Below are 461,373 nucleotides of genomic sequence, written 5' to 3'. Positions count from 1 at the left end.
TTAAAGGTCAGTCGTCTCTGCCTCGGTACGATGAATTTTGGTCCAAGCACCGAGGAGAAGGAAGCCTTCAAGATTATGGATGCAGCCCTCGACGCAGGTGTCAATTTCTTCGATACGGCCAACGTCTACGGCGGTAATGAGCACCGCGGATGGACTGAGGAAATCATCGGCCGCTGGTTCGCCCAAGGCGGCGGAAGACGGGAAAAAGTCGTGCTCGCTACGAAAGTATACGGCAACATGGAACATCCTATCGTGGATCCCAATGAGCAAGGGGGACTTTCTGCGTACAAGATCCGCCGCCACCTGGAAGGCTCACTCCGCAGGCTGCAGACGGACCATATCGAGCTCTATCAAATGCACCATGTGGACCGGAACGTGTCCTGGGATGAGCTCTGGAACGCTTTTCAAACTCATCAGAACCAGGGAAAAATCGGATACGTCGGCGCCAGCAACTTTGCCGGTCGCGACCTGGTGAAGGCCCAGTACGAAGCGGAGAAGCGCGGCCTGCTCGGCCTGGTGTCCGAGCAGCACAAATACAGCCTGCTCTGCCGGCTGCCGGAGCTTGAAGTGCTCCCTGCCGCGGAAGAGCATGGCATCGGTGTCATCGCCTGGAGCCCGCTGGACGGCGGCGTGCTTGGCGGCAACCTGAACCCGAAGGAAGGATCGCGGACTGCGCGCCAGACCGAGCGGCTTGAGAAGCTGCGCCCGCAGCTGGAGCAGTTCTCGAAGCTGTGCAAGGAGCTGGGCGAATCCGAAGCGACGGTAGCGCTCGCCTGGACGCTCGTGCATCCGGCGATGACGGCCCCGATCATCGGACCGCGGACGCTGGAGCAGTTCGAGCAGACGCTCCGGGTTGTTGAGGTCGAGCTGAGCGAAGACGTGCTGGCGCGCCTGGACGAAATTTTCCCGGGTCCCGGCGGAGAAGCCCCTCGGGCTTATGCTTGGTAACCCGCAGTAAAAGAAAGCTTGCTTGATCGAACTCATCCTATTCAGATGCGCTTGGCCTTCCGGACATGTTCCGAGTGCTAATAATCAGCGCCAGTCTGACTAGAAAAGGCTTATATTCTCTTATACCTTCAATAGAGAACACACCTTAAGGCTTCAAGGTGTGTTCTTGCTGTTTATTGATTAGTCTCTGAACTGCCGGAAGAAGGAGCGCAGATCTTCGGCAAGCTGATCCGGTACCTCCATGGCGGCGAAATGGCCGCCCCGGTCGAACTCCGACCAATGCACGACCGTATACGGGCGCTCGGCAATCCGGCGGACCGGCAAACCCCACTTTTCGGTTATATCAACAAAAAAATTCCGCAGGAGCCGCGGAATCTTTTCGCTTAACTGTATGACCTCAACCCGGCATAGAAGAAAGCCGGTCCATATGGCGATGCAGCCTATCCACCAGGTTCGCATCGTCCCCCTGCTCCAGCCATTCCTCAATGGAAACGCGCAGAGCCGCCATATAGACGGCCACCAGAAACCGGACTTCATCACGGTCCGCCCCGGTTTCGAGCCTCAAGCACAGCGCATCGCAGAGAGCCGGCTCCGTCTCCATCAGCGTATACAAAAATAAGGACGCGATAGAGGGCGTCTGCCCGGCTATGCGGTACCGGAGCACAAGACCCGGGCGCTGCTTCTCGTATTGGCCGGCCAGGTAACCGAAGACCGATTGCAGGGCGGCATGGGGTGATGCCGGAGGCTCCGCTTCCAGCAGGTATCGGACCCCATCCAGCTGCGTGCTGCGGATCGGTCCCGACAGCACTTCCTCCTTGGACGCATAATACCGGAAGAACGTGCGCGACGACATCGTGACCGCATCGGCAATGTCCTGAATCGAGGTCTGCTCATAGCCCTTCTGCTGAAAAAGCCGCAGCGCCGCTTCCTCAATCGCCGCCTGGGCCAGACGCTTCTTTCGCTCCCTTAAACCTGCCGGCGCTTCTATGGGATGTATGTTTTCTTTAGGATTCATCTCGAATTCTTCCTTCATTGACTTTTGTCACTCAGTGACATTATATTAAATTTAAGCGCAATCCACAATGCAAAATACGGCCACAACAGCGCGAAGACGTAGGCCCAAGCTTTTCGGGACGGGCCATTCTTATGATTCCACCTGTTAGCACAGCTTATTTCAATCATTCGATCATCCCTAAAGACAGCTCCGTCCTGCTAAGGCAAGGCCAAAATACTCTGCTTATGAAAGGATGGTTTGATGATGAATCCGTCAGATCCCATTGCCCCGGAAGCGCTGAATCTGTTCAGCGGTGCCAGCGGGGACAATCCGTTCCCTGTATTCGCCCAGATGAGAGAATTGAACGCTGTCATTCCGATCCCGTTTCCGATGGGCGGGCCGGATCGTCAAGCGTGGATGGTCACCCGGATGGAGGAAGCGATGCAGGTGCTCAAAGACCATGCCCATTTCACGGTGGACCCCGCTTCGATCGACGGGAATGAAGATTTCAGAAAGAGCTTAGCCGGCGGTTCGGATGCGTCCGCACCTCCCACCTTTTTCACCGGACACTCCATGCTCACGGTCGATGACCCGGACCACCGGCGGCTGCGGAGCCTCGTATCCAAGGCGTTCTCGCCGCGATACATGGAGAGCCTTCGTCCCCGCGTGCAGGAAATCGCCGACGAACTGCTCGACCATGTCCAGGCGCAAGGCGAGATGGACCTCGTCAAGGACTACGCCTATCCGCTCCCGATCAACGTCATTTCCGAAATGCTGGGCGTTCCACAGGAAGACCGGGAGCAGATACATACCTGGTCGGCCGCTCTCGCCCATGGGCTGGGACTGGGAAGACGCGAGCCGGGCGTTGAAGAGAATATGCGCGCCTTCGGCGAGTACACCGCCCGGCTGGTAGCTTCCAAACGGCGGCAGCCTGCGGACGACCTCATCAGCCAGCTCATCGCGATCGAAGAGGCAGGGGACCGGCTCTCGGAAACCGAGCTCGTGTCGATGATCACTCTGCTCATCTTTGCCGGCCACGAAACGACCTCGAACCTGATCGCCACCGGCAGCCTGATGCTGCTGGATCATCCGGAGCAGCTGGAGAAGCTCAAGGCCGAGCCGAGCCTGGTGCCTTCCGCCGTTGAGGAGCTGCTGCGCTTCAACGGGCCGGCCACCATTGCCGGACCCCGCTTTGCCACGGAGGACATCGTGCTCGCCGGGCAGTCCATCAAGAAAGGCGATGCCGTGATCCCCGTGCTGAAATCGGCCAATCGGGACGAGCGCCAGTTCGACCAGTCCGAACAGCTTGACATTACGCGCCAGATCAACCGGCATCTCGCCTTTGGCCACGGCATCCATATGTGCCTGGGAGCGCCGCTGGCCCGCATCGAAGGGGATATCGCCTTTACTACGCTGCTGAAGCGCATGCCGAATCTGCGGCTGAGCATTCCCCGGGATGAGGTCCCTTGGAACTTTACGCTCAGCTCCCAAGGGCTGGCTGCCCTGCCTGTGGCCTTTTAAATCCATATTCATGTGAAGCCCTTGGGACCCAAGGGCTTTTTCGTATGCGGGATGAAGCCGTGGTACTCCGATTGGTTTCGTAACGTATAAAAAAGAAAACCACGGACAAAGGAAGGGTATCTCATCCTTTATCCGTGGTTTTTATTGTGATATAAGTTCATTTCGAATGGTTTACTAAGCTGCAGGGAGGACTTAGACGATCCCCTGAGCGATCATAGCGTCCGCTACTTTCCGGAATCCGGCAGCATTGGCGCCTACGACGAGATTGCCATGATATCCGTATTCATCGGCTGCCTGAACGCAGCTCGCATAAATATTTTTCATGATATCATTCAGCTTTGCGTCAACCTCTTCAAAGCTCCAGGACATTCTCATACTGTTTTGGGCCATTTCCAGCGCGGATACGGCAACGCCGCCCGCGTTCGCTGCTTTGGCCGGTGCAAACAGGACACCGTTCTTCTGGAAAATTTCGATCGCCTGAAGGGTGGACGGCATGTTCGCGCCCTCACCGATCGCCTTCACGCCATTCTTAACGAGCAGAGCGGCCGATTCCTCGTCGATTTCGTTTTGCGTGGCGCAAGGCAGCGCGATATCGCATGGAACGGTCCAAATGTCACGGCAGCCCTCGACATAAACGGCATCCGGATGTTCATTGACGTAATCTTTAATCCGTTTCCGCTCCACTTCTTTCAGGCGCTGAACCGTATCGATGTCCAGTCCCTTTTCGTCATAGATATAGCCGTTGGAATCGCTGCACGCGACGACCGTAGCTCCGAGTTCTTTCGCTTTGCGCATAGCATAAATGGATACGTTTCCGGAACCGGATACGACGACTTTGCTTCCCTCAAAGGACAGATCGTTGTCTTTCAGCATTTCATCCACGAAATACACGCATCCGTAGCCGGTCGCTTCCGTACGCGCCAGACTTCCGCCGTATCCGATGCCCTTGCCCGTAAGCACGCCGGCTTCGTTGCCGCCCCGGATCCGCTTATACTGCCCGAACATGTACCCGATCTCCCGGGCTCCTACGCCGATGTCGCCAGCAGGGACGTCCGCATCGGGTCCGATATACTTATACAGCTCCGTCATGAAGCTTTGGGTAAACCGCATGATTTCCCGGTCCGACTTGCCCTTTGGATCAAAATCGGAGCCGCCCTTGCCTCCGCCGATCGGCTGGCCGGTCAATGCGTTTTTCAAAATTTGCTCAAAACCCAAAAACTTGATGATGCTTGCATTGACGGACGGATGGAACCGGAGTCCTCCCTTATATGGACCGAGTGCACTGTTAAATTGTACCCGAAATCCCCGGTTGACCTGAATCTTGTTGTTATCGTCCACCCAAGGCACGCGGAATGTGATGAGACGCTCAGGTTCGACCATGCGTTCTAAAATGCCTTCTTCCATGTACTCCGGATGTTTTGCAAGAACAGGTACCAGCGAGTCAAAAATTTCCTTAACGGCCTGGTGGAACTCATCCTCGGAAGGATTCCGGGAAACGACTAAATTGTACACATCGTTAACATACTTTTCGGCTGTATTTAAACCCTTCGTATCCATTACACTATTCATAACCCAACCCCTTTTGCACAATTCGCACATTTTTTTGCACTATAACGCTTTGCTTCACTAAATTCTAATGCAGGTTTAGGGGTTTTTTCCAATAAAAAATATTTTTTTAGTCGATTAAATGCATTTATCGGTGCAAAATTACAGCAATTGCTGGCGCAGCTCCGCATCGCTTTTCGCGGATAGATAACCGAGCGGGATATCAAATACCGTTTTGGCGCCAACGGCTCCTTCTTTGGCCAACCGGACGGCCGCTCTGGCATAAGCGGTCAATACGCTTGCGGTGAATTCCGGGTTGCTCTCCAGCTTCAGGCTGAATTCGACGATTTGCTTCGTTCCTTGGCCGGTCACTCCGCTGCGGATCACAAATCCGCCGTGCGGCATCCCGCTGTGCTCGGATTTCAGCTCTTCTTCCGTAATGAAATGGACCGTTGTGTCATAGTCTGCAAAATAGTTAGGCATCTCCACGATCGTCTTTTCAATCTCGGCACGGTCCGCACCCTCTTCAGCAACGACATAGCAAATCCGTTCGTGCTTCTCGCGGGTTGCCAGTTCTGGCGTTTCGCCGCTGCGGATTTGTTCGATGACGCTTTCTACCGGGACGGTATACTGCACTCCTGCTTTGACGCCCGGAACGCGGCGGATGGCATCCGAGTGGCCCTGGCTGACGCCTTTACCCCAGAATGTGTATTCCTTACCCTGCGGGAGAATCGACTCCGCGAGCAGTCTGTTCATGGAGAACAGGCCCGGATCCCAGCCGGTCGAAATGACGCTGACAGTTTGTCCGTTTTTAGCCGCTGCATCCACGCTTGCAAAAAACTCAGGAATCTTGGCATGCGTATCAAAGCTGTCCACTGTGTTAAACAGGGCGGCAATGGCCGGTGTTTGCTCGGGAAGATCGGTTGCGGATCCTCCGCACAGAATCATGACATCGATCGATCCTTTATATTGTTCCACCGTCGATACATGCTCAAATTTGACGCCCGCTTCCGCAGGCATCTGCGACGGGTCACGCCGTGTGAATACCGCCACCAATTCCATATCTTCGTTCTGCGCGATGGAAGCCTGGACGCCTCGTCCAAGGTTACCATAGCCTACAATTCCAATTCTGATTTTCGATGCCATTTTATGTCCCTCCACTTATTCTGATTATCCTTTTGATTATATGACATGAGATGTCATATGCAAAGCAAAAATACGAAAGAACGAGAAAAAGCCCTTGATCTCCAAGGGCTTTTGCCGATATATAGAAGTATTTACCACGGAAGCTTATCATCCATGTAGAAAAATCCGCCGGTCGGGCCGTCCTCAGGTATCGTTGCCAGCCGAACAGCCGTTACCGCGCCTTCCTCGGCCGTCAGTTCGGCCTTGTCACCGTCCATGCGGGTCTTAACCAGCCCCGGATGCACCGCGTTAACTTTCAGGTTCGTCCCGCTGGTCTTTTGCGCCCAATAGGCCGTCAGCATATTCAGCGCCGCTTTCGAGGCTGAATAGGCGGGAGTCGCAATACGCTGCGCCAGCTCGTTCGTCAGAATAAATTGCATCGAGCCGAGCGCGCTGCTTTGGTTCACGATCCGCCCTGCCTCACTTTTCAGCAGCAATGGCATCAGTGCCTCCGTAATAAAATAAGGCGCAAACGTGTTCACTTCAAACGTATCTCTGAAAGCGTCGCCTTCATATCCGGATTTTTCCAGGTGGACGCCTGCATTGTTGACCAGAATATCGAGCCGGCCGTATTCCGTTTCAATCCACTTCGCAAGCTCCGTGATATGGGCTTCATTCGTCACCTCCAGCTGAACGCCGACCGCTTCGATCCCCTGCTGACGCAGCTCCGACGCCGCCTGATCCGCCGCTTCTTTCGTCCGTGCTGCCGTTAATACCGTAATGCCCTGCTGCCCCAATTGTTTGGCCACCTCAAACCCGATTCCTTTGCTGGCTCCCGTCACAAGTGCAATTTTGCTGTTGTTCATCTTCATTTCCTCCCTGTTATTGTTTTGATGAAAATGGTCATCGTTATGAAATGATCAAAGAATTTCAAGTGCTTCGTATCGCACGGGCTGCGCCTCAACCAAGTGCTTGACATACGCGGCCTGACTGTCGGCGATTTGCTCATCCGTCACATGATGCGCGTTATGCAGTGCAAAAGGCGGCAGATAGCGGGCGCTAACATAGTTGGCCAGCGCTTCCACCGGCTTCGCGATATCCCTGATCGTAAACAGGTTGTATCCTCCCGGTTGATACGAAGCCGCGGTGCCTGAAGTCGAGATGGCAATACCGATTTCTTTCCCTTTCAAGCGGTCCCCTCCAGGACCGAAAGCCCAGCCGTAGGTGAGAACCTCATCAAACCACTGTTTGAGGAGCGGCGGCGTGCTGTACCAGTACAGCGGGTATTGAAAAATAATCCGGTCATGGCTCTCCAGCAAACTTTGCTCCCGTGCAACGTCGATCTTTTTGTCGGGATAGGCTTCATACAGCAGGTGTACGGTCGTCTCTGCTTGCTTTTGTGCCGCTTCGGTCCAAGCCCGGTTGATCCGGGAGGCCTGTAAATCGGGATGTGCAACAATAATTAACGTCTTCATAAAGATCGTCTCCTTTTTTGGGAATGATCATTCTATTAACAATGCGTCATGCTATGCTCATTAAAAAGATTAAGCACGGTTATTTTGAGAACGATCATTCTATAATTATGAAAAAAAATATGTTTTTATTTTTTGACGAAGCGTATCGATACGTCTGCGATCCGCTCCAGTTTTTCTTGGGGAAGGGACGTCCGTTTCATCACTCGAATTCCCACCAGCGCGTTATGAAGGTACTCCGCCAATTCTTCCGCTTCGTATTCCCTTGTAAACTCTCCGTTCTGCTGCCCCCAAAACACGATTTCCCTCACCAGCTGCTCGGCTTTGGCAAATGCCTCCGTCGCCTTTGCGTCTACCTCTTCATCACGGATCCCCAGTTCCACGGCCGAGTTCACGACCATGCAGCCTGGCGGTACGTCTTCATCCCCATGAATCATGTATTGGAAAACAAACTTCAGCGCTTGTTCGGCCGTTTCCGACTGCTTAACCCCTGCGGACATTCTGGCGTTGAACCGTTCCCCAAAGCGGTCGATCGCTTTCAGGAACAACGTATGCTTATCGGTGAACGTATCATACAGGCTTCTGCGGTGGATGCCCATATGCTCGACAAGGTCGTTCATGGATGTCTTCTCGTAGCCCTGTTCCCAGAACAGCTTCATCGCTTTCTCGAGAACGGCACTTTCCTCAAATTCTTTGCTTCTGGCCACCCCGTACACCTCCTTCCGTTATATTATCATTCCGGGAATCATCGGTATAGAAAATCTGTCCTTTCCGCTTCCCTTTCCTTTCGCATATCTTAGAACAGTATTGCCTATTTTGAGAATGTACATTCTACTTCAAACGCTGTGAACCCTTTTCTTTACGAATTCAGCATAACATATCGGGAACGATCGGTAAAGTATTATTTTTGTACATCGGAACACGAACATCTATAATTTGAAGGGTAAACGCTTTAATTTTTAGAGTGCCCCTTATGTTACGATAAGCTTAAACTAACAGCTGGAGGTTGATTATGGCTCTAACGATGCAAGGAGCGTTTTATACCGGCCAATATCGGAATGTATTCCTGGAAGCGGGTTATTCGCCAGAGGAGATCGACGCCAGGCTCGAACAGGCGTGGAATGACCTGTTTGACGGTGCACCTGAGGTTCGGATCTACTTCCCTCTTGGCGAGGATCAAGGTTATGTTCTGGATACAGGCAACTCGGACGTCCGCACCGAAGGCATGTCATACGGCATGATGATGGCCGTTCAGATGGATAAGAAAGACATCTTCGACCGGCTCTGGAATTTTTCCAAATCGTATATGCAGCATAAGGAAGGACGCTACAAGGATTATTTCGCCTGGCACTGTAAGCCGGACGGCACCCGACTATCTCCTGGACCCGCTCCTGACGGGGAGGAATACTTCGCAATGGCCCTGTTCTTTGCTTCAAGCCGGTGGGGCGACGGACTGCCGCCGTACGATTACTCCGAGCAGGCGAGGACGATTCTTCGCGCTTGCGTCCATAAAGGCCGAGACCAGGAAGGAGATCCGATGTGGGACCCCGCAACCAAGCTGATCAAGTTCATTCCGGAGTCTCCCTTCAGCGATCCATCCTATCACCTTCCCCATTTCTATGAGCTGTTCGCCGAGCGTGCCGACGAACGGGATCGGATTTTTTGGAAAGAAGCTGCCGTCGCCAGCCGGGCTTATCTGCATCTGGCCTGCCACCCCGAAACAGGACTGTCTCCGGAGTATGCGAATTATGACGGCACGCCGGCTGAACCGCAGCCCCATGGCGATTACCGCCATTTCTTCAGCGATGCGTACCGGGTGGCGGCCAACATTGCCCTCGACTGGGAATGGTTCCGCCAGGATCCATGGCAGGTCGGGCAGTCCAACCGGATTCAGCGGTTTTTCCGGGAGATCGAGCCTTCCGAATACCGAAGATACCGCATCGACGGGAGCCCTTTCGAAGAGCCGGCCCTGCATCCCATCGGGCTGTTGGCTACCAACGCGATGGCATCGCTGGCCGCCGACGGTGAAGATGCGCTCCCCTTTGTTCACAAGTTCTGGAGCACCCCGCTTAGAACCGGCATTCGCCGATATTACGACAACTGCCTTTATTTCTTCAGCCTTCTGGCGCTAAGCGGAAAATATCGCATCTATTAAACATGCAGAGAGAAACTAGAAAACCCTTGATAAACAAGGGTTTTCTTTCTCTTAATTGCAGGTCCCTCGCTGCTGATCTTTAATCCTCCTTCACATCGCGTAAAACCGCCCTTTTCGTGGATTGGGTCGAAATAGACGCCATAATGTGACTATGCAGAGTAAATAAGTCTTGATCGGCAAATCATCTTAATATAATGTTTATCTTAACGAGAAAAGACATAAGTCGCATACGCGGAGGAATCAAGATGTCAAAAGAAAAGGACCGCGTGTCACCTGAACTCGCTTCCTTACAGCAGCAAATGGTGCACGAGCTGCGCCAGAACAGCACCCGTGCCGTAATGTTCCATCAGCTCATTTCGGAACGATTGGGGTTGAACGCCACCGATCACAAATGCCTGGATTACTTGAATCAAGCCGGACCTGTCACGGCCGGCCAGCTGGCCCAGTTAACCGGGCTTACAACCGGTGCTGTGACCAGTGTCATCGACCGGCTCGAACAAGCGGGTTATGTCATCCGGGATAAGGATCCGAACGATCGCAGACGTGTCGTCGTCAAACCGGTGCCGGAAGGCTCGGCATCCATCTCTCCCTTGTTCCAATCGATCATGCAGTCGACGCTCGAGATCGTCTCGCAGTATACGGAGCAGGAACTGCAGCTGATTTTGAACTTCATCCGGCAGTGCAATGAGATGACTTTAACCGAGATGAACAAGATGAAGAACGAGAAAGACAGGATGAGCTGATTATGAATCGCCGTCATGAAAGCCGTTTGCTCTCGCAAATGGCTTTTCTTTTGAGCAAAAGTCCGCATTTACTTTGCCATTCTCATTATTTATTTTGCAATTCTCATTTTTCTCACCGCGTTCTCGGCCGCCTCCATAATGACTTCCCCTAACGTAGGATGGGGATGAATTGTCATCGCCAAATCCTCTACGGTCGCTCCCATCTCGATCGCCAAGGCCAGCTCCGATATGAGGGTTGACGCATCTATGCCCACGATTTGCGCTCCTTTAACGATCCCCGACGCTTGATCCGCAATGATCTTCACAAATCCTGGCTCTTCTTTCAGCGCCAAAGCTCTGCCATTAATACTAAAGGAGGATTTGCCTGCGATAACCGGGATCCCTTGCTCCTTGCATGCTGTCTCTGTCAGACCAGCGCTGGCCAATTCAGGTTCGGAAAACACAACAAGCGGAATAGCTCTGTAATCCACAATAGAAGGTTTGCCGGCGATAGCTTCTGCCGCAACTTTAGCTTCGTAGGAAGCTTTATGGGCCAGAGCCGGACCTTCCGTAATGTCACCGATCGCAAATATATGCGGAACTGCCGTTCTGCACTGAGCGTCCGTTTCGATCAGCCCCCTGACCGTTGTCTGCAAGCCGATGTTCTCGAGCCCTAATTCGCCGTCCGTATTCGGTCTTCTTCCAACAGTCACCAGCGCATATTCTGCTCTTACAGTACGCTGCTCATCTTGACACATATAGCTGAGCGTCAGCCCGTCTGCATCCTGTTCCGCATGGACGGCTATAGCCTCCGTAATGATAGTTACACCGTCTTCGTTTAACTGCCGTACAACCGGAGCCACAAGGTCCGCCTCAAATCCGGGCAGCACCTGTCCTCCTCCCTCCAGAATCGTAACTTTTGTTCCGAATTTGGCATACATTTGCCCCAGTTCAACGCCGATATAACCGCCGCCGATTACGACCAGGCTCGATGGAATTTGTGAAAGGGACAACGCTTCAGTGGAAGACATAATACGTCCGCCGTAGGGCAAAGCCGCAAGCTCAATTGGACGAGAACCGGTTGCTAAGATGGCGTGTTTAAAAGAAATCCTTTGTTCGGCTCCCGCTTGTTGAATGGAAGCGGTGTGCTCGTCGATCAAGCGTGCCTCTCCTTCAAGAACCGATACTCCGGCCGTCTTTAATAAATATTGAACTCCACCGGCTTGCTTATTTACGACGGCTTGTTTAAAGCCCTGAGCATCCTCAAAGGAAGCAGCAGCAGCAACTGCCTGATTCCATTGCTTATGCTGCTTGAAGCGATGTGCTTCCCCAATCAACGCTTTGGAAGGAATGCAACCTATATTGGTGCACACGCCACCGACCCGGCCGCGCTCAACGACAGCCGTTGTCATTCCAAGCTGTGCTGACCGAAGCGCCGCCACATAACCTCCCGGACCCGATCCTATTACCAGGGTATCTACCGATTTAAGGTCGATCATAATTTTGCACCTCCGAAATAAAATATGATGAACATAATATATTATAGTCATCATATTTTATAACAGTCAATATCCCTGCTTGTTTGCCATAAGATCCAAACGACTGGACCGAGGAAATTGACAGGTTTTATTATGATGCCTATAATATTTTAAAATGCGTTTTTTCCTAGTAGGAGTGATTGTTTTGCCATATCCGGAAGGTCACAAATTAAAGGTTCGCGGCCGGATTATTGAAAGTGCAGCCAAAGCCATTCGGGCCAGCGGAGTACAGGGCATCAGCGTTCCCTTTATTATGAAGGGTGCCGGTCTGACGCACGGGGGGTTCTATTCCCACTTTGACAATAAAGAGCAATTGGTCGCTGAAACTTGCCGCTTTGCGATCAGCGAGACCATTGCCCTGCTGCAGAAGGCGGCGGACCAGGAAAAGGAAGCACCCAAAATCCACGCAGTCATTCATTATTATTTGAGTCCGCAGCATCGCGACCAGACCGAGGTGGGCTGCATTCTTCCCGCCCTTTCCGGGGAAGTATCCCGAATGTCCGATGAGGTGCGCGAAGTCTTTACCGAGGAGCTGCAGCGCATGATTGATTTTATCTCTGATCTGGCAGAAGTCGATCCGTTGACTGGCCAAGCTTTGCTGAGCCTTATGGTCGGCACGATTGTACTGGCGCGTTCCGTTAGTGATGCCGAGCTGAGTGACAGTTTATTATCGACAGGCAGGCAGCATGCCAAAGATCTTATCAAGACAAGCTCACAGAGCTAAAATTGAGATTGGGATGGTCAAACAGCTGATAGATCAACCTAAATAACGATTAAGGGAGGGTTGTATGATACATACGTGGCCCTCCCCAGCTTATTTTTAACAGATGCAATATTAAGCAGCTGCTCCATGAACTTCATGGCCTGGTCATGCAATCAGCTGCCGCCGCGGGTTACGTCCATCGCCATTTCCTGCGCTTTCAAACACAATTCCGCCGCCATAAACGCATGCTCCTGCGTCATGGCATTTTCGGTCCGGTTCAGACAGTCAAGAATGAGTTCTCCAAAGAACGGATATCCAACCTGCCCGTCAACATGAAAATGGTATTCCCCTTCCTGATTGACCAGGTAGACATGATTGCCGGTCCGATCGCGGGCGATATCGATATATTTTCTCAGCTCAATATAACCTTCGGTTCCCAATATCAGCGTGCGTCCGTCTCCCCATGAACCTAAGCCGTCCGGCGTAAACCAGTCCACCCGGAAATATTGCGTGGCCCCGTTGTCCCCCAGCAGGGTGGCATCGCCAAAATCCTCAAGCTCCGGATATTCAGGGTTGTTGTAGTTTGCCACTTTACTGTGCAGCACCTCCGCTTGTTTACAACCCGCATAAAAAAGAAACTGCTCGACCTGGTGGCTGCCAATATCGCATAGAATTCCTCCGTATTGCTTCTTTTGAAAAAACCACTCCGGCCGGGACGAAGCGTTTAACCGATGGGGTCCGAATCCCGTCACCTGCAGCACCCGCCCAATCGCGCCCTGCTCAATGAGCTGCCCGGCATAAACCGCCGATTCGACATGCAGCCTTTCGCTGTAATAAACCATATACTTTCTTCGGGTTTCACGCACTTTGGCGCGGGCCGACTCCAGCTGCTCAAGCGTTGTTAAGGGGGCTTTATCCGTAAAATAATCTTTGCCTGCGTCCATCACCCGAAGCCCCAGCGCACAGCGCTCCGAAGTAACAGCTGCTCCCGCAACAAGCTGAATCTGCGGATCTGCCAGAATCTCTTCCTCGGAGGCTGCAATCGTTACTTGGGGATAGGTTCGTGTGAATGCTTCCGCTTTGGCCCGGTCACGGTCATAAACCCACTTTAATGTAGCGCCTGCCTCGATCAGTCCGTTGACCATTCCATAGATGTGCCCATGATCGAGCGCCACAGCGGCAATCACAAATTCACCCGGCCCGACCACCGGATTGGGTTTGCCTTTCGGGGCATAATTCATCCCGTCGTTCTTCTGCATCTCCTTCATCCCTTCCGCGTTTAAGGTTCTCCATCCCGATGATCGGGATTTACTGTTCGCCTGACGTTTGTCCGTTCGTTACGCTGCCGTAACGGCTTCCTGTCGTTATTTTTAGATCCGCAAAATTTTCGATGCTGCTGCCCTTTTCGTAAAAATGTGGTGCATTCTTCATCAGGCCCTCCCGCGTATAAAAAGGATCGCCCTGCTGCAGGGGAAGTTTAACCTTTTCTCCGGTGCTTGCGGATTTGTAAATGCTCATAATGAGTTCCAACGTATTCCGCCCGCTGATTCCGTCAATCATGACCGGCGCCCCCGTTTCGATGGCATTCAGCACATTATCGATCTGTGCCGTATGGCCTTCGTATGGCAGATCCGGCAGCTCGTTGTAATATTGCTGGATTTTCTCCTCGAGAGAGGGTTCCCGCTCCGGGAAGCCGTTCGGCAGTGACCTGGACGCCGTGACCCGCCACGGCGCCGAGATCCGGGCATGCTCACCCTGGAAAATAAACTGCTGTTCTTCCCCATGATGAACGACGGAGCTTGTAATTTGCCCTAAGCTGCCGTTCGGATATTTCAAAATCGCGATGGACAAATCCTCCACTTCCGCATTGTCATGCGCGACGTTGCTCATATATGCCTGAAGCTCGCTGGGCTGACCCAGCATCCAGAGCAAGGCGTCGATATGATGAACCGCATGGTTCAGCGTCGGACCGCCTCCCTCCTTCTCCCACGTGCCGCGCCACCATAAATCGTAATAGCAATGGCCCCGCCACCAGAACGAATCCACCTGGGCATGAAGAATTCTGCCGGCCAGTCCGCTGTCCACAACGTGCTTCAGCTTCATAATCGGATTTCTGAAGCGATTTTGGGCAATGACGGACAATACTTTCCCGTTTTGTTCCGCAGCTTTGATCATGGCATCGCATTCTTCAAGAGAAGAGGCCATCGGTTTTTCCACGATCACATGACTGCCTGCATTCAGAAAATCAATAGTAACGGGCGCATGAACAAACGGAGGCAGACAAACGGAAACCAGGTCGATCTCCTGATCAAGCAGTTTCTTGTAATCTTTAACGATGGCAGCGTCCAAACCGTATTGCTCCCGCTTGGCTTCGGCCTTCTCGGGATAAAGATCGCATAACGCAACAATTTGGCAGCGTTCCTTCAACTGCAGATAACCTTCGATATGAGCGGACGAAATCGCCCCGGTCCCAATAATCGCAACCTTGATCATTTCGGTTAACCTCCCCTGAGCTTTCTTCATTGGCATATAAGGATATTAACTGAAGCTGCGAGAACATTGTGCTTCGCTGTGGGGGAAAAAATAACACTAGATTGCGGTTCTGCGATAGAATAGATTCGAAAGCGAGTACATACGGGGGAAGAAGGAGGCAGCGGCCATGTCTTTTGTAGCGGGTAACTATAGCGAGGTGCCCCTGCATTTTGCCTATAAACGAAAAAGCGTCAACGATGAGCATAAGGAAACCTTCCACTCCCATCTCGGGGTGGAAATATTGTTGATCCATCAAGGGAAAGGGACGATGATCGTCAATAACAACCGCTACGACATCAAACCGGGCATGCTCTGCATTTTTCAGCCTTATCAGCTCCATCATCTCAAGCTCGAATACGACGAAGGCCAATGCTTTGAACGTTCCCTTGTAACCTTTGAACCGACGATGTTTGAGTCTTATTTTGAAAAATGGCCTTCGCTTCATACCTTTTATCGATTCATGTATTTAGGGGAACTCCCTGTTCCGTGCTTGTATGACACCGGGGATGAGCTCCACATCCTGGACGCTGTCTACAAAAGCTTGGATAATCAATTACCCGCGCTTTCAGAGGCGGAAAGATATGAGGAATTTTCTTTATTTCTCGTTATGCTGTACCGTTCGATCCAACACGTATGGAATCAGCGGACGGAAGCCGGGCTGCCCAAACCAGCCCTTCGCCAAAATCATCAAGTGGAGCACATATTGACATGGATCGAGGCCAACTATACGTTACCGTTTCGGCTGGACGACATGGCCAAGTCGCTGCATTTATCTCCCTATCATGTTTCGCATCTCTTCAAAGAGGCGACAGGCATCAGCATCTCCGAATACATCATGGCCCGCCGGGTCCATCAATCCGTTCTGCTGTTAACGACTACGAAAAAACCAATCTCGCTCATTGCTGAGGAGATTGGTTTAGCGAACAGCTCTTATTTTTGTAAATTGTTCAAACAGCGCATGGGCATTACGCCACACCAGTATCGGAAGAAGTGGGCCAGGACTTAAAATTAAAAAAAACAAACAAAAAAACCCTTGATTCCCAAGGGTTTTTTTCTTATGGAGCCTAGGGGGATCGAACCCCTGACCTCATCGCTGCCAGCGATGCGCTCTCCCAGCTGAGCTAAGGCCCCTTAATATTTTCTACTGATTTATTATGTATCAGCGACTCTTATAATTTATCAAAGATTTATGCATGTGTCAATAAAAAAATCCAAAAAGATTTTGGAGCTCACGCAAGTGTTCAGCCATATGCTCCCTTGCCATGGACATGGCCACCGCCAAAAGCAAAAGAGGCCCTGGAAGGCCCTTTTGCTCTTTAAGATGGTTGCCGGACCGGCAAAGCAGCATGCTCCCTTACGGTTAGTCTTCCACCGTATTTTTGGACAGCAGCCCCTTCAGCTCTTTCATGAACATGTTGATATCTTTAAATTGGCGGTAAACCGACGCAAAGCGGACATAAGCCACCTCATCCACGGGATACAGCTGCTCCATCACCAGCTCGCCGATCTGCCGGCTCTCCACCTCCGCCACGGCGGTGTTGCGCAGTGATTTCTCCACCTCGGAGACGATCATGTCGAGCTGCTCCACGGATACCGGGCGCTTCTCGCAAGCGCGAATCAGGCCGCGGAGGATTTTATCCCGGCTGAACTCTTCCCGGCTTCCATCCTTCTTGATGACCATCAGCGGCGTTTCCTCCACCATCTCAAACGTGGTAAAGCGCCGGCTGCACTTCTCGCACTCACGCCTGCGGCGGATCGATTTATTTTCGTTAGCGGGCCGTGAGTCCAGCACTTTCGTGCCGGCATAATCACAGTACGGACATTTCATGGTAAACTCCCTTCCTTTGCAAATCACGGTGTATATAGAACAAAATCACGAACATTCACAGGGTCCGAATACCGTGAACCCTTATCCCGTCAGGGATTAACTTGCCGCCTCACCGAAATGTATTAAATTTCCAACAAAAACTTTTCAAAAAGAGTAATGAACTTTTGAGCTTCGAGACATAATACATTTACAAACAGCGAGGAGGTGAACAACAATGGCTTCCAACAACAACAGCTCCAACAACCTGGTAGTACCTAAAGCTACCGCAGCCCTGAACCAATTGAAATATGAAGTCGCTCAAGAACTGGGTATCAGCATCCCACAAGACGGATACCAAGGCAACATGACTGCATATGAGAACGGTTCGATCGGGGGACTTATCACTAAACGTTTGGTGACCCTGGCTGAACAACAACTGGCTGGTCAATTCTAATTCGGTTTGATACCCGAAGAAGTGTTGGAGACGCTAACCTAGCTTCTCCAATGCTTCTTTTGTTATGTTTAGCGACAGAACAGTACTCCCTTTAGAACTCGCTGTATATCCGCGTGTATTGATTGTAGTAATAAATGACCCGCTGGACGTAGTGCCGGGTTTCCCCGATGGGAATATTTTTGACCGAGTCGTAGGTGCCGTCCCATACGCCCCTTTTCAGCCAACCGTCCACTTTACCAGGCCCCGCGTTGTATGCGGCGATCACGGCAATCCGGTTTCCTTTAAACTGCTCCGACAGCGTTTTGAGATACCAGGTGCCGATTTCGATGCTGGCCTCCGGCTCATGCTTAATATGGTCCAGCGTCACCTCGGGAAGCTTGGCCTTTTCCATCGCCCAATTGGCCGTATCCGGCATTAACTGCATCAAGCCGAGAGCTCCCTTCTTGGACTCCTTGCCCAGCTTGTAATTGGATTCCACCCGGATAATCGAAGCCACCAGGAACGGGTCGACGTCATAACGCTCAGCCTGCTCACGAATATTCTCTTTATAATGAATCGGGTAAAACCACGACATCCAGTTCGTATTAAAAAACAGGATGACGACAAATCCTAAGAACAACAGAAGAAGCACTCTTTTTTTGCGTAAAAACTTCATAGCAGGCCCTTCCGGTTCCAAAATTCATTCACTTGGCGCTCCGTCTCGGAAGGTTGTCCACTGTTGTCGATCACAACGTCGGCCCGCTTCTTCTTCTCTTCGATATCCATTTGGGAACGAATCCGCGCGACCGCTTCATCCTTCGTCAGCCGGTTTCTCTCCATCAGACGTTCCACCTGAACCTCGAACGGGGCGTAGACCAGCAAAACCTGCTCAAACATCGCTTCCAGACCCGATTCAAACAGGAGCGGGATGTCCACCACTACCAGGCGGTCCGAGTGCTCCCGTTCAAAGGTCTGCATCTGCTCCCGGATCTCCTGTCGGATCGCAGGATGCGTAATATCGTTCAGAGCTTTGCGCTCAGCGGGATCGTGAAACACGATATCCCCCAGGCGTCTGCGGTCCAGCGTTCCGTCCGGAAGGAGGATGGCTTGTCCAAAATGCTCGACGGCCGCCGCCAAAACCGGATGACCCGGGAGCATGACTTCCCGGGCGATGACGTCGGCGTCAACAAGCAGCGCCCCCTTGCTGACTAAGAGGGCGGATACGGTACTTTTTCCTGTCGCTATTCCTCCGGTTAACCCGATGTTCATATCCTTAACTCACCTCATAACAGCTTCATTATTCCCATTACAATTAATAATATTGCCGGCAGCACCGTAAACCGGCGCATCCACGTTCGGGACGCAAAGCGCAGACCCGTCTTCATTCCGACGACCAAAAAGGTGCCGCTGAAGAGAGCGATCACGACGGCGGTCAGCAGCGGCGAAAATCCGAGCAATGCCGCGCCCAGACCGGCGCCGAACGCATCCAGGGACAAGGCGATACCAAGCCACATGGCCTCCCATCCGGAGATGCTGCCCGACTTATCCATATCCGCAGAAGACGGCGTCCGCAAAATGCGGATCACGACGCCCAGCTTCCGGATTTCCAGCGAAAACACCGTCTGTTCAGGTGCTTCATGCTGGGCAGGGTCCAGTGTACCTTCTCCGCCGGAGCTTTGCAAGCCATGCCCCTCGATCCCGCTGGTATGGGCGTCTTTAGCCTGCTTGGCGAGATCTGCGTCTTTGGCTTCCAAGACTTCTTTGCCTTCCCCGCTCTTCTCCTTCTGGATCCACATCTGTACCAGCGACCACGAGCCCATAATGATCAGGATGACCGCTCCAATGATGGAGGCGATCGAAGGGGATACGAATTGGGCCAGCAGCACGCCCACCTGCATGGACACATAGATGATGACCCCGGAGCATAAAGAAATAATCGCTATCGATAACGGCGAAATCCTCATTTGACGAAGGCCGTATGTAATGCCGACACCAAAACTGTCCAAACTTAATGCTAACGCAAGCAGCAGCAGTGCAAGAACATGACTGAGCACCCCGTTCCCTCCCTGTGACAGAAGCGGTGCCCCGAAAAAGCCTGCAGCATGGATCAGGCATTCGGAAGCCCCGCTTCATAAGATATCTCTACCTCAGTATATGGAGGGTACAAAAAAGGGGTGCACGCCCAGTTCGAATTGTTACGATTTCAGGGTTTGGCAGGACGGGCAGAAATGGGTTCCGCGCCCGCCAACGACCGTTTTCTCCACCGCGGTACCGCAATTTACGCACGGCTGGTTCTGCCGGCCGTAAATTTTCAGCTGGTGCTGGAACATGCCCATCTCACCTTGTCCATTGACATAAGACTTGATGGAAGATCCCCCCACCTCAACCGACTCGGCAAGCGTGGCTACAATCGCCTGATGGAGCGCTTCGAGCTGCCCATCCGTCAGCGTATCGGCCGGCTGCTCGGGGTGAATGCCCGCCCGAAACAGCGACTCATCCACATAAATATTCCCGATGCCGACGATATATGCCTGGTTGAGCAGGACAGCCTTGATTTTGGTCTTCTTCCCCTTCAGCGTTTCTTTGAAACGCTCCAGCGTAAACGCCGGATCCAGCGGCTCCAATCCCAGCTTGGAGAGCGGGGGAAGCTGGAATTCCTCTCCGGGCTGGAACAAATGCATCGTTCCGAACTGCCGCACATCCTTGTACCGCAGCTCGGTGCCGTCGGTAAAGTGGAAAATGACATGCGTATGCTTTTCCACCGGATCGCTGCTCTGGTATACCCCGTACCGTCCCTCCATCCGCAAATGGGAGACGAGCACGAGCCCGTCCAGCAGGATCCGCAAAAATTTGCCGCGCCGCTCCACACCTTCAATGGTGTGTCCGGCCAGCATCCACGCAAACTGATCTATATCATCGGGGCGCTGAATGATCCGCGCCAAATGGACACTAACGCGGTCAATCACCTTGCCCTTCACGAGCTGATTGAGTGTTCTTTTGACTGTTTCGACTTCCGGCAATTCCGGCATGATGACTTCACCTCAACCTCTATTATAACGTAAGACAGCCCCACAAAGCGGCGCTTTTTCTTCGAAGTCTGCTCCAATCCTTCGCGGGGAACCCGTAAAATTTACATACGGGCGCTTACGCAGCCCTTTATTTCGCCTCGTACCAATTGACTCCGTAGCTCACTTCCGCTTTGAGCGGAACGGACAGGGTCAGCGCATGCTCCATCGTCTCCGGTACCAATTTCTTCATGATTTCCAGCTCGTCCTCAGGGACTTCGAATACCAATTCGTCATGCACCTGAAGCAGCATGCGGCTCTTCAGCTTCTCTTTCGCCAGCGCCGCATCCATCTGAACCATAGCCAGCTTGATGATATCGGCGGCAGTGCCTTGGATCGGCGTGTTCATCGCCGTCCGCTCGGCGAAGGAACGCAGATTGAAGTTGCTCGCATTGATTTCCGGCAAATACCGTCTGCGCTCCAGCAGCGTGGTGACATAACCGTCGCGCTTGGCGTCTCTGACGATATCATCCATATATTTGCGAACGCCCTGGAAGGCGTCGAAGTATTGATCGATAAATTGGGCCGCTTCCTTCCGGGTAATGTTCAGGTTCTGGGACAGACCATAGTCGCTGATTCCGTACACGATGCCGAAGTTAACCGCTTTGGCGGACCGGCGCATGTTGGCGTCAACGTCTTCGGCTTTGACACCGAACACGTCCATGGCCGTCTTCGTATGGATGTCCATATCGTGCAGGAAGGCTTCCTTCAGGCCTTCATCCCCTGAGATATGGGCCAGCACCCGCAGCTCAATCTGGGAGTAGTCGGCGGCCAGAATGTACCAGCCCGGTACGGATGGCACGAACACCTTGCGGATTTTCCGTCCCTCTTCCAGACGGATCGGAATGTTTTGCAGGTTCGGGAACTGGCTGCTTAGGCGTCCTGTAGCCGCAATTGTCTGGCGGTAATACGTGTGCACCTTGCCCGTTTCCTCCGAAATTTCCTTCAGCAGTCCTTCCACATACGTCGACTGAAGCTTGGCGATGGTCCGGTACTGCAAGATCAGGCGCACGACATCGTGATACGGTGCCAGTTTCTCCAACACTTCGGCGTCGGTGGAATAGCCGGTTTTGGTCTTTTTCACGACAGGCAGGCCCAGCTTGACGAACAGAATCTCTCCCAGCTGCTTCGGCGAGTTGAGGTTGAACTCGGTGCCTGCAATTTCATAAATCTGCTCGACCAGCGACTTGATCTGGGACTCGAATTCCGTTCCGAGCGCCTTCAGATCATCCTTGTTGACCGCGATGCCCTGCTTCTCCATGTCCGCCAAAATCCGCGACAGCGGCATCTCCAGGTCATGGAACAGCGAGCTCATCTCATTGTCCGCAAGCTCCTTCTCCTGAAGCGGAATGATTTCCAGCAGCGCGGCGCTCTTCCGGGCCAGATGCCCGCTCAGTACGTCCAGCTCCGGCACCTTGTATTTCGCGCCTTTGCCGAATACGTCTTCATCCGCCGCCAGCACCGGCAAGCCGTATTTGGATGCAAGCGCGTTGACATTCTGGTTGGCTTCCGTCGGATCGAGCAAATACGCGGCCAGCTGCACGTCAAACGATGCCCCGGCAAACGCGATTCCCTTCCAGTGAAGCGCCAGATCCGTGCGGTGCAGGTCATATCCCCGTTTCGGAACATCCGGGTTCCCCAGCCACGTCCGCAGCGGCTCCGCCCAAGACTCGTTCATTCGCTCGAACGGAACATAGTAATGCTTCGGCTCAGTGGAGAATATTATCCCGATCACGTCGGCGTGATGCGGGTTCTCTCCGCTGGTCTCGACATGAATAAGCTGCACGGCGTCCAGTGCACCGATCAGCTCGTCCGCATTTTCGCCGTCTACGACGGTGACCTCGATCTCCCGTTCGGCAGCCTTGGCCTGCTCCTCATCCGAGTGCGTGTTACCGTCCGCATGGAAGGACAACCGCTCCAGCAGCGATTTGAATTCCAGCTTGGCGAGCGCAGGCCCTGCCGTTTCTTCCTTCAGGCCCGGGAATACCATCTCGTTAAACGATTTGTCCAGCGGCACCTCGCGGTAAATGGTCGCGAGCTTCTTGCTGAGGACCGCGTCATCGGAATGGGTTTCGATCTTTTCCTTCATCTTCCCCTTCAGCTCAGCCGTATTGGCCAGCACTTCCTCGACTGATCCAAATTGGTGCAGCAGCTTGAGCGCCGTCTTCTCGCCGACGCCTGGAATTCCCGGGATGTTATCCGACGGGTCCCCCATGAGGCCCTTCAGGTCAATGATTTGAAGCGGGGTCAGTCCGTACCGCTCCTTGATTTGCTCAGGTGCGTAGGTTTCAATTTCCGTTACCCCTTTGCGTGTCAGGCCCACCTGAACATGGTCCGAAGCCAGCTGCAGCATATCCTTGTCCCCGGTCACGACGAGAATTTGCTGCCCTTCCTCCTCGGCGATGCGGGAGACGGTCCCGATGATATCGTCCGCCTCGTAACCGCTCAGCTCATATTGGGCGATGCCAAAGCTCTGCAACAGCTCCTTGAGCAGCGGGAACTGTTCCGACAGCTCCGGCGGCGTCTTTTCCCTTCCACCCTTGTATTCCTGGTAGCCTTCGTGGCGGAACGTCGTTTTTCCGGCGTCAAACGCAACCATCATGTGCGTCGGCTTATGGTCTTCGATCAAACGCAGAAGCATATTCGTAAATCCGTACACAGCATTCGTATGCAGACCCTTGGTGTTCGTCAGCGGGGGCATTGCGAAAAATGCGCGGTAAATAATACTGTTTCCATCTATCAAAATCAGCTTGTTCATTGGGCACCTTCCCTTTATCAAACGTCCTTCATTTATGATACCATACACGCCCCTTTTCGAGAAAAAATTAGGCCGTTTTGCCCCAAATCTCCTAAGCGTAATTTCTGTCAATTCCTTTACGACAAAAAAGGAGCTTCCCGCCTGTGCAGGTCAGCTCCTTGATCTCATGTATGATGATGTTATTGATTCAAATCAGGACGCCGGCCGGTGACGAGATACACCGTGCTCTCCCCGATATTCGTGGCGTGATCGGCGATCCGCTCGATGTACCGGGCAACCAGTGTGAGCAGCATCGCTTGCGACAGCGTTTCGGGATTCGAGGCGATATAGCCGTACAATTCCGTGATGATCCGGCTGTAGAATTGGTCCACCTGATCGTCGTCCTTGGCCATTTTATAAGCAAGGTCGGTATTTTCGTCCAAATAAGACGTAATGGACTCCTCGACCATCACTTGCACCAGCTCAGCCATTTGCGGAATGTCGATCAGCGGCTTGATCAGCTCCTGCCCCTGCAGCCGCAGCGTCACCTTGGCAACGTCCAGGGCAAGGTCTCCCATGCGCTCCAGGTCGCTTGAAATTTTAAAGGCCACGAGAATTCTCCGCAAATCCTTAGCTACCGGCTGCTGGGTGACGATCAAGCGGGAGCCGATGTCCATGATTTCCTCTTCCATCGCGTTCAACTTGGCGTCATCCTTGACGATTTGCTGTGCCTTCACCGCATCGAGCGTTTTCAGGCTGATAACCGCCTCTTCCAAAGCATGAACCACATGCGCGCCCATCTGGCGAAGCAACGTGCGCAGTACCTCTAAATCCTGATCCAACTCTTTTCTCCGAATCATCGCTGCCCTGTTCCCCCTAGGATATATTTAATGCTCATCTTGCTGCCGGTTACCCGAAACGCCCGGAAATATAATCTTCGGTACGGGAGTCCCGCGGGTTGGTAAACAACTCTTTGGTATCATCGGCTTCGACGACTTCCCCGTTCAGGAAAAATACCGTGCGGCCGGAAATCCGGGCAGCTTGATGCATATTGTGAGTCACCATAACGATGGTATAGGTCTCCTTGAGCTCCTGCACCAATTCCTCAATCTTTAGTGTCGAAATCGGATCGAGCGCAGAGGTCGCCTCATCCATCAGAAGAATGTCCGGCTGAACCGCCAATGCTCTGGCAATGCACAAACGCTGCTGCTGCCCGCCCGAGAGGCTGAGGGCCGAACGCTTCAAGTAATCCTTAACCTCTTCCCACAGCGCGGCCTGGCGCAGGCTCTGCTCCACAATTTCGTCGAGCACCTTTTTGTCGCGCGTGCCGTGCAGACGGGGGCCGTAGGCAATATTGTCGTAAATCGATTTGGGGAACGGATTCGGCTGTTGGAACACCATGCCCACCTGCTTGCGAAGAGCCTCCACGTGCACGTCATTGCCGTAAATATCTTTCCCGCCGATTTTGACAGAGCCTTCGATATGCGTGCCTGTGATCATGTCATTCATCCGGTTCAGCGTCCGCAGCAGGGTCGACTTGCCGCATCCGGAAGGGCCGATAAAGGCAGTGATCGTTTTCTCGGGAATGTCCAGGTCTATATTTTTAAGCGCATGAAACTGCTCGTAGTACAAGTTCAACTGCTCAATATCGATAATATCTTCCATTTACAATCGCTTCTCCTTTTTTCAAAAAGGGTCTATGAAGTTCAGTTCATCTATATGGCACCTATCTATAGTAATGCCGTTATGTAAATGCTGTGTCCCACAATTGTAAACGCAGTGTAAAATGTGTAAACTAGTAGATCCAATATTAAGCAAAAGAACTTCCCTTTTCCAGTTCCTGCCTGATGACGGCGGCCCGCATGGCCGTATCTCCCGCCAACCGGTTGACGGTTTCACCGGTCCCCGCCACGTGCTCGACCGCCTTTTCCAGCTCACCGAACATTCGGCTTCCTTCGCCTAACAGCTCCGCGCTTGCCGTGATTTCGCCCACTCCGGCCGTGGTTAAAGCCCCCGTTTCCTTCGCCAGCCGGCTGATGCTTCCGAGCAGTCCGGAAATATCCGCCGCCAGCTGACGCGTCTGTCCTGCGAGCGATCTGACTTCAGCAGCGACGACCTGAAAGCCGCGTCCGTGCTCACCGGCATGCGCTGCCTCGATCGATGCGTTCATGGCCAGCAGATTGCTTTTATCCGCCAGCTCCGAAATGGTCCGGGTTAATGCCGAGATCGTGTCGACATCCTGGATCAGCCGGGCCACCTGCTGCTGATTCTCGTTCATCCGTTCCACCACATTAGAATAGGACTGGCTGACCTCATCCAGCTTGCTGCGTCCGTTCAGCGACCATTCTTTCATCTGGCGGCATTCTATCAGCGTGGCGTTTGCCGCCTCCGCTACCTGCTGCAGCGATTCCTCCATGCCGGTGACATGCCTGAAGTTCTCCGCTACCGTCTGCCTGCGCCGCTGCTCAGCCCCCGTCTGAAGCAGGCCCGACATAATCATCAAATCCAGGACCGTCAACACGCCTGCCAGCTGCCCGTGATCCGTCAAAATGACACAGTCATAAAATTGGGATTCGGGGCGGTCCAGCGCCTGCTGAATCAGCAGTCCGGGATCGGCTCCAATGTCGGCGATCAGAGGCTGCATATCTGCAAATCTCTCCACCGGACGGGCAAAATACAAATCGGCACCGAACCGGCCGGTCAGCTTCCGGTAAAAGGTGTCCCGCATGACCAGCCCAAACGGCTGGCCCTCCTTCCCCCCAATGACCACGCAGGGAAGATCCGGCTGCTCCTTGATCAGCTCCAGAACTTCACGGCAGCTCGTCTGGGCTTCCAGCAGCGGAACCATCCGGCAGTATTCCGCCGGCGTGGGGCGATCCCCGGAATCCCCTCCCTCTTGCGTGCTTGCTTCAGTATGGCCTTGCGCGGAGGCGTTACCTTCTTGAGCTGGGTTTCCATTTGCACGAATGCTTTGTTCCAGATCGGCGTACAGTGTGGACAATATGGCCCTCCCCCTCTTCGGCTCTCTAGTCTTTAGCCGCATCATACCTCCCGAGCGTTAAGAGAATATGCGGACAATGTAAATTGTATGTAAACCTATGATCAAAGAACTAGTTCCTTAGGTCTAATGCATGCAAAAAAAGAAGCTCTCTCCTTTTATTCCACAGGATGAGAGCTTCTTTTTTTATTGACGACCAGCTTATAGCCAACGCCGCGGATGGAATCGATATGAACGGATTCGGGGTCGAGTTCCAGCTTCTTGCGCAGGGAGCTGACATGCACATCCACCGTCCGCTGACCCCCGATGTAATCAAAGCCCCACACCGCGTTCATCAAATCATCCCGGGTCAGGACAACGCCTGGTTTGCGGGCGAGGTACAGCAGCACTTCAAATTCCTTCGGCCGCAGATTAATGCTGGTACTGCCCAGCATCACCTCGTATTTCTCCGGATAAATCTCCAGCTGTCCGAGCGTGATGGCCGAGGTAGGCGATTCCGGAACGGCCGCCGCTTCCTCTCCTGGACCAGACACTCTGCGAAGCACGGTGCTTACGCGCGCCAGCAGCTCCGAAACCCCGAACGGTTTCGTAATGTAGTCGTCGGCGCCCAGCTTAAGGCCCTGCACGACCTCTTCCTCCGCGTTTTTGGCCGTCAAAATAATCACCGGCGTCTCCATTCCCTTGCTGCGGAGTTTGCTCAAAATGTCAAATCCATTCATTCCCGGCAGCATCAAATCCAAAATAATGAGGTCGTAAGGTTCATGGGCGGCCCGCTCGTACCCGGACGTGCCGTGGTCTTCAATCGTGACATCGTAGCCTTCCTGCGTCAAGTTGTACGAAAGCAATCTGGCGAGCGTCGGCTCATCCTCGATTACCAACAATCGTTGAGTCATATTCACCGGTCCCCCTGTTTCTTGTATCAAATGAATGAATGCTGACAAGCAACATCTTATCATCTGATTGTTAACGCTGTGTAAAAGAATACATGATGTTTACCTTTTTCAAAAAGATAAGCCTATTGTCTCTAACGAAAAGGGGGAATATTCCATTTCCCCCGTTTACACACCGTCCTGCTCCTGAAGCATCGGAAGCTTAACGGTAAACGTGGTGCCGATGCCGAGCTCGCTTTCCACGGAAATCGCTCCGTGATGGAGTTCAACGAGATGCTTCACGATCGAAAGCCCCAGCCCGGTTCCTCCCGAGCTTCTCGATCTTGCCTTATCCACCCGGTAAAAGCGTTCGAAGATCCGCGGCAGGTCCTTCTTCGGAATGCCGATGCCGGTATCGGAAACGGCGAATACGACTTGTTCGTTCCCGTCGGCGTCCTGCTGATCGCGCACGGACAGCTCAACTCTGCCGCCATCCTGGGTATAGCTGATCGCGTTCGAGAGCAGATTGATAAAAATCTGCCGCAGCTTGTCCTCATCCGCTTCGATAAACAATTCATCCGGAATGTCCGTCTGCAGCGTGATCCTTTTTTTCCTGGCGACCGTGCCGAGCGTCTCCATCATCGTCCCAAAGAACGTGGACACGTCGACGGGAGCGTAATCCATCGGCGACTGCTTGGATTCGATTTTGGACAAATCCAATATATCGCTGATCAGACGGTTCAGCCGCTCGCTCTCATCGAAAATGATCTGCAGAAACGACTTGGCCGTTTTCTCGTCATGGACGCCGCCGTTCAGCAGGGTTTCGGCAAAGCCCTTGACCGCCGCCACCGGCGTCTTGAGCTCATGGGACACATTGGCCACAAACTCGCTGCGCATATTCTCCAGCCTGCGGATCGCTGTAACGTCCTGCAGCAGAAACAGCATGCCGCTGAACTCTTTGCCGTTTTGTTCCCGGAACATCGGAACCCCGTCCATGCGGAGGATCGTTTCCTGCGGAATGTAGACCTTCCGCTCTTCGTGGATTTCGATGCGCTCGGAGATCCCTTCCTTGATCAGCTTCGTCAGTTCGTAGTACTGCTTCAGTTCATCATAAGAGCGGCCGGTAATGTGTTGGGCACTCACGCTCAGCATGTTCTCGGCGGCCGGATTCACCAGCGCGATCTTCCCTTCGGCATCCACAAGCAGAATGCCTCCGGTCATATTGTCGAGCACGCTCTGCAGCAAACCCTCATTGTCCTGGATCGTTTTCAGCTGTGTCTGCAGGCTGTCGGCCATCCCGTTGATCGCCTTGCCCAGAAGGCCGATTTCGTCCTTTCTGCGCAGGTCGACGCGGGCGTCGTAATCCTGCTGCGAAATGCGTCTGGCCACCCGGGTGATCTTCTCCAGCGGCGACGTCATCCCGGATGCGATACGGTAGCTGATCAAGGCTGCCACCGCAAACAGGATCACAAGGCCGATGGCCATGACCATCCAGCCGTTCCGGACGCCCTCATCGACGGATTTCAGGCTGACCGACAGCCGGATGAAGCCGTCGAAATTCGCGCCGGATGTCACCGGCACCGCCACATACAGCATATTCTGACGGAGCGTATCGCTGTAACGGATGGCGTGCCCCACCCCTTCTTTCGAAGCCGTCACAATCTCCTCCCGCTTGCTGTGGTTGTCCATCTCCAGCGGATTGCTCTCCGAATCGCCGACCACGGTGCCGTCCCTTTTAATAAAGGTCACCCGCGCTTCCGTCAGCTTGCCGAGCTTCCCGGCTTCGCCGGTATAATAGCTGACCGCATCCGCCCCCTGCATCGGTATGAAGTCAAATGTAGTGCTGAGCAGCTTTATTTCGCGGACCATATTCTCTTCAAGTCCCGTAATATGCGATTTCTTGAACACCTGGGCCATCGTGATGCCTGCCCCGAGCATGGATACGCCGATCATCACCATAAGAATCAGCGTCAATCTGATCCGAAAAGGTTTCATGGGTCCCTTCCTTTATCCTCAAGTTTCCTCTTTTTCTATTCCTAATCCTAACGTGAATCCCGCCCTTTGACCAGTGGAAAATGGACAGCCCTGTTCCGGGGCGCCTCTTCCCGGATATAATAGGATTATCCAGATAGATTGAACTAAAGAAATGTAATTTGAGGCCTCTGCTGGACCGTTAATAGGAAATTCAATACTTAACTTTAGGTTCAATCTATCCTGCTTCGAAAGGAGAACCGAACGTTGAACTATCATTTTTCCGCTTACATGTACCGTCTGCAGTATATCCAGCGCTGGAGCCTGATGCGCAGCACCTCGCCGGAAAACGTGGCGGAGCACTCCTATCACGTCGCTCTGCTCGCACATATGCTCTGCCATATCGGCAACGTCTTCTTCGGGCGCCGGCTCAACGCGGACCGTGCCGCATCTCTCGCCTTGTTCCACGACGCGGCGGAGGTGTTCACCGGCGACATCGCCACGCCGGTGAAGCATAACAACCCGCGGCTCCTCGGAAGCTTCCGCGAGATGGAGCAGATCGCCGCGGAGCGCCTCGCCAGCATGGTGCCTCCGGAGCTGCAGGCGGTCTACGGCCCCCTCCTTCATCCGGATACGGTGGATGAACAGGAGTCCGAGCTGCTGCGCTATGTCAAAGCCGCCGACCGGCTGGACGCTTACTTGAAGTGCACGCGCGAGGTTGCCGCAGGCAACCGGGAATTCGCCGCCGCCAAGGAGCAGACACTGGCGAAGATCCGCCAGATGAAACTCGCCGAGGCGGATTATTTCCTGGAAAATATGGCGCCGAGCTTCGAAATGTCGCTGGATGAGCTGTCCGCCGACGATGAAGGCGGCAGTAATCCAGCCGACACTGCCGACGATGGAAATCACGGTAGCAGTCCGGAATGAAGCGGCCCTCTGACGCTACCACCAAAAAAGGTTGTACCCGGAGTTTCTTTTTCCGGGTACAACCTTTTGTTCAAGGAATGCTAGAATTCAATCCCTTTGGGTAACAACCGATCCAAATACTGGCTGCGGATGCCAGACGTTTCAAGGCATCGCTGCCCTTTTTTTACGTTCCGCTCGGCTTAGCCGTTTACGACTTCGCCGCCGTTCACGTGGATCACCTGTCCGCTGACATAAGACGAGTCATCCGACGCCAGATAGACATAGGCTGGCGCCAGCTCTTCCGGCTGACCCGGACGCTTCATCGGCTGCGACGCACCAAATTGGCTTACCTGCTGTGCGTCGAACGTGGACGGAATGAGCGGGGTCCAGATCGGCCCCGGAGCGACCGCATTCACGCGGATGCCCTTCTCCACCACGTTCATGGACAGCGCGCGCGTAAAGCTGACGATTGCGCCCTTCGTCGAGGAGTAATCGATCAGCGTCGGGTTGCCTTTATAGGCCGTAATAGAGGCCGTGTTGACGATCGCGCTGCCATTCTTCAGATACGGCATCGCCATCTTAGTCATAAAGAACATGCCGAAGATGTTCGTACGGAACGTCTTTTCGAGCTGCTCCTTCGTAATGTCCTCAATTTTCTGCTGCGGATGCTGCTCCGCCGCGTTGTTAATTAGAATATCCAGTCCGCCCAGCTCCTGTACCGACTGGTTGACGGCATTTTTACAGAAAGACTCGTCTCCGATATCGCCAGGGATCAGCAGGCATTTGCGTCCTTCCTGCTCGATCTGGCGCTTCGTTTCTTCGGCGTCCCCGTGCTCATTCAGGTATACGATCGCGATATCGGCACCTTCTTTAGCGAAAGCTACGGCCACCGCACGGCCGATCCCGCTGTCGCCGCCGGTGATGATCGCCTTTTTGCCCTGCAGCTTGCCCGCGGCTTTGTAATCCTTGGGCTCGTATTTCGGTAGAGGGTTCATTTCCGATTCCGTCCCCGGCTGATGATTCTGATGCTGAGGAGGCAAAGTCTGTTTAGATTGCGATTGCGAATTTCCTGACATCATTCATTCTCCTTTCACGGATGGGTTTCATCGGTGCACATACCATCACATTCCGTATTAGGATGGCATATGACGGATGGATTATTCTCTACCGTTGATACTTACCACATCGCTCCCGGAGTTAAACAGTAGAAGACCGCTCTCCATTCAAGAAAAAGCAGTCCATGGATCATTTTTGTCAAAAAAAAGATGACCCCGCAATGCGGAGTCATCTTCAAACGTTAGAACCTATTACTTAAATAATGTGGTTGTAGACCATGAAGAAAGTCATGATCAACAGGCAGATCGCCAGCAGGGCGCTGAGCGTACGGATTTTCCCCATTTCTACGGAAATATCCCTTTTTTCCTGAATGCCCTTGATCGCCAGACGGAGCGGCTTGCCCATGATTCCGCTGATTGCGCCGAGCGCCAGCAGCAGGATGACAATAATGATCATCCACGGCACGGAATAGTCGCCTTGGCTCATCAGATAGCCGCCTGTCAGCAGCTGGATCACAAGGCCTACTTGTGCAAACGTATTGAGGCTGCGGATGGCTGCCGCGCTGCCTTCCTGAGCAGGGAGTGACAAACCGGCCACTTTACCTACAACGAATGGCAGAACCAGATAGAATCCGAGAGCCAACGCTCCCAAAATATGTACGAAAAACATCACAGTGGTCATTCCATTTCCTCCCCGCGTGCTTGTGTTTCCATAACATTCATTATACTTATAAACCTTTGAAAAGAAAAGAAAACCTCCATGGTTGTCACACATTAGAGGTTTTCTTGTTCAAAGTTTGGACACGAATGGTCCCGCTTATACATTCACTACAGCGATGACATTGCGGACGGAATCGGCCGATTGATCCAGCGCCGCTTTTTCTTCGGCCGTCAGCTCCAGCTCGAAAACTCTCTCGATGCCGCTGCCGCCTAGAATCGTCGGTACGCCTAGGAAAATGTCATGGTAGCCGTATTCGCCGTCAAGGCGCGCGATGACCGGTATAATCCGTTTCTTGTCCTTGATGATGGCTTCCGCCATTTGCACCAATGAGGCTGCCGGGGCGTAATACGCACTGCCGTTGCCGAGCAGGTTGACGATTTCGCCGCCGCCGACGCGGGTGCGCTGCACAATCTCCTGAATGCGCTCCGGCGATATCAGCGTGTCGATCGGAATACCGCCGACGCTGGAATACCGCACGAGAGGCACCATGTCGTCGCCATGTCCGCCAAGCACAAAGCCGCGCACATCCTCGACGGAGACGTTCAGCTCCTGTGCGATAAACGTGCAGTAGCGGGCCGTGTCAAGGACGCCGGATTGGCCGATCACACGGTTTTTAGGGAAACCGAGCGTCTTGTAAGCGACATGCGTCATGGCGTCCACCGGATTGCTCAGGATGATCACGATCGATTCCGGCGCTACTCGTTTTACGTTGTCGCAGACCGATTTAACGATGCCTGCATTGGTGTTCACGAGGTCGTCACGGCTCATGCCCGGTTTGCGGGCAACGCCGGCCGTAATGATCACGATGTCGGAGCCAGCCGCATCATCGTAATTCGAGGTACCGATGATCTGACTGTCAAAGCCTTGAACAGGACTCGCTTCCAGCATGTCCAGCGCCTTGCCCTTGGTTGGGTTCTCCAGTTGAGGAATATCCAGCAGCACCACGTTGCCAAGTTCCTTTTGCGCGAGCATCAGCGCCGTCGTGGCACCGGTAAAACCGGCACCCACAACGGTAATCTTTTTACGAGTCAAGGCCATGATCGGATCTCTCCCCTACATGTTTTTGATAACTTCGTCAGCAAACTCGGAGCATTTAACTTCCGTCGCGCCTTCCATCAGACGGGCGAAATCGTAAGTGACCGTCTTATTGTTAATCGACGTTTCCATGCCTTTGTAGATCAGATCTGCCGCTTCCTGCCATCCCAGGTGCTCAAGCAGCATAACGCCGGACAGGATAACCGAACCCGGGTTCACAACGTCTTTGTCCGCGTATTTCGGAGCTGTTCCGTGCGTTGCTTCAAAGATCGCGTGTCCTGTCACATAGTTGATGTTCGCTCCTGGAGCGATACCGATACCGCCGATTTGGGCAGCAAGGGCGTCGGACAGATAGTCACCGTTCAGGTTCAGGGTTGCAATCACGTCGAAGTCCGTCGGACGAGTCAGCACCTGCTGGAGAGCGATGTCGGCAATCGCATCCTTGATGATGATTTTGCCTTCGGCTTCAGCGGCTTTTTGAGCGGCGTTCGCAGCGTCTACGCCGTCTTTTTCCTTGATGATGTCATATTGTGCCCAAGTGAACACTTTATCGCCAAACTCCTGTTCAGCCACTTCGTAACCCCAGTTTTTGAAGGCGCCTTCGGTGAATTTCATGATGTTGCCTTTGTGAACGAGCGTCACGCTCTTACGGCCGTGCTTGATGGCGTATTCTACTGCAGCGCGAACGAGGCGCTTGGAGCCTTCGGAAGATACCGGCTTGATTCCGATACCGGAAGTTTCAGGGAAACGGATTTTGTTAACGCCCATTTCTTCCTGGAGGAATTTGATGACCTTCTTCACTTCCTCCGAGCCTTCCTTGTACTCGATACCTGCATAGATGTCTTCTGTATTCTCGCGGAAGATGACCATATCGACCAGCTCAGGATGCTTAACCGGAGAAGGCACGCCGTTGAAGTAGCGCACAGGACGCAGGCAAACGTACAGGTCGAGCTCTTGGCGCAGGGCCACGTTCAGGGAGCGGATACCGCCGCCGATCGGCGTAGTCAAAGGTCCCTTAATTGCTACAATGTACTCGCGGATAGCTTCGAGCGTATCGTTCGGCAGCCACTCCCCGTATGTATTGTAGGCTTTTTCACCGGCAAATACTTCATACCAGGCGATTTTTTTCTCGCCGTTGTAAGCTTTCTCAACAGCCGCATCCAGAACGCGCTTGGAAGCTCTCCAAATGTCGCGGCCGGTGCCGTCGCCTTCGATGAACGGAATAACTGGATTGTTCGGAACCTGCAGCTTGCCGTTCGTTATTTCAATCTTTTCACCTTCGGTAGGGAGTGCAAATTTCTCGAGTTTCATGAATAATTCCTCCTTAAAGTTTTCTTCGGGCATGATTTCCCTGCCGGGACAAGCACAAAGCCAGAGGGAACCGCCCGTGCCCGGGTTGATCGTTCACGGTGTTCCCCCTTTTCTATTATACCTTAAGAACGCTGCTCAATCGGAACATATTTTTGATCCGTTTGGCCGACATATTCGGCACGCGGACGGATGATGCGGTTGTTCTCATATTGTTCCAGAATGTGCGCCGTCCATCCCGACACGCGGCTGATCGCAAAGATCGGCGTGAAGAGCTCCTGCTCGATGCCAAGCTGAGTATATACGGAAGCGGAGTAGAAGTCCACATTCGGCTTCAGTCCCTTCTGGCCAGTCACGATGTCCTCCACTTTGACGGACATTTCGTACAGGCTTGTATCCCCTTTCATTTCACCCAGCTCGCGGGACATCTTCTGCAGATGCTTGGCGCGGGGATCCCCGTTTTTGTAAACGCGATGGCCGAAGCCCATAATTTTGTCTTTATTGTCGAGCTTCTCTTGAATGTAAGGCTCAACTTTGTCGATGCTTCCGATTTCGTTCAGCATCTTCATGACCGCTTCGTTGGCACCGCCGTGCAGTGGGCCTTTCAGAGCGCCGATCGCCGATGTAACGCCGGAGTAGATGTCCGAAAGCGTCGCCACGGTTACGCGCGCAGCAAACGTCGAAGCGTTCAGCTCATGGTCGGCATGCAGCACGAGCGCCTGGTCGAGAGCCTTCACCGAAGTCTCTTCTGGTGTTTCACCTCTGAGCATATACAGGAAGTTTTCGGCAACCGACAAGCCTGCTTTCGGTGCGACAGGCTCCTGGCCTTTGCGGAGGCGGGCCATGGCCGCAATAATCGTAGGGAGCTGCGCCTGAAGACGGATCGCCTTGCGCTCATTGGCTTCACGGCTCATATCGTCGGCTTCCGCATCGTACAGCGCCAGGGCCGATACGGCGGAACGGAGAGCTGCCATCGTGCTCATATCTTTAGGGTACAATTTCATTTGTTCGATCAAAGCATCCGGAATTGCGGCATAGTCGCTGAGGTCCTGCTGAAGACGACTCAATTCGTCCTGATTCGGCAGTTTTCCGAACCAGAGCAGGAAAGCCACTTCTTCGAAGCTCGCGTTCGCTGCCAGGTCATCAATGTTATAACCGCGGTATGTGAGCACACCGTCGACAATCGAGCTGATGGAAGAAGCTGCGGCAACAATTCCTTCCAGACCTTTGGTAGCTGTCATCGTACATCTCTCCTTCGTATAACGGAATTTTAACAACATGCATGAACCGTGAAAACAGTTACATTTTACTGAAAAGAAAAACGTCCAGCGACGCAATCCACAGCAGACAGGCCGTGCCATAATGCCGTTAACGCGGAACCGGGCGGGCTGTACTCTCCTGTTCGGATCCCGCAAAACCGTTGTCCGCTACTCTACCTGACACCAATCGCCAAGTAATGGAACCATATATTATCATAAAGTATTTTGACGTCTATGTGAACAATTACAAGGTGACAGAAAACATCAAATTGTTTTATCAGCCAAATAAACAATTTTTTATCAGGTATGCTCTTCCTGCCGCTAACGGCGGTAAATCTTAATGTTTCCGTCTTTCATCTTCCGCTCGATCCACTTCAAAATGACATAGCGGTACAAGGGCCGAGTCAGCGGAAATACCATCGTAAACCCGATCAGGTCCGTTACAAAGCCAGGAAGGACAAGCAGCATCCCTCCGATAAACACGCATAAGCCATCCACCATGCTCCGGCCGGGAACCTGGCCTGAATTCATTTTGGCCCGCGAATCCTCCAGCACCTTGCGCCCCTCAAAGCGCATCATCAGCATGCCGATTCCTGATGTGACGATGGTCAGCAGCAGCGTATTGGCCGCTCCTACCCGGGTAGCCACCCATTCGAAGCCGAATATTTCGACCACCGGAACGATAATGATCAGGGCCAGCAGCCATTTTCTGAACGCGGTCATGCTTCTCCTCCTGTAATCGACTTGGACAGGGCCGTATACAGCGCAGGCGAGTGCTTGTCGAGCCTTACGGGCTGCCAGTCCCGGTTCAGCCACACATGTTTCGTCGAACCTGTGACAAGCACTTCTCCAGGCAGTTCTTCGCCGATCTTATACCCGCTGCCGTCAAACGTCGCCTGCTCCTGTTCGGATCGTCTTCGGATTTCATAGATATAGTCAATCCGCAGTTTGGTGAACCGCGTCATTCTCGTAAAAATCGTAATCATGTCGTCATAGCGCGCCGGCTGCACAAACTTCATGTCAAGCTCCGTGACGGGCAGAAACAAGCCCTCATCCTCCATACTGCGGTAAGTAATGCCCAATTCGCGGATCATTTCGGTCCGGCCGATTTCAAACCAGTTTAAATAATTCGCATGGTAGACGACAGCCATTTTGTCGCTTTCCTGATAGCGTACCCGGAGTGACGTCGTAAACCAGCGGCTGAGCTGAATGCCGTTATCTTTTCCCATCCTCCACTGTTCCCTTTCTTGCTGTAATTAATGTCCTTCAATTTAGTATAACATAAGGGATGCCTGCTTCTGAAATTTGCCCGGTATCAGCAAAAAAAGCCTGCCAGGAGTGAATCCTGACAGGCTTTTCTATGAAATGGATCTATCGGTAGGCTCGCGGCGGTCTGCGCCGCAGTCCTCTTATGCGTTTGGAATTTGGCTGACTTTCACCAGGTTCGTCGAACCGGATTGTCCCAGCGGAACCCCAGCCGTAATAACAACCAGATCGCCCGGTTTTACGAGACCGGACTCCAGGCCACCCTTCAAGGAGTTCTCGAACATTTCATCCGTCGATGTAGCAGTCTTGCCTGGGACCGGCGTAACGCCCCAAGTCAAAGCCAGACGACGCAGCGTGCGCTCCTGCGTAGTCACTGCGATGATCGGTGCTTCCGGACGGTACTTGGATACCATGCGTGCCGTATGGCCGGATTCCGTCGAAGAAATGATCGCCTTGGCGTTCAGATCCAGTGCGGAAATCGCCACCGATTGGCTGATCGCTTCGGTAATTGTCGTTTCTTGGGCAATCCGCTGCTTCAGGAAAATCTCGCGGTAGTTCAGCGCGGATTCAGCCTTCTCGGCGATGCGGGACATCGTCAGAACGGATTCCACCGGATATTTACCGGCAGCCGTTTCCCCGGACAGCATGATTGCATCCGTGCCGTCGAAGATCGCGTTCGCTACGTCACTCGCTTCGGCGCGTGTCGGACGCGGGTTGCGCTGCATGGAATCCAGCATTTGCGTCGCCGTAATGACCGGTTTGCCGGCAACATTACATTTTTCGATCATGCGCTTTTGTACCAGCGGTACTTCTTCGGCCGGAATTTCCACGCCGAGGTCGCCGCGGGCAACCATCAGACCGTCGGACGCTTCCAAAATTTCATCGAGGTTGTCCACGCCTTGCTGGTTCTCGATCTTGGAAATGATCTGGATGTGCTCTGCGTTGTGCTTGGCGAGCAGCTCGCGGATTTCTTGAACGTCACTTGCTTTGCGTACGAAGGAAGCTGCGATAAAATCGATGCCCTGTTCGATCCCGAATACGATATCGTTCGCGTCTTTCTCTGTGATGCCCGGCAGAGAAATCGCCACACCCGGTACGTTCACGCCTTTTTTGCTCTTGATCGTACCGCCATTGACAATACGGCATTTAATTTCAGTGCCCTCGACTTCCACAACCGTCAGGCCGATCAATCCGTCGTCGATCAGGATCGTCGAACCCGGCTGCACATCACTTGGAAGATCTTTGTACGTGATCGAAATCCGGTCTTTGTCGCCCAGAATTTCTTCGGTCGTCAGCGTGATGTACTCATCCTGCACCAGCTCGATCGGCTCCACGGCAAGCTTGCCTGTGCGGATTTCCGGTCCTTTGGTGTCAAGCAGGATGGCAACGGTTTTGCCAAGCTCGCGGCAGGCTTCGCGGATGTTCTTGATCCGGCGGCCATGCTCCTCGAAATCGCCGTGCGAGAAGTTCAAACGGGCAACGTTCATGCCGGCCATAATCAATTTTTTGGTGTTTTCCAACGATTCACTGGAAGGACCGATGGTACATACGATTTTTGTTTTACGCATTTGGGTTTCCTCCGTTTTATTCTTTAAAGTCTCTCTACCCTACATATCTTTATCCAAAGATTAAATTTACTACAAAACGAAAGTTTTGTATAGGAAGTTTGAAAGTTTGTCATAATACATCATTGCCCAGATCGAACTAATCTATCACACCGACATGCGAAGATTGTTCATAGGCAAACTTGCCGATCTTGCGGAACTTCTGATACCGGTCTTCCTTCAAGGCGGCGCTGTCAAGTCCCGACAGTTCGCCCAGATGGCGTACTAGGCTGTCCTTAATAGCAGCGGCCGTCGCCTCATAGTCCCGGTGCGCTCCGCCTTTCGGTTCCGGCACGATCTCTTCGATCACTTCGAATTCAAGCAGGTCTTTGGCCGTAATCTTCATGGCCTCGGCCGCCTGATCCGCTTTGGACGCATCCTTCCAGAGGATCGAAGCCGCTCCGTTCGGCGAAATCGCCGAATAGATCGCATGCTCCAGCATCAGCACACGGTTGCCGACGGCCATCGCAAGAGCACCGCCGCTTCCACCTTCGCCGATGACCACACAAATAACAGGAACACCCAGAGCGGCCATCTCCCGTAAATTGCGGGCGATTGCCTCGGATTGTCCCCTCTCTTCTGCTGTATTACCCGGATAAGCACCTTTTGTATCAATAAAAGTGATAATCGGGCGTTTAAATTTGTCCGCCTGATGCATCAGCCGCAGCGCTTTGCGGAAGCCTTCCGGATGCGCACTGCCAAAGAAACGGGCAATGTTGTCCTTCGTATCCTTCCCGCGCTGTTGACCGATCACGGTGACCGGAGTCCCGTTCAGCTTGGCCAGCCCGCCAATGACCGCGAGGTCATCACCAAATAGACGGTCCCCGTGCAGCTCGATGAAATCGCTGAAAATCAGCTGGATCAAATCGAGCGAAGTGGGACGCTGATGATGCCGGGCCAGATGCATTTTCTGGGCGGCCGTAATATTTGAATACACCTCTTCTTCCAATTGGGCGTATCTTTCTTCCAATCTCGCAATCTCGTCGCTAAAATCAATACCCTTGTCCGCTCCGAACTGCTTCAGCTCATTGATCTTCTGCCGCATTTCCACAAGGGGCTTTTCAAAAGGCAATTCTCCTGCCACTTAATATCCCCCTTTCACGGTATGCATCTCGATCAGCTTGTACAGCATTTGGCGCAGCTCTTTCCGGTGGACGACCAAATCCAGCTGTCCGTGCGCCAAATTGAACTCCGCCGTCTGGAAATCATCCGGGAGCTTCTGGCGGATGGTCTGCTCGATAACGATCCGTCCAGCAAAGCCGAACACAGCCCCCGGCTCCGCGATGTTAATATCGCCGAGCGTGGCAAAGCTGGCCGAAACTCCGCCTGTCGTCGGATCGGTAATGACCGAAATGTAAAGGCCGCCTTTTTCGTTAAAACGAGACAAAGCAGCACTTGTCTTCGCCATTTGCATCAAACTTAGAATACTTTCCTGCATACGCGCTCCGCCGGAGGTCGAGAAAATAATGAGCGGGAGATCCCTTTCGGTCGCAATTTCGATCGCCCGGGTAATTTTCTCACCGACGACCGAACCCATGCTTCCCGTAAAGAAATCGAAGCTCATGACAGCGACGACAACCGGGAGTCCTTCAATGGTGCCTTGTCCGGTAACAACCGCTTCGCGCAGACCCGACTTGAGCGCCTGCTGCTCCAGCTTGTTGGCATATCCCGGAAATTGGAGCGGATCGACCGATACCATACCGCTGTCGAACTCTTCAAATCCTGCATCATCCAGCGTCATTTGGATCCGTTCCAACGCATTCAGACGCATGTGGTGTCCGCAGTTGGGGCAAACCTTCAGATTTTTCTCCAGCTCTTTGCTGTATTGAATGCTGCCGCATTTTGGACATTTATTCATCAAGCCTTCGGGAATTTCCCGGCGCGGTCTTTCTTCACCCGGCTCGCTGCCTCTTCCTACACGTTCTGAAGGAATGGTCGCGTATTTTCTTTTTTTCTGGAACAAGTCTTTAAACACAACTACACCTCTCAGCCGTTAATTTGCCCAGCCGCTCTTCACTCTGCCTCTATAAACGTCACTTTGTTTCCTTAAAATTAAGGATGCAAAATGGAATTAAGCACTTCCTGGACTTCCTCCAGCTCACCAGAGGGAACCAAAATCTCGAACTGCTGCTTGGATAAATTGATCGGACGGCTTTTAACCAAAAATCCCTCTTCCGTTAATTTGGTCGTGATCATTTCCGCTACCTTGGCGGTAGGTGCGATATAGATGACCGTCCACATTCCTTGCAGAACCCCCTAATCTCATGTTCTGAGCACGTATAATAGAGTAATGATAACATAACTCCGTTTTTTCCCGCAACAAAGTGATGGGACGCGGGCAGGCCGATCAGAGGGTTCGTTCAAGGCCTTCAGGCGTTACAACCCGGAATTTCCGGAAGCGGACGGATACTGCTTGGCTCCCTTGTACCGGTGGGCGATCCTCGCGGATGCCGCGGCGGCGAGCCCGGCGACCAGATCATCGAGAAAAACGTGGATCTCGTCCTTTTTATTGTTCAGGGTATCGATAATACCGATTTTTTCTTTATCCAAAAAACCAAAACTTGTCAGTCCGATCATGCCGTACACGCTCGTAATGCCGAGCGCCAACGTCTCGTCCACTCCGTACAGTGGTTCGTCCGCCTCCATGATCGCCTGCAAAGGCTCGGGAAGAAGCTTCTTCTCCGCCAGCTCGTCAAGCGCCATCCCGGTCACCAGCGTGTACTGCACTTCCCTTTTGCCGAGGACGGCGTTCACGCTCTCCACGCATTCGTCGATCTCCAGTTCCGGATGGTACGGGATTTGCAGTTTATACACGATATCGGCAATGTCCCCGACTTTGACTCCCCTGCGGCTCAGCATGGCAATCGCTGCATCATATGACATGTTTATTCCTCCCGCACGGCACGCCCGCCCCCGGGTCCTTCGAAAAGATGCGTCTGCCCAAGGCAGCCGGGCGGCACATGATAATGTTGTCCCTAGGTGTTCCTAAGTGTATGCGGGAGGCTCGGGAAACGTTCGTAAAATCTGTGTCATTTCCGCAGAAGCCCGGAGGGTCAATGAACTATTGAACTATTGAACTGTTGCCGGCGGTTGTGCCAGCCGCCCTTTGATCCGTGCTTCTATTTAATCCGGACCGTCCCTTTTCCGAGCATGTTTTCGATCATTTCGAAAAATTCGGGCGACGGTTTGATCCGATAGTTGTCGCTGAGCGCAAGGAGCTTTTGGCTTTGCTCGTAAAAGAGCACCGTGGCCACCGGACCCGGATGCTCCTGAAGCAGCTGCTTCAGCTTGGCAAGCAGGTCCGGGTTCTCCGCTTCCGGCGTAATCTTAACGAAGACGCGCTGCTCCGCCGTTGTGGGGCGGCGCGCTTGTTCCTTCGCCGGGGCGGGTGCACCGCCGCCCTGCTCCTTGCTCGCCGGTGCGTCGGCCGGCGCAGCAGCATCGCCGGCGGCTGCCTGCGGGGCGGGGCGGCCCACAGGCGCGCCCTGTCGCCGCGAGGGCCCCGGCCCCGCGGCGAAGGATCTGCCGCCGGCTGGCGCCTGGTTCCGCTTGACCATCTGGGCAAGCGGGGCCCCGGCCAGCGGCAGCACTTCCTCGGCGAGGAGCTTGATGCCCTCGTCCTGCTGCTGCACCTTGGCGCGCAGTGCCAGCAGCTCGCCCTTGCCGACATAGCTTGCGCTGCGCTTCCAAACTTCAGGGAACAGCACCACTTCGCAGCGTTCGATCTGGTCTTCCAGCTCCATGAAGGCCATCGCTTTGCCCTGCTTGGTCGTGATCGACTTGACGGACACGACCATGCCCGCGACGACCACCTTCGCTTCATCCGCCGCCTCGGCCAGGTTCATCAGCCGCTCCACGCCCGGTTCGTCTAATACTTCATCAAAGTCGTCCAGGGGGTGGCCGGACAGATACAGACCGAGCAGATCGCGCTCGTGCTCCAGCTGCTGGGAAACGGAAAACGGCGGAATGTCGGGATATTCGATCTCCCAATTCGTCGTTTCGACAAAATCAAACAGCTGGATCTGCAGATCCTCGCGTTCCTTGCGCCATTTGACGGCGGCATCGACGGTCTCGTCCAGCATGGCGAGCAGCTGCGCGCGGTGGCCCGGCAGCGAATCGAAGGCGCCCGCCTGGATCAGCGACTCGATCACCCGTTTGTTGCAGACGCGCAGATCGATCCGGCGGCAGAAGTCGAGCAGGCTTTCGAACGGCTTCTCCTCCCGGACGCGCATCATGTTTTCCACGGCCTGGGTACCCACGTTCTTGATGGCCCCCAGCCCGAACCGGATATGCCCCGGCCCTTCGGCCGGCTGCCCGTTCTCCGCGCTTACCGCCACCGGTGTAAACAGCACGCCGCTCTCGTTGACGTCGGGCGGCAGCACCTTGATGTTCATCCGGCGGCACTCCACCACGTATTCCGCGACCTTCCGGTGGCTGCCCATGACGGCCGTCAGCATCGAGGCCATGAACTGCACCGGATAGTGCGCCTTGAGATAAGCGGTCTGGAATGCCAGAACAGCATACGCTGCCGCGTGGGCTCTCGGGAAACCGTAATCGGCAAAGCGCACGATCATGTCGTATACCTTGTTCGCATCCACTTCGGTATATCCCTGCTTCAGGCTGCCCTCCACGAAGTGGCTGCGCTCACGGTCGAGCACTTCCCGCTTCTTCTTGGATACGGCGCGCCGCAGCAGATCGGATTCCCCGAGTGAGAAGCCTGCCATCAGCGAGGCGATTTTCATGATCTGTTCCTGGTACACAATGATACCGTAGGTGTCGGCCAGGATCGGCTTCAAATCGTCATGCGGGTAGTCGACCTGGATGGTACCATGCTTCGCCTGAATGAAATTCGGGATAAACTCCATCGGACCCGGGCGGTACAGCGCCACGACCGAGATGACGTCCTCGAATACGCTTGGCTTCAGCTCTTTGAGCACCCGCCGCATGCCGGCGGACTCCAGCTGGAACACGCCGGTCGTATCTCCGCTCCCCAGCATCTCATAGGTCAGCGGGTCATTGTCCGGAACCTGCGCGAAATCCGGCGCGCTGCCGGTCATTTCCCCGATCCAGCGCATGGACCGCTCGATGATCGACAGGGTGCGCAGACCGAGAAAGTCCATTTTGAGCAGGCCGATGCTTTCCAGCTGCTCCATCGGATATTGGGTCAGCGCGGTTCGCTCGCTGCCTTCCTGCAGCGGGACCGCATCGGTCAGCGGGTCGCGCGATATGACCACACCCGCGGCGTGGGTCGACGCGTGCCGCGGCATGCCTTCGACCTTCATGGCCATATCGAGCATCTCGCGGGTTTTGGGGCTCTGCTCGTACAGCTTCTTCAGCTCGTCGCTGATTTCCATCGCCCGGCGGATGTTGATGCCGTGTGCATTCGGGATAAGCTTGGCCGCCTTGTCCACCTCGCCGTACGATACGTTCAAGGCGCGTCCCACGTCGCGTACCGCCGCGCGGGCGGCCATCGTCCCGAAGGTGATGATCTGCGCGACGTGTTCGCTTCCGTATTTATCGGCCACGTACTCGATTACTTCGTCGCGGCGTTCGTCGCTGAAGTCGATATCGATATCCGGCATGGTCACCCGCTCCGGGTTCAGGAAGCGTTCGAACAGCAGGTTGTACTTGATCGGATCAACGTTCGTGATGCGGAGCACGTAAGCGACAAGACTGCCCGCGGATGAGCCCCGTCCGGGACCGGTCACGATTCCCTGCCGGTGCGCATACGCGATAAAATCCCAAACGATGAGGAAGTAATCGCTGAACCCCATGCTGCCGATGACGCCGAGCTCGTAGTCGAGGCGCTGGAGAAGCTCTCTTTTTCCTTCTTCGGTGTCCCACAGGCCGGTCGTACTGTAGCGGCTCTCCAGTCCTTCCAGGCACAGGGTCCGCAAGTATTCGGCAGCCGTCTGCCCCTCGGGAAGCGGGCGGTATTCCGGCAGAATGGACCGGCCGAATTCCAGCTCCAGGCTGCATTTGTCCGCAATGAGGAGCGTATTGTCCAGAGCTTCCCGGACATGCGGGAACAAGCGGGCCATTTCCTCTCCGCTTTTCAGGTACAGCTGGTCGGTCTGAATCTGCAGCCGGTCCTCGTCCTCTACCGTTTTCCCCGTACCGATACAGATCAGCACGTCCTGCATGGAAGCATCCTCACGGACGAGATAGTGGACGTCGTTGGTCGCTACGAGCGGAACGTCCAGCTCCCGGGCGAGCTCGATCAGCTGCGGATTGACCCGCTTCTGTTCGGGCAGCCCATGGTCCTGCAGCTCCAGGTAAAAATCTTCGCCGAAAATGTCCCGGTACCGCAGCGCCGCCCGGCGCGCTTCCTCGGTCCGGCCGTGCAGCAGATGCTGGGGCACTTCCCCGCCGAGGCAGGCGCTCAGGCAGATGATGCCCTCATGATGTTTCGCGAGCGCATCCATATCGATGCGCGGTTTATAGTGAAAACCTTCCAAATGCCCGATGGAGCACAGCTTCATCAGATTGCGGTAACCCGTCTCGTTCTTGGCCAGCAGGATCAGGTGATAGATCGGCTGATCCTTGCGGCTGCCGCGCTCTTTGCGGGAACCGGCCGTCAGGTAGGCCTCGCAGCCGATGATCGGCTTGATGCCTTCCGCCACACAGGCTTTATAAAATGGCACCGCGCCGTACATGACCCCATGGTCAGTCAGTGCCAGCGCCTTCATTCCGTTCTCCGCGGCTCGCCGGACAAGGTCCGAGATCCGTGCCGCTCCATCCAGAAGGCTGTATTCGCTATGCACGTGAAGATGCACAAATGAACTCATGTCTCGTCTCCTTTTCGCCGCAGTGATCACTGGTTTTTAACGTTTCATGCACTATTTATTATTTTATCATAATCCGCCTAGGACCGCCCATAGAATGGAATAAGGAAACCGCTGGACAAGGCGTTTCCGACCTCCTTGGGAAAGGACTGGGAATCATGAGCGTGTTTTTATCCAAAGCCATACTGGATTTCTTTATCGCTTTCGGCATCGTGCTGGGCGGTGCGATGGTCGGCGGGATCGGTGCAGTCATCTCGCTGCAATCACCGACACACACCATGCTCGAGGTGGCCGATCGGATTAAAATATGGGCGATGGCGGCGGCGATCGGCGGCACGATCGATCCGATGCGGGTCATCGAGAGCAATTTTATGGGGGGCAATCTTTCCCCCGCCATCAAGCAGGTTCTGTTTCTCCTCTTCGCCTTCCTCGGCGCCCATATGGGCAGCGAGCTGGTCAAATGGGTTTGCGGCGGCAGGGAGTAGCCGATGCGAATTCCTCCGTTCAGCCGATACCGCCATTTCTCCCAGCTGACCGCCGTCTTCGTCTTGGGCGCCGTTATCGGAAGCGTCGTGTATAATTCGGTGTTCCACTCCAGCTTTGACATGCTTTGGGCGTCCAATCAGGACCTGGAGCTTCGGATCCAGCAATACGAGGACGACATCAAAACGCTGAAAAAATACAACAATCAGCAAACCGTGATCAAGGAAATCAAAATCCGTGCGGAGCAGCAGGACCCGCCTCTCGATCCGGTCATCGTCAAGGAAGTGATCCGCAAACTCGGCGAGGATCTGGAGGTGCTGCGGGGCCGGAACATTTTCGATATCGACGAGGACAGCAAAATCGCCCGGAACCTCCTCAATCGTAAAATTTACAGGGTGCGCGATAAGGAATATTCCATCGAAATCAAGACGATGCTGGTGGCGGAGGGCGTGCTCCAGATATGGATCGACATCGAGCCTCAAAGTGTCGCTTCGGTCGGCAAATCGTGATACAATGAGGAATATTGAAGTTATTGACAGTAAAGGAGCTGCAGCATTCGATGATTTCCGTCATCCGCTATTGCCTATTTGCGCTGCTGGTGATTACCTGTTTATGTTCCGCTTACTACAGCTACCGCGCCCGGCGTTCCGCCGATGTCCGTGACCGGGGCTTGTACGGCTCGAATATGAATATCTGCCTTGGAATAATGCTGATCGTGCTTGCGCTGATCTGCATGTTTATTTTCCATGGATCGACCGCCGCGGTCGTTATCGAGGGGCTGTTCCTCGTCCTCGGGGCGTTCAATATTTTCGCGGGCATCCGCAATCGGGGCCATTTCAGCCGCATGAAATCCTCAGATACGAAAGCTTGAACCTGGTGTTGCAATTGCGCAGTGTAATCTGAATCTTCCAAGCGTGGACAAGACCCAAACTTTATCGTTCGGGAGATAATCGGGGCAGGCCACAAACAACAAATAACCGGCCGTATCTTTGATCAAAGATGCTGCCGGTTATATTTATGTCTGGCTAAGACCATGGCCAATTCGGCCATGCCCGTTACCTGTTATCCATGCTCGATAGAATGAAGCGTCAGCACGGCTTTGGCCACCAGGCTGTCGTCATGCAGCATTTCGATTTCGATCTTGCACGTCCGCCGGCTCGCCTCCAGCAGCCGCGGCATGACGGTCACCGGGTCCTCGATCTGCACCGGGCGGACGAAGTATGTCGACATGTTATCCAGGACAAAGTCATTCCCCGTCATATCCTTCGCCGCCCGCAGCGCCGCCTGCGTCATCACCGTGGTCAGGATGCCTTCTGAAATCGTACCGAGATCCGTCGCCATCTGCGGCGTAATAAAACCGTGGAAAAAGAGCCGCCCCTCCTCATCCCGCTCATCCGCAAATCCGTTCCAGATCAAATGGTCGAACGTCTCGCCGAGCTGCGGCTGCTTGCGGGCGTCGCGCATGGCCTGAAGCACTTCCTTCCGCGACACGGTCGCCACCAGCTTGCGGTTGCGGTCGACGATCGGCAGAAAGTCCACACCTTCCCACATCATAAGCTGTGCTGCGGACGCGAGCGAGGTTTGCAGTCCGGCCGTGACCGGATTGCGGACCAGCAGCTTCTCGATGCTCTGCCCATCGGGCAGGTCCTTCATATCGCTCCGGTTCACGATACCGAGCACCCGGTTCCACTCATCGATGACCGGCAGCCGCAGCTGTCCGGTCTGATCCGCCAGCGCTTTGCAATCCGCCACGGTGCTCGACAGCTTGAGGGCGTGGATTTTGGCCCGGGTGTTGACGATGTCCTCCACGATCATAATTTTCTTCTTGATCAGGCGGTCGAAAATGGCCCGGTTGATCAGCGATGCCACCGTAAACGTGTCGTGGCGCGATGAAAAAATCGGCAGGTCGAGCGTGTCGGCCAGCTCCTTGACCTCCCGGCTCGTACCGAATCCGCCGGTAATGAGCACGCCCGCTCCCTGCTCCAGCGCCAGCGAATGCGCGTCAGCCCGGTTGCCGACGATGAGCAGGCTGCCCGCGTCGATGTAACGGGCCATGGCGTCCACCTCCATGGCGCCGATGACGTATTTATGCAGATGTTTATTCAGTCCATCGGCTCCGCCGATCATGTGGCCTTCCACGATCTCGACCACGTCGGCGAAGGTGAGCTGCTCGGAAATATTCCGCGGCTTCTTCTCGACCCGGACGGTGCCGATCCTTTCCTTGGTCACGACGATGCCCAGGTTTTCGGCGTCCTTAACCGCCCGATAAGCAGTCCCTTCGCTAACGGACATTTCCTTCGCCAGCTTGCGGACCGAAATCTTGGTGCCAATTTTCAGCCCTTCGATATGCTGCAGCAGCTGCTCATGTTTCGTAATCGTTTCATCGCGGCCCTCCAACTGTTACACCCCCACGTTTCTATCTGTACCATACTGTACTATTATAGCATGGTTGAGGCCGGAAAATAACAACGCAAAAAAAGCCGCCTCCACGCAATAACATTGCGCAAGACAGCTTTTGATCGCATTTATACATTTTCCTGGCGCTGCTGTGTTTCCTCCGGCCATTTCAGCTGCCACTGCTGCAGCTTGGCTTTACGAATGCTCTCCAGCGCTCTTTGTTTCTCTTCGTCCACCCCAAGCAAATAATGCAGGTGCGAGCCGATTATCAGAAAGGCAAACACGGCCCAGGCCGCTCCGAACCCGGAAGCCCAGGTCCATCCGCCGCTGAAGTTGATCCGGGGCAGAGCGTACACCAGCATCGCCAGAGCGAGAAGTAGGTAAATGGAATGCTTCAGTTTGCTTCTTTTTTTCATCTCATCGCAGCTCCTTCATTTGGTAACTCTATATTTCTACTCTATGAAGGGGTCTGCGAAAATATGAGAAAAGTTTTGTCCAACCTACAGGCTTTGTCCCCCGTACAGATGTTGGAGGCTGTCCGAAATGATTTTGTTCACGTCCTCGATGATCGTGCTGAGGCGGCGCTCCGCTTCAAACAACCGGCGGATGTTCAGGTTCAGGCTGAGCACGTCGAAGAGCTTCTCCATCTTCTCCATCTCCTCCTGGGATGGCATATCCCCGGACATCATCCGCTGCTGAATTTCCATCTGCCGCTGGCGGAAATCCTCAAGCATTTGTTTGCTCTCCGGATCCGCTTCAATCAGACTCATCGCCGAGCTGATTTCCTGGACCTCCGAGCTTTCCTTTAGGGCTTTGGCCAAATCGTGCGCTTTGTCATAAATGTTCATAGGTTGTCATTTCCTCCTTAAATTTGGGCAGTTACCAATCGGCGTGTTTTATGGGAGACGGACCGCTGACTCCCGCGGAAGTAAATCCTGCGATCATTGCAAGCTTTTGCTTTGCTCACAGCTTATCAATCCGACCGTCTCAGTAAAAATGAAGGGCTGAAATCCCGGTTTTTATAAAAGTGGGTCAATCACCAAGGGATATATGTCCTCATATGATGCATTACATGCAATATTGCAGATGCTCCTTATCTGCCCTGTAGACATCAAGTTGTTGTTGGAAGGAGATCCACGATGTCCAAAAAAAAGCTACCGGTCCAAACGTTCAGCCCGGGCATTGTGAAAGAAAACACCGTCATGCTCGGCGAGAGACTGATCAAACAGTGGAAGATTCCCACCGACCGGCCTCTGCAGCTGTCCTTTGGTTCCTTTAGACAAGAGATCACCGTTATTTCCGCAGCAAAATATTCCGGCCTGCGCATCAGCGAGCCACTGGCCCGCAAAATGGGCTTAGCGTCCCGTCCCGTGCTCCGAGTGGCATACAGCCCATCCAGCAAAACGCTCAGGCTGGGTCCGCTCATCAGTGTCCTGATCAGCCGGGATTATCCTGACACGCCGGAAAAGCCGTTCGGTTCCATTTCCATGTTCTGCAGGGAACTCGTCAACGCCTGCCGCAAGCAGGGTGCATACGTATACTTCTTCACTCCGAATCACATCACCGAGAGTGCAAGCAGCATACAGGGCTGGATCTATGACGGCGGATGGCGCCAGACAACGATGCCTATCGCAGATGTCATCAATAACCGCCTGACGACACGCAAAATGGAGAATAAACCTAGCGTACAGCATTTTATGAAAGAAGTAAAATCCCGCTACGGGAGCCACATATTCAACGAAAAGTTTTTGGACAAAAATGAAGTGTTCGACACGCTGAAGCAGGACTCCTCCTTATCCCGGCTGATGCCGGAATCGCACCTGCTGACCGGCTATTCCATCCTGAAGAAGATGTGCAGCCAGTATCCGGTCGTGTTTCTGAAACCGGTGCGGGGCAGCCTCGGCAAAGGGATCATCCGGATCTCCAGGCAGTCTGACGGCACCTACCAAACTTTGGCGACATCGGTGGGCGGCCCCAAAAAACAAAGCTATCCCAATCTTAACAAACTTTTTACCAACGTCTCCGGAAAGATGAAGAGCACCCGCTACCAAATTCAGCAAGGCTTGACGCTCATCGACCACAGCAATCGGCCCATCGATTTCCGTGCGCTCGTCCAAAAGAACGGGCTCGGCAAATGGAGCGTGACCTCGGTCGTAGCCCGGATCGCGGGCGGGAACCATTTTGTCTCGAACCTCGCCAGAGGCGGAACCCTCAGCACCGTAAAGGAAGCTGTGAACCGCTGCGCCCTCCCGTCGGCCGTGAAAAGCACCGCACACGCCAAGCTGCAGCGGGCCTCGCTGGACATCGCCAAAGGCCTGGATGCGCTGCTGCCCGCCCATTTCGGCGAACTCGGCATCGACCTGGCTATGGATACCTCCGGTAAAATATGGCTGCTCGAGGTTAATTCCAAGCCTTCCAAAAACGACAATACGCCGCTCCATGAACAGAAAATAAGGCCTTCCGTCAAACGCCTGCTGGAATACTGCGCCTTCTTGTCAGGGTTTTAGGAGGTGCCGCGATGAAAAGAACCATAATCGGAACCATTGGAATCCTAAGTTCCTCCACACCGGGCTCCCCTCCCTTCTCGGGAGAAGGATACGCCCGCCGATTGGCTGTGGCCGGCAGGAAATACGGTATTCAGGTCGTCGTTTTTTGCCCTGACGGCGTGCCGGAGGGACAGAGAAGCATCCATGGATATATCTTCAGCGATGGGGCGTGGCACGCTGCCACGGTCCCCTTTCCGGATATCGTCTACGACCGCTGTTTTCCGCATCGAGGCAACGAATACCGGGCAGCGGCGAGGTTGCTTGCGGACGCGCCTACAGGGAAGAGGTGGATCCTGTGGTCCCGCGGACTTCCCGGGAAAGGGCATGTGGACCAAGTACTTCGTAAGGAGCCTGGCCTGCTGCCGTTTCTTCCCCCGACTGCCGTCTATCGCGGGAGCAGCCAACTGCTGCGCACCTTGGAGAAATATGACGGCGAGCTGTTCATGAAGCCGATGAGCGGATCCCAGGGAAAAAATACGCTTCGCGTCACGCGCCATGCCGCAGACGGATCTCTGACGATCCGGGGAAGAAGCGCAAGCAACCTGCCGTTTGTGAAGCATTTCGACGATACGAGTTCAGGCCTAACATGGATCCGGCGGTTTACCGGGGACCGTTCGTACCTGATTCAGCCCTTCCTGCATTTGTACAACGCAGACGGCGCCCCTTTTGACGTAAGAGTGCTGATGCAAAAAAATGAAACGGGTTCGTGGATGCATACCGGCATGGCGCTGCGCCTGGGCAACCCGGACAGCATTACCTCAAACCTTCACGGCGGAGGAAAACCTCTGTCTGTCCTGCCTTTTCTGACCGAACAATTCGGGGCTGACCGGGCAGAACACATAAGGGATCGTCTTCATAATCTGTCGGAGAAGATTCCGCCGATTCTGGAAAGCCGTTATGGCCGGCTCGGAGAACTGGGTATCGATTTTGGCATTGATACGAAAGGGAGAATCTGGCTGCTTGAAGTCAATTCCAAACCGGGGCGCACCTCCTTCCGGCACATTGGGGAACCAGGCAGCGATGTTCTCGCTACGGAAAATCCGCTCCGTTATGCCCGCTATTTATTGCTTCGACAACTTAGGAGGGTAAATTGATGAGTTTGACATTTTGTAATGTTCATTTTTCGCAGCAGCCCGAGAAAGTCGTCTACATTTCGAATTCGCTGATGAAAAGCCTCAAGCTGTCCGGCAAAAAGAATATTCAGCTCCGTCTGGGAAAAGACATGGTTAACGCAACCGTTAAGCCCATAAAAAAGACGGGTAAGCATCTGTTCCTCAGCTCCGGTGTCCGAAGCGGCATCCACGTTCCAAACGCCGGCGGGGTCATGCTGAGAAATCTCCAGGAGGACGAAGTCCAGCTCGGTCCTCTGATCGGCGTGCTCTCGGATGGACCCAGCACGTCGCCATCGCAGCCGTTCGCTTCCCGGACGAATTTTATCAAACAGCTTCTCCGCGAGGGGAAAAGGAAGTCGTATATTTTCGCCTTTACGCCTAAGGACATCAACTGGCAGCAGGAGACGGTCCGGGGCTATTTTCTGAACGACAACGGCACCTTTTACCGTAAAACCGTTCCGCTGCCCGATGTCGTCTACAACCGCCTCCCAAGCCGGAAAGCGGAAACCTCCTCTTCCATCAATCAGCTCAGAGAGCGGCTGACCCGCAAGAGAATCCCGTTTTTTAACTGGAGCTTCTTCAACAAATCCGACATCTACCGCCTGCTTGAAGACGACAACACGGTGAACCGGTACGTGCCCGAATCCCATATCAACCCTTCCCCGGAACGGATCAAGGATATGCTTGAAAGGCATCAGTTTCTGTACTATAAGCCTTCCGCAGGAAGCTTGGGAAAAGGCATCTATCGTTTGACTTACCTCCCGAAAAGGGGATATTTCGCCCGTTACCGCAAGGGAGGCGGCAACGTCCTGCTTCGTTTCAGCAACTTCAACAGCTTGATGCGGATGCTTAAATCCAGACATGGCCGGACCCTGGAAACGTATGTCATTCAGCAGGGAATCCGGCTGGTCGAAATCGACAACTGCCCGATTGACTTCCGCTTCCATATGCATAAGAACGGCAGCAACAAATGGGTTGTTGTCGGTGTCGGCGCCAAAAAGGCCGGCCGCGGCAGCGTAACGACCCACCTGAAGAATGGCGGCTCCCTCCTTACTCCTGAACAGGCATTGAGCCGGACCTTTGGCGACAGATCCGACGAGGTGCTGCAAAACGCCAAAAAAGTCGCGATTACCCTGGCCGAAGCGATTGAGTTTCATCACCAGCATCTCCTTGGAGAAATCGGTTTTGACCTGGGTATCGACCAAGACGAGAAGGTGTGGATGTTTGAAGCGAACGCCAAGCCGGGCCGTTCCATTTTCAGCCATCCTTCCCTCAAAGCGGAAGGCAAGGCATCCGTTGAGCATATTCTTGAACACTGCCTGTATTTGAGCAAGTTCCGCAGGAGGGATGTGGAGTGAACATCCGGAGTCATACCGACAACAAACCCGTAGTGGCCATCCTGACCATGTCGGATTCCCACGGTTATTTCCGGGGAAATCAACAGAATTTTGAAGATATTGTCAAGACAGGACAGAAAATGGGATTTCCTGTCTATGTAGTTACAGCTAAAGATCTGAAGCTGACGGAGGATCGGATCAAGGGTTTTACGCTGAATGACGAGGAGACCTGGGAACAGCAGTATTTTCCGCTGCCCCAGGTCATCTATAACCGGATTCCGCAGCGTGAAGACGAACTCCGGCCCGCTGTGCGCCAGAAAATCAAGGAATGCATGAAACATCCATCCATTTCGCTGTTCAATCCGCACTTTTTCAACAAATGGCATCTGTTCGAGTGGCTCAGAAGCTCCAAAGCGACGGAGCATCTGGTACCGAAAACCAAACGCTTCACAAGCGTGAGCACGCTGCAGAAAATGCTTGAGCGTTATCCTTGCCTCTACCTCAAGCCCGAAAGCGGAAAAGCCGGAAAAGGCATTATGATGCTGAGATACCAGAGGGACAAACTGCTTCCCTACCGGCTCAAAGTTCAGCACCACCGATCCAGCACCACGTACAAAACGCGGAATCTGTACCGCCTCTGGGCACGGATCAAAAGCGAAACCGGCAGCGCACGCTACATTATTCAGCAGGGCATCGAGCTCGCATCCGTCAACAACCGGCACTTTGACCTAAGGGCGCTGCTGCAAAAAAACAACAAAGGCTTATGGGGAGTTACCGGTATCGGAGCCAGAATGGCGGGTTCTAAGAGCATTACGACCCATGTGCCGAGAGGCGGCACGATCGAGGATCCCAGCAAGCTCCTGTCCGATGTATTCGGATCCGAGATGTCGGCCGTGATTTTGAACCGCGTCCGAACGACGGCGATCATCATCGCCCGCCAGATTGAGAAGGCTTCCGGCTACGAACATGGAGAGATGTCGATGGACCTCGGGATTGACGAGTTAGGAAATATCTGGTTCTTTGAGGCAAACGCCAAGCCGATGAAATTCGATGAACCGCATATCCGGAAGCGGTCTCTCAAGCGAATTTTCCAATACAGCGAATATCTCTCCAATCAACCTAAAATGTAATCGCAAGGGAAGTGATTGACAGGTGCAGATCTTAACGATAACCCCGACCCGTGAAGATTGGCTGCGCCAGCACGCCAAAATTCTCAAATTTGTGTTTGAACACGGCGGAAATCAGGCGGCGCGCGCAGAGTTCATTCTTCTTGCCCGATTGACGGCGGAGCAGCTCGCTGCGCCGGGAACCTCGCTTATGGCCGCAACCGTCCGATGCGAAGACGGGGAACGTCTGGCCGGTGTCAGCTTTGTATCGGGCTACGGGACCGAGGGGTGTCTCGTCGTCGTCCATCCGCTGTACCGCGGAAGAGGGATCGGCACCTCCCTTCTGGCCACGCAGCTTCGGCAGTTAGGCACCATGCGATGCGAGGCTCTTCTGAGCCGGCTTCCTTTTGTTAAAATGTGCTTTCGCGCCGGACTTCACGCCGTCGCCGTCCACCAGGGGGCTGCCGGAGAGCCCGCCCTGGTCATGGAGGGGCCGTGTGGAGATCCGGATGGTGCATCCATTACTCTGACCCAAGAAGGTGATCCCCTGTGCCGCTACCCGTGTTAGGCATCTTGACGCTGTATCTGAACGAGCATAAGCATTTGGAGGAAAAACCGATCTATCAGAAAATGATCGTTGAAGGCGGCAAGCTGGGACTTGACGTATTTGTGTTTACCCCGATGGACGTCAGCGACAGCAAGAAAAAAATCTTTGCCATGGAATACGACGCAAAGCAAAAGAAGTGGACCCGGCGATGGAGAAACTTCCCGGATATGATTTATGACCGGTGCCGCATCCAGAAAAGCCCCCGCTTTGCCCAGCTTCTGCAGTTCCGGAGCCGGTACAGCAAGATGCTGTTTCTGAACAAACCGCTCCGCAACAAATGGACCATTCACGAGGTGCTGTCCAAAAAGGCGGAATTCCGGAAGTTTCTGCCGGAAACGCGCCTGTATCACGGACTGACAGACGTCCACCAAATGCTGAAGAACAGGTCTGTCGTATTTTTAAAACCGATCAACGGAACCGGCGGGCGGGGTATTTTACGGATTGAAAAATTGAAGGCTGCTTCCCAGTATTACATTCAAGGACGGAATCAGCAGCGGAAGATCATCTCTCCGCAAAAAATCCACGCTTCCCGGCTCGGCGCCATTCTGAGCGGCTGGAATATGAAGGACCGGTATTTGATCCAGGAAGGCATCGCCGTGGAGCTTCCCGACGGCCGGGTTCATGACTACCGCATGCTGGTGCAGAAAAACAAGGAGGGGCATTGGCAGCTGACCGGCATTGCCGGCCGGGTGGGGGCGCCGCGGAGCGTCACCTCCAACCTGCACGGCGGCGGAAGAGCCGTGCCCGCTCATCAAATGCTGTCTTCTTGGATCACGAATGAGGAGCAGCGGCAGGAAGTGATCTCGACGGCAGGCAAGATGGGCGTGGACATCGCCGCCTATCTGGAGCACCAGTACGGACCGCTGTGCGAGCTGGCGCTCGATCTCGCCATCAACCGGAAAGGGCGGATTTACCTGCTCGAAGTCAATCCCAAGCCCGCGAGGGAAGTCTTCTCCCAGATCGGCGAGCCCGAACTGTACCGCACGGCCATTACCAGACCGTTGGAGTACGCCCTGTGGGTTTACAAGCAGAAGACGGAAACCGCCGACACTAAAGAAAACAAACCGCAGCTCTAGCGCGGTTTGTTTTCTTTATATGCAGCTATGATTCCCTTCAAAGGCGGCTCATCGCCGATTTACACCGATGAGGCATACAGCCCCAGAAGTTCGTCGAACGAGCTGATGAGGACGTCGGACCCTGCCAGTTCATCCGGGTTTCCAAACCCGGCATATTGGCATCCGATGACGGCGAGGCCGTTCTTCCGGCCGGCTTCCACATCCGAAGATCGGTCGCCCACCATCCAGGCGCTGCTTACACCTTCGCGCTGAAGCAGTAATTCCACCAGATGCACCTTTGATTTGGTTCCGTGCTCCCCGGCACTGTACAGGCCGTCAAAAAGGTCCAGCATGCCGTGGGCCTCCGCGATCCCTTTTACGTAATGCTCCAGCCCGTTGCTTGCTACATACAGGCGCACGCCCTGCTCCTTCAATCGTGCCAGCGTTTCCTTCACGCCGGGATAGAGCTCGGTGTTCCCTGCCTTGAGCCCCTCCAATTCCAGCTGGAGAAGGAGCTCGTTAGCACGTGCATGGGCACGTTCGCTTCCGTCCGGCATGACTACTTTCCAAATGTCTTCCAGCAGCATCCCGAGACTGCCCATCATCCGTTCCGCCGGAGGCGTCGGTGCAGTATAAAGCCCCTCCTCCCGCAGCTTGTCGAACAACCGCTGATGGGCCGGCAGCAGCAGCGATTCGGTTTTGAACAGCGTGCCGTCCATGTCGAACAATATCGCCTGCGGCTTGTTCAATGTCTTCTCTTTGTCCATCGGTTATCTTCCCTTTCATTGCCTGCTTTAATGCGTAATACTCAGTATCACCCAATTACATGCCTATGATAAGGGAAGTGCCAAGCCTTGTAAACTTCGGTCGTTCATAAAAAAGGTTAACCTTTAGAAGAACCGTTTTTTACCCCGGTCATCTTTAATGATCTCCACGGCCTCCCGGAACCGGGTCGAATGGACGATTTCCCGCTCCCGAAGGAACTTCAGTCCGTCCTGCAGATCCACGTCATCCGTCATGTCAATCAGCCACTGGTATGTAGCCCTGGCCTTTTCTTCTGCGGCGATGTCCTCATATAAATCGGCGAGCGGATCGCCTTTGGCCTGAATGTACGCCGCCGTCCATGGGACCCCGGCTGCATTTTGGTAGTACAATGCTTTGTCATGATTGACATAGTGGTCTGCGAGTCCGGCCGCCTTCAGCTGATCCGGCGTCGCATCTTTTGTCAATTTATAAACCATAGTGGCAATCATTTCCAGATGGGCAAATTCCTCCGTGCCGATGTCGTTGAGAATGCCGATGACCTTATCCGGGATGGTGTACCGTTGATTCAAATATCTCAAGGCAGCGGCCAATTCCCCGTCGGCACCACCGTATTGCTCCAGCAGCAACCGGGCCATATATGGATCACACTTGCCGACCCTGACCGGATACTGCAGCTTTTTTTCATATATCCACATGCGGGACATTCGCCTCCTTTAGATTCTTTGCCGGTTACACCTGCCATGGCCACGGGGCCTGCGGCCATTCAAACGGGAACTTCGAATAGGCATGGCCGAAATGCATCAACGGTCCATAGGATTCCTGAAACTCCCGGACGATCGGGATCCGCTCCTGGGCGAGCCGGTTGTACTGCTCGATGCTTTTTAAATCGTCCGGATGCGTATCCAGGAACAGATTCAGCTCGACCAAGGCGAAATCGATCATCTGCAGCTTTTCAAGCAGCTCGTAATAGCGCTGATCCACCGCCGGTTTAGACTGGTTCTCCATCACTCCCCACCTCCTCCACTCTTTTGCCTTTAGATTCATAAGGGCTGTAAAGGTTCGGCCAAAGCGTTCCCAGCTTCAGCGCCTCGGCGAGGCTGAATTGCGGCCAGTCCAGAGGCTGGAACACGATATACTGGTTGGGCGGGACGACGTACGTCCTGTAAGGCAGCGGCGGGCACGGATCAAACGGGCCAATGAAAGGCTTATACACTCGTACCTGTGAGTTCACCACTTGCTCCTCCTTTTGTTGTCCATACTAAAGTCGCTGATTTCCCTCGAGAAGGCGAAAAATCAGACACTCTTCGTAATTAAACATATGACCCATCCGCGGAATCTGAACAAAAAAGTTCATGGGACAACAAAAAGACCCCTGATTTGCGGTCGATTTACCGCCAAGGGGTCAGTGTAAAGGACTCTAGCAGCTTCTGTCGAAGCGCTGGATGAAGCGCGAGCCTTCAATGAGATGATGAACTTTTAAAATCTGATCTTGATCTGGAACAGTCCCGCTTTCCGGACCGCCGAATAAATAATGACCACCAGCGGGCCGATAAATACGCCGATCACACCGACGAGCTTGAAGCCGATATACATGCTCACCAGAGCCGACAGAGCGCCGATGCCGACCGAATCGCCGATAATTTTGGGCTCGACCACCCGGCGGGCAATCGTAATGACCCCAAACAGCAGCATCAGCCCAAAGCCGGTATAAGAGTCGCCCACGATAAACAGGTATACCGCCCAGGGAATCAGCACCGAGCCGACCCCCAGAATCGGCAAAATATCGACGACCATGATCAGCAGGGCGATCGCCAGCGGGTAATGAATGTCGAGGATGAGCAACCCCGTGAGGGTCAATACATAAGTAAAAGCGCTCAGGATCATCTGGGCCTGAATAAAGCCGAAGATGGACCGTTTTAGGCTGTGCAGCACCTCGTTGATCTGGTCTTGGGTCTCCTCCTCGAACAGGGATAGAATCCCTGCCTTGATCGTCTCCAGTCCAAAGCTGAACAGATAGACAGCGACAAAGAAAACCACCAAAAACACGAACGTGCCCGGGATGCCCTTGGCAAAAGATAAAAAGGTTGACGACAACGAGTTGATGAGCGACTCGGCGTATGACGTCAGATTGGTCAGCATTTCCCTCAGGCTCTCGGCCAGCTCCGGCTGAAACCGGTCAAACAGCCCTCTCGCCTGGATCAGCGTCGTCTGCACGAAATCGTCGGCCGACGCAAAATATGCCGGCGCATTCTTCCAGTATTCCAGCAGCTGGGCGAAAACCTGAAAACCCAGCATGTACACCAAAAGAAGAATCATGAGCATAAACAACGTACATGTAAGCGAAGCGGCAGCGACACGGTTCCATTTCAGCCTCCCGATCAGCATCCGGTTGATCGGCTCCAGCGAAACGGCCACGAGCGCAGCCAGTACAAAAGGGGCGCCTGCCGTAAACAGCAAATACAGCAGGAGCAGTCCCACACCGACGAACACCAGCTGTTTGCCAGTCATGCTTCACTCCTTAATCCCCGTTATCCGTCCCTTCCTGTTCCTCCTCGTCGATGACTTCCGTATCGGCAACGCGGTGAATGTTAACCCGGGTAATCCGGAGCTTGGTCGATTCCTCGACCTCAAACACGAAATTGCTCACCTGGACCTTTTTGCCTTTTACCGGATTGCCTTCCAGCTCCTTGAACAGCCAGCCGCCGATCGAATCAACCTCATCATCCTCAATGATGACGCCGGTCAGATCGTTGACATCCTCGATCAGCATCCGCCCGTCAACCGAGATGACATCTTCCTGGATTTCGACATCGGGACGCTCGTCCTCAAATTCGTCATAGAGCTCCCCGACGATTTCTTCGAGGATCTCTTCGGCCGTCAGCATGCCGGCCGTGCCGCCGTATTCGTCGACCACCAGCGTCAGCTGGGCATGCTTCTTCTGCATAAGGCGCAGCACATGGCTGATTTCCATCGACTCCGGCACGTTCAGAATCGGACGGACCAGCGAGGTCAGCTCCTTCTGATGCTCGGCGTCGGCCAGGAGAAAATCGGTAATATGCACAAATCCGATAATCTGGTCCTTGTCCTCCACGGCGACAGGATAACGGGAATGCTTCGTATCACTGATAATCTGCAGATTCTCTTCCAGTGTATTCGTCGTGTACAGGCAGTCCATATCCGTCCGTGGGAGCATAATTTCGCGCGCCAGCAGGTCGGAGAACTCGAAGATGTTGTCCATCAGCTTCATCTCGTCCTTATCGATGACCCCGCTTTTGGCGCTCTGATTCATTAATATGCGGATCTCCTCTTCAGAATGCGCAGCTTCTGCTTCGCTGGCCGGATGAACGCCGAACAAGCGCAGCAATCCGTTGGCGGAAGCGTTGAGCAGCCAAATGAAAGGAAAAAATATTTTATAAAAGGCCATCAGCGGTGCGGACAGCAGCAGGGCGGCCCCTTCCGTTTTCTGAATGGCAAGCGACTTGGGGGCCAGTTCCCCAAGCACGATATGTAAGAAAGTAATGACACAGAACCCGAGCACCACGGATACGGTGGCGATGAGCGTTCTGTCGGTAACGCCCATTTTATACATCAAAGGCTCTACCAGTAGTTCCGAAATGGCCGGCTCCCCGATCCAGCCGAGACCGAGGGATGCCAGCGTAATGCCGAATTGGGTAGCGGACAAATAAGCGTCCAGTTTGTTGTTCACCCGGAGCGCATAGCCAGCCAGCCGGTTGCCTTCGCTGACCAGCTGCGTCAGCCGGGACTGCCTCATTTTTACAAGCGAAAATTCGGCGGCCACAAACACGCCGTTAAAAAATACCAGCAGCAGAACAAAAAAGAGGTTTAAAAGCAGTTTGCCTATTTCTAACTCCCCGTCCAATGACAACGCCCCATTTCTATAATAAGTTCGCTTTTTTCACGGTAAAATCGGTATCTTTATAATACATGTCCTTCACGAGCAGATTCGGTCCGCAGCAGCCCGCAGCGTCGCAATGGCAGTTCACGGTCTTATTCAGCGGATGCCCGGTCTGCCACGCATTAAAGATGTCGTCGAGGCGGCCGGTTTGAATATTGCCGAACGCCGGAATATCGGAAAAGTCGGTGACATAGACGTCGCCCGAGAACAAATTGACGTTGACGCGGTTGCGGCCGTCAGGATCGTTGCGCACGGTAACGTTCGGTGCATCCGCAAGCCTGCGGATCAGCTTCAGATCCTCGTGAATATCGCTGCACGCGAAGAACGGGAGCGTTCCGAACAGCATCCACATCTGCGGATCGCGAACATCCAGCAAGCTGTGGATCGCCTTGCGTGTCTCATCCAAAGAAAGCATCGGAAGCTCCGTGGCAAAATTGGAGGCATACATCGGGTGCACTTCATGGCGGCGGCAGCCCATTTCCCCTATTAGTTTGTGAATTCCTGCAAGCTTTGTATGCGTCCGGTAATTAATCATGGACTCCGCCGAAATGAACATGCCCGCTTCGCTCAGCTTCAGGGCGTTCTCCATCATTTTGTCATACATGCGGTAGGCGGTTTCCTTCGGAACCGGATGGTTGCTGTTGGCGAAGCCCACCTCATGGAAATCGTCTCCGTTCAAATAGTTGAACGAAATATGCATCACGTCAAGGTACGGCAGCATCGCCTCATATCTGCTGATATCCAGCGTCAAATTGGAGTTGATCTGCGTGCGGACTCCCCGGTCCTGAGCATATTTGAGCAGAGGGACGATCACCTCTTTCACCGTCTTCTCCCGGAAGGAGGGCTCGCCTCCGGTCAGGCTGATCGTCTGCAGATGCTCGACTTCGTCCAGACGCCGCAGCATCAAATCCAGCGGAAGAAATTCTGCCTCTTTCATAACGAGCATATCGCCGACCGCACAGTGCTCGCAGCGCATATTGCACAAATGCGTTACCGTCATTTCGACACTGGTCAGCACATGCCGGCCATATGTACGAAGGGATTCAATCGGATCCCATGGATCATTGCTCGGAGATAAGGGGGCAAGGGCTCCCCGGGTATTTACAGTATTCATTATTTACTCACCTTATTTCTTTATTTAACCCAAAACACGGTTTTTGTGTAACCTTTATTTTCCAGACCCAGCGCAGTCCGGTTGTCTCAGGATGAATATGTCATTCCTTCTATCATACCATGAAGCGCGAAAAATCTCTCTGTCTGAATAGGTATGCCGGGACAAGAAGAAAAAAGACCCCTAAACGGCGGCTCCTGCGGGCAGCAGGGAAATCGAATTTCCACTGCATCCATTACTGCCCGATACCGCTCGCTTTATGGGTCTTCCGGTCATGACACATCCTAATTCCTGCTCTCCCTAATCCCCGAGAACGCCGTCAATAATAACGGAGAGCGACTGGGACAAGTCCACCTCGTAAGGTGCCAGCAGCGGCACCCCTTCCGGATCCTGCAAGATGCGGACCACGGGACGATGGGGCATATGGGCGTGAATTTTCGACACCACTCCCATCTCCCCGGTACTCAACTTGACCGACAAGCCGGGCGGATAGATCGCCACTTTATCCCGGAACAGCTCCAGCTTCTTTTGGTCGTACAAGGTACCTGCCCCGCCGTACAGCACTTCAGCAGCCTGATGCGGAAGCATCGCAGGCCGGTACACCCTGTGCGAGGTCATCGCATCGTAGGAGTCGGCGAGCGCCACCCACTGGGCATATTCGTGAATATCATCACCCTTGATGCCGCGCGGATAACCTGATCCATTCATACGTTCATGATGCTGAAAGGCGCAGTGCGCGGCCAGGAGCGGAATATTCGGCTCGTCCTTCAGGATTTTAAAGCCGATTTGGGCATGCGCCTGCATGAGACGGAATTCCTCATCATCCAGCTTTTGCGGCTTGAACAGCACTTTTTGGGGAATTTGGGTTTTTCCGATGTCATGCAGCAGGGAGCCCAGCCCCAGCACCATCAGCTGGTCCTGCGTATAACCGCTCGCAATCCCCAGCACAAGTGAATATACACACACATTTAAGGAATGCTTATATAAGTAATGATCTGCGGTATTCATGTCCATCAGCATGATCATGCAGTCCTCCTGGGAACTGACATCCTCAAGGATGGACTCCATCACCTTGGAGAACTGCTTTCCGAGATGGTGATACCCTCCAGTAATCGGGGAGGCTTCGGATAACCGCTGAAAATTGACGCGAATCTTCTGAAGAGCCTGACGCCTCGTTTCCTCCCGGAGCATTTCGGGAATATCGATGCCTTCCGTCAGATGATCTTCCACATAAATATAACCGATGTCCAGCTTTTGCAGGCGGCTGATCAGCAAGGAGGTGAGCTCCACGCCTTCCGCGAGAAGCACAACACCCTCGTCGCTGTATATCTTTTTGCCGATTTTCATTCCCTGCTGCAGCATCGGAACGGGTACCAAACGCAACACGATCCACTCCTGCCTAAAATCACGGCCGCCCGGTTATTGCTTCCCAGGTCCGTTTACCTAGTTTCCCCATGCCATCCTATGTAGCCCATTCACGCTATGCGGAATTAGTCCATCACATTACGGTTCTTGAATCAGCGCATAACGAACAGCCAGAACACGGCGGCAAGCACAAACCGGTAAATGGCGAAATGGGTCAGACGAATTTTTTGAATCAATTTCATAAAAGCAAGCACAACGACATAGGCCACCACAAAAGCTACGATAAATCCGATAACGAACATGCCGATCGTATCCTTGGTCATATACTTGTAAGAATCCAGCATTTCATAGCCGGAAGCGGCGCACATGATCGGAATCGCGATCAGAAACGAGAAATCGGCCGACGCCTTGTAGCTTGCCCCGCTCAGCATCCCTCCGGAAATCGTGGATCCCGAACGCGAAAATCCCGGCCATACGACAGATAAAATTTGATAAAGCCCGATCAACAGCACCTGCTTGTACGACAGGTCATCCATCGTTTCGGCGGTGATTCTGGCTTTGGACTTGTTAAACCACTCGGCAAAAATCATGAAGATCCCGCCCACGACCAGCGCCCAGATCACCGTATTTGCGCTAAACAGGCTCTTGATAAAGTCCCTGGCAAAAAAGGCCACGATGAGTGCAGGGGCGATCCCGATGATAACATGCAGCAGATTCAGCTTTTTGCCGGACCGCAGGCTTCCGGATTCGGGCATGGTCCGTTTGATGCCCAGCAGATCCAGAATCCGTCTCCAATAGACGAGGGCGATCGCCAGAATGGCCCCCAGCTGAATGACGATTTCAAAGGTTTTCATAATGGGGTCCTGCTCATCATAGCCCAAGAGCTTGGACGTCAATATCATGTGCCCCGTTGAAGAGACCGGAATAAATTCCGTAACCCCCTCCACAATCCCCAAGATAATTGCAGTAATGGTATCCATTTCTTCCTCCTCTGGTCCTTCTTAAACAACCTCGATCCAACGGTGCTTGCCGCAGGTATCCAGACTTCCGGGACGCTGGAGCTCAAGTCTCAGCAGGTCCCGCAAAAACTCGGGAAGCAAGTATTTCGGATCTTCCCCCCGAGAAATCTGCTCGTATCCCGTCCCGAATGTAAACATGTCCAACGTTCCAACAGTGTACATCCGGTCGTCCCGCAGCGGCTCCCCCTGAAGCGAAATTTGAACAATCCTATCATAAGGGATGCGGCTTGGATCGTACAAGACTTCAATTCCGTCCACCGCGATATTGCCGAGAACATTGCCGCGGAACCCGAATCCCCGGATTTCCTTGCTCCAATATTCCGGCAGGAGGCTCTCCTCCAGGCTTCGCCGGATATGCTCCCCTTTGAGGCTGATCACGCAGGGATTAATCGGAGATGGGCAGAGCTCGTGAAGGAGTCCCGCCGTAATTTCCCCTTCCGGCAGATCGCCCAGCAGCTGCCCCGTGTTGACGAGCGACAGCTCCGCGCCGGTAAACTGGCGGACCGACTGCGCCAGCAAATTGCCGAACGGCGATTCTCCCGTATGCGTCAGGGACAGCGGCCGGTCCGTAACCGCCACAGGCTCTTTCAGGGCTTCTTCGGCCCGCTCGCGATGAATTCCAAGGGCCCGGGAAACCGTTTCATCCAGAAGGCCGGTATCGACCGGCTGGCATCCTCCCTCGATGACACGGAAACGGCCGTCATCCTGTTGAGTCATGACGACCTTACCGACGTATTGACCGTACTTTCCCGCTGCGCACAGCACCGTATCACCAATCCGCAGCGGCTCTTCCAGCAAATGGTGGGTATGCCCGCCGAGAATCAGGTCGATACCCGGAATCCGTTCTGCCATCAGCCGGTCGGTAGACAGCCCGAGGTGGGATAAAACGATCACGATATCGGCCTCCGGCCGCAGCGCCTCCACCTGCTCCTGCAACGCTTGCAGCGGCTCCAGGGCATCCCAGCCGAGCAGTTTGTAGAAGTCGGCGAACGGAGCCGTAGCTCCCGTCAGCCCGATCCGGATCCCGTCCTTGTCCAGAATGACGCGTTTCTTCATCCATGCGGGCGGCGCCGAGCTGGGCTGCTCATGGATGTTGCAGCAAATAACCGGGGACTGCAGGCCCGCATAAAGGCGTTCCAGGACGTCCGGGGTAAATGTCAGCCCCTCATTGTTCCCGATCGTCACCGCCTCGTATCCCGTTAAATTCAATATGTCGATGTTCGTCTGGCCCATCGTCCCCTCGGTTTCGACGGCCGTCCGGTCCATATGATCTCCTATATCCACCAGTAAAAGAGGACTCTCCGCCGCCTGAGCGCGTTCGGCGGCAGCCAGGGCTGCAATGGAACTAACCGTTTCAAAGTGGCTGTGTATATCATTCGTATGCAGGATTGTAATCGATTTTGCCTGGTTCTGCAGCATCATTGGGTAACCTCCCCTTTCACTGTTCTCGCCTTGTTAGGCCCAAATGCTCCTAGGGATAAGCATAACATTTTCAAGGTGGATATGGTATATTGAAGACATGAACTACCACGCCCGAGGAGAGAAAGAAATGCAGCTTGATATTCGATTGTTTGCCGGTCTTGCAGAACGGCTCCAAACCTCTGTTTTACCTTTGTCCGTCGAAGGGGAATCCATCACAGCCGACGGCTTGAAACAAAAGCTGACCGAATTATACCCGGAGGCTGCCGCGCAGATCTCCGTTTCTTTTGTTGCCGTTAATCAGAATTATGCGCCGGGTGACGCGCTTATTACGGAAGGTGACGAAGTCGCCCTGATTCCGCCCGTATCGGGCGGAGACGGAAGTAGCTCAGTACAGGAAACATCAGCAGACGGCTTATACTGTATTACCGATCAGCCGCTGTCCGTTGATGAAGTGACGTCCAAGGTGCTGGACGACAACCATGGCGCCACGCTGTCTTTTGTCGGGACAACCCGGGAAATGACGGGTGAGCAGCGCACCGTTCACTTGGAATACGATGCGTATATCCCGATGGCACTGGCGCAGCTTGAATTGATCGGCCGTGAAATCGCCGAACGTTGGCCGGGCACGCGCTGTGCGATTTCGCACCGGATCGGTACAGTCGACGTGAAAGAGATCAGCGTCATCATCGCGGTATCGACCGGGCACCGGGAGGCTTGTTATGAAGCGAGCCGGTATGCGATTGAGAAGCTCAAACAGTCCGTGCCCATTTGGAAGAAGGAAATTTGGGAGGACGGGTCGGAATGGAAGGGACATCAAAAGGGGCCGTGGGACCCGACGCTCCCTCCTTCCGTCTAAGAAGAGTTCGTTGATAATCCATATTTTTCTTGCTAATATAGATTTCAAAACAATAGGTTCCAATCTGAACAATGAGGTGACGATCAGTTTTGAGAGTTCATGTCACGGAATTACGGCCCGGTGATCGGCTTCAAGCCGATACGTTTAACGATATCGGGCTTCATGTGCTCCACAAAGGGAAGGAACTGAAGCTTGAAGAGATCAGCAAGCTGATTCAGCATGGCATCGCTTATGTGGAGGTTGACCCCTCCCGGCCGGATGAGCCGACCGCTTCATCACCGTTCCTTTCCGGTCAACCTGCTTCCAAGGTGGAAGAACAGGTTGGACAAGCGGTGGAAGGGTTTGAGTCGCTGTATCTGGAAGCCCTTTCGACAGGCCGGATCAACACGACCGTCGTCAATGACATTATGGAGCCGCTGGTGGACCGGCTCAGCACCCATACCGACGTGGTCTCCCTCCTCTTGTCCATCAATCCGGAAGACGAATATACATACCAACATTCCGTTCAGGTCGGCATTCTTTCCTACTACATATCTACCTGGCTCGGGTATGCTCCCGAGGAGGCCTACGCAGCCGGAAAAGCGGGTTTTTTGCATGACATCGGCAAATGCCTCGTCCCCGCCGAGCTGCTGTACAAACCCGGCAAGCTTACGCCGGAAGAATTTGAAGAAATGAAGCGTCATACCGTCTACGGTTACGATATCATCCGAAGCTCCACCAACGATGAAATTCCCGCGCTGGTCGCGCTGCAGCATCATGAACGTGACGACGGGAGCGGGTATCCCCACCAGTGCGGCGAACTTGAAGTCCATCCTTTTTCGCGGATTACCGCGGTGGCCGACGTGTTTAGTGCGATGACAACGAACCGTGTGTATCAGACGAAGCAGGAACTGCTGACCGTGCTCCGCGAGCTGTACAGCCTCAGCTTCGGTAAGCTGAGCCCCCGGGCAACCCAGGCATTTATCAGCCATATGCTCCCGAACTTTATCGGCAAACGGGTCACCCTGACTTCCGGGGAAACCGGCACCATTATCATGACCAATCCGGCGGATTTCTTCCGTCCGCTTGTGAAGACCAAGGACCGGTTCATTGATCTGTCCTCTGACCGGAATATTGCCATCGATCAAATTTATATGTAACCCGTTCAATGCAAAAGAAGCCCTCGGTTGAGGGCTTCTTTTTAATGATGGCCAGAAAAAACCGTCTATCGACGTACTTTCATAGAAGACAGGCCGTGTTTATCCGAAGCTTTTCTTGCGATATAAAGGATGCCGAGTCTCCGAAGTTTATACTCTCTTATACTAATAAAAAAGCGTGCCCCGCGAAGCCGCCGTAACGGCTGCGCAGAACACGCTTTGTCTGCTTACTATTAACCGATGGAGCCTTCCATCTCGAACTTGATCAGGCGGTTCATTTCGACCGCGTATTCCATTGGGAGCTCCTTCGTGAACGGCTCGATGAAGCCCATAACGATCATTTGCGTCGCCTCGGCTTCGGTGAGACCACGGCTCATCAAGTAGAAGAGCTGATCTTCCGATACCTTGGATACCGTCGCTTCGTGCTCCAGAACGATGTTGTCGTTCTTGATCTCGTTGTACGGAATCGTGTCCGAAGTGGACTCGTTATCCAGGATCAGCGTATCGCACTTGATGTTGGCTTTCGCGCCTTCCGCGTTGCGGCCGAAGGAAGCGAGACCACGGTAGGTGACCTTGCCGCCGTGCTTACTGATCGACTTCGATACGATCGTGGACGTCGTATCCGGAGCCAAGTGAATCATCTTAGCGCCTGCATCCTGATGCTGGCCTTTGCCTGCAACCGCAATGGACAGCACCATACCTTTCGCGCCGCGTCCTTTCAGCAGCACTGCCGGATATTTCATCGTCAGTTTGGAGCCGATGTTGCCGTCTACCCATTCCATCGTGGCGTTCTCTTCAGCTACCGCCCGTTTGGTAACAAGGTTGTAGATGTTCGGCGCCCAGTTTTGGATCGTCGTATAACGCACGCGTGCGTTTTTCTTACAGATGATCTCAACGACCGCACTGTGCAGCGAGTTCGTGCTGTAGATTGGAGCGGTACAGCCTTCGACATAATGCACGAAGCTGTCTTCGTCCGCAATGATCAGCGTACGTTCGAATTGGCCCATGTTCTCGGAATTAATCCGGAAGTAAGCCTGCAGCGGGATTTCACATTTAACGCCTTTTGGAACGTAAATGAAGCTTCCGCCGGACCATACCGCACTGTTCAGCGCAGCAAATTTGTTATCGGTAGGAGGAACGACAGTCGCAAAGTGCTCTCTGAAAATTTCAGGATGCTCTTTCAGCGCCGTGTCGGTATCCATGAAGATAACCCCTTGGTCTTCCAGGTCTTTCTGCATGTTGTGATACACAACTTCGGATTCATACTGGGCGGATACACCGGCCAGGAATTTCTGCTCGGCTTCCGGAATACCCAGCTTGTCAAAGGTTTCTTTGATCTCAGCCGGTACTTCTTCCCACGTCTTTCCTTGCTTCTCGGAAGGTCTTACATAGTACTGGATATCGTTGAAGTCCAGTTCATCCAGGTCGCCGCCCCAGCGAGGCATTGGCATTTTCTCGAACTGCTCCAATGATTTCAGACGGAATTCAAGCATCCATTCCGGCTCGTTTTTGATTTTGGAAATTTCGGTAACAATCTCACGGGTAAGTCCTTTACCGGTTTGGAATACCGCTTTATGTTCGTCGCGGAATCCGTATTTATACTCTTCTATTTCAGGCGCTTTTTTGGCCATGAGTATTCAGCCTCCCTATCGTTAGTGGTTAATGCGTTCCTCGTCAATACCTTTCCGCAGTGCATTCCAAGCGAGCGTTGCGCATTTAATGCGGGCCGGGAACTTGTTAACTCCGGACAGGGCTTCGATATCTTCGTAATCGTCAAAATGAACGTCCTCACCCTGCATCAGCGACGAAAAGCGTGAAGCCATTTCCTTCGCTTCCTCAAGCGTCTTGCCTTTGACCGCTTCGGTCATCATCGAGGCGGAGGACATGCTGATGGAGCAGCCCTCGCCTGTGTATCTGGCATCTTTGACAATGCCGTTATCGACAATAAGCTGAAGCGAAATTTTGTCGCCGCAGGTCGGGTTGTTCAGATCCACCGTCACGGCTTCATTTTCAAATTTGCCCCGATTGCGGGGGTTTTTATAATGATCCATTATGACACGCCGGTACAAGTCGTCAAGTTCCATCATCCAAAATACTCCTTTGTCTGGATTAAGGCGCTGATCAGACGATCTACATCTTGTTCGGTATTGTATAGATAAAAGCTTGCACGGGCGGTGGCACTGGCCTCAAGCCAACGCATGAGCGGCTGGCAGCAGTGATGGCCTGCGCGGATCGCAACCCCGCTGGCATCCAGAACCGTAGCCACATCATGCGGATGCACATCTCCCAAATTGAAGGTGACCAAGCCCACTTTACGTACACGCGGACCATAAAGCTTCAGGCCTTCAATTTCCGATATCCGCTCGATCGCATACTTCGCGAGCTTCTGCTCATGCTCCTCGATTTGATCCATGCCGATTTCCTCGAGAAAATCGATGGCTGCAGCAAGCCCAACCGCTCCGGCGATAATCGGGGTGCCCCCTTCAAACTTCCAGGGCAGCTCCTTCCAGGAAGAATCGTATAGTCCGACATCGTCAATCATTTCACCGCCGAATTCCACCGGTTCCATGGATTCGAGCAGCGCCTTTTTGCCGTACAGTACACCGATGCCGGTAGGACCGCACATCTTATGGCCGGAGAAGGCGTAGAAGTCGCAATCCAGATCCTGAACATCGATCTTCATGTGAGGCGTGCTTTGGGCGCCGTCCACGACCATATACGCGCCATGGCGGTGCGCCAGCTCGGCAACTTCCTTCACCGGGTTAACCACGCCCATGACGTTGGACACATAGCCCATCGCGATGATCTTGGTTTTCTCGGTGACGACTTTCTCTACTTCGGCCAAGGTGACTGAACCGTCTTCTTGTAGTTTAACATATTTCAACGTGGCGCCGGTGGCTTTTGCCACCTGCTGCCAAGGAATTAGATTACTGTGGTGTTCCAGCGGGGTCAGGACGATTTCATCGCCTTCCTGGCAAATCGAGCGCCCGAACGAGGAAGCCACCAGATTCAGGGCTGTCGTCGTTCCCCGCGTAAAAATAATTTCCTTCGTGCTCTTGGCGTTAATGAACTTAGCTACCTTCTCGCGCGCGCCTTCATAAGCATCCGTTGCACGGCTTCCAAGCGTATGCACCCCGCGGTGCACGTTGGCATTGTCATGCTCGTAATAGCGTTTGACAGCCTCGATCACAGCGAGCGGTTTCTGGGAAGTTGCCGCATTATCAAGATATACCAGCGGGTGGCCGTTTATTTCCTGATTCAGGATGGGAAACTGCTCGAGAATGTCGCGGTTCATTGTCCCAACTTCCCTTCGATGACCGATTGAAGCTGCGTGCGCAGGCCTTCAAGCGGAATCTGAGATACGACCGGTGCCAGGAATCCATAGATGATCAGGGATTCGGCAACTTCGCGGGAAATCCCGCGGGACATCAGGTAGTAAATTTGTTCAGGGTTGACCTGGCCGACGGATGCAGCATGACCTGCCTTAACGTCGTCCTCGTCGATCAGCAGGATCGGGTTGGCGTCACCGCGTGCTTTCGGACTCAGCATCAGCACTTTCTCCGTTTGCTGTCCGTCGGATTTGGTCGCGCCCTTCTCGATCTTGGTGATGCCGTTGATGATGGCCTGTGCTTCTTCACGCATAACCGCACGGGTAATCATTTGGCTCTCGGAGCTCTTGCCGAAGTGGTTCGCACGAGTCGTGTAGTTCAGCTTCTGCGAACCGGAGCCGACGGCGATGATCTTGGAATCGGACGTCGATCCGTTTCCTTTCAGAATCGAGTAAGTATCGCTGGCGGTATCGCCGCTGTTCATTTCGCCGACAATCCATTCCATGGACGCGTCGTTCTCGATCACGGCACGGCGGTAGCTGATGTCCGTCACGTTCGTGCCCATTTGATGAATTGTCGCAAACCGGACTTTCGCTCCCGATTTGGCGAATACCTCAACGGCGCCGTTATGAGTGACCGGTTTACCGGATGTACCGGATACATAGTTATCTACATAGGTTACAGAACTGTTCGTATCGGCAATGACCAGAATATGAGGAGCAAAGGTCGCTTCCTCGTCGTCTGTCAGCAGAACGGCCTGCAGTGGTACGGATACCTCCACATTTTTTGGAACATACAGGAACACCCCGCCGTTCCACAATGCGGCATGCAGTGCGGCTACGGAGCTCTCATCCGCTGTAACAGCCGTATGAAGGTGAGCCTTAACGAGATCCTCGTGATCCTTCACGGCCGTCGCCAGATCGGTGAAAATGACGCCTTGAGCAGCCAGCTCAGGAGACAGCTTCGTATACACAGTTCCGGAATTGCGCTGGATAATCAGGTTGCCCGCTTCCTGGTCCTTGATCAGTTCCCGAATCGATTCAGGAGCTTCAGCCAGCGATGCAATCGGGCTTACCGATTTGAAGCTTCCGTAATTTTGAATGTCCCAGCGTTCGATTCTCGTTTTTTCGAGTTTCGGCAGCTCGAGGGTTGCCGCGAGTTCCAATGCTTTCAGACGATTTTCCGTGAGCCAGGCCGGCTCGTTGCTGCCCTTCGACAGCGCGCTCAGGCCTTCAGCGTTAACCGGAAGAATGGTTTGTGTTGTCATCTTCGTTCTCCTCCTTCCGTTATCTTTACGCTTCTTGACCTACAGTTTCGTCTTCGATACCGAGTTCTTCCTTCACCCAATCGTAACCTTCTGCTTCCAGGCGCTCCGCCAGTTCAGGACCACCGGATTTCACGATGCGGCCCTGCATCATAACATGTACAAAATCAGGCTTCACGTAGTTAAGCAGGCGCTGATAGTGGGTAATAATCAAGAAACCGCGGTCGTCGCTGCGCATCGCGTTTACACCGCTGGCAACAATTTTCAAAGCGTCGATATCCAGACCGGAGTCGATTTCGTCCAGGATGACAATGCTAGGTTCGATCATCATCATTTGCAAAATTTCGTTCCGCTTCTTCTCACCGCCGGAGAAGCCTTCGTTCAAATAACGATGGGCAAACTCAGGGTTCATATCCAGTTCTTTCATCTTCGCTTCCATTTGACGGATGAAACGAATCAGCGAAATTTCATTGCCTTCTTCACGGCGTGCATTGATGGCACTGCGAAGGAAGTCGGAATTGGTCACGCCCGTAATTTCGCTCGGGTACTGCATAGCCAGGAACAGGCCGGCGCGCGCACGCTCGTCAACGCCCATTTCCAGAACGTCTTCGCCGTTCAGGGTTACGCTGCCGTCCGTTACTTCATATTTAGGATGTCCCATCAAAGCGGAAGCAAGTGTACTTTTACCGGTACCGTTAGGTCCCATGATGGCGTGGATTTCTCCGCCCTTCATTTCCAGGTTGATGCCTTTCAGGATTTCCTTGCCCTCGATTGTCGCTTTAAGTCCTTCAATGGTGAAATTAGTAGCCATATTCGTTTTTCCCTCCGTTAAATGTTTTGCCGAAATCAGAAAGTCTATTTCAACAGGGACGCGCTCCCCGATTTCAATCAATCATTATTATCAATTTGTAATGAGTATAAATTGATTCTCAATGATTATCACAATTTTATAATAAATGGCGAATCATATCAACCGCCCGTCGGAGTAAACCTGGTGTTTCATTACAGAAACAGGCTTCGCCGCGGTTGCAGCCAAGCCTGTTTCCTTACAATATCAAATTTTTCCATGGATGCTGTTCATGACGAACGGATTTCGCGGAAGTTCTGCAGCATCCGGCAACGGAGCCATCGTTCTCATCACCGGCTGGCGTTTCGTGAACATTCTGCGATATGTTATGGATTGCATTCCCACATCCAAGGAACAGCAGCATGGAGGATCCTGACAACCGCGCAGACGCTCGGAATCATTATCGGGAACAGCCGCCAGAGACCGGATCCCATTTCTCAATTTCCCGTACGTCCGATTCATGTCTGATTCATCAAAAAGGCAACGCGGTCTTATACGTTATGCCGTCAAAGGTTGATCCGGGACACAAAAAGTGCGCTGGCGGCCAGCGCACTTCCGGGCTTTCGCGAAAGAAGCCTCCCTTATCCCAGGTAAGAACGGAGCATCCACATATGCTTTTCGAGATCGCTCTTGATCTTGATAAACATATCGGCCGTCGGATGGTCGCCGGCTTCCTCCGCCAGGCTGATTCCTTCGCTCATTTCCTCGGCAACGGTGGCAAAGTCCTCGATCAGGGTCTGCACCATTTTGCGCTGGTCTTCATTGCCCGAAGCTTCCTGAATGGTTGCGATGTCCAGGTACTCCTTCATCGTCGCAGCAGGGCTTCCTTTAATCGTAAGCAGCCGCTCAGCCACTTCGTCCATTTTCAGCGTAATATCGTCGTACAGCTCTTCAAATTTTACGTGGAGGGTAAAGAAATGCTCACCCTTTACATACCAATGGTAGTTATGGATTTTGACATACAGGACGTTCAGGTTCGCAACTTGTTGGTTTAGGATTTGCTCCAAAGTGGATGTTTTCGATTTGGATGACGTTTTTGCCATGAATATCCCTTCCTTTTTTAAGTATATGGCCTTCCCTCTCCAATGCTGCATACAACGGCAGCTTCGGGGTCCGGCTGGAGTTTTCGTATAAGTATGGGGAGGCTCTTCCGAGAGTAATCTGGGCTGCGTGCCTCCCTGCCCTTATCTTACCCTTCAACCCGCTGCACGAAACAATTGCCCATAAATGGCAGGGTCTTTCGTTTTCAAACGCTCTCACTGAAAAAAAGATTCAAAAGAGGTCGGCAATCCGATATACTGTTTTATAACCAAGTGAACAAGTTGGCTTTATTCGCGTTTCCTTATTATACGGAGGTGACTTCCATGTCCACATATCACCCGCTCACCGTCCAAGACGCCATTTCTCTCGTCCGCGGCATTCCGGGGCATTTCACGCCCGATGCGCAGCTGGAATGCAAAGAAATCGGTGACGGCAACCTGAACTTAGTGTTCCATATTACGGACCGGAACAGCGATAAAAGTATCATTGTCAAACAAGCCCTTCCTTATGCGAAGGTGGTCGGGGAATCCTGGCCGTTGTCCCTGGACCGGGCGCGCATTGAACGCGAGGCGCTTCAAGTGCAGTACCGCCTGTGCCCCGGACTGGCACCGCAGGTGTTCTCCTACGACGATGACCTGGCGATAACCGTCATGGAAGACCTGAGCGACCACACGATTATGCGCAAAGGGCTGATCGAAGGACAAGCCTATCCGTTGTTTGCCCGCCATATCGGCGAATTTACGGCCAGAACGCTGTTCTATACCTCGGATCTGTACCTGAGCCCGCAGGAAAAGAAAGAACAGGTACGTAAATTCATCAATCCGGATCTGTGCAAAATTACCGAGGATTTGATCTTTGACGATCCATACCGGTTTTCCGATAACAACAACTACCCGGACTATCTGGAGGATGAGGCGAAGGAGCTGCGGGAGAACGGCAAGCTCCATCTGGAAGTCGCCCTGCTCCGGGAAGCCTTCCTGACCCGGACCGAAGCGCTGGTTCACGGCGATCTGCATACCGGCAGCATTTTTGTCACACCGGAATCGACCAAAGTGATTGATCCCGAGTTTGCTTACTACGGGCCGATGGGCTTTGACCTCGGCGCCATCATCGGCAACTTGCTGCTGAACTACGCTTCCCGGCCAGGCTGGGATGCCGCGGAGTCGGAGGTTCTCGGCAATCAAGAGCGTCTTCTGCGCATGGTTTCGGACGTATGGTCCGAATTTGAAATCCGCTTCCGCAAGCTGTGGGATGAGGATGCCAGGGACCCGCTTGCGAAAGCACCCGGCTACCAGGACGCCTACGTGGCCAAAGTACTGCGGGATGCCTGCGGATTCGCCGGCTGCAAAATGATCCGGCGCATCGTCGGCTTGTCCCATGTGGCCGACATCGACACGATCGCGGACGTAAAGCTGCGGGAGAAGGCGCAGCGTACGGCGCTGGCTATCGGCAAACAGCTCGTTCTATTCAACCGGACCATCCAGTCCGGCGAAGACATCGTCCGGCTGGTGAAGGAAGCCGAGCCGCTTAAAGGAGCCGTAAAATGAGTAATGACAACCAAGAACAAACACAACGACGCAGCGAACCGTTAACTTCCGTCCAATGGGGCGGCGACAAGCTGATCCTGCTGGATCAGCGCCTGCTTCCGGACGCCATCGTCTATCTGGATTTGTTCACACCCGAAGAAGTGTGGGAATCGATCCATGCGATGAAAGTCCGGGGCGCGCCGGCCATCGGCATCGCCGCCGCTTACGGCGTAGTGCTCGGGGCGCGCCAGTATGGAGGCGTCGATGCCGCCGCCTGGGACGACCATGTCGTCAAGGTCAGCGCCTATCTGGCCACCTCGCGGCCGACGGCGGTCAATCTGTTCTGGGCGCTGGACCGGATGAAAGGAAAAGCGCATGAGCTGGCCGGCCGGGGAGGCAGCGTTGCCGACCTGAACGAGGCCCTGCTCGCCGAGGCCAACGCGATTCAAGCGGAGGACGAGGAAGTGTGCCGCCGCATCGGGGAGAATGCACTGCCCCTGTTCCGGGACGGCATGGGCGTGCTCACCCACTGCAATGCGGGCGGGCTGGCTACGGCCAAATACGGAACGGCGACCGCGCCGATGTATTTGGCCCAGGAACAGGGCATACAGCTGAAAGTGTATGCCGATGAGACGCGCCCTGTGCTGCAGGGCGCGCGGCTGACGGCCTTCGAGCTGCAGCAGGCCGGAATTGACGTGACGCTGCTCTGCGATAACATGGCAGGCATGGTCATGTCCAAGGGGTGGGTGCAGGCGGTGATCGTCGGCACCGACCGGGTGGCCGCCAACGGCGACGTCGCCAACAAGATCGGCACGTACAGTCTGGCCGTGCTCGCCAAGGCCCATGGCATTCCGTTCTACGTCGCCTGCCCGTTGTCGACAATCGATCTGAACACCCCTACAGGGGATAACATCCCGATTGAAGAGCGGCCGGCTGAGGAAGTCACCGAGGGCTTCGGGAAGAGAACCGCTCCTGAAGGCATCAAGGTCTACAACCCGGCGTTTGATGTCACGCCTCACGAATATGTAACAGCCATCATCACGGAAAAGGGGATCGTCAAGGAGCCGTTCGCCGAGAACCTCGCCGCCCTTTTCCAAGCTTAATGAACTTGGCCAATGTGGATTTTTCGGGCTAGTGTCTCTAATCGCTGAAATGCCACCGGCTCAGCCAGCCCTGCCAGGGCTGGCTTTTTATTGCTTTCCAGTCGGCGGCCTTGAGGCCATTACACCATTTTTAACAGAGCTTCATGCCCTGGCATGCCCGGAACGATTCCGAGCGCCTCGGCCTCGGTCGTCACCGACTCCAGCGGCGCTTCAAGCAATTCCTGCAGCGTTTTGACGCCGACAGCCCGGCCCGCAATGATTTTTCGCTCCGCCAGTCTCGTGTTAAGCAGGCCTACGTCCAGCGCCCCGCACATAATGTACCCTTTCGGCGAGTTGATCGTGAGCAGCGTCGTCTTGGGCAACTTGACTTCTACCCCGACAAAGCTGTGCCCCCCGACGGTAATCGGCACCATGGTCACCATTCAGCTGTACACCTCCCCAGGCGTGATATCCATCCTGCATCATTGTATTCGCCCTGGGGAAGGGGTGACTGTGCGGACGTCCATAACCAAAATGCGCCGAAATAAATAGGAAGAAAGTTGCTATCCACTCCGACATTAGGACTATGATTCTATTCACATTCATGATATTATTTAGTCACTTTCATATCTAATTTGAACGTATAGTTTGGGGGATCCATGGACAACAATCAATCCAATGACGAATCGGGTTTTTTATTCAACGTCGACATCTTAGTGAAAAGTCCCTCTAATGCCCTGGCGCTTCAAGAACTCCTCGGCGTGCTGAACGGCAACGGGCATATTGCGGATTTTCGCATCAAATCGGGAATTGAACTGGGGCGATTGATTGAATCGATGCTTCAGGACAAGCGCAAATCTCTCCTTTCCAAAGAAGAGCCTTCCCGCCCGTCCGTTCCCCCTGCTCCGATCAAGGAAGCGGAACTGCGCACAGCGGCCGTGGGGAAAAATGCAAAAAGCCAGCCGCCCCGAAACCCGGTGCATGGCGGTTCGGACATTTATGATTGGATTCAGGTATACATCCGTGACAACCGGCTGATCCGGCTGACGGCCAACCGGAGCGGGCAGCACATTCATATGCCGTGCCGGATCCTGAATTATGATGAGGAACACCAGATGCTGAACGTATATCACGTGGATGAGAAACAGGTTTATACCTTTAAGCTGAACGAAGTGGACGAGGTCATCTAATAGGATAAGGATCCGTTTCTCCGAAGCTTATAACACTAAAACAAGCCCGTCCCGGCTCACTAAGCCGAAGACGGGCTTTCTTCTGTTCTCCTCCGATATGGACGGGTCAGGCTCGCTTGCGCGATGCGGCTTCCGCAATCAGGCAGATCCAGCCGATGATGAAGGCAACGCCTCCAAGCGGCGTAATGGCGCCAAGCACTTTGATCCCGGTGATGGCGAGCACATACAGACTTCCGGAAAACAGAATGATCCCGGCCAGCAGCAGCCATCCCGCCCAGGCCAGCTTGCGCGAATCTCCCCATAACCCCGCAACGACCCCAATCAGTATGATCCCCAAGGCGTGCGCCATATGATATTGAACCCCAGTTTCATAAACCTTCATCGCCGACTCTCCGACAATAGGTTCCAGCATGTGGGCTCCGAATGCTCCGATCACCACGGACAGCATCGCCATCAGGGCGCCGGTCAATATAAATTTACGCTGCACATCGACAACTCCTTTGGATGTTCCTAATCTACTAACAAACTGTTAACTATTTTAACCGATCGGACGCCGCCTTTTCCACCACCATGGCTCAAGACTGCCCAAATCAGCTTGATTTTTACGGGATCTTATGGAAAAGTAAGAAGCATATCTATCGATTCGAAGGAGAGAGTGATTTCATGGATTCAAACCAGCCTCCGCACCAGCCGGACGGATTCCAGCAGAACCCGGGGCCCCATTCGCCCCATGCTCAGTTCGTTCCCCCTGCTGCGCTGAAGCATTCCGGGCCCGGCATCGCATCCTTTGTCATGGGCCTGGTCAGTTTGCTGGGTTATATCATCAGTGCCGCGGCAGCAGGCGCCATTATGGCTCCTTATCTCGAAGAAGGTATGCTGGACGGTCCGAATTCCAATGCAATTCTTGGCCTCGGCGTCGTCGGTCTGCTGATGATCGCACTGGTTGTCATCAACGTGGTCGGAACGATTCTGGGCATTGTGGGGACGGCCATCAGGAACCGCAAAAAGATCTTTGCCATCATCGGGCTTATTGTGAATGCCGTCATCGTGCTCAGTATCGGCTTGTTCTTTATATACTTCATGGCCTCTGCCGCAGTCTAGCGGACTTTACCCGCAGTCCAGCAGTCTATTAGAAGAAAAAGGTGATCTTATGTCTCAAGTCAAAATATTTGCCGACAGCACATGCGACCTTCCTCACGATTGGATCAAAGCCCATGACATCGGCATTATTCCGCTGTACGTTACGTTCGGGGACCAGAATTACAGGGACGGCGTCGACTTAACGACACCCGAATTGTATGCCAAGGTGGAGCAGACGGGCAGCCTTCCCAAGACGGCCGCTCCGTCTCCGTCCGATTTTATCGCGGCATTCACCCCGTTTGTGGAAGAAGGACGGGATATCGTTTATATCAGCCTGTCGTCCGAGCTATCCTCGACTTATCAGAACGCACTGATTGCAGGTGAGGAGTTTCCGGAGGGACGAATCACGGTCGTGGATTCACGGAATCTGACCACCGGCATCGGCCTGCTGGTCATGAAAGCGGTGGCCGCGGCAGAACAGGGGAAAAGCGCCCGTGAAATCGCCGGCATCGTGGAGACCGTTAAGCCGCTCGTAGAGACCGAATTCGTCATTGATTCGCTGGAATATCTGTACAAGGGCGGACGCTGCTCAGGCATGCAGAACCTCATGAGCAGCCTGCTCAAGATCCGGCCGGTCATCAAGGTGATCGACGGTAAGATGACTCCGGCCTACAAGGTCCGCGGCAAGCGGGAAAAGGCCCTGGAGCAGATGGTCAACAATACGCTGGACAAGAAGGACGAGATGGACAACGATCTCATCTTCGTCACCCATTCCATGGCGGCTGAAGATGCGGAAGCGATCAAAAGGCTGCTGGAACAAAAAACCGGCGCCCGTGAGGTTGCCCTCTCGGATGCCGGCTGTGTCATTAGCTCCCACTGCGGTGCCAAAACGATCGGAATCATTTATTCCAAAAAAGCCTGATTCTCAGGCTTTTTTTTCTTGTATATATAAACAATTCTTACTTCTTCGAAGGGTCGATGTCCCTCGGATTGAGGCCCGCCCATATATTCGGGATGTCCGCCTGCTCTGGGTGTTCAAACACCAGAAACGCGGTAGGCAAATACCGTTCCCCGTATTCCGATGACGGTTTGTTCACAATTTCATTATCTTTGACGAGGACGGTGGAGGATCCTCCGTCCAGATTGGCAGCGATCACCGCTCCGTGCTTCAGCATGATCTGCTGGACATCGTATAAATTGGCTCCGACGCTGTACGTCGGCTGTCTTCCGTCAATAACGACAAACAGGATGGCCCCGTCCTCACGCTGGCCCATGGCGGTCCGCGGCGCGATGCCCCAGCCTTCGGCGGCATTCTTGATGAGCCCTTTGCCGTTGACGATGATCCGCGGCTGAAACGTCACCGCTTCCTGAACCCCCATCCGGTCCAATTCCTTTAGCGAATAGTTGCCGGCGATCATTTTGCCGTCCCGGTCAATGCCTACCACCTGGGTGGTCGCATTTTTTCCCAATCCGTTGTAATACAGCTTCCCCTGCGATATGACGATGCCGATCGGCTTAAAGCCGTTCCCTTTCCAGTTCGGGTCGGCGAATCCGCCTCCGTTCACGCCGGCGATCGCGCCGTAGCGCTTGACCATGCTGGAGACTTTCTCGCCTTTGCCGCGCTTTGCGGGAACGCCCAGACGGATTTTTGTCGGATCGTGAACGGTCATTACATACCCGTGATACCCTTTACCCGAAACTTCCTCAATCTCCACAAGGGGCGGCTTCTCCGTCTCTTTGCCGGCTTCGGCGGAAGCCGTTTGGGTTTGCACCGGCAGCTTGATTTGGTGCGTATCTTTTTCGACGCCCATGGCTTCAAACCGCTTGTTGTATTCCGCTACGCGCTTGTTCAGCTCGTCCTGTCCAATAATATATTTCGCCAAATAGCGATGCTGTGTCGTTATGAGTGTATCCGCTATCAGGTAACGAAAATGATTGCCGGATACCGTCAGGAACAACCACGCGGCTGCCGCGGCACCGACCAGAACCAGGCTCCAGAACAAGCGTATACTGAATCGCAGGAAACCTCCCTTTTTCTTTTTCCTTTTCTTTGTCCCTTTTGGAGCGGACCGTTGGTTTCTTACGCTTGAACGTTTGGGCAGCGATGCTTGCTCCATGGTTACTTCCCCCATCTCATGAACTCGGGTCCTAAGTCCCACGTAGAATAGACGCGAAATCAGGGAGGAAGGTTTCATATATTCGGGCATTATCAACAATAGGATACAAATATTTTCCATTAACGTTGCCGTAAAAGCACAAAAAAAAACGCCAAGCCACATTGGCCTGGCGTCTTCCTATTCGGATTAGTAAGTTGGCCGCTTCAGTTGGTCCAAGCTTTTGAACTCATAGCCCTGCTTACGGGCATCGTCTATGATCCGGGCCAGCGCCTCCGTGTTATCCTTCGAAATGGAGTGCAGCAGAATGACCGCCCCCGGATGCAGCTGCGCCATCACTTGACGGTAGGCATAGTCAGCCCCCTTCTGATCGTTCACGTCCCAGTCCTTGTACGCTACGGACCAGAATACCGTCGTATAACCTTCAGCGCGTGATGCCGCAAGCGTGCGGTCGCTGAAAATCCCCCGGGGAGGACGCACGTATGCCATCTCCTTCTGGCGGGTCGTCCCGGTTACGCTCTGCTTGACCTTATCCAGCTCTTCCTTGAGCTGCGCGTTCGAAATCTGGGTCATATCCGGATGCGTCCAGGAATGATTGCCCACCAGATGGCCCTCGGTGACCATCCGGGTAACGAGCTCCGGCTTGTCCTTTACATAATGTCCCGTCAGGAAAAAGATCGCCGGCACTTTTTTTTCTTTCAAAACATCCAGTATTCTAGGCGTGAACCCATTTTCATACCCGTTGTCAAACGTCAGATACAGCTCTTTCTGGGTTGTATCCCCCATGAAGATCGCACCGTTCTTCTGCAGAATGTCTTTAAAGCCTTCTTCGTTGATGGAAGGAAGCTGACCGTTCCTGCTTTTCTTAAAGCCAAAATGATAAGGGCTGTCCGCAGCCGCTGTCTCCTGGAAAAATCCGCAGCACAGTAACAGTGCGGCAACCGCAGCAAACGCAAAACGCTTCATCTTGAAATTTCCCCCTGCGTTGGATTATAGGCACTAAAAGCTATAACGTAATATGCCACATCCGATGCAAAGTTATGTGATATTTTCAAAATGGCCGCCGCCGGAGAATAGAATCGATCACCTGAATAAAGTGCTTAATGTAGAATGGCTTCGTAATGTATTCGATAAAACCTGCCTGTCTCCCCTTGGCGATATCCGACGCCATCGCATAAGAGCTGACGGCAACCACCGGGATTGCCCTTGTCTTCTCATTGGCCTGGAGGCAAGCTAGAGCATCGTATCCACTCATTCCGGGCAGCTGGATGTCCATGATGATCAGATCGGGGCATCTGGCCGTAGCGATCTCTACCGCTTCCTCCCCCGTACAGGCCTCCCACATGGTGGCGTTAGGAATTTTTTTGAAAATATGCCGCATGAGAGACATATTAATTCCGTCGTCCTCCACACATAAAATGTCATAATTGCTCTTCATCTTTAAACCTCCTACCATGAAAAAAAGCCAAAGAAAGAGCGTTCCAGCTCCTTCTTTGGCTTATGTTCAGCTCATGTTCCAATCATGTCTGACCCATTACCGCCTGGTGACCGCCTAATCCTGGAATGTGCAGGCAATCACGCTTTTATCCTTATCAAAATCCCAATCCACGTAAAAATCGGCCAGGGTCCGGCCCAAAATTCCCCCCAGCTGGGTTTCTTCCTCAAAATACCGCTTCTCAAGCTTTCTCTTGGTTGTCCGCAATACTTCATCAAAACCGGTACTGATTAATTCCTTCTCGATCAGAATCAGAATTCCTTCCCGGACGACAATTAAAGTTTTGGGGTTCATCCACCAGGAGTATACCTTCCTGGGAACCTTCTGGACGATACCGGTGATCCGGTTAACTTCGTTATGTAGCGCTTCACGACCCGCATAATCTTCGGCTTCGATGGTCTGGTCTGCCTTAAGTCCGACAATGATCCCCGAAGCGTTATGTAATCCCCAGTCGTAGTATACCTCTTCCAAACGGATGTCCATTTCCTTCTCCAAATACGCCTTCAATTCAGGAAGCAAAGATTCCATCAGCAGTTCGCGGGTATACCGGAAAGCTTTCTCCTCTTCCTTGTTTAACAGGAACTTCTCGACCGGCCCGATGAAATTGCGGATATGGAGCGCGATCGCATAGTTCCCGACGGAGACGTGCACCGATTCCGGCCCTTTGCCGAACCTGTCCCTTAACAGCTTGCCGGTAAATGCCGCGATTTGGTTGGTGTGATTGGCTGTATACAACATGACAGCTCTCTCCTTCTCATCATAGTGCAACGCTTACGTTAATTCAATTGATTTCATCTTGCGTCATTATTAAGAGGTATATACCCAAAAAGATACCGGGCGCAATCAGGTGCGTCCGGCTCATTCTTTTCATCCATGGGATGGCCTTATTTATGGGGGTCGGCATCAGGGTCAGCGTCGGGATCAGGTTGCTTGGTGGGAGCTTGCTCGCTTCGTTCCGCCCGTGTAGGATCCGATTCTTCCTGCTGCTGTTCTATAGGACCGTCTGTAGGACCGGCAGGTCTATGGCGCTCCTCTTTCCATGTCTTCCTCCGCGCGGCGGCTTCAGCCCGCTGCTGCTTCCGGCCCTTGCGGACGATCCAGACGATCAGAAGCACGATCGCAGCAAGAATCAGAACAGGAACGGCTCCCGACAGGATGACGATGATCCACTGGACAATCTGCGTCAGCACGTCCATGCTTCCCTGCAGCGCATCGCCCGCACGCTTGCCAAGGGGGGCCTGCTGGCGATCAGGCTCGGCTTTGGGCAGCGTTTTCTCCGGCTGGTAAATGCGCAGCTCCACCGTGGAATAAGACACATTCTGATCGATATAGCGCATGCGGCCCTTGATCTGCTCGATTTCTTCCTGAACCCTCTCCAGCTCTTTGGCAAACGCCACGAGGTCGCTGGTCTTTGTCGCCTTTTTCATAAAAGCGATATACTGCTCCTCCATCACCTGCTTAGCCTTCAATCTCGCCTGCAAATCCACGTATTCTTCGGACACGTCCTGGCCTTCAATGCTGCGCTGAAGGGAATCATGCTTGATCTGCTCAAGCCGATTCAAAAAGGACGAGAAGCCCGATGCAGGAACCTTGAGGATAAAGGTACCTCCCCGCTCGCTGGCTGAATCCGTTTCGGAAAAATTGACGATATAACCGCCCGACAGCGTTACCATATTTCTCACTTCGGTCTGCGCCTTGGCATAGTCCTGAATCTCCATTACCAGATGCGCCTTATAGATGAGCTTCTTGTTTAACCCGCCGGCCAGATCCTGGGCAGTGAACCCGGCTTCCGGCGCAGTGTCCGCCTCCAAAGCCTTTACCGTATCGGCCTGCTTCGGGTCGGCCGAATCCGCCGATGTCTGTACTGCCGTCGATGCTGCCGAGGATTTTTGTTCCTGAACCGCTGCGGTGTTCGCCGCATGGTCTGAAGCCGCGGAGCTTTCGACGGTCCCGCCGGCGCTGCTGGCGCTGTCTTTTGAACTCCCTGATGAGCAGCCGGTTACCAACAGAATGACTAACATGAATGCGGCAAGCCATGACCCCCAAGTGCGCATACTTCATTCCTCCTCAGAAATGGAAAATATTTTATATTTTCCTATCTAACGTCAAGAGGACTCCGAAGGTTGCGGGCAAAAAAAGAAAAAAAGCCCTCGGGTATACCCCGGAAGGCTATTTATGCTTCATCCAAGCGTATGGATTCGCCGAATAAAAATCAGGTCGCGGATACGCCGCCGTCGATGGCCAGCTCGGCTCCGGTAATAAAGGAGGATTCGTCGGATGCCAGGAACAGCACGCCGGCCGCAATGTTCTCCGGTTTGCCCAAGCGAGGCAGCGGCGTTTTGGAGCGGAACCAGCCCGTCATCTGGTCGTTGGCAAACAATCCTTCGGTCATCGGTGTTTCAATGTAACCGGGATGGATCGAATTACAACGGATATTGTCCTTGCCGTAATCCACAGCCACCGCCTTCGTCAGCATCCGGACAGCGCCCTTGCTTGCGGTGTAAGGCCCTGCTCCGTTGCTCCCCGTGAGACCGGCAATCGAAGAAATGTTGATGATGGAGCCTCCGCCCCCGCGCTGCATCACCGGTACCACGTATTTCAAACCGAGAAAGCTGCCTGTCAGGTTGATGGACATGACCTTGTCCCAATCCTCCATGGACGTGTCTACGAGCGATTTGGCCAGTGAGATGCCGGCATTATTGACGAGAACGTCGATTGTGCCGAACGCTTTGACCGTTTCGTCCACGATATGCTGCCACTCCTCCTCGGAGGTAACGTTATGACGGAAGCCAATAGCCTCTCCGCCCTGCTGTTTGATCTCTTCCACGACAGCCTGGATTTTGTCCTCCTGAATGTCGGTGACGACCACCTTGGCGCCTTCCTGCGCCAACAGAACGGCGTCCGCCTTGCCCATGCCTCCGGCTGCGCCGGTGACGATCGCTACTTTCCCCTGTACTCTGCCCATATTGTTAAGACTCCCTTCCCCTATTTGCTCCAAGATGATTACGAACGAGGTAACATACAGCCCATATTGGGCGTGCATGACCTTGCAAAACCAGAGATCGTGATAGCGGCACTATCATGACAAAACCAATTATATCACCGTTTGTTTTTCCCTTCAATCTTTCCCGCGGTCATCCCATTGATTCCCGGACCCTGCACCTGGACAGCGTTGACTTCTCCGGGTGGTTTTGATAGCATTTTTTACGATTTTATCTTTTCACCCGGAAGGCGAGTTGACTCACAATTATGGATCCGAAGACTAGATGGGAACAGGAACGGCTGGAAGGTAAAAAAGCGAGAGAGAGCAGCATTATCGAGGCAGCGGAGCGGGTTTTTAACCGCAAAGGGATCGACAAAGCGACGATGCGGGATATCGCCGCGGAAGATAATGTGGGGATCGCCACGGTGTTCCGGTATTTTCCCAAGAAGGACAAGCTGATCGTGGCGGTCGCCACGCATTTGATCAGTCTGGAGGAAGAGGCGTTCCGGGAAATTGCCGCCACACCGGTGACAGGCATCGAGAAGCTTGAAGCGCTGCTGGATCATTTCCTGAATCTCCAACTGCCGGAATTGAGCAGCAGGAGCCGGTACCTTGAGGCGTTTGAGAGCTATGCCGCCCAGCAGGCCGAGCCGCTGGAGGATATCCAGCAGTACAACGACGTCCACCGCAAGGTATCCGATGCGTTCGCCGAAATCATTGACAGCTGCACCCAAGACGGTTCAGTCCGCTCCGATCTTCCTATAGAGGAAACCCTGTCGACCGTGGTCAATGCGTTCGGCATTTTTTCGAAAAAGCTGTCACTGCAGCGCAGCATCGTCATGTTCGAGTCCATCGTCAGCGCGGACGTCCAGCTGGACCTGCTGAAACGGATGTTTCTCGACTATTTGCGGAACCCGGAATCTGCCGCTTCAGATTTATAACATCCCATGAATTTAAAAAGCCTGCTTTCCCGGCTCCCCGGGCCCTAAGCAGGCTTGTTTCATTTATTTTGTGAATGGCTTTGGCGTTTAAAAGTCCCCTGCCCGGCCGGCGCAGCCGCACAGCTGCATTTTCTCAATGACGGCTGCTTTCAGCGCCTTCTTGGCAGGAACCATGTATTTCCGCGGGTCGTTCTCATCCGGGTTCTCGGCAAAGACATGCTTGATGGCGTCGGAGAACAGGATCCGCAGTTCGGTAGCCACGTTCATCTTGGCCATGCCGAGACTGACCGCCCGCTTCACCTGCTCCTCCGGAATGCCGGAGCCTCCATGCAGGACGAGCGGAACATCAACGGCTTCGGCGATCCGCCCGATCCGGTCGAAATCAATATTCGGCGTCCCCTTGTAGATGCCGTGGGCGGTGCCGATCGCAGGGGCAAGCGTATGCACGCCGGTGCGCTCCACGAATTCGGCGCATTCTTTCGGATCGGCGAGCAAGGCGTCGCGTTCGTCGACGACGATGTCGTCCTCGACGCCGCCGACCTTGCCGAGCTCCGCCTCCACGTTGATGCCAACGGCGTTGGCGGCTTCGACCACCTTCTGGGTCATGGCCACATTTTCCTCAAATGGGGAATGAGACGCATCGATCATGACGGACGTATAACCCGCCCGGATACAGCTGATAATGACGGAAAATTCGTTGCAATGATCCAAATGAAGTGCGATGGGCACGCTGGCGCGGTCCGCCGCCACCCGGGCGGCAGCAGCGATATAATCGGCCCCCAGATGCTTGACGGTCCCCACCGTAGACTGGATAATGAGCGGCGACTGTGCTTCTTCGGCCGCCTCGACCACAGCCTGCAGCATTTCCAGTGTATGCACGTTAAAGGCCCCAATGGCGTAATGTTTGGCCCTTGCTTCTTGCAGTAAAGACGTAGACGAAACGAGTGACATGGTGTTTTCCCCTTCCCGTTTGTTATGCCTTGCTGTCCTGTATTGATCCGCTCAATGCGGTATATTTATGCTTTGCGTACATGGCGCTCCCGGTCACGCCCGCATCGTCGTTATGCATGGCGGGAACGATCTTGAGCCGATCACGGTAATCAGGCAGGATCCGGCTCATCAGCTCCTGCTCCAGCGGCTTCATAATACGGTTTCCCGCCAGCGCCCCGCCGCCACCGATAATGATCATCTCCGGGCTGTTCAGCGAAACGGCGTAGGACAGCGCCCGGCCGAGCAGCGAACCCGCCCGCTCCAGAATGGAAACGGCCAGTGCATCACCCTGATCGTACGCCCGCGACAAATCCGCCGCCGTCAGCTCCGCGAGGCGTTCGCCCGGAAACCAGCTGCGGAGCACCGTCGGCTCACCGGACTCTATCGCTTTCCGGGCCTGCCGCACCATACCGGAGGCGGAGGCGTAAGTCTCCAGGCAGCCCGTCAAGCCGCATGGACACGGATCGCTGAGCCCCTCCATGACGATATGCCCCAGCTCCCCGGACATATGGCGGAAGCCGTAGAACAGGCTCCCCTCATTCACCATGGCCGAGGCGATTCCTGTGCCGATCGTCACGCCGATGACGTGGCCGGTGCCTGCACCGGCTCCATACAGCGCTTCGCCAAACACATACGTTCTGACATCGTTATCGATAAATACCGGCAGCTGCAGCCTGGCCTTCAGACGGCTGGCGGCCGGAAGGTCACGCCAGCCGAGGTTGCCGGCAAACTTGGCGATGCCTTCCTCGGGATCGACCAGCCCCGGCAGTCCGATTCCCGCTGCCGCGAGCGTTACAGGCTGTCCGTCTTCCCCGCGGTACGAGGCGACCGCTTCCTCGATCATTGCGGCGATCCGCTCCAGTACCGCATCCGGACCGCGCCCGGCTTCCGTCGGCCGCTTCAGCTTATGAACCACTTGTCCGGCGGAAGATACCAGACCGCATACGATATTCGTTCCGCCGACATCGACTCCCGCAAACACTTCCATGCTGAGCACCTGCCCTTATTTCACAGAATGTTATTGCGCGACATGCACCTGCACCCCGGATTCTTTCAACCGGCTGCGGAGCTCCTCCCCGGGATCCGCATCCGTAATGATTCCGTGCAGGGCCGCCACGGGCGCCACCTGGAACAGGGAATTGCGGCCGTTCTTCGTATGGTCAAATACGGCGATGGTGCGGTTGGTGCGCTTCATCATGATCATCGCCGTATTCGCTTCAAGCTCGGAATAAGTGCTGGCCCCCTGTTCCGCCGAAAAACCGTCGATCCCCATAAACATCGTGTGAATGTTGATCGCCTCCAGCGTCCGCTCGGCAAGCGGTCCGCACAGCTCGAAGTTTTTGCTGCGCAGCATGCCGCCGGTCAGCACGACCTGAAGGTCTTCGTTCTCCGACAGCTCCATCGCAATATTGACGGCATTGGTCACCACCGTAATATTGCGGCGGTTCTTGAGTGCCCTCGCAATGAGATACGTCGTGGTCCCGCCCGTCAGGCCGACCACGTCCCCCTCTTGCACGAGGGAAGCCGCCATGGCGGCGATTTTTTCCTTTTCCTGGTACAGCTTGTTCTGCTTCTCGTGAAATGGAATTTCCCTTCCGGCGGTGATGCCCGCGGATTTGGCGCCTCCGCCCATCGTGCGGATGACCCGTCCCGATTTCTCAAGCGCCTCCAGATCCCGGCGTGCCGTAGCCTCAGAGCATTTGAAGCGGGCCGTCACCTCCTGAAGGGAAATAGAGCCGTGCTGCAGGATGTAGTCCAATATCTGTTCCCGGCGTTCTTCTTTCGATCCATTTCGTTCACTCAAAGCGATTCTCTCCTTATGGTTTAAATTTTGACCACCTGGGTCAAATTCCGCGGGCTGTCCGGATTTCTCCCCTCCCGCAGTGCGGTGTAATACCCGATATATTGAACCAGCGGCATGTACAGCACCGCTCTCGCCTCATCGGACAGCGCCCGGCCTCCTGTCTCGAACACGAGATCGGCAAAGCCGGTGTCTCCGCCCTTGTCCGCGGTAATGATAACAACATGCGCGCCGTATTCTTTCATCTCCTGGGCTACCTTGATCTCATAGTCCCTTGCGGTTTCCGACAGCAGCAGGCAGACCATCGTTCCCGGCTCGACGACCGATTTCGGTCCGTGCCGGAATTCCATCGTGCCGAAGCTTTCCGTCCAGACGCAGGACATTTCCTTGATCTTCAGGCAGGCTTCCTGCGCCAGCCCGTAATAGGATCCCATGCCCAAATATATGAATTTGTTCAGCTCCGGATGGCCGGAAATCAGTTCCTTGGCGGCTTCGTCCGCCTTGGCTACCACACCTGCGCTGAGCTCCACGGCTTCCTGAAGCTCCTTCAGCTGCTCCGTCTTGCCGGCAGCGCGAGCCATCGCCGCTTGGAGCATAAAAGTCATGCTGCTAAAAGACTTCGTCATGACGGTGCTTTTCTCCTTGCCGAGCGGTGACAGTAAGTATGGAGCGAGCTTCGCCATTGTGCTTTCCTCATCGCAGGTGATGCTGCAGATCGTCCAATCCGGCAAATCCTTCACCGATTCCAGTGCGAGAATAACCTCCGTCGATTCTCCCGAACGGGAAATCCCGACGAGCAGCACACGTTTTCCGGGCGGAACCGCCTGCTCCCGGAACAAAAAGATTTCGGATGACGGATAGGCCGCACCGCTGCGCCCCGTCCATTTGCGGAACGTGGATGCGGCGGTCTGCGCCAAATAATAGGAAGTCCCCGACCCGATAAAAATCACTTCATCAAACGAAGAATTGCCGATAAACTGGGAGATCCAATCCTGCTGTGCCTCTAGCTGCTTCCAGGCAGCCGCCAGCGCATCGGATTGTCCGCCGATCTCTGGATACGTCAGTACGCCTTGAGTCTGTGCCAATGAATATCCACCCCGATCTCATCATATTGGTAGTATAGCGGTTGTTTCTATTGGCATTATATTGCAATACATTGAAATATTCAATCATTAAATTGATATAAAATTGCAAAATAAGCTCCCGATTAGGATCGACGCACTCTCTTCAAAACTCAGCAGCTCCAACAAAAAAGGGCAAATCCATAACAAATATGGATTTGCCCTTCCCTTTTAATTCATATCAATGCCGCCTCTTTAAAATGCACGCATAATGCATAAGATGGCGGCTAATTTTTCAGCCGTCTATTCCACGAACAGGGCTGCAGCTCCGATAATGCCCACATCGTCTTTAAGTTCAGCGGGTTTGATGGCGTAAGTGCCCCGATAAGGCTCCATGACCAGCTCCCCGGTCTTCCCGCGGAGCGGCTCGAAGAAGGCAGCCCCGGCGCGGCTGACGCCGCCGCCAATGACGATGCAATCCGGATTGAAGCTGTGAATGATGTTCATGAGTCCAAGGCCCGTGTAATGTATAACCTGCTCCAGCGTCTCTTGGGCCAGCTTGTCGTTCATCGCCGCGGCTTGAAACACATGCTTGGCGCTCAGCGGCACGCCTTCCGCTTCGGCCAGCACGGTCATCTGCGTCATGCCTTCCGCCGCCGCTGCAGCCGCCTCGGACGCCTGGCGGGCGATGGCCGTCCCCGAAGCGTAGGTCTCCCAGCAGCCCCGCTGGCCGCAGCCGCACAGCGCCCCGTTCGGGTCGACCACCGTATGGCCGAGCTCGCCCGCGAAGGAGCTTGTCCCCAGGTACAGCTTCCCGTCAAGAACCAGGCCCGAGCCGATGCCGGTGCTCAGGGTGACGTAAACCATGCTCTGTGCCCCGCGTCCTGCACCGTACACGTATTCTCCCCATGCCGCCGCGTTCGCGTCATTGATCAGCTTGGCCGGCACCTGCAGCCGCTTCTCCAGCTCCGCCTGCAGCGAAATGCCGTTCCATCCGGGCAGGTTCACCCCGTTGCGGATGATTCCCCGGCGGGTGTCGACCGCCCCCGGGGAGGCCAAGCCGACACCGGCGATTTCGTGTTCTCCACTCACTTCCGTTATCGTATCTACGATCGCCTGAATGACCTCTTCCGAGCTTTTCAGCCCTGCGGTCGCCTTCTGGCTCCGGGCCAGCATCCGTCCGCCGGCGTCCAAAAGCCCTGTTGCGATTTTCGTTCCGCCGAGATCCACCCCGACGATCATCTTAGGTTGTTTGTCCAATGATTTCACCACAGTAATCGAGTATTTTGTTGTTACCCTGCTGACTTTGCAATGGAATTCACCGTCTGCGCCGCCGCCTTCACCCGCTCGGAATCGAGCGGCAGCAGGTAATTCCCTTCCGCTCTCAGCGCCGAGCCGAAATGGACCTCAGGCACGCCCGTCTTCTGGACGAACTCCGATAACCCAGGTACGGTCAAACCGTATCCAGCCAAGATACGGATGCCGGTTCCGGCTGATGCCTCGACCAGTGCTTGGATGCGGTCCGTCGACTCCGGCGCGGGCCGCGGCCCTCCGGAAGTCAGAATCCGGTTAATCTGCGGATATGCCGATAACGTCCGGAGCGCGCCGAGCTGATCGTCGATTTCGTCGAAGGCCCGGTGGAACGTCACGTTCAGACCGTCGGCCTCCTTCAGCAGCATTTCCAGCGCTTCGGTATCCACCGTGCGGTCCGGTGTTAGCGTTCCAAGCACGATTCCCGCCGCTCCGCACTCTTTGATAAAAGCGATATCCTCACGCATCGTCAGCAAGTCGTATTGGTCGTAGACGAACGACTGGCTGTGCGGCCGGACCATGACATGGACCGGAATGCTCATCAAGCCGACGACCTTGCGGATCATGCCCGGACCCGGCGTCAATCCGCCTTCCATAATGCCCGTCACCAGCTCCAGGCGGTCCGCTCCCGCGTTCTCGGCGACGAGCGCGTCGTACAAATTGGTTGCGATCACTTCCAGCTTCACTCCGCAGTGCCTCCATTTCCAGAATTGGCCTGTTCCGTCACAAAATCGGCCAGCAGCCGGACTCCGTAACCGGTAGCCCCGGCAGCTTTATACCCCCGGTCCGCCGGGACCTGGGACGTATTGGCCATGTCGATATGGCACCACCGCGCCTTAGAGGGCACAAACCGCCGCAGGAACAAGGCCGCCATATTGGCTCCCCCATAAGGGCTGGAGGCCAGGTTGGCCAGGTCGGCGTACGGGCTGCCCAGGAGCTCCTCGTCCTCATCGACGAGCGGCAGGCGCCAGATCGGGTCGCCGTTCTTGCTGCCGATCCGCATCAGCTGCTCAGCGAACCCGGCGTCACCCCAGATACCGGCCACCCGCAGCCCCAGCGCGTGTCCCACCGCACCGGTCAGCGTCGCAATATCGATGATCCGCTCGGCCCCGTTCCGGGCGGCGTGCAGGATGGCGTCGGCCAGGATCAGCCGTCCTTCGGCATCCGTGTTGACCACCTGCACGGACAATCCGTTCGGATAGCGGATCACATGCGACGGCAGGATGGCGTCCCCATCCGGCACATTTTCCGCGATCGGAATGAGCGCCGTGATTCTCGCCTTCACTTCCAGCCGGGTGAGCAGATCCATCGCGCCGATGACAGCCGCGGCCCCGCCCATGTCGAAGCGGGCGTCGCTCAGATCCCGGGCGACCTTCAGGTTCATGCCGCCCATGTCAAACGTGATCCCCTTGCCGATCAGCGCCAGATGCGGGGCGTTAGAATCGCCGAAGTATTCGATCTCCACCATGGCCGGCGGATGCTTGCTTCCGCTGCCGACAGCCAGCAGGCCGTTCATCTGCCGCTGCTTCAGCTCCTCGCCCTGGTACACGTGAAGCTTCACGTTCCGGCCGGCGAAGACCGTCTTGATCCGCTGCACGAAGCTGGCCGGATGAAGATCATTCGGGGCCTCGTTGCACAGGTCCCGGGCCAAGGCGACCGCTTCGGCCCGCGCACGTCCGAGCCAGGCCGCCTCCGCATAGCTGCGCTCGGAATCGGACTCGATCCGAATCCAATCCACCTGCCCCTTCTTGTGGCGCGATGTATATTTATCGAACACATATGTGCCCAGAAGCCATCCTTCGACCCAGGCGACGGCCGCCTGCTCGGGCCATTCGCCTTCCCCGAAAATGTCACGGAGGGCCGTACCGTCGATCGACGCGGTTCTCAAGGACGCCTTGCGGATTTCGCGGCCCGCCCCGCCGGCGGCTTCCCGCAGCGCCTCCATGCCGAATTTGTCCCGGCTGCCCAGACCGACGACGAGAATATCCTGCTCCCCGTGCCGTCCGTAAAACCAATGGACGGCGCCGCGGCCGCCCATCCCTTCGCGAAGGGTGAGCCCGGCGGGTTCGCCTTCGCTGTCCTCAAACACCGGATAGATCGTTACATCCGCCGGTTGCCCTGTTCCTGATATCAATTCCATCAGCTGTACATTCCTTTACAAGAATTTTGGTTAAGCCGCAGATTATAGGTTCAGATTGGCCAGCTCATGCATCGCCCGGGCATAGATTGCCGTCGAGCGAATCAGTGCATCGATGTCGATATGTTCATTCCTTTGATGTGCCGAATTGGCCATGCCCGGAAATACCGGGCCGAAAGCGACGCCGTTTGCGATATACGCCGCATAAGTTCCGCCGCCGGTGGACAGCAGCTCGGCCGGCTGCCCCGTCTCCGCCTCGTAGACCCGCTGCAGCGCTTCGATCATCGGATGATCGTCCGGCACGCAGTGCGGATGTTTCAAGCTCGGCGGTTCGATCTCAAGGCCGCAGGCCGAGGCCCGGACCCCGATGTTCTCCAGAATATCCGTTTGATTGCCGCAAACCGGATATCTCAGGTTGATGTGAAAATACGATTCTCCTTCCGGATCATACTGCAGCAGCCCTGTGTTGACCGTCAGCGGTCCGGTGATCTGGTCTTCCATCGCAATGCCGAAGGCACGTCCGTAGATATCGCCATACATCAGCGCATCGACCGTATAGAGATAATGCTCCGCACCCGAAGGGAACGAGAACTCCTTCAGAAAATGGATCAGCTTAAGGCCCGCATTAATGCCGAGCTGCGGCTCCATGCCATGGGCCGTTTTACCGGTTAGCGACAGGCTCGCCGTCTGTCCGTCCGCATCGATCTCAAAGCTTCCCTTCAGCCCTTCCGCCGCGCAGTAGTCCTCATAAGCCTTCTGCATCGCACCCAGGCTGCCTGCATCTCCCGCTATCTCGGCGCGCGCCCCTTCAGGCACGCTGTTGGCCACCTCTCCGGCCGTGAACAACCGCAGCCGGTACTCGGAGCCGGACGAATCGCTCTCCTCGATCGGCTTAAAGAGCAGCCGGGTATTGATCTGCCCCTTCTCGGCCCGAACGATCGGAAAATCGGCATCCGGCGTAAATCCGCAAACCGGTGCCGGTTCCAGCTCGTTATATTTCTGCATGCACTTCCCTGTCCGCTCCTCGTCCGTTCCGAAAATAAGGCGGATCCGGTGCTTCAGCGGAAGCCCCATGTCTTTGACAATTTTGAGTCCGTAAAACGCAGCCATTGCCGGGCCTTTATCGTCCTCAGCGCCGCGCGCGAAAATTTTGCCGCCCCGGACGGACGGCTCGAACGGAGGGGTCGTCCACTTCCCGGATGCCGGAACGACGTCCAGATGGCTCAGAACGGCCACATAGTTCTCGGCCGATTCCGGGCCGAATTCGGCGTAGCCAACATATCCGTCCAGGTTCCGGACCCGGAAGCCTTCGGCCGCGCACAGGTCCAGCATATATTGCAGTGCCTCCGCAACACCTTGGCCCATCGGCTGCCCGGGGCCGCTGGTGTCCGGATCATAAACACTGTCGATTCTCAGAAGTCCGGACAGATCTTCAATCAAGGCCTCTTCCCGCTCTTCGGCCATCTCGTACCAGCTCATGCGCCGGCTCCCTCCTTATTTACAGTCATCTTTTTACTTGGATCATACAGATGGCAGGCTACCCAGTGCCCTTTTTCCGCTTCCTGCCATACCGGCGTTTCCGTAGCGCACAGCTCTGTAGCAAACGGGCAGCGCGTCCGGAATCGGCATCCGCTCGGCGGGTTGATCGGGCTTGGCAGGTCTCCCTGCAGCACCATTCGTTCCCGGCCGCGCTCCAGCTTCGGATCAGGAATCGGAATCGCCGAAAGCAGCGTTTTGGTGTATGGATGCAGCGGATTCTCAAACAGTTCGTCGCTGCTCGTAAGCTCCACCATGCCCCCGAGGTACATCACCCCGATGCGGTCGCTGATATGCTTCACCATCGACAGGTCATGGGCGATGAACAAATACGTTAATCCCAGCTCCTGCTGCAGCTTCTTCATCAGGTTCACGACCTGTGCCTGGATCGAAACGTCCAGCGCCGAAATCGGCTCATCGGCGATCACGAACCGCGGATGAACCGCAAGCGCCCGGGCGATGCCGATCCGCTGGCGCTGGCCGCCGGAGAATTCGTGCGGGAACCGCTCAGCGTGGCTGCGGTTCAGTCCGACCGTCTCCAGCAGGTCGTAGACCATCTGCTGGCGCTCCTTGCGGTTCTTGGCGATGCCGTGGGCGTCAATGCCTTCGGCGATGATGTCGGTCACCGTCATCCGCTGGTTCAGCGACGCATACGGATCCTGGAAGATCATCTGGATGCTCCGGCTCAGCTTCTTCCGCTCGGCATTGGATTTACGGCCGTGCACCGCCTCGCCGTCAAAGCTGACCGTCCCCTCCGTCGCTTCATAGAGACGGATCAGCGTGCGGCCCAGGGTCGACTTGCCGCAGCCGGACTCGCCGACAAGACCGAAAGTCTCCCCCGGATAAATGTCGAACGAGACGTCGTCCACCGCTTTCAGAATCTGTCCGCGGCCCACGTCAAAATGCTTCTTCAAATGCTTGACCTCGACCAGCGGTTTTGTCCCCTTCTCATGCTTCATGGCCGATCACCTCCCGCAAGCGGACTCTGCACTTTCGGCGCCCGGCTGTCCTGCAGCCAGCAGGCCGCGCGGTGCGTCTCCGAGTGTTCTGTATATTCTGGCATATATTCGTGGCAAATTTCCATGGCGTAAGGACAGCGTGCCGCAAACGGGCATCCCTTGGGCGGGTCGCTGAGGTCCGGCGGCGTGCCGGGAATAGCCGTCAGCTCCTCCGATTTCTCATGCAGCTTCGGCATGGAAGCGAGCAGCCCCCAAGTATACGGATGCTTGCCTTCATAAAAGATTTCGTCTACCGTACCGGTTTCCACGATTTTACCGGCGTACATGACCGCTACGCGTGACGCCATATTCGCGACTACGCCCAGATCGTGCGTGATCAGCACGATGGACGTGTCCAGCTCCTGCTGCAGCTTCTTCATCAGCTCCAGAATTTGCGCCTGGATCGTCACGTCAAGCGCAGTCGTCGGCTCGTCGGCGATCAGCACCTTCGGGTTGCACGCCAGCGCAATCGCGATGACCACGCGCTGGCGCATGCCTCCGGACAGCTGGTGCGGATACTGCTTCAGCCGCTTGTCCGGATTCGGGATGCCAACCTGGTCCAGAAGCTCCACCGCCCGCCGGTTGGCTTCCGCTCCGCCGAGCTTGCGGTGCTTCTTCAGCACCTCGGTGATCTGCTTGCCGATCGTCATCGTCGGGTTCAGCGACGTCATCGGGTCCTGAAAGATCATCGAGATGTCCCGGCCCCGGATATCCTGCATCTGCTTTTCCGGCAGCGACGCGATATCCTTGCCTTCAAAACGGATCGAGCCGTGTTTAATTTTTGCGGACTTCGCCAGCAGCCTCATGATGCTTTTGGAAGTCACCGATTTGCCGGAGCCGGATTCCCCCACGATCGCCAGCGTCTCGCCCCGGCCCAGGGAAAAGCCAACGCCGCGCACGGCCTGCACTTCGCCCGCATATGTGAAAAAGCTGACCTGCAAATCCTGCACTTCGAGCAAGTTGTCCATTCTCTCTTCCCCCTATTTCCGCATTCTCGGATCCAGCGCATCCCGCAGCCCGTCACCCAGAATATTGAACGTTACCATGATGAGGACGATGACAATCGAAGGGTACAGCAGCAGGTATGCCTGCGTATTCAAGGATGCGAAGCCGTCGTTGATCAGCACCCCGAGCGAAGACATCGGCGACTGAAGTCCAAGGCCGATAAAGCTTAGGAACGCTTCGGTAAAGATCGCCGACGGAATCGTGAACATCGTGTTGATGACGATGATGCCGATCGTATTCGGAATCAAATGCTTTGTAATGATGCGCCCGGTGGGCGTGCCCAGCGTACGGGCCGCCAGGACGAATTCCTGCGACTTCAGCTTCATAATGTGTGCCCGGACCAGCCGGGCCATGTTGACCCAGCCCGTAATGGACATCGCGACCATGATGGTCACAATCCCCGGCTTCATCACCATCATCAACAGGATGATAATGATCAGGCTCGGAATCCCGGTCAAAATTTCGACGATCCGCTGCATCACGTTATCGACCCTTCCGCCGAACAGGGCGGAAATGGCGCCGTAGGCAACCCCGATGACGAGGTCGAGCGCGGCGGCGAGCACGGCGATCAGGAGCGATACGCGCGTTCCCTGCCATACGCGGGCCCATTGATCCCGGCCGAATTTATCAGTGCCGAACCAATGATCGGCGTTCGGTTTTTGATAGACGGCATTATAATCGGTAGAGTAATAGTCGTGATGTCCGATCCACGGACCGACGATCGCCAGCAGCAGCATGATGACCAGGATGACCAAGCTGACGATCGCCGCTTTGTTTTGTCTCAGCCGTCTCCAGCTGTCCTGAAAAGCCGTCAAGGATTTGCCCGAAATCTTCTCCCGTTCGTCCGGCTTTGCGGCGGCCGGCTTAAACAGCGCATCCACGTTATCCATTTGCGTCATGTCCTCACTCCTTTCCCGATGCCAGACGGATCCGCGGATCCACCAGGCCGTACAGCAGATCCACGATCAGCATGACGAATACATAGAAGGCGCTGTAAAAAATCGTGATCCCCATAATCGTGGAATAATCGTTCATTTTGATCGAGTCGACGAACAGGCTCCCGATCCCCGGAATCCCAAAAATATTCTCAATGACGAGCGAACCTGTCAGCAAATTGACTACGATCGGACCAAGAATCGTAATGACCGAAATGAGCGAGTTGCGGATCACGTGCTGGAACATGATGCGCGCGAACCCGAGCCCTTTTGCCTTAGCCGTCGTGACATAATCCTGCTCAAGCACCTCCAGCATCTCTGTCCGTACAAACCGGGCGATCAAGGCGATGACGCCGACGCAGAGCGCAATAGACGGCAGGATGGAGCTGGGATAGCTCTCCCAGAATGCGACCGGCAGAAGCCCCCATTTGAGCCCGACAAAATACTGCAGCAGCGCCGCAAGCACGAAATTCGGCACCGACACGCCGAGAACGGCGATAATCATGGTGGCGTAGTCCCAGCCGGAGTTATGGCGGTAAGCGGCGATGATCCCGAGGATCATGCCGATGGCCAGTCCCAGCAGAACCGCTTGCAGACCGATCAAGGCCGAAGGTCCGATCCGGCTCATGATGATGTCCTTTACAGGTTGACCGGTGTAGAAAAACGACGTTCCCAAATCGCCTTTGACAATATTTTTTAAATAGTTCACGTACTGCACACCAACCGGCTTGTCCAAGCCGTAGCTGGCATAAATCATCTGTCTTTGTTCCTGCGGCAGCTGCTGAAGCTTCTCTTCATCGAACGGAGTGCCAGGCAGTGCTTTCATCAGGAAAAAGGTGGCGGTCGTAATAATAAACAACGTCAGCAGTAAGTATACGATCCGGATGCCGATATACCGTTTCAATGTTGCACCTCCCAATACGCGGGGCCTTCAAAATTTTCATTACGTCCCGGAGCTTGATCCAGGAAAGGGAAAGAGAGAAGCCGCGCTTCTCTCCTCTCCCGATACATGCCCATGTGAAGCGGCATTACTTGATGCTTGCATATTTAAAGTCAACCGGGTTGCCGTATGGATGGTAGTCCAGTCCTTCGACTTTATCGCTCAGCAGGTAGGAGTATCCGCCGAAGTAGATCGGAACGACCACGACATCTTCTGCCGTCAGAATTTTTTCGGCAGCCAGCAGCATGTCGATCCGTCTTGCTTCGTCCGTTTCTTTCTTGGCGTCAGTGATCAGCTTGTCGTACTTCGGATTTTCATAGTTTCCGCGGTACGGCGTGTGGTTTGCCCACAGATCCAGATACGTCATGGCATCATCATAATCGGCGCCCCATGCGGTAATCGCCATTTGATACTGGCTGTTGTCCATCAGCTGTCCGCGGGCTTTCGCCGTTTTGGTGTCGATGGCCACGTCGATGCCGAGGTTTTTCTTGAACTCGCTCTGCATAAAGGTAGCGACGTCCTTCGTTTCGGAGGTGTCCGCTACGAGCATCGTAATTTTAGGCGCTTTACCCAGCTCTTTAACCCCTTGCTCCCAATAGGATTTGGCCTTTGCCGCATCCGGCGTGATCAGGTCGCCCTGCATTTCGCGGAAGCTTTTGCCTCCCGTTGCGCTCATTTGGTCCGGAATCAGTCCTGTAGCGGCCTTGGAACCGTTGTTCAGCACCTGGTCTGCCAGCAGTTTGGAGTCGAAGCCGTATTCCAGCGCTTTGCGGATGTTGATGTTGCTCACGCCGTCCGCCTTCAGGTTGAACTGCAGGTACGTCGTTCTGAAGTTGATGCCTGTTCCGAATCCAGGGTCGGACTTGGATGCATTGACATCGGAAGACTGCAGCAGCACGCGGTCAAGCTGTCCGGCTTTGTAAGCGTTCAGCGCCGTGCTCTTTTCCTTGATGACTTTCACGTCCACTTTGTCCACCTTGACGTTCGCAGCGTCCCAGTAGCCGGCATTCTTCTCGAGCACCGCACCGCTGGCGGCATCGACCGAAGTCAGCGTGTAAGGACCGTTGAACAGCATGTTTTGCGGGCTCAGCGCATAGCTTTCGCCCTGGGACTTCACGAATTCCTCTTTCATCGGGAAGTACGGAGCCAGCGAAGTCAGTCTCAGGAAGTAAGGCGTCGGCTGCTTCAAATGAACGACCAGCGTCTTGTCATCCTTCGCTTCGATGCCGACTTTGTCCGCCGAACCGCCTTCTGCGTACTCGGCTGCACCAACAATGTAGTCCGTCATAATAAAGGAATAGCCGTTGGTTCCGGTTTTCGGATCCATTTCACGCAGCCAGGCGAACTTGAAATCGGCTGCCGTTACCGGCGATCCGTCGCTCCATTTGGCGTCAGCGCGCAGCTTGAACGTATACGTCAGCTTGTCTTCGGACAGCTCCGAGCTCTCTGCCATGGCCGGCTGGGGCTCGTTCTTCGGATCGAGGCGGTACAGCCCTTCTCCGATATTGTTCAGCACCGTAAACGATACGTCGTCGGATGCCGCCCATTGATTCAGGTCTTTAATTTCGCTTTCTACAGACAGTCTCAGCTCTTTGGACGCCGTCTGTGCGGCGTTGCCCGTGTCCCCCGTCGTGCCCGAGCTCGCGCCTTTACTGTCGCCGCCGGTGAACGAGCATCCTGTGAAAATGGCCGATACGACGAGCAGCGTCGCCAGCAAGCTTACCTTTTTCCTTTTCATTGCATGTCCCACTCCTTTATGTCCCCTTTGTGAATGTATGATTGCACCGCCGTTTCCGAAGGAAGCCGCGGGTGAATCCGAATCTCTTGTGCTCATTCATGCTGAAGAACTTCCGGTACTGCGTGTCAATGGCAATCAGGTGCTTGGTCTCTCCCGCTTCCTCTATTCGTTACTGCCGAAATGCTAGTTTCGTAGATCGAACAATTTTTCGAAAAGGAGAGTATTACTTTATTTAGAAGCTTGCGTTTACTTACCTGCCAGGGTAAAAGCGGCTCTGCGCTCGCCGACTACAATGTGGTTGTCGTTCTTGATTTCCTTTGAAACGACCGTATACAGACGGTCAATCGTGGCCTGGTTGCTGTATCCGATTTGCTCGAGGATCGAAGCAACGGCGATCGGCCACGGTGTCTCCGAGCCGTCGATCACTTTCAGCGCAAAAGCGACGCGTTCCCGAATTAAAGAAAAGCAGTAGACACCTTTGGCTCCACCCTTGGCGACGATGTTGTCGTCCCGCAGCAGCTCCGAGCAGATAAACTGATGGCTCGCGATACTGTCCGGCGCCGCGTGCATATAGCGGACCATACGCTGCACGGCTTCCCGCGTCCCGGCATCACGGATCAGCTCTGGGCAGGCCAGCTTCAAGTATGCCGTGGCGATCGATTTCAGCGGCAGCGCAAAGATCGGAAATCCGCAGCCGTCAACGCCTACTTTAATCTGATCGACCGGATATTCGGCCATGTCTGCGAGTGTGTGAAGGATGTCCTGCTGCAGCGGATGCGATGGCTGCCAGTAAGTCTCTGTCGGCAAGCCCATCTCCCTCGCTGCGGCCAGAATGCCGAGATGCTTGCCGGAGCAGTTATGATACAGCTTGCGCGGCGGTTTATTTTCCCGCATGAGGGCGAACTTCGGCTCATCGTTCAGCGGATAGGTCGGGCAGCACAGCAGCTGCTCTTCTTTGAGGCCGGTTTTGGCCATAATCGATTCCAATGCTTCGATATGATACGTTTCGCCCCGGTGGGAGGCGGCGAACATGGCGGCTTCCGCATCTGTCAGCCCGTACTTTTCGGCGATGTTCTGCTTCATGACCGGGATCGCCTGGAACGGCTTGGCCGCCGAACGCAGGAAGGTCATATGCTCTGCATCGCCCACCTCATAGATGACTTCTCCTTGATCCGATACGCCGCACAGCACGCCGAGATGCACGTTCTCCAGCACGCCGCCGCGGTATTCCTCCACCAACGGTTCCAATTTCATACGTCAACACCCGCTTCGTTAAATTTAGTCTGCCTGCTCCATCTGTCTGTCGATGTCCAGGAACAGGTTTTGGGCCAGTATGCCCGATCCGATCACCACGCCGTCGCTCTCCAGAGCCGAGTAGACGATCTGGAACGTTCCGCGCAGCGGCTCCCACACAAATTGATCCATGCATTTGTCCGAAATGAAGTCCCGGACTTCAGGGAAGCTTTCCACCAGCTTGCCGGTCAGAATCACCGTATCCGGGTTGTATACGCAGGCGATGTTGCTGACCGTGACCGCTACGAAAGTCATGGCCCGGTCCACAATGCTCGCCGCCCAATACTCTCCGTCCTTCCTCGCCTGAAACAATTCCTCCAGCGATCCGATCGGTTTGATTTTGTTGGCCTGCTCAACAAGCGACGCTTCGGCGATATAGGTCTGCAGGCAGCCGACCTTGCCGCACTCGCACAGAAGGCCTCCCGGGTCTACTACCGTATGCCCGATTTCCCCGGCACTGTTCGTCTCCCCGCGATAGATTTCCCCATCGATGATCAGGGAGGAGCCGACCCCGCTGCCGAAGCCGATCAGCACCGAGCGGCTCGATCCTCTCGCCGAGCCATATTGGTGCTCGGCCAGCGCACGGACTTTCAGCTCGTTATCCACGGCAACCTCAAATCCGGTCAGCCGCCGGAGCTCCCCGGCGATGTCGGTCTGCTTCCAGCCAAGCTGCGCGGACAGTACCACGCTGCCCCCGGCGTAATCGACAATGCCCGGCAGTCCGACGCCGATGCCGACCACCTTGCGGCGGTCGATGTCCTCCGCCAGGATCAGCTCCTCGATGGCCGAGGCGATACGCTCCAGCGTTGCCTCCGGCGTTTCGCGGGAATCGCGCGTCACCTGCGTACTGTGAACCACTTTGCCATCCAGGTCCACAATGCCGATCCGGATGCCGCTGCGGTCGATTTCAACGCCCACGGAGAGCACCGAGCCGGGATTCACATGCAGCATCACAGCTTTCCGTCCGACGCCGGTCGTCGTCTGCTCGATCTCATGCATAAAGTCCTGCTGGAACAGCTCGGAAACGATCCGGCTGACCGTCGTGGGACTCATTCCTGTCAGTCTGGCGATCTCGGCACGGGACAGGGGCGAGTGTTTACGGATCAGTTCAAACACCGTACTTCTGTTTTTCCTCCGGATATAATCCTGATCGTGCTTCTGCATCGGAGACGGTCCTCCATTTTAATTAATTTCACCTATGGAGAAAATCTTGGTAGGAAAAAGGAACACAGTGGATTTAAACTCGGCATTTAGGGATAATTACCCGAATTGGCGTCCGACTTTGGTCTTATAATTTCTCCAGTGATGTTATTAATTGAACTTTAATAGAATTGAGATTTCGTGTCAATATATATGTCATGTTTTTGTCGAAATTCGTCTGAATTTCCGTTTTTGAGGAAATTCCATCGAATGAAAAGCAAATTTTCAGATTTAGGTTTTCAATGAAAATACCAATTAAACCGCTTACTATAACACTTTGTGTCAACTTTTTCTTTCAAAGATTAGAATGTTTCGGCCCTTTACAAGCCCCTATCTAACCAGTAACCGTGAAACTTTTTCTGAAAATCCCCTGTTTTCCTGTTACTATGGAGAAAGAACATGATCCGGACGGCGACCGTCTGGTTACAGAAAGGTTGAAGCTGCAGCATGAATTCTACTTCTACTCCAGATTTGCATTCCCGTACGACGGCAAAAGGCAAGGAACCCTTTCCTGTCTCCCTTCTGTCGCTGACGGTGGGCGCCTTTGCGATCGGCATGACCGAATTCGTGATCATGGGCATTCTGCCAAATGTAGCCGATGATCTGAACGTAAGCATCTCCACAGCCGGGCAGCTGATCACAAGCTACGCGCTGGGTGTAGCGGTCGGCGCCCCGATCCTGACCATCTTAACTCACCGGCTTCCGCAGAAGCTGCTGCTCTGCCTGCTGATGGCGCTGTTCATTCTCGGCAACGGCATTGCCGTCATCGCACCGAACTATACCGTGCTGATGGCAGCCCGCCTCATAACAGCGCTTTGCCACGGCACCTTCTTCGGCGTCGGCGCCGTCATCGCTTCCGGCCTCGTCAAGCCGCATAAGCGGGCCGGCGCAGTATCCATCATGATGGCGGGCCTGACGATCGCCAACATTATCGGCGTGCCGGTGGGCACCTTTGTCGGCCAGCACCTGGGCTGGCGCGCCTCCTTTGGCGCGATCATGGTGATGGGGATCGTGGCCCTGATCGGCATCGTCCTGTTCATCCCGCGGATCCGCCGCGATGAGTCGGCCAGCCTGGGCAAGCAGTTCAGGGCGGTAGCCCAGCCCAAGCTGCTGATCATCCTCCTGGCCTGCGCCGTTGGCAACTCAAGCTTGTTCGCCGTCTTTACGTATATCGCCCCGCTGCTGGAGCAGGTGACCGGATTCCATGAAAGCAGCGTCACCTGGATTCTCGTCCTGTTCGGCATCGGGGTCACGGTCGGCAACATGCTGGGCGGCAAACTCGCCGACTGGAAGCTGATGCCCGCGATTCTGGGCATCTTCCTCTCCATCTGTGTGCTGCTGACGATTTTTACTTTTACCGTCAAAAGCCCCGTTGGCGCAGTCGTTACGATCTTCCTGTGGGGAGCCGCTTCGTTTGCGGTCATGCCGGGCATTCAGGTGAAAATTATGAACCTGGCGCAGGAGGCGCCCGCGCTCGCCTCGACTTCCAATCACTCGGCCGGCAACCTCGGCAACGCGTTCGGCGCCTTCTTCGGCGGATGGGTCATCGACGAGATGGGGCTCACCTCCCTGCCTTGGATCGGCGCCCTGCTCGTCGGGCTCGCCTTCCTGATCGTGCTGGCCGTCTATATGCAGGAGCGCAGACGGCAGACGGTTCCGGTGGCGGGGACGGTTAGCAAGTAAGACCGGACTTGAGCATATGCCTGAGATTAGTGTGATAAGCCAAAGAACACCTCCCCTGAAAGGGAGGTGTTCTCTTTTTGTTACATATCATTCCCGATTAACGAGCTGGCGGGCCGAAATCATCAACCTGTCTCACCGTTTAGTTTGCACCGTTTAATGCGCCAATTCGCCTACGAAGGTTGTCACGCTCTGGGCAGGAAGTTGGGCCGTAAAAGAACCGCCCTTGATTTTAATCGAAGATCCGGCTGCCATATTTCTGCTGGCGTCCGTTACCCATGGGATGACTTTAGACGCCTTGCCGTTTTGCAAGGTGAAGGTTTGGCTTACCACTGAGGTGCCTTTGTTAATGGCCACAATCACAACTTTGTTGTTGCCTTTATATGCAGAGGTGTAGACGTTGGTATCGGGGTTCTTCGTTGCATCGACCCTGACATAACCGGGGCGGACAAACTTGGAGAAATGAGCCATGTTATACCCGCGCTTGCTTATCGTCCCGTCCTCTTTCATAGGACCATACTGCCTGCGGATATACCACCATACGTAAGCCTCGAAATCTCCCTCTACCATCGCATGATGAATATGATAGGACACGTCAAGCGCCTCGGGCCACCGATCTGCAGAGTTAGCATCGCTGTTCGGATAATATACTTCCGTCATCCACAGTTCTTTGCCCGCTCCCTTTTGCTTAAAGAGAGGATACGCGAAATCGCCGATCTGGGTCCCGTACAGGTGGGTACCCAAAATGTCCATATTGGCCAGGGCCTGCGGATCGTTCAGAATAGGGTCGGACATGTTTTTCAGGTATTGGAACGATTCCGGCGCGATAACCCGGCAGTTAATGGAGCCTGCATTTTCCTTCATAAAGCGAAGCATCTCTTCAGGGGTCCACCACGTCCAGGTATGGGCATAATCAGGCTCATTCTGGACGGATATCGCATATAGATCCACACCGTTGTTCTTCATGAACGTAACGAAATCGTTAAGATACTGGGCATAGTCGGCATACTTGTCGTATCTTAGCCGTTTGGCCGACGTATCTCCGTTCCGGTTGAACGTTTCTGTCATATCGCTTGGCGGATTCCAAGGGGATGCAAACACAATGGCTCCGTGTGCAATCGCACTCTTGGCCGTTTCGACTTCCTTGCTCCAATTGTTCCGATCTTCATCCACATGAATTCTGAGAATAGAAAAGCCGAGCTGGTTGTCCCCATTGCCGAAAGCCGTTTCTCTTTGGTCTTCCGTCAAATCCCCGATCCAGACGGGGTGGTTGATTCCCCCAAAACCGCGAATGACCTGTTTTTCCGCCGATAAGTTGACGGTGGCGTTACTTGAAGCCGACACCTGAGCCGGCCCCGGCACGGCCAGTACGATCGACAGGGCCGTTACACCGGCTAACCATCCGCAAACCGATTTTTTCAAACGTGACCACGTTGCGTGCATTTCCATCAATACCTCCATTCTCTTGATAGAATCGTTTAGCTATATAGATTGAACAAAAGTGTTGCACTGAACTTCCTGTTATAACCGCCCAAATACGGCCTATAACATTCTTTTTTTGTTCATTCTATATTGCCGGATTAAAATTCGGTTTCCTCTCACCCCCCCTGTTTAAGTCTCGATTTCCCCTTCATCTCAGATTCGGATAACCATCGATGGGCGAGACCCCAATCCCTCGCTCAGCCAGCCGCTCTTTGATATCAATGCTTCCCTGTCGGTAAGACGCATGACGTTTCTGCCCGAACCCCATCGAAGTTTCCATGCAACGAATGTATTCCGATTTAGAACATTTCCAATTGGTAAAGGAATGAGCCGTCCCCCGTAGATCATAGGAGAACGGCATCATCGAATACCAGGCGCTTGCTTGCTGCAAGCTGCAAGAATCCGCTTCTTCGCTATTTTGCGTTTCCGCCTACTCCGCAAACAACGCGGCGATCCGGTCATAAGCCGGCTTCGGACGGTGCTGCGCATCAAACAGCATCGGCCAGTTTTTGCGGCCGCGCACCGGGAAATCGTCCAGCCACGTATAGTCGTCGGCCGCCCCCCAGAACGTCACCCCGCTGATGACGTCGCTGTACTCCTTCAGCAGACCGAACACGCCCTCATACAGCTCTGCCTGACGCTCGAGCATGCCCGGCTCCGGCGAAGTCAGATCGGCCCGCCTGTCATCGAAGCGGAAGACCGACACGTCCAGCTCGGTGAGCTGCAGCTGCAGGCCAAGCGAAGCATACTTCTCGATCGCCGCGCGGATATCGTCCAGGGACGGATCGAACAGGTTCCAGTGCGCCTGCAGGCCGATGCCGTGGATCGGCGCGCCTTGCTCCAGCAATGACTTCACCAGCGCATAGATTTTATCCCGCTTGGCGGGATGTGATTCGTTGTAGTCGTTGTAGAAGAGCAGGGCATCCGGATCGGCGTCATGGGCGTATTCGAACGCACTGGCGATAAACTCCGGCCCGGCGATGTCCAGCCACTTCGACGGACGCAGAAGCGCGTCGCCTTCGTCGGCGATAACCTCGTTGACCACATCCCAGGCATAAAGCCGGCCCTTGTACCGCCCCACCACCGTATCAATATGCGAGCGCAGCCGCTCAAGCAATAAGGCCTTGCCTGCCGGTCGTCCCTGGCTGTCCTCGAACAGCCAGTCCGGGGTCTGATTATGCCAGACAAGCGTATGCCCGCGCATCGCCATTTGGTGCCTGCCGGCGAAATCGGCCAGCAGATCCGCATCCTCAAACGTATACACGTCTTCCTCTGGATGAACGCTGACGAACTTCATTTCGTTTTCCGCGGTAATGCTGTTAAAATGGTGCGCCAGCAGCTGCTCCTGCGACCGGATCGTCCGCGGATTGACCGCCGCCCCGATCCGGAAATGCTGCGCGAAGAGATCCTTCAGCGCCTGCTCGGTATGCGTGCCCGTTGAATTCATGACAGACTCCCTCCTGCCTATGGGTGTTAATTTCGACATTAGTGAAATCCGGCGGCCGCCACGATGACCTCTTGGGAGGCCACTAAAAGGCCCCTATGCGGTTCGGTTCTCTTAGGGTTCGAAAAATCGCCATCCACTGCGCTTTTCCGTTCTTTGACTCGGTTACTCTTTCACGCTGCCGACATTCAGTCCGACCACAAAATACTTTTGCAGGAACGGATAAACCACCAGAATCGGAACGGAGGCAACAATCGTTATAGCTGCGCGGATCGAGAGCGGCGTCACCATCGATACCGCGGTTTCCTGGTTCACGCCGACGCCTGCCGCCACGTTCGGATTGCTGTTGGAGTTCATACTCGACGAGAGCAGCTTCATCAGCTCATACTGCAGTGTACTGAGCTCCTGTCTGGAAGAAGTGTACAGGAATGCGTCAAACCAGGAGTTCCATGCGCCTACAGCCACAAACAATGCGATGGTGGCCAGCACCGGTGTACACAGCGGGAAAATGATCCGCAGGAAAATTTTGAAATCTCCGGCGCCGTCGATCTTGGCCGATTCGACCAGGCTGTCCGGAATCGTTCCGATATAGGTGCGGATAACGATCATGTTAAACGCGCTGATCATGGACGGGAAAATATACACCCAGAAGCTGTTCAGCAGGTGCAGGTCCTTGATCAGGAAGTATCCCGGAATCAGGCCGGCGCTGAAGTACATCGTCAGCACGAAAATGACGGTGATCGGCTTGCGGAAGACGTATTCCTTCCGGCTCAGCGTATACGACAGCATCGTTGTCAGGAAGATGTTCAGCACCGTGGACAGCACGGTCCGTGCCACAGAGATCCAGAATGCGTCATAAATCGTGCCCGATGCGAACACCGCCTTGTAGTTCTGCAGCGTCCATTGCCGTGGCCATAAATAAATGCCTCCGCGGATCGTATCGTTACCCGCATTCAGCGACACGGCGATCGTGTTCAAAAACGGATACAGCGTGACAACCACCAAAAAGATCATAAAAATCGCATTAAACGTATTGAACAGCACCGGCTCAACCTTGCTCGAGCGCATGCTTTTTCTTATCGTAACACCAGCCGCTCCCTGCGGGCTGATTTGATGATTTTCCATACTCATAACAGCCTCTCTTCCCCAAGCCGCTTTGCGGTCCAGTTGGCCACCAGTAACAGGGCGACGCTCACGACCGTTTTAAAGATCCCGCCGGCTGTGGCAAGTGAATAGTTTCCTTGAGCAATCCCGTATTTCAAGACAAAGATATCGATCGTTTCGGCCCAGTCCACGACAAGCCCGTTGCCGAGCAGGTACTGAACCTCAAAGCCAGCGTCCAAAATATGGCCGATGGACATGATCAGCAGAATCACGATTGTGGATTTGATCCCCGGCAGAGTTACATGAAACATCTTCCGGTAGCGGTTGGCTCCGTCCATCTCCGCCGCTTCGTACAGCGCGGGATCGATCGACGCCATGGCGGCCAGATAGATGATCGTGTTCCAGCCCACTTCTTTCCACACATGGGAAGCACCGACGATGCCCCAGAAATACTTTCCTTCGCTAAGCCATAAAATCGGTTCCTTGATCAAATGCAGCTTCATCAAAATATCGTTGACAATGCCGTCGGAAGCCAGCGAAGTGGCTACGATCCCGGTCACGATAACCCAGGACAAAAAGTGCGGAAGGTAAGAAATCGTTTGTACCGTCCTTTTCCAAATGACCTTTCGAATTTCGTTGAGCAGCAGCGCGAGCACGATTGCCGTTACGAAACCAAGCACGAGATTGATAATGCTCATCCCGAGCGTATTGCGCAGCACCCGCATAAAATCGTCATCGGTAAACAAAAATTTAAACTGCTTGAATCCGACCCAGTCCTGTTGGCTGAAGGAACGCGCCGGTTTGTAGTTCTGAAATGCCATCGTCCAGCCCCAGACCGGAACGTAGGCAAATAAAATGATATACAGCGTCAAGGGCACGGACATCCAGATCAACTGCTGCTGGCTCTTCAGCACAGCCCAGGTCAGCTTCCGTTTCTTCTCTGGTTTCCGGACAGCTTTCTTATTGGTTACAGTCACAGCCATACGTTTGCTCTCCTCACCATATTCAAATTCCGGAGCGGGTATCTATAAAGCGGAAGGCGCTCATTAGCGCCTCCCACTTTCTGTGAACCCTTATTTGCTCCAATTATCGATTCTCCACTTGATTTGCTCGTTGATCTTGTCTTCGTACGCCTTGACATCGACCTTGTGAATTTGTGAAGTGTACTCATTCCATACCGAATCAAAATCGGACGGGTTCGCCAAAACTGCTTTCGGCAAATACTTGGTGGATAGATCGTTCAGCTTCGTGTTCGCTACTTTGGCTGGCGATCCTTCGACCAGATCGATGGACCAGGCCGGGTAGTAAATCGGATTCTCCGGCGGCTCGCTGAAGAAATCGACGTAGCTGTCATAGCCGTATGCTTCCAGGAATTTTTTGTCGTAATCGTTCAGGCCCGCTTTGTATTCTTCCGGCTGTGCAGCGGCGTCGGTGGAGTTGCCGTCGCTGAAGCTTCCCTCGATTTTCGGCAGGTTTCCGAACAGGGCGTCAGCTTTGTTCGCCAGCTTCCATGTTCCGTCCGACTGCTTATCGCGCTGCTCCTGGGTTCTCATAAACCGGCCCTGGTCGTTGACGATGTAGTCCTCACCTTCAATGCCCCATGAGAACACTTTTTGCCAATCTTCCGTGATCAAGGTGTCGAGCAGCTTGATGATCTTCACAGGATCCTTTGCATTGACGCTGATTCCGAAACCGTTGTTCAGGTTAAGCACAGCCCGGTCGCGATAATAGTCCTTCGTGCTTGTGTCATATACGAGCGGAAGTCCCACATACGTCCGGTTAAACTTCTTCTGGGTGATCAGCGAGTTCTCGGCATTCTGGAAGTTCCAGTGCTGGTCGAACATGCCGAGCACCGTGCCGCTGGACAGTTTGGCCAGGTACTGGTCAAAGTTCTGTACGAACGTCTCTTTGTCGATCAGCCCCTGCTCGTTCATTTGATTCAGCTTCTGGTAGTATTGCTTGGCATAATCCTTATCGGCAAAAATTTCGGCTACGCCGTTGTTCACAACGACGCCGCCGTCGTTCGGATGACCAATCAGGTGCTGAGGCGGGTTAAAGAGACCCCAGTTTTTCCAGTCGTAGTTCAAAATCTCAAAACCGATCGTCGGGCTGCCGTCGATGGTCGGATGCTTCGTCTTATACTTGGCGATCAGGTCGAAGTACTCGTCCAGCGTCTTCACTTTCGGATAGCCGGCCTCAGCCAGCACGTCCTTCTGAACCCAGAACGCCGGCCCGGAATACCAGGTGCTGTTCAGCTTGCCGTTGTATACTCCATAGTTCGGCAGAATATAAATGTGCCCGTCGTTCGGGTCCTTCATCATGTTCCAGTATTTTTCATAATGCTTCTTCAAATTTGGCGCGTACTTCTCGATCAAATCCTCCAGCGGAATATAGGCTCCAGCCGCTGTCAGCTTCGTGTTGCCGGTCATCAGATCCGGGTAGTCGGAGCCGGCAATCATGACGCCCAGCTTCTGGTTAATGTCGCCTGCCAAAAACTCGAAATTAAACGTGGCTCCCGTCTCATCCTTGATTTTTTTGTAAATCTTGTTGTCCGGAGTGGGCTGCTGCCCGGCTTCCCCGATGAAAACGCTCACGTTGAACGGCTCCACCTTTCCGTCGCTGCTGCTTCCGGTTGCTGTCTGCCCTGTAGAGCTGCTGCCGTTGTCTGCGCTGTTGTCTTTGCTGCCGCCGCAGCCGGACAGGACTACGCTGAACGTCATCGCCATGAGTATGCCAAGACGAACCAGCGGTTTAAATCTTCCCCCCATGTAAAGCACCTCCGTCAAATTTTAGCCACACCAAGCTTTTCTTGTAAGCCTTTTCATGTAACTGTCTTTATTGTAAAAGCGCTGCCATAGCCGAAACTATATCGGAATTAAAGGAGTCACCTTCAAAACTTTAGAACATCCTTTTTTTGTATTCATTGGGGGACATCGCATGCCTCGCTTCGAACTGCTTGAGGAATTGGCCGTAATGGCCGTACCCGACGCGCTCCGCAATTTCGCTGTTCTTCAAACTGCTGTTTTCCAGCAGACGTACAGCCTCTTCAATCCGCAGGTTATGCAGCATTTCGTTAAAGCCGATGCCGTTCTTCTTCAACAGCAGCTGGCCGAGATAAACGGGATGCAGGTAGAAGACCTCGGCCAGCTTTCGGATTGTCAGCGGCTCCCGGTAGTGCTCGCTGACGTAGTCGATAATTTCCTGGGCAATGCCCTGGGACTGCCGCTGCTGTTCCCGCATAAAAAAGTCGATGCAGCCCTCGGCGCAGGACAGCAAATCGCCCATCACGTCGCCAAGCGTCATCACGGTGCCGGATATCCGGGGAATATCGTACTTTTCGATCCAGGGCTCCGCTGCCGGGCCGGCTGCTTCTCGCATATGGCTCATGATTTGATACATGACATGGATGGCGAGTTTTTTGACGATGTCCGGATTGGGCATGGACTCCCGCAGACTGGAATCCGCTAACTGTACCGCCTTTCGCAAAGCCGGCTTGTCCAGCAGCGATACGGCCTGGAGCATTTCTTTAAATAGATCCAACCGCTCGAAATGATCTTCAAACTGGAGATGTTCCACCTGCTCGTAAAGGATCAAGCCCGGGGCATGATCAAGGTAAAAGGCATATTGTATGGCCTTCTTCGCCGCCTTGCAGCAGCAGCCGATCCGGTGCAGGCTGTTCTCCGCCTGCCCTGACGCCATAAACACCCGTTGTCCGTCCGCGCTTTCCGTCAGCAGCTCCTCCGCCATCGCGTAAGCTGCCTTATCGTTATCCTCTGCCGAGTTCCAACCGTACACGATCCCGAAGCTGCTCGGCTCCAGATCGACCAGGTATATGAATTCCCCCGCCTCTGCCATTGCGGCAGCCTTCGCCCGCAGCCGGGAAAGAGCATCCGGCGCCGCCTGCACCAGGTACATGTTCCATGCCGGCATGGCATCCGACAGGCGGGTGACCTCCTTCTCCCTGCCGTCCAAGGCGTTCGCACCGCCGTTCAGCAGATCTTTAATCATCGAAACCGCCTCTTCGTAAGAAGCCATCCTCGTCAGGCTCTGTTCCTCCCGCTCCCGCACGAGCTCCCGCCGAATGTCCCGGATCTGCTCAGCCGCCTCCTCCGGAATGACCGGTTTGAGCAGGTACGCATTGACGCCGTATCTCAGCGCCTTCTGGGCGTATTTAAATTCACCATATCCGCTGACAATGGCGAATTTGACCGGCGCTGTTCCTTCCAGGCTCCACGCCTCGATCATCTCCAGCCCGTCCATCAGCGGCATCCGGACGTCGGTGATGACCAGATCCGGCGCCAGCTCCCGGATGAAATGCAGCCCTTCCTTTCCGTTGCTTGCGCGGCCGCATACCTCAAAGCCCAGCTCCTCCCAGTCGATCCACAGCTCCAGCCCCTCCAGGGCAGCGGGTTCGTCATCGATCAACAACACTTTAAATGTCATGGTTCCCCTCCTGTATTACGGATCGATCAGCCTGCCATACCGCTTAGAAACTTGATCGGAATTTCAAAAAATACGGTCGTGCCCTGCTGCGGGCTGCTTACGATATCAAAGCGCACCTGATCGTGATAGTACAGCTCAAGTCTCCGGTACACGTTGCGGATGCCGATATTGGCGCCGGACTCGTCTTCGGTCTGTACCGCCCTTTTAATTTCCTTGAGCCGCTCCAGCTCCATGCCTTTGCCATTGTCCGCAATAACGATGCGCAGACGCTCTTCGGTAACGTACGCGCTGACCGTCACGATGCCCTGTCCGTCGATCGCCTGAAGCCCGTGTTTGCAGGCATTTTCCACAAGCGGCTGAATGCTCATTTTCGGGATTTTGTACTGCAGCGCGTCCGGATCGATATCGAAGCGGTATTCGAATTTGTCACGGAACCGGAACTTCTCGATTTTGAGATACATGTCGATAAACACCATTTCTTCCTCCAGCGTCACGATGTCTTCCTTCCAGCTGAGGAGCCGCCGCAGCAGCTTGGATAGGCTTTTGACGATGTCGGTTACGTCCGTGTAGTGGTTTTTCGTACAGACGACGAGGATCGCATTCAGCGTATTGAACAGAAAATGGGGATTCATCTGGCTTTGCAAAAAGTTCAGTTCGGCCCGCACCCGCTCCATTTCCAGGTTTTTCTGCTGGATTTCCAGCTTGTAGACGTTGTTGATCAGGAACTTGATCCGGCCGGTCATCTTGTTGAAATTGCGGATGAGTCCGCCGATTTCGTCGCGCCCCTCGTCGATCTGGATCAGGTCGAACTTCTCATTCGTCACCTTCTGCATATGCCGTGCCAGCCGCTTCACGCGGTAATTGTAGGATCTCAGCATAATGAAAATAAATCCCGTCGTGAACAGGGTAATCCCCGCTGCGACGATACCGACATACAATCTCATTTCGTTCATCGCCTTGGTGATACGCACACCCTTGGTGATCCCGATCAGCCGCCATCCCTTGACGTATTTGGCGGTGCCGATGTTGACCGAATGAACGTCCTGTTCCTTGTCCTCAGCAGACAGTTTGAACACCGGGTACGCGTCCGTCGTGCCGGTCTGGTACCCGCTCTGGGCCGACATAATGATTTGGTCCCGCTCATTGACCAGGTAAAGATCCAGGTAATCTTTTTCCCGGACAATCACGTCATAAATTTTGTTCAGGTCGATGTCGATTCGCAGCAGCTTCTGATAGTGATCGTAGTTATCAAAATAATCCATCCGCTCGATCACGCTCAAATAAGGAGCCGTAAACACGCTGCTGCTGGCTTGGTTGGCCCGGTACGCTGCGACGAACACCGGATTCTGCGAGTCCTTCCACAATTTATACCAGTCGCTCGCCCGGACCTCGTCATCGATGACGTGGTAGTTCCCTCCGTCGACGATCGTCGGATTATCCGTGAAAATGCTGATGCGTTCGATCTGGTTGTTCACCGGAATGTAGCTGGTCACCCGGTTGCGCAGCTGCTCGTCAAAGGCGTCATAAAAATCGATCTGGCTCGCGTATTTCCGGTCGAGTATTTCATACAACATCTTATCGCTGCTTAAGGCATGGCTTACCGCTACTCCGCCGTCGATGAAATCATGAATATCCTTTCTCGCCCGCTCGATCGAGATATCAAGGTTCTGCTCCTCCCGTGCTTTGATCAGGTCCGACAGGCGGTCCGTCACCACCAGGTTGATGACGATCACCGGGAGCAGCACGCCGACGATAAAGATGAGCAGAAATTTATAATTCAGCGGAATATCGTTGACGATCTTCCGGAGCTTGAATTTGCGCGTGGACATCATTTCATCGCTCCCCCATCGGTCCATCCGGCGAATTTCCGGCATCCTGCTTGTAGGCCGAAGGCAGCATGCCGGTTTTCAGCTTGAATTTGTTAATAAAATAGTCCGTGTTCGGGTAGCCCACCTGAAGCGCCACGTCGGAGATTTTGAGCGGGGAGCGCTTGAGCAGCCTTTTCGCCTCTTCGATCCGCTTGTCATTGAGGTATTCGTTAAACGGCTTCCCCGTCGTTTTCTTGAACAGCTGGCCCAAGTAAGTCGCGTTCATATGAAAATGCCGGGCCAAATCCTGCAGCTGCAGCCTTCCGCGGAACTCGCGGTCGACGTATTGCACGACCTGGTAAATGGTGTTGCTCTCGCTGCTCAGCTTCAGCTCGGACAGAAGGGCCCCCGCCTGAAGGCAGAAACGCTCCACATAAGTCTGAAGCGCCCGGTAATCCCTGATTTCGCCAAGCGTGCCAAGCTGCCTTTCCTGTGCCTTCATCAAAGCGGCCGGGTCGCCGTTCAGGTCCTTGATCAGGCCGCAGACGGACCATTCCATATCCGCCACATGGCTCTTCACCCATTCCAGCTCCACAGGAACCGCGGCAATCCATCCGAAGGATTCCCTGACACAAGCGGTGATACCTTCCGGATCCCCTTCCTGCAGCGTTTCCAGAAGCGTTTTGAATGTTTGCAGGAGCAGCTCCCGGTTTACCGGACGGATGCACTCCTGGTAGAAAAACACTCCGCTTTTCCCCAGACAGCGCTTCCGCTCGACGACTTCCACCGTTTGGGCATACAACTCCCGGATCGAGCGCAGACTGCGTTTCGGCTCGCTGACGGCGATAATGACCGGCCCGTCCAGCCGTTCAGTCAGCTCCCGGTGAATCTGGATTGCGGCATCCTGCAGACGGCCCGAAACTGAGGCGCCGGACTGCACGACAAATCCCATTCTTCCGCTTCCGTCCTGAAAAAGACAACCTGTTTCTCCCTCAAATCCTCGAGTCAACAGCGGACTTACCTCAGCGGAATCGAATACGTTTTCTATCCATACCAGCAAGCATTGCAACTCTGAAGTGCCCTCCAGCTTCAGAGAACGCTTGATCTGCTCCTCCATGGCTTCGCCGTACTCTCCCTGTATCAGCCTGTTCATCATATGGCTGACGGCCAACAGCTCCTTTTTCGCCTGATGATGCTCTGCTTCAATTTCATCGCCGATCTTCCGGCTGAGCTTGACGAGCAGTTCCCCTATCTCATCGTCATCCACCGGTTTAAGCAGGTATTCAGCCACCCGCTGCCGCATTGCCGCCTGGGCGTACGAAAAGTCGTCGTAGCCGCTCAGCACAACGAATTTGGGTGGTTTGGCCAGCAGCTGATTCGACTGCTCGATCAATTCAATGCCGTTCAGCACCGGCATATTGATGTCGGTGACCACCAGCTCCGGACGATGCTCCTGAATGAACCGCAGCGCATCCGGTCCGCTCTGTGCCTCCCCGCAAACCTGAAAACCGTATTTGTTCCAGTCGATCATCGTCCGGAGGCCCTCAAGAACCCACGGCTCATCGTCCACTAAAAGTACGTTCAACATCATCCTCGCTCCTTACTCATTGACCCACCCGTTGTAAGCGCATTCACAAAGGTGTGTATGGCAGGTTCCCCTCTATTACCTTCTAAGTTAGCCTGATTTTAGCAAAAGAGTCGTAAAAAAGAAACCGTTCTCTTTCTGCATCTTTACGCCATACCCGCCTGAAAAAGGATAATGACAGAAACCGCTGACTTAGGTTACATTTCAACTATGTCATTCCTCTTCCATACCACTCTCCGTTCAGAAAGGTTGACCCTGATGCGAACGAAACTGAACCGGTTCAACACGCTCCGGAACCAAATGCTCTTCGGCTTTCTGTTTGTGATGCTCATTATTTTGTCGGTCGTGGGAATCGTGAACTTCGATACCGTCTCCAGGCTGCTGAAAAACAACGCGGAGAAGCACATTCAACAAACGGCCATTCAGGCGAGCGGAAGGCTTGAGGCCGTTCTGAACCAAATCGATTCCCTGACCACTCAGGTCGCCACCAATACCTACGTTCAGCAGGTGCTGCTGAACGAGTCGGCAGGCAGGCACGCCACGTTCTCGGAACGCCAGTCCTTGCTGAACAGCATCAAAATCGTTCAGACCTATGCCGACGGCATCAACTCGGTCGAGCTGTACAGCGGCAGCAAACGCAGGCTGTTCCCGCTGGATGAAGGCCATCTGAACAGCAGGATCAGCCAGAAGTGGATCGATAACGCCCGCGAAGAGAAGGGGCGCATCGTCTGGATCGGGATCGATCCGCTGGATCCGAATTCCGTGCTGGCGATCCGAAGCGTCAGTCTGATGGACCAATGGTTCAGGCCGGGCGGGTATCTCCTCATCCGGATGAACCGTGAGATTTTTCAAATCGACGAGGCGCTGAACGAGGATGGCGGCCGCGAAACGATGCTGCTAGCCGACCGGAACTACAGCCTCATCGCCGTGAACGACGACCAGGTCACGCCATGGCGCATCAAGTCCCTGGTGGATACGAACGACGCGGTCGTCGCCATCGACGGGCAAAAGTACATGCTCGTCAAGCAGCAGTCCGCCTTGACCGGATGGACACTGCTGATCCTGACGCCAATCAGCGCGATCACAAGCGGCATTTCGGTACTGCGCACCGCGATCCTGGTCTCCGCGGGCATCGGCAGCATCCTGTTCATCCTGCTGTCCTTCCTGCTGTCGACCCTGATCACGCGGCCGGTCTTCCGCCTGATCAAGACGATGCGCAGCGCCCGGCTCAGCGGCCTCAAGCCGACGGTGCAAATTTCGTCCACCATCGAAATTAACGAGCTGAATCACTCCTACAACCAAATGGTTGAGCATATGAACGAGCTGATCGGGCTCGTTTACGAGAAGGAGATTTTGCAGAGCCGCACGGAATTGAAAGCGCTGCAGGCCCAAATCCATCCACATTTTCTGTTTAACACGCTTGAAGCGCTGTACTGGTCTCTCATGGAAAAAGACGAAGACGAGCTGGCCGAATATGTCGTGGCGATGGCCGATCTGTTCCGCTATACGATCACCGGGCCGGGCAAGGAGGAATGGGTCCGGCTCGAAGATGAGCTCGAGCATATCGAGCGCTACCTGCTTATCATGAAAATGCGGCTCGGCGACCGGCTGTCCTGGTCGATCTCGTCGCCGCCGGCCTTGGCATCGGTGCCGATGCCAAAGCTCCTGATCCAGCCCCTGGTGGAGAACGCCATCCTGCACGGCATCGAGGGCCGGATCGGCCCCGGCAAGGTGTCGGTCGGCGTGTCCCTGTCCGCGGATCAGATGCATCTGGTCGTCACGGTGACAGACGACGGAAAAGGCATCGACGAGGACAACCTCCGCCGGATCGTCACGGCGCTCCAGACCGGTATGACGCCGCCCTTCAAAGGCTCCGGCATGGGGATTTTTAACGTCCAGCAGCGGATCAAGCTCTACTACGGCGGGGACCGGCCGGATGAATCCGGGCTGGCGATCGACAGCCAAATCCACCGGGGAACCCGGGTAAGCTTAACCATTCCGATCCAGACAGGGATCCAGACAGGAGAGATGTAACGATGGTTAAATCGAAAACGATTTTAGTCGTAGATGACGAACCCCGAACGAGGCAAGGATTGACCCGCATGCTGGAAACCTGGGGGAACGGCACATGCAGTGTCATTTCGGCGGACAACGGCCGCGACGCCCTGGACCTGCTGGAGCGCGAGGCGGTCGATCTGCTTATTACCGATATCCGCATGCCGGAGATCAGCGGACTGAATCTGGTGCAGCAGCTGGAATCCGGATCACCGGCCGCCCAGCCGGCCATTATTCTGATTTCCGGCTACGCCGAATTCGAGTATGCGCAGCAAGCGATCCAGCTGGGCGTCGTCAATTATTTGCTCAAGCCGATCCGCAAGGACAAGCTGTTCGATGCTGTGGAGAAGGCGCTCCAGGTTCAGGAGGAACGCTCGCGGATGAGCAAAATCCAGCGCATGGTTGACAGCAAGCTCCTTGACGCCACCGGAGACGTGAATACGCTAGCAGAGCCGGTCCAGGAAGCGCTTCAATACGTGTCGCAGCATTTGGATCAAGGCTTCGGTCTGCGGGAAGTGGCCGATCACGTCCATTTAAATCCCAGCTATTTCAGCGTCCTTTTTAAGGAGCAGATGGAAATGACCTTTATCGAATACGTCACCCGGCTCCGAATCCAGAAGGCCAAGGAGCTTCTCCTGCAGACGAAGCTGCCGGTCTCGGAAATCGCCGAACGCGTTGGCTATCAGACAACCAAGTATTTTAACAAGGTTTTCAAGGACTACGAAGGCGCAAGCCCTGGCGCCTACCGCAAAGGCGGTCAGGCAGCACCCAAATAAAGTGGAACTATACCCAAACGCTGTGCCCTTATGTCCTCCTAATACGGGATGCTACACTTGGCTTCAGAGGGAAAGCGCATACATCTCTCGCGATGATACGAAGGGGGAAACGGGCATTTATGAAAAAGAAATGGTTATCCGCATCCATGCTGCTGCTGGCATTGACACTCGTGCTGTCGGCCTGCGGCGGAAGTAAAAACAGTTCGGACGACGGCAAGACGGCCGCCGGCGGCGGGAGTTCATCCGGTGGGTCCGGTGATAAAGTCACGATCAAAATGATGCACCTGTGGCCGGACGGCAGCAACTCCGCCCAGAACAAGCTGGCGAAGCAAATCATCAGCGAATACGAGCAGGCCAACCCGAACGTCAAAATCGAAACGGAAGTGCTTGAGAACGAGCAGTATAAAAATAAACTGAAGGTCCTCTCCGCCTCCAACAGCCTGCCGGACGTCGGCTTTACATGGGCTGCCGGATTTTTGGAGCCGTACGTTAAAGGCAACATGTTTGCCCCGCTGGACGACCTGCTTCAAGGCGACCTGAAAGACAAATTTGTAGCGGGAACGACCGAAGCCTACGCCGTGGACGGTAAAACATACGCGCTGCCTGTCGAGCTGAACATCGTGCCTGTTTATTACAACAAAGAGATTTTTGCCAAATACAATCTGCAGCCGCCGAAAACCTATGAAGAATTCAAAAATATCATCAAAACGCTGAACGACAACAAAGTTACCCCGATCGCGCTAGGATCGAAAGACGCCTGGACCGGCTCCTTCTGGTACATGTACCTGGCTGAGCGGCTCGGTGGTCCGGACATGCTGGATCAGGCGGTAGCCAGCAGCACATTCAGCGATTCAAGCCTGATCCAGGCCGCCAAGGAAGCCCAGGATTTGGTGAAGAGCAATGCCTTTGTAAAAGGTTTTAACGGGCTGTCCAACGACGAGGCCAAATCCGAATTTATGAACGAGAAAGCGGCCATGTACGCTATGGGAACGTGGGAAGTGCCAAACTATACGACCAATCCGGATATCCCGCAGGAATTCAAGGACAAGATCGGCTTCTTCAAATTCCCGACGATCGAAGGCGGCAAGGGGAACATTAACGACTGGGTCGGCGGCGTCGGCGTCGGCATGTTCGTCTCCGAAAACTCCAAGGTCAAAGAGGATGCCAAGAAGTTCGTCAACTACTTCGTCAAAAGATGGGGTGAGCTGTCCGTGGTTGACGCAGGCATTATCCCGGGAACAAAGGTCGACACCTCCAGTGTCAAGCTGCCGCAAATGTTCATTGACGTCTTGAACGAACTGAATAACGCCAGCAAAGTCATTCTCTATCTGGACGTACAAATGAAACCGGGTGCTGCAGAAGAACATTACAACCTGATTCAGGCACTGCTCGGCAATGCCATCACACCGGAGGAATTCGCCAAAAAGCAGGAAGAGGCGTTAAAGACCGGCAAGTAACCGTTATGGTAGGGGATGAAAGGACGAACCGGCGAGCTCCGACGGGGCGTCCTTTTCTCTAAGATATAAGAAAGTATAAGCTTCGGAGACTCGGCTTCCTTATATCGCAAGAAAAACTTCCTCTAATGGCGGTCTGTCTTCTGTGAATTTACATCGATAGACGTTTTTCTTCTCCGACTAGCATCGTAAGGAGGCTTCCTAGTTATGGACAAAGTGATGTCGAACAAAAAGATCATCGCCCTATACGTGCTGCCGTCCCTGCTTCTGATTATGGCTATCATTTATATTCCCATCGTTCTTACCGGATACTACGGCCTGATGAAATGGGATGGCGTCAGCAGCATGAGTTTTATCGGGATGGAGAACTACGCCAGCCTGATGAAGGACAGCGCATTCTGGAACAGCGTGTACCATTCATTACTATTCGCGGTCCTATCGACGGTGAGCCTGGCCGTTTATATGATCGTTGCACTGATCCTGGCCGGGAACATCAAGGGGGCGGGACTCCTCCGGAAAATCTATTTGATTCCGATGCTGCTCTCTTCGGTAGCCATTGCCCAGCTGTGGCTGAAAATCTACCATCCGACAAACGGCATCCTCAATACGTTTCTCGTGTCGCTTGGCGTGGAGGATCCCCCTGCGTGGCTGTCGGATCCGAAGCTCGTGCTGTACGCACTGTTCATTCCGATTCTATGGCAGTACGCCGGTTTCTACATTCTGATCTACTACGCCGCCCTGAAAAACATTCCGGCATCGCTCATTGAAGCAGCCCGGATCGACGGAGCCAATCCGTGGCAGATTGCCCTCCGGATCAAGCTGCCGCTCGTTTCCGAGGTCGTCAAAGTCACGATTGTGCTGGCCGTCGTCGGCTCACTGAAATATTTCGATTTGATCTACGTCATGACAGACGGCGGGCCGAACGGGGCCAGCGAAGTGATGGCGTCCTATATGTATCAAAAGGCGTTCCGCGGATTCGATTTCGGCTACGGCAGTGCGATCGGCTTCTTCCTGCTGATCATCTGCATGGTCGCCACCTGGGCGATCCGCAAGGCAACCGCCTCCAAAGACACGATTCAATATTCCTGATAAGAGGAGGTGCTTATGATGAGAACCGCAAGTCCGGCCGTATCCGTTCCCGTGATGCGGTCTTCCCGGCCTGTCGGCGCCAGAATCGGCACCGGCCTGCTCTATGTCGTGCTGATTGCGGGAGCGGTCCTGCAAATTTTGCCGCTGGTATGGCTGCTTTTGTTTTCCTTGAAAAATAACCAGGAGGTATTCAATCTTCCTCCATTCGCCCTCCCCAGCCATCCCAAATGGGAGAACTATGAAAACGTATGGCAGCAGGGAAATATCGGCCGTTATTTTATAAACAGCGTCCTGATCACCGTCATTGCGGTCGTGCTGACGATTCTGCTCGCCAGCTTCGTGACCTTTGCGATCACCCGGATGCGCTGGAAGCTCAGCTCGCTCGTCCTTGGCCTGTTCATGGTGGGCATGATGATCCCGGTGCATTCGACCCTGATTCCTTTGTTCATCCTGTTTCAAAAAGTGGGGCTGACGGACAACCAGCTCAGCATCATCCTGTCCTACACCGCCTTTAACCTGCCGATCACGATCATGATCCTGCTCGGCTTCTATTACGCGCTGCCGCGGGAAGTGGAAGAGGCCGCCATTATGGACGGCTGCTCCGTGAACCGCATGTTCTTCCGGATCGTCATGCCGATGACGTTCTCCGTTATTGCCACGGCTGCGATCATCAACATGATTTATAACTGGAACGAGTTTATTTTCGTCAACACCTTCATCAGCTCGGACAACCTGAAGACCTTGACGGTCGGCGTCCAGAACTTCGTCGGACAGTACACGACCGACTGGGGCGCCATCGGGGCGACGCTGATGATCAGCATCCTGCCGATTCTCGTCATCTTCCTGGTGCTCAGCAACCGGATCGTGGAGGGCATCGCCGCCGGCTCGGTCAAAGGCTGATATGTTTAGCTCACAAAAAAAGGGCTGTCCCCAAGGTCACAAACGGACCTAAGGGCAGCCCTTTTTTACTGATTTCCCGTTAATGCGGCACCTGGCTGCTGAAGTCATCCCTGCTGGATTGATCGGTCTGGTAAAAGACGACGTCGCCGTCTTTTAGCGCAAATCGGTTCCCGTAGGCATCCTGGATGTTCCGGTTAAATCCCTCCATCTGCCACTGATTCATCAGCGGGGCGTAAATGTACTGCAAATGCGGATTTTTCAAGTCGCCCTCCTGAATGGACTCGATATTGAAGTTCACGACGATGTAGCCGTTCTTTAGAAAAATCGGGGACTTGTCGTCCAGCCCGCCGTGCTTGCGCCCGTATTCCGCCACATTCGTGCCCGCTTCGACCACATAGGGATCGGCCGGCAGGCTGTACTCGCCGTACCATTTCTGGATCGATACGTCTGCCCGTTCGCGGTTCACCGATTCAGGTACGGGTTCCTTCAGGCTGAGAAACGTCCGCAGCTGCTCAGGCAGAATCAGCAGGCTGTAGCTTCCGACCGGCGTCTTTTGCTTCGTATACTTGTTCAAATAGCTGTTGATGTATTCGTTCCGGTTCAGCCCCCCGGCTGCGCCGTCATGATTAAACTTGTAGCCTGCCGTATCCCGCAGTTCCTGAGCGGGCACGTTCCGGAGCCGGTCATTTAAGATGACGTAACGATGAACCTGATCCGCGGGCGATCCGATTTTCACAAAATGCTTCGAGCTGGTGCTGTAGTACAGATCCACCGGAATCCGCGTGTCCCCGCGGCCGTTGACGGCCTTCCCGTCTTTTCTGACGTAATAGAAGGTTGGCGTGATGCGGATGCCGTCCAGCGGGCCGAACATATTCCCTTTCGTTTTAAAATCAAACTTGAAGTGGTACCCGGTCTTGACGGAAACGTTCTTGAAACCCTGCAGCGGGCTGCTTCCCGGACGGACCGGCAGCGTAAAGACGGCAGCATTGCCCCGCGGATCGCCATCGATCCCTTTCTGACCAACCCAATAGGAGACGCCCGTCTGGATCGCGCTGCCCTTCTGGGACCGGAACACGGACTCCCAATTGTAATCGGCAATATCGGTCACATGAAAATCGTACAGCCGTCCAATGACATCAACCGCCACCTCATCGTATGCGGCATGATGAACAAGGCTCGTATTGGCGTCATTTTGCTGCGTATAGTCGGCCGGGGCATTTTCGGCAATATTGCGAAACGCGATCTGGTATGGACCTTCGTCCACCCATACCGGCAAATAAAAGGTCGTGTCCAGCTGGCCGACCGGAATGTCCACCCATGTATTTTTCGGAATAAAGGTGGTCCGGTTCCCATCATAGACGTCAAAAGGGAACTTGACCTGCTTGGTGCGGAAATACTTGGCGTAATCCCGGTTGCCGTAACCTGGATAGCTGACATGCTGCCCGCTCGTCGGAATCCGGACCGTGAACGGGCGTTCCAGAATCAGGGCGGACCGGCCGGCGTCCGGATTCGTTTTCTGGTTGTGCGCCGCATCGTCCGACACGGAGGAATAGTTGACCACAGGCGTATGGACCGTCACGGTGTTGATGCCGTAGATCGGAAACTCCTGGTTCTGTCCGCCGTTGATATTTCCCGGCATCAGGTCATATTCGATTTTACCCGCGCTCGGTGTATCCTTTTTATTGGTTTTGCTGCGATCGATCAGATTTCCCGGGCTGTACAGCACGTTATCGCCGATCTGGGGCGGCTCAGGAATTTGCGACGGTGTCGGGCCGGATTCCTCAACCTTCTGGTTGTTCATCATCGTCTGTCCGTTAAAGACCAGCGAGTCATTCGTCACCTGGATTTTGCCGACGGCTTTCTCCGCTTCCCCTTTTAGGGCGCCTTCGTCATTCGGCACCGACGGCTTGGACTTGCCCCCGGTCAGCGTCTGTCCGGCAGCCGTAAGCTCTCCGGGCGGAGCTGGCGGATCGTAATTCCCAGTCGTCGCAGCGGCATAATACGGTGGACTGTACCCACTCGGCTGGATCGCAATTCGGCCGCCCGGCAGGGCGTAATTGTCGAGAATCGCCTCGCGGATTTGGTAGACTTCCAGGTTATCGATTTTCCAGAAAGCATACCGCCGCTCAATTTGATAGGTATACGTTTTGCTTTCGGTCTCGCTCTGCGGGTCCGGCTCGATATGCGTTCCTTTGCCGTCGGCGTTCGGTACTTCCTTGCCCGGATCCCACTTCAGCGTGTACTCCTTGGTTACGTTAACCGTATATGTGCACGTCCCGGTCATCTGTACGAACTTGTCCTGGTACAGGTGATTCCGGGCGAGCACATTGCCGTATAGGCTCTCGGAGGTCGGAATGCCCTGAAGCACGTCAAACCGCTCGCTGCCGCGAGAATCAGCTTTGATTTTGGCTGTGACGACGGGGTCCATGTATTTGCCAGTCATCGATTGACCCGGCGCCGGCTCGGTGCAGCTTACCCCGGGATCCGGGGGATCGACCGGCGGCGGTCCGTCCCCGCCTCCATCGCCGACAGTCACGGTGGCTGTGCCGTACAGGTAGTAGAGGCCGCTTTTCCAAACAGCAGTGATTTTGGCCGTGCCTTTGCCTACGGCAGTCACATTCCCGCTGCTGTCCACCGTCGCCACCGCGCTTTTGTCGGAGCTCCACACCGTTTCGGTTCGGGTGGTCACGTCAACGAAATCGCCGAAGCTCGTATCGCCCTTCACGCTGAAGGGCTTCGTGCGTACCTCGGCTTTAAAGTTCTTCTTCTCCCCGGGTTTCATCGATGCACTCGCGGGAATCACCCGCATTTCCTTGATTTCTTTGGCGGTGCCTTCCCAGGTGAGGTTAAGGTTGATGTCGTACTCGACCAGGTATTTAGGGAAGCCGTTTGGTCGGTGTTTGATGTCGAGTTCTTCCCTATTTGTAAAATTAGGTCCACCTGTAATGATGTTCATGCCGATGCTTATATTATCAGAGAGAATGTATATATTCGGCATTTTTTCCCCAGGTGTAAAGTAGATTGCATCTCCGAATGAGGTTTTATCTTTAACTAATTTTTTGTCTTCGACAGCACTTGATGGTACTGAAACCTTAGTAGAATCTTCAAAACTCCCTGGTTCATACTCTAAAGAATTTATTTTAGCCGAAGTTTCCTTCCTTATAGGGTATGGATTGTATTTATCGTCCCCAGCATTACTAGCAGTAACATGAGTGCCACTATCGTAATCTGCTTGAAAAGAACCATCGTCTAATTGGTACCAGTAAACCCCTGGTTTTGCTGGTGCACTAGCGCTAACTTTCTTTGTCACTACTTGTCGTACTTGGGGCCCGGACGGATTGATGATACTATCAGACGGATAGCTCTCTCCTGATACCAAATTAATATCAACTACGGCCAATAGGATAACTGTGTGAATGAGGGAAACTAAAAATATTTTTTTTAATAACTTCATATTCTTTATCCCTTAATCTTACTTTGTTTCTAATGTGAAGATACCAGCATATGCACCATCATCTGAGTAAATGGTCTTTCCAACAGAGACGTCATCTTTCCCACGATATCTCTCTATAGAGGATGTGGTCCACAATCTAGTTTCTTTCCCAACTTTAAAGAAATCGCTCCCTCCATCAGTAGTGAGCGTTTCAAAACCAAACTTCTTCGATGTAGAGCTAAACACTCTGTACCCTCCCTGCAAGTCGGATTTCAGACCGTTTGTATAACTCCGATTATTAAACCCTTGTTTAATCGGAAGCACAGAAGAATCAATGAACACTAAATAAGACTTCTCAAAAAAAGGTGTATGCTCATCCACAAACATCCGCCCATAAATACTTCCCGTCTGGTCCGCGCTCAGCCCACTCATGAAAATATAATGATATATTTTAACTTTTCCAGTATTGTTTCTTAGGCTTACGTCCTTGCCCAGAATCGTTTTAAGCTCATGACCCTCAGCATACTGATACGCCGGAATCACCGTCCGGAGATTCGTCCCCGTCGTCCCCACTTCCCGCAGCTCATTCAACCCTTTAAAAGCGCTTGGCGCCTTCGTTTGCGTCGTCTCGTAACGCTGAATGATCACCGCCACCTCCGCGCGCGTGGTCGTTTTGCCGCCGCCGAAGCTGTCGTCCGGGTACCCGGACATTAGTCCCGTTCCCAGCATGACCGACACATACGGATAGTCGGCCTTGTTCAAGCCACCTTTGTAATACTCCGTCACCGGAACGATGGTGTCCTTCGTGTCCTCGATCGCCTGCTTGTACTCTCCGTCGCGGGCCGCCAGTCCCGAGGCCATCCACTTCGCCATTTCCATCCGCGTCAGTGGAATGCCCGGCTTAAAGCCGTTTGTGTAATCGGCCGGACTGAAAAAGCCTTTCCCCGCCGCCTCGCTCACTTCCTTTTCGCTCCAGTGCCCGGCCAAATCGGAAAATGCCGCAGCTCCGCCAGCGTTTTCGTTCGTCGACACCCTGGCCAAAATCGCCGCAAATTCAGCCCGTGTAACCGGGTCGTTTGGTCTGAATTTTCCGCTGCCGTCTCCTTTGAGATAACCTTTGGATACCGCATCGTTAATGGCCTGATACGCCCAGTGGGACACAGACACGTCCTTAAAAGCCGCCGCCGCGGCGGCTGGCACTGGCTGCTCGATTGCTCCTGCCGTTCCAAATATCATCGCCCCGGCAAAAATGGTCATCAACATCGCTTTGAACATACTTCTTCCGCTCCTGTTCTCCTAAAATATGATGCTTTGCATTTACTAAATCTCTTAACTTCTCTGATCCCTTCTAACTTTCTGACTGTTTCCGATACCCAGGTACCATCTAACTTACTGACTACCAGGTACCCTCCTGACTTCCTGGCTGTTCCAGACAACCTGATACCAACTGAATTCCTGCTTCTTTTGTTGCTCTAAACTCTCTTGCTAAAATTTCTTAACCGACGGGACTGCTTGCCCACGCGTGGCCCTAAGCAGCCACACCTCCTTATGTATTCCTGTGAAACTTCTTTCCTATTTAGCATAGGACTACTTGCAGTATACTACAGGATTTTCGCAAAATTTGTCATTAATTGTCACTATACCTCATCACTTCAATTATATAGGTTTAATGGATATATAAGATGCACGTGCTGCAAATAGCTTTTGCGATACCCGGCACAAAAAAAACAAAGCAGGAATGCATTCCTGCTTTGCCATGTGCCTCATGCCAAATGAAATAGCTAATCGATAGGACCGCACTCTACGACGCCAATCCATTATCTGCTCTAAAAAGCGCCCGCCTGCACCTCACCGAACCGGTTCGGCCGGAACGCTCCACACCACTCCGGCAGCGGCTTGCCCTCCACGCTATCGGCGATCAGCGCGGCCGTGACCGGGCTGAGCAGGATGCCGTTGCGGTAATGACCCGCGGCCACAAAAATATGGCCGGCATCGTTCAGCCGCCCGATCAGCGGCCGGCCGTCCAGCACCGCCGGGCGCAGTCCCGCCCAGCGGTGAAACGGCTGCACCTCACCGAGAACAGGCAGCACTCGCTTGTTCCACTCCGTCAGCCGCCGGATCCCTTTGTCCGTAACGGACGTATCGAACCCGGCGATATCCTCCGAGGCGCCGCACACGAGGGTTCCGTTCGCTTTTTGTACCAGGTACCCCTGGCTGGTGAACACCAGGTGTCGAAGCGGCTCGCGCCCCTCGTTCCAAGCGTAGGCGCAAATTTGCCCCCGGATCGGATGTACAGGAATCCGGATGCCGAGGGGTTCCGACATCTCCTGTACCCACGCACCGGTGCTGATCAGCAGCCGGTCCGCTTCAAACCGCTCGCCATTTTGCGCCCTCAGCGCAACCCGCTCCCGCCATTCAGCCAGTTCGATCCGGCCAAGATGCTCATGAATCTGCACGCCGGAGGCCAGGCAGGCCCGTTTGACCGCTTCCGTCAAATCCGGGGCATACACATGGCTTTCCACCGGTGTCCACAGGGCGGCTACTGCTTCGCGGGTCAGCCCCGGCTCGGCATTGAACAGCGCGCTCCCCGTTAAAATTTCGCCCCTGGAACCCCAGTTCCGCTGCCATTCCAGCCGGCTCTCCAGCGCCAGCAAATCCGCCTCATGCCTCACGACGTACAGGCTGCCGGTTTCGGCATACTCGAAGGGAACGCCGGAGATGTCCTTCACCGCCTGCTGCCACTGCGGATACAGCGACAAGCTCTCACGGCACAACAGGAAGAACTCGTCCGGAGACTCCACGTTCTCCGAATACGGAGCGAGCATCCCTGCCGCCGCGCCGGAGGCCTGCCCGCCGCAGGGTCCCTTTTCAAGCAGCGTGACGTTCAGGCCGCGGCGGCGCAGCTCCAGCGCGCTGGATAATCCGATAATGCCGCCCCCCATGACAATGATGTCTCCGCTCATTGTTAAAGCCCCCTGTCCATCCTTTTTTATTCGATGACGAGCGATTCCAGGCCGCTGCTGGCCGAAGCATATTTCTTCTTCGGAATCCGCCCGGACAAGTAGGCCAAACGCCCCGCCTCAACCGCCAGCCTCATCGACCGGGCCATCATCACGGGGTCTTTGGCTTTGGCCACCGGGGTATTCATCAGAATGCCGGAGACTCCCAGCTCCATCGCGAGCGCCACGTCGCTGGCTGTCCCCAGCCCCGCATCTACGATGACAGGGACCGACAGCTCCTCCACGATCAATCTGAGATGATACGGATTCAGAATGCCGAGGCCGGTCCCGATGGGCGCTGCACCGGGCATCACCGCGGCTGCCCCTGCCTCCTCCAGCTTTTTGCAGATTACCGGATCGTCGGAGATATACGGCAGTACCGTAAAACCTTCCTTGACCAATATTTCCGTCGCTTTTAACGTTTCAATCGGATCGGGCAGGAGCGTGCGCTTATTGGCGCTAATCTCCACCTTGATCCAGTCGCTGAGTCCCGAAGCCCGCGCCAGCCGGGCTATCCGGACCGCCTCTTCGGCCGTTGTCGCCCCGGACGTGTTGGGAAGGTAGATGTATTTCTGAGGCTCCACATGCTGCAGAATCGAATCATCCTCCACCGAATCGAGATGGATCCGGCGGATAGCGAACGTCAGCACCTCGGTTCCCGAAGCTTTGATCGCCTCCATCTGCACATAAGGATCGGGGAACAGCCCGGTCCCCAAAAACAACCTCGACGACAGTTCCTGTCCGCCAACCTGCCAATTATCTCTGCTCATTTTTCCCTTCAACCTCCCGCTACGAAATGGACCAGCTCCAGCTTCATTCCAGGTACAACCGGAGTCGTCTCCCACTGCTCGATCTTCAGCACCTGTCCATCCGCTTCCACCATGACCGGCCTGCCGGACAGCCCCAGCAGGCGGAGGACATCGGCTACCGTCTCGGCCGCCAGCTCCCGCTTTATTCCGTTAATGACCAGTTCCATCCGCCGCTCCTCCTCTACCTTCAAGCTTGTGAATGAACGCCCGGCATACCGCTTCCGGGTCAGGGCTGCCGACGATTTCGCTCACCGCGCAGACGCGGCTCGCACCGGCCCGGATCACTTCGTCCACGTTGCCCAGCTTGATGCCGCCAATCGCCACAAACGGGATCTTGATGATCCCGGCGACTTCCCGAACGTACGAAAGACCGACCGGATCCACCACATCGGCTTTCGTAGCCGTCGCATAGATTGGCCCGACGCCGATATAATCCGCCCCTTCCGCTTCGGCGAGCTGCGCTTCTGAAATCGCATGGGTGGATATGCCGATGATCTTGGAGCCGACAAGCTTTCTGGCTTCCGCGATCGGCATATCGCCTTGACCGAGGTGAACCCCGTCCGCGTCCACCTCCATCGCGATATCAACGTGATCGTTCACGATAAAAGGAACGCCGTAGCGGCGGGTCAGCTCCCGCAGCTCCGCCGCCTTGCGCAGCAGCTCCTCTCTTCCGCTTGTTTTGTCGCGGAATTGAACGATGTCCGCGCCTCCCCGAATAGCTTGCTCCATCACGTCCACCAGCCGGCGTCCCGGATGGAACGTCTCGCCGGTAATCGCGTACAGACGAAAATCGACCATGACTGCTTCTCCTCTCTTCCCTTTGCCTTTCCCTCCATTTCATGCCGGCTTCTATCATCGCGAAAGGTAAGCCCTCATCTTGCGAAAGCGCCCTCTTACCCGGTTAACACAAAAAAACCATTCGAGAAATACACGAATGGCACCGCAATTCGAATGATATTCTCTACGCCAGCATTACCTGGATCAGATTAACGGTCCGCAGCACAAGGCTGCCATCTCAGCCGGACTTCATCCAGCACCCGCATTCCTATTTAATTTCACAACCACTATAGCCCAAACTGCTGACTTTTGGCAATAGCCAGAGTGAGATCACCGGCATCGGAACGCTTATCTCATCCATAGCAGCGATTCTCGCAAAATTTCATATATTTGGGTGCGGCAAACTTCTTATTTTATCTCTTGCGTCATCACATATCGTCCCCGCCCGTGAATATAAATGTTTAACAAGCCAAAGTTTGTGCTGAGTATGGGAACATGGGAGGTGCCTGAACATGCCATCAGACGATCATTCGCTGTTTGTGGTGTCCAAGGAGGACTGGTCACTGCACCGGAAAGGGTACCAGGATCAGGTCCGCCATCAGGAGAAGGTTAAGGAAATCATCAAGCAGAACCTGCCCGACCTGATCACAGAAGAAAACATCGTGATGTCGGACGGTAAGCAAATCATCAAGGTACCCATCCGGAGCCTCGATGAATACCGTTTCATTTATAACTACCAGAAGCAAAAGCATGTCGGCCAGGGAGACGGCGACAGCCAGGTGGGAGACGTGCTGGGCAGGGATCCGGTGCAAAAGCCGGGTCAAGGTGAAAAAGCCGGCGACCAGCCTGGCCAGGACATTATGGAAGCCGAGATCAGCCTCGAAGACTTGGAGAACATGCTGTTCGATCAGCTGGAGCTGCCGAATATGAAGCCGAAAGAGCAGCAGGAAGTCGAAACCGAATCGATCACGTTCAACGACATCCGCAAAAAAGGCATGCAGTCCAACATCGACAAGAAGCGGACGATCCTGGAAAATCTGCGGCGCAACGCCACCAGCGGCAAGCCGGGAATTCACCATATCAGCCCCGACGATCTGCGTTACAAAACGTGGGAGGACGTCGTCGTTCCCCATTCCAGCGCGGTCATCATTGCGATGATGGATACGTCCGGGTCGATGGGCACGTTTGAGAAATACTGTGCACGCAGCTTCTTCTTCTGGATGACCCGCTTCCTGCGCCGCCAATACGAAAAGGTCGACATCGTCTTTGTGGCCCACCATACGGAGGCCAAAGAAGTCACCGAAGAGGATTTCTTTACCCGGGGCGAAAGCGGGGGCACGATCTGCTCGTCCGCCTACCAGAAAGCGCTGGAAATCATCGACCGGCGCTACCCGCCCGCCAAGTACAATATTTATCCGTTCCATTTTTCGGACGGCGACAACCTGACTTCCGATAACGAACGCTGTGTGCGGCTCATCGGCGAGCTGCTCAAAGTCAGCAACATGTTCGGTTACGGGGAAGTCAACCAGTACAACCGGAGCAGCACGCTGATGTCCGCGTACCGGAATATCAAACTCGATCAGTTCATGTATTACGTCATCAAAGAAAAGGGCGAAGTCTACCAGGCGCTGCGTACGTTCTTTAAAAAGCAGGAAGGCGCACTGACCTAAGCCGAAACACCGCCTCATCAAACGCAAAGTTATGGCATATAAAAAAGGTCGTTGCCCCGTTACGCTGAGTAACCGACAACGACCTTTTTTGCATGGCCGGGTGACCTCTATATAGCATAACCCCCGATTTGCAGCCTTTTTCCCACAATCTAGCATGACCCTCGATGTGCAGCCTTTTTCCCATAGCCGACTGATCCTGACTCCTGCCAAGCTCCTCACTGACAGCATGCTTATCATTGCCAATGTGCTCCTCATTGCCAGCGTGCTCCTTACGGCTGCCAAGTTCTTCACTCCCGCTGGGCCCCGCATGCCCGACGTGCATGCTACGCACTATCCCTATGCTCCCTCTGTCTGCAGCCGGTCCCGAACCTCCATCAAGGCAAAGCCAAGCAGGTTCTTCCCTTTCCACAGCAGCGGGTTTAGGACCGCCTCGTCATCCGCGGCCAAACCAACGCCCCAGATCGAATCCACGGGACTTGCCTCTACCAGCACCCGCTGCCTGGTACCCAGCAGAAATTGCTTCAAATCGTCGTTTTGAGAAAACTTCGCTTCGTTTCCTCGGACCACAATGGAGTACCCTTCCCGGTCCCATACGACCGGATCGAATCCTCTCACTTTCCGCCCCAGATCTTTGGCCTGCTTCGGATGCTTGGCCGCGAGAATCTGTTCTCGGATCTCTTCGTCACCGAACAGCCTGGCTTTCTCGGCCATCATATAGTGCTCGGCACTTGCATATTCCACGCCGTCCACAATAAACTTCGCTTCCCACCACTGGCTGAAGCAGCTCTTCGTAATAGAACCGTCCGCCGCGGGCTGGTGCCCCCAGAAAAAAACATATTTCAGCTTGGTCCCTTTCCGGAATGCCTTCCGGAGTTCTTCCAAGGTATACATCCAATCCCCCCTTTAAGAGCATCCCGCGTACTTAAGCCCCACAATCTAAAGGCCCTGTGACCCGCATGCCCATTGATCACCGCCTCAGGCATCCAGGCTGGCCGATTCCTTGCGGTACGCTGCTCGTTCGCCTCCCGGCTCAAGCGGAATATCCCATGGCGCCTTCCGGGAAGCGAAGGTACCCATCCCCAGCAGCGTCTGTCCGCGGGTCATGATATAGACTACATTTGCAAACTGCTCCTCCGGTTTCCAAAAGCGGCTGCCGGCCATAAATGCGATCAAATACTCTTCCCAGCTGCGGTAATGCTGCTGCACATACCCGGCCGCTTCCAATTTAATGGCCCAGGCCTCTTCCTTCGTCAAATATCCGTAAGCGAGCCCAACCCGGCTCAAGAAAATCGCCCAGCCGCCCCCGAAGGCGGCTATTTCTCCGGCGGGCAGCTGCAGCAAAAACGTCTGAACCACGCTCATCCGGGCATATTCCGGATAGTCCTTGGATGCCTCCATCCAGTTTTGCCGTGCCTGTTCCGGCAGCGCCGACAGTTCGGCGTGCAGTGCCTTATAATCGTCACGGTTCCCGTCCTCCAGCAGCCAGCGAATCCGGGTCTTTAAAGACTCGGCATCCTTGATGTCCCAGAGCCGCAGCCCCTTTTTCAAAACCCGGTTCCCGAGGTAACGCTCAAATTTCAAAAACTCGTACGGCACATAATAATAAGCCAGCACGCTGTCGATGCATACGCTGGAGAGACTGCGGAAGTACAGCTCCAGCTGTTTGATTTGCTTCTTCTTGTAATCGCTGCGCATGTCGTCCTCCATTATCTAGGTTGATAGCACCCGGTGTGCTCTTAACGTTCTGTATAAATACCACAGCAGAATGGCCACGAACACCCCCGTGACGATAACGGGCACGTCAAAAAACAACTGCAGCACGATATACACAAAAATATAAAGCCAAGTTAACCGAAGAAATAAAAAACCGTCGAATATAATATTGTTTTTGACCACCCTGCGGTGCTCGGCCGGGTCGATCTTCCCCTGATCGTGGTGATGCTTATTCGCGGTAGACGACCAGTACATCAGGGTGCTCATATGCTGATTGTTTATGTCAAAAGAACGCTTCATCCGTTCCTTGGCCTCCGATATCCGTCCCATCGCGGTGAGGCACCGTCCCTCCAAACTGAGCGCATCCTGATCGTCCGGATGGGCAGCCAAAATGCGCTCGCAATCCGAAAGCGCCTCTTCATACCGCTGATCATCGTATCGAAGCTGTGCCGCGTAACGATAAGCCTCCAGATCATCCGGCTGCAGCAGGATCGCATGGCCGAAACATTTCAGCGCTTCCTGCCGGTTGCCCACGGCCATGTTATATTTTCCCCATAGCAGCTGCAGATCCAGATCGTCGGCAAACCACGCCGAAGCTTCGGACAAGCACGCTTCCGCTTCTTCCAGATCGCCTTCCATCAGCATATCCAGCGCAGACTCCCGCAGATCCAAAAATCTCTCCATGTCCGCGGTATCCCCTACGGGAGCGTTAGCGAGCGAATCATAACGCAGCTCCCGTGAGCCGTCCAACTGCTGCAGGATGTATTCGGCAAAATACGTTGGATACTGCTCCCGCAGTTCTTCGGGATCTTCCGTAAAGTAAAACGTGCCGTCCAGCAGCTGCCAAACGTCTCGCGGGAGATGCCTGCAGGACATCAGAAAGGACACGAACGCATGCTGCAGCTCCGGCCCGCGTTCGACGTCCCATACGATATCCTCGTTCAGCAGCCGCTCCCACGACTCCACCCGGATCCGGGCCGGAAAGTCGTCGTACAGTTCCTCGGCCTGATGAATCCACAGTCTGACCGGATCTGCGCTTGCCGTGGATTGAAATACTCCATTTGAATATACGGTGTGTGCGTTAGAATCGCCAGGTTGATCAACTTCGCCTTTGGTATCCTCCGGCGGGTAGATCGGCATAGAAAGCTCATCCTCAGCCTCAGCCTCAGCCGGCTCACGTACCGTTGTATTGGCCTCCTTGGCGAACTTGGATGCCGCCTCATAAGCTTCCCGAAGCTGCTGATAGCCCTCGGGATCGTCCTCGGGATGATGCTGCTTCAGCTTGGCGGCATATGCCTTCTTGATGATGCGCAGCTCCGTGGTCCGCTCGATCCCCAACCTTTCCCAGATGTTCATGTGAAGCTCATCCACCTTTCCAGCTGTTCCAACCGATCCTTGAAGACCTCGGCAGCTTTTTTGATTTCGCGGTCATCCTGGGTATGCAGTGCCTTTTCGAACTGTCCGATATAGGCAGCGATCACTTCCCGGCTCTCGCCCAGCGCCTCTTCGTACAGCCGCTCGCCCCTGGCCAGCAGCAGCCGGTTTTCCGCCCGGTCTCTCGGGTGAATTTTGATATCCTGAAGCTCCAGCAGCCGCGCCTCGATCTCTTCCTTCGTCATGCTGCCGGCGTTCTTCTCGATGACGGCGCGCTTCTTCTCGCCGGTCGCAACGCTGGTCACCTCGACCTCCAAAATCCCGTTAATGTCATAGGTATAACGGACGTCAATCTTCTGTTCGCCGGCAGGGGCCGGCGGCACCTTAATGTGGATCTCGCCGAGCTTGATGTTGTTCTCGACACGCCGGCTCTCACCCTGATAAATATCAACGGTTAGCCGCCGCTGATTGTCGTTTATCGTGCAGAGCCGTTCAATCCGGCTGACCGGTATTGGCGTGTTGCGCTCGATGATCGGGAAGAAATGCCCCGATGAGAATCCCCCTTTGCCCAGTTCCTGAACAATGCTTGTTCCCAGGGTATACGGGCACACGTCGGTAAGGATCATCTCGTTCAGCGCCTCATTCCGCTCCTTCAGCGCCGACTGGATGGCCGCGCCGACGGCAACCGTCTCATCCGGATTGATGTCGCTGTACGGCATGCGGCCGAACATGCGGCCGATGACGCTTTTAATAAGCGTCATTCGGGTGGCTCCTCCGATCAGGATCACCGCATCCAGATCGGACGGGGACAAGGACGCGTCTCGCAGCGCCCGCTCGATCGGCTGGCGCAGCCTCAGGAGCAGCGGATGGGCCAGTTTTTCAAATTCGTTACGGTCAAGCCGCACTTCATACCGGGTTCCATCGATCGTCAAAGCCATTTCAGCCGATGCCTCCCGTCCCAGGGCAAGCTTGCAGTTCTCCGCCTGTTTATGTATAGCCGATCTTGTTTTCGGGTCCAGCGACTCCCACTCCATTTGGTGCGTCTCCAGAAAATGCGTCACAAGCAGCTCCGTAAAGTCCTCACCGCCAAGGAAATTGTCCCCCGCGATAGACTTTACCTCCATGACTCCCTCGAACAGCTCCAGGATGGAGACGTCGAACGTTCCCCCGCCCAGGTCGAACACGAGAAACTGGGTTTCCGGCTGCTCCTGGTGCAGACCGTAGGCCACCGCCGCCGCGGTCGGCTCGCTGATCAGCCGCTCGACACGCAGTCCGGCGATTTCGGCGGCGTGCTTCGTCGCTTTGCGCTGGGCATCGTTGAAGTATGCCGGAACGCTGATCACCGCCTCCGTCACGGGTTCCCTCAGATAACTCTCGGCGTCCTCTTTCAAGGCCTTTAATATAAAGGACGACAGTTCCTCCGGTGTAAAGGAGTGAGGGCCAAGCTCGTACTTCTTCTCTGTTCCCATGAACCGTTTAAAAGTGGCAGCCGTCCGCTCCGGATGGGTAATCAAGCGCTCTTGGGCAATCCGGCCGACCACAATTTCGCCGTTTTCGTCCACGCTGACGATGGACGGTGTCAAGTGTTCTCCGAGCACGTTGGGAATGACCACCGCACGGTCCTGGGCCCAGCAGGCCACCAGGCTGTTAGTCGTTCCCAGATCGATTCCGATCACAGCCAATGAAATCCCCTCTTTCCTGTTGAATGTTGCCTATTCATTAGCGGGCCCGGGCCTTAGGCTCCAGGCCAATCTAGCAATCCGTTCTCTATTCTACCAGCAGCCCCCTCTTTAATCCAATAAATGGGCTGGCTTAAACAAGGCTTCCAAAATAGTTGCTGTACGGAACAAACGCCTTCAGCACCTCCTCGACCCGCTTGATCCGCTCCTCCAGCGATCCCCTTAATGGGATGTAAGGAATCCGGCGCTCCTTCAAATCGGCGATAATCTGCTTGTGGAACACATGCCGCTTCTGGTCCCCGCTGCGGTCCCACGTATCGTCATATGGGATATCGTCCTCGCACAGGAAAAAGAGATCGTATCTGCCGGCGTTCTCCAGCGCCAGCCGGGTCAGCAGCTCCGGAGCCCGGCCGTGATAATCCAGAGCGAACATATACGTCGTGATGGCGTTCGTGTCCACGAACAGATACCGGTTCGCCTCCATCAGCGCCTTCTCTTCGCGCTCGATATGCCCCGCTGCAATCTCGTCAAAAGCCTCGAAGCTGATCCGCCGGTCCACCTGATGCTCCGTCCAATAATCCCGGCCGTACTCGCTGGCATAAGTTGTGTTGTATTTGCCGGCCAGCGCCTCCGTCAGCGTTGACTTGCCGGTCGACATCGCTCCGACGAAGACCACCTTCGTAATGAGATCACGGTATACGATGTCACTTACAAATTGACGATGCTTATACGGGTCCTCCCGGATCATCGTCGCCGAAATCGGCACCACGCCCCTCGCCTCATCGACGCGGCGGTCTACGGCGCCAAGCGCCTTGCTCATGTGCTCGCCATAAAACTCGCTCGAATAAAAATGACTAACCTGCTCACCGTCAAGCAGCCCCAAAATATACTGCTCCTCCCGGATTTCATGCTCCCGGTCATCCGAATAGCCGTCCGGACCGTCCCACGCTTCGATCACCCTGACGCCCGGATATAGCTTCCGGATCCAGCCGGCGCGGATATGCAGCGGAATGGTCGTGACCGTCGTATCGTAAATGACTACGATCAGTTCATCCACTTCCTTCAGCGCCGTCTCCACCATGTATTGATGCCCTTTATGAAAAGGGGCGAATTTACCCAACGTCAGTCCCAGCTTTTTCATCGGTAAGCCTCCTTTGCCCCTTTGTTCCAAGTGTAATAACCGTATGCCGCATTGATGAGATACGCGCTCCACATGACGATCATGAGCAGCCCGTCAGGACTGCCGTCCAAGGTACGCAGCACCCACAGCAGCACGGTAAAAGCATTCAGCACGATATACACCAGCCATTGTTCCTTATAACGCCATACCATCAGGAAGGTTGCTACAACCGACAGCACGTTGGTGATCGCATCGATGTACGGCGAGTTCTGCGTCGGTATCAGCGACAGGAAAAAACCGATCATCACGCTGCCCAGCACGCAGGCCGCTCCGGTCCACAGAATCCCTCGAAGGTTCATGCGGCGCATCTCAAGCTTGCCGCCGTCCTGATGCTTCCGCCACAGGAAGAAGCCGACCACGTTCATTGGAACGAAGAACAGCAAATTCAGCAGCATCTCCCCGTAAATCCCGTTCGTATAAGCCAGGTACGCGTACCCGAACGTGTTGTACATCCCGAATACATAACTCATCAGGTTGCCCTTCGCCGCCAGCACCACGCACAGGACGCCGGTCAGAAACACGGTAAACCCGAACAGGCTATCCTTCATGATCGCCGTAAGTCCGACCGCAATTCCGCAAAATACGCCGAGCCATACCAGCTCGTAGGCGCTCCATCCTTTAAACCATTTTCCCATGTCCGTTCCCTCCAGCTGCTCCATTACGCCTTCACAGATCCCGTGACCGATGAGGGCAATGGCGAGATATCAATAATATCAATTTGATATTATCATTTTGTTGTTTACATCTTAGCAGGATGTTCTCCCGGAAGCAATGGTTTTTTGAAAAAAAACAAAAAAGGGCCCCGGGATACATCCCGGGACCCTTCCTCTGATCAGACCGGCTTATTGAGCGCTTCCGCCCCAGAGCTCGACTCTTTCCTTGATCAGTTCCGTATATTGTTTTTCGATTTCTTTAGCACCTGCAGCATCCAGCTCTTTCAGCATATTGTCATAAATGCTGTCGAACTGTTCCGGCTTCGCCAGGATGGCTTCCGGAATCCGCTTGCGGATAATATCCTGCGTTTTTTGATAGATAACATTATAATTGCCGTCCTGAGGAGTGGCCATGTTGTAGGCTGCGCCCCAAGGTTTGACAGGGAAGTCCTTTTCAGACGGGAACAGGTCTTTCCAGGTTGTTGCGCCATACGCTTTCAAGGTATCTTTCTCCGGCTGCGTATAGGAAGCTACGATTTGATCCGGGAAGTTCGTCGTGTAGTAGTTGCCGGATGGATCTTTCACGCCGTCGCCGTAGTGAGCGGAGAAGGTGGTGTACAGACCGATGCCGGACGTTTTCGTAAAGTTGGCGTTATCGTTGACTTTCTTGTCCTGTACGTCATCAGGAATAACGCGCTTGCCGTCCACCATGTTGTAGTGCTTGCCTTCGATCCCCCAGTTGAGCAGCACTTGGCCTTCGTCGGATGCAAGGAAGTCCAGGAACTTGATCAAGCGGACCGGATCCTTACATGCCGTTGTAATGCCTACGCCCCAACCAGCTACGAATCCGGTATCCTGGAAGGAATGGTCTTTGTATTCATTCGACAGTGTTACAGGGAAGTGAGCATAAGTGCGCTCCGCTTTGCCGGCGGTCTTGAGCGCATTCTCGGCGTCGGAATAGCCCCACTCTTGATCGATCAGACCCAGGACGCGGCCGCTGGCGATTTTGGATTTATATTGGTCGCTCTTTTGCACGAACGTATCCTTATCCAGCAGACCCACATTGTACATATGGTTCAGCCAGCGGAAGTATTCTTTCTCTTCCGGACGCTTGTAGTGCAGCTGAGCTTCGTTGGTTTCAGGGTTAATGAAGTATTCGCCGTCATCCGGAGCGCCTGTCGTCAAGAAGGCCGGGTTCGTTACGGTGATCATGATTCTCCAGTCATCCGCGTCCAGTGTCAGCGGAATCGTCGGCTTGCCGTCGATCGTCGGATGTTTGTCTTTATACTGCTGGAGAACGTTTTCAAAATCCTTAACGGTTTTTACTTCCGGATAGCCGAGCTCTTTCAGGACGGCATTCTGGATTTCAAATCCGCCGCCGGCGTCAAAATACTGCTGATCCACCGCCCCGTTCGTCGGAAGCACATAGATGGCTTTATCATCGTTGCTGTACGGCAGACGGTTCATGTACTTGCCGTATACCTTCTTGAGGTTCGGGCCGTACTTGTCGATCAAATCGGTCAGGTCGATCATCGCGCCGGCTTCCACCAGCTTGTCGACGTCCCCTTTGGCAAAGATAAAGTCAGGATATTCTCCGCTCGCAGCCATCAGGGATATTTTATCGGTGCCGGCGCCGGATACGGCATATTCCGCATTGATGGTCACGCCAGTTCTCTTCGTAATTTCTTTACCGATCTCATCCTGCATCTTGTTCCAGTTCGGGCTGGCGTCAGCGCCAAAGAACGAGAACGTGATAGGGCTCGTATCGTCAGCCTTCTCCTCCTGCGCCGCATTGGAAGACGAGCTGCCGGATTCGGCCGATTTGTCGCCCCCTGAGCTGCTGCAGCCTGCGGAAACGAGCAGCATACTGGCGAGGAGCAGCATTCCAAACTTCTTCTTTGTGTTTCCCTTCATGTGAATCATATCCCCCTTCATTACTAATGGAATTACTTCGTGCTGCATTCTAGAGCCGGCATTGCGTCAAACGTCGCATGGACGCTGGGCACTGCCGCATGTTGTGCCGAAACCTAGATGAATTGAATACGTTTACAAAACTCAGATAACTAAACTTCCTCACTTCACATCTCTGGTTTCTTGTTCGACTCCACCTCTTTGTTTAAAACGTTTTCGAAAACAGCCTGCAGGGAAAATGTGTAATGAAAGTGCTTTCATATTTGAATCATAAAAGATTTAAAAACAACTGTCAAGTCATTTTTATACATATATTTAAAATTAATTTTTGATGCATTTATGATCAATAATTCTCAGAAAAACGTTGATATAACAGTAAATAGACACCTTTATATTATATAAGGTATAAAGTTGAATAAAGTCACAAAAATACATAACAAATAGGACCTACTGCTATGAGCAGGCCCTATCTGATGAACTTATTGCTCTTTTTTAAAAATTCGGATTACTTCGCTTCGGTCGTTCCGCCCCACAACTCGACACGGTCCTTCACCAGCTCGGTGTATTGCTGTTCCATTTTTTCCGCACCGGCGGCATTCAGTTCCTTGATCATGTTGTCATAAACTGCGTCGAATTTGTCCGGCGTCGTCAGGATCGCTTCCGGAATGCGCTTGCGGATAATGTCCTGCGTTTTCTGGTACGTTACGGTGTAATCAGAACCTTCTTCAACCGAAATGTTGTATGCTGCTCCCCAAGGCTTAACCGGGAAATCCTTTTCCGATGGGAACAGGTCTTTCCAGGTCGTAGCGCCGTAAGCTTTCAGCGTTTCTTTCTCGGCTGGCGTGTAGCTGGCTACGATTTGATCCGGGAAGTTCGTCGTATAGTAGTTGCCGGATGGATCCTTCACACCGTCACCATAGTGAGCGGAGAAGATCGTGTACAGGCCGATGCCCGATGTTTTCGTAAAGTTGGAAGCGTCGTTGATTTTCTTATCTTGAATTTCTTGAGGAATGACGCGCTTGCCGTCCTCGACATTGTAGTGCTTGCCTTCGATACCCCAGTTGATCAATACTTGCCCTTCGTCGGAAGCGAGCCAATCCATGAATTTAATCGCCCGGACCGGATCTTTACAGTTGTTCGTGATGCCGATGCCCCATCCGGATGTAAAGCCTGTATCCTGGAAGGAGTGATCCTTATATTCTTCCGACAAGGTTACCGGCAGGTGAGCGTAAGTTCTTTCATCCTTGCCCGCAGATTTCAGTGCGTTCTCTGCGTCGGAATAACCCCATTCCTGGTCGATCAGGCCAAGCACGCGTCCGCTCGAAATTTTGGACTTGTACTGGTCGCTCTTCTGTACAAACGTTTCCTTATCCAGCAGGCCTTCGTTGTACATATGGTTCAGCCAGCGGAAGTACTCTTTTTCCTCCGGACGCTTGTAGTGCAGCTGAGCCTCATAGGTTTGCGGATTGATAAAATATTCGCCGTCGTCCGGTGCTCCTGTTGCGAGGAACGCAGGGTTGGTAACGGTGATCATGATTCTCCAGTCGTCCGCATCCAGCGTCAACGGAATGGTTGGCTGGCCGTCAATCGTCGGATGCTTCTCTTTATAAGCCTTTAGCACGTTCTCAAAATCCTTGACGGTTTTTACTTCCGGATAGCCCAGCTCTTTCAGCACGGCATTCTGGATTTCAAATCCGCCGCCGGCGTCAAAATACTGCTGGTTCACCGCCGCATTGGTCGGCAGCACATAGATGGCTTGGTCATCATTGCTGTACTTCAGACGGTCCATGTAGTCGCCATATACCTTCTTCAGGTTCGGCGCGTACTTGTCAATCAGATCGGTCAGGTCGAGCATTGCGCCGGCATCCACCAGCTTGTTAACGTCACCTTTAGCGAAAATAAGATCCGGATAGTCGCCGCTTGCGGCCATCAGGGAAATCTTATCCTGCCCTCCGCCGGATACGGCGAACTCCGCATTGATCGTAACGCCTGTCTTCGCAGTGATTTCCTTGCCGACTTCATCCTGCATTTTGTTCCAGTTTGGACTCGCATCCGCACCGAAAAAACTGAAGGTGATCGGCGATGTCGTATCGCCTGTATCTTTGGCCGCGGTATCCTCCTTGCCTCCGCCGCAGCCCGCAACCGCTAGCATTGATGCGATGATCAGAGAAATCGCGGTTACCTTGAACGCTTTCTTTGGCATTGCGTAAACCCTCCCCATGATGTCTAATCTTTTTCTTTATCTATTTTGTATAACAGGCTAGCCTGCTGATACCTCTATATAGGAATGTAACTTCTGAAAAAGCGGTATTTTACGATTTCACCGCGCCCAGCGTCATGCCGCTGACAAAATATTTCTGCAGGAACGGATAGACGATCAGGATCGGCACGGTCACGACGATGGTAATGGCCATCTTGATCGATTCCGGCGAAATCTGGGCCATTTGCTTGGCCATATCGTTCGCGTTGATCGCTCCGCCGCCCTGCTGCGTGCTCTGCAGCACCTTCATCAGCTCGTACTGCAGGGTAGTCCAGGTTGCGTTGCTGCCGTTATACAGGTACGTATCGAACCAGGAGTTCCACTGACCTACGGCAAGGAACAGCGCGATCGTCGCAAGAACCGGTTTACAGAGCGGCAGGATAATGCGCCAGTATACCGTAAAATCGTTGGCTCCGTCCAGCTTGGCCGATTCCTGAAGGGCATAAGGCAAGCCGTCGATAAAGGAACGGACGATAAATACGTTGAATGCACTAACGAGACCCGGCAGAACATATACCCAGAACGTGCCGATCAGGTTCAGGTCGCGCATCAGGATGTATCCCGGGATCAGGCCGCCGGAGAAGTACATCGTCATCGCCAGGAATGTCGATACGAACTTCCGGGCCTGAAAATCAGGCCGGCTGAGCGTATACGCCAGCATTGATGCGCTGAGCAGTCCCAGAACAGCACCGACGATCGTACGCAAAATGGAAATTTTCAAGCCTTGAAGCAAAGTGTCATAAGCAAATATCGTCTTATAGTTTTCAAATGTGAACGCACGCGGCCAGATGGTGATGCCTCCGCGCACCGTATCGATGGAATCGTTCAGCGATATGGCGAGCACGTTCAGAAACGGATACAGCGTAACGATCAGCACGATCGCCATGAAGATGATGTTGCATATATCGAAGATCTTATCGGATCTGGTCGCATTAAACGCTTTGTTTGGCATCTCGATTTCTCGCCTCCTACATAATGCTTTCTTTCGTAACCTTTTTGAAAATGCCGTTAGCCGTAAACAACAGGATGATGCTGACTACGGAGTTGAATATGCCGATGGCGGTACCGTATGAGAACCTGCCCATATTCAGACCGTAATTCAGTGCGTACAGATCGAGAACCTCCGAGTAATCCGTCACCAGGTTGTTGCCGAGCAGGAATTGTTTCTCGAAGCCAATGCTGATCAAGTGGCCAATCGACATAATCAGGAGAACCGAGATCGTCGAGCGGATGCCCGGCAGCGTAATGTGCCACATCTGTCTCCAGCGGCTCGCACCGTCGACGCGGGATGCTTCGTACAGCTCCGGGTCAATCCCTGTGATTGCTGCCAAATAGATGATCGTATTCCAGCCTGTTTCCTTCCAGACATCGGAACCGGTTACAATGTACCAGAACCAGTTGCCCTTCGCCATGAACTGTATAGGTTCGTCCGTGAGGTGGAGCGCCATCAAAATCTGGTTGACCGCACCGCCGTCAATTGAAAGCATTTTCGTAATAATGCCTGCCACAACGACCCAGGATACAAAGTGCGGCAGGTAAGAAACCGTCTGCACGAACCGCTTGAAGAACATGCCCCGCAGCTCATTAAGGAGAATCGCGAAGAAGATCGGAACCACGAATCCCAGAATGAGGCCCATGAAGCTCATCGCCAGCGTGTTCCGCAGCACCAGATAAAACCGGTCATCTTGGAACAGCTCTTGAAAATATTTAAATCCTACCCATTTTTGCTCGGAAAATGACCTTGCCGGTTTGTAGTTTTGAAAGGCCATCGTCCAGCCCCAAAGCGGCAGGTAACTGAACACGAACACCCAAATGACAAAAGGGAGCGACATTAAATATAAATATTTTTGCTGGAGCACCGCACTCCAGAAGCCACCCTTTCGTTTACGCTTTGGTGCTTTAGCAGTATCTTGACCGCTGCGGGGAATGGTGTTAGGTGTGAGCGCTTCCATTCAATAACCCCTCCTCTAATTGATACCTTCATCTTACTAAATGAAGCGCTTATAAAAATACCCATCGGATTTCACCTAAAATCATATAAAAATTAGATATAACGCTTTCATAGTCGAAATTTGACATGACTTTACACAAAAATCCCCCCAAAAATCTAATTTTCAGGGGGAATTTTCGCCTCGAAAACGTTTTTGAAAGACGGTATAACCAATCTCAATCCCGCAGGATCTTGAAAGTCAAGAGACTACTCGGAAGGCTCCTTTTTCCGGAATGACGACGGGGAGGCCCCGACGTATTTCTTGAATTTGCTGTGAAAATAGTCCACGTTTGCATACCCGACACAGGCCGCCACTTGATGCACCTTAAGTCCCTGGGATAACAGCTCCTTCGCGTGCTCAATCCGCACGTTGTCCAGGAACGCGTTGAAGTTTTCACCCGTATAGTTTTTGAACATTTTCCCCAGGTAAGCGCTGTTGTAATTAAACACCTGGGCCAGAAGCTCCAGCTTCAGGTTCTCCTTGTAGTTCCGGTGAATAAAATCGATCATCTGCTTCAGCACGGCATCCTTGCTCCCGCCGCCGATCCTCTCGATCAAGCTGCTTAAATGGGCGGCCGCCACCGCTTTCAGCTGCTCCCATGTCGGCTGGCGGAACGCCTCCGTAATGAAGAGCGGCGCATCCTGCAGCAGCGGATACAATGCCTGGTTCTGTCCCGACAGCTTGTTGATGGCCATGGTCAAAATATGGGCCACCGCCGACTTCACCGCCTGCTCGGCCTGCCCGAAACCGACAACCCGCTCCTCCAGCTCGTCAAAAAAGCGGCCGACCGCTTCCATGCTGCGGATGTCCAGCGCATAATACAGCATATCCGACAGTTCGATTTCTCCGGTTGGATCGAGCGGCGCTTTCTCCGGGTAAGCTTCTGCCATTAGGGTCAAATCCCCGGGCAGCATCAAACGCCCTTCATGGAACAGAAAACGATGGTGCAGCAGCTCGGCGGCCTCCGCATACGATTGTCCAATGAGCGAAATATCGGTGACCGCTCCCCCGGCGGCGGCAAACCATCCCTTGTTATCCGGCAGCAGCGCACCCCATTCCGCGTAATAGCGGGCAGCATCGTCTTCCCGGGACATGCCCCGGTCCCACAGCACGGCCGCAAACGGCCCCGCCGAAAACACAATGACACGCTCCGCACCTTCAAAATGGACCGACAGCTTTCGTCTTAAGGCGGCTAAAGGGGCATCGTCCGCCGATCCATGGATTTCGAGCAGGACGATCTGATACCTCGGCCAGTCCAGCCCCAGCTGCATGACCATCGCCGGATCCCGAAGCGCTTCTTCCTGCAGCAAAAAGGATTCAAGCAGGTGCTCACGGAAGACATGGTCCTCTTCCGCGGAACGGTGCGATTGCTTCTCCCGGGTCAGAATCGCGCCGATCCGCTGCAGTTCCTCCCCGAGCTCCTCCTCATCCAACGGCTTCAGCAGGTATCCGTTCACGCCGTAACCGATCGCCCGCTTGGCATAGTCAAAATCGGCATATCCGCTCAAAATTAGAAAATGCGTCGAGATCATGGCGGCCCGGGCCTCTTCAATGACGTCGAGACCGGTCATGCCCGGCATGCGGATATCGATGATAGTCAGATCGGGCTTCAGCTCTTTGATTTTATCCAGCCCATCCCTGCCGTTGGCCGCCGTATCCACCACCGTAAACCCGAAGCTCTCCCAGTCGATGATCGTCTTGAGGCCTTCGCGGATCATCGGTTCGTCATCCACAATCAAAACGTTAAACATGCATTTCTCCCCCTGTTGGTATCATGAATTCCATCTTGGTTCCCTGTCCCGGGATACTCGTAATATGCAGGCCGAAGTCGTCTCCATATGTCAGCTTAATTCGCTGATGGATGTTCCGCAAGCCGATGCGGTTGCCTTCCTCCTCTTCCGCATCCAGCGTCGCCAGAACCAATTGCCTGCGTTCCTCCGACATGCCGGCCCCGTTATCGATAACCTCGACATGCAGCATGTCTTCCTTCATCGAGCAGCGGACCCGCAGCATCCCGTCCACTTCCTTGCCTTCCAGGCCATGGATAATCGCATTCTCCACCAGCGGCTGAATGATCAGCGGCGGCAGCAGCACCCGTTCGGTCTCCGGCTCGACAATCAGCTCGTAGTTCAACCGATCCTCATACCGGAATTTCTGGATTTCCAAGTACGCGCGGACAATGTCCATTTCCTCTTTCAGCGTTTTTTTCACACTGCCGACTTCGAGGTTTTTGCGCATCAGCTTGCCCAGCAGCCGCACGATGTTGGCGATTTCCTTCTCCCCGTTCAGATGAGCCTTCATCCGGATCGATTCCAGGGCATTGAACAAAAAGTGCGGATTGATCTGGCTGGCCATCATTTTGAGCTTGATTTCTTTTTGCGCAACCTCAAGCTTGGTGTTCTTCTCATTGCTCTCATACACCTGGTTCAGCAGGTCGTTGATGCTTCGGACCATATAGTTGAACTGGCGGGAGAGCTGCCCGATTTCGTCATTGCCGTCCAGAAAGGAGATCGTATCGAAGTTCCCCCGGGCGACCTTGTTCAGCTGTCTGCTCAAATGCAGAAGCCGGTTGGTCGTCAGCTTGGATACGACGAATATTAGCGTAAGCGCCAGGATCAGCACGCCGATCACCAGCGCCATGCCGATCCATCCGACCTTTTTGGCGTCCTGGACAATGCCCTGGGTCGAAAAGACCGACACGACGCTGAGGCCGTTCAAGCTCGTCTGCGGCGTCAGCTTGTCCACGATAATGTTGGAGGAGACCCCGTTGACGCGCCGGCTGATCGTCTGTTCCTGTCCTTGATGCATATCGATGTTCAAATCCAGCTGTTTCAGGGTTTTGCCGACGTTCTGCGGATTTTTGGCGGCCACAATGTATCCGCTGTCATCCGCAATGAGCGTGTTGAACATTTCCTTGCTCAGGATCGAGTTCAGCATGCTCTGGTTGAGCGTAATGACCAGCACTCCCGGGGTTCGGTAATCCTTGAACTTGATCCGGCGCACCAGGCTCAGCTTCTTTTCGGTGCCGATGTCGCTGCCCTCCATAAAAAACCAGCCGATCCGCGGGTTGTTCATGGCCGTTTGGAACCATTCTTCCCCCTCAATCTTGGCGGTAACGTTAATAAACTGGGTGTTGTTGATCATCGTCCTGTTGTAATGGTAGAAGCGGACGTTGCTGATTTCGTTATATAGCCGCGGAAGCTCTTCAAAATCGTTGTATTTCGAATAGGCCTGCACCATTTGCAGAATGGTCGTGTAATTTGTATTGACCAGGTCCTTCAGGTTATCGTCCAAGTACAGCTTGTTGGAAATCGAGATCGGCACGGACAGCATGGTGGACAGCTGGCTTTTGATTTTATCCACATCGTTGGCTGTCTGCTCTATCGCATTGTCCAGTGCATCCTGTCTGAAATAGGCGGTAATGATGCCCCCCACGATCAGTACGGGGATCATGACGACGAACAGGTAGGAAAAGATCAATTTATTCCGGATCCTCATGTTGTTGGTTGCTTGCACAAAGTACTTCCACATGGTAACGCAGTCACCGCCCGCAAAAATATAAAACGCTTTCGTAAATAGGAAACCTTAGACTCATGCTCTTATATTCTAACATAAATCGACATGAAGACTGCATTAATTTCCGGGCTGCTGGGATTTGCCAACAACCTGATCCGGGACAGAATCCGGACTTTCGGCCGGCCATGTCAGTTCATACTTGAGGTGCTGCTGAATATATTGAAATATAGTCCCGATATCATATTTTATTCTTCCGCAGAAGGAAGGAGCAATGAACGAATGAGCGACGAGATCAAACAGCTGGAATACGCCATTAGTGAAATTATGGAGATCGCTGACGGCTTCGGCCTGGATTATTATCCGATGCGTTATGAAATTTGTCCGGCGGACATTATTTACACCTTCGGTGCTTACGGGATGCCTACCCGTTTTTCACACTGGAGCTTCGGCAAGACGTTCAACAAAATGAAAATGCAGTACGACTTCGGCCTGAGCAAAATCTATGAACTGGTCATCAACTCCAATCCGTGCTACGCCTTTCTGCTCGACGGCAACTCCCTGATCCAGAACAAGCTCATCGTGGCCCACGTCCTGGCGCACTGCGACTTTTTCAAAAACAACTACCGGTTTTCCGCCACCAACCGCAACATGGTCGAGAGCATGTCGGCCACCGCGGAGCGGATCAGCCAATACGAACTCGAGCACGGCACCGAAGTCGTGGAGCGCTTTATCGATGCCGTGCTGGCCGTCCAGGAGCATGTCGACCCGCAGCTGATCAAGCCGCAGCACCTGGATAAGCAGCGCTATATGGAAATGAAGCTGAAAGCGCAAAAAGAGTCCGGCAAAATCCAGACCCAGCCCGGCGAATACGACGACTTGTGGAACCTCGATCACAAGCCGGAGCCTGAGTCCCAGGAAAGTGCGGCCAACCGCAAATTCCCGCCTGAACCGGAAAAGGACATCGTCTGGTTCATCCAGGAATTTTCCGAAGTGCTGGAGGACTGGCAGCGCGACATTATGACGATGCTCCGCGACGAAATGCTCTATTTCTGGCCGCAGATGGAGACCAAAATCATGAACGAAGGCTGGGCTTCGTACTGGCATCAGCGGATCATCCGCGAGCTGGACCTGACGAGCGACGAGACGATCGAATTCGCCAAGCTCAACTCTTCCGTCGTGCAGCCGTCCCGGCACAGCCTGAATCCCTACTATTTAGGGCTGAAAATCTTCGAGGACATCGAGCGCCGCTGGGACCATCCGACCAAGGAGGAAATCGAATTCGGCGGCCGCAAACCCGGGCAGGGCCGTGAGAAAATTTTCGAGGTGCGCGAATTCGATTCGGACATTTCCTTTATCCGCAACTACATGACGAAGCAGTTGACCGAGGATCTGGACCTGTACGTCTTTGAGAAGAAGGGTCCCGAGTGGAAAATCACCGATAAAAGCTGGGAAAACATCCGCGACCAGCTCGTCTTCGCCCGAGTCAACGGCGGCAGCCCTTACCTCGTCGTCGAGGACGGCGATTACCTGCGGACCGGCGAGATGGTGATCAAGCATATGTACGAGGGCATCGAGCTCGACCTGAAGTACATGGAGCGCACGCTGCCTTACGTGTACCAGCTGTGGGGCCGCGCCGTGCATCTGGAGACCATCGTCGAGGACAAAAAGGTAATGTTCTCCTACGACGGCAAAAAGCTGCATCGGCGGTTCGTGTGAGGGAGGTTCTAAGCCGCTCATTGGAGCAGATCATGTAAATGTTGAGCTTCGATGACCGCTACGATGCCGGATCGTTCTTCCGATCGCTGTTGCCCCCAGATTTCCCGAATCGGTAACATGCCAAAGTAGAAATCCGGGGACAAAGGCGACCGCTGACCGCTTCTCCAGAACGATTCCGTCCTCTCCGCTGACCACTGTATCTCTAAGCCGCTCTTAGGAGCAGATCTTGTAAGTCCATACGTTGAGCCTTGTAGCGGCTCATTGGAGCAGATCTTGTAGATGTTGAGCTTCGTTGACCGCTCCGATGCCGGATCGTTCTTCCGATCGCTGTTGCCCCCAGATTTCCCGATCGGTAACATGCCAAGGTGGAAATCCGGGGACAAAGGCGACCGCTGACCGCTTCTCCAGAACGATTCCGTCCTCTCCGCTGGTGCGTGCAAATCCGATACGTGTAATTAACATCAAATACCTCTGGACCAAAAGAAATCTTTACGCAAAAACCTCCCGAGCGACATGGTTAACCCTATGCACGCTTGAGAGGTTTTTGGTTTGGTAAGGAATAGCCCGAACAACTGACAACTCAATCACTATATCGTCCGCTACATAAAATCCATGCTTCCTAGATGAGCTATGCAACATGCAGACGCCTAGCTCTCTGCCACCAAGTATTACTCCCTCCCACTAATGACCTTCATTCCTCCCTATCAAAATGTAGCTTCTGACCTCCCAGCTTTTTTAGGCTTCATCGTGATACCAAAAATGATAAAGGCCACATAAATGACGATTGCAACCGAGTCAATTAACGTATCCGTAAGGGACGAAGCGTCTTGAAATGCGGTTACGCTAAGAATGACCATCAGCCGTACGCTCAGAAGCGACACGATCATCCAAGCGGCAAACTGGACCTTCGATCGATCGCTTTGGAATGACATCCAAATAAACATGACTCCGAAAACCAGATTTTCCGCCGTAATGATGTGCCAAACATACATGAATACCGTCCGTGTCCCCATCGTGATCGCACCTACCTGGAGCTCCGGAAGAACAGCGGATTGCCCGTTCCATGCGTGCGTAGCGGCAAACAGTACTGCAAAAATGCCTGCGATCAGGTAATAAAAATTGCTAACCTTGATGATCATCACATCCCTCCTCGAAAATTTCCGTTTCCTTCTTACGGATACCCTGATAAATTTCGCGTACGATCTCCGCCAGCCGCTGGTCTTTTTCTGGATTGAAGTCTCTTAATGTATCGGCAGCTACGTCGAGCAGCTGACTGACCTTCTGAAGATGATCAATCTTTTTGCGTGTCTCGGCATTCTTGGCATCGAGGAACGCAGCAACCTCTTGGCAGTAAGCAGGGTCCACCTTCTCCATCCTGTGGAACCCAAACTTCCCCTTGATTTCGTCAAGAGAAAAGTCCGCATACTGCATAATTTGAATGTTCATCAAGTCGATGAGGTCGTTCCTCGAGTACCTGCGGTACCGATTGTTTTCCCGCGTCGGCGAGACAATTCCGAGACGGTCATAATAGCGGAGTGTATCCTTCGGGATCCCAAGCATTCGTGAAGCTTCTTGTATAGAATATAGTTTTTCCATGAATTCACAATAACATTGGAGCAGACTCCAAGGTCAAGTCGGTTTTTACATTTTTTTGACTGAACTCCGGGGCTCGCTAACTATACAAAAAAGCCACCACATTGAGTGGTGACTTATTTTCTAAATATGACCGCCATCGCCTCGCACGTTCCAAGTTTCCCCTGCTAACATGCCCGGTACAAAGCACTGTCCCTTGCCTGCCCCCGTCCTTGCGGTGCTGCACAGTCACCGCAAGGACCTTACTCCCCCACTCGCCGCTGGCAGCAGCGGAGCGGGCGGAATCATGCCGGAGAAGCGGCAGCGGTCGCCTTTGTCCCCGAACTTTTACCTTCGATTCCATTCCCAAAAAATTCGGGGGCAACAGCGATCGGAGGCATGATCCGCACGCGGAGCGGGCTTCCCCGCACACATGCGCTCATCCGTCGAACGCTCTATTCGCGCAACCAGCAGCGCCAACGCTCTGCTTCTAAGCATTAGCCCGCGCTCGCCGTCGCCCGCACGAAGCCTGCCCAGCAGCACGCACAGCACGCGCCAGCCGAACGCTTTGCATCGAAGCACAGCCCGCTCCCACTCCCGTCCTTGCGGTGCTGCACAGCCACCGCAAGGACCTTACTCCCCCACTCGCCGCTGGCAGCAGCGGAGCGGGCGGAATCATGCCGGAGAAGCGGCAGCGGTCGCCTTTGTCCCCGAATTTTTACCTTCGATTCCATTCCCGAAAAATTTCGGGGGCAACAGCGATCGGAGGCATGATCCGCACGCGGAGCGGGCTTCCCCGCACACATGCGCTCATCCGTCGAGCGCTCAGAACGCGCAACCTGCAGCGCCAACGCTCTGCTTCGAAGCACAGCCCGCGCTCACCGTCGCCCGCACGAAGCCTGCTCAGCTTCACGCATAACACGCGCCAGCCGAACGCTCTGCACAGCCCTACGCCATGCCCCGTCCTTGCGGTGCTGCACAGCCACCGCAAGGACCTTACTCCCCCACTCGCCGCAAGCAGCAGCGGAGCGGGCGGAATCATGCCGGAGAAGCGGCAGCGGTCGCCTTTGTCCCCGAATTTTCACCTTCGATTCCATTCCCGAAAAATTCGGGGGCAACAGCGATCGGAGGCATGATCCGCACGCGCAGCGGGCTTCCCCGCACACATGCGCTCATCCGTCGAACGCTCTATACGCGCAACCTGCTCCGAAGCGCCAACACTCTGCACCGGAGCATCGCCCTACGCCATTCCGCGCACAAAGCAGCTCCGCCGCTGACCGCGGCGATCACTTCAGATGGACCACATACGTCACATTGTTCGACTTCTCGCCTTCATACACGGTCTGGTACACCATCAGCGACTTGCCGTCCGGGCTCCAGACGGCCGGGGAGTCATAGGCCTGGATCTCCGTGGACAGCGGCGTCGTTTTGCCGCTTCCCTTGTCGAACACGTACATGCCTTTCATGCCCTGCTCGCCCTCGGTATACACCGAGAAGGCGATCTTGCTGCCGTCCGGCGACCAGCTCGGCCGGCCGAGGAGCGTTCCTTTGGCCACGGTTCCCAGCTTCTTGCCGCTGGCATCGATGAGCTGAAGCTCGGCGTCCTTTGTCGTGTTCCACTCGCGTTTCTCCAGGGCGATCGCGCTGCCGTCCGGCGACAGGCTGAATGTGACGACGCCTTCCTGGATCGTCTTGGCCTCAGGCGCCGATGCCGTAAACGACTTCAGCACGGTGTAGCCTTCGTGTACGCCCAAATAGTAATAACGGTCGCCCGCTTTGCTCGCCATGCGCGGCACGTTGTCGGACAGCTCCGGATCCGAGAATTGGACCGGGGTCCGTTTGCCCTGCAGGTCGATCAATTGAAGCTTGCTGTCATCCGTGCTCACGAGGATATGCTGTGGATCGGCCCAGAACATATCGGACAGCATGGAGAATGCGCCCGTTTTCGTTACGGTTCCGGAAGCCGCATCCAGGAGATAGCCCCCGATATCATACTTGTCTTTCGGGTTGCCCCCCGTAAAAAAGACATGCTCCCCGTCCGGCGACGCGGCGGCCAGATATTGACCGGCCGTGGCCGGATTTTCCGTCAACTTGCGTTCGATATTGGAGGCAAAGTCATGGATCATCAGCACATGATTTCGTTCCACGATGGCTTCGTGGTCCGACAGCCAGGTCCGGCCGTACACGTCTTTAAGCTTTTCGATTTGCTCCACCTGGATTTCTCCGGTATTTTTCCGGCCTTCGGCAGCCGTATCTATAACGGTGATCTGCTTGCCCGGCTTGTCGATGACCTCCCGGCTTGCATTGCTCTGCGGCGAACCGCAGCCCGCCAAAAGCGCACCTGCCATCATCAAGCCGATCACTGGAGGAAGTAGTTTATGTCGTTTCATCATGAGCTTCATCCCTTCCTGATTTCTTACCCCCATCCTACACGCCAATGATATCCGGCATACGTCGAAATGTTTCCAAGTTGTAAACTTTTATTGAAAAAAGCATCAGCTAAAGCACAGTTCATTCCCTTTGGAAAAACATAGGCTATACCTTCCTAATTCTCCCGGCCGGCGTGCCGCGGAAACGAAACGGTAAATTCGGTCTCCTCCGCATCCGAACGGACGAGTTCAAGCCGGCCCCCCTGCTTCTCCGCGAGCTGGGACGCCAGCGGCAGGCCCAGGCCGGTTCCGCCGGTAGAGCGGGCGCGGTCTTGGTGCAGCGTGGAGAACGGCTCGAACAGATGCGCCCACCATTCCCGCGGGATGGTTCGCCCCGTGTTGCGGACCGATACGCTCACTTCGTCTTCCGAAGCCCGGCTTTGAATGACAATCCGGCCGCCGGGCCGATTGTATTTGATCGCATTATCCAGCAGATTCATAAAAATATGAATGAAATGGTCCCGGTCCCCCCACACCCGGGCAGGTACGAGGTCGGTCTGTATCGTTAAATCGTATTTGGTGGCCTTGGCGCTGATCCGGGATACGACATCCTGCAGCAGATCCGCAAGCTCCACTTCTTCCGCCTGGGATTCAAAATCGTACTTCTCCAGCAGCGACAAGCGCAGCACGTCCTCGACCAATTGATACAACCGCTCGGACTCTTTGGCAATCGCACTGCGCGCTTCCTCGATCAGCTGCGGATCGTCACCATACATGCCCAGCAAATCCGTATAGGCCTGGATCGACGTCAACGGTGTTTTAAACTCGTGGCTCACGTTATTGATAAACTGCTTCTGCTGCTGCTCGAGCGCCTGCAGCTTCTCCACGGCCAATTGCAGATGGTGCTTTTCCTCCTGGAGCGCAGCCATATGCCCTTTGATGTCACGGCTCATATGCAGAATGCCGGTTCCGAGCTGCCCGAGCTCGTCTTTCCGCCGCAGCGGGGACCGCTCCGGATACTCCCCGCGGGAGATTCGGTCCGCCTCCGCCTTCAGCTTCACGATATCCCTGACCTGACGGTATACATAAATAAATCCCAGAATAAAGCTCAGCAGCAATACGATGCCGCCTGTCCAAACCAGCCGATACGCCATCCGGTTATAAAATTCATGCTGCGCCTTCAGCGACGTATGGAGCTGGACAACTCCCAGCATGCCGTCAGGCCCCTGCATCGGCGCAAGATAGATCAGGGAATCCGCTTCGGTAATGTAGGCGATTTTACCTTTCAGCGCATAAGACAGGGCATCTCCGACATCCGGTTTTTCGGCCAGCGGCAGGGAATTGCCCACCTCTTGGCCCTTCGCGTCGTACAGGATCACCCGCATGTTGGTGGAAATACCAAGGTCCACGGCCAGCTCCTGCCCCTGTTTTCCCATAAAATCCACCGGTTTCAGCCGTTCGCCCGTCAAATAATCCTGCTTGACCCTCATTTCGGCTACGTCGGCCTGCCGCTGCAGGCTCTCTTCCATCTGCTCGCGCTGATTGGTCCTGATTCCGCTGAGTACAAGCCAGCTGAGCACGCCGGTCGTAAACACCAGCAGCACTGCCAGGAACAGCGGAAACTTCCATCTCAGGCCGAGGCTCATGTGCCCTCCTCCAGCGCCTTATAGCCGATCCCGTATACCGTCTGCAGCATATAGTGGGCGTCGCCCAGCTTTTTCCGCAGCCGCTGGATATGAATGTCCACCGTTCGGGTGCCCCCTGCATACTCCATGCCCCATACGAGATCCAGCAGATCCTCGCGGGTGTACACCCGCCCGGGGTGAAACACGAGCAGCGACAGCAGATCGAATTCCTTCGGCGTCAGCTCCAGCAGCCGGCCGCTGAGTTCTGCTGTGCGTTTGGCGGCATGAACGGTCAGCTGTCCAAGCACGGCCTTTTTCCAGTCCGGCGCAGGTGCGGGTTCTTCGACTTTATCCAGCCGGCGGACGATCGATTTCACCCGTGCGACCAGCTCGCGGATATCGAACGGTTTGGTCATAAAATCGTCGGCCCCAAGCTCCAGCCCCAGAACCTTGTCGACGATATCGTTTTTAACGGTCAGCATCAATATGCCGAGTCCTTTGCGGTTTTCCAGCCGGCGCAGCACCTCATAGCCGTTTGCCTTGGGCATCATGACGTCCAGCACCAGCATATCCGGGCGGAAGGCATCCGCCTGCTGCAGCGCCTCCTCACCGTCCGCGGCCGTTTCAACGACGAACCCCTCCCGTTTGAGCGCATAGGAAATCGCACTGCGGATGCTCGGCTCATCGTCGGCCACCAGCACTCTTTTTTCCTCCATCGACTATCACGTCACTTTCATCCATTAATATAAGCGGTGCCTGATTTTCTATCATTATAAGATATTGTGCACCATTCACAACATTTCTTGACCTAAGCACCTGTCCTTTGTAACACGCGGAAATGAAACGCAATCATAAATGACCAGACAGGACGCAAAAAGGGACATGCCTGCCCGGCACATCCCTTCCTCCTATTTAACGCGATTGATCTTCAGAAACCTTCACTTTGCCGGTCGATTGGCGGATTACCAGGCTGGCCGGCTCCATAATTTCCGGCGGCGAGTATTCCGGATTTTCGATCATGGAGATCAGATGCTCAATCGACCTTGCGCCGATATTGTGTATGTTCTGGTTCACGGTCGTCAGGCTAGGCTTAAACACCTTGGCCTCAAAAATGTTGTCAAACCCGACAACCGAAATATCCCCGGGAACGGAGAATCCCCATGCTTCAATTTCATGAATCGCCCCCATCGCAGCCATATCCGAAGTACACACGACAGCCGTCGGGGGAGACTGAAGATGAAGAAGCTTCCTCATGGCGACCATGCCGCCTTCAAAAGAATAATCACACACTTCCAGATACTTGTCCCTGTATTCGATGGAACAGTGGGCAAGGCCCTGCTTGTATCCCTGAAGCCGCCGCTCGGCTACCGTATGGCCGAGGGTACCGGCGATATAGGCGATATCCCGGTGACCCAGCCCATACAGATGGGAGACGGCCATATGAACGCCGTTCACGTTATCCGACGTAATATTTCCGACCCGGTTTCCCATGACGTCCGTATCCACAAACATGGTAGGAATATCGGAGCGGATCAACTCGCCGATAATCCGGTGGTCCCGTTCCACGCCGAAGATGACGACCCCATCCAGGTTTCTGCTCTCACAGTGGTCGATAAAAGAATAACTTTCGTCGTTCAGCCGGGCAGAGAGGCGCATGAGGTCATAGCCGCTGTTCTCCAGCGCCGTTTTGATGCCTTCCAGCAGCTCGGCCACATAAGGGTTCGTAAAGGGAATGTTGATCAGCACCCCCACGGTCCATGATCTCCCGGTGACGAGTCCGCGTGCAATGGCATTGGGCCGGTAACGAAGAAGCTCAATCGCCGATTTGACTTTTTTCCTTGTTTTATCGCTGACGTCCGGATAATGGTTAATGACTTTGGAAACGGTTGCGACAGATACTCCAGCCTCTTTCGCCACATCATGAATGGAAGCCACTATACAATCACCTCAAATACAAATCAGTTGCCGATCAATTCAAAAATTTACGATTTCGAATATTCATGATGACGAATCTATTATACCTGAATGGCGAATGATGAGGTACTGGAACAAATGAAGCTTCCTTGACGCTCCTCGTCGGCGTTTACTGGTGATTCTGAATCTCCGCCAGATCCAGCGTCAGCTTCTCGATCGTCTTCACGAAAGCGGCCAGCTCCTGGGAGCTCTCCGCCTGTGCCCGGGCATGGACCGATGTCTGCCGGGTTTCCTGCTGTACGCTCTCCAGCCGGACCATGATGCCCGATACTTTATCCTGGATCGTCTCCAGCGCTTCCCGCGAATGGGCTGCGAGCTTGCGAACCTCTCCGGCAACGACGGCAAAGCCTCTGCCGGAATCCCCGGCATGCGCCGCCTCGATCGCCGCGTTCAGTCCGAGCAGATGCGTCTGGTCGGCGATGCCCTTGATCAAGCCGCCCATGTTCTCGATTTGGGTGACATCCTCCTGCAGCTCGTCCATCAGCGAATGGGCCAGGTCCTGGGAAGCCGCGGTCACTTTCGCGGTCTCGGCGATTTGGCCGGCACTCTCGTTCAGCTCGGCAATCATGCCGGTCAGCTGCTGAACGACTTCGGTTACCGCCCGGAGCACCTGCTCCCGCTCGTCGGCAAGCTCTTGGATCTTTTCCTTTTCCTTCATATCATAAGCTTCCAGAACCAATTGTGAATCGAGGTTGAACATCTTGGTCAGGGGATGGATCACCTCGATCCAGCGGTCCGGAATGGCCTTCTTGAACAGCTCAACAGCGATGTCCAAATAAACCATGTAGCTGCCGAGATAATAATCCGTATTTAAGCCAACGCGCGAATGCACCAGTCCGATGGCGATTCTTTTCTCCAGAAACGGCTCGTCAATGACACCTTCGGCCAGCGACATCCAGTATTCCCGCTGGGTCGTCTTCAGCCTGTCGATCGTCGTTTTCCGTTCAATGATGCGCATGAGCTCCGGCTCCGAAGTGATATGCCAATAAAAATGGTCAACGACTTCATCGACCACCTTGCTGAATACGGGCTGGTGCGTCCGCAGAATCTCCAAATCCTTTTCCGTCAGTCCAATAAATTTCAGCTGCTTATGCCGCGCTTCCGATACTTGAATCATGTAGAATGGCTCCTTTAGAATTTCCCTGATTATACCAATTTTAAACAATCTAACTTTGTCTATTATAGTCTATATCGACGACTAAACAACTAAAATATAGTGCATCCGGCTTATATTTTTAGTACGGCTTTACGAATGAATTGGTATAGCTCGCGGTCCATTCCAAAACGGAGAGCCTGATCGGAGTGTTCCCGGTAATAGCTTTCCGCCGACCGGCTTAACAGATCATAATCACCCGCTGCATCCTGAAAACAGCTCTTCCATCGTCTTGCTAGGGCTAATACGGTGGGATGGTGCTCCGGCGTTCCTTTCTCCATTTCGGAGCGGAACCTGGAAATCAGCCTCCGGAATTCCTCCTCCTTCTCCCTCATTTGTTCTAAATTCATAGAAGTATAATTCTGCTGGATGTTTCTTGCCATCTCCCGGCTAAAATGCTGGCTCCTGCTCATATTGATCAATTGCACGACTTCGATGAACCGGGTGGAGTCAACCGGCTGTCCGAGCTGCATTAAGCTGTAAATATTGTTTAGACGATCCCTTACATCCAGCTGCATTTGAATATGTTCATTGATGCGCGCAAGCTGGTGTTCCAGCAAATGTAACGGATTAAATTCCGGATCAGTGACCGACCGCTTCACTTCTTCCAGCGAAATTCCCAATTGTTTAAGTAAAATGATATGGTGAAGCCGCTGCAGATCGTCCTCTACGTACAAGCGGTGCCCTTTTTCCGACGTGAGTGTTGGATGCAATAAGCCGATCTCGTCATAATGATGGAGCGTCCTGACGGTTAGGCCGGTTAATTTGGCGATTTCTCCAACTTTCCAGGTTTTCATCGTTCTGTTCCTTTCTGTTGGCTTGATAAGGGTTATGGGATCGTTCTTCTCCCTTGAAATATGTCGAGCAAGCTCTGAATCTCGATGGGACTAAATCCATATTTCTCCCCACAGTGGCTGCAGACCACTTCTGCCGGCTCCGCCTGCAGGACGAGGCTGGCCAGCTCCTCCCGCTCAAGGCCCAGCAGCAGATTGCTAAGCATTTCCTTTGAACATTCACAATACCACTGCAGCGGCTTGGTTTCCAGAATCGCCCACCCTCCCGGCGGGCACAGAAGCAGCTCATGATGTGCCTGATCTTTTTGATGGCGGCTCAGCATAAAATCGCTCCCATCCACCATTTCCTTTACTTGCTGCATCAAACCCGGATTTCCACCTGGGAGCAGTTGGGCCAATATTCCTCTGGATGACGATACCCGCTGCTTCTCATGGTCGATACAAAGGTTTAAGGTAACCCACGTCAATGTTTGTTCGCTTTGGCCATAATAATGAGAAATATCATCCGTGATATTGGCGTAAGGCATATCCGTAATTCCTGTAAACATCCGATTCGCTCCCGTTTCCTGCACCACTTGGATGTTGCCCCTGCTCCCAATGATCTGCCCGAGCGATAAGCCCTCCGATGGCAGTTGAAACCACTCTTCACTGAGATATCCCCGAACATTACCGGAAGCGTCAGCATCCGCAAATATGTTTACGCCGGGGCTGCTTGTCTTGATTTTCAGGCTCATCTGCTGTGGTTCTTTTAAAATACCCGCAATCAGCCCCGCCACCGATACCGTTCTGCCTAATGCCTCTTTCAACACCGGGCCCATTGTTCTTCTATTAAAGATTTGTTGGAGCAAATGGGTATTATCCATAAAAATGATACGGACTTTTCCGTCAAACGCAATCGATTTTGCAATCCAGCTGCTCTTCATTTTCTACATTCCTTTCCGCGATTCCAGTATCCCCACATTTTACTTCCTAACGTTACGTGAGGTTCAAGACCCGAAAAAGAAAAAAGCAGAAAAAAATGGCCCCCGATATAAATCAGGAGCCATGTTGGACACTGGAATTTATACGGTTTCTGCTGATTACCGGTTCAACAAGCTTCCCACATAGCGCAGCAGCTCGTTCGCGCATACCGGGCAGTAGCCGTGCTCGTCGATCAGCCGTTTGCTTACTTCGTTAATCCGCTTAAGCTGGGCGGCATCCGGCGTTTTGGTCGACGTCGTTATTTTTACGATATCCTTGAGGTCTGTAAACAGCTTCTTCTCGATCGCTTCGCGCAGACGGTCATGGTTATGGTATTCGAACTTTTTGCCCTTGCGGGAATAAGACGAAATCCGGATGAGGATTTCTTCACGGAACGCTTTTTTGGCATTTTCGGAGACGCCGATCTGCTCCTCGATGGAACGCATCAGCCTTTCGTCCGGATTCATCTCTTCGTCGGTGAGCGGGTCGCGGATCTTCGTCCAGTTGCAGAACGCCTCGATGTTGTCGAGGTAATTCTCAAACAGCGTTTTGGCCGACTCCTCAAAGGAATAAACAAAGGCCTTCTGCACTTCTTTTTTCGCCAGCTCGTCGTATTCTTTCCGGGCCACCGCGATGAAGTTCAGATAACGCTCCCGTTCGTCCTTCGTAATGGAGGCGTGCTGGTCAAGCCCGTCTTTGATGGCCCGCAGCACATCCAGCGCGTTAATGCATTGAAGGTCCTGCTTAATCAAAGCACTGGAAATCCGGTTGATGACATACCGCGGATCGACGCCGGACATGCCTTCTTCCAAATATTCAGACTGCATTTCCTTCAAATCGGCTTCTTTATACCCTTCAATCTCTTCGCCATCGTACATTCTCATCTTTTTGACGAGGTCCATTCCCTGCTTCTTCGTCTCCTTGAGACGGGTCAGAATGGAGAAAATCGCGGCGGAACGCAGCGCATGCGGCGCAATATGGATATGCTTCATGTCGCTTTGCGAAATGAGCTTGCCGTAAATCTTTTCTTCATCCGATACCTTCAGGTTATAAGGAATCGGCATGACGATCATCCGGGACTGCAGCGCTTCGTTTTTCTTGTTGGCGATAAAGGCCTTGTACTCCGATTCGTTCGTGTGGGCAACGATGAGCTCGTCGGCGGAAATAAGCGCGAACCGCCCTGCCTTGAAATTGCCTTCCTGTGTGAGCGAGAGCAGGTTCCACAGAAACTTCTCGTCGCATTTGAGCATTTCCTGAAATTCCATCAGGCCGCGGTTGGCCTTGTTCAGCTCTCCATCGAAACGGTAGGCGCGGGGGTCCGATTCCGAACCGTATTCCGTAATGGTAGAAAAGTCGATGCTGCCGGTCAGGTCGGCGATGTCCTGGGATTTCGGATCTGAAGGGCTGAATGTACCGATACCGACACGGCTGTCTTCCGAGATCAGCACCCGGGTGACGGGCATTTTCTCGATATCGCCGTCGTATTCGGTCTTCAGGCGCATTTGGCAGGAAGGGCAGAGATTGCCTTCGATCCGCACGCCAAGTTCTTTTTCCACTTCAGGCCTCAGGTCCAGCGGAATGAGATGAAGCGGTTCTTCATGCATCGGGCACCCGTCAATAGCGAATACCGCGCCTTGCGGTGTTCTCGAAAATTTCTCAAGGCCCCGCTTCAGCAGGGTCACAATCGTCGATTTCCCGCCGCTGACCGGACCCATCAGCAGCAGAATCCGTTTACGGACGTCGAGCCTGCGGGCCGAGGAGTGGAAGTACTCCTCCACCAGCTTTTCAATGGCACGATCCAGGCCGAAAATTTCCTGCTCAAAAAATTTATAACGTTTATGGCCGTTGACCTCTTCCACGCCGTATGATTTGATCATGTCATAGACGCGGGCATGCGCCGTCATCGCCGGTGATGGGTCCTGACGAAGAAGGTCGATGTATTCTTTAAAGGTGCCATTCCATGCCAGTTGATCGCTCTCTGCCCGATATGCCGCTACGCGTTCGAAAATATCCATGCAAGTACCTCCTATGACTCGGTTATGAAATCGCAAGCTACTCCTACAAAATGCGTCAAGGGTCAACTGCTCCCATCGATTCTTAAAAAGTGTATTACATACCTATGCGGGACCGTGGGATTAGTTGACCTCTTTTTTCGCCCATGTCAGATTGTCTTTTTCTATAAAAGCAAGGGTGCTGCGACTTTCCCGGCGGGATATCTGCCCTTAGGATTCGGGTTCTTCATTTGAAATGATATAATGAACAAAGAATTCAGAAGCGGATCACCGCAGAAGGAGAGCCTGAACATGTCCGTCCAGCATGAAACCGAACTTTACGAGCCATTGAAGGCTTTTTTTGAGCGGCAGGGCTACGAGGTCAAAGGCGAAGTTCGCCACTGCGACCTGGTGGGCTTGCATCCGGACGAGGAAGAGCCGCTGATCGTGGAAATGAAAAAGACGTTCAACCTCTCCCTGCTGCTGCAGGGAGTCGAACGTCTCAAGCTGAGCCCTCATGTATATTTGGCAGTGGAGCGCAACCGCAGCAAGCGGGGTGCCGTGAACCAGCGCTGGGATGACATCACCGGTTTATGCCGCAGGCTGGGCGTCGGTCTGATCACCGTCACCTTCTATAAAACAAAGAAGCCGCTGGTGGAAGTGCTCTGCGAGCCGGGAACGCCTTACGTGCCAACCCGCAGGATGAAAGTCCGCAAGTCCCGGCTGCTCTACGAATTCCGCGAACGCAGCGGCGATTATAACGTCGGCGGCACCACACGGGCGAAGCTGATGACGGCTTACCGGGAAAAAGCGCTTCGCGTCGCCGGCGCCCTCGCAGGCGCACCGGAAGGCGGCCTGTCGCCCGCGCATTTGCGGGAGAAAAGCGGCGTGCCGAATGCGGCGGCCATCCTGCAGAACAACTATTACGGCTGGTTCCAGCGGATCTCCCGCGGCCGCTACCTCCTCACGCCGGCAGGCACCGCCGATCTGGAGCGCTATGCCGGCATCCTGGAGACGGGGGCATCCAGTTTGCCCGCTCTTGTGGAAACGGCCACGCCGGCGCGCGCCTCACGCCGCAAAAAGACTTAGCTGCGCGCCGTAAATTCGCCGATCGCTTCGCCGATCAGACTCATGCCCAGCAGCAGCTCGTCACGGCCGGGGTGAGTGAAATTCAGCCGAATCCAGCCGCTTCCCCGCCCGTCCGGGTAGCACAGCGTGCCGGGGAGAAAAGCTGCGCCCTTACCCAAGGCGCATTTCAAGAGGGCCAGACTGTCCAGCCCATCCGGCAGCTGAAGCCAGATAAACATGCCCCCTTTGGGGATGACGTAGCTGGCATCCTGCCATGCCGGCCGCTGCAGCAGCCCGTTCATCAGCTTCAGGCGGGTGTCGTATTCGCGGTTCAGCATCTTGATATGCTCATGAATATCGAAAGCGGAGGATTCCAGCATGTTGTGCAGGAAGCGCTGGTTCAGCGTGCTGGACTGCCAATCGGCCAGCTGCTTGGCGGCAGCCAGCATATTGATCAGCGGCCGGCTTCCGGCGGCCCAGCCCGTACGCAGCGCCGGGGCAATCGTTTTGCTGAACGAACCGATGTAGAGCACCCCCTGTCCGCTGCCCGAGCCGTCCAGCGCAAACAGGGAGGGGTACAGACTGGTGAATTCCCGCTGCGATAACTTTTCAAAATAAAGATCCCCGTAAGAATTGTCTTCTATAATGAGGATACTGTGCTCCCTGCACAGGTCAAGCACTTCCTTACGCCGCTCTAAGCTCCAGAGGACCCCCGTCGGATTGGAGAAATTCGGTGAGGCTACCAGCAGCTTCGGCTGCGTCCGCTCAATCTGTTCCAGCAAACGTTCCGGAATCAGGCCATTCTGGTCGCTGTCCACCGGAATAACGACAGCCCCCTGCATCTTGAACACCTGCAAGTATCCCGGCGAAGCCGGACTTTCCACAAGCACGCGGTCCCCTGGCTCCACATAGACGCGGGCCAGCAGATCCATTGCCTGCTGCACACCGGTCGTCAGCAGAATTTGATCCGGACCCACATCAATGCGCTTGGTGCGCTTCCAGTCCTCCGACAACCATTCGCGCAACGGCAAAAAGCCCTGCGGCTCCCCATACTGAAGTGCCGTAGGACTATTCGAAATCACTGCTGCCGCTGCTGCCTCCAGGGAAGATACGGGAAATAACTCTTCGGCCGGAAGCTCCTCTGCAAAAGATATGAAGGATTCCCGATTTGCCAAGGACCGGATGAGATGAAGCGGTGACGACAGCATGACCTCCGTACGGGCCGCAAAGGAATACTGCATGGTCTCTCCTCCCATTTATCTCTTATTGGGTTCGGTCTCTCTATATAATTTGCAACCCTAAAGTATGTATTCAGAGACGCATGGAATTATGCCGTATTCAAATGTACATCGCTCGCTTCTGGCGTGAATGAAGCGCAAATTTTTCGATGGCCTGGGCCCGTGTGGACACCCCTAGCTTGACGTAAATTTTGCGCAGGTAGTTATCGATGGATCTTCGGCTGACGGTAATTTCCGTTGCGATCTTATCGTAGGTAATCCCCTGTACGATCCGTTCCATAATAAAAATCTCCGTCTCGGTCAGATCAAACATCCCTTCCGCCGAGGGAGCCGCCTGCATCTGCCAGATCCCCTGCTTCAGCCATTCAATCGGCAGGGCGGCAAAGCCTTCGCGCAGCCCGTCGATCATCAGCATAAGCTGGGAGGCCGAGGCCTGTTTCGACAAAATTCCGCTCCCCCCGTGATGAATGATCGGATGCAGCAGCTTCAAACCGTCATGATCCGTCAAGATGAGGATATGGCTCTCCGGAGAACTGCTCTTGAGCTTCTCCAGCAGCGGTTCCGCTGTTCCCTCGGGCATCTGGTAGTCCAACAGAACCAGATCGGGCTGGTGCTCGATCACCAGCACCAATCCTTCGTCCCAGGTTGAGGCCATCCCCGTTACCTTCAGATTCTCCCGTTCCTCCAGTATCAACTTGGTGCCCAGCATACTTGTGGGGTGGCTATCGATAATCACAACCCGCCAAACTCTCGTCATTTCAATGGTAACCTCCTGGTACTGATCGTTATTGAATATAAAGTACAGCAGCGTTTCTCCTCCGCTCACAAGCGCGTTAAACGCTTGTTTTAAGACGTTTCTATTTTCATATCAAGGCTCGCTAAACGGTTATGTATAATATAAATCTATCAGTCTTAAACAGATTGTATCGCACCCCTATTATTTCGTGCAATCTATTTTTAGGTATTTTTATGACTTGTATTCATTTTTGCGAAAATAATAGGGTAATGATAGAATGGGGACTGGAAAAAATTCAACGAAAACCGAGGTGATGACATTGCAAACTTCGACAGGGCCTTCCGCACCATTCGGAAACCAGCCCAAGAGGGAGAAGCCACCCTCCGTCAAGTTCGTGCTCCTGATATGGATACTGCTGATTGTACTGGGCATCGGCGCTGCCTATTTATATAGCAATCATGTGAAACAGGAAATGATAAAGCAGCTTCAGGCAAGTACGGAAAACCAGATGAACGATTTAAAAAAGAGTTACGAGGCTCAGTTTAACGAACTGGCGGGGCAAGTTAAGGAGCTGGAGAGCAAGGTGCAGTCCTTTAACGAACTGCTGACGTTCACCAAGGATAACGCCACGAGCAAAACCGATAACAGCAACAAGCTGTACACCCAGCTGAACGAAGTGAAGAAACAGCTGGATACGCTGCAGAAAAAGATGGATCTGCTCAAATGAATGTAAGCATCAAACAGATCAACCGCTTTTTTCTGCTCGTGACCGCTCCGTTCGTTGGATTGTTCATCTATTTGCTGTTCAGCCTAGGTCCCCTACATATCCAGGTCGATACCGCAGCGTACGTTCCGGCAGATACGCTCAAGCCGCATACCGACTCGCTGCTGAAGGAGCTGGACAAGGCCGACAAAACTGTGAAACTAACCATTTCGTCCATCAGCAAAACGTCCAGATTGTACAAGCAGACGACTTCAGCGATGAATGCGATCGAAGCGACGGCCAAGTCACAAGCCGGACGTCCCGAGTTCATCTACAATAAACGGATTACGTCCAAGCTCGGCGCCCCTATTGAACGCGTCGATAGCGAACGAATCCGGATCGAGCTCTACAAGGTCAACCCGGGTGTGTACAATGGATATGCCATGAAGGTGAAGCTCAAGGATCCCTCTGCCATGGGCATGAGCCTTGCCAAGGACAAGCTGGGAAGCTCCGAAACGACGATGCAGGCCGTAAGCCGGCACGGAGCCGTGGCCGGGATCAATGCCGGAGGATTTGCCGACACCAGCGGCAAGCGTTATCCGCTCAGCACCACCGTCATGAATGGAGAGTATCTTACGGGATTCCAGTCCAGCTTCAAGGATCTCTTCTTCGTGGGGCTGAACAAATCCGGCAAGCTTATCGGCGGCAAGTTCCAGAATCAATCCGAACTGGACCGCCTGCAGCCCAAATTCGGGGCGACCTTCGTGCCGATGCTGCTAAAAAACGGCCAGCCCGTTGAAATCCCGCTCAAATGGAAGCAGTCTCCCAACCGTGCGCCGCGGACCGTGATCGGCAAATACAAAGACGACCAGCTGCTGATCATCGTCGTGGACGGGCGCAACGAAAACGGCAGCTCGGGAGCCACCCTCCAAGAGCTGCAGAGTAAAATGTTCCATCTCGGCGTCATCGATGCCTATAATCTAGATGGCGGGGGCTCTTCGACCCTGGTGCTGAACGGCAGGGTGGTCAACCACCCGTCGGACGGCAGCATGCGCCCGGTCCCGACCAACTTTTTATTTTATAAATAATGTATCCTTAAGCTGCAAAAAAATTATGAACAAAATGACGAATTCATTTATTTTTCCAGCAAGTGTGGGTATAATAGGCTTATTGAGCAATGGTAGTTCAGCGGGAGGTGGCCTTAAATGTCGTTCTCATTAACTTTTTGGATTTGTATGGTGGTGCTGCTAATGTTCCTGGTCGGCATCCTAACCGCAGCTTATAACGATGATAAAACTAAAGGACTGTAAGGCCGAAGAGGCTTCCTGTATAGGAAGCCTTTTTTCATGGAAACCTGATCCATTTAAGCGAACCAGGTTATAAACAGACCTTGCTATAAAAGAAAAACACCACGAAAACTCGTGATGCCCAAATGAATGTTATGCATGCTTTTGCAATTGCAGCATGTCGGATTGACACTGGCCGCAAATATATCGCTCTTTGAATTCCGTCACTTCGTCCATCGAACCGCAAAACACGCATTTCGGACGGTAACGTTCCAGAATGATGTGGTCCCCCTGCACCAGAATCTCGACAGGATCTCCTTCGTTCATCTGATAACGTTTTCTAAGCGACTTCGGCAGGACGATTCTTCCGAGCTGATCTACCTTGCGTACAACACCGGCAGGTTTCATGTTCAACACCTCTCCCTATGACTAATCGAATGTAAAGTGATTAGAAAGTACCCCCTGTGATCATTATTCATACTTTCCAATCCAGAAATATGGGTCTTTTCTAATAGTTCGATGTGACGATGTCGAATCCTGCTCCGGATTAAAATTTTATTACTTTATTTTAGAAGCTGAATTTTTCCGTGTATTGTATCCAAATGCAGTCCTTATTCCATCCCCGGATAATCGAGCTGCCGCAGCGCCTCGTACACGATGATCGCCGCCGAATTGGACAGGTTCAACGACCGGACCTTATCCGTCATCGGCATGCGCATACACGTATCAGGGTTGGCAGCAAGCAGTTCCTCCGGAAGTCCCTTCGTTTCCTTGCCGAACACGAGAAAATCCTCATCCTGGAACTGAAAGTCCGTGTATCGTTTGTCGGCTTTTGTCGTCGCATAGAAGAAACGCCGGCCGGCGTACATCTCCTGCACCTCTGCAAAAGATTCATGGTATTCAATATGAACCGCATACCAGTAATCCAGACCCGCTCGCTTCAACGTTGCGTCATCAGTGCGAAAACCAAGCGGCTTCACGAGATGCAGGTGAGCTCCCGTCGCTGCGCAGGTTCTGGCGATATTGCCGGTATTCGCGGGAATTTCAGGTTCAACAAGTACGATGTGCAATGCCATAGATCGTTTTCCACTCCATTCATTTTCTATACAAAATGAACTAAAGGCTAATCATGCTTCACCTTTTTAGTTCAAATGATATTGCTAAAGTTTAAAAAGCCTCTCGCCGGCTAACGGCGAAAGGCGCTCACTCATGGATGTTCTGGCTTCAGGCTTCATTACCCATGATTCTTTTGAAAATGGTTCATAAAATCAGCCAGTGCTTTAACATTCTCGTAAGGAACGGCATTGTAAATCGAAGCGCGCAGACCGCCGACGCTGCGGTGTCCCTTCAGACCTACAAAACCTTCCTGTTCCGATTCCTTAATAAACTGCTTCTCCAGCTCTTCAGAAGGAAGACGGAATGTAATATTCATAATCGAGCGGCTGCCCGCCTCTACCGGTCCACGGTAGAAGCCTTCGCTGCTGTCTATTGTATCATAAATCAAGCCGGCTTTCTCCCGGTTGATCTTCTCAACGCCGGCTAGTGAGCCTTGTTCTTCGATCCACTTCAGCACTTCGTTGACCATGTATACCGAAAAGGATGGTGGGGTGTTGTAAAGAGAGTTGTTCGCCGCATGCGTGCTGTAGCGCAGCATCGTCGGGATATGCTTCGGCGACTCGGCCAGCAGCTCTTCCCGGGCAATGACGACCGTTACGCCGGAAGGTCCCAAGTTCTTTTGCGCTCCTGCATAGATAAAGTCGAACTGATTCACGTCGAACTCGCGGCACAGGATGTCGCTGGACATGTCCGCAATCAGCGGTACGCTGCCTGTATCCGGGTACTGCTGGTACTGGCTGCCTTCGATCGTTTCATTGGACGTTACGTGCAGGTACGCGGCATTTTCCGGAATTTCGATGCTGCTCAGATCCGGAATCGACATAAACTTATTGTTCTCCGAAGAAGCGGCAATATGCGTCTCCCCGATCAAGCGTGCTTCCTTCTCCGCTTTGCTGGCCCAGCTTCCTGTCAAGACATAGCTTCCGGTCTTGCCGGCTGTCAGAAAGTTCATCGGCACCATCGCAAACTGGGTGCTGGCACCCCCCTGCAGAAACAGCACCTTGTATCCCGAAGGATTGCCCAGGAGGGACAGCAGACGGCTTTGCGCTTCGTTATGGACTTCCTCATAGACCTTGCCGCGGTGCGACATCTCCATGATGGACATCCCTGTCCCCCGGAAATCCACGAAATCGGCTTGTGCGCGTTCCAGCACTTCCAGCGGCAATGCAGCAGGGCCGGCGTTAAAATTGTATGCTCTCTTTGTCAAAACAACTCCCCATCCTCTCTCTTATAGCGAATGATAATATGGCAATGATAGCAGTATTCCCAAGGGCCATCAAGTACAAAAAAGCACATAGTATGACGCCTTGCGGACGCTTGTTTTATCTATTACTTTAACACAGTTTATTTAACGGAGTAAAGCACTGCAGGAAATGGCAGATCAAAAGTCGACAGTTTTCGTCAGAACCAGCCAGGGGACCTCGATAACCCTCATCACCGGAGTTTTCCCAACAGTCCTACTCCTGCTCGCTGCCCCCGAACTGTCCACACTTACTTCCCTGCCCAGCGGAGCGGAACACCGCAATTCCCGGAACAGTGGAACGGTCGCCTTTGTTTTCCCATTTCTACCGCGGACAGCGGCTAAATTCGGGAAACGGAAAAACAACAGCGAGTGGAGGAATGCGGTGGACGCGGAGCCCTCCCAAGGAAAGTGGTGTGCGGAGCCCTTCCCAGGATGCGGTGGACGCGAACGCTGGCCCGGCATGGCATATGCTGCCGCATGCAGGCTTGGCTCTCTTTGGCAGACAAATCACCCTCTTCGTAGAGGCTGCTGACGTGTTGTCTCCCTGAGCACCACACAACTACTTCCCTGAGCCGCCCACACTTACTCCCCTGCTTAGCGGAGCGGACACCGCAATTCCGGAACAGCGCAGCGGTCGCCTTTGTTTTCCCGTTTCTACCGCAAGCAGCGGCTAGTTCAAGAAACGGGAAAACAACACGCGAGTGGAGGAATGCGGTGGAGGCGGAGCGCTTCCCAGAATGCGGTGAGAGCGGAGCGCTGCTGATAGGCGTTGCTTCATGAGCTACCTGCAGCCCTGCTTCCCTGAACAACCCAGCCGCTTCCCCGAACTGCCCACACATACTCCCCTGCTTAGCGGAGCGGACACCGCAATTCCGGAACAGCGCAGCGGTCGCCTTTGTTTTCCCGTTTCTACCGCAAACAGCGGCTAGTTCAAGAAACGGGAAAACAACACGCGAGTGGAGGAATGCGGTGGCTGCGGAGCGCCCCCAACACGCGAGTGGAGGAATGCGGAGTACGCGCAGCGTCCCCCAAACAAAGAGGCTGCCCCTCCAGTCATCCCTGACCGGAGAGGGCAGCCATTTCTTGATACGAATTAGCAGTCGAAGTACAGACCGTACTCGTGCGGATGCACGCGGATCGAAACGGCTTTCGCTTCAGCACGCTTCAGGCTAACGAAGTTATCAATGAATTCTTTGGTGAATACGCCGCCTTCCAGAAGGAAGTCGTAATCAGCTTCCAGAGCGTCCAATGCTTCGTCCAAGGTGCCTGGTACGCTGCGGATTTCCGCTTTTTGATCGTCGGAGAGCTCATAGATGTTTTTGTCCATCGGTCCGTATCCGAGCTCAACCGGATTGATTTTGCGCTTGATACCGTCCAGACCGGCCATCAGCATAGCCGAGAAGGCCAGGTAAGGGTTCGCCGTGGAGTCCGGTGTACGGAACTCGATGCGGCAGCCTTTAGGCGTTACAGCGGCGACTGGAATACGGATCGCTGCGGAACGGTTACCTTTCGAGAACACGAGGTTAACCGGTGCTTCGTAGCCAGGAACCAGACGCTTGAAGGAGTTTGTCGACGGGTTCGTGATGGCAATCAAGGCCGGAGCATGGTACAGGATACCGCCGATGTAGTTCAGCGCCATTTCGCTCAGGTTCGCATAAGCGCCTTTTTCATAGAACAAAGGCTCGTCGCCATTGAAGATGGACTGGTGAACGTGCATGCCGCTTCCGTTGTCGCCAAAGATCGGTTTTGGCATGAAAGTAGCCACTTTACCGTATTGACGTGCTGTGTTGTGAACGATGTATTTGTACAGCAAGAGGTTATCCGCTGTTTTCTTCAGGGTATCGAAACGGAAATTGATTTCCGCTTGGCCTGCAGTGGCCACTTCATGGTGATGACGCTCGATGCGGAGGCCGGCTTCTTCCAGCAAACGACACATTTCGCTGCGGATGTCTTGTTGGGTGTCGACCGGTGCAACAGGAACGTATCCACCTTTTACGCGTACTTTGAAGCCAAGGTTGCCGCCTTCTTCTTTACGGTTCGTGTTCCACGAAGCTTCTTCGGAATCCACGAAGTAAGAAGAACTGTTCATGCCGCTTTCGTAACGGACGTCGTCAAAAATAAAGAATTCGGATTCAGGTGCAAAGAAGGCTGCCGTACCAACGCCGCACTGTTGCAGATACTCTTCGGCTTTGGCTGCAATGCTGCGCGGATCGCGCTCATAGCGCTCGCCGTCCGGCGTGTTGATGTTACACATGATGTTCAGTGTCGGATGAGCGGTGAATGGATCGACAAAAATCGATTCCGGATCTGGCATCATAACCATGTCCGATTCTTCGATTCCCCGGAAACCGGCGATGGAAGAGCCGTCGAACGCAACCCCGTTCACGAACGTTTCTTCATCCACTTCAGAGGCAGGCAAAGAAATGTGATGCGCACGGCCAGCCAAATCTACGAAACGGAAATCCACCCACTCAATTGCTTTCTCCTGAATTGTTTTTAATACGTTTTCAACCGACATGCTCTCTTCCTCCCAATTTCCGAACATTTCCCCGCATTTAAAACGTAAACGTTCAGTATCTAATGATTTATGTCGTCATTATAAAACTTCAAACCTGACATCGTCAATATGTATGTAAGGTATTTTTAAAAATGGTGTGAGGTATCCTTACACTTTTCAACACTTTATTTGCACTAATTGCAAATAGCCTGCACGGACCGATTTTCTGGGGAAAATCAGCCGGCAGGCTTCGATGTCTATACTGTATTACCGGGGAAATATTATACTCCTACTTTAAAGGCTTCAGCAGGCGCCTTGGACGTACTGAATGTACGCCCGACGAGCGGTGCCAGCTTCTCCAGGTCCTTAAGGAGCGCGGCGAACTGGTCCGGGAACAGAGACTGCACGCCGTCTCCGGTCATCGAGTTGTCCGGGTCTGTATGCATCTCGATAATCAGTCCATTAGCACCAGCCGCAACCGAGGCTTTGGACATAGGCTCTACCAGCTCTCTGCGGCCCGTGCCATGGCTCGGATCGGAAATGACCGGCAGATGGCTCAGCTGCTGCAGGACAGGAATAGCCGACAGATCCAGCGTATTGCGGGTATAACTTTCGAATGTACGGATTCCGCGCTCACAGAGCATGACGTCCGGGTTGCCGCCAGCAAGGATGTATTCCGCCGCATTCAGCAGCTCATCGTAGGTGGCGCTGAAACCGCGCTTGAGCAGTACCGGTTTACCGCAAGTTCCCAGCTTGCGCAGCAGGTCAAAGTTCTGCATATTCCGCGTGCCCACCTGCAAAATATCGGCATATTCGGCGCAAATATCCACGTATTCCGGTGTCATGACTTCCGTAATAGTCAGCAGGCCGTGCTTTTGTCCGGCTTCAGCCATCATAATAAGACCTTCGACACCAATCCCTTGGAAGCTGTATGGTCCTGTCCGTGGCTTGAAGGCCCCGCCTCTCAGCACCTGTCCGCCGGCAGCCTTCACCAGGCCCGCAATTTCATCAATCTGCTCGGGGGATTCAACCGCACAGGGTCCTCCCATGACGACGAGCTCGTCGCCGCCGATTTCCACGCCTTTTATCTTGATCACCGTGTTCTCCGGATGAAAATCACGGCTTGCCAATTTGTATGATTTGGTAATCTTCACTACATTCTCTACTCCCTTCATTTGACGCAGGTGCTCAGCAAGCTGCGGGTTGACCTGACCGATCAGCCCAATGACCGTCCGGTCTGCGCCTTTGGAAACAGAAGCCTGCAGTCCTTCCTTCTCAATCACACGCACAATATCCGCAATTTGTTCTTCCGGAGTCGTATTGGATGTAATTACGATCATGGCTATCATTCCTCCTGTGAAGCGCCTCGCTTCAGCGTACGCTTCTCGTATATTTTCAAATGATTCGGTATCTTTATCTGGTCTACCGTTCTCGCCTCTCACTTCACTAATACGCTTAAACGCGTTTTCGCTTTTAAGCTTTTATCCGCTAAAGCAACTATATCGGAAATCCACCTATCCGTCAACCCTAAATCTAAAATGGGCATCCTCCCCCTACCGATCTGGTCTATTTTCTTCTGTAGGGCCAGATCATATCAGGGACAGCAAATCATCATGGTCTAGAAAAAAAAGAAGCAGGCCCCCATTAAATGGAAGCCCCGCTTCATCTTATTCGTAATTATGCCTTGGTGCCTCCTGCCGCTTTTACGGGCGGAAGCAGTTTCTTCATATTGACCGTGCGCTTGATTTCCCACGTATCCGGATTCTCCGGATCGTATTGTTCCAAATATGCGATCACTTCCTTGGTGATCGGGGTCGGCGTGGAAGCGCCGGAAGTGACGGCCACTTTGGATATGCCTTCAAGCCATTCGCGTTTCAGCTCGGTAATGTCGGCAATCCGGTAAGCCTTGACGTTGGCAATTTCTTCGGAGACCTGAGCCAGCCGGTTGGAGTTGTTGCTCCTCGGGTCGCCGACAACGATCACCAGATCCGCTTGTCCAGCCTGCTCCGCGACCGCTTCCTGCCGCACCTGGGTGGCCAGGCAGATCTCATTGTGGACCTCGGCGGACGGATACAGCTCCAGCAGCTTTTTCATAATGGCCTTAATGTCCCATTGGCTCATCGTCGTCTGGTTCGTAATAATGATGCGGGAGGCGGATATGCGCAGATTGGCAATCTCGTCTTCCTTCTCGATCAGATGAACGTGATCTGGCGCAATGCCGATGGCGCCTTCGGGTTCGGGATGGCCCTTCTTGCCAATATAAATCACCTCATACCCTTCCGCCACTTTCTCGCGGATCAGGTCATGAGTCTTGGTGACGTCCGGACAAGTCGCGTCAACGGTCGTAAGACCTTTGTCCCGGGCCAGCTTCCGGACTTCCGGCGAAACGCCGTGGGCGGTAAAGATAACCGTGCCTCTGTCCACCTGGTTCAGGATCTCCATCCGGTTCGGTCCGTCGAGCGTGATGATCCCTTCGTCTTCAAAAGAATTCGTGACATGACTGTTGTGCACGATCATGCCCAATATATAAATCGGCCGGGGGAGGTCCAGGTTCTGGGCTGCCTGGCGCGCCAGCACCATGGCATCGACCACGCCGTAGCAGTACCCCCGGGGCGAAATTTTAATCACTTCCATGACTTTCACCTGCTTTCTCTGGCATGCCTTAACCTAACCATTATACCCTATTCCAAAGGGACGGGAAAGACGACCGGCAGCCAGATAATGAAGGTAGTACCTTCCCCTTGGCGAGTAACGACCTCGACCGAGCCGTTCAGCTCGTCGATAATCCATTTGGCGATGGACAAGCCCAGCCCGATGCCCTCCGTCATGCCGCGGGACTGATCCGCACGGTAGAACCGGTCAAAGATATACGGCACCTCGTCCTTGTCCATGCCGATGCCCGTATCGGCAATTCGGATGCCCACCTGATCTTCATACAGCAATGCGTCAAACGTCACTTGGCCTTCAGGTGTATACTTAAATGCGTTTTCAATAAAAATGAACAGCATCTGCTGCATATAGTCCTTATTGCCGTTGACATAGACGCCGTTCAGGATCGAAAAGTCACCGGTGATCCAATCAGCCTGCCGCGGCAGGAATTGGGCCCTTCTGGCCACTTCCTCCACGAGAATTTCGAGCGGAATCGGCTGCTTGTCAAACGTCCGTCCCGTGTCGGCCCGGGCCAGAGAGAGCATGTCGCCGACGAGTCGGCTCATCCGCTTGGATTCGTCGGCAATGTCGCTGATGGCCTCCCTGGTCATCTGCTTCAGCGTCGCTTCGTCCAGCTTCGGACGGTCTGCTTCCTCGTCTGACCACATTTTCTCCAGCAGATCCACGTTGCCGCGGATCGTCGTCAGCGGTGTCCGCAGCTCATGCGAAGCGTCGGATACGAACCGTCGCTGCGTCGCGTAAGATTCCTCGAGGTTTTTATAAAAGCCCTCCATCCGTCCCAGCATGCTGTTGACCGTGTCGATCAGCTGTCCGACTTCATCCTGGGGCCCGTCGTAATCGATGCGGACGCTGAGGTCCTGGCCGTTCTGGATCTGGCTCGCCGCTTCGATGACGTTGCCGATCGGGCTCATAGATTTGCGGGCCAGGAACAGACCGAGCGAGGAGGCCACGATGATCATGATCGTTGCGCTGATGACCAGAATATTCCGCAGCAAGGTCAGCAGTTCCACTTCATGCCCCGTATAAATGGCTAGCTGAAGCATTGCAACCACCTGGCCGGTAGTGCTTTCCGTAATGGTACCCTGGTATAGGTAAAAAGGGTTTCCCTGGATATACACGGTTTTAAAACCCTGCTGTTTCACCGCATGATTGTAATCGGGATAAGGGAATTTAATGTTTAAAGCCCCCAAGTTTTCGGAAACGGATAATTTATTATTTACGTAATCAATCATCTGCACGAAAGTCTGCGAGGTTAAATCGGAAGGCGCCTCAAAACTAAAATAATTACTTCTGCGGTTCCAGTTCAAAACCACGGTCGGCTCGATTTTATTATACTGCTGAGCCAGCCGCTCTCTCACGGAATTATACGTATTAAAGTGGACGACCCCATACACCGCCGAACCGAACACGATCAGCGTTACGGCCAGAATGGCGGTATACCAGGCGGTCAAGCGCAATCTTATGGACATCTCTTATGAATCCCCTCTCAGGATATAACCTGCGCCGCGGATCGTTTGAATGACACGCTTCCCTCCGTGTTCTTCCGTCTTCTGACGGAGCATCGCAATGTACACTTCCAGCACGTTGGACTCACCGCTGTAATCGTAACCCCAGATTTTATCCATAATTAAGTCGCGGGACAGCACCCGTTTCGGATTTTGCATAAACAAATGAAGAAGCTCAAATTCCTTGGCCGTCAGCTCGAGGCGCTTGCCGCCCCGCAGCACTTCCCGGGAGTCGACGTCCAGCACGATGTCCTCATAGGTCAACCGGTGGTCGCCGGCTTCCTCCTGCCCCGGCTTCCGGCGCAGCAGCGCGCGCACTCTGGCCAGCAGCTCTTCCAGTGCAAACGGCTTGACGAGGTAATCGTCCGCCCCAAGGTCAAGCCCTTTGACCCGGTGCTCGATTTCATCCTTGGCGGTGAGCATCAGGATCGGCACCTGACTGCCGCCCTCCCGAAGCCTGCGGCACACTTCAAATCCGTCCACCTGCGGCATCATGACGTCCAGCACGACGATATCGGGCTCCCCGTTCAAAATGACCTTCAGTCCCTCTGCCCCATTGTTAGCGGTAATGACGTCGTACCCTTCAAATGCCAGCCCCCTGCGCAGCATGGAAATGATCTTTTCATCGTCGTCAATAATCAAAATTTTCGATCGCATTAACGGACTACTCCTTTATCTCTTTATCTTGTATCATGGCACAAGCCTCTGCTTCTTATTGTAGCAGTGAACATTTTCCTTTGCACCATGGTACGACAACAGCGGAAGGGAGTTCCCTTCCGCTGTCATATCATAGCGTATGGTTTACTGGCCGCTGACCGCGCTGTTGTCCGTGAATTTATTTTTGTCACCAATGGTGACCTGCAGATCCATCTTCTTGTTGTTGCGGACGATGTTCAGCGTCACTTTCGTGCCGACCTTTTGTTTCTGGATAAACGCGGTCAGATCGGAATTGGTTTTATAAGCCGTACCGTTCACGCCGGTAATAATGTCGTAAGGGCGGAGGTCCGCTTCGTAAGCCGGGGATTTGTACACAACCTCGGCGACGACGGAGCCCTCTTTAACATCGGAATCCATTTGTTTAGCCACTTCTTCAGTCATCGTCATCAATGACGCTCCGATAAACGGAACCGGATCCTTCGGAATTTCCTGGTTTTTCTCCAGCTTGTCGACGACGTTCTTGATCGTGCTCGTCGGAATCGCGAAGCCGATGCCTTGCGAATCGGCGCTGACGGCCACGTTCATGCCAATGACTTGGCCGCTCAGGTTGAGCAGCGGTCCACCGGAGTTACCCGGGTTGATCGAAGCGTCGGTTTGCAGCAGATGCTGATATTTGCGTGTGCCGCTGCCCGATTCCTCGCTGATATCGATGGAACGTTCACGGGCGCTCAGTACACCTGTCGTTACCGTATGGTCAAAGCCCTGCGGGTTACCGATCGCTACAACCGGCTCACCGACTTTCAGGCTCGAAGAATCGCCGAGCGGTACTGTCGGGAAGTTGTTGTTGCCTTCGATTTTCAGAACGGCAAGGTCGAGATCTTTGCTGCTGCCCAGAAGCTTCGCTTCGTAGGTCTTCTCGTCGTTCTCGATGGTTACCTGAATGACGTCGGCGTTCTCGACCACGTGCTGATTGGTCAGGATATAACCTTCCTTATTGTAGATAAAGCCGGAACCGATACCGTAAGGAACGAGCTGCGAAGGATTCGAACCCGAACCCGAGCCTTGGGATTGGGAATCCGATCCTGATCCACCGTAACCCGAATCGCCGCCGAACTGGTCTCCGAAGAAGTAGGAGAACGGATCGTTCAGGTAAGGATTACTTTGAGAATTGGTACGGCTGCTCTGTTTAACGAGCGTTTCAATTTTAACGACCGCCGGGCCCGCTTCTTGTACTACCCCGGATACATCCGTTGGTTTCGAAAGCGGCAGCGAGGTCGTATTCGCCTTCCCGGTAGGCTCGCTGTTGTCGGCTGCAGCTGACACCGTTGTGGCTGTTTCGGACGTGAGCGATGTGTTAGGCGTAAAGAGATTCATGCGATCCGCCGTAAACATCAGCCCGGTGATGACAACCATGCCGGCGAGGAAGGAAATCAGCACCGTTTTTACCGAGGTTTTCGGACGCTGGTTAAACTGCCAGTTACCGCCGTTGCTGCCGCCATTGTTACCGCCACCCGAACCCCCGCTGCGTCCGGGGCTGCCGGACTCGCCGGAGCTGTGGTACTGGCTGGAGGTTACCGGAAGCTGTCTGACCGGATTCGGAGGAGTGATCTCCACTTCCTCTGAGTGCGGCCTGTCGGAGGGCTCACTGCCTGGATGCTCTGTATTGTTGTCTTTTCCAAGGGACTTAAACGGCCCGTAGGAATAGTAATAAGATGAATTATTCGAATCGGAAGACGGCTGTTCACGCTTTGTTGGCTCTTGATCAAACGAATCTTCCGGCTGGCCAAATCTGTTTCTTTCGTCCATGTGATTCATGCCTCCTGCTTTCCCTGATTTATAGCGTTCCGTAAGGGATATTGTTTAACTGTTTATATCATGTACTATAAACCTTAATGACAGATTAAAAACAATTAAAAAGCAGATAAAACATGTCGGGAAAGGCTATGACTGCACCCATCCTTTGCGGTGGGCGTAGATGGCCAGCTGCGTCCGGTCTTCCAGCTCGCATTTCATCAGCAGGTTGCTCACATGGGTCTTAACTGTTTTGATGCTGATATGCAGCTCCTCAGCGATATCCTTGTTGCTTTTGCCTTCGGCGACGAGCAGCAGCACTTCCTTCTCGCGTTCGGTCATCCCGGTGGAATCCCCCTGAACGGTCCGCTGGCGGATGCCTCTAGTCAGCGCCTGGGACACATCCCCCGTCATGACCGGCATGCCCCGGTTGGCCCCTTGCAGCGCATAGATCAGTTCGTCGGCCGATACGGTCTTCAGCACGTAGCTGACAGCTCCGGCTTCCACCGCTTCCACCACCAGGTCGTCTTCGAGAAAGCTCGTCAAAATGACGATCTTGATCGAAGGGTATCTCGCCAGAACGGCCCGTGTCGTTTCGGCACCGTTCATCACCGGCATCATCAGATCCATCAGCACCAGATCGGGATGCTCCTCCTGCGGCCGCTGGTCCAGCCAGTCCAGCAGCTCTTTGCCATTGCCTGCTTCCCCGATCACTTCAAAGGAAGGCTCCAGCATCAAATATGTTTTCAGTCCCATTCTGACCATATCGTGATCATCCACGATGACCACCTTCACGCTCTCTGCCATTTTCGATTTCCCCCTGCCTGTATTGATGAACCGTTCAAGATAAACTTATGTAAACTTCGGTATATGTACACGGATGGTCGTGCCCGCGCCTTGGCGGCTCATAATTTCGACCTGTCCGCCCAGCTTCTCGGCCCGCTCCCGCATCGTTGAAAGTCCGTACGATCCCGGTCTGTGCGGAATCGAGTCAAAACCCTGGCCGTCGTCACTGATGCTGAGCACCACCTGCCGGCTCTCTTCGCGAAGCGACATGCTGACCAGTCTGGCGTGGGCATGCTTCACAATATTCGCCACCGCTTCCTGAATGATCAGAAACAGCTGGTGTTCGATCGCTTCAGACAGGCTGCCCTTCAGTTCGACCTCCTTCATGCCTTTGAGGCCGTTCTGGCGGCAGTAGTCCGGGAACCAAACTTCCAGCGCTTCAGCCAGGCTCTTGCCCTCCAGCTCGACGGGACGAAGCTGCGCAATCAGAGCCCGCATCTGCTTCTGGGCCATCTGGGACATCGTAATGAGCTGCTCCATAACGACTTTGCCCTGCTCCTCGTTCCGTTCAAGCACCCTCGGCAGCGACGACGCCGACATATGAATGGCGAACAGCTGCTGGCTGACGGTATCGTGCAGATCCCGGGCCATCCGCCGTCGCTCCTCGATAACAGCCGATTCCGCGGCTTTTTCCTTTTCGATGACTTCCTGCTCACCCATCCGCTGCAGCAGCTCCATTTTCTTTTCAATCGAATCCATCACATTGTTGAACTCATGATAGAGCCGGGCAAACGTCGGGTCATCGGTTTCGCCAATCCGTACCGACAGATTTCCTTTGGAAACCTGCAGCATGTTAAGCTCCAGCACATCGATGCGCCTCTGAATCCGCTGTCCGGCCATGTATCCGATGATGATCGACAACAGCAGAAACCCCAGGCAGGAATAAATCCATACCCAGGTTCCTTTAATAACGAGATATCCGCTGTCGCTGCCGATATAGAAAATCGCCGTCATCAGAAGGCCGGTCAGCATAAAGTAAAACAACAGCATCCATTTGGTATTTTTCATGATACTTTTCATACGATCAACCTACTTTGTTTACTTTAATATCACCGATAAACGCGCTGACGTTAATTTTGATTTTCTTGCGCGCTTCCTTGTAATACGGCGTACGGGTCGAAATGTTCCCCGCAAATCCGCTCCGCGATTCGTTCAGCACCGACATATCCCCGATAAAGGAGCTTGTGTTCACCGTGACGCCCAGATCGGTATCGTCCGGGATGTACACCTTGATATCGCCGATAAACGCGGAGATGTTGATTTTGGTCTCCCCATAAGGAATATGCGCCCGGGTCAGGTCCAGTACCGTGTCTCCGATAAATTGGGACAGGTTGGTCGGCTTCAGCTGGAAGGAGTCGTGTCCAAGATAAATATCCCCGATAAAAGAGGACTTGTTGATTTTCCCGTCGTGGTCGGATTCGCTGAAAGGGCCGTGGTGATCCCAATCATGATCCTCCGGCTCACGGAACGGTCCGCCCCGGCGGGCTTCCTCTCTGGCGTAATGCTTGTAGTATCTTTTGTAGTGCCGCTTGTACTTGTTCTTGTAGTGCTTCTTCATCCGGTCCATTTCGTCGTCATCGTCCGAATCCAAATCGTCCATATCAACGTCTTCCTCATAAGAGGATTTCGGCGGAACGCCCTGCGGTCCCTTCTCCTTGCTGTACGGAATGCCAAACTTTTCCTCGAACTGCCGGTCCAGGGACGAACCGTCAAGCTCTACCGGCTCCGGCGGTACCGGAGGTTCAGGCGTAAACGCAGGCTCCTCGGGACGGCGCTTGTCGGCTGGCGGAGGGGTCCGGTCATTCGGTTTGAAAATGACGTACAGCCCGCCGATAATCAGCAGCGCAGGAATGATGATTTTAAACAGATTGCCTGGCGAGATCCAGAGCCATCCCAGATTACGGCCCAGGAAATAAGCCCCGATCAGGAGCAGGATCGCCCCGCCAAAGAATGAGCGCCGGCCCTTGGCCAGCTCTTTGAGCCCCAAAACAACCAGAATCACCGGCCAGTAATCTCCGACCAGTCCCCAGAAGCTGACGTCGATATATCCGAGCTGATTCAACAAAAATACAACTCCGATCGCAATCAGCACCAGGCCTCCAAAAAGGCGGTCCACCCATTTTTTTTGCATAACCGTATCTCCTTTAACTCCATTGTTCATATCCTATAAAGTTCGCATCGCTTGCGAATCTGATATCAGTGTACAATAATGGCGGCCAGGCCGACAGCGGCGGCGGAATGATCCTGTTCTCGGTCCGCAGACCGAGACGCATTACTTTTTTTTCCATATAAAAATAAAACACCCGCTTTTCAGCGGGTGCTTTAGAAAAATTGACGAAAGAATGATTATTGTTGATCGTTTTGTTTAAATTCTTCGTCAAACTTTTGGTTAGGTGTTTTGAAATTGCTGCTTTGTACTTTTTGCTTTTGCGTGGAAGTTGCGCTCTCGTTTCCGATTTCTGCAAACTCCTCGTCAAACTTTTCGTTTGGCGTTTTGAAGTTGCTGCTTTGTTTCTTTTGCATTTGGTTTCACCTCCCTGTAGCTTGTCTGGCCGGGGATCCAAGCATCGCTTTACCCCTGTCGTAGTATGTGAAGCCTCCTGGAATTTATACCGTTCTACGGCAAATTTGAAGAATGGAAAACGATACATGTATGGCACCGAAAAACAATAAAAGCCCTGCAGCACCGCGTTCCGGGCCCAGGGCTTCTTTATTATGTTCACACCGCTTCATCCAGCAGCGAAGCCGGGACGGTCTTATACGTTTGGATCGCTTTTCCCAACGTCTGCAGCATTTCCTCGCTGCATTTGCCGTTCCCCCGTTTGATCACAAACACGTCCACCTCTTTTTTCCCCCACTCCTTATACACCTGCTTGGTCGTGGAGAAATACAGGTCGATCTTACGGCCCTTGATGGCCGAACCGGTATCCGCAACAACACCATAACCGTAGCCTGGCACATAAAGGATCGTTCCGAGCGGGAACCATTTCGGATCGGCCGCGATCGTCGAAATCGTATTTTTGTCCCTGCGCACCTTTACGCCGGAATACGTAATGCCGTATGACGGATGGCTCGGATGTTTGCCCGTAGATTCATAACCCGCGGTGTATCCAGTGGCTGTGACTTTGACCTTGCGGATAACCTGCTCCTGTCGCGGCATCAAGACCGGCATGGACGGCTCCTTAACGGCACCTGCCTCCTGCTGCGGTTTAACCTCGGCTTTGCCAATCGCGGGAACAGCCGCCTTGGCCGTATACTTGGGCATGAACTCATTTTGCTTAAATACGTTCTGTGCCGCCCTTTTTTTCAAATCAACCACCTGAAACATTTCCGGCTTCGTTGCATATTTTAACGGCTTTTGATAATAGTCATTGGCCGCCAGCATCGGACTCTTTGCACTTTCATTCCCCGTAACTCCGTCACTCTCCAGCAGCGAGAAGGATGCCGCATACATCTTGGGCGCCCCTGCAAGCATGCCAAACAGAAACATACAACACAAAATCCTCTGCCATGTTTTCACCTTGTTCATATGAAATCCTCCCCCTTTACTTGCGAGGATGTCCATATGTTCCGGCGTTTATACATGTAAAAGTGAAGTCGTCTCACTTTGCAGAGGATTGTGCAAGCTTATCAAGTTATCGTTTTACACGAGTTTGTGTCTTAGAAAATTTCGCGTTTCGCGATTTGTTCACGGAGCAGCGAAATCGCCTCATCCACGGTTTTGGCCCCGATGTCGCCTTCGCCGCGTTTGCGGATCGACACGGTTCCCGCGTTCATTTCGTTATCGCCGACGATGAACATGTACGGTACTTTCTCAAGCTGGCCTTCGCGGATTTTGTAGCCGAGCTTCTCATTGCGCACGTCCGCTTCCACGGATACGCCCTGAAGCTTCAGCTTCTCAGCCACTTCCTTGGCATAGCCTTCGAATGCGATGGAGACCGGAATGACCTTGACCTGCACCGGAGACAGCCACAGCGGAAGGTTGCCCGCGAAATTCTCCAGCAGGAAGGCCGTAAAGCGTTCCATCGTGCCCAGAATGCCGCGGTGGATGACCACCGGACGGTGCTTCTGCCCGTCGTCGCCTACGTATTCCAGTTCGAAGCGCTCAGGCAGCAGGAAGTCCAGCTGTACGGTGGACAGCGTTTCTTCCTTGCCAAGGGCGGTGCGGATCTGCACGTCGAGCTTCGGACCGTAGAAAGCGGCTTCGCCTTCGGCCTCGAAGAACGGGATGCCTGTTTCTTCTACAACCTCGCGCAGCATACGCTGGGACATTTCCCACATGGCATCGTTCGGGAAGTACTTCTCGGTATCCTCCGGATCGCGGTAGGAGAGGCGGAAACGGAAATCGTGGATGCCGAAGTCTTCATACACCTTCGTGATCAGCTGAATAACACGCAGGAATTCTTCCTTGATCTGATCCGGACGGCAGAAAATGTGGGAATCGTTCAGCGTCATCGCGCGTACGCGGTGCAATCCGGTCAGTGCCCCGGACATCTCGTAACGATGCTGCATGCCGAGCTCGGCGATCCGGATCGGCAGATCGCGGTAGCTGTGCATTTCGCTTTTGTACACCATCATATGGTGCGGACAGTTCATCGGACGGAGCACCAGCTCTTCGTTGTCGAGCTCCATCTTAGGGAACATGTCCTCTTGGTAATGCTCCCAGTGGCCGGAGGTCTTGTACAGTTCTACGTTACCGAGAACCGGCGTATAGACATGCTGGTACCCCAGGCTTTCTTCAAGGTCCACGATGTAGCGCTCAAGCGTGCGGCGCAGCTTGGCGCCTTTCGGCAGCCACATCGGCAGGCCTTGTCCCACCAGCTGGGAGAAAGTGAAGATGTCGAGCTCTTTACCGAGCTTGCGGTGGTCGCGCTTCTTGGCTTCTTCAAGAAAGTGAAGATGCTCATCCAGCTGCGCTTTCTTGACAAAAGCGGTTCCGTAGACCCGCTGCAGCATTTTGTTCTTGCTGTCACCGCGCCAGTAGGCACCGGCAACGCTCATCAGTTTAAACACCTTGATTTTGCCGGTGGAAGGCAGATGCGGTCCGCGGCAAAGGTCGAAAAATTCGCCCTGCTCATAGATTGTGATGACACTGTCCTCAGGCAGCGCGTTGATCAGTTCGAGCTTGTAGGGATCCCCGAGCTCACCGAAAATATCCAGCGCCTCCTTGCGGCTGACTTCCTTGCGGACGATCGGCAGGTTTTCGCCTACGATACGCTCCATTTCCTTTTCGATCTTCTGCAGATCTTCCGGATTGAGCGGATGCTCCAGATCCATGTCGTAGTAGTATCCGTCCTCGATGACAGGCCCGACGCCGAGCTTGACCTCTTTGGCCCCGAACAGGCGCTTCACGGCTTGGGCCGTCAAGTGCGCCGTACTGTGGCGCATCACTTCGAGGCCTTCCGGCGAATCGAGCGTAACGATTTCCACCGCGGCTCCTTCCACGAGCGGGGTGGACAAATCGACCACAATGCCGTTCAATTTCCCTGCGGCCGCATTTTTCTTCAGGCCGCTGCTGATCGAAGCGGCGACGTCTTCAATGGTGCTTCCGTCCGCATATTCGCGAACCGAGCCGTCTGGCAGTTTGATGCTTACTGACACGTTGTATTCCTCCTTGATATTTCGGCGGACAGCCGCCCTTTTCAAAATCGTACAGGCAACGCAAAAAAACACCCGTCCCTATACAAGGGACGAGTGTTTGTACCCGTGGTTCCACCCAACTTCGACAGACCTCCATATTCCCTGTTGCCAGTAAATACGAGATGGCTGTCCTTCAGCATCAGATAACGGAATGACCCGGCGGCTTATACTGAGCTTCCCCGACTGATCAAGAATCCGGGTAAACAGGTTCCAAACCGCAGCTGTAGAGGGGTAGACCGAAGCCGGAATTCGTGAGGAAATTTCAGCCAAGTTCCCTCTCTCTGACCGTCCGTATCTTCAGGTCCATGTCTCTGTCGACGCTTTTATCGAATTATGTGTAATTATAAATCCCTGTCCAGCGGCGAGTCAAGCTATATCTTCCCCGTTTCGCGGAAATAGGCGTGGCAGTCCGGGCAGTAACGGCAAATTTCCACCCGCTCATCGAAAATCTGCATCAGCGTGCGAACGACGGTCATATGCGGTTCCCGCGTATGAATGACGATTTTGGCAGGGGACACGGAAATCAGCGTCGTGACGACCGTATCCTCCATTTGCAGGTCCTGCTGGTCCAGCCGCTCCACCACGACGCCTTCATCATGACGGTACTCCAGCGGTCTTAAGTCACCGTCCAGCACGAGCAAATCCTGGCCTCCCTTATGAATGACATGGGCGATCGGCACCTGCGGCTGCTGGAAATAGACGAAGTATTTCAGAATGCTGACAAACTCCTCATACTGCCGGTCCATCAAAAACTCATCCACCGCGTACTCCACGACTTCCTTCAGCTCTTTAATGTAAGCAGCGGCACGAAAGGTCAGAAAACCGTCCACGTGGAGTAGCGGCCGTTCGCTCAGGCACTGCTTGATGCCGCGAACGAGCATATCGTAACGGCGGGACCATGCGCCCCCTTCGGAGCTTTTTTTCAGGCTCATCCGGCAGTGCTTCAAAATTTGCTCTTTTTCCTCCGGATCGGGAAAATCAAAATCATCGGCCAGAATCTTCTCGATCAGCCGCTGCTCCTTTTCCTGCAAAATGTAATGGGCCACCGTCTTGGCGGCAGCGGCGTACACCTGCTGCAGATGATGCTCCTTAAAGAACCGCGGATCGTCCTCCCGGCAGCTCCACAGCATCATATCCTCATGGACCGTACAGCTGATTGCGAGTGATTTGTACTTGTTATGTAAAACCTGGTTCGCTTCCGAAACCATGCGCTTATATTCCTCCGCTTCCCGCGGACTAAAGGTTCGGGCTGCTATGCTGAACAGTTCCATGGAGAACACTCCTTTCAAATTCCTTCTTACAAAGTATATGTTTTAGCCGGGGGGATATACGGGAGGGATCGATGGAAAACAGGCTAACATTTCTCAGTTAAAATCGACATGAAATGCTTGGTAAATGGGGGTTTCCGCTGAATAAAAAAGGTACCTTTTGCCGGGAAATAATAAAGGGCCTCCCCCTTTGAACACCAAAGGAAGAGGCCCCTATTCATATCTGAAATCGATGGGTTGTCAAGCCAGCCGGCCCGCAGCCTTGACCTTTACGAGCAGTGCGTTGCCCGGCAGGTATGCAAGCGGAATATCCTCGGAAAATACGACCTGAACCGTATCCCGCTCCGCCCCGGCTAGGACGGCCTGCTGAATGGCATGGTTCTTCGCATCAAGCATCGCTTCGTCATACGTCATCTCGTCCAGCGCGTAGATCCGCTCGGTCTCGCCGCTGACTTCCCCGAGCGCGGCGCCGATGGCGTTGGCGGCGTCGTAATGGTCGGGTCTGACAATCCGCGCGACGCCTTCAAGACGGTCTGCCACAAGGATGCTGCCGCCGCCGACAAGCACGACGTCGACCGGATCGGAGCTCGTCTTCATGCGGTCGATCGCGTCCTCGATGTCGCGCGTGATGATGCCGTCCGCCTGGCGGCACACCGTCTCGTTCAGCCCGGCTGTGTCTGCGCCGTTCCAGGCGTGGCGTCCGAGCTTCACGGCCACGTCGGTGGCCGTCAGCGTGTCGCCGCCGAAGATCCGGCCGCGCTGCAGCAGCTCGTAGCCGACGCTGTCCGGCCCGACGGTGACGCCGCCGGCTGCATCCTGCCGCACGATCGTGCCGCCGCCGATGCCGATGGACAGAATGTCCGGCATCCGGAAGTTCGTGCGCACGCCGCCGATCTCGACCGCGGCCGAGGATTGGCGCGGGAAGCCGTGGGCGAGCACACCGATGTCTGTCGTCGTGCCGCCGATGTCCACGACGAGCGCGTCGCTGAGGCCCGACAGATGGGCCGCGCCCCGGATCGAGTTGGTCGGACCGCAGGCGATGGTCAGGATCGGGTAGCTCAGGGCGTAATCGCTGCGCATCAGCGTACCGTCATTTTGGCAAATGTAGACACCGGCCTGGATGCCAAAGCTCTCCAGCGCCTGCTCAAAGCCTCGGACGACGCCGGCAATGACGTTCAGCAGCGCAGCGTTCAGAAGCGAGGCGTTCTCGCGCTCCAGCAGTCCAATGCTGCCGATCTCATGGGAGAGCGTTACCGGCGTGTTCTCGCCGAGCACCGCTTTGACGATCTGCATCGCCCGCTTCTCCTGCTCGCCGTTGACCGGGGAGAACACGCCGCAGACCGCGACCGCGTCCACTTCTCCCCGCATCCGGCCCGCCACTTCGGCAATTTGTGCCTCATCCAAGCCGACGATCGCCCGGCCGTCATATTCATAACCGCCGCTCACCACATACGCATGCGGGCCGACCGCCGCCTTCAGCGCATCGTCCCAATCCGCAAGCGGCGGCACCGAGGTCGTTGCCGGGGCGCCGATGCGAATCAGACCGACCTTTCCCAGGTGCTTCCGCTCGACGATGGCGTTGGTGCAGTGCGTCGTTCCAAGCATCGCATAGCGGATCCGGGCCGGATTCACGCCGCTCTCTGCGAGCAGGCGGCGGATCGACTCCACGATTCCCTCGTTGACGTCGCGAGTCGTATGAACCTTGACCGTGTGCACCGGTCTCAGGCTGGAATCGAGGAGAGCCGCGTCCGTATTCGTACCGCCGACGTCGATGCCGATCCTGTAGAGGTCTTCGCCGCCGCCAAGTTTCTCCCTACCGGATGGAATCACGATATCGTTCAACGGACTGCTCATATTACTCACGTTCATCGGATTACTCATGAGCCGCGCCTCCTTTACCTTCGGCCAGTACTTCAATCGGCACGTATGACGTGTCGTAACCGAAGTATTGCGGCCCGACCGTCTCCAGTCCCTTCGGCGTACGCCATTTCGGGTCGCATGGGAAGCCGACGGCCGTCACGCGGGCGCCGTATTTCAGATTTTCCGTCGTAATCGGCATGCCCGTGTCCTGATCCAGCAGCGCAATGAGGTCCGGCGTCACCGCCAGGGATTTTCCATCCTCTGTTGCCAGCAGGAACTCGTTCTGGAAAAAGAGCTTCATCGTCCGGCCCTTCTGTGCATCCGTGCCATCGAATACCGCCTCGCCCCGCGTAAATCCGCCCTCCGTGCGGCGGCGGATATCCACGGCTTTGCCATGGAACAGCGCATAACCGCTCAGCTGCTTGAGCAGCGCTTCGATCGGGTTCTGCTTCCGCTCTTTGGACAGATACAGCGTCCGTCCGATTTCATAGGCTTGTGTCAGCGTATTGCGTACCACGCTGCGCTTCGCTTGGGCCCCTGTGACCGGATAGTCGCAGATCGACGCCGATCCGCCCATCTGAATCGTCACGGCCCGCGCCATCCGTTCCTCCCAAATGCCGTCGACGGCATGCATCAGCACAGCGTTTCCGCGTTCGTCCGCCATCGTAATCGGGCTGCAGTCGTACCCGTCGAGGTAGAACGTCACCATTTGCGACTCCGGAAAAGCGCGGCCCATGGCGTCGGCGTCCAGCATCGGAATGCCGCGCTCCGCCGCCGCGATGACCGGCACGAGCGAGTTGCCGCCGCCTACCTCGATCGGCATGATGGCCGCCACTTTACGACCAAGCTCCCGCTCGAGGAGATCGAGCGGCTTCGTCATCTGCTCGGCGGACGGAATTTTCTCGTTCATGACGGTCGGCGCACCGATCATCGACAGCGGCACGACCAGGTCGTCATCCGCCAGCTCGTCCGGCTGCAGGAGCCGAACCGGACCGTATTTGCGGATGGCCTCGATGGCCATCAATTTACCGATATGGGGATCGCCGCCCCCTCCGGTCCCGAGCACCGCCGCACCGACGGCAATATAATGGACGGCTTGCTCGTCCAGTTCCGTTAACACGTTGTTGTTCATGATGTAGATTTATCCTTTCTTACTTGCAATTTTTCCAATGATCCACTGTACGATAAAGGCAAAAACAAAGGCATCCAGCGCAGGGACGCGCGTCAATTGGAAGAGGCCGAACCCGTCCGGTGACGGTGTGGTCATATAAGCGAACAGCGTAGCCAAAATCCAGACAACCAGGGAACGGAAAATCCAGTTCCGGTTGCGGTCCAGCCCTTCAAACGTAAATTTCTTCCGGTCCACCAGCAGATACTCGGCAGTATACAGCCCTCCGATCGGCGACACGAAGCTCGTAATGACATTCAGAAACGACAGGAATTTGTCGTAAATGCCGAAGACGGCAAGCGAGGTGGCGATCAGTCCCGCAATGACGGTGATCCATTTTTTCGGGAACTTCTGAAATACGACCGAGAAGCCGAGCGACGCCGAATACAGGTTGTTCGTATTGGTCGTCCATTGCGCCAGTGTCAGAACGATGATGGCCGGCAGTCCGAGCCCGAGGGCGATAAAAATGTTCGTCAAATCGTCGGTGTCCATCAGCCGCGAGAGGAAAATCGCGATAATCGTCATCAAGCTGTTGCCGACGAAAAATCCGATAAATGCGGCCGTCACGGCATGCATCGGCGTGCGCGCCCAGCGCCCGATGTCCGGCGAGAGCACCGTACCGACGATAAAGATGCCGATGACAAGCGAAATGGCGATGCCCATCGGAATCGGCGCCCCGGCAATCGGTTCCCATATCGCCGACGTTCCTTTCGTCTTAAACGCCGCTACGATGGCGACGCCGATAAAAATGACCAGCAGCGGCACGGACCATACGCTGAGGCGCTCGATCGAGCGATAGCCCCAGATGGCTGTCGACATCATCAGCAAACCGCCGACAAAGGACAGCACGCCGAGCGGCAGGTCAATCCCCAGCAGCTTGTCAAAAGCGGTATGCATGTTCGACGAGAAAAATCCGACCTGCACGCCGAACCAGCCGAGCGAGAAAATTCCGAGCACGATCGATACGATGCGCGCACCAACGTTCCCGAACAGAAACCGGCTGATCATCGCGGTGGACAATCCCGTTTTCGCCCCGACATAAGCGCAAAGCGCGCCGATCAGACCGAGGATGACCGAGCCGACGATGGTTGCGGTCAGCGAGTCCGCCAAATTCATGCCGTTGCCAAGCTCCGCGCCGAGAAACATGGCAGACAGGTCGATCCCGATCGCGATCCAGACGAGCGACATGGACAACCATTTTTTGCGCAAATGCTGGGGAACGGGTTCCCTTTCAAAATCCTGTGTACTGCCTTCACTGCCGATAACTTGACTCGCTTCACTCATGTAAACCCATCCCCCTGTTGTACAATCTTCTCGGTGAGGTGACCCGCCTTACGAACGCACGCCGCTCCAGAAGGTCTCGAAGGCGTTGTTCACTTTGCGGGAGTACACCTCTTTGGAGGTGTAGTAGAAATATTGCATGCTCAAACCGTCCATCAAGTTCAAAAAAGCGTCCACGAGCTGCTGCACTGGCTGCTCCCGGACTGCCCCTTCCTCAATCCCCTGCACGATCCACCGTTCGACCGCCTGTGTCAGCAGCTCATCGGCCTGCAGAAATGCCTTCTCGATCGTCTCCTTCAGAAAGTCCGGCGGGAACAGCACGTACCGCAGCACGAACATGCTCGCCTCCGGATGCTGCCGGTAAAACTCCGATTGTCTGGACACCGCGCCGTACAGGCAGTCCCGGGCGCTCATCGCCTGCTTCTCCTCCGACAGCTCCTGAATAAAAGCGTTGTACGAGAGCATCGCTTCGCGAAAGACCGTCATAAACAGATCCTCTTTGTTTTCGAAAAAGGCGTAGATCGCCGGGGTTTTGACCCCGACTTCCTTGGCGATTTCGGAAAGGGCCGTTCCGTCGTACCCTTTTTCCCCGAACAGCCGCAGCGCGGCTTCCTTCAGCTTGTTTCTGGTCATGAAATATCCTCACACTTCCTGTTTAATTAACGTTAATTAAGTAAACTATACAAAATAACGCATAAAAATACAACGGCTATTTTTAAGAATTCAGAGGAAGAATAAATGGAAACCTGCAACGGGTACGTACCCTTGGCCTTTTGTACAACACAAAAAACCGCCTCGCATAAGCAAGGCGGCTGGTAATATCAAAAAATATTTAAGATCAGTTCTAGTTCTGCATGACGAAGTCGCGTTCCACCTGGGAACCTTCTTCAAAGACGCGAAGCGTCTCGTATCTCGTGTTCCGCTGCGCCGGGATTTTACCTGCTTCGCGGATCAGCTGCAGGATGGAAGTGATGTTAACCTTATGCACCGCACCCGCGGAGGACACGACGTTCTCTTCCATCATGGTGCTGCCGAAGTCGTTGCAGCCGTAGCTGAGGGACAATTTGCCCACTTCCGGTCCCATTGTGACCCAGGAGGACTGCAAGTTCGGCACGTTGTCCAGCACCAGGCGGCCGATCGCCACTGTCTTCAAATACGCTTCCGGCGTTTCGCGCTCCCGCTTCAAGCCCGTATTGTCCGGCTGGAATGTGAACGGAATAAAGGCGAGGAAGCCTTTCGAGTCGTAGCCGTTCGCGATGCATTCGTCCTGCGCGTCGCGGATGCGCAGCATATGCAGGGCGCGCTCTTCCATCGATTCACCGAAACCGATGACCATCGTGGCCGTCGTGTTCATGCCGATTTTGTGCGCCATCTGCATGACGTCCATCCAATCCCGCCAGGTTCCTTTATGCCGGCTGATCTTGGAGCGGATCCGGTCGTCGAGGATTTCGGCGCCGCCGCCCGGCAGGGAATCCAGTCCCGCCGCTTTCAGCTCGCGCATGACTTGTTCCAGAGACAGCCCCGACACTTCCACCATTTTGCGGATTTCCGCCGGCGAGAAGGAGTGCATCGTGATGTTCGGGAACCGCTGCTTGATGCCCTTCAGCAGGTTCGTGTAGTAATCGAACGGCAGGTACGGGTTCGTTCCGCCCTGCATTAGAATTTCCGTGCCGCCCACGTCTTCGGTTTCCTTGATTTTTTGGAAAATCACTTCGTCCGGCAAGGTATACCCTTCTTTGTGGCCTGGGACACGGTAAAATGCGCAAAATGTGCAGTATGTATCGCACACGTTTGTATAATTGACGTTCCGTCCGATGACGAAAGTCGTAATTGGATCGGGATGAACCCTCTTCATCATGATATCGGCAGCATGACCCATTTTCTCCACTTCATTGCTTTCGAACAATGTCACACTGTCTTCCAAATTCAGGCGTTCGCCCCGCAGTGCTTTATCCAGAATACGGTCAACCGCACTCATATTTGGCAGCCTCCTATCATATGTGAATTTTGTAACATAAATTAAAACATGACCAATACCATCTTAACACAATTGGCGCACAGGGCAAACGAAATTCATAGAATCCGTTGGCCGAACGCGGGCTGGCAAGCGTCGCGGGCTGGACGAAGGAAAGGCACCGCCGAAGCGGTGCCTGCTTGATGATTTAACCTTGAAGCGCCTGATCCAGATCAGCGATCAGATCGTCGACGTCCTCGAGGCCGACAGAGAAGCGGAGCAGCCCGTCGGTAATGCCGCGCTCCAGCCGAACCTCTGCCGGCATTGCCGCATGGGACATCATCGCCGGATAGGACAAAATGCTCTCCACTGCGCCCAGGCTGACGGCCACGAGCGGGATCTGCGCGCGGTTCAGCACCTGTTTGGCCCGCTCGCCGGAGCCCACGTCAAACGAGACGACGGCCCCGTAGCCGGTGGACTGCTTCTCGTGAATTTCTCTGCCGGGATGATCGATGAGCCCCGGGTAAAAGACCTGTGTAATATCCTGACGCCCTTTGAGCCAAGCGGCCAGTACGGCGGCGCTCTCTTCGCTGTGCTTCATGCGTGCCTGCAATGTTTTCATGCCCCGCATCAGCAGCCAGCTCTCCTGTACGCCCAGCACCGTTCCCAGGCCGTTCTGCAGCTGCTTCAGCTGGCGGCCGATTTCCTCGGTACGGGCGACGGCCAGACCGGCCAGCACGTCGCTGTGTCCGCCAAGGAACTTCGTTGCGCTGTGCAGTACGATATCCACACCCACCTCGATGGGACGCTGGTAATACGGCGTCATAAACGTGTTATCGACCATGGTGAGCAGATCATGCTCTTTGGCCCACTTGGTGACGGCTTCGATATCGGTTATTTTCAGCGTCGGATTCGACGGGGTTTCCATATATACAGCCTTGGTGTTCGGCTTCAGCGCAGCCTTCACCTGATCCAGGTCGGTCATGTCGACGAAAGTGCTCTCAATGCCGTGGCGATTCAAAATGCTTGTAAGCAGGCGGTACGTTCCGCCGTATACGTCCTCGGTAACGATCATGTGGTCGCCGGCCGACAGAAGCATAAACGTGCTCGAAATGGCCGCCATGCCCGACGAATAGGCGAACCCGCGCACCCCGCCTTCGAGCAGGGCAATATAGTCTTCCAGCGCCTGGCGCGTCGGATTGCCCGAACGGCTGTAATCATGCACCGGCGGATTGAAGATATCTGCATGGTGGAACGTAGACGCCTGATAGATCGGCACGCTGGAAGCTCCCGTCGCGCCATCGATTTCCGAGCCAAAATGGAGCAGCTTGGTCGCGAATTTCCGCTCCTGCTTGCCTTTGTCTTGATGTCCTTTGCCCAAATCACTCATCCTTGGCTGCTCCCTTCCACTTCCTTGATTGCGGCATCCAGTGCGCCGCCCAGATCCGCAATCAGGTCATCGATATGCTCGATGCCTACAGAGAAACGGAGCAGGCGGTCGTCGACGCCGACGGCTTTGCGGATTTCTTCCGGAATATCGGCATGCGTCTGCACGGCCGGATAGGTCATCAGCGACTCGACGCCGCCAAGGCTTTCCGCAAAGGCGATCAGCTGGATGTGGCGAAGCACGGGCTCTACGTAACGGGCATCCTTCACTTTAAAGGAGAAGATCCCCGTATTCCCCCGGGACTGCCGGCTTTGGATGTCATGTCCCGGATGGTCCGGAAGCGCCGGATAGAATACTTCGGCAACCGCCGGATGCGTCTGGAGGTACTTGGCCATCGCCGTGGCGTTGCTTTCATGGCGCTCCATCCGCAGGGCCAGCGTCTTCATTCCTTTCATGAGCTGATAGGAATCCGTCGGCCCGAGCACCGCACCGATGGAATTGTGCAGAAACGCTATTTCCTCGGACAGCTCTTTGCCCTTGGTCACGATCAGGCCTGCAAGGACATCGTTATGTCCGCCCAAATACTTGGTCGCGCTGTGCACGACGATATCCGCGCCGAGCTCGATCGGACGCTGGAAGAACGGCGTGAGGAGCGTATTGTCCACGATGGACAGCAAGCCGTGGCGGTGAGCCCAATTGGAGACGGCCTCGATGTCCGTAATCATCATGAGCGGATTCGTCGGCGTCTCGATAAACACCGCTTTCGTATTTGGGCGTCTGGACTGTTCCAGCTCGTCCAGATTGTTGGTGTCGACATACGTCGCGGTAACCCCGTATTTGGAAAGGATTCTTTCCAGCAGGCGGTATGTACCACCGTACAGGTCCAGCGAAACGATCAGGTGATCGCCCTGGCTGAACAGGGTGAAGATGGTTTGCAGCGCAGCCATGCCTGAGCTGCAGGCAAAGCCGGCGTCCCCGGATTCCAGCTTCGCTGCCGCGGCTTCGAGCACTTTGCGGGTCGGGCTGGCGGTCCGAGCGTAATCAAAACCGGTACTTTGCCCAAGCTTCGGATGGCGGAAGGCGGTTGCCTGATAAATCGGGAAGTTTACCGCTCCTGTCACGGGTTCTTCGACGGAGCCGATTTGGGCCAATCTGCTTTCAATTTTCCATGGTTCCTTTTCCATATGCGTATCCTCCTGTAGGGTCAACTAAATTTGCGGCCAGACTTCAAGACTCTCCCCGATATCATAAGGAGTCTCCTGATATACATAGTAATTCAGCCAATTTGAGAATAATAAGTTGGCATGCGAGCGCCAGATGGCGAGCGGAGCCTGATTCGGATCGTCGTTCGGGTAGTAGTTGACCGGAATTTTCATGTCCATGCCTTTCGCGATATCGCGCTCATACTCCCATTTCAGCGAATCCGGATCGTATTCGGAGTGGCCTGCCACAAAGATCTGCTTGCCGTCCTTGCTTGCTACCATATGAATGCCGGCTTCCTCTGACTCCGAGAGAATTTCCAGCTCCTCCACATGCTCGATATCCTCGCGCCGCACCTCGGTGTGGCGGGAGTGCGGTACATAGAATACATCGTCGAAGCCGCGGAGAAGCTTCACGTTGTTCTTCATCACCCGGTGCGGGAATACGCCGAAGCATTTCTCCTTCAGGTCCCACTTCGGAATGCCGTAGTGGTGGAACAATCCGGCCTGGGAGGCCCAACAGATGTGCATCGTCGAAGTGACGTTCGTTTTGGTCCAGTCCATAATCTCGCGGAGCTCATCCCAATAGTTCACGTCTTCAAAATCCATTTTTTCGACCGGCGCCCCCGTGATGATCATCCCGTCAAAACGGCGGTGCTTCACTTCCTCGAACGTTTTGTAGAACGACTTCAGGTGCTCCGAAGGCGTGTTCTTGGAAATATGGGAGCCCGGATGAAGCAGCACAATGTCGACCTGCAGCGGCGAGTTCCCAAGCAGGCGGAGAAGCTGGGTTTCTGTCGTTTCCTTGGTCGGCATCAGATTGAGAATCGCGATGCGCAGCGGACGGATGTCCTGGTGATACGCTTTGGTATCGTCCATGACGAAAATATTTTCCCGGGTAAGAACTTCTTTCGCCGGTAAAGTGTCGGGAATCTTGATCGGCATCGTTATCATCTCTCCTTTTTTCTGAAAACCGCGAAAATCGTAGCTTGAGAAGAAGCCGAGTATACAAAAATGACCTTTCCCATACAAAAGAGAAAGGTCATTACACGCTCATTACCGCGCCTCTCTCATCTGTCAGGAGACAACGCCAAAAGGCCGCTGCCATGCTCCTGCAAGAATTAGCACCGTGCGTAAATACCGCCGGTTGCCGGGTTTCATCGGGCTAGTCCCTCCACCTGCTCTTGATAAGATTTCGCTGTATTCAATTTTACATTGTCTTGTTCCTTACTTTAAATCATAAGCCCATCCTTCGTCAAGACGCGGATTTGTCATTTTCGGCAGCATATCGTGCACCGATCGAAGGTCGCTTCCATACCCTGTTATCGGGACCTGCCGGCCGCCATTTTGTTCTTGAAAGGAATAAAACCCGGCGTTATACTAGACAAGTGTTTCATACCCCGATATGACTGAGGTGACATGAAAGATGGAAGGCGACCCGAGCCCGAAGCTGAATGCATGGAAAACACAACTGCATAGACCTGAGATCAGCTTGCCGGCAGAGGGAAGTTTTCGTTTTCATGCCCGTACGTTTATTCAGTACTCCCCCAAATCCCGCTGACCGGCAGCGCTGATTTCTTTTCTATGCTCAAACATCTTGAGCAAGGAGTGAAGTCATATGAAAATCCGGTTGGTAAACGAAGGAGTATTTACTCCGATCGATGACCTGCAAACTGTACTAACCCCGCCTTTGGCCGGCTTTTATTGGATCGACGCTGACGTCGACGACCTCGCGGAGCTGCAGCCGCTGTTTTCGCTGCATGATCTGGCGGTTGAAGACTGTCTCAGCGAAGAGGAGCAGCGCCCGAAGATCGAAATTTACGAAAACCACTATTTTATCGTGGTCAACAGCATCCGGTTTGACGACGAGGAGATTTTTCTGCGCGCACTGAACGTTTTCCTCGGAAGACACTTCATCATTACGGTAACGAAACAGAAAATCAACGAGCTGCGGACGCTGAAGCCGATCCTGTGGGAACAGGAAGTCAGCGGACCGGACCGTTTTCTGTACCTGCTGATCGACCTCGTGGTTGACAACTACTTTGTGGTCGGCGACCGGATCGAAGCCAAAATCGAGAAGCTCGAAGAAGACATTCTCATGCACACGAAAAAGTCCCATTTGAACGAAATTATCGGTCTGCGAAGCGAGATTCTGTGGCTGAAAAAAGTGCTGGGTCCGCAAAAGGATGTCATCAATACGTTAAATAAAAAAGACCTCCGGCTGATTGACGATCAGCTGCAAAAATATTTCAGCGACATTTACGAAAATGCGGTCAAAATTTCCGAAACATTCGATACGTACCGCGATCTGATGAGCAACTTGCGCGAGGCCTACCAGTCAAGTATCGCCAACCGCGCGAACGAGATCATGAGAGTGTTTACGGCCATGACCGTGATCTTCATGCCATTGACGATCATTACAGGAATCTATGGCATGAACTTCGATAACATTCCGGAAATTCATTGGAAATACGGTTATTTCATGATCCTCGGCATCATGCTCGTCCTTGGTCTCGGCATGGTTGTCATTTTCAAGAAAAAAGACTGGATTTGAAAGTCAGCGCATCACCCCATCATCATGCATTGGAAAACAGGACGAAGGAGACGGCCGCATGCGGTTAGAGCCTTCGTCCTTTTTGCATGGTCACCATCCGTAACTCCGGCGGGGAAGCACTCCGTTCACCCCACGCTTCTGCGGCTGCCGGGCTGCCGGCGGAACCGGATGCGGATCAGCCGGATCCGCTCATAACGCTGCTCCATGCCGCTTCCCGAGGCGGCATCCTCTCCGTATACTTGCAGCAGCACCGGCTTCAAGAGCGCGTCGCCCAGCTCCTCCAACGCGGCCCACACCCGCTCCTGCTCCTCGTTCGGCACCTCCTCCAGCTCGCTTTGGATCAGCCGCTCGGTATCATACCCTTCCTTCTCCAGCTGCTCCAGCGCCTCCACCAGGTCTCTGCGCGGCAGGCCGCATTCCTGTTCCAGCTGCTGCAGGTTCATCCCCTCATAAATTCCCTTCAGCATGGTGCGCCGGGTACGGTATTTATCCAGGTCCTGCTTGTACTTGTGCTCTTTCTGCTTGTAGGTCCACGATAGATATGACTGGTCGTCCAGGGCATCATTCACCCAATCCAGCGGAAATTCGTGGCTGCGCTGCACCGTTCCCGCAATCTCGATCAGGTCGGCTCCGTACTCCGACGCCTTGCTCTCCCCGACGCCTGGAAGCTGCAGCAGCTCTTCGATGCTATGCGGCACGAAGGCGCTGATCAGACGGAGCACCCGGTTGCTGGCGATAAAATAAGGAGCCTTGCGTTCGCTGGCCGCCTTCCTTCTCCGCCAGGCGGTGAGTTCGGCGTACAGCTCCTCGTTGTTGTGCAGTTCACTGTAGCAGTACAGCTTCTGTACAGCATGGCTGCGGCCCTTCAGCTCCTCTTCCTCATGAAACGTGCCGTCGATCAACGGGCGGAATCCTTCGCCGAGTTTGACCGCCAGGCCGTGCCTGTAAATGTACAGCATCTCATTCCAGGATCCGCCTTCATACCAAGCGGTATCCATGGCTTCCCCGGTCATCTCCAGATCTCTCCATCCGAGATGCCAGGTTCCCTCCTCTTCGCCGATCCATACCTGCGCGAGCTTTTCTCCCTCGCTTCCCGCATCCTTCACAAGCCGGTTCATAAAAACGATTTGCATATTCACCAATTCCTCCATCCACGTAGGGTAATCAGCACAACGCAAAAAAGCACCTCTCTTAAATTAAGAGAGGTGCTTCCCCATTCGTGCAGATGTGCTGTTATAGTTGATCATACCATATTATGTAAAATGGTCAATGGGTTTTTCGCCAAATCTCCGAAATAACCGGCTCCTAAGAAGCTTTCAATTCAACTGAATTAGAACGTAGCCATTTGGATTTGGACAAAATACAAGCCGTTGTCCCTTCACAAGCCGTCGCTGAATTTCATTCCGGTTCATCGTAAATGCCCGGATTACTTGGTAAAAAGTAAATCATGCGATTCCAATCCGAGAATTTTCCTGGAAACCAAGGCAACTCCGCCAAAGAGCGTTAATTCATGAATATGGTGGTCAAGCGAAATAATTTGTGTGGAGCCAAGCGGATCAAGTGAAGAATATTCTTTAATAATCCCGTCTAATAGGTATGGGAAAAAGGCGATAAATCGTGAGGAAAGGAACACAGCATCCGGAGCGCTGTATTGGATTAAATTATAAGAGATTTGTGCAATGGCTATGACCCATTCCTCCATGATAGCCGCAATTTGTTCATCCTTGATCTCCATTAAAAGAATAAAATCCTCTAGCGTAAATCCTGGTTTGTTTTTCAATTTGCCGATCCGGTCAAGCACCGCTTTTTCGGAATAAATTTCCTCTAAACGCCGATTTTTTTTATTTTCCGACATGATAATGGATCGTCCGATTTCGCCGGACAATCCGTTTAAGCCTTTATACAGGCGTCTCTCGATAATCGTTCCTACGCCTATTCCGTTATGAATGTTTAAGGCTAGAATGTTATCGAATTGAATATCCTCGGTATGGCGGTAAAAATCCCGGATATAAATCGCCGTAAGATTGGCTTCATTTTCGATGATAACGGGAACGTCGATCAGCTCCTTCAACGCATCGATCAAATCAAAGGACTGAAAGTCCAAGAACGGACTATACAGGATCTGATTGTCCAGTACCGGCGCGTGAAGCGAAATGGAGATTCCAACCAATCCGTTAATCGTATCGTACTTTTCCAAATTCAAAATCACGTTTTTCATCAATGCAAAAATATCTCTTACTTTGTTCGTATATAATTTAATGGAAACATGGTGAATAAGCTCGCCATTAATGTAGTTGACGGAATATCTTAAATGATGAATGCCCATATCGAAAGCCAGTACAAACCCATACTTACGATTAAAACGTATTAAATTGGGCCGACGCCCCCCAATGTTGGATGCTTCCCCTGTTCCCAGCTCTTCAATCAAGCCTTGGTCTTGAAGCTCGCGTACGATGGAAGAAACCGTGGACTTTTGAAGATTGATTTGGTCAGCTATTGAACTTCTAGACGTCTGATCAGTATTAAATAGAGTTTTTAATACCAATTTTTTGTTATTTTCTCTCATAACATCCTGATCAGTTTTCATAATCATTTGTTGTAATCCCTTTCAAATGTTATCGTACTTAGAAGTATAGCATATTAATTAACATTACTACTAAGAAAGAGCTGGAAGTCATATTCTTCCAGCTCTTTCTCGGGATCATGATTAATTATTTATCAAGCTCTTTATACGTAAAATAATCGAAATCTGCTGGCAATTCATAACCGGAATAATCAACATTAGCCATCCCGACAAACGCTCCCGTAAAAAATCCGCCGTAGGACTGTACCACGTAATCGTCGGACAAAATCGCAGCATCCAGCGTTACGTCGATATCCGTCCACTGTTCGCCGTCAAAGGAATAGGCGTAGGTGTACGTTTCTTTCCGAACCTTCGCTTTAAAATGCACGTATTCCGCATGTTCGGGAACTTTAACTGCTTTATCCTTCAGAAAGCTCGTGAGAACGCCACGGTCATTTTGCGTCACTTCAATGACGCGTCCATTGATTTCGTTCCATGTCACATGGATCATCGACCAGTGTCCCGTATTGTAATAATTAACGAGACCGGCCATCTGCTGGAAGGTGTAAGGCGAATACGCAACTGCCGTCTGTGCGTCGAAATAAAATGACTGCCAGCGTCTTGCGACAAGCGACTGCTCGTGCTCATTGGTTAAGGAGCCTTTACCGAACAAGCGCAAGTTCCCCGGCTTTTCCGTCAGAGAACCCATTCGCTCGTCAAACGGAACGCGCAGCGTGCTAAAATTGATATTTAATGCCGCGGAATCAAAATGATCCGTTTCCGGATAGGTCGGCGCATACTTCGTTTCCGTGCAGCCTTTAGGAGCTTCGACAAAACGGCTTCCCTGCTTGCCGCCTACGATATACGGCCATCTTTCCTCGTTCCACTCCACTTTTTGAATCGCCGTTTCTCTTCCCAGCGTGCACCAGCCGCGCGGATCGCGGATCGATTCGGTCTCGCGGTGCCAGGGGCGTCCCGTCAAATGCGCGAAATACCATTCGCCCGACGGCGTATCCACCAGTGAGCCATGGCCGCATTTTTGCAGCTCCCCGTCAGGCGAATCGAACGCGGTCAGGAATACGTCGCCAGGCTGCGTTTCGTAGGAGCCGAACAGTTCTGCCGAACGGGCAACCACCTCTTGGTGGGTATAAACCGTTCCACCTTCCGCGCAAAATAAATAATAATAACCAAATAGTTTATAAATATGAGGGCCTTCCACCAGCTTAACGTCGGTCCCTTTATAAATGATCTTTGCCGTCTCCGGAAGCAATCTTCGCTGCTCAACCGAGTATTCCGTCAGCTTTATGCCGTTAAACGGATGGCGATACTCGCGATGATCCCACTCCATCTGGACAAGATATTTTTTCCCGTTGTCGTCATGGAACAGCGAAGCGTCAAACCCCACTCCGTTCAGCTTAATCGGATCGCTCCAAGGGCCTTCGATGCTTTCGGCGGTAGTCAAGTAATTGGTCATGTCCTTAAAGGCGCCTTCGGTTACTTTCACGTCGGTATAAACCAGCCAAAATTTCCCGTCAGCATAGGACAGATCTGGTGCCCAGATGCCTGCCGAATCCTTATTCCCTTTCATATCCAACAGCGTTCTCGTGGAGAGCGGGTGCGTAATCAGCCGCCAGTTGACCAAATCCTTTGATTCGTGGATTTGCACGCCCGGAAACCATTCGAAGGTTGAGGTTGCAATATAATACGTATCGTCAACCCTTACGATGGACGGATCTGGATTGAACCCCTTTAATACCGGATTTTCGATTTGCATAAAAGTATCCCCCTGATCTATTCAATCTTTCATTTCGTGAAATCGTGTTCAAAATCACCTATAGATGCTTCAATTCTTTTAGTGAACCTCTGGTTGGCCGTGAATAGTGTTACCTTTACGCTTTCATTTCAGCGCGTTTTGCGTCAAGTTGTTTGTTAATGCTGTCAACGTCTTTATCAGACAATGGATAGAATCTCATCACAATCATAGCAACAACAGCAAGAGCAGCAGGTATCCAAATAGCAGTCGTATTAATTCCTGAGACGGCGAGAGCTGTTTGGTGATCGGCATGTTCGTCAAATCCGTAAGCGGCAAGGAACCACAGTGGAACGGCACCGCCAATCGTGAAACCAATCTTGAAGAACAGCCCCATAATCGCGTTGATGATAGCCGCATTACGTTTCCCCGACTTCAACTCGCCATATGAAACCACTTCAGGAACAAGGGCCCACATGAAACCAGTCGCTGAAGTCAATCCCCATTGCTTGATGAATGTTGAAACATACGCTAACCAAAGTTGATCGTGCATACCGTCAAGACTCCAAACCCAAGTCAGGATTTCGCCGACCACAAACATACCGAGGAAGAAATAGAAGAAGCCCTTTTTACCCAATACTTTCTTAAGTTTTGGCCAGAATGCTGCAAAAGCGATACCAGGTATGGAGGCAATCAGCCCCACAGCCCCCATCCACTCCGAGTGATCGACAGTGTACTGGTTAAAATATCCGTTAACCGTATTCATGAAGAACATAAATGTAAATGCCAACATGAAGAACATTCCCAAGATAACCAATGGCTTATTATTCTTAAATTCAACAAAGAAATCAGAGACTTTAACATGTGCCGATTGTTCAGCATTGGCGACAACGCGTTCTTTCGTCAGCTTGTAGCAGAAGAACAGCGCAATGGCCCCAATAACCATATAAACGGCATAAACGCCAAACCAAGCATGACCTGCAGAAGGGTCAGTATAAGTTCCCATATGAAGTTTTAGTCCAAATAAGCCAGTGTCTTTGAGTTCACGATCTTTAGGGGCAGCCATTTGAACAAACATTGGGAACAATGTATAGACAAGAAGATTGGCACCGTTTGCAAGCATCATACGCGTCGTTGTGATTTGGTCTACAGATTTAGGATCACGGGTTAATGAAGCGTTCAACGAGCCGTAAGGAATATTGACGACGGAATAAACCAAGTCAAGCAAGAGATAAGTGATGAAGGCATAGGGCACAGAGTCGCGAATCGCAGGAATCGGCGCAAACAGCAGCGCAGCCAAAATAACGAGCGGAATGCCTGCACGAAGTAGCCAAGGACGATATTTACCTGCTTTAGATGAGCGTTTATCGACATAGGTTCCGACCATTGGATCCCAGATAACATTGATGATCCGGACTATGGCGAAAATAAAACCTGCTGTTGCTGTACCGATAGCATTGACAGTCGTCATGTAGAGGGCAAGGAAGCCTCCAACTGTACCAAAGACAAGGTTTTGAGCAAAGTCTCCAAAACCATAGCCAAGACGTTCAGCAAGACTGAGCTTGTGATACTCATTTTGCTGAACTTTATTTGTGTTATCGCTCATGATGAAAACTCCTTCTAAGATGTAAATTTTACCACCATAATTAGATTTACTTTTCACTTCACTAAACTTCTAAACCTCGTTAATCCTCTCACTTCGTTAGGGGAAAGATGGGAATACGAAACCAAATAAAAGCCCTTACATTTTTGCAAACTCACATAAAACTTTTATTTTTAAATAAAAAACAGCTCAATTTCTTATTCATCTTCCCACTCATTATTGTTCCCCTGATAAATTACACCCTTGAACTTACATTAGTTCGTTCATCAAACCAACTAAGAATAAATTTAACACAATCATTATCAATTTTCAACTTCATGATTTATACATTTATAATATTCACTACTTTTGGCACGATTTATTAATCATCTCGGAGCAGCTCAATCGGAAGAGAAACTCCAAACGAAAAATGTTAATACCCTGAAATCATCCCTCTAGACAATCGTTGAATTCGCGACCCAATATAACATTGTATTTGTGTCCAGTTTCACCCATCTGTATCAGTCCAGAAAACATAAAAAACCCGTAATTATTTATAAATACAGGCTCAAACTTATAATTTCTGTTATTTTTCCTGTCACGTGTAAAAAATTCTACCGAAATGATTCAGGGATGCGTCTAAATTTCATCCGGCATAAACGCAAAAAAGAGGGCCTTTCAGCCCTCTTTTCTTATTTCTATTCACCATCTCATGAAAGCCCGTCAGTCAATCAAACCTTAGGCTTAACCTGCAGCCAGCGCCTTCTTGGCGAGCGCGAGCGCGCCGCACAGGCCGGCGTTGTCGCCAAGCTGAGGCGGAACGATGTAATTCTCGATATCGTCCATGATGGCTGGAACCTGTACGTAGCCGTTCAGCTGTTTGCGCAGCTCGGCATGAATCAGCGGGAACAGCTGCAGCTGTTTCATGACGCCGCCGCCCATGACGATTTTTTGCGGAGACAGAATCAAAATGTAGTTCATCAGCGCCTGAGCGAGATAGTAAGCTTCCATCGCCCAAGCCGGATGGTCGGGGGTCAATTCCGCACCCGGAACGCCCCAGCGTTTGGACAAGGAAGGTCCTGCTGCCAGCCCCTCCAGGCAATCGCCATGATATGGGCAGAAGCCTTCGAATTTGTCCTCCGGATGACGGCGGACCAGAATATGTCCCATTTCCGGATGGGACAGGCCATGGATCAGCTCGCCGCCCACAACCGCACCAGCTCCGATGCCCGTGCCAACGGTAATGTACAGGCAGCTTTCGAGCCCCTGGGCTGCTCCCCAAGTCGCTTCGCCCAAGGCGGCCCCGTTCACATCGGTATCAAATTCGATCGGCAGATCGAAGTGAGAGCGCAAATGTCCGACCATATCGAAATTGCTCCAATAAGGTTTCGGCGTCGTCGTAATCCGTCCGTATGTAGGACTTCCCTTCACCGGGTCAATCGGCCCGAATGAACCTGCTCCGATCGCCGCGATGTTTTTGCCCTTAAAGAAATCGACCACCTGGGCCATCGTTTCCTCCGGCGTCGTAGTCGGGAAGCTGATCCGTTCCACAACGGTACCGTCCTCTTGGCCGATTCCGCATACGAATTTCGTTCCCCCTGCTTCAATTGCTCCTAATAAACTCATCGTAGTCGTTCCCTCCTGCAGCGGGCCTCCCAAGCCCTGTATAAATGCCATATACCTTCTATCTTTATATCAAAACAATCACGGGCATTATAGCCCAGTTAATCCTTGAAAGTCAATCGACTAGAGCACAAAAGAGCCGGCGCTCCAAAAACGCCAGCACTCTGTACCCATTTAGCTGATGGCCAGTCCCATAAGAGAACACAGGCTCTTCATTTCCAGTTCTTCAAACTTGCTGATCACCTGATGGTGATCAAGAGACAGCTGGCACACATCCAGCGAACAGGCGACGGGCACGCAGCAGTGAATCTCGGCCAGCTTGCGCGACAGGTGCAGCATGTCGAGGTCAGCCTCGATCTTGGCGCGGACACTCTTGGACAGCTGGTCCAGATTTTCGAGAATCCCTTCAACGGATTCGTATTCCTGCACAAGCTTGATCGCCGTTTTCTCGCCGATGCCCTTCACGCCGGGGTAATTGTCGCTCGTATCGCCCATGAGCGCCTTCACGTCGATAATCTGCCGCGGGCGCAGCTGCTTCTCTTCATACAGGGATTCCGGTGTATACACTTTGTAATTGCCGTGCCCTTTTTTCATAATAATGACCGTCGTCCGATCGCTGACGAGCTGCAGCAAATCGTTATCGCCGGACAGGACCATCACGTCCATCTCCCGTCCGAACTGGTCGGCCAGCGTCCCGATGCAGTCGTCCGCTTCATACCCTTCCGCGCTGATATTCGGAACGCCGAGGCTGTCCATCACGTCGCGGATCATCGAAAACTGCGGAATCAGATCGTCCGGGGCGTCCGGACGGTTGCCCTTGTAAGCGGCAAACTGCTGTCCGCGGAACGTACCACCGCCGAGATCCCAGCAGCAGACCACATGGGTCGGATTAAACGTTTGCACTGCATCCCAAAAATAACGAATAAAGCCGTAGATCGCGTTTGTCGGAACCCCCGCCTTCGTGCGGCGAATGTAGCCGCTGGACGCGGTCGCGAAATAAGCTCTGAATAATAAGGCCATGCCATCCACTAGCATCACGGATTGGCGTTGTTCATTTGCTGTCACTTCTTGTTTCTCCCCTTGTCTGCCTGTTTCCCCTGGATTTCAAGGTTCGGCACTGCTTCCTCTAGTATAGCATATCCGCCAGGGCATGAGGCCCTTCCTGATATCACCATTCCCGGCTTATTGCTGCCTTTTTGCCCCGCCCGTTCAAGTCATAAACCAGACAGCCTGTAACATAAAATTTGTGAAGAAGATCTCCCTTCATACTGAATTAAGCAGCAGGAGTTATTCTCCAAATATCGAATCTTGAAAAGGATAAACCCACCTAACAAGCAGGAGGAATGAATATGGGAAAAACGATCAAGGTTGCTGTCATCGGCTGCGGGACCATTGCCAGAGCGGCGCATATCCCCAACTATTTGAAACATCCGGACGCCGAAATCAAATATTTTTGCGACACGGACAAGAAGAAAGCCGAGCAGGCGGTCAAGGATTATGAATGCGGCACCGCCGTGGAAAATTACCGTGACATTCTGGACGACCCCGAGATCGATGCCGTCTCCGTATGTACCCCTAACGATGCTCATGCCGCCATCTCCATCGATTTTTTGCGGGCGGGCAAGCATGTCTTGTGCGAAAAGCCTGCGGCCCGCACCTACGCGGAAGCGCTGGAGATGCAGAAAGTGCAGCACGAAACGGGCAAAGTGCTGAATATCGGGGTCGTGAACCGGTTCAACAAAAGCGTGAATATGATCAAAAACCTGATCGAAAGCGGCGAGCTTGGCGAACTGTACCATATCTATGCAAGCTTCCGCGCTCACCGCTCCATTCCGGGACTTGGCGGCGCGTTTACCACCAAATCAATTGCCGGCGGGGGCGTCCTGATCGATTGGGGCGTCCATTATCTGGACATCGTCATGTACTGCGCCGGCGATCCGCGTCCGTTGACGGTATCCGGCCAGGCTTACTCCAAGCTGGGGCGGGACCTGCCAAATTACGCCTACCTGAACATGTGGGCAGGGCCCCCGAATTACGCCGGTACGTATGATGTCGATGACTTTGTCACGGCCATGATCCGCACCGAAGGGCCGGGCATTACGATCAACGGCGCCTGGGCGCAGAACATCGGCACACCCGAAACCTACATCGATTTTCTGGGCGACAAAGCAGGGATCCGCCTACAATACGGAGGCGACTTCACTATTTACGGGGCCAAGGATGGAGCTTTGCTGGAAACGAAGCCCAAGTATTCATCGAGCGACCATTTCGAAAACGAAATCAACGGCTTTCTCGAATGCATCCAGACCGGCGTAAAGCTGCCGTCCCATATCGATACCGTCATCGTCACCTCCAAGATGATTCAGGCAATCTACGACTCTTCCGAGCAGCGCAGGGAGATCGAGCTGTAATAAGCGACTGAGGGGGATTACTGCTTGAAAACGATCGGTTTTATCGATTATTACCTCGATGAATGGCATGCCGAGCATTATCCGAAGTGGATTGAACAAGCATCGGGCGGCACCATGAAGGTGGCCTATGCCTATGGAATGGCCGATTCGCCTTCCGGGCGCACCAATGCACAGTGGAGTGAAGACAAAGGGATCGAGCTGCTCCCTTCGATTGCCGAGGTCGTGGATCGAAGCGATTACATCATTGTCCTTTCGCCCGACCATCCGCAGTACCACGAACCGCTCGCACAGCTTCCGCTTCAATCCGGCAAGCCTACCTATATTGACAAAACCTTTGCCCCGGACCGCCAGACCGCTCGGCGCCTGTTCGATCTAGCTGAGCAGCACGGGACGCCGCTGTTCTCCAGCTCGGCGCTTCGCTTCGCCGCGGAGTACGCCGGGGCCGAGCGCGCCGGCATCGAGAACATCATCAGCTTCGGGCCGGGGCGTTACGACAACTATTCGATCCACCAGATCGAACCGATCGTCTCGCTGCTGGGTCCCGGCGTCCGCCGGATGATGTATACCGGAACGCCTCACGCCCCGTCGTGGCTGATCGGATTCAGCGGGGGCCGCCAGGCCGAGATCCATCATCTCGGCGGGGGATGTCCCTTTTCGCTGACGGTCAGCTATACATCCGGTGAGACGAACATGCTGAAAGCGGACTCCGATTATTTCGGGCTGTTCGCTGGGGCGCTCGTCCGCTTCTTCGAAACCGGCGTTCCGCCTGTCGATCCGGCCGAGACGGTAGCGATCATCATGATCATCGAACAGGGCTTTAAGACGATGGAAACGCCCTATCAATGGGTAGAGCTCCCTTCGGAATAGATCCTCGAACGCAAAACAAAACGGTGGCAAAGCCGCAGGGAAATGCTAGGACCCTCCCCTGTCGGTCATGCCACCGTTTTTTTACGGAATCCCAGGCTACGCCCAGTTCTCCTCGTACATGTCCTCTTTAAAGCCGACTGTCACCTTGCTGCCGTCGGTTACGATCGGACGTTTGATCAACCGGCCGTTACTGGACAGCAGCTTGATCTGCTCTTCCCGGCTCATGGCCGGCAGCTTGTCCTTCAGACCCAGCTCCTTGTACGCCTCTCCGCTGGTATTAAAAAACTTCTTCAAATCCAGCCCGCTCTTCTCGACCAAGCGGGACAGCTCGTCCGGAGCCGGCGGCTCCTCCCATAAATGCTGTAGCTCCAGCTCGTGGCCGTGCGCTTCCAGCCATTTAACCGCACTGCGGCACGTACCGCATTTGGGATAATGGTATACTTTCAATTTGCTCATGGTTATTCACTCTTTTCATTGATCAAGTTCATCTTGCTTCGCCTCGGCAATAAGGCGGGTCATGTCGGGAGGCAGCGGTGCCTGAAAGGTCATCCGCTCCCGGGTGACGGGATGCTGGAAGGACAGCTCCCAGGCGTGGAGCGCTTGCCGCGAAATGCTGTGATCCAGCAGCAGCACGGTCCGCTCGGATGGGGTTAATCCCTGCGGCAGAACGGTCTCCGGAGCCCCCTCTTCCTCAGGCGGAAGCATACGGTAGACCGGATGCCGATACAGCTTATCGCCGATAAGCGGGCAGCCGATGCTGGTCATATGGACGCGGATCTGGTGGGTTCTGCCCGTTTCCAGCTTCAGCTGGACGAGCGAAGAAGACGAGCCGTACGCCTCAACGACCTGATACCGCGTCAGCGACGGATACCCGTCAGGCGTGACGATACGCCGATGCGGCTCTTCCGGGTCGCGGTCGATCGGTCCGTCCACCTCCCCTTCTTCCGGAGACGGAACGCCATGAACGAGGGCCAGGTACCTTTTGTCCACCTCGTTTGCGATCATTTGCTCCGAAATATGCTGGTGGACATACGGATTTTTGGCGATAGCGATCACGCCCGAAGTTTCCTGGTCCAGCCGATGCACGGCTCGAAAGCGGAACGCCTCGCCCTTGTCCCGCCAATAGTGAACCACGCCGTTCGCCAAGGTTCCCGTATAGTGTCCGTGCGTCGGATGCACGATGATGCCGGCTTCCTTGTTCACGATCAGCAGGTGCTCATCCTCGTACAAAATGCGAAAAGGAATGGGCTCTGGCAGAATATCATCCGAAATTTCTTTCTCCATCCGGATTTCCACCACATCCCCATCCCTGACCGGAACGCTGATGTACACTCTTTGGCCATTCACGGTAATCCCCTGTTCCGTCAGCTTCAGGCGGGACTGCAGCTTGCGGGATACGTGGAGTCTCTTCTGCAGAATCGTCTTCAGCAGCCACCCGTCTTCCGAAGGCGGGACGGTATATGAAATCGGGGGATAGTATTCGCTCATTTTTTCCGTCCGAATACCTTTTTGCTGCGCACGTATTCGATATCCGCCACGCCGCTGCGGGCGTTGGCCGTCCGGGCCACAACGAAGAAGTAGTCCGACAGACGGTTCAAATACCTGCGTACGTCGGGATTAATTTCTTTCTCCCGCCCCAGCGTCACGACTCGGCGCTCTGCGCGGCGGCAGACCGTGCGGCATACATGCAGCGTGGATGCCAGCAGGGTGCCTCCAGGCAGAATAAAGCGCTCCAGCTCCGGCGTCTCCTCCATATAAGCATCCATCCACTGCTCGAGCCGCGTCACTTTGTCGGGACCGACCTTGTATTTGCTCTCGCTCAGCTTCACAAAAGCCAGGTCCGAGCCGCAGTCAAACAGCTCATGCTGAATCTCGATCATATTTTCTTTCAGGTCCTGCAATGACTCCGCTTCCATCAGGCTGATCGCCTGGCCCACAAAGCAGTTCAGCTCATCAATCGTGCCGTAGGCCTCCACCTGCAGGTCATCCTTCAAAACGCGCCCGCCAATGACGGACGTTTCGCCTTCATCGCCTGTGCGTGTGTAGATTCTCACCAGCTTCTTCTCCCCTTTATCGCGTTATATCATACATCAAAGGAATCGCGGAAGCCGCGTCCCTTGTGCTGGCTTCTTTACTCCGTCAATGCCTTAAGCGCCTTTACCGCATTGTCGACCGACTTGGCCGAGATCGGGATTGTGGCGTACAGCTTCTCCGGAACGTATTTCTGGTCTTTGAAAAATTTCATTTCACGAACGGGGATACCGTACAGATGCTCGGTCGTATCCGTCGTGCCGTCTTCTTTTTCCTCGTTGCTTGCGAACACGCCATCCGGATATTTTTTCGGGTCAAAATACGAATCCAGCACGGTATGACCGCCCATTTTGGCGTAATTTTTCATATCGTCTTCCGGCAGAAAAATGATGTCATGCCCGCCGGCAGCATATTCAACCATCAGCTTCTCCGGGTTATAAATCGGACTTGCCGATACTTTGACCTTCAGGTCGGGTCCCATCACTTCCTGAAGCTTGTCCTGCACCTTCTCATATACCTGAGACGGATCGGATTGATTGTCAATCATAAAGACCGATAACGCGTTTTTATCTCCCTTGCCGCAGCCCGTCAGCAATAAAACGGCAAAGACAACCAGCAGCGCCAGCTTCCCGTATACCTTCAACTCCTGCTCCCCCTTTTCTCCGATAGGTTCAATATATCACAACCTGATGAGAGAAAAAAAGAAGACCCCGTGCCGGGGTCTTCCTACTGCCGATTAAGACTTCTTCTTCGGGCAGCTTTTCATATATTCGTTTATTTTCAAATCCAGCAAACTGCTGATTTCGATTACGATTTCCGATGTAAAAGACTGTTCCTGCATAAAGATCTGTTCCATTTTTTTGCGGAGCATCATGATTTCGTCTTCCAAGGATAAAGTTTTCGTCTGATCTGTCGTTTTGGTTGACCATTTTACATTATTGCTGCCTTCAGCTGCGTAATGTCCGCGGAATGCAGGCAAATCGTATTCAGCGCAAAACAAGGTCATCCCTCCTTGGCAAGTCAATTTTTGCTCCCAAAATAGAATTATAACATACAAATAAATAAATAAAAGTGAAATTTATGTTAAATTCTACTAGAAACAGGGAATTATTGTTCAGCTGGTTTTCAGTTTGTGGACAAATTCTCCAATGCGCTCCAGAGCCTCGGTCAGCTGGGCGACGGAGGTGGCGTACGAGCAGCGGAGAAAGCCTTCTCCCCCTTGTCCGAAAGCCGTTCCAGGCACAGCGGCGACCTTTGCTTCCATCAGCAGGCGCTGGGCGAACTCATCCGAGGACAGCCCGGTCTCAGCGATGCTAGGGAAGGCATAAAAGGCACCTTGCGGCTCATGACACGGCAGTCCGATATCGACGAAGCCCTGCACGATCAAACGGCGCCGCTGGTTGTAGGACTCGATCATCCGGTCCTTTTCTTCCAGCCCGTTGGTCAGCGCCTCCAGCGCGGCCACTTGACCCATCACCGGTGCGCACATGACTGTGTACTGGTGAATCTTCAGCATGGCGGCGATCAGGTCGGGATGGGCACAGGCATAGCCCATACGCCAGCCGGTCATGGCGAACGCCTTGGAAAAGCCGCTGACCAGAACCGTCCGGTCCATCATACCCGGAATCGAGGCAAAGCTGACATGCTTTTGCGTATACGTCAGTTCGGCATAGATCTCGTCAGAAATGACGATCAAATCATGCTTCTCCACCACTTTGGCGATCGGCAGCCAGTCCTCATACGTCATGATGGCGCCGGTCGGATTGCTCGGGTAGCACAAAATCAGCACCTTGGACTTCGGCGTGATTTTGGCCTCAAGCGCCTCTGCCGTCAGCTTGAAGTCGTTCTCTGCGAACGTCTCGATGCCGACCGGAACCCCGCCGCCGATCGAGGTGATCGGGGAATAGGATACGTAGCAGGGCTCGGGGATAAGAATTTCGTCCCCAGGAACGATCAGCGCACGCAGCGCCAGATCGATCGCCTCACTGCCGCCGACGGTCACTAGAATCTGATTGGACGGCTGGTAGGAGACCTGAAAGCTGTCATACAAATACTGGGCGATAGCTTCCCGGAGCTCGATCATCCCGGCATTGGAGGTGTAGGCCGTGCGCCCCCGCTCAAGGGAATATACGCAGGCTTCTCTCACATGCCATGGAGTCGTGAAGTCCGGTTCCCCTACGCCCAGTGTAATAATGTCTTTACTGCCTTCGGCCAGGTCAAAAAATCGGCGGATTCCGGATGGCGGAATATCGCGGACCAAAGGAGCCAAATACGATTGCATCGATTTCGAATTCTGCTGTTTCTTCGTTTCTTCATTCACGATCATGACACATCTTCCTTTACGGTGAGATCATGAGACGGTTATCTTCTTCACGGTCTTCAAAAATAATTCCGTCCTGCTTATATTTCTTCAAAATGAAATTTGTCTTCGTCGACAATACCGAATCAATCGGCGACAGCTTCTCGGAAACGAAGTTGGCCACTTCCCGCAGGTTGCGCCCTTCCACTTCCACAAGAAGGTCGTAGGCTCCCGACATGAGATACACGGATTTGACCTGCGGATACAAATAGATCCGCTCCGCGATCCCTTCAAAGCCCCGCCCGCGCTCGGGCGTAATCTGCACTTCGATCAAGGCGGTTACCGTCTCGTCTTCAATCTTGCTCCAGTTCACGACCGCCGCATATTTTACGATGACATGGTCTTGTTCCAGCTCCGCGATCGCTTCCTTGACCGATTCCTCTTCAACGCCGATGAGCGTTGCCAGCAGGGCCGGGGACCGTCTCGCGTCTTCGTTCAACAGGTCGAGGACCTTCAGTTTCAAATCCGTCAGTTGTTTCATACAGCATCCTCCAGCGCTTGTTCCACGGGCCTTCTTCACTATTACGACAAAGGACCCGGGTTCGAGATTAATACTAATATTACATGAAATTATCATGCATGCAAAGCAAAACCGTCTCCCCGGCGTGGGCCGAAATGGAGACGGCAAAATGGGTCCATGCTTCATAGAAGCAGGATTTTGGGTACTTATTGTTATCCGCTTGGTGACGCCGCACATGAGAACTAAACGGCGCCTGCACCACAGGCAAATTACATGTAATACGGATTTTGGGAGCTTTGCTGCTGCTGGTACGGATTGGATGCCTGGGCATATTGGCCCATGCTGCTTGTTTTTTGCTGCACGAACTGACGGTTCTTTTGCTGCAAATTTCGCGCATCCTGAATCGACTTGTCCACATCTTGTCGAAGCGCCTTGGATGACGTGGAGTACATATTCAGCTGCTTCATCAGATTGTATAATTCTCCTTGCATGCGGAGCGTATCGTTCGTCAGCTGTGTAAACAATTGCCGCACGGTCGGACAGGAGGATTCCGTCGTTGCCGTGGTGTATTCGCGGACCGTTCTTTTCAGGTCGGCCAGGATGGTGTACAAGAGGTCCTCGTCCTGCATGAACTGCGAGTTATTGGAAGTTTGATAATACATTGCGCTAATGCCTCCTAAGCTATCATTGTTGGGGACTCGTCGGCGCCAGCGGCTGGTGCTGCTGAATGGCCTGAACGAGCAAATCGATATGGTGGTCCAGCGACCGGATGTATTGCTGGCACGCCTGCTGAATCGTCGGGTTCTGCGTAGCAGCGGCCGTTGCCGCACACTGCTTGATCAACAGATCCTCATTGGAAATCGAATCGACGATATATTCCAGCTCCTTGCCGGTAATCGCCTGCATTTGATTGGACTGCATCGGTATTCCTCCTCTGGATATCTCTAACTCCATCCGTATTATGTCCCGGGGAAGGTTTTCTATGTATTGTCAGGCATGGCCTCTTCCACCGGCCGATCTGCCGGAACAGCTATAAATTGTGCATGCAGAGCAAATACTTTGAATACTACCGATAAGGGGCGAAACACACATATGATTCTGAATAAAGGGAATTTGGCATGGCCTTCTACATTGAAGCCGACACCCGCTTATCCGGAACTTGATGAAGATCTCTCTTGCGACGTGCTGATCATTGGCGGCGGGATGGGTGGAGCCCTTCTCGCCCACAAGCTGTCCGGGACCAATCTTCAGGTGGTTCTGCTGGAAAAGGGACGGATCGCTGAAGGAAGCTCTTCAGCCAATACCGGACTGCTTCAAAGCTTCAACGATAAATCGTTGACCTCCATCATCCATACGTTTGGCGAGCAGGCCGGCATCACCTTTTATCAAATGTGCAGGGACGCGATGAGCAAGCTCAAGGAAGCAGCCAGCGGTCTCAAACTGGAACCCGAGTTTATTTCCCGCAGCAGCCTGTATTACGCAAGCAGCGAAGAGGATGTGCCTTACCTCAAAGAGGAATATGAAACCCTTCACAGGCACGGCTTTGCAACGTCTTATTGGAATCAGGCCGATATCGCTTCGCGGTTCCCCTTCTCCAAGCCCGCGGCGTTGTATACGACCGGCGATGCCGAAGTCAACCCTTTCCGGTTTGTGCACGCCCTCGTCCAGTATGCAGTGGATCATGGGATACGGGTGTACGAAAACAGCCCGGTGATTCATTTGGAGTATGGAGAAGACGGCGTTGTTTGTTATACGCGGAACCGCCGGATTTTTGCCCGGAAAGTCGTCCATGCGGGCGGCTATGAAACGCAGGAGGATAAACCGGACCGAAACGCGCTGCTTCAGACCACCTATGCGATCGTCACGAACCCCGTACCCGATTTTACCGGTTGGCACGAGCGCTGCCTCATCTGGGAGACGGCACGGCCGTACCTTTATATGCGGACCACCCCGGACAACCGCATCGTAGCAGGGGGCCTGGACGAGCATCCGGTCGATCCGGAGGAGAGGGAAGGACGAATCCGGCATAAAAGCGAAATGCTGCTGAACGAGATCAAAGCCCTTTTCCCCCGTTATGCCGGCATCCAAGCCGACTATGCATGGGCTTCGCTGTTCGGGCTCACCCACGACGGACTGCCCATGATCGGTCCGCATTCCCGGTATCCTCACAGTTATTTTATTGAGGCCTATGGCGGCAACGGGACGGTCTACTGCATGATTGCGGCGGAACTGTTAAGTGATGTTCTTTGCGGGAAAACGCGCCCCGAGCTGGACATTTTCTCATTGGAGCGGACCTCCAAACCGTCCCCCAATGCTCAGGTTCCCGGCTCCTGATTGGCAGATAAACCTTGCAGCCAGTATGTTCTTCCAGAAGTTAGAACTCTTCCCTACAGAAAAATCCCCTGACTCCAAATGAAGGAATCAGGGGATTTGCTGTGTAACACGATTGTTCAAGTGCGTGCCGATTTCCCCGGCTTGAGCAGCCGTCTCACGCAGATCCAGCTGAGGATCGGTGATGCGCCGAGCACGAGCATCAGCACGGTAATGGTGCTCTGGTCTTTGCTGAAGGACAGCACGATGATGAATATTATCGTACCGAGAAGGCGGCCGACCATCAGACTGAGCTCACGCAGAACGACCAGCTCGACCCGCTTTTCCACGTTTTCGTCGCTGGTCCCCATCAAGTCGAAGCCGGATGAGACCATCGGCAGGATGTACAGCGGCATAAAGATAGCCGTACCTATGCCGAGCAGCAGCAGGGTGAAATAATTGACCTTCCAGATCAGCGGTACCATGACCACCCACAGCAGCAGGGCGCCCACCAGCATGCCGACGCTCCGGTAGGCCGGTTTGAACCATTTGCCCGCCAGCCAGTACGTGGCCAGGGAGACTGCGGACGTAATGAGCGAGAACTGCCCCAGCTTCGACTCCTGTTTCGTGGCAACAAACACAAGGAGATTGATCAGAAAGGCGAACACCCCTTCCCGAATCCCCTGCGCCGCCAGACCGGGGGCCATAAGCCGCCAGGGGCTGCCTTTGTCCTTCAGCTGCTTCACAGGCTCGAGCCAGGCATAGGTTCCGCCCTTTTTCCTCTTTTTCAAAAAGAAGCTCAGCACCACGCCGAGCGCATAAATGATCAGGGACGTCGTAAAAATGATCCGATACCCCCGGTCGCCCTTCAGCATGGAAATCAGCAGGCCGGAAAACCAGGGCCCGACAATGCCCGTAATGGAGCCGAGCAGGCCGACCCACCCGTTAAACAGGTCCCGGTTCTCAGGATCGGTGACTTCGAAATACACCACGTTAAAAGCAATCCAGAACAGCCCGATCGCAATCCCAAGCAGTATCCCGAGCGGCCAAATATAATAAATGGCCTTTTCCCCAACCCACAGAACCAGCAAATAAAAAAGGCCCGTCAGCCCGATCCCCAGCCTGAGGGCGTTCATTTTGTTATACTCCTTCACCCATTTGCCTGCCAGCCAAAAGGTGAGCCCGACGGCCAGCTGCTGGGCGACGGTAAACCATCCGATCATCGCGTAATCCTGTTTGCTTTTCCATAAATATACGTTGAGAAACGTGCCCGACAAGGCGCCGGATAAAACGATCAGCCCGTTAACGGCAAGCAGCAGTATCGTTTGCCGGTTCAGCCGCGCAGATGATTTTGATTTCATAATTACCCCCTTCATATCCGGGTCTACCTCATTAGTAGTTCCCTAAAAGGGGGCAAATCATCGGTCGGTTTGCTTTTTTTACGAATTCTTCTTCTCTTGGCTCAAGTGGTCGACCATCCGCAGCCGGTCTTCCTCGGCCAGATTGTATTCGACATGGAAGCATCCCGTGCAAATATACATTTGAACTTGAAAAGGCGGAGTCAATACCGGACCTTGGAGCACGCCGAAAGCCGCGGGCTTAAATTGTTCTCCCACCTGATGCGTGCCGGCAAGCACCATATAATCCCGGCATTTCGGGCATTCCGGCACTTCCTCCTGCTCATCCAGAATTTGCTCCACTGTCTCCTCGTAGTTCATGAGGTCATGGCTGTCTTCATACTTATCGAGCGTCCGGATCGACGGAGGCAGCTGCTGCATGTCTTCCTGATTCCAAAAAGGAACGGCTTTATCGTCATCCTCAGGAAGCTCCCAATCCGTACCTTCGATTCCCTCATGCTCCTCGTCTACGTCCGTTTCCTCTTCATCCGCACCCAGCTGGATGCTCAGCGTCCGGTAACCTTTCAGCTCATTGTGGCAGTAAGGGCATTCATCCTCGGGGCCCAGTTCCTCGTCCCATACGATTTCCGTCTGGCACCAAGGGCAAACCGTGGTTTCCATATGATCCATCTCCTTAATGTTTCATCAAATATACGACGCCCACAACAAAGAAGGCGACCGCAGCGACGAACAAAATCCTCGCCAAATTTTTCATGTGTTCCTCCTACATTAAACAGGCTCCAATCACATATGAAAGGGACACCGGGATCAGCATAGAGATCAGGCCGACCGCCCGGTTATCCCGTTTAATTTCTTCGTCCACGGAAAACACCGGGGTTAAAAATTCGTACAGCAGGTAGGCGATAAACAGCAGCAGAAAGCCGTAGAAGGCCCACTTCATCATGTCATAGATCGACGTTTTGGACTCGATGCTGTACCTCAGCACATTGCAAAGGCCGAATATTTTACCTCCGGTAGCCAAAGCGGCGGCAATATTGCCTCGTCCGATTTCATCCCAGCACTTGTACTTCGCCACGATTTCAAAACAGTACAGAAAGACGATCAAGCCCAGAATCGCTACCGAAAAATAACCAATCAGCGTACCGATCGGATAGGCCAACAGCAGATCAGCCCCGTTCTTCACTCCCAACATCCCCCTGTTCCCGGCCGAAATTCAGGCTCACACCCATATTATTTAAGCTCAACCACCGTCACGCCGGTTCCGCCTTCGCCGTAATTTCCCAGACGGTAACTTTTAATATGCTTGTGCTTGCGGAGATATTCCGAGATTCCCTGTCTCAAAATTCCCGTGCCTTTCCCGTGAATCAGGTATACTTGGCCGAGGTTGCCCAAAAACGCTTCGTCGATAAAACGGTCGACTTCGATCAGCGCCTCTTCCAGATTCGCGCCCCGCAGATCCAGCTCGCTGCGGATGTTGTCATCCCGCGTGCGCTTGACCGTAGTCGCATGCCGCTGCACCTGCTTCTCGGCCGGTTTGTTCGCATTCACCAGCTCGAGGTCGTCCAGGCTGACCTTCATCTTCATGATGCCGAGCTGCACCACGGCCTCCTTCGCGCCGGACAGCTCCACGATATGGCCCTTCTGGTTCAGGCTGTAGACCATGACTTCATCGCCGGGCTCGATTTGGCGCGGGGCCTTGGCCTTCGGTTTGGCCGCTCCCTTCTTGCGCTGCTGCGGCTCAGCCTCATCCAGCTGCCGGCGGGCGGCGATCAGCTTATGCTCCTTGACCGAAGCCCCTTCCTCTTTGGCCAGCTGCCGCAGATCGGCGATGATCTGCTCCGCTTCGCGGCGGGCTTTGGCAATGACTTCCTTGGCCTCGCCCCGGGCCTTCTCGATCAGCCGGTCGCGCTGCTCCTCGAGCTTCTCGAGCTCCTGCTGATGCCGGCTCCGGAGCTGCTCCATTTCCTGGCGCAGTTTCTCGGCCTTCTCACGTTCGCTTTCGGCGCCCAGCCGGTTTTCCTCGAGGGAGGCGATCATATGCTCGACGCGCTGATCTTCTTCTTTCACTTCCCCGCGGGCATAATCCAGGATCACCTGCGGAAGTCCGAGCCGCTCCGCAATCGCAAACGCGTTGCTTCGTCCCGGAACGCCGACGAGGAGCCGGTAAGTCGGACTCAGCGTGTTGACGTCAAATTCCATGCTGGCGTTGATGACGCCTTTGCGTTCATAGGCATAAGCCTTGAGTTCGCTGTAGTGGGTAGTAGCCACCATCCGGCAGCCCAGGCTGTGGATATGCTCCAGAATAGAAATAGCGAGCGCCGAGCCTTCGGCCGGATCGGTACCGGCCCCCACTTCGTCAAGCAGCACCAGGCTCTTCGGCGTCATATGGTTCAATATACGGATAATATTGGTCATATGGCTGGAGAACGTACTCAAGCTCTGTTCGATGCTCTGCTCGTCCCCGATATCGGCGTAAATGGCGTCGAACACGCAGAGCTGGCTTCCTTCCTCCGCGGGAACGAACAGGCCGGACATCGCCATCAGGCTCAGCAATCCGATCGTTTTCAGCGTGACGGTCTTACCGCCGGTATTCGGCCCGGTCACGATAATGGAAGTGTACGAGTTGCCCAATTCCACGTCGATCGGCACAACCTTCTCCATGTCGATCAGCGGATGGCGTCCTTTCTTCAGCTTCAAGTATCCACGGTCGTTCATTCTCGGCTGGCTGGCCTTCATGACATGCGCCAGACGCCCCTTGGCAAAAATAAAGTCGAGCTGTCCCAGCAGATCGATATCGAGCAGAAGAAGATCTGCTTGTTCACCGACGAGCGCCGTCAGCTTTTGCAAAATAATTTCAATTTCGCGTTCTTCCTTCATCCGGGTTTCGCGCAGCTTGTTGTTCATCGCCACGATCGATTCCGGCTCAATAAATAGCGTCGCCCCCGAACCGGACTGATCATGCACGATCCCGCCGAAATACGAACGGTATTCCGCTTTAACCGGAATGACAAACCGGTCCCCCCGGATCGTAATGAGCTGGTCCTGCAGCATTTTGGCCACGCTGGAGGAACGGATCATCGAATCGAGCTTCTCCCGGATCCGCACCTCGCCGGATCTCAGCTCCCGCCGAACCTGGGCAAGCCCCGGGCTGGCGGAATCGAGCACTTCGGCGCTTTCGTCGATGCATGCTTTAATGGCATCTTCCAGCGGCTTCTGCTCGGATAAATTTTCACTGATCCCCTCAAGCAAGGGAATCGGCTCGTCCTCGTGAACATTCGCGATGAACCGCTTGATCCGTCTCGAACCGTTCACGGTGTTGCCGATGGCCAGCAGCTCATGCGGGCTTAAGGTGCCGCCGATTCTGGCGCGCTTCAGCGGAGCGGCGATGTCTGTGATGCCGCCGAAGGACGGATTTCCCTTCAGACGGTCCACGGTATACGCTTCGTCGGTTGCCTGAAGCAAACGCTTTACCGATTCCAGATCGGTATCGGGCTTCAAGGACTCGGCCGCTTCCCTCCCCATTGAGGTTTGGGTATAGGCAGAGCATTTATCTAAAATCTTGCGGTATTCGAGCGTATGCAAAATCTTGTCGTCCAACAGTATTCACTACTCCTCTCGTGCAATGCCTTTATTATATACGAAATGTTTGCCGCTTCGCCATTTGCAGCGCTAAATCATTCCATACATAACATGGCGAAAATTGAATACAATAAGGTTTGCATAACACAGTATCCATGTGTAAAGGAGGCCAGTTGCATGCATTTTCTGGGTCATGTCGTTCGATTTATCGTGTCTGCCATCGTCCTGCTGATCGTAGGCTGGATCGTTCCCCAGTTTTCCGTCGGAGGGTTCTGGAGCGCTCTGCTGCTCGCTTTGGTTATCGCACTGCTGGGGTGGATTATTGAAGGAATCTTCGGCAAAAGGGTTACTCCCTTTGGACGCGGGATCGTCGGTTTCATCGTCAGTGCCCTCGTCATATACATCGCCCAATTTATTGTCAGCGGCGTTGAAGTTACCATTCTTGGCGCCATTCTCGCCGCCCTCGTCATCGGTATTATCGACCTGTTTATCCCGATATCCGCATTTAATGCCGGAAGGGACAAGCGGTAAACCGTTTCAAGAATGAAAACCCCTGCCTAAGGACAGGGGTCTTTCCTTTTTTATCCTGCATAATCGGCTGCGTCTTCACCCGCGGTCACCACTTTATTTTTTCCCGTCCGTTTGGCCTGGTACAGCGCCATGTCCGCTTTTCGAAATAATGATTCCTTGTCGTCCCCCTGCTGGAAATTGCAAAGTCCGATGCTCACCGTAACCGGCTTCACCGTATGCGGCAGCTCGGTTCTGGCGATCCGTTCGCGCAGCTGCTCAGCCATCCGTTCTGCTTCTTCCAATGTCTTATCCGCCATTATGATGGCAAATTCCTCTCCGCCATAACGGGCGGCAAAATCATTCGGCGTCATCGTCGACATCACCTTCGAAGCAACCTCTTTCAGCACGACATCGCCCACCCGATGCCCGTAATTATCGTTGACCTTTTTAAAATTATCGATATCGATAATTGCCAGCTGCAGCGGAAGCTGATACTTCTCGCATTGCTCCAGCAGAGCCTCCAGGTATTCGTGAAACGCCTTGTGATTGTATAGCCCGGTCAGTGCATCGATTTTGAGCAGCTTGTCCGATATCGTTCTTTCCACCAGGAGCTGCTGCTCCGACTTCATGACCGATTCCAGATGGCGCATAAATTCCTTGACCCGGACCAAAATCGTATGACCAATCATGATGCTGACAATAAACACGCTTTGGATTTGGATGAATTCCTGAATGGGTTTTTGATAAAGGGAGCGTTCGGTGAGATAGATGAGACAGTACAGGAGGATCGTTAACGAGCCAAAGCCATATAGAAGTTTGCGGTCAAAATAAACGACGGAAATCAGAACGGGCAGAAGGAGCGCCATCTGTGCCCCGTCCACGATCGGCTGAATGATGAAATAGAACAGGTAGGAAAGCAAAAATCCGCAACCGACCACAACCTGCTTCCGGTATTTAGGTTCGAATCGCAGCCAGGTCTGTGCCGCCAGCATGAGCAGCAGGATGCAGCCGTCCGGGATGCCCAGACGCAGCCAGTCCTCCGGCCCGTCCCCGGCGGTCACGGAAGGAATGCAGCCCAGCAGCAGCAGAACCGCCTCCGCCGCGAAAAACATCAGTGTCACGATCCAATAGGCGTTCAATATTTTGCGATGCCATAAATCTTCCAAAATCAACCCCGTGCGATTCATTGGAATGTCATTCCCCTAATCTTCTAAACAAGAATATTTGCGGGCTTCGTACATCGTCAATGCTCATTATATCTTAAATCCAAGATAAGCACTATCTTTTTTCCAGCTGATCCTTTTCCTGGGCGCGGCAAAATCAACGGGCTGCGTTCACCAATTTTTCAAATGAGCCTCGCCCAGACATATCCAACTTAAGGTATGATAAGGCATGGAACCAATTAAAATGATGAAGGTACACATAAAGGAGGATCACAAGTGAAGAAGACCCTGGCTGTCGTCCTTTCCTGCGTGCTGCTTCTGGTGCTGGCTGCTTGCGGACAATCCAAGAGCGGCGATTCCGCATCGGGCAGCGGAGTCACCGAAACCGGTGTAGCCCCGAGCGAGGAATTGGTGATCAAGGCGACAAACTATGCATTCGATCAAAAAGAATATCATCTCAAAAAGGGCGTACCTGTCAAAATTACGCTTGAAAACGATGAGGGAAACCACGGCGTTCTCATTCCGGGTCTCGAGCTTCAGCTTGACGGTAAAAACAAGTCTGCGGTCGTCACGCCGGAAAAAGCCGGCACGTTCGAAATGGCCTGCTCAGTGTTCTGCGGAGCGGGACATTCCGGCATGATTGCCAAAGTCATTGTGGAATAAAAGTTAGGCAGACTTGAACCCAAAAGTTAAAATCCCCTCGAAGTATGCTTCAGGATGATGCATGATCCGTCCTGCCGCTTACTCCGAGGGGATTTTCATTTAAATGTGAAATGTGGGTGGTCTATAGAAGTCAACTCTGATCCTGTTCGATCAGCTCGATCCACTCGTTATATTCGGTCTGCAGCTTGGAATACTCGTCCTTTAGCAAGCGGTACTCTTCCTCCAGCTTGCCGGTCTTCTCCAGCTGAATCTCATGCTCTGCCTGCAGCAGACGGTATTGATGCGTCACCAGCTCAAAGCTTTCCCCCACCTGGCGAAGCTCATCCGCGACCGACTCCTTCTCGCTTTGGATCCGGGTAAGCTGCTGCTCGCCGGCAGCGATCTGCTGCTGCCAAGCCTCAAGCTCCTCTTGCAGCTCCAGCTCCCGGCTGCCCCACGCTTCCTGCTGGTCCATCATATCCTTCAGCTTATCCTGATAAGACTGCATGGATTGCTCGGCACTGCGCAGCAATCCGCGCAGCTCGGTCTCCCGGTCTGCCGCTTCATCCAGCTGCAGCGATGCTTCCTCCAGCTTCTTCACCGCGGCCTCTTTCTCCTCCAGCAGAAGCAGGTATTCGATTTCGGTATCCTCCTGGCGGCTCTGCGCCTCCTTCACCTGGCGCTGCAATTCCTCATACTGCCGCTGCAAGCCCTGATACTGCTGGTTCAAGCTGTTGTACTGTTCGCGCTGCGCTTCGGTTTGGCTCCGCAGCTGTTCATTTTGCTCCTGAGCTGCCCGGTTCACCCGCTGCAGCTCTTCGTACTGAGCCTGAACGTCCTTGGCTTGAAGCTCCAGCTCTTCAAACCGTGCTTCAGCTTGCTCCTGCTGCTGGCGCAATGTGCCGTTGTCGCGGGCATATTCCTCGGACTGCAGCCGCAGGCGCCCGATCATTTCCCGGCTGTCCTCCAGCTGCTGCTCCAAATCCGCCAGCTGCTCTGCTCTGGCGTCATGCGCCTGCTGCAGTTCCTGATACAGCTCCTGGTGGTCATCATATTCCATCCGAAGCTCGTGATACTGCTCCTGCCGTTCTTCCAGCCGGAGCTGCAGCGCACGATACTGCTCTTGATGACCTTCGCTCTGCTGCTGCAAGGTTAAATATTGCTCTTCGAGATCTTCCAGCGCCCGGCGGGCCGTCCGATGCTCCGCCTGCTGTTCCTCGAGCTGCTCCTGAACTTCCAGGTACTGATTCTCGAGGTCTTCCAGCGCCTGGCGGGTCGTTTGGTGCTCCTGCCGCTGCTCCTCGAGCTGCCGCTGTACCGCTCGATACTGGTCTTCGCGTTCCTTCAGCGCCTGGGCAGCTGTCTGCTGCTGCTCACGCTGCTCTTCCAGCTCCTGCTGCTGCGCCGCATACTGCTCTTCGCGTTCCTTCAGCGCCCGAGCGGCCGTCTGCTGCTGCTCACGCTGCTCTTCCAGCTCCTGCTGCAGCAATGCGTACTGCTCCTCGCGCTCCTTCAGCGCCCGAGCAGCTGTCTGCTGCTGCTCACGCTGCTCTTCCAGCTCCCGCTGCAGCGCTGCATACTGCTCTTCGCGCTCCTTCAGCGCCCGAGCGGCCGTCTGCTGCTGCTCACGCTGCTCTTCCAGCTCCTGCTGCAGCGCTGCGTACTGCTCCTCGCGCTCCTTGAGCGCCCGAGCGGCCGTCTGCTGCTGCTCACGCTGCTCTTCCAGCTCCTGCTGCAGCAATGCGTACTCCTCTTCGCGTTCCTTCAGCGCCCGAGCGGCCGTCTGCTGCTGCTTCCGCTGCTCTTCCAGCTCCTGCTGCAGCGCTGCGTACTGCTCCTCGCGTTCCTTCAGCGCCCGAGCGGCCATTTGCTGCTGCTCACGCTGCTCTTCCAGTTCCTGCTGCAGCGCCGCATTCTGCTCCTGCTGCTCTTCGAGCAGAAGCTGGGCGAGCTCGTACTGCTCCTCATGCTCAGCTACCTGCTTCCGCAGCTCGCCGCACTGCTGCTCGTATTCGCCTGAACGGCTCTGCAGCTCGGTATACCTTGCCTCCTGCTCTTCCCACTTCTCCTTCAGGCCGGCATAACGTTTCCGTTCCTCTTCCGCCTGAAGCTCCAGCTCCGAGTGTACTTCCCGTCTTCTCTCCAGCTCCTGCTGCAGGTTTTGTACGTTCTCCTGCTGCTCCTCCGATTGGATTTCGAGCTCGAGATACAATTCCTGCTGTTCCTCCAATTGAAGCCGAAGGTCCTTGAGCTGCTGCGCATATTGGCTCGACTGCCGCTCCAGGCCTGCAATCTGCTCCTCTTTGGCCTCGATCTGCCGGCCGTAATCCTGCAGATCCTGCTCCCGCCCTTGCAGCGCCTGCTTCAGCGATTCCAGCTCTTGCTCTTTCGCGGCCAGCACCTCCTGCTGGGCTTCCAGCTGCTTCTCCAAACGCTGAAGTTCCTCTCCCTGTTCCGAGGAAGAACGCTCCTGCGCCTGCAGCTTCTGCACCTGGGCTACGAGCTGCTGCTGCTTATCTGCCAGCTCCTGAGCAAGCTGCTGCAGCCGCTCCTCTTTCGCGGCCAGTTCCTGACGAAGCGCTTCCCGCTGCTGCTCAGCTTCCTGGCGGAGCTTACTCTCGCCGTCCGCCTGCTCTTTCAGCACGCTCAGCTCGTCATGCAGCGAAGCCATGCCCGTCTCCAGCGTCTCGTTCTGCTCGCCGGCTTCCAGCACCTGCAGCTCCAATTCGCCGATCTCTTCCTTCTGCTTCTCGATCGTGCCTTGAAGGGTTTCGGCTTCGGCCGTCAGCTGGGCGATTTCACCGTTCATTTTCTTGGAAGCCTCGCTGTAATCCTCAAGCAGCTTCTGCATGCGGCGGTGTTCCTCTTCCGAAGCGGCCGCCTCGTCCTTCAGCTTGCTGATCTGTCCGTTCAGCGCTTCCTCCTGTTCGGTCAAAGCCTGCACTTGCGCCTTGGCTTCCTCTTCGCGCACCAGCACGACTTGATGCTGCTGCCGCAGTCTGGAATAGGCCTCCTTGGCGTTCTTCAGCTCCTGCTCCATGTTCTGCAGTTTCTCCTGAAGCTCGCCGCTGCTGCCGCGAAGCTCGGTCAGCTGCTCCTGCAGCTCCTGAATAGAGGCTGCATGCTTCTCTTCGAGCTCCTTGACGGCTCCCTGATGCTTCTGCTCCAGTTCGGTGATCTTCGCGCGGTTGTTCTCCTCCGCCTCTTTCAACGCTCCGACTCGCTTCTGTTCGGCGGATTGCAGCGCTGCCGCATGCTTCCGCTCCAGCTCCAGCACGGCCGCTTTATGCCGTTCCTCCACAGCCTGCTTGTCCTTCTGCATTTGCTCCGAGGCCTGTTTCTCCTTGCGGAGCAAGGATTCCTTCTGTTCCGTCTCCCGCTTCAGCGAAGCGCGGAGCTGATCCAGCTCCTTCGTCAAAGAATTCCGGGTCTGCTCCAGACGCGCCGTAAGCTCGGACTTGGACTGCTCCAGCTCTTTTGCAAGCGCAGCCTTCTCCTGCTCCAGCCGCTTTTGCAGCTCTTCCTTCTCCTTCTTGATCTGCTGCGCTTCTTCCTTCTGCTTGTTGACTTCCGCCAGCTGCTCGTCCCGCTCGGACTGCAGCCTGGTGAGCTCCGAGCGCAGTTCGCTGCGCTCGCCGGTCAGCATCTTCACTTCGTTGCGGAGATCCTGCATCTGCACGGCTTCCTCCGCCATATGAACCGCGGCCAGAACGGCAATCCTAGGGGTGTCCAGCCGGGAATTGCTTTTGGAAATGGCATTCATCCGTTCATCGACATAACTGGCAATCTTTCGCATATAATCGGCACTGCTGCCGACCAGTTTATAAGAAGTCCCGTAGATCTCCACGGAGACGCGTGTACGATCAGGTGTAGTCACAGTTGTGCCCTCCTTCATATGTGTGTTGACTCTAAGATGTCTTGTTCTCTCCAATAAAAAAATCACATCGAATCTCTGTGTCTAAGGATTCGATGTGATTGGATTCAATTCCTGCTATTTTCTTAATTCCGCTTGAAACTTTTGCTCAAGGGCGCTGACGACTCCGGCATGCGCCGCGGTGACTTCCTCATCCGTCAGCGTGCGCTCATTGTGGCGGTAGACGAGCGAAATCGCGACGCTCTTCTTGCCTTCGCCGAGCTTGCTTCCGGTAAACACATCGAATACCTGTACGTTCTGCAGGAGCTCGCCCGCGGCTTCGCGGATCGTCTCAAGCAGGGAGCCCGCTTCCACGGCGCTGTCCACCACGACTGCAATATCCCGCTCCGAAGCCGGGAAGCGCGGAAGCTCCTGATATCGGATATCGAAATCGGCGTGATCGTACAGCGGCTGCAGCAGAATTTCGGCAACGTACACATCGCCGAGTCCGCGCTCCTGCTGCAATTCGGGATGCACCTGACCGAGCGTTCCGATCAGCACCTGCTCTCCGCCGCCATTGATCAGGTAGACGGAAGCTGAACGTCCGGGATGATATCCGGCCGGCTGGTTCGCCACGTACCGGATCGCTCCCTCCAGACCCAAATCCCCGAACAGCGTCTCCAGGGCACCCTTCAGGTCGAAGAAATCGACTTTCTCCGGCGCATGGTTCCACTGCTTCTGCCCGCGGCTGCCGCACAGCAGCAAGGACAGCACGTTCAGCTCTTTTGGCTGAACCGTCAGCGTCTCCTCCTGCGAGAAGAACACGTTGCCCACTTCGAACAGCGCCAGATCGTACTGCTTCCGGTTCGCGTTGTGCACCGCGATATCGAGCAGCTGCGGCAGAATGCTCGTACGCAGCACGCTGCGCTCCTCGCTCATCGGCATCGACAGCTTCACCGGCACGCTTCCTTCCGTCAAGGCCGGGAACAGCGCGGCCAGCTCTGGATGGGTGAAGGAGTAGCTGATCACTTCCTGCCATCCGCCATGGGTGAACAGTCTGCGGATTTCGCGGCGGATCGCCTGAGGCTTCGTATAGCCCCCCGGCGTTGTAGGCCCTTCGATCGCCGTCGTCGGGATATTGTCGTATCCGTACAGGCGGGCAATTTCTTCGATCAGGTCGACGTCTTTCGTAATGTCTCCGCGGCGCGTCGGCACCTGCACTTCCAAAATGCCCTGGGCGGTATCCGCAGCGTGGAAATGGAGACGGCCAAAAATCGTCTTCACTTCCAGCATCGACAGCTCCGTTCCAAGGAACCGGTTCAGCTTGTCGAAGGACAGAACAATCACTTTTTCTTCCGCCTGCGCGGCACCGGCTTCGACGATGCCCTTATGAACCGTTCCTGCGCAATAACGGGCGATCAGCGACGCAGCCCGGTTCAGCGCCGGAATGACCGCACCTGGATCGACTTCCTTCTCGAAGCGCTGGCTCGCTTCGGAGCGCAGTCCGAGCTGACGGGAAGTCTTGCGGATGGTGCCTCCGTCGAACTTGGCCGATTCGAGCAAAATGTTCACGGTGCTGTCCGTAACCTCGGAATCCAATCCGCCCATGACGCCGGCTAATCCAACCGGCTTCACGCCATCGGTAATGAGCAGCATGTGAGGCTCCAGCTTGCGTTCCTGACCGTCCAGCGTCACGAGTGTCTCGCCTTCACGAGCCAGGCGAACATCTACGGCCCCGCCTGTCAAGCGGTCCGCATCGAATGCATGCAGCGGCTGACCGTATTCAAGCATGACATAGTTGGTGATATCAACGATATTGTTGATCGGACGGACGCCAGCAGCCATGAGGCGGTTTTGCATCCACTGCGGCGACGGAGCGATCTTCACGCCCGTAATATAACGCGCGGTGTAATGGCTGCAGTGCTCAGGCGAGCTGATTTTGACCGAGATATGGCTGTTTGCCGCGTCAGCTATCTCAACCAGTTCCCTTTCCGGATCAGGCAGCTTGACGTCGCGGCCAAGAATAGCCGCCACTTCGTAAGCCGCTCCGCGCATACTGAGGCAGTCGGAACGGTTCGGCGTCAGGTCAAAATCGAGTACTTTGTCGTCCAGGCCGAGCACGGAGGTGATCGGCGTTCCGATCTCCGCGTTCTCCTCAAGGACGAGTATGCCTTCCTGCTGCTCCTTCGGCAGCAGCTTGTCGTTCATGCCCAGCTCTTTGGCGGAGCAGATCATGCCTTGAGAAGCGACGCCGCGCAGCTTGGCTTTTTTGATCTCCAGACCGCCGGGCAGCAGAGCGCCGACCAGGGCAACGGGTACTTTTTGTCCGGCATCCACGTTTTTCGCGCCGCAGACGATCTGCAGGTCTTCGCCCTGTCCCGCGTCAACGACGCAGACGTTCAGCTTATCCGCATCGGGATGCTTCTCCTTGCTTTTTACATAACCCACGACGACTTTCGAAATACCGTGATTGCGGTGCTCAACCTCGTCGATCTCGATGCCCGCGCGCGTAATCTGCTCGGCCAGCTCTTCGGCCGTTACATTTTCCAGTGATACATAATCGGATAACCATTCAGTTGATACTTTCACTTGCGTTCCCTTCCTTCTTCCCGTATTCGCTAACCTTACGCTTACATGCGGGCAAACTGCTTCAAGAATGCCACATCGCCGCCATAGAAATGACGGATATCGTCGATTCCGTACTTCAGCATCGCAATCCGGTCCGGCCCCATGCCAAACGCGAAGCCGCTGTGCACTTCCGGATCGTAGCCGCCCTTGCGCAGCACTTCCGGATGCACCATGCCGCAGCCCAGAATTTCCAGCCATCCCGTATGCTTGCACACCCGGCATCCGCTGCCGCCGCATCTGGCACAGGTTACGTCGACCTCTGCGCTCGGCTCTGTGAACGGGAAGAAACTTGGACGAAGGCGGATCTGTGTGTTCGGTCCGAACATTTCGCGGACGAATTGCAGCAGCGTGCCTTTCAAATCGCTCATACGGATGTTTTCGCCGATCACCAGGCCTTCAATTTGGTAGAACTGGAACGAGTGCGTCGCATCGTCGTCGTCTCTGCGGTATACTTTGCCCGGGCAGATGATCTTCACCGGCACCTTGCCCTGCATGCTCTCCATCGTCCGGATCTGCACCGGCGACGTCTGCGTTCTCATCAAGAGCTCCTCGGTAATGTAGAACGTATCCTGCATGTCACGGGCCGGGTGGTTCTTCGGCAGGTTCAGCGCTTCAAAGTTATAATAGTCGGTCTCCACTTCCGGTCCTTCCGCAATGTGGTAGCCCATGCCGATGAAAATCTCCTCGATTTCCTGGATGACTTTATTGAGCGGATGGGTGCCGCCTTGGGTCATTTTGCGGCCGGGAAGCGTAACGTCCACCTTCTCCGCCTGCAGGCGCTGCTCAGTTTCGGCCTTTTGGAAAGCCTGCTGCTTGGACTCGATCAGTCCTTCGATCGCTCCGCGCACATCATTGGCCACCTGGCCGATCAGCGGACGTTCCTCCGCGCTAAGCGCGCCCATGCCCCGCAAAATCTCGGTCAGCGCCCCCTTTTTCCCCAGATACTTCACGCGCAAATCGTTCAGCGTCTGTACGTCAGCGACGTCATTCAGCTGCGCGATCGCTTCCTGCCGCAATGCTTCCAGCTTTTCTTTCATGAACTTCCTGCCTCCTTCTTGAAATCCCAATACATTTTTGACCAACAACGCCCCGCAAAGCAGGGCTTTTGCCCCGGGTGACTGCTCAGGTACTTGGCGGGGGATCCTCAGAAAAAATTCCCAAGAAATACAAAAAGGCCTTTTCTCCCGAAAAGGGACGAAAAGACCGTGGTACCACCCTTGTTAGACAAGCGAAAAGCCGTTTGATACGCACACGCGCACCTCTGGCCAGCTTGATCTCACTCTCATTCGATGTAACGGATCGAAAACCGTTATCCCCTACGCGGAATCCTGTCAGCAAACATGCTGGCGCGTGGATTCGTTCAGGGAACTGCTCCGGAGGGAATTTCAGCAGCCTGTTTCTGTAGAGACGCTCTCAATCTCCGGCGTCCCCTCCCTGTAAAGAGGCACTGCTTACTTATCTCCATCAACGCATTTGTCTTGACACATAAATTGGATTGCAATGGCTGATCCATACAGGTCATTCATTCACCGGGATCAGTCCGTTGACTATAGTCAATAATTATAGGCAAAAAAAGCTGTATTGACAAGTCCGAATCGCCTAAATCTATAGGCGTTCCCCTTCTCAGCATGCCCATTTTTTGCGGAACCAGACTTCATTCCTCAAATTAGAGCTGTTCCAGCTTGCTCCGGAGCCTGCGGATATTCGTAATCCGTGCCGCAGCCTCCTCGTCGCTCCCGCCGTCTTCGTTCAGCAGCTGGGTCAGCTCCCATTCCAGAGCCAGCCGGGCGTTTTCCCGGTCGGTATCCTCCTTCAGTGCTCCGTTATGTCTGGCCAGCTGCTCTTCCTCTTCTTGAACCGTGCCCTCAAACAGATGCGGTTCTTCCGTATGAGAGACGGTCAGCAGCCGGTCCGCGAGCTTGCGGATCAGCATCCGGTCATGGGACACGACGACCAGAGCACCCGGATATGCGGATAACGCCTCCTCGATCACTTCCCGCGTCGAGATGTCCAAATAGTTCGTCGGCTCATCCAGCACGAGCAGATTGGCCCCGGAGAAATACAGCTGCACGAAAGCCGCGCGGCATTTCTCCCCCATGCTCAAATCCCCGATTCGCTTGAACACGTCCTCCCGCTTGAACAAGAAGCAGCCCAGAAGCGTCCGCGCATGCGTCTCGGTCATCGAAGGCAGGCGGAGCAGGCTGTCCAGCAGCGTTTCCTCTTCGTTCAGCACCTCCAGCTCCTGCGAGAAGTAACCGATCTTCAGGGCCGGATGCTGCCATACCGTTCCTTCGCTTGGCACAAGCTCGCCCATAATCAGCTTGAGCAGGGTTGACTTGCCCGCTCCGTTCGGACCCCGCACGGCCAGCCGGTCGCCGCGGGAGAGGATGAGGCTGAACTTGTCGAACAGCTTCTTCGTTTCGTAGCCGAAGGACAGCTTCTCAAGCCGCACCAGCACACGTGCGGAGAAACCACCCTCGCCCAGCTGCAGGTTGACCTTCGGTCCGCTTTTCGGCTTTTCCACGCTTTCGCTCTCGAGCCGCTCCAGCTCTTTTTGCTTGGCGTGATACCTGGAGATGTTTTTCTTGGCTTTCGCTTTGTAGTAAGGCAGCGCCGCCTTCGTTTCCGTATTTTTATCCGCCGATTTCTCGGCCTGGTGGAACCATTCCTGGTATTTGCGGATCGATTCCTCCAACGCTTCCCGGGCCTGCTTCTGCTTCTTGTAGAGCGCCTCCTGCTCCCGAAGTTCGCGGTCCTTTTCCCGCCGGTAATCGGAGTAGCCGCCCTTATATTTTTTCAGCCCGCTCTCGGTCAATTCGCAGACTCCTGTCACCACCCGGTCCAAAAAGGTCCGGTCATGGGAAACGACAATGACGGTGCCCTCGTAGTGACGAAGCCAATCCTCCAGCCAGTTCATACTCTCCTCGTCCAGATGGTTGGTCGGTTCGTCAAGGAGCAGCACCTCCGGCTTTTTGACCAGCAGAGCCGCCAGCCTGACCCTGGTTTTCTGGCCGCCGCTCAGATCGGCAAAAGGGACCTGCCACAGCTCGGGACCGATGTGCAGCATGGTCAAATGCTTCTCCAGCCCGGTCTCCCAGTCAAAACCGCCGCTAAGCTCATACTGCTCGAGCCGCTGGCCGTATTCCTCCAGGAGATCGGAACCGACTTCGCCCGTCGCCATCGCCTGCTCCAGCTCCTTCAGCCGGCGCTTGATCTGCCACAGCTCGCCGCTTTCGCGCCCCGCCGCATCCAGTGCGGTCAGATGCATCAACTCTTCCGACGTCTGCGTCATATATCCCCACTGCTCCAGCGGGACTCCGCGTTCCACGTTGCCCCGGTCCGGTTCCAGCTGCCCGGTCAGAATCTGCAGCAGCGTCGTCTTCCCCGCACCGTTGACGCCGAACAGCGCCAGCCTCTCGCCTTCATAGATTTCCAGGTCAATATTTTCAAAAACGGTCTTCCCTTTAAATTCTTTGGCTATATGTTTCGTTTTTACGATATTCAACATTAAGCATCACCCTTTAAAACATAAATTTGAATTTCCGTCGTTTCAGACAAACCAGCCGTTTCAGTCCAGCCCGGCCTCTGATCCATTTTCACGAATCAAAAAAGCCGCAGGCAGCATCGCCTACGGCAGGAAATTCGTTATCATTGTCTATGTCAAAAAAGGGTTTACCCGTCCGAAATACCGCCCCGAACATGATGATCCAGGCACGACATTACCCCATGAACACGTCAAAAACGCACAAAAAAGCATTATCCGTATCCATCGGTGAGGTATCCAGTCTCTGAAAATAGACATAACGATTCTCTTCCCTGCGGCAGGCGCAGAAACTGCATGGTTTCAACATTAAGTTGGTTTGCAGATTAGAGAGATCAGTCATGTTTATCCATCGGCTGTGTGGTTACCTCGTTTTCTTCAGGATGAAATGCTTGCTGCCATTTTAACAAAATTATCGGAAAAAGAAAAGCCCAAACCTGTTCGTCCACAGTCATGTACATCTCCGGATGTATATCCGGCCGAAAAAAATCAACGCACGGTTCGATTACGCGGCCAATCTTCCTTGATATGCTGGACTCATCACGAAAAATGAATGAGGTGTTAGCGATGGATCAATACTCAACTGATATTATTATCATCCTGCTTGTCATTTGGCTTACCGCAAGGGAAAGAACCTTTCGCCCTTCCAGCATGTGGATCGTTCCCTTGTTATGGGGAGGAATGACCCTACCCTCCATCCCGTGGGCATCGGTAGGTCCGGTTGAAGTCGTGCTGTTCGCCGTATTTGCCGCTGCCGGTTTGGCAACAGGTATCATCCGGGGTAAAATGGAAAAAATGCGCATGGGAACGGATGGCCAGGTTACCGTGCAGGGTTCCATTGCCAGCATCCTGCTGTTTCTCGCCGTGCTGGTTTTGCGGGTGCTTGCGCAGTCCTGGGGGCAGTCGCACGCCTTCTATCACATCGCCAATGCGCTGATGTTCATGCCGCTCGGTTCCATCTGCGCACGCCGGTACGTCATTTACCGGAGATATCAGGCGATGATGGGACAACGGGCATAAAGACCTGAATCACCGGCTTCAATGTGCCAGCTAAAGGAGACCTGCTATGGAAACAGGCAACGATGAACGAACAATACTGTCTTCCAATCCGGCCAGAAGGGCGCTGCTCAGTTTGTTGATCGTGTATTCCGCGATTCAGAACGGAATGTACGGTGAGCCTCGCGCGTTTGTTCCGGGCGTGCTGTTGACGTTGGCCGCGTTGTGCCTGCAATGGCGTCCCCGGTGGTTTACCCGCCAGGGGCCGGCTCCCGCTTTTGCCGTGTGCGCCTTGCTTGGCATCTCTTCCATTGGGGTCATGCTGGGACTTGGCGGCAGCTTGTATATCATCGTCTTTTTTCTGCTGGGATGGGTGAGCTACCGGCTGCCGGCATCGTACTCGGCTTCATACACCGTTCTAAATATAGCTGCCGCAGCGTGGATCCTGCTGGCTCAGCATCGGACTTTGGAAGCTGTGATGACCCAATGCCTGATTCTCGCGGCGGTCTATCTTCTATTTTTAGCCGGCAGGCTTCGGAGAACGACCCGAACGATGAAAGAAGCGCATCTGCAGGAGCTGACGGCTGCTCATCAGGAGCTGGAGGCGGCTTACCGCAGCCTGCGCCAGGCTCATGAGGAGCTGGAGGAGACTTCCGAGCAGGCGCTGCGCTATGCGGTACTGGAGGAGCGCAGCCGGATCGCCGCCGATATCCACGACAGCATCGGTCACGGCCTGACCTCCGTGATCGTGCAGCTGCAGGCGCTGCCGTATATGATCGAAGCGGCGCCGGACGAAGCCCGCTCAATGCTCAGGCAAGTGACGGATGTGGCCCGCGGATGCCTTCAGGACGTCAGAACGGTCGTTCACGAAATGGGGCTTGTCCGGCCTGGCGAAGGGCAGAAGGAACTCAGGAAGCTGGCGGACACCTTCAGCGAGCGAAGCGGGATTCCGGTGGCCTTTACCATGGATATCCCCGGCACCATCGCCCCGGAGCAGCTGTACGTCCTTTACCGCATCCTTCAGGAGGCACTGACCAACATGATGCGCCATGCCCAGGCCACCCAAGCTGAGGTCCGGCTTATAGGTAACAAGGAAGGCCTGGTCTTGACCATCCGGGATAACGGCGTGGCGCAAGGTCCAATCCAGCCGGGATTCGGACTGACCACCATGCGGGAGCGATGTGCAAAAGCCGGCGGACGCCTGACGTTCACCCCCCTCGCTCCCCATGGCCTGGAGATTACCGCAAGCCTGCCGTTTTCCGCAGCGACACCCAATAACAGAGGGGAATGAATGCTCATATGGATCCAGAACGTATCCGCATCATCATCGCGGATGACCAGCCCCTGATCCGGCACGGCATCGGGTTTATCATTAAGGCGCAGCAGGACATGGAATGGTGCGGGGAGGCGGGCGACGGCCGAGAAGCCGTAAACCTTGCGCTCCGAACGCGGCCGCTTATCGCCCTCATGGACGTGCAGATGCCCGGCATGAACGGGATCGAGGCGACACGGGAGCTCCGGCGGCAGTTGCCGGAGTGCAAAGTCATCATCCTCACCACCTTCGATCTCGAGGAATACGTGTACGAAGGCATCCGGGCCGGAGCCGTCGGCTATATGCTGAAGGATGCGGCGCCGGAGGAGCTGCTCCATTCCATCAGGGCGGCGAGCCGCGGCGAAGCCATCTACCGGACGGGAGCCGCAGCCCGGATGATTTCGGAGGCGCTGCGCCAGACGGAATCGTTCCAGGACCGGCAGGACATGCGGCTGTCCCTGCCGGACCCGCTGACCGACCGCGAGCTGGAAGTGCTGCAGGAAATGGCTTACGGCCTGAAAAACGAAGATATCGCCGCCAAGCTCCACATCAGCGAAAGCACAGTCAAAACCCACGTGCACCGCGTCCTGCAAAAAATCGGCGCCGAGGACCGCACCCAGGCCGTCGTGCTGGCCATACGCAATCAATGGGTGCAATAAATTGCCTTTACAAAAAAGCAGGCTTTGCCGGGAAATCCCGCAAAGCCTGCTTGTATTGGAATGGAACGTATTTTAGCCGCGATACCTTGTCTTTACTCTGCTTCCTCCAGAATCAGGACGCCGCGTCCCGGCACCTCGGCCGCTCCGTCTACGGTTACGCCGCTGAGAAGGTCCCGGCGTTTGACGTCCCCCGTGCGAACTGTCGCACTCTCCGCGTTATGGTTCAGCACGAACAGGAACGAGCGTCCATCTTTCACGCGGCGGGCAACCTCCACGCCGGCCGGAAGCTCCGGCACCAGCGGCTGAACGCCTTTCTCGGCGCAGACGGCCCCGAGAAAACCTTCCATGAAGTCGCTGTCCGCGCTGGTCGCCACATAGTACGCTTTGCCTTCACCAAAGCGGTTCACCGTGAGCGCAGGCATGCCTTTGTAGAAGTCCGAGCCATACTCGGCCAGCACTTCCGCGCCTTCGGCATGGATGAGATCAAACAGCATCTCGCATTTGTAGCTGCCCGTAAGCTTGCCGTACGGCTGCTTCATGACGATTTCATTGTACTGTCCGAGCGGCAGTGCGTCGATTTCCTCCGCCCAGATGCCGAGCAGCTTTCGGAGCTCGCCCGGATATCCGCCGAGGGTCACGAGATCGGTCTCGTTCACGATGCCGCTGAAGAACGTCGTAATAAACGTGCCGCCGGCAGCGGTGAACGCCTCCGACTTCTCGGCAAAGCCCGGCTTGACCATATACATAACCGGCGCGATCACGATGTCGTACTTGCTGAAGTCGGCTTGGGCGCTGATCATGTCCGCCTCGATGCCCTGCTTGAAGAGGGCGTCGTAAAACTTATGCACCTCGCGCACATAATTCAGCTCAACGGTCGGACCGCTCGAGAGCTCCATGGCCCACCGGTTTTCCCAGTCGTACACGATGCCAACCTTAGCTTCCGTCACCGCATCCAGCAGCGCGTCCCCAAGACGGCCCAGCTCCTCCCCGAGCTGCGCCACCTCACGGAATACCCGCGTATTCTCATGTCCGACGTGTTCAATGACGGCACCGTGGAACTTCTCGCAGGCGCCCTTGGAGCGCCGCATTTGGAAGAACATCACCGTATCCGCCCCGCGGGCAACGGCCTGATAGCTCCACAGGCGCATCACGCCGGGACGCTTGAGCGAGTTGTACGCCTGCCAGTTCTGCTGGCTCGGCGTCTGCTCCATCAGCATGAACGGCGCCCCGTGCTTCAGGCCGCGCATCAAGTCATGCGTCATGGCGGTTTCACTGACCGGCGTCGTCAGAGACGGATAGTTATCCCACGAGACGATATCCATATGCTTCGCCCAGTCGAAGTAGTTGAGCAGCGGGAACGTCCCCATCAGGTTGGTCGTGATCGGCACGTCCTTCGAATGCTCGCGGATCGCTTCCGCCTCAATGTTGTAGCATTCCAGCAAACTATCGGACATAAACCGGCGATAATCCAGGGAAATGCCCTGGAACGCGCTGACGTTGCCTTCGCCCTCCTCACTCAGTCCGTCCGGAAGCACGATTTCGTCCCAGTCGTAGAAAGTGTGGCCCCAAAAACGGGTGTTCCATGCTTCGTTGACGGCATCCAGGGTGCCGTAACGCTTTTGCAGCCAAACGCGGAATTCGGCGGCACAGTTGTCGCAGTAACAGAAACCGCCGTATTCATTGGATACGTGCCAAAGCAGCAGCGCCGGATGATCCTTGTAGCGCTCGGCGAGCTTGCCCGCCATCAAGCGGGAGTATTTGCGGTAAGTCGGGCTGTTCGGGCAGGAGTTATGTCTTCCGCCGAACTTTCTTTTCCGTCCGTAAAAATCGACACGGGTCACATCCGGATGCCGCTTGGCCATCCAGGCCGGATGCGCCCCGGTACTCGTCGCCAGTACGATGCCAACGCCGTCCTTGTGCAGACGGTCCATCGTTTCGTCGAGCCACCCGAAATCGTAAGTATCCTCGTCAGGCTGGTTCAGCGCCCAGGAAAAGACGTTGATCGTCGCCACGTCGATCCCGGCCAGCTTGAACATCCGCTGGTCCTCTTTCCATTCTTCCGGTCCCCACTGTTCAGGGTTATAATCTCCGCCGTACCAAATTTTAGGCAGTTTATCGTTAATCACGTACCCACTTCCTTTCTCTTGTTGAATCGCCGATAGCCCGTAACCTTAGTCCGTGACTTAGCCTGTAACTCTTAGCCCGTAACAAATAAAATGTCTTCTCCGGCTTCTTGTACCGTAAAAGGTTTCCCACGGTTTTTTCGGCCTTCTTCAGTTTTCTTAGGTTATCTTTCCGCTTCCTTCGGCTTCCTTAGCTTTCATTTCAGCCTCAGCCTCAGCTTCAACTCACCGATACCTTTTCCTTATCCCGCGGTGTAATTCGGTACGTTTCGCCTGCTGCCGTAATAAATCCGTCAGCCGGTAGCTCCTGCCCATCTGGTCCCTGCACCCGGTACAGGGAATGGTCCGCGATCCGGCAGGTCCCACCGTGCGTGGAGGTTATTCCTGCTTCCTTGATCGTTCCGGCGCTCCACTTCATGTCCACCACAAAGCCGCCTCGCGCCCGCAGACCTTTGGCTTCCCCTTCGTTCCAGGCTTCCGGCAGAGCCGGCAGCATCCGGATCTCGCCCTGGTGGCTTTGCAGCAGCGCTTCCGCAACGCCAGCCGCATAACCGAAATTGCCGTCAATCTGAAACGGCGGGTGGTTGCCGAACAGGTTCGGCAGGCTGGAGTCGCTGAGAATCCGCCGGATGGAGCGGTACACGTTCACCGGCTCCTTAAGCCGCGCGTACAGGTTAAAGATCCAGGCCGCACTCCAGCCCGTGTGCCCGCTTCCCGCCTCGATCCGCTTCTTCAGCGACGAGGAGGCGGCTTGCATCAGCTCCGGCGTATTCTCGTTTACGGCGTCTCCCGGGTACACTCCGTACAGATGGGATACATGCCGATGCCCCGGCTCATTCTCGCCGAAATCGCGCTCCCATTCCCGCATCCGCCCGTCCGGACCCATGCCGGGATGTGCCAGCCGCTCCCGTTTTGAAGACAGCTCCTGCCGGAAATCCTCATCAATCCCAAGCACTTCAGCTGCATTGATGCAGTGTCCGAACAGCTCGTCAATGAGCGCCATATCCATCGCCGATCCGGCAGCCGTACTGCAAGGCTCTCCCGATCCGGTCAGGAAGACGTTCTCCGGCGAAGTCGAGAGCCCCGTCGTCCATCTTCCGTCTGGCAGATGGACAAGCCAGTCCAAGCAGAACAAGGCGGCTCCTTTCATCAGTGGATACGCCACCTCCTGCAGGTAGGCCGCATCCGGCCGGAACGCATACCGTTCCCACAGATGTCTGGACAGCCACACGCCGCCCATCGGCCAGAACGCCCACATGGCCCGCCCATCCGAAGGCGTCGACATCCGCCACAAATCGGTGTTGTGATGAGCCGTCCAGCCTCTTGCACCGTAATGGATCGCCGCAGTCCGGCTGCCGGTGACGCTCAGTTCCCGGATCAAGTCGAAGAGCGGCTCATGGCATTCTCCCAGACCGCATACCTCAGCCGGCCAATAGTTCATTTCGGCATTAATGTTCGTCGTATAATTGCTGTTCCAAGGCGGCTGCTTGTGCGGATTCCAAATGCCCTGCAGGTTCAGCGCCTGCGTACCCGGACGCGAACCGGCAATCATTAAATAGCGTCCATAATGGAACAGCAGCGTTTCGAGGGCCGGATCGACTCCACCTTGGCGATACAGCTGCAGGCGCTCGTCCGTCGGCATTTCCGCTTCAGCCTGTGGCAGCTGTGGGCTCAGCCCCACCTGCAGGTCCACACAGTCAAACAGCGCGCGGTAATCATCCAAATGCCGCTGTTTCAGATGCAGGTAATCACTGTCTGCCGCGTCGGCATGTTCCCGGCACAAGCGTACCGGATCGATGCCGGATGCGCCCGGCATGACGTCAAAGCCTGCGAAATCGGTCGCCGCAGCCAACACAAAGGTGACCGTGCTCGCTTTTTCGATCCGCAGCCGCCCTTCTTCCGTCTGCACCTCTCCGTCGGTCCGCACCGTCAGCACGGCGGCAAACCGGAGTCCCTGTCCTTCTTCATAGAGAACCGACTGAGGATGATCCCCCAAGTAATTGTCCGCAACATGCGACGGCGCTTGTCCTGTCAGGATCAAAGACGCCGGCTCCGCGTTCACATCGCTGAGATGCAGAGAGGTGAGCCATGCCGTCAACGCCGGCAGCTCCGACTTCCCGGCCGAACCCCCGCTCTCTGTGGGCTCCGCCCGGAAATGGACGACGATAACCTCATCCGGCCGGCTTGCAAAAGCTTCGCGAATGACGCGTACCCCGCCGGTTTGAAAAGAAACCGACGCGACCGCATGCTCCAAATCCAGCTCCCGCACGTAATCGGTAATCTGATCCATGCGGCCAAAAGCAAAATGCAAATCGCCGAGCGGCTGGTAGGATTCCGTGCGTCGTCCCAGCATCCCGGCTTCGATCAGTGCCTCCGCTTCGGCATACCGACCCTCGGCGACCAATGCCTTGGCCGGCTCCAAATGCCGCAGGGCGTTATAATTAACCGTGTCCCGGGGAAATCCAGACCACAGCGTGTCCTCGTTCAATTGAATTTTCTCTTCTTCCGCCCCGCCGAACACCATGCCTCCCAGCCGTCCGTTTCCGATCGGCAGCGCTTCCTCCCACACGGAGGCCGGCTTGCGGTACCACAGCCTTTTATTGACGGCGCGTTTGCTGCTTTGCTCCACGTTTATCTCTCCCTTTATCCGCGATGAACGGTTGCTTCGAGCACCTTGCCGGACCGGCGGCCGAAGCGTGTGCTTTTATATCAGGCTGCCATAAAAACGTCTATCGACTTACCTTCAAAGAAGACAGACCGCTTCTAGAGGAGGTTTTTCTTGCGAGATCAGGAAGCAGAAGCTCCGAAACTTATACGTTCTGATCTCTGAAGAAAAACGTCTATCGACGTACCTTCAAAGGAGACAGACCGCTTCTAGAGGAGGTTTTTCTTGCGAGATCAGGAAGCAATGGCTCTGGAGTCTATACTTTCTGATCTCTTAAGAAATTACGGGAAGCCTGATGTATAGGATCAGACTTCCCGCCTTGTTTGCTTTTCAGCATTATAAATGAATGATCTTCAAAACGTTATGGCAGCACACGCCAAGCCGAACAGAGCCTTACGGTCCGCAGTCTCGGGTATTCCCCGCTATTTTTACCGCCAAATAGGCAAGGTACGAATGATCTACCCTTATTCTAAAGTTCTGAAAGCGATTGCAGTACCCCGAAAATTCGATAAAAAATCATGTCTAAATTAGACATTAAGCAGGGCTTTCCGCATCTCATCCGCGCAAGGGAGGCACCGGCTTCCTAGTTTCGGTAAGGAACCAGCTTGCGGTTCAGCTCGCGGGTTTGGCTGTATACTTCCTGATACAGGCTGAACAAGCCGCTGTACAATTCGGCCCGCTCCGCATTCGGCGCGTACGTTTTGGCCGGGCGGATGAACGCTTTCGCACAATCCGTCAGCGACGGGAACCAGCCGCAGCCGTATGCAGCGAGCATCGCCGCTCCCATAGCCGGGCCCTGCTCGCTTTCGAGCTTGATGATCGTCGCGTTAAAAATATCGGCCTGCATCTGCAGCCACGTTTCGTTCCGTGCACCGCCCCCAATGGCCACGACCTCATGGATCTCTTTGCCGGATTCGCGTACGATGTCGATCGATTCCCGAAGCGAGAACGTAATGCCTTCAAGCACTGCTCTGGCAAAATGGGAAAGCGTGTGGCCGGAGTCCATGCCGATAAAGCTTCCACGGATATCCGCGTCCGGATGCGGGGTTCGTTCCCCGGAAATGTACGGTGTGAAGAGCAAGCCGCTGCTGCCCGCAGGGATGGACCCGATGCCTTCAAGCAGCTCGTCGAAGCTTTTTTCCTTGGCGAACGTTTCCTTAAACCAGGTCAGGCTGTGACCGGCCGCAAGCGTAACGCCCATAACATAGTACGCGTCCTTTTCGCTGTGATTAAAGAAATGCAGCTTGCCGTCGACCTCCAGTTCCTTACGGCTTTCAAAAGAGAGGACGACGCCTGATGTGCCGATACTGCACATCGTTTGCCCTTCCTGCAAAATGCCCGCTCCGATGGCGCCGCAAGCATTGTCCGCTCCGCCCGCGAAGACCTTGGTCGACGGCAGCAGGCCAGACGCCTCGGCGATGTCAGGCAGCAGCGTGCCCGTTTGATCGAAGGATTCCACGAGCGGAGGACAAAGCGACAGCGGCAGATCAAATGCTGCGGCAATGTCCTGGCTCCACGTTTTGCCCGAGACATCCAGCAGCAGCGTGCCCGCAGCGTCGGAGTAATCCATCGCGTATTCGCCGGTGAGCCGGTATCTCACGTAATCCTTCGGCAGCAGGAATAAGCTGGCTTGGGATAGAATGTCCGGTTCGTTCTCCTGAACCCACAAAATTTTAGGCAGCGTAAAGCCTTCCAAAGCACGGTTTTTGGCAATACTGAGCAGCTTCGATTCCAGCGTGTTCTCGATCTTCCGGCACTGTGCCGTCGTACGCGTGTCGTTCCACAGAATGGCCGGACGCAGCACCTTGCCTTCCGCATCCACCAGCACGAGGCCGTGCATTTGGCCGGAGAAGCTGAGGCCCTCCACTTCCTGCGCGTCGGCACCCGACTTTTCCATCAGTCTGCGGAGACTGACCAGCGTCTTGTCCACCCAATCCTCCGGATTCTGCTCGCTCCAGCCCGGCTCAGGTCTGCTCAGCGGGTAAGCTTCAGAGTGCTCGTGCACGACTTCTCCCTGGGGATTCACCAGTACCGTCTTGACGGCGCTTGTTCCCAAATCAACACCAATAACGTATTTCATACTTTTTCCTCCTGTATGGATCGAATGGACATCAACGACTAACCAAGGATGTTCCGCATGGAAATCCGGTTCAAAAAAAGGCTGCCCGAAGAAGCTTTCTTCAGGCAACCTTCGTTGCATTTCAAAGAGATTTCAAGATCGGTTTTGTAACAGCTGTGCCTGATGCTTGCTTCTACTCAGCCAGGATGTACTGGTTCAACTGAGCTTTCAGCAGCTCTTGGCGGCTGGACTCGTTGCGGCGCGGATTTTCATTGTTCAGCGCATACTCGGCCAGGGAAGCCAGGGTCGCTTTGCCGGATACGACGTCTGCGCCGATGCCTTCCTTGAAGCTGGCGTAGCGCTTGTCGATGAAGTCGTCGAACACGCGATCTTCGATCAGCTTAGCGGCTACCTTCAAGCCTTTTGCGTAAGTATCCATACCTGCGATATGCGCCAGGAACAGATCTTCCGGTTCAAACGACTGACGGCGTACTTTGGCGTCGAAGTTAATGCCGCCTTTGCCAAGACCGTCGTTCTTCAGCACTTCATACAGCGTAAGCGTGGAATCGTAAATGTTCAGCGGGAACTCGTCGGTATCCCAGCCGAGCAGCATGTCGCCTTGGTTGGCGTCCAGGGATCCGAGCATACCGTTGATACGGGCTACACGAAGCTCGTGCTCGAACGTGTGTCCGGCCAGCGTTGCATGGTTGGCTTCCAGGTTCAGCTTGAAGTGCTTGTCGAGATCGTATTTTTGCAGGAACGAAATCGTCGTCGCCGCATCAAAGTCGTACTGATGCTTTGTCGGCTCCTTCGGTTTTGGTTCGATCAGGAACTGAGCGTCAAAGCCGATTTCCTTCGCATAATCCACAGCCATGTGGAACAGGCGGGCCATGTTGTCCATTTCAAGCTTGAGGTCCGTATTCAGCAGGGTTTCATACCCTTCGCGTCCGCCCCAGAATACGTAGTTTTCCGCACCGAGCTGTTTGCCGACTTCGAGGCCTTTTTTGACTTGGGCTGCAGCATGGGCATACACGTCCGCGTTGCAAGTAGAACCGGCACCGTGCATGTAGCGTGGGTTTGTGAACATGTTGGCTGTGTTCCACAGCAGCTTCTTGCCGGAGGTCTTCATGCCTTGGCCGATCAGGTCGACGATCGTGTCGATGTTGCTGTAGAACTCACGCAGGCTGCTTCCTTCCGGTGCGATGTCGATATCGTGGAAGCAGAAGAACTGCAGATTCATTTTGTCCAAAAATTCAAAAGCGGCTTCCACACGGGCTTTGGCCTTGTCCATGCCGTCGTATTTGTCCCAACTGCGGACAGCGGTCTCTACGCCGAACGGATCGGAACCACCGGCAGTCAGCGTATGCCAGTAAGCCATCGCAAAGCGAAGATGCTCTTCCATCGTTTTGCCTGCTACCACTTCTTGCGGGTTATAAAATTTGAACGCGTACGGATTGGTCGAACGGCTTCCTTCATAAGCGATCTTCCCAACGTTCTCAAAGTATGCCATGTATAATCCTCCTCAAAATTTGCTTGTCGCAAACGTTTACAGGAACATAGTAACACATCAGACCGACTTTGTATATTGGTTAAACAAAGTTTTTTTAAAAAGTTGATTTCGGGTTGCTTTTTGCCGCGGATGGCTCTAGACTAATTGATTATGTGCTAATGGGATAACTTGAAGGATGTGCGATATACATGAAAGTCACCGGCGACCAGGCTCTGGTCAAAAAAATAAACCGCTCGCTTGTGCTTCACACGATCCGCAAGCATTCCTCCACCCTCTCCAGAGCCCGGGTATCGGAAATGACCGGTCTGAACAAGGCGACCGTCTCCAATTTGGTAGCCGAGCTGTGCGAACAGCAGCTGGTCACCGAGGTCGGGCCGGGCAAGTCCAGCGGTGGGCGTAAGCCGCTGCTGCTGCATTTTAACGCGATGGCCGGCACCGTCATCGGCATTGAGCTGCGGGTGAAGCAGCTGACGGCCGTGCTGTGCGACCTGGGAGGCAACGTACTGGAGGAGCGCGATCATACGCTTGCGCGTCACGATTTGTCTTATGTGCTTGAAGCAATGAAGAAGGTGATCTCGAGTCTTATGGAAGCGGCTCCGAACACGCCATACGGCACCGTCGGGATCGGGGTCGGCGTGCCCGGCATGGTGGATGAGAACGGGATCGTTTTATTTGCTCCCAACCTCGGCTGGGAAATGGTTCATTTGCGCCAGCTGCTGGAGGAAGCCTTTTCGGTGCCTGTCACAATTGATAACGAAGCTAATGCCGGGGCGCAGGGTGAGCTGAACTTCGGCGCGGCAAAGGATGTGCGCCACCTGCTCTATATCAGTGCTGGCTCGGGTATCGGTTCGGGTATTATCATCGGCGGGGAGCTGTACAAGGGTGCACGGGGGTACGCCGGAGAGACCGGCCATATGTGCATCGAAGCCGACGGAAGGCCTTGCACCTGTGGAAGCCGGGGCTGCTGGGAGCTCTACGCCTCGGAGAAAACGTACGATACGGCCGGCACTGCCTTGCCGGCCCACAATACGCCGGAGCTGGTGCGCCTGGCTTCCGAGGGAAACGAGGCTGCCCGGGAACAATTCGCCCAGATGGGCAAATATTTGGGCATCGGCGTAACCAACCTCATCAACAGCTTCAATCCCGAGCTCATCGTGATCGGCGGGGCGCTGTCCGAAGCCCGGGATTGGCTGGCCGGGCCGATGCAGGCGGTCGTCGCGGAGCGGACGCTGCCTTATCATAAGCAGCAGCTCGAGATCACCTTCTCCCGGCTTGGCAGCCGGGGAACGATGATCGGCGCAGGCTTCGCCGCCGTCATGCATTTTCTTGGCCACGCGCGCGTCACGCTGTAATCGAGGGGTATACAAAAGGCCGGAGATCCATGGATCTCCGGCCCTTTTTATCTATGGTGCGGGGTCATCGCCCGCACGGACGGTAATCGACATCCCGATCGAACAGCGAGCCTTTGCCTCGCCCTCAACTAGAAGTTGACGCGCGTCCTGTAGAAGCATGTAAGAAGCTAATTTTTATAATATCCAGATTACTCTAAAGCTCGTAGGATGGTGTCATATGGAGGTGGAGATGTTGAACAATAAAAACATTAAACTCAGGATTGTTTGGATTATTCCAAACGTTTTTATGTATCTTCTTTTTATAGGTGTTGGAACCTTTGTACTTATTAATGCAGATGGGCTAAGAGATATCAATCGACTTGGCATTTGGGTATTCATGCTGCTTCTTATACTATTTGCAGCCTTGTTTGGTTCATATCGAATTTGGACTTGGATAAAGCAGGGAAAAATATAGCATAAAAAAAGAGAGCCTGCACGGACGGTACTCAACATCTCCACCCAACAGCGAGCCTTCCGGCTCGCCACTAAGGTAGATGTTGACGCGCGTCCTGAACGGGCTCCTTCGTAGATGCCTGCACGGACGGTCGCACCCTCGCGCGTGGGTTCTCTCCCACACAACCGCTCAACAACAAAAAAACGCCTTCCGGCGTTACCTTTTTTTGTTTATGGAGCGGGTGATGGGAATCGAACCCACGCTATCAGCTTGGAAGGCTGAAGTTCTACCATTGAACTACACCCGCATATCACCTGTAAAAGCAAAGCCGCCAAGGCGAATCTCGTACTTTCTCAGGGTGAATGTCTAGTATCGGGATGACACGATTCGAACATGCGACCCCCTGGTCCCAAACCAGGTGCTCTACCAAGCTGAGCTACATCCCGTTGCATAGATATATCATCTTGTGAAGACAAGAAATAATATACCACGGATGCCGCGGGATTGCAATACTTTTTTAATTCAGCAGAAAGGCCCGTTCGAAATCCTCCGGCGAAATCGGCTTGCTGAAATAGTAGCCTTGTCCCTCGTGGCAGCGCTGCTCTTTCAAGAAATGGAGCTGCTCCTCATTCTCTACGCCTTCGGCCGTTACCTTGAGCTGCAGATGATGCGCCATCGATGCGATCGTGGAGACGATCGCCGCATCGTTATGGTCGCTCATCACTTCGTGGACGAAGGAACGGTCGATTTTCAGCCGGTCGATCGGCATGTTTTTCAAGTAATGCAGCGAGCTGTACCCCGTCCCGAAGTCATCGATACTGATGAAGACGCCGAGCTGCTTCAAGCGCCGAAGCTGGTCAAAGGCCGTCTCCTTGTCAAACGTCATGCTTTCCGTAATTTCCAGCTCGACATACTTCGGATCCAAGCCGATTTCCTCCAGGATGGACCCGATGCGTTCAGCCAGCTGGGGCTGGAGAAACTGGCGCATGGATAGATTAATCGATACGCAGATCGGCTTATACCCCGCCTGCTGCCATCTTTTATTCTGCATGCACGCCGTGCGGAGAACCCATTCGCCAAGAGGAACAATCAGACCGCTTTCCTCTGCCAGCGGAATGAATTCGGCCGGCGAAACGAATCCCCGTTTCGGATGCCGCCAGCGCAGCAGCGCCTCCATGCCGACGATCTCGCTGCTCTCCAAATGAACGAGCGGCTGGTACTCCAAGTAAAACTCTTCCCGCTCGATCGCTTTACGCAGGTCGTTCTCCAAGCGGAGCCGCTCCTTCGCCTTCATCTGCATGGATGGGACAAAGTGACGGACGTCGACCCCATAGTCTTTGGCATGATGAACGGCGGTGTCCGCATGCTGAATCAGCTCTTCGGCCGTGTCTCCATCCTGCGGAAAGACCGCCATCCCTGCGCAGAGCGTGATATGATAATCGTTTTCCTCGATGACGACGGGCTTTTCAAAGAGCTTCAGCAAATAGCGGATTCGCTCCATCCCCTCTTCCACGCCGGCAAGCGCAGGCAGAATGATGGCGAACTCATCGGCGCCCATACTGAACACTTCCTCCCTGGACCGGGTGTTCCGTTTGAGGCGGTCGCCGACAAGCTGCAGAATCCGGTCCCCCGCCTGATGCCCAAGGGAGTCATTGATATTTTTGAAGCGGTTGACGTTAAAAACGACGACCCCTGTCATTTCATGTCCCGCATTTTTGATTTTACTGGAGATGCGCTGAGTCAACCGGCGTTTGTTCGGAAGTCCCGTCAGGTCATCATGAAACGCCAGATAGTTCATCCGCGCCTCCACCCGCTGTTGTTCCCGGAATGGATCCTCGATCGTCAGGCGGTAAACCCCTTTGAGCATCAGATAGTAAGCCACACCTCCGGAAAGGGTGCCAAGCAGGTAATCCCACTGGTACGTATGATTCGCCGTCATCATCAGCCCCTGTCCGAGAGCGGAGTAAATCAGCGCCCGGATAATAATAAGCAGCGATGGGGCCCGGTCCTTTTTGCCCCGGTACATGATCGATCCGATGCCAATCAGGCATACCGCAATAATCACCAGGTCCAAATATTTCTTCAGCCAATTGATGCTGCCATGGTTCATCAGCAAAGGAAGTTTCTGATGCCACAGGAAGAAGGCAAGCACACCAAATACGATCACGGCCGACGTGATCATAAATGCGAAGCGTTTATGGGTAATCGACACCATCGTGTCTTTCAGATTATAAATCGACAGAAGCCCGAGAGCGCACGCCCCCTTGGAGATGATAAGCAGCCACAGGGCATCGTCCTGGTTTAATGCATAGCCGAATAGAGGAATTCCGAGCAAGCTGACCGTCTGCAAAAAGTCAAACACAGCCAGAGACAAAAACAGCGCAGCCGTATACAGCCTATGCCGCGACAGTTTGTGCGAAAATAACAGCCATCCCTGGGCGAACACGGCAAAGCTGACAGCTACGCTGCTCCAGCCGGCGAGGACATAAACCGTCTTGAACCAGCCGGCGCCATCATTACTGTATAAAAATGCAGTTTGAACGATCTGAACCGCAACAAAAAACAAGATTCCCACCAAGGCCGTCCTGATTGTTCGTCTTTTCTCTACTCTGGTATGCATGCAGTCCTCTGACCCCCGGGCTTTTTCTGAAATATTTATATATGAATTTCATGCTAAATAATTCCACGTTTATGCCGACATTCCTGCTAACATTAGACAATAATTTTGCATTGGGGCCATCGTTCGACATGAGTCGTTTTGCAAAAAAATGAATCCTCATCCTCCTTCATCCGTATTGTAGATTATAATACCTAAGGGGTGTGGCATTGTATGATCATTACAACAACCGAAAATGTAGCCAATCATGAAATTATCGAAGTACTCGGCACCACGTTTGGAGTCGTCGTTAGAGCCAGAGGCATCGGCGGGGACATTATGGCTTCCCTCAAGGGCCTTGTCGGCGGCGAGGTGAAGCAGTACACCCAGATGATTGAGGATGCGCGGCGGCAGGCGGTGGACCGGATGGTGCAGAACGCGCATGCCATGGGCGGTGACGCCATCGTGATGATGCGCTTTGACAGCGGGGATATCGGCAATAACATGAGCGAAATTGTTGCCTACGGCACGGTCGTTAGAACCCGTCCTGTTAGCTGATGGGAGGTATGGTCATTATTCTGCTCATATACGCCTTGGAGCTGGTCGCTTTTCTGCTGCTGTTATGGGTAAGCTGGCGCTTCTTCGACAAGAGATACCGCCGCAGGGACGACAGCGGGGGCAGCAGGGACATCATGAACGGATCGTTTACGCCGACTTCCGAAGTATTTATTGACCCGAAAGACGGTCATAAATACCAGGTCTATTATAATCACCGAACCGGTGAGCGCGAATATATCAGACTCGATTGAAGCCAAAAAAGGGCTGCCCGTACTTGTGACGGGCAGCCCTTTTTCTAATGAACCAAATGAAGCGGTTTACTTGTGTTTCGGATCAAAGTTGACTTCCGGAGTCGTCAGCTTGTCGTAGAAATCCACGTACTTGTCCTTATCCTCCGATGCCCGGAGCGCCATGGCGGAACGTGGATGCTCCCCCAGCGTTCCCGTAACCATGTAAGGAATCAGGTAGCCCCATTCCTCCTTCTCACGAAGCGGAATCATCAGGCGTTCGATCAAATCCAGCACCGGACGAAGGTTGTAATGGGTATTTTTCAGATGGGTGACGAGCAGCTCGGTCGGGCAGTTGCCAGCCGCGCGGCCCATTCCGTATACAGACGCATCCAGCAGCTCCACGCCCAGCTCCGCGGCGGTCAGCGTGTTGGAGAAGGCCAGCTGCATATTGTTATGCGTATGAACGCCAAGGCGCTTGTTCGGCAGGTGCTTCTTGAACTTCTCGACCAAGTACTCCATGTCCTTGTGGTCAAGGCTTCCATAGGAGTCGACGATATAGACGACATCGACCACACTCTCCCGGATCATTTCGAAGGCTTCCAGCAGCTCGTTCTCCATGACGTTGGACAAAGCCATAATATTCAGCGTCGTTTCGTAACCGCGTTCATGGAACGTCTGCACCAGCTCCAGCGCTTTATCCACGTCCTTGATGTAGCAAGCAACACGGATCAAATCGAGCATGCTCTCTTCGCGCGGCAAAATATCATTCTCATCGACACGGCCGATATCCACGAGGGCGGACAGCTTGGTTTTGCCCTTCTGGGGGATCACTTCACGCAGGAAGGAATCGTCCAAAAAGCGCCAAGGTCCGGCAGAATCGGCGCCCTTCAGCAGTTTGGGTGAATTTTTGTAGCCGATTTCCATATAGTCAACACCGGCCTCATTCAGTCCGGCGTATAAAGTTTGTACAAATTCGACGCTGAAGTCCCAGTTATTAACCAGTCCCCCATCGCGAATCGTGCAATCGACAATTTTACAAGGGTTCGTTTTCATCCAACAAGCTTCTCCTTCCGGCATAAAATTTATTCCTTCATCATACTTGAAGGTGACCAGAAAAGTAAAGGTTAATTGTCCGGACGGTTATGACCGCGAAATGACGGCATACGAAATAAAGCGGCTATCCGCTCAGGATTCCGCTTTACGTTCATGGTCTTATGAGGATGCCGCTTGCGACAAAATCCACTCCAGCAGGGTCCGGACCATCACCCCGGTGCCTCCCTTCGGATTCACACCCCGCTCTTTTTGGGCATAGGCCGTTCCGGCGATATCGAGATGAACCCACGGAAGCCCTTCGGCAAAGGTTCCGATAAACAGGCCTGCCGTAATCGCAGCCCCCCTGCCTCCGGTGCTGTTGCGAATGTCCGCCACGTCGCTTTTGAGCATATCCCAAAATTCCTTGTAAGCAGGAAGCGGCCATACTTTTTCACCGGATCTTTTCGAAGCGAGGATAAGCTCCTGGAGAAAAGTGTCATCGTTCGTTACCGCTCCAGTCGCCACATCCCCTAAAGCCGTCACGACGGCGCCTGTGAGCGTCGCCACATCGATGAGACGGACCGCTCCGAGCTGTCTGGCATAAGTCATGCCGTCGGCGAGCACCACTCTGCCTTCCGCATCGGTGTTCAGCACCTCGATCGTCCGCCCGCTGAACGACCGGATCACATCCCCCGGCTTAAAGGCACCGCCTCCAGGCATGTTCTCGGCACTCGGAATGACAGCCACAACGTTCACCTTCGGCTTCAGCGTTCCAAGTGCGTTCATGACACCCAGCACCGCAGCGGCTCCGGCCATATCGCTGATCATCTCTTCCATACCGAGCCGCTTCTTCAGAGAGATGCCCCCGGTATCGAACGTAATGCCTTTGCCGACAAGCCCTATAACGTCATCCCAGCTGTCCCTTCCTTGATACTTTATCACGATCATCCGCGGAGGTTGAATGCTCCCCTGGCCAACCGAGAGCAATCCACCCATGCCGAGCGCTTTTTGCTCTTCGACATCCAGCGTGTGTGATTCCATGCCATGCTTCCGGGCAATCCGCTGCGCATGCTTCGCCAGATCTTCTGGAACCAGCATATTCCCAGGGAGATTCGTTAAATCCCGCGCCAAACAGGTAGCTTCGGCCGCCGCTTTCCCACGGACAATGCCTTGACGCCATTCTTCAGCTTCCCGGGGATCCGCGTTTCCTTTTCGAAAAAGCACCAGCTCTTTAATTCCAGGGTACGTCGGATGGTTTCGTTTGTACTGCTTGATCCGGTATGCGCCCAGAATGAACCCTTCGGTTATTGCCTGGGCCGCAGTTATCGTGTTCTGTTCCGCAGTAAATCGCATCATGGTGATCGGCACTTCCCATGCCAGGCTTTGGGCTTGGATTTTGAGCGCGGTTTTAGCCGCCTGGGCGGCAGCAAGCCTGAGTTCTTCGGAGGTCAGCGGACGTTCGCCGATCCCGACTAGAATAACGGCGCGATGGCCGCTTGAATCAGGCACTGGCAGTGCGTGGATTTGATTGAAGGCAGCACCGAACAGGCGGCTGTCCCTGAGCTGCTGCACAATGGGTGCAAGACTGGGAGAAAGTGCGTTATCCTCAAAGTCCTTTTGGGAAACCATAACAACAAGCGCATCCATACTGAGCTGAGCAGCTTCCGTATGATCCTTCCATGTGACCGTAATATCTTGTCCTTCGGAAAACGGATGTCCATTCATCGGCGTCATCTTCCTTTGTCTTCAAGTTTTCGGACGATAGTCATATATATTATTCCACCGTTGTCCAAAGCAACTCCAAAGACAAAATGTTCCTGCTGTGCCGAATCAGGACATTTCAACGACCGGAAGCGAGATCACAAACTCTGTTCCCTTCCCTACTTTGCTGTCCACAGAAATATATCCCCGGTGATTTTTGATGATCCGGTAACTGACGGACAGACCAAGGCCTGTCCCGCTTTCCTTGGTCGTAAAGAAGGGATCGAATAAATGGCTCAGCGTGATATGATCCATACCCTTTCCGTTATCCGAAATACATATATTCACGTTTTTCTGGTCCTTGCGCGTGCGGATTTCAATCCTCCCGGTATGCTCATGTCCCTGATCAGCAATCGCATCCATTGCGTTTTTAATGATGTTGAGAATGACCTGCTTAATCTGCTTTACATCGACGGAAATATGAAGGGGTGTAGACTCATCGAGCAAAACAACCTCGCAGCCATTCATCAGCGCTTCGCTCTCCGTAAGGAGAACAACTTCCTTTAGCAAAGACGAAACCGGGATGACGGTCGTTTGCGGTGCAGATGGCTTGGACGAATTCAGAAATTCATAAATAATGTCGTTCGCCCGGTCGATCTCGGTCAATATAATGCGAGCATACTCGTCTTTTCCGAGCTTGGTCAAATGAGGTCTCAGCAGCTGAATGAATCCACGGATGGCCGTGAGCGGGTTGCGGATTTCGTGGGCGATCGATGCCGAAATTTTGCCGAGCATCGCCAGCTTGTCGTTTCGGTAGGCGGTTTGTTCGATCTGCTTGAAATCGGATACATCCTTGACACTAAATAAAAAATCACCGTCCATTTGATCGCCATAGGTGACCGTAAGAAGCCACTGGCGTCCGGTTTCATCACTTAGCTCATGGTATCTTTTTCGGTGAAAAATGGTTTCACGGTAAATACGCAATATTTTCTTCTTCTTATACCGGCTTAACTGGGGATGACGCAAAATTTGAAGCAAGGTTAGGCCAGTCAACGACTTACGGGAAATTTCCAACAACCTCGCCATTTGCACATTGATAAATGTCAAAACGCCCTCACTGTCGAAAAGAATTACCCCACTGTCCAAGTGCTCCAAAATGTTCTCGTACTTGTTCTTCACAAGCTGCGTAGATTGAAACGCCTCCAGGGACTGCAACAACGTCTCTTGGATTTCGCTCACACGATGCCCCCCCTTTATAAGGAAATGACGGAATTGGCAAATCGTTAGCAGGCAGATATTCCATCTTTTGGCCAGTAATAAAGATTAGTTTAATCATAGACAAGCTCGCCGGAAAACTCAACAAGAGATACTGTCGAAAAAAGAAAAAATGGTCCCAGCCTGAAAATGATGGCCGTCAATCGGTGTTCTTTCTTAGCCGAAAGTCCCCGCTTATGCTGACGTTTCTACTGTAAAAATAAGGATGTCGCCTCTTGCGAAAGCGAATCTTAAAACAAAAGCATCAGACACAAAAAATTTATTTTTGTACCTGATGCTATGTCATGACCGGGCGCTCAGCCGGGACGATTTCCGCCGATTCGACGGCAGGCCCGGGTATCCGATGAAATTTTATGATTTATGCTGAAGACGCAGCCGGCGCTGGCTCATGACCGCGAGTCTTTTCTTCAGCTCGCTCTGCCATTTCTCGTCTTGAATTTGCTTGGCGACCGTCAACAAATCAAGGGCCATGTCAATCTGGCTCTGAATGATGTCTTTCGGGTCTTCCTTCTCACAGTTGACCACATTTTCAAAAATGGTCTCTTCGTCCTCGATCACATAATCCTGAAAGTCAATTTCTGCCGCCCCGTCACCATGCGCATATTCGGCCAAAATTTCGTATTCATTCTCAACCTTGTAATGAACCTCAACCCGGTGGCACACGGGACAGAACAACAGGGGAACATTATGGACTTGAGTGCGATAATGTTTAAGTGTACCTTTCGTTCCAACCATACTTGCTCCGCAGCAATAACTCATTCCAGTTCACCCTCCTCTGGATTCCACCGTATTTCTTCATAATGTATTCGATTCCAAGCTCGACAATTCCTTTTTTCCAACCCTGACGGGACCCAAGTTTTATCATGTATGCCTGCTCTTTGGTTTTCTATATCGCCCTGTTCAAATCCTGCTAAATAGATCAGTTCATTCTATATTAATGCCAAAACAAGACGTTATGCCGCTCCTAGCCATATTTCAACTTCTCCGAGGCATGCTAAACCCAAAACCACAGTTGATGAAAAACCCCCTTGGCCTGCATCAAGCAAGGCAAAGGGGGCTTGTCCGAATATTTAAAAATTAGTTGGTTACCAGATTTTTGTCGCCTGGTTTCCAGTTCATTGCGCACAATCCGCCGGATTGCAGCGCTTGGAGGACGCGAAGGGTTTCTTCAACGCTGCGGCCGATATCGTTGTGGTTAACCACTTGATATTTCAGCTCGCCTTCAGGGTTGATGATGAACAGACCGCGAAGAGCAACGCCTTCTTCTTCGATGTACACGCCGTAGTCTTTTGCAACGGATCTCGTGATGTCGGAAGCCAGCGGGAAGTTGATTTTTCCAAGACCGTTCGAGTCGCGCGGTGTGTTGATCCAAGCCTTGTGGCTGTGGATGGAGTCCGTGCTCACACCCAGAATTTCAGCGTCAAGCGCTTTGAACTGCTCGTAAGCATCGCTCAGCGCAGTGATTTCCGTAGGGCATACGAAAGTGAAATCGAGTGGATAGAAGAAAAATACGAGCCATTTACCGCGATAGTCAGTCAGGCTTGCTTTACTGAAATCCGTGCCGTCACCTGTTACAGTTTCCATCGTAAATTCAGGAGCCGGTTTACCTACTAAACGTTCTGCCATGTCAAAAATTCCTCCTTTAATATAAAGAACAACTGCTCTGTTCTAGATTAAGTATCGTATTGCATCCCAAGTGGAATCTACATTTCAAATGGTATCATTCGACGAAATCAAAGTCAAGATTATATAGGTTATTTATTTATAATAATTATAAATAAGAAAATATCGTGAACTTTTCAACGAATCTTCAGCAGACGGATGTAAAAAAAAGGGGCCGCCGATCACCCGGCAGCACCCTTTCCAAAAAAATCCCTTCATTTATATAGCGCTAAAACGACCTCAATATCACGTTGAAAATTACTTCTTCATCGCAGCCACGATCAGGTCGCCCATCTCCCGTGTGCCGATCGCCTTGCTCTTATCCACTGCGATGTCGCCTGTGCGATGTCCGGCATTCAGCACGTCAGCCACAGCTGCTTCAATCGCGTCTGCCGCATCGCCGTATCCAAACGTGAGGCGGAACATCAGCGCCAGTGACAGAATCGTGGCGATCGGATTCGCCAGGTTCTGACCCGCGATATCCGGTGCGGAGCCGTGAACCGGCTCATACAAGCCGAACGCGCCTTCTCCCATCGAAGCGGACGACAGCATGCCGATCGACCCGGTCAGCATAGCGGCTTCGTCGCTCAAAATATCGCCAAACATGTTCTCCGTCACGATGACGTCGAAGCTGGCTGGCCGGCGCAGCAGCTGCATGGCGCAGTTGTCGACAAGCACATGCTCCAGCTCCACGTCCGGATAATCCGGAGCGACCCGATTCACCACTTCACGCCACAGGCGGGAAGTTTCGAGCACGTTCGCCTTATCGACGGAAGCGAGCTTCTTGCGGCGCTTCTGGGCGATTTCAAAGGCTTGGCGCACGATCCGTTCCACTTCCGCCACATTGTACACGCAAGTGTCCACCGCTTCTTCGCCATGCTCGCCTTGACGTCTCAGCTTGTCACCGAAGTAAATGCCGCCGGTCAGCTCCCGTACAACCATCAGGTCCGTGCCTTCCAGCACCTCAGGCTTCAGGGTTGAGGCATCCTTCAAGCAGTCGAACACCACGGCCGGACGCAGGTTGGAGAACAATCCGAGCGCCTTGCGGATACCGAGCAGGCCGGTCTCCGGACGGAGTTCCTTCGGATTGTTGTCCCATTTCGGTCCGCCTACCGCGCCAAGCAGCACCGCGTCTGCATTTTTACATACCGCCAGCGTCTCTTCCGGAAGCGGGGTTCCCTTCTCGTCGATTGCGATTCCCCCGAACAGCGCATGCTCCGTTTCAAACGAATAGCCGAACAGCTCCTCCGTGCGCTTGAGCACTTTCTCCGCTTCTGCGACAACCTCCGGCCCGATGCCGTCCCCTGCGATTACTGCAATCTTTTTAACCTCTGCCATAATATCAGTCACTCCTTCAGGTACCTCGTTTTCACTGTCCTAATTCTCTATATACTGTTGTAACACATGAAGGAGAGCATTGACCAAGATATAGAATCTATGACCTTAATAGTATTTTCCTATAAGCTGACCGAATGGATTAAATTATTCTATACCTGCCTTAACAAGGCACATTTCTTTTCCTGATTAATCCGGGTACAATGATATTGTTTGGACTTATACTCTTCAATCGCAAAGGAGTTGAACGGATTCATGCAGTATACGTATTTGGGAAAATCCGGTTTAAAAGTGAGCCGCTTGTGCCTGGGAACGATGAACTTCGGACCGGCGACGGACGAGAAGGAAGCGTTCCGCATCATGGACGCGGCGCTTGACGCCGGCGTTCAATTTTTTGATACCGCTAACATTTACGGCTGGGGCGAAAATTCCGGCTTGACCGAAACCATAATCGGCCGCTGGTTCGCCCAGGGCGGCGGCCGCCGCGAAAAGGTGGTCCTCGCCACCAAGGTTCATGGCGACATGAGCGACCCGGCGGACGGTCCGAACGGGGCGCGGGGCCTGTCCGCGTACAAAATCCGCAGACACCTGGAAGGTTCGCTCCGGCGCCTGCAGACCGACCATATCGAGCTCTACCAAATGCACCATGTCGACCCGAACGTCACTTGGGACGAGCTGTGGGGCGCTTTTGAAATCGCGGCGAACCAGGGCAAAATCGGCTACGTCGGCTCCAGCAACTTTGCTGCCTGGCAGCTGGCCATCGCCCAAAGCGAAGCGAAGAACCGCCATTTCCTCGGCCTGGTGTCCGAGCAGCATAAATACAGCCTGAACTGCCGCCTTCCGGAGCTGGAAGTGCTGCCGGCTGCGCAAAGCCTCGGCCTCGGCGTGATCCCGTGGAGCCCGCTCGACGGCGGATTGCTCGGACGCAACGCGCTGAAGAAGCTGGAAGGCACGCGCAGCGGCGGAAGCGCGGAGCGCATCGAGAAGCATCGCGCCAAGCTCGAGGCGTTTGCCGAACTGTGCAATGAGCTCGGCGAGCCGCAGGATAACGTCGCGCTTGCCTGGCTGCTGAGCAATCCGGCGGTGACGGCGCCGATTATCGGGCCGCGTACACTGGAGCAGTTCGAAAGCTCCCTCGGCGCGCTCGAAATCAAGCTGGATGAAGCCGTGCTGAAGCGGCTGGACGAAATCTTCCCGGGACCGGGCGGCGCCGCTCCCGAGGCGTATGCCTGGTAAGCGGGCATAACGGCCGCTGCTCCCGAAATACAAAAGGCGGATCCCCTCTATATCCGGGGATCCGCCTTTTTTTATTGATGGATGAGTGCCGTATGTTATTTCTTGATCCAATGCATCATTTCGCGCAGCTGACCGCCGACAACTTCGATCGGATGGTTAGCTTCGTTACGGCGCGTTGCATTCAGGAATGCACGGTTGGATTGGTTCTCAAGGATAAAGTCGCGGGCGAATTTACCTTGTTGGATGTCGGACAGCACTTCCTTCATCGCTTTCTTCGTTTCTTCCGTTACGATGCGAGGTCCAGTTACATAGTCACCGTACTCAGCCGTATTGGAGATGGAGTCACGCATGTTAGCCATGCCTCCTTCATAGATCAGGTCAACGATCAGCTTCATTTCGTGGAGGCACTCGAAGTAAGCCATTTCTGGAGCGTATCCAGCTTCAACCAGCGTTTCGAATCCGGCTTTGATCAGCGCAGTTACGCCGCCGCAAAGTACGGCTTGCTCACCGAACAAATCGGTTTCGGTTTCTTCGCGGAAGGAAGTTTCGATAACCCCTGCGCGGGTACAGCCGATACCTTTTGCATAGGCCAGTCCGATTTGCTTTGCATTGCCAGTAGCGTCCTGCTCGATGGCGATCAGGCCAGGAACCCCGAAGCCTTCGACATACGTACGGCGAACCATGTGACCTGGGGATTTTGGAGCAACCAGGAGCACGTCGGAATCTTTAGGAGCGACGATTTGTCCAAAATGAACGTTGAAGCCGTGGGAGAACATGAGCGCAGCGCCTTTTTTCAGGTTAGGCTCGATTTCGTTTTTGTACACGGATGCTTGAGTTTCGTCCGGCATCAGGATTTGTACTACGTCCGCTTGGCTTGTTGCTTCGGCAACGGACAGAACTTCAAAACCGTCGTTTTTAGCTTTATCGAAAGATTTGCCTTCGCGAAGGCCGATAACGACCTTGACACCGCTGTCACGCAGGTTTTGCGCCTGTGCGTGGCCTTGGCTTCCGTATCCGATAACGGCAACGGTTTTTCCTTTTAAAGCGCTGAGTTCTGCGTCTTGCTCGTAATAAGTTGTAACTGGCATGTGAATAAATCCTCCTTTGTTTTTAAAAAGAACCCTTCATAAAGAGCGGGTGTTTCAAAGGACCCTGCACCCGGTTTGTCCCGCTTTCGGGATACGATCCTCTCAAACCCCCGCTCTTTAGCGGGAATTTAATGAATATGTTGTTGTGTATGATTATGCATTTCCGCGAATCATGGCGGTGACTCCGGTGCGAGACAGCTCCCGGATTCCGTACGGCTTCAAGAGCTCGATCATGGCGTCGATTTTCGAGGAATCCCCGACAACCTGAACCATAATGCTGCCGCTTCCGATGTCGACGACCGAAGCGCGGAACGTTTCCACGACGCCGAGGATTTCCGGACGTTCCGCCGGCTCCGCGCTGACTTTGATCAGCGCCAGCTCCCGCGCTACCATTGGCTTGGAGCTAAGGTTGATCACCTTGATGACATCGATCAATTTGTACAGCTGCTTCTCGATTTGCTCCAGCGTCATGTCGTCACCGATCGTGACGATGACCATGCGGGAGAGCCCCGCTTCTTCCGACTGCCCGACCGTAATGCTCTCAATGTTGAACCCGCGGCGTCCAAACAGTCCGGATACCCGCTGCAGCACGCCCGGCTGGTCATTCACTAGAACGGCAATGGTATGTCTCATGCTCATAATTATGCATCCCCCATCAACATTTGATCAATGGTCGAGCCTTGAGTTACCATCGGATACACGTTCTCACCCTTGCTGACCACAAATTCCACAACGACAGGTCCCGGTGTTTCGAGCGCTTCTTTCCAGGCCGTTCTGGCCTCTTCCTTGTTCGTCGCCCGAAGTCCCTTCACTCCGTAAGCCTCGGCCAGTTTGACGAAATCCGGGCTTCCTTCCAGGTCGATATGGCTGTAACGGTTATCGTAAATCAGTTCCTGCCACTGACGAACCATACCGAGCACCTGGTTGTTGATGATGACAACCTTCACCGGTATGTTATTGATGGCACAGATGGCAAGCTCCTGAGAGCACATCTGCATGCCGCCGTCACCATTCACCGAAATGACAAGCCTTTCCGGATTGGCCATTTGGGCACCGATGGCGGACGGAAGTCCAAATCCCATCGTTCCGAGGCCGCCTGAGGTTACCCAAGAGCGCGGCTGATTGAACTTATAGTACTGTGCAGCCCACATTTGATGCTGCCCTACGTCGGTCGTGACGATCGCTTCGCCCTTCGTCGTATCGTTCAGCAGCTCGATAACCCATTGCGGCTTGAGCTCTGTATCCGAATCGGCGTAGCGGAGCGGATGCTCCAGCTTCCACTGCTGAACCCGGGTTCTCCAGGCTTCAGCCTTGCCGGCCCGCTTCACATCGTTGTTCAGCATTTCCAGCACCGTCTTGCAGTCGCCTACGATCGGAATGTCTGTCGGCACGTTTTTGCCGATTTCCGCCGGATCGATGTCGATGTGCACGATTTTCGCTTTTGGGGCAAATCCGTTCAGTTTGCCTGTTACCCGGTCATCGAACCGTGCGCCGATGTTGATCAGCAGATCCGACTCCTGAATCGCCATGTTGGAGGCGTAAGTTCCGTGCATCCCCGGCATGCCCGTCCAGAGCTCGTGCCCGCTCGGGAATGCGCCCAGACCGAGAAGCGTGGTCGTGATCGGAATTTCGGTCCGCTTCACGAATTCGTACAGCGCTTCATGTCCGCCGGAGTAGATCACGCCGCCGCCGGCAATGATCATCGGCCGCTCGCTCTCCTCGATCGCTGCAACCAGCTTGTCGAGCTGAAGCTTGTTAGGCACCAGGCGCGGATTGTATCCGCGAAGGTTAATGCTGTTTCCCGGTTCGAACAGCGTAAGTGCCGCTGATACGTCCTTCGGAATGTCGATCAGCACCGGACCTTTGCGACCTGTCGAAGCGATGTGGAATGCTTCGTGAATAATTCTCGGCAGATCTTTGACATCTCTGACGAGATAGCTGTGCTTCGTAATCGGCATCGTGATGCCGGTAATGTCGGCCTCCTGAAAAGCATCCGTTCCGATCAGGCTCGTTGCGACGTTACCCGTGATAACAACCAGAGGGACGGAATCCATATAAGCGGTGGCAATTCCTGTGACCAGGTTGGTCGCCCCCGGTCCCGATGTTGCTATACACACGCCGACTTTGCCGCTTGCCCTTGCGTAACCGTCTGCCGCATGGATTGCTCCCTGCTCGTGACGAGTCAGCACATGTTTGAAATCCTTAAATCCATACATCGCATCGTAAATGTAAAGCACTGCCCCGCCCGGATACCCGAAAACACACTCGACACCTTCCAGCAGAAGGCTGCGAAGCAGTATTTCCGAGCCGGAAATGACTTCCGGCTTCATCCATTTCTCACGTAATTGTTCTGTAGACCGCACTTCAGGAATTTGCGCGCTCATCAGTCATCCTCCTCTCAAGAATACGTTCATTTTTTTGTGATGGTAAACAAAAAAACCTTCCATCCCTCATCACACAATGCTCTTGTGTGAGGGACGAAAGGTTGTTCTTCCGTGGTACCACCCATATTTGCTCTGCACTTCACAGTGCACAGCCTCAGCAGGTATAGAAAATCAGGAACGGTGCCTCATCATCGATGGCTCATCCGTTTCCATACCTTGAGTCCGTAACGTGGACCTGACGATTCTCCCTAATAGGCTTTAGCGCTTTTCAGGAGAACAGCTCCGAGGTGAGCTCGTATAAAAGGGATTTTGGCGGAGGTTGCAGCAGATCCTCTCACTCTCTGTTCAAAAGAGCCCTTTAAACTTCGTCCTCTTCATTGCCGATGACTGTATACTCGATAAAATGTTTAGACACATTATATGACCCATCGATTCTATAGTCAATACCCAGATTCGGATAAAAAAATACATGTCCGCTTTTGTCCTCCATTTTCCCGGGAACTTTCGGCACACCGCCCACCCCTATTTTCATATGATGACGTATGTCGCTCATGGATGAATTGGGCAGCAGAACGGAGGACAGACTCTATGATTAGATACCGCAGACCCAAGCAGGACGATGCTGTCATCATGCATTTAATCGAGACCCAGCTTGTCCCGCTGTCCCATATGACCAAAAGCCAGCTGGAGCAGGTGCGTAAGGATCTTCCCGGACGTATGAACCGCGGCGTGACGCTCATCGCTTCCCCTTACTACGAAGGGGATCCGGTCGGATTTGTCCACTTTATGCTTCACGGCGATCTGCTCTATATCGATATGTTGGCCGTCGCACCCGAATCACAACGCAAAAGATGGGGAAACCTCTTGATGGCCCATGCGGAAAGATTTGCGTTGTCACGCGGGTGCAAACGGTCGAAAGTCATGGTTGATTCCGGGAATGCGAATGGGATGACATTCTACCAAAAGTTAGGATATTTCAATATCAAGTACCACGCCAAAAACCAGTGCTACGAATTGGAAAAGCGGCTTTCCTAGCCGTGCCGAGAACCTCCTGCACTCCCTCTAACAAGTGAGCCGGTAATTAATAGATTACCAGAATCCGCCGCCATAAGGATAAGCTCCCGGATATCCGACGGGGCCGTATCCAGGGCCGTAGCCGCCGTAAGGTACTCCGCCGTATCCCCCGTAAGGGCCGTAGGCGTATGGAGCCGTTCCGATCGCCAGCAGGTCAAACAAGACGAGCGGAATGATTGCTTTGGTGTGAACCTTTTTCCCTTTATCCCGCTGCAGAATCAGGCGGTTGCCCGAGATGCGCAGCAATTTTCCGGTCACCAGGCTTCCGTCCTTTTTGGCAGCTACAATATGTTTACCAACAAACTTCTGGGCGTGTTTGCGAGTCACAGACTGTTGCATGTAATCCCTCCTCCAATGGTCTTCACACCAATCTATTCGAATGCCCCGCACGGCGCTTGTTCCATAGCCCGGTTCCACGGAAGATGGGTGAAGCAGGCATCACGGGCGCCAGCATCGGTAGCATATACACCTGTCCGGAAAAATCCGCTGCTGTTTCAATGTCATGCCGTCCTGCCTTGCTGGATGCTAATCAAAAAAGCTGCACTCCAGTTGAATGGAATGCAGCCTTTTTGCGGTTCGATTATTATCTTTTACCCGGATCGTATGGTTCCCCCAGCGCAGCCGGCGCAGACGAGCGTCCCACGGCCGCCACAAGAACGATAACGGTGAGTACGTACGGAAGCATGTAAATAAATTCCTGCGGAATGTCATGCGCCCAATCGAAGAGCTGGAAGTAGTTCCCGATCGCCTGGGAGAAGCCGAAAAATACAGCTGCCCCGAACGCACCGAGTGGATTCCATTTCCCGAAAATCATCGCAGCGATCGCGATAAAACCTTGGCCTGAAATCGTATTATGCGAAAACGTGCTCGTCGTCGTGAGCGTAACCGTGGCTCCGCCAAGCGCAGCCAATGCACCGCTGATCATGACCCCGATATACCGCATCCGGCGCACTTTGACGCCGACCGTATCGGCGGCGCTTGGATGCTCTCCGACCGCGCGCAGACGAAGGCCAAAGGAGGTTTTGTACAGGATATACGAAGCGACGATAACGACAATAATAGCCAGATATGTTGTCGGGTAATTGCTGAATATGCCTTCCCCGATAATCGGAATTTTGGAAAGGAGAGGAATCTTCCACTTTTGGAGACTCTCCATCAGCAGTGGAGTTTCTCCCGCACCTTCAAACATCAGCTTGACCATATACAGCGTGCTTCCTGTTGCCAGGAAGTTGATCACGACGCCGCTGATCACCTGATCCGCCTTAAAGGTGATCGAGGCGACGGCATGAATCAGCGAAGCGACTAGCCCGATCACGATCGCAGCGAGCATGCCGATATAAGGGGAAGCCGCCCCCATGCCTGCATCTTCCGCGTAATAGGATGCGACGCCGGCCGCAAACGCACCGAAGGTCATCAAGCCCTCAATCCCGATGTTTGTTACTCCGGAGCGTTCAGAGAAGATGCCGCCCATGGCAGCAAAGATAAGCGCTGTCGAAAAAACGAGCGTCGTATTCAGCAGCTGGCCAATTGTTGTGATCCAATCCATTTTACAACACCTTCTCTTTCTTGCGCTTCAGATAGAAGGGCTTCAGAACCCAGCGCACAATGCCTTGTGCAGCAATAAAGAATATGATGGATCCGATAACGATCCGGATGATTTCCGGCGGCACTTCCGCGCCAAAGCTCATACCCGCGGAGCCGTAAGTCAGCGTACCGAACAAGGCGGCGGACAGCAGAATGCCGAACGGATGGTTCATGCCGATCAGCGCCACCGCGATTCCATCAAAGCCGACGCCCGGAGACCCCGTGAAGATCGCCTGGTAATGGAATACGCCAAGCACCTGAAAGGCACCACCCAATCCGGCGAAAATACCGCTGATGAACATGGCTTTCACGATGTTGCTCTTTACGTTCATTCCCGCATATTTCGCGGCATCCCCGTTATGTCCTACGGCCCGTAGCTCATACCCCTGCTTGCTCTTCCACATGAACACATAGAAAAACACAGCTGCTAGAATCGCAATGACGGTTCCCCAGTGCATACGAGCATCGCTGAACATGTCGGACAACCAGCCGATCGAAATCGACGCTGTATCCTGGATGTCCTCAGAGCGCTGCTGGCCCTTGAGAAGCAGGAAGTTTCTCACGATATAGTTACTCAAATACAGGCCGGTCCAGTTCAGCATGATCGAAATAATAACTTCGTTTACGCCCCGCTTAGCTTTGAGATAGCCGGTAATGCCCGCCCAGATCCCTCCGGCCAATCCGCCGGCGATGATCGCGACGATGGCATGCAGAACGATCGGCAGCCCGGTCAGCTTGATCCCGACCGCTGTCGCGGCCGTCATGCCGACGATGTACTGACCTTCCGCCCCGATGTTGAACAGGCCTGCCCGAAACGCAAAGGCGACGGCAAGACCGGTCATGATCAGGGGTGTAATTTCACGGATCGTTTCCCCGAAATCGTACAGGTTTCCAAATACGGTGCTGAACAGGGAACTGTACGCCAGAATCGGATCGTACCCCCCGATCAGCATAATGATGGCCCCTACGATGAGTCCAAGCACGATCGATACGAGAGGCGTCAACAGGCTGTTGACGGTAAAAATTTTAAATAATTTATTCATTAGGCCTTACCTCCCGCAACCTTGCTGCCCGCCATCATCAGACCCAGCTCCTGGTCATTCGTGTCCTCCGGCCGCACTTCGCCGACGATCTGTCCTTCGTAAATGACCGCAATCCGGTCGGACACGTTAATGATCTCGTCGAGCTCAAAGGAGATCAGCAGCACGGCTTTCCCCTTGTCCCGCTGCGCAACAAGCTGCTTCTGCACAAACTCGATCGCACCGACGTCAAGTCCCCGCGTCGGCTGCGCCGCGATGAGCAGATCCGGATCTTTATCTATTTCCCGGGCTATAATCGCCTTTTGCTGATTACCGCCGGATAAAGCACGAGCCTTCGTCTCAATGCTCGGCGTTCTGACGTCAAATTGCTCGATCAGGCGTTTCGCCTGGTCGTCAATGGCGCTTTTGTTTAGGAAGCCGCCTTTGTTGTAAGGGGCTTTATAATACGTTTCCAGCACCATATTTTCACTCATGGAAAAATCAAGGACAAGCCCGTGTTTATGGCGGTCCTCCGGAATATGCGACACTCCGCTTTCCGAAATGAAACGTGGTGGTTTGTTGGTAATATCCTTGCCGTTGATTTCGATCAGTCCGCTGTCGACCTTGCTCAGGCCCGTCAGCGCTTCGATCAGCTCGCTCTGCCCGTTCCCGTCAACGCCGGCGATGCCGAGAATTTCCCCTGCACGCACCTGGAGATCAAGCCCGTTCAGAACGGGGATTCCCTCTTTGTTTTTGGACACCAGATTTTTCACATTAAGCACGGTTTGCTTCGGTACGGACGGCTGCTTGTCCACCTTAAAGGAGACGCTGCGGCCCACCATTTTCTCGGCAAGCTCGTTCGGATTCGTCAGGGACGTCTTCAAGGTGTCGATGACTTTCCCCCGTCGAATAATCGTCACCGTGTCGGAAATTTGCATAATTTCCTTGAGCTTGTGCGTAATTAAAATAATCGATTTACCTTCGGCAACCAGCCGCTTCATAATTCCCATAAGTTCGCCGATCTCCTGCGGTGTAAGCACGGCTGTAGGCTCGTCGAAAATAAGAATGTCAGCACCGCGATAAAGCGTCTTCAAGATCTCGACGCGCTGCTGCATCCCGACGGATATGTCGTGAATCTTAGCATGCGGATTAACCCTCAAACCATACTGGTCGGACAGGGCCTTGATCTTGGCAACCGATGCTCTGTAGTTCAGATGGACCCCGGCAATTTTGGGCTCCATCCCCAGAACGATATTTTCGGTTACCGTAAACGGCTGAACCAATTTAAAATGCTGATGCACCATGCCGATGCCCAGCTCGATCGCTTTATTAGGACTGTCAATGATGACGGGTTTGCCGTTCACTTCGATACTGCCCTCATCAGGCTGGTACAAGCCAAACACGATATTCATCAAGGTCGACTTCCCCGCACCGTTCTCACCGAGCAGTGCATGAATTTCGCCCTTGTGCAGCTTCAAGCTGATCGAGTCGTTGGCAACGATGCCGGGAAAGCGTTTGGTAATTTGCTTCAACTCAACGACAGGGGTCGCTGCATCCATGAGATCACCCTTATCACATATTTTGCGGCCTCTGTTTGGGCCATAACGTAAGACAAGGCTAGTCATAATAACCAGCCTTGCCGTTTGGTACACATGAATTATATCCGTTCAAATTATCGTTATGGAATTATTCTTCAGGAACTTTGATCTCGCCGTCGATGATTTTTTGCTTGAACTCATCCACTTTTTTCAGGACATCTGCAGGAACGTTTTTGCTCGAAGTATCGGCCAGACCTACGCCGTTTTCTTTCAGGCCGAGTGTCTCATGACCGCCTTTGAACGTGCCGTCGATGACTTCTCTTGTTACTTTGTCTACAGCTGTCGTTACACCTTTAACCATAGATGTCAGCGTTACTTCGTCGCCAAATTCCAGGGATTGGTCTTTGTCTACACCGATAACCCATACTTTTTGGCCTGCTTTGTTGCGGGCAATGGCTTCGTTAAACACGCCTGTACCTGTTGCACCGGAAGCATGGAAAATAATATCCACGCCGTCGTTGTACATAGTGGCTGCAGCTGCTTTACCTTGGTCAGGCTTGTCAAATGCGCCGGTGTAGTTGATGATCACTTTCGCATCCGGATTGGCTGCGGCAACGCCAGCTTTAAAGCCGGCTTCAAAGCGTTTGATAACCGGAATTTCGGAACCGCCGACAAAACCGATTTTGTTCGTTTTTGTCATGGAGCCTGCTACTACACCAACGAGGAATGCCCCTTCGTTCTCCGCAAACGTAACGGAATGAACGTTAGGCGCATCGACTTCAGCATCGATAATCGCCATTTTGGCATCCGGGTTTTGATCGGCTACCGTTTTCATATCAACGCCAAGGTCAAAACCGATCCCCCAAGTGAGGTCGTATTTGCCTTTGACATATTTGTTCAGGTTCGGAACATAATCTTCTTTGGACTTACTTTGCAGATACTGGGCTTCGATCCCTTTGTCCTTCTTCAATGCTTCCAATGCTTCCCAAGCGGATTGGTTAAAGGATTTGTCGTTAACCCCGCCCACGTCAGTCACGAGACCGACCTTCACGCTAGATTTTGCTGCGCCGCCTTCTTCGCTGCCGCCGGACGAGCTGCTCGTATCTTCGTTCTTTTTACCGCAGCCGGCCAGTACAACTGAAAATGCAAGCAGCATAATCAGCGACAATTTGAACATTTTCTTCATTAACTTATAGTCCCCCTAGAATGAATTATATCCTTTCACCTGTCTTCGCCCTTCAGCAATTGATCTATGGTCAATTAATTGCTTGTGAAGGCTTGTTCAAATGTCGGACATTCCACAGAACAGATTATACATTTTACCTACGCCAAAATCCAGCAAATTTACGTCAGAAAATAAAACTTTTTTAGTGAAAAATCAAGGGAAAACGCTTTATTTTGCCATAAATCACACAGCCTGTTATTTCCATGGAAGAGTAGCTGTCTATAAGCTCACCTGATGTCGATTCTCGAATGAAAAGATGCGTGAAATTAACATTCATACCCATTCATGAGTGGGGCACCCGGTACCTGCGACTCTAGGTTCTGATTTATGTTAGCTAGCGGGGCTTTTTCTTGTTGGGGATATAATTCTTATATCTAGAGAAACACGTCTATCGGTGTACGTTCTATGAAGCCAGACCGCTTTTAGCGGAGGTCTTTCTTGCGATATAAGGTAGTTTAGTTCTCTGATGTACTTTCTTTCTTATATCTTAAAAAAACCGCCGGTTAGGGCGGTTTTAATATGCATTACAAGTATATTACGCGTTGACTTTCTCTTTGGCAACCGATGCGATCGAGTTGAACGCGTTGATGTCGTTTACGGCCAGGTCAGCCAGCATTTTGCGGTTGATGTCCACGCCAGCCAGTTTCAGACCATGCATCAGCTTGTTGTAAGACAGTCCGTTCATGCGGGCTGCAGCGTTGATACGCACGATCCACAATTTGCGGAAGTTCCGTTTCGTCTGACGACGGTCGCGGTATGCGTACACGAGGGATTTCATAACCTGCTCGTTAGCTGTTTTAAAAATGCGGTGTTTGGAACCGAAATAACCTTTTGCAAGTTTCAATACTTTTTTATGTCTACGACGAACGACGAATCCGCCTTTTACTCTTGCCATAATATAAACCTCCCAAAAATGTGTGATTAACTATTTCAAGTTCGCCAAGCCTTGTTTCAAGCGTCTTACGTCCCCCGGCGCCATTTCTGGGTTGCCTGCCAATACGCGTTTAGCGCGCTTGGACTTGTGGGAAAGCAAATGGTTTCTGTAAGCTTTGTAGCGAGTCACTTTACCGGAACCGGTAACTTTGAAGCGGCCTTTAAGGCTGCTGTGTGTTTTCATTTTAGGCATTGTACTTCCTCCTCAGGATCATTGGGCTTTTGGAGCCAAAATCATAATCATGCTGCGTCCTTCCAGCTTCGGCTGACGCTCAACGCTGGAGTGCTCGGCAACTTCTTCCCTTACACGCTCCAGAATCTTCTGGCCGATGCTCGCATGCGCGATTTCGCGTCCGCGGAAACGAACGGAGCATTTGACCTTGTCGCCTTCCTTCAGGAACTTGACGACATTGCGGAGCTTAGTCTGGTAGTCGTGCTCATCAATGTTTGCTCGGAACCATACTTCTTTAATATCAACGATTTTCTGATTCTTCCGGGCTTCCTTCTCTTTCTTCTGCTGCTCATAGCGGAACTTGCCGTAATCCATGATGCGGCACACCGGCGGCTTCGCCTGCGGCGCCACGTTCACCAAATCCAGATTCAAATCCGCTGCCATCTGCAGAGCCTCACGAAGGGGCTTGATGCCAATCTGTTCGCCTTCAGCGCCTACCAAGCGAACTTCCTTCGCCCGGATCTCCTCATTGATCATATGTTCCTTACTGATAACCGTCCACCTCCAGATCTAATAGGTATTTCTGTGTGCAGAAGCAAAATAAAAAGGGATGCGGGTATCATCACCCAGCATCCCTATGATCAACTCTTCATGAAATATCGCATTCACAAATCATTGGATCAGTAACCCGCCAACCTTCGTCGGTCAGGTGAGAAGCTGGAGCTTCTGCTTTGAATCCATTTCGTATTTAAAGCACTCAAATAATTTAACACAGGGCCCGGACAATGTCAACCCGCTTCCAGGCGTTTACCCCTGCTTGCTCTGAACCTCTTCCAGTCTTACCACGCGGGTATGCTGGGTATGGCTCCACTGCTTGTTGTTCTGCGTGAAGAACGCATAGAACGTGATTGGATACCAGGAGATCAGATAGATCGGGAAGAGCACCAGGTACAAATATACCTTCTTGAAGGTGACCTTCTCCAAAATCATCGCAGCCAGGAACGTAAAGGCGTTGGCACCGATCGCCACAAAGCTCAGCCACAACGGCAGATAGCCGTAGAGGTTGGCGATGTTCGGACCGTCGAAGAACGTATTGTCCACCCAGATCGTGGCCGTCATCAGGAATGTCAAGAGAACGATGTATACGTTCGCCCCGTACAGCGCCAAGTCCAGCTTGACGATGCTGCGTTCCTTGATACTTTGCCAGATCAGCGGGAAGAAATAGCGGCGCGCCACCGTAAAGTGTCCCTGCATCCAGCGAAGGCGCTGTCTTGCGGAAGCCTTGAACGTCAGCGGCTTCTCGTCGAACACCTTGGCGTCGTAGTTGAATTTTGGATAGACGCCGCGCTTCACGCTGCGCATCGTAAACTCCAAGTCTTCAACCAAGCTGGTGGCCCCCCAGCCCATTTCCTTCAGCAGGTTGGTTTCAAAGCACATCCCCGTACCGCCGAGGAAGTTGGCCATGTTCATGTTATGGCGCGACAGCTGCCACAGACGGTTGATGTACCAATATGAAATCCCGTAAGCAGCCGTAATCCAGGAATCCTCGGGATTCTTGGTGTCGATGTATCCTTGAATGACGCGTGCGCCGGAGCACAAATCGTCGTTCATTTCTCTCAAGAAATTCGTATCTGCCAGGTTGTCGGCGTCAAACATGACGACCGCATCATACTGGCGGGGCATGGCCCACAGTTCCTTCAGCATCCACTCGATGGCGTAGCCTTTGCCGCGAAGGTTGTTGTTGGTACGTACGCAGGCGTTCATGCCATGCTCGCGCACGATGCGTGCCGTACCGTCTGTGCAGTTGTCACAGATGACAAACACGTCGTACAGCTCCTTCGGATAATTCAGCTGCTTCAAGTTCTCCATCAGAGCCCCGACGACCTGCTCTTCATTGTGCGCTGCAACGAGCACAGCGAAGGACTTGGTCGGTTCAAAATGCTGCTTCCTCTTTTTCCTGTACAGTCCCAAAATGGAAAATACAAACTGGTACACACCGATCGCGGCCAGCAAAACCTGGAGCGCGATAAAAATGGCGTCTAACATGACTCTCAGAACCCCCCTTTTTTACCCCTCATAATCATGTTTCTCTCTGTAGTATAGATTGAACTAAAGTTTGTTGAACTTCCTGTTATAACGGTCCAATGCGGTCCTGTAACGTTCATTTCTTTAGTTCATTCTATATAGATTACGGTAAAGCCGTTACCCTTTTCTAATTCTTTATGACCCTTTTGACCTTTTACATTCTTTTACGTTTTGTTAACGCTTCGGATGACCCTATCGATTTTCCACACTTTTCAGTCATTTGTCAAAACCGTAAAACCTCGTATTCGTCTAAAAAAACGGTAATGAGGCGGTTTCCTGACGGTTCAGCCCCTTACGGGCTCCTATTCATGACTGTTAGTTCTTATTTTCATCTCTTTTCCGGGTTTTTATTTCTCAGGTCCCCCCTTTTTTTAGTCATCAGTTTCCATGATTATCGGCATACTTTATAAATAAACGAGATAAAGCCAAGAAAAGTTATACTTTAAACATCAATTCTTAATAAACGGATTGCACCCGTTTGAATCATTGTAAAGGTTCCTCCGGGGGAAGTCAAAGTTGGCCAATTCCTTGCCGGGCCCCATTTTTCCGCGAAAAATGGCTTTGGACAAGATCGGCCGATTCCCGACAAAGTTCACGGGTGGTGTCAAATAACGACCCGGTATTGGGTTATATATTATAAGAAGGGGACTTACGAAGTTATAGTTTCTGCTCCCTTCGGAAATATGATAAAATTTAGAAAAACATCGCATGAGTTGTCCATGATCTGCCATTATTTCATAGAAGATTGGCTGTACACGGAGGGATGGAATGAGACGTTTGTTCAAGAAACTTCAATTATGGGACCGGCGTCTTTTCCAATGGATCAACGGACGTCTTCATAATCGTTTTTTCAATTTTTGGCTGTATTATTTGACGCATCTCGGAGGGGCTACGTTTACGATCTGTGCCTGCCTCCTGTGCTGGGGCCTGGCCCCGCCGTCATGGAGCACCCAAGGCGCCCAGGCCGCCGTCGCTCTGGCCGTCAGCCACATTCCGGTGGCGGCAGCCAAGAAAATGTATCCCCGGGTCAGGCCGCATCTCGCCCTGCCGGGAACCCGCACCTTTCGCAAGCCGCTGGTGGACCATTCGTTTCCATCCGGGCATACGACGGCAGCATTTTCCTTGGCAGTTCCTATGATGATCGGGCATCCTGAGTGGACCGCACTTTTTTTGGCTTTAAGCCTCGTGGTCGGATTTTCCCGGATGTATTTGGGACTTCATTACCCATCCGATGTGCTCGCGGGAGCAGTAATTGGTACTTCCGTAGCTACAGCAACAGTTGCATTGTGGCCCTAAAGTCGATATGGTGGGTATAAGGAAAAACATGCAGGAACAGGTGAATTGAGAGTGATGAAAAAAAGAGTATTGTTATTATCTGAAGGCTTCGGTGCGGGACATACTCGAGCTGCTTACGCACTCTCAAGCAGTCTGCGCAAGCTGTCGCCGAGTGTGCAAACCAAAGTGCTTGAGCTCGGAAGCTTCCTGAATCCCAAGGTCGCACCGCTCATTATTACCGCCTACAAGAAGACCGTTCTTTCGCAGCCGAGGCTGGTTGGAATGATGTACAGGCACCAGTATAAAAAGTCACTGAACCGGTTTACGACATTAGCGCTTCACCGCATTTTTTATACACATACCAAAAATATCGTCAATCAGCTGCGGCCCGACATCGTCGTCTGCACGCATCCGATTCCAAGCGCGGTCATTTCCCGCTTGAAACGGCTCGGTTCGAACATTCCGCTGTGCACGGTTATCACGGATTACGATGCCCACGGCACCTGGATCAGCCCGGAAGTGGACCGCTACCTGGTCTCTACCCAGGAAGTGAAATCGAAGATGCTGGAGCAGGGCGTCGCCGCATCCAAAATCGAGGTCACCGGTATTCCGGTGCATCCGAACTTCTGGGAGCATCCGGTCAAGGAAGAAATCCGGGAGAAGTTCGGGCTGAAGAACATGCCCACGGTGATGGTCATGGGCGGCGGATGGGGCATTATGAATGACGAAGTCATCAACAATTACCTGACCCGCTGGAGGGACGAGATTCAAATCGTGTTCTGCCTCGGCAACAACGAGAAGGTCCTCCGCAAGCTCGAACAGGATCCGAGCTACAACCATCCCAACATCCGGCTGATCGGGTTTACCCCCGAGGTCGATAAACTGATGGAGGTCTCCGATCTGCTCGTGACGAAGCCTGGCGGCATGACCTGCACGGAAGGTTTGGCCAAGGGCATCCCGATGCTCTTCCATCACCCGCTTCCCGGACAGGAAGAAGAGAACTGCCAGTACTTCACCGCCCAGGGCCTTGGAGAGCCGATCTCCTCTCTGGAGGTCATCACGAAGTGGATGAACAAATTGATTCACGAATACGATTCGATCCAGCAGCGCCGCGAAGAGCAGCTGAAGAGCATTGACCGCTACCGGCCGATGCAAAGCGCCCAGAGCATCATCGACATGCTGGAATCAAATAAGGTGCCTTCCTGAGGGAAGGCACCTTATTTTGTATTTATGGTTGCTCGCTGGAGGCCTCTTCCGGCTGCCCCGGCTTGTCCGGCCGCAGTCCGTATTTGTCCAGCCGCTGTTGCTGATACCTGCTCAGCGCTTCCTTGCCCACAACCACCTCACAGCGGTGAATGTTGATGCCCTGACCTACAAATTTAGTCTCATACTCGGTCATGACATGCTCTTCGTTCGGTCCCTCGCGGTGCAGATTCAGCGAGATATTCGTCATCTGCAGACCGTAATCCGCAAAGGAATTCAGCGAAAATTCAAACAGCGTCTGCGAGTCGGTCTTCAGATGAATTTCGCCGTTATCGTTGAGCAGACCGCAGTATTTGTCGAGGAAACGGGGATGTGTCAAACGGCGGCGGGCATGTCTCGCCTTCGGCCAAGGATCGCTGAAATTCAGGAAAATCCGCTCAAGTTCTCCCGGCGCAAACACTTCCTCCGCATATTCGACATTGGCCAGCGCCAGCCGCAGATTCGGCGGATATTCGACCTCCCGTTCGGCCCAGGCGATCTTAGCTTTCTCGCTGGCCCGGCGAATCAGTTCATCATACATATCGATGCCTATAAAATTAATGTCCGGGTTGCGATAGCTCATCTGGCTGATAAACTGTCCTTTGCCCATGCCAAACTCCACGTAGATCGGCCGGTCGTTGCCAAAGAGCGATGACCATTTTCCTTTATACGACCGGGGGTCCAGAACGACGAAGCCCTGCTGTTCTTCCAGACTTTCCCGGATTCCTTTTCTTCCGCGTAAACGCATCTCATACCTCCGCTAGTTATACTTCCGTCCTGCCGCGGCACTTGCGGCTACTGCAATATTGTGCCGAACTTAAGCCGAAATGTAAAGAGGCAAAGCTTGACTCGCCCCAAAAGAAAAAGAATCCCGGTCTCTCTCATGCGAACACGAGGTATTCGGAATTCTTTTCCATTATCTATTTGGAATTGGGGTCCAACGGTTTCATTGTTGATAGTCTACCGCATCTTGATGCTGAAAATCAAATGTCTTTTCGAAGGCGTTGCGAATTTTGCGGCGGGCAGCCGCTTTCACTTCCGGATTGCCGTTAAATTCTACGCCTGTCAGGGCAAGCGCCTCATCAGGAGTCAGCTCTACAGAAATCTTGCCTTTACCTTGTGTCTCAGCAGTTGAAGAATTCATCATTATCACCTCACGGTTAATATGTTGGCCATGACGTCACGCTTTTATGAATTCTATAAAATATTTACCCCGAAACCGGGATGCTGACGCTAATTAAAATATAACACTTCATGTAAGTTTTATCAATGGAATATTCGCCTGATTAGCGGCATAGCGGCGCTGTTTTTGAAACATTTTTTTGCAGTCTATGAACCTGAAATATCCGGGTATTTCGCCCCGATTCATGGAGAAGCTCTATATGAAATAACGGCTCAAAATCCAAGGGGAGAAAAGCCCGTAAATCTCAGCGTTTCCCACGGGCCTCCTCATACCCTTTAGGCCTGATTTTTGTTACAATAGAGCAAGCGTAAGCCGCAATGCACAATAAAGGAGTACCATCCATGAACAGCCCAACCCTTTCTTCTCCCCTGCTGTGGGGCGATAAAAGATTCCATACGTGGAATTACGAGATGCGGGAACAGTTTAACGATAAAGTGTTCAAGGTCATGCTGGATGCCGGATTCACCTGCCCCAACCGCGACGGTTCAATCGCAAGGGGCGGCTGCACCTTCTGCAGCGCCCGGGGCTCGGGCGACTTTGCCGGCAGCCGGCGCGACGACCTGATCACCCAGTTTAACAGCATCCGGGACAAACAGCATGAGAAGTGGCCGCACGCCCGATATATCGGTTATTTCCAGGCCTATACCAACACGTACGCCCCCGTCGATGTGCTTCGCGAGTACTATGAAGTCATTTTGGAACAGCCGGGCGTTGTCGGCTTGTCCATCGCCACGCGGCCGGACTGCCTGCCGGACGATGTGATCGAGTATTTGGCCGAGCTGAACGAGCGGACCTATCTGTGGGTCGAAATGGGGCTGCAGACCATTCACCAGGAGACATCCGATCTGATCAACCGCGCGCATGACACCCAGTGCTTCATCGACGCCGTGGAGAAGCTGCGGAGGCATGGCATCCGGGTATGCGCGCATATCATTTACGGCCTGCCGCAGGAAACCCACGAAATGATGCTGGAGACCGGGCGCGCCGTGGCGAACATGGACGTTCAAGGCATCAAAATCCATCTGCTTCACCTGATGAAGGGTACGCCGATGGTCAGGCAGTACGAAGCGGATCTGCTCCGCTTCCTGGAACAAGATGAATATATTAAGCTGGTCGCGGACACGCTTGAATTTCTGCCGCCCGAAATGATCGTTCATCGCCTGACGGGTGACGCCCCGCGGAAGCTGCTGATCGGCCCAATGTGGTCTCAGGAGAAATGGGAAGTGCTGAACGGCATCGACGCCGAGCTCGAGGCACGGGACAGCTGGCAGGGTAAGTATTGGAGGAAAGTATAGCATGGGGTTTCTTTCCGTTCTTAGCTTTGCCCACAAACAAATCGCCGAGCGTCTGAGTCCCGGGGATATTGCCGTGGATGCCACGATCGGTACAGGGGCCGATACGCTCTTTCTGGCCAAGACGGCCGGTCCCAAGGGGCACGTCTACGGCTTTGACGTGCAGGAGCACGCGCTGACCCTGACCCGGCAACGGCTGGCGCAGGAAGCACCGGAGCGGATCGCCCCGGTGACGCTGTACCTGCAGAGCCATGCCGCGATGCGGGAGGCGCTGCCGGAGGGCGTGCACGGCCGGGTCGGAGCGGTGATGTTCAACCTCGGCTACCTGCCTGCCGAGGAGGCGGACAAAGCCGTCATCACCACGCCGGACAGCACGATTGAAGCGCTGGAAGCCGGCTTGTCCCTGCTGAGACGGCGGGGCATTATGACGGCCGTGCTGTATCCGGGTCATGCCGGCGGCGATCTGGAGGCCCAGGCGGTAACCGCTTGGGCCACCGCCCTGCCCCAGTCGTCGGCCCAAGCCGTCATATACAGGCAGCTGCAGCGCGCGGATGCCCCTTATGTCATTGCGCTGGAGAAAAAATAGCGCGCCGGCCGCTTATGCGGCTCGTGCCGCGAACTTCCGCCCCACCAGGCGGTGCGGCATGGCTGAAACACTTTGAAACCGTTGTGCCCGGGGCCCGGCGCCCTCTTCATCCGGATTGATTCCGTACAAAGGGGATCCGCCCGGCCCAAGGTATTGTTTTACATAGTAGCGGTTTATCCCAACCGATCACACGAACCCAAGAAAGGAACGATGAAGACATGACACAACCTTATCCATTATTATTTCAGCCGGAGTTTAAAGAACGCGTATGGGGAGGCCGGGCGCTCGAACAGTTCGGGCTGCAGATTCCGGAGGGCCATATCGGCGAGGGCTGGATGATCGCCGATCATCCGAACGGCACGACTTCCGTGATTAACGGGGAGCTGAAAGGCCAAGGCCTGGATCAGGTCCGCGAACAATTCGGCAAGGAATGGTTCGGCGCCAAGGGATTTTCCGAGAAAAACGGCCGATTCCCGCTCCTGATCAAGCTGCTGGACTGCAATGACGACCTGTCGGTCCAAGTGCATCCGACCGACGACTATGAGGGGCTGCCGAAAGGCGAGCTCGGCAAGACGGAAATGTGGTACGTGCTGGACGCCAAGCCGGACGCCAAAATCATCTACGGCCTTAAGGAAGGCGTTACACGCGAGGTGATGAAGGAAGCGCTCGAGAACGGAACCGTCATGGACAGCCTGCAGGAAGTTTCCGTCGAAGCCGGAGACACGTTCTATATCCCTGCCGGCACGGTGCATGCGCTGTGCGCCGGTGTAGTGGTAGCGGAAATCCAGCAGAACTCCGATACGACATACCGCCTCTACGACTACAACCGTCCGGGATTGGACGGCAAGCCGCGCGAGCTGCACATTGAAGATTCGCTGAACGTCATCGCCTACGAAGGATCCGGGGCCACCACGATGAAGACCGCCGGCAGTGCTGCGGGCGAATGGCTGCAGCTGGCGAAGTCCCCTTATTTCATCGTGGAAAAAGGAATCGTGGACGGATCCTGGAGCCTCTCCACCACGCCGGACAGCTTCACCATCTTGGTCGTATGTGACGGCAGCGGCTCCATCGCCTGGGACGGCGGCTCGCAGGACTACAAAGCCGGCCAGTGCTTCCTGCTTCCGGCTAATCTCGGTCAATATGAGCTAAAAGGAAATGCTACCGTTCTCCGTTCCTACCTGCCTTAAGCCTATAAGGCACGGGGCATTTCTTCTGATTCATCTGTCATTCACGAAAGAATGAAGGAGTGACCTCCATTGCGGGAACAAACGTTTACGATGACGGATCCGCTGGGTACGCAGATCCATGTCTATGCCTGGCTTCCCGACGAGCCGGCTGGAGTGAAGGCCGTCCTGCAGATCACCCACGGCATGTGCGAAACGGCCGAACGCTACAAACGGCTCGCCGCGCTGCTGACGCGGTTCCGCTATGCCGTATATGCCCACGACCAGCGCGGGCACGGCTTGACCGCCGGCAATGTGGAGCGGCTCGGCCATACCGGCAAGGACGGCTTCCGGCATATGCTCCAGGACATTCAGCAGCTCGGCGGCATCGTTCGTGACCGGCACCCGGATATTCCCCATTTTTTGATGGGGCACAGCATGGGGTCGTTCCTCGTGCAGCGGGTGATGGAGACGGACGGCGGACCGTATACCGGCTTTGTTCTGTCCGGCACGAACGGCCCGCGGAGCATGCTGAACGCCGGCAAAGCGGTCGCCAGGCTGCAGGGCGCACTCCAGGGGGAGTCGCACCGCAGCGTCCTGCTGAACGCAATGGTCTTCGGCAGCTACAACCGCAGCTTTGCCCCGACCCGGACGCGGTTTGACTGGCTCTCCCGGGATCCGAAGGAAGTCGATAAATACATTGAAGATCCGTACTGCGGAGCCATTTGCACGACCTCATTCTTCTACGACTTCTTCAGCCTGCTGCAGGATATTCAAAATCCCGGCAGCTATGACGGCATTCCCCGGGATAAGCCGGTGTACCTCTTCAGCGGGGAACTCGATCCGGTCGGGGAACAAGGCAAGGGCGTCCGGCGGCTGGAGGACATTTATCGCAGCATCGGCATCAAGGACGTGGAATGCAGGCTGTACCCGAACGGACGCCATGAAATGCTGAACGAGATGAACCGGGACGAGGTCATGACCGAGCTGCTCGATTGGCTGGAGCGGCATGTGTAGTGCCTTTTCCCTACTTCGAAGAAATACCCGCAGGTTCAAGGCCTGAATGAACAAAAGCCGCTGCACGGTGGTCATAACCCCGTGCAGCGGCTTTTCTTTGCATATTATCGAAGCTCAAAATTTGCCGATCTCAACGCGTTCAACTACAGCAACTCTGCCGGCTGCAGCCTCATCGTATAGAATACAGGCAGCTCGCTCTCGTTCTGTTGGTACAGCACGATCAGCACCGTCCCCCCGGAAGCCCCCGCTCCGTTGTCTCTGCCGGCCAGCAAGTCATCCAGCGCAAACGGCAGCACTTCAAGCACTGCATGCTTTTGCAGCTCCCGTTCGGACAAGCCCAGGGAAGCGAAGTTCCCCGAGACGAGCTCCGGATGCTCCGTAACCTTTCGCATCAGGCTGCTCCAATCGTCCTTGGCGAGCGGCTGCTCCCACCATATTTTACGCGGCTTGTACTTATGGTTGAGGAAGTAATCCAGCTTCATCAGCCCCAGAATCACATCCATGCGCTTCGTCTCCCGCTGCTTCAGGAAAGCGGCCAGACGCGTGAACAGGTCCTCGAGCTGATGGCCGATCTTCTGCCAGCCCTGCCCTTCCCAATAGTCGCCGAATTCCTGGAAGAAGTCGAACGGTGACGGAAATTCATGGGTCATGAGATAGTTCAGCGTATGATCCATCCGGTGCGCGTTCCAGTATTTCTCCAGCACATCCTCCAGCCGCTTAAGGCGGACGATGTCGGCAAATGGCAGCTTATGGCTGCCGAGAATTTCGTAAGGCGCCTGATCCATGTACGTGTAATCGTACTTGCCGGCATCGCGGCGCAGACCGGTACCCCGCAGCATTTTCAAAAAACCGAGCTGCAGTTCTTCCGGTCCCAGGGCAAACACGTCGTTAAACGTCTTGCGGAACGTTTCATAATCTTCTTCCGGCAGACCGGCGATCAGATCCAAATGCTGGTCGATTTTGCCGCTGTTTTTAATAATGCTGACGGTCCGGGACAGCTTCTCGAAATTTTGCCGCCGCTTGACGATGACGTTGGTCGGATCGTTCGTCGACTGTACGCCGATTTCGAACCGGAAAATCCCCGGGGGCGCGTTGTCGGCAAGATATTGCAGCACTTCGGGACGCATGATGTCTGCCGTAATTTCGAACTGGAACACGCAGCCGCGGTTATTTTTAATGAGAAAATCAAACATCTCCAGCGCATACTGATGGTTAATGTTAAACGTGCGGTCTAGAAACTTGATGATCTTTGCGCCGTGGTCGATCAAATACGTAATATCGGACTTCACCCGCTCGATGTCGTAATACCGGACGCCGTTCTCGATGCTGGACAGGCAGAACTGGCACTGGAACGGACAGCCGCGGCTCGTCTCGAAGTAGACGATCCGCTTCCCCAAATTCGGGATATCCTCGGGAAAACGGTGCGGCGTGGGCAGCGTATTGAGGTCGCTCTTCGGCCGCGGCGGGTTGATGATCACTTCATCGCCTTTCCGGTAAGCAACGCCATAGACAAAATGGAACTTGCGGTCTCCTTCGATCACCTGCAGCAAATGGTGGAAGGTCTCTTCGCCGTCGCCCATGACGATGAAATCGACCGCCGGCATCCGCTCCATCCAATACTGGGTGTCATAGGAAACTTCCGGTCCGCCGAGCACGATCGTGACTTCCGGCATGACCTTCTTCACGATCTCGATCACTTTTAGCGTCTCTTCGATATTCCAAATATAGCAGGAGAACCCGATGACGTCGGGTTTCCGTTGAAACAGGTCGGACACGATGTTCATGACCGGATCTTTGATCGTATACTCGGCCAGCTCGATATCAAACTCATGCTGGCTGTATGCCTTGAGCAGGCGGATTGCCAGGCAGGTATGGATGTATTTGGCATTCAGGGTGGATAACAGGACTTTCATCGGTTCACGACCTTCTTCTTATTCATCATATCCGCCGGCGTAGGCATCATCGCTCTGATTTTGGAAAAAATCAAGAAACGGTCTGCCGTACTTCCGGAACTTCACCTCGCCGACGCCTTTAATATTCAGCATTTCATCTTCGGTCTGCGGGCATACCACGCTCATCTCGCGCAGCGTCGCATCGTTGAAAATAATATACGACGGCACATGCTCCTTGCCCGCGAGCTCGCGCCGGATCAGGCGCAGCTGCTCGAACACGGTCTCGTTGACCGCCGACGGCGAGACGTCGCGGCTGCGGGAGCTTCGGCCGCCCGTTTGCGCCGCTGCCGGGCGCGCAGTGCGCTGCAGCACCTGCCGCTGGCCCTTCAGCACTTCGGCCGCCAGCGGCTGCAGCCGCAGCACCGGATACTGGCCTTCCGAAAGCGCCAGATACCCCTCTGAGGCGAGCACGTTAATGATCTCGGAAATTTCCTTCTCCGTCCGGTTCGCCATCGTCCCGTAAGTGGACAGGCTGTCAAAGCCGTACTGCAGCACCTTTTTATTCTTCGAGCCCTTCAGCACCGCCGCCACCAGCGATACGCCAAAGCGTTCGCGCATCCGGTGGACGCAGGAAAAAATTTTCTGCGCATCGACCGTCATATCGACCAGCTCGCGATCATCCGTACAGGAGCTGCAGATCCCGCAGGGCTTGTCCTCGTGAGATTCGCCGAAATAGTCCAGCATCGCGCTGCGCAGGCAGCGGGTCGTATAACAGTAATCGACCATTTGCTGAAGCTTGCGGTACTCGTTCGATTTGCGGTCCGTTTCCTGCGGGTTCTGCTCGATCAGAAACTTCTGCGTAATAATATCCTGCGGACTGAACAGCAGAATACATTGGCTCGGCTCGCCGTCCCGGCCGGCGCGTCCGGCCTCCTGGACGTAAGCCTCCATGTTTTTCGGCATGTTGTAGTGAATGACGTACCGGACGTTGGATTTGTCAATGCCCATTCCGAACGCGTTGGTGGCAACCATCACCCGGATGTCGTCGTACAGAAATGCCTCCTGGCTGGCGGCGCGCTCTTCATCGCTCATCCCCGCATGATAGCGGCCTGCGGCCAAGCCCACGCTGCTCAGACGCTGGTACAAATCGTCCACGTCCTTCCGCGTCGCCGCGTAAATAATCCCCGGCTGGCTGTTATGCGCCTCAGCGTAGCTCATGACAAAATCGCGCTTGTTCTCCCCGCGCAGCACCGACATGGCCAGATTGTCCCGGCCGAGCCCGGTGACGAACACTTCCGGCTCCTGGAGCCTCAGCAGGCGGACCATGTCTTCGGTCACTTCCGGGGTAGCCGTTGCGGTGAACGCTGCCAGGATAGGCCGCTCAGGCAGCCCTTCCACGAACGGAGCTACCGACAGGTAGCTCGTCCGGAAGTCATGCCCCCACTGCGACACGCAGTGGGCTTCGTCGACGGCCACGCAGGAAATTTCCAGCTGGGCCATTTCGTCGCGGAACCAGTCGAGCTCAAGCCGCTCCGGCGCCACGTACAGGAGCTTCAGTTCCCCCCGCTTGGCCGCGCGGATCCGCTCGTTCACTTCCTTGCCGCTCAGCGTGCTGTTGATGTATGCAGCGGCGATGCCCATCGCCGTCAGCGCATCGACCTGATCCTTCATCAGGGAGATCAGCGGCGATACGACCAAGGTCAGGCCCGGCAGCATCAGCGCCGGAATCTGGTAACAGATCGACTTGCCCCCGCCCGTCGGCATAATGCCCAGCGTATCCTGATGCTTCAGGAGGCTGGATACGATATGTTTCTGGCCCTCCCGGAAGTCGGGATAGCCGTAATATTTTTGCAGCATTTCCTGTGCCCGTTCCAAAGAAGGGGTTTCCACACTCATAAATAAGAACTCCTAACGATGCAAATTCAGCGGCGGCCCAAGCAGTTTCCAAGGATGCGCCACATTTTAAACTCAACCCTTTGACTTTAAGGAATAGATACATGATGACTTTCGAGAATGACTGGATTCAGTCCAATTCTAAGTTTACCGGGGTTTCCGGGAATGAGCAACCGTGGTGAAGGGATTCTGCCCGTGTTGGGAGTGCACTTCTTGTTGGTAAAACAGAATGTGCCAGCGATGGTTGAAGCTTAAGCGGAGCATGGGATGCAACTCTTACCGATCGGTTCTCGTCATAAAAGATACATGGGGAGGGAGTGCAATGAAAAGAGGATTGTTTTCTCTGCTTATCGCTATGACGTTCCTGGCCGGGTGCTCTCAGGATTCTGATTTGGATAAAGGTAACGCTGCACCGTCAGCAGAGATGGCAAATCAGGAGGATGGTATGCCCGCAGACATGCCGGATGATTTTAATTTCGTTGTCCGTTTTGGTTATGGCGATGTCACTAAAAATGAGATAAACACCTTTCAAGGGACCGTAACGAAAGATTTAATTACGAAAGGAACGGCAACGGCTCAGCTTAAGTTTACCCCCATTGAAATGCTGGGGATCTACGGCAAAATGAGAGAAATAAACATCATAGCACCGAAGAAATTTGCTACAAGCCGAAATTGCTCCAAGTCGCCAAGCAATGAAGATGAGTGGACGGTAACCGTTGATGGTAAAACGGAGTCATTCTCGTGGACGGACCGGAATTGCGAACTGTCCGACGATGCAATTGCGTTGTTGGAATTAAGAAATTACATTCAATCCATCGTAAACGCCAAAGAGGCCTATCAGGCCTTGCCGGCAGCTGAAGGAGGTTATGACTAAGGGACGCTTGTTCATGGCCGAAAAAAAGTCGGCAGCCCGCCAGGCGCCTCCCATGATCGATGGGTCCATATGCACCGGCGGACTGCCGCTTAGCGGCGGTATTCAGCTTTTGTGGAGCCGCGCCTCGTGAAAAGTTCGTTAAACATCGAATCGATCCGAAGCTTATCAGGTCAGCGCTGCTTCGAGACTGCTCCTTGAGCGGTATCCCAGCGGTGGCTGTACTGCTCAAGCTTTGGATGCACCGCCTCCGGCTCCTCCGTCAGCAGCAGCCTCAGCTTGACGATCCACTCCTCAAAGGTGCTGTAGCTCGCAAACCGATTCGCCATATCCGGCGTCAACAGCAGAAAATGCGGCGCAGGATATTTCTCCGTCAGATGGCGAAGGGCGGCTTCCACCGGCGTGTATTTTTTCCGGCGCCCCTCCCAGTTCTCGATGACCGTCTTCCCGTGTCCATCAGACCTCCAGGCTTCCAGCCGTTTCTCCCGTTTGTAATACGGGCTGACCGGTTCCTTGGTCATTCTCCGCACCGTCTCCTCATGCAGCGGATACAGCACCAGCTTGGAAAAGGACAGCACGCCGGCCAGCGACTCCGCTTCATTCAGACCTTCTTCATCGGTCTCTTCAAACGTATCGTAATAAATGAGCGTGCCCTTACGCTTCTGCACCGGAGGCTCGTACCCGTAGGGAACCGTCTGTACCGTATGCTTCATCCTCATCACTCCCCAGATTCATCCTATATGTAATGTACCCGGCAACGGATGATGTGATCACTCCACTCCAAGTTGCGGAGGTTCGCAGAGTTATTCGTCGACCTCGTCCAGATGGTCCCGGCAGAAGTTTTCGAGCAGCTCCACTTCGTCATCCTCCAGTTCAAAATCGAGGTACTGCCCCGTCGTTTTTTCATAAATTTCGTATTTCACGATCGCGGATTGGTCTTCGTCGACCTTGTAAATGACCCGGACATATAGTCCATTCTCCGTATAAAGCTCATCGTCATCAGGCACCTCGATGTCGAGCTTGAATTCATAGCGGGTTCCCTGCAAAATGCGGAACGGGTCCTTGATCTTCTCCGCTTCGTATTCCGTTATCGTCAGCATGTTGTCATCCTTTCATTCATCCATCCTACTCTTTATTGTACCAGACCTGTCCCGGTCCATTCACGGACACGAGCCCGCCGGGCATATAATAGCCTCATAAAGGGAGGCGTTAGCCATGATTTATGCAGTCATGCAGCTCATCGGCGGATTTATTTTGGCGTTCGGCTGGATTCCACAAATTATTCAGGTCATCCGGACCAAATCGGTTGCGGATCTGAGCCTGAAAACGTTCGGCTCGCTCGTAGCCGGCATCGGCCTGATGGAGGTCTATGCCGTTCATATCGCGCAGGGCGGTGTCGGCATTCCGTTTCTGATCACCAATACGCTGTCGCTGGTACTGATGCTGATTATGATCGGCTGCATTTTAAAATACCGCAAGCGGCCGTAGCGTAATACTAACGCATACTTTCTGCCCCATCAACCCAGCCATCCGATCATCAGCGGCAGCAATACAAAGGAAGCGAGCGTCGTCCATAATATGCACCGGGTCACAACTTTGGGTGCCGCATCAAACTGCTCGGCCAATATGACCGCGTTCACTGCAGCCGGCATGGAACTGAGCACCAGCATAACGTTAAACAATACGCCCTGAATACCGAGCAGGTATAAGAGCAGCGCGGACGCCACCGGCGAGATCACCAGGCGCATCGCCAGACCGGCGTAGAAAGCTTTGTTCATCGCTGCCGTATAAGCTGTCTTCCCGCTCCTGACACTGACCATCTGCGCCCCCAAAATAAACAGAGCCACCGAGGAATACGCGCCCGAAATCATCGATATTCCTTGATTCAGCTCCTGCGGCAGCTCCACATGCACTGTCCGGCAAATCACGGCAAGCACAGCCGCGTAGATCGACGGCAATTTGAAGATCGAGAGCGCCGCCTGCTTTACGGAAAACTGCGAACGTGCGGCAAAATACACGCCCAGCGTATTGACGATGATGATCTGCAGAATAACGTACACTGATGCCTTATCCAGCCCCGCTTGCCCAAAGGCCAGCAGCACCAGCGGCAGACCATAATTGACGCAGTTCGTAAACAGCGCCGTCAGCGTGAGGCCTGACCGTTCGGCGGCCGGGAGCGACCACGCTTTTCCAATCCCTACAGCAATCCCCCACAACAGCAGCATATTAAGGACCGTGAACAGAACCGTATCCGTAATCTCACCGTAGCTGATGTCGGCCCCAATCAGCGTTTCGAAAATAAGAGCGGGACTCAGCAGGTACAGGGACAGCGTGGAGATCGGCTTGGTATCGATCGGCTTAAAATGCTTGATCAGCGCCCCGCCGATTACCGGCAGCGATATCGGGAGGAACACCTGATACACTGTAGTCACAAACGTCTGCAGCATATGTAATCCTTTCCTGTCTTTGTGCTATGTTTAATCCCAGACGGGGGCCTTCTCCGGATTCCGCTTCAATTCAAACATCAGCCTGATCTGCTCATCCGTATTACGGATTTGCGAAAGGGCGGGAAGGTCGTCCTCTGCAAAAAACTGAACGCCACTCGTCTCTACTCCCTCAGCCGCTTCGCCGCCTGTGATTTCGCAGGCGATGAATATTTTATACACATGATACGGGCCCGGCGGATTATGCTTCAGGTTGTCGAGCACGGCCAGGAGCCGGGTCGGTGTAACCACAAATCCGGACTCCTCCCGTACTTCCTTCACGGCAATTTCGGAAGGCGACAGCCCGATATCCGCCCAACCGCCTGGCAGCGACCATTCCCTTTCGGCCTTTTCGCGGACAAGCAAAATTTGATTTTCCTGAAAAATCACCCCTCGCACATCCACCTTCGGTGTGGCGTATCCGTCTTCCCCGGCAAAAAGTGCCGTCAGCAGTTCGGTCTCAACATTGGTGTACTCCCGCATAATCTCTACGCTCAGCGCCCGAAGCTGTTCAAAGCGTTCCAGGTCATATACGTCCCGCGAGTATGCCAATCCTGTCTGGGCAACGGCTTGAATCTGTTTGGCCCACTCCAGCCATTTCAACGGTTTGTTCATCGGCAGGTCTCCTCCTCTGAATCGAATTCAACAATTTTTTCATAAAAATTAGTGAGAAAGATTATCATTGAGAATGAATGTGTGATACAATGATCTCGAGTCATCATTCATTAACATATCATAAGGAGTCGACGACCATGGTGAAAGCCCCTGATCAAAAATACGCTTCCTTGCGGGTTGACGATTATCTTGACCTTTTAAACCTGGCGAAGCAGCTGCAAGACACCCGGTGGCAGAAGGAAATTATCCGCAAGCTCGAACGCCTCAACAATACATCGATCCATCCATTGTCCTGTTAACATAGAAGACCGCGGGGCGCGTATTTTGATAGTACCATGCCTTCGGGGGAATCTGAACATATTTTCCAAAAGTATACCTTGAGCGTATTGGATATTACAGCAGGGGTGCCCCAGAGGGTGCTTCTGCTTTATTTGTGTTGGTCACCCTGCGTCTTCAGCCAATTTTCCCACCGGCGGGTCATGGACAGGCGTGCCTCTCCTCACACGCACGAAAAAACGGACTGCCTGCAGGCAGTCCGTTTCGTTGTATACGTTCTGGTAAAATATGATATTAACCTTCGAGCAGCAGAGATTCCGGATCTTCCAGCATCTCTTTGATCGTCACCAGGAAGCGTACGGCATCAGCGCCGTCGACGATCCGGTGGTCATAGGACAGGGCGATATACATCATTGGTCGGTTCTCCATCCGCTCGGCGTCGATGGCCACAGGGCGAAGCTGGATGTTGTGCATGCCCAGGATACCAACCTGTGGTGCGTTCAGGATCGGCGTGGACAGCAGGGAACCGAAGGTTCCGCCGTTCGTGATCGTGAACGTTCCGCCTTGGAGCTCGGACAGCGCCAGCGTATTGCTGCGCGCCTTACCGGCCAGCGTGGCGATCTCTCTTTCGATGTCGGCAAAGCTGAGGCGGTCGGCATCACGGACGACAGGCACGACGAGGCCTTCTTTGGCCGATACGGCGATACCGATATCGTAGTATTTCTTCACGATAATGTCTTCCCCGTCAATCTCCGCGTTCAGGTGAGGGAACTTCTTCAGCGCACCCACCACCGCTTTGGTGAAGAAGGACATGAAGCCGAGGCCAATCTCATGCTTCTCTTTGAAAGCATCTTTGCGGCGCTTGCGGATGTCCATGATCGCCGTCATGTCCACCTCGTTAAAGGTTGTCAGCATGGCGGCCGTTCTTTGTGCTTCCACCAGGCGTTTGGCGATCGTCGCGCGGCGTCGGGACATGCGTGTGCGTTCCGCCGGTTTGCCCGGCTGGGATACTGCTGCTGGAGCGGCTGCCTGCGGCGCCGGTGCAGCAGCCTTAGGCGCTGCCGGAGCTTCTGAATGGTTCTTCACGTTGTCCGGATAAATGCGGCCTTTCGGATCACGGCTCGATACCTGATCCAGGTCGATGCCCTGCTCGCGGGCCAGCTTGCGTGCGGCCGGCGACGCGGCAAGGTAACCTTCGCCTTCGCCGGAACGTGCAGGCTCGGCTGCTGCTGCCGGTTGGGCTGGTGCCGCTGCTGGTGCAGAAGGCTGCTGAGCCTGCGGCGCCTCTTCCTTCGCTGCCGGTGCGGATGCCGGTTTGGCGTCGCCGCCGGTGCCCATACGTCCGATCACTTCACCGATTTGAACCGTATCCCCGTCTTTTCTCAGAATTTTCTCCACCACGCCGTCTTCCTCGGCACTGATTTCCAAATTGACCTTATCCGTTTCAAGTTCGAGGAGGACGTCGCCTTGGCTAACTGCCTGGCCTTCCTCCACATGCCATTTAAAAATCGTTCCTTCTGTGATGGATTCTCCCATTGCCGGTACTGTAATATCGCTCACTGCCGCTACCTCCCCAGAGTGATGTTATGCTTAATGGATTTTTGATTCAATGCTGCCGCAACGATTTGCTGCTGCTCGAAGGCGTGTACTTGTTGGAAGCCGCTCGCCGTACTGGAGCGTTCCGGACGGCCGTTGTAGTTCACCGGCGTATCCTTCGGCGCCACCTTGCGGAGCTTGGACTCGATGTAGCGCCATGCTCCCATGTTCTCAGGCTCTTCCTGTACCCACAAAATTTCCTTCACGTTCGTAAAGCGGGCCAGAATGCCGGCGACTTCCTTCTCAGGGAACGGATACAGCTGCTCCACACGGAGGATGTGCAGCCATTCGTTCGCCTCGCCGCTCTTCTCCAGCGCCTCCTCCAGTTCAACGGCAATCTTCCCGCTGCACAGGATGATGCGCTCTACGCGCTCCGGACGTCCGCCCAGACCTGGCTGTTCCAGCACAGGCTTGAAGGAGCCTTCGGCGAATTCGGCCGGGCTGGAAGCCACGCGGGCATTCCGGATCAGGCTCTTCGGCGACATCAAGATCAGCGGACGCGCATCTTCGCTTTCGGTCATTGCCGCTTGACGGCGCAGCAAGTGGAAGTACTGGGCTGCCGTCGTAACGTTCGCTACGGTAAAGTTCTCTTCCCCGCCGAGCTGCAGGAACCGTTCCAGACGGGCACTGGAGTGCTCCGGTCCGGCTCCTTCGTAGCCGTGAGGCAGGAGCATCACAAGGCTCGATTTCTGTCCCCATTTAGAGCGGCCGGCCGAAATGAACTGGTCGGTGATCACCTGTGCCACGTTGGAGAAGTCACCGTACTGGGCTTCCCAAATGACCAAGGTCTCCGGCGAGTACACGTTGTAGCCGTATTCGAATCCGAGCACCGCTGCTTCGGACAGTGGGCTGTTGTAAATTGCAAAGGATGCCTTGGCGTCCGGCAGATGATGAATCGGGCAGTAAGTCGAGCCGTTCTTCGTATCATGCAGCACCAAGTTGCGGTGTGCAAAAGTGGCCCGCTCGGCGTCCTGACCGGTCAGCCGGATCGGCTTGCCGTCTGCGACGATCGAGGCGAAAGCCAGCGTCTCTGCAAGACCCCAATCCACCTTTTCCCCTTCGTTCAGCGCAGTTTCCCGCCGCTCCAGAATACGCTGCAGCTTAGGATAGACGTTGAAGTCATCCGGACGGCTCAGCAGATCCTTATTGATCTTGCGCAGCTTGCCAATCGGCACGGCCGTCTTGATCTTGGCGATCCGCTCTTCGGCTGGTGTCTGGTGATGCGAGTTGGCCGGATCCTGTTCCTTGTCCTTAATCCGATCGTATGCTGCCTTCAGGCGCTCCTGAACCTGCTGGATGATCTGCGCGGATTCTTCCTTGCTGATCACGCCTTCCTTGATCAGGATATCCGCATAAATGGCGGCAACCCGCGGATGAGTCTTCACTTTCTGGTATACGAGCGGCTGGGTCGTATCCGGATCGTCCGTTTCGTTGTGGCCGTAGCGGCGGTAGCCGACCAAGTCAATCAGGAAGTCCTTCTTGAACTTGTTGCGGTATTCGCCGGCCAGGCGCATCGCGTTGATGCACGCTTCGGGATCGTCGGCGTTCACGTGAACGATCGGAATTTCATAACCTTTCGCCAGGTCGCTTGCGTAATGCGTCGAACGGGAGTCTTTACTCTCCGTCGTAAAGCCGATGTTGTTGTTCGCAATAATATGAATCGTTCCGCCGTTCTGGAAGCCCGGCAGCTTGTTGAAGTTCAAGGTCTCGGCCACGATGCCTTCGCCCGGGAATGCGGAATCCCCATGAATGATCACCGTCGCGGCTTTGTTTACGTCCTGCTGCGGATATCCCGGCTCGGTGCGGTCCTCCTGGGCGGCGCGGGCAAAGCCCTCGACGACCGGATTAACGTACTCCAGATGGCTCGGGTTGTTCGCGAGCGTGATCTTCGCTTTGACGTCGCTCGCTCCCTCAACGGTACGGTTCGCGCCAAGATGGTATTTCACGTCTCCAGTCCAGCCGAAATTGATGCCCATCGATCCTTCTGAAGGGAACAGCTTCTTGTTCGGAGAGTGATGGAATTCCGCGAAAATTTTATCGTAAGGCTTGCCGAGCACGTGAGCCAGCACGTTCAGACGGCCCCTGTGGGCCATGCCCATCAAAATATGCTCTGCGCCTTCGTCCACCATGTGGCGGACAAGCTCATCCAGCATCGGAACCATCGTGTCGGTTCCTTCGATGGAGAAGCGCTTCTGCCCGACAAAAGTTTTGTGAAGGAACTCTTCGAATTGATCTACTTCCACCAGTCTTTCCAGCAGCGCCTTTTTCTGCTCTGCGTTCAAAGGAACCACAGACTGGTTCTCGACCTGGCGGTTAAGCCATACGCGCTCCTCCACTTCATGGACGTGGCTGAATTCATAAGCAATCGTGCCTGTATATGTTTGACGCAGTTTCTGGATGGCTTCCCAGCCAGTTCTCACGTTATCGGGAGCTCCGTCCCAGATCAATGAAGCCGGAAATGCTTCCAGGTCGGATTGGCTCAGCCCGTACTGCTCTGGCTCAAGCACCCGTGTGTCGGCTTTGGTGAGAATGCCCAGCGGATCAATGTCTGCCGCCAGGTGTCCATAAGTGCGGATGTTCCACACCAGCTTGCCTGCGTCAACGCCCTTCTTCAGCAGGTTGCCATCCAAAGCGACGGATTTCGGTGCCGCAGCCGGCTCCAGCTCGGCAGACGCCATCGGCGGCGCTCCCCACAGCTGGAACACTTTACGGTACGTTTCGTCCACCGATTCCGGATCATTTACATAACGTTCGTACTGTTCCTGGACGTACCCCAGATTGGGCCCGTAATACGATTCCCAAGCCCCCTGCGCTTGCTCGTCTCTCTTATTGGTTATCATCGTTAACGTGATACCTCCGCCTTGATTTTTTAATAGTCATATAGAATGAATAAACCGCTTCATTGTTCAATCTATATTTGGACGGAAATCTGAACAATCAATGCAATGTAATGTAAGCCATTTCACGAAAATGTAAGCGGCTCAATTTCTATTATAAACAATTCGGAGCCAGACCTGAAATAACCATTTAATATAGTTATCATCTAAAAAACAGATGGATTAAGTTTGTCACCCATTCTCGTATATGACAATATTTACAGCTCTCCTTCGCCAAAAAGCGACAGCTGTCCCGGAGGCTTCTCCGGGGTCTTCATGCCGAGCTTGTCCATCAGCTGAATTGCATTGTCCGCCGCATCTCCGCCCGAATTGTTGTTAAAAATGATCCAGCATTCCCGGGTTTTCTCCAGCAGCTTCCCGATATGCTCCTTCCATTCCTCAAGCTCCTTGTCGCTGTACCTGTACAAATACCGGACCTCCCGCCAATTGGGCTGACCGCTGGAATGCCATCCTGCCGCATTGCGGCCATGCAGCCGCACAAGCGACACGTCTTCACGGGTCGCCTCCAGAACGAGCGGCACCGATCCCTCTCCGGCCTGAGGCTCGTCGCAGACGGTATGAATCCATCCTTCTTCCTTCATAAAGGCCAGCGTCTTCTCCCTCATCTCCCCGGCAAACCAGCTCTGATGGCGGAATTCCAACGCCAGCGGAAATCCGTCCATCCACTCGCGGGTCCGGCGCAGAATGTCCACATGCTTGCGCTCACAGTCAAACCACGGCGGATACTGAAACAGCACGGCGCTCAGCTTGCCGGCCTGGCGCAGCACCTCCGCAGACTCCCGGAACGCTTGAAACATCGTCCTGGAATCGGGATAAGGGCTTTTCCCCCGGGCGTGTCCGGTCATTCCCTGATAAGCTTTCACCACAAAACCGAAGGAATCCGGCGTTTGGGCAGCCCATTTCTCCATACGCTCCGGCGAGGGAGTCGCATAGAAGGAGTTGTCCATCTCCACGATGGGGAACACGTTGCCGTACATCCCCAGCTTCTCCCCCGCCTTGGTTCCCTTTTCGTAAATGTCGTCATGATCCCCCCAGCCGGAAAGTCCGATTCGAACCCGCTCGGCGGGGGTTATCGTCTCATCCATAGCCATCGACTCCATCCATAGTATTGACCAACAATAATTTTCCAAGTATAAATCCGCTTATCATACCTATACCCGATTGAAGGAGGCGTCCTTCAGATCTTGCGATATTCCAGAAAGTGGATATGATAAGAGATATGCGTCAGCTTTACGATCTTTAGTAGCAAAGGAGCATGAATGTATGAGCCATTCGTTCGTCATGTTTTCCGGCCCGCACCTTGCTGCGCTGACGGTCTTCGTGCTCGCCTGCATCCTGATGTTCCTGGGCAGAATCCGCCTTCAGGACAGCATGCCGGCCAGGCAGATGGTCCGTTACTTGATCATCGCCTGTCTGATCGCCTCCGAAATCGCACTCGACATATGGAACATAACAGAAGGCTACTGGAACATCAAGTCCACGCTGCCGCTCGAGCTGTGCAGCATTACGCTGCTGCTCTCGGTCGTCATGCTGGCCGTCCGCAGCGGCTTCCTCTATCAAATCCTGTTCTTCGCCGGGATCGGCGGTGCCCTTCAGGCCCTCATCACCCCAAGCCTGGATTTTGCCTACCCTCATTTCCGGTTCTTTCAATTTTTCGCTGCCCATATGCTTATCATTCTGGCATCCCTGTACATGACCTGGGTCGAAAAGCTTCAGCCCACCTGGAGATCTATCGGCTGGACAATGATTTTTCTGAACGTTCTTGCACTTGGAGTTGGCGTCATCAACTGGATGCTGGGGTCCAACTACATGTTTCTCATGCACAAGCCGCCGACCGCTTCGATTCTGGACTTTCTCGGTCCGCACCCCTTATATTTGCTGGCGGAGGAAGGAATCGCCCTGCTGATTTTCGCATTGATGCAGCTGCTGTTCTTTGTCCTGCCCGCGAAAATATCCAAAGCGTCCGCGGCAGCCAAAGCAAGGGACAAAAGCGTTCTTTAAGCCGGCCATAAAGCCTTTCACGCTGCCCTCGCCGGTATCTCCTTCCGCTGCCTCTACGTTGTGATCTCCCTGCCGAAGTTCTATAATGAACGGAAAGCTTAGAAGCTGTGAACCGGCTGATGAACTGACAAGGAGATGGACCCCATGACTGGACCGAAAGTTGTGCAAAATATTACCGAGCTCATCGGCGATACCCCGGCGGTCAAGCTCCGCCGTTTGGCGGGAGAACAGGATGCCGACGTGTACGTGAAGCTCGAATACTTCAACCCTAGCGGAAGCGTCAAGGACCGGGCCGCTTATAATTTGATCGCGCAGGCGGAGCAGGACGGCCTGCTCAAGCCGGGCTCGACCATTATCGAGCCGACGAGCGGCAACACCGGCATCGGGCTGGCGATGAACGCGGCGGCCAAAGGATACCGCGCTATTATGGTGATGCCCGACAACATGACCAAGGAGCGGATCAATCTGCTGAAGGCGTATGGAGCCGAAGTGGTGCTGACGCCGGCAGCGGAGCGGATGCCTGGTGCTATCCGCAAGGCGCAGGAGCTGCAACGGGAAATTGTAGGCAGCTTCATTCCCCAGCAGTTCGAGAACCGGGCCAACCCGGATATCCACCGCCGCACGACGGCGCTGGAAATTCTTGAGCAGATGGAAGGGCGGCTGGATGCCTTCGTCGCAACGGCGGGCACCGGCGGAACCATTACCGGCACGGGCGAAGTGCTGAAGGAGAGACTCCCCGGCATCGGCATCTATGTCGCCGAGCCGAAAGGCTCTCCCGTGCTATCCGGCGGCCAGCCGGGACCGCATAAGCTGGTGGGCACCAGCCCCGGATTCATCCCGCCGATCCTGAACACGGACGTCTACGACGAAATTTTTCAGGTCAGCGACGAAGACGCCATCGGAACGACGCGCAGGCTTGCCGCCGAAGAAGGCATCCTGGTCGGCCCCTCCTCAGGCGCTTCCGTCTGGACCGCGCTGCAGGTAGCCCGTCGTCTGGGACCCGGCAAACGGGTGCTGTGCATTGCGCCGGATACCGGAGAACGGTATCTGAGCATGGGCATTTTTTAGTCGTGCGCAAATCATCGAAAGGCATCAACCGGTTTGTATACCCGGCTGATGCCTTATTTATGTTCATCGGTTGAGACGGGCATATGCCCGAATGGGAGAGCAACATCTCAAAATCCGTCTCATGCTATAAATGTCTCAAGCAGGCCACAGCCTGTTAAACCGATGAGGAGTTGACAATACATGAATAGATTGACTGGAAAAACAGCACTGATTACCGGAGCGAGCCGCGGCATCGGCCGGGCCATTGCGCTGCGCCTGGCCGCCGAAGGAGCGCTGGTGGTTCTCCATTATGGACAAAACCGCTCCGCCGCCGAGGCGGTCGCCCGCGAGATCGAGCAGCAGGGCGGAACGGCGCTGCTCCTCGGGGCGGACTTCAGATCCGTTCGCGGCATCCCGGAGATGTATGAAGCCCTGGACGGCCTTCTGCAGAATCAAACAGGCGGCCCCGGCCTGGACATTCTTGTGAACAATGCGGGCATCGGACTTTCCCTTCCCATTGAGGCGACAACGGAGGAAGCCTTCGATGAGGTGATGAACGTGAACGTCAAGGCACCGTTTTTCGTCATTCAGCAAGCACTGCCGCGGCTGCGGGACGGCGGGCGGATCATCAACATCTCCTCCGCGACGACCCGGATCTCGCTGCCGGTGATTCCCGCCTACAGCATGTCCAAAGGGGCCATCAATACGCTGACCCTGAACCTCTCGACTCAGCTTGGCTCCCGCGGCATTACGATCAACGCGATCATGCCGGGATTCGTGGAGACCGAGATGAATGCCGAGACGCTGCAGACGCCGGAAGGCCGCGAGTTTGGCGCGAACTTCTCGATCTTCAAGCGGTGGGGACAGCCGGAAGATGTCGCCGATATCGCCGCCTTCCTGGCATCGGACGACAGCCGATGGATCACGGGCCAGCTGCTGGACGCCAGCGGCGGAACGCATCTGTAAGTGAGCCCTGTCGCTCACTCGTGCCTAGATGCGCGCCAACCCGCCTTTTTTATAAAGGAAAAAATCCAGTGCCGTCGAGGGCACTGGATTTTCTTTTTATCACACAAATTATTATGGAATATACTGCTGCACCACTTTGACGACTTTGCCGTCCTTCACCGTCAAATGAAACGGAAAAGAGCGGATGTCCAGCAGCTTGTCGTTATGGTAAATCGCCAAAAACTTGTTCAGGCTGACCGGTTCGTTCCACTGAATGTTCATTCCTTCATAGGTTCCGTCATGATCATACAGCTGCATCAGCACTTCAGCATCCGGAGCGATTTCGTACGTCTCCAGCGTCTCATCGTCGTTGACGATGTAATACCCGTCAGGAGCGCCGCCCAGCTCTTCGGCATCCGGCTCCCGTTCAAGGAACTTCTTGTCTGCCGCCGCGCCCTCGTACCATTCGATCGGATCCACCGTCACGTAGAGGTGGCCGTTCTTGTTCCCGATGGTGGACAGCATCGCCGTCACCGTGTCCTCGGTTTGCGGAACCGGCTTATATTCGTTATCAGACCCGACTGCACTCGTTGACGTCACAACCAGCCCCAGCAGAAAAACGATCATCAGGGAAGCGAATACGGTCATCTTTTTTTTCATTTGAAAATATCTCCTTTATGGAATCATGATTTCTATCCATATCAACCATTACCCTGCGGGATTGTTTTCAAACGCTGCGAGAGGGCTCTGTGATGTAACTTTATTGTAAGCCACAGCCGGGGCCAAATCGTCACAAATTCGTTACAGCCGAGTCAAATTGTTGTAAATTCTTCAAGCGCTTTCGTGAATGAAGGAGCCGGCAAGCCCAGTCAACCCTTCTTCTCCAAAATGTCCTTGATCTCCGCCAGATCGTGGATCTCATAAGTCGGGACGATGGCGGTTTCGTTGGGCAGGCGGTTCGGGTTGTACCAGCACGTGTCGATGCCGATATTGTTGCCGCCCTGAATGTCCGAGGTGAGGGAATCGCCGACCATCAGCATTTTTTCCTTGCGTTCCTCCTGAATCACCCGGAAGGCATGCTCGAAAATGCCCGCCTGCGGCTTCTGGAATCCCGTATCCTCGGAAACGATGACCGCCTCGAAAAAGTCCTTCAGGTCGGAGCGGCCGATCCGTCCGAACTGCACCTCTTTAATGCCGTTCGTGATGATGGCCATTTTGTAACCGTGCTCCTTAAGATAGAGGCAGATATCCAGCGCACCCGCCAAAATAAACGCGCCTTCGGCGAGCGATCCCAGGTAACGTCTGCTCAATTCCTCGGCGTCGTCGCTCAGCCCCTGCTCGCGGCCGAATCGGCGAAAGCGCTCGACCCGGAGCTCCGCCGAGCTGATCTGTCCCTGTTCAAATTCGCGCCAGAGCTCCTCATTGATCCTTTTATAGCAGCCCGTTATTTCCGTATCATTCGCGTCCAGGCTGCAGCTGGTGAGCAGCTGGTTCAGCGCGTGGCTCTCCGACATTTTAAAATCGAACAGCGTTTCATCCGCATCAAACAAAATCCATTCGTACGACAAGATGTACCCTTCTTTCAGTAAAGTGATATAAACGGCGTCAGTGTGCCTTCAATTTTCAAACTTCATGCAAGGCATCACTCGGCAGGTTTGTCTTTCCTATTGTACCATGCCGCCAAAAACGCCTGCTTGCGTCCATGTCCGTGACCCAAACCAAAACGAATGGGCGATTCACTCCGGGACTCATCTGCCATCTAGCTCTTGGAGAGCCTTATCCCAGGCAGACGCGAAGTCGGCCACAGAAGCATACCGCCCGGCCCGATCGGCATGAACCGCCTTCAGCGCAATGTCATACAGAGACCTGCCGGCATCCCATTGGTCATAGGAGCGGTCCATCTCCCCGCCAAAGATGAAAAAGGCTGTCGCCCCCATATTATACACATTAGTGATGCCGTCAATCGCAGCGCCGTATTCAAACTCCTCGGGGGACATAAAGCGGGACGATCCCCACAGCCTGCCCATCCGGTTCTCAAAAGGGCCTTTCTGGTACAGGTCGATATCGCAGATTTTCGTCGTGTCAGTGGCAAAATCGTAAAGAACGCTTCCGTCATAGAAATCAACCGCTATGTACCCTTTTTCCTCAACGTGGACATGAAAATCAAGAATAGCTCTGTAGGACGCCAGCCGCTTCTCCAGCGGCAGCCTGCGGTATCGATAAAACGGGGACCTCGGGTCTTCATATTTGGCTGGAGGCGGAAATGTCCAATGAGGATGCAGCGACTCCCCGTCAAACCATTCGAATACGGCGGCATAGCCGGGTCCGGCTTCAAAATGGCTCAGCATCCGCACCAAGCTGGGGTGATCTAAATCTTCGTAAACTTGAACAGCCTGCTTCAAACGCAGGATGGCGTCCGCCGGTTCGCCCTCGAACTCCGTGGTAGCCGCTCCGGCGTACTTGATAAACCGTCTGACTCCGTCCTTTTCCACGCCAAACGAAAGGTTGCCGGAGTCCTGCTTGTCAAACACCGCAAACACCTTGCCCCAAGCGGACAGCCACTCCAGCGGATGCGGCTCTTTCAGCTGAAACGATACTTCATCGATCTTGATCGTAAGCGGTTGGTCCATCCGTTCAACTCCTTTTTATGGTTGGTCTGGGCTTATTCTATCTTCAAATTCCCGATTTTGCTGCTGAATGTCAGAGGCAATCCGTCTATACAAAAACAGGAATAAACCCAGGACGGCAATCACGATACCGCCAACCAGCGTAATATTGGTGATATTCCAAATATAATCCGGCGTTAAATCCTTTAGTGTATGCACATCGTTAATATTTTGGGCGTGCGCTGCATAAATCAATACTTTTTCAAAACCGCCGAGCCCGACAAGCAGCAATCCTGCTCCGAGCAGCATCATTCCCATCAGTCGCATGCCCGTTATTCCTCCCTCTTAGTAGGATTGCGCCCCTTTTCCGCTTCTTCCGCACGGCCGGGTTCCGCATCCAGCTCCCGTTCGAGCTCCGCCTCAATGTCCTCGTCGCTCATCTGGTAATCATCCTCTTCCGACACGCCCAGCTTCCTCTCCAAAAAGCTTACCCTTGCCCTCAAGTCTTCCACCATGCCGTACAAATAGCTCAGCAGGCCGACCATAATCAGAAGGGTCAGAACGGTCCCCCAGGGGCCAAACACCCAGGTTGCGATCAGCCCCCCGGCAAGAAACACGACGATTCCCATGATAAAATAAACCATTGCCCACTCCCTTCTGCCGCCGGTTCAGTATGCGTCACCTAGGGCTGCTAACTGCCGCTGCGGCAAGCTATTATCGGGCGCCTAATCCTTCCGCTACCATATTCAAAAAGTAATCCCGGAGCTCCGGATGACAAGCGATCAGGTAAGGCTCTTCCGTCATGGCGTCAAATGGTTTTCCTTCAAAGTCCATGACCAGCATCCCCGCTTCCTTCGCGATCAGAACGCCGGAGTAGAGGTCCTCCCCTTCGGAGTTATACAGAATGATGGCATCGATGTTCCCTCTCGCCAGCATGCACCACTGCAAAGTCGGCGCCCACAGCCGCATCATCCGCTTCGTATGCAGGTCAACGTGGTTTCTAAGCCGAATGGCTCGGTCATCGCTGCCTACCACATGCCCCTGGATCCAGGCGACCGTTGCTTTATTGAACGCCGGTGCAGGCCCGTTCGTTACGGGCTGCCCATTGCAGGTAGCTCCACCGTTTCGGGTGGACACGAACAGCCGGTCAATCATCGGTTCGTAAACCACGGCCACGACCGGCTGCCCTTGGTGCATCAGCGTAATCGAGCAGGAGAACGCAGGCAGGCCGATCGCATAGTTGTTCGTTCCGTCCAAAGGGTCTACCAGCCACAGCCAGTCGCTGCGCCGACCATGATCCCCCGATTCCTCGGCCCGGATCCGGTGATCCGGGAATTTGCTGCGGATATGCTCAAGGATCCGCTCCTCGGCCAAATGGTCCACCACCGTGACGAAGTCGCCGTTATCCCCTTTTTGGTCAACCTTTTCCAGCTTGTCAAAATAGTCCTTCGCGATGGCTCCCGCTTCCTTGGCTGCGGCGACCGCCAGCTGCTTTGCCTCTTCAATGATCCGTTGATCCATATGTACTCTCCGCTCCTTGTGCCTAGTGTTCATATTGCTACGCCAGCCTTCGCTCCTTCAAGAAAGAAAAAACCCTGTGCGTCAGGGTTTAATTCAAGCATTATACTTTCCGTTTGAAAATGGCGATGACGTCCCTTGACTGTCCCTGGGATACGCTCGTGTCAAAGCACGATACCAGCTCCCAGCCCTCGTAGCCATAGCTGTTCAGCAAATCCTCAAATTCCTCCTCGTCCACCTTGCCGCCCAAAAAGCCGCCTGTTTTATACTTCACCGTCTTGTAAGACCATTGTTCCATCATTTTACGCTTCCTTTCATCGTATCGTTTGGCCGCTCACAACATGCCAATGCATATGTTTGGATTCCTGGTAGTCTCCTAAGTTAGTGACGACCTTGGCTGCTCCCGTCTGCAACACCATGTCTGAGGCGACCTTCTTAATTACCCTTAAAACTTCGATCAGCAGTTGCTCGGTATTCTCCGCTTCCGCGGATATCAGCGATCCTATATGAAGCTTCGGGATCACCACAACATGATGCTCATAATAAGGGCGCGTATGATGATAAGCGAGCACCCGATCCGTCTCATAAACGCGGTTAACCTGCGTTTTGCCATTTAGTACCTCGTCGCAATAAAAATCGTTCGACACGCCGCTCACCCTTTCCTTATCACTGCTGCTTCAGCAGCTGCGAAACTTCCTCCATCCAGCGGCCTTCGGGATCCGCGATCACCGTATGCCAGCCCAATGCCCTGGCAGGGATCAAATTTTTCTCCTGATCGTCCACATAAATGCAGGGTCCTCCCCCATCGCCGAGCTGCTCGCCTACGAGCTGATAAATGCGGGGATCCGGCTTGCAATACCCTGCTCTGCTGGATATGGTAAGGCTCTTCACCTGCTCCTTGACCGGTGCCAGCAGCCCGCTCAGCCATTCCTCCCGGTGGTTGCTCAGCAGGTGGATATCCGCGTCCCTGCTCCATGTGGCAATACGCCCCAAAGCGGGGAGGGGTTGCAAATACTTCATCGCCAGCGCGCTAAGCCGTTCCATGCTCAGATCTGGTACATGCCCGGCGAGCCAGTCCCTAAACTGCTTAATGGTGATGCCGCCTGTCCAGAACGACTCGCGAATTTCCCGGCTGAAGCTGTCTTTTAACTGACGATAGGTCGTGCTTCCGGCCATGGCAGCAGCCTCTTCCCAAAATCCAGGCGAGAGGTTCGTTGCAATGACACCGGCGACATCCAAAATAAGCTGGGGTCTGTTCATCGGCTCCTCCCCTTTCAAGCTTCCAGTCATCATCAGCTGGGATTGGTGCTGCGCAAACATTCGTCTACCCATTCATAACAGCGCTGCAGATCCTCATGGCTGACCAGGTCGGAGCGGTGCTCGAACTGAATTTTGACCTGCGGGTTTTCCTCGCGGATAACAGTTAAATAATCTCCGATCGGGGCCCAGCCGTCCTCCGGGCGCTGTTCCGGCAGCACCGGGTAGCGCAGCTTGACGGACGATTTCGTGTACTGAAGATTCCACAGGTGGATAACGTCTGCATACTTCGCATATTTGCGGATGACCGGCAGGGCCTGAAAGGAAGGATCCACGTTCTGCTGCAAAAACAGCCTTCCCGTATCCAGGCACAGCCGGATGTCCGGGTACTTCTTCAGCAGCGCTTCCAGCACGTCATGCTCGTAAATATAAGAATTCAGCGCATCGAATTCCAAAACCGGCGTGAAGCCGTAATCTCGGGAAGCGGCGCTAAGCCAGGCAAAAAGGTGATCGCTGCGCTCCGTAAACAATTCAAGCGAATAATCGCTATCATAGACATACTCCGTTCTGTCGGAAAAATGCCATTTGTCCCAGTTCACCCGGTCATCCAGGATGACGGGCTTCGGATAATGGAACAACACGTAATCCGGCCGTACGTTCCTTAAATAGTCGAGCTCATCCCGGATCAGCCGGAGCGCTTCATCACGGGTAAGCTCGTTCGCATCCAGAAACAGGGCGTCCCGAAGCAGCGCCTTCCCCGCACGAAGGGGAAAATGTACACCGATGCGAAAGTCCCGCGCCCTGGAGGCGCTCAAGAGCTTCTGCGTGTCCGCTTCATTTTCAAACAGACAGGCCTCTATTCCGTAAAATTCGTCTCTGAAATCGCGCTCCATCTTCTGCTCGTCAAACGAGCCGTATTGCCCGATCAAAAATCGCTTCATCGTCATTCCTCCGGCAGCGGGGTGTGAACCATTCATATGAAAATTTAACCATTACTTCCACGTTCCGTCCAGTATTCATTGAACCCGGCCTGCAAGAAAGCTTATGAATCTATCAATAACGAATTGAAATGGATGATAGGAACAAGTGCGTAAAATGTGCCCACGATCGGATCATCAGGGACGAATCCCCTCCTCCGTTATCCGCTGCTTAATCTCGTTCAGCATATCCCGGGCAAAAGCCTGAAGCATCCGAGGTTCCACGCTCACTTCATCCGTCTGTCCTCCATACTGAAGAAGACACTGGCGCAGGAGCGGCTCATACGCAGGCGGAAGGGACTCGAGCCCCCATTCGCCGCCTTCCTTTTTGGAGGACACTTCGCCTTCCCGCAAAAATCGCAAAATTCTGCACAGATTAAGCGTGTAATATACCGGCGCCTCGGCGATCTGCTCCACGGCATGCTCCACATCGGACCAGATCGACCGGATGTACATCTCTTTCTCCGGCCTGAACACGGACGGTGCGGGCTCCCCATACAGCGTTATCCCACGGTGGTAAATGACCATCATATGGGCCGCAAGATCAGGGTCTTCATAACCGCCGCACACATATTGCGCATCAGATTCATACCGCTCCCGGTGAGCCTCCGAATAATGGAATTCAAACGGTGTTGGGTGCAGCGGCTCCCCGGCGTACTGCCTGAGGATGACGCTGACTTCCATCCCGCGGTGCCCCGGCATCAGACCGTGAAGCTCAAGAAGGCCTCGGGCAAGCCGAGTCCAAACCTCCGGCCCCGGCTTCTCTTCAATGACCGCCAGGAGATCAATATCGCTCCGGTCTTCACGGTAACACCCCATCGCCAGTGAACCGTGCAGATATAAGCCGGTCAACGGTGCTCCAAGCTCGGTAATAAAAAGCTGTGTCAAACGGTGCAGCACCTGCTGCGTATTCATAATTTTCCTCCAATATAGAAAAATGGCTGCCCCCTTACCGGGAACAGCTGTCATTTCGGCACTATGACCCCTTTTTGCCTGATCCGAAAGCAATCGCATACCGATCCGGATCGATCAGCACGAAGTCTTTCCAGTCCCCCCAATCCTGATGTTCCAGCACAGGCTCCTGAATGAACTGCGCTCCTCTAGCTTTGAAATGCTCATACAATTGATCCAGTTCTTCATGCGTTTCGACATATGCGTAAGTGTCCCATGGAACCATCTTGTTGTCCCCGGAAGGGTTGGGACGGACATCCTCTGCCTTTGCCGCCTGAATCAATTTGAAGCCGAGGGCAAAATCATCCCTTACCGCCCAAACGTCCGACACGTCACAGCCGAGCACATCCGCATAATAGCGTTTGGATCTCTCTAAATCCGAAACCAATCGGACCTGAACCGAAAAGTGAACTTTACTCAATGAACATCATCCTCCGAATGGTTGATTCTCCTTCGTGCGCTCAACCTCTTCCTGGATTGACCGCAAGGCCAATGGATGAGCTCGAAGGGTTGCCCTATGAAACTGGCAGATACAGCGCTTTCAGTCTATCACAAATTTTAACAATGATACATATGATTTCCTACTCCTTCCACATTCTCGTCACCTGCCGCAGGGTCTCTCCCTCCCACTCCGTCTTGTAAATATCCGGCATGGAAGTGGATTCCCAGAAGGCGTAATCGAACCGAGGGTCAAATTCGCCCAGCATCAACGTCATAATATCGCCGTGAGTCCCAATGACAATCCGCTTTCCGGCATGCTCATCCAGCAGTTTCCGGATCACCTGGGCTGCTCTATGCCGCGCCTTCAGGCTCGACTCTCCCCCCGGAAAAGCAAAAGCGGCATCGCCGTATACCTTTTGCTTCGCTTCTTGAAACGATAGGCGCCCGATCTGACCGATTTCCCGTTCCCTCAAATCTTCTTCTATGATGATTTCCCTGCCCGCGGAGTCGGCCGCATCCCGGATCGTTCGCACGGCTCGCTCGTAGGGACTGGAAATGTACAGGTCAATGCCTTCACCCAGCAGTCTGTCCTTGACCGCAAGCGCGTCTGCCAGCCCCTGACGGGACAGTCCCCGTGTTCGTTCCCTGCCTTCCTCATAAGGCGATTCGGCATGCCGGACAAAATACAGAATCGTGTTCCGCTTCAGGTGATGTACTGAATTAGCAGTCATGAACCAGCAACCTTTCCATTTTATTGGGTTAAAAAAGAAAAACACCCGTTTCAACTTCATCATACCAGCGATCCTGCCGCTGACATATCTGAAATTTTCACGGGTGCTTATATGATGATAATAACGGTTCAAGCTCTTCTCGCCAGCTCGTAAGGCAGACACAGCGGGACTCCCGTCCGGGGGTCGACGAGGATGTCGGCTTCAATAGCGAAGACCTCCCGCAGCACTTCCCGGGTCATGACTTCGCCGGGTGTTCCCTCCGCCACGACTGTGCCTGATTTGATCGCCACCATATGCTGCGCATACCGTGTGGCATGGTTCAGGTCGTGAACGACCATAACGATTGTGCGGCCCTCTTCCTCATTCAGCTTCTGCAGCAGCTGCAGCACTTCCAGCTGATGCGCCATATCCAGGAAGGTCGTAGGCTCGTCGAGGAACAGAATATCCGTCTGCTGAGCCAGCGCCATGGCAATCCATGCCCGTTGGCGCTGGCCGCCGGACAACTGGTCGATCGCCCGGTCCCTAAAGACCCCAAGCCCCGTAACGTTAATGGCCCACTCGATAACCTCACGGTCCTGCGTGCTGATGCTGCCAAATCCCCGCTGATGCGGCGAACGGCCGAAGCCGATCAGCTCGGTTACGGTCAGCCCATCCGGGGCCGTGGGGGTTTGCGGCAGGATCGCGAGCTGCTTCGCCACATCCTTGGTCGGCTGGCTGTGGATCGATTTGCCGTCGAGCAGCACCGCTCCGGAGGATGGCTTCATCAAGCGGGCCATCGTTTTGAGAATCGTCGATTTGCCGGAGCCGTTGGAGCCGACCAAAGCCGTAATTTTACCCGCCGGAATGCTCAGGTTCAAATTGTTGACAATGAGCGTATCGGCGTATCCGATGTTCAGCTGCTCGGTGCCGAGCCTCGACTGGAGCTGCGGTTTATCCTCCGTGGCGATCTCTTGCTCCGGCCAAGCCAATGTGTTTTGTACCATACCGTATCATCCTTTTTTAGGGATTGTATTTCGCGGCGGATTCGCCGCTCCGCATGCAGGGTGCCTTATGCTATGTTCAACCTTGTCGAATATACCGTATCGTCTAACGCATAATTGCCTTTGTTGACACATTATGCGTGGAAAAGTGCAAATTATGTGTATGTATACACACTTATTATGATAATGATTCTCAATTTCATTGTAAAGAGTTTTTTCCCTCTTCTCCGTCTTATCTCACGAAAAAAGGACAATGGAACTCATGGTCCCATTGTCCAAATACTGCTTCCGGCTTAATTACTCAAAATGTCCTTCAGCTGTTCCTGCTTTACGGCCGTGACCCGGGTCGTCTTCTTGTCAAAAGAGACGTTGACCTCCTCCACGAGCTCAACCTGCCCCTCCGCGAACGTTAGGGTGAGCGTGACCCTATAGGGTGTCTCGATGTACACCACGGTTAGCTCCAGCTGCAGATCTTCGGTCAATCGGGCCGAAATGACGGCTTCCTGCCGATGCATGGCCAGATCCTTCCGGAAGATGTCCTTGGTGCTTACCCTCTTCGTCAAATCAAAGGGAAGTTCGCGCCGGCTGCCATCGGCATAACGGATCCGAAGCTCGGACCGCTCATCCAGGCTGCACACCGTAATCTCGGCAACGCCGCCTGGCTCTGGAGCCTGGACACGGTATTGCCCTGCCCAATCATCCGGCATAGCGGACGAAGCAGAAGGTACCCGGTGCTCAGCGTATTCCTGCATTCGCGCGATCCGCTGCAGAAGCAGCGGGTACGCTTCGGAGCTGACTTGTTGCGATCGGTCTACCCGGTCCACAATATGCTCATAGATGAGGTCCAGCAGCTGCGGCAGCTGCTTTTTCATATGGCTCATACCGGAAGAGGCTGCAATGACAATGCCGTGCTTCGGAGCAACAAAGCAGAGCTGCCCGAACCCGCCGTTTCCCATATAACACCCCTGCCGGCACCGGAAAAATTGGTAGCCATATCCTTCCGAAAAATCGGCCCTCGTCTCATTGCGGCGGTTATCGCTCTGCTCCGCGGTGGCTAACCGGATGTATTCCGCCGATACGATTCTCCGGCCGCCATACACGCCCTCGTTCAGCAGCATCTGACCGAACTTCGCCACGCCGTCGATGGGGATGCTCAGCCCCATGCCGCCTGCGGTCACTCCCATCGGGCAGGTTTCCCAATCCACCGAGCCAATTCCAAGGGGCTCGAACAATCTCGGTTTTACATATTCGATGAGGCTCATGCCGGTCGCTCTTTCCAGAATGGCTGCAACCATGTAGGTCGCATGGGTGTTGTACACGTAATGGCTTCCCGGCGGATGCTCCGGCGCCAAGGATAAGAACGTTTGGGCCCAGTCTGGCCCGGATTCCATCACCCGGCCGTAAATGTTGTCATGATGTCCTGTATTCATCGAAAGCAGATGGTGGATGGTCATCTGGGATAAGTAGGGCGGGACGTTACCGGCAAGCTTATCGGGAAAATACGAAACGACCGGATCCGTCAGCCGGATATATCCTTCGTCCCTGGCAATTCCCGCGGCAATGGAAGTGAAGCTCTTGCTGAGCGAAAATAATAACGTGGGTGCCTCTTCCCGATACGGCTGACGGTTGAAACGGGCCGTAACTTTTCCATTCTGAAGCAGCATCAGACGGTTGACCTGAAGCTCCAGTTCCTCGATCCGTTCTAAGAACCGAAGTACATCGCCGGACGACAGGCCGTGGCTTTCCGGCTGTGCGGTTTCCAGTTCCAATCCCAATCGTACACCTCCCTTTATTAAAGTTCCTTAATGAAAAAGAGATTCAAATCATCATCCACCCGGACCATCTCGCCCGGCACGACCGGCTGGTTCTTATACACGATGCCGTTGCCATCGGGAATGTAACCTCTGCGGCAGTAAATGCGCTGTGCCTTACCGTAGTCCTTGAATAAGCCCACACCGATGCCGATCCGTTTGCCCTTGCGGCTTACGATCGATTCAAACTCCTCCAGGATCCGGTTGCCGATTCCTTGGCGCTGGAAGACGGGGAATACGTTCAGATCGTTCACTTCCGGAATGCCTTGCTCTTGGAAAGGGGGGTAGTCCGATTCGTATTTCAGGTGACATACCCCGGCGACCTGGTCATCTGCATAGGCGATGATCGTTTCACGGACACCCGCCGCGTTTTCAGCGAGACATTTGTCGTAGTACTCATCGGGGCGGAAGATGTCATGTTCGGTAAAAGCCTGCTTCCACTGCTGCTTTAATTCCTCTGAAGTGAGCAAAGTCAGCGTGATTTTCATTTACAGCACCTCCATATCGATTGTATTTTTGTTCCCACGTTTCGCGGCTCTCTTTTAAAAGTTAATGTTCACTTACTTTAGCATTGATGATTAAAGAGATTCGCGATTATAATATGTATAAATATACCACGGCTTGATGTAGAGAGGGGAACTGCCATGCGATCCGCTGAAGTCCATAATTACGACTTTGCCTTTAGGCAGGCCGCGATCGGCATGGCCCTTATCGCGCCTGACGGAGCATTCCTAAAGGTCAACCCCGCTTTATGCACCCTCCTCGGTTATACACCTGACCATTTCACTTTGCCGGATCTTCTTCCCGCAATTCAGGAACTGTCCCGCGACATCGTTAAGTGCGGGGAGTGGCTGCAGTCCATGAAACGGGATCAGCACCGGATCGATCAGCATTACTATCATCCTTCAGGACAACGGTTGTCCCTTGACATCCGCATCTCCTTGATTCGAAATGAGGCCGGGAAACCTGAGATTTACTTCACCCAATTCGAGAACAGGACCCAGATGATGCAAATGGAAACTAGGCTGCATTATACCGAAACCCATCTGCACGAGCGGGAAGATTCCTTCATGCAGCTGCTGGATGGCCTCCCCCTGTCCGTGCTGATTACGAACCACGGCCAGATTCAGTATGCCAATCCTGCCGGACTCAGGCTCATTCATGCAGACAGCCTGGAAGCCGTAATCGGCATGTCAACGGACGATTTGGTCGACGCCGCCGACCACGAAATTCTGGCCGAGCGCAAGCAGCGGCACTACAACAACAGGCCCATCGGCTCCGTGCGCTACCGCATCCGCTGTCTCAATGGACAGCTGAGGCATGTGGAAGGATTTTCACTAAAGATTACCTATCAAAAAAAGCGGTGCGTCATCGGGATCTTTAAAGATATCTCCGACCAGAAGCTTGAGGAAGACCGGCTCATGCAGTCCGAGAAGCTATCGACAGCAGGGCAGCTTGCCGCAGGCATCGCTCACGAAATCCGCAATCCGCTGACCGCCATTTTCGGCTTTTTGAAGCTCCTCCGCACCTCCAGCCAAAACAACGACCAGTACTTTGCGATCATGGAATCCGAGCTGAAGCGGATCGAATTTATCGTCAATGAGCTGCTGGTGCTGTCCAAACCCCAAGTTTCGCATGCGAGCAAGCCAATGGACATTTTGCCGCTGCTGGACCAGGTGATTACACTGATGAACGGCCAGGCTGCATTAAAAAATATCGAGATCGTTTCCGCCTTCTCCGAACCTTCCATCTGGATTGCCGGCGAGGCCAACCAGTTGAAACAGGTCTTCATCAACCTGCTCAAAAATGCGATGGAAGCCATGCCGCAAGGCGGCATCATCCGGATCCACGCTCTCTCCCGGAACAACGAGGCCTTCATCAGCGTTCAGGACGAAGGCTGCGGCATGACGGCGGAGCAGATCCAGGCGCTGGGCAAGCCCTTTTTCACGACCAAGGAATCAGGCACCGGTCTTGGGTTTATGATCACACACAACATCATCCATAATCATGGCGGGAACATATCGGTCCAGAGCGTGCCCCAGGAGGGCACCACGTTTACCGTGACGCTCCCCGTTATTTCCGAACCGGAGGCAGCCTCATCATAACAAGCCTAATCCGGTGATCAGCCGATAATTTTAAGTTTCACATCCTGGGACCAAAAAAAGGACGGTACTCCCGTGTTATGCTCCTATGTATTGGAGGAATACAGCAGAATGCCGTCCCTCCGGCTCCAGCCTGATTTGGCCCAAAAATAATTGCCGATCTCATTCTCCTCGATCACCATGATATGGCACTTGGCGATGCCCTCTTCCCGGAGCTTATCCAGCCCGGCTTTCGCCAGTTTTTGCCCGATGGCTCGGCCCCTGCAGGCCGGATCGACCGCAACGTGGTAGATATACCCCCTTCGGCCGTCATGGCCGCACAGAATGGTGCCGATCACCCGATCACCCTCGGTGGCGACAAAGCTCATGCCCGGGTTCCGAACCAGGTACCGGTGAATCGATTCTTTCGAATCGGCGTCGCTCAGCGCCATCCCTTCCGTTTTGCCCCACAGCTCCATGCATTGTTCGTAATCCTCAATCAACAGCTCTCGCAGTGTTTCCATGATGTTAGTTTCCTCCAGTTATTGATAAGAACAAACGTATATCGATGTATATTCAATGAAGCCAGACCGCATTTAGCGGGGCTTTTTCTTGCGATATATCGAAGCTCGAATCTCCGAAGCTTATTCTTTTCCTATATCTTAAGAACAAACGTATATCGATGTATATCAATGAAGCCAGACCGCATTTAGCGGGGCTTTTTCTTGCGATATATCGAAGCTCGATTCCCCGAAGCTTATTCTTTTCCTATATCTTAAGAACAACGTATATCGATGTATATTCAATGAAGCCAGCCGCGCCCGGACTATGTCCCGGCCTCCGCCCGCTCGACCGACTCCGGTCCGAGAATCTGTCTAAAGTGGTGCCGCATATGCTCCAGGTAATCGTTCACCAGCCAATCCAGCGTCGCTTCACCGCCGCCGGGAAGAATGCAGGTTTTGCCGTAATCCTCCGCGGTCAAACGCTCGAGAACATGGACAATTTGCCTGTTCAGCATAACCCACAGCGTAATGATATCCGTCTGGTTGTATTGCTCCTGATACCCGTGCAGGTCCACCCACCGGTCCTGATCGTATCCCTCAAGGGATACCGGATGCGCCGACTGTTTTATTTTGACAAAACGAAGATGGTTGTTCGCCGCCGAATCGCATAAGTGACCCACGATCTCCTGCTTTGACCACTTGGCGGGTCCTTGCTTGTGTCTGAACACCTCTTCGGGCAAAGCTTTCAGTTCGCTCTCAAAATATCCGACTAAACGGTTCAAGGTTTGACTATAACTATGATTCATCTCGCTTCTCCTCTCCATTGGCTGCACTGTATTCGATCAGCCAGCAATCGCGGTACTCTCCTTCATGCCATTCGCGTTTTTCCAGCAGTTTGATCTTGCGGAAGCCGCATTTTTCGTATACGCGCAGAGCCCTGGCGTTCCAGGTTTGCGGGTCCATGACAATTTTATCGGCTTGAAGCGTGTTGGTCAGATAAGAAACCATGCCTTGAATCAGCCTTGTGCCGATTCCCCGGTTCCAGCAGTCGGGCTCCCCAATAAACTGATCCATGCCGAAAATCCGCCCGTCCCCTTCGCCATAGCCATATACCTCGCGTTCCTCCGGATCGACCGGATAATATTGAATATATCCGATATCGCGGTCGTCCAGTTGAATGATGCAGGCTTCGATTTGATCATCTCGGTAAAAGTGCTCCTGCACCATGGCCATATCATGCGGACGGTCCCGGCCTTCATAATATTCGAGGACGCGCGGATCGCTGAGCCAACGGACCAAATGGTCCGCATCGCCCGCCTCCAGTTTCCTTACGCTGACCCCCTGCTTGCTCCAAAGAACCAAAATTGCGCCTCCTCCCTCATAACTCAAGCACGAAGCGTTTGAGCCTTTTTATATGAAAAGCTTAACGTTTTTGACCACGTAGTGGTACCCTGACATGACGGTCATCATCACGGCGATCACCATCAAGAAGGAATCGACGCGAAGGCTAGTCAGCCATTGAAAAGGATAGTTATTCAGCAGCACGGCCGTAATGGCGACGACCTGGGACACCATTTTCCACTTGCCGTACCGGTCTGCCGCCAGAGCGATCCCCTGAGCCGACGCCGCCATTCGCAAAGCTGTAATTATGAATTCACGGCCAATCATCACGAAGGCCATCCAGGCCGGAATCATCCCGGCTTCGACCATCATGATCAGCGCCACCGAAACAAGCAGCTTATCGGCAAGCGGGTCCAATAGCTTCCCGAGATTGGTAACCAGGTGGTATTTGCGGGCAATATACCCGTCCAGCTTGTCCGTAGCGGAAGCAAGAACAAATACGCCCACCGCCATATAGGTCCCGTACTGGTTCAGAAATTGAATGAACGCGTTGGAATCCGCCAGCCGTACGGGGTACTCTGCGAAAAAAACGATAAACACGGGGATCAGCATGATTCTGGCCAGCGTCAGCTTGTTCGCCGGGTTCATGCATCCTTCCTCTCAAAAAACGTGATCCGGTTACCGAAAGGATCGATCACGCTCACCTCCATATCCTCAAGCCCAGGGCGCGCATGCTTGTACTTCTTCGCTATCAGTTTGGCATGGAGGCTCTGGATGTCTTCGACTTCAACACGAATCGCCGAGCCGGGGGTGCAGTCGCCGTGATGCCCGCTCAAATGGATCTCGCAGTCCCCGCTGGACACCTGCATGTATAAGGGAAGATCGTCTTCATAGCGATGCTCCCAGTCCATCCGGAATTCCAGGAAATCCACGTAAAACTCCTTGGCCTTGTCCTCATCGAAAATCCGAAAGATCGGTGTGATCTTCTTCATCACTCATCCTCCTCTAAAAGTTAATCCAAACTTATGCCAGCCCGGCTATCGAACAGGCAATGCGGCAGCAAGCTGCATAGGCGCTGACAGTTGAGCGTACCGGCTCTCCACATAGGGATTGAACCAGACCGCATGGATGACCTTCATCCCTGCCTGATGCGCCCCATCCAGTTCTCCGGAGCCTCCGTCACCTACAAACACGCAATCCTCCGGGAGTATTTGCAGCCGTCGGCATGCAAGTTCATAGATAGCAGGGTCGGGCTTACAGCATTGTACCTCATATGAAAAAATAACGTCGTCAAAATACCCGGCCAGCGGGGAATCTTCCCAGCCCCGGACTTCCTCCTCCGAACAGTTGCTGATCAGTCCCAGCTTCCAGCCATGGGTACGGAGGTTTGCGAGCATTTCCAAAATGTCAGGGCGAACGGCTTCAAAAGGAATCCGCTTCTCCTGGATCCTTGCCTGGTAGAGCGACTGAACGGATTGTTCAACCGCATCCAGGCCCCTGCTTCGGCAAATATCCCGGATGACATCCGGAAAACTTGCCAGCTCCCCGCGCATCCGCCGCTCCACCCGGCTTCTCCATTCCAGCTTGAACTCTTCCTGGCTCAGGCCAAGCAGACCCGGGTAATCGTAGCGGCGCCCCGATATCCGCCGGCCATCCGCAAATTCGGTGATCAAGGTCTCGAACAAATCGAACAAAACGGCTTTCGTGCCCAAGCAGCATCCTCCTTATCGGTATTCGGGATTCTGGATTCCGGTTATATCGTAGCCACGCCCGCTTCCCCCAAATATACGGTTGGAATGACCGTCTCCACCACATGCCCTTCCACGGCTTGCACCTCGTAGGCTTTGGCCTCAGGACGAGAGCTTACCGCCCGGTGAAAAACACCATCTACATAATGCAGTGCCGCCCCGTCATCTGCGGCTATTCCCCCACCGATTTGTCCGCTTTGGATCAGCCGGTGATAACTGGGCCTTCGGTCCGCTTCCCCGTCATAATAGGGACAGTGGCTTCCTGAAAGCAGGCCGAGGCCCTCCAGCCGGGTCAGATCGCCTGGGATGGAATCCGTCACGCCTTCCTCAAACCAGCAAATGGAACCGGCGCTTAGCCCGGATAAAATCACCCCATTTTCCCAGGCCGTCTTTAAGTATCGATCCACACTCCGTTCCTTCCATACCGCAAGCATCGATTTCGTATTGCCGCCCCCGACATAAATGATATCTTTGTCCAGAACAAAATCCTCCAGATCGACGGTTGGGGGTTGGACCAGGGAAAGATGAGAGGGAGTGCATTCCAGACGCTGAAATGCATCATAAAAACGATCAATATACCCTTGCGCGTCACTGCTCGCCGTTGGTACAAAGCAAATCTTGGGGCGGCCGGTGCCTGCCTGTCGAAGAATGTACAGATCCAGCAAGGGGTTATCCGGTTCCATTGAGAATCCTCCGCCACCCATAGCGATAATTTGTTTGATGCTGATGCCCTCCTTTCCGTAACGTGTCATCAATTCCAAGTAAAACTGCCGCAAGCGATGTTAATTTACCTATTCGACGGAAAAACACCATACCCTTTCTTTGCAGGGTACTTGCTAAAAATGGATCGATATGGTAGCCTGTTAGTAATTTACGAAGAACGGAGGGTTACGTGTGGTAGATCAGTTTATCCGGGTTCGCACGTTTTGCAACTAACATATTGCAAAATTCTCTGCTTGTACGCGGAGGACTCAGGATTGGTCTGCCATTTTTTAAAGGTAACCCAGGTTTTATAACGACTATGGCTGAAGCATCGTCTGCAGGAACACGCATGATCATGTCCAGCCTGCCTTTAAAAATTCATCTCACATGAACGCATTGCGGGATCGTACCCTCAAGGGATAGGAATGATAGTCTCTACCTGCCCTTGGGCCTCTTCCGGCTTTCATGTAAGACCTCATATCCTGCGGCCGAAGGAACGGTTGTTCCTTGGACCGGGCGGTCCTTTCGCGAAACGCTGACACAGGCAGACAGCCTGTGTTTTTTTGTGCTTATTTTTAAGTAAACGATGATTCTGGCAAGGAGGGTTACGTGTGGTAGATCAGTTTATCCGGGTTCGCATGGTGTACAGCTGCTAAGAAAAAAAGCCGTTGGCTTTGCTGTGTACAGAGAAACTCAGGATAGGTCTGCCCTTTTGCCAGGTAACCTCCTTTTTGCTCAGGACAAAATGTCGCTTGGTCAATGCATAATGTGCCGCCACCCGCCGCTTCAATGCCGGGCCTATATGCCGATGAACTGCTCTTTCATGCAGTACGTCCAGCCCGCGCGGGTGCCTTTCATTCGGTGAAATCGGCCGGATCCCGCGGCGTTATCCTGAGTCTCTCCACTTCACAGCACAGCCGATGGGCAAGAAACCATCGCTGGATTACGGAGGGATTCATGGATGCATAAACATCGACAACGTCATATAAAGACGCACTTGAACATAGAGAAACCCGCAGCAAAAGGACAGCACCTGCTGCACTACGAGCCGGTCATTCACGACATGATCGGAATGGCCGGTGTCACAAACGCCGACACGGTGCTCGATCTGGGCGCCGGGCGGGGAGCCATCACGTTCCCGCTTGCGAAGAAGGCAGGCAGAGTGCTGGCCATTGAGAACGATGCCGCATTCGCCGCCGCCCTTCGGCAAAAGGCGGTTCCCGGCTCCAATGTGGCCGTTATTGAAAGGGACATTTGCGAGGCTTACCTTCCGAAGGAGCCGTTTCATGTTGTAGCCAACATTCCATTTTTTATGACGACATTCATTCTCGAGAAGCTGCTCGACCCGCCGGGTTCTGCGTTCCAGGGGGCGGTGCTGATCGTGCAGCACGGAGCAGCCAAGGGATTTACGGCAAGGCAGATTCGCAGCCCGCGTCTGCTCAAGTGGCGGATGTGGTTTGACTTCGAACTGGTGAAGGTTGTGCCCCGGCGGCATTTTTCACCCCCACCTCAGGTGGACGCAGCCGTACTCCGTATTCGGAGACGGAAAACGCCTTGGCTTCAGACGCAGCATCATCATGCATTCGGCGGATTGGCCGAATACGCGCTGAACGAGCCGGCACTGCCGGTGTGCGAGGCACTGGCCGGGATTTTTACACTGGTGCAAATCAGGCACCTGCTGCAGCACATCCGGGTAGAACGGAATACGCCGGTATGCATGCTGCGCGAGAGGGATTGGGCAGCCGTATTTGATACGATGCGGGAGAAGGTCCCCTCTTATCGCTGGCCGAAAGCAACAACAAAGAAAAGGAGCGCCAGGTAGGCGTGAATTGAAATCTAAGGAGGAAACACAAATGACAGAACAACTCATTAAAGTAGATGGTATTGAACTGTGCACCGAAAGCTTTGGACGAAAGGAAGATCCGGCAATCCTGCTCATTATGGGCGCCACCGCCTCGATGATCTGGTGGGAGGATGAATTTTGCCAGCGCCTTGCTGACGCGGGGCGGTTTGTCATCCGTTACGACAACCGCGACGTCGGCCAATCGATGAACGATGAGCCCGGTAACCCGCAGTACGGTTTAGAGGACATGGCCGATGACGCTATCCGCGTGCTGGACGCCTACGGAATTAGCCGGGCCCATGTGGCAGGGATGTCGCTCGGCGGCCTGCTGACGCTGATGGCTACGGTCAAGTATCCCGAGCGGGTGCTGAGCAATACGCTGATCATGACCTCTTCGTTCCGTGACCCGAGTCTGCCGGAAATGGAAGAAAAGGTCGCTGCCTTTTTCGCTTCGGCCGATCAGGTCAATTGGGAGAACGAGCAGGCGATCCTGGACTTTAGCGTTCAAAAATGGAACCTGCTCCGCGGGTCAAAGCACGCTCCGGACGAGGATAAAGTCCGCCGGCTGGCCGCACGGGAGCTGCATCGGACCCGCAATTGGGCGGCGAGCATGTTCAATCATGGCCTGCTGGCCGGCGGAGAGGATCTGATTGCCGGGGTACCGGACATCCGGGTACCGGCCCTTGTCATCCATGGCACGGAGGATCCGATCATCCCTTATGCCCACGGTGAGTCGTTGGCCCGGGAGATCCCGGGCGCCCGGCTGCTGACCCTGGAAGGGACCGGCCATGAGCTGCATGAGGACGATTGGGATGCCATTCTGGATGCGATTATTCGGCATACCGATGGCGTCCAGAAGAGCGAATCGAGATCAGTTAAGTAATTAGCAAAACAGCGGGCAGGGATGAGTCCCTGCCCGCTGTCTGTATGTAACCCTACGGTTGATGAATCCGATGCTTCAAGTCAGCGCTGCCGTCAATCACTGACATGATGTCTGTCTTCAGCTCAACCGGATATACCGACAAGCCCTGTAATTCCTCAATTGTAAACCATTTGAAGATCAGTCTGCCGCCATCCTCAATGCCTGGGAACTCGCCCTCCCGATCCAGAATTTCATGGCCCTCGGGAAAAGAAAACGTGTAATAAAATCCGGTTTCATGGTATTTCATTCGATCGTATTCGAAAAAATCCTCATTGACATACAACAGCTTGTCTATCTGTATATCGATGCCCAGCTCTTCTCGGATCTCCCGGATGAGAGCCTGGTCCGTCGATTCCTGAAACTCTACCCGCCCGCCGGGCAGATTCCAGAAATCGTCTTGCAGCGTCGTGTGCAGCAATATCCGATCGCGGTGAACGGCGATTCCCGCAACCCGAAAATTAAATTTGTTCTGCCCTTCTGTAAAGGTAATCACCGGATCACCCAGCTTCCATTCCGCAGCAGCGGCTCGATCGTGCCGTCCTCATGCTCCGCATCAATGCTCAGTTCCGCCGAACCGACCATAAAATCTTCATGCTGCATGCTGACGTTGGCTCCGCGGGCAAGCAGCTCCTCATCGCTGAGTCCCGCCCCGCCCTGCAAATTAGTCGGATACGCACTCCCGAGCGCAAAATGGCAGGACGCATTTTCGTCGATGCCCACGTTATAGAAAACCCGGTTCAGACGGGAGATCGGCGAATCATGCGGTACGATCGCGATCTCCCCCAAATATCGCGTTCCCTCATCGGCATCCAAAAACTGCTTCAACGCCTCATATCCGGTCTCCGCCGTAAAATCCACCACACGTCCCTCACGAAACGTCAGAGTGAAGCGGTCCACCAGCTGCCCGTTCAGCACAAACGGCCGGGTGCTCGATACCGTTCCGTTTGTCCCGGCACGGTGCGGCATCGTATACACTTCCTCGGTCGGCATATTCGCCACGAACGGAATCCCGCTCTGATTAACCTGGCCGCCGCCAAGCCAGATATGGCCGGGAGCGAGTTCGACCGTCAGATCCGTTCCGGGTGCCTTGTAATGCAGCCTGCGGTACTGCTTCGCGTTCAGCTTATCGGTGACGGCTCGTAAATGCTGCGTATGCCTCCGCCAGGCAGCCACCGGATCCTCTTCATCGATATGGTTCATGCGGAAAATCGATTCCCATAATGCGTTCACCCGCTCTTCCTGCGGGCGGTCGGCAAACACTTGATCCGCCCACGCCTGGCTCGGCACGTTGACGATGCACCAGCTGATCCGATTGGTGCGCACGTATCCGAGATAGTTCCGACGAGCGGCGGCGGCGGCTTTCCGGGAAGCCGATATTTTCGCCGGATCCACGCCCTCATACAAATTCGGATTCTCCCCGTCCAGCAGGAGAACCGCTCCCCCGGACTCCGCAATGCTCTCCATCATGTGCGCCGTCCAAGGGGGATAGAACGCAAACGATTCCGGCCCCGCCAGGTCATAGCGCATGCGCTCTACCGTTTCATCACGCCAGTTCAACTGTACATACTTGGCCCCTGCCTGGTAGGCTTTAGCCGTAACCAGCCGCGCAAAATCAGCCGACTCTATAGGCGACTCCACATAGAGCACTTGATCCGGCTGCACATTCACGCCCACTTGGACGAGCAGTTCCGCATATTTTTCCATTTGCTTCTGAAACTCCGTCAATAACATCCCCTGCCTTATCTATTTATATATTGTATGATCTTCATAACGAGCCGATTAGCCGGGTGACCAGAGGATACGCATAAATGATCCCGATGCAGGCTAGCAAAATCCAGCTGAGAATCCGCGGATTCTTGGCACGGTATAGTCTCACGGTACCAAATATACCCGCCACGAGCAATGCCAAACCGGCGATGACCGGCAGATGATACCGGGTCGAACCTGGCGCTGAACTCCCTATCCATGGATCCAAACCTAAGCTTGAAAAAATCATGTCCCCCACGGATACATCCTGATGATTTTGCACCAAAAGGACCAGCGCGGCCAGAATCATCAGGAAATAGGGTATGCCCTTTTTCACGAGTAATCACCTCCCTCGCAATCTGCTCCGCTTCACTAATTCCTTTCCAGCATCCAATCCAAATGTTTCTTACTATGGCTCCATATCCAATGGATCCCCGTCTGGATCTGGGGCAGCAGCCCATTCAGGGTTCGGTGCGCAAGCACGAAGTCCTCCTTCGTAATAGCCGAACTGCGAAGCGCTTCGCTCAACTCGTCTTCATCTTTGATCACATCGCTGCCGTCAGGAAAGACGACCAAGTCCAGATACAAGTCATCCCAGTAAGGAATGCCCTCCCCGCTCAGGCCGTTCCGTTTCGTCATATCTACGTACCACTGGATGATCTCTCGCTCCGCATTAAACATAGTGGTGACCGCGTAGTGCTCTCCTTCCGGAAAGTGCTGCATCCAAACATATCCCTGATCAGCCAGGCACAAGTCCCGGTTCTGCATCTGTACCACAAGAGGCTCGCTGATTTGATGAATCGAGATGAGTGTCACATGCCCGTTAAATTCTTCGGATCGGAGCGGCCTGCAGGCAAAGTCTCTTTCCAGCACCCGCCGCCAATCCTGCCGGTCGGCATATTTTCGCTTCACTTGCTCCCCTCCTAAGCTCTCCGCTTCTGCATAACTTTGGCCGCCCACGCAAAGCATGCGACAGCGACGATACCAATTCCAGTGTACAACCACCATATCGTTCGCATCTCCGGCCCTCCGGAATAAGCACCCTGCTGAATCGCCAAAATGTACGTATCTTCGCCCGTTCGAACTGCGATAGCCTCTTGGCGGCTCCGCCCCTCAATGGCGTAGTAACCTGTTCCTTTGGGATACATATTGGAGAAATTCCCCCGATACGTTCCTTCCCGGTCCGAATACTTCGTGACTTTGCCGATTTTTTGGCCGACGTCCTCGGGCTGAACGGCTTGTGTTGTGACCTGGTAGATATGGCCGGAGTAAACGACAAATGGATAGGCCCAGCTTGCCGAGGCAATAGATAGCGGTAAAAGTAGGATGAAACCAAGGAATAGAGGCAGCACTCTTTTCAAATGACATTCCTCCTCCGAAAAAATAGCCATCAGCAAAAACGCTAGTCCGTGACTTTTTACACGACAACCGTCAGCTTATGCCTGAACCCATGTTCCCCGGGTATAGCCCAGCTTCAGACCTGCCCGCTCCATGTTGCGGTGGCTGGTCGAGGCATAGGCCGCCTGGCCGACCACGATCCGGCAGCCGCTTTGATGCGCTTCGGTGATCCTTTTTTCCAATAGCGCCTGCTGAACCCCCTGGTTGCGGTATTCCGCAAGTGTAGTGGCAAACGTCAGCGAAGCCTTGTCATCCTGGATATACATCACGCCTACACCGGCCGGCTTGCCGTTGACCCACGCAGCAAAGAACTTCCATCCATCCCTGTCATAAAGAACGATGTTGTTGTCGGCGATGTGATGTTTGCCGGATATCGGCAGACCGGTGCCCAGACAGTGAATTTCGGCATACAAGTCCATTTCGTCCGCGGTGAGTTCCCGGATCGTAATAGGCTCTCTTCCTGTCTCACAAGAGCGCGGTTCGCCGTATAAAGTCGCATGATACCCGGTCTGGTAATAGCCCTGATCAAAGAGAGCCTTCATCAGCTTGGGATGAGTTTTGGAAGGAACCACCTCAAATTGGCATCGGCCCTGCCGCTTCCGATAAAATTCCAGAATTTCATCCAGGCGCTCAGCCTCTTGCTCTCCAATCCCCTTCACCGTATTAAACTGCGGCCATGGCATCGCTTGACTATAGAACGCGGCAGCACCGCCAAAAGTTTGAATGTCGATCCCCATCGGATTGCCGGGCCGCTCCTGAATCGCCTTCATCCGGTCGATCATGTAATCGATTTCGGATTGCTCCATTATATCGGCCAGTTCTTTGCTTATGTACATATTATGACGTCCTTTCGGGCTTGATCGTCGTTGATTGATCCCTATTTATTCTCGCGGCAAAAGCGGCGATCTGGGCGGCATGATGGCGATGGTGCCAGATGAACCTTTGCAGGGCCGTGTCCAGTGTGATCGTTCCGAGCACCTCGGTTCGCATCGTTCTGCGAAAGTCCATCGGAGTCAGGTTTAGCAGCAGTCTATAAAAGCGTTGATGCAAAAGCTCCACCAGCGACACTGAATGCTCGATGATCAGATCCATATAATCCGGCAGCTCGGCCCACAGGTCTTCCCGGTATGAGCTTGCCAGAGGCTCCTGCTCGGTCAGGGCTCTTTTAAAACGAATATACGCATTCATATCATTATCCGCCAAATGATGAACGATCTGCCGGACCGTCCAGCCTTCAGGGCGGTAAGGAACATCGAGCTGCTCCTGCTGAAAATGGTTTAGAACGCTTTGCAGCTTGCCGCTCAATTCCGGAATTTGCCCGATCCAATCTTCGCGCTGCTGAGAGGAGGGGACGATCACGGGCTCAAAAGAACCTATCGGAAAACGCAAAGCATCAAGCGCGCTCATCGTTCTTTTCCCCTTTTGTCACCTTCGCTGCCTCGTGACTCTTGTGCATGACGACCTGCCGGGTCGGCTTATAGCCGGTCTGTTGATAAAAATCCACCAGGCCGCTCTCGCAAAATAAGCTGACCACGTGGATATTTTTCAGTTCTGCGGTGATCCGGTCGACGATCTCCCGTCCCAAGCCCCGGTTTCTGTAATCCGCATGCACGCCCATATCCTCGATATAGGCACGGAACAAGCCGTCCGAAACCGCTCTCACAAACCCGACCAGCCTGTCCTCGTCCCAGGCGCCGACAGCAATGGATGAGCCGAGCATGGATTCGATATCGGCCAACGTTCTTTCCGGCCACCAGCCCAGGTGATCATACAGCTGTTTCACTTGAGCGGCGGGGATATTTTTCTCCTGATACGTCCTTACAGTGATTGGCCTCATAATTTCAGCTCCTTAATATGGAAACTTTCTTTTGCATTAAATCCTCAAAAACAGGCTGCTGAACGGAACTGATCGGCAGCTGTTCGATTTCATCCATGGACTTGAATTCAAGCTGAAGCGACTCCTGCTGAATGTCCTGAAAAAGAAGTGCCCTTCCGTTATCGGAAAGGCTTCCCTGCAAGCTTGCTTCCGCCTTGAAGATGAACATGACAAACACAACCTCGTTCCCGTCAGGGTAGGTGTACTGCATTCTCGGCCCGCTATAGACTCCCATCAGTTCATGTTTCAGGACGACCAGTCCGGTCTCTTCCATCACTTCCCGCCGCATCGTCTCCTCAATCGTTTCTCCGGGCTCCATCGCACCTCCGGGCAATCCCCAATCCCCATAATCGGACCTGCGCTGCATGAGGATGCGGCCGGCTTGATCCTGAATAACAGCGCCGCCTGTCACGATAATGCGCATAGCTGCTTCCTCCCTCCTGATGCAAAATCAACTTTTTGCCCACGCCCGCGCTTTTTCTAATAGCTCAGCAATCGTTCCAGACTTTTCATCCGAGTATTTCAGCAGCGTGTTGATGCCGCTGGCCAGCGTGTTCCGTTTGGCCTGTGCATAGGCAATCGCTTGTTCCGGATGGGTACGCAAATAATCCCTGAACAGCAGGTTATCCCGCCAAATGGCGGAGTCCCACTCGGTAATTTGCAGATTGATCTTCTGCCCGGCACGTTTACGGTAATGAATCCGCCCCGGCACTCCCGCCACACCCATGCCCTCATACTGCATGGAAACCAATTGCCGGTCTGTCTGCTCGTCAATATGAAGCTCCTTTAGGCCGATCATGATATCGATAATCGGTTTGGCTGTCATTCCCTCGATAGACGTGCTACCGATATGAGCAAACTCCACCGCTTGTTCCGCAAACACAGGCTCCAGCTTCCTTTTCTCTTGCTCGTAGATGTCCTTCCATTCATCCCGATAAGATGACAGCTCAATGATTTCATCAATACCCATCAGTTCCCTCCGATCCGATCATTGCTCCTTTTTGGGACAGCTCCTTATTTAGAAAAATCCAGTCCCATGTCGGCCATTGCCCGCCGAAGCTGTTCTGCCGCTGTGGGGCCGATGCCGTGAAGCTGCTTCAGCTCCGATTCGGTGAGTTTCGCGACTTCTTCTAGCCGGGTAATACCCGCATTCCGGAGCGCGCGTACCGCCGGCTGGGCCAGCTTAGGCAAATCGCTTTCAGTCAGATCCTGCTTATCCTTTGGCATGGCTTATAAACCTCCATAAATAGATGGATAATACTTCCCAATCACGTTTTCATCCCAAATCTGTGCCTCAATGTATCGCTCTGGCCCCCGGTCCCCGTGCTTGTTCCATTCCTGCGGGAGCCCGTACCTTGTGATGACTTCCCGAATTTCATCCTTCGTGTACACCTGCTGGCGGTAGGGCTTGCCATCTTCGTAGCGCATTGTCGGAAACAGATCGCCGTACGTAAAACTGATCGAACGATCATCGAATTCGTCCCAATCGATTTGAACCACATTTGGTTCCGTATACCAAGAACACAGCCAATTGCACGGTCCGAGGGTCATATAATGCGGATACAGATTTGCGGGCTGGCCGCCTTTGGCTATAAACGCCTCTCTGGCCCGGCTCTCCAATATAAGCCTCGTTTCCATATAATCGCCTGCTCTCTGACTGGCAAACGTCTTCCCTTCCTGCACGATCTGCCTCAAAATTTCACGGGCTTCTTCCAGAGGCAGACTCGACAGATTTCGAAAAGGCCCCTGTGCTGCCTCATAGTAGTGATACAAAACCAGCGTCATGGCCATCGTCCCTTTCGGCAGCTTGGTTACACTTAGCCCCACTCAAAAAATAAAGCATCAGAACATACCGATGATGTCTGACGCTTTACGTTTTATTCCATTTTAGTCAAAAGGAACAACCTTCTCAACGAAAACCGTTGTTTTCGTTGTAAAAGGAGTCCTCTTCAGAGAAGGCGCTTTGAAACACAGTGATCCGTCATTGGAAAATTGAATTAAAACCCAGCCACTCCTCGTTGATTTTCTTCGCATAACGATACACATTAAAATCGCTGTACTCCACATAAAATCCGTCACGGATCAAATGGTAGTCTTCCGGATTTATTCCAAAGGAAAACGAAATCCGGGGGCCTTCTCCACATTGCCCAACGGGGATTTCATGTCCGTTCATGTCGGTTAACCTCAGGTGTGGGCCTTGTAGAGAGACGGAACCGTCCGGATTTAACTTCCCGTTATACATAAATTCACCCGAACGATGTTCCCACCCGGGGAACGCCTCAAAGCTGAAATAAATGTCATTGCCTCGATTCCACACATTGTCCAGCAGGATACGCGTATGATTCAGGTCAAGGACTTCGACTTTTAAATCTTTCCGTTCGTCCTGCCCGAATGCAATCCATTCCGGTTTGACGAAAATTTTGACGGGGACCTGTTCCTTTACGAGATCCACGGCATATCCCTTATGGCGGAATACATGGTCCATAATGCCTTCATCTGTATAGTTCAATGCATAGATCCGGTATCCGACCAAAATGACGATGATCACCGCAATGATCATTACTGTCCGTTTTCTTTCTGTGCTCATTTTGAGGACTCTTTTCAGCCACCCATGAAAATAATAGTATATAACGCGCTCCACCGCCCTACCCGATCAGCTTATCCACCGTTTCGCGGTCCAGCTTCTTGATCACCGCCGTCAGCAGGTCGGCGGCCTGGTTGAAATCGGATTTGGACATCACGGAATTATGGCTGTGAATATAACGCGTGGCAAATCCCACGGACAGCGTCGGGCAGCCGATGCCGCTCGTATGAATCCGGCCGCCGTCGGTCGTGCCGCCGGTGATGGCGTCAAACTGCACGGAAATGCCCGACTCCTCCGCCGTGTCGATTACAAGGTCCCGCAGGGCGGTATTCGGAATCATCGAAGCATCAAAAATGAGCACCAGCGGTCCGCCGCCCATATTGCATTTCATCGGGTTCGACTCGCTGCCCGGCGTGTCATGCGCGATACCGACGTCCAGCGCAAAGGCCACGTCCGGCTGGATGAGGTTGGCGGCCGTTCCCGCACCGCGGAGACCTACTTCCTCCTGCACTGTCGCTCCCGCATAAATGACGTTCGGATGCTGTTCATTCTGCAGACGGGACAGGATTTCGACCGCCAGCGAGCAGCCGGAGCGGTTGTCGAGCGCTTTACCCGCCCACAGCTCGCCATCGCGCATCGTAAAGAAATCGCTCACGGGTACGACCCAGTCGCCGGGGCGAACCCCCATCTCCTTGGCATCCGCTTCATCTTTGGCCCCGATATCGATGTACAGGTCCTTCAGCTTCATGACCTTGGTCCGCTCCTCGGCCTCCAGCACATGGGGCGGCTTGGAACCGATGATGCCGATGTATTCGCCTTTGCGCGTCTTTACTTTCACCCGGTGGGACAGAACGTTATGCGCCCACCAGCCGCCCAGCTGGTTAAAACGCAGAAATCCCTTCGGCGTAATCTGGGTGACCATAAACCCGATCTCGTCCAGATGGCCGGCAAGCATGACTTTAGGTCCCCCGGCAAGGCCGGTTTTCACCCCAAACACGCTGCCGAGCCGGTCCATAACCAGCTCCTCGCTGAGCGGTTCGAGATAGCTTTTCATTTGGGCGCGGACGGCGCCTTCGTGTCCGGGCACACCGTCGCACTCGGTCAATACCTTCATTCGCTGCGTCATTTCATCCATCATGGTTATTCAACCTCCAAATCTGCGTTTTAAAAAGTATAGAATCCGGACGAACTTATCCATGTTTCTTCGTATATTGCTTCGCCCTCACCAGCCAATTACCTCCCTAGGCGTGGGAAATTGCTTTTTGGGCATTCCCTTTGCACTCTCCGGCTCGAGCCTACGCGTCTACGATGACTGTTCATACACTTCCACGCTTACTGGATGACACCCGTTTTTCTTTTCAAAACAAGAGAGGTACAATATTTCTAGACTTATCTTCGCAAAGAAAGGACGCACTCCCTATGATCATTACACCCAGAACACGCGGTTTCATCTGCACGACGGCGCATCCGGAGGGCTGCGCCAAGCAGGTGCAGGAGCAGATCGATTACATACAGCAGCAGCCTAAATTGAACGGGCCGAAACGGGTCTTGGTTATCGGAGCCTCCACAGGGTACGGCCTTTCTGCCCGGATTACCGCCGCTTTTGGGGCGGGAGCCGCCACCATCGGCGTCTTCCGTCCCAGCTCCGCCCGGGATAAACGGACCGCATCGGCGGGCTGGTACAATTCGGCGGCTTTTGAGCGGCGGGCCGCTGAAGCCGGCTTGACATCCGTCAGCATTACAGGCGATGCCTTTGCGGATGAGACGAAGGACCGCGTCATGGACACGATTGCCAATGAGTTCGGCCAAGTGGACCTCGTCGTGTACAGCGTAGCTTCGTCCCGACGTACCGACCCGGACAGCGGCAAGACGTATAACTCGGTTTTGAAGCCGATCGGAGCGCCCTTCACCGGCAAGGCTGTGAACTTTCATAATGGCGAAGTGACTGACGAAGTCACGACCGAGCCGGCGGAAGGTGACGACATCGACCAAACGATCGCCGTGATGGGTGGAGCCGATTGGCAGCGCTGGATCGACCGGCTTCGGCAGGCGAACCTCCTGGCCGACGGAGCGATGACCATTGCCTACTCCTATATCGGCTCGGAGCTTACCCGGGCCATCTACCGGGAAGGCACCATCGGTAAAGCCAAGGAGGATCTGGAGGCAACCGCGCAGCGGCTGACCCGTAAGCTGTCCGCTTTAGGCGGAAAAGCTTTCGTCGTCGTCAGCAAAGCCCTGGTCACCCAGTCCGCTGCTGCCGTTCCGGTCTTCCCTCTGTACATCGCCGCGCTCTACAAAGTGATGAAGGAAAAGGGCATCCACGAAAATACGATCCAGCAGTCGTACCGGCTGTTCGCCGACAAGCTGTACCACGAGGGTGGAACACCTGTAGACGAGGCGGGCCGAATCCGCATCGACGATTGGGAACTGCGTCCGGATGTCCAGCAGGAAGTGGCCCGGATCTGGGATCAGGTCACAACGAATAATGTATATGAGCTGACGGATCTGAAAGAGTACCGTCGCGAGTTTTTCCAGCTGTTCGGATTTGAAACGGACGGCATCGACTACCGCAAGGACACGAATCCGGACGTATCCCTTTTAAACGCAAGGTAAGAAAAAAAGGCAGCCGGTGAATCCGGCTGCTTTTGGTTTTTTATACGCTATCCTTTTTTGTTGCTCTCCAGGTATGTTCTGCAAAGCTAGACACTACTTTAAATTGATGCCTCTCATACAGCCTTTTGGCACCCTGATTGGTTTTGGCGATGCGCAAATAGATTTTTGGGATCTGCTTACCCATCATATGCCGGATGCAATGAGTAAGGATGGCACTGCCATATCCACGGTTTTGCTGATCCGGTGCTACAACGATGTCCTGAATATACTCACCAGAAATAATATAAGCTCCAATCAGAGTTCCCTCTTTCCAAAACGAACGAAACTCATCATTTCGGACCTTATCCTCCAACCTCTTATGAAACAAACTTATATTCATGCGGTGTTCGTCCAGTGGCCAGCCGTTTTCTGCATTCAATGCGGCGTATGCCCTGTCAAATAAGTCGGCCAAAGGAGTCAACATACTCGCTTCATATGTATTTACGATGAGATCCGTATGGGATAGATCCGGTTCATGAGGCCCGTCATAATACAAATGATAGCCCTCCATATCCGTTTGAAAACCCAACTGGCGGACGAAATGAATCGCCCGTACGTTCTCTCCGTATAAATTGAAACACAGCTCCTTGGTGCCAGTCTGCTGAAGGTAGGGAGTCATGGTATTCGCAATGAGATCAAGGAGGGCATCAGAATCAGCTTCCTGTATGAATGAACAATATGCAATAACAGATTGATCATCCTCGGCGATACAAAAAACACCATGTTCCCGCTCTGTTGCTTTATGATAGATAACATCAAGCTTTTCATTCCGGACAGCCAGCTCCACATAATCCCTTGCTTGTGGCGAGATATAGGCGATCAGCCCGAGAATATCATCTATTGTTTCTGTATCCACATGTTCTGCCACCTTTTTCACCGAATAATCTAAATATCAGGATATCTGCCCATCCCTAAACTGGGATCTCCGATCCTCCCGAAGGTATGTCGTATATTTTTCATTCATCACTCATCGTCTTACGAATCAGCTCGTCGATCCAGCGGATCTCCCCTACAACCCGCGATATCGTTTGCTGAAGAACCTCATTCAGGAACATGTCGTGAGCCACGCTTCCTTCCTGGCGCTGCTGAATGCCAGCCAAGAGGGATTCGAGGTCCTTTTTGCGCATATCCAGAATCCTCAGCCGATTCTCACGGGAAATACGGTCAAACAGGGATACCCGGATCATGAACTCAATTTCATGCTTGGCGTCCTTTTCGGTAAAAGCGTTGATCAGCTCGGCGATTTTTGCCCTGCCTACATCGGTAATTTCGTACACGTACTGGCTGGGCCGGCCTTCCTGCTCATTACGCTTTCGGATAATGGCCCCTTCCGACGTAAATCGGCGCAGCGCCGGGTACAGCAGGTTATGATTCACATCCATCAAATAGCCGAGGTCTTTTTGGATCTCTTTTTTGATTTCGTACCCGTGTTTGGGGGATTTTTCAATCTGGATTAAAATGAGTAAGTCGATATACATAGATCCTGCCCTCTCGTCTGATTTGACTGCTGTCCGGGTTTATGTATTTAATAGCATACCAATTCGGATATCGTTCTTCAACGAATTCCGACAAACTCCGCATTTCCTACTGCACCCAAAGTCATGGGGCGTTGGGCAGTGGCTCCCCTTCGGCCAATATGTTAAATTAACATATGATATTTTAAGCATGAAGTCACCTACTATTCTTCAACACGGGAGGGAATGGAATGCAAGAAATCATTGCTTTAGCGGATATCACCCAGTTCCGATCACGATCCGAAGAATTCAATCCGTACGATTGGTACCGGGACAAGCTGCAGAACGAGCCGATCAGTTACAATGAAGCCACAAATACCTGGAACGTATTCCGCTACGACGATGTCAAACGAGTGCTCAGCGACTATGAGTATTTCTCCAGCGTGAGAACGCGGACGACGATCAGCGTCGGCGCCGACAATGACGAAGGCCGGGGAAACGACAAAATCAACACGATCAATGCCGATCCGCCGGAGCACCGGAAACGCCGTTCCCTGCTGTCCGCCGCTTTTACGCCGCGAAGCCTGAAGCTGTGGGAGCCGCGGATTCACGAAGTCGTCCGTCAACTGCTAGATGAGATGGGAGATGCTCCGGTCATCGACGTGGTCAAGGATTTTACCGGCGCATTGCCCGTCATTGTGATGGCGGATCTGCTCGGGGTGCCCTCCAAAGACCGCCTGCTGTTCAAAGAGTGGGTAGACACCTTGTTTCTTCCGTATAACAAAGACAAGGCAGCCGAAATCGGCGAATTGAAGCGCAAGGCTGCCACAGAGTACTATACTTACCTTTTTCCTTATATTGTTCAGAAAAGATCCCAGCTCGGCGATGACATTATTTCCGATCTGATCCAGGCCGATGTGGAAGGAGAACGGTTCACGGATGACGAGATCGTCCGCACCACGATGTTCCTGCTCGGCGCTGGCGTAGAAACGACAAGCCATCTGCTCGCCAACTCGTTCTATTCGTTCCTGTATGATAACGACCAGGTTTACGGTGAGGTCCGGGCCAACCGGGAGCTGGTGCCAAACACCGTGGAGGAAATGCTGCGTTACCGCTTCAATATTTCCAAAATGGACCGTACCGTCAAGCAGGATAACAACGTGCTCGGCGTCGATTTGAAAAAGGGCGATGTCGTCGTCGCCTGGATGAGCGCCGCCAACATGGATGAACAGGTGTTTGAAGACCCCTTCACCGTGAATATTCACCGTCCGAACGCCAAAAGGCATCTGACCTTCGGGAACGGGCCGCATTTCTGCATGGGCGCACCGCTGGCACGCCTCGAGGCGAATATCGGGCTGGAGCTGTTCATGGATTACTTTGAGATGATCGAGCCGGTTCCCGGCTTCCAGCTGGAAGAGAATTTGACGCCTTCTGCCGCCGGCCAAGGACTGGTAAGCCTGCCTGTGCGGGTCAAGCGGGCCTAAGATTGGTATATGAAAAGCCGCTTCCGGTAATCGGGGGCGGCTTTTGTTATCTTCTATTCCGTATCCTCCTCCAGCAAAATGTCCAGCATCTGCCCCGGGCTCTCCATCATTTTTCGGGTGATCACGTAATGGTCCGTATCCTCCAGCTTCACCGGGCGCATTCCTTGATCGTCCAGCAGCCAAATTTCCGCATGGGGGTACGACATCAGGATCGGCGAATGCGTGGCGATAATGAATTGCGACCGCTTTTTCACCAACTGATGAATCCGCGACAGCATGGACAGCTGCTTCAAGGGAGAGAGTGCGGCCTCCGGCTCGTCCATCAGGTACAGGCCCCTTCCCCCAAACCGATTCATAAACGTCGCAAAGAAGCTCTCCCCATGGGACTGCTCATGCAGCGACTTGCCTCCATAGGAGTCCCGGATCGGAGGACCATAGCTCATCTCCGCATCCAACTGGTCGATATTCGTCGCCACATTATAATAGCTTTCCGCCCGGAAGAAAAAGCCGTCCTTCGGCCGGACGACGCCGCGCACGAGCCGCATGTACCGGTGCAGCTCCGAGTGCGAGGACATCGTTTCAAAGGAAAAATTAATCGTGCCTCCTTCGGGATTAAATCCCCAGGCGACCGCCATCCCTTCCAGCAGGGTGGACTTGCCCGATCCGTTTTCGCCGACGATAAACGTCACCGGCTGCTGAAACGACAAGCTGTGAAAGTCATGGACAGCCGGCAGGCTGAAGGGATACGCTCGAAAGGACGGCACTTCCTCTCTCCTCAGCATCACGCTCCGCAAATATAAAGAACGTGCATCCAGCATGAATCGATCTGCTCCTTTCCATCAGAAAATCATACGTTTAAATCCTTCCTCGACATAGAGGCCCGCCCCGTCCTCCTTATTGCAGGCGGTACCATGCCGGCGGTCCCCCGTTTTGAAAGTCATGCGTGTTGACCGTCCGCTCGATCTTTTTCAGCGTTTCCTGAACTCTATCATGTTGGATGCCCCCGATCAAGGTCGCGTGCTGGTTCAGCGCCACAAACAGGTTGTATTTCGGCCAAAAGTCATCCGGAATGCCATCTTGGAAATATCCGTGAACCTGGCCCTTGGCAAAATACGGGCTGACTTGGCAGGTATACTTCGGCAGTTTGAAAAATTCCTCCCACGGGTCTCCCCAGTCAAACCGGCCAAAGTCGATCACACCGGCAAGGCATCCATGTTGAAAGATCAAGTTGGAGGGGTGAAAATCGTCATGCTGGAAGGTTACCGGACTCTTTTCAAGCAAGCCCAGGTTGTCGTCTATGTATTTCTCCAAATCGTTCTGCCGATAAAAGCGAAGGCCCAATTCCCGAACCTTCTCCCTTTTCTGCCTGTATTTTTCTGCACGCCGCACCGCCCAGTTTATAGGGACCTCAGGAGTGACCTGATGGATCTTTCTTAATTCTTTTCCGGCCGCCGTCCCCTGCTGAAGTTGAGCTTCCGGCGCTAATCCGGGCAAAACTTCATCCCCGCTAACGCCAGGGATGTAGGACAGCAGCAAATAGCAGAGGTCAAGATGCCCCGCCAGGCCCGCCACCAGCGGCTTGGAGCAGCGGACCTGATTCGCTTCGTGCTTTCGGAGCAGCTCGAACTCCATCCCCTGTCTGGCATACATGCTTCCTTCATGTATCCGAAGCAGGTACACCGGGGTATCCGCCTGATACAACACAAATTTCCGCGCGTCCGAAAATCCCTTCTCAAGTGGCTCAGACCGGTCATACCCAACTTGCTCCCTGATTTCAACGAGTAACTTCCGAATCCGCTCCTCGATCGGTTCCATCCCTCTCCCCCTTCGTCCATCCGTTATCACTTTGTTCTCCTCTTCTCTGCACCATCCACCATCCACCATATAGAGATCCCAACGCTATAGCCGTATAATGGTATCACAAATATACAGGAAATGGGTGCAAAGGAAATGGCATTGCCTGACGTTCACCACAATTTTAGGCAGTTCTTTGATGGTTTGCAGATGCATGGTTCATCAGGGCGCCGGTACGAACGCATGAGCCTTCATTCATGGATGGGAGAAGGAACGGTGCAGCGACTGGCTCCCCGGCAGGATCTAGGGGTGGCGGCTGTCGATTTTCGTTTGAACGATGACTATACTGTAGCCCTGCACACCCAGGTGCCGATGGTCGAGCTGAGCTGCTGTGTTCAAGGCTACCGGAGGGTCGAGGTGTCCGGCAGGGAGTTCGAGATGAAGCCGGGCAGCTGGAGCCTCCAGTTTGCCAACCCGGCGGAAGCCCGCATGCCTTTTTCCAAAAATCAGCCGTTTCAAATGATGAGCATCGCCATTCCCGTCACCGCCTTCCATCATTTCATGGAAAATGGCGAGGGCACCCGGGCCGTGGATTTTCATCAGATTATCGGAACGCTGCCATATCGTCTGTTCCAGGAAGCCTATGATCCTGCTTCGGCCTACCTCCTGCAGCAGATGATGGAAGCCTCTGCCCGGCCGGATTCGCTGAGCTTAGAAATGGAGTGCCGAATTTTGGAGCTGCTGTCCCACGCGTTCCGTTCGATGCTTTTGGGCAAGGACCAGAGGCCCTCTGGCCTGTCCAGAACAGATCTGTCCAAGCTGGAACGGGCGAGGGAAATCATACTGGATCGAATGAGCCACCCGCCATCCTTATCGGAGCTCTCCCGCCTCATCGGCCTGAACGAATTCAAGCTGAAGACCGGCTTTAAGGTCCGGTACGGCAGCACCGTGTTCGGCTATCTGAGGGAGGCTCGGCTGGAGACGGCATACCACCTGCTTCAAGAGCCTGATGCCAGCGTCATCGACGTATCCTTGTCGGTCGGTTATTCCAATCCCAGTTATTTTGCCGAGGCGTTCCGCGGGAAGTACGGTATGAACCCGGGTACGCTGATCAGGAAATCGTAACCCCTCACAAAAAAATCCCGCCAACCAGCACCCTGCTCCTTCTACTGGTAGTGCTTCATTCCCCGGTCACGATATGATGAGCGCATATCCGACAAGGGAGAGTGAAGATATGTCCGATTCGCCCCAATGGAAGCTGAATGACGAACTGGCGGCAACAACCCGGCACGGCCTGGAAGTGCTGCCCGCAGCCGTTACCGAAGCGTTCGAGCGCTCCGTCGAGGACTTACGCACATCCGGTACCGCACGCGGCCTGATGGTTGGAGATGACGCACCCGATTTTACGTTAAGCAATCAGACAGGTGACCCCGTTACGTTATCTGAAGAATTCGCGCACGGTCCGGTCATTCTGACCTTTTACCGCGGAGAATGGTGCCCGTTCTGCAATTTGGAATTAAGGGCCTACCAGCGGCTTCTGGACCGCATTCATGAGGCTGGAGCCAGGCTGCTGGCCATTAGTCCCCAAACGCCGGATCACTCCTTGTCCATGCAGGAAAAAAACGGACTCGGTTATCATGTTCTAAGCGACCTGCATAACAAGGTGGCGGAGAAATACCGGTTGACCTTCCGGCTGGCGGAAGACCTGCAGCAGGTGTACCGGTCACTCGGTTTTCCCCTGGACCAATTCAACGGTGACGATTCGTGGGAGCTTCCCGTGCCCGCCACTTACGTCATCGATCCGCAGGGCGTCATCCGTTATGCGAGTGTAGATCCGGATTATCGGACCCGGGCTGAGCCGGAGGAAGTGGTGCAATTCGCGGAAAGCATCTAACGGAAGCTTATCCGGCGAGTTTAGAGACGCTCACGCCTTACAAAAAAACAGCCCGGAACGACCTTATAGTCATTCCCGGGCTGTTTCATTGTTCTCCCTGTTCCCTCAGCACCCCTGCAATTCGCCAAACCCCCTCTGAAATCTGCGGCTCGGCTGCATCGCCGAATCCCATAATCAGCCGGTCCTCGAACCTCCCCTTCACAATGGCATACTTTTCGGCCGGATAGACCCGGACACCCTTTTCCGCTAATGCTCGGACCCGTTCCTCGTCAAAAATATGCCCTGAAAATTCTGCGATCAAATGAAGGCCCGCGGCGTCGCCGCTCACCTGAATCCGGTTCCCGAACGTTTCGCTCAAACTGCGGATCAACAGCTTTCTTCTCCGGCTGTATACCCGCTTCATGCGGGTGACATGGCGCTGCAAATGCTGATCCGCGATAAACCGCGCCAGGACGGCCTGATCCAGCGTAGGCGTATGCATATCCATAAGACGTTTGATCCCTTCCATAGGCGCTACCAAATCCCGCGGCAGAACCATATAGCCGATGCGAAGCGCCGGGAACAGATTTTTGCTGAAGGTGCCGATGTAGATCACCCGCTCCGCATCCAGCTCCCTTAACGCATGGACTGGCATACCCGCGTACCGAAACTCGCTGTCATAATCATCCTCAATAATGAAGCAGCCGGTATTACGCGCATACTCCAGCAGTTCCATCCGCCGCCCGATGGATAAGATGCTGCCGAACGGAAACTGATGCGACGGCGTGACAAAAACAAGGCGGGGCCGGGCCTGGCCGGGAATATCCTGAACCCGCAGCCCATGGGCATCCACCGGTACCGGTACAATGTCCGCGCCGGCCGTCAGAAAAATCCCATGGATGAACGTAGACGTCGGGTCCTCCGAGATGACCGTCTCTCCCGGCTGCAGCAGCAGCTTGCACACCAGCGTGATCGCCTGCGTCGCACCGGCCGTAACGACCACCTGCTCGGGATCGCATAGGATGCCCTTCGTATTCAGCAGCATTTCGCATATTTGCAGGCGCAGCCCCCAGTGTCCCGCGGGACCGGCATACCCGTATTCCCGGTCGTCCAGCTGGTCATAGACCTTATAGGCGACCTCGCGCCACTTTTTGCGCGGAACATGCTCCATCGACGGAAAGCTCGGCCGGAAATCGACTCCGTCGAAACCATAACCGTCATCAGGCTGTTCCCGGGAGAAATGAAAGTTCTGATCCGACTTCACGAATCTTGCAGGCTTCCTGTTTTCCAAATCGACCACATACGTCCCCGATCCGAGCCGCCCTTCCAAATACCCCTCCGCTACCAGCTGCTCATATACGCTGACGACCAGCGTGCGTGACACACCGAGTTCCTGCGCCAGCTCCCGGCTCGACGGCAGGCGCATACCCGCGAAATATTGTCCCTGGAAAATCCGTTCCCTGAGCAGGGAGTAGATTTGTCTCGTTTTAGTGTCTGCTGCCTGCACGCCTGTAGGGTCCTGTACCAATACGGGCTCACTCCTTCCTTTGCAAATTGGTATGTTCAAAATCGCTCCAGAGTGGTGCTTATTACAGCCAATCTAGCATGGTAGGATGGATTTTGCAATGAATGGAAGGAAGGTGACGCCTATGTATCGGTCTCCAAAACCAACCCATGGCGGCCTCATGACCGCCGCTCTCTTTTTGGCCGCTTTGAACTTGCGCCCTGCTATCAGCTCGGTATCCCCGCTGCTCGCGCTCATCCGGGACGACCTGGGCATGTCGTCCGCAGCGGCAAGCCTGCTGACATCCATCCCTGTGCTGTGCATGGGATTGTTATCCCCCGTATCGGCCAAGCTGGCTGGACGGGTAGGAACTGAGCGCGTGATTCGCTGGTCCCTCGTGCTCATCGGATTCGGAACGATTCTGCGGCTGTTCGTGCACTCGGCCGGCGTATTGCTGCTGACCGCCCTGATTGCCGGACTTGGCATTGCAGCGATGGGTCCCCTGCTGTCCGGATTTATTAAGCAGCATTTTCCCAGCAGCGTCCCTGCGATGATCGCCGTCTACTCGGCCGGCTTGTCTCTCGGGGCTGCGCTCGCTTCGAGCTTGTCCCTCCCCTTGCAGGCGGACTCCCAATCGTGGCAAGCCGCCTTAGCCGTATGGTCGGCACTCGGGGCGGCCGGAGCCGCTGTCTGGTGGACCCTGCACCGGGGGAGCCGTCCCGGTCCGCGAAAGGTTAGCGAAGGTCCAGTCTCCAGCCTGCCTTGGCGGAATCCCAAAGCATGGCTGCTCACCCTGCACTTCGGCCTTATGGCAGCCTGCTTCTATTCCCTCCTCGCCTGGCTGCCGCCCGTGATGCAAAGCCTGGGATACACCTCGTCGGAAGCAGCCGTCATGCTCACCATCTTTGCCATCACGCAGATTCCGGCCGGTACGATCCTGCAGCGGCTGCTGCGGCGCTACCCTTCCCGCCTGCTGTGGCTATGGGTATCATCGGTGACGCAGCTGGCCGGCCTGATCCTGCTGTTCTCGCCCCTGCCCTGGCTGGCCGCGGCCGTAATCGGCCTGGCCAGCGGAACTTTATTTGCGCTGGGCCTGCTCCTCCCGATGGACGCAGCCGCAACCAGCCATGAAGCCGCATCATGGGCCGCCATGACGCAATCGGCCGGTTATTTGATCGGGGCCGCCGGACCTTTTCTCATCGGCCTCATCCATGATGCCGCAGGTCCGTTTTCGTTTGCCATTTACGGCTTGATGGGAGTAACGGTGGCGCTCATCGTCGTTCAATGGTTCGTGGCTCCTTTTCAAGCACAGAAAAGGGCTGCTTCCAAGGCAGCGCCTCCTGCAAAGAGGGTGGATCTATCCGAATAGGAAACCGCCTGAATGGAAACCAAAAGACCCGCAGCGGGGATCGCCTCCCTCGATGCGGGTCTTCGTTTGATTTTTTTCGATCTAGCCCAGTTCCACCAGTGCCTCGATGACAGGATACGAAATGAGATGCCGGTCACGGTAAATGTCCTGCACCGCGCCCTGCTTCGTGCTCACAATCCCCCTTTGCAGGATGGCTGCCTTGAACCCTCGTTCCAGCGCACCGTTATAGGTGAACAGGACGCAGTATTCCGCGGCAAAACCGGACACCACCAGCAGATCGACGCCCTTTTCCGATAGGATAGATTCCAATTCCGTTTGCCAGAACGCATTGGAGAAGGTTTTATGAACCACCGTATCGCCGGGCTCCATCTGGATCCCAGGAATAAATCCGATTCCGTCGTCATTGACGTCCTCCGTGCCCTCCACATCTTTGATATGGATGACGGGATGGCCCTTCGAGCGCAGCAGACCGGCGGTATAATTGATATACTCGCAGGCCCCGTCAATCGTTTGTTGATCCACGTACCCGTTCAGCAGATGCTTCTGCATATCGATGACCAGCAGACCCAGTTTCAAATGGATTCCTCCTCAACTTGTTTACCTCATATAAAATACAATTCGGATTTCTATGCAAAATTTCCTTGTTCGAACATGTTTTTTCCAAATTTTGACCCCCAAATAGGGCTAATATCGTATACAATAGTAGTCAATTAGTACCTTTTTCCATGGAATGTTATGGGATGAAGGCGAACCGTGTCAGTAAAGGAGTGCAGCAAATGGCTATCATTGAAGTAGTGGAATACGAAGGACCACCAGGGGTGTTCGCCTGGCGCTACCCGAACCAGGAGCTCGGGACCTGGACCCAGTTGATCGTTCATGAAACGCAGGAAGCAATATTATTTAAAGGCGGCCGGGCTCTCGATTCCTTCGTGGCAGGACGCCACACCTTGAGCACGGCGAATATTCCGATCCTCTCCAACCTCATTAATCTGCCATTCGGCGGCAAATCGCCGTTTACTGCAGAGGTATGGTTTGTGAATAAGCTCCGGTCGCTGGATGTGAAGTGGGGAACCGCATCTCCCATCCAACTGCAGGATCCAAAGTTTAACATTATTGTATCACTCAGGGCCTTCGGCCAATTCGGGGTGGAGATTGAAGATGCACGCAAGTTTCTGCTGAAATTGGTCGGCACACTTCCATCGTTCGATCAAGATACTCTCGTGAAATACTACCGCGGGGTTCTGACCTCGAACATTAACGAAATGATTTCCTCTTACATTATCCACAAAAAAATCAGCGTGGTTGAAATTAACGCCTACGCCGCCGAAATTTCCAAGCATGTCCGGGACACGATCGCACCGTCTTTTGAGGAAATGGGCATATCCCTTGTGAATTTCTTTATCGATTCGATTAATTTTCCGGATAATGATCCGTCTACGCAGCGCATTAAGGAAGCACTGGCCAAAAAAGCGGAAATGGACATTATCGGCTTCACCTATCAACAAGAACGTTCCTACGATACGCTCGAAAGCGCCGCCAAAAATCCGGGCAGCACCGCCGGTATCGTCGGCAGCGGACTCGGCATGGGATTAGGCATGGCAGGATCGATGTACGACGCCGTCCAGCAAATGGCCGGAAATGTGAAGCTTCAAACCACTAGCGATATGGACGTGAAGCAAAAAGCCTGTGTGACATGCGGGCAGCTGAACGCCGCCGATTCGAAATTTTGCTCTGCCTGCGGCCAGAGTTTGACGTTAGGAGCAGCCGGCATCCCCGCGAAAAAAATCGTCTGCAGCGATTGCGGACAACCGCTTCCGCCGAACGCCAAGTTTTGTCTGAACTGCGGCGATCCGTACAACGCCTGCCCTGCGTGCGGCTATGACTTCAAGATCGGATCGGTGAACTGCAGCAGCTGCGGAACCCTGCTGCCGAAGCTGTGCCGCGAGTGCGGGGAATGGATGGACCCGAAGGCCCGTTTCTGCCCGGGCTGCGGAACCAGCAGCATCCAGAAATGCTCGAACTGTCAGGCGGAGGTACAGCATGGACAGAAATTCTGCATGGAATGCGGCCATGCCCAAACCTGATAACGAGGCCAAAGGAAGGGGAACCACACTGATGCATAAAAGCTGGTTTTTTACCGCTGTCATCCTCATTCCCTGGATTGTCTTCATCGGGTTTGGGTGGAGCGGCGGCTGGTCCGAGAGCCGGTCCTGGATATCCGGTGCCGGCGCGGGATGCGCGGCAGCAGCCGTTCTTCGGTTTGTATATCGCATGCTTAACCGCCGTCAGGGTTCAGGCATGCCTGCTCCCTTTTACATTGGCTCCGGTATAGCAGCTGGACTGTACGCCGGGGCGGTGCTGCTGGAGATGTTGTTGTTCAGTCTTTGGACCACGCTCTCCGTCACCTCTTATGTATGGAGCCAGATTCTCACCTTGATCGGATTCATCATCCTCACGGGGACGGTGGAACTGTCCGGAACCTATGCTGCCAGGCAGGAGCGGCGGGATCACCGCAGCTGGAGCAAGGGGCGGGATACGGCAAATCGGCTGGAAACTATCCGTCAGAAGCTTCAATCGCTGCCGGAGCAGTCCCGGCACGGTCATGTTCAAGAGCAAATCCGCCGCCTGGAGGATACGCTCCGGTACAGCGACCCCAATTCGGTTCCGGCCTTATACGAAGTGGAGCAGCTGCTTCTGCAGAAAATATCGCTGCTGGAGGATCAGGTGAGCCTGATCGCTACCGCTGTGCCGGACCAGCGTGAACAATTAGCCAATGAAGCTTTACTCCTGATCCAAGATATTGAGCGTACAGCACGAGAAAGAAATTCGCAGTTACTTCAAGCAAAAGCTGGTTCTATATAGATTGAACTAAAGTTTAACCATTTCTTTAGTTCATTCTAATATACATAAACATCATCACGCATAAAGGAGACCATCATATGGAGATCCCGGTTCCATATAAAGTTAGATTTTCGACATTTGACACGTGGATTATCATCCTCACCCTGCTCGTATTTCCCGTCGGCGGACTGCTCGCCTTCATCCGCTTGGCATCGACCCACCATCATAACAAAGCCAAAGGCAGAAACTTACGGCTATTGGGATGGGCTATGGTCTTTTCCTATATCTCCATCATGATCATTCTCTATTTGACCTACGATACGTTTGGAGAGGAGGAACAGATTGATTATTTGACCTCAGGGATTGTTCTAGCGATATATTGGTTTCTTCCTACCCTGATCTTTTTCCTGGTCGGCCATAGGCTCGATAAAAAATTCGGCTCCCTGCTTCAAGTCTATCAGGAAGCCGTTGTAAGCATGCGCCTGACCTCCGTTGAGCAGATTCGCAGCCTTTCACAAACATCCCCCGCCGATGTCACCCGGGATTTGACGTTTATGTTTGAAGAAGGGCTTCTCCCGGATGGCAAAATCATCAACGGAACCGTCTACATTCAACAACAGGCCCTTGAGGATTACCTTAGCGGAGAGTATGAAGAAGAATACGATGACGAGTATGATGAAGAAAATGATGAAGAGTACGACGATGAGTACGATGACGAGTATGATGACGAGTATGATGAAGAGGACTCTGCCTCTGATGAAAACGATCATGGACGGCCTTCGGGATTTCAATCCCCCGTTTCCGGTCAATCCTCTTCCCCGAAAACTGTCGAATGCCCCGGCTGCGGGGCAAGGGTGTTTTTGGGTACGGAGCGGGAAAAAGAATGCGAGTACTGCGGCAATGTCGTTTGTGCCTGAACGCTTGGATTTTAGTAGGACCTCACCCCTTCTTTTCCCCGTTTCTCCGGGTCCATGCCCAGAATAAAAGCGCAAACGCACTGACGCCTGCCCCGAGCATGTACACCCCGTCCCAGCCGAATCGGGCGTAAATGCTTGTCGAGGCGATGGAACCCGTGGCGCTGCCGATCGAGTAAAACGTCATGTAAGCCGCAGTCAATCGGCTGCGGGCTTCCGGGCGTACGCTCAGAATCATGCTCTGGTTCGTCACATGGACGGCCTGTACCGCCATATCGAGCAAAAGGATGCCCAGGATCAAGGACAGCAGCGAGTGTTCCGTATATCGGATCGGAAGCCATGAAACGAGCAGCAGCGCCAAGGCGACACCTGTGGTACGCTGTCCCATCCCCCGGTCGGCCAGCCGTCCGGCTCTTGTCGCTGCGACCGCTCCGGCGGCCCCGGCGAGTCCGAACGCTCCAATGGCGCTGTGCGACAGGGAGAGCGGCGGGCTGCTGAGCGGAAGCACCAGTGAGGTCCACAATATGCTGAACGCCATAAAAATCAGCAGCGCCAGCATGGCGCGAACACGCAGGATCCGCTCCTGCACGAACAGGCCCAGCACCGACCGAAGCAGCTGAGGATACTTCAGCGAAGTCTTCTCCGGATCCTTCCCCGGCAGTACCTTAAGCAGAATGCAGGCCACGATCAGCATCAGACCCGCAGACGCCAGGTAGACGGAGCGCCAGCCGGCGGCATCCGTTAGCAGACCGGCGAATGTTCGGGCCAGCAGAATCCCGATCACCACCCCACTCGTTACTACGCCGACGACCCGCCCCCGTGATTCGGGGGCCGCCAGCGTCGCGGCATAAGCAACCAGCACCTGCGTGACTACGGCCAAAAGCCCGATGACCGCCATCCCTCCAAGCAGAATGCCCCGGTTAGCTGCCGTACCTACGACGACCAATGCAGCCACGGATATCAGCATCATGCCCGGAATCAGCCTGCGGCGGTTCAACAAATCTCCCAGCGGAACGAGCAGAATCAAACCTATGGCATAGCAAATCTGCGTAACGGTAATGACCACCCCGACCGACGAATGCGAAATCCCGAACTGCGCCGCCAATGAATCCAGCAGCGGCTGGGCGTAATAGACGTTGGCGACCGCCAAGCCGCACGCCGCAGCAAACAGCAGCGCGGTCCAGCGGGTTAACGGCTGCACGGATGCAGCCGTTGCGGCGGTTGGAACGGCGGCCCTTTTTTCCTCCCCCATCCTTTCTCCGGTTACCATCGATTCGGTTTCCTGCAGGTTGTTCACAACGAACCCCTCCCGATCCTTCAATTATCATAACATACCAATCGGTATATAATGATTTGTGCTTACCTTACCTTCCCGAGCAAAGTGCTGTCAAGAGGTTCGTGGATCGAATTTGTTCATGGGCCTGAATTTAACGGATTACGAAAAATATTTATAGGCTAGTCCGATCACTGATCTTGGCTGACCGAATTGACAGAAGGGGATGAATCTCCTACAATCTAATCATACCGATCGATATGAAATGAGGTGCCAAAAATGGTTAGGCAGCGTGAATTCGATGTGGATCAGGCGCTGGAAGACGCCATGCATATTTTTTGGAGTAAAGGCTATGAGGCAACGTCCTTAAGCGATTTGACGGCGGGAATGGGCATTCAGCGCCCAAGCATCTACTCCGCGTTCGGGGATAAGAAGGAGCTGTTTGAAGCGGCTCTGCGTAAATATACTGCCGCGCATGCGGCGCAGGCCAGATCCGTGCTTCTGCACGGCGAATCCGTTAAGGAAGCCTTCAGACGTTATTTTGCGGGGATTGTCGAGGAGTCGTATGCTGACCCGCTGAACCGCGGATGCTTCTGTATTAATACGATGGTGGAAATGGCTCCGCATGACGAAAAATTTGAGGTTTTGACACGGGAGCATGAGATGTATTTGGCGGCGATTTTTCAGGAGGCGATCGAACGCGGGCTCCGTTCAGGCGAGCTGCACACCGGTGTGGAGGCCAAGTCCCTGGCACAGACCCTGGTCGTCTCCTTGATCGGTCTGACGGTGATGATGAAAGCCCGCCCGGAGCGTTCCTTTGTCGATCATTCGGTTGAGGTCATTCTCACGTTGATTCAATAAGATGCATGAACGGAACCGGCAGTTGTGTTGTGCACAGGGGGAAAGCCTTGGAGCAGCAGATTAAGCCGAGTCCCGCTCGAGCGACAGGCTCGTCAGGCATCCTTTTAAGCCGGCGATCGCTTCTTCCTTTTGTGCCAACAGCCGGTCCTGCGGCCAGACGCTGTCTCCCCGTTTCAAGTCACCTGAAATCAGGAGCAGCATCCAAATGGAGAACACGGTCGCGAAGCGGCAGTAATCGCGGATAAAATCGCCAAGATCCCACTCCGCGCCATACAGCGCCGACTGAGCTACATAATAAGTCAGGAGCTTTTCCCGATCTTCAGCGGTCACCTGTTTCGGAAACAAGGGATGCGACATGTCAATGAGATGATACAGGTCCCAGAACGGGGTATTCAGGTGGGCATGCTCCCAATCCATGATGTACAAGCGGCCGTCAGCCGCAACGGCATAGTTGCCCAGATGCAGGTCCCCGTGGGATACCACCTTTATTTTCGGGAGAGCCCGACCCTCCGCAAAGCTGAGTATCATGCCGTCCAGCTCCCACGGCTCGCCGATTTCGTTCATGACTGTCACGGCCTCATCCCGTCTGTTCATGAGATCGGCGGCGATCTGCTCGATCTGCGGCTTAGGCCCCGACCCGCTCAGACCCTCCCGGCGCTCCTCCGGCAGCGCATGCCACCAGGCGATCTGCTGTACCACTTTCATGGCGGTTTCTACATCGTACTCATGTCGAAGGGGGCCAAGGTCTTCAAAAATCGACCATCCCTCCTCCCCGGCTCCTTCCTCCGAAGAAGCGAGCAGCGCCGGGTAAATGTCCGGAAAGCCGGACAGCACATGCCGGTAAATCCAGGCTTCCCGGTCCACGCTTTCCCCGTTGGTCAGCGGCTTGAAAATGTAGCTGTGCTGCCGATCCGGGTAGAACCGTTCCACGAATTTTCCGTTCATGCCTTGGTACAGGGCTTCCCGCTTCCACAGCCCCTCTCCGCTCAGCGTTCCGTTCGGCAGAACGAATTGGCTCAGGTTGTACATTAAAAACTCCCCCTTCGGCTTGTTTACAAACCGATGTATTCGTAGTCCCATGCGTCAAAGCTCACTTGGTCCGTCCATGTATTTTTTCGGTTCGGATTCCGACGAGCCCTGATTTGTAAACGATCGATGTCTTATTCATACTTCGCCTGGTATACGCCCGCTTCTCCCAGAAAGTCCTTCCGGGTCAGCCCCTGTTCGCCAAGGAGCATGCGATAATTCGTAATCGTCCCGTCATGGGAAACGATGATAACACGTTCCGCCTGTGCCTTGCACCAATCCAGCAGCTGCCTCCCATAGGTCTCGAAGGCTTCCTGTCCGATGCGGTTGATCCCTTCTTCCCAAAGGTCCAAGCCAAAATCCACGATCACGGCATCTGGAACCGTCTCGCGAATCTCGTCCTTCGAATAGATTTGATCGCAGACGAAGGGCGAATACGAAGGATCTTGCGGGAACATGCGCGGCCCTGCCAGCGGAGAGATCACAAAAGGACCGTCTGACAGTAAGATCCTCGCTGTTTCGATGGTACGTTTAGTCGGGCTGACGACAACCTGCTCATTACCGTTCAGCAATAAACGCCCCCGCAGCTCATTCACCTGTGACTCTCCATAAAGCGTTAACCCGGGATGCAGCATGTTCAGCTGGTTAGGATAATCCAGCAAATGCTCCCCGTGCCCATGACGGACAAATACGACTTCCACTCTGATGCCCCCGATTCTAAAAAAAGGATATGAGCTTACACTTATATTTCGTTCTCCGATGTCCGTTGTGATGTGGATCTATTTTAGCATGGATTTTAGGGAGCAGACTCACCATTTTAAACAAAAACTGCTTGTATAAGTTGAATAATTAAAATGGATGATGGGGGCAAGTACGTAAAATGTCTCTGCATCCCTATCGTCACTACAAAAAAAGAAAGCTTCCTCCCGATGCATCAGGAAGAAGCTTTCCTTATCGTCCGCTTATTTTACACTTACACTGCATCTATAACGAACCCTTGACCGCATAATGCAGCTGCACCACACCGGATCCCAGCGGTTTACAATCCAGCAGCTCCACATCTTTAAATTGATATTCATGTTGGTCCGTGACCAAGTTCAGCCCTTTTCCTTCCAGCACCGGAGCTACATTGAACACCAGCTCGTCGACAAGACCGCTTCCCAGAAAAGCATTATGCAACTCGGCCCCTCCCGCCAAAAGCGCGGTGGAATGCCCCCGGCTCGCGAGATACTGCAGTGCCTCTTCGGGAGAGCTCACGACCGTCACGCCTGCGATCTCCTTGACACGCTTGGTGACAACCACGATATCTAGCCCTTCAAAAACCGCTCCACCGCCGCTGGCCTGCATCCCCTCAAAGGTTCTGCGCCCCACGATAAAGTTCCCCGATTGTCCGGCATGGGCCGTAAAATCGGCCAGAGCTTCCGGCTTCGGCGGGTTGTCAGGCCCCGACTGCGCATAGTTTCCGTTGGCGGACAGCGCTGCCCAAAGAATCGTTTTCATATGGATATCCTCCTCGATTTCGTCTCTGTAAATTTAATCGTGTTCGGCCGCTTCGCTGCGCCATTTGTTCTTTCCAGTACTCTGCGGATGGACGTCGCCACCCGGTCCGGGCGGTCCTCCTGCACATAATGGGATGCATCGCTCAAAGCTTCCGTTTCGTGCATTCGCAAAATGCCCTGCCAGCGCTGCATTTCCTCTACCGGAAAACCGGCACTGTCCTTCAGTCCCCACAAAATTTGCGCAGGAATCTCCGCCAGCAGAGGCAGTCTGGATTCAATTTCAGCCAGCCACGGTCCGGCTTTGCGAATGCTTCTGGGGAACACCCAGGTCGGTTTGCGAAGCGCCGGGGTAGGAAAAGGATCGGTATACGCCTTCCGCAAGGCTGCCGTGACCTTCTCCTTATGGTGAATGCCGCCGGGCACAATCGTATGGGCAAAAAAGTTTCGCCGGGTCTGAAGCCAGTATCCGAGCGGCCAGCCTCCCATGGTCATCGAAAACAGCTTCATCGGCAAAATTTTGGCCGGCCATGCCCACGTATTCATGAGGACGATGCCGCGTACGTTGTCAGGGTGATGCACCGCATAATGGAGCCCAACCGGTCCGCCCCAATCCTGAACGACGAGGACTACATGTTGCAGATCCAGCTGCTCGATCAGTGCCGTCACTGCTTCCGCATGCTCCTGGGGTGTATAGCCATAGCCCGTAGGGGCCTTCGACATCCCGAAGCCGGGATAATCCGGCGCGATCAGCCGGCACTGGCCGCTCAGCTCTTTGATCACATTCCGGTACAAATAAGACCATGTGGGGTTGCCATGCAGGAGCACGACAACCGGCCCCTCGCCTTCATCGATATAATGAATCATACCGTCCCGGTAAGGCAGCCAATGATCCTGAAACGGATATTCCGAATTGTCTACCTCAAAGGGTCTTTGCATCATATTTCTCCTATCTTCTCAATGGGTATATTCCAAGACTTGGATCCAGCAAGCCCGATAATCGATTATGGGTCGGGACCGGAATTTAATGGAATCCGTTCCCTTTCCTAAGATTAGTCGACTGTGGTACATTTGAAAAGTAGTTACATTTAAGTGCACTAGTTTCAAAAAATGAACTAGGAGGGTTTCATCATGATCGATCCCAAATGTCCGGATACGATTACCCCGGTCATCGAATTGCTGGAGGGAAAATGGACGCTCCTGATTCTGCGCGACCTGTTTAACGGGTTACATCGTTTCGGGGAGCTGCGACGGTCCCTGCATCCCATCAGCCCGAAAACGCTGACCGACCGGCTGCGCCTCCTGGAGGAGAATCACATCGTCACGCGGACCATTTTTTCAGAAGTGCCGCTGCATGTGGAATATGAGCTTACGGATAAAGGCCGGCGCCTTCAGCCGATCTTTGCCGCCATGCGGGAGTGGGCCGAGCAGCCCTGTCCAACGGCGCATACAGCGGAATTGCAGGAAGCTCAGGCCTGAATACAAGAACCCCTTTCCAAATGGAAGGGGGTTTTTAGATCTTACAGTTGGTATCTGCAAACGCAAAAACTCAAGCCGATTTGTATACAATAAGCTGCGCGATTCAGTTCCCAAGAGAGTGCTGCTACTTCAAGGCTTAACTGCTTGATACATCAATTTCTGAGTATTGCTGGTCGGCCTAGTTCCATCCTTAAAATCTGCATAGACGGTTACATTTGAAAAACCAATGTCTTCAAGAATATAAGTGAACTCCTCAACTCCATACCAGCGTAGTGCAAAACGCTGCAGCTCCGTTAGGAAAATATTAGGCGAAGGAATGTTTGTGTATAGTTAAAAATTACCTGACTTTTTAGGTAATCTGCACGGAGGCTGCTGCGGTCGATTGTTCATTTAATCCTCCACTGGCTAAAGGAATGACAGCTGCCCGCCAATTTGACGGATGTGGTTGACATCAGACCACAGGATAAAATAATTGTAGAACGTTTCCCCGATTTGGACAGGACGGGGATACCTCACAATGAGGGCGGCCTGTTTATTCATTTCCGCTGGTTGGTCGACCGAGGGAAAAATAAAGCAGGCCTCTCTGGTTTGTATTGTCTGCATGACAATCCGAGGAGAAGAGCCGTAAGGCATCAATGGATGAAAAGCTTCGGAGCTGCATACATCGGCAATCCTGTCGCCGGCTGAAATCGCAGATACCTGAAAAAAACCGTCTGTCCCTTCGGCTCTCTCTTCGCTGACCCGGCGCCAGGTTGCGGGATATGGAAAGGATACCCTGAACACGGAGCTTGTGTAGATGTTTTCCGGAACCCTTCTGACGCGAGGAGACCACTGCAAGGCAGTAATCCGGCCGCCGCTGAGGACCTTCACTGGCATCATCCCGCCAATATCGACTATCCAGATTTGACTTGCGCTTGCTGCACCTGCACAACCAGATAAATACGCGATTTTGCCGCCGTCCGGCGACCAGGCAACAGGAGTGGCAAAACAGTCGGAAGCTGCCAACGTCCTTTGATTCTGACCGGTACGGCTATCGATTTGGATGAGAGAATAATAGTTTGGCTCCTTATAAGCGGTTGCGCTATAGGCGATGCTCCGGGAGTCCGGGGACCATGTCGGTAAAAAGTTTTTGGCAAGCGGTCCGCCCTTCAGCCTGTAGATGGTGCCGCTGGCCAGATCCACCGTCGAAATGATGGAGATACTGACACCGGGGAACGTATAAAGAGCAAAGGCTCCGTCCGGAGAAAGCCGAACGTCATGTAGCGGTCCGTCCGTATTTTGCGTGATTTGTCTCCGATTTGTCCCATCAGTCCGGATGCGGAAGAGCTGGGTAATGCCAGTGGTATCCGGAGCCGCGAACAGAAGCTCCGTACCTGAAGGAAACCACTGGACATCGCTGGCTCCCTCCTCAGGGATGGCATAGCTTCGATGTGAGAATGTATCATAGATGAGGATCCGCCCGTTTTTGACATACGCGAGAAAACGGCCGTCCGGGGACCAGTCCAGCAGCGTGTATGGTTCGATTTGGTCGATCCTTGCGACAGCAAGCGTCACCGTATCCAGCAGGTGAACCACGTTGCCAATGCCGATGAAAGCGATACTCCTGCTGTCCGGAGACCAATAGGGAACCGAAAATTCCGCACCAAGCCCTATCGTAAGTTGAAAATGAAGACCGTCCTGCGGTCGGTAAAGCCAAATGTCGAACGTTCCACCGCGGTCCGACGTGTAAGCGATCCTTCCTTGAAGGGGATCGTGAGAAACAGCTTGCAAGTGCCAACATCCTCTCCTGAATCATCTTATACTTCAGTTGTATTCAGTGAAAGGTGGTTAGGCAACTGTCCCATAGTTAATTTCGCGTGATTCAAGGCTTCTCCCGATTACTCAGTGAAACTCATCTTCTTGATAACCAAGTCTCCCCAACTCATAATCTGCTATTTTCATCATAAAAAGACTTGAATCCTGCCACACGCGGTGTCATTATAAACAAGGGACTGTCTGCAAAACTATTCATCACTAGATCACGCTTACTAGAGGAAACTTCAGCAGGAAGCCGGAACTTTCGTGTTGGAGTCGAAACATCCAAACCCATATGAATACGGAGGACAGGATTCATGAAAACGATTAAGCTTGGCAGCAGCAGCTTGGAAGTACCTGTAGTTGCAGTAGGCTGCATGCGCATCAACTCCCTGGACAAAAACGAAGCGGAGCGTTTCGTACAAACGGCACTGGAGCAAGGGGCTAATTTCTTTGACCATGCCGATATCTATGGCGGCGGTACATGCGAGGAAATTTTCGCAGACGCCATCCATATGAACAGCGACGTCCGTGAGCAAATTATTCTTCAATCCAAATGCGGAATCCGTCAGGGCATGTTCGACTTTTCCAAGGAGCATATCCTGAATTCGGTAGACGGGATTCTGAAAAGACTGAAAACCGATTACCTGGATGTTCTGCTGCTGCACCGCCCGGATGCATTGGTTGAACCGGAAGAGGTTGCTGAAGCGTTCGAGCAGCTGGAATCCTCCGGCAAAGTGCGCCATTTCGGCGTATCCAACCAGAACCCGATGCAAATCCAACTGCTGAAAAAATTCGTGAAGCAGCCGATTGTAGCCAACCAGCTGCAGCTCAGCATCACGAACGCCACGATGATTTCCGCCGGCATTAACGTGAACATGGAAAATGAATCGGCCGTAAACCGTGACGGCAGCGTGCTGGATTTCTGCAGACTGAACGACATTACGGTTCAGCCTTGGTCGCCTTTCCAATACGGCTTCTTCGAAGGCGTGTTCCTTGGAAACGACAAATTCCCGGAATTGAACAAGAAGATCGACGAAATTGCCGGTAAATACGGCGTAACCAATACGACCATCGCTATTGCGTGGCTCCTCCGCCATCCGGCCAATATGCAGCCGGTCATCGGCACGATGAACCTTGAGCGTCTTCAGGACTGCATCAAAGCAAGCGATGTGACCTTGACCCGCGAAGAATGGTACGAAATTTACCGCGCAGCCGGTAACATTTTGCCATAAATCAATTGCATAAGGCCGCTCGTATGTACAGACGGCAAAACAGAAGCAGCCTCAAGTCGACGACTTGGGGCTGTTTTCGTTTTCGATGAGTGCCTTGAGTGTTCGTTGACGGTAGCGGATAAAGGCCCTCATGTATTTTTCCAACACGAGCGCATCAAACATCCGCCCAACCCATCCGAACGGAGCGCTGAAATCGAGAATGTCCCTGACCAGCGTTCCTCCGGCAGCCTCCTCAAATTCATGGCGGTGAGTCAAATGGCGAAAGGCCCCCTTCTGCATCTCGTCGGTAAAAGAATAGGGCTTATCCATCTCGGTCACCTTCGAGGTCAGCCGCTGCCGAATCCCAAAGTGCCTTGCTTCGAACACCACCGTGTCCCCGGCTTCGAGCATACCGCTCATCCTTCCCCCGACGACCCGCTCATGGGTGTGAGGCCAGACCGTTCGGGAGTGGTCATCCACATTTCGGGAGACGTCAAAGCAGACTTCGATCGGGGCATATATCATCATTTCTTCTCGTATCGTCGACATACCGTTTCATCCTGTCTTGATGGTTTAAAGTAGTATACTGAACTGAATTCCTAAAAGCTAGTACACCATCAATCCTTCGATCCCTCTAAATTGCAGAATTTCCTCCCGGTCATCCGTTTTGATCCACGCCTCATGCTCATGGGCGATATTAACGAGCCAAGGCTGACTGCCTTTAAAAAAGCATAAATCCTCCAATAAATTGGGCCACACCCAGTCATACAAGCCATCAGCGGACTCCAAAATCAGCTTCTCCAATGGGGGCTGGCAATCAAAATAATATACGTCAGCATAATGCCCAAACAGTTGGGTTCCCGGCCAAGCGTCCTGCTTCTTGACCGTTTTGACGTAAGGCTTTAATTGTTCGGCCAGCGCCTCCATTGCAGGAGTTAGCGTTAGTTGATCCTTTTTGACCAGAATGAATTCATCACATACACGGAATGCCATCGAGATCAAACCCTCATAAGCTCTGCCGCGGGGTTCCTCTAAAATGTATATCAAAAGCTCCCTCCCTTGCTTACCGTTGCGGCATCGTATTAAAAAAGTTCTTCCCCTGGATCATCCAATACCGCTCCGCTTCCGGCACCAGTTCCAGAAAATCACGATATTCCCCAGTCCATCCCTCGGGGACATAATGCTCGAAGGACATCGGTTCCGGGAACAGCGAATACAGCACGCGATCATCGAAATGGACGTAAAGCGCTGGAACAAACTCGAGAACCTCGTCTTGATGCTGAAAAGAGTCCCGCAAATCCACGAGCATTTGAGAGAGCTCCGTTGAAGGCACCCGAAAGTCCGCGATAAGACGAAAAAATTCAGACGCCGTGGTTTCATCCAGCACTTCAATACCGAAGCGGTCTTCCATTTCCACATTCAAAAACCAGTATTCTCTCTCCGTTATGTACCAGCTCCACTGGTTTCGAAAAACTACACCAACGATAATATTGTGGGCGTATTCAGGCATTAGCTTCATGCTGCTCTCCTAACGGTTACAAGATGGTTCTGCCAAAAGACAGCCTCTTTCGTTCATTACTACTATGCTACTCTATTTCCATGATAATCACCGAATCATTCCATGAAATATGTCAAGCGGGTAGAACTCTTTCCGTAACAACCTCCCGGTGATCTGCTTGATGACCTTCGCTTCCCGCAGCTGTTCATCCGGCTGATGGAGCAGCGTATCGATGGCAACCCACCGGCCATCCATAATTTCATCATTCTGTATTTTTAAAGCGTCACCCGCTGCTTCGCCGACAAAATGAAACAAGATCACCTGCTGACCAGTGGCGCTTCGAAACGGGTATACCCCAGTAACAGCCTTCAGCCGTACGTCCAGTCCAGTCTCCTCCTTAACTTCCCGAACAGCGGTCTCGGCCAAATCTTCCCCCGTCTCCCGCCGCCCTGAAGGAAAGTTCCACAGACCATACGCGGAGGCCTTCTTCTCCTGGATCATGAACACCTCTCCGTTCCGCAGAACGGAAACGCTGGCGACAATGATGTTTTCTTCTGGGTTCATTCTATCTCTCCGTTTATGTTCAATTTTCCCTCCAAATTCCCGATACCGCATGCTATGATAGCGATGGGCCTATGAACCATAATAGACGAACAGGGGTGATTTGGAGAATGAAAAAAAGCATTTTACTTTCTCTAAGTGTGATTCTATGTACAGGGATCAGCCTGGGCACCATCAGTCATGCTCAAGCGGCAGGTCAAGTGAAGAAGTACCAGAACTGCGCTGAATTAAACAAAGATTACAAGGGGGGCGTCGCCCGCTCGGCTTCCGTCAAAAACAAAGGCGACAAGACCAAATTTAAGCCTTATGTTTCTAAGGAGCTCTATGACGCCAACAAAAGCAAGGACCGGGACAAAGATTTGATCGCGTGTGAAAGATAACGAACAGATGATGAACAGTGTTCTAGCAGCATGATCCCTTAACTATGGGGTCGTGCTTGTTTTCGTTTTGACCCGTTCTAAGATGGCCGCATGACCGGCTCTAGTAAACCAGCTCGCAATCCCGATGCTCCCATACGTCAAACAGGTTGCCGTCCAAATCCTCGAGTACGAAGAACTTCCCGTACTTCCCTTCGTCGCTTAGGCTTCCGACCTTGACGTCCCCGGCCTGTAACCGGCTGTGCAGCGACTCGATATCGTCCGTAAAAAAGGTGATGACCCAGCGCTTTCTTCCGTTCACTTCGAACACCGCTCTCGATTCGTGCTCACTTTGGATCAGATCAAGAATCGGCCGGTTCTCTCTGAACAAACTCAGGTAACCGTCGCGCTTATTGCGAATGTTAAATCCGAAATGCTTCACAAACCATTCCGCCGATTTCTCCACGTCTTTCACCGGGATAACATTATAAGCAATCCCCAGGATTCGCCCAGATTCCATATCCGAACCTCCCATTTGGAATTTATACCCAAATACATTTTACAAGAATGTATGTTCGCATGTAAAGCAAAAATATTAGATATCAATCTGTGGTCCCGATCATACTCGGCTCGCTGTCATCTGCCGAAGCCTCGACTACATTTTCCCCTTCGCTATCCACTGCAAAAAGTCAAAGCTTCTCTCCAGACATGCCTGATAGGCTTGGGGAAGGTAGCTTTTGGAGTAAGGGTTCATGAAACCATGCTCCCCTTCGATGACGTGGACGTGCGTGTTCTGACGATGCTCCAATTTTACAACGAGCTCTGATACGTTAAAGGATTTTTCGTTCCTTGCAAAAAACAATAAAGCCGGGCACTTCGGCTCCGTTTCGGCGTAATTGCGAATTCTTGATCCGTAAAATCCGACGATCCCGTCGATTTCGGATGCACTGCACAGCCAGGCAATGGTTGCTCCAATGCTGAAGCCGACGATCATGATGCAGTCATATTGATCCCGGTGATCTCGTACCATTTGCCTCACTTCATCAGCGGCTCGGTCAAAGCCGATCTGGCTCACAAAATAGGAGTAGGCCTCTTCTTCTTGTTCATATGGAAAAGGCTCCCGTTTCAGCAGGTTCGGGGTCAGCACCTTGTAACCCGCCTGGGAGACCTTATCGCCAAAAGCAAGAATATGCTCGTTAAGCCCATAGATTTCATGGAGTATGATGACCAGTGCCTTTCTGTATGTTTGAAAATTCATGTTTGCCATCTCTTTCTATAGAAAATCGTTAGAGCTCTGCTTTCGTGATTAGCTGTAGTCCTCGATAAGAGCCAGCTTTCCATCCCTGATCATAAAGATCGACCTTCCGTGTAATCGAATGGTATCCCCAGCCTTTACACCGTCAGGAAGATCCGACGCCAGCACACCTGTGTAATCAATGTCCGCCTCAATCCGGCCGTTTATCTCCCGAAGCTCCAAGATCGTTTGATGCCGGGTCGAAAACAGGGCTGCCGCCTTTTCCGCCAAAGCCCGAAATGGCTGCATTCCATTCGTTTCCACCGAAACCTCGTTACCGACGATATTTCTGAAAATGACATCCGGATGAAGCACACTTAACATCCCCTCGATGTCAAATGTGTTATAAGCTTCGATATAATGGTGAATGAGCAGCTCGGCATCCTGTTCTAACAGTTTCCGGTAAATCTCTTCATTTTCCTTGTCAAAGCAAACAAACTGCACCTTCTTGATGGAGGTCTGCGGATGAGCCGATAGAAACTCCTTTACCGCACGGATGGCGATCGGCGCTGCCAACGTCTTGGGAAAACCATAGATTCCCGTGCTAATGTTGGGAAAAGCTACGCTTTCCAGCTCGTACTGATCAGCCAGTTCCAGCGATTGGATATAGCAGCTGTGCAGCTTGCCCTCTTCCTCATGCTGTCCGCCGTTCCACACGGGCCCCACAGTATGAATAACATATTTGGCCGGCAGCCGGCCAGCCGTCGTGATCACGGCTTCACCTACGGGGCAGCCTCCCTGTCTAGCCCGGATTTTCTTGCATTCCTCAAGAATTTCGCTCCCGCCGGCACGATGAATGGCCCCGTCGACGCCGCCCCCGCCCAGCAGGCTCGAATTCGCAGCATTCACGATGCCATCCACTTCAGCGCGAGTAATGTCTCCTTGGATTAATTCAATCACAGTAGATTGAAAATTTCGTTCCATGCATCGTTCTCCCTTCCGCCTGAATCTTCCAGCACGGGAAGGTCATGATAGACGTTTTCCCCCATTCCCCTCACCCTTTCTGATCGATACAGATCGTTTTATACGGAGCCGCCCTTATCCATATTTCTGATGTAATCCGCCATACGCCGCATCATTTCCATTCTTGTAAAATGGTATTGTTCGTATAAACCGTGCGCATCTTTGGTGCCAAGCAGCCCGTTCAAATCTTTGAACTCATCGGCATTGGCAATCGTGCCAACCAGCTTTTTCCCGATGCCGTGCCCCCTATATTCCTCATCCACAAACACGTCGCACAACCAATACATCGTGGCCCCGTCGGTCACGACCCGCGCAAAACCGACCAGCCTGTCTCCGATATAAGCCCCGTAGCAAATCGAGTTTTCGATCGACTTCAGGATTCTTTCCCTTGGCCGTTTATTCGCCCAATAGCTCCGCGACAGAAAATCGCAAACCTTATCCACGTCCAGTTTCGACTTGTCGGTGCTGATCACCAAATCTCCGTTAATATTTTCCATATATATCCACCCTTTATGTATTTAAGGGCAATAGTATCAAGTCTGATTCCAAAGTTCAATCGTTTTTTTGCAAAACAAAAAGAATAAGGCCCGAGATTTTCTCGGGCTTTATTCTTAGGTTTAGGTTCTACGGATCGCCGGGTCCGGTTTTCCTTTCGAAAAGCCGGCTTTAAGCGCCGCGTATCCTAATGTCATATTCCAATTTAGGGGTCATCGTATTAATCGTTATCACGCTGACGCGCACGGGCTTCGCCGCCTTTTTCACCGATTTTACGGTAAAAGTCCTTGTCATGCGACTCGGCTGTAGCCTCTCCGCCTTTGCGGCCGATTTCCTGATAAAATTCTTTGTCATGATTTTTCGCCGTGGCTTCTCCACCCATACGGCCTCGTTCTTCCGGACTCATTTTGCCATTTTGGTTATTTGCCATGATCAATCACTCCTCTGAATTTTTGGTAATTTCCTTCACGACATGTATTTAACCGCATGAAAAAATATTAAACAGGTTCTCTTCCCGTTTGCCGGCATGAAATTTTAACCTTACGCCCATGCGGCTTAATCCGTCCTCCATTACCTAAACGTTTAAGTTATTCAATGCAATACTAGGCACCTGTTTCTGTATCACCTTATATTCAAAAAAGGAAGCATCCCCACTCTATCTGCTGCGGCTTCGTGTATAGTTTCGCTTTTCCTCTTTTCTCATTGACAATATCGTTATCGGATTATTAATATTAATTTGTAAAGTTAACGATAACTTAATAAAAGGAAGTGTGTTGGGCGTTGAAATCCATTGAACAGGAAATCCGCAGGGAATGGACCGATCATATCCTCCCCTTTTGGGCGGGATTGCGGGATGACCGGCATGGGGGATATTACGGCGAAGTGAGCGTAGACCTGCAAACGGACACTCTGGCTCCCAAGGGAGGGATCGCCACCGCTCGCCAGCTATGGTCTTTTTCCGCAGCCTACCGGGTAACGGGCGAAAAAGTGTGGGCATCCCATGCAAAGCATGCCTATTCGTTTTTGAAGGACCGGCTCATTGACCGGGAGCGCGGCGGCATGTACTGGATGGTCGATCATGAGGGACAGCCGCTGGACACGCGCAAGCATGTGTATGCCCAATCTTTCGCCGTCTACTCGCTCAGCGAATACAGCCGGGCTACCGGCGATGCGGAGGCGCTTGAGCTGGCACGCGAGCTTTTCGGGCTGATTGAAGAGAAGGGCTACAATACCGGCATTCAGGCTTATAAAGAAGAGTTTGACCGCGAGTGGAATGAGCAGCCAAACGAAATGCTCAGCGAAAATGGGCTGAACGCGGACATCACGATGAACACCACCATCCATGTGCTTGAGGCGTATACGACGCTGTATCGCGTATGGCCGGATCCCCGGGTCCGCTCCGCACTGGAGAATTTGCTGTCCATGCTCTACAACCGGATTTATGATCCAGAGAAAAAGCGTCTGAACGTATTTTTTGACCGCAGCTGGAACTCCCTGCTGGACCTGACCTCGTTCGGTCATGACATTGAAGCCAGCTGGCTCATTGACGATGCGATGAAAGCCATCGGTTCCGACCATGCCGATTACGCGAAGATGGTGGTAGACATCGCTTATCAGATCGCCGATACCGCAGTTTCGGAAGACGGCTCCCTGATGAACGAGCAGCACGGGGACCGTATCGACGATACCCGCATTTGGTGGGTTCAGGCCGAGTCTATGGTCGGTTTCTATAATGCCTATCAGCGGACGGGCGATACCCGTTTTCTGGACCTGATCGACCGGATGTGGACGTATACGAAGACCCATATCATTGACTCTAGAGGCGGCGGCGAATGGTATTGGTCGGTTCAGGCGGACGGGCAGCCGGACCGCCGCGAAATAGCCGGGCCTTGGAAGTGCCCTTATCATAACAGCCGATTTTGTATCGAAATGATTGAAAGGATGAATGAAGCATGATCCATGAAAAATATGCCGAGCTGGCTTCCCGCCAGGAGGAACTGTTGTCCCGGCCCAATGAGCGGAATACGGAGTTTTACAACGGAGTCTATGACCGATACAAGTACCCTGTGATCACCCGCCACCACGTGCCGATCCATTGGAGATTTGACCTGGATGCCGAGCGCAATCCGTTCTTTATGGAACGTCTGGGCATTAACGCCACGCTGAACCCGGGAGCTATTTATCACGATGGTAAATATATTTTGGTCGTACGGACCGAGGGCCTGGACCGCAAGTCGATATTCACCTTGGCCGAGAGCGAAACCGGAATCGATAACTTCCGCTTCGTGGATCAGCCGCTGGTCTGGGACGATATCGACCCGAACGAAACAAATATGTACGACATGCGCCTCGTCAAGCATGAGGACGGCTGGATTTACGGGATCTACTGCTCCGAGCAAAAGGACCCGGACGCACCGGCTTATGATACGTCGAGCGCTGTAGCGCAGGCCGGACTTGTCCGCACCCGGGACCTCAAAACCTGGGAGCGTCTGCCGAACATTCAGACCGGTTCACCGCAGCAGCGGAACGTGGTGCTTCATCCGGAATTCGTGGACGGCAAGTATGCATTCTACACGCGTCCACAGGACGGCTTCATATCCACCGGTTCGGGCGGCGGCATTGCTTTCGGGTTGTGCGATAACATCCTGAATCCGGTCATTGACCAGGAGACGGTGATCGACGAGCGCCGGTATCATACGGTGTACGAGGTGAAGAACGGCCAAGGGCCGGCTCCCATCAAAACCGACCGCGGCTGGATCCACATCGCCCACGGCGTCCGCAACACGGCGGCGGGTCTCCGCTATGTCCTGTATACCTTTGCAACCAGCTTAGACGATCCTGCCAAAGTTATTGCTAAGCCAGGCGGCCACTTCATCGCACCGTACGATGACGAACGCGTCGGAGACGTCTCGAACGTGATTTTCTGCAACGGAGCCGTCGTCAACGAGAAGAATGAGGTCTTTATTTATTATGCTTCAAGCGATACCCGCATCCATGTGGCCACAACGACGGTAGACCGGCTGGTCGACTACACGTTCAACACGCCGGCGGATGAGTTCCGTTCGCTGGATAATGCGGCCCAGCGCGCCAAGCTGATCGCACAGAACGAACAGCTGCTGGGCGAGCGCGCTTAAGTTATAACCAACACTGTACAACCCGGCCTTATTTAGATACATCTTTCTTTATTCGTTTGCCAAAGCAGGCTATACTTGTACTATATGATGTATGGAGCGTCCGGCTGCCGCAAGGCAGCCGGCGTTCAATGTAACGGACCTTTTTCGAATAACCAATTGTTGTAAGGAGATGGTGGAATGAACAAGCATATCACCTTGCGGGACATCGCCGAGCGAATGGGCGTCAGCAGCGTCACCGTCTCAAAGGCTTTGAATGACAAGGAAGGCGTCAGCGACGAATTAAAGGAGCGGATCAAACAGCTCGCGGACGAAATGGGGTACCGCATCAACAAAGTCGCCAAATCGATGAAAGAAGGCCTAACCTATAACATCGGTGTCGTCATTCCCGAGCGTTTTACCGGACAGACACAGTCTTTTTACCTGAAAGTATACCAGCAGATTTCGATGGCCCTTGAGCCATACGGCTACGACGGCATTCTGCATATTTTGTCCGCCGAAGACGAGAAGCTGCTCCACCTGCCGCGCATCTACTATGACCGCAAAGTGGACGGATTCATCCTCCTTGGCCAGATCAGCAAGCCTTATATCGAAGCGCTGGAGCATATGGAACAGCCGAAGCTGTTTCTCGACTTTTATGACGAGCATTCCGACATCGACTCGGTGACGACCGACAATTTCTACTGTGCCTATGAAATCACGAACTATCTGGTCCAGCAGGGACACCGGAAGATCGGCTACGTCGGCAATCTGTATTCGACCAGCAGCATCCAGGACCGATACCTGGGTTACTATAAATCTTTGCTCGAGCACCGAATCCCGTTGAACGACCGCTGGATTGTCAATGACCGTGATGAGGAAGGAACGCTGATCGATATGGAACTGCCGGAGGATATGCCTACCGCCTTCGTCTGCAACTGCGACCGGGTTGCCCATTTGCTCGTCCTCAAGCTCAAATCGCAGGGTTACCGTGTACCCGAGGACTGCTCGGTCGTCGGGTTTGATAATGATGTGTTCGCTACCCTGACTGAACCGCACCTGACGACAGTAGAGGTCGATACGCCGCAAATGGCCCAGACCGCCGTCCATTCCCTGCTGAAGAAGATCAGCTCGCCGGAAATGCGCTTCGGCCGCGTTCTTGTTCAAGGCAAAATCATTTACAGAAACTCCGTCAAGAAAGCAGGCTCTACAGATTGAGTCGGACCGTGATCCCACCTTACGATGCTGCGGCATGCTGATCTTCCGCTTCGCTATGCATCCGATTTCGGCGGCGTCCAGCCGGCCGCTTGCGACCAATTATGCGCTCTCTGCAGAATCTCCCATACGACAGGACCCTTTCCCTCCACATATTTCTCACGTTCGTGCTGAAACCGCTGCATCAGGCGATGCTTCTCGGCCGCATAACGCTGGCAGTCTTGGGGATGCTCGCGCAGATAGTCCCGGAACAATAGGGTCAGCTGCTCGGACCAGCTCCCTGCCTGCCGTACATGGATATGCGTTCTGCGAGTGCCGGGAACTTCACGAAAGTATTTTTTCGTCAGGTCGGGATTATCCTCCCTGTGCACAAAACCGACAGACTCCATCTTGTCCCGGTAACGCGCAACATCCTGCAATGCCGCTACCGACACCTGAACATCGATGATCGGCTTCGCATCCATCCCGGGAATAGAGGTCGATCCCACATGGTCGATTCGAACGGCCGCCTCCCCCAAGGCTCCTCTTAGTTTCATCCCCAATTCAGAAAAGAGATGTCTCCACGCCGGATCATACGGCGCAATTCTCCACTGGTTTTCCATATCTGGCTCCTTTCCTGGCGACACAAAAGAGAGGAATCCACACAGGACGCCTCTCTGTCTTCATTGGGATCGGATGCTCCGGCGTTACTCCCTGCTGCGGTCGCTTAATTTTTCGCTGATCTCCCGTAGAGTTTGCTGCAGCGCATCCATCCTTTTCAGGCTTGCATATTGGTTGTTGATGATGGCAACCAGAGCGATCAGCAGGATGACAAACAGAAATAGCATGTGATCGTCCTCCAATCGTTATAACTGCTTACATTAACTCCAAACGACCTTCAAGTACTTCCGGAATAATTCATCCAGCAGCGGCGTCGGATCTTGAAGTTCTGACTTAAAGTCCTTCAAAAAATCGATAACGTGCTCAATTTCGGCTTCGATAAAGTCATTAATGCGATCGATCCGCTTTTCATAATCCAGTTCCTCCCCAGCCATCTTGCGGCTTAAGAGCGAATGAACTTCTTCTAAAAGGGACTCATCTGAAATTAAATCCGCAACGAGATCCTGAAAGAGAATCGGAGGACTCGTGTTATACTTTTCGATCCATTTGCATGCCAGAATGGGCCGCAATACATAGAAGTATTTTTTAATCTTCACATGCTCACCGTGCAAATACTCACGGAAATTCCCTTGCGCCATACTTAAATAATGATGCATGGACGCTTTGGGAGAGAACACCTTCTCTTTGATCTCTAACAATTCGTCTTTAAATCCATAGCTTTCATCATAAACGATGTCAGAAACGAGCCATTCCAGCAGCGGAGGATTGGACTTTCTAAACAGCTTCAGCGCTTTTCGGATGTCCCATCCGTTAATATCCAGCATATCGTTGATCGGCAGTTCGATAACGTCCCGTTTATCATCGATAGACAGGTACCATTCGGGTCTGTTCACATAGACAAAACGAACATCGTAGTCGCTGTCTTTGGAAGGAAAACCCCATGCACGGCTTCCTGATTCCACAGCGAAAAGAATCTTCACCTGATGCTTCTGTTCAATTTCTGCTAAATTCTGCTTTAAAATTTCTTTCACTGCTTGCCTCCTCCGGAAAGTCCGACTCCATTTCCCTGTCCATTGCTGCTCCTCTTGCTCTACACGTCCACCCGATAATTGAGATGAAGCTCGTCCCCCGGAAGGCCGCGGATTCCCCAATTTGCTTTCGGTGTTTCAAAAATCGTGATTTCCAGATCGGAAACGCCGATCCCCAAGGCGGGAATTTTTTCGAAAAGAAGCTGGATCAGCTGCTTTTTCGCGGCAGCCGATCGTCCTTCGAACATGCTGATTTCAATAATCGTATATTGGTCGGTGCGGTCACCGGGGTAGATGAAGTCTTCTTGATCCATGAAAAAGAACCGGTGAAACCTTTTATCCTGAGGCAGCTGCAGCGCCTCCACGGCGCAGGCATGAAGTACATCCGAAAAAGCGCCCTGGATCGGCTTCAGCGTGGAACGCAGACCGAAAATTTTAATTTGAGCCATCCGTCTCTCCCCTTCCATGAAATAGAATCATCCCGGGATGCTGATTGGGCTACACGTTAGGAAAAAGAGGCGTCGAGAGATATCTTTCCCCTGTATCGGGCAGCAGGACGACGATCCGTTTATTGTAATACTCCGGTCTTTTGGCCAATTGAATGGCCGCGTACACGGCAGCCCCGGACGAAATGCCCACCAGCAGTCCTTCCCATCTGGACAGCGAACGGGCCGTTTCCAGCGCGTCTTCGTCCTTGACCTGGATGATCTCATCGACGATGGACGGGTTGAAGTTATCCGGTATGAAGCCCGCTCCGATGCCTTGAATCTGGTGTGCACCCTTCTTTCCTCCGGACAGAACCGCCGAGGTAAAAGGCTCCACCGCCACGATCCGCACGGACGGATTTCTTTCCTTCAGCACTTCGCCAACGCCAGTGATCGTGCCGCCTGTCCCGACGCCGCTGACGAAAATGTCCACATCTCCGCCGGTATCTCTCCAAATCTCTTCTGCTGTCGTCATCCGGTGAATCGCCGGATTGGCCGGGTTGTTAAATTGCTGCGGAATAAAAGAGTTCGGGGTGGATGCCGCGATTTCTTCGGCTTTGCGGATGGCACCGCCCATCCCTTCATTCGCCGGTGTCAGCACCAGTTCGGCTCCAAGCGCAAGCAGCAGCTTGCGGCGCTCCAGGCTAAAGCTCTCCGGCAGGGTAATAATCAGCTTGTAACCGAGAGCCGCTGCCGCAAAAGCCAAGCCTACCCCGGTATTTCCGCTCGTCGGCTCGATGATCACCGAGTCCTTGTTCAGCAGTCCGCGTTCCTCGGCATCCTTGATCATGGCATAACCGATGCGGTCCTTTACGCTGCCTGCCGGGTTAAAGTACTCCAATTTCGCAATGAGGGTCGCCTGAAGCTCGTGCTTCTCCATCACATGGCCCAGCTCCAGCAGCGGCGTATTTCCTATAAGATCAGTCAAGTTCTTGGCGATTGTCATTTCCGTTAACACTCCTGAGTATAAAATCCAACTTCCTCCGTTGGTCATTACTTCAAGTTATCATTTCCGGAAAATAAAAACAATCCATGCGACCCGTGAAGCACCTAAGACAGGCTGCTTACCCGCGCTGCCCTGGTCATACCTCTACAATACCGGCGGCTTGGTAAGGGTAGTCGATCTGCTTTTTCACGAGCTGCGCCGCTTCTGCTCCTGCGAATCGTTCAATGACGTATACGCCCAGGTCAATGGAGGTGGCCACCCCGCCAGCCGTGATGAAATGGCCATCTTTTACAATCCGGGCTTGAACCACCTCTTCGCAGTAAGGCTGAAGCAAATCGTAGACGTTGGGATGGGTCGTCGCTTTCCGTCCTTTTAAAAATCCCGCAGCTCCCCACAGCAGGGAACCCGTGCATACGGACACTTTGAATTCCGCCGATTCAGCTGTTCGAATCCAGTTAATAAAATCCGCATCCTCCCGCAGCTTTCGCGTTCCCATTCCCCCAGGGATGAACACCAGGTCATACGCCGATAAATCCGGCCGGATTACATTTACGCTGACCCGCATTCCCAGCTCATCCGTCACTTCTTCCGTTAAGCCGCAAATGTCCCATGTCGTATCTTTCGTTGGCTCAAACTGCCGCAGGCGGTAGATGACATCATAAAAGCCGACAAAATCCAGAAACGTAACACCATCGAACAATACGAGCGCAATTTTCAAACCGAATCATCCTCTCAGAAAGGGCAGCCTAGGTTACAGCTATCTGAAATTGAACCCCGGGCTCTTCTAAATTATTGAACTGCTCAACGCCGTATGGGAGGCAGCATATTCTTCTTTCAGCAAGCCGTAGATCTCCAAATCGACAACGCCTTTACCCGACCAGACGGTTGCCTGCCTTAACGTGCCTTCCAGCATAAAACCGTTCTTCTGCAGCACGCGCTTGGAAGCATCGTTTGCCGGCATCACTTCGGCCTGCAGCCGATTAACCCCCACCTGTTCGAATAAATAGCCGGTCAGCAGCTGCACCGCTTTCGTGGCGATGCCCTGCCCCCAATAATCTTCATTTAAAAAGTAGCCGATGGACATCATATTCACTTTGGAGTTGATATCATACACTTCGGCAATACCGACCAGCTTTCGGGAGGAATCCGGGATAAAGATGCCCCACTTCACTCTCGATTTTTTGTTATAGTCGCGTTCAAAATGCCCGATCATCTTTTTCACCGTATCTTTATTGTGCTTGGGGATGATCCCGCAGTAGTCAAACACGCGGTCGTTGGAATAAATTTCGTACAGGTCATCTAAATGGGCCGGTTCGATTTTACCCAGCTCAATGCTGTCGTTGTGTAAGGTAGGAAAGGTGCCGAATAGCGTGTCTGTATTCAAATTCTGGGCCTCCTTGTGAGGATAACTAAAGTGGAAATGATGATCGTAGACTTGTTCCTATTTGTCCGTAAATGCTCGAAAAGCCAACTTTCCTATGATAAACAACATCACGCCGGCTCCAAAAAATCCGATGACCTCTAAAATCCCTTGCGTGCTGAAGGTTACACCGAAAACAACTTGCTTCTCCAACAACTCGGCGGATTTATCCGATTTTAAGAGACTAGGAACATAGTGCTGTGCCCTGTAGTAACCCCAGCCCGCCTGAGCTCCAAAGTAGAACAGCAGTGAGGCCGCCGAGAAGACGATAGATTGCAGTAGGGTCCTTCTCATCGAAACGCTGCCCCTTTTCAGTCGAAGGTGGGTGCTGCCAGTTCAGCAACCTGACGAATCACGTCACCGGCATCATCACCGTTCCGGATGACAAAGAAATGGTCCGCTTCTTCCATCGTAGGCTCTATGACGCCGCTGTCCGGAGATTCCGCCTGCTGCCGATCCAAAACGGCTTTAAAGGAAGAAGCTTTGCTGAAGATGGAAGTGCTGCGCTGGCTGTGAGCTACCCGTTCTTGAAGGACCGCATCCGGAAGGTCAAAATAAACGACAACCGTCGTAAACCCGTGATTTCGGTAATAATCGATCAATTTGAGGCGGGCATGGCGATGGCGGTTGGAATTGCACAGGATGAGATGATAGGAAGTCTGATTTACCGCATAATCCACAATGGTCTGAGTCACGGCATATTTGATCCGATTAGGTCCTTGTTTGGGCAGCAAAGCCCGGTAGTGGGTATTGATAAAGTCCGCATGGTTGTCCTGATCAATGACCAGGGAGTTCGGCATTTGTCCTTCCAAGGCTTGGGCAAACGTCGATTTACCGCTATGGGTTACCCCAACGGTCAGAACGACGAGCCTGCTCATGACGGTTGATCCTTCGGCTGGTAGGCACCCAGCTCATTTCCGAACGGATCGACGAATTTGATGACCCAGCCGAATCCGTGATCTTCATACTGCCTGATATGTACTTCGTTGTCCTGCAGCGTATCGCGCAGGCGTTCGATCTGCCGGGTGATAAACATGAATGACGGCATCGGAAATTCATCTTCCGCCAGCCAAAATGTCCGCTCATTTTTTGTGCTTCGGTGCAGCATGAGAACCGGACCGGAGTTAAATTTTAACCAAGCCGCATGATCGTACACCGTCGTTACTTCAAGACCCAGCACCTTGTTATACCATTCAACCGCTTGCGGAATATCCTGCACCGGTAATTGCACGTGATCGACGTTCTCTACGAGATGATTCACAATACTTCCTCCCTTCATTTTTCACGGATCAACCATGTTGGCTTAATAATATTTCAATAATTCCTTGTCGATCTCATCAATATAACCGATGTCTTGTTGACCATCCCAGAATACAATTCTGCTCGCTTCATTATTGATGACAAAAGGCCTCTCCTGGTCAATATCGGCGCAAAATAATCCACCGTATTCGATCCTGCCATCCTTTAACCGGAACTTCATCATTCCTCTAAATGCAACACGACTCGAGGTTTGATTGGTCTCCTCAGCCATCTCGCGTATAGCGCATTCCCGAAGGGATTCGCCAGGCTCCAATATTCCGCCGGGTAATTCCCAGTGATTTTTCCATGTATTATGGAGCAACAAAAATCCATCTTTATTCCTGGCAACGACCAAGGCGTGAGTGACCGGAAAATCCAAGCTCATTTGGGCAGCTTCCTCTTCGGACACGGGCAGAAATTCGTCAAACACATCCCCATTTTGATTGATACAAATTGGCATCCTAATCCTCCCTCATGTGATATAACGAAATATTCACTGGAAGCCATACTCATTAGCTACTATAGTCTCCATCCGCTTAAAAAATCTCCCCAAGCTTGATCTCATCATAGGAATGTACCGTGATATCCGCTTGGTCCAGGTTCTGGTTCCCCGAGTTCGGATTCAGATATCCAATACACCTCATACCAGCCTTCTTGGCGGCGATCACCCCGTTTCTTGAATCTTCAAGAACGACGCAATTCTGCGGATCGACTCCAAGCTGCTTTGCTGTCTCGAGGTAAATGTCAGGTGCGGGTTTTCCTTTTGGAACCTCTTCACCGCTGACCACGATCTTGAAAAAATGGCTCAGCCCGAATTTTCCAAGAACACCTTCAATAAAAATCCTCGGAGAAGACGAAGCGACCGCCATCGGAATATTCCACTGCTTAAGTTGAGCAATCAGCTCCCGAATGCCTTCTATAGGCTCTATTTCGAGATTATTGAGAATATTCATTTTCAGATTCAGTTGATACTCAATCATTTCCTGAATCGTATGCACTAAGTTGTGCTCCTGCCTGAAAATGCCCAGCATCTCGGGATTCGTCATCCCGACAAACCGCTCCAGCTCCTGTTCTGTCGTTTTCACACCAAAGTAATCCAATGTCTTAATATCCACGTCAAAATGAATCGGTTCGCTGTCAATAATGACGCCATCCATATCGAAAATAAATGCGCTGTTCATGAAGTTCCTCCCTTTCGCCTAACCTGCAGTTATATGGCTTTACTTTACTGTAACAACCCAAACTTATGCTTCAAATAATACATGATTCCAGCCCGGTCCACATCGGAAAACTGTCTTGGTTCCTCTTTCATCATCCTCTGGACTTCATCGACCGGTCTCCAACCGGCATCCGCCGTTTCATCGCCATTTCGAAGCAAGGTCCCTTCCGCTCTGCATAAAAAGTACATGCCAATGGAATCAACCGGACCTTTGATAGTCTGGTATACACAAAAGGGTTCGACACACTCTACCTCAAACCCTGGGTTGATCCCGCGCGTATCGATCCTTTTCTCGCTGCCCTCTACTTCGACGATGGTTAGTCCTGTCTCTTCTCGCACTTCGCGCCTTAATCCATCCAGAATCGGTTCATAGAGCTCCAATCTGCCTCCTGGCAATTCCAACGATTCTTCGCCCGGCTTGTTACGGGTCTGAAGAAGGATTTCCGTTTGGTTGCGATGAACGCGTTCAATGATGGCCCTCGCATTGACGAAAAACATAACGCTCTCCTCCTCGTTGATCCGTCTCGCTACTTCAAAATGATTCGGACCATTTCCTTTAATGTCTTTACGGATCTTTATAATTGTTCGCGTTCCTTACAATCCTTCAAATGCGCACCTACAAAAAGATCAAATCCTAAATTGCATCATCTTTGATACATATTTTTTTTGTGTTATTATATATGTAATAAAGACCAAGTGCTGGTAACACTTGGTCCATACAATTGGCTTGGATGGGATCCCCCTTCTTAGTCAGTATAAAGGAAAAAACCCACCTTTTGCTTCCAACCTTTGGGTGGGTTTTTACTTTTTCTTGTTGTTATTATTGATGTATGTTAAAAGAGCAAGAATGAACGTCCCAAATAGGAACATGATCGTTAATGCGTCTTTTACTTCCATGGCTTCACCTCCTTTCGAAGGGAAACCATGCCCACCCAAGATTCAATTGTAGTTATATTTACCTTTTATTACATATAAGAACAAGCGTTCCTGTCACTTTCTCCAGGATTGTGAATCCTTAAAAATCTTATGAAGATTCCCCAAACAGCTGCTCCTTGAGCCTCTCTCTTACATCCACATCCGCCTGATCTAACATCTGCTTCAGCCGCACAGCATGCCAAGAAATATACCAAGGATCCATTCTGGCGCCATTGTCAAAAAAACCTGGAGGATAATCAGATGACTCTAGATCTCTCACCTCTACCGGCCCAAAATACTCAAATACATACGGAAAGCCCTCTTTTTCTATTAAATCGTCAACGACTTGTTCAATTCGCTCCCGGTTAATAATGTCAACGATAATAACTGGTGTGGATGCACACCAATAGGCTCCATCGAGGCATGCTCCGCTCGTTAAATAATCTTTTCTTATGGATTCGATGCATGGGATCGTATAGAAATTCGATATCCAGCGTGTTGCATCGGGAAAAGTAACCACTACATCCACATGAGCCTGTTCCGGATCGTGAATCCAGTTCTCTGCGTCAATCCGGATATGTCTTTTCTTCACAATCATCCTGCCCTCCTCCAATTCCTATGACTCGATTGTCTCTCACTACCCTACCGCAACAATCACACTCGTCACGAGCAATAACACAGAGACGGGCGCCCAGATCCTTCTTTCCCATTTACTTCGAGTAATCAGGTTCAGCACGGTTGAAATCGTTGAAAAAGCAACCACAAACCAGATCGCTTTGTTGGCAAAACAATCCCACGACGGAACGAATAAGCCCGACCTGCTCAGCACGATCGACGCGATGCCGAGAAGAACGATAGCCTGAACAATCGCCCCCACACGCATACCCGGCGGGTATTTCCCCGGAAACTTTCCACCCATCGCATAACTTCCCCATGGCATTCCTAGTGCCAAAGCAAGTTGAAAAAGCACCACAATAAAAATCAAAATAGTGAATACCATCGCCGATATAGATACCAGCACTGTCATCCCACTCCCTCTCACTGAAGTCTAGTCTACTGGGTGAAAATCCGCTTCTTCCTCTGGCGGTGCGTGAGCCATGTCATCGAAAGTATTCTTTTCCGGTCTGTGCTGCCCTTAGACCTCGAACCAAAAACGGTTCAAGACATTTCCGTCTTCCTCAATAAAGTCCTGGTCTGGAATCCCGCCATTGTTGAGGATCGTCTTCTTGGAGCCTATATTATAGGCATCGCAGACCACCAACACTTTATGTATTCCAAGCTTCTTGGCTTCTTGAAGGGATAAGGAGAGCAATTGGGTGGCGTAGCCTTTTTGCCTTTCCGAAGGACGGATCCCATATCCGATATGTCCGCTGCTTTCCAATAATTTTTCATTAAGCTCATGTCGTATATTTACGGCTCCAACGATCCGATTCGTCTCCGTCACCAGCCACAACGTGGAATTCTTTAAATATCCATCTGGCAGGTCCTTGCCTTGTTCATTGTCCTCTAAAAACCGGATCATCCCCGCAAAATCCGCAGGATCCTTCGAAACGACCCAAGGCACAATCGGTTCGTTGCTTTCCTTCCAGTCCAGATAAAAAGAGAGGTACTCCTCTTGCAGGTCTGCCGTAGGTTTGATTAATCGTGCATTCATCTCAGTTGCTCTCCTCATTCACATTTGTTTTATCGTCTGACCGTCCATGACACTCCATTCTTAATAGACTATACCCAGAATGTCCTCGATCTTCTTGATGTAATAAGTGCAATTTTCACGGAGCAGCTCTCCGTCGCTTCCATATCCATACTCGGCTCCAATAGAGTCAATCCCGTTGTTATTGGCCCCGATCATATCGTGCTTTCGGTCGCCGATCATAACCACTTCGCTTTTCACAAGGTTTCTGTTCTGGAGGATGTATGTAATGATTTCGGTTTTGTCGGACAGCGTCCCATCCAGATGACTGCCAACGACTCCTTCAAAGTAATGGTCTACTTCAAAATACTTGAGGATCTCATCCGCAAACACTTTCGGTTTAGAGGTGGCGACATACAGCGTAAATCCGTCGTCCTGCAGCTGCTTCAGCACGCTCTGCATCCCGGGATACAGCTCATTTTCAAACATTCCGCGCTCCCTAAAATACTCCCTATAATATTCAACGCCTTGCAGCGCCTGGTCCTCGGAAAAAGAATAGATTTCCATAAACGAGTTTTTCAACGGGGGACCGATAAACGGCTCCAGCTTATCCAAGTCATCCTCTTGGATCCCGAATTTGTTCAGTGCATACTGTACCGACTTGGTAATCCCTATCTTAGGGTCCGTAATCGTGCCGTCCAGATCAAATAAAAGATGGTTGTATCTCATGAGCTAGTTTCTACCTGCTTTCTAATTGCTGTTTTTGCAATAGTGTATTCTTCATCTGAGCTATGAATGATTTTCATTCAGACCACCCTTATTTGGTTTCCAATGAAGTAATGCTTACAGAATATTTTCCAGTATCTTCGCAACTCCATCGTTATCATTCGTATCCGTGACCTCTTTTGCCAACGCCTTTAGTTCTTCCACTGCATTTCCCATTGCCACGGGCCAACCACAAACTCTAAATAATCCAAGATCATTTCGATCGTCACCAAAGGCGATCACATTTTCCAGAGGAACTTTCAAGCTTTTGCATAGTAGATCTACAGCCTTCTCCTTTGAGGCTATTTTAGAAGTAATCTGAACAAGTTCTCCATGATCTGTAACGATCACATTCAATCGGTCTGCAAGCTGGTCTGCAAGCTTCTCATTAAATGAGCTGGTATCTATATTGCCGTAAAAAAGAATTTTTGTTGCATCCAGTTTTTTTAGTTCTTCCAACGTTTTCGCGGTGGGATTTTCCTGAACCTTCATATATGCTGTATAATCATACTCCTCAAGGCTCAGCCATTCATCCATGACTTCCAGACTTATTTTCAAATCCATGTCGCAGCTTAACCCATATTCCAAAACCTCAGCGGTCATTCGAGCTTCAATAGGTTCATGATGATGAATTCCTGTTTGTTCGCATTTAATATAGGCTCCGTTGTAAAAAATAGTTGAACCCATCCTCAGTAGTTCTTCCGGTAATAACCATCTCACAGCTCTTGGTGGCCGTGCGGTCGCAAAGATGATTTTCATTCCTTTCTCGTAACAATCCTGAATAGCCTTATAGTTCCGGTCAGTAATTTGTTTATCGGAGTTGAGGAGAGTTCCGTCTAAATCCAAAACAACTGCTGCAAAATTCATTGAAATTCTCCCTTCAATGAAATACAAATGAACACATGGGTTACCTCATGCCGATCCCATTATTTCGAACTTCCGTTAAAGCTGTATCCAGTACTTGCAAATCCCTTTATTAATTCCAAATGACCTTCCTGGACTTTATATTTTCTTCATCACAGGTGAGTAGCAATTTTTCAATTCCAAGATCCTTTGCTTTCTTTAATAGCTCCGACAAGAAAAGCTTTCCGTAGCCCTTGCCACGTTCACTAGGCCGTACGATATAACCGATATGTCCGCCATATTCCGCTAAACGTTCATTCAATCGATGTCTCAATTTTCCATAGGCAACGGGATAATCATCAATATACATCCAATAAATCGTCTGTGGAACATAGCCCTCAGGCAAGTTAATCCCCGCTGAAATTTCAACCAATCTAGGTAAACTGGCTTTAAACTGATCGAAATCATGTTCCGGAAAATTAGTGGTAAACCCGTTCTCGCCTAGTCCAATTTCATGGATCATCTCAAAAATGTCTCTGTCGTCGGTTTCTGATAAAGCTTTCAGTTCAATCTTCAATGACATCACCCGCTCACCAATAAATACTTGTATAAAAAATAAGCCCTTACGTTGCCTGAGCTTGTTGTCATTTCAATCATGCTCCTAAACTTGATAATCGATTAACTCTTTTATGAAGTAGTAATGCTTACTTCCTAGAGGTGCGTTCTCGATCACGGCCATTTCTTTATATCCATATTTCTTATAAAACTCTGGAGCCTGAAAGCTGAAGGTATTTAATTTAATGAAAGTACACTGTTTTGAGCGTGCAATTTCTTCCGCTTTCTCCAGTAACCTTTTCCCATGCCCGCTTCCACGATGCTCATCATCTACCCACAGAATATCAATTTCCATCCAGTTCCAGCATATCACACTGTTTAGGCCGGCTATGATGCTGTCCTCTTCATCCTTTACGCAAAGGTTCACTTCTTCATAAATGCCATTGGGAACTTGCCTGGAGTTAAATTCAATCAATTTATTTCTTACGTAATTCGCTTCATCGGCTGTTCCTCTTTGTATGCTGGGGATTTCGGGCATCGTATCCTCCTGTTGGGTTCAATATCGTCTTACTCCTTATCTTAGGAATGACCCGCTTTCATTCGCTCCATGATCGGATGGCCTTCTTTCAATTGAAGCAAGTCCCACAGGTTCCCATACAGGTCCTTAAAGACGGCGACCATTCCGTAGGACTGCTCTTTCGGCTCCCTCACAAATTCGATCCCTTTGGCGGTCATATCGTTGTAATCTCTCCAGAAATCATCCGTATTCAGAAATAAAAACACCCTTCCGCCGGACTGATTGCCAATGAATGGTTCCTGTTCGGGTTTCGATGCCCTTGCGAGCAAAATGGTCGTACCTGCCGAGCCTGGAGGAGCAACGACGACCCAGCGCTTATCCTGTTCCGGCTGATACGTATCCTCAACTAATGTAAAATGAAGCTTCTTCGTATAAAAATCGATAGCCTCATCGTAATCCTTAACGACTAGCGCGATGTGCACGATGGATTGAATCATATCCTCTTCTCCTCCGATATCTTGTAACGTCCCATGAAACATTGAATTCATTTTATATGGATTCCTAAAATTTACAAGGTTTTTCCTTACAGCATCCTTATTTCTCAGGAACGCCTCTGTCTATTCGAACGACCACCTTGCCTATCGCTCGACCTTGGCCGAAATACTCAAAAGCCTTGGCCGCGTCCCCCAACGAATAAACCCGATCAATGACAGGCTTGACTTGACCCGTTTCCACCAAAGACCTCCAGATCAACTGGTCCTCATGGTTCGGCTTATGGATCAGCAATCCCAGGTTCTTTTTTTGAAGCTTGGCTGTCCATGGTGCAGTCAATAATGTCTGAAAAATACGCGGAAAGGGACCACCCACCATGACATAGGTGCCGCCCTGTTGGAGTGCGCGCTGGATCGAAAATACGGATCGGTTTCCGACCACATCGAGAATCAGATCATACCGCTTATCACCTGCAGTAAAATCTTCATTCATATAATCCACAACATGATCCGCCCCCACGGAAAGCAGCGTTTCCAGCTTCTCGGCCCGATCTACGCCGGTTACCACTGCCCCATGCAGCTTGGCGTATTGAATCCCGAACGTGCCTACACCACCGCCGGCTCCATTGATGAGAACGTGACAGCCTTTCGATAGCTTTCCTTTATCGCGTAGCCCTTGCAAGGCCAGAACCGCTGCTTGAGGAATGGCTGCTGCCTGCTCAAAGCTCGCTCCTTCCGGCTTCAGCGTCAGTGCTTTTTCGTCAGCGCAGACGTACTCTGCAAACCCTCCCCAGCCGCAGCCGGAAATATCCCCGAACACTTCGTCGCCGGGACGAAACCGCTTGGCGGCCGCCCCCACAGCGATAACCCTTCCTGCAATGTCTGCACCTAAAATGCGGTAACGGGGCTTCCGCAATCCTCCAATACGGTTCACAAACGGTTTTCCGCGCAGGAGATCCCAGTCCCAGGAGTTTACAGATGCGGCGTGGACCGCGATCAACACTTCATGTTCCTTGGGCTTAGGGATTTCCACCTCTTCGATCCGAAGAACATCCGGCTGTCCGTAAGTTTCATAGACAAGCGCCCTCATCGTACCTGTTCCTAAACTTGCTTGATGCTCTTTCGTCTCGATCTCGTTCTTCATGGCCGACACCATCCTACCTTCAAATTAGGGTTAACGCTAAGGCGAGCTAGGCAGCTCTTCGAAAGCAGAAGAGATCAGCTCCTTTTTAAAATGCCTAAATATGCACTCCACGGCCCAACATCAGCCCGGTATCTCTCCGCCATCACCCGGACCATTTGCGCCATATGCGTAAAATCATGAACAACCCATGCAGAGAGCAGCTCCCTTAACTTCACAACGCCGAATTCCGGATGCAGACCGGTCTTTTCCAGATCATGAGGATTGACGACCGCCCTCAGTTTGGATATGTTCGCCATTCTGAGGGTATGGAACTCTGATAATGCCTCTTCAATGGTTCTCTCAGACGTGCCTTTCAAATGGGCATAGCGGTCGAATACGGGAAACGGATTGTTTTCCCCTTCCGCAAGAATGGATTCCATCCGCGGGATCCAGTTATGCTTCTCCGCTTCTACGAGGTGCTCAACGACTTCAAGCGGGTTCCAGGTTCCTTCCCCTTCATTGCTATGCAGCCATCCCTCGGATAGACCGGATAAGAAGCGTTCCAAGGTTTGCGGCGTGCGCTCCAATATTTCGAGGGCTTCATTCAAATGGAAGTTCATATCAACACTCCTTTTGGCTATTTAATAGCTCATCTTCAAAAATGCTTCCACCAGATTCCCGCACATTCCGGAACCGATGCCCACTGATTCTGAAGGATCCGATCAACGAGTTCTGGTCCGAAGAAAAACTCCGTATGATGAATGGCTTCTTCGATACTCCCAAAGTCATAATCGGTTCTGATCCATTGATGGTCAAATCCGTATTTGTCTTGAAGTAATGCATAATACGGCTGTAAAAATCCAGGGGGATGCGGCGTCTCATATCCCGTTCCCATCGTTTCAAAAATGATGATCGTTCCATTCGGCCTTAACACCCGCTGCAGCTCGGCCATGATTTGTTCCAGATTCTGTTCCCAGCGATGATCTGATGCATCGGCCAGGTAACAAATACACCATCCCGAGACAACCAGGTCAATGCTCTGATCGGGTAGGGGCAGCTGCCTATGGTCCGACACCACGGTTTTCCAATTCAGCGGACCGTTCATCCCCTGCAGCTTGCTCTCCAAGATGTCCAACATCGGACGAGAGATATCCGTGCAGATTAGAGATTTCGCCTCAGACGCAATCACCGTCGATAATCGCCCCGCCCCTGCGCCTAAATCTAGCACGTCCAAATTTTTGAAAACTCTGATTGTATTGATGATGTCATATAAATCAGGTTGACGGCTGACCATGGCGTCATACATGTTGGAGTGATTCGTATAGATAGGATCCTGGGTTGACATTTAAAAACCCCTTAAAAGTAATGGATGATGGGGCAAGTACGTAAAATGTTCCTACGATCGCTCTTGTTTTCGGATTTCTTGATGGTATAGGGCCCACTTAAGGTAGAAATCCGAAAGCCAAATCATATGCTTCCGATGTTAGCTTTCCTTTGGAAAGCTTTTACGACCGCTTCGCTTCTTCGGAATCCTTTTACTCCCTTGCCTGCATCCTATTCTTTAGTTCAATTTATTTAGATTTGTGACCCATGATGATTTCAACATAAAATCTCGATCAGAACTTGAAAAGTTTCGCTGCGCCCCTTACTCATTCGGCTCCTCCCACTCCTTATCCAGCACCAAAGCGCCACGTTCATTCCGTATGAATGCCGTCCCTGGCGGCGAGTGAAGAAAAGGGATGATGTCTGGATCGTAATTACATATGGTGTTCACCAGATAGATGGCATGGTTATCGGCATTGTCCATATATTCTTCGTCTTCGTCACCGGCCATGAACCGCCATCCGCTGTCCGGATATGGGCTACCCGAAACTTCTTCCCGATACATAAATCCGACCTTGCAGCCATCCACCGTGATTCGGTCGCTGGCAATACACCCTTCATTCGAGTCGATGAACTGTACGATCTGATCCGCTGACAAAAAATACTTCTTTTTATTCTGATAGTTCAACATCGTCACTCCTGTTGCTAAATCATCATTTCCAATCTCTAAAATACGCTAGGATTTGAAAAGATTGATGCATCGCTTTCGAATTGATCTTTTCAAAATAAATGGGCTTTAATACAGGGTCGAAGTACATCAAAACCAGGGTTAATCCAATGATCAAGACGGAACTTCCCCAAGCAAGCTGAGCCCTTCGTATCCAAAAAACATTACCGGAAATCCACACCAGAGCGAGGAACAAGCAGCTTCCAATGATGAGATAGGCAGGCACATATCCCTCCATACACCAATAAAAAAGGCTGTACCAGTACATCCACACGAGCAGCATCAGCATATTATATGGAACTAGCGCTAACCTTTTTATCATTTTTGCAATCACCCTTTTGCAATCCTTTCAGGCATGGGTTATTCCTTCGGATAGTCACTCCATAATTCGATGATGTTCCCATCCGGATCATAAAATCCAAAAGACTTCCCCTGGTAATTCGATATCCGTCTGACTTCAATCCCATGATCCATCAGCCACTGCCTGGCTTGATCAATATCAGGAACGACAAAACCATACGCAGCCTGCGGACCACTTGAATACGTCATCTGTGAGTTTACCGCTTCTTCACTTACGATCAGCATGATCCGAATTCCCGTTGTTGACCTCATTTCCACGTACAAAGGATCTTCAAACGCAATTTCAAAATGAAGATTTTTGGCATACCATTCTACGGAGCGTTCCAAATTCGTTACAGGGATATAAATGTATCCACTCAACAATTCCATTAAAAAAGCCCTCCTCTCTTGATATGGGTTACCTCCTTACAAAATCCTCTTTCAATTCGTCCTGTGGATCCCATTTGGACCAAGCGGCCTCCAGCAGATTCCCCTCATGATCTCTAAAGTAAAAATATTTAGCTTCTCCAGCTCCGAGAGTCTGCAAATCTTCGACCATCAGCCCCTTATCCTTCATGAATTGATGGGTGTATTCAATGTCCGGACAGTTTATCGCCATGACCGGAAAAGGCTTGCCGTTCCTCATAATTTCAAGTGACTGCTTGTCTTCTGTTTCAATGAGCAGCAAAGCGATCGAATGTTGATGAGGATGATGCAGCACGGCGATATAAGACCCTCGGTCCTGAAACTTATTCATTAACTTAAAATCCAAGTTTTCCGTGTACCACGCAATAGATTCATCAATACGGGTTGTTGGAACATATACGTAGCCAATACGGGAGAAAGCAAACGTTGGACTCATGGGATACACTCCTTCGTTTGGATGGGTTTTTAGTCTTATTTTGGGTTTGAAGAATAATCAAAAAAGTGATTAAAAAGCCCGAAGGCCTTTATTTCATAATCCATATTTCCTTCAGAATACTTATCCCTCACCTGTATAAAAATCCCCGCGTGCATAATATATCTCGAATTCCACTTAACCTCGGCTTCTTGTCTCTTGCACCCCATGTCCGGTCCGGTATTCACACATACGATGCCATGTTCCGAGGAAAGCCATTTCGTGTAATCTTCCTCATTTGGACAGGTCATCACTAAAACTATCAATACAGCTCCAACCAGGCCAAGGGCCCACTTCATAACATTATTCATCATACCTCCTTAGACTCTTAAAACATTTCTCTCCACCAGCTGCTTTGCCTTGAATTCACTTTTCTTTATACCACTTTCGAAGCAGATTGATATGCGCCTGATGATAGCGGTTATGGTCGGCCATATGCCATATCCCCCAGCGTATCGTTGCCTGCTTCTCATTTTCATGTCCAAAAGAGACGGTTTTCTCAAGATCTGCATCGGTTAGCTGCGTACATGCCTCTTTCAGCATGCCTATTACACCGTTATATTGAGTCATAAGTGTATTCAAAGATACGCCTTGGACCATCGGTAACCTGCCATGCTCATCAATCATGGGGCCATACTGCTTTTGAAGTGACTGCGGAAGTGGGAGCCCCTTTATTCTGTAAACCCAGTTCAGATCCACGTACATGAGATGCCTGATTAACTGAGCTGTGCTGTTGAACTTGTTATCGGGCCCCTTATAATCCATCTCTTCTTGCAGCATACCGTTCGTGATAGATTGTAGTCGTTGGATGTTCTCTTTTACCGCAGAATATAAGATCCCCACCATTGGAGCCATGTTGGCCCCACCTTTTAAGTCGTAGAGCATCCTGGCTCCTCCTTGACGATATTCGAAATCCTTCCTCTTCCGCTCTTCTTTATGAAATAACCCAGCCATAGAACACTTTTATTCTAGGCTGGGTCGTTTGTTGTCTGGATCTTTTTCCATGATTATACATGTAGATGACCAATAGGAGAAAGCCTCCTGGGGGCTGAAATCTCTTCAACCTATTATTCTTGTCTTGCATTTCTCATACGGATCATGGAAAAGTTGACGGTGGACTTCAATACTTGTTCTCGCAGGGGCTGTAACGATGGAGTGATCCTTAGCTCTATACCCTCATTCAGAATCGCAGTTATCAAATCGTCGATTCTCTGTACTTCCATCGGTATAACCGGACGTCTTGATACATGGTATCCCGCATTCTCTTCTTCCAACTCGAAATCAGCCGCATCAAAGATGTAACGATAGATAGAACCCTTTTTTACCCGTTCATACCACCCGGTCTCAATGGCTATCATCCGGCTAGTTCTCGACATCCCAAAAAAACGTTCATTATCCATATTAACTTGTATCATCCTTTGGCCAAATGCAGACTCTGGGGCATGCTCTTGGAAAATAATAATGCGGCGCATGGTACTCATCGATCGTCCAGACTTTCGCATCGGTTTGATCGTATATGGTCCGAGGTTCAAAGACTTGGATGCCGGGTTCTTCGCTAAAATGAAACAGCTTCATATGTATTCCCCCTTCATCGCACTACTTCCAAAAACCCCCGTACCTCCAGTAACACAAGTTCCCAATCAAATTCCGTATTATTTATCGTTAATTTATCGATTTTCAAATGATCCATGATGTCTAATTCATATTCCTTTCGTACCTTCAGCACCTCACAAAGGCCATCGACACCGTGATATCCCTTTGCCTTACCGAATCCCTGCTCTGTGAAATACCACGTAATATGGCGCAGCCAATCATCCGATCGTTCCTGAGTGACTCTGCTGATGGTTGACCTTATATCGTCTTGATAAAAGTAAATGATTTTAGGATGTAAAGGTTGAATAATCGTTTCTATTCTCTTTATAAAATCAGTAATCACTTGTTGTGGCTGATTGAACCGCCCGAACATCATAGTCAGCGGATTCTGCAAAAAGCAGCATTCTAATATGACGGTTCCTTCCGCCTTTTGAGCATGGCTAACGAACTCTTCCCATCTTTCAATGACGAGCTCTTGATATCGATCCAACGATCCATTGTATACATCTAATCCGGCTAACTCATCGATGAGGCTTTTATATTGGTCGATAGGTATTTGTTGCTGTAATTTGCCATAGTAAATTAGCCGGTATTGCCCTATCGTCTGAGTGAATTGATTTATTATATCGCCCAATTCAGGGTACTTATTTTTCAACACTTCATACTCTTTAAAGTCCAAACAAGCCACGGACTCATAATCCGCCGGATGATTTAGATCCCCTTCAAGAAACATCTGGTTGCTTATACCCTGTGTATCCAGCAGCCCCTTAATATATCGAGCTGTAGAGGTTTTACCCGATCCGGGTATACCTTCCACTAGAATTAATTTGGTTTGTGTCAAGATGATGTCTCCCTTTTGCTGGTGTCTTTTGTAATTGGAGTCCTCGAATCTGTCATTTCCCGCTCCAATGTTACTCTTAAATCTTGAGCTTCCTCATCATCCTTGTTTAAAAACATATATTTATCCAAATACAATAATGCCTGGTTATAGTCTTTTGTCGATACATAGATCTGAGTAATATTCCAGTAAGCATCACTTTCATTCGGATCAAGAGCAATGACCTTCTGAAAATACCCGACTGCCTCAACATACTTACCTAGGCGAGAGACTACAATCCCTTGATTTAATAAGGTTTCCGGTTGATTCGCATCGATATCTAAGGATTTGTTATATGCTTCCTCTGCTTTGAATAGGTCGTCGCATTTTTCATAGTAAATCCCAAGATAGTAATAAACATCTTCATGTTCAGGATTTATTTGTAGTGCATCATCTAAGCACTTCTTTGCTTCAATTAGGTTTCCTTGCTTTATGAAAACTCTGCTCTTATTCATGTGAGGTCTTTCCCAATGTGGGGCTCTGCCTATCACTTCATCAAACCAACCTAATGCTTGCTCAAAGTTCCCCAATTGCAATTCACAGCAGCCCAGGTAGTTGATGCATGAGTTCACTTCAAGCTGTTTAGCGATACACTCTCTAAAAATGTCAGCAGCCTCTTGATATCTACCTTCAAAATATAATTGATCACCAATATCGTATAGGGACATTTAAGGATTGATCCCTCCAAATTTTATATCAATTGCTGGTTTAGCTCCTCGTATTCTCTTTTCAAAATACTCATATAAATGGTATCTGAGTAACGTCCATCCCTTCTTCAAGACAAATGCTTCCGATACCCCTCGACCTTCTCATCTTTAAATCCTAATTTCTCATAAAAGGCATGGGCTTCCTTTCTCTGTCCACCGGACACAAAAATAACATAATTACAGTCTCTCTCCCGTGCTATGGCCTCGATATTCATCATTAACTGCTTCCCTATGCCAAGCCTGCGAAAACGATTTGAAACCACCACGTTCTCAATGACCATGAAGGGTTTGCACTCTCCGACAAGATCCTGGCACACAATCCCCATAACGGACCCTGCCAGCTCCCCATCCTTAAACGCTCCCAGAATATGATAGTCCCCCTTGGCTTGGATGATATCAAATACTTTGACCATCTTTTCGTAATTGTTAGGCTGATGATCCATGAGCTCCTCGTACAGACGGCATAGGTCATTCAAGTCGGCTTTCGTTATTTCTCTTATAGTAATCATTGAACAGTTTCTCCTTGCTTTCAAAAGTAAAAGGCCATTACTTATTTACTGTCTGGTTTTATAATACGTCCTATTACAAATTGCTTGTTGGAATCATTGGCATCGAACATCGGTGTAGTTTGGCCAGGGTGAACTTCGATCACTCCATCCGTTTGCAGCACCTCATGATTAAAATCTAGATAGCCTCCGATGACCTTTCCTTCGGATTCTAAAATATAGGCAACAATCTGATTGTATAGATCCGTTTTTTCCTTAAGGATATAACCCGTCTCTACAACCTCCTTGTTAAAAAACGGTGCCAAATCAATGTTCCCTTCCGTTCGGATAGTATCGACATGATCCTTATAACTCTGCAAAGTTTTTGCTTCATATTTTGTTTCCGATGCAAAGCGCTCCGCCTGCCAGCCAAATTTTTGCAAATAGTCTGTGTGCATTGGCTTATAAAACGGCATATATTCTTTCTTTTCTTCTTTGCACCCTGTAAGTACGAGGACAATCAGTATAACTAAAATAATCGTCTTCGATCGCAAGGAATGACCTGCCTCCTTACATTTGCTTTCCCACATATATATTGATGATACCGCATATATAACACAACATTCACCTAAATTTTCCCATCATTCTTCACCTGATCCAAAAACTCCTGTACCTCTTTCCTCGACTTTAATATGACGACTTGTTTTCGACCCTTTACCTGTTCGAGCGCTTCCATGACCTTGGATCGGCTTCTTTTCTTATAATTCCAGACCCAAATAAAAAAAGCCCAATCCAGTTTTTCGGGGCATTCCTCGTTTAGATCGGGTCGTGTTTTTCCATGATATTGGATTCGTCTTTTCATGATCCTATAAATGCATAAGAGTCTGGGCATATCTAAAAATATGACGGCATCCGCTTCACTCAAACGAATACCTAAGGTTCTGGTGTAATTTCCATCGATAATCCATTGATCTTCGCTTACAGCATCCTTCACAAATTCATCCCATTCGTCATTTACGGTTGGAGTCCAGTTCGGTTTCCAATAAAATCGGTCCAGATGAACAACAGGCAATGATAGAATCTCACCTAACCTTCGAGATAAGGTAGATTTACCGGAGCCGGCTGAGCCGATGATCGCGATTCGATTCGTCAAGGGTTATCGTCCTTTCTATTGAAGAACATCCAGGATGTCAGCATCTTCATAGAGATTCCAACTCAGCTTTTATCCTTATAAATGCCCTATGTAACCTCCCTTTTGTTGCCATAAACAAATCATTGTTTTTATCGATGACTTCTTCCTTACCAAAGACACGATCCTCAATATACGTAGTATACCGGATTTCAATTTGTACAGCTTCTGTATGGGAAAGCGATCCATGATGAGATACAATATAACCACCTGTAAGTCCCTCGGCATCTACTTCAACCTTGAACCCTTCTTCTCGAAATGCTTTAACTAGAACATTTAGGAATTCCTCTGAACACGTCTGGCCTCCTCTGGTTCCAAGAACAATATCTGCTGAAGACTGGATGTAGAAGCTATGCAGGTCAAACAAATATACCTTTCGATGATTTGATGCTATCTGCCTTATTTCTTCCGCAAGACAGTGATGATATGGCAGGTATATCGTTTCAATTCGATTTTCAATTATTGCCTCATCTGGAGATGTATCATAGATTTGTTCTCCAAAAGTAGTTTTATGATAAATTAACGAGTTTCTGTAGTTGTCTTTATTATCTCTGAATGACATATCCCGGTTTACGTCGATAACATACCGACTATAGTTCGCAGATATAACTGTGAAATCAATACTGTCTAAGAAATCGTATAATTCGCGAACATACCAATCATTGTTAGACAAAATAACCCCAGGAACTAATCTAGACTTCATTTCATCGGTTAATAATGAGGAGCCGTGTGGAATACTTGCAATAAACGGAGATTTTGATGTACTTCTGTGGATATGGAAGGGGTCTATTTTCTTTCACCTCCAATTAATAAAGTACTTTGCTGACTTCCCATAAGTTCCTGTATTTACGAACCCAATAGATGACGTACAAACATTTCTGCAATCACAATAATAGGTAATCCTTTCATATACAAGTAGCTTGCGCTCTGCGTTTTTCTCACGTTTTCAATCGAAGAGCCCCCCCCTCTGGATCAGATCCATCCATTCTTCTAACGTATCCCTAATCACGAATCTGTTCCTTGATTCCTTACTCCGTATCACTTCCCAATCTTCATTGACCAAAACTAAATGATAAGAACCGTCGGCGTCTGAATCAGGGTACCAGCCAAGGTCAAGGATGCATTTATTCTTCTCCGGTATGATCCAGCTTCCTTTTCGAAGCTCCATTTTATATATTTGCAATATATCCTCAGTGAAATATCCCCAATTCTCTAAATACTGATCTTCTTTAGATTTCACAGGTTCAATGTCTTCAAATTTGTTATAGCAAACGGCAAAACCTGCCGGTACCTTAATTCTCATTAACGACAAATTAGTTTATCCTCCATTAAAAGATTGGTATCTATAAACCCGCTCCTTGAATCTGGAGACCAATAGAAAATGAAAGCTGTTCTTCATTTCATGAAATATGTCTATTTAAGAAGCTATCCATTACTATTACGTCTCACCCCCATTAATGGATCCCGGCGTATATGAATCACAAAATCTTGTTTTGAAGTATGATATACGACATTCCCAGGCCTCGCTTGAAAAAACTCTTTATTAGCATCTTCTTCTGGTATTGTGCGAATCGGTGCAACCTCGTCTACTATCTTTTTGTTGCCTTCCTCGTGATAATCAAGTATGGAAACCAGAACAAATTGGTCAGGGAATAGTTCCCTTACTTCTTGCCATTTCATTCGTTCTACCTCCTATAAAATCGTCCTTATTAGCCTTGCTACCCTGATTTTATCACACACAAAACCAAGTATTGCCAAGTTATTATGATGACTTGACGCAGGTTTTTTAATTGTGTTATCATCCTTCATGAAAAATCCGTGTCGGGTACACCCCGCTGGACAAATGGCTTGGATCTTCTAAGCGATCAGAATAAAGACCCACCTTTGGCGCTAACCTTGGGGTGGGTCTTTGCTTTATCTTATTGTTTAAATTGAAGTAGCCAATAACTCCCCCGCAAAATGGTAAAACGCCATCGCATCCTCACCGTTGTCAAAACCGGCCTGCGCCATTTTATCGCTGCCTCCGCCTTTACCGCGATAGTCGGCCAGATGCTGCTTAAATAGCGCACCGCAGGCAAGTTCGCTATCCCCTCCCCGGGCGAGAAGCACCTTATGGTCCGCCCCCGATACAAAAAGCACGATCACATCCGCTTGCTCGGTAAGTTTGGCCGCCAGGTTCTGCATATCTTTCAGCGGCTTGTCCGCAAATGCATGCTTGATCAGGCTGCCCTGACGGTCAGCTAGCAGCTTCTCAGCCAGGTAAGCGTCATTCTCAGCTTTTACCGCGGTTAATTCAGCCTGGAGCTGCTTCTGCTCCTGATCCCATTTTGTAATCCGGTCCATAATTTCTTCCTTGGCGGTATTGAACCGGGCCGACAAGCTGCCGAGAATCTCCATGCCGGCATTAAACTCCCTGAGCGCACGATAGCCGCATTTAAAATATACACGCGTATGCCCCTTCTGCTTCTCCGCTCGCAGCAGTTTGATCATCCCGATCTCTCCCGTTGCGGAGACATGCGTACCGCCGCAGGCGTTATACTCGATGCCTTCAATCTCAACGATCCGGATATTATCAGTTACCTTCGGCTGCTTCACCAGAGGCAGGGCCGCTGCCTGCTCCTGACTTACAAAATAACTCGTTACTTTTCGATTCAAGTAAACCTGATCATTCACTTCCAGCTCCAGCATCATCAGCTCGTGCGGAGGCAGATCGGACCGTGCGATATCAATGGTGGCGTAATCCTCACCTAAGTGGAAGCTGAGCGTCTCCGCTTTACACACCTCCAGACACATCGCCGACAGCAAGTGCTGGCCGCTGTGATGCTGCATATGGTCGAACCTTCTGTCCCAATCCAATCGGCAGCGGACGTCTTCTTTTTCAGGAAAACGCTCGACTTTATGCAGGATTTCTCCTTCCTCCAGAACGACATCCAGCACCGGGATCGTATCGATCCATCCGAGATCACAGGGCTGCCCACCGCCGTGAGGATAAAAGGCTGTCTCCTCAAGGATCACATAAGTTCCGTCTTCCCGCTCCACTTTGCGCGCCATGCGCGTCTCCCACTCCCGGGTATATGCAGATTCGTAATATAGCTTTTTCGTCATGTTCTTGTCCTCACTGTCCTGTCATGGTTAAATTCACTTTAAATCCAGCTTACTATAAAACGGTCCCCCTGCGCCAAATCCTTCTGAAAAAGAAAAAACCGTCTGCAATCATCCCCACAGAACGGTCTCCATGATATGTTAGAACATTTTTGCACGATCGGTTATGTCGCAACCCCATGCTGTATGCCTCCACTGCTTTCCAAAAAATCAGACCGCTCCACACTATACAAATCATAGCGCTGCTGCGAATGGTTAATCGATTGATAGACCTGCTCGTAGCGTTCATTGGCTATTTTGACGTATGGCAGCTTTTCCACTGCTTTCTTCGACCGGATGTTTTGGGTTCGGATCTTCAAAAAGATCGTTTCAATCTCCTGTCCAAGAAACAATTCAGCCAAAAACGCCTCCTTTGCGCGTTGGTTATACCCTTTTCCAAAATAAGGGGCCCCAATCCAAGTAGCTAGGAAGCCAGTTCGATGATCGATATGATATAGATCAATGGTGCCGATGGGGTGACCGATCTCGTCAAGAATCGTTCTGGAGATGCACGTCCCCTGCTCTTCCTCAACGATCAACTGCTTGGTGATGAATAAGTATTCCTCATACGATTGGCATGGATAACGGACATAGGGAAAAACGGCTGGATCCGTCATCAGGTTGTACAGTGCATGGCATTCGTGCAAATCACGTTGTTTTAACATGTCATCGCCACCCTAGTCCTTGTGATTAGCTATACTCAGATTTAAGTATATAAAAGGACTTGGAGGATTGGATGAATGCTGCATTTTCCAGATGTAAAATCCGTCTTAAAAACAGAATTTGGCTATGCCCTTTCTGCTGGGTTTTACCGATCGTTCAATCCCTTGCCATCGAGGATTTGCTGTGTACATTTTTCGACCCGGGACTCCCGGGTTTTGGATTGCTTGGGCGCCGAAAAATAATACACGTACGCTCTTTGCCGCCCCGGCGTCAATGCCTCAAAAGCAGCTTTCAAGGCAGGGTTTTCATCTAGTTTATGTTGAAACTCTTCGGGAATATCGAGGTGTGTCTCGTTCATGATATCCTCTTTCACACCGGATTGTTCGACTTCAATGGCTTCCGCAATATAAGCCCTCAAGATGGGTTCCAGCTCGACGATTTCTTGGGTATCGTTAAACCGGATCTGACGCCCTACTTTCGTATTCTCACCGGTTTTAACCAGAATGCCATGTGGATCTTGTAGCATGTAGCCTTTAAAAAACAGAAGCGCCAAGTAGGCTTTAAATCCCTGGATGATCACGATGTTTCGCCCCTGTGACGTGTAACAAGGTTTGCCCCACTTTAATTCTTCGGTAAGCCCGCAATCAAGCAAAATCTCTCTCAATTTCTCCGTTTCTTCAAGCCACATCGTGGCTCTGCCTACAAATGCATCTACTTTGGGATTCATTTTATTTTCCATGGTTATGCTCGTTCCTTTTCTCGCAGCGGTTTTGGTATATATTCATATTTGTTTACAGAAAGCTGGTGTCTGATACGGGGGAGAAAGTCTACCATAAATGAATCTTACAATGGGTTGGGTAGATAGTAATGATAAGTTCTATAATTGTTGTTTGTCCTGATTGTATTCCCAGCATATAAACCATTCTTGGTTTCCCACGCTGTCGTAATGATGCTCTTACTCAACTCAATAATCTCATTTGAGCTTTTCACATCTTCAATGTGCCAATATTTCATGTCAGCTATTTCTGCTTCATCTTTTATCATGGATCCTGAGACCAGTTCCATTTCAAAAACAATGTACAAACTCGCTTGTATTTCACCATTTCGTTCTTGTGTTCCGGAGCGGAGACATACGACTCGACCTGATTTGGTTACTAAACCCGTTTCTTCTTTAAACTCTCTTTCAGCAGCTTCTTCAATGGATTCTCCTTGTTCAGCGAAGCCACCTGGAATCATCCACATTCCTCGATTAGCACCATAATCAACCTTTACCAGCAGAACGGATTGATTGTTAAATAAAATACCACCCGCTGAAATAGAGAAATGATTCATATACACCCTCCTGAAGGATCATTTGACTGTGAATTTACCATATAGAGGAAGATGTATACCAATACATAAAACAAATGAAGATGATCACTCTGTCCTATAAGTATATTCAATTTGCTTGATTTCTCATATAGCGTTCCCAAGAAATAGACGCAATGCGTTTTTCAGGGGTGTCTTTTATGAGATCCTCTCAAAAACGGTCCCCTCATCGTTTCGATTAGCATACCAATCCTTTTCGGTTATCAGTAACCCAGTGACATCCGTTTGATCTGTAATAAATCTTACAGTTACGCAGATATCATCCAGATAAAATTGATCAGTGTCTTTCGGCCTCAACCTTTTGTTTCCAAAGATCCACAATCCATCGTTGATGAATTCTACTGAAATCTTGAAACCCATCTCCTGATGATGATATAAACCTGAGTATTTCCTGAGCAATGAAGTTTCAAGAACGGGATCGGGCACATATTTCAAATCGAAATTTTCAAGCGCTTGTTTTTGATACGTCTCGTAATCTGCGGACGAGTTCTCAGTGATCTCAACTGGGATGTTCAATTCATGAACAATCTCATTGGCAATTTCGGCATATTCCAAAAAGAACGAGATGTGCGACTCGGGACCTTGCTCTTGCCGGTTTCTAAAATAGGGCTCGTCTTTATATTCCTTATGTTTTCGCAGCAAATACTCTCTACCGCCGCGCTGCTCGATCATTTTGTTAATGGCGGTTGGCGCATCCTTCTGGTAAAAGTAGATCAGATTACAATGTTCCTTACTTAACCGATCACTCACTTTATGTACCAATGACTTAATAAGCTCTCTTTCCGCTTCTTTATGGAGCAGGTGAACCATCGGGCTCTGCAAAAATGCGGATTCCATCACAACCACTTCTTCTTTAGGAAAATGATCCAGAAACTTAGACCATCGATCATAATAAGCTTCAAGGAACAATTCATTATTTTCATGACCGGTAAACTCGATAATCGGGTGATCATAAGTGGTTTCAAGATATAATCCGCAAGGGATCCCATCTCGTTCAAATTGATTGGCCAAAAATCGGGCAAATGTGGATTTGCCTGAGCCAGGAATACCTTCAATGAGTATAAGATTCTTCTTCATGGAATCATCCTATTGAGCGAACACGCCAAATCAGTAATACAGTCAAAAGGATAAGACATGTTGTTCATCCTCTCTACGAGTTCTGTTTTTTTGACTTTTCTTCTGCCAAAACACCTTTGGGTAAGCAACAACCCTCAGTCGGGCTGCAGCGCGAATACCATGTTATCTGATGTATGACCTTTTCTGAACTGCTCACGAAAATACCAATCATGTATCTTTTCTTTATCTGTCATTTGATCCATGTCCTTGTCCAATTCAATCAATATATCGTGTGTCCATTTGTCATTTTCATAAAAACAACGGTGTTCATAGCAGTTTGCGTCGTCTATAAAACGATGTATGCTTTTCGGAATGATATCCGCGATCCCGTTATTCTCCGGGTGCATAATCCACTCCAATCTCTTCCAGTCCAGGATTCCTTCTGGTGTCTTTATGGGAGTCTCATAGATGAAATCGGACGGTAACTCAGCGAAATAAGCATACATCCCGCCGGTTAACTTACCATCTGCAATCCAAGTTACAATACCTTTAAAATCAATGGAATCCAGGGAAATTCCTGTCTCTTCCTCGACCTCTCTCAGCGCAGACTCTCTTGGCGATTCGTTCTCTTCGATTTTTCCGCCCACGCCATTCCACCTTCCCATCCAACTCGGCTTTTCCCGGTTAAGGAGCAGGATTTGATCGTTTTGTTTAAGGAAGCAAATGTTGTATTTAAACATGGATAACCGCCTTTCAGATAACGTATAAAGAGGTTTCACAAACCAAGGATTAATCACGCAATTGAAACCACCTTATGTGACGAAGTTGCCATTTCCGTTTATCTTTCAATCTAACTTTCTGTTCCTAAAATGATTCCAACACTTTGATACTTTTTTCATTATGTTATTATATAAGTAATAAAGACCAAGTGCAGCAACACTTGGTCATTACAATTAGCTTGGACGGTCTATTCCCTTCTGAGTCGAATATGAACAAAGCCCACCTTCGGCCTCAACCTTTGGGTGGTTTTTTACTTTCTCTTGTTGTTATTATTGATGTATGTCTTCTGCTAACCTACTTGATAATCCTTCTTAAGCAATGCAAATATGGCAGTATCAACAAACCGGTTCCTCCAATAAAAATGTTCCTTCAATATCCCTTCTTCGCTAAACCCGGCTTTCTCAAGCACCTTCCTTGAATTCACATTCCCCGGTTCAACGAATGCTTCGATTCGGTTTAATCCAAAATCGCGGAACCCGAATTCAATCACCTTCTGAATGGCCTCGGTCATAAAACCCTTACCCCAGTAATCTGGTGTCAGTTCATACCCAATTTCAGCTTTATAGTGATGTTTCATCCAACCATGATACCCACATGTGCCAATGACACGGCTTTCAGATTTTAAAGTAATCCCCCAGCGAATGCCTAGATTTTTGTCAAATCTTTGCTGCCACCTATCAATTAATTCCTCGGCTTGTTGTACATTCGTAAAGCTCTCCACATCATAAAATTTTGTTACTTCATCCAAGGAGAAATAATGAAACAGGTCGCCTGAATCCTCTGGTGTAATCTGTCTTAGAACCAATCTTTCCGTTTCTAATATGGGAAATGGGGTCATCCCGTCTTCTCCCTTCAGTTTGAGTAACGTAACTTATCCCCCGAACGCAATTCTATACCCATCAATGTCTTGAATCGTAAATTCACTAAAAAAATCATTCAAATCCGGACCTTGCACAATAGGGATTTCTTTATCCTTGATCTCTTCTAGCAATTGTCGAACATCTGTATAACAAAAAGCATCAAAATAGAGTCCGCCCTTAACTGAAGAAGAGGGTCTTACATCTTCCGGATCAGCTGCTTGATGAAGAATAAAGGTTACTTGATCTCTTGTCATATGTACGTGTTGGACAACCGGACCGCCAACTAGCTCATAACTGAAACCCAGCTTCTTATAAAAATCGATCGATTTTTCAATATCCCTCACAAGTAAGACCATAGATGGTCCGGAAAATGCAGTCTGATTCATCTTCGAATACCTCCACTTATAAATTGGGATTGTTAATCTCGAATAATCCTCTCCCAATCAAGTTGGCTGTAACAGGCTTCTTTCCGATCTCTCTTGCCCATACAGACAACTGACCGATGTGGTGGATTTCGTGGGCGATCAAGTGCCGCATGACTTCGCCGTATGTATGGGCTTCTCGCTCCCCTTCATCCGTAATATCGATCATAATACGGTCTTCCAGGCTGTCGTTCCAATCATAGACAAATGGAGCAAGCTCCTCGTGGCAGCGTGCAGAAAAATCTTTGATCTGCTGCACACTGGCCACTTTCTCAAACGGAGGGATTTCAACTGCTTTTTCCTGGATTCCGCCGCATATCCAGCCATACTCGACCGCCACAATGTGATACAGAGTAGGAAGGAAGTAGCCTATGCCGCCGGTGCGTTTTTTCAGCAGCTCTTCTTCACTCACCGTATCGCACCAGTCTAACCAATCTTTGCGAACCTGCCAGTTATATTCGAATAATTTCAGCATGCTGTGGCCTCCTTATTATCATAAGTACCTAGAAATCATTTATATCAATTAACATGATAGGGGCAGACGGTACAGGTGAACTACCATCCCAACCCAATAATCCTACTGCAATTAACTTATTATTACCTTTTACAATATCATACAAGTTTTTATCGGGTGGTAAACTTTTTAGTAACCATTCATTTCCATTACTGGAATATAAGAGTCCAGAATTCCCCGCAAAGAAAAACTGATCATCAATTATATTCCCTTTAAATCCGCTTCCATGAGCTTTAGCAACAGTATCCCAATTTTGACCATTATTGGATGACCAAATCATGGATCCATTATCATCCAAACCACCTAAAGCTATAAATTTCCCTTTACTATATGCAACTGATGTTAAATACCCCATTCCATTTTTAAATGGGATGTCATTACTTACCCATGTTTGCCCGTCATTTGATGATGCAACTGAATATGGACCTACCGCAACAAACTTATTGTTGCCAAAACATACACTCCAAAAAGTTGTCCAGTATAAATTGTTTCTATCGTGTTCCCATGTTATCCCATCAATAGAACTAAATACTCCAACTGAGCCTACTGCAATGAATGCACCGTTCCCATATGCGACACTAAAAAGATTGTTATCCTTGCCGATGTCCGTTTCGGTCCATGTTAATCCGTTTATAGAAGAATATATTTTGTCGTTACCTACTGCAACAAACCGTCCATTTGCAAAAGTTATATCATTTATAATTCCAATAGATTCATTTTCAGTATATACCCAGTCGCGTCCATTTGGAGAATAAGCCACTATTCCTTCGCCCACAGCAACAAACACATCATTACCATGTGCAATTGAATTAAATGCTCGGCTTATACTTGATAGTTCCAACCACTCTCCCTTTAGCTCATTAGCAGGTTCTATATATTCTAAGTTATTAATTAAATATTTTCCCATAAGAAAAAAAGTGAAAATAGCCATCAGGAATATAAAAAGAGACTTCTTCAAGGACTCACCTTTAATAAATTTATTTTAAATTATTATTAGTTTTCGGAAATTTCACATCACATTCCAGTATTAAACGAGCAAGCTAACCTTAATAGTTCTTATCCTAGATTCTAACTAAAGCCACCCAGCGTGAATTCAATATTATACCTTTTTGCGATTTCCCTTAAGTTTGTCACATAACTCTATTTTTTCTTCAAATCTTACGTTGTAATTTCATTACTCCTATATTCACCGATGTTTCAATATATCCTTCGATCTGAATCAAGCTAAAGACATTTAAAGGTTCATCGATTCTGTGTTTGTCATAATCCATGTCCCCTAGAACATGCGGAACAATGTCAATGGCTTCTTTGGCCTTAACCTCCTCCAGGTCAATGACCTTAGGTGAACCACTGATCGCTTGCCTCATTTCTTCTGTACACCCATAGTGCTCTAACAGTTTCCCATTCAGTAATCTAAAATCATTGTGATACAGCGGATATAACCCTGCGTCCGCTTCCATACGATTCCTCAGCCAGGGCATATAAAAGCCCTTCAACCACTGATCGTCAGCAATTAGATGGGTGAAATATCCAAGCACATATGGGTTATCCGAATATAGTTTATACTTATTGAGGAATCCATGATAGTCTATGTACCTCGTATAATTCTGATGTTCGCCTTTAAAAAAGTGGGATTCATCCTTTGTTTGAACAGCATCAGGAGCAACGCTTCCAAGTAAAAATGAAGTTCGATCTTGGATATATAATTTTTCAGCAATTCTGTAGCCGATAATCAGGTGCATGATTCTGGATCCCATAAATTAATCCCCTCCAAGGATCTATACTGTTCTCCTAATCGCAACTTACGTTCTGCTATCAGGAACTCTCGCCACCTCAAGGAAACGAAGTCGCTCGTCGCGATGACGGTTAAACCGTTCCGTTTGCCCGACTGGATCCTCTTCCTCGCTGCGAATGCTAGATTCAAACTGCATCTTTCTTCTTCTGTTCTCAGAAGCGCAAAGCAAACCCAATGCATGAATATGTTGTTATCTGACGTACCTAGCTTCATCAAGAAAGCCTTCAAGTCTGTTCTTAACATCTTTCCATTCAGTATCTATAATGCTGTAAATCACATAATCAAGTCCGTTATACTTCTTTCTGAGAATTCCTTCTCGGACAGCTCCAAGTCGTTCAATGGCTTTCTGTGATCTTATATTCGTTATTGTCGTTATGATTTCAACCCGATTTACTCGTAAATTCTCAAAGGCATACTTCAATAATAAGGATTTGGATTCTGTGTTTACTCTAGTTCTCCATACCTTCGATGAATACCAAGTTGAGCCTATATTTAAATTGTTATTTTCTTCTGATATCCTAAGATATCTCGTTGTTCCTACAATTTCATTTGCCTCTTTATCATAAATAACAAATGGAAACTGCTCTTTCCGCTCACGCCCATCCAATGGTTTTTGGACGAATTTCTCCATCTCATTTAACGTCCGAATATGGATTGGATAGCTTGCCCAAATTTCCGGGTCCCTAGAGCATTCATATAGATGTATACTGTGTTCCAATTCTAATGGAATTAACTTTACTCGTTTTCCATCCAGTTCTGAAAAAACAAACATCTCATGCCCTGCCTTTCGTAATTGGTACGTAATGTTCTGGCCTCCCAACACGCTGAAGGATTTGTAGCAGGAATGCGCTTGTAATCTAAACATTAATTAATGATGTCATATCTCAGGAAGTGAACACGGGTTGCTGCGGACCTAGTGAAAGTGGATCGGTGCTAAGCATCCGAAAAATAAAAAAAGGGGGAGCCGAATTCTCCCTGTAGGATGTGTGACTATCCCTTACGATTACAATTCGCAAGGGCTTTTTTCGTTATGATTTTACAGTAAATGTAAATTGATAAACACTGGATATCTCTCCACCAAGTTTTTTATAAAATTCAACCGCGTGTTGATCAATAGCATCTGCTTGAACAAAAATTTCATGGATTTGCTTTGATTTGCAATACTCGACTAATTCCTTGACCAGACGGCTTCCTATTCCCTTACGTTGGTTATTTTCTCCTACCGCTATGTCATATAAATACAAACTGGAACCCATTCGATCATACATGGGCAGCTCATATCCGGTTAATCCGCCAATAACCTCGTTACCTTTTATTCCAACGATACAAATAAATAAAGGATTTGATAAAAGCTCCGCAATATCAACATGATTGACGAAGTCCGTATTAGGGGATTCAAACTCCTCATTGAACAGCAATACTAAATCAAAAAAAATCGATTCATCACCTACTTGTAGCTTCCTATATGTAATATTTTTATCCATGTTAACCTCCAACTCATTGAGTTATCTTAATGGATATTTCAGCTCGATGTCTTGCCGTATTAATTCATCAATAAATATATAGTTATGATCAGCACCTATAATGCAAAGAATTTTCTTACCTTGACTAGAATTGACGGTATTTCTTACACGCTCTATCATGATTTGATTCCGGATCTTCCATCGAAAATTATACGATCTTGGGTTCAATTGTTCTAACCACTCGTATTTCGCTCTTGTGATGGTATCAAATTCTAATGAATTAAAGGGGATCCTTCCAAACGAATGCGTGGCCATTTGTTTGTCAAACCACTCATCATCCATTCGCATGATGTTCTCCCTTACTCCCTCAGGAAGCTCGGCAAAGGGATCGAAGTTATTCCATACATCGAGTTCAAACCAATCGATTGGAACAAACTTGATCTTGTTATTTTCGCATAAAGGAAAGATCAGCTCCCAGTACTCACTTGCCGGCTCCCCCCAATATCCCCTCTCACCCTTATTTTTACAATATTTGTCCCAGGCATTAGGATGAACTTCACCACAAATGATATCTGGACTGAACTCTTCAATAATTTCTTTATACAGATCGAGCGAACAGTTATATGTCTGTCTTAGCTCTTCATTATGTATTGTTCCTAGAACACCAACAACAGTCAGTGTATTCACCTCATTTCATTGTTTGCGTGTTACGCCTTCACCGTCGTCTGCAATGCGTTTGGAAAACCTGCCTTTGCCCTGATGCAGCTTGTCCCGATCCAAGTAACGAATGTAAAGCTGTCGTTAAATAGCAAAAAGGTGTGTCTCATCTGTCCACAATCGCTTCGATCCTTTAAGCACCCCTTCATCAAATTCCATCTTGTAAATTTCGGGTTTTGAGTTCTTTCGTTCCCTTCGAGTTTAGGTGATTCGCCATGCCTCACCATTTAGATATAGGTTTTCATAAGCACTCCCCTGGAACACTTCCAAAATCGGTACTGCTCTTTACTCTAGAAATCCCATACCGCCCAGCCGCATAAATAAGGTGTTATTTAATCCCTTCATTTTTTCGAAATTCATTCTCTAAAATACTCATTGTAATGGAGTCATGATACTCATGGTTATAATAGAGAACCTCTCGCTGGATTCCTTCTTGTATAAATCCTAACTTTTCATATGCTTTTATGGCTCTTGCATTATACGAGTACACGTTAAGTTCAATTCTATGTAGATTCAGCACACCAAAGCCATAATTCAGTAATAATTTTAGAGCCTCTGTTCCAAATCCCTTGCTAAAATCCGCTTCATTAAACAAAGCTACCCGTATATTGGAATTGCGATTTACATAATCTATATCCTGTAGTGCAACTTCTCCAATAATACGATCTTCCTCTTTAAGAACGATCAATAAATGAATACGATCCGTTTCATTCTGTATTTCTTCAATATAATTTTCGATCATCTGTTTTGAAAATACTCTTTGGGTTCCCGTCAATCTCCTTACTTCTTCGTTCAACATGTTCGGGTAATACATATCGGAATCTTCGCTTACAAGCGGCCGAAGGTAAAGCCTGTCACTTTCCAATGCTCTGTTTAATTGCTGCATAGCAATTTCCCTCCCGTTATCTATATAAAAAATATCCCCAGCTTCATTTGAAATTGGTTCATTGTCTTAAGCACCTCAACTCCTAATAAACAAGATCTTCACGCACTTCGATTCCATTCTCATCACAATAATCTCTATATTTTTTGAGTACTGTAAAAATATCATCTTGACCAATAACTTGATTGTCTTGATCGAAATATTGCAAGGATCCGCCCAAAATGAATAAAGTAATGACCTCTTCATCTTCAGTAATAAGCGTATGAATATCTCCAGGCGGTTCAAAAATGAAGGTTCCTGGTTTCGCCATCCAATGACGTCCTTCATATCTCCATTGCCCTTGAATGTTGTATCCTATCACAGATCCTCCAGTATGCCGGTGGCGTGTCAGCACTTGATTGCTCTTTATTTTAAAGAGGTATATCCAGGTGCCGGTGGCAAGGTCAAATCGAAGAGGTTTAAAATAACAATTTGCTTCTTTCCCCTCATCAAAAGGAACCCACGGTAAATCTTCAATATCAAAGACCCTTTCGGGTAATTGGAGATTCTCTGCTAATTTTACTACAGCATCTTTAATCAATGGATTCATGGTATAGGTCTCCTTTTATGATAACGGTCTGAATCACCGCAAGAATTATCTGCTGTTGCTTTCTTGATCGAGATGACCCGCCAATATACCTGCTCTTCTGATGATTTCAATTCGTTCTCCTCTTCCTTCGATGTTCATTATCATGTCTATCGCCGTTTCAAAATTTGTTATGATGTAACCTGTCTTTTCAAATCCTGCAGGTATACTCACGAATTTATTAACTTGAGTTAGAAAATATACGGTATACGAATTGGTTTCCTTCCAAAACCAGCTGGCAAACGGTATTCTTACCTCAGCTAGTTCTATCCCTGCTTCTTCTAAAGCTTCTCGCTCTAAACCCTCTTGTGTGGATTCATTCTCTTCGAGTCTTCCACCAATGGTAGTAAGTACTTTCTCTTCTCGATCCCAAACCATCATCAGATTGCCGTTATCAAATACGGGTACGCAGTGGACTCCAGCAATTGGGAAATCTGTCGGAAGTTCATTAATCAATTTTAGCATGCTTATCCCTCCCTGGATTCATTACCGTGGTTTTGGGTAAGGGTGTCTCCAACATCTTCAAATATACTAATGATCTTTATGCCAAAAATTCAATAATCTCTTTGTTAATTACATCAGCTTGCTCATGGTTAATTGCATGTCCTGCATTGTTAATGATTTTGTAATTTAGTTTGTTATCTTCTAATCTCTTTATTGCTTTTGGATAATTGGTTAACCTGTCATATTGACCAATCAAAAACAAGACTTTGTCTTTCAGAACTGATAATTCTGTATCCGCATTAATTTCAATCTTGTGCTGCATCATGGATTTATTGTTAAAATGCTTCAACAAATAATACCAGTGCTTCATCAACACATCGTTATCTTCAAATGTCGAGAAATTGGTTCCGCTCAGTTTTCTCAGTAATTTTTTGCAATTACGTTCAGATGGAAATAATGCCTCAGGAAAAAACGCTGCCATCATCTTAGTAATGACCTCAAATTGGCTGGAAGGAATTCTACCCGCTAAACAAACGGCCTTATCGACGTTCATTGGCCTTTTCATCGTATAGTGGTAAGCCAAGTAAGCACCATATGACACTCCGCAGATGTTTACAGCATGTATTTGTAAGTTACTTAAAAGGTCATCAATCCAAGTGACTTGGTTGAAGCTTTTATAATAATGAGTATTGGGTTCGCTTTTCCCTGAACCACCTATCGCATCAACAGCAATGATATAGAATTTCTCTGACAGCACTTTGACGTTATAAATCCACATCATGGCTGAATTATCGGCTGTTCCATGGAAAAGCAACAAAGGTGGACTTTGCGGATCCCCCGCAGTAATGACATGGGTTAGACCATATGTAGTATCCACGTCTCTTTCTTCATATTTCGTTCCCCATGAATCCAGCAATAATTCGTACGAATCATAAATCAGTTGTTTACCTAATGGATGCTTATATCTTTCCATCATGCAACCCCCTTACACAAATGATTGTGCGGCAATTTCCGATAACATTTTGTGGATTTACGACGAACGCCCACCTTAGATAGCTTTATCTCAGGTAGGCGTCTGTGATGATGAGCGATTTCACTGCACTTCCACATTCTCCCAATTTAAGGAAAATGAACGTAGCGTGAATCTTATGTTAGGTGAAGACACTGGTTTATATGACCTGTGATCTTATTGCGCATCCTTTCAATACCTTCACTATATTCGATTGAATGCCTGATTTTCCTCCCGCTTGCGCTTAAACCTAATGGGTACTCGAAAAAACTAATGAATATATTTTTATATCATGTTAGCATGCGTTGTGTATCCAATATCATCCAGGGAGGAATGAAATCATGGTTATTAAATTTGAAATGATGCCAAAAACCCGCATTGCTTTTGTGCGCCAAGTAGGTCCATACGGTCCTCAGAACATCCAAGCAATGGAAGCGTTAAAGAAATGGGCTGCAGAAAAAAATTTACTCAACGGTTCATCCATACTGCTTGGAATTGCCCAAGATAATCCGGAAACTACACCTCCTGAGAACTGTCGGTATGATGCTTGTATTGTTATTCCAGACGATTATCGGATAGATGACACGGATCATAACATTTTCGAAACTGAACTCGATGGTGGACATTATGTTACCTATAAGGTGAAGCATACAGCCGAGGATATTCAAAAAGCGTGGGCTGATATTTTTCCTGCGTTAAATCGTAGCGGATATCAAATAGACAACAAACCTATATTCGAAAGATACATTGGTGATATGTTGTATAACCATTATTGCGAGATATGTATACCTGTAAAAGCGTTATAGTCCAGCGTATGATAACAAACTCCACTGCCTTGATGGTTATGATTAACTTTCATAATTCTTACTTCGATATAGTTCTAAGCCTTGATCTCTAAAGTATTCTCTAAAAAAGTCCCTTGTTGTTTCAGGGAATTGATAAGTTTTTGATGATTGGTCTGACGCGGATACAGATTGTTTTATACTTTCAGTGGGTATCCACTCCATTCCGATTTGCCCAATATCAGCCTGTGAGCTGACAAAAGTATCAGTCGCTTTAATCCTGCATTCATAAATAAACTCTACTGCATGTACTTCCTTCATGATAAAAGAGTACTCATGATTTTTTGATATGTATTCTCTAATACAAATAAACTTGTGTTCTGCAACATCAATTCCTAGTTCTTCTAAGCATTCACGTTGTAATGTCTGCTCTATCGTTTCGCCTATCTCCTGAGCCCCTCCTGGCAAAGTATAATACACTCCAACTTCAGGACGTTCTTTTTTTATCGCAAGTAACAGTCCGTCTTGAATAATCAGTGCCCGGGCAGTATTTCTAATCATCTATGACACCTCATTAAGTTATTGGTGAATATTTGTTACTTTTACCTGAGGCTCTCGTATTCACGAAGTCGATCCTCCTTAGAATGCTCCTATCTAAGGAAGATCGATGCGTCCGCTGATTCAGCTCCCCTACAAGTCTCCCCGGGCGAACCAAAGATCGGCGTAAGCCGATCCGCAGCGAGAACACTACGTTATCTGTGTGCCAGTGCCGTCTTCGAGTTACTCACAAAAAATTTATCATTTGTTCTTAAGCAGCTCTTCTATTAGTATCCCGTTGATCTTTAGGCCGGTAATGTCACAGTTATTTATCTCCATATTGCTCAGATTACAATTATGAAACACTATAGGCTTATAATCTCCGTTTGGATCATAATTTCTGTCACCTTCCTGAGGCAAAACAATATTTACAAACTCAGTCCCGAATAGGTGTACATGATCTACCTTCATATGACTCATATTTGCATGCTGAACTGAAGTGGCGGATAGGTTAGCATTTCTAATTTCAACCTCACTAGCATTAACGTCAATTAAAGTCATTCCACTCATATTTGCATTATTAATCTTAGATTTTGATAAATTAACATTATCAAAATCTAAACCCTCCGCATTAACTTCCTTGAACTTAGATCCTGAAATGTCTTTCATCTCCAATTCCATCTTTGCAACTTCTAATCCCATGCTCATGCTCATTCTCCTTTTCAATTTAGGTTTGTATGTGAATTTCAATGATGTTTAATAGTAGGAATCATACTTGTTTCAATGTAACGTTTACCGAATGAACGACACGACCCGGCCTTAGATAACTCCTATCTTAGGCCGGGTCGTGTGTTGTCTGAACCATCTTTCATCTTCCATGATTATACATCTGACAACCAAGGGGCGTCAGCCCCGAAGTGTGATGTAATGGGCCGCTTCTTCGAATAAAGACAAGACGTCAGCCCGCTAAACGATCTTCTTACTAAAGATCTCCATATTTTTATTATTCATATATTAAAACCCAATACTTCTCTCCGGGTTTTCCTTCTTCAACAACCTTCTTCCATCCACTTTTTTCATAGAAACCTAATGCTTTATGATTTTCTGATACACACTTTAATCTTGCGGGCTTACCCATTTTTTCTATAGCATGGTTAACTAATTGAGTACCAACCCCTTTACCGCTAAAATCGGGGTGTACAAATAAATTATGAATAAAGTTCTCAGGTAAATATAAAGATGCGAAACCAAGGATTCGGGAATGTTCTTCAGCTAATAGTATATATTCCTCAGTTGTATCTCTATCAAAATCATCTAAATTCATTTCTTCTGCATTTGCCCAGTGAAAGCTCTTGCGGCGCGATTCAAGATATATTTGTCTTAACTGAGGGTAGTCTATTTTACTTGCTTCTCTGATAATTATAAGATCAATCTCCTATCTACAAAAAATTTTGAGTGATATAAACATAATAAAGGATATGATGAAACCCATTCAAGCAGCAGAATGTCGCGGATGAAATACACACATGGGCTGAATAAGTGCGAGTTGGCCGGCAGCAGAGCGGTTAGTTGGTGCAGGGTTGTCTGTTGAGTTGCTCCCCTTGAAGTTGATCATTTTCTGCAAACGATATATGTTCTAAACTAAAAAACCGCAGCTACGCAGCTGTAATAGAATCTTTCTTCAGCATGGAGAATATCAATGTATCCGTGATGAACTCACCAAATATATAGTCCCGAAGCAAACCCTCCTGTACAAAACCCAACTTTGTTAAAAGATTTACAGATGAATGGTTTTCCGGCATGACTTTAGCTTGTATTCGGTTTATATCCAGCTCATTAAATCCAAACGGAATAATCGTTTTGAGCACTTCGGTCATGATCCCTTTTCCCCAATAATCTCTTGATAAGTTGTAGGATAAGTTAACCATGGATCCTCTCACAAAATCGTTCAAAATGCATGTCCCAATAATTTGATCCTCATCTTTGGATGCTATTCCCCAAGTGATCATTTCTTTTCTAGTAAATGCGTTTTGAAACCGCGTAAATGTCTTGGAGGATGACTCGATATTTTTGGGCCCTGGATATCCCCAGTATTTTGTTACTTCATGATCTGAGAAATAAGTGTAATATGCCTCGGCATCTTCCGAACGTAATTCTCTCAATATAAATCTGTCAGTTTCAAGCTTAGGGAAAGAAGTAAATGCATCTTTAAAAGGCATATTGGATCCTCCGGTTTATGGTTTTTATAGCTTCTTGTGTCATTGGGGGACATCTTTCCATGATTATACATTGGAAGACTGAGGGGCGTCAGTCCCAAATGTTAGGCACTTACGTGCTGCTTTAATCTACAATGTCCTTCCAGAATGGTATTTGTTTTATTCCTGTCAAAATCAATCTGTTAAATTTTTAATTTAAAATCAATTCAATAAAAGTATTGTCACTTGGCGATCCCTCGCATAACGCATCAGACATATCGTTATCATGCACTTCCCAGAATTTGTTAATAGTGATAATGTATTTATAACTAATTACTAATAAGGAGATAGTTAAATTGCATAAAAAGAAATACTTCACCCTCTTACCACCGTTCCTCCTTCTCGCAATTATCCTGGCTTTCACTCTTCCAGACGATAAAAAGTCTTTTGCATTACTAGCCATGATTGCATTTTGGATTACATATTATGTTTGGATTTACATTGAGAAACTGATAGAGAAGAAGAACGATTAGTATTTGTTGCGACTTCTGACTCTACTGCGTCATTACCTCTATCCTTATAGATGATTGATTGTAAATATGGTTATTGATGGAATAATCCCCCTATTTTGTGCTAAGGTCTATAATGAGGTGCATCCATGAATGGTAAAAAACTTGTGCTCTTGATTGTGCTTATCTGTGTATTTGGATTAGTCGCTATCTATGGGTTAATTTATTTGATCATATGGTTTGCTTTTAATTCATAAATTTCGGCCCCGGCGTCTTGGACAATCTAACTTCTGCTTTGGGAGGTAATAACATGAGTGGTAAAAAAATTTTCCTGCTGGTAGTGCTCATTTTTGTAATAATCGAAATTGGGTTAATTGGATCCTACTTTTTGGCGACCGCGGAACCCCCAACTCATTAAACATTAAGTTGCGTTCTCCCATCGGTCCGTTAGTTAGTCAATATTTGTTAAGCGGAACTTCAAGTAGCTCCTAAGCGTCTTATATAAAAAGGAGCTGATTTAACATGGTTCAAGCAACCTTCATTATTTTCGGTGCTATATTTATTGCACTCGGTATCCTTAGTCGCATTAAACCTACGTTTGGTTGGAGTATGAATGAAGCGTGGAAAGTGAAAGGTGACTCCGAGCCAAGTGACGCCTACATTGAAGCCCGAAAATTTGGTGGGTTTATAGCGATCGTGATCGGTTCATTTTTCTTTGCAATTGGAATTCTATTAATATTTATATATTAAGCTCTCAGTAAGCCAAGTTATTTATACGAGCAGTGTCCGATCTCTTTGTCCCTCTTATTTATATAAGTATGGTTTGCAAAGGGTACCGTACGACAGGGTTCTTCGTCTTTATGTACTCGGTATCCGGCATTACGAATGGCGCGCAGAGACATGAAATGATATTCGGCCTGGAGGTGAAAAACAGCTATGAAAAACAGAAACTTGACAGGTGTTGTGTTGGCCATTATTTATTGTTTTGTCCTTTATGGGATATTAATCGAAGCACCACCTGGTGAAGTTCCAAATCATCCGCCATGGGCATACTTAATGATTCCACTTGGAGCAATTGCAATTACGGCTCTCTTTGATTTTGTGATCAAGTACGATTTCTTCAAAAAAAAGGAATGAGTGAATTAATAGTGGATCATAATTTGACCTGTAGGAGATATCAAGACTTTGTCGCCCGGTCAGACTGGACTAATCATAGCTATTCTTTATATTCGCCCATTAATATTCTTTCTTTAGCTATGCTCCTAATTTCTTCGTCATCGTCATTTATTAATAATTCTAAGACACTTAGTTTAACTTTTTTGTTTCTAACTATTGATCCTCGAACTAGTGCTTCTTGATCATTTGCTAGTTTCTTTTGCATTAGTTCAGTGATCTTATTTTTCGAAGCGATCATATGTCTTACTCGCCATTTATTCCATACAGTTCTCTGTTCGTTCTTGTCTTGTAATTACTACATTCGGTCTCGATCCTTTCAGCAACCGGGCTCATACAATAGGATAAAAATTCATGGAGAACTTGATCTGATAAATCACTAACCTTACAGATCATATAGATGCTCCCTTCTGATATGATTTAATATTTACTTTGCGTGAATTTCATAGTTGAACCACAAACCGTCCCGTCCATATCGATTCCCGCCTTGATCCGGTCGTCCGTGTAGGACGCATCAAACGTCGTAGCCCCATCGAAGGAATGTCCCATAATGCCGATCCGCTCCATGTCCATCATCCACTCCAAACCGGCTGCATTTACCCTCGAGTTGACTGCTGCCAATTTGTCCAGAACGAACCTGACATCCCCGCTCCATACTTTCCCGATGTTCCGTCCCTGCTCCAAAAATGATCCTCAACCAAGACACTTCTGTAGTCCGTCACCCTGCCATCCGGAAATACCGTCGCCAAAGTACTGTAGGTATGGTCGATCGCAGCAACGACGTAGCCGTGGCTTGCCAGTTCTTCAGCCTGTGAAGCGTGAAGTACCATCCCCGGGCCCATCCCATGGCTTAGGATAATCAGTGGAAACGGCGCCGCTTCGCGCACCGCTTTGGCATTTGATTACGAATGGGTGTCGATATACTTCCAGTAGCTCAATATCCATGATGGAATGCCGATCTGCTTGACGCAGCCAGGAGCCGGCCGCAATGCAGTGTTATCGGATGAATCGGCTTTCTCGATATCCCTACTAAGCCATTAATCTTTCCTATCCCATACCACGATGAACAGTGTTGCTAATGGTCCAATTAATAATGATATTAGAAACCAATGAAGTCCGCTTCTGTTCTTTCCTTGTGCTAATCCTGCATTAATTAATGCAAGTGTTCCCCAGCCAACAGTGAACTCACTATTATTCATAAATTAACTCCTTATTTTTGTTGAATCGACGCTGCAGCGCTTTGTTAAAAGAAGGAACTTTGTAACACCTCAGATCATGTACTTCTTATTTTCACCTTTAAAATGCCTTTGAAATTACATCTTTTTAAATTGGTTTAATAAACTCAACCCGATTGCCAAAAGGATCCCTGAATTCGAATCTTTCATATCCTGGTATTGCAACAGATTCCAGTATCTCAATACCATTATTGTTAAGCAGCTTTTCCATTTCTTTTAAATTTTCCACTTCATACGCTAGATGGGCTTTCGTTTGTAAACGATCCACTCCATCTTCTGTTCCAATATGTAGTTGTTGATCTCCTACCTGAACCCAAAAGCCGCCTCGACCAACTAGTGATTCCGGTTTTGAGATTTCTTCCAGTTTGAGAATTCCACAATAGAAGTTCCTAGCCTCTTCTTCTTTTCCCTTCGGAATTGTGATTTGGGCATGATGAAGTCGTTTTATCATATCAATGCTCCTTTTGAAAATTTATTAATATATCGCTTCGTTCATACATGTAACGTTCTCATATTCACGAATCGTAATTAGAGATTTCGATTAAATTCCCATCTGGATCTCTAAGATAAACCGACGTGATCGATCCTAATGCCCCTGTTCTCAATACAGGACCTTCCTCAATCATTACATTACAATATTCTAAATGGCGTATGACATCGGGTATATGATCGTCTGTTATAAAACATAAATCAGCAGTGCCTGGCATAGGCGTTTTCGCTTTTGGTTCAAACTCTTTGCCTGCTTCATGTAGGTTTATTTTCTGCTGCCCAAAATGCAATGCCTTTCGTCCTTCTCCAAATGTTACCGTTCGCATTCCTAAGACCCGAGAATAAAATTCACAGGTTTGATCAATATTCGAAACAGTCAACACTAAATGGTCTAAACGATTGATGTTTATCTTAATCAGCCCCCATTTTTTAAAGTTTTCTTGCTTTGATCACGAAGGTGACCGGAAACATCTTCGCTCTTTTTACCAAATCATCATTTGCATCGTGCAATTGTATGATTTCATTGTCAGTTTCTTCAATCATTTGTTCAATAACAAACCCTGCTTTCGCCAACGCGTTAATGTAGGTCGATAGTTTACGGTCAGATAAGGTTAGTTCGCCTTGACAAAAATCTGGAGATACCGAATACCAGGATTCATCGAAATAAGGCTTGTTAATAGCAAATCTATTATTTTCTTGAACAACACATCGGTGTATAGGATGAGACCAGCTGAAAATAAATATGCCGTCTTTTTTTAAATAAGAAGCGATCCGGCAAAAAGTGCCTTCAAGGTCGGTTGTCCAGCCTATGGCGTATATCGAATAAACAATGTCAAAATAATTTGCGGGTATGTTGCGCTCTTCTTCCATGGGAGAACAGATCAATTTTGCTGACAGGCCGCACGCCTTCAAATGCTGTTTTGCCCTTTCAATTTGTTTTTCTGATATATCGATCCCCCATAGTTCAGATGCGTTGCGATCCCCGTGATATTGCAAGGATTGACCGTTTCCACAACCAATCTCTAACATCTTTTTTCCGGACACATCACCAAAAAGTTGGCATTTTTCTTCTGAAACAAAAGCTCCATAATAAGGAAGCACGATGGCTCTTAAGAAGTCATTTCCTTTCGTATCCCAATAGAAGCTGTTTGTTTCATGAACATGATGCTTATTCAACCTATTGACCTCCTCTTCATCGATACCCTCGGCCAAACCGAAGGGCGAATGCACACAGCGCAATTATGCTGTTATACGAGATCTCCTTCTTCAACGAAAAATTTGCTGTCATTCGCGAAGCAGCCCTCTTATACTCGTTCTTCAATTAGGGCTGCCACACTTCCCATATGTTACCGTCAGGATCTGCGAACGTTATGTTCGGTCCGCTTGTCACTCGTTCACCTAAAATGTTCACTCCGTTTTCCTTGAATCGTTTAGAGAGTTCTTGAATTCTCGGAGTAATAAAGCATGCCATTGCATGGGGTTTGCCGTTGTCCAATGACCATGAAAAACGTAATCGACCGCCTTCTTCATCCGATTGGTGAAGGAACAATGCAGGTACGACTTGCCTTAAACCAGGGGAAGGCAGGTTTCCATTACGATCGGGAAGATTCAATACAGCCATCTTCATTCCAGGCTCAACAAGGTCGTTGTTTGCGGGTTGGTACCCTAAATTCTTTTGGTACCATTGAATAGACTCGTAAACATCATTTACTGGCACGTAAATACAAGTGATACCCGTAATGTCTTCCAGGCTTTCTTCAACTTTGTTTCCCTCATTTGCGTTCATATTCAATTCCTCCCTCTCATCATCGGTAATCAACTTTGATATATATGTAATAAAGACCAAGTGCTGCGAACACTTGGTCAGTACAATGGGCTTGGATGATTTATTCCCTTCGAAGTCAAACAGTAACAAAACCCACCTCGGCCTCAACCTTCGGGTGGGTTTTTACTTTCTCTAGTTGTTATATTGATGTTGTTAATAGAGCAAGAGTGAAGACCCTGCCCACCTAAGAATCGATTGTAGTTATATTTTACCTTTTTTGGCATTTGCGCACAAGCGTTCTCTATTTGTTTTATAAGCATACTTTTAAACAACTACCTACGAATCCCGAAGCTTAAAGGAGCGCGGTTACTGGAATTACACACCTAAAAGACTTGTGTCGTTTTACTCAAAGAATTTTCTAATTATAATTTCTGCACACTCTTCTGGTGTATTTAAACTGGTATTGACGGAGCAACTGTATTGAATGTTCTTCGCCATTAATTCACTTTGCCAAACTGACTGATCCTCTGATCTATCCCCACGCTCAATATTGCGCTTGCGGCATATATCTAAGGGACAATACACCTCAACAATTTGTAATGGATACCCCATAAAAATGCCTTTAACCTTGTCATAGTGTGGTACTAATTCAGGCCTTTCAACTAAAATCCCATCGATCAGAATGTTCTTTCCACTATCTGAAAATAATCTTGCTGTATGGTACATCATAATAATGACTTCGCTAAGATACTTCCAATAATCTTCATGCAGATGTTTATCCCCTATCATTTGTTCAAAAAGGTCATTTGCAACTACATAAAAAAATGGATCCGTGTAAGATTGAATGGCATCAACGATGGAAGTTTTTCCAGAGCTTGTTACTCCATTCAAAAAGATAATTTTCCCTTTATCCATCTGGCTCCCCTTCCTGAGTGGTTTTAGATAAGAATTACACTCTTTACGAGCCTGAGCGGCTTAAAAGAGCGCCAGTGACTGGATCCGACGGGCTTATCCTTGCAAGGTTGTGAGCTGAATCAGCTTCCCTGCGTTCCATATTTTGGGAATCAATAGGCAGAGAGCGCAGCGTAGATACAATGTTATGTGATGGGGATGCACGCTTTGATACATTTTTTATTGTGTTATTATTTATGTAATAAAGACCAAGTGATGCGAACACTTGGTCAGTACAATTGGCTTGGATGGTTTATTCCATTCTAAGTCGTACAGGAAGAAAACCCACCTTCGGCCTCAACCTTTGGGTGGGTTTTTACTTTCTCTTGTTGTGTTAATGCATCTTTCACTTCCATGGCTTCCCCTCCGTTCGAAGGGAAACCATGCCCGCCTAAGATTTAATTGCAGCTATAATATATTATATTTTACCTTTTATCATATTTACGCTCAAGGTTCTCTCATCTACTTCATGTTTCCTACTACTTTCACTCTCAGTCTCGTCGCATTGCCCGGATGATAAGCCAGCGGGGTTTCTTCCACTTCCACAAGCTCAACCGTTGCCGGATCAGCGCCAGCCAGCACCGCCTGCTTCACGGCTTTTTCTTGCGCATCTCTTAATGAATCCTCACGGGGCTCTGTAGAATAAATATAAATTTGTTCATATTGTCCGCTGATTTGAGCGATACACGCGCCAATGGCGTTGGCTACGCCCCCGTTCTCAGGCTTAATCATATGGGATACCCCGCGAATCGTGTCCGGGATAACGACACTGCCGCCGCCTACCAAAACAAGCTCAACGTCTCCCGAGGATGTCTTCATTTTATCAATGGCCTGCTCAATAATGGCTGCAATTTCAGCTTGCACATTTTTTGCAAAGTCTTCATCCAGATGCGCTACCAAGCTCTTATCCCCGACATCCGCGAGGCCCAGCCGAACGGCAATGTCGGTTGTCGTCAGCGTATGCCCGCCAAAAACCAGCGCTTCCTGTCCAATCTTGTATCCTACGCTGTCAGGGCCAACTGTAATTTTGCCGTTCTCCGAACGCACAATGCTTCCGCCGCCCAACCCGACGGAGATAATATCCGGCATGCGGAAATTCGTGCGGATATCGCCAACCTCGACCGCAACCGAGGATTCTCTCGGGAAGCCGTCCTGCAACACCCCGATGTCCGATGTCGTCCCTCCCACATCGAGAACCATCGTATCTTTGATCTTCGCCAAATAAGAGGCACCGCGTATGCTGTTCGTCGGCCCGCATGCAATGGTTAGGATCGGAAATTGCTTTGCGTAATCTATCGACATCAGGGTACCGTCATTCTGGCATAAAAACACCGCTGCGTCTGTGATGCCCTCTTCTTCTAACGCCTGCACAAAACCTTGGGTCGTCGTTTCAATCACCTTGCATAAGGCTGCGTTCAGTATGGTCGCATTTTCCCGTTCAATTAAGCCGACAGAACCAATCAATGAAGAACAGGAAACAGGGAATTCAGGTCCGTATACTTGATGGATGAGATCGCGAATCTGGAGCTCCTGATCATTTTTAATGGATGAAAATACACCAATGACTGCGATGGACTCGACGCTGCTCCCCCATTCCTCTAAAAGAGCTGTAATTTCAGCTTCATCGACTTCTCCAAGCACTTGGCCGTCATATTCATATCCGCCATGAACGAGAGCATATTTACCCGACAGCTTCTGAACCATATCCTCAGGCCAGGACGTGTACGGAGCAACGGAAGCCGTTGCCGGATAACCCAGACGAATGACGCCGACTTGCGCCAGCTTTTTACGCTCAACAATGGCATTAGTACACTGCGTCGTGCCTAGCATGGCATGCGTGATTTGGGTTTTATCAATATTCGATTCCTGCAGCAAATTCCGGAGCGAAGTTTCAATCCCTGTTTTAATATCTAAACTTGTTGGGGATTTAACCGCATGAATCAAATGATGATTCTCATCCAATATGATGGCATCTGTGTTGGTGCCGCCTACATCGATCCCGATTCTATACATTCTCAGCCACCGCCTTTTTCACCAGTTCCTCAATCGCAACATAATCGTAATCATATCCGAAGTATCTTGGTCCTACCGTCTGGACTCCCTTTTCCGTTCTCCACTTTTCATGAGCGGGCAGTCCAACCACCCGTACGCGTTTTCCGTATTTCAGGCTCTCCGTAGTTACAGGCGACAAGGTTTCGTAATCAACCAGACAGATCAAATCGGGGGTCATCGCTACCACTTGACCGTTCTTTTCAGCAATCAGGTTTTCATTTTGAAAATGAACCTTCATCTCGCCGCCTTTAAACGCCTCGATTCCTTCAAGATGCATCTGGCCGAGGTTAAATCCTCCCTTGGTTTCCCGGATGACATCCACAATTTTGCCTTGGAAAAGTTCATAGCCGGACACCAGGTTCAGCAGTTCTTGAAGCTTGTCGCCCGCGTCCCGATTCTTCGATGTAATGATGGCTCCGATCTGTTCGGACAGGGTCACGATATGATGAACGCCGCTCTGCTTGATTTGCGCACCCGTTGCCGGGTACAGGCTGACTAAAGCACTGGCCCCCATTTCGACCGTGGCCACTCTGGCGAGCCGTTCTGTCCATTTATTATCAATGGTCTCAAAGATGCCGATGTTCCCTTTTTCATCCGTAATCGCCATCGGTGTCGCCGGAATGCCATCCAGGTTAAACGTGACCATTTGCAGCTCCGGGAATGCCCGTCCCATACCATCACAGTCGATCAGAGGCAATCCCAGCTGCGCCGCAACGACGATGGGGATCATGGAATTAACGCCTCCCGCTTCCATCGGAAACGTGCCGGCGATCCGTTCTTTTCCCAAGTAATTCGCTAATTTTTGAAAAACCTTAACAAACTCGTCCCCTTTAGGGAATTTCTCAACTAATACGGAAGGCGCCCCCATCATCGCGGCCGGAATGAAAAAGTCCTCATCCTGAATCTCATCGACGGAGAACAGTTTTACTGGTCCAAACTTCTCAATGGCCGAGAGAGCCATCAATTTTCCGATGTAAGGGTCCCCCCCTCCGCCGGTTCCTAAGAATGCTGCGCCGACGGCGATGTTTTCAACAGCTGCTTGATCTAAATATCTCATTTACGTTTCCTCCAATATGACTGTTTTCCGAGCCGATAAACGATAGACTACATAATAGATGACAAAAGAAATGACAATCCCGATCAACGGCTGATTCGGTACCTGCGGCAGGCTTGGGAACAGGGATAACACAACAGGGGTACAAGCGATGACCGCGCCCACTAGCCAGGAAATGACGCCCAGTATATTCACGCCTTCGACCTCATGCCAGCGGCTCTTATCCCCTTTGCCAAGCACCCAGTAAGATGCGATCATCACGCCTGCCACCGGCGGAATCATGGCCGACAGGATGGACATAATCGGCGTAAAATAGTTGAGTATGCCGACGACAGCCAGTACCGTCCCGATCGTTCCGGCGATGCCGACGGCCCATTTTTCTTTTTCCTTTGATACGTTGAACACGTTTATTAAGGCAAAACCGCCTGAAATGGCATTCACGAGGTTCGTTTTCCAGGTAGCGAGGATCAAAACCACACCGCCAATAAACGGAGTCGTGATGCTCAAAAAGGTTGCTGTAATATCGCTGGCCTGGTAAGCAATCGTCAGGACCGCTCCTGCACCGATCATCAACAAGCCTGCTGGGATAATTCCGAAAAGGGCGGCTTTCAGGACATCGGACCGTTTTCTCGAAAATTGGGAGTAATCTCCCGCGATAACCGCTCCCAAGGCAAACGAACCCAGGGTTACCGCCAGTCCGTCCGTAAAGCTCATAGCTCCATGTGGCTTGAAATTCTGAATGATCTGCAGGGATTCACCGGTCAATGCTTTGATAAGACCAAATACGCTAATCCCAATCAATAAAGGAACGGCAATATAGCTGATGACGCGCAGCACTTTAACGCCATAGATCGCCGAGACCACCATCACAAGACCGCAGATGAGAGAAGCCAGCGGAACCGGGACACTCATTCCACCTACGGCTAACAAATTGGCCAAGGCCGCACCGCACACATTCGCCTGAATTCCGAACCATCCGAGGCACGCAATGGCGAGAATGATCGAAAGAATTGTCCGGGATCCTTGTTTGCCGAACACCTGCCCTGCAATCTGAACCGTCGGCCTTCCTAAATCCGTGCTTTGAATCCCCTGCAAAATCATGAGCAATACAATGATGGAGTAACCCACCAACGTGACGAGCAGCGCTTTCGACAATCCCATGCCTGCCACCAGCGTGTTTCCCACCAATAAACTGGGGATGCTGATGACCGCGCCGGCCCAGATGATCCCGAGACTGAACCAGGATTGATGCTCTTTAACGGCTTTCATATGATCTCCCCTCCTCAACCTTGTACGTTCGAATTGTTTTTTCTTATTGTAAAAGATGAAGCCGGGCAGCGTCTTTTTCAGAAAACAAAAAAAAATCCGATGTTTTTGTCTGATTGGACAAAACATCGGAACTTTTTAGTTATGGATGAGACGGTAGACCATGCAGGCGGTATAAACATCGTACGATTCCGAATTGATGGTCACATCATATCCGATGAGCTCGCAAATTTTTTTGATGCGATATTTCACCGTATTTTTGTGGACGAACAACAGCTTGCTGCAGTCATCCATATTTCCCTTCGCATCCAGAAGAAACGTCATCAGGGTTGTCAATGCATCAAGGTCATCCAACAACGGCTCCAGGACAGACAAGCATTCTTCCGTGATCTCTTCCCCTTGTTTGCTTAGATCGATCGCCCGTTTCATGGAACGGACTTCAGCCGCGGTGTATAGTTTGCGGTGATGGTAGATGCGGTGAACCTCTTTAGAGGCTTCGTTGACGAGCTGGTACATTCGGCGTACGTCCTGCGTGTTCCGCATCCTCGGAGAATACACGATGCTCGATATTTCAGCGATGAGACTCGTGGTTTCGATATATTCCGCTGCGATTTCAAACTCATTGTATTTATAGGAACAATTCCCCAGCAAAACGACAATGCAGTGATCGATTGTTTGAATGACCGCGGTTTTATAATATTGCGAGAGATACGCTTTTAAGTCTTCCCTTATCTTTCTTTCCTCCGACAAATCCTGAATGTACACGAGCCACATCATTTGGATGGCGGAAACGTCGATATACAGTAAACTGGCCAATCTGCGCATTTTTTCACTCTCATCATTTACGATGGCTTTAACCAGAGCGTATTCGCTGACCTCGTTATGCTTATCTCCCCACAAATTGATGGCCACCTGCACCACCTCGCTGATTTGATCCATCGTCTTCGGAGGCAGCTTCGAATTTTCTTTAATGATAAACAGGTAAAGGGCTTCCCCGTTTTTTTGCTGAACACGTTTGTATTCAACAAAGCAGGACGAATCCAGCTCCCCTTCTCCCGTTCTGCCGTTCAAAATGGAAGGCGCCATGGACCGGATCAGATTCGCAACAGGGAGCGATGAATTGCGCGGCCACATGACACGATTGATGATATCCAGGTTGCTGTTTGTCAGAACGATGTTCGCTTTCATCCGGTCCGACAGCAGTTTAAGGGTAATTTCCACGCTCCGCAAATGTTCCGGCAGCAGCGATACCTTTTCCAGTGATTCATTCACGAAATGCTCATTCACATTCTGATTGCTGACGATCGCCTCCATGACTTCATAAATGACTTCATTATATCGAAGAGAGTAATCGTTTCTCGGCATGCAAATGATAATAAAATTCAAAGATTCAGCCAGCTCGAGCACTTCATCAGCGATATCTGGCATTACAATGCCAACATAGTACAGAATCAGCCCCACTTCACCCAGGTCATGCAGGTACTGAACGGTTTTGCACTGCTGCTCTACGCTGTCTTTTATGGAATAAAAAGAGCTGATGACCAACTCTTCAGCATACCACTCTTCTTGAACGGTTTGAATAATTTGCGAGAAGAAATTGACATCCGCCACCTCTAAAACAGATAAAGAGGAAACGGTCTGATGAAGCCTGCTTGCTCCAGTGACCACCTGAGCCCCTCTAAACGAAGGCAGCAGCAGTAAATCTTTAACGGTTACCCCAATTCAACCACCACTTTTTTGTCGATTCAAGCTGCTCCTATACTTCAATCTGTGCGATAGCTTGATCATATACTTCTCTACATCTTTTATAGATAATATTAGTATAACCCTCGTTATGATAAGCAACCAAGTATGTTCCTTTGCCAACTATGAAATTTTTTGCATACTCGGCTTGGTCCACTTTACATGCCAGCTTAATAAAGGAGCTGCATTATATCTCCAACTAGCACTGGTTTCTCGTAACCTTCCCGCATCTATAACACGACCCGGCCTTAGATAACTCATATCTTAGGCCGGGTCGTATGTTGTATGATTTAACTCCTATGAGCTTGCTTCTGACAACCAAGGGGTGAAAGCCCCGCAGCATAGATGCATTGTTAAGTATGTTACTGCCTTCCCTGTATTTACTTTCTCATATAAGTCTTACAGATTTATATTGTTTTTTGTCCTTAGTGTATTCTAGTTATTTATAGTATTTTAATGGTATTTTGCTCTACCTCATATGTTATAATTTTCTAGTACAATATACGGCTATAAGGGCGGTCGGCTAATCTCCCAGAAGGGAGGTGATGCCCATGGAGGTCAAAGATGCACTTTCCTTAATGTTCATGTTCGGCATGTTCATTTTGGCATTGCTCACCTACATGAAAAAGAAATAGACCGCCCTGGTTAGGATAACGGTCTATTTCCGACCCATCTTACATGGCCGACTGCTCTTTATGCAGTTATTGTACTGGGAGCCGTGTTACCGCACGGCCCCTTATTTATTCTTACCTCAGTATAACTCATTTTATAACGCTTTTATAGGGATTATTTGTTTATTTATCTTGGTCCTAATGATTTAATTGCAGTGATTTCACGTAACGTTCCTGTATCCACGACGTCCCACCAACTTAAGCTCCACCAGGGGCTGGCCGCGGTCCATATACCATTCTTGAGGCTCAGGAAGCTTAATACCCACAACCCTTTTTTAACCTACACTTATCAATTGTTTTTTGAGCAGCATGATCTGGCCAATATGATATGCATTATGAATACATAAATTTGATACTACTCCCCACCAAGGAGCATTGGAATATGAGGCGATTTCTTTTATAAGTTTATGATCTTCGCTTTCCTCAAGTGCCCTATTCCAATTTTCAAAGACTGTTTCAAGTCTCTGTAAGGTCTTCTTCCACTCAAAATCATTTATTGTATGTGGATTCACGTAAAAAGTATCATCATTGTTTATTGAACTTTCTAATTCAAATGGTTCAACGTTATATCTCTCAAGCCACTTCTCATTCCAAAATATGAGATGATTCACGATCGACCAAATGGATTGTTTACTTTCATTTTCCCATGTAGCTTGTGTAGCATTTAAATCTTTTAAAATTTCATGGAGTGGAGTGAACCAACTCTTATCGTTATAACAGGCGTTTAACTGGTCTATGAGAATAGATCTATAACTCATCCTTTTACCTCACTATCTTTCTTTTATTTCCGGTAACGTTCTTGTATTCACGAAACGACCCAACCTTAGATAGCTCTTATCTTAGGATGGGTCATTTGTTGTCTGAGATACATCTATGATCATTCATCTGACAACCGAGGGCGATAGCCCGAAGATGCTCCGTTACTGTCTCGAAGATTCCAACTCTATTTTTTACTTTGGTATATAAACTCAACTTCACGATCTAGCAAATATCGATATTCAAATAATTGCATTGTTCTTTCCCTTATTCTCTCCTTTATAACCGTGGCTAGACTTACAGGTCCTCGTGATCCAAGGTATCCATTATAAATAAATGTCTCCTCTACAAATTTTGTTTCCTTTAAGTGATACTGTAACCATTCTTTCTGTGATTCAATGAGTGCTTCTCTTGGTTCTCGATCCAACATCGAAAGAAGCTTTTCATATATTTGATTCAACTCTTTATCCCAAATCTCTGTATATTTGCTTTCCAACGCCCCCCATTCCAATGTTGTAATTATCTCTTCGGAATTCTGAAATTCATTAACTTCCACCTCATAATCATGATCTATAGGGTTTCGAAGCATTTCATCATAAAATTCTCCTTTCAATTCATAGTTCCCAATGTTCATGGATATCACTTCATTGTTAGAAGGATCTGATCGACCTTCAGTTATTTCTTTCGATTCTGTTCCATTACCTGTACTCACTACATCAAAAGGCATTTCAGAATTCACTATTGATTTAGTCTCGCTCTTCAAGGTAGTCGATTGACTAATATTTTGACAAGATGAAAACACTATCGTAATAAAAAATAATAAGAGGATCTTACCTTTCATAAATGATCTCCTAGCACTTTCCACGAGTCCTCACTTACAAAGTGTTGACTTGAAATTCTAATTATGTCTAACTCCGTGTTCGCTCTCAATTTAAGATTAGTGAAAAGATGATTTGTGTAATTCTCATGTGCTTCTTGACTTACCCAACCAGTTAGGGTTAAATACCGATGATTGTCTTTAGAAGAACAGGCAAATTTTCCACCAAGCATCGCATTAGTCGTTTTCATTCCTGGACTCCAAACTTGATTTTGGACCTCTTTAAAATGATTAATTCTATCTTCTTTTACATCGGTTAATGCAGTTCGAATGAACTTGCTTTTTCTAAGAACTGAAATAAAATCATCTAAAAGCCCTGTGATGTTATTTACTTCTTCAAAAAGTTCAACATTAATTGATGAATACGTCTTTGACTGATTAGATTTTGAGACTATCTCATCATGTACATTGCCCATAAAGTAATCATAATCTTCTTTACTTTCCCAAAATGAATATATACAAGCCGACAACTTATTTTTTATATCCCAACCGCCTATTTGGCCTATGAATCCTTTTAGGTTATGTATTAATTCCCAATTTGTTTGTAACCTTGAAAAAGTCTCAACATCATTGCTTTTTACTTGACATGTAATTCTTTTAATTAACATTTCGATGTACCCCTTTTGGAATTTTTCATCTCTTGCGCTGATTTCATATAACTCCCATTCTACGACTATCGCATACTCTTTCCTTTCCCGCCGAGTATGCGATACTCGTATTACATTTGTATCTCCCATGGTATGCGAAATTACCAAATTATTCAATTCAATAATCGATCCAGCTGACTCAGTATACGGCGGACGTCTTTGATACTGACACGGGTGTAGATTCCGGTGGTTTTGGAGCTTCCGTGCCCTAATAATTCTTGAATGTACCGGAGATCTTATCCCCATTAAAAAAGGCAGCCCCTCAGGGCTGCCTTCAGTTCTTCTCATACGTTCCGCATTCTTCATCCGAGTTTTTCAAGCTTTCCAGCTTAATCTACTCCCGCTCAATCGTCACCAACTGCTCACTCTTATCCCAGTTCACCTTCGTGCCGAAAGCGTCGGCCACAAAACGCAGCGGAACGTACAGTGAGCCGTCGCGGTTGATCACCGGCTGGGCCAAGGTAACGGCTTTGCCGTCGATCGTCGCTTGCTTGGAGCCTTCCTTGATGACGATCTGGGTGCCTTTCAAGTCATCCACCATCGTCAGCTGCTTCGTGGCCCCGTTCCATTTCAGTTGGGCATCCAGCTGATCCGCAACGTATTTGATCGGCACCATCGTCGTGTTGTTCACGATAATGGCTTCCGGGTAGTACCAGTAGTCTTCGTCGTCCTCAGCATTTTGGCGCGTTGTCAGCGAAATCTGCTTTTGCGTAATCTTCGCGTCTTCCGTCAAGAGACGGTACAGATCGGATTTCGCATCGAGATGACGGATCACTTCGCCTGGCGTCACGCCGATCAAGCTTGGTTCCCACACGCCTTTGGACGTGTCGACCTTATTCACGGTCACCGGCTGGTTGACGTTCCACGTCTCCGACTGCGAGTGAACTTTCACCTGCTTCACAGGCACGCCTTCGCCCTGCGGAATTTGGATCGTCAGGTCCATGTTCTGCTTGCGGATCTGCAGCTTGCTGTCCAGGAAGAAGTCCAGGGACAGCACGGTATCCTTGCCAAGGATCACCGACATATCGGGTTCAGCCATCATTTCTTTGACGGTATCGTCGTATTGAGGCAGGAACTCGTTCAGCGCCTTCAGCGCTTCATCGGTAAAATAAGTCACCGCCGCGTCTTTATCCTTCAGCACGCTTTCCGGCGTGCCGAACGCTGCAGCCATATCTCCCATGTCCTCACCGGACTGGCTAAACGTAGATTCAAAGATCGGATAGTAGACGTCGTAGACGGCCGCGATCATTTCTTTCAATCCTTCTTTGTCCTGGGATACGCTGGTCAGGAAGCCTTTAACCAGGCCTGCCAGCTCATCACCGCGAATGTCGATGTGCAGCTTCTGCAGCGACAGCGATTCGCCGTTCACTTTGTCAGTCACGGAGGACAGTGCGATCGAGGACGGGTTCGGCGCGTGCTTGATCAGGAAGCCGCCGACATCCTTCACCATTTTCAACGCGCTTTCGTTAGACATTTGAAGTCCAGTCATCGTGAGCCCTTCCATGCCTTCCATACCGTTCAGCGGAATCACGACAGGTTGAGTCATGCCTTCAAGAGACAAGGCCAGGTTGTCCTTATCTACGGACAGATGGAACGGAATTTGCTTGCCGTTAACCTTCACGGCGCCTTCAATTGATCCGGTGTTTGGATCCTGCGTACGAGCCGAGTCAATCGTGAGCGAGATCGAGTTGATCAGGTCGATCATCTGCTTATCTTCTGCCGTCAGCCCGCTATCCGCAGGCACCAGTTCAAGCGACATCGAGGACTTCGCTTCGGACGATTTGACATCCAGGGTACTGAGCACCGCTTTGTTGACGTCCAGGCCGCCAACGGCCTGACAGCCTGCCAGCACAATCAGCATGATGGCCAGTCCAAGCGCCAATCCCCATTTGAAACGCTTCTTCATCAGTTTACCTCCCCATTATGTATGCATGGAAAAAATTCCATTTTATATAGTATGCCAGCAGGTAACACCGAATGTAAAGAACATTTCAAACCGTATATATTTAACGCTCCATTTGCGATATAATGAACATCATAAACGAGGTGAAGAAGCATGCAATCAAGTCCTTTGTGCCCCAAATTGGAAAAAGGGATGGAAATTATCAACCGGCGCTGGACCAGCCTGATCATCCATCAGCTGCTGAGCGGCCCGAAGCGTTTTTGCACCATTGAATCCTCCCTGCCGATCAGCGGCCGGTTATTGTCGGAGCGGCTTAAGGATTTAGAGCAGGACGGTGTCGTCCGGAGAGAGGTTTTTCCGGAAACGCCGGTGCGAATCGAATATTCCCTGACCGAGAAGGGCATGGCACTCGAACCGGTCATCCGGGGAATCGAGCTCTGGTCCGAGCAATGGGTCACGATTGATAATGCGGACTCCACGCCCGCCGAAGCTGCCAAGTGCTGCGAAGCGAAGCCTGCCTGCGACGAGGACCTTTAATACGTACGGATTGGATCCCCCCCTCCTCACCAACAACAAAAGGCGCCTGCTGCATGCAGAGCGCCTTTTTGATATTTCTGCCTTTATTATGGAAAATGAGCCGTCATTGCCTCCGGGCTTACTATACTTTGCGCCCAACGATGACCAAATCCCGTTCCACGCCATCCAGCTCGGCCACGCCCGGCAGCACGCCCCAATCCTCAAAGCCATAGCGGCGCAGCAGCTTCAGACTCGGTTCGTTATGCCCGAACACAAAGCCGACCAGCCGGTTCAGTCCGAAGCGTGGAGCTTCGGCCAGCGCCTTTTCCAGCAAAATCCGGCCGACGCCCGCCCCGCGGCACTCTTCCGCCACGTAAATGCTGATCTCCGCCGTCGCGTTATAGGCTGCCCGCCCATAAAAAGACTGGAAGCTGAGCCAGGCCACAACCTTCCCTTCGGAACGCATGACCCACAGCGGACGGTGATGGCTGTTATGCTCATGGAACCAGGCCAGCCGGCTCTCTACCGTCACGGGCTCCAGATCCGCGGTCACCATTCTTCCCGCCACCGTCGTGTTGTAAATATCGACCACCGCCTGCAAATCCTCCAGCGCGGCGTCTTCAATGATGTAATGTTGTTGCGTCGTCATCTGCCCTGTTCAGCCTCCTACCGCTTGTCTTCGAATCGTTATTTTCTATTGTAAAAGAATCCGGGAATCTGTGCTATAGGAAGCTTTTGACGCTTTACTCACCCGTCCAGTCCCACCATCTGCTCGCTCCAAGCCCACAAGCGTTTTGCACTCTCCCGGTCGGCTGCTTTGGGCTTCAGCGCCTGCTGCTTTTTCCGGTAAAAATATTTCCCGCTCACCCCCGCAACCTCCGGCGAAGCTGCCAGGTAAATGGCGGTTTCCGCCCCCTGCTCCGGCGTCAAAAACATAGGCTTCAGCGCGGCCAGCACCCGCCTGCCAAAGCCCGTATCGCGGTTCACCCCGATTTGCGTCGCGACAGCGCCGGGATGGACGCAGTTCACGGTAACCCGGGTGTTTTTCAGCCGCTCGGCCAGCTCCACCGTGAACAAAATGTTCGCGAGCTTCGACTGGGCGTACGCCTTGATCGGATTAAAGCTGCGAGACAAAAACGGATCGTCAAAATGGATGCTGCCGGCCTTATATGCTCCGGATGCAACGACCACGATTCTTCCCTGCTCCGCGGCGGTCAGCCGGTCCAGCAGCAAGTTGGTCAGCAGAAAATGGCCCAGGTGGTTCACGCCAATGTCCATTTCGAAGCCGTCGCGGGTTAGCTGCCTTTTCAGCATGACTACCCCCGCGTTGTTGACCAGCACATCCAGCACCGGATAACGCGCCTTGAATGACTCCGCAAAGCGGCGGATACCCGCCAGATCGCCCAAATCGCACAGCATCAGCTCAATCGCCCCCGAGCCGCTCCGGCGGATAGCCTCCTGCAGTGCAGCTTGGCCGCGCGACTCGCTCCGGCACACCATAATAACGTGCGCTCCCTGCTTCGCCAGTTCGACCGTCGTCGCCAGTCCCATACCGGAGTTGCTGCCGGTCACGACTACCGTTTTTTGCTCCATGCTCACCCAGATCCCTCCCTTAACGCGTACTGCTTTTTCTAAAATACTAGCACACAGGCAAGGGAAAGCGTAGATGGTTCTGCTGAATTCCTCCCCTCTTCTTTCCGCGTAGGCAGCGCCATTATATACGGCTTTTCCACAGGCTCATACTAGAGTGGCATCCTGCAGGACCTGGCCATAACGGACAGCATTTTGCAGCACCAAGACTCGGGGCACTTTCCAGAACTGCTTTTTCTTTTTGCAGATGAGAGGTTTATAATAGAAGCAATCCATGCTTTCACACTAAAAAACATAGGAGGTGTACCGGATTTATCCGGGAAATGATGCAAATCGGACATCAGATCGTATCCATTGAGCTGTTTGCCCAGCCAACGGCCGAGCAGCCTGCTTACCAGCCGGTCCTGCTGTGGGATGAAACCGGGGCCACGCTCGTCGACACCGGCAATGTCGGCCAGTTCGACCAGGTCCAAAAGGCGATCGCCGAGGCCGGTCTCACCCTGAACGATATCAAGCGCGTCATCCTCACGCACCAGGACATCGACCATATCGGCAACGTATCCCGCCTGCTTGAAGCCAATCCCGGCATCGAGATCTGGGCCCATGAAGACGATATTCCCGTCATCACCGGACAAGAGCCATTGATCAAGGTCACGCCGGAGCGTCTCGCCCAAATGCCCAAAGCGGCCCGGGAGGCGGTTCAAAACGTTCTCGACGAGCGTTCCTCCATTTCCATCAGCCGGGTGCTGCATGACGGGGATCATCTGGAGCTGCACGGCGGCATGCAAGTAATCCATACACCAGGGCATACACCGGGGCATATTTGTCTGTACCTTCCCAAAGAAAAGCTGCTGCTCGCAGCCGATGAGCTGACCATTCGCGAGGGTGAACTGCAGGGACCGGTACCCGGTTTCACGCCGAATATGGCACAGGCTATCGAAAGCATGGGCAAGCTGGCCGATCTGCCGCTGGATGGAGTGTTCTGCTACCACGGCGGCTTGTACGACAAGTCTCCGAACGAACGCATCCGGGAGATCATTCAAAGTCACCGGTAACCCATACGTCTATCGGCGTTATTGCGTTAAAGATGACCGCGTTTAACGGAAGTTTTCGGACCGCGTAACCATAGGATTGAAGTGACACGGGGAGCCTGGATCGGGCAGTTCGATCAACGAGCAATCGAGCCATCGGGCAATCGGACAACAACATTGACGTACACGGCCTGCCCACCAGCCCCTTCTACATAAGAAAGGATGAATAATCATGAGCAACCGAATCACCGCCTTGGAAAAGGCCATGAACGAACACGGCCTCGACAGCCTGCTCGTCACCGACCCTAAGCATGTTTATTACCTGACCGGCTTTGCCAGCAACCCGCATGAACGGTTTCTCGGCCTGCTGCTGACCCGCGGCGAACAGCCGCTCCTGATCGTACCCGCCCTCGATGCCGAGGCCGCCCAGGCCGCATCCTCGGTAAAAAACATCATCACGCATGCCGACACGGACAACCCGTACGACCTGCTTCGGCAGCAGTTCAAGAACACGATCGGCACGCTCGGCATCGAAAAGGAACAGATCAGCGTGGCGCGCTACGAACAGCTGCAGCAGTCGGTTGGCGCCGGGCAATACGAAGATATCGGTCCGCTGCTGCGCGCGATGCGCGTCAGCAAGACACCGGAGGAAATCCAGCGCATGAAGCATGCGATTGACCTGATTGAAGAAGTGCTGCGGCAGGGCCTCTCCCGCGTGAAGCCGGGTGTGACCGAGATCGAAATCGTCGCCGAGCTCGAATATTTAATGAAGAAACTCGGTGCGGACGGTCCTTCGTTCGACACGATGGTGCTGACCGGACCGAAGACGGCGCTCCCTCACGGCACGCCAGGTCAGACCAAGATCCAGTCCGGCGACCTGCTCATGTTTGACATGGGCGTCTACACCAACGGCTACGCTTCCGATATCACCCGAACGTTTGCGGTCGGCGACATTTCGCCGGAGCTGACGAAGATTTACAACACCGTGCTCGAAGCCAACCTGCAGGGCATTCAGGCGATCAAGCCGGGCGTGACGCTGGCTTCTATCGACCAGGCGGCCCGCCAAGTAACGGAGGACGCAGGCTACGGCCAGTACTTCATGCACCGTCTCGGGCACGGCCTCGGCATGGATGTGCACGAGTATCCGTCCGTGCACGGCGGCAATACCGACTTGACGCAGCCGGGAATGGTGTTCACCGTGGAGCCGGGCATCTATGTGCCGGGACTTGGCGGTGTGCGGATCGAAGACGATATCGTCGTCACTGACAACGCCGTTGAAGTCCTGACCTCGTATCCGAAAGAATTAACGGTTATCGGCGGCTAATGCCCTATGAAACGGCAAAACCGGAAGACCTCATCGACAGATGGATCTTCCGGTTTTTTTGTGCTGCAACCATTCAGCTTATCTATTGAACAGCGGCAATCATACAGTGGCCGTCTGCTCTGCTTAATCCTCGTCCTTGAATTTGAAATCGCGGGCGATATATAGAAACGGCGTTCCCACCGCGGTCAGCACGAACTTGATCAGATACGTCGTCACGAATATTTCAATCCAGACCGACAGCTCGTAACGCGGACCAGCAAAAGCAATCGTGCAGAAAATAAGCGTGTCCACCAGCGAGCTGATCATCGTGCTGCCGTTGTTGCGGATCCAGAACTGGTTCCGCTTGCCGAACAGCTTGCGCAGCCAGGCATACAGACGCACGTCCAGGAATTGGCTGACGAAGTAAGCCGTCAAGCTTCCCAGCGCCAGGCGCGGCATCAGGCCAAAGATGTTCTGCAGCGATTCCTGCGCGAGGTCGCTCTCGTCCGGCGTAAAGAACAGCGCCATCTGCATCAGCAGCGTCGTCATCAGCAGCGTGAAAAAGCCGAACCACACCGCCTTCTGCGCTTCCTTCCGGCCGTATTTCTCGTTCAGCAGGTCACTGGTCATATACAAACTGACATACATCGTGTTGCCAAGCGTCAGGACGATGCCGAAAATATCGATCGTCTTCGTCACCTGAATGTTCGCGATCACCGTCGCGACCCCGATCCAGGCGTACAGCCCCTTTTTGCCGAATAAACGGTAGCACAGCAGATACAGTGAAAAATTAACAAGTACGAACAAAATACCCCACAACAAATTGTACACTCGTGTTCCTCCTAGTTTTGATTACGCGGGATGGTTGCGAACCGCGGTTTTGGGGTCTTTGTCTATTCTATCAAACCCAAAACATGTACTACTCTATCACACGGAAACGGAAGTTGCCATGTTTTTTTCTGGGACTGGAAATGTCTTGGGCAGGCTCCGGGAACCGCCGGGAGGCACCACTGCAAACAAAAACTGCCCACGTTCCGGCGTTCGCAGCCGGCATGGGCAGTCTTTTCAATAACGCATATAACATGGATCACACTCGTTCATCGTCCTGAACAAGGCACAAGGCACGGCTTTACTGCACGTCCGAATTGGTAAAATACAGCGTCTGCGGTCCGGCCGCTCCACCGGTCAGGCTCAGCTCGGCCGCGATTGTTTTGCCCTTTTTGTTCACCGTAAATTCGGTAAACTTCCAGGCGTTCTGATAGTTTACGAACGGCGATTGCAGCAGATCCCTGCCCCAGCCGATCACATAGTGGCCCGCGCCGCCGGAGGGGTTATCGTACACGGAAATGGTCCGTTTGACGTCCAAATCGTTGTTGATGGCCACGCTGAGGTTGTACATGACCCCATAGTTGCCGTTGTTGATGACGGTTCCGCCGTCCACCGCGTTCCAGCCTTCCTCATACTCACCCGGCATGCTGTCGCTCCACGGACCGCTCGCCGCTGAGGAAATGCGGATCAGCGAATTGCCGCTCGACGTATTATAGTCCAATGTACCGGTACGGTCCGCATGAGGGAATGTCCCGCGCACGTGCACATCCTTCGGCAGAATCGGTACGTCCAATGGGTTGGCCGGCTGCTCTTTATAGCCCAGCGTCGTAACCGTGACGGTTGCATCCCCATGCCCTTGCTGCGTATACGCGGCAAAATTGGCGATGCCGCTGGCGGTGTGCGTATTTTCCGCAAGGGCGGTCAAATAATAGCTCTCTCCCGGCTGCAGGATTGCTTCCTTCTTCTGGGCCGCACGATTGCTCATAAAATCAGCCAAGGCCGTCTGACCGGCGACATCCGGATAATAATCCGTCGCAAGCCCGATCCCCTCCGAGAACAGCATGACAGGCTCGGCGGACGTGTTGGTCACAGCCACGGCCACGGTCAGCGGCTCGCCGGTCATATTTTGATGATGCCAAAATACGCGGAACGATCCGGTCACCGCATCCCTGTAGTAAGCGCCTTCAACTTTAGGGGATTCCGGGGAGTCGCTCAGGATCAGGGATCCGCCCGTTCCCGTCAGCACCGGTTTCACCATGGGGACCGCCGGTTTCAGCGTCTCAATCGGTACCAGCTCCGCGTCGTCCGCAAAAGCCGCAGCCGATCCGGATAGCAGCAGCGTGCCCAGCAGGCCGATGTTCAGCAGCCATTTCGTCTTTTTCATGCTCATTCCCTCCTGAATTTGTAAGAGTATCCTTCCAGGTGGCGATCGTGGGATGTCATTTCGGATGGTTAACATGTTCGCGAAGGTGCGGTGTTTTCCTTTTTTTAGGGACTGCGGCCAAAGGCTCATTTCTTGGAATTGTTTGTTGACGAATCTATTTTGCCCGATGGTGCGGGGCTCTCAAACATCTCAGCGCTGTTAAGCCTTGCTGCGGTACGTATCCTTTCTCCGCGGCCCCTCCCCGCCCTGAGGACAGTTCGCTTGGGTTCGTCAGCCAGTCCTTTGGTCGCAGAAAATAACGTCGAATGGTCTAGATTTTTATTACAAACTAAAAATGCCGATCCTCTCAAGCTATACTTTCTCATATCAAAAAAAGAAACCAAAGCCCGCAAAGGCTTTGGTTTCTTCTGACGCGTCCGCAAGCTTACGCATGCGCCGAGTCAAGCTCAACATGATTGTTGTTAAACGTATCCTGGTCGTTCTCTTTCAAAATTTTACTCGAGATCAGACCGGCCGTGATCGAGTCGTTGACGTTCAGCGCCGTGCGTCCCATGTCGATCAGCGGTTCAACCGAGATCAGGAGACCGGCGAGCGCCACCGGCAGGTTCATTGTGGACAGGACGATCAGGGATGCGAAGGTGGCACCGCCGCCGACGCCGGCAACCCCGAAGGAGCTGATGGTTACGATCAGAATCAGTTTAATAATGAAATCCCAGCTTGTCGGATCGATGCCGACCGTCGGTGCGATCATCACCGCCAGCATCGCCGGATAAATACCGGCGCAGCCGTTCTGGCCGATTGTGGCACCGAAGGTTGCCGACAGGTTGGCAATCCCTTCCGATACTCCAAGCTTCTTCGTTTGGGTTTCCACGTTCAGCGGGATGGTTGCCGCACTGGAACGGGAAGTGAACGCGAAGACGAGCGTCGGGAAAACTTTGCGTACGTATTGGATCGGGTTGAACCCGAACAGCGTAATCAGAATCAAATGAATGATGAACATGACGATCAGGGCCACGTACGAAGCGCCGACAAACTTGGCGAGCTTCAGAATCTCATCGATATTCGTGGTAGCGGTCGTCTTCGTGATCAAGGCCAGGATGCCATATGGCGTCAGCCTGAGCACCAGTGTAACGATTCGCAGGACCACCGCATAGACCGCTTCGACCATTTTGCGGAAGGTAGCCGCCTGCTCCGGTTTTTTACGGTCAATGCCGAGAACGGCAACTCCGATAAAGGCCGAGAAAATAACGACAGCCAGCGTCGAGGAGCGGCGTGCTCCGGTCATATCCGCGAACGGATTGGTTGGAATGAATTCCAGCACCTGCTGCGGGATCGATTTGTCCTTCACGTCTCCCACTTTTTCTTCCAGCTTCTGACCTTGCGCTTGTTCGCGGTCTCCCGCTTGGATCTCAATCGCCTTCAGGTTAAAAGACAAGCTGGTTACGATACTTACCGAAGCTGCAATCGCTACGGTGATGAGCAGAACAGCGATGATCGAGCCGCTCATTTTGCCGAGGTTCTGTCTGCCCTTCAGGTTCATGATCGCCGAAATGATCGAAACCATGATCAGCGGGATGACGACCATTTGTAACAAGCCGACATAACCGCTGCCGACAAGGCTGAACCAGTCGGTAGACTTGCTGACGACCTCCGATTGCGTGCCGAAGGCCCATTGAAGGATAAATCCGAAAATAATACCGAGCGCAAGGCCGGTAAATACGCGTTTCGTGAACGATACGTGCTTCTTCTGCATCCAGATCAACAGGCCGATCAGGATGAGCATCACAACGACGTTCACCACAGTCCAAAGTGTGTCCATCTCTCTTTCGTTCTCCCCTCTTATAACAATAATGTTAACGCCTGTCCCTGCGGCTTGCCCGCGGGCAGGTCGCTTGCTTTTTTGGGCAATCTGTGAAACTGGACTTTAGTGTAGCATAATTCATACTATTTGGGTAGGGTTAATTTCATGTTAGAATTTGCTGTAAAAAAAGAAAAAAGAAGCCATTCGCCAAGTGTACTTCGGAATGACTTCTACTTATTACCCGCATCCTGCTCAAAACTATACCGTCTTGGCGGATATCCCCATGATTTGATACACCTGCTCCAGATCGAGATGCTCTCTGACGAGCGACGCAACCCGGTCAAACTCCTGCTCTTTCAGCCCCGATGCGGAGAAAGTCTCCTTCACCGGGCGGAGCCCTTTGCTCTCCCGGATCCGGTCAAGCCATAAACGCCGAAGCCGGTCGTTATGAAACACCCCGTGCAGATAGGTGCCCCAGATCCGCCCATCCAGCGTCCCCCAGCCTTCAGCGGCCGGCTGCTCTCCGTCCGGCCCCAGCTTAAACACCGGGGCCATCTGCTCCCCTTTCAGGCTGCGGCTCTGCCCCATATGGATTTCGTATCCTTCGACGAAAATCGGTTCGCCGGCGGCCAGCAGGCATCGGCTCTCCGCGGACAGCAGCAGAGGAGAATGGTCCGCAACCTGGCCGGTCACCCGGACCGTACGCTTCTCTTTGGCAAACGTCGTTGCGACCGGCAAATACCCGAGTCCTTCCTCCTCACGGGCGACGCCTCCATCGGCGGCGTCCGGATCATGCAGCATTTTGCCGAGCATCTGGTACCCTCCGCAGATGCCGGCCAGCTGCGCATCGCCCGATTCGACGGCTGCGGCGATCGCCAGATCGAAGCCCTGGCTGCGGAGATACTGAAGGTCCCCGATCGTATCCTTCGTCCCCGGCAGGATGATCACATCCGGATGACCGAGATCGGCGGCCTTGGTAACAAAGCGGACCCGGACGTCCCTTTCCTCCTGCAGCGGGTCAAAGTCGGTGAAGTTGGAAATGCGCGGATAGCGGATGACGGCAATGTCGATGTCCGCTTCCGGGCTGGACTGCCCTTTGGCGGTCAGCTCATCCAGCACGACGGAATCCTCGGCCTCGATGCGGATGTCCGGGATATACGGAAGCACGCCCAGCACAGGAATGCCGGTCCGCTCCTCCAGCCAGTCCAGCCCCGGCTGCAGCAGGGACAAGTCTCCCCGGAACTTGTTGATGATAAAACCTTTTACCCGCTGCCGTTCGTGGGGCTCCAGCAGCTCTAAAGTACCCACCAGGAACGCGAACACGCCGCCCCGGTCGATGTCCGCAACGAGCAGCACGGGCGCATCCGCCCAGCCGGCCAGGTTCATATTGACGATGTCCCGGTCCTTCAGATTAATCTCGGCCGGGCTGCCTGCACCTTCCATCACGACGATGTCGTACTGCCTACGAAGCCTGTCGAGGGCTTCCAGCACCGTGTCCTTCGCTTCCGGCAGAAAGCGGCTGCGGTAATCGGTCGCGCTCATGTGTGCCAGCGGGCGCCCGTGAACGACGATCTGCGAATGCATATCGCCCGTCGGCTTGATCAGAATCGGGTTCATATCGGTGGTCGCCTCGATCCCGCAAGCTTCGGCCTGCATCCCCTGCGCCCGTCCGATTTCCTTGCCGTCCGCGGTCACATAGGAATTCAGCGCCATATTTTGCGACTTGAACGGTGCCGTACGGTATCCGTCCTGCACGAAGATGCGGCAGAGCGCCGCGGTCACGACGCTTTTGCCGACGTCCGAAGCCGTTCCCTGCAGCATCAGCACGGCTCCCGGTAAGCCGTCCTTCCGTGTTGTATCGGTTAATTCCATCGCGTCTGCCCCCTTGTCAAAAACGGTAGATAAGTATGGTCAGCACGAGCAGAAGCACAGTCTCAATGCCCTCGTTCAGCGCGCCGTAGGTGTCGCCCGTTAAGCCGCCGAGCTTGGCGTCCATCCGCCGCCCTGCCCACCATCCGGCAGCCCATGCCGCCAAAGGAAGCAGCAGCCAGGCTAATCCGGCATGAAGCCAGGTGATGCCTCTATAATTCCAGATCCCGGCAGGTCCGTAGGGAAGCAGCGGAGACAGCAGCGCCGCGATCAGGGTGAGCCCTGCCGCCAGCAGGAAGGACTCCATGCTCTGCTTCCGGGTCATGCCGTTGAAATAGCTGCCCGCCAGTCCCTCTTTGCCCCGCGCCATCGGCCAGGAAGCCATCGCATGGACCATGAACCAGCGGCTCCATACCGGCGGCAGCAGCAGAAGCAGCGGCGGGAGGCCGCCGAGCAGCAGCGAGTAAATCAGCGATGCCTTCAGCAGGAGGAGCAGCACGCAGGCCATGACGCCCATGGCCCCGACCCGGCTGTCCTTCATGATCTCCAGCATCCGCTCCCGCGAGCGGTAGCTGAGCAGGCCGTCCGCCGTGTCCATCCAGCCGTCGAGATGCAGGCCTCCGGTCAGGCCGACCCACAGAATCAGCATGAGCACGGCGGCAGGAAGCGGCGGAAGCAGATACGAAGCGGCCGCTCCACCGATCCAGACGGTCAAGCCGACCGCCAGCCCGACCAGCGGATAGAAGCGCGTGCTCCGGCGAAACAGCTCCGGCGTATAATCCAAAGTCATCTTGACCGGAAAACGGGTCAGAAATTGAAAAGCGGCCGCAGCCGCCTGAACGTTCATTTTCATAGGTGATACTCCCTGCTCTTCAGCTCGATCGGAATGCCGGCCGTTACCAGAAAAACCTGGTCGCTGACAGCCGCTACCTTGCGGTTCAAGATGCCCGCGTAATCGCGGAACACCCGGCCCAGCCGGTATTCCGGCACGATGCCGTCACCGACCTCATTGGTGACCAGAACCAGCGGAGAGGGATACGCCTGAATCTGCTCCACGAGCTGGTTGATGACTTCCATGAGGCGCGGTTCCATATCCTCCTCGCCCTCCAGCGCCAGAAGCGTATTGGACAGCCACAAGGTCAGGCAGTCCACCAGCACGGCCGGCGCGCGATCCTCCGCGGATAAAGCTGCGCCAGCAGGATCAGCCTGAGCCGCGCGCAGCGCCAGCAGCAGCTCTGCCAGCCGCAGCGGCTCCTCCCGGGTCTCCCAGGGATACGCCGCTTCGGTGCGCTGCTGCCGATGGAGGGCGATCCGCTCCTCCATCTCCCGGTCAAAGGCTTGCGCCGTCGCCACGTACACCGCCTGCCCGGCGTGGGCCATCATCAAGCGCTCTGCAAAGGAACTTTTGCCGCTGCGGGCGCCGCCTGTTACGAGTACGCTCACTCGGACGTCACCGCCTCGCCGCCGGAGATGCCGGCGCTTTCGAAGGTGGCCATCTCGCGCACGATGCGGCATGCGGCATCCACCAGCGTCAGGCCGAGCACGCCGCCAGTGCCTTCGCCGATGCGCATGTCCAAGTCAAGCATCGGCGCCAGCCCGAGCTCCTGCAGCAGCAGGCGGTGCCCCTGCTCATGCGAGGCGTGGGACGCGATCATGTATTCCGCGGCCAGCGGACAGATCGCCCGCGCCAGCAGAGCGGCGGCGCTGGAAATAAATCCATCGATGACCACGGGACATCGATGGGCGGCGGCGCCGAGGATGACGCCGGCCAGGCCGCCGATTTCGAGCCCGCCGACCTTGGCGAGCACATCGATCGGGTCGGCCGCGTCCGGCGCGTTGACGGCGAGCGCCTTCTCGATGACACCGATCTTATGAAGCAGGCGCTCGTCGGTCAGGCCTGTCCCGCGTCCGGCCGCTTCCTTGACCGGCGTGCCGGTCAGCGCGCACATGACGGCCGAGCTGGCCGTCGTGTTGCCGATGCCCATTTCGCCGGTAACGAAGATGCGGACGCCTTGCGCCACCGCTTCCTCGACGACGGCGATGCCGGTCAGGATCGACTGCTCTGCTTCCTCGCGGGTCATCGCCGGCCCCTTGGCCATATTGGCCGTCCCGTACCGTACCTTGCGGGACACCAGCTGCGGATGGGCCAGGTCGCTCTTCACCCCGATGTCGACGCAGACGATGTCCGCGCCGGCCAGCCGGGACAGCACGTTGACCGCCGCGCCTCCGGCGAGAAAATTGAGAATCATCTGCGGCGTCACTTCCTGCGGGAAGGCGCTGACACCTTCCTCGCACACCCCGTGGTCCGCAGCCATGATGATAACCTCTTTGCGCTCGAACAACGGCTTCGTCTCTCCGGTTATGCCGGCCAGCCGGATTACCAGCGACTCCAGCTTGCCGAGGCTGCCCGGCGGTACCGTCAGGTTGGCGATATGGGCAGCCGCCTCCTTTGACGCGGTCTCATCCAGGGGCTGAATCCGCTCCACGTACTGCTTCAAAAGTTCGTTCATCTTGCATCTACTCCCTCTCTCGTAAAACTGCCTTCAAACCGATCAACTCACAGCACGCTTACTTTCCGCACTCTCCTCCGGGCTGCTTTAATCCTACCGCTGCCTGGTCACCAGCACCTGCGGAATACCGCTGACCGGATGGGGAACAATGACCGGCTCAATACCGTATACCAGACGGATCGTTTCCTCGGTAAGCATGTCTTCCGGCGTTCCCATTCCGACCGCCTGCCCGTCCCTTAATACCAGCAGTTTATCACAAAACTGCGCCGCCAGGTTCAAATCATGCAGGACGGCGACGACCGTGATGCCTTCTTCTTTCCGCCACTGTGCCACCAGCTCCATGAACTGGTGCTGGTAGCGGATGTCCAGATACGTCGTCGGCTCGTCAAGCAGCAGAATCTGCGGCTCCTGCGCCATCACTTTGCCTAGGGCGACGCGCTGGCGCTGCCCGCCGCTCAGCTCATCCAGCGGGCGGTCCGCAAGCGCGTGCAGCTGCAGCTTCTCCATAATGTTCTCGATCAAGGCGTCAGGATCGCCGCCCTCGTCCCGGCCGAGCCAATCCTGGTACGGGTAACGTCCCATCTCCAGTACTTCCCTGACCGGATAATGGACAGGAGGAAGGCCGTCCTGCTGGAGAACGGCCATCATGCGGGAGAGGATTTTCCGGTTATAGGCAGAGGCTGGTTTGCCGTGAATCAGCACCTCGCCGCTGCTGACCTTCTCCACGCCGGAGATCAGCTGCAGCAGCGTTGACTTGCCGCTGCCGTTCGGCCCGATAATCCCCCACCATTCGCCTTCCCGAACCGACCAGTTGAGGCCATGGAGAGCTGTGATGCCGCCATACTGTTTCCCTGCTTCCCTGATCTCGATCATGTCCATCTCCCCTTCCGCTGCTTTTTGTTCCGGTACAGCAAATAGGCAAAAAACGGAGCGCCTACGAAGGCCGTCACCACGCCGAGCGGAATCTCCGTCGGCGCCAGCAGGGAGCGGGCGATCGTGTCAGCCCAGACCATGAAGACAGCTCCGCCGATGGCCGACAGCGGAACGATCAGCCGGTAATCGGGACCGGTGATCAGTCGGATCACATGCGGAATGACGAGTCCGACGAACCCTATAATGCCCGCAACCGACACCGCGGCAGCCGTGAGCAGCGTGCTGACGAGCAGCACCCCCAGCTTCACACGATCCACGTTCATTCCCATATGGGCCGCCTGCCGCTCACCTAAGGACAATAGATTCAGCGCGCGGGTCCGGCTCCAGACCACCGCAAATCCCACCAGAAAATACGGCAAAAGGATGGCCGTATACGACCATCCACGCAGGCTGAGGCTGCCCATTGTCCAATATATAATTTCATTGATCGTCCGGTTCGACATCGCCGAAAGGAAGGATACGACCGCTCCGAGAAAGGACTGCATCACCACGCCTGACAGAATCAGGCTGTTCGTCGGAATTTTTCCGCTCTCCCTGGCCAACGCGATGACCATCCACAGCGTCAGCATTCCGGTCACGAAAGCGACCGCAGGCAGCGTCCAGCCGCCGAAAAACGAATACTGCAGCCCGAAAAAGATCAGGAACGACGCGCCTACCGCCGACCCCGAGGAAACCCCGAGCGTAAACGGATCGGCGAGCGGGTTGCGCAGCACGCCCTGAAATCCCGAGCCGGCCACGGCCAGAGCCGCGCCGACCAGCATGCCCAGCAGAATCCGCGGCAGCCGCACCTTCACAATAATCTGCTCAAACGATGCGTTCCACGTCGGGTCGATATGGCTCCCGATCCATGGAATCCGGTGCAGCAGAATGAGGGCGATGTCCCGGATCGGCAGCGCGACCGAGCCGATCCCCAGACAGATCAGCAGGGTCAGGACGAGCAGGACGATGCCGATTCCTCCATAGCCTGCCAGCTTTTTGCTCATTATTTAAACAGGTCCGGATAAATGGCCTTCGCCACTTCCTTCAAGCCCTGCGTGACGCGCGGGCCCGGACGGCTCAGCAGATTGTCGTCAAGACCGATGACCGCATCGTTCTTGACGGCTGTAATCTGGTCCCAGCCGCTGCGGCCTTTAATGATGTCGCCAAGGCTTTTCTTCGTCTTCTCGTCGATGACGCTGTTGGCATACAAAATCACGTCCGGGTTGTCCTTGATGATTTTCTCTTCGCTGATTTCGCTCCAGCCCTCGGTGTCCGCCGCCACGTTCACGCCGCCGGCCAGGGTGATCAGCTCATCCATGAACTCGCCCTTGCCGACCGTCCAGCCCGGGGAAAATTCGATGTATACCTTTTTCTTCTGCTCCGGCGTCAGCGATTTGACTGCTTCGGTAACCTCATTTTCCTCCTGCTTCATCTTGTCGACCACCGCTTTGGCTTCCGCCTGATGGTCGGTGATGAGGCCGTAGGTTTCGATATTTTTGATGACGTCATCGACCGTTTTCGGATCGGTCTTGAAAATTTGAATGCCAAGGTCGCGCAGCTTCTTCACCGCTTCCTCGCTCATCGAAATGCCCGTGAATACGATGTCCGGCTGGGCCGCAATGATCGCTTCCTCGTTCGGTTTAGTAATGCCGCCCATTTTCGCCTTGGACTTGGCTGCTTCCGGATAATCGTCATAATCGGATACCCCAACGATCTCGCTGTCCAGACCAATCGCAAAGAGCGCCTCCGTCTCTGCAGGAGATACCGAGATAATATGCTTCGGCGCTTCCTTGAAAGTAAAGGACTCTCCCGTCGCATCCTGAATGGTCAGCGGATAGGTTGTTTTCAGTTCGTCTGTCTTTGTCTGCGACGCACTGTTATCCGTGTTTTGCTCCGTTTGGGCAGCAGGCTGCTGCGAGGCGGAGCTATCTTCGTTCTTGGCGCCGCAGGCGCTCAATGATAAGGCAAGCAGCAGCGCCGCAAGGCCTGTGGACCAGCGTTTCAAGGTTACGTTCATGATTTCTTTCTCTCCCTCTTTGTCTATCGAATAATTTGCACAAAAGAGGCCTGACCGGTATACGAAAACGGAATAAACCTGACGGAAATGCTAGAGTTGCAGCGCCACTGCTCACCATGAGCAGGCGTATGGCGTCTGCCCTCCATTCTTTGTCAACTAAAAAACCCTGACTCTTGTTCGATCAAGAATCAGGGATTACGTCTGCACGGAACATCCCGCGGCATCGCCGCGATGGACCGGTGTGCCTTGTAGCATGCTGCGAGGTCAAGTGGTCAAGCTAATGCTTGCTTGAGCTGCGGCGAACATGCGTTATGAAGGGCACGTGAAACGTAATCCTTTCCTCGAAGGACCGTCATTTCCTCTCGTGAGGCAGGTCTCCTGACTTACAGGCTGGGTAAAATCGTCCCCGCCTTCCCATCCCGTGTTGCTGCGGGACAGTGGCTTCCTGGGGACATACCTGTTTACAGTGGCGGGACCGTGCCGGAGTTGCACCGGCTTCCCTTTTCACCCGGATCAACGCTCGCCTTATACGGCAGACAGCTTCCGGGACCTCACAAGCACTCCTATTCAATTATCCTGGCCATGCTTCTTTTGTCCTGATTATAGGGGAAAAGCCTGCGGGTGACAATGGAATTTTTGTGTCCGGCATTTGCCGGGATACATATCCGGTCGCGTGCCCGGACGCGGGCCCGCAAGCATGTCCAAACTCGGGGGAACGGACGATTCGGGAAGCGCGCCCTTGCATGAAGGCTGCCTGAGCCCTTTCGCCGTTTCCCGTTGCCGGAGTGCAGAAAAGCTCTGACCGGTCGATGACGACCATTACCTTGTTTGCATCCTCTCTCAAGCTTCATTCACCAGCATACCGCTCCAACCGCCGGTTTCGTTAGTGAAGCTCAGCCGGATCCGCAGCAAACTCCCGGGCTTAACGTGAACGTCCCAGAAGGACAGCCCCGGGACGAGGCGGACCGCGAGCTGCCGCAAGACGCCGCCATGGGCGACGATCAGCATTTTCGGCTGAACCTGAGAATCGGGGCCGGTGCCTTCCGGTCCTTGCGATCGGGAAAGAGCCTCCTTCCTGTCACCGATTCCTTTCGATCCGGGCAGTGCCGCCTCACCAGTCTCGTTCTCTTGTGATCCGGGCAGTACCGCCTTACCGGTCTCGATCCTTTGCGATCGGGAATGCGCCGCCTCGCCGCCGGTCTGGGCCTCTGCCGGTCTTCTGCATACCCCTTCCACGTCCTTCAACAAGCTGCCGATAAACCCGTCGATCCTCCCTGCAAAATCCGCCCATGACTCCCCGCCCGGCGGCGTCACCTGCTGCGGCGAATCGATCCACTGCCGGTAAAGGAACTCGTGCTGCAGCTGTTCATAGGTATGCCCTTCCCAGGCGCCAAAGTCCATTTCCCGCAGCCGCGGGTCATACATCGCAGTATCTGCGTGTGCCGGACTAATGATCGCCAATGTCTCCCGGCATCGGGCCAGGTCGCTGCAGTATACGCGGTGGAACGCCTTCCCGGCCAGCTCCCGGGCCAGCGGCGCAAGCTCGCCCCTGCCGCCCGGATCCAGCGGGATATCCGTAAGCCCGAGATAACGCTTCTCCCGGTTCCACCGCGTCGTGCCATGCCGGACCAGCAGCAGATCGACCTGTTTCACTAGGACGTCCATAAGCTGCCCCCTGCCGCCCACAGTACGGCGATGCCCAGCAGAATAAAGATGACCGATACCAAGATAAGCAGCCGGATCGTCATCGTGATGTCGCGCGCCTCCATCGGGCGCAGCGCCTCGCCCATGTAAGCCCGGAACGAGGCGACGCCGTGGTACACGTTCTCGCCGCCGAGCCGGATGCCGAGCGCACCCGCCACCGCGGATTCGGGAAAGCCGCTGTTCGGGCTCGGATGGCGGCGCGCGTCCCGGCGCACGGTGCGCCAGGCTCTGGCGGCGTCCAGCCGCAGCAGCCAGGCGGACAGCACCAGGATGCCTGCGGTGATCCGGGCGGGAATGAAGTTCGCAATGTCATCCAGCCTCGCCGACGCCCAGCCAAGCTGCAAATATTTGTCATTCTTGTAGCCGACCATGGAATCGAGCGTGTTCACCGCCCGGTAGGCCATCGCCAGCGGCGCGCCGCCGATGATGGCGTAGAACAGCGGCGAGACGACGGCGTCGACGATATTTTCAGCCACCGTTTCGACCGTGCCGCGGACGATCTCCGGCTCGTCCAAGTGGGCCGTGTCCCGGCCGACGATCATGCCGAGCGACTTGCGCGCCTCCGGCAGATCGCCGCGCCGCAGATGGCCAAGCACTTCCTTGCCGGCATCCTTCAGCCCTTTGACGGCGATCGTCGTGGCGATCAGCAGCGCCTCCACCGCCCAGGCCAGCCACGGATGCACCTGATGCAGCCCCCAGAGCACAAGCCATGTCAGCAGCAGGGAGCCGCCCGCCACGATGACCGGGAGCAGTATCCCCGCCCTCTTGAGTCCTAACGGGCGGGTGACCCTTGCCCGAATGGCATTCTCCACCTTTTTGATCGCCTTGCCCATGCCGATGACCGGATGGGGAATCCACCTCGGATCCCCGATGATCCAATCGATGATAAAAGCCGCAGCAAGGATCCATATTGCGGTCATTTCCGCTCGCTCCAGGCCGCCAGCAGGCCTTCCTTCACCGTGGCGTACACCGCGCGTCCGATCATCGCGCCGAGGTCGGTCGCGGTGCCCGCATAGTGGTGCAGCCCGGCGTAAGCGGCGCTTTGGCTGACGCCGAGAACGACGGCGTCCGTCGTCGTTCCCGTGGCGACCAGCCCATTGTCCGGGTCGCGCACGTCCAGATCGGCCAGCGCCGCGGCCTTGGCCTCCACCGCCGTCATGACGGCGTTCAGCATGGCCGCCTTCGTCAACTGTCCGTCGATGGCCAGCATGATGTTGATCGTTCCCGGCGTATAGGCCGCGAACGTCCGCCGCTCCGAGCCGGCACGGGCCGCATTGGATACGCCGGCCGTCGTACAGCAGAACACTGCAGCCTGCTCGTTCTTCTCCTCATGCACCGCCGCATGGCGCAGCTGGACCGCCGTCAGCAGCCCCGCCGTCGTCTCCAGCGGGTATCCCCACGCCGTGAGCCATTCCTCCGTATCGCGCACCGGGTCGCTGCAGTCGTACGTCCGGTCTACATACATATTCGTCACCCGCTGCAGCCTGCTCATGCCGCCTCCGTGAATGGAGCTTCCGAGGCTGTCCAGCAGCTCCGGCGCCTCAAGCAGCAAATGCCGCTCTTTCCGCGTCAACACGAGCCCCGGCCACACGGTGGAACGGTACGTATCCTGCAATCCGTTCATAAATGGTGTCGTCATCGCTTCTTATCCCCCATATCGATCTTGTGTTTATGCGGACTCCAAAATCCGGTCCGCAAAGGATGTGCACATCCCGCGCCAGCGCCTACCGGCATAGCAGCCGTACCAGCCCTGCGTCTTGGGCCTGCACAGCCTGTCCTTCCGTGCAGATCAGCGCAGATCATTCCGCCCGGCTGGCGAGCACGTCGCCCAGCACCGCCAGCAGCCGCGCGTTGGCGTCCGCTCCCTTCACCGCAAACCGGACATGTCCCGGCCCCAGACCCGGGTACATGGCGCAGCTGCGGATCAGGACGCCGCGAAGCCCGAGCTCGCGCTGCAGCTCCCCGGCACTCCAAGGTGCCGGCAGCTCCGCGAGCAGGAAGTTGGCTTCGCCGCCGCTCACGCGGCAGCCCAGCCCCCGCAGGCCAGCCCTCAGCCGGGCGCGCTCTGCGGCAATCAGCTCCAGCGTCTCGCGCTCATGCGCCTCGCCGCCCTCGAGGCAAAATTCCCCGGCGAGCAGGGCCAAGCCGTTGACGCTCCACGTCACCTGCTTGCCCGTCATCGCCCGGATCACGTCCGGATGCGCGGCCGCATAGCCCAGCCGCAGCCCCGGAATGGCATAAAACTTCGTCATCGAGCGGACCAGGATCGTCCGCGGAAACCGCTCCAGCTCCGGCAGTAGCGTCATCCGATTCCCTTCCGGGATGAAGTCGATGAATGCCTCATCGACGACAAAATAGGTCCGCGTCCGCTCCGCCTCGGCCGCCAATTCCCGAATCTCTTCGAGCGGATACTGCACACCGTTCGGATTGTTCGGCTGCCCCAGAAAGAGCAGGTCCACCTTTTTCATCAGTCCGGCAATGTCCGGAATCTCAGCTCTCCAGTCGCGATCCCGGCTGCCGAAGACGGCATGCACCTCGGCGCCGAACTGCTCCGACAGCTGCCGGTACTCCGAAAAGCAGGGCTGCACGATCCCGACCCTCGACGGCGCCAGCCCGAGCAGCAGGAGCGCCATCGATTCCGCCGCACCGTTGCCGATGCTTAAATGTTCCGGCGCCACGCCCAGTTTGTGGGACAGCAGCGCCTTCAGGCGTCGGTGTCCTGGATCCGGATAACGAAGGATGGAAGGCAGCGCCTGTCCCAGCTTCGCCATGACGCCTTCCGGCGGACCCAGCGGATTGATGTTGGCGCTGAAATCCAGAAAGGACGCCGGATCGCCGCCGTACAGTTCCGACGCGCTCTCCAGATCCCCGCCATGTCCGTATCGTTCCAGCATATGTATTTTCCCCCCAGCAGTTCACTGTCTTAAATCGCTTGCGAATGACCCCATTATGGCGCCAAATTTCGCTGCGCGTCAATTCGGTTTTCGCTTTTGTTTCTTGTCCGCAATTGGTTTACAATAGACAAGGAACCGAATTAATTAAGGCCTTTTAACGGAGGAATCAAATATGCTGTTTATCGATAACCAGGGAATTACCGACCCTGCCGTCAATCTGGCGATTGAAGAATTCGCCCTCAAACATCTGCCCATGGACGACAGCTACCTGCTGTTTTACATTAACCGTCCTTCGATCATCATCGGTAAACATCAGAACACGATCGAGGAGATCAACCAGGAATACGTGAAGGACAACAATATCAAGGTCGTTCGCCGGCTCTCCGGCGGCGGTGCGGTGTACCACGACCTCGGCAACCTCAACTTCAGCTTCATTACCAAAGACGACGGGGAATCGTTCCACAATTTCCTGAAGTTTACCCAGCCGGTCATCGACGCGCTGCACCATATGGGTGTCAACGCGGAGCTGAGCGGACGCAATGACCTGCAGGTCGGCGAGCAAAAGATTTCCGGTAACGCCCAATTCTCAACCCGGGGCCGGATGTTCAGCCATGGCACGCTCATGTTTAACCTGAATCTGGACGATGTTCAGGCTTCCCTGAACGCCAATCCGGAGAAATTCAAGTCGAAGAGCACCAAGTCCGTACGCAGCCGCGTTGCTAACATCAGTGAGCTGATGAACCAAAAGATGACGATCGAGGAATTCCGCTCCGAGCTGCTCCGCTACATTTTCGGCATGGAACCAAACGAAGTGCCGCAGTACAAGCTGACGGAAGCCGATTGGGAGATCATCAACCAAATTTCCAAGGACCGGTACCAGAACTGGGAATGGAATTACGGGCAGTCTCCGCAGTCCAACGTCAAGCATACGAAGCGGTTCCCGGTCGGCATCATCGACATCCGGATGGATATCAAGGACGCGCGGATTCAGGATATTAAAATATACGGCGACTTTTTCGGTGTCGGGGATGTGGCGGATATTGAGGACCGTCTGCGCGGCAAGCGTTACGAAGAGTCCGAAGTCCGGGAAGCCCTCGCGGACATCGACGTGAAGCACTATTTTGGCAACATCGTGATGGACGACCTGATCGGTCTGATCTTTTTGGAAGAATAGTCAGCTCCGGAAATCGTCCTTATTGTAGTAGTGACATACAGCAAAGAGAGGCCCCATGAATTCCATGGACCTCTCTTTTTTATCGCTCCAACCCTCTCATCCTATGGTATAATCGGCTGCAAAAGCTTGCAGAAGGTTGCCGTTTCGCTCACCGCTCAGGCTGCTATGAACGGAGGTAAGAGTTTTCCATGGAAATCAGGCCGATCCTTGAAACCGACTATGAACGCGTGATCCCGGTCGTCAACGACTGGTGGGGCGGGCGCCAAATGACGCATCTGCTGCCGAAGCTGTTTTTCGAGCATTTTCAAAATACCAGTTTTGTGATGGAGGAAAAGGAGAGTGGAAAGCTCGTCGCCTTCCTGATCGGTTTCCAGTCCCAGACGCATCCGAACGAGGCGTATATCCATTTTGTCGGCGTCCATCCGGATTACCGCAAGCAGGGTACGGCCCGGACGCTGTATGAGCTGTTTTTCGAAAAAGTTCTTCAGCTCGGCTGCGATACGGTGCGCTGCATTACCTCTGCTGTGAACGAAACGTCCATGAAATTTCACGCCCGCATGGGCTTTAAGCTGACGATGGCCAAAGACTATGCAGGTCCAGGGCAAGATTACATTTTATTCGAAAAGAAGCTACATATGGACAGCGAAAAATAAGCACACAAAAAGCTGCCGCTAACCGGCAGCTTTTCTTTTAGATATCATTTTCTCATTTATATTTACGCCAGTCCATGCTGCTGTTCTCCAGCAGATGTTCAAAATCGTTATCCAGGCGCTTCTGTTCCGCTTTGCGCGCTTCGGCTGCTTGTCTCTCCTGCTCTTCCTTCTGCTTCTGCTGCTCCGCCTTCAGCTCGTTGGACTGCTGCTTCAGCTTATCCAGCACCTCGCTGCTCAGGAGATCCTTCAGCGTCGCCGGTTTATCCGAGACTTGCGGCTTGCTTGGGGCTTGGTTTCGGTTCTTCTTAGCCATCGTATCATCTCCGTTTCCACCCACATTATAGCAGGTTTCCCAGGCTCCGTCATGCCCTGAAGCCGCCCTTAGCGCCTTTTTGATCCTTGTTCTCCCTCGGGTTTTACGATACAATTTGGTCGCTTGCCTGTTTTGCACAGGCCGATCGTACGAACCGTGAAAGGAATGACTTCATTTGAACCGCTCCCGTATTGCCGACCTCAGCCTGCTCATCGTGGCGATGATGTGGGGATGTACCTTTTTGATCGTTCAGCATGCGGTCCGGGTCCTGCCTCCCCTTGCCTTCAACGGCATCCGCTTCTTGGGTGCGGCGGTGCTGCTGGCTCTGATCATTACGTTTTTCTACCGCAGCCAGTGGCGGGATATTTCCGGCAAAATGCTGCTCCACTCGTGCCTGCTGGGCCTTTTTTTGTTTCTGGGCTATGCCTTTCAAACGGTGGGACTGCTGTACACGACCACTTCGAACGCCGGTTTTATTACCGGCTTGTCCGTCGTGTTTGTTCCGTTTTTGGCGCTCCTGCTGCTAAAAAGCCCCATTTCCCGCTATACGTGGATCAGCGCGCTGCTGGCCGCCGCCGGCTTGTACCTGCTGGCTTTCGCCAGCACCGCCCTTACGCTGAACAAAGGCGACTTTCTCATCTTCCTGTGCGCGGTGGCGTTCGCTCTGCATGTGGCGTATACGGGTGTGTTTGCGCCGCGCTATTCCGCGCTGCCCCTGGCTGCAATGCAGATGGCGGTTGTCGGGCTGCTCAGCCTCCTCTCCTCGTTGTTATTTGAGGATGTGGGCCCGCTGACGCAGGTGGCGGATCGTCTGCTGAAGCCGGAAGTGATCTGGGCGCTCCTGGTGTCGATCGGTCCGACCAGCGCGTTCGCCTTTTGGATCCAGACCGTGTGCCAGAAATATACGAACCCGTCGCGGGTGGCCGTCATTTTTGCCATGGAACCGGTCTTTGCGGCATTAACGGGCGTCACCTTCGGCGGAGAGGTGCTGGGCGCTGCGGCGGGACTGGGATGTATTTGTATTTTTGCCGGAATGATCCTCGCGGAATTGAAATCTGCCCCGCGTGAGGTACAATGATAAGAGCCATACTGTGCAGGAATGTTTAGAGAAATACCCATCCTGCGGTAGAGAGAACATGGACGAGCATTTCAGCGCCCTTATAGGCGGAGAGGTTCGCCATGATTAAAGGAGAGAGAATCATGTACAAATTGATCGCGATCGACATCGACGATACTCTGATTAACGACGATAAAGAGGTGACCCCTGGCACCCAGCAGGCGCTGGAGCAGGCGGTCGCCAAAGACGTAGTCGTCACGCTGGCCACGGGCCGGGCCTATGCCTCTGCCCAAGCCATTGCCCGCCAAACCGGGCTGAACGTGCCGATCATTACGTACCAAGGGGCACTGGTCAAAAACCTGATGGACGAAAAAGTCCTTTACGAGCGCTACGTGCCAAAGGATGCGGGCTACAAGCTGTTCCAATACTGCATCGAGCATAACCTTCACCTGCAGGTTTATATCGACGACAAGCTGTACGCCCGTGAAGAGAACCAGAAGCTGAAGGATTACAGCGAGCTGAACCGCACACCTTACTATATCGAGCCGGATTTTGAAAAGCTGATTGCCCAGAAGACGCCGAAAATGCTCATCATCGACGATCCGGCCTACCTGGATCAGCTGATCCCGATTCTGCGCGACCTGCTGGGAGACGAAGTGCACATCACCAAATCGAAGCCGCACTTCCTCGAAATCATGCACCGCGAAGGCACCAAAGGCCATGCCCTCACCTTCCTCGCCAGCCACTTTGGCTGCGACATGTCCGAGACGATCGCCATCGGCGATTCCTGGAACGACCATGAGATGCTGGAAGCGGCTGGCCTGGGCATTGCGATGGGCAACGCCATACCGGCGCTGAAGGACATTGCGAACTACGTAACGTTAAGCAACAACGACGAAGGCGTGAAGGCCGCAATCGAGAAGTTTGTGCTGAACGTTTAATTCGCCAGGAGAGATCCACCTTAAAGTTCAACCCAAAAAGACAGCCGCGAACCAGGATCACCGATCCTAGTTCGCTAGCTGTCTTTTTGTTTGACGACTAATATTTCCCGGCTGCTGGTTTACCGTTTACTGAACCGCTTTGGCCCGGTCCTTGCCTTTATCCGATTCGCCGGCGTTTTTGTTGGCGGCTTCCCGGTCCTGCTGCATTTCCTCCACGGTCTTCACCTTGAGGCGTGCCGCACCGCGGTATCCTTCCCGGGTCGGAATCAGGTTGCCGGAAGCCAGCCGTACCGCTGCCTCGGCGATGGCATCCCCATATTGCGGCAGCCACTGCTCCTGTGCCACGAGCATTTCGTCGACCATCTGCCAAATTTCGTTCGGGTTGCACACCGCGCCGACCAGCGGGTCCATCATGAACGCCTGGCGAAGCAGCTTGTCGTCGCCGTGTACGGCCGCTTCCACCGCCAGCCGCTGCACAGAAATGCTCGCATTGCAGACCGCCGCCGGTCCGAGCGGCAGATCCCCGACCAGCGGCATGGAGATGCCGTTGCGGTCGACGTATCCCGGAGCCTCGATGATCGCGTCATCCGGCAGATTGGTGATCACTCCGTTGTTGACCACGTTGAAATGCCCCCGGTACACCCGCCCCGTCTCCAAGCCTTCGATGATGTAGGATCCGTGCTCATGGCTGCGCTGGTCCTGCTTGTATTCGAACGGCTTCTCCTTCATCCAGTTGGGAAAATCGGTCTCAAACCAGTTGCGCCCTTCCGTGCAGACGCGAAGGTATCCTCCGGTCTCCCCGTTGATCCAGCTGCCGAGGTCGATCCAGTCGTTGATTTCGTCCGCCCGCTTGCGGTACCACGGAACATACTCGCTGAGATGTCCGTTCGATTCCGTGCTGTAATAGCCGAAGCGGCGCAGCATGTCGATCCGTACCTTTTCCGTCCGGCTGAAATCCGGATGCTTCTCGAACGCTTCCAGCAGCTTGCCGGTCAGGTCCTCCCCATTATGGCGGATCTGGATATACCATGTCTGATGGTTGATGCCCGCGCAGATGATATCCACTTCCTCCTGCTTCAGGCCAAAAGCTTCCGCAATTTGCCAGTGACCGCCCTGCACCCCATGGCACAGTCCGACCGTGCGGACCCCGCCGTACTTGTTGCAGGCCCACGTGAGCATAGCCATCGGATTGGCGTAGTTCAGCAGCAGCACGTCCTTGGACGCCATTTCGCGGATGTCCTTGCAGATGTTCAGCATCTCGGCGATGCCGCGCTGTCCGTACATGATGCCGCCTGCGCACAGCGTGTCGCCCACGCATTGATCGACGCCGTATTTGAGCGGAATGTCCACATCCGTCGCGAATGCCTCCAAGCCGCCAACGCGGATCGTGCAGATAACGTATTTGGCATCCTTCAACGCCTCGCGGCGGTTCGTCGTCGCGTGAATGTTAATGTCCAGCCCGTTCTCCCGAATGTCCCGCTGGCACAGCTCGGTTACCATGTCCAGGTTGTGCGGATTGATGTCCGTAAAAGCAACTTCCACGTTATGAAATTCCGGAACGGACAACAGGTCGCGCAGCAGTCCACGGGTAAAGCCAATGCTTCCCGCCCCGATAAAAGTAATTTTAAATGACACGGCAAAAACCGCCTCCCTCAAGAATAGTCGCCAGGTTCACCCTGATACAGGTATTGTAGCAACCCTTCCTGGGAAAACGTTATCAAATTCATGACCTCTTTGCCGGAAAAGTGTCAACAATTCTCACTTTTTAGATTCGGATTAATGCACGTCACGGGAATCCACGTACCCTGCGATCCGGGAAGCCTTCCGGTATTCGACCGGTGTCTGGCCGGTATGCTTTTTGAACATCAGATGCAAATACTGACGGCTGCCGATCCCTACATAATCCGCGATATCCGCCACAGGAATTTCCGTCTGCCGCAGGAGCATCGCCGTTTTATCCATCCGGTAGGTGTTCAGGTATTCCATGATCGACATGCCTGTCTTCTGCTTGAATACCCGCTGCAAATACCCGGGGTGAAGCCGGACATGCTCGGCGGCGTCTTTAACCTGGATGCTGCGATCGTAGTTCTGATACAGATACTCGATGCACTGCCGCACGTACATACTCTGCGTATCGGGACCGGCCTCCACGTATTCCTGATGCAGCCGGGCAATCCGGATCAACAGCTCGGCGAGCATTAGCTGGGGCATCAGCTCCTGTCCGGATGCAGCGGCGTCCAGCTCCAGAACAAGATTTTTCAGCAGCTGATGCACGTCATGAAACTCCCTAAGCACGACATAGGGAGCCGGGTTCTGGAACAGCGCCGCCAGTGCCTCCTCTCCCTCGGCAAGCTGTTTCGTCGACGGCAGCACCCCATCCCGCTCAACAAAGCGGAATTCGATGTTGAGCATCCGGCAGCACCCCGTCACCAGCAGACGATGGGGAACGGTTCCGTCCAGCAGGATAAAGCCGCCCTTGGTCAGATGCACGACCGCTTCGTTTTCGCCAAACGGCTTCACCCCGACTGAGCAGTTCCCGTCTATGACATACATGATTTCGGAGGAGTCATGGGTATGCAGCGCCATGTCAAACCCGTTCCACTCTTTAAAATAGTAGGCGCTCACCTCCGGACGGCAGTCCGCCAGCATCAGCTGTTCGGGAAATAATCCGCCGGGTTCCCATCCGTCCAATTCGCTGCCATTCCATCCGCTAACGTTTGCCATGGATACGAACCTCCTTTTTCCCTTAACGGTCAGCCCAGCTCAATCTTCATTCCGGCCACGGCTAGCGTCACCTGCGGAGGGAGCGGATAAGACCGGTTCAGGTCGATATCATGCGACATATGGGTGTAGACCGTTCGCAGCGGCTTCACCTCCTGCAGCAGCTCTGCCGCTTCCTTCATATCGTACACGGACCGGGTGGGGTAAGGCGCCGTCTCATGAAAAAAGCTCGTCCCGAGCACCAGCAGATCCAGGCCGTGCAGCGGCCGTTTCTCCTCCTCGTTCAGACCGATCGAGTCCGAGCAGTACACCCAGCGGAAGCCCGGCTTCTCCAGCCGGTATGCATAGGCATAACCGTTCGCCCCATGCGTCACCTTCCACGTGGTAATGTTCCAGCCGCCAAGCTCGATTCCAGCATCAGCGGGAATCATTTGAAGCTGCCTGTGGATCCACGGAAACTGCCGCTGAATTTGGTCCAGCACCTCCTGCGGGGCATACAGCTCCCCTTTGGCCTGCCGCCAGCGGCATTCATCCGCCCACTCCGGCAGCCCGCCGATATGGTCAAAATGCGCGTGCGTCACCAGCATCCGCGCCGTCGCCCGCTGCCCGATCGCTTCCATCTGGCTGCGCCAATCCGGGCCGCAATCGATAAGAAAGCTGTCGGTCTCCCCCTGCCCCTGGACGAGCACGGAAGAACGCAAGCGCCGGTTCATCCCCGTCGTCCGGGCCTCCTCGCACACCTCGCAGCTGCAGTACACGCGCGGGACGCCCATCGCGTCCCCGGTTCCCAAAAAGATCAATGCGTCCATTGCGTCCGTCATCTCCTTATTTTTCCTATGTATGTAGGGTGGTGGTTATATTCCTGATTCGTTACAGCTATATAGAATGAACTCAAGAAGTTCATGTTGAAGGGCTTGGATAAGCTGTTACAAAAGGGGGTTCAATTCAAAACTCGAGTTCAATCTATAATATGATACCATATTCGCCTTTCCGAGAGTTCTCGGTCCAGAGACCGACTGAAAAATCATACCAGCGGCGATTTATGCCGGCCGCTTATTCGAGTACACTGAGATCAAAGCTGCGAACGACGGACGCATCAGGCACCGCTGTTAAAACTGCCCCTGACCGGCGCAAGCCGGACACAGATGATCGGATGAACCGCATGATGCGGGTGCCAGGTACCTGGGAGAAGTCCATAAATCACTCCAAGTTCGCCATATTTGTACCGTAAAATTTAGAAGAAACGAGGTCACCCGCATGGAGCTTTTCCGCAATGCCACATTTGTTAAAATGTTTTTGGCCAACTTCGCGTCCCAGCTTGGGTCAATGGTTGGCAGCATGGCTTTCGCCTTTTATCTCGTCGACCGCTTCAGCAGCCAGCCCGCTTACGCCACGTTAGCCGAGCTGATGTATTCTCTGCCGACGCTGGTCGTGTTCCTGTTCGTCGGCGTGCTTGCCGACCGACTCGACCGCAAACGCATCGCCGTCAACAGCGACTGGATCCGCGCGGTCCTCTCCCTGGTCCTGCTGCTCGCGATATATGAAAACTGGATCGTCGGCGCGTTTGCCCTTCTATTTCTGCGCAGCGCCATCTCGAAGTTTTTTGCACCCGCCGAAATGAGCCTGCTCCAGGGGGTCATGAAACCCGAACAGTACGTGCAGGCCTCCAGCCTGAACATGTCCATCTCGGGCGTATTCATGCTCTTCGGTATGAGTCTCGGATCGGCAGCTTACTATTACCTCGGCATTGAAGGCGCCATTCTGATCGACATGGCCAGCTTCGTCATCTCCGCTCTGCTTCTCATGTCATGCCGTTTCCCGCAGCATGTCTCCCAGCCTAACGGCAAAGTACGCTTGAAAGACCTGAATCTGAAAAGCATCGCCGCCGACTTCGGCATGGGCTTTCAATACATCGTCCGTTCGCGCCTGCTGCTGGCGATTATTCTCGGCTTTTTCTTCTTCGGCATCGTCAACGGCGTGTTTTCGATCCTGCCCCTCTTTACGATGAAATACAAGCTTAGTCCGGAGCACTACGAGGTGTACACACCTTTAGTAATGGTATTCCTCGGGATCGGCTACCTGGTCGGCAGCGCAATCAGCACCCTGCTTATCAAAAAGATCGGTAAAGTCGGCGTGCTGATCACCGGATTGTTCCTCATCGGCATCATTACACTGGTCGCCGGCGGTTTCCACCACATTCAGCTGTACCTGGGCACGATGGTGCTGCTCGGTGTGATCCTCGCTCCGATCAACGTTGTGCTGGGCGGATGGCTGCCGGAGCTCGTCGAGCCCCAAAGCATGGGCCGCGTCAGCGCCTGGATCGAGCCGCTCAACACGACCGGCCAGGCGATCGCGCTCGGATTTCTGGCCGTCGCCTTCCCCGGCCTGGTATCCGTCACCGCACTGTACTGGATCCTGGCGGCCAGCATCTTTATCGTCAGTGTCTATTACCTCGCCGTCCTGCCTTCGCTCAGCCGCAGGCACCAGCAGCAGGAGATGAACGTCGAAATGCCCGGCTGATGGCCGGGCTTTTTTTGCAGGGTAGGGAGTGCACTTTCGTCCGCCTACTGGCCAATCTTGCCGCCAAGCACAAAAAAGCAGGCCCCCGCCAAGCGGTCGCCTGCTTAAACCCTGCACCGATTTCTGCCACTCAAATCCCCGCCAGCACCTGGTACCACACACCCCGCTTGGAGTAGAGCGTGCTGCGCACCTCGTCCCAGCCGCCGAGGTAGTTGATATCGAACAGCCCTTTCGGCACCGGGTACTTGGAAGCGTTGGCCTTCAGCACCTCGTCGTCAACGGGGCGGAAGCCGTGTGCGGCGAAGATTTCCTGCGCTTCTTTGCTCCACAGGTACTTCACGAACGCCTCGGCCACCTTGGTGGTGCCGTGCTTCTTGGCAAAAGCGTCCACGACGGCGGCCGGATTCTCGATCAGAATCGTGTTCTCCGGAATGACGACGTCGTATTTGACGCCCTGCTGGATGCGCGCCAGGAGCTCATTCTCGTACGTGACGATGACGTCGCCCACGCCGTACTCGAACGCCGCCATAGACGCCCGGCCGCTCTTGTCGAGCGACTCCACGTTCTTGTGAACCTGCTCCAGGAAAGCTTTGGCCGCGGCCGGATCCTTGTGTCCCTGCTGCTCCGAAGCTTTCAGACCTGCGCCGTATATCGCATTGATGTCCCACTGCGCCCCGCCCGAAGTCTTCGGGTTGGGGTACAGCACTTTGACCCCCGGCTTGGTCAGGTCCTTAAAATCCTTGATCCCCAGCGGGTTCCCTTCCCGCGTGCCCAGCACGACGATGGACCGGGTGACCATGCCTTGATCCGGATGTTTCGTCTTCCAGTCCTTGTCGATGAGGCCCGCGCTGACGAGCTTGTCGACGTCCCCCTCCATCGCGAGCAGCGTGACGTCGGCCTCAAAGCCGCCGGCAATCGCCCGCGCCTGGGTTCCCGACGCCTCATAGGACTCCTGGAATTTGACCGTCTGCCCGGTCTTCTCCTTCCACTCCTGCTGAAACTTCGGCAGGATGTCGGCCATCGCATCCTTCGCCACGCTGTACGCGCCGATCACCAGGGTGACGTCGCCGCCCGCTGCTGATACGGTGCCATTCACCGGAGCATCCTTGCTGCAGCCGGTAAAGACGAGAATGCAGGCCAGCAGCAGAGCGCCGAGAAGACCCGGGCGGAGTGCCGGCTTTCTATCGTGATTTTGCATCGTCTGCTTTCGCATCGTCTGCCACTCCTTTAGGCTGAAACTTGCCGTGTTTGCCGCATCAGCCTGCCGGAGGGCAGGCTGGAATCGTAATACGGATGATCTTCACAGAAGCGGTATGGCTGTGTCATCTCTAAATTACGGAAGTATCCGTACTAAAAGTAAGTATTTTCCGAGGACCAATATAAGATCTCAAATAAGCGATACTCCGATCCCTTTAAATAATGACCGGCATCGGGTCCACCTTAAGCCGGTTTTCTTCGATCCAGCTGCGCTCGTCGTTGAACAGGTACGCGCGGTGCACCAGCACTCGTACCGGCTGACCCGGCTGCAGCGTATCCTTCTCCAGCGAGCGGTACGTCATCAGCTTGTGGCTGCCGACTTCGACCTCCACCATCCACTCGCTGCCGCGGAAGTGCAGATGGCGCACGATGCCTTCCTCCGTTGCAGACAGCACCCGGAATTCGTCGGGCCCGCCGACTTCGATGTACTCCGGCCGGATGAGCGCCCGGGTGCCGCTGCCCCCGGCAGCTTCCTCGAAGCCTTTCAGCTCGCGGGCATTCTCCACCACGGTGGACTCCCCGATAAAGGTCGCGACGAACGGCGTCTTCGGCTCCTTGTAAATATCCCACGGGGTGCCCTTTTGCTCCAGGCGTCCCTGATTAATGATCATAATTTCGTCAGCTACCTCGATCGCCTCGTCCTGGTCATGCGTCACGAAGATCGACGTGATGCCCACCCGCTCGATCAGCTCCCTGAGCCAGGAGCGGAGCTCCTGCCGGATTTTGGCGTCGATCGCCGCAAACGGCTCATCCAGCAGCAGCAGCTGCGGCTCCGGCGCGAGCGCCCGGGCAAAAGCGACCCGCTGACGCTGCCCGCCGGAGAGCTGCTGCGGGTAACGCTTCTCAAAACCCGCCAGCCCGGTCAGCTCGACCAGCTCCATAACCCGGTCCTTGATCTGCGACTTCGGCGTCTTCTTCACTTTCAGGCCAAAAGCGATATTGTCGAACACCGTCATATGCTTAAACAGCGCGTAGTTCTGAAACACAAACCCGATGCCCCGCTCCTGCGGCGGAAGCGCGTTGACCAGCTCTCCGTGGAAACGGATTTCCCCGCTGTCCGGCGTCTCCAGCCCCGCAAGCATCCGCAGAATCGACGTTTTGCCGCCGCCGCTCGGCCCGAGCAGACCGATCAGGTGGCCCTTTTCAATCCCAAAATGCACATCCTTTACGGCATGAAAATCACCAAAATGCTTGTTCAATCCGCGAACTTCCACATGCATATCAGCGCACTTCCCTTCTTTTTTTGGCCCATTCCATCAGGAGGAGCAGACTTACCGAAAAAGCAGCCAGAACCAGCGCAACGCTGTTGGCCGAAATGACATTGAAATTTTCCACGTCCTGGTATACCAGCGTCGTCGCCGTTTGGGTCCTGTTAATGATATTACCCGATACGACGAGCACCGCTCCGAACTCGCCCAGCGAGCGCGCCACCGTCAGCACGATGCCGTAAATAACCGCCCAGCGGATCGACGGCCACGTTACTTTCCAGAACGTCGTCCAACCGTAAGCCCCCAGCGTCGAGGCGGCTTCTTCCTGCTGAGCCCCGATCTCCTGCAGCACCGGCATCACCTCGCGCACCATGAGCGGAAAAGTGACGAACAGCGTAGCAATGACCATCCCCGGAAAGGCGTACACGATTTTAAAGCCAATATCTTCGAAAAAGGTCCCCACCGCGCTTCCCGGCCCAAGCAGGAGCACGATCATCAGCCCCCCAATTACGGGGGACACCGCATACGGCAGGTCGACGATGCTGTTCAGAAACCGCCGGAGCCCGCCGCTCATCCAGCTGCCGCGAACGAGATAGATAGCCATCATCATGCCAAGCAGCGTGTTCAGCACCGTCACGGTGACGACGATGAGCCCGGTCATCATCAGGGCGTGCAGCGCCTCAGGCCTTGCCAGGGCATCGCCCAGACCGCCCAAGCCACCTTCGAAGGCACCCATGACCATTTTGCCGAGGGGAGCGATCAGCAGCAGGAAAAAGACCAGGTATGTCAGCGTAATCCACAGTTTCTTCATGCTCTCTTCCCCTTCGTCTGCACAAAATTCACGACCCAGAGTATGACAAAAGACAGCGTCAGCAGCAGAATCGACACGGCGGCGGCCCCGGCAGTATTGTCGCTCTCAACCTCCCCGTAAATAAACACGGAGGCGATCAGCGTCCGGCCCGGGATGTTGCCGGCCACGAGCACGACGGCCCCAAACTCCGCCAGCGCCCGGGAAAAGGCCAGCATTCCTCCGCTGAGCATACCCGGCAGCATGGACGGCAGCACGACTTGGAAAAAGATTTTGGTTCCCGAAGCGCCCAGCGTCCGCGCCGCCTCCTCCTCGGAAGGATCGATTTCCTCCAGCAGCGGCTGCACCGCGCGGATGACGAAAGGAAACGTGACGAACACCATGGCGATGACGATCGCCGGCTGATGGAACACGATTTCAAAGCCGAGCGCTTCGGCGGCTCCGCCGATCAGACTGCCCGGTCCGAGCAGAAGCAGAATCATGAGGCCCCCGACCGCGGTCGGCAGGGCAAACGGGAGATCCACCAGACTGTTCAGCAGCGATCTGCCCGGAAAACGGTAGCGGACGATCACCCAGCCGATCATCGTACCGATCAGAACGTTAATCATCGTGGCCACAAGGGCCAATTTCAGCGTAAGGAGCACGGATTTCCACGCGATCGGGTCTTTCACGCTTTCGGCAAAAGCGCTCCATCCCAGCGAGAACGAATGGTAATACACTCCCAGCAAAGGGAGCACGACCAGCAGTACAAAATAAAGAAGAACGGTGCTTCGAAAACCCCAGGTCCAGCCTTTATGTCGCAGCAGTGTATTCACTTGACCCCTCCCTGCCTCCGGGAATCGGCCCGGTCGGCGCTTGACGATTGATGATTTCCATTATAGATTAAATTATTCCTATTTGACTACTTGGTTTTTGCTTATCAGTACTTTACCAAAAACTGTCTCACACCGTCAATACAAAAATAGATTTATTTCCAGTCTCCGTTTACGCTGCAAAGAAAAGAGCCTGCACGAGTGCAGGCCCTGCATTTTTCAGTCCAGAACATTCGGCCCGTTTCGGGGAAAAGTCAAGGTCTAACCGTGATGATCCTTTGCCTCATTGAGACCGTCGGCGATGGAACTCCCAGCACTCCACTCTGTTATCGCTTCACCACGGACATATGGAGTTGATCGGCATGCGCAGTTCTTTTCGAACGTCTTTGGAAGGTTGCCAGGATGACGCCGCAAATAATCAACACCGAACCCGCAACTTGCATGTAGCTGATCGGCGTACCTAGAATGAAGTAGCCTGACACCATCGCAACAAATGGCTGCAAATTCAGAAACAGGGACGCGGTCGCGGCACCTACCTGGCGAATTTGAGCGTTCCAGACGACTGCGCATAATCCTTGGATAAGCAGCGCGGACCCAATTAAGACAAGCCACCATACATAGTGTGGACGAATCTCAGCATGCGGTTCGATCCAGATCGATACCGGGAGTACTGCAATAAAGCCCAGCATCGTAGAGTAAGCCGTTGCCACAAGCGGTTCGATGCGCTCTGTCAGCTTTTTCATGAGAACGACAGACCCTGAAAATGCCAGCATGCAAATCAGCATCCATCCAATCCCGGACGAGATGCGAAGCATAAAACCTGCGCCATTTACCACAACGAAAAAGACACCGGCAAAGGCGACGACCGACCCCATCGTCATCCGAAGCGTAAACGGTTCCTTTAGAAACAAGCGGGCAAACAGCGCAGTACAAATCGGTGATAACGATAATATCAATGAAGCCGTCGTCGCATCGACCGTGCGCAGCCCCGTAAAGAAGGTGACTTGATGCAGCAGCATCCCCACAAGAGCATACGGTATGAAGTACACGGCATCCCGCAGCGAAACCCGCACCCATCGGCGGGTCACAATCAAATAAACGAGCAGGAACACCGAGGAGACGGCAAGCCGATAGGCCGATAGATGCAGCGCTGGAAATGCTTGCAGCAAAAGCGAGCCCAGTACGAAGTTGCTACCGTAGAGTGATGCGCAAAACAATAGAAGCAGATAGGATCGCAAACGATTCGCCTTCTTTCAAAAAAGTGGGTACGAAAAAAGCCTGCGGCAGCATGCCGCAGGCCTCGTTTTAGGCATATGAAACTTCGGGCACTGCACCCGGGTTATTTCGCCGGAATGTACGATTCGTCCAGGAAGCTGCGGATCGCTTGAAAAGCCTGCATCCTGTTTTTCTCTAACAGCACCATATGTGTTCCTTCCCCAATCTCTACCCAGCGGCGATAAACGGCGCCGGTCAGTGACGTGAAGAAGTTTTGCGCCAAATCAAGAGGCACATCGATGTCCCATTCCGCGTGAACAAGAAGGACAGGCACCGTGATTTCCTTGGGCTCATAAAAAGCTCTGTTAGCCGTCCAGAATTCACGGATGTCCAGAATTGGCCCATTGGTCGCCCGGATATGTCCCGGATGGACGCTTTGGCTTCCCGGATCGGAAGCTAACGTTGCTTCGGTCCATTGTTCGAACCAGCCTTCCGGAATCAAATCGTTGCGTTTATCTTCAGGGGCGGCGCTTAGCCAGCGTTCCTTCGTGCTTCCGACCGGAACGAGACGATAGGAGCCGAGCGGACCTCCGTTATCGATAGGGACCGGTTTCGTGCTCAGCCACTGAGGTGCGACCAGAATAAGCTTGTTTACTTTATCGTTGTTTCGGCTCGTATATGCCCCGGCGACCGTTCCGCCCCAGGACATTCCCAGAACGTTGACCTTCGATAAATTTCGATGTTTTAAAACGAAGTCTACCGCCGAGCCTAAGTCGCGAACTCCCGTTTCCGTGCGAACTAGCGGAGGGTTGGAGTCAGCGGGCTGCTCCATCTCCGGGGGTCTCGTCGAGCCTCCGTAGCCGCGTACATCCACGGCATACACGTCGTAACCATGGCTTGCCAAATAGTCCAAGAACGTGAAACCATCCAATTCAACGTCATACAAACTGCCAATCGGATATGTGGCACCGTGAACCATGACAATCGTTTTCTCGTTCGTGAACGTGTTCATGGAAGCCGGACGTTTGTTGCGTACATAAAGTTCGATTCCGGACGTATCGCTGGGGATACGGTGGTCTTCGGTCAAAATCGGTGTATCGTGCCTAAAATCGTTTGTCGTCATGGTGTCAGCACCTTTCAATGTGATTAGGGTCGTTTATTAAATGAATTCCCATTTGAATCCGTTGCCGTCACGAGTCACGTACCCCGCAGAACTCCCCGGAAAATGGGTACTGAAATAAATGATGGGCCGATCCGCGACATAATCCAATACCCTGCGCCGGGAAACGCGTGCTTGTTCCGTGAATTCGCAATACATGGAATTCCACTCGGGATGATATACCTGGAACGGATGGTGCATCACGTCAGCACCGAACAAAGCTTCTTCTCCGCCGGACGTGAGGCTGATCGACATTTGACCGATGCTATGGCCGGGTGTCGGAATAAATTTGAACATATCGAGGAACTCTCCCCCCTCTGGAGGGATTGTCTTCACCATTCCAGCTTCGACGACAGGCAAAACGCTCTCTTCGTATGCGTTAAAGTTGGGTTCGTTTTCTTTATTGTGGCTGGCCGGGCTGGAGTAATATTGTTGTTCCGAAAGCGGAAATACATAGGTGGCGTTCGGGAACGTCGGTACCCAATTACCGCCTGCAAGCCTTGTATTCCAGCCGACATGATCCACATGCAAATGCGTCAACAGGACATAGTCCACGTCTTCCGGCGTAACCCCCGCCTCCAGGAGACGATCAAGATACGGCAGCTTTAGATTGGACAATTCCGGATTATACGGAAGATTTTTATCATTTCCCGTGGCTGTATCAATAAGGATCGTATGGTCCGGAGTCTTCACGACCCAAGTTCCAATACTAACGACAAGCTGAGAATCCCCGTCGATTAGACCGGCGGGAAGGGTATCCCGATTCTTTTCCAGAAACGCAGGATCCCACGAGCCTGCAAAATAAATTTCCGGCGGGACGCCGCTCAGCGTCATTTCCGTGACACGGGTTACGGTTGCGTCGCCTACTTGATAGACTTTGTTCATTTGAAATCCTCCGGTTTTCTTTCTAAATCGTAGATCGTTCGAGACAACTATTATAATGGGATCTGAAAGCATCCCGAAAATTTCGCTCAATATGGAAATGGTTGAAGGAATTCGTAAATACCCGGGTATGAGACTGCACATCAACCTTGATTTAATAGTAGTTCTTAAAGCCTGATATTACAACGGTTTTACAGCGTAATTCGCTCTGCTTCAAAGTGCTTGATACCACTGCAAATATCCGATATGATACACGTAAAAATTACGTTCACAGCGAAATTTTCAGTTGAGGGGGACTTCAGATGAATTCAATCGGCGATACTATTCGAAATACGAGAAAAAAACAAAAATTGACGCTCAAAGAGGTTTCCACCATGGCCTCCATCTCTTTGTCTTTTCTCAGTGAAATCGAACGCGACAAAGTGAATCCATCCCTAAGCGTTCTCAAGCGTATAGCAAACGCTCTAGGTGTGAATTTTACCGATCTGTTTGGCGAGGAGAAACGAAGCATCGTCATCAGAAAAAACGAACGAAAACCTCTCGTTCACTCCGAGGGTTCCAGAATAACTTGGTATGCTCTCAGTCATGGAAGCGGCAATAAGATGGGACCGATTTGGGGAGTTCTCGAAAAAGGCGCAACATCAGGGGACGTCAGCGTTGGCCATTCCGAAGGGGAAGAGTTTCTTTTTATCCATACCGGACGATTGGAGTTCATCCTTGGAAATGAACGGTTCACGCTCGAAGAAGGCGACAGCATTTATTACGATGCCCGAACGCCGCATAGCTACAAAAATATCGCCGAGGGGGAGACGCTGCTGATTGCCGTTCCCTCTCCAGCTTCTTTCTAGATTAACTTTATCCTGTAGAGGAATAGGCCAGCCCGTTCATTGTGCTTACTGCGCAGCAACTGTATCATAGGCTTATAACATGTCCAGTATTAGGTAAAATACACTTTAGGAAAGGAGACATACGACATGCTGCATACCCTTGAATTAAGTACGGCGTCACGGGACGAAATGAGGGATATTACCCGCGAGATTATCTCGCTGGTTCATCAGAGCGGGGTCAAGGAGGGGACGGTGCTGATTTACTGCCCGCACACGACCGCCGGCATCGCCATTAATGAAAACGCCGATCCGGACGTGAAGCATGATGTGCTGCTGCGTTTGGATGAGGTGTATCCGTGGGAGCATCCAAAATACCGCCACGCCGAAGGCAACACGGCTTCCCATTTGAAGTCGATCACCTGCGGACCTTCGCAGACCGTGATCATTACGGAAGGTGAGCTGCTGCTCGGACGCTGGCAGGGGATTTATTTTTGCGAGTTTGACGGGCCGCGCCGCAGACAATACCATGTAAAAATTATGGAGGGATAAGGAAGCCCGCCGTATCCCCAAAAGCAGGCATGACAAAACAGGTGTCGGGGTGTGAGGCATTTCTGCATGCCCTCCCCTTCACCTTATTTTTTCCAGCTGCGCTCACACTCACCACAGCATTTATACGTTGGCGCAATACCAATTCACCGTTATAAAGTAAGTATCTAAAAAAATTACCGCAGACTGCGGCAGCATATCTTCACATGCGTGATGGCCGCGGGTTTGATCTCCTCAAAAGTCACGCGATCCTGGATGTAATACGATATGAATCCGTGCATGGACAAAAATAACGTTAACGGCAGATTGCGGCAATGATCGGGGCCGTGCTCCTCCTCGTTCATGTAACGGCGCACCATGGAGGCAAACAATTCGAAGCAGCGCCCCTGCTCAGAACGGCAGTAGGACAGCAGTTCTTCGTCCCGGATCATGAACATGATCTCGTACTGATAAGGATGGTCCAGGCCGAAACGGATGAACTCCAGCATGAGCTGTTCCACCTTGGTCAAGTCCTGGGTCGGAGCGACCTTGAGCACCTTATTCAGCTGTACAGCGAGATTGTTGAAATCCTCAACCACGATGGCGTAGAACAATTCTGCCTTTTCCTTGAAATGATAGTATAAGGAACCATGACTGTAACCTAAATGCTGACCAATACTGCGCATAGAAATGGCCCGGTATCCCTTGGTCACAAACAAATGCCTGGCCGCTTCCAGAATCCTCTCCCTCGACAACTCCTGTTCCACTGCTCTTCTTGCCATAGACCTTATTCCCCTTCAATAAAATAAAGCTTTTCGCCCTCCGTAATCAGGGATTGCCCCTGCGTCAAATCCACCATCCACGACATAAACGTCTCCGCTTCCCGGTCTTCCGGCAGGCACGTCAGCCGCACCTTATCCGTAAACACCGTTTCCCCCATTCGGACCTCACGGCCCCGGAGCTCGTTCTCGACCTTCCCCAGCCAGGTATAGTCGATTTCAACAAAAATCTCGCGGTGAAGCACGCGCGTAATCGCTTCCCCCGCTTCAATCGCCGCCACAGCACCGTCCGTGTATGCCCGGATCAGTCCTCCCGCCCCCAGCATGATGCCGCCGAAGTACCGGGTCACGACGATCGCCACATTTTTCAACCCTTGATTGCGGATTACCTCGAGAATCGGCTTGCCGGCCGTTCCGCTCGGCTCCCCGTCATCCGACTGCTTCTGGATTTCATCCCTCTCCCCGATCATGTAGGCGGAGCAGTTATGCGTGGCATTCCAGTGCAGCTTCTTGATCTCTTCAATAAAAGCGTTTGCATCATCTTCGCTGTCCACCGGTTTCACATGGCCGATAAAACGGGACTTCTTAATGACAATTTCCTTGGATCCCGCCCCCCGGACGGTCCGATAGCGATCAATCATGTTCATGCCCTTTCTTATTTGCCAAGAAAGCAGTCCCCCGCTGTTGATTAACCGGTGAACTGCTTCCCTAGCTTTGTATGTCTATTCAAAAGTTGCTGATGTTATTCTTATTCGGACAGTCTTGCTTCCAGCTTCGCTTTTTCTTCTTCATAGCCCGGTTTGCCGAGCAAAGCGAACATGTTCTTCTTATAGGCTTCCACGCCAGGCTGGTCAAACGGATTGACGCCAAGCAGATAGCCGCTGATACCGCACGCCTTTTCAAAGAAGTACACCAGATATCCGAAGGAATACGGAGTCATATCCGGTACAGTTACGATCAAGTTAGGAACCTGTCCGTCTGTATGTGCCAACATCGTGCCTTGGAAGGCCTTTTTGTTGACGAAATCCATCGTTTTGCCAGCCAGGAAGTTCAGGCCGTCCAAATCGTCCGGATCGCTTTCGATCGTAATTTGCTTCGCTACATTGTCCACCTGGATGACGGTTTCGAAAATGTTGCGGCTGCCTTCCTGAACGAATTGTCCCATGGAATGCAGATCGGTCGAGAAGTCGACGGATGCCGGATAAATGCCTTTGTAGTCCTTGCCTTCGCTTTCGCCGTACAGCTGTTTCCACCACTCGGATACGAAGTGAAGAGAAGGCTCGTAGTTCACGAGAATCTCGATAGCTTTGCCTTTGCGGTACAGTGCGTTACGCACGGCAGCGTATTGGTAGCTGAGGTTCTCATGCACGTTCGGGTTGCTGAATTCCTTGGAAGCGTCAGCGGCACCCTGCATCATCTCTTCGATGTTGATTCCGGCAGTAGCAATTGGCAGCAGGCCAACCGCAGTCAGTACGGAATATCTTCCGCCCACGTCGTCCGGAATGATAAAGGACTCATAGCCTTCTTCATTCGCAAGCTTCTTGAGGGCTCCTCTTTCCTTGTCGGTTGTTGCATAGATACGCTTGCGGGCTTCTTCCTTGCCGTATTTCTTCTCCAGCTCGGCTTTGAAAATACGGAAAGCAATTGCAGGCTCCGTCGTTGTGCCGGACTTGGAAATGACGTTCACGGAGAAGTCCTTGCCTTCGATCAGATCGAGCAAATGCGCCACGTAAGTGGAGCTGATGTTGTTGCCGGCGAAATAGACTTCAGGCGTCTTGCGCTTGTCCTTTGGTAATACATTATAGAAGGAATGGGACAGAGCTTCAATCGCGGCGCGTGCGCCGAGGTAAGATCCGCCGATTCCGATGACGATCAGAACGTCAGAATCGCTTTGGATTTTCGCTGCTGCTTTCTGGATGCGTGCAAATTCTTCCTTGTCGTATTGGGTAGGAAGATCGATCCATCCCAAGAAGTCAGAACCTACGCCTGTCTTGTTATGAAGCTGCTCGTGAGCGAGTCGGATCGGCTCTGCCAGATAATCCACTTCGTGCTGACCGATAAAGGAGAGCGCCTTACTGTAATCGAAATTTAATTTGGTAGACATATCTAATGTAAACCTCCTAGTTTGGCTTCATCTCTATTCTATTTACGCTCCGAAAAAAACAGCTTTAGAATAGGATACTGTAATTTCACTGCATTTGGCAAGGACAATATGAAGCTTATCCACCCACAATTTCACTTCTCCCCCCATGGATTGTCGCATGGCCTCATGGTAAACTTAATGAATGCTTATATCTCACAGGAAAAGGTGATTCTCATGAAAAAAATAGGCTTCATCGGACTGGGCACCATGGGAGCGCCCATGGCTTCCAATTTGTTAAAACAAGGTTACGAGGTAACCGTCTATAACCGCACGGCTTCCAAGGCCGAAGCGCTTGTCCGGGAAGGCGCGTCCCAAGCCGCCACTCCTGCCGAAGCGGCCTCAGGACAGGATGCGGTCATCACAATGGTCAGCAATGACGATTCCATCCGCGAGGTGTTTTACGGCGAAGATGGCATTCTGAAAACGCTGGCTCAAGGCACCACCGTCATTGACAGCAGCACCATTTCCCCGGGGCTCGTCAAAGAGCTGGCCGCCGAGGTTCACAAGCTCGGAGCCCATTTCCTCGACGCACCGGTGACCGGCAGCAAGCCGGCGGCCATCGACGGCACACTCGTCTTTATGGTCGGCGGAGAAGCTTCCGTGCTGGAAGCCGCATCCGGCCTGTTTGATACGCTGGGCAAGAAGGTCATCCATATGGGACCAAGCGGCAGCGGTTCCGTTGCCAAGCTCGCCCATAACACGATGGTCGGCATCAACAACCTGGCCTTGGCGGAAGGCTTCGCCATCGCCGCCAAATCCGGCATTCCTGCCGACAGCTTCCTCGAGTTGGTGCAGCTTGGTTCGGCCGGCAGCAAGGCCGCGGACCTGAAAGGCCGGAAGATCATCGACCACGACTTCAGCAACCAGTTCTCCCTTGCGCTGATGCTCAAAGACTTGAAGCTTGCCTCCTCCCTCACCGACGCCACCGGCGTACCGTCCCCGATGCTGAACCTGGCAAAAAGCCTGTTTCAAGCCGGGCAGACGCAGGGCTTCGGAGATGAGGACCTGTCCGCTGTCGTCAAATGCTATGAAGCATGGATCGGACAGACGATCGGCGGCAAGCCGCTGCAATAATGGACAGGCTCCTTCCATATACAGCCATAGGTTGAATGGAACGGCTCCAAATTATGCAGAAAAAGTGAGTTTACCGGAGAGAAAAGGGTAAGTCCGCCAGATGACGGACTTACCCTTTTTCGTTACTCCGCCGGGTAGGAGCAGCAGTAATCGGTTACGCTGAACACTTCCAGAGCGAATTTGGAATGGGCAGGCACGTGAAACGTGTGTGCTCCCTGAATTTCTTGCCAGGATTCTTCACCGGGAAGAAGGACCTTCAGGTGGCCGGACAGGATCTCCATAATTTCAGGACCGTCCGTCCCAAATTCATACGTGCCCGGAAGCATAATTCCGAGCGTAACTTTGCTACCATCTTCCAGAATGACGGTGCGGCTGGTCACCTGGCCGTCATAATAGACGTTGGCTGCTTTGACGATGGTGGCATTGCTGAACTGCGACATGTGCTCACTGCTCCTTTTGAACTCAAAATATGAATTAAACGGCTATGACCTTACAGCAGCCCTTTGACACGGCTGACTACATTGTCCACCGTAAATCCGTATTCTTCGATGACGCGGTTGCCAGGAGCGGATGCGCCAAAGATGGAGATGCCGAGAATGTCGCCTTTGTCGCCGACATAGCGTTCCCAACCGAATGGAGAAGCCATTTCGATGGCAAGACGCGCTTTGACGTCAGGCAGCAGGACGGAATCTTTGTAAGCTTGATCTTGTTTTTCGAACAGATCCCAGCTTGGCATGCTGATGACGCGAACTTCGATGCCCTCTTTGGACAGCGCTTCGGCGGCTTTCACAGCCAGCTGTACTTCGGAACCCGTTGCGATGATTTGCGCTTGAGGTTTGCCGTTCTTCGCGTCAGCTACTACATAAGCACCGCGCTTGATGCCTTCGCGTGCGCCCTCAGCCGTAGCGGCCAGGATTGGCAGGTTTTGACGCGTCAATACGAGCGCTACCGGGTTCTCTTTATTTTCAACAGTGTAAGCCCAGGCAGCCGATGTTTCGTTGGCGTCAGCCGGACGGATCACAGTCAATCCAGGAATGATGCGCAGCGATGCCAGCTGTTCGATCGGTTCATGGGTAGGACCGTCTTCACCAACCGCAATACTGTCATGAGTCAGAACATAAGTGACAGGCAGCTTCATGATGGAAGCCAGACGAACCGCCGGACGCAGGTAGTCGGTAAATACGAAGAACGTACCGCCGAATACTTTCACTCCGCCATGCAGCGTCATGCCGTTCATCACGGCAGCCATCGCGAATTCGCGTACACCGAAGTAGATGTTGCGGCCTTCGCGGCTGTCAGGCGTGAAGTTGGCCAGGTTGTTCAGGTGAGTCATCGTGGAGCTTTCCAGGTCGGCGGATCCGCCCAGCAGCTGTGGTACGCCGCCTGTAAGACCGTTCAGGGCGTTACCGGAAGCAACGCGTGTCGATACGGCTTTGTCTTCCACGGAATACTTCGGAAGGTCTTTATCCCATCCTTCAGCAAGGTCGCCGGCAACAGCCTTTTCGAATTGAGCGGCCAGTTCAGGATAAGCTTTCTTGTAAGCTTCGAACTGCTCGTTCCATTCTTTGTTGACTTTTACGCCGTGTTCTTTCACTTTCGCGAAATGAGCACGAACTTCTTCAGGCACGTAGAAGTCTTCTTCGTATACCCATTTGTAGAATTCTTTGGTCAGCTTGGCTTCTTCCGCACCCAGTGGGGATCCGTGAGTACCGCCATGGCCGCCTTTACCTTGTTTGTTCGGGCTTCCGTAACCGATGATGGTTTTCACTTCAATCAGGGTCGGTTTGCTCGTTTCGGCTTGCGCTTCCGCAATGGCTTTCTCGATGGCCGGAAGATCGTTGCCGTCTTCCACGCGCAGCACTTGCCATCCGTAGGCTTCGAAACGCTTCTGTACGTTTTCGGAGAAGGACAGGTTAAGTTTACCGTCGAGGGAAATGTCATTGGAATCGTACAGCATGATCAGCTTGCCGAGCTGTTGATGGCCCGCCAAAGAAGCAGCCT

General features: G+C 52.7%; 467 protein-coding genes, 3 tRNA genes, 2 pseudogenes, 3 riboswitches and 1 other annotated feature (2 of these 476 cut by a window edge). Of the genes and pseudogenes, 101 read left to right on the top strand and 371 right to left on the bottom strand.

From position 1 onward, the window contains the following. On the top strand, positions 1-948 hold the 3' portion of the coding sequence (locus KI379_RS03585; protein ID WP_076170434.1) for an aldo/keto reductase. Its footprint begins 30 nt before the window's first position; 948 of the gene's 978 nt are visible here — the last part of the coding sequence; the start codon falls outside the window, past its left edge; the stop codon is at positions 946-948. Positions 949-1,128: 180 nt separating this feature from the next. Here KI379_RS03585 and KI379_RS03580 read toward each other — a convergent pair whose 3' ends face one another. Next, a complete protein-coding gene (locus tag KI379_RS03580; protein WP_212982792.1) occupies positions 1,129-1,272 on the bottom strand; it encodes a hypothetical protein in 144 nt (47 codons plus the stop codon). Between the two features lie 73 nt (positions 1,273-1,345). Next, positions 1,346-1,963, bottom strand: coding sequence for a TetR family transcriptional regulator (locus KI379_RS03575; protein WP_212982791.1), 618 nt, complete (start codon positions 1,961-1,963; stop codon positions 1,346-1,348). Between the two features lie 240 nt (positions 1,964-2,203). Here KI379_RS03575 and KI379_RS03570 point away from each other — a divergent pair, with 240 nt between their 5' ends. Continuing rightward, positions 2,204-3,463: a cytochrome P450 family protein gene (locus KI379_RS03570; protein WP_244169269.1), complete on the top strand. Its 1,260-nt coding sequence runs from the start codon at positions 2,204-2,206 to the stop codon at positions 3,461-3,463. Between the two features lie 192 nt (positions 3,464-3,655). On the opposite strand, the gene gdhA is transcribed toward KI379_RS03570, so the two are convergent. From gdhA to KI379_RS03545, 5 genes are all read right to left on the bottom strand, one after another. Further along, positions 3,656-5,020: an NADP-specific glutamate dehydrogenase gene (gene gdhA / locus KI379_RS03565; protein WP_373309577.1), complete on the bottom strand. Its 1,365-nt coding sequence runs from the start codon at positions 5,018-5,020 to the stop codon at positions 3,656-3,658. Between the two features lie 150 nt (positions 5,021-5,170). After that, entirely contained in the window at positions 5,171-6,154 is a 984-nt protein-coding gene (locus KI379_RS03560) for a diaminopimelate dehydrogenase (protein WP_076170438.1), read from the bottom strand. A gap of 131 nt (positions 6,155-6,285) precedes the next feature. Then, positions 6,286-6,999: an SDR family oxidoreductase gene (locus tag KI379_RS03555; protein WP_212982790.1), complete on the bottom strand. Its 714-nt coding sequence runs from the start codon at positions 6,997-6,999 to the stop codon at positions 6,286-6,288. A gap of 54 nt (positions 7,000-7,053) precedes the next feature. Then, a complete protein-coding gene (locus KI379_RS03550; protein WP_212982789.1) occupies positions 7,054-7,608 on the bottom strand; it encodes an NAD(P)H-dependent oxidoreductase in 555 nt (184 codons plus the stop codon). Between the two features lie 125 nt (positions 7,609-7,733). Then, complete coding sequence (locus KI379_RS03545) at positions 7,734-8,312, bottom strand: TetR/AcrR family transcriptional regulator (RefSeq protein WP_076170441.1); 579 nt, start codon at positions 8,310-8,312, stop codon at positions 7,734-7,736. 305 nt (positions 8,313-8,617) lie between these two features. On the opposite strand from KI379_RS03545, the gene KI379_RS03540 reads away from it, so the two are divergent. Beyond that, positions 8,618-9,760 carry a glycosyl hydrolase family 8 gene (locus KI379_RS03540; protein WP_212982788.1) on the top strand — a complete coding sequence of 381 codons (1,143 nt, stop codon included), beginning with the start codon at positions 8,618-8,620 and terminating at the stop codon, positions 9,758-9,760. Between the two features lie 245 nt (positions 9,761-10,005). Next, positions 10,006-10,503 (top strand): MarR family winged helix-turn-helix transcriptional regulator, encoded by a 498-nt coding sequence (locus KI379_RS03535; protein WP_212982787.1) that lies wholly within the window; start codon positions 10,006-10,008, stop codon positions 10,501-10,503. An 89-nt stretch (positions 10,504-10,592) separates the two neighbouring features. On the opposite strand, the gene lpdA is transcribed toward KI379_RS03535, so the two are convergent. Next, on the bottom strand, positions 10,593-11,981 hold the full coding sequence (gene lpdA / locus KI379_RS03530) for a dihydrolipoyl dehydrogenase (protein WP_212982786.1): 1,389 nt from the start codon (positions 11,979-11,981) through the stop codon (positions 10,593-10,595). A 184-nt stretch (positions 11,982-12,165) separates the two neighbouring features. On the opposite strand from lpdA, the gene KI379_RS03525 reads away from it, so the two are divergent. Beyond that, positions 12,166-12,744: a TetR/AcrR family transcriptional regulator gene (locus KI379_RS03525; RefSeq protein ID WP_212969963.1), complete on the top strand. Its 579-nt coding sequence runs from the start codon at positions 12,166-12,168 to the stop codon at positions 12,742-12,744. Positions 12,745-12,896: 152 nt separating this feature from the next. Here KI379_RS03525 and KI379_RS03520 read toward each other — a convergent pair whose 3' ends face one another. Together KI379_RS03520 and KI379_RS03515 are read right to left on the bottom strand one after the other, a co-directional pair. Beyond that, positions 12,897-13,982 carry a Gfo/Idh/MocA family protein gene (locus KI379_RS03520; protein WP_212982785.1) on the bottom strand — a complete coding sequence of 362 codons (1,086 nt, stop codon included), beginning with the start codon at positions 13,980-13,982 and terminating at the stop codon, positions 12,897-12,899. Between the two features lie 49 nt (positions 13,983-14,031). Next, entirely contained in the window at positions 14,032-15,216 is a 1,185-nt protein-coding gene (locus KI379_RS03515; RefSeq protein ID WP_212982784.1) for a Gfo/Idh/MocA family protein, read from the bottom strand. Positions 15,217-15,382: 166 nt separating this feature from the next. On the opposite strand from KI379_RS03515, the gene KI379_RS03510 reads away from it, so the two are divergent. Then, positions 15,383-16,261, top strand: coding sequence for an AraC family transcriptional regulator (locus KI379_RS03510; protein WP_212982783.1), 879 nt, complete (start codon positions 15,383-15,385; stop codon positions 16,259-16,261). A gap of 52 nt (positions 16,262-16,313) precedes the next feature. On the opposite strand, the gene KI379_RS03505 is transcribed toward KI379_RS03510, so the two are convergent. Together KI379_RS03505 and nrdR are read right to left on the bottom strand one after the other, a co-directional pair. Beyond that, positions 16,314-16,386, bottom strand: a tRNA-Ala gene (locus KI379_RS03505). A 229-nt stretch (positions 16,387-16,615) separates the two neighbouring features. Next, on the bottom strand, positions 16,616-17,083 hold the full coding sequence (nrdR, locus tag KI379_RS03500; RefSeq protein WP_076170449.1) for a transcriptional regulator NrdR: 468 nt from the start codon (positions 17,081-17,083) through the stop codon (positions 16,616-16,618). Positions 17,084-17,297: 214 nt separating this feature from the next. Here nrdR and KI379_RS03495 point away from each other — a divergent pair, with 214 nt between their 5' ends. Continuing rightward, on the top strand, positions 17,298-17,516 hold the full coding sequence (locus KI379_RS03495) for an alpha/beta-type small acid-soluble spore protein (RefSeq protein ID WP_076170450.1): 219 nt from the start codon (positions 17,298-17,300) through the stop codon (positions 17,514-17,516). Positions 17,517-17,607: 91 nt separating this feature from the next. Here the strand turns inward: KI379_RS03495 and KI379_RS03490 are convergent, their stop codons facing one another. The 10 genes from KI379_RS03490 to pnpS all read right to left on the bottom strand — a co-directional run bounded on the left by KI379_RS03490 (position 17,608) and on the right by pnpS (position 29,159). After that, the gene (locus KI379_RS03490) at positions 17,608-18,171 is read right to left on the bottom strand and encodes a lytic transglycosylase domain-containing protein (RefSeq protein ID WP_076170451.1); all 564 of its coding nucleotides are present in this window, start codon (positions 18,169-18,171) and stop codon (positions 17,608-17,610) included. Continuing rightward, the gene (gene coaE / locus KI379_RS03485) at positions 18,168-18,764 is read right to left on the bottom strand and encodes a dephospho-CoA kinase (RefSeq protein ID WP_212982782.1); all 597 of its coding nucleotides are present in this window, start codon (positions 18,762-18,764) and stop codon (positions 18,168-18,170) included. Before coaE ends, KI379_RS03490 begins: the two co-directional genes overlap by 4 nt. A 14-nt stretch (positions 18,765-18,778) precedes the next feature. Then, positions 18,779-19,549, bottom strand: a complete 771-nt coding sequence (locus KI379_RS03480; protein WP_212982781.1) for a manganese efflux pump — start codon at positions 19,547-19,549, stop codon at positions 18,779-18,781. A gap of 141 nt (positions 19,550-19,690) precedes the next feature. Then, on the bottom strand, positions 19,691-20,524 hold the full coding sequence (gene mutM, locus KI379_RS03475) for a DNA-formamidopyrimidine glycosylase (RefSeq protein WP_145025260.1): 834 nt from the start codon (positions 20,522-20,524) through the stop codon (positions 19,691-19,693). A gap of 127 nt (positions 20,525-20,651) precedes the next feature. Beyond that, positions 20,652-23,318: a DNA polymerase I gene (polA, locus tag KI379_RS03470; protein ID WP_212982780.1), complete on the bottom strand. Its 2,667-nt coding sequence runs from the start codon at positions 23,316-23,318 to the stop codon at positions 20,652-20,654. Between the two features lie 179 nt (positions 23,319-23,497). After that, positions 23,498-24,157: a phosphate signaling complex protein PhoU gene (phoU, locus tag KI379_RS03465; RefSeq protein WP_089545825.1), complete on the bottom strand. Its 660-nt coding sequence runs from the start codon at positions 24,155-24,157 to the stop codon at positions 23,498-23,500. A 49-nt stretch (positions 24,158-24,206) separates the two neighbouring features. Beyond that, positions 24,207-24,962, bottom strand: coding sequence for a phosphate ABC transporter ATP-binding protein PstB (gene pstB / locus KI379_RS03460; protein WP_076170457.1), 756 nt, complete (start codon positions 24,960-24,962; stop codon positions 24,207-24,209). 145 nt (positions 24,963-25,107) lie between these two features. Beyond that, positions 25,108-26,298 carry a methyl-accepting chemotaxis protein gene (locus KI379_RS03455; protein WP_212982779.1) on the bottom strand — a complete coding sequence of 397 codons (1,191 nt, stop codon included), beginning with the start codon at positions 26,296-26,298 and terminating at the stop codon, positions 25,108-25,110. Positions 26,299-26,453: 155 nt separating this feature from the next. After that, complete coding sequence (locus tag KI379_RS03450) at positions 26,454-27,188, bottom strand: response regulator transcription factor (RefSeq protein WP_076170458.1); 735 nt, start codon at positions 27,186-27,188, stop codon at positions 26,454-26,456. A gap of 165 nt (positions 27,189-27,353) precedes the next feature. Continuing rightward, positions 27,354-29,159 (bottom strand): two-component system histidine kinase PnpS, encoded by a 1,806-nt coding sequence (pnpS, locus tag KI379_RS03445; protein ID WP_212982778.1) that lies wholly within the window; start codon positions 29,157-29,159, stop codon positions 27,354-27,356. A 243-nt stretch (positions 29,160-29,402) separates the two neighbouring features. On the opposite strand from pnpS, the gene yfbR reads away from it, so the two are divergent. Next, positions 29,403-30,062 (top strand): 5'-deoxynucleotidase, encoded by a 660-nt coding sequence (gene yfbR, locus KI379_RS03440; protein WP_212982777.1) that lies wholly within the window; start codon positions 29,403-29,405, stop codon positions 30,060-30,062. A gap of 179 nt (positions 30,063-30,241) precedes the next feature. Here yfbR and KI379_RS03435 read toward each other — a convergent pair whose 3' ends face one another. The 13 genes from KI379_RS03435 to KI379_RS03375 form a co-directional block, all read right to left on the bottom strand. Then, complete coding sequence (locus KI379_RS03435; protein ID WP_076170461.1) at positions 30,242-31,117, bottom strand: SDR family oxidoreductase; 876 nt, start codon at positions 31,115-31,117, stop codon at positions 30,242-30,244. Positions 31,118-31,352: 235 nt separating this feature from the next. Then, complete coding sequence (locus KI379_RS03430; protein WP_076170462.1) at positions 31,353-31,778, bottom strand: hypothetical protein; 426 nt, start codon at positions 31,776-31,778, stop codon at positions 31,353-31,355. 135 nt (positions 31,779-31,913) lie between these two features. Next, entirely contained in the window at positions 31,914-32,855 is a 942-nt protein-coding gene (gene mdh / locus KI379_RS03425) for a malate dehydrogenase (RefSeq protein ID WP_145136058.1), read from the bottom strand. 15 nt (positions 32,856-32,870) lie between these two features. Continuing rightward, positions 32,871-34,163 carry an NADP-dependent isocitrate dehydrogenase gene (icd, locus tag KI379_RS03420; protein ID WP_076170464.1) on the bottom strand — a complete coding sequence of 431 codons (1,293 nt, stop codon included), beginning with the start codon at positions 34,161-34,163 and terminating at the stop codon, positions 32,871-32,873. A gap of 122 nt (positions 34,164-34,285) precedes the next feature. Further along, the gene (gene citZ, locus KI379_RS03415) at positions 34,286-35,401 is read right to left on the bottom strand and encodes a citrate synthase (RefSeq protein WP_089545820.1); all 1,116 of its coding nucleotides are present in this window, start codon (positions 35,399-35,401) and stop codon (positions 34,286-34,288) included. Positions 35,402-35,740: 339 nt separating this feature from the next. Beyond that, positions 35,741-36,142, bottom strand: coding sequence for an FxsA family protein (locus tag KI379_RS03410; protein WP_076170466.1), 402 nt, complete (start codon positions 36,140-36,142; stop codon positions 35,741-35,743). After that, a complete protein-coding gene (locus KI379_RS03405) occupies positions 36,139-36,648 on the bottom strand; it encodes an acyl-CoA thioesterase (RefSeq protein ID WP_212982776.1) in 510 nt (169 codons plus the stop codon). Before KI379_RS03405 ends, KI379_RS03410 begins: the two co-directional genes overlap by 4 nt. A gap of 180 nt (positions 36,649-36,828) precedes the next feature. Then, positions 36,829-38,253 (bottom strand): pyruvate kinase, encoded by a 1,425-nt coding sequence (gene pyk / locus KI379_RS03400; protein WP_076170468.1) that lies wholly within the window; start codon positions 38,251-38,253, stop codon positions 36,829-36,831. A 136-nt stretch (positions 38,254-38,389) separates the two neighbouring features. Further along, positions 38,390-39,373, bottom strand: coding sequence for an acetyl-CoA carboxylase carboxyltransferase subunit alpha (locus KI379_RS03395; protein ID WP_076170469.1), 984 nt, complete (start codon positions 39,371-39,373; stop codon positions 38,390-38,392). After that, the gene (gene accD / locus KI379_RS03390) at positions 39,374-40,264 is read right to left on the bottom strand and encodes an acetyl-CoA carboxylase, carboxyltransferase subunit beta (protein WP_076170470.1); all 891 of its coding nucleotides are present in this window, start codon (positions 40,262-40,264) and stop codon (positions 39,374-39,376) included. A 77-nt stretch (positions 40,265-40,341) separates the two neighbouring features. Then, positions 40,342-40,530, bottom strand: coding sequence for a glutamate decarboxylase (locus tag KI379_RS03385; RefSeq protein ID WP_076170471.1), 189 nt, complete (start codon positions 40,528-40,530; stop codon positions 40,342-40,344). Between the two features lie 135 nt (positions 40,531-40,665). Then, positions 40,666-41,172, bottom strand: coding sequence for a phosphatidylglycerophosphatase A family protein (locus tag KI379_RS03380; RefSeq protein WP_089545818.1), 507 nt, complete (start codon positions 41,170-41,172; stop codon positions 40,666-40,668). A 236-nt stretch (positions 41,173-41,408) separates the two neighbouring features. Then, on the bottom strand, positions 41,409-45,077 hold the full coding sequence (locus tag KI379_RS03375) for a DNA polymerase III subunit alpha (protein WP_212982775.1): 3,669 nt from the start codon (positions 45,075-45,077) through the stop codon (positions 41,409-41,411). A gap of 155 nt (positions 45,078-45,232) precedes the next feature. Here KI379_RS03375 and KI379_RS03370 point away from each other — a divergent pair, with 155 nt between their 5' ends. From KI379_RS03370 to KI379_RS03360, 3 genes are read left to right on the top strand one after another with little or no spacing between them, the layout of a single operon-like run. Then, the gene (locus KI379_RS03370) at positions 45,233-45,559 is read left to right on the top strand and encodes a YtrH family sporulation protein (protein WP_076170474.1); all 327 of its coding nucleotides are present in this window, start codon (positions 45,233-45,235) and stop codon (positions 45,557-45,559) included. A gap of 3 nt (positions 45,560-45,562) precedes the next feature. Continuing rightward, a complete protein-coding gene (locus KI379_RS03365) occupies positions 45,563-46,066 on the top strand; it encodes a hypothetical protein (protein WP_076170475.1) in 504 nt (167 codons plus the stop codon). Between the two features lie 14 nt (positions 46,067-46,080). After that, the gene (locus KI379_RS03360) at positions 46,081-46,428 is read left to right on the top strand and encodes a YtpI family protein (protein WP_306433629.1); all 348 of its coding nucleotides are present in this window, start codon (positions 46,081-46,083) and stop codon (positions 46,426-46,428) included. A gap of 191 nt (positions 46,429-46,619) precedes the next feature. Here KI379_RS03360 and KI379_RS03355 read toward each other — a convergent pair whose 3' ends face one another. From KI379_RS03355 to KI379_RS03345, 3 genes are all read right to left on the bottom strand, one after another. Beyond that, positions 46,620-47,954: a DRTGG domain-containing protein gene (locus tag KI379_RS03355; RefSeq protein ID WP_089545815.1), complete on the bottom strand. Its 1,335-nt coding sequence runs from the start codon at positions 47,952-47,954 to the stop codon at positions 46,620-46,622. 128 nt (positions 47,955-48,082) lie between these two features. Next, positions 48,083-48,370 (bottom strand): hypothetical protein, encoded by a 288-nt coding sequence (locus KI379_RS03350; protein ID WP_212982774.1) that lies wholly within the window; start codon positions 48,368-48,370, stop codon positions 48,083-48,085. Positions 48,371-48,454: 84 nt separating this feature from the next. After that, on the bottom strand, positions 48,455-48,802 hold the full coding sequence (locus KI379_RS03345) for a YlbF family regulator (RefSeq protein WP_089545814.1): 348 nt from the start codon (positions 48,800-48,802) through the stop codon (positions 48,455-48,457). Positions 48,803-49,093: 291 nt separating this feature from the next. Between KI379_RS03345 and KI379_RS03340 the strand changes: the two genes are divergently transcribed. Genes KI379_RS03340 through KI379_RS03315 form a run of 6 tightly spaced genes read left to right on the top strand, consistent with a single transcriptional unit; the run spans position 49,094 to position 55,738 of the window. Beyond that, positions 49,094-50,461 (top strand): YheC/YheD family endospore coat-associated protein, encoded by a 1,368-nt coding sequence (locus KI379_RS03340; RefSeq protein ID WP_076170479.1) that lies wholly within the window; start codon positions 49,094-49,096, stop codon positions 50,459-50,461. Positions 50,462-50,472: 11 nt separating this feature from the next. Further along, a complete protein-coding gene (locus KI379_RS03335; RefSeq protein ID WP_212982773.1) occupies positions 50,473-51,594 on the top strand; it encodes a YheC/YheD family endospore coat-associated protein in 1,122 nt (373 codons plus the stop codon). Next, on the top strand, positions 51,594-52,970 hold the full coding sequence (locus tag KI379_RS03330; protein WP_076170481.1) for a YheC/YheD family endospore coat-associated protein: 1,377 nt from the start codon (positions 51,594-51,596) through the stop codon (positions 52,968-52,970). The genes KI379_RS03335 and KI379_RS03330 overlap by 1 nt, the downstream gene beginning before the upstream one ends. Before the next feature lie 2 nt (positions 52,971-52,972). Then, on the top strand, positions 52,973-54,079 hold the full coding sequence (locus KI379_RS03325) for a YheC/YheD family endospore coat-associated protein (protein ID WP_076170808.1): 1,107 nt from the start codon (positions 52,973-52,975) through the stop codon (positions 54,077-54,079). Positions 54,080-54,101: 22 nt separating this feature from the next. Next, a complete protein-coding gene (locus KI379_RS03320; RefSeq protein ID WP_212982772.1) occupies positions 54,102-54,623 on the top strand; it encodes a GNAT family N-acetyltransferase in 522 nt (173 codons plus the stop codon). Beyond that, positions 54,605-55,738, top strand: coding sequence for a YheC/YheD family endospore coat-associated protein (locus KI379_RS03315; protein WP_089545809.1), 1,134 nt, complete (start codon positions 54,605-54,607; stop codon positions 55,736-55,738). Before KI379_RS03320 ends, KI379_RS03315 begins: the two co-directional genes overlap by 19 nt. A 59-nt stretch (positions 55,739-55,797) precedes the next feature. On the opposite strand, the gene KI379_RS03310 is transcribed toward KI379_RS03315, so the two are convergent. The 10 genes from KI379_RS03310 to KI379_RS03265 form a co-directional block, all read right to left on the bottom strand. Then, positions 55,798-56,484: an HAD family hydrolase gene (locus KI379_RS03310; protein ID WP_089545808.1), complete on the bottom strand. Its 687-nt coding sequence runs from the start codon at positions 56,482-56,484 to the stop codon at positions 55,798-55,800. Between the two features lie 123 nt (positions 56,485-56,607). After that, entirely contained in the window at positions 56,608-57,177 is a 570-nt protein-coding gene (locus KI379_RS03305; protein WP_076170485.1) for a manganese catalase family protein, read from the bottom strand. A 34-nt stretch (positions 57,178-57,211) separates the two neighbouring features. Continuing rightward, positions 57,212-57,487, bottom strand: a complete 276-nt coding sequence (locus tag KI379_RS03300; protein WP_076170486.1) for a spore coat protein CotJB — start codon at positions 57,485-57,487, stop codon at positions 57,212-57,214. Then, positions 57,471-57,713 (bottom strand): spore coat associated protein CotJA, encoded by a 243-nt coding sequence (locus KI379_RS03295; protein ID WP_076170487.1) that lies wholly within the window; start codon positions 57,711-57,713, stop codon positions 57,471-57,473. The genes KI379_RS03300 and KI379_RS03295 overlap by 17 nt, the downstream gene beginning before the upstream one ends. 245 nt (positions 57,714-57,958) lie before the next feature. Further along, positions 57,959-58,990, bottom strand: coding sequence for a sporulation integral membrane protein YtvI (gene ytvI, locus KI379_RS03290; protein WP_076170488.1), 1,032 nt, complete (start codon positions 58,988-58,990; stop codon positions 57,959-57,961). 10 nt (positions 58,991-59,000) lie between these two features. After that, entirely contained in the window at positions 59,001-60,362 is a 1,362-nt protein-coding gene (locus KI379_RS03285; RefSeq protein WP_076170489.1) for a hemolysin family protein, read from the bottom strand. 16 nt (positions 60,363-60,378) lie between these two features. Further along, positions 60,379-61,512, bottom strand: a complete 1,134-nt coding sequence (gene yfkAB, locus KI379_RS03280) for a radical SAM/CxCxxxxC motif protein YfkAB (protein WP_144025420.1) — start codon at positions 61,510-61,512, stop codon at positions 60,379-60,381. Positions 61,513-61,809: 297 nt separating this feature from the next. Continuing rightward, positions 61,810-62,892 carry an HD-GYP domain-containing protein gene (locus tag KI379_RS03275; protein WP_244879342.1) on the bottom strand — a complete coding sequence of 361 codons (1,083 nt, stop codon included), beginning with the start codon at positions 62,890-62,892 and terminating at the stop codon, positions 61,810-61,812. A gap of 134 nt (positions 62,893-63,026) precedes the next feature. Next, the gene (locus KI379_RS03270) at positions 63,027-63,854 is read right to left on the bottom strand and encodes an undecaprenyl-diphosphate phosphatase (RefSeq protein ID WP_212982771.1); all 828 of its coding nucleotides are present in this window, start codon (positions 63,852-63,854) and stop codon (positions 63,027-63,029) included. 21 nt (positions 63,855-63,875) lie between these two features. Then, positions 63,876-65,312 (bottom strand): bifunctional metallophosphatase/5'-nucleotidase, encoded by a 1,437-nt coding sequence (locus tag KI379_RS03265; protein ID WP_373309575.1) that lies wholly within the window; start codon positions 65,310-65,312, stop codon positions 63,876-63,878. Positions 65,313-65,442: 130 nt separating this feature from the next. Between KI379_RS03265 and moaD the strand changes: the two genes are divergently transcribed. Together moaD and KI379_RS03255 are read left to right on the top strand one after the other, a co-directional pair. Next, complete coding sequence (gene moaD, locus KI379_RS03260) at positions 65,443-66,171, top strand: molybdopterin converting factor subunit 1 (RefSeq protein WP_212982769.1); 729 nt, start codon at positions 65,443-65,445, stop codon at positions 66,169-66,171. Between the two features lie 89 nt (positions 66,172-66,260). After that, the gene (locus tag KI379_RS03255; RefSeq protein ID WP_076170495.1) at positions 66,261-67,310 is read left to right on the top strand and encodes an HD-GYP domain-containing protein; all 1,050 of its coding nucleotides are present in this window, start codon (positions 66,261-66,263) and stop codon (positions 67,308-67,310) included. Positions 67,311-67,540: 230 nt separating this feature from the next. Here KI379_RS03255 and sufB read toward each other — a convergent pair whose 3' ends face one another. From sufB to sufC, 5 genes are read right to left on the bottom strand one after another with little or no spacing between them, the layout of a single operon-like run. Beyond that, positions 67,541-68,938 (bottom strand): Fe-S cluster assembly protein SufB, encoded by a 1,398-nt coding sequence (sufB, locus tag KI379_RS03250; protein WP_076170496.1) that lies wholly within the window; start codon positions 68,936-68,938, stop codon positions 67,541-67,543. A gap of 21 nt (positions 68,939-68,959) precedes the next feature. Further along, a complete protein-coding gene (gene sufU, locus KI379_RS03245; protein WP_076170810.1) occupies positions 68,960-69,391 on the bottom strand; it encodes a Fe-S cluster assembly sulfur transfer protein SufU in 432 nt (143 codons plus the stop codon). Further along, positions 69,391-70,602 carry a cysteine desulfurase gene (locus KI379_RS03240; protein WP_212982768.1) on the bottom strand — a complete coding sequence of 404 codons (1,212 nt, stop codon included), beginning with the start codon at positions 70,600-70,602 and terminating at the stop codon, positions 69,391-69,393. The genes sufU and KI379_RS03240 overlap by 1 nt, the downstream gene beginning before the upstream one ends. Further along, entirely contained in the window at positions 70,599-71,903 is a 1,305-nt protein-coding gene (gene sufD / locus KI379_RS03235; RefSeq protein ID WP_212982767.1) for a Fe-S cluster assembly protein SufD, read from the bottom strand. Before sufD ends, KI379_RS03240 begins: the two co-directional genes overlap by 4 nt. Positions 71,904-71,928: 25 nt before the next feature. Then, the gene (gene sufC, locus KI379_RS03230; protein ID WP_076170499.1) at positions 71,929-72,711 is read right to left on the bottom strand and encodes a Fe-S cluster assembly ATPase SufC; all 783 of its coding nucleotides are present in this window, start codon (positions 72,709-72,711) and stop codon (positions 71,929-71,931) included. 268 nt (positions 72,712-72,979) lie between these two features. On the opposite strand from sufC, the gene KI379_RS03225 reads away from it, so the two are divergent. Continuing rightward, a complete protein-coding gene (locus KI379_RS03225; protein WP_212982766.1) occupies positions 72,980-73,123 on the top strand; it encodes a hypothetical protein in 144 nt (47 codons plus the stop codon). A 205-nt stretch (positions 73,124-73,328) separates the two neighbouring features. Here KI379_RS03225 and KI379_RS03220 read toward each other — a convergent pair whose 3' ends face one another. Next, a complete protein-coding gene (locus KI379_RS03220; protein ID WP_076170500.1) occupies positions 73,329-73,790 on the bottom strand; it encodes a Dps family protein in 462 nt (153 codons plus the stop codon). A gap of 321 nt (positions 73,791-74,111) precedes the next feature. On the opposite strand from KI379_RS03220, the gene mtnK reads away from it, so the two are divergent. After that, entirely contained in the window at positions 74,112-75,335 is a 1,224-nt protein-coding gene (gene mtnK / locus KI379_RS03215; RefSeq protein ID WP_212982765.1) for an S-methyl-5-thioribose kinase, read from the top strand. Beyond that, the gene (gene mtnA / locus KI379_RS03210; RefSeq protein WP_212982764.1) at positions 75,332-76,417 is read left to right on the top strand and encodes an S-methyl-5-thioribose-1-phosphate isomerase; all 1,086 of its coding nucleotides are present in this window, start codon (positions 75,332-75,334) and stop codon (positions 76,415-76,417) included. The genes mtnK and mtnA overlap by 4 nt, the downstream gene beginning before the upstream one ends. A 119-nt stretch (positions 76,418-76,536) precedes the next feature. On the opposite strand, the gene KI379_RS03205 is transcribed toward mtnA, so the two are convergent. After that, positions 76,537-76,839, bottom strand: coding sequence for a YunC family protein (locus KI379_RS03205; protein WP_076170502.1), 303 nt, complete (start codon positions 76,837-76,839; stop codon positions 76,537-76,539). A 216-nt stretch (positions 76,840-77,055) separates the two neighbouring features. Here KI379_RS03205 and KI379_RS03200 point away from each other — a divergent pair, with 216 nt between their 5' ends. Then, positions 77,056-77,586 (top strand): hypothetical protein, encoded by a 531-nt coding sequence (locus KI379_RS03200; protein WP_212982763.1) that lies wholly within the window; start codon positions 77,056-77,058, stop codon positions 77,584-77,586. Between the two features lie 106 nt (positions 77,587-77,692). Here the strand turns inward: KI379_RS03200 and KI379_RS03195 are convergent, their stop codons facing one another. Then, a complete protein-coding gene (locus KI379_RS03195) occupies positions 77,693-78,073 on the bottom strand; it encodes a DUF423 domain-containing protein (protein ID WP_145136103.1) in 381 nt (126 codons plus the stop codon). Between the two features lie 176 nt (positions 78,074-78,249). Between KI379_RS03195 and KI379_RS03190 the strand changes: the two genes are divergently transcribed. Next, positions 78,250-78,687 (top strand): hypothetical protein, encoded by a 438-nt coding sequence (locus KI379_RS03190; RefSeq protein WP_076170505.1) that lies wholly within the window; start codon positions 78,250-78,252, stop codon positions 78,685-78,687. Positions 78,688-78,736: 49 nt separating this feature from the next. Beyond that, positions 78,737-79,588, top strand: coding sequence for a DegV family protein (locus tag KI379_RS03185; RefSeq protein WP_076170506.1), 852 nt, complete (start codon positions 78,737-78,739; stop codon positions 79,586-79,588). 37 nt (positions 79,589-79,625) lie between these two features. Here KI379_RS03185 and KI379_RS03180 read toward each other — a convergent pair whose 3' ends face one another. From KI379_RS03180 to KI379_RS03155, 6 genes are all read right to left on the bottom strand, one after another. Beyond that, positions 79,626-80,783: a phosphodiester glycosidase family protein gene (locus KI379_RS03180; protein ID WP_212982762.1), complete on the bottom strand. Its 1,158-nt coding sequence runs from the start codon at positions 80,781-80,783 to the stop codon at positions 79,626-79,628. Between the two features lie 186 nt (positions 80,784-80,969). Next, complete coding sequence (gene pdaA / locus KI379_RS03175) at positions 80,970-81,746, bottom strand: delta-lactam-biosynthetic de-N-acetylase (RefSeq protein ID WP_212982761.1); 777 nt, start codon at positions 81,744-81,746, stop codon at positions 80,970-80,972. Between the two features lie 85 nt (positions 81,747-81,831). Next, positions 81,832-82,218: a response regulator gene (locus KI379_RS03170; protein WP_212982760.1), complete on the bottom strand. Its 387-nt coding sequence runs from the start codon at positions 82,216-82,218 to the stop codon at positions 81,832-81,834. Positions 82,219-82,332: 114 nt separating this feature from the next. Then, complete coding sequence (locus tag KI379_RS03165) at positions 82,333-83,013, bottom strand: Na-translocating system protein MpsC family protein (protein ID WP_212982759.1); 681 nt, start codon at positions 83,011-83,013, stop codon at positions 82,333-82,335. 146 nt (positions 83,014-83,159) lie between these two features. Further along, positions 83,160-84,329, bottom strand: a complete 1,170-nt coding sequence (locus KI379_RS03160; protein WP_212982758.1) for a DUF4349 domain-containing protein — start codon at positions 84,327-84,329, stop codon at positions 83,160-83,162. 158 nt (positions 84,330-84,487) lie between these two features. Beyond that, complete coding sequence (locus tag KI379_RS03155; protein WP_212982757.1) at positions 84,488-85,240, bottom strand: SDR family NAD(P)-dependent oxidoreductase; 753 nt, start codon at positions 85,238-85,240, stop codon at positions 84,488-84,490. A gap of 284 nt (positions 85,241-85,524) precedes the next feature. On the opposite strand from KI379_RS03155, the gene KI379_RS03150 reads away from it, so the two are divergent. After that, positions 85,525-86,199, top strand: a complete 675-nt coding sequence (locus KI379_RS03150) for a TetR/AcrR family transcriptional regulator (protein ID WP_212982756.1) — start codon at positions 85,525-85,527, stop codon at positions 86,197-86,199. A gap of 87 nt (positions 86,200-86,286) precedes the next feature. Here the strand turns inward: KI379_RS03150 and fba are convergent, their stop codons facing one another. The 15 genes from fba to KI379_RS03075 form a co-directional block, all read right to left on the bottom strand. After that, the gene (gene fba, locus KI379_RS03145; protein WP_076170514.1) at positions 86,287-87,150 is read right to left on the bottom strand and encodes a class II fructose-1,6-bisphosphate aldolase; all 864 of its coding nucleotides are present in this window, start codon (positions 87,148-87,150) and stop codon (positions 86,287-86,289) included. A gap of 22 nt (positions 87,151-87,172) precedes the next feature. Next, positions 87,173-88,177, bottom strand: coding sequence for an ROK family protein (locus KI379_RS03140; RefSeq protein WP_076170515.1), 1,005 nt, complete (start codon positions 88,175-88,177; stop codon positions 87,173-87,175). A 30-nt stretch (positions 88,178-88,207) separates the two neighbouring features. Further along, complete coding sequence (locus KI379_RS03135) at positions 88,208-88,993, bottom strand: DeoR/GlpR family DNA-binding transcription regulator (protein ID WP_076170516.1); 786 nt, start codon at positions 88,991-88,993, stop codon at positions 88,208-88,210. A gap of 20 nt (positions 88,994-89,013) precedes the next feature. Continuing rightward, on the bottom strand, positions 89,014-90,075 hold the full coding sequence (locus tag KI379_RS03130) for an SIS domain-containing protein (RefSeq protein ID WP_212982755.1): 1,062 nt from the start codon (positions 90,073-90,075) through the stop codon (positions 89,014-89,016). Positions 90,076-90,354: 279 nt separating this feature from the next. Continuing rightward, on the bottom strand, positions 90,355-91,311 hold the full coding sequence (locus tag KI379_RS03125) for an ROK family protein (RefSeq protein ID WP_373309524.1): 957 nt from the start codon (positions 91,309-91,311) through the stop codon (positions 90,355-90,357). A 32-nt stretch (positions 91,312-91,343) separates the two neighbouring features. Beyond that, a complete protein-coding gene (locus KI379_RS03120) occupies positions 91,344-92,048 on the bottom strand; it encodes a copper homeostasis protein CutC (protein WP_212982754.1) in 705 nt (234 codons plus the stop codon). Beyond that, complete coding sequence (locus KI379_RS03115; protein ID WP_212982753.1) at positions 92,045-93,502, bottom strand: leucyl aminopeptidase family protein; 1,458 nt, start codon at positions 93,500-93,502, stop codon at positions 92,045-92,047. The genes KI379_RS03120 and KI379_RS03115 overlap by 4 nt, the downstream gene beginning before the upstream one ends. A 42-nt stretch (positions 93,503-93,544) precedes the next feature. Then, positions 93,545-94,978: a dipeptidase PepV gene (gene pepV / locus KI379_RS03110; protein WP_212982752.1), complete on the bottom strand. Its 1,434-nt coding sequence runs from the start codon at positions 94,976-94,978 to the stop codon at positions 93,545-93,547. After that, the gene (locus KI379_RS03105) at positions 94,975-95,994 is read right to left on the bottom strand and encodes an ABC transporter ATP-binding protein (protein ID WP_212982751.1); all 1,020 of its coding nucleotides are present in this window, start codon (positions 95,992-95,994) and stop codon (positions 94,975-94,977) included. The genes pepV and KI379_RS03105 overlap by 4 nt, the downstream gene beginning before the upstream one ends. Continuing rightward, entirely contained in the window at positions 95,991-97,001 is a 1,011-nt protein-coding gene (locus KI379_RS03100) for an ABC transporter ATP-binding protein (protein WP_145025348.1), read from the bottom strand. Before KI379_RS03100 ends, KI379_RS03105 begins: the two co-directional genes overlap by 4 nt. 12 nt (positions 97,002-97,013) lie before the next feature. Beyond that, entirely contained in the window at positions 97,014-97,928 is a 915-nt protein-coding gene (locus KI379_RS03095) for an ABC transporter permease (RefSeq protein WP_244879341.1), read from the bottom strand. Positions 97,929-97,941: 13 nt separating this feature from the next. Beyond that, the gene (locus KI379_RS03090; protein WP_076170525.1) at positions 97,942-98,877 is read right to left on the bottom strand and encodes an ABC transporter permease; all 936 of its coding nucleotides are present in this window, start codon (positions 98,875-98,877) and stop codon (positions 97,942-97,944) included. Positions 98,878-99,001: 124 nt separating this feature from the next. Next, positions 99,002-100,651, bottom strand: a complete 1,650-nt coding sequence (locus KI379_RS03085) for a peptide ABC transporter substrate-binding protein (RefSeq protein WP_076170526.1) — start codon at positions 100,649-100,651, stop codon at positions 99,002-99,004. A gap of 246 nt (positions 100,652-100,897) precedes the next feature. Next, positions 100,898-101,905, bottom strand: coding sequence for an asparaginase (locus KI379_RS03080; protein ID WP_089545785.1), 1,008 nt, complete (start codon positions 101,903-101,905; stop codon positions 100,898-100,900). A 24-nt stretch (positions 101,906-101,929) separates the two neighbouring features. Then, the gene (locus KI379_RS03075; RefSeq protein WP_163878598.1) at positions 101,930-103,108 is read right to left on the bottom strand and encodes an ROK family transcriptional regulator; all 1,179 of its coding nucleotides are present in this window, start codon (positions 103,106-103,108) and stop codon (positions 101,930-101,932) included. A gap of 483 nt (positions 103,109-103,591) precedes the next feature. Here KI379_RS03075 and KI379_RS03070 point away from each other — a divergent pair, with 483 nt between their 5' ends. Then, positions 103,592-104,827 carry an MFS transporter gene (locus KI379_RS03070; protein WP_212982750.1) on the top strand — a complete coding sequence of 412 codons (1,236 nt, stop codon included), beginning with the start codon at positions 103,592-103,594 and terminating at the stop codon, positions 104,825-104,827. A gap of 153 nt (positions 104,828-104,980) precedes the next feature. Here KI379_RS03070 and KI379_RS03065 read toward each other — a convergent pair whose 3' ends face one another. The 8 genes from KI379_RS03065 to KI379_RS03030 all read right to left on the bottom strand — a co-directional run bounded on the left by KI379_RS03065 (position 104,981) and on the right by KI379_RS03030 (position 116,696). Further along, the gene (locus KI379_RS03065; RefSeq protein ID WP_212984598.1) at positions 104,981-106,267 is read right to left on the bottom strand and encodes a glycoside hydrolase family 30 beta sandwich domain-containing protein; all 1,287 of its coding nucleotides are present in this window, start codon (positions 106,265-106,267) and stop codon (positions 104,981-104,983) included. A 469-nt stretch (positions 106,268-106,736) separates the two neighbouring features. Next, positions 106,737-107,753, bottom strand: coding sequence for an endo-1,4-beta-xylanase (locus KI379_RS03060; protein WP_212982749.1), 1,017 nt, complete (start codon positions 107,751-107,753; stop codon positions 106,737-106,739). Between the two features lie 162 nt (positions 107,754-107,915). Further along, positions 107,916-108,875: a carbohydrate ABC transporter permease gene (locus KI379_RS03055; protein WP_186320158.1), complete on the bottom strand. Its 960-nt coding sequence runs from the start codon at positions 108,873-108,875 to the stop codon at positions 107,916-107,918. Positions 108,876-108,877: 2 nt separating this feature from the next. Continuing rightward, entirely contained in the window at positions 108,878-109,837 is a 960-nt protein-coding gene (locus KI379_RS03050) for an ABC transporter permease (RefSeq protein ID WP_089545781.1), read from the bottom strand. 90 nt (positions 109,838-109,927) lie between these two features. After that, positions 109,928-111,622, bottom strand: a complete 1,695-nt coding sequence (locus KI379_RS03045) for an ABC transporter substrate-binding protein (RefSeq protein WP_212982748.1) — start codon at positions 111,620-111,622, stop codon at positions 109,928-109,930. Positions 111,623-111,752: 130 nt separating this feature from the next. Further along, positions 111,753-113,297 carry a response regulator transcription factor gene (locus KI379_RS03040; RefSeq protein ID WP_212982747.1) on the bottom strand — a complete coding sequence of 515 codons (1,545 nt, stop codon included), beginning with the start codon at positions 113,295-113,297 and terminating at the stop codon, positions 111,753-111,755. 26 nt (positions 113,298-113,323) lie between these two features. Beyond that, positions 113,324-115,126, bottom strand: a complete 1,803-nt coding sequence (locus KI379_RS03035; protein ID WP_212984597.1) for a sensor histidine kinase — start codon at positions 115,124-115,126, stop codon at positions 113,324-113,326. 4 nt (positions 115,127-115,130) lie between these two features. Beyond that, on the bottom strand, positions 115,131-116,696 hold the full coding sequence (locus KI379_RS03030) for a response regulator transcription factor (RefSeq protein ID WP_244879179.1): 1,566 nt from the start codon (positions 116,694-116,696) through the stop codon (positions 115,131-115,133). Between the two features lie 252 nt (positions 116,697-116,948). Between KI379_RS03030 and KI379_RS03025 the strand changes: the two genes are divergently transcribed. The 5 genes from KI379_RS03025 to KI379_RS03005 all read left to right on the top strand — a co-directional run bounded on the left by KI379_RS03025 (position 116,949) and on the right by KI379_RS03005 (position 122,964). Next, positions 116,949-118,724, top strand: coding sequence for a sensor histidine kinase (locus KI379_RS03025; protein ID WP_212982746.1), 1,776 nt, complete (start codon positions 116,949-116,951; stop codon positions 118,722-118,724). Positions 118,725-118,726: 2 nt separating this feature from the next. After that, positions 118,727-119,521, top strand: coding sequence for a response regulator transcription factor (locus tag KI379_RS03020; RefSeq protein WP_212982745.1), 795 nt, complete (start codon positions 118,727-118,729; stop codon positions 119,519-119,521). A 119-nt stretch (positions 119,522-119,640) separates the two neighbouring features. Then, positions 119,641-120,978, top strand: a complete 1,338-nt coding sequence (locus KI379_RS03015) for an extracellular solute-binding protein (protein WP_089545775.1) — start codon at positions 119,641-119,643, stop codon at positions 120,976-120,978. A 204-nt stretch (positions 120,979-121,182) separates the two neighbouring features. Beyond that, the gene (locus KI379_RS03010; RefSeq protein ID WP_089545774.1) at positions 121,183-122,064 is read left to right on the top strand and encodes a carbohydrate ABC transporter permease; all 882 of its coding nucleotides are present in this window, start codon (positions 121,183-121,185) and stop codon (positions 122,062-122,064) included. Positions 122,065-122,118: 54 nt separating this feature from the next. After that, positions 122,119-122,964, top strand: coding sequence for a carbohydrate ABC transporter permease (locus tag KI379_RS03005; protein ID WP_258875327.1), 846 nt, complete (start codon positions 122,119-122,121; stop codon positions 122,962-122,964). Positions 122,965-123,043: 79 nt separating this feature from the next. On the opposite strand, the gene KI379_RS03000 is transcribed toward KI379_RS03005, so the two are convergent. The 6 genes from KI379_RS03000 to thiE form a co-directional block, all read right to left on the bottom strand. After that, positions 123,044-125,920, bottom strand: coding sequence for a DUF5704 domain-containing protein (locus tag KI379_RS03000; protein ID WP_244879178.1), 2,877 nt, complete (start codon positions 125,918-125,920; stop codon positions 123,044-123,046). A gap of 516 nt (positions 125,921-126,436) precedes the next feature. Then, on the bottom strand, positions 126,437-127,672 hold the full coding sequence (locus KI379_RS02995; RefSeq protein WP_212982743.1) for an S-layer homology domain-containing protein: 1,236 nt from the start codon (positions 127,670-127,672) through the stop codon (positions 126,437-126,439). A gap of 551 nt (positions 127,673-128,223) precedes the next feature. After that, on the bottom strand, positions 128,224-129,360 hold the full coding sequence (gene thiO / locus KI379_RS02990; protein WP_212982742.1) for a glycine oxidase ThiO: 1,137 nt from the start codon (positions 129,358-129,360) through the stop codon (positions 128,224-128,226). A 26-nt stretch (positions 129,361-129,386) separates the two neighbouring features. Continuing rightward, positions 129,387-130,166, bottom strand: a complete 780-nt coding sequence (locus KI379_RS02985; protein ID WP_212982741.1) for a thiazole synthase — start codon at positions 130,164-130,166, stop codon at positions 129,387-129,389. An 8-nt stretch (positions 130,167-130,174) separates the two neighbouring features. Beyond that, positions 130,175-130,372 carry a sulfur carrier protein ThiS gene (gene thiS / locus KI379_RS02980; RefSeq protein WP_212982740.1) on the bottom strand — a complete coding sequence of 66 codons (198 nt, stop codon included), beginning with the start codon at positions 130,370-130,372 and terminating at the stop codon, positions 130,175-130,177. Then, positions 130,356-131,003 carry a thiamine phosphate synthase gene (gene thiE, locus KI379_RS02975; protein ID WP_212982739.1) on the bottom strand — a complete coding sequence of 216 codons (648 nt, stop codon included), beginning with the start codon at positions 131,001-131,003 and terminating at the stop codon, positions 130,356-130,358. Before thiE ends, thiS begins: the two co-directional genes overlap by 17 nt. A 143-nt stretch (positions 131,004-131,146) precedes the next feature. Next, a riboswitch (TPP riboswitch) is annotated at positions 131,147-131,256 on the bottom strand. A 238-nt stretch (positions 131,257-131,494) separates the two neighbouring features. Here thiE and yhbH point away from each other — a divergent pair. After that, positions 131,495-132,652 (top strand): sporulation protein YhbH, encoded by a 1,158-nt coding sequence (gene yhbH / locus KI379_RS02970; RefSeq protein WP_089545766.1) that lies wholly within the window; start codon positions 131,495-131,497, stop codon positions 132,650-132,652. Between the two features lie 336 nt (positions 132,653-132,988). Here yhbH and KI379_RS02965 read toward each other — a convergent pair whose 3' ends face one another. The 12 genes from KI379_RS02965 to KI379_RS02910 all read right to left on the bottom strand — a co-directional run bounded on the left by KI379_RS02965 (position 132,989) and on the right by KI379_RS02910 (position 148,944). Then, positions 132,989-133,543, bottom strand: a complete 555-nt coding sequence (locus KI379_RS02965) for an NADAR family protein (RefSeq protein WP_212982738.1) — start codon at positions 133,541-133,543, stop codon at positions 132,989-132,991. An 84-nt stretch (positions 133,544-133,627) separates the two neighbouring features. Then, entirely contained in the window at positions 133,628-134,347 is a 720-nt protein-coding gene (locus tag KI379_RS02960) for a DUF1266 domain-containing protein (protein WP_212982737.1), read from the bottom strand. A 15-nt stretch (positions 134,348-134,362) separates the two neighbouring features. Continuing rightward, entirely contained in the window at positions 134,363-135,721 is a 1,359-nt protein-coding gene (locus KI379_RS02955) for a J domain-containing protein (RefSeq protein ID WP_212982736.1), read from the bottom strand. Beyond that, a complete protein-coding gene (locus tag KI379_RS02950) occupies positions 135,718-137,421 on the bottom strand; it encodes a molecular chaperone HscC (RefSeq protein ID WP_212982735.1) in 1,704 nt (567 codons plus the stop codon). Before KI379_RS02950 ends, KI379_RS02955 begins: the two co-directional genes overlap by 4 nt. A 130-nt stretch (positions 137,422-137,551) precedes the next feature. Then, entirely contained in the window at positions 137,552-138,559 is a 1,008-nt protein-coding gene (locus tag KI379_RS02945; protein WP_212982734.1) for an AAA family ATPase, read from the bottom strand. Further along, positions 138,556-139,233, bottom strand: coding sequence for a nicotinamide riboside transporter PnuC (gene pnuC / locus KI379_RS02940; RefSeq protein WP_152400877.1), 678 nt, complete (start codon positions 139,231-139,233; stop codon positions 138,556-138,558). Before pnuC ends, KI379_RS02945 begins: the two co-directional genes overlap by 4 nt. 207 nt (positions 139,234-139,440) lie before the next feature. Then, complete coding sequence (locus KI379_RS02935) at positions 139,441-141,165, bottom strand: ABC transporter substrate-binding protein (RefSeq protein WP_212982733.1); 1,725 nt, start codon at positions 141,163-141,165, stop codon at positions 139,441-139,443. Between the two features lie 502 nt (positions 141,166-141,667). Continuing rightward, positions 141,668-143,365, bottom strand: a complete 1,698-nt coding sequence (locus tag KI379_RS02930) for an ABC transporter substrate-binding protein (RefSeq protein WP_089545759.1) — start codon at positions 143,363-143,365, stop codon at positions 141,668-141,670. Positions 143,366-143,474: 109 nt separating this feature from the next. Beyond that, a complete protein-coding gene (locus tag KI379_RS02925) occupies positions 143,475-144,374 on the bottom strand; it encodes a carbohydrate ABC transporter permease (RefSeq protein WP_076170554.1) in 900 nt (299 codons plus the stop codon). A 16-nt stretch (positions 144,375-144,390) separates the two neighbouring features. Continuing rightward, positions 144,391-145,374, bottom strand: coding sequence for an ABC transporter permease (locus tag KI379_RS02920; protein WP_212982732.1), 984 nt, complete (start codon positions 145,372-145,374; stop codon positions 144,391-144,393). Between the two features lie 245 nt (positions 145,375-145,619). Beyond that, positions 145,620-147,164: a response regulator transcription factor gene (locus KI379_RS02915; RefSeq protein WP_212982731.1), complete on the bottom strand. Its 1,545-nt coding sequence runs from the start codon at positions 147,162-147,164 to the stop codon at positions 145,620-145,622. Further along, entirely contained in the window at positions 147,157-148,944 is a 1,788-nt protein-coding gene (locus KI379_RS02910; RefSeq protein WP_212982730.1) for a sensor histidine kinase, read from the bottom strand. The genes KI379_RS02915 and KI379_RS02910 overlap by 8 nt, the downstream gene beginning before the upstream one ends. Positions 148,945-149,208: 264 nt before the next feature. Here KI379_RS02910 and KI379_RS02905 point away from each other — a divergent pair, with 264 nt between their 5' ends. After that, on the top strand, positions 149,209-150,645 hold the full coding sequence (locus KI379_RS02905) for a SpoVR family protein (protein WP_089545755.1): 1,437 nt from the start codon (positions 149,209-149,211) through the stop codon (positions 150,643-150,645). A 258-nt stretch (positions 150,646-150,903) separates the two neighbouring features. On the opposite strand, the gene KI379_RS02900 is transcribed toward KI379_RS02905, so the two are convergent. The 3 genes from KI379_RS02900 to KI379_RS02890 form a co-directional block, all read right to left on the bottom strand. Then, positions 150,904-151,107 carry a hypothetical protein gene (locus KI379_RS02900; RefSeq protein WP_212982729.1) on the bottom strand — a complete coding sequence of 68 codons (204 nt, stop codon included), beginning with the start codon at positions 151,105-151,107 and terminating at the stop codon, positions 150,904-150,906. A gap of 242 nt (positions 151,108-151,349) precedes the next feature. Further along, positions 151,350-151,784, bottom strand: coding sequence for a hypothetical protein (locus tag KI379_RS02895; protein WP_212982728.1), 435 nt, complete (start codon positions 151,782-151,784; stop codon positions 151,350-151,352). Then, positions 151,768-152,241 carry a MerR family transcriptional regulator gene (locus KI379_RS02890; RefSeq protein WP_212982727.1) on the bottom strand — a complete coding sequence of 158 codons (474 nt, stop codon included), beginning with the start codon at positions 152,239-152,241 and terminating at the stop codon, positions 151,768-151,770. Before KI379_RS02890 ends, KI379_RS02895 begins: the two co-directional genes overlap by 17 nt. Before the next feature lie 653 nt (positions 152,242-152,894). Between KI379_RS02890 and KI379_RS02885 the strand changes: the two genes are divergently transcribed. Further along, on the top strand, positions 152,895-153,353 hold the full coding sequence (locus KI379_RS02885) for a hypothetical protein (protein WP_212982726.1): 459 nt from the start codon (positions 152,895-152,897) through the stop codon (positions 153,351-153,353). A 150-nt stretch (positions 153,354-153,503) separates the two neighbouring features. On the opposite strand, the gene KI379_RS02880 is transcribed toward KI379_RS02885, so the two are convergent. The 8 genes from KI379_RS02880 to KI379_RS02845 form a co-directional block, all read right to left on the bottom strand. Next, the gene (locus tag KI379_RS02880; protein ID WP_212982725.1) at positions 153,504-154,610 is read right to left on the bottom strand and encodes a PD40 domain-containing protein; all 1,107 of its coding nucleotides are present in this window, start codon (positions 154,608-154,610) and stop codon (positions 153,504-153,506) included. Between the two features lie 152 nt (positions 154,611-154,762). Further along, positions 154,763-156,232 (bottom strand): sensor histidine kinase, encoded by a 1,470-nt coding sequence (locus KI379_RS02875; protein WP_089545751.1) that lies wholly within the window; start codon positions 156,230-156,232, stop codon positions 154,763-154,765. Further along, complete coding sequence (locus KI379_RS02870) at positions 156,229-156,927, bottom strand: response regulator transcription factor (protein WP_212982724.1); 699 nt, start codon at positions 156,925-156,927, stop codon at positions 156,229-156,231. The genes KI379_RS02875 and KI379_RS02870 overlap by 4 nt, the downstream gene beginning before the upstream one ends. Positions 156,928-157,123: 196 nt before the next feature. Next, positions 157,124-158,146, bottom strand: a complete 1,023-nt coding sequence (locus KI379_RS02865) for a LacI family DNA-binding transcriptional regulator (protein WP_212982723.1) — start codon at positions 158,144-158,146, stop codon at positions 157,124-157,126. Between the two features lie 148 nt (positions 158,147-158,294). Beyond that, entirely contained in the window at positions 158,295-159,302 is a 1,008-nt protein-coding gene (locus KI379_RS02860; protein ID WP_212982722.1) for a globin-coupled sensor protein, read from the bottom strand. Between the two features lie 110 nt (positions 159,303-159,412). Continuing rightward, positions 159,413-160,135 (bottom strand): MerR family transcriptional regulator, encoded by a 723-nt coding sequence (locus tag KI379_RS02855; protein WP_212982721.1) that lies wholly within the window; start codon positions 160,133-160,135, stop codon positions 159,413-159,415. Between the two features lie 32 nt (positions 160,136-160,167). Next, positions 160,168-161,055 carry an Hsp33 family molecular chaperone HslO gene (locus KI379_RS02850; protein ID WP_076170626.1) on the bottom strand — a complete coding sequence of 296 codons (888 nt, stop codon included), beginning with the start codon at positions 161,053-161,055 and terminating at the stop codon, positions 160,168-160,170. A 156-nt stretch (positions 161,056-161,211) separates the two neighbouring features. After that, on the bottom strand, positions 161,212-163,107 hold the full coding sequence (locus tag KI379_RS02845; protein ID WP_076170627.1) for a PrkA family serine protein kinase: 1,896 nt from the start codon (positions 163,105-163,107) through the stop codon (positions 161,212-161,214). Positions 163,108-163,395: 288 nt separating this feature from the next. Between KI379_RS02845 and KI379_RS02840 the strand changes: the two genes are divergently transcribed. Beyond that, entirely contained in the window at positions 163,396-164,172 is a 777-nt protein-coding gene (locus tag KI379_RS02840) for a DUF2161 domain-containing phosphodiesterase (protein ID WP_076170628.1), read from the top strand. Here KI379_RS02840 and KI379_RS02835 read toward each other — a convergent pair. After that, positions 164,169-165,392 carry an aminotransferase-like domain-containing protein gene (locus tag KI379_RS02835; protein ID WP_212982720.1) on the bottom strand — a complete coding sequence of 408 codons (1,224 nt, stop codon included), beginning with the start codon at positions 165,390-165,392 and terminating at the stop codon, positions 164,169-164,171. The genes KI379_RS02840 and KI379_RS02835 overlap by 4 nt on opposite strands. Positions 165,393-165,489: 97 nt before the next feature. After that, a complete protein-coding gene (locus tag KI379_RS02830) occupies positions 165,490-166,146 on the bottom strand; it encodes a response regulator transcription factor (RefSeq protein WP_212982719.1) in 657 nt (218 codons plus the stop codon). A gap of 292 nt (positions 166,147-166,438) precedes the next feature. On the opposite strand from KI379_RS02830, the gene KI379_RS02825 reads away from it, so the two are divergent. Continuing rightward, positions 166,439-166,852, top strand: coding sequence for a uroporphyrinogen-III C-methyltransferase (locus tag KI379_RS02825; protein ID WP_076170841.1), 414 nt, complete (start codon positions 166,439-166,441; stop codon positions 166,850-166,852). Then, positions 166,849-167,916 (top strand): phosphodiester glycosidase family protein, encoded by a 1,068-nt coding sequence (locus tag KI379_RS02820; RefSeq protein WP_076170631.1) that lies wholly within the window; start codon positions 166,849-166,851, stop codon positions 167,914-167,916. Before KI379_RS02825 ends, KI379_RS02820 begins: the two co-directional genes overlap by 4 nt. A gap of 351 nt (positions 167,917-168,267) precedes the next feature. On the opposite strand, the gene KI379_RS02815 is transcribed toward KI379_RS02820, so the two are convergent. The 3 genes from KI379_RS02815 to serC all read right to left on the bottom strand — a co-directional run bounded on the left by KI379_RS02815 (position 168,268) and on the right by serC (position 170,437). Next, positions 168,268-168,522: an AbrB/MazE/SpoVT family DNA-binding domain-containing protein gene (locus tag KI379_RS02815; RefSeq protein WP_076170632.1), complete on the bottom strand. Its 255-nt coding sequence runs from the start codon at positions 168,520-168,522 to the stop codon at positions 168,268-168,270. 203 nt (positions 168,523-168,725) lie between these two features. Continuing rightward, the gene (trmL, locus tag KI379_RS02810; RefSeq protein ID WP_076170633.1) at positions 168,726-169,190 is read right to left on the bottom strand and encodes a tRNA (uridine(34)/cytosine(34)/5-carboxymethylaminomethyluridine(34)-2'-O)-methyltransferase TrmL; all 465 of its coding nucleotides are present in this window, start codon (positions 169,188-169,190) and stop codon (positions 168,726-168,728) included. A gap of 158 nt (positions 169,191-169,348) precedes the next feature. After that, positions 169,349-170,437: a 3-phosphoserine/phosphohydroxythreonine transaminase gene (gene serC / locus KI379_RS02805; RefSeq protein ID WP_212982718.1), complete on the bottom strand. Its 1,089-nt coding sequence runs from the start codon at positions 170,435-170,437 to the stop codon at positions 169,349-169,351. 413 nt (positions 170,438-170,850) lie between these two features. Between serC and KI379_RS02800 the strand changes: the two genes are divergently transcribed. Beyond that, complete coding sequence (locus KI379_RS02800; protein ID WP_212982717.1) at positions 170,851-171,021, top strand: hypothetical protein; 171 nt, start codon at positions 170,851-170,853, stop codon at positions 171,019-171,021. Positions 171,022-171,566: 545 nt separating this feature from the next. On the opposite strand, the gene glnA is transcribed toward KI379_RS02800, so the two are convergent. From glnA to metA, 21 genes are all read right to left on the bottom strand, one after another. Beyond that, positions 171,567-172,991 carry a type I glutamate--ammonia ligase gene (glnA, locus tag KI379_RS02795; protein ID WP_076170635.1) on the bottom strand — a complete coding sequence of 475 codons (1,425 nt, stop codon included), beginning with the start codon at positions 172,989-172,991 and terminating at the stop codon, positions 171,567-171,569. A 260-nt stretch (positions 172,992-173,251) separates the two neighbouring features. Beyond that, positions 173,252-174,310, bottom strand: coding sequence for a 3-deoxy-7-phosphoheptulonate synthase (gene aroF / locus KI379_RS02790; RefSeq protein ID WP_076170636.1), 1,059 nt, complete (start codon positions 174,308-174,310; stop codon positions 173,252-173,254). A 337-nt stretch (positions 174,311-174,647) separates the two neighbouring features. Next, complete coding sequence (locus KI379_RS02785) at positions 174,648-175,604, bottom strand: 4-hydroxy-3-methylbut-2-enyl diphosphate reductase (protein ID WP_212982716.1); 957 nt, start codon at positions 175,602-175,604, stop codon at positions 174,648-174,650. 47 nt (positions 175,605-175,651) lie between these two features. Next, positions 175,652-177,109, bottom strand: a complete 1,458-nt coding sequence (locus KI379_RS02780) for a sensor histidine kinase (protein ID WP_212982715.1) — start codon at positions 177,107-177,109, stop codon at positions 175,652-175,654. Between the two features lie 3 nt (positions 177,110-177,112). Beyond that, complete coding sequence (locus tag KI379_RS02775; RefSeq protein WP_076170639.1) at positions 177,113-177,802, bottom strand: response regulator transcription factor; 690 nt, start codon at positions 177,800-177,802, stop codon at positions 177,113-177,115. Between the two features lie 144 nt (positions 177,803-177,946). Then, entirely contained in the window at positions 177,947-179,608 is a 1,662-nt protein-coding gene (locus KI379_RS02770) for a S1C family serine protease (RefSeq protein WP_212982714.1), read from the bottom strand. A 135-nt stretch (positions 179,609-179,743) separates the two neighbouring features. After that, entirely contained in the window at positions 179,744-180,400 is a 657-nt protein-coding gene (locus KI379_RS02765; RefSeq protein WP_212982713.1) for a response regulator, read from the bottom strand. Positions 180,401-180,445: 45 nt separating this feature from the next. Further along, positions 180,446-181,459 (bottom strand): HAMP domain-containing sensor histidine kinase, encoded by a 1,014-nt coding sequence (locus KI379_RS02760; RefSeq protein WP_212982712.1) that lies wholly within the window; start codon positions 181,457-181,459, stop codon positions 180,446-180,448. 4 nt (positions 181,460-181,463) lie between these two features. After that, complete coding sequence (gene liaF / locus KI379_RS02755) at positions 181,464-182,570, bottom strand: cell wall-active antibiotics response protein LiaF (RefSeq protein WP_212982711.1); 1,107 nt, start codon at positions 182,568-182,570, stop codon at positions 181,464-181,466. A 215-nt stretch (positions 182,571-182,785) separates the two neighbouring features. Further along, positions 182,786-182,962, bottom strand: a complete 177-nt coding sequence (locus KI379_RS02750; RefSeq protein WP_163878701.1) for a hypothetical protein — start codon at positions 182,960-182,962, stop codon at positions 182,786-182,788. A 196-nt stretch (positions 182,963-183,158) separates the two neighbouring features. Then, on the bottom strand, positions 183,159-183,704 hold the full coding sequence (locus tag KI379_RS02745) for a 3D domain-containing protein (protein ID WP_116232664.1): 546 nt from the start codon (positions 183,702-183,704) through the stop codon (positions 183,159-183,161). A gap of 395 nt (positions 183,705-184,099) precedes the next feature. Beyond that, entirely contained in the window at positions 184,100-186,040 is a 1,941-nt protein-coding gene (thrS, locus tag KI379_RS02740; RefSeq protein WP_089545737.1) for a threonine--tRNA ligase, read from the bottom strand. 410 nt (positions 186,041-186,450) lie between these two features. Beyond that, positions 186,451-187,350, bottom strand: a complete 900-nt coding sequence (locus tag KI379_RS02735) for a putative sporulation protein YtxC (protein WP_212982710.1) — start codon at positions 187,348-187,350, stop codon at positions 186,451-186,453. Between the two features lie 237 nt (positions 187,351-187,587). Beyond that, positions 187,588-189,228: a hydantoinase/oxoprolinase N-terminal domain-containing protein gene (locus tag KI379_RS02730; protein WP_244879176.1), complete on the bottom strand. Its 1,641-nt coding sequence runs from the start codon at positions 189,226-189,228 to the stop codon at positions 187,588-187,590. Next, positions 189,221-190,339, bottom strand: coding sequence for a DUF917 domain-containing protein (locus tag KI379_RS02725; RefSeq protein WP_212982709.1), 1,119 nt, complete (start codon positions 190,337-190,339; stop codon positions 189,221-189,223). The genes KI379_RS02730 and KI379_RS02725 overlap by 8 nt, the downstream gene beginning before the upstream one ends. 9 nt (positions 190,340-190,348) lie before the next feature. After that, a complete protein-coding gene (locus tag KI379_RS02720; RefSeq protein ID WP_144025425.1) occupies positions 190,349-191,659 on the bottom strand; it encodes a cytosine permease in 1,311 nt (436 codons plus the stop codon). Positions 191,660-191,707: 48 nt separating this feature from the next. Then, positions 191,708-192,289, bottom strand: coding sequence for a TetR/AcrR family transcriptional regulator (locus KI379_RS34220; protein ID WP_212982708.1), 582 nt, complete (start codon positions 192,287-192,289; stop codon positions 191,708-191,710). A gap of 211 nt (positions 192,290-192,500) precedes the next feature. Next, on the bottom strand, positions 192,501-193,634 hold the full coding sequence (gene mqnC, locus KI379_RS02710; protein ID WP_089545734.1) for a cyclic dehypoxanthinyl futalosine synthase: 1,134 nt from the start codon (positions 193,632-193,634) through the stop codon (positions 192,501-192,503). 184 nt (positions 193,635-193,818) lie between these two features. After that, complete coding sequence (locus KI379_RS02705) at positions 193,819-195,000, bottom strand: aminotransferase class I/II-fold pyridoxal phosphate-dependent enzyme (RefSeq protein WP_105441838.1); 1,182 nt, start codon at positions 194,998-195,000, stop codon at positions 193,819-193,821. After that, positions 194,997-196,181 (bottom strand): PLP-dependent transferase, encoded by a 1,185-nt coding sequence (locus KI379_RS02700; protein ID WP_076170649.1) that lies wholly within the window; start codon positions 196,179-196,181, stop codon positions 194,997-194,999. Before KI379_RS02700 ends, KI379_RS02705 begins: the two co-directional genes overlap by 4 nt. Positions 196,182-196,205: 24 nt before the next feature. Beyond that, the gene (gene metA / locus KI379_RS02695) at positions 196,206-197,141 is read right to left on the bottom strand and encodes a homoserine O-acetyltransferase MetA (protein WP_076170650.1); all 936 of its coding nucleotides are present in this window, start codon (positions 197,139-197,141) and stop codon (positions 196,206-196,208) included. Positions 197,142-197,263: 122 nt separating this feature from the next. Then, a riboswitch (SAM riboswitch) is annotated at positions 197,264-197,390 on the bottom strand. 424 nt (positions 197,391-197,814) lie between these two features. On the opposite strand from metA, the gene corA reads away from it, so the two are divergent. After that, positions 197,815-198,750 (top strand): magnesium/cobalt transporter CorA, encoded by a 936-nt coding sequence (gene corA / locus KI379_RS02690; protein ID WP_076170651.1) that lies wholly within the window; start codon positions 197,815-197,817, stop codon positions 198,748-198,750. Between the two features lie 125 nt (positions 198,751-198,875). On the opposite strand, the gene KI379_RS02685 is transcribed toward corA, so the two are convergent. From KI379_RS02685 to KI379_RS02660, 6 genes are all read right to left on the bottom strand, one after another. Then, positions 198,876-199,883: an HRDC domain-containing protein gene (locus KI379_RS02685; RefSeq protein ID WP_212982707.1), complete on the bottom strand. Its 1,008-nt coding sequence runs from the start codon at positions 199,881-199,883 to the stop codon at positions 198,876-198,878. A 293-nt stretch (positions 199,884-200,176) separates the two neighbouring features. Next, complete coding sequence (locus KI379_RS02680) at positions 200,177-201,343, bottom strand: ROK family transcriptional regulator (RefSeq protein ID WP_084203915.1); 1,167 nt, start codon at positions 201,341-201,343, stop codon at positions 200,177-200,179. A 118-nt stretch (positions 201,344-201,461) separates the two neighbouring features. Then, on the bottom strand, positions 201,462-203,087 hold the full coding sequence (locus KI379_RS02675; RefSeq protein ID WP_212982706.1) for a glycoside hydrolase family 43 protein: 1,626 nt from the start codon (positions 203,085-203,087) through the stop codon (positions 201,462-201,464). Between the two features lie 115 nt (positions 203,088-203,202). Then, positions 203,203-204,669 carry an MFS transporter gene (locus tag KI379_RS02670; RefSeq protein WP_212982705.1) on the bottom strand — a complete coding sequence of 489 codons (1,467 nt, stop codon included), beginning with the start codon at positions 204,667-204,669 and terminating at the stop codon, positions 203,203-203,205. Between the two features lie 720 nt (positions 204,670-205,389). Further along, positions 205,390-206,271: an ROK family protein gene (locus KI379_RS02665; RefSeq protein ID WP_212982704.1), complete on the bottom strand. Its 882-nt coding sequence runs from the start codon at positions 206,269-206,271 to the stop codon at positions 205,390-205,392. A 171-nt stretch (positions 206,272-206,442) separates the two neighbouring features. Beyond that, entirely contained in the window at positions 206,443-207,303 is an 861-nt protein-coding gene (locus KI379_RS02660) for a 5'-3' exonuclease (RefSeq protein WP_089550059.1), read from the bottom strand. A 314-nt stretch (positions 207,304-207,617) separates the two neighbouring features. On the opposite strand from KI379_RS02660, the gene KI379_RS02655 reads away from it, so the two are divergent. After that, entirely contained in the window at positions 207,618-208,679 is a 1,062-nt protein-coding gene (locus KI379_RS02655) for a Gfo/Idh/MocA family protein (protein WP_116232169.1), read from the top strand. 24 nt (positions 208,680-208,703) lie between these two features. After that, positions 208,704-209,546 carry a Gfo/Idh/MocA family oxidoreductase gene (locus tag KI379_RS02650; RefSeq protein WP_212982703.1) on the top strand — a complete coding sequence of 281 codons (843 nt, stop codon included), beginning with the start codon at positions 208,704-208,706 and terminating at the stop codon, positions 209,544-209,546. A 96-nt stretch (positions 209,547-209,642) separates the two neighbouring features. Here the strand turns inward: KI379_RS02650 and KI379_RS02645 are convergent, their stop codons facing one another. From KI379_RS02645 to KI379_RS02605, 9 genes are all read right to left on the bottom strand, one after another. After that, on the bottom strand, positions 209,643-210,002 hold the full coding sequence (locus tag KI379_RS02645; protein ID WP_116232167.1) for an arsenate reductase family protein: 360 nt from the start codon (positions 210,000-210,002) through the stop codon (positions 209,643-209,645). A gap of 15 nt (positions 210,003-210,017) precedes the next feature. Continuing rightward, the gene (locus tag KI379_RS02640; protein ID WP_212982702.1) at positions 210,018-211,034 is read right to left on the bottom strand and encodes an RluA family pseudouridine synthase; all 1,017 of its coding nucleotides are present in this window, start codon (positions 211,032-211,034) and stop codon (positions 210,018-210,020) included. Further along, complete coding sequence (locus KI379_RS02635) at positions 211,031-211,600, bottom strand: cob(I)yrinic acid a,c-diamide adenosyltransferase (RefSeq protein ID WP_076170668.1); 570 nt, start codon at positions 211,598-211,600, stop codon at positions 211,031-211,033. The genes KI379_RS02640 and KI379_RS02635 overlap by 4 nt, the downstream gene beginning before the upstream one ends. Positions 211,601-211,677: 77 nt before the next feature. Beyond that, positions 211,678-212,220 carry a hypothetical protein gene (locus KI379_RS02630; RefSeq protein WP_076170670.1) on the bottom strand — a complete coding sequence of 181 codons (543 nt, stop codon included), beginning with the start codon at positions 212,218-212,220 and terminating at the stop codon, positions 211,678-211,680. Between the two features lie 93 nt (positions 212,221-212,313). Next, a complete protein-coding gene (locus KI379_RS02625) occupies positions 212,314-212,577 on the bottom strand; it encodes an aspartyl-phosphate phosphatase Spo0E family protein (RefSeq protein WP_076170672.1) in 264 nt (87 codons plus the stop codon). Between the two features lie 114 nt (positions 212,578-212,691). After that, positions 212,692-213,903 carry an aminotransferase class I/II-fold pyridoxal phosphate-dependent enzyme gene (locus KI379_RS02620; RefSeq protein ID WP_076170674.1) on the bottom strand — a complete coding sequence of 404 codons (1,212 nt, stop codon included), beginning with the start codon at positions 213,901-213,903 and terminating at the stop codon, positions 212,692-212,694. Positions 213,904-213,916: 13 nt separating this feature from the next. Beyond that, on the bottom strand, positions 213,917-214,417 hold the full coding sequence (locus KI379_RS02615; protein WP_212982701.1) for an Lrp/AsnC family transcriptional regulator: 501 nt from the start codon (positions 214,415-214,417) through the stop codon (positions 213,917-213,919). Positions 214,418-214,665: 248 nt separating this feature from the next. Next, on the bottom strand, positions 214,666-215,058 hold the full coding sequence (locus KI379_RS02610) for a spore coat protein (protein WP_076170678.1): 393 nt from the start codon (positions 215,056-215,058) through the stop codon (positions 214,666-214,668). A gap of 22 nt (positions 215,059-215,080) precedes the next feature. Beyond that, positions 215,081-215,317: a hypothetical protein gene (locus KI379_RS02605; RefSeq protein WP_076170680.1), complete on the bottom strand. Its 237-nt coding sequence runs from the start codon at positions 215,315-215,317 to the stop codon at positions 215,081-215,083. 171 nt (positions 215,318-215,488) lie between these two features. Between KI379_RS02605 and KI379_RS02600 the strand changes: the two genes are divergently transcribed. Beyond that, the gene (locus KI379_RS02600; RefSeq protein WP_212982700.1) at positions 215,489-216,730 is read left to right on the top strand and encodes an NAD(P)/FAD-dependent oxidoreductase; all 1,242 of its coding nucleotides are present in this window, start codon (positions 215,489-215,491) and stop codon (positions 216,728-216,730) included. A 116-nt stretch (positions 216,731-216,846) separates the two neighbouring features. Here KI379_RS02600 and KI379_RS02595 read toward each other — a convergent pair whose 3' ends face one another. The 4 genes from KI379_RS02595 to KI379_RS02580 form a co-directional block, all read right to left on the bottom strand. Beyond that, positions 216,847-218,067 carry an MFS transporter gene (locus KI379_RS02595; protein ID WP_212982699.1) on the bottom strand — a complete coding sequence of 407 codons (1,221 nt, stop codon included), beginning with the start codon at positions 218,065-218,067 and terminating at the stop codon, positions 216,847-216,849. Positions 218,068-218,145: 78 nt separating this feature from the next. Further along, entirely contained in the window at positions 218,146-218,724 is a 579-nt protein-coding gene (locus KI379_RS02590) for a hypothetical protein (RefSeq protein WP_212982698.1), read from the bottom strand. A 103-nt stretch (positions 218,725-218,827) separates the two neighbouring features. Continuing rightward, on the bottom strand, positions 218,828-219,256 hold the full coding sequence (locus KI379_RS02585; protein WP_089545724.1) for a DUF350 domain-containing protein: 429 nt from the start codon (positions 219,254-219,256) through the stop codon (positions 218,828-218,830). A 38-nt stretch (positions 219,257-219,294) separates the two neighbouring features. After that, the gene (locus KI379_RS02580; RefSeq protein WP_212982697.1) at positions 219,295-221,661 is read right to left on the bottom strand and encodes an endonuclease MutS2; all 2,367 of its coding nucleotides are present in this window, start codon (positions 221,659-221,661) and stop codon (positions 219,295-219,297) included. 159 nt (positions 221,662-221,820) lie between these two features. Between KI379_RS02580 and KI379_RS02575 the strand changes: the two genes are divergently transcribed. Further along, positions 221,821-222,174 (top strand): phage holin family protein, encoded by a 354-nt coding sequence (locus tag KI379_RS02575; RefSeq protein ID WP_212982696.1) that lies wholly within the window; start codon positions 221,821-221,823, stop codon positions 222,172-222,174. A gap of 50 nt (positions 222,175-222,224) precedes the next feature. Here the strand turns inward: KI379_RS02575 and KI379_RS02570 are convergent, their stop codons facing one another. After that, positions 222,225-223,340, bottom strand: a complete 1,116-nt coding sequence (locus KI379_RS02570) for a GGDEF domain-containing protein (RefSeq protein WP_076170694.1) — start codon at positions 223,338-223,340, stop codon at positions 222,225-222,227. Between the two features lie 252 nt (positions 223,341-223,592). Here KI379_RS02570 and KI379_RS02565 point away from each other — a divergent pair, with 252 nt between their 5' ends. After that, positions 223,593-223,979 carry a cupredoxin domain-containing protein gene (locus KI379_RS02565; protein WP_076170696.1) on the top strand — a complete coding sequence of 129 codons (387 nt, stop codon included), beginning with the start codon at positions 223,593-223,595 and terminating at the stop codon, positions 223,977-223,979. 130 nt (positions 223,980-224,109) lie between these two features. Here the strand turns inward: KI379_RS02565 and zapA are convergent, their stop codons facing one another. The 4 genes from zapA to abc-f all read right to left on the bottom strand — a co-directional run bounded on the left by zapA (position 224,110) and on the right by abc-f (position 233,947). Then, on the bottom strand, positions 224,110-227,835 hold the full coding sequence (zapA, locus tag KI379_RS02560; RefSeq protein ID WP_212982695.1) for a cell division protein ZapA: 3,726 nt from the start codon (positions 227,833-227,835) through the stop codon (positions 224,110-224,112). Positions 227,836-227,949: 114 nt separating this feature from the next. Continuing rightward, positions 227,950-230,400: a phenylalanine--tRNA ligase subunit beta gene (gene pheT, locus KI379_RS02555; RefSeq protein ID WP_212982694.1), complete on the bottom strand. Its 2,451-nt coding sequence runs from the start codon at positions 230,398-230,400 to the stop codon at positions 227,950-227,952. Between the two features lie 41 nt (positions 230,401-230,441). Beyond that, a complete protein-coding gene (gene pheS, locus KI379_RS02550; RefSeq protein ID WP_145025495.1) occupies positions 230,442-231,476 on the bottom strand; it encodes a phenylalanine--tRNA ligase subunit alpha in 1,035 nt (344 codons plus the stop codon). Positions 231,477-231,626: 150 nt separating this feature from the next. Beyond that, positions 231,627-231,916 (bottom strand) — a binding site (T-box leader). 189 nt (positions 231,917-232,105) lie between these two features. Further along, a complete protein-coding gene (gene abc-f, locus KI379_RS02545) occupies positions 232,106-233,947 on the bottom strand; it encodes a ribosomal protection-like ABC-F family protein (protein WP_212982693.1) in 1,842 nt (613 codons plus the stop codon). Between the two features lie 600 nt (positions 233,948-234,547). Between abc-f and KI379_RS02540 the strand changes: the two genes are divergently transcribed. The 3 genes from KI379_RS02540 to KI379_RS02530 are packed head-to-tail and all read left to right on the top strand — an operon-like array spanning position 234,548 to position 236,947. Further along, entirely contained in the window at positions 234,548-235,000 is a 453-nt protein-coding gene (locus tag KI379_RS02540) for a CcdC protein domain-containing protein (protein ID WP_212982692.1), read from the top strand. A gap of 46 nt (positions 235,001-235,046) precedes the next feature. Continuing rightward, the gene (locus KI379_RS02535; protein ID WP_212982691.1) at positions 235,047-236,267 is read left to right on the top strand and encodes a sensor histidine kinase; all 1,221 of its coding nucleotides are present in this window, start codon (positions 235,047-235,049) and stop codon (positions 236,265-236,267) included. A gap of 8 nt (positions 236,268-236,275) precedes the next feature. Beyond that, positions 236,276-236,947 carry a response regulator gene (locus tag KI379_RS02530; RefSeq protein WP_076170715.1) on the top strand — a complete coding sequence of 224 codons (672 nt, stop codon included), beginning with the start codon at positions 236,276-236,278 and terminating at the stop codon, positions 236,945-236,947. A 92-nt stretch (positions 236,948-237,039) separates the two neighbouring features. Here KI379_RS02530 and KI379_RS02525 read toward each other — a convergent pair whose 3' ends face one another. The 4 genes from KI379_RS02525 to xylA form a co-directional block, all read right to left on the bottom strand. Beyond that, positions 237,040-239,073 carry a beta-galactosidase gene (locus KI379_RS02525; RefSeq protein WP_212982690.1) on the bottom strand — a complete coding sequence of 678 codons (2,034 nt, stop codon included), beginning with the start codon at positions 239,071-239,073 and terminating at the stop codon, positions 237,040-237,042. A gap of 217 nt (positions 239,074-239,290) precedes the next feature. Then, entirely contained in the window at positions 239,291-241,699 is a 2,409-nt protein-coding gene (locus KI379_RS02520) for a glycoside hydrolase family 95 protein (RefSeq protein WP_212982689.1), read from the bottom strand. 619 nt (positions 241,700-242,318) lie between these two features. Then, positions 242,319-243,815, bottom strand: a complete 1,497-nt coding sequence (gene xylB, locus KI379_RS02515) for a xylulokinase (RefSeq protein ID WP_212982688.1) — start codon at positions 243,813-243,815, stop codon at positions 242,319-242,321. 172 nt (positions 243,816-243,987) lie between these two features. After that, entirely contained in the window at positions 243,988-245,304 is a 1,317-nt protein-coding gene (gene xylA / locus KI379_RS02510) for a xylose isomerase (RefSeq protein ID WP_076170725.1), read from the bottom strand. A 188-nt stretch (positions 245,305-245,492) separates the two neighbouring features. Between xylA and KI379_RS02505 the strand changes: the two genes are divergently transcribed. Further along, positions 245,493-246,656, top strand: a complete 1,164-nt coding sequence (locus KI379_RS02505) for an ROK family protein (RefSeq protein WP_212982687.1) — start codon at positions 245,493-245,495, stop codon at positions 246,654-246,656. A gap of 217 nt (positions 246,657-246,873) precedes the next feature. Beyond that, positions 246,874-247,110, top strand: a complete 237-nt coding sequence (locus tag KI379_RS02500; RefSeq protein WP_089545715.1) for a hypothetical protein — start codon at positions 246,874-246,876, stop codon at positions 247,108-247,110. Between the two features lie 212 nt (positions 247,111-247,322). Here the strand turns inward: KI379_RS02500 and KI379_RS02495 are convergent. From KI379_RS02495 to KI379_RS02485, 3 genes are all read right to left on the bottom strand, one after another. Then, positions 247,323-247,396, bottom strand: a tRNA-Gly gene (locus tag KI379_RS02495). A gap of 65 nt (positions 247,397-247,461) precedes the next feature. Beyond that, positions 247,462-247,535 (bottom strand) — tRNA-Pro (locus KI379_RS02490). 71 nt (positions 247,536-247,606) lie between these two features. Further along, positions 247,607-249,664, bottom strand: coding sequence for a putative bifunctional diguanylate cyclase/phosphodiesterase (locus KI379_RS02485; RefSeq protein WP_244879175.1), 2,058 nt, complete (start codon positions 249,662-249,664; stop codon positions 247,607-247,609). A 255-nt stretch (positions 249,665-249,919) separates the two neighbouring features. On the opposite strand from KI379_RS02485, the gene KI379_RS02480 reads away from it, so the two are divergent. Both KI379_RS02480 and KI379_RS02475 read left to right on the top strand, forming a co-directional pair. Beyond that, on the top strand, positions 249,920-250,243 hold the full coding sequence (locus KI379_RS02480) for a YbjQ family protein (protein WP_105445850.1): 324 nt from the start codon (positions 249,920-249,922) through the stop codon (positions 250,241-250,243). A gap of 8 nt (positions 250,244-250,251) precedes the next feature. Then, complete coding sequence (locus tag KI379_RS02475; RefSeq protein ID WP_076173228.1) at positions 250,252-250,494, top strand: hypothetical protein; 243 nt, start codon at positions 250,252-250,254, stop codon at positions 250,492-250,494. 66 nt (positions 250,495-250,560) lie between these two features. On the opposite strand, the gene KI379_RS02470 is transcribed toward KI379_RS02475, so the two are convergent. The 6 genes from KI379_RS02470 to leuB all read right to left on the bottom strand — a co-directional run bounded on the left by KI379_RS02470 (position 250,561) and on the right by leuB (position 257,481). Next, positions 250,561-251,526 carry an aldolase catalytic domain-containing protein gene (locus tag KI379_RS02470; RefSeq protein WP_076173229.1) on the bottom strand — a complete coding sequence of 322 codons (966 nt, stop codon included), beginning with the start codon at positions 251,524-251,526 and terminating at the stop codon, positions 250,561-250,563. 159 nt (positions 251,527-251,685) lie between these two features. Continuing rightward, positions 251,686-253,230 carry a leucyl aminopeptidase gene (locus KI379_RS02465; RefSeq protein WP_212982685.1) on the bottom strand — a complete coding sequence of 515 codons (1,545 nt, stop codon included), beginning with the start codon at positions 253,228-253,230 and terminating at the stop codon, positions 251,686-251,688. Positions 253,231-253,335: 105 nt separating this feature from the next. Beyond that, a complete protein-coding gene (locus KI379_RS02460) occupies positions 253,336-254,445 on the bottom strand; it encodes an ATP-binding protein (RefSeq protein ID WP_212982684.1) in 1,110 nt (369 codons plus the stop codon). A 387-nt stretch (positions 254,446-254,832) separates the two neighbouring features. Next, entirely contained in the window at positions 254,833-255,240 is a 408-nt protein-coding gene (locus KI379_RS02455) for a hypothetical protein (RefSeq protein WP_076173231.1), read from the bottom strand. Positions 255,241-255,558: 318 nt separating this feature from the next. Then, positions 255,559-256,107: a peroxiredoxin gene (locus tag KI379_RS02450; protein WP_076173232.1), complete on the bottom strand. Its 549-nt coding sequence runs from the start codon at positions 256,105-256,107 to the stop codon at positions 255,559-255,561. A 294-nt stretch (positions 256,108-256,401) separates the two neighbouring features. Then, positions 256,402-257,481 (bottom strand): 3-isopropylmalate dehydrogenase, encoded by a 1,080-nt coding sequence (gene leuB, locus KI379_RS02445; RefSeq protein ID WP_076173233.1) that lies wholly within the window; start codon positions 257,479-257,481, stop codon positions 256,402-256,404. A gap of 252 nt (positions 257,482-257,733) precedes the next feature. Between leuB and KI379_RS02440 the strand changes: the two genes are divergently transcribed. Further along, a complete protein-coding gene (locus KI379_RS02440; protein ID WP_089545711.1) occupies positions 257,734-258,714 on the top strand; it encodes an aldo/keto reductase in 981 nt (326 codons plus the stop codon). 95 nt (positions 258,715-258,809) lie between these two features. On the opposite strand, the gene ilvC is transcribed toward KI379_RS02440, so the two are convergent. The 3 genes from ilvC to ilvB form a co-directional block, all read right to left on the bottom strand. Next, positions 258,810-259,802 (bottom strand): ketol-acid reductoisomerase, encoded by a 993-nt coding sequence (ilvC, locus tag KI379_RS02435; RefSeq protein WP_076173235.1) that lies wholly within the window; start codon positions 259,800-259,802, stop codon positions 258,810-258,812. Between the two features lie 153 nt (positions 259,803-259,955). Beyond that, a complete protein-coding gene (ilvN, locus tag KI379_RS02430) occupies positions 259,956-260,441 on the bottom strand; it encodes an acetolactate synthase small subunit (protein ID WP_076173236.1) in 486 nt (161 codons plus the stop codon). Positions 260,442-260,443: 2 nt separating this feature from the next. Continuing rightward, a complete protein-coding gene (gene ilvB / locus KI379_RS02425) occupies positions 260,444-262,186 on the bottom strand; it encodes a biosynthetic-type acetolactate synthase large subunit (RefSeq protein WP_076173237.1) in 1,743 nt (580 codons plus the stop codon). Positions 262,187-262,774: 588 nt separating this feature from the next. Here ilvB and KI379_RS02420 point away from each other — a divergent pair. Next, the gene (locus tag KI379_RS02420; protein WP_076173238.1) at positions 262,775-263,221 is read left to right on the top strand and encodes a GNAT family N-acetyltransferase; all 447 of its coding nucleotides are present in this window, start codon (positions 262,775-262,777) and stop codon (positions 263,219-263,221) included. A gap of 54 nt (positions 263,222-263,275) precedes the next feature. Here the strand turns inward: KI379_RS02420 and KI379_RS02415 are convergent, their stop codons facing one another. The 9 genes from KI379_RS02415 to KI379_RS02375 all read right to left on the bottom strand — a co-directional run bounded on the left by KI379_RS02415 (position 263,276) and on the right by KI379_RS02375 (position 271,777). After that, entirely contained in the window at positions 263,276-263,599 is a 324-nt protein-coding gene (locus KI379_RS02415; protein WP_076173239.1) for a hypothetical protein, read from the bottom strand. A gap of 244 nt (positions 263,600-263,843) precedes the next feature. Continuing rightward, positions 263,844-264,806: an ABC transporter permease gene (locus tag KI379_RS02410; protein ID WP_076173240.1), complete on the bottom strand. Its 963-nt coding sequence runs from the start codon at positions 264,804-264,806 to the stop codon at positions 263,844-263,846. Position 264,807: 1 nt separating this feature from the next. Beyond that, positions 264,808-265,887 (bottom strand): ABC transporter permease, encoded by a 1,080-nt coding sequence (locus KI379_RS02405; RefSeq protein ID WP_212982683.1) that lies wholly within the window; start codon positions 265,885-265,887, stop codon positions 264,808-264,810. Then, positions 265,887-267,422, bottom strand: coding sequence for an ABC transporter ATP-binding protein (locus KI379_RS02400; protein ID WP_089545708.1), 1,536 nt, complete (start codon positions 267,420-267,422; stop codon positions 265,887-265,889). Before KI379_RS02400 ends, KI379_RS02405 begins: the two co-directional genes overlap by 1 nt. 127 nt (positions 267,423-267,549) lie before the next feature. Beyond that, positions 267,550-268,587, bottom strand: coding sequence for a BMP family ABC transporter substrate-binding protein (locus tag KI379_RS02395; RefSeq protein WP_076173243.1), 1,038 nt, complete (start codon positions 268,585-268,587; stop codon positions 267,550-267,552). A gap of 574 nt (positions 268,588-269,161) precedes the next feature. After that, positions 269,162-269,521: a 50S ribosomal protein L20 gene (rplT, locus tag KI379_RS02390; RefSeq protein WP_076173244.1), complete on the bottom strand. Its 360-nt coding sequence runs from the start codon at positions 269,519-269,521 to the stop codon at positions 269,162-269,164. A gap of 30 nt (positions 269,522-269,551) precedes the next feature. Continuing rightward, entirely contained in the window at positions 269,552-269,752 is a 201-nt protein-coding gene (rpmI, locus tag KI379_RS02385; RefSeq protein WP_076173245.1) for a 50S ribosomal protein L35, read from the bottom strand. Positions 269,753-269,770: 18 nt separating this feature from the next. Continuing rightward, positions 269,771-270,268, bottom strand: a complete 498-nt coding sequence (infC, locus tag KI379_RS02380) for a translation initiation factor IF-3 (RefSeq protein ID WP_076173246.1) — start codon at positions 270,266-270,268, stop codon at positions 269,771-269,773. 270 nt (positions 270,269-270,538) lie between these two features. Continuing rightward, positions 270,539-271,777, bottom strand: a complete 1,239-nt coding sequence (locus tag KI379_RS02375) for a glycosyltransferase family 2 protein (protein WP_212982682.1) — start codon at positions 271,775-271,777, stop codon at positions 270,539-270,541. A gap of 807 nt (positions 271,778-272,584) precedes the next feature. Here KI379_RS02375 and KI379_RS02370 point away from each other — a divergent pair. After that, complete coding sequence (locus tag KI379_RS02370; protein WP_076173248.1) at positions 272,585-273,112, top strand: phosphatase PAP2 family protein; 528 nt, start codon at positions 272,585-272,587, stop codon at positions 273,110-273,112. Between the two features lie 51 nt (positions 273,113-273,163). Beyond that, positions 273,164-274,297 (top strand): MGDG synthase family glycosyltransferase, encoded by a 1,134-nt coding sequence (locus KI379_RS02365; RefSeq protein ID WP_076173249.1) that lies wholly within the window; start codon positions 273,164-273,166, stop codon positions 274,295-274,297. A 22-nt stretch (positions 274,298-274,319) separates the two neighbouring features. Here KI379_RS02365 and trmB read toward each other — a convergent pair whose 3' ends face one another. Continuing rightward, positions 274,320-275,081, bottom strand: coding sequence for a tRNA (guanosine(46)-N7)-methyltransferase TrmB (trmB, locus tag KI379_RS02360; protein WP_212982681.1), 762 nt, complete (start codon positions 275,079-275,081; stop codon positions 274,320-274,322). A 198-nt stretch (positions 275,082-275,279) separates the two neighbouring features. Then, positions 275,280-275,477, bottom strand: a complete 198-nt coding sequence (locus KI379_RS02355; protein WP_076173251.1) for a hypothetical protein — start codon at positions 275,475-275,477, stop codon at positions 275,280-275,282. Positions 275,478-275,857: 380 nt separating this feature from the next. Between KI379_RS02355 and KI379_RS02350 the strand changes: the two genes are divergently transcribed. The 4 genes from KI379_RS02350 (at position 275,858) to KI379_RS02335 (ending at position 279,574) form a co-directional block, all read left to right on the top strand. Then, positions 275,858-276,811, top strand: a complete 954-nt coding sequence (locus KI379_RS02350; RefSeq protein WP_076173252.1) for a TIGR01212 family radical SAM protein — start codon at positions 275,858-275,860, stop codon at positions 276,809-276,811. A gap of 1 nt (position 276,812) precedes the next feature. Beyond that, positions 276,813-277,394, top strand: a complete 582-nt coding sequence (locus KI379_RS02345) for a tRNA (mnm(5)s(2)U34)-methyltransferase (RefSeq protein ID WP_212982680.1) — start codon at positions 276,813-276,815, stop codon at positions 277,392-277,394. A 218-nt stretch (positions 277,395-277,612) separates the two neighbouring features. Further along, the gene (locus KI379_RS02340) at positions 277,613-278,581 is read left to right on the top strand and encodes a type I phosphomannose isomerase catalytic subunit (RefSeq protein WP_089545703.1); all 969 of its coding nucleotides are present in this window, start codon (positions 277,613-277,615) and stop codon (positions 278,579-278,581) included. Positions 278,582-278,650: 69 nt separating this feature from the next. Then, entirely contained in the window at positions 278,651-279,574 is a 924-nt protein-coding gene (locus KI379_RS02335) for an alpha/beta fold hydrolase (protein WP_208629367.1), read from the top strand. A 143-nt stretch (positions 279,575-279,717) separates the two neighbouring features. Here the strand turns inward: KI379_RS02335 and KI379_RS02330 are convergent, their stop codons facing one another. Next, positions 279,718-281,487 carry a B12-binding domain-containing radical SAM protein gene (locus KI379_RS02330; protein WP_212982679.1) on the bottom strand — a complete coding sequence of 590 codons (1,770 nt, stop codon included), beginning with the start codon at positions 281,485-281,487 and terminating at the stop codon, positions 279,718-279,720. An 18-nt stretch (positions 281,488-281,505) separates the two neighbouring features. Then, positions 281,506-283,362, bottom strand: coding sequence for a DNA helicase RecQ (recQ, locus tag KI379_RS02325; protein ID WP_145136342.1), 1,857 nt, complete (start codon positions 283,360-283,362; stop codon positions 281,506-281,508). 319 nt (positions 283,363-283,681) lie between these two features. Here recQ and KI379_RS02320 point away from each other — a divergent pair, with 319 nt between their 5' ends. Both KI379_RS02320 and KI379_RS02315 read left to right on the top strand, forming a co-directional pair. Then, positions 283,682-284,233 (top strand): hypothetical protein, encoded by a 552-nt coding sequence (locus tag KI379_RS02320; RefSeq protein WP_212982678.1) that lies wholly within the window; start codon positions 283,682-283,684, stop codon positions 284,231-284,233. Continuing rightward, entirely contained in the window at positions 284,226-284,363 is a 138-nt protein-coding gene (locus KI379_RS02315) for a hypothetical protein (protein ID WP_212982677.1), read from the top strand. The genes KI379_RS02320 and KI379_RS02315 overlap by 8 nt, the downstream gene beginning before the upstream one ends. A gap of 40 nt (positions 284,364-284,403) precedes the next feature. On the opposite strand, the gene KI379_RS02310 is transcribed toward KI379_RS02315, so the two are convergent. Next, positions 284,404-284,943: a hypothetical protein gene (locus KI379_RS02310; RefSeq protein ID WP_145136345.1), complete on the bottom strand. Its 540-nt coding sequence runs from the start codon at positions 284,941-284,943 to the stop codon at positions 284,404-284,406. Positions 284,944-285,033: 90 nt separating this feature from the next. Beyond that, positions 285,034-285,330, bottom strand: coding sequence for a DUF6509 family protein (locus KI379_RS02305; RefSeq protein WP_212982676.1), 297 nt, complete (start codon positions 285,328-285,330; stop codon positions 285,034-285,036). A gap of 115 nt (positions 285,331-285,445) precedes the next feature. Between KI379_RS02305 and KI379_RS02300 the strand changes: the two genes are divergently transcribed. After that, the gene (locus tag KI379_RS02300; RefSeq protein ID WP_076173260.1) at positions 285,446-285,718 is read left to right on the top strand and encodes a SemiSWEET family sugar transporter; all 273 of its coding nucleotides are present in this window, start codon (positions 285,446-285,448) and stop codon (positions 285,716-285,718) included. Positions 285,719-285,747: 29 nt separating this feature from the next. Here KI379_RS02300 and KI379_RS02295 read toward each other — a convergent pair whose 3' ends face one another. Continuing rightward, positions 285,748-286,677, bottom strand: a complete 930-nt coding sequence (locus tag KI379_RS02295; RefSeq protein ID WP_212982675.1) for an AEC family transporter — start codon at positions 286,675-286,677, stop codon at positions 285,748-285,750. Between the two features lie 30 nt (positions 286,678-286,707). Next, complete coding sequence (locus KI379_RS02290; RefSeq protein WP_212982674.1) at positions 286,708-287,328, bottom strand: NUDIX hydrolase; 621 nt, start codon at positions 287,326-287,328, stop codon at positions 286,708-286,710. 137 nt (positions 287,329-287,465) lie between these two features. Between KI379_RS02290 and KI379_RS02285 the strand changes: the two genes are divergently transcribed. After that, positions 287,466-287,627: a hypothetical protein gene (locus KI379_RS02285; protein WP_163878816.1), complete on the top strand. Its 162-nt coding sequence runs from the start codon at positions 287,466-287,468 to the stop codon at positions 287,625-287,627. 271 nt (positions 287,628-287,898) lie between these two features. Here the strand turns inward: KI379_RS02285 and odhB are convergent, their stop codons facing one another. From odhB to KI379_RS02270, 3 genes are all read right to left on the bottom strand, one after another. Beyond that, positions 287,899-289,164 carry a 2-oxoglutarate dehydrogenase complex dihydrolipoyllysine-residue succinyltransferase gene (gene odhB, locus KI379_RS02280; RefSeq protein WP_212982673.1) on the bottom strand — a complete coding sequence of 422 codons (1,266 nt, stop codon included), beginning with the start codon at positions 289,162-289,164 and terminating at the stop codon, positions 287,899-287,901. 5 nt (positions 289,165-289,169) lie between these two features. Continuing rightward, positions 289,170-292,040: a 2-oxoglutarate dehydrogenase E1 component gene (locus tag KI379_RS02275; protein WP_212982672.1), complete on the bottom strand. Its 2,871-nt coding sequence runs from the start codon at positions 292,038-292,040 to the stop codon at positions 289,170-289,172. A gap of 254 nt (positions 292,041-292,294) precedes the next feature. Beyond that, a complete protein-coding gene (locus tag KI379_RS02270; protein WP_212982671.1) occupies positions 292,295-293,182 on the bottom strand; it encodes a DUF72 domain-containing protein in 888 nt (295 codons plus the stop codon). A 178-nt stretch (positions 293,183-293,360) separates the two neighbouring features. On the opposite strand from KI379_RS02270, the gene KI379_RS02265 reads away from it, so the two are divergent. The 3 genes from KI379_RS02265 to KI379_RS02255 all read left to right on the top strand — a co-directional run bounded on the left by KI379_RS02265 (position 293,361) and on the right by KI379_RS02255 (position 296,111). Next, on the top strand, positions 293,361-294,098 hold the full coding sequence (locus tag KI379_RS02265) for a YwaF family protein (RefSeq protein ID WP_212982670.1): 738 nt from the start codon (positions 293,361-293,363) through the stop codon (positions 294,096-294,098). Between the two features lie 144 nt (positions 294,099-294,242). Beyond that, positions 294,243-295,166, top strand: a complete 924-nt coding sequence (gene cysK, locus KI379_RS02260) for a cysteine synthase A (RefSeq protein WP_089545693.1) — start codon at positions 294,243-294,245, stop codon at positions 295,164-295,166. A 180-nt stretch (positions 295,167-295,346) separates the two neighbouring features. Then, positions 295,347-296,111, top strand: a complete 765-nt coding sequence (locus KI379_RS02255; RefSeq protein ID WP_076173268.1) for an SDR family oxidoreductase — start codon at positions 295,347-295,349, stop codon at positions 296,109-296,111. A 111-nt stretch (positions 296,112-296,222) separates the two neighbouring features. On the opposite strand, the gene KI379_RS02250 is transcribed toward KI379_RS02255, so the two are convergent. The 16 genes from KI379_RS02250 to KI379_RS02175 all read right to left on the bottom strand — a co-directional run bounded on the left by KI379_RS02250 (position 296,223) and on the right by KI379_RS02175 (position 307,850). Next, positions 296,223-296,750, bottom strand: coding sequence for a hypothetical protein (locus KI379_RS02250; protein WP_089545691.1), 528 nt, complete (start codon positions 296,748-296,750; stop codon positions 296,223-296,225). A 209-nt stretch (positions 296,751-296,959) separates the two neighbouring features. Continuing rightward, a complete protein-coding gene (locus tag KI379_RS02245; RefSeq protein ID WP_212982669.1) occupies positions 296,960-297,658 on the bottom strand; it encodes a YjjG family noncanonical pyrimidine nucleotidase in 699 nt (232 codons plus the stop codon). Positions 297,659-297,838: 180 nt separating this feature from the next. Continuing rightward, positions 297,839-298,720: a serine/threonine protein kinase gene (locus tag KI379_RS02240; RefSeq protein ID WP_212982668.1), complete on the bottom strand. Its 882-nt coding sequence runs from the start codon at positions 298,718-298,720 to the stop codon at positions 297,839-297,841. A 15-nt stretch (positions 298,721-298,735) separates the two neighbouring features. After that, positions 298,736-299,023, bottom strand: a complete 288-nt coding sequence (locus KI379_RS02235) for a hypothetical protein (RefSeq protein WP_212982667.1) — start codon at positions 299,021-299,023, stop codon at positions 298,736-298,738. 5 nt (positions 299,024-299,028) lie between these two features. Next, complete coding sequence (locus tag KI379_RS02230; protein ID WP_212982666.1) at positions 299,029-299,340, bottom strand: hypothetical protein; 312 nt, start codon at positions 299,338-299,340, stop codon at positions 299,029-299,031. 70 nt (positions 299,341-299,410) lie between these two features. Beyond that, positions 299,411-300,217 (bottom strand): inositol monophosphatase family protein, encoded by an 807-nt coding sequence (locus KI379_RS02225; RefSeq protein WP_212982665.1) that lies wholly within the window; start codon positions 300,215-300,217, stop codon positions 299,411-299,413. A 100-nt stretch (positions 300,218-300,317) separates the two neighbouring features. Next, the gene (locus KI379_RS02220) at positions 300,318-300,512 is read right to left on the bottom strand and encodes a DUF4177 domain-containing protein (RefSeq protein ID WP_076173494.1); all 195 of its coding nucleotides are present in this window, start codon (positions 300,510-300,512) and stop codon (positions 300,318-300,320) included. A 16-nt stretch (positions 300,513-300,528) separates the two neighbouring features. Beyond that, positions 300,529-300,861, bottom strand: a complete 333-nt coding sequence (locus tag KI379_RS02215) for an HIT domain-containing protein (RefSeq protein WP_076173495.1) — start codon at positions 300,859-300,861, stop codon at positions 300,529-300,531. 19 nt (positions 300,862-300,880) lie between these two features. Then, the gene (locus KI379_RS02210; protein ID WP_212982664.1) at positions 300,881-301,474 is read right to left on the bottom strand and encodes an HAD family hydrolase; all 594 of its coding nucleotides are present in this window, start codon (positions 301,472-301,474) and stop codon (positions 300,881-300,883) included. 32 nt (positions 301,475-301,506) lie between these two features. After that, a complete protein-coding gene (locus KI379_RS02205) occupies positions 301,507-302,412 on the bottom strand; it encodes a sugar phosphate isomerase/epimerase (RefSeq protein WP_212982663.1) in 906 nt (301 codons plus the stop codon). 174 nt (positions 302,413-302,586) lie between these two features. Continuing rightward, positions 302,587-303,363: an aminoglycoside adenylyltransferase domain-containing protein gene (locus KI379_RS02200; protein WP_212982662.1), complete on the bottom strand. Its 777-nt coding sequence runs from the start codon at positions 303,361-303,363 to the stop codon at positions 302,587-302,589. A 61-nt stretch (positions 303,364-303,424) separates the two neighbouring features. Then, a complete protein-coding gene (locus tag KI379_RS02195; RefSeq protein WP_145136401.1) occupies positions 303,425-303,820 on the bottom strand; it encodes a VOC family protein in 396 nt (131 codons plus the stop codon). A gap of 160 nt (positions 303,821-303,980) precedes the next feature. Further along, positions 303,981-304,571 (bottom strand): histidine phosphatase family protein, encoded by a 591-nt coding sequence (locus tag KI379_RS02190; protein ID WP_076173496.1) that lies wholly within the window; start codon positions 304,569-304,571, stop codon positions 303,981-303,983. Positions 304,572-304,699: 128 nt separating this feature from the next. Continuing rightward, complete coding sequence (locus tag KI379_RS02185; RefSeq protein ID WP_212982661.1) at positions 304,700-305,554, bottom strand: ABC transporter ATP-binding protein; 855 nt, start codon at positions 305,552-305,554, stop codon at positions 304,700-304,702. Positions 305,555-305,844: 290 nt separating this feature from the next. Next, positions 305,845-307,326 (bottom strand): serine hydrolase domain-containing protein, encoded by a 1,482-nt coding sequence (locus KI379_RS02180; RefSeq protein ID WP_212982660.1) that lies wholly within the window; start codon positions 307,324-307,326, stop codon positions 305,845-305,847. 17 nt (positions 307,327-307,343) lie between these two features. Next, complete coding sequence (locus KI379_RS02175) at positions 307,344-307,850, bottom strand: GNAT family N-acetyltransferase (protein WP_076173280.1); 507 nt, start codon at positions 307,848-307,850, stop codon at positions 307,344-307,346. A gap of 156 nt (positions 307,851-308,006) precedes the next feature. On the opposite strand from KI379_RS02175, the gene KI379_RS02170 reads away from it, so the two are divergent. After that, positions 308,007-309,467, top strand: a complete 1,461-nt coding sequence (locus KI379_RS02170; protein WP_212982659.1) for a PAS domain-containing sensor histidine kinase — start codon at positions 308,007-308,009, stop codon at positions 309,465-309,467. An 83-nt stretch (positions 309,468-309,550) separates the two neighbouring features. Here the strand turns inward: KI379_RS02170 and KI379_RS02165 are convergent, their stop codons facing one another. From KI379_RS02165 to KI379_RS02135, 7 genes are all read right to left on the bottom strand, one after another. Further along, entirely contained in the window at positions 309,551-309,967 is a 417-nt protein-coding gene (locus KI379_RS02165; RefSeq protein ID WP_089545679.1) for a GNAT family N-acetyltransferase, read from the bottom strand. 302 nt (positions 309,968-310,269) lie between these two features. Next, complete coding sequence (locus KI379_RS02160) at positions 310,270-310,752, bottom strand: DinB family protein (protein ID WP_212982658.1); 483 nt, start codon at positions 310,750-310,752, stop codon at positions 310,270-310,272. Continuing rightward, positions 310,742-311,308 carry a GNAT family N-acetyltransferase gene (locus KI379_RS02155; protein WP_212982657.1) on the bottom strand — a complete coding sequence of 189 codons (567 nt, stop codon included), beginning with the start codon at positions 311,306-311,308 and terminating at the stop codon, positions 310,742-310,744. Before KI379_RS02155 ends, KI379_RS02160 begins: the two co-directional genes overlap by 11 nt. 48 nt (positions 311,309-311,356) lie before the next feature. Further along, positions 311,357-311,935 (bottom strand): CDP-diacylglycerol--glycerol-3-phosphate 3-phosphatidyltransferase, encoded by a 579-nt coding sequence (pgsA, locus tag KI379_RS02150; protein ID WP_212982656.1) that lies wholly within the window; start codon positions 311,933-311,935, stop codon positions 311,357-311,359. Further along, positions 311,932-312,279 (bottom strand): glyoxalase superfamily protein, encoded by a 348-nt coding sequence (locus KI379_RS02145; RefSeq protein ID WP_076173286.1) that lies wholly within the window; start codon positions 312,277-312,279, stop codon positions 311,932-311,934. The genes pgsA and KI379_RS02145 overlap by 4 nt, the downstream gene beginning before the upstream one ends. A gap of 45 nt (positions 312,280-312,324) precedes the next feature. Beyond that, positions 312,325-312,999: an HAD family hydrolase gene (locus KI379_RS02140; RefSeq protein ID WP_212982655.1), complete on the bottom strand. Its 675-nt coding sequence runs from the start codon at positions 312,997-312,999 to the stop codon at positions 312,325-312,327. 41 nt (positions 313,000-313,040) lie between these two features. Further along, positions 313,041-313,757, bottom strand: a complete 717-nt coding sequence (locus tag KI379_RS02135; protein WP_212984594.1) for a peptidase E — start codon at positions 313,755-313,757, stop codon at positions 313,041-313,043. Between the two features lie 941 nt (positions 313,758-314,698). Between KI379_RS02135 and erm the strand changes: the two genes are divergently transcribed. Next, on the top strand, positions 314,699-315,559 hold the full coding sequence (gene erm, locus KI379_RS02130) for a 23S ribosomal RNA methyltransferase Erm (protein WP_212982654.1): 861 nt from the start codon (positions 314,699-314,701) through the stop codon (positions 315,557-315,559). Between the two features lie 31 nt (positions 315,560-315,590). Then, positions 315,591-316,463 carry an alpha/beta fold hydrolase gene (locus KI379_RS02125; RefSeq protein WP_163878865.1) on the top strand — a complete coding sequence of 291 codons (873 nt, stop codon included), beginning with the start codon at positions 315,591-315,593 and terminating at the stop codon, positions 316,461-316,463. Positions 316,464-316,515: 52 nt separating this feature from the next. Here the strand turns inward: KI379_RS02125 and KI379_RS02120 are convergent, their stop codons facing one another. The 14 genes from KI379_RS02120 to KI379_RS02055 all read right to left on the bottom strand — a co-directional run bounded on the left by KI379_RS02120 (position 316,516) and on the right by KI379_RS02055 (position 325,250). After that, positions 316,516-316,995: an NUDIX hydrolase gene (locus KI379_RS02120; protein ID WP_076173291.1), complete on the bottom strand. Its 480-nt coding sequence runs from the start codon at positions 316,993-316,995 to the stop codon at positions 316,516-316,518. Next, positions 316,992-318,227, bottom strand: coding sequence for an aminopeptidase (locus KI379_RS02115; protein ID WP_212982653.1), 1,236 nt, complete (start codon positions 318,225-318,227; stop codon positions 316,992-316,994). Before KI379_RS02115 ends, KI379_RS02120 begins: the two co-directional genes overlap by 4 nt. A 40-nt stretch (positions 318,228-318,267) precedes the next feature. Then, the gene (locus KI379_RS02110; protein ID WP_212982652.1) at positions 318,268-318,585 is read right to left on the bottom strand and encodes a hypothetical protein; all 318 of its coding nucleotides are present in this window, start codon (positions 318,583-318,585) and stop codon (positions 318,268-318,270) included. A 35-nt stretch (positions 318,586-318,620) separates the two neighbouring features. After that, a complete protein-coding gene (locus KI379_RS02105) occupies positions 318,621-319,160 on the bottom strand; it encodes a DUF402 domain-containing protein (RefSeq protein WP_212982651.1) in 540 nt (179 codons plus the stop codon). 11 nt (positions 319,161-319,171) lie between these two features. After that, a complete protein-coding gene (locus KI379_RS02100; protein WP_089545667.1) occupies positions 319,172-319,609 on the bottom strand; it encodes a hypothetical protein in 438 nt (145 codons plus the stop codon). A 75-nt stretch (positions 319,610-319,684) separates the two neighbouring features. After that, positions 319,685-320,482 (bottom strand): GNAT family N-acetyltransferase, encoded by a 798-nt coding sequence (locus KI379_RS02095; RefSeq protein ID WP_212982650.1) that lies wholly within the window; start codon positions 320,480-320,482, stop codon positions 319,685-319,687. A 1-nt stretch (position 320,483) separates the two neighbouring features. Further along, the gene (locus tag KI379_RS02090) at positions 320,484-321,053 is read right to left on the bottom strand and encodes a YfiT family bacillithiol transferase (RefSeq protein ID WP_212982649.1); all 570 of its coding nucleotides are present in this window, start codon (positions 321,051-321,053) and stop codon (positions 320,484-320,486) included. Continuing rightward, complete coding sequence (locus tag KI379_RS02085) at positions 321,040-321,483, bottom strand: GNAT family N-acetyltransferase (RefSeq protein WP_212982648.1); 444 nt, start codon at positions 321,481-321,483, stop codon at positions 321,040-321,042. Before KI379_RS02085 ends, KI379_RS02090 begins: the two co-directional genes overlap by 14 nt. Positions 321,484-321,487: 4 nt before the next feature. Then, positions 321,488-321,946, bottom strand: coding sequence for an NUDIX domain-containing protein (locus KI379_RS02080; protein WP_089545664.1), 459 nt, complete (start codon positions 321,944-321,946; stop codon positions 321,488-321,490). Between the two features lie 27 nt (positions 321,947-321,973). Then, positions 321,974-322,492, bottom strand: coding sequence for a GrpB family protein (locus tag KI379_RS02075; RefSeq protein ID WP_212982647.1), 519 nt, complete (start codon positions 322,490-322,492; stop codon positions 321,974-321,976). A gap of 44 nt (positions 322,493-322,536) precedes the next feature. Then, entirely contained in the window at positions 322,537-322,749 is a 213-nt protein-coding gene (locus KI379_RS02070) for a helix-hairpin-helix domain-containing protein (protein WP_212982646.1), read from the bottom strand. Between the two features lie 3 nt (positions 322,750-322,752). Continuing rightward, the gene (locus KI379_RS02065; protein ID WP_212982645.1) at positions 322,753-323,307 is read right to left on the bottom strand and encodes a hypothetical protein; all 555 of its coding nucleotides are present in this window, start codon (positions 323,305-323,307) and stop codon (positions 322,753-322,755) included. 196 nt (positions 323,308-323,503) lie between these two features. Continuing rightward, positions 323,504-324,109, bottom strand: a complete 606-nt coding sequence (locus KI379_RS02060; protein WP_212982644.1) for a hypothetical protein — start codon at positions 324,107-324,109, stop codon at positions 323,504-323,506. Positions 324,110-324,167: 58 nt separating this feature from the next. Continuing rightward, entirely contained in the window at positions 324,168-325,250 is a 1,083-nt protein-coding gene (locus KI379_RS02055) for a M42 family metallopeptidase (protein ID WP_373309573.1), read from the bottom strand. A 275-nt stretch (positions 325,251-325,525) separates the two neighbouring features. Here KI379_RS02055 and fabV point away from each other — a divergent pair, with 275 nt between their 5' ends. Next, positions 325,526-326,719 carry an enoyl-ACP reductase FabV gene (gene fabV / locus KI379_RS02050; RefSeq protein WP_212982643.1) on the top strand — a complete coding sequence of 398 codons (1,194 nt, stop codon included), beginning with the start codon at positions 325,526-325,528 and terminating at the stop codon, positions 326,717-326,719. 40 nt (positions 326,720-326,759) lie between these two features. Here the strand turns inward: fabV and KI379_RS02045 are convergent, their stop codons facing one another. Together KI379_RS02045 and KI379_RS02040 are read right to left on the bottom strand one after the other, a co-directional pair. Next, positions 326,760-327,614 carry a GNAT family N-acetyltransferase gene (locus tag KI379_RS02045; protein ID WP_212982642.1) on the bottom strand — a complete coding sequence of 285 codons (855 nt, stop codon included), beginning with the start codon at positions 327,612-327,614 and terminating at the stop codon, positions 326,760-326,762. Positions 327,615-327,714: 100 nt separating this feature from the next. Next, positions 327,715-328,236 carry a PadR family transcriptional regulator gene (locus KI379_RS02040; protein ID WP_089545657.1) on the bottom strand — a complete coding sequence of 174 codons (522 nt, stop codon included), beginning with the start codon at positions 328,234-328,236 and terminating at the stop codon, positions 327,715-327,717. A 227-nt stretch (positions 328,237-328,463) separates the two neighbouring features. On the opposite strand from KI379_RS02040, the gene KI379_RS02035 reads away from it, so the two are divergent. Continuing rightward, positions 328,464-329,696: a cytochrome P450 gene (locus tag KI379_RS02035; RefSeq protein ID WP_212982641.1), complete on the top strand. Its 1,233-nt coding sequence runs from the start codon at positions 328,464-328,466 to the stop codon at positions 329,694-329,696. Between the two features lie 53 nt (positions 329,697-329,749). Here the strand turns inward: KI379_RS02035 and KI379_RS02030 are convergent, their stop codons facing one another. Then, on the bottom strand, positions 329,750-330,514 hold the full coding sequence (locus KI379_RS02030) for an AAA family ATPase (protein WP_212982640.1): 765 nt from the start codon (positions 330,512-330,514) through the stop codon (positions 329,750-329,752). A gap of 76 nt (positions 330,515-330,590) precedes the next feature. After that, on the bottom strand, positions 330,591-331,511 hold the full coding sequence (locus KI379_RS02025) for an aminoglycoside phosphotransferase family protein (protein ID WP_212982639.1): 921 nt from the start codon (positions 331,509-331,511) through the stop codon (positions 330,591-330,593). Between the two features lie 255 nt (positions 331,512-331,766). Between KI379_RS02025 and KI379_RS02020 the strand changes: the two genes are divergently transcribed. Beyond that, positions 331,767-332,615 (top strand): helix-turn-helix transcriptional regulator, encoded by an 849-nt coding sequence (locus tag KI379_RS02020; RefSeq protein ID WP_244879174.1) that lies wholly within the window; start codon positions 331,767-331,769, stop codon positions 332,613-332,615. Positions 332,616-332,724: 109 nt separating this feature from the next. After that, positions 332,725-333,384, top strand: coding sequence for a peroxiredoxin-like family protein (locus KI379_RS02015; protein ID WP_212982637.1), 660 nt, complete (start codon positions 332,725-332,727; stop codon positions 333,382-333,384). Positions 333,385-333,469: 85 nt separating this feature from the next. Here the strand turns inward: KI379_RS02015 and pdxR are convergent, their stop codons facing one another. After that, the gene (gene pdxR / locus KI379_RS02010; protein WP_212982636.1) at positions 333,470-334,891 is read right to left on the bottom strand and encodes a MocR-like pyridoxine biosynthesis transcription factor PdxR; all 1,422 of its coding nucleotides are present in this window, start codon (positions 334,889-334,891) and stop codon (positions 333,470-333,472) included. A 97-nt stretch (positions 334,892-334,988) separates the two neighbouring features. Between pdxR and KI379_RS02005 the strand changes: the two genes are divergently transcribed. Beyond that, complete coding sequence (locus KI379_RS02005) at positions 334,989-336,236, top strand: MFS transporter (protein ID WP_212982635.1); 1,248 nt, start codon at positions 334,989-334,991, stop codon at positions 336,234-336,236. Positions 336,237-336,317: 81 nt separating this feature from the next. Here the strand turns inward: KI379_RS02005 and KI379_RS02000 are convergent, their stop codons facing one another. Continuing rightward, entirely contained in the window at positions 336,318-336,812 is a 495-nt protein-coding gene (locus KI379_RS02000) for a cysteine hydrolase family protein (protein ID WP_076173310.1), read from the bottom strand. Positions 336,813-337,012: 200 nt separating this feature from the next. On the opposite strand from KI379_RS02000, the gene KI379_RS01995 reads away from it, so the two are divergent. The 3 genes from KI379_RS01995 (at position 337,013) to KI379_RS01985 (ending at position 339,994) form a co-directional block, all read left to right on the top strand. Next, a complete protein-coding gene (locus KI379_RS01995) occupies positions 337,013-338,320 on the top strand; it encodes an SPFH domain-containing protein (protein WP_212982634.1) in 1,308 nt (435 codons plus the stop codon). After that, a complete protein-coding gene (locus tag KI379_RS01990) occupies positions 338,277-339,098 on the top strand; it encodes a DUF2730 family protein (RefSeq protein ID WP_212982633.1) in 822 nt (273 codons plus the stop codon). The genes KI379_RS01995 and KI379_RS01990 overlap by 44 nt, the downstream gene beginning before the upstream one ends. Before the next feature lie 77 nt (positions 339,099-339,175). Next, positions 339,176-339,994: a hypothetical protein gene (locus tag KI379_RS01985; RefSeq protein WP_212982632.1), complete on the top strand. Its 819-nt coding sequence runs from the start codon at positions 339,176-339,178 to the stop codon at positions 339,992-339,994. 22 nt (positions 339,995-340,016) lie between these two features. On the opposite strand, the gene KI379_RS01980 is transcribed toward KI379_RS01985, so the two are convergent. After that, the gene (locus KI379_RS01980; RefSeq protein WP_373309572.1) at positions 340,017-341,261 is read right to left on the bottom strand and encodes an MFS transporter; all 1,245 of its coding nucleotides are present in this window, start codon (positions 341,259-341,261) and stop codon (positions 340,017-340,019) included. A 282-nt stretch (positions 341,262-341,543) separates the two neighbouring features. Between KI379_RS01980 and KI379_RS01975 the strand changes: the two genes are divergently transcribed. Further along, a complete protein-coding gene (locus KI379_RS01975; RefSeq protein ID WP_212982631.1) occupies positions 341,544-342,125 on the top strand; it encodes a TetR/AcrR family transcriptional regulator in 582 nt (193 codons plus the stop codon). A gap of 60 nt (positions 342,126-342,185) precedes the next feature. Here KI379_RS01975 and KI379_RS01970 read toward each other — a convergent pair whose 3' ends face one another. From KI379_RS01970 to KI379_RS01955, 4 genes are all read right to left on the bottom strand, one after another. Further along, positions 342,186-343,154 carry a phosphotransferase family protein gene (locus tag KI379_RS01970; RefSeq protein WP_212982630.1) on the bottom strand — a complete coding sequence of 323 codons (969 nt, stop codon included), beginning with the start codon at positions 343,152-343,154 and terminating at the stop codon, positions 342,186-342,188. Positions 343,155-343,285: 131 nt separating this feature from the next. Beyond that, positions 343,286-343,852 (bottom strand): histidine phosphatase family protein, encoded by a 567-nt coding sequence (locus tag KI379_RS01965; protein ID WP_212982629.1) that lies wholly within the window; start codon positions 343,850-343,852, stop codon positions 343,286-343,288. Between the two features lie 283 nt (positions 343,853-344,135). Continuing rightward, on the bottom strand, positions 344,136-344,651 hold the full coding sequence (locus KI379_RS01960; RefSeq protein ID WP_212982628.1) for a dihydrofolate reductase family protein: 516 nt from the start codon (positions 344,649-344,651) through the stop codon (positions 344,136-344,138). Beyond that, positions 344,648-345,589 (bottom strand): alpha/beta fold hydrolase, encoded by a 942-nt coding sequence (locus tag KI379_RS01955; RefSeq protein WP_244879173.1) that lies wholly within the window; start codon positions 345,587-345,589, stop codon positions 344,648-344,650. The genes KI379_RS01960 and KI379_RS01955 overlap by 4 nt, the downstream gene beginning before the upstream one ends. Positions 345,590-345,778: 189 nt before the next feature. Between KI379_RS01955 and KI379_RS01950 the strand changes: the two genes are divergently transcribed. Beyond that, complete coding sequence (locus KI379_RS01950) at positions 345,779-346,126, top strand: winged helix-turn-helix transcriptional regulator (RefSeq protein ID WP_076173319.1); 348 nt, start codon at positions 345,779-345,781, stop codon at positions 346,124-346,126. A gap of 129 nt (positions 346,127-346,255) precedes the next feature. On the opposite strand, the pseudogene KI379_RS34335 reads toward KI379_RS01950, so the two are convergent. Together KI379_RS34335 and KI379_RS01945 are read right to left on the bottom strand one after the other, a co-directional pair. Next, positions 346,256-346,420 (bottom strand): annotated as a pseudogene (locus tag KI379_RS34335) (class I SAM-dependent methyltransferase); the annotation flags it as partial. Between the two features lie 111 nt (positions 346,421-346,531). Beyond that, on the bottom strand, positions 346,532-347,896 hold the full coding sequence (locus KI379_RS01945; RefSeq protein ID WP_212982627.1) for a PD40 domain-containing protein: 1,365 nt from the start codon (positions 347,894-347,896) through the stop codon (positions 346,532-346,534). Between the two features lie 341 nt (positions 347,897-348,237). On the opposite strand from KI379_RS01945, the gene KI379_RS01940 reads away from it, so the two are divergent. After that, complete coding sequence (locus KI379_RS01940) at positions 348,238-349,155, top strand: aldo/keto reductase (protein ID WP_076173321.1); 918 nt, start codon at positions 348,238-348,240, stop codon at positions 349,153-349,155. Positions 349,156-349,206: 51 nt separating this feature from the next. Here KI379_RS01940 and KI379_RS01935 read toward each other — a convergent pair whose 3' ends face one another. The 4 genes from KI379_RS01935 to KI379_RS01920 form a co-directional block, all read right to left on the bottom strand. Further along, positions 349,207-349,683, bottom strand: a complete 477-nt coding sequence (locus tag KI379_RS01935; protein ID WP_212982626.1) for an SRPBCC family protein — start codon at positions 349,681-349,683, stop codon at positions 349,207-349,209. Positions 349,684-349,740: 57 nt separating this feature from the next. After that, complete coding sequence (locus tag KI379_RS01930) at positions 349,741-350,181, bottom strand: hypothetical protein (protein WP_212982625.1); 441 nt, start codon at positions 350,179-350,181, stop codon at positions 349,741-349,743. Positions 350,182-350,197: 16 nt separating this feature from the next. Then, a complete protein-coding gene (locus KI379_RS01925; RefSeq protein WP_212982624.1) occupies positions 350,198-350,653 on the bottom strand; it encodes a hypothetical protein in 456 nt (151 codons plus the stop codon). 87 nt (positions 350,654-350,740) lie between these two features. After that, positions 350,741-351,196: an NUDIX hydrolase gene (locus tag KI379_RS01920; protein ID WP_212982623.1), complete on the bottom strand. Its 456-nt coding sequence runs from the start codon at positions 351,194-351,196 to the stop codon at positions 350,741-350,743. Between the two features lie 107 nt (positions 351,197-351,303). Here KI379_RS01920 and KI379_RS01915 point away from each other — a divergent pair, with 107 nt between their 5' ends. Further along, the gene (locus tag KI379_RS01915) at positions 351,304-351,573 is read left to right on the top strand and encodes an excalibur calcium-binding domain-containing protein (RefSeq protein ID WP_212982622.1); all 270 of its coding nucleotides are present in this window, start codon (positions 351,304-351,306) and stop codon (positions 351,571-351,573) included. Positions 351,574-351,673: 100 nt separating this feature from the next. Here KI379_RS01915 and KI379_RS01910 read toward each other — a convergent pair whose 3' ends face one another. The 6 genes and pseudogenes from KI379_RS01910 to KI379_RS01890 all read right to left on the bottom strand — a co-directional run bounded on the left by KI379_RS01910 (position 351,674) and on the right by KI379_RS01890 (position 354,731). After that, on the bottom strand, positions 351,674-352,069 hold the full coding sequence (locus KI379_RS01910) for a VOC family protein (RefSeq protein ID WP_212982621.1): 396 nt from the start codon (positions 352,067-352,069) through the stop codon (positions 351,674-351,676). A gap of 135 nt (positions 352,070-352,204) precedes the next feature. Continuing rightward, entirely contained in the window at positions 352,205-352,807 is a 603-nt protein-coding gene (locus KI379_RS01905; protein WP_212982620.1) for a dienelactone hydrolase family protein, read from the bottom strand. Positions 352,808-352,855: 48 nt separating this feature from the next. Then, entirely contained in the window at positions 352,856-353,200 is a 345-nt protein-coding gene (locus KI379_RS33995; RefSeq protein ID WP_280518771.1) for a nuclear transport factor 2 family protein, read from the bottom strand. A 24-nt stretch (positions 353,201-353,224) separates the two neighbouring features. Continuing rightward, positions 353,225-353,767 (bottom strand): annotated as a pseudogene (locus KI379_RS33990) (O-acetyl-ADP-ribose deacetylase); the annotation flags it as partial. 98 nt (positions 353,768-353,865) lie between these two features. Beyond that, positions 353,866-354,303, bottom strand: a complete 438-nt coding sequence (locus KI379_RS01895; protein WP_212982618.1) for a GNAT family N-acetyltransferase — start codon at positions 354,301-354,303, stop codon at positions 353,866-353,868. 218 nt (positions 354,304-354,521) lie between these two features. Further along, a complete protein-coding gene (locus KI379_RS01890; RefSeq protein WP_076173330.1) occupies positions 354,522-354,731 on the bottom strand; it encodes a KGG domain-containing protein in 210 nt (69 codons plus the stop codon). 350 nt (positions 354,732-355,081) lie between these two features. On the opposite strand from KI379_RS01890, the gene KI379_RS01885 reads away from it, so the two are divergent. The 3 genes from KI379_RS01885 to KI379_RS01875 all read left to right on the top strand — a co-directional run bounded on the left by KI379_RS01885 (position 355,082) and on the right by KI379_RS01875 (position 358,629). Continuing rightward, the gene (locus tag KI379_RS01885; RefSeq protein ID WP_212982617.1) at positions 355,082-356,257 is read left to right on the top strand and encodes an AGE family epimerase/isomerase; all 1,176 of its coding nucleotides are present in this window, start codon (positions 355,082-355,084) and stop codon (positions 356,255-356,257) included. Beyond that, the gene (locus KI379_RS01880) at positions 356,254-357,435 is read left to right on the top strand and encodes a glycoside hydrolase family 130 protein (protein WP_105445933.1); all 1,182 of its coding nucleotides are present in this window, start codon (positions 356,254-356,256) and stop codon (positions 357,433-357,435) included. The genes KI379_RS01885 and KI379_RS01880 overlap by 4 nt, the downstream gene beginning before the upstream one ends. Before the next feature lie 177 nt (positions 357,436-357,612). Further along, positions 357,613-358,629: a substrate-binding domain-containing protein gene (locus tag KI379_RS01875; protein ID WP_116232055.1), complete on the top strand. Its 1,017-nt coding sequence runs from the start codon at positions 357,613-357,615 to the stop codon at positions 358,627-358,629. Between the two features lie 53 nt (positions 358,630-358,682). On the opposite strand, the gene KI379_RS01870 is transcribed toward KI379_RS01875, so the two are convergent. From KI379_RS01870 to KI379_RS01595, 58 genes are all read right to left on the bottom strand, one after another. Then, positions 358,683-359,228, bottom strand: a complete 546-nt coding sequence (locus KI379_RS01870) for a GrpB family protein (protein ID WP_212982616.1) — start codon at positions 359,226-359,228, stop codon at positions 358,683-358,685. A gap of 84 nt (positions 359,229-359,312) precedes the next feature. Next, positions 359,313-359,453, bottom strand: a complete 141-nt coding sequence (locus tag KI379_RS01865) for a hypothetical protein (protein WP_212982615.1) — start codon at positions 359,451-359,453, stop codon at positions 359,313-359,315. 33 nt (positions 359,454-359,486) lie between these two features. Next, positions 359,487-360,257: a nucleotidyltransferase domain-containing protein gene (locus KI379_RS01860; protein ID WP_212982614.1), complete on the bottom strand. Its 771-nt coding sequence runs from the start codon at positions 360,255-360,257 to the stop codon at positions 359,487-359,489. A 59-nt stretch (positions 360,258-360,316) separates the two neighbouring features. Beyond that, complete coding sequence (locus KI379_RS01855) at positions 360,317-360,703, bottom strand: tautomerase family protein (RefSeq protein WP_076173337.1); 387 nt, start codon at positions 360,701-360,703, stop codon at positions 360,317-360,319. A 49-nt stretch (positions 360,704-360,752) separates the two neighbouring features. Further along, entirely contained in the window at positions 360,753-361,685 is a 933-nt protein-coding gene (cysK, locus tag KI379_RS01850; protein ID WP_212982613.1) for a cysteine synthase A, read from the bottom strand. Between the two features lie 136 nt (positions 361,686-361,821). Next, positions 361,822-362,403, bottom strand: a complete 582-nt coding sequence (locus KI379_RS01845) for a DJ-1/PfpI family protein (protein ID WP_076173339.1) — start codon at positions 362,401-362,403, stop codon at positions 361,822-361,824. 66 nt (positions 362,404-362,469) lie between these two features. Then, entirely contained in the window at positions 362,470-363,069 is a 600-nt protein-coding gene (locus KI379_RS01840) for a GNAT family N-acetyltransferase (RefSeq protein WP_212982612.1), read from the bottom strand. Positions 363,070-363,126: 57 nt separating this feature from the next. Next, complete coding sequence (locus KI379_RS01835; RefSeq protein WP_212982611.1) at positions 363,127-363,399, bottom strand: hypothetical protein; 273 nt, start codon at positions 363,397-363,399, stop codon at positions 363,127-363,129. 17 nt (positions 363,400-363,416) lie between these two features. Further along, positions 363,417-363,983, bottom strand: coding sequence for an ATP-binding protein (locus KI379_RS01830; RefSeq protein ID WP_212982610.1), 567 nt, complete (start codon positions 363,981-363,983; stop codon positions 363,417-363,419). Continuing rightward, complete coding sequence (locus tag KI379_RS01825) at positions 363,980-364,366, bottom strand: VOC family protein (RefSeq protein WP_212982609.1); 387 nt, start codon at positions 364,364-364,366, stop codon at positions 363,980-363,982. Before KI379_RS01825 ends, KI379_RS01830 begins: the two co-directional genes overlap by 4 nt. A gap of 42 nt (positions 364,367-364,408) precedes the next feature. Beyond that, entirely contained in the window at positions 364,409-364,864 is a 456-nt protein-coding gene (locus KI379_RS01820; RefSeq protein ID WP_212982608.1) for an NUDIX domain-containing protein, read from the bottom strand. A 76-nt stretch (positions 364,865-364,940) separates the two neighbouring features. Beyond that, positions 364,941-365,585: an HAD family hydrolase gene (locus KI379_RS01815; RefSeq protein ID WP_212982607.1), complete on the bottom strand. Its 645-nt coding sequence runs from the start codon at positions 365,583-365,585 to the stop codon at positions 364,941-364,943. A 44-nt stretch (positions 365,586-365,629) separates the two neighbouring features. Further along, a complete protein-coding gene (locus KI379_RS01810) occupies positions 365,630-366,121 on the bottom strand; it encodes an NUDIX hydrolase (RefSeq protein WP_212982606.1) in 492 nt (163 codons plus the stop codon). A 303-nt stretch (positions 366,122-366,424) separates the two neighbouring features. Beyond that, positions 366,425-366,520, bottom strand: coding sequence for a competence inhibitor ComI (gene comI / locus KI379_RS33985; RefSeq protein ID WP_019419116.1), 96 nt, complete (start codon positions 366,518-366,520; stop codon positions 366,425-366,427). A 127-nt stretch (positions 366,521-366,647) separates the two neighbouring features. Continuing rightward, positions 366,648-367,136 (bottom strand): hypothetical protein, encoded by a 489-nt coding sequence (locus KI379_RS01805; RefSeq protein WP_212982605.1) that lies wholly within the window; start codon positions 367,134-367,136, stop codon positions 366,648-366,650. Between the two features lie 39 nt (positions 367,137-367,175). Beyond that, complete coding sequence (locus KI379_RS01800) at positions 367,176-367,565, bottom strand: hypothetical protein (protein ID WP_244879172.1); 390 nt, start codon at positions 367,563-367,565, stop codon at positions 367,176-367,178. Positions 367,566-367,673: 108 nt separating this feature from the next. Beyond that, a complete protein-coding gene (locus KI379_RS01795; protein ID WP_212982604.1) occupies positions 367,674-368,192 on the bottom strand; it encodes a GNAT family N-acetyltransferase in 519 nt (172 codons plus the stop codon). Positions 368,193-368,252: 60 nt separating this feature from the next. After that, complete coding sequence (locus KI379_RS01790; protein ID WP_212982603.1) at positions 368,253-368,897, bottom strand: HAD family hydrolase; 645 nt, start codon at positions 368,895-368,897, stop codon at positions 368,253-368,255. Between the two features lie 114 nt (positions 368,898-369,011). Next, complete coding sequence (locus KI379_RS01785) at positions 369,012-369,800, bottom strand: HAD family hydrolase (protein ID WP_212982602.1); 789 nt, start codon at positions 369,798-369,800, stop codon at positions 369,012-369,014. 109 nt (positions 369,801-369,909) lie between these two features. Beyond that, positions 369,910-370,359 (bottom strand): GNAT family N-acetyltransferase, encoded by a 450-nt coding sequence (locus KI379_RS01780; protein WP_244879171.1) that lies wholly within the window; start codon positions 370,357-370,359, stop codon positions 369,910-369,912. A 78-nt stretch (positions 370,360-370,437) separates the two neighbouring features. After that, positions 370,438-370,869 carry a GNAT family N-acetyltransferase gene (locus KI379_RS01775; RefSeq protein WP_212982601.1) on the bottom strand — a complete coding sequence of 144 codons (432 nt, stop codon included), beginning with the start codon at positions 370,867-370,869 and terminating at the stop codon, positions 370,438-370,440. A 41-nt stretch (positions 370,870-370,910) separates the two neighbouring features. Next, positions 370,911-371,345 carry a VOC family protein gene (locus KI379_RS01770; RefSeq protein WP_212970738.1) on the bottom strand — a complete coding sequence of 145 codons (435 nt, stop codon included), beginning with the start codon at positions 371,343-371,345 and terminating at the stop codon, positions 370,911-370,913. A 97-nt stretch (positions 371,346-371,442) separates the two neighbouring features. Beyond that, positions 371,443-372,483: an NAD(P)-dependent alcohol dehydrogenase gene (locus KI379_RS01765; RefSeq protein ID WP_244879170.1), complete on the bottom strand. Its 1,041-nt coding sequence runs from the start codon at positions 372,481-372,483 to the stop codon at positions 371,443-371,445. Between the two features lie 74 nt (positions 372,484-372,557). Beyond that, the gene (locus KI379_RS01760; protein ID WP_076173353.1) at positions 372,558-373,082 is read right to left on the bottom strand and encodes a DinB family protein; all 525 of its coding nucleotides are present in this window, start codon (positions 373,080-373,082) and stop codon (positions 372,558-372,560) included. A 35-nt stretch (positions 373,083-373,117) separates the two neighbouring features. Continuing rightward, positions 373,118-373,807: a class I SAM-dependent methyltransferase gene (locus KI379_RS01755; RefSeq protein ID WP_212982600.1), complete on the bottom strand. Its 690-nt coding sequence runs from the start codon at positions 373,805-373,807 to the stop codon at positions 373,118-373,120. Positions 373,808-374,107: 300 nt separating this feature from the next. Then, the gene (locus KI379_RS01750) at positions 374,108-374,476 is read right to left on the bottom strand and encodes a DUF2185 domain-containing protein (RefSeq protein ID WP_212982599.1); all 369 of its coding nucleotides are present in this window, start codon (positions 374,474-374,476) and stop codon (positions 374,108-374,110) included. 396 nt (positions 374,477-374,872) lie between these two features. Beyond that, positions 374,873-375,241 carry a VOC family protein gene (locus tag KI379_RS01745; RefSeq protein ID WP_212982598.1) on the bottom strand — a complete coding sequence of 123 codons (369 nt, stop codon included), beginning with the start codon at positions 375,239-375,241 and terminating at the stop codon, positions 374,873-374,875. Positions 375,242-375,269: 28 nt separating this feature from the next. Then, positions 375,270-375,713, bottom strand: a complete 444-nt coding sequence (locus tag KI379_RS01740) for a VOC family protein (RefSeq protein WP_212982597.1) — start codon at positions 375,711-375,713, stop codon at positions 375,270-375,272. Between the two features lie 35 nt (positions 375,714-375,748). Beyond that, entirely contained in the window at positions 375,749-376,063 is a 315-nt protein-coding gene (locus KI379_RS01735) for a hypothetical protein (RefSeq protein ID WP_212982596.1), read from the bottom strand. 52 nt (positions 376,064-376,115) lie between these two features. After that, the gene (locus KI379_RS01730; RefSeq protein ID WP_212982595.1) at positions 376,116-376,634 is read right to left on the bottom strand and encodes a DinB family protein; all 519 of its coding nucleotides are present in this window, start codon (positions 376,632-376,634) and stop codon (positions 376,116-376,118) included. 182 nt (positions 376,635-376,816) lie between these two features. Continuing rightward, on the bottom strand, positions 376,817-377,230 hold the full coding sequence (locus tag KI379_RS01725; RefSeq protein ID WP_212982594.1) for a DUF6886 family protein: 414 nt from the start codon (positions 377,228-377,230) through the stop codon (positions 376,817-376,819). Next, the gene (locus KI379_RS34330; protein ID WP_373309523.1) at positions 377,151-377,324 is read right to left on the bottom strand and encodes a DUF6886 family protein; all 174 of its coding nucleotides are present in this window, start codon (positions 377,322-377,324) and stop codon (positions 377,151-377,153) included. Before KI379_RS34330 ends, KI379_RS01725 begins: the two co-directional genes overlap by 80 nt. A 13-nt stretch (positions 377,325-377,337) precedes the next feature. Beyond that, positions 377,338-378,183, bottom strand: a complete 846-nt coding sequence (locus tag KI379_RS01720; RefSeq protein ID WP_212982593.1) for a hypothetical protein — start codon at positions 378,181-378,183, stop codon at positions 377,338-377,340. Next, positions 378,180-378,887: a tetratricopeptide repeat protein gene (locus tag KI379_RS01715; RefSeq protein ID WP_212982592.1), complete on the bottom strand. Its 708-nt coding sequence runs from the start codon at positions 378,885-378,887 to the stop codon at positions 378,180-378,182. Before KI379_RS01715 ends, KI379_RS01720 begins: the two co-directional genes overlap by 4 nt. A 107-nt stretch (positions 378,888-378,994) precedes the next feature. Further along, positions 378,995-379,435 carry a GNAT family N-acetyltransferase gene (locus KI379_RS01710; protein ID WP_212982591.1) on the bottom strand — a complete coding sequence of 147 codons (441 nt, stop codon included), beginning with the start codon at positions 379,433-379,435 and terminating at the stop codon, positions 378,995-378,997. Positions 379,436-379,476: 41 nt separating this feature from the next. Further along, on the bottom strand, positions 379,477-379,965 hold the full coding sequence (locus KI379_RS01705) for a DUF4830 domain-containing protein (protein ID WP_244879169.1): 489 nt from the start codon (positions 379,963-379,965) through the stop codon (positions 379,477-379,479). Between the two features lie 74 nt (positions 379,966-380,039). Beyond that, positions 380,040-380,564: a DNA topology modulation protein gene (locus tag KI379_RS01700; protein WP_212982590.1), complete on the bottom strand. Its 525-nt coding sequence runs from the start codon at positions 380,562-380,564 to the stop codon at positions 380,040-380,042. Positions 380,565-380,610: 46 nt separating this feature from the next. After that, positions 380,611-381,345 carry an N-formylglutamate amidohydrolase gene (locus KI379_RS01695; protein WP_280518770.1) on the bottom strand — a complete coding sequence of 245 codons (735 nt, stop codon included), beginning with the start codon at positions 381,343-381,345 and terminating at the stop codon, positions 380,611-380,613. A gap of 201 nt (positions 381,346-381,546) precedes the next feature. Beyond that, on the bottom strand, positions 381,547-381,903 hold the full coding sequence (locus tag KI379_RS01690; protein ID WP_244879339.1) for a hypothetical protein: 357 nt from the start codon (positions 381,901-381,903) through the stop codon (positions 381,547-381,549). Positions 381,904-382,025: 122 nt separating this feature from the next. Then, positions 382,026-382,280 (bottom strand): hypothetical protein, encoded by a 255-nt coding sequence (locus KI379_RS01685; protein WP_212982588.1) that lies wholly within the window; start codon positions 382,278-382,280, stop codon positions 382,026-382,028. A gap of 246 nt (positions 382,281-382,526) precedes the next feature. Continuing rightward, positions 382,527-383,705 carry an alanyl-tRNA editing protein gene (locus tag KI379_RS01680; RefSeq protein WP_212982587.1) on the bottom strand — a complete coding sequence of 393 codons (1,179 nt, stop codon included), beginning with the start codon at positions 383,703-383,705 and terminating at the stop codon, positions 382,527-382,529. Between the two features lie 161 nt (positions 383,706-383,866). Continuing rightward, a complete protein-coding gene (locus KI379_RS01675) occupies positions 383,867-384,406 on the bottom strand; it encodes a GNAT family N-acetyltransferase (RefSeq protein WP_212982586.1) in 540 nt (179 codons plus the stop codon). Positions 384,407-384,549: 143 nt separating this feature from the next. Beyond that, positions 384,550-385,143, bottom strand: coding sequence for a YdeI/OmpD-associated family protein (locus KI379_RS01670; RefSeq protein ID WP_212982585.1), 594 nt, complete (start codon positions 385,141-385,143; stop codon positions 384,550-384,552). A gap of 104 nt (positions 385,144-385,247) precedes the next feature. Next, positions 385,248-385,736: an NUDIX domain-containing protein gene (locus tag KI379_RS01665; protein ID WP_212982584.1), complete on the bottom strand. Its 489-nt coding sequence runs from the start codon at positions 385,734-385,736 to the stop codon at positions 385,248-385,250. Between the two features lie 174 nt (positions 385,737-385,910). Next, positions 385,911-386,849 carry a hypothetical protein gene (locus KI379_RS01660; protein ID WP_212982583.1) on the bottom strand — a complete coding sequence of 313 codons (939 nt, stop codon included), beginning with the start codon at positions 386,847-386,849 and terminating at the stop codon, positions 385,911-385,913. Between the two features lie 134 nt (positions 386,850-386,983). Beyond that, positions 386,984-387,625, bottom strand: a complete 642-nt coding sequence (locus KI379_RS01655) for an NUDIX hydrolase (protein WP_244879167.1) — start codon at positions 387,623-387,625, stop codon at positions 386,984-386,986. A gap of 272 nt (positions 387,626-387,897) precedes the next feature. Continuing rightward, positions 387,898-388,446: a GNAT family N-acetyltransferase gene (locus KI379_RS01650; RefSeq protein WP_212982582.1), complete on the bottom strand. Its 549-nt coding sequence runs from the start codon at positions 388,444-388,446 to the stop codon at positions 387,898-387,900. 33 nt (positions 388,447-388,479) lie between these two features. Continuing rightward, the gene (locus tag KI379_RS01645; protein WP_212982581.1) at positions 388,480-388,854 is read right to left on the bottom strand and encodes a VOC family protein; all 375 of its coding nucleotides are present in this window, start codon (positions 388,852-388,854) and stop codon (positions 388,480-388,482) included. Between the two features lie 16 nt (positions 388,855-388,870). Further along, on the bottom strand, positions 388,871-389,365 hold the full coding sequence (locus KI379_RS01640) for a DinB family protein (RefSeq protein WP_212982580.1): 495 nt from the start codon (positions 389,363-389,365) through the stop codon (positions 388,871-388,873). 28 nt (positions 389,366-389,393) lie between these two features. Beyond that, positions 389,394-390,362: a sialidase family protein gene (locus KI379_RS01635; protein WP_212982579.1), complete on the bottom strand. Its 969-nt coding sequence runs from the start codon at positions 390,360-390,362 to the stop codon at positions 389,394-389,396. 193 nt (positions 390,363-390,555) lie between these two features. Further along, on the bottom strand, positions 390,556-391,161 hold the full coding sequence (locus KI379_RS01630; RefSeq protein ID WP_212982578.1) for a zinc dependent phospholipase C family protein: 606 nt from the start codon (positions 391,159-391,161) through the stop codon (positions 390,556-390,558). A 228-nt stretch (positions 391,162-391,389) separates the two neighbouring features. Next, positions 391,390-391,971 carry a GNAT family N-acetyltransferase gene (locus tag KI379_RS01625; RefSeq protein WP_212982577.1) on the bottom strand — a complete coding sequence of 194 codons (582 nt, stop codon included), beginning with the start codon at positions 391,969-391,971 and terminating at the stop codon, positions 391,390-391,392. A 256-nt stretch (positions 391,972-392,227) separates the two neighbouring features. Then, positions 392,228-392,683: a GNAT family N-acetyltransferase gene (locus KI379_RS01620; RefSeq protein ID WP_212982576.1), complete on the bottom strand. Its 456-nt coding sequence runs from the start codon at positions 392,681-392,683 to the stop codon at positions 392,228-392,230. A 21-nt stretch (positions 392,684-392,704) separates the two neighbouring features. Continuing rightward, entirely contained in the window at positions 392,705-393,349 is a 645-nt protein-coding gene (locus KI379_RS01615; RefSeq protein WP_244879166.1) for a hypothetical protein, read from the bottom strand. Between the two features lie 358 nt (positions 393,350-393,707). Further along, positions 393,708-394,265, bottom strand: a complete 558-nt coding sequence (locus KI379_RS01610; protein ID WP_212982575.1) for a GNAT family N-acetyltransferase — start codon at positions 394,263-394,265, stop codon at positions 393,708-393,710. Positions 394,266-394,347: 82 nt separating this feature from the next. Then, complete coding sequence (locus KI379_RS01605; protein ID WP_212982574.1) at positions 394,348-394,851, bottom strand: 2,4'-dihydroxyacetophenone dioxygenase family protein; 504 nt, start codon at positions 394,849-394,851, stop codon at positions 394,348-394,350. A gap of 45 nt (positions 394,852-394,896) precedes the next feature. Continuing rightward, positions 394,897-395,352, bottom strand: coding sequence for an NUDIX hydrolase (locus KI379_RS01600; RefSeq protein ID WP_212982573.1), 456 nt, complete (start codon positions 395,350-395,352; stop codon positions 394,897-394,899). A gap of 76 nt (positions 395,353-395,428) precedes the next feature. Beyond that, on the bottom strand, positions 395,429-396,307 hold the full coding sequence (locus KI379_RS01595) for an alpha/beta fold hydrolase (RefSeq protein ID WP_244879165.1): 879 nt from the start codon (positions 396,305-396,307) through the stop codon (positions 395,429-395,431). Positions 396,308-396,681: 374 nt separating this feature from the next. Here KI379_RS01595 and KI379_RS01590 point away from each other — a divergent pair, with 374 nt between their 5' ends. Beyond that, positions 396,682-397,146: an AraC family transcriptional regulator gene (locus tag KI379_RS01590; protein WP_212982572.1), complete on the top strand. Its 465-nt coding sequence runs from the start codon at positions 396,682-396,684 to the stop codon at positions 397,144-397,146. 42 nt (positions 397,147-397,188) lie between these two features. Here the strand turns inward: KI379_RS01590 and KI379_RS01585 are convergent, their stop codons facing one another. From KI379_RS01585 to KI379_RS01570, 4 genes are all read right to left on the bottom strand, one after another. Then, positions 397,189-397,683 carry an NUDIX domain-containing protein gene (locus KI379_RS01585; RefSeq protein ID WP_076173390.1) on the bottom strand — a complete coding sequence of 165 codons (495 nt, stop codon included), beginning with the start codon at positions 397,681-397,683 and terminating at the stop codon, positions 397,189-397,191. Positions 397,684-397,920: 237 nt separating this feature from the next. Then, on the bottom strand, positions 397,921-398,367 hold the full coding sequence (locus KI379_RS01580) for a pentapeptide repeat-containing protein (protein ID WP_244879164.1): 447 nt from the start codon (positions 398,365-398,367) through the stop codon (positions 397,921-397,923). 295 nt (positions 398,368-398,662) lie between these two features. Continuing rightward, positions 398,663-399,082, bottom strand: a complete 420-nt coding sequence (locus KI379_RS01575; protein ID WP_076173391.1) for a GNAT family N-acetyltransferase — start codon at positions 399,080-399,082, stop codon at positions 398,663-398,665. A gap of 232 nt (positions 399,083-399,314) precedes the next feature. Further along, complete coding sequence (locus KI379_RS01570; protein ID WP_212982571.1) at positions 399,315-399,878, bottom strand: GNAT family N-acetyltransferase; 564 nt, start codon at positions 399,876-399,878, stop codon at positions 399,315-399,317. 1,007 nt (positions 399,879-400,885) lie between these two features. Between KI379_RS01570 and KI379_RS01565 the strand changes: the two genes are divergently transcribed. After that, on the top strand, positions 400,886-401,113 hold the full coding sequence (locus tag KI379_RS01565) for a DUF6199 family natural product biosynthesis protein (protein WP_076173393.1): 228 nt from the start codon (positions 400,886-400,888) through the stop codon (positions 401,111-401,113). Between the two features lie 186 nt (positions 401,114-401,299). Continuing rightward, a complete protein-coding gene (locus KI379_RS01560; RefSeq protein ID WP_212982570.1) occupies positions 401,300-401,500 on the top strand; it encodes a hypothetical protein in 201 nt (66 codons plus the stop codon). A gap of 79 nt (positions 401,501-401,579) precedes the next feature. Here KI379_RS01560 and KI379_RS01555 read toward each other — a convergent pair whose 3' ends face one another. From KI379_RS01555 to KI379_RS01495, 13 genes are all read right to left on the bottom strand, one after another. Next, entirely contained in the window at positions 401,580-401,777 is a 198-nt protein-coding gene (locus tag KI379_RS01555; protein ID WP_212982569.1) for a hypothetical protein, read from the bottom strand. Positions 401,778-401,956: 179 nt separating this feature from the next. Beyond that, positions 401,957-402,220, bottom strand: coding sequence for an alpha/beta hydrolase (locus tag KI379_RS33980; RefSeq protein WP_244879163.1), 264 nt, complete (start codon positions 402,218-402,220; stop codon positions 401,957-401,959). Beyond that, complete coding sequence (locus KI379_RS34325) at positions 402,133-402,423, bottom strand: alpha/beta hydrolase (RefSeq protein WP_212982567.1); 291 nt, start codon at positions 402,421-402,423, stop codon at positions 402,133-402,135. The genes KI379_RS33980 and KI379_RS34325 overlap by 88 nt, the downstream gene beginning before the upstream one ends. Positions 402,424-402,573: 150 nt before the next feature. Beyond that, on the bottom strand, positions 402,574-402,735 hold the full coding sequence (locus tag KI379_RS01540; RefSeq protein WP_163879033.1) for a hypothetical protein: 162 nt from the start codon (positions 402,733-402,735) through the stop codon (positions 402,574-402,576). 124 nt (positions 402,736-402,859) lie between these two features. Beyond that, entirely contained in the window at positions 402,860-403,222 is a 363-nt protein-coding gene (locus tag KI379_RS01535; protein ID WP_212982566.1) for a VOC family protein, read from the bottom strand. A gap of 64 nt (positions 403,223-403,286) precedes the next feature. After that, on the bottom strand, positions 403,287-403,670 hold the full coding sequence (locus KI379_RS01530) for a VOC family protein (protein WP_163879233.1): 384 nt from the start codon (positions 403,668-403,670) through the stop codon (positions 403,287-403,289). A 19-nt stretch (positions 403,671-403,689) separates the two neighbouring features. After that, positions 403,690-404,436, bottom strand: coding sequence for a class I SAM-dependent methyltransferase (locus tag KI379_RS01525; RefSeq protein ID WP_212982565.1), 747 nt, complete (start codon positions 404,434-404,436; stop codon positions 403,690-403,692). 145 nt (positions 404,437-404,581) lie between these two features. Further along, positions 404,582-405,046: a VOC family protein gene (locus tag KI379_RS01520; RefSeq protein WP_212982564.1), complete on the bottom strand. Its 465-nt coding sequence runs from the start codon at positions 405,044-405,046 to the stop codon at positions 404,582-404,584. Between the two features lie 381 nt (positions 405,047-405,427). Then, complete coding sequence (locus KI379_RS01515; protein WP_212982563.1) at positions 405,428-405,940, bottom strand: phosphotransferase-like protein; 513 nt, start codon at positions 405,938-405,940, stop codon at positions 405,428-405,430. A gap of 498 nt (positions 405,941-406,438) precedes the next feature. After that, on the bottom strand, positions 406,439-407,989 hold the full coding sequence (locus KI379_RS01510) for a hydantoinase/oxoprolinase family protein (protein WP_076173399.1): 1,551 nt from the start codon (positions 407,987-407,989) through the stop codon (positions 406,439-406,441). Next, on the bottom strand, positions 407,982-409,085 hold the full coding sequence (locus KI379_RS01505; protein ID WP_076173400.1) for a DUF917 domain-containing protein: 1,104 nt from the start codon (positions 409,083-409,085) through the stop codon (positions 407,982-407,984). The genes KI379_RS01510 and KI379_RS01505 overlap by 8 nt, the downstream gene beginning before the upstream one ends. Further along, entirely contained in the window at positions 409,086-410,351 is a 1,266-nt protein-coding gene (locus KI379_RS01500) for a cytosine permease (protein ID WP_212982562.1), read from the bottom strand. A gap of 135 nt (positions 410,352-410,486) precedes the next feature. Then, positions 410,487-412,016, bottom strand: a complete 1,530-nt coding sequence (locus tag KI379_RS01495; protein ID WP_244879162.1) for a PucR family transcriptional regulator — start codon at positions 412,014-412,016, stop codon at positions 410,487-410,489. A 626-nt stretch (positions 412,017-412,642) separates the two neighbouring features. On the opposite strand from KI379_RS01495, the gene KI379_RS34215 reads away from it, so the two are divergent. Then, the gene (locus KI379_RS34215) at positions 412,643-412,726 is read left to right on the top strand and encodes a putative holin-like toxin (RefSeq protein WP_220687457.1); all 84 of its coding nucleotides are present in this window, start codon (positions 412,643-412,645) and stop codon (positions 412,724-412,726) included. Positions 412,727-413,037: 311 nt separating this feature from the next. On the opposite strand, the gene KI379_RS01490 is transcribed toward KI379_RS34215, so the two are convergent. The 4 genes from KI379_RS01490 to KI379_RS01475 form a co-directional block, all read right to left on the bottom strand. Beyond that, the gene (locus KI379_RS01490) at positions 413,038-413,520 is read right to left on the bottom strand and encodes a DinB family protein (RefSeq protein ID WP_212982561.1); all 483 of its coding nucleotides are present in this window, start codon (positions 413,518-413,520) and stop codon (positions 413,038-413,040) included. Positions 413,521-413,705: 185 nt separating this feature from the next. Beyond that, complete coding sequence (locus KI379_RS01485; protein WP_212982559.1) at positions 413,706-414,359, bottom strand: lysozyme inhibitor LprI family protein; 654 nt, start codon at positions 414,357-414,359, stop codon at positions 413,706-413,708. Beyond that, complete coding sequence (locus KI379_RS01480) at positions 414,356-415,003, bottom strand: YdbC family protein (RefSeq protein ID WP_212982557.1); 648 nt, start codon at positions 415,001-415,003, stop codon at positions 414,356-414,358. The genes KI379_RS01485 and KI379_RS01480 overlap by 4 nt, the downstream gene beginning before the upstream one ends. A 373-nt stretch (positions 415,004-415,376) precedes the next feature. Next, positions 415,377-416,948, bottom strand: a complete 1,572-nt coding sequence (locus tag KI379_RS01475) for a copper amine oxidase N-terminal domain-containing protein (RefSeq protein WP_212982555.1) — start codon at positions 416,946-416,948, stop codon at positions 415,377-415,379. Between the two features lie 150 nt (positions 416,949-417,098). Here KI379_RS01475 and KI379_RS01470 point away from each other — a divergent pair, with 150 nt between their 5' ends. Further along, entirely contained in the window at positions 417,099-417,482 is a 384-nt protein-coding gene (locus KI379_RS01470; protein WP_084204047.1) for a winged helix-turn-helix transcriptional regulator, read from the top strand. A gap of 121 nt (positions 417,483-417,603) precedes the next feature. On the opposite strand, the gene KI379_RS01465 is transcribed toward KI379_RS01470, so the two are convergent. After that, on the bottom strand, positions 417,604-418,110 hold the full coding sequence (locus KI379_RS01465) for a GNAT family N-acetyltransferase (RefSeq protein ID WP_089545564.1): 507 nt from the start codon (positions 418,108-418,110) through the stop codon (positions 417,604-417,606). A 98-nt stretch (positions 418,111-418,208) separates the two neighbouring features. Continuing rightward, complete coding sequence (locus tag KI379_RS01460) at positions 418,209-419,054, bottom strand: SDR family oxidoreductase (protein WP_212984581.1); 846 nt, start codon at positions 419,052-419,054, stop codon at positions 418,209-418,211. A gap of 320 nt (positions 419,055-419,374) precedes the next feature. On the opposite strand from KI379_RS01460, the gene KI379_RS01455 reads away from it, so the two are divergent. Then, entirely contained in the window at positions 419,375-420,106 is a 732-nt protein-coding gene (locus tag KI379_RS01455; RefSeq protein WP_212982553.1) for an MBL fold metallo-hydrolase, read from the top strand. A 208-nt stretch (positions 420,107-420,314) separates the two neighbouring features. After that, complete coding sequence (locus KI379_RS01450) at positions 420,315-421,406, top strand: M24 family metallopeptidase (protein WP_212982551.1); 1,092 nt, start codon at positions 420,315-420,317, stop codon at positions 421,404-421,406. 123 nt (positions 421,407-421,529) lie between these two features. Here KI379_RS01450 and KI379_RS01445 read toward each other — a convergent pair whose 3' ends face one another. Beyond that, positions 421,530-422,216 carry a queuosine precursor transporter gene (locus KI379_RS01445; protein ID WP_212982549.1) on the bottom strand — a complete coding sequence of 229 codons (687 nt, stop codon included), beginning with the start codon at positions 422,214-422,216 and terminating at the stop codon, positions 421,530-421,532. Between the two features lie 298 nt (positions 422,217-422,514). Next, positions 422,515-423,597 (bottom strand): hypothetical protein, encoded by a 1,083-nt coding sequence (locus KI379_RS01440; protein WP_212982547.1) that lies wholly within the window; start codon positions 423,595-423,597, stop codon positions 422,515-422,517. A 132-nt stretch (positions 423,598-423,729) separates the two neighbouring features. Between KI379_RS01440 and KI379_RS01435 the strand changes: the two genes are divergently transcribed. Then, complete coding sequence (locus KI379_RS01435; RefSeq protein WP_212982545.1) at positions 423,730-424,008, top strand: hypothetical protein; 279 nt, start codon at positions 423,730-423,732, stop codon at positions 424,006-424,008. A 13-nt stretch (positions 424,009-424,021) separates the two neighbouring features. On the opposite strand, the gene KI379_RS01430 is transcribed toward KI379_RS01435, so the two are convergent. The 12 genes from KI379_RS01430 to cobD form a co-directional block, all read right to left on the bottom strand. Beyond that, the gene (locus tag KI379_RS01430; protein WP_076173412.1) at positions 424,022-425,416 is read right to left on the bottom strand and encodes an L-cystine transporter; all 1,395 of its coding nucleotides are present in this window, start codon (positions 425,414-425,416) and stop codon (positions 424,022-424,024) included. A 240-nt stretch (positions 425,417-425,656) separates the two neighbouring features. Beyond that, the gene (locus tag KI379_RS01425; RefSeq protein WP_212982543.1) at positions 425,657-427,270 is read right to left on the bottom strand and encodes a cobyric acid synthase; all 1,614 of its coding nucleotides are present in this window, start codon (positions 427,268-427,270) and stop codon (positions 425,657-425,659) included. A 16-nt stretch (positions 427,271-427,286) separates the two neighbouring features. After that, the gene (gene cobS / locus KI379_RS01420; protein ID WP_212982541.1) at positions 427,287-428,120 is read right to left on the bottom strand and encodes an adenosylcobinamide-GDP ribazoletransferase; all 834 of its coding nucleotides are present in this window, start codon (positions 428,118-428,120) and stop codon (positions 427,287-427,289) included. Continuing rightward, positions 428,117-428,710 (bottom strand): bifunctional adenosylcobinamide kinase/adenosylcobinamide-phosphate guanylyltransferase, encoded by a 594-nt coding sequence (cobU, locus tag KI379_RS01415; protein ID WP_244879161.1) that lies wholly within the window; start codon positions 428,708-428,710, stop codon positions 428,117-428,119. Before cobU ends, cobS begins: the two co-directional genes overlap by 4 nt. After that, on the bottom strand, positions 428,707-429,777 hold the full coding sequence (gene cobT / locus KI379_RS01410; RefSeq protein WP_212982537.1) for a nicotinate-nucleotide--dimethylbenzimidazole phosphoribosyltransferase: 1,071 nt from the start codon (positions 429,775-429,777) through the stop codon (positions 428,707-428,709). Before cobT ends, cobU begins: the two co-directional genes overlap by 4 nt. 93 nt (positions 429,778-429,870) lie before the next feature. Further along, on the bottom strand, positions 429,871-430,650 hold the full coding sequence (locus tag KI379_RS01405) for an ABC transporter ATP-binding protein (protein WP_212982535.1): 780 nt from the start codon (positions 430,648-430,650) through the stop codon (positions 429,871-429,873). Beyond that, entirely contained in the window at positions 430,647-431,693 is a 1,047-nt protein-coding gene (locus KI379_RS01400) for a FecCD family ABC transporter permease (protein ID WP_212982534.1), read from the bottom strand. Before KI379_RS01400 ends, KI379_RS01405 begins: the two co-directional genes overlap by 4 nt. Continuing rightward, a complete protein-coding gene (locus tag KI379_RS01395) occupies positions 431,693-432,706 on the bottom strand; it encodes an ABC transporter substrate-binding protein (protein ID WP_145136764.1) in 1,014 nt (337 codons plus the stop codon). The genes KI379_RS01400 and KI379_RS01395 overlap by 1 nt, the downstream gene beginning before the upstream one ends. A gap of 351 nt (positions 432,707-433,057) precedes the next feature. Next, a riboswitch (cobalamin riboswitch) is annotated at positions 433,058-433,275 on the bottom strand. Positions 433,276-433,546: 271 nt separating this feature from the next. Then, the gene (locus KI379_RS01390) at positions 433,547-434,371 is read right to left on the bottom strand and encodes a histidine phosphatase family protein (protein ID WP_212982532.1); all 825 of its coding nucleotides are present in this window, start codon (positions 434,369-434,371) and stop codon (positions 433,547-433,549) included. Then, on the bottom strand, positions 434,359-435,330 hold the full coding sequence (gene cbiB, locus KI379_RS01385) for an adenosylcobinamide-phosphate synthase CbiB (RefSeq protein ID WP_212982530.1): 972 nt from the start codon (positions 435,328-435,330) through the stop codon (positions 434,359-434,361). The genes KI379_RS01390 and cbiB overlap by 13 nt, the downstream gene beginning before the upstream one ends. Further along, positions 435,327-436,049, bottom strand: coding sequence for an adenosylcobinamide amidohydrolase (locus KI379_RS01380; protein WP_212982528.1), 723 nt, complete (start codon positions 436,047-436,049; stop codon positions 435,327-435,329). The genes cbiB and KI379_RS01380 overlap by 4 nt, the downstream gene beginning before the upstream one ends. A gap of 160 nt (positions 436,050-436,209) precedes the next feature. Further along, a complete protein-coding gene (gene cobD / locus KI379_RS01375) occupies positions 436,210-437,304 on the bottom strand; it encodes a threonine-phosphate decarboxylase CobD (protein ID WP_212982526.1) in 1,095 nt (364 codons plus the stop codon). Positions 437,305-437,476: 172 nt separating this feature from the next. Between cobD and KI379_RS01370 the strand changes: the two genes are divergently transcribed. Beyond that, positions 437,477-438,478: a lipoate--protein ligase gene (locus tag KI379_RS01370; protein WP_076173425.1), complete on the top strand. Its 1,002-nt coding sequence runs from the start codon at positions 437,477-437,479 to the stop codon at positions 438,476-438,478. 188 nt (positions 438,479-438,666) lie between these two features. After that, on the top strand, positions 438,667-439,131 hold the full coding sequence (locus tag KI379_RS01365) for a GNAT family N-acetyltransferase (RefSeq protein ID WP_212982524.1): 465 nt from the start codon (positions 438,667-438,669) through the stop codon (positions 439,129-439,131). Between the two features lie 52 nt (positions 439,132-439,183). Here KI379_RS01365 and KI379_RS01360 read toward each other — a convergent pair whose 3' ends face one another. Beyond that, a complete protein-coding gene (locus tag KI379_RS01360; protein WP_105446012.1) occupies positions 439,184-439,444 on the bottom strand; it encodes a YqkE family protein in 261 nt (86 codons plus the stop codon). Positions 439,445-439,619: 175 nt separating this feature from the next. Between KI379_RS01360 and KI379_RS01355 the strand changes: the two genes are divergently transcribed. Together KI379_RS01355 and KI379_RS01350 are read left to right on the top strand one after the other, a co-directional pair. Further along, a complete protein-coding gene (locus tag KI379_RS01355; protein ID WP_212982522.1) occupies positions 439,620-440,522 on the top strand; it encodes a DMT family transporter in 903 nt (300 codons plus the stop codon). Between the two features lie 122 nt (positions 440,523-440,644). Beyond that, complete coding sequence (locus KI379_RS01350; RefSeq protein WP_076173429.1) at positions 440,645-441,442, top strand: Cof-type HAD-IIB family hydrolase; 798 nt, start codon at positions 440,645-440,647, stop codon at positions 441,440-441,442. 126 nt (positions 441,443-441,568) lie between these two features. Here the strand turns inward: KI379_RS01350 and KI379_RS01345 are convergent, their stop codons facing one another. From KI379_RS01345 to KI379_RS01335, 3 genes are all read right to left on the bottom strand, one after another. After that, complete coding sequence (locus KI379_RS01345) at positions 441,569-443,077, bottom strand: alpha-glucosidase/alpha-galactosidase (RefSeq protein WP_212982520.1); 1,509 nt, start codon at positions 443,075-443,077, stop codon at positions 441,569-441,571. Positions 443,078-443,218: 141 nt separating this feature from the next. After that, positions 443,219-444,166, bottom strand: a complete 948-nt coding sequence (locus KI379_RS01340; protein ID WP_306433621.1) for an AraC family transcriptional regulator — start codon at positions 444,164-444,166, stop codon at positions 443,219-443,221. A gap of 29 nt (positions 444,167-444,195) precedes the next feature. Then, positions 444,196-444,972: an MBL fold metallo-hydrolase gene (locus KI379_RS01335; RefSeq protein WP_212982518.1), complete on the bottom strand. Its 777-nt coding sequence runs from the start codon at positions 444,970-444,972 to the stop codon at positions 444,196-444,198. 448 nt (positions 444,973-445,420) lie between these two features. Here KI379_RS01335 and KI379_RS01330 point away from each other — a divergent pair, with 448 nt between their 5' ends. Next, positions 445,421-446,683, top strand: a complete 1,263-nt coding sequence (locus KI379_RS01330) for an MFS transporter (protein ID WP_076173432.1) — start codon at positions 445,421-445,423, stop codon at positions 446,681-446,683. A gap of 130 nt (positions 446,684-446,813) precedes the next feature. On the opposite strand, the gene KI379_RS01325 is transcribed toward KI379_RS01330, so the two are convergent. The 7 genes from KI379_RS01325 to KI379_RS01295 form a co-directional block, all read right to left on the bottom strand. Beyond that, positions 446,814-447,881 carry a sulfate ABC transporter substrate-binding protein gene (locus KI379_RS01325; protein WP_163879242.1) on the bottom strand — a complete coding sequence of 356 codons (1,068 nt, stop codon included), beginning with the start codon at positions 447,879-447,881 and terminating at the stop codon, positions 446,814-446,816. Positions 447,882-448,095: 214 nt separating this feature from the next. Continuing rightward, entirely contained in the window at positions 448,096-449,160 is a 1,065-nt protein-coding gene (locus tag KI379_RS01320) for a sulfate/molybdate ABC transporter ATP-binding protein (protein ID WP_076173434.1), read from the bottom strand. Between the two features lies 1 nt (position 449,161). Next, complete coding sequence (locus tag KI379_RS01315; RefSeq protein ID WP_076173435.1) at positions 449,162-449,959, bottom strand: sulfate ABC transporter permease subunit; 798 nt, start codon at positions 449,957-449,959, stop codon at positions 449,162-449,164. Then, positions 449,956-450,771 carry a sulfate ABC transporter permease subunit CysT gene (gene cysT / locus KI379_RS01310; RefSeq protein WP_076173436.1) on the bottom strand — a complete coding sequence of 272 codons (816 nt, stop codon included), beginning with the start codon at positions 450,769-450,771 and terminating at the stop codon, positions 449,956-449,958. The genes KI379_RS01315 and cysT overlap by 4 nt, the downstream gene beginning before the upstream one ends. 323 nt (positions 450,772-451,094) lie before the next feature. Continuing rightward, positions 451,095-452,006, bottom strand: a complete 912-nt coding sequence (locus KI379_RS01305) for a DMT family transporter (protein ID WP_212982516.1) — start codon at positions 452,004-452,006, stop codon at positions 451,095-451,097. Between the two features lie 101 nt (positions 452,007-452,107). Next, positions 452,108-453,106, bottom strand: coding sequence for an alpha/beta hydrolase (locus KI379_RS01300; protein WP_212982514.1), 999 nt, complete (start codon positions 453,104-453,106; stop codon positions 452,108-452,110). 36 nt (positions 453,107-453,142) lie between these two features. Further along, on the bottom strand, positions 453,143-454,027 hold the full coding sequence (locus KI379_RS01295) for an MBL fold metallo-hydrolase (RefSeq protein WP_212982512.1): 885 nt from the start codon (positions 454,025-454,027) through the stop codon (positions 453,143-453,145). Positions 454,028-454,326: 299 nt separating this feature from the next. Here KI379_RS01295 and KI379_RS01290 point away from each other — a divergent pair, with 299 nt between their 5' ends. Both KI379_RS01290 and KI379_RS01285 read left to right on the top strand, forming a co-directional pair. Further along, positions 454,327-454,872, top strand: a complete 546-nt coding sequence (locus KI379_RS01290) for a helix-turn-helix domain-containing protein (RefSeq protein WP_212982510.1) — start codon at positions 454,327-454,329, stop codon at positions 454,870-454,872. A gap of 126 nt (positions 454,873-454,998) precedes the next feature. Beyond that, positions 454,999-455,400 carry a secondary thiamine-phosphate synthase enzyme YjbQ gene (locus KI379_RS01285; RefSeq protein WP_089545536.1) on the top strand — a complete coding sequence of 134 codons (402 nt, stop codon included), beginning with the start codon at positions 454,999-455,001 and terminating at the stop codon, positions 455,398-455,400. Between the two features lie 173 nt (positions 455,401-455,573). Here the strand turns inward: KI379_RS01285 and KI379_RS01280 are convergent, their stop codons facing one another. From KI379_RS01280 to KI379_RS01270, 3 genes are all read right to left on the bottom strand, one after another. Beyond that, positions 455,574-456,158: a TetR/AcrR family transcriptional regulator gene (locus tag KI379_RS01280; protein ID WP_076173442.1), complete on the bottom strand. Its 585-nt coding sequence runs from the start codon at positions 456,156-456,158 to the stop codon at positions 455,574-455,576. 5 nt (positions 456,159-456,163) lie between these two features. Next, positions 456,164-456,796, bottom strand: a complete 633-nt coding sequence (locus tag KI379_RS01275) for a YigZ family protein (RefSeq protein ID WP_076173443.1) — start codon at positions 456,794-456,796, stop codon at positions 456,164-456,166. 107 nt (positions 456,797-456,903) lie between these two features. After that, a complete protein-coding gene (locus KI379_RS01270; RefSeq protein WP_076173444.1) occupies positions 456,904-458,259 on the bottom strand; it encodes a glucose-6-phosphate isomerase in 1,356 nt (451 codons plus the stop codon). Positions 458,260-458,472: 213 nt separating this feature from the next. Between KI379_RS01270 and KI379_RS01265 the strand changes: the two genes are divergently transcribed. Further along, the gene (locus tag KI379_RS01265; RefSeq protein WP_089545535.1) at positions 458,473-459,372 is read left to right on the top strand and encodes an NAD(P)-dependent oxidoreductase; all 900 of its coding nucleotides are present in this window, start codon (positions 458,473-458,475) and stop codon (positions 459,370-459,372) included. Positions 459,373-459,494: 122 nt separating this feature from the next. Here the strand turns inward: KI379_RS01265 and ppnP are convergent, their stop codons facing one another. Together ppnP and tkt are read right to left on the bottom strand one after the other, a co-directional pair. Continuing rightward, a complete protein-coding gene (gene ppnP, locus KI379_RS01260) occupies positions 459,495-459,812 on the bottom strand; it encodes a pyrimidine/purine nucleoside phosphorylase (RefSeq protein ID WP_076173446.1) in 318 nt (105 codons plus the stop codon). Between the two features lie 50 nt (positions 459,813-459,862). Then, a protein-coding gene (gene tkt / locus KI379_RS01255) for a transketolase (protein WP_145136815.1) crosses the window boundary here: on the bottom strand, positions 459,863-461,373 show its 3' portion. 532 nt of this gene lie beyond the right edge of the window; the window shows 1,511 of its 2,043 coding nt (coding positions 533-2,043); the start codon falls outside the window, past its right edge — the gene reads right to left on this strand; its stop codon occupies positions 459,863-459,865.

The sequence above is a fragment of the Paenibacillus cineris genome (assembly GCF_018333335.1).
GTDB lineage: Bacteria > Bacillota > Bacilli > Paenibacillales > Paenibacillaceae > Paenibacillus_AQ > Paenibacillus_AQ favisporus.
The sequence above is the reverse complement of the archived record's forward strand: the minus strand, read 5'-3'. Positions and strand labels throughout refer to the sequence as shown.

Excerpts from the sequence above, each read along its gene's own strand:
- KI379_RS01520 (WP_212982564.1), bottom strand. The coding sequence starts at position 405,046 with ATGAACGCAAATGAGGGAAACAAAGTTGAAGAAAGCCTGGAAGACATT.
- KI379_RS02830 (WP_212982719.1), bottom strand. The coding sequence starts at position 166,146 with ATGACGAGAGTTTGGCGGGTTGTGATTATCGATAGCCACCCCACAAGT.
- KI379_RS01325 (WP_163879242.1), bottom strand. The coding sequence starts at position 447,881 with ATGCAAAATCACGATAGAAAGCCGGCACTCCGCCCGGGTCTTCTCGGC.
- pdaA (WP_212982761.1), bottom strand. The coding sequence starts at position 81,746 with ATGAAGCGTTTTGCGTTTGCTGCGGTTGCCGCACTGTTACTGTGCTGC.
- KI379_RS02415 (WP_076173239.1), bottom strand. The coding sequence starts at position 263,599 with ATGCAACAGTCTGTGACTCGCAAACACGCCCAGAAGTTTGTTGGTAAA.
- KI379_RS02090 (WP_212982649.1), bottom strand. The coding sequence starts at position 321,053 with ATGAGCGCGCTTGATGCTTTGCGTTTTCCGATAGGTTCTTTTGAGCCC.
- KI379_RS02910 (WP_212982730.1), bottom strand. The coding sequence starts at position 148,944 with ATGTGGAAGTACTTTGTGCAAGCAACCAACAACATGAGGATCCGGAAT.
- rplT (WP_076173244.1), bottom strand. The coding sequence starts at position 269,521 with ATGGCAAGAGTAAAAGGCGGATTCGTCGTTCGTCGTAGACATAAAAAA.
- KI379_RS01335 (WP_212982518.1), bottom strand. The coding sequence starts at position 444,972 with ATGGACGCATTGATCTTTTTGGGAACCGGGGACGCGATGGGCGTCCCG.
- KI379_RS02915 (WP_212982731.1), bottom strand. The coding sequence starts at position 147,164 with ATGTTTAACGTTTTGATTGTGGATGACGAACCGATGATCCGCGAAGGC.
- KI379_RS03300 (WP_076170486.1), bottom strand. The coding sequence starts at position 57,487 with ATGGAGAACCAGTCTAAACCGGCGGTGGATCAGCGCTATTACGAGCTG.
- KI379_RS01500 (WP_212982562.1), bottom strand. The coding sequence starts at position 410,351 with ATGAAAGCCGTTAAAGAGCATCAATCCTGGTTCAGTCTCGGGATCATC.
- KI379_RS01975 (WP_212982631.1), top strand. The coding sequence starts at position 341,544 with ATGGTTAGGCAGCGTGAATTCGATGTGGATCAGGCGCTGGAAGACGCC.
- KI379_RS01360 (WP_105446012.1), bottom strand. The coding sequence starts at position 439,444 with ATGGCTAAGAAGAACCGAAACCAAGCCCCAAGCAAGCCGCAAGTCTCG.
- KI379_RS01625 (WP_212982577.1), bottom strand. The coding sequence starts at position 391,971 with ATGTTTGTTTTTTCAGAACTGGATGGAAAACGAGTAAAGTTAATTCCA.
- KI379_RS01905 (WP_212982620.1), bottom strand. The coding sequence starts at position 352,807 with ATGAATTTTCAAACATACAGAAAGGCACTGGTCATCATACTCCATGAA.
- KI379_RS01800 (WP_244879172.1), bottom strand. The coding sequence starts at position 367,565 with ATGACAGTGCTGGTATCTATATCGGCGATGGTATTCACTATTTTGATT.
- KI379_RS01585 (WP_076173390.1), bottom strand. The coding sequence starts at position 397,683 with ATGATTAGAAATACTGCCCGGGCACTGATTATTCAAGACGGACTGTTA.
- KI379_RS02285 (WP_163878816.1), top strand. The coding sequence starts at position 287,466 with ATGGTGAAAGCCCCTGATCAAAAATACGCTTCCTTGCGGGTTGACGAT.
- KI379_RS03540 (WP_212982788.1), top strand. The coding sequence starts at position 8,618 with ATGGCTCTAACGATGCAAGGAGCGTTTTATACCGGCCAATATCGGAAT.
- KI379_RS03570 (WP_244169269.1), top strand. The coding sequence starts at position 2,204 with ATGATGAATCCGTCAGATCCCATTGCCCCGGAAGCGCTGAATCTGTTC.
- KI379_RS02785 (WP_212982716.1), bottom strand. The coding sequence starts at position 175,604 with ATGGAAGTGATTAAAATTTCGCCCCGGGGGTACTGCTACGGCGTGGTC.
- KI379_RS02585 (WP_089545724.1), bottom strand. The coding sequence starts at position 219,256 with ATGTTGGGAGTGAAGAACGGGGCTGATCTGCTGTTGGCCTATCCGATC.
- leuB (WP_076173233.1), bottom strand. The coding sequence starts at position 257,481 with ATGGCAGAGGTTAAAAAGATTGCAGTAATCGCAGGGGACGGCATCGGG.
- coaE (WP_212982782.1), bottom strand. The coding sequence starts at position 18,764 with ATGAACATCGGGTTAACCGGAGGAATAGCGACAGGAAAAAGTACCGTA.
- KI379_RS02330 (WP_212982679.1), bottom strand. The coding sequence starts at position 281,487 with ATGAAAGTCCTGTTATCCACCCTGAATGCCAAATACATCCATACCTGC.
- KI379_RS02780 (WP_212982715.1), bottom strand. The coding sequence starts at position 177,109 with ATGTCCATAAGATTGCGCTTGACCGCCTGGTATACCGCCATTCTGGCC.
- KI379_RS03020 (WP_212982745.1), top strand. The coding sequence starts at position 118,727 with ATGGTTAAATCGAAAACGATTTTAGTCGTAGATGACGAACCCCGAACG.
- mutM (WP_145025260.1), bottom strand. The coding sequence starts at position 20,524 with ATGCCGGAATTGCCGGAAGTCGAAACAGTCAAAAGAACACTCAATCAG.
- KI379_RS03200 (WP_212982763.1), top strand. The coding sequence starts at position 77,056 with ATGGACAACAATCAATCCAATGACGAATCGGGTTTTTTATTCAACGTC.
- KI379_RS01795 (WP_212982604.1), bottom strand. The coding sequence starts at position 368,192 with ATGAATGCACGATTAATCAAACCTACGGCAGACCTGCAAGAGGAGTAC.
- KI379_RS01685 (WP_212982588.1), bottom strand. The coding sequence starts at position 382,280 with ATGAAATGGCAAGAAGTAAGGGAACTATTCCCTGACCAATTTGTTCTG.
- mtnA (WP_212982764.1), top strand. The coding sequence starts at position 75,332 with ATGAGTAATGACAACCAAGAACAAACACAACGACGCAGCGAACCGTTA.
- KI379_RS01665 (WP_212982584.1), bottom strand. The coding sequence starts at position 385,736 with ATGAATCATTTCTCTATTTCAGCGGGTGGTATTTTATTTAACAATCAA.
- KI379_RS01980 (WP_373309572.1), bottom strand. The coding sequence starts at position 341,261 with ATGGTAACCGGAGAAAGGATGGGGGAGGAAAAAAGGGCCGCCGTTCCA.
- cobT (WP_212982537.1), bottom strand. The coding sequence starts at position 429,777 with ATGAACGAACTTTTGAAGCAGTACGTGGAGCGGATTCAGCCCCTGGAT.
- KI379_RS03340 (WP_076170479.1), top strand. The coding sequence starts at position 49,094 with ATGTCCAAAAAAAAGCTACCGGTCCAAACGTTCAGCCCGGGCATTGTG.
- KI379_RS01510 (WP_076173399.1), bottom strand. The coding sequence starts at position 407,989 with ATGTATAGAATCGGGATCGATGTAGGCGGCACCAACACAGATGCCATC.
- KI379_RS01610 (WP_212982575.1), bottom strand. The coding sequence starts at position 394,265 with ATGCAGCAATTAAACAGAGCATTGGAAAGTGACAGGCTTTACCTTCGG.
- KI379_RS02570 (WP_076170694.1), bottom strand. The coding sequence starts at position 223,340 with ATGAATCGCACGGGGTTGATTTTGGAAGATTTATGGCATCGCAAAATA.
- KI379_RS01395 (WP_145136764.1), bottom strand. The coding sequence starts at position 432,706 with ATGAACGTAACCTTGAAACGCTGGTCCACAGGCCTTGCGGCGCTGCTG.
- KI379_RS02815 (WP_076170632.1), bottom strand. The coding sequence starts at position 168,522 with ATGAAACCTGCCGGTGTTGTACGCAAGGTAGATCAGCTCGGAAGAATC.
- KI379_RS02355 (WP_076173251.1), bottom strand. The coding sequence starts at position 275,477 with ATGAATTCTTCAACTGCTGAGACACAAGGTAAAGGCAAGATTTCTGTA.
- KI379_RS02375 (WP_212982682.1), bottom strand. The coding sequence starts at position 271,777 with ATGTTAGACGCCATTTTTATCGCGCTCCAGGTTTTGCTGGCCGCGATC.
- KI379_RS03150 (WP_212982756.1), top strand. The coding sequence starts at position 85,525 with ATGGATCCGAAGACTAGATGGGAACAGGAACGGCTGGAAGGTAAAAAA.
- mqnC (WP_089545734.1), bottom strand. The coding sequence starts at position 193,634 with ATGAGTGCGGTTGACCGTATTCTGGATAAAGCACTGCGGGGCGAACGC.
- KI379_RS02450 (WP_076173232.1), bottom strand. The coding sequence starts at position 256,107 with ATGGCAGAACGTTTAGTAGGTAAACCGGCTCCTGAATTTACGATGGAA.
- KI379_RS01970 (WP_212982630.1), bottom strand. The coding sequence starts at position 343,154 with ATGTACAACCTGAGCCAATTCGTTCTGCCGAACGGAACGCTGAGCGGA.
- KI379_RS02935 (WP_212982733.1), bottom strand. The coding sequence starts at position 141,165 with ATGAAGGGAAACACAAAGAAGAAGTTTGGAATGCTGCTCCTCGCCAGT.
- KI379_RS02255 (WP_076173268.1), top strand. The coding sequence starts at position 295,347 with ATGAATAGATTGACTGGAAAAACAGCACTGATTACCGGAGCGAGCCGC.
- KI379_RS02395 (WP_076173243.1), bottom strand. The coding sequence starts at position 268,587 with ATGAAGAAAATGTTCAAATTGTCGCTGATTATGCTGCTTGCATTTTCA.
- KI379_RS01895 (WP_212982618.1), bottom strand. The coding sequence starts at position 354,303 with ATGGAAAATATTAACGGAGATTTGGTGATCAGCACCGACAAGTCGAAA.
- KI379_RS01745 (WP_212982598.1), bottom strand. The coding sequence starts at position 375,241 with ATGGAATTGTTGAGTGGATACATTTATATCCCTGTAACGAATTTGGAA.
- KI379_RS03225 (WP_212982766.1), top strand. The coding sequence starts at position 72,980 with ATGACGAACGGATTTCGCGGAAGTTCTGCAGCATCCGGCAACGGAGCC.
- KI379_RS03070 (WP_212982750.1), top strand. The coding sequence starts at position 103,592 with ATGAATTCTACTTCTACTCCAGATTTGCATTCCCGTACGACGGCAAAA.
- KI379_RS03560 (WP_076170438.1), bottom strand. The coding sequence starts at position 6,154 with ATGGCATCGAAAATCAGAATTGGAATTGTAGGCTATGGTAACCTTGGA.
- rpmI (WP_076173245.1), bottom strand. The coding sequence starts at position 269,752 with ATGCCTAAAATGAAAACACACAGCAGCCTTAAAGGCCGCTTCAAAGTT.
- KI379_RS01485 (WP_212982559.1), bottom strand. The coding sequence starts at position 414,359 with ATGAAAGGTAAGATCCTCTTATTATTTTTTATTACGATAGTGTTTTCA.
- KI379_RS03180 (WP_212982762.1), bottom strand. The coding sequence starts at position 80,783 with ATGGAGCAAGCATCGCTGCCCAAACGTTCAAGCGTAAGAAACCAACGG.
- KI379_RS02185 (WP_212982661.1), bottom strand. The coding sequence starts at position 305,554 with ATGGTACAAAACACATTGGCTTGGCCGGAGCAAGAGATCGCCACGGAG.
- KI379_RS02480 (WP_105445850.1), top strand. The coding sequence starts at position 249,920 with ATGATCATTACAACAACCGAAAATGTAGCCAATCATGAAATTATCGAA.
- sufD (WP_212982767.1), bottom strand. The coding sequence starts at position 71,903 with ATGACAACACAAACCATTCTTCCGGTTAACGCTGAAGGCCTGAGCGCG.
- KI379_RS02005 (WP_212982635.1), top strand. The coding sequence starts at position 334,989 with ATGAATGGAAGGAAGGTGACGCCTATGTATCGGTCTCCAAAACCAACC.
- KI379_RS01285 (WP_089545536.1), top strand. The coding sequence starts at position 454,999 with ATGCTGCATACCCTTGAATTAAGTACGGCGTCACGGGACGAAATGAGG.
- KI379_RS02890 (WP_212982727.1), bottom strand. The coding sequence starts at position 152,241 with ATGGAAAAACTATATTCTATACAAGAAGCTTCACGAATGCTTGGGATC.
- yhbH (WP_089545766.1), top strand. The coding sequence starts at position 131,495 with ATGCCATCAGACGATCATTCGCTGTTTGTGGTGTCCAAGGAGGACTGG.
- icd (WP_076170464.1), bottom strand. The coding sequence starts at position 34,163 with ATGAAACTCGAGAAATTTGCACTCCCTACCGAAGGTGAAAAGATTGAA.
- pepV (WP_212982752.1), bottom strand. The coding sequence starts at position 94,978 with ATGAGCTGGTACGAGATGGCCGAAGAGCGGGAAGAGGCCTTGATTGAA.
- KI379_RS03140 (WP_076170515.1), bottom strand. The coding sequence starts at position 88,177 with ATGGAAGTGTTTGCGGGAGTCGATGTCGGCGGAACGAATATCGTATGC.
- polA (WP_212982780.1), bottom strand. The coding sequence starts at position 23,318 with ATGAACAAGCTGATTTTGATAGATGGAAACAGTATTATTTACCGCGCA.
- KI379_RS02290 (WP_212982674.1), bottom strand. The coding sequence starts at position 287,328 with ATGAACAAACCGTTGAAATGGCTGGAGTGGGCCAAACAGATTCAAGCC.
- KI379_RS01985 (WP_212982632.1), top strand. The coding sequence starts at position 339,176 with ATGGAGATCCCGGTTCCATATAAAGTTAGATTTTCGACATTTGACACG.
- KI379_RS01595 (WP_244879165.1), bottom strand. The coding sequence starts at position 396,307 with ATGATGGAAAGATATAAGCATCCATTAGGTAAACAACTGATTTATGAT.
- KI379_RS03495 (WP_076170450.1), top strand. The coding sequence starts at position 17,298 with ATGGCTTCCAACAACAACAGCTCCAACAACCTGGTAGTACCTAAAGCT.
- KI379_RS02855 (WP_212982721.1), bottom strand. The coding sequence starts at position 160,135 with ATGAAAACCTGGAAAGTTGGAGAAATCGCCAAATTAACCGGCCTAACC.
- KI379_RS02165 (WP_089545679.1), bottom strand. The coding sequence starts at position 309,967 with ATGGAAACACTGCGAGAGCTGTTGATTGAGGATTACGAACAATGCATG.
- KI379_RS02035 (WP_212982641.1), top strand. The coding sequence starts at position 328,464 with ATGCAAGAAATCATTGCTTTAGCGGATATCACCCAGTTCCGATCACGA.
- KI379_RS01570 (WP_212982571.1), bottom strand. The coding sequence starts at position 399,878 with ATGCCTTTTAAAGATGCATTTACTTCTTTCCCTAAGCTTGAAACTGAC.
- KI379_RS34215 (WP_220687457.1), top strand. The coding sequence starts at position 412,643 with ATGGAGGTCAAAGATGCACTTTCCTTAATGTTCATGTTCGGCATGTTC.
- KI379_RS01830 (WP_212982610.1), bottom strand. The coding sequence starts at position 363,983 with ATGAGCAGGCTCGTCGTTCTGACCGTTGGGGTAACCCATAGCGGTAAA.
- KI379_RS01400 (WP_212982534.1), bottom strand. The coding sequence starts at position 431,693 with ATGAGCAAAAAGCTGGCAGGCTATGGAGGAATCGGCATCGTCCTGCTC.
- KI379_RS01880 (WP_105445933.1), top strand. The coding sequence starts at position 356,254 with ATGATCCATGAAAAATATGCCGAGCTGGCTTCCCGCCAGGAGGAACTG.
- KI379_RS03385 (WP_076170471.1), bottom strand. The coding sequence starts at position 40,530 with ATGTGGACGGTCATCTATATCGCACCTACCGCCAAGGTAGCGGAAATG.
- KI379_RS01405 (WP_212982535.1), bottom strand. The coding sequence starts at position 430,650 with ATGATCGAGATCAGGGAAGCAGGGAAACAGTATGGCGGCATCACAGCT.
- KI379_RS01725 (WP_212982594.1), bottom strand. The coding sequence starts at position 377,230 with ATGAGTACCATGCGCCGCATTATTATTTTCCAAGAGCATGCCCCAGAG.
- KI379_RS02240 (WP_212982668.1), bottom strand. The coding sequence starts at position 298,720 with ATGGACCAACCGCTTACGATCAAGATCGATGAAGTATCGTTTCAGCTG.
- KI379_RS01515 (WP_212982563.1), bottom strand. The coding sequence starts at position 405,940 with ATGGATAAAGGGAAAATTATCTTTTTGAATGGAGTAACAAGCTCTGGA.
- KI379_RS02995 (WP_212982743.1), bottom strand. The coding sequence starts at position 127,672 with ATGTTCAAAGCGATGTTGATGACCATTTTTGCCGGGGCGATGATATTT.
- KI379_RS03510 (WP_212982783.1), top strand. The coding sequence starts at position 15,383 with ATGTCTTTTGTAGCGGGTAACTATAGCGAGGTGCCCCTGCATTTTGCC.
- KI379_RS01480 (WP_212982557.1), bottom strand. The coding sequence starts at position 415,003 with ATGTTAATTAAAAGAATTACATGTCAAGTAAAAAGCAATGATGTTGAG.
- KI379_RS03065 (WP_212984598.1), bottom strand. The coding sequence starts at position 106,267 with ATGCACGCAACGTGGTCACGTTTGAAAAAATCGGTTTGCGGATGGTTA.
- trmL (WP_076170633.1), bottom strand. The coding sequence starts at position 169,190 with ATGGCATTGCACATCGTACTTGTTGAACCTGAAATTCCCGCGAATACC.
- KI379_RS01320 (WP_076173434.1), bottom strand. The coding sequence starts at position 449,160 with ATGCATGTGGAAGTTCGCGGATTGAACAAGCATTTTGGTGATTTTCAT.
- KI379_RS02320 (WP_212982678.1), top strand. The coding sequence starts at position 283,682 with ATGAAAAGAGGATTGTTTTCTCTGCTTATCGCTATGACGTTCCTGGCC.
- KI379_RS01775 (WP_212982601.1), bottom strand. The coding sequence starts at position 370,869 with ATGCCCGAAATCCCCAGCATACAAAGAGGAACAGCCGATGAAGCGAAT.
- KI379_RS02770 (WP_212982714.1), bottom strand. The coding sequence starts at position 179,608 with ATGGACGAAAGAAACAGATTTGGCCAGCCGGAAGATTCGTTTGATCAA.
- KI379_RS03060 (WP_212982749.1), bottom strand. The coding sequence starts at position 107,753 with ATGAATTCAACGGGCACGCATACCGAGCAGGCGCTGAAGGATCTCTTC.
- KI379_RS03380 (WP_089545818.1), bottom strand. The coding sequence starts at position 41,172 with ATGTCATATGATGCAGCGATTGCCATGCTGAGCCGCAGGGGAGTCAAA.
- gdhA (WP_373309577.1), bottom strand. The coding sequence starts at position 5,020 with ATGGATACGAAGGGTTTAAATACAGCCGAAAAGTATGTTAACGATGTG.
- KI379_RS02070 (WP_212982646.1), bottom strand. The coding sequence starts at position 322,749 with ATGCCAAAGGATAAGCAGGATCTGACTGAAAGCGATTTGCCTAAGCTG.
- KI379_RS01425 (WP_212982543.1), bottom strand. The coding sequence starts at position 427,270 with ATGGAATTAACCGATACAACACGGAAGGACGGCTTACCGGGAGCCGTG.
- KI379_RS02060 (WP_212982644.1), bottom strand. The coding sequence starts at position 324,109 with ATGAGCACAGAAAGAAAACGGACAGTAATGATCATTGCGGTGATCATC.
- KI379_RS03025 (WP_212982746.1), top strand. The coding sequence starts at position 116,949 with ATGCGAACGAAACTGAACCGGTTCAACACGCTCCGGAACCAAATGCTC.
- KI379_RS02845 (WP_076170627.1), bottom strand. The coding sequence starts at position 163,107 with ATGGATATTTTCGAACGCGTAGCGGCATATCGGGCAGAGAGCGATCAA.
- KI379_RS34330 (WP_373309523.1), bottom strand. The coding sequence starts at position 377,324 with ATGAAGCTGTTTCATTTTAGCGAAGAACCCGGCATCCAAGTCTTTGAA.
- KI379_RS03435 (WP_076170461.1), bottom strand. The coding sequence starts at position 31,117 with ATGTCAGGAAATTCGCAATCGCAATCTAAACAGACTTTGCCTCCTCAG.
- KI379_RS03205 (WP_076170502.1), bottom strand. The coding sequence starts at position 76,839 with ATGGTGACCATGGTGCCGATTACCGTCGGGGGGCACAGCTTTGTCGGG.
- KI379_RS01650 (WP_212982582.1), bottom strand. The coding sequence starts at position 388,446 with ATGACCCCATTTCCCATATTAGAAACGGAAAGATTGGTTCTAAGACAG.
- KI379_RS02080 (WP_089545664.1), bottom strand. The coding sequence starts at position 321,946 with ATGCGCATTATCGTGACAGGCGGCGCTGTTATTCAGGATCAAGCCGGC.
- KI379_RS01365 (WP_212982524.1), top strand. The coding sequence starts at position 438,667 with ATGGAAATCAGGCCGATCCTTGAAACCGACTATGAACGCGTGATCCCG.
- KI379_RS02345 (WP_212982680.1), top strand. The coding sequence starts at position 276,813 with ATGGGGTTTCTTTCCGTTCTTAGCTTTGCCCACAAACAAATCGCCGAG.
- KI379_RS02535 (WP_212982691.1), top strand. The coding sequence starts at position 235,047 with ATGGAAACAGGCAACGATGAACGAACAATACTGTCTTCCAATCCGGCC.
- KI379_RS02465 (WP_212982685.1), bottom strand. The coding sequence starts at position 253,230 with ATGAATGGACATCCGTTTTCCGAAGGACAAGATATTACGGTCACATGG.
- KI379_RS03305 (WP_076170485.1), bottom strand. The coding sequence starts at position 57,177 with ATGTGGATATATGAAAAAAAGCTGCAGTATCCGGTCAGGGTCGGCAAG.
- aroF (WP_076170636.1), bottom strand. The coding sequence starts at position 174,310 with ATGATCGTAATTACATCCAATACGACTCCGGAAGAACAAATTGCGGAT.
- KI379_RS02800 (WP_212982717.1), top strand. The coding sequence starts at position 170,851 with ATGCGGTGGACGCGGAGCCCTCCCAAGGAAAGTGGTGTGCGGAGCCCT.
- KI379_RS02720 (WP_144025425.1), bottom strand. The coding sequence starts at position 191,659 with ATGAGTGAAGCGAGTCAAGTTATCGGCAGTGAAGGCAGTACACAGGAT.
- KI379_RS01540 (WP_163879033.1), bottom strand. The coding sequence starts at position 402,735 with ATGAATAATAGTGAGTTCACTGTTGGCTGGGGAACACTTGCATTAATT.
- KI379_RS01565 (WP_076173393.1), top strand. The coding sequence starts at position 400,886 with ATGGTTCAAGCAACCTTCATTATTTTCGGTGCTATATTTATTGCACTC.
- KI379_RS02885 (WP_212982726.1), top strand. The coding sequence starts at position 152,895 with ATGCCGGAGAAGCGGCAGCGGTCGCCTTTGTCCCCGAATTTTTACCTT.
- KI379_RS02875 (WP_089545751.1), bottom strand. The coding sequence starts at position 156,232 with ATGAGCCTCGGCCTGAGATGGAAGTTTCCGCTGTTCCTGGCAGTGCTG.
- trmB (WP_212982681.1), bottom strand. The coding sequence starts at position 275,081 with ATGCGTTTACGCGGAAGAAAAGGAATCCGGGAAAGTCTGGAAGAACAG.
- KI379_RS02730 (WP_244879176.1), bottom strand. The coding sequence starts at position 189,228 with ATGAGTAATCCGATGAACGTGAGTAATATGAGCAGTCCGTTGAACGAT.
- KI379_RS01390 (WP_212982532.1), bottom strand. The coding sequence starts at position 434,371 with ATGGACGTCCTAGTGAAACAGGTCGATCTGCTGCTGGTCCGGCATGGC.
- KI379_RS01300 (WP_212982514.1), bottom strand. The coding sequence starts at position 453,106 with ATGACGACAAACGATTTTAGGCACGATACACCGATTTTGACCGAAGAC.
- KI379_RS02350 (WP_076173252.1), top strand. The coding sequence starts at position 275,858 with ATGAACAGCCCAACCCTTTCTTCTCCCCTGCTGTGGGGCGATAAAAGA.
- KI379_RS02615 (WP_212982701.1), bottom strand. The coding sequence starts at position 214,417 with ATGAAACAACTGACGGATTTGAAACTGAAGGTCCTCGACCTGTTGAAC.
- KI379_RS01465 (WP_089545564.1), bottom strand. The coding sequence starts at position 418,110 with ATGACGACGCAACAACATTACATCATTGAAGACGCCGCGCTGGAGGAT.
- KI379_RS01740 (WP_212982597.1), bottom strand. The coding sequence starts at position 375,713 with ATGAGTCCAACGTTTGCTTTCTCCCGTATTGGCTACGTATATGTTCCA.
- KI379_RS02605 (WP_076170680.1), bottom strand. The coding sequence starts at position 215,317 with ATGCAGTCCAATCAAATGCAGGCGATTACCGGCAAGGAGCTGGAATAT.
- KI379_RS03535 (WP_212982787.1), top strand. The coding sequence starts at position 10,006 with ATGTCAAAAGAAAAGGACCGCGTGTCACCTGAACTCGCTTCCTTACAG.
- KI379_RS01995 (WP_212982634.1), top strand. The coding sequence starts at position 337,013 with ATGGCTATCATTGAAGTAGTGGAATACGAAGGACCACCAGGGGTGTTC.
- KI379_RS03165 (WP_212982759.1), bottom strand. The coding sequence starts at position 83,013 with ATGTTGTATACAGCCAATCACACCAACCAAATCGCGGCATTTACCGGC.
- KI379_RS01715 (WP_212982592.1), bottom strand. The coding sequence starts at position 378,887 with ATGTCCCTATACGATATTGGTGATCAATTATATTTTGAAGGTAGATAT.
- KI379_RS01555 (WP_212982569.1), bottom strand. The coding sequence starts at position 401,777 with ATGATCGCTTCGAAAAATAAGATCACTGAACTAATGCAAAAGAAACTA.
- ytvI (WP_076170488.1), bottom strand. The coding sequence starts at position 58,990 with ATGACTGGCAAACAGCTGGTGTTCGTCGGTGTGGGACTGCTCCTGCTG.
- KI379_RS01910 (WP_212982621.1), bottom strand. The coding sequence starts at position 352,069 with ATGGAATCTGGGCGAATCCTGGGGATTGCTTATAATGTTATCCCGGTG.
- KI379_RS01440 (WP_212982547.1), bottom strand. The coding sequence starts at position 423,597 with ATGAAAAAGACGAAATGGCTGCTGAACATCGGCCTGCTGGGCACGCTG.
- abc-f (WP_212982693.1), bottom strand. The coding sequence starts at position 233,947 with ATGTTGAATATCGTAAAAACGAAACATATAGCCAAAGAATTTAAAGGG.
- pnpS (WP_212982778.1), bottom strand. The coding sequence starts at position 29,159 with ATGAAACCTTTTCGGATCAGATTGACGCTGATTCTTATGGTGATGATC.
- KI379_RS02725 (WP_212982709.1), bottom strand. The coding sequence starts at position 190,339 with ATGAACAACAACGTGTTAACGGAACTGGACGAGCAAGCCGTCCATTAT.
- xylA (WP_076170725.1), bottom strand. The coding sequence starts at position 245,304 with ATGGCATACTTTGAGAACGTTGGGAAGATCGCTTATGAAGGAAGCCGT.
- KI379_RS03575 (WP_212982791.1), bottom strand. The coding sequence starts at position 1,963 with ATGAATCCTAAAGAAAACATACATCCCATAGAAGCGCCGGCAGGTTTA.
- KI379_RS02765 (WP_212982713.1), bottom strand. The coding sequence starts at position 180,400 with ATGGCAGAGAGCGTGAAGGTGGTCATCGTGGATGATCACGATATGGTC.
- KI379_RS01760 (WP_076173353.1), bottom strand. The coding sequence starts at position 373,082 with ATGAACTTCCATTTGAATGAAGCCCTCGAAATATTGGAGCGCACGCCG.
- KI379_RS03370 (WP_076170474.1), top strand. The coding sequence starts at position 45,233 with ATGAGCGTGTTTTTATCCAAAGCCATACTGGATTTCTTTATCGCTTTC.
- KI379_RS03035 (WP_212984597.1), bottom strand. The coding sequence starts at position 115,126 with ATGTCCACGCGCAAATTCAAGCTCCGGAAGATCGTCAACGATATTCCG.
- KI379_RS01370 (WP_076173425.1), top strand. The coding sequence starts at position 437,477 with ATGCTGTTTATCGATAACCAGGGAATTACCGACCCTGCCGTCAATCTG.
- KI379_RS02475 (WP_076173228.1), top strand. The coding sequence starts at position 250,252 with ATGGTCATTATTCTGCTCATATACGCCTTGGAGCTGGTCGCTTTTCTG.
- KI379_RS01820 (WP_212982608.1), bottom strand. The coding sequence starts at position 364,864 with ATGCCAATTTGTATCAATCAAAATGGGGATGTGTTTGACGAATTTCTG.
- KI379_RS02540 (WP_212982692.1), top strand. The coding sequence starts at position 234,548 with ATGGATCAATACTCAACTGATATTATTATCATCCTGCTTGTCATTTGG.
- KI379_RS02760 (WP_212982712.1), bottom strand. The coding sequence starts at position 181,459 with ATGAAAAGTATCATGAAAAATACCAAATGGATGCTGTTGTTTTACTTT.
- KI379_RS02870 (WP_212982724.1), bottom strand. The coding sequence starts at position 156,927 with ATGGAGGAAAAAAGAGTGCTGGTGGCCGACGATGAGCCGAGCATCCGC.
- KI379_RS02595 (WP_212982699.1), bottom strand. The coding sequence starts at position 218,067 with ATGAAATCAAAATCATCTGCGCGGCTGAACCGGCAAACGATACTGCTG.
- cysK (WP_212982613.1), bottom strand. The coding sequence starts at position 361,685 with ATGACAATCGCCAAGAACTTGACTGATCTTATAGGAAATACGCCGCTG.
- KI379_RS02300 (WP_076173260.1), top strand. The coding sequence starts at position 285,446 with ATGATTTATGCAGTCATGCAGCTCATCGGCGGATTTATTTTGGCGTTC.
- KI379_RS02065 (WP_212982645.1), bottom strand. The coding sequence starts at position 323,307 with ATGACGCTGGTTTTGTATCACTACTATGAGGCAGCACAGGGGCCTTTT.
- KI379_RS03115 (WP_212982753.1), bottom strand. The coding sequence starts at position 93,502 with ATGGAATTGATATCAGGAACAGGGCAACCGGCGGATGTAACGATCTAT.
- KI379_RS03265 (WP_373309575.1), bottom strand. The coding sequence starts at position 65,312 with ATGCTGCAGAACCAGGCAAAATCGATTACAATCCTGCATACGAATGAT.
- KI379_RS02905 (WP_089545755.1), top strand. The coding sequence starts at position 149,209 with ATGAGCGACGAGATCAAACAGCTGGAATACGCCATTAGTGAAATTATG.
- KI379_RS03030 (WP_244879179.1), bottom strand. The coding sequence starts at position 116,696 with ATGATGTTGAACGTACTTTTAGTGGACGATGAGCCGTGGGTTCTTGAG.
- KI379_RS02645 (WP_116232167.1), bottom strand. The coding sequence starts at position 210,002 with ATGAGCAAATTGAAAGTATACCATTATCCCAAATGCGGTACGTGCCGC.
- infC (WP_076173246.1), bottom strand. The coding sequence starts at position 270,268 with ATGATCAATGAGGAGATCCGGGCGAAGGAAGTTCGCTTGGTAGGCGCT.
- thiS (WP_212982740.1), bottom strand. The coding sequence starts at position 130,372 with ATGGAACTGGTCATTAACGGAATAAAGCGGGAGCTGGCGGCCGAGACG.
- KI379_RS02025 (WP_212982639.1), bottom strand. The coding sequence starts at position 331,511 with ATGGAACCGATCGAGGAGCGGATTCGGAAGTTACTCGTTGAAATCAGG.
- KI379_RS02125 (WP_163878865.1), top strand. The coding sequence starts at position 315,591 with ATGACAGAACAACTCATTAAAGTAGATGGTATTGAACTGTGCACCGAA.
- sufB (WP_076170496.1), bottom strand. The coding sequence starts at position 68,938 with ATGGCCAAAAAAGCGCCTGAAATAGAAGAGTATAAATACGGATTCCGC.
- KI379_RS02955 (WP_212982736.1), bottom strand. The coding sequence starts at position 135,721 with ATGAACATCTGGGAAAGGTTGGGGATCGAGCGGACCACGGAGCTGCGC.
- KI379_RS01290 (WP_212982510.1), top strand. The coding sequence starts at position 454,327 with ATGAATTCAATCGGCGATACTATTCGAAATACGAGAAAAAAACAAAAA.
- KI379_RS02505 (WP_212982687.1), top strand. The coding sequence starts at position 245,493 with ATGAAAGTCACCGGCGACCAGGCTCTGGTCAAAAAAATAAACCGCTCG.
- pheS (WP_145025495.1), bottom strand. The coding sequence starts at position 231,476 with ATGAAAGAAAAGCTGGAAGCATTGCGGCAGGAAGCGATCGCGCAGCTG.
- KI379_RS02620 (WP_076170674.1), bottom strand. The coding sequence starts at position 213,903 with ATGATCGTGAATGAAGAAACGAAGAAACAGCAGAATTCGAAATCGATG.
- KI379_RS02530 (WP_076170715.1), top strand. The coding sequence starts at position 236,276 with ATGGATCCAGAACGTATCCGCATCATCATCGCGGATGACCAGCCCCTG.
- moaD (WP_212982769.1), top strand. The coding sequence starts at position 65,443 with ATGCAGCTTGATATTCGATTGTTTGCCGGTCTTGCAGAACGGCTCCAA.
- cysK (WP_089545693.1), top strand. The coding sequence starts at position 294,243 with ATGACTGGACCGAAAGTTGTGCAAAATATTACCGAGCTCATCGGCGAT.
- KI379_RS02610 (WP_076170678.1), bottom strand. The coding sequence starts at position 215,058 with ATGTATTATCAAACTTCCAATAACTCGCAGTTCATGCAGGACGAGGAC.
- KI379_RS02850 (WP_076170626.1), bottom strand. The coding sequence starts at position 161,055 with ATGAAGAGCAGCTGGATTGCAAAATCGATTGCGTTTGACGGAAAAGTC.
- KI379_RS02880 (WP_212982725.1), bottom strand. The coding sequence starts at position 154,610 with ATGATGAAACGACATAAACTACTTCCTCCAGTGATCGGCTTGATGATG.
- KI379_RS01475 (WP_212982555.1), bottom strand. The coding sequence starts at position 416,948 with ATGAAGAAGCGTTTCAAATGGGGATTGGCGCTTGGACTGGCCATCATG.
- KI379_RS01380 (WP_212982528.1), bottom strand. The coding sequence starts at position 436,049 with ATGACGACACCATTTATGAACGGATTGCAGGATACGTACCGTTCCACC.
- KI379_RS03190 (WP_076170505.1), top strand. The coding sequence starts at position 78,250 with ATGGATTCAAACCAGCCTCCGCACCAGCCGGACGGATTCCAGCAGAAC.
- KI379_RS02220 (WP_076173494.1), bottom strand. The coding sequence starts at position 300,512 with ATGGAACAATGGTCTTACAAGACGGTGAAGTATAAAACAGGCGGCTTT.
- KI379_RS03155 (WP_212982757.1), bottom strand. The coding sequence starts at position 85,240 with ATGGGCAGAGTACAGGGGAAAGTAGCGATCGTCACCGGCGCAGCCGGA.
- KI379_RS03185 (WP_076170506.1), top strand. The coding sequence starts at position 78,737 with ATGTCTCAAGTCAAAATATTTGCCGACAGCACATGCGACCTTCCTCAC.
- KI379_RS01875 (WP_116232055.1), top strand. The coding sequence starts at position 357,613 with ATGAACAAGCATATCACCTTGCGGGACATCGCCGAGCGAATGGGCGTC.
- KI379_RS02685 (WP_212982707.1), bottom strand. The coding sequence starts at position 199,883 with ATGCAAATCGTTTTTATGAACCGGCTTGTGAAGGATGCGGGAAGCGAG.
- KI379_RS01560 (WP_212982570.1), top strand. The coding sequence starts at position 401,300 with ATGAAAAACAGAAACTTGACAGGTGTTGTGTTGGCCATTATTTATTGT.
- KI379_RS02170 (WP_212982659.1), top strand. The coding sequence starts at position 308,007 with ATGCGATCCGCTGAAGTCCATAATTACGACTTTGCCTTTAGGCAGGCC.
- KI379_RS02900 (WP_212982729.1), bottom strand. The coding sequence starts at position 151,107 with ATGTTAATTACACGTATCGGATTTGCACGCACCAGCGGAGAGGACGGA.
- KI379_RS02945 (WP_212982734.1), bottom strand. The coding sequence starts at position 138,559 with ATGAAAAAGCTGGGACTGACGTTGGGTAAATTCGCCCCTTTTCATAAA.
- KI379_RS01730 (WP_212982595.1), bottom strand. The coding sequence starts at position 376,634 with ATGCTCTACGACTTAAAAGGTGGGGCCAACATGGCTCCAATGGTGGGG.
- KI379_RS03490 (WP_076170451.1), bottom strand. The coding sequence starts at position 18,171 with ATGAAGTTTTTACGCAAAAAAAGAGTGCTTCTTCTGTTGTTCTTAGGA.
- KI379_RS01765 (WP_244879170.1), bottom strand. The coding sequence starts at position 372,483 with ATGAAGAACGAGATCGAGACGAAAGAGCATCAAGCAAGTTTAGGAACA.
- KI379_RS02930 (WP_089545759.1), bottom strand. The coding sequence starts at position 143,365 with ATGCCAAAGAAAGCGTTCAAGGTAACCGCGATTTCTCTGATCATCGCA.
- KI379_RS01755 (WP_212982600.1), bottom strand. The coding sequence starts at position 373,807 with ATGTCAACCCAGGATCCTATCTATACGAATCACTCCAACATGTATGAC.
- KI379_RS02205 (WP_212982663.1), bottom strand. The coding sequence starts at position 302,412 with ATGAAGCGATTTTTGATCGGGCAATACGGCTCGTTTGACGAGCAGAAG.
- KI379_RS02590 (WP_212982698.1), bottom strand. The coding sequence starts at position 218,724 with ATGGAAACCACGGTTTGCCCTTGGTGCCAGACGGAAATCGTATGGGAC.
- KI379_RS01810 (WP_212982606.1), bottom strand. The coding sequence starts at position 366,121 with ATGTTTTTCGTCAATGCGAGGGCCATCATTGAACGCGTTCATCGCAAC.
- KI379_RS02705 (WP_105441838.1), bottom strand. The coding sequence starts at position 195,000 with ATGAGTGATTTGGGCAAAGGACATCAAGACAAAGGCAAGCAGGAGCGG.
- KI379_RS03310 (WP_089545808.1), bottom strand. The coding sequence starts at position 56,484 with ATGGACAAAGAGAAGACATTGAACAAGCCGCAGGCGATATTGTTCGAC.
- KI379_RS01620 (WP_212982576.1), bottom strand. The coding sequence starts at position 392,683 with ATGGATAAAAATATTACATATAGGAAGCTACAAGTAGGTGATGAATCG.
- lpdA (WP_212982786.1), bottom strand. The coding sequence starts at position 11,981 with ATGATCGACCTTAAATCGGTAGATACCCTGGTAATAGGATCGGGTCCG.
- KI379_RS01455 (WP_212982553.1), top strand. The coding sequence starts at position 419,375 with ATGATGCAAATCGGACATCAGATCGTATCCATTGAGCTGTTTGCCCAG.
- KI379_RS01890 (WP_076173330.1), bottom strand. The coding sequence starts at position 354,731 with ATGGCAAATAACCAAAATGGCAAAATGAGTCCGGAAGAACGAGGCCGT.
- KI379_RS02075 (WP_212982647.1), bottom strand. The coding sequence starts at position 322,492 with ATGGGTATTGATGAAATCATTGAGCTGTCATCTTATCGGGATGAATGG.
- glnA (WP_076170635.1), bottom strand. The coding sequence starts at position 172,991 with ATGTCGGTTGAAAACGTATTAAAAACAATTCAGGAGAAAGCAATTGAG.
- KI379_RS01920 (WP_212982623.1), bottom strand. The coding sequence starts at position 351,196 with ATGAACCCAGAAGAAAACATCATTGTCGCCAGCGTTTCCGTTCTGCGG.
- KI379_RS01675 (WP_212982586.1), bottom strand. The coding sequence starts at position 384,406 with ATGTTAAAACAACGTGATTTGCACGAATGCCATGCACTGTACAACCTG.
- KI379_RS02250 (WP_089545691.1), bottom strand. The coding sequence starts at position 296,750 with ATGAAAAAAAAGATGACCGTATTCGCTTCCCTGATGATCGTTTTTCTG.
- KI379_RS03080 (WP_089545785.1), bottom strand. The coding sequence starts at position 101,905 with ATGAAATTGGAACCGTTGGTGGAGGAATACCGCGGCGGCGTGCTGGAG.
- KI379_RS01350 (WP_076173429.1), top strand. The coding sequence starts at position 440,645 with ATGTACAAATTGATCGCGATCGACATCGACGATACTCTGATTAACGAC.
- KI379_RS03000 (WP_244879178.1), bottom strand. The coding sequence starts at position 125,920 with ATGAACATCATTACAGGTGGACCTAATTTTACAAATAGGGAAGAACTC.
- KI379_RS02200 (WP_212982662.1), bottom strand. The coding sequence starts at position 303,363 with ATGAATACGCAGCAGGTGCTGCACCGTTTGACACAGCTTTTTATTACC.
- KI379_RS01660 (WP_212982583.1), bottom strand. The coding sequence starts at position 386,849 with ATGAAGAAGAATCTTATACTCATTGAAGGTATTCCTGGCTCAGGCAAA.
- KI379_RS02305 (WP_212982676.1), bottom strand. The coding sequence starts at position 285,330 with ATGCTGACGATAACGGAATACGAAGCGGAGAAGATCAAGGACCCGTTC.
- KI379_RS01815 (WP_212982607.1), bottom strand. The coding sequence starts at position 365,585 with ATGAACAGCGCATTTATTTTCGATATGGATGGCGTCATTATTGACAGC.
- KI379_RS02600 (WP_212982700.1), top strand. The coding sequence starts at position 215,489 with ATGATTCTGAATAAAGGGAATTTGGCATGGCCTTCTACATTGAAGCCG.
- KI379_RS01295 (WP_212982512.1), bottom strand. The coding sequence starts at position 454,027 with ATGAACAAAGTCTATCAAGTAGGCGACGCAACCGTAACCCGTGTCACG.
- KI379_RS03520 (WP_212982785.1), bottom strand. The coding sequence starts at position 13,982 with ATGCAGAAGAACGACGGGATGAATTATGCCCCGAAAGGCAAACCCAAT.
- KI379_RS01855 (WP_076173337.1), bottom strand. The coding sequence starts at position 360,703 with ATGGCTCAAATTAAAATTTTCGGTCTGCGTTCCACGCTGAAGCCGATC.
- erm (WP_212982654.1), top strand. The coding sequence starts at position 314,699 with ATGCATAAACATCGACAACGTCATATAAAGACGCACTTGAACATAGAG.
- KI379_RS01940 (WP_076173321.1), top strand. The coding sequence starts at position 348,238 with ATGAAAACGATTAAGCTTGGCAGCAGCAGCTTGGAAGTACCTGTAGTT.
- KI379_RS02700 (WP_076170649.1), bottom strand. The coding sequence starts at position 196,181 with ATGGAAAAGGAACCATGGAAAATTGAAAGCAGATTGGCCCAAATCGGC.
- KI379_RS03075 (WP_163878598.1), bottom strand. The coding sequence starts at position 103,108 with ATGCAGAAGCACGATCAGGATTATATCCGGAGGAAAAACAGAAGTACG.
- KI379_RS02775 (WP_076170639.1), bottom strand. The coding sequence starts at position 177,802 with ATGCGATCGAAAATTTTGATTATTGACGACGATGAAAAGATCATTTCC.
- phoU (WP_089545825.1), bottom strand. The coding sequence starts at position 24,157 with ATGATTCGGAGAAAAGAGTTGGATCAGGATTTAGAGGTACTGCGCACG.
- KI379_RS03335 (WP_212982773.1), top strand. The coding sequence starts at position 50,473 with ATGAAAAGAACCATAATCGGAACCATTGGAATCCTAAGTTCCTCCACA.
- KI379_RS03045 (WP_212982748.1), bottom strand. The coding sequence starts at position 111,622 with ATGGGGGGAAGATTTAAACCGCTGGTTCGTCTTGGCATACTCATGGCG.
- KI379_RS02340 (WP_089545703.1), top strand. The coding sequence starts at position 277,613 with ATGACACAACCTTATCCATTATTATTTCAGCCGGAGTTTAAAGAACGC.
- KI379_RS02745 (WP_116232664.1), bottom strand. The coding sequence starts at position 183,704 with ATGCCCAAGTATACGGCCAAGGCGGCTGTTCCCGCGATTGGCAAAGCC.
- KI379_RS03055 (WP_186320158.1), bottom strand. The coding sequence starts at position 108,875 with ATGGAAAATCATCAAATCAGCCCGCAGGGAGCGGCTGGTGTTACGATA.
- KI379_RS03410 (WP_076170466.1), bottom strand. The coding sequence starts at position 36,142 with ATGACCGCGTTCAGAAAATGGCTGCTGGCCCTGATCATTATCGTTCCG.
- liaF (WP_212982711.1), bottom strand. The coding sequence starts at position 182,570 with ATGCAAAAAAAATGGGTGGACCGCCTTTTTGGAGGCCTGGTGCTGATT.
- ppnP (WP_076173446.1), bottom strand. The coding sequence starts at position 459,812 with ATGTCGCAGTTCAGCAATGCCACCATCGTCAAAGCAGCCAACGTCTAT.
- KI379_RS02835 (WP_212982720.1), bottom strand. The coding sequence starts at position 165,392 with ATGCAGTATTCCTTTGCGGCCCGTACGGAGGTCATGCTGTCGTCACCG.
- KI379_RS02145 (WP_076173286.1), bottom strand. The coding sequence starts at position 312,279 with ATGAAGAAGATCACACCGATCTTTCGGATTTTCGATGAGGACAAGGCC.
- KI379_RS01505 (WP_076173400.1), bottom strand. The coding sequence starts at position 409,085 with ATGAGATATTTAGATCAAGCAGCTGTTGAAAACATCGCCGTCGGCGCA.
- pgsA (WP_212982656.1), bottom strand. The coding sequence starts at position 311,935 with ATGAACCCGGCGAACAAGCTGACGCTGGCCAGAATCATGCTGATCCCC.
- KI379_RS03105 (WP_212982751.1), bottom strand. The coding sequence starts at position 95,994 with ATGAAGCATGAGAAGGGGACAAAACCGCTGGTCGAGGTCAAGCATTTG.
- ilvN (WP_076173236.1), bottom strand. The coding sequence starts at position 260,441 with ATGAGCATGAGACATACCATTGCCGTTCTAGTGAATGACCAGCCGGGC.
- KI379_RS02405 (WP_212982683.1), bottom strand. The coding sequence starts at position 265,887 with ATGAATAAATTATTTAAAATTTTTACCGTCAACAGCCTGTTGACGCCT.
- KI379_RS02750 (WP_163878701.1), bottom strand. The coding sequence starts at position 182,962 with ATGCAAAAGAAACAAAGCAGCAACTTCAAAACGCCAAACGAAAAGTTT.
- KI379_RS01460 (WP_212984581.1), bottom strand. The coding sequence starts at position 419,054 with ATGGAGCAAAAAACGGTAGTCGTGACCGGCAGCAACTCCGGTATGGGA.
- KI379_RS02175 (WP_076173280.1), bottom strand. The coding sequence starts at position 307,850 with ATGAAAATCACGCTGACTTTGCTCACTTCAGAGGAATTAAAGCAGCAG.
- KI379_RS02825 (WP_076170841.1), top strand. The coding sequence starts at position 166,439 with ATGACATTGCAAACTTCGACAGGGCCTTCCGCACCATTCGGAAACCAG.
- recQ (WP_145136342.1), bottom strand. The coding sequence starts at position 283,362 with ATGAGTGTGGAAACCCCTTCTTTGGAACGGGCACAGGAAATGCTGCAA.
- KI379_RS02455 (WP_076173231.1), bottom strand. The coding sequence starts at position 255,240 with ATGAGTTATTGCTGCGGAGCAAGTATGGTTGGAACGAAAGGTACACTT.
- KI379_RS01315 (WP_076173435.1), bottom strand. The coding sequence starts at position 449,959 with ATGAAGAAACTGTGGATTACGCTGACATACCTGGTCTTTTTCCTGCTG.
- KI379_RS02985 (WP_212982741.1), bottom strand. The coding sequence starts at position 130,166 with ATGAGCAGAGATAATTGGCAGGTTGGCGGACAGGAACTGTCGTCGAGG.
- KI379_RS01750 (WP_212982599.1), bottom strand. The coding sequence starts at position 374,476 with ATGTTGAACTATCAGAATAAAAAGAAGTATTTTTTGTCAGCGGATCAG.
- metA (WP_076170650.1), bottom strand. The coding sequence starts at position 197,141 with ATGCCGATCAAGATTCCCGACACTTTACCGGCGAAAGAAGTTCTTACC.
- KI379_RS02500 (WP_089545715.1), top strand. The coding sequence starts at position 246,874 with ATGGAGGTGGAGATGTTGAACAATAAAAACATTAAACTCAGGATTGTT.
- KI379_RS01865 (WP_212982615.1), bottom strand. The coding sequence starts at position 359,453 with ATGCTATTTCTGTTTGTCATCCTGCTGATCGCTCTGGTTGCCATCATC.
- KI379_RS03450 (WP_076170458.1), bottom strand. The coding sequence starts at position 27,188 with ATGACTCAACGATTGTTGGTAATCGAGGATGAGCCGACGCTCGCCAGA.
- KI379_RS02420 (WP_076173238.1), top strand. The coding sequence starts at position 262,775 with ATGATTAGATACCGCAGACCCAAGCAGGACGATGCTGTCATCATGCAT.
- KI379_RS01735 (WP_212982596.1), bottom strand. The coding sequence starts at position 376,063 with ATGATGAATAATGTTATGAAGTGGGCCCTTGGCCTGGTTGGAGCTGTA.
- pstB (WP_076170457.1), bottom strand. The coding sequence starts at position 24,962 with ATGGAAGATATTATCGATATTGAGCAGTTGAACTTGTACTACGAGCAG.
- KI379_RS01990 (WP_212982633.1), top strand. The coding sequence starts at position 338,277 with ATGGACAGAAATTCTGCATGGAATGCGGCCATGCCCAAACCTGATAAC.
- KI379_RS03170 (WP_212982760.1), bottom strand. The coding sequence starts at position 82,218 with ATGAAGAGCAATTATGACATTTTATGTGTGGAGGACGACGGAATTAAT.
- KI379_RS03375 (WP_212982775.1), bottom strand. The coding sequence starts at position 45,077 with ATGAGTTCATTTGTGCATCTTCACGTGCATAGCGAATACAGCCTTCTG.
- KI379_RS02190 (WP_076173496.1), bottom strand. The coding sequence starts at position 304,571 with ATGACTGCTAATTCAGTACATCACCTGAAGCGGAACACGATTCTGTAT.
- KI379_RS02470 (WP_076173229.1), bottom strand. The coding sequence starts at position 251,526 with ATGAAAACGAACCCTTGTAAAATTGTCGATTGCACGATTCGCGATGGG.
- KI379_RS03010 (WP_089545774.1), top strand. The coding sequence starts at position 121,183 with ATGGACAAAGTGATGTCGAACAAAAAGATCATCGCCCTATACGTGCTG.
- KI379_RS01590 (WP_212982572.1), top strand. The coding sequence starts at position 396,682 with ATGGTTATTAAATTTGAAATGATGCCAAAAACCCGCATTGCTTTTGTG.
- KI379_RS02160 (WP_212982658.1), bottom strand. The coding sequence starts at position 310,752 with ATGAATCATAGTTATAGTCAAACCTTGAACCGTTTAGTCGGATATTTT.
- KI379_RS01450 (WP_212982551.1), top strand. The coding sequence starts at position 420,315 with ATGAGCAACCGAATCACCGCCTTGGAAAAGGCCATGAACGAACACGGC.
- cobD (WP_212982526.1), bottom strand. The coding sequence starts at position 437,304 with ATGCTGGAACGATACGGACATGGCGGGGATCTGGAGAGCGCGTCGGAA.
- KI379_RS02295 (WP_212982675.1), bottom strand. The coding sequence starts at position 286,677 with ATGCTGCAGACGTTTGTGACTACAGTGTATCAGGTGTTCCTCCCGATA.
- KI379_RS01270 (WP_076173444.1), bottom strand. The coding sequence starts at position 458,259 with ATGTCTACCAAATTAAATTTCGATTACAGTAAGGCGCTCTCCTTTATC.
- KI379_RS02210 (WP_212982664.1), bottom strand. The coding sequence starts at position 301,474 with ATGAACAGACCCCAGCTTATTTTGGATGTCGCCGGTGTCATTGCAACG.
- KI379_RS02085 (WP_212982648.1), bottom strand. The coding sequence starts at position 321,483 with ATGAGGCCAATCACTGTAAGGACGTATCAGGAGAAAAATATCCCCGCC.
- KI379_RS01275 (WP_076173443.1), bottom strand. The coding sequence starts at position 456,796 with ATGATTGATCGCTATCGGACCGTCCGGGGGGCGGGATCCAAGGAAATT.
- KI379_RS02675 (WP_212982706.1), bottom strand. The coding sequence starts at position 203,087 with ATGCAAATCGAAAATCCGGTATTAAAGGGGTTCAATCCAGATCCGTCC.
- KI379_RS03100 (WP_145025348.1), bottom strand. The coding sequence starts at position 97,001 with ATGGACAACTTGCTCGAAGTGCAGGATTTGCAGGTCAGCTTTTTCACA.
- KI379_RS01915 (WP_212982622.1), top strand. The coding sequence starts at position 351,304 with ATGAAAAAAAGCATTTTACTTTCTCTAAGTGTGATTCTATGTACAGGG.
- KI379_RS01950 (WP_076173319.1), top strand. The coding sequence starts at position 345,779 with ATGATCGATCCCAAATGTCCGGATACGATTACCCCGGTCATCGAATTG.
- thiE (WP_212982739.1), bottom strand. The coding sequence starts at position 131,003 with ATGGTCGATTTTCGTCTGTACGCGATTACCGGCGAGACGTTCCATCCG.
- KI379_RS02840 (WP_076170628.1), top strand. The coding sequence starts at position 163,396 with ATGTCCGTCCAGCATGAAACCGAACTTTACGAGCCATTGAAGGCTTTT.
- KI379_RS02665 (WP_212982704.1), bottom strand. The coding sequence starts at position 206,271 with ATGAGTTTATTAGGAGCAATTGAAGCAGGGGGAACGAAATTCGTATGC.
- KI379_RS01280 (WP_076173442.1), bottom strand. The coding sequence starts at position 456,158 with ATGGCAAGAAGAGCAGTGGAACAGGAGTTGTCGAGGGAGAGGATTCTG.
- KI379_RS01430 (WP_076173412.1), bottom strand. The coding sequence starts at position 425,416 with ATGGACACACTTTGGACTGTGGTGAACGTCGTTGTGATGCTCATCCTG.
- KI379_RS01330 (WP_076173432.1), top strand. The coding sequence starts at position 445,421 with ATGGAGCTTTTCCGCAATGCCACATTTGTTAAAATGTTTTTGGCCAAC.
- KI379_RS02400 (WP_089545708.1), bottom strand. The coding sequence starts at position 267,422 with ATGGATGCAGCGACCCCTGTCGTTGAGTTGAAGCAAATTACCAAACGC.
- KI379_RS01955 (WP_244879173.1), bottom strand. The coding sequence starts at position 345,589 with ATGATGCAAAGACCCTTTGAGGTAGACAATTCGGAATATCCGTTTCAG.
- KI379_RS02235 (WP_212982667.1), bottom strand. The coding sequence starts at position 299,023 with ATGCGACTGATGGGAATGATGCTGCTCGGAGCAGGATTGCTGCTTGTC.
- KI379_RS01805 (WP_212982605.1), bottom strand. The coding sequence starts at position 367,136 with ATGATTGTGAAGAAAAGACATATCCGGATTGACGCAGAGAACTGGATT.
- KI379_RS02310 (WP_145136345.1), bottom strand. The coding sequence starts at position 284,943 with ATGAAGCATACGGTACAGACGGTTCCCTACGGGTACGAGCCTCCGGTG.
- KI379_RS02265 (WP_212982670.1), top strand. The coding sequence starts at position 293,361 with ATGAGCCATTCGTTCGTCATGTTTTCCGGCCCGCACCTTGCTGCGCTG.
- KI379_RS02735 (WP_212982710.1), bottom strand. The coding sequence starts at position 187,350 with ATGGAACTGTTCAGCATAGCAGCCCGAACCTTTAGTCCGCGGGAAGCG.
- KI379_RS02015 (WP_212982637.1), top strand. The coding sequence starts at position 332,725 with ATGTCCGATTCGCCCCAATGGAAGCTGAATGACGAACTGGCGGCAACA.
- KI379_RS01790 (WP_212982603.1), bottom strand. The coding sequence starts at position 368,897 with ATGAGATACAACCATCTTTTATTTGATCTGGACGGCACGATTACGGAC.
- KI379_RS02860 (WP_212982722.1), bottom strand. The coding sequence starts at position 159,302 with ATGATTCAAGTATCGGAAGCGCGGCATAAGCAGCTGAAATTTATTGGA.
- KI379_RS01645 (WP_212982581.1), bottom strand. The coding sequence starts at position 388,854 with ATGAATCAGACTGCATTTTCCGGACCATCTATGGTCTTACTTGTGAGG.
- pnuC (WP_152400877.1), bottom strand. The coding sequence starts at position 139,233 with ATGGGAAAATGGTTTAAAGGATGGAGCGCCTACGAGCTGGTATGGCTC.
- KI379_RS01935 (WP_212982626.1), bottom strand. The coding sequence starts at position 349,683 with ATGTCGACGATACGAGAAGAAATGATGATATATGCCCCGATCGAAGTC.
- citZ (WP_089545820.1), bottom strand. The coding sequence starts at position 35,401 with ATGACAGCTACCAAAGGTCTGGAAGGAATTGTTGCCGCAGCTTCTTCC.
- KI379_RS03515 (WP_212982784.1), bottom strand. The coding sequence starts at position 15,216 with ATGATCAAGGTTGCGATTATTGGGACCGGGGCGATTTCGTCCGCTCAT.
- KI379_RS03050 (WP_089545781.1), bottom strand. The coding sequence starts at position 109,837 with ATGGCTGTGACTGTAACCAATAAGAAAGCTGTCCGGAAACCAGAGAAG.
- KI379_RS02920 (WP_212982732.1), bottom strand. The coding sequence starts at position 145,374 with ATGGAAGCGCTCACACCTAACACCATTCCCCGCAGCGGTCAAGATACT.
- KI379_RS01670 (WP_212982585.1), bottom strand. The coding sequence starts at position 385,143 with ATGGAAAATAAAATGAATCCCAAAGTAGATGCATTTGTAGGCAGAGCC.
- KI379_RS01870 (WP_212982616.1), bottom strand. The coding sequence starts at position 359,228 with ATGGAAAACCAGTGGAGAATTGCGCCGTATGATCCGGCGTGGAGACAT.
- KI379_RS01605 (WP_212982574.1), bottom strand. The coding sequence starts at position 394,851 with ATGAATCCATTGATTAAAGATGCTGTAGTAAAATTAGCAGAGAATCTC.
- KI379_RS03345 (WP_089545814.1), bottom strand. The coding sequence starts at position 48,802 with ATGAACATTTATGACAAAGCGCACGATTTGGCCAAAGCCCTAAAGGAA.
- KI379_RS02230 (WP_212982666.1), bottom strand. The coding sequence starts at position 299,340 with ATGGTTTATTTTATCATGGGAATCGTCGTGTTTCTTGCCGGGGGGCTG.
- KI379_RS01770 (WP_212970738.1), bottom strand. The coding sequence starts at position 371,345 with ATGATTCAATCCATCGTGCACATCGCGCTAGTCGTTAAGGATTACGAT.
- KI379_RS03350 (WP_212982774.1), bottom strand. The coding sequence starts at position 48,370 with ATGAAAAAAAGAAGCAAACTGAAGCATTCCATTTACCTACTTCTCGCT.
- sufU (WP_076170810.1), bottom strand. The coding sequence starts at position 69,391 with ATGGAACTTGACGACTTGTACCGGCGTGTCATAATGGATCATTATAAA.
- mtnK (WP_212982765.1), top strand. The coding sequence starts at position 74,112 with ATGTCCACATATCACCCGCTCACCGTCCAAGACGCCATTTCTCTCGTC.
- KI379_RS03270 (WP_212982771.1), bottom strand. The coding sequence starts at position 63,854 with ATGGATACCATTACTGCAATTATCTTGGGGATTGTGGAGGGGGTTACG.
- KI379_RS03015 (WP_089545775.1), top strand. The coding sequence starts at position 119,641 with ATGAAAAAGAAATGGTTATCCGCATCCATGCTGCTGCTGGCATTGACA.
- KI379_RS01640 (WP_212982580.1), bottom strand. The coding sequence starts at position 389,365 with ATGCTGAAATTATTCGAATATAACTGGCAGGTTCGCAAAGATTGGTTA.
- KI379_RS03365 (WP_076170475.1), top strand. The coding sequence starts at position 45,563 with ATGCGAATTCCTCCGTTCAGCCGATACCGCCATTTCTCCCAGCTGACC.
- KI379_RS01535 (WP_212982566.1), bottom strand. The coding sequence starts at position 403,222 with ATGATAAAACGACTTCATCATGCCCAAATCACAATTCCGAAGGGAAAA.
- KI379_RS02040 (WP_089545657.1), bottom strand. The coding sequence starts at position 328,236 with ATGTATATCGACTTACTCATTTTAATCCAGATTGAAAAATCCCCCAAA.
- KI379_RS02895 (WP_212982728.1), bottom strand. The coding sequence starts at position 151,784 with ATGATCATCAAGGTTAGCAATTTTTATTACCTGATCGCAGGCATTTTT.
- KI379_RS34220 (WP_212982708.1), bottom strand. The coding sequence starts at position 192,289 with ATGACCAGAAACAAGCTGAAGGAAGCCGCGCTGCGGCTGTTCGGGGAA.
- KI379_RS02440 (WP_089545711.1), top strand. The coding sequence starts at position 257,734 with ATGCAGTATACGTATTTGGGAAAATCCGGTTTAAAAGTGAGCCGCTTG.
- KI379_RS01960 (WP_212982628.1), bottom strand. The coding sequence starts at position 344,651 with ATGAAAACGATTCTTTGGGCAGCGCTGTCCGCCAACGGAAACTATGCG.
- KI379_RS01710 (WP_212982591.1), bottom strand. The coding sequence starts at position 379,435 with ATGATTACTATAAGAGAAATAACGAAAGCCGACTTGAATGACCTATGC.
- KI379_RS01470 (WP_084204047.1), top strand. The coding sequence starts at position 417,099 with ATGCAATCAAGTCCTTTGTGCCCCAAATTGGAAAAAGGGATGGAAATT.
- thiO (WP_212982742.1), bottom strand. The coding sequence starts at position 129,360 with ATGAGCGGAGACATCATTGTCATGGGGGGCGGCATTATCGGATTATCC.
- cbiB (WP_212982530.1), bottom strand. The coding sequence starts at position 435,330 with ATGACCGCAATATGGATCCTTGCTGCGGCTTTTATCATCGATTGGATC.
- KI379_RS03555 (WP_212982790.1), bottom strand. The coding sequence starts at position 6,999 with ATGAACAACAGCAAAATTGCACTTGTGACGGGAGCCAGCAAAGGAATC.
- xylB (WP_212982688.1), bottom strand. The coding sequence starts at position 243,815 with ATGAAATACGTTATTGGTGTTGATTTGGGAACAAGCGCCGTCAAGACG.
- KI379_RS02925 (WP_076170554.1), bottom strand. The coding sequence starts at position 144,374 with ATGCCAAACAAAGCGTTTAATGCGACCAGATCCGATAAGATCTTCGAT.
- ilvB (WP_076173237.1), bottom strand. The coding sequence starts at position 262,186 with ATGAGCGCGCAAATTCCTGAAGTGCGGTCTACAGAACAATTACGTGAG.
- KI379_RS01680 (WP_212982587.1), bottom strand. The coding sequence starts at position 383,705 with ATGACGAAAAAGCTATATTACGAATCTGCATATACCCGGGAGTGGGAG.
- KI379_RS01925 (WP_212982624.1), bottom strand. The coding sequence starts at position 350,653 with ATGAAGCTAATGCCTGAATACGCCCACAATATTATCGTTGGTGTAGTT.
- KI379_RS02275 (WP_212982672.1), bottom strand. The coding sequence starts at position 292,040 with ATGATAACCAATAAGAGAGACGAGCAAGCGCAGGGGGCTTGGGAATCG.
- KI379_RS01600 (WP_212982573.1), bottom strand. The coding sequence starts at position 395,352 with ATGCTAAAATTGATTAATGAACTTCCGACAGATTTCCCAATTGCTGGA.
- KI379_RS02960 (WP_212982737.1), bottom strand. The coding sequence starts at position 134,347 with ATGCGCAGCGATTACAAGAAGAAGCAAATCAAACAGCTGGAGCTGTAC.
- corA (WP_076170651.1), top strand. The coding sequence starts at position 197,815 with ATGAAAATCCGGTTGGTAAACGAAGGAGTATTTACTCCGATCGATGAC.
- KI379_RS02660 (WP_089550059.1), bottom strand. The coding sequence starts at position 207,303 with ATGCTAGTGGATGGCATGGCCTTATTATTCAGAGCTTATTTCGCGACC.
- cobS (WP_212982541.1), bottom strand. The coding sequence starts at position 428,120 with ATGAAAATGAACGTTCAGGCGGCTGCGGCCGCTTTTCAATTTCTGACC.
- KI379_RS03160 (WP_212982758.1), bottom strand. The coding sequence starts at position 84,329 with ATGCGCACTTGGGGGTCATGGCTTGCCGCATTCATGTTAGTCATTCTG.
- sufC (WP_076170499.1), bottom strand. The coding sequence starts at position 72,711 with ATGGCTACTAATTTCACCATTGAAGGACTTAAAGCGACAATCGAGGGC.
- KI379_RS02640 (WP_212982702.1), bottom strand. The coding sequence starts at position 211,034 with ATGAGCGAATACTATCCCCCGATTTCATATACCGTCCCGCCTTCGGAA.
- KI379_RS02315 (WP_212982677.1), top strand. The coding sequence starts at position 284,226 with ATGACTAAGGGACGCTTGTTCATGGCCGAAAAAAAGTCGGCAGCCCGC.
- KI379_RS03240 (WP_212982768.1), bottom strand. The coding sequence starts at position 70,602 with ATGAACCGCGACATTCTCGAGCAGTTTCCCATCCTGAATCAGGAAATA.
- KI379_RS02655 (WP_116232169.1), top strand. The coding sequence starts at position 207,618 with ATGGGAAAAACGATCAAGGTTGCTGTCATCGGCTGCGGGACCATTGCC.
- KI379_RS03040 (WP_212982747.1), bottom strand. The coding sequence starts at position 113,297 with ATGACATTTAAAGTGTTGTTGATCGATGACGAACCCGCTGCCCTGGAG.
- KI379_RS02370 (WP_076173248.1), top strand. The coding sequence starts at position 272,585 with ATGAGACGTTTGTTCAAGAAACTTCAATTATGGGACCGGCGTCTTTTC.
- KI379_RS03095 (WP_244879341.1), bottom strand. The coding sequence starts at position 97,928 with ATGGATAACGTGGATGCGCTGTTTAAGCCGGCCGCCGCAAAGCCGGAC.
- fba (WP_076170514.1), bottom strand. The coding sequence starts at position 87,150 with ATGTCACTCGTTTCGTCTACGTCTTTACTGCAAGAAGCAAGGGCCAAA.
- KI379_RS02965 (WP_212982738.1), bottom strand. The coding sequence starts at position 133,543 with ATGTATACCTTGGAAGAACTCCGGAAGGCATTCCGGAAAGGGACCAAG.
- KI379_RS02575 (WP_212982696.1), top strand. The coding sequence starts at position 221,821 with ATGCATTTTCTGGGTCATGTCGTTCGATTTATCGTGTCTGCCATCGTC.
- KI379_RS01340 (WP_306433621.1), bottom strand. The coding sequence starts at position 444,166 with ATGGCAAACGTTAGCGGATGGAATGGCAGCGAATTGGACGGATGGGAA.
- KI379_RS03085 (WP_076170526.1), bottom strand. The coding sequence starts at position 100,651 with ATGAAAAGGAAAAAGGTAAGCTTGCTGGCGACGCTGCTCGTCGTATCG.
- KI379_RS02680 (WP_084203915.1), bottom strand. The coding sequence starts at position 201,343 with ATGATTATGAAAACTGATCAGGATGTTATGAGAGAAAATAACAAAAAA.
- KI379_RS02820 (WP_076170631.1), top strand. The coding sequence starts at position 166,849 with ATGAATGTAAGCATCAAACAGATCAACCGCTTTTTTCTGCTCGTGACC.
- KI379_RS03220 (WP_076170500.1), bottom strand. The coding sequence starts at position 73,790 with ATGGCAAAAACGTCATCCAAATCGAAAACATCCACTTTGGAGCAAATC.
- KI379_RS01785 (WP_212982602.1), bottom strand. The coding sequence starts at position 369,800 with ATGAATTTTGCAGCAGTTGTTTTGGATTTAGACGGAACTCTCCTCAAC.
- pyk (WP_076170468.1), bottom strand. The coding sequence starts at position 38,253 with ATGCGTAAAACAAAAATCGTATGTACCATCGGTCCTTCCAGTGAATCG.
- KI379_RS03430 (WP_076170462.1), bottom strand. The coding sequence starts at position 31,778 with ATGACCACTGTGATGTTTTTCGTACATATTTTGGGAGCGTTGGCTCTC.
- KI379_RS01780 (WP_244879171.1), bottom strand. The coding sequence starts at position 370,359 with ATGTCATTGAAGATTGAACTGAAAGCTTTATCAGAAACCGACGACAGA.
- nrdR (WP_076170449.1), bottom strand. The coding sequence starts at position 17,083 with ATGAAATGTCCGTACTGTGATTATGCCGGCACGAAAGTGCTGGACTCA.
- KI379_RS01630 (WP_212982578.1), bottom strand. The coding sequence starts at position 391,161 with ATGGGATCCAGAATCATGCACCTGATTATCGGCTACAGAATTGCTGAA.
- KI379_RS02410 (WP_076173240.1), bottom strand. The coding sequence starts at position 264,806 with ATGGATTGGATCACAACAATTGGCCAGCTGCTGAATACGACGCTCGTT.
- KI379_RS03005 (WP_258875327.1), top strand. The coding sequence starts at position 122,119 with ATGCGGTCTTCCCGGCCTGTCGGCGCCAGAATCGGCACCGGCCTGCTC.
- ilvC (WP_076173235.1), bottom strand. The coding sequence starts at position 259,802 with ATGCCAGTTACAACTTATTACGAGCAAGACGCAGAACTCAGCGCTTTA.
- KI379_RS02225 (WP_212982665.1), bottom strand. The coding sequence starts at position 300,217 with ATGGATCAACGGATCATTGAAGAGGCAAAGCAGCTGGCGGTCGCCGCA.
- KI379_RS02095 (WP_212982650.1), bottom strand. The coding sequence starts at position 320,482 with ATGTACATAAGCAAAGAACTGGCCGATATAATGGAGCAATCCGAAATC.
- KI379_RS02030 (WP_212982640.1), bottom strand. The coding sequence starts at position 330,514 with ATGCTGGATGCACGTTCTTTATATTTGCGGAGCGTGATGCTGAGGAGA.
- KI379_RS03405 (WP_212982776.1), bottom strand. The coding sequence starts at position 36,648 with ATGGGAAAAGATAACGGCATTCAGCTCAGCCGCTGGTTTACGACGTCA.
- KI379_RS01265 (WP_089545535.1), top strand. The coding sequence starts at position 458,473 with ATGAAAAAAATAGGCTTCATCGGACTGGGCACCATGGGAGCGCCCATG.
- KI379_RS02270 (WP_212982671.1), bottom strand. The coding sequence starts at position 293,182 with ATGGATGAGACGATAACCCCCGCCGAGCGGGTTCGAATCGGACTTTCC.
- KI379_RS03330 (WP_076170481.1), top strand. The coding sequence starts at position 51,594 with ATGAGTTTGACATTTTGTAATGTTCATTTTTCGCAGCAGCCCGAGAAA.
- KI379_RS01835 (WP_212982611.1), bottom strand. The coding sequence starts at position 363,399 with ATGAGAAGGACCCTACTGCAATCTATCGTCTTCTCGGCGGCCTCACTG.
- KI379_RS01580 (WP_244879164.1), bottom strand. The coding sequence starts at position 398,367 with ATGAGCATGGGATTAGAAGTTGCAAAGATGGAATTGGAGATGAAAGAC.
- mdh (WP_145136058.1), bottom strand. The coding sequence starts at position 32,855 with ATGGCCTTGACTCGTAAAAAGATTACCGTTGTGGGTGCCGGTTTTACC.
- KI379_RS02670 (WP_212982705.1), bottom strand. The coding sequence starts at position 204,669 with ATGAGCGATAACACAAATAAAGTTCAGCAAAATGAGTATCACAAGCTC.
- KI379_RS01690 (WP_244879339.1), bottom strand. The coding sequence starts at position 381,903 with ATGAGAATTAAGGTACCGGCAGGTTTTGCCGTTTGCTATAACAAATTT.
- KI379_RS01490 (WP_212982561.1), bottom strand. The coding sequence starts at position 413,520 with ATGAGTTATAGATCTATTCTCATAGACCAGTTAAACGCCTGTTATAAC.
- KI379_RS03550 (WP_212982789.1), bottom strand. The coding sequence starts at position 7,608 with ATGAAGACGTTAATTATTGTTGCACATCCCGATTTACAGGCCTCCCGG.
- comI (WP_019419116.1), bottom strand. The coding sequence starts at position 366,520 with ATGGAAGTAAAAGACGCATTAACGATCATGTTCCTATTTGGGACGTTC.
- yfkAB (WP_144025420.1), bottom strand. The coding sequence starts at position 61,512 with ATGAATACTGTAAATACCCGGGGAGCCCTTGCCCCCTTATCTCCGAGC.
- fabV (WP_212982643.1), top strand. The coding sequence starts at position 325,526 with ATGATCATTACACCCAGAACACGCGGTTTCATCTGCACGACGGCGCAT.